This is a genomic window from Escherichia sp. MOD1-EC6300, from assembly GCF_002965045.1.
GTDB classification, from domain to species: Bacteria; Pseudomonadota; Gammaproteobacteria; order Enterobacterales; family Enterobacteriaceae; genus Escherichia; species Escherichia coli_F.
In genome coordinates this window covers 115,344-467,821 of sequence record NZ_PTRH01000002.1, presented here as the reverse complement: position 1 = coordinate 467,821, position 352,478 = coordinate 115,344, and the positions used below count along the sequence as shown (strand labels likewise).

Annotated in this window: 291 protein-coding genes, 6 tRNA genes, 21 pseudogenes, 1 riboswitch and 1 other annotated feature (1 of these 320 only partly in view); of the genes and pseudogenes, 135 read left to right on the top strand and 183 right to left on the bottom strand. The window is 50.4% G+C overall.

All coding sequences use genetic code 11. The features are described 5' to 3' along the window. Nucleotides 1-337: 337 nt before the first annotated feature. A tRNA-Ser gene (locus BGE37_RS05015) sits at nucleotides 338-427 on the bottom strand. A 93-nt stretch (nucleotides 428-520) separates the two neighbouring features. Between BGE37_RS05015 and mtfA the strand changes: the two genes are divergently transcribed. The 3 genes and pseudogenes from mtfA to yeeJ all read left to right on the top strand — a co-directional run. Continuing rightward, the gene (gene mtfA, locus BGE37_RS05010; RefSeq protein WP_023140223.1) at nucleotides 521-1,318 is read left to right on the top strand and encodes a DgsA anti-repressor MtfA; all 798 of its coding nucleotides are present in this window, start codon (nucleotides 521-523) and stop codon (nucleotides 1,316-1,318) included. A gap of 100 nt (nucleotides 1,319-1,418) precedes the next feature. Continuing rightward, nucleotides 1,419-1,494: transfer RNA gene (locus BGE37_RS05005), tRNA-Asn, on the top strand. 313 nt (nucleotides 1,495-1,807) lie between these two features. Then, nucleotides 1,808-3,640 (top strand): annotated as a pseudogene (gene yeeJ, locus BGE37_RS05000) (inverse autotransporter adhesin YeeJ); the annotation flags it as partial. A 19-nt stretch (nucleotides 3,641-3,659) separates the two neighbouring features. Here yeeJ and BGE37_RS04995 read toward each other — a convergent pair. Beyond that, nucleotides 3,660-4,553 (bottom strand): annotated as a pseudogene (locus BGE37_RS04995) (IS3 family transposase); the annotation flags it as partial. Between the two features lie 67 nt (nucleotides 4,554-4,620). Between BGE37_RS04995 and BGE37_RS04990 the strand changes: the two are divergent. Continuing rightward, nucleotides 4,621-5,771: pseudogene (locus BGE37_RS04990) on the top strand (IS30-like element IS30 family transposase). 9 nt (nucleotides 5,772-5,780) lie between these two features. Here the strand turns inward: BGE37_RS04990 and BGE37_RS04985 are convergent. Then, nucleotides 5,781-6,029: pseudogene (locus BGE37_RS04985) on the bottom strand (transposase); the annotation flags it as partial. A gap of 61 nt (nucleotides 6,030-6,090) precedes the next feature. Beyond that, nucleotides 6,091-6,654 (bottom strand): annotated as a pseudogene (locus BGE37_RS04980) (glycosyltransferase family 9 protein); the annotation flags it as partial. Nucleotides 6,655-6,968: 314 nt separating this feature from the next. On the opposite strand from BGE37_RS04980, the pseudogene shiA reads away from it, so the two are divergent. The 3 genes and pseudogenes from shiA to BGE37_RS04965 all read left to right on the top strand — a co-directional run bounded on the left by shiA (nucleotide 6,969) and on the right by BGE37_RS04965 (nucleotide 10,900). Then, nucleotides 6,969-8,285: pseudogene (gene shiA, locus BGE37_RS04975) on the top strand (shikimate transporter). 101 nt (nucleotides 8,286-8,386) lie between these two features. Next, the gene (amn, locus tag BGE37_RS04970) at nucleotides 8,387-9,841 is read left to right on the top strand and encodes an AMP nucleosidase (RefSeq protein ID WP_001060244.1); all 1,455 of its coding nucleotides are present in this window, start codon (nucleotides 8,387-8,389) and stop codon (nucleotides 9,839-9,841) included. A gap of 342 nt (nucleotides 9,842-10,183) precedes the next feature. Then, a complete protein-coding gene (locus BGE37_RS04965) occupies nucleotides 10,184-10,900 on the top strand; it encodes a YebC/PmpR family DNA-binding transcriptional regulator (RefSeq protein WP_000532912.1) in 717 nt (238 codons plus the stop codon). Between the two features lie 454 nt (nucleotides 10,901-11,354). Here BGE37_RS04965 and BGE37_RS04950 read toward each other — a convergent pair. Beyond that, nucleotides 11,355-11,430 (bottom strand) — tRNA-Asn (locus tag BGE37_RS04950). Nucleotides 11,431-11,530: 100 nt separating this feature from the next. Beyond that, on the bottom strand, nucleotides 11,531-13,018 hold the full coding sequence (yeeO, locus tag BGE37_RS04945; RefSeq protein WP_023140295.1) for a toxic metabolite efflux MATE transporter YeeO: 1,488 nt from the start codon (nucleotides 13,016-13,018) through the stop codon (nucleotides 11,531-11,533). A 160-nt stretch (nucleotides 13,019-13,178) separates the two neighbouring features. Between yeeO and BGE37_RS04940 the strand changes: the two genes are divergently transcribed. Further along, nucleotides 13,179-13,254, top strand: a tRNA-Asn gene (locus BGE37_RS04940). 37 nt (nucleotides 13,255-13,291) lie between these two features. Here BGE37_RS04940 and cbl read toward each other — a convergent pair. Further along, a complete protein-coding gene (gene cbl / locus BGE37_RS04935; RefSeq protein WP_001011017.1) occupies nucleotides 13,292-14,242 on the bottom strand; it encodes an HTH-type transcriptional regulator Cbl in 951 nt (316 codons plus the stop codon). Between the two features lie 101 nt (nucleotides 14,243-14,343). Beyond that, nucleotides 14,344-15,261, bottom strand: a complete 918-nt coding sequence (nac, locus tag BGE37_RS04930; protein ID WP_001011466.1) for a nitrogen assimilation transcriptional regulator NAC — start codon at nucleotides 15,259-15,261, stop codon at nucleotides 14,344-14,346. A gap of 325 nt (nucleotides 15,262-15,586) precedes the next feature. Here nac and BGE37_RS04925 point away from each other — a divergent pair. After that, nucleotides 15,587-15,662: transfer RNA gene (locus BGE37_RS04925), tRNA-Asn, on the top strand. A gap of 55 nt (nucleotides 15,663-15,717) precedes the next feature. Here the strand turns inward: BGE37_RS04925 and ldtA are convergent. From ldtA to BGE37_RS04890, 7 genes and pseudogenes are all read right to left on the bottom strand, one after another. Continuing rightward, entirely contained in the window at nucleotides 15,718-16,653 is a 936-nt protein-coding gene (gene ldtA, locus BGE37_RS04920; protein WP_000986331.1) for a L,D-transpeptidase, read from the bottom strand. Nucleotides 16,654-16,714: 61 nt separating this feature from the next. Then, complete coding sequence (cobT, locus tag BGE37_RS04915; protein ID WP_001193786.1) at nucleotides 16,715-17,794, bottom strand: nicotinate-nucleotide--dimethylbenzimidazole phosphoribosyltransferase; 1,080 nt, start codon at nucleotides 17,792-17,794, stop codon at nucleotides 16,715-16,717. A gap of 11 nt (nucleotides 17,795-17,805) precedes the next feature. Then, nucleotides 17,806-18,549 carry an adenosylcobinamide-GDP ribazoletransferase gene (cobS, locus tag BGE37_RS04910; RefSeq protein ID WP_001297350.1) on the bottom strand — a complete coding sequence of 248 codons (744 nt, stop codon included), beginning with the start codon at nucleotides 18,547-18,549 and terminating at the stop codon, nucleotides 17,806-17,808. Further along, nucleotides 18,546-19,091 carry a bifunctional adenosylcobinamide kinase/adenosylcobinamide-phosphate guanylyltransferase gene (cobU, locus tag BGE37_RS04905; RefSeq protein ID WP_000973159.1) on the bottom strand — a complete coding sequence of 182 codons (546 nt, stop codon included), beginning with the start codon at nucleotides 19,089-19,091 and terminating at the stop codon, nucleotides 18,546-18,548. Before cobU ends, cobS begins: the two co-directional genes overlap by 4 nt. 133 nt (nucleotides 19,092-19,224) lie before the next feature. Beyond that, a pseudogene (locus BGE37_RS25550) lies at nucleotides 19,225-19,386 on the bottom strand (cobalamin biosynthesis protein); the annotation flags it as partial. Nucleotides 19,387-19,394: 8 nt separating this feature from the next. Further along, nucleotides 19,395-19,583 (bottom strand): annotated as a pseudogene (locus BGE37_RS25545) (IS4 family transposase); the annotation flags it as partial. A 996-nt stretch (nucleotides 19,584-20,579) separates the two neighbouring features. After that, nucleotides 20,580-21,698 (bottom strand): annotated as a pseudogene (locus BGE37_RS04890) (IS3 family transposase). Nucleotides 21,699-21,763: 65 nt separating this feature from the next. Between BGE37_RS04890 and BGE37_RS04885 the strand changes: the two are divergent. Beyond that, nucleotides 21,764-22,615 (top strand): annotated as a pseudogene (locus tag BGE37_RS04885) (phosphotriesterase-related protein); the annotation flags it as partial. 39 nt (nucleotides 22,616-22,654) lie between these two features. On the opposite strand, the pseudogene BGE37_RS04880 reads toward BGE37_RS04885, so the two are convergent. The 5 genes and pseudogenes from BGE37_RS04880 to BGE37_RS04860 form a co-directional block, all read right to left on the bottom strand. Further along, nucleotides 22,655-22,938, bottom strand: a pseudogene (locus tag BGE37_RS04880) (gamma-glutamyltransferase); the annotation flags it as partial. An 88-nt stretch (nucleotides 22,939-23,026) separates the two neighbouring features. Next, nucleotides 23,027-24,649 (bottom strand): annotated as a pseudogene (locus BGE37_RS04875) (ISL3 family transposase). 283 nt (nucleotides 24,650-24,932) lie between these two features. After that, nucleotides 24,933-25,343, bottom strand: a complete 411-nt coding sequence (locus BGE37_RS04870) for a zinc-ribbon domain-containing protein (protein WP_001534064.1) — start codon at nucleotides 25,341-25,343, stop codon at nucleotides 24,933-24,935. After that, the gene (locus tag BGE37_RS04865) at nucleotides 25,331-25,732 is read right to left on the bottom strand and encodes a putative zinc ribbon protein (protein ID WP_000270974.1); all 402 of its coding nucleotides are present in this window, start codon (nucleotides 25,730-25,732) and stop codon (nucleotides 25,331-25,333) included. The genes BGE37_RS04870 and BGE37_RS04865 overlap by 13 nt, the downstream gene beginning before the upstream one ends. 259 nt (nucleotides 25,733-25,991) lie before the next feature. Further along, the gene (locus tag BGE37_RS04860) at nucleotides 25,992-26,561 is read right to left on the bottom strand and encodes an inovirus Gp2 family protein (protein ID WP_000221530.1); all 570 of its coding nucleotides are present in this window, start codon (nucleotides 26,559-26,561) and stop codon (nucleotides 25,992-25,994) included. Nucleotides 26,562-26,760: 199 nt separating this feature from the next. On the opposite strand from BGE37_RS04860, the gene BGE37_RS25540 reads away from it, so the two are divergent. The 3 genes from BGE37_RS25540 to BGE37_RS04830 all read left to right on the top strand — a co-directional run bounded on the left by BGE37_RS25540 (nucleotide 26,761) and on the right by BGE37_RS04830 (nucleotide 28,990). Next, nucleotides 26,761-26,961: a hypothetical protein gene (locus BGE37_RS25540; RefSeq protein WP_001297900.1), complete on the top strand. Its 201-nt coding sequence runs from the start codon at nucleotides 26,761-26,763 to the stop codon at nucleotides 26,959-26,961. Between the two features lie 1,126 nt (nucleotides 26,962-28,087). After that, a complete protein-coding gene (locus tag BGE37_RS04835) occupies nucleotides 28,088-28,294 on the top strand; it encodes a helix-turn-helix transcriptional regulator (protein WP_000235214.1) in 207 nt (68 codons plus the stop codon). Between the two features lie 93 nt (nucleotides 28,295-28,387). Beyond that, nucleotides 28,388-28,990 carry a hypothetical protein gene (locus BGE37_RS04830; RefSeq protein WP_000813432.1) on the top strand — a complete coding sequence of 201 codons (603 nt, stop codon included), beginning with the start codon at nucleotides 28,388-28,390 and terminating at the stop codon, nucleotides 28,988-28,990. A gap of 737 nt (nucleotides 28,991-29,727) precedes the next feature. Here the strand turns inward: BGE37_RS04830 and BGE37_RS25310 are convergent. From BGE37_RS25310 to istA, 3 genes are read right to left on the bottom strand one after another with little or no spacing between them, the layout of a single operon-like run. Further along, complete coding sequence (locus BGE37_RS25310) at nucleotides 29,728-29,880, bottom strand: hypothetical protein (RefSeq protein ID WP_000349537.1); 153 nt, start codon at nucleotides 29,878-29,880, stop codon at nucleotides 29,728-29,730. Between the two features lie 38 nt (nucleotides 29,881-29,918). Beyond that, nucleotides 29,919-30,701: an IS21-like element IS100kyp family helper ATPase IstB gene (istB, locus tag BGE37_RS04820; protein ID WP_072275427.1), complete on the bottom strand. Its 783-nt coding sequence runs from the start codon at nucleotides 30,699-30,701 to the stop codon at nucleotides 29,919-29,921. Next, nucleotides 30,698-31,720 carry an IS21-like element IS100 family transposase gene (gene istA / locus BGE37_RS04815; protein ID WP_000255944.1) on the bottom strand — a complete coding sequence of 341 codons (1,023 nt, stop codon included), beginning with the start codon at nucleotides 31,718-31,720 and terminating at the stop codon, nucleotides 30,698-30,700. The genes istB and istA overlap by 4 nt, the downstream gene beginning before the upstream one ends. 85 nt (nucleotides 31,721-31,805) lie before the next feature. Between istA and BGE37_RS25055 the strand changes: the two are divergent. From BGE37_RS25055 to BGE37_RS25405, 17 genes and pseudogenes are all read left to right on the top strand, one after another. After that, nucleotides 31,806-32,060: pseudogene (locus tag BGE37_RS25055) on the top strand (hypothetical protein); the annotation flags it as partial. A gap of 14 nt (nucleotides 32,061-32,074) precedes the next feature. Then, nucleotides 32,075-32,212 (top strand): annotated as a pseudogene (locus BGE37_RS25935) (AAA family ATPase); the annotation flags it as partial. 1,130 nt (nucleotides 32,213-33,342) lie between these two features. Next, nucleotides 33,343-34,494 (top strand): hypothetical protein, encoded by a 1,152-nt coding sequence (locus BGE37_RS04790; RefSeq protein ID WP_063073705.1) that lies wholly within the window; start codon nucleotides 33,343-33,345, stop codon nucleotides 34,492-34,494. 83 nt (nucleotides 34,495-34,577) lie between these two features. Beyond that, nucleotides 34,578-35,449, top strand: a pseudogene (locus BGE37_RS04785) (GTPase family protein). Between the two features lie 217 nt (nucleotides 35,450-35,666). Continuing rightward, nucleotides 35,667-38,063 (top strand): dynamin family protein, encoded by a 2,397-nt coding sequence (locus BGE37_RS04780; protein ID WP_021512357.1) that lies wholly within the window; start codon nucleotides 35,667-35,669, stop codon nucleotides 38,061-38,063. Beyond that, complete coding sequence (locus BGE37_RS04775) at nucleotides 38,060-38,965, top strand: diguanylate cyclase regulator RdcB family protein (protein ID WP_000203535.1); 906 nt, start codon at nucleotides 38,060-38,062, stop codon at nucleotides 38,963-38,965. Before BGE37_RS04780 ends, BGE37_RS04775 begins: the two co-directional genes overlap by 4 nt. After that, nucleotides 38,962-40,032: a patatin-like phospholipase family protein gene (locus tag BGE37_RS04770; RefSeq protein ID WP_000102643.1), complete on the top strand. Its 1,071-nt coding sequence runs from the start codon at nucleotides 38,962-38,964 to the stop codon at nucleotides 40,030-40,032. The genes BGE37_RS04775 and BGE37_RS04770 overlap by 4 nt, the downstream gene beginning before the upstream one ends. Before the next feature lie 135 nt (nucleotides 40,033-40,167). Beyond that, nucleotides 40,168-40,851 carry a hypothetical protein gene (locus BGE37_RS04765; RefSeq protein WP_097758065.1) on the top strand — a complete coding sequence of 228 codons (684 nt, stop codon included), beginning with the start codon at nucleotides 40,168-40,170 and terminating at the stop codon, nucleotides 40,849-40,851. A 15-nt stretch (nucleotides 40,852-40,866) separates the two neighbouring features. Further along, entirely contained in the window at nucleotides 40,867-41,277 is a 411-nt protein-coding gene (locus BGE37_RS04760; RefSeq protein ID WP_000846713.1) for a hypothetical protein, read from the top strand. A 220-nt stretch (nucleotides 41,278-41,497) separates the two neighbouring features. Then, nucleotides 41,498-42,319, top strand: a complete 822-nt coding sequence (locus BGE37_RS04750) for a DUF932 domain-containing protein (protein WP_001234530.1) — start codon at nucleotides 41,498-41,500, stop codon at nucleotides 42,317-42,319. An 81-nt stretch (nucleotides 42,320-42,400) separates the two neighbouring features. Further along, nucleotides 42,401-42,880, top strand: a complete 480-nt coding sequence (locus tag BGE37_RS04745) for an antirestriction protein (protein WP_097757180.1) — start codon at nucleotides 42,401-42,403, stop codon at nucleotides 42,878-42,880. A 15-nt stretch (nucleotides 42,881-42,895) separates the two neighbouring features. Next, nucleotides 42,896-43,372 carry a JAB domain-containing protein gene (locus tag BGE37_RS04740; RefSeq protein ID WP_001186773.1) on the top strand — a complete coding sequence of 159 codons (477 nt, stop codon included), beginning with the start codon at nucleotides 42,896-42,898 and terminating at the stop codon, nucleotides 43,370-43,372. A gap of 62 nt (nucleotides 43,373-43,434) precedes the next feature. After that, complete coding sequence (locus BGE37_RS04735) at nucleotides 43,435-43,656, top strand: DUF987 domain-containing protein (RefSeq protein ID WP_000692323.1); 222 nt, start codon at nucleotides 43,435-43,437, stop codon at nucleotides 43,654-43,656. 73 nt (nucleotides 43,657-43,729) lie between these two features. Then, nucleotides 43,730-44,098 carry a type IV toxin-antitoxin system cytoskeleton bundling-enhancing antitoxin CbeA gene (cbeA, locus tag BGE37_RS04730; RefSeq protein ID WP_001285585.1) on the top strand — a complete coding sequence of 123 codons (369 nt, stop codon included), beginning with the start codon at nucleotides 43,730-43,732 and terminating at the stop codon, nucleotides 44,096-44,098. A gap of 88 nt (nucleotides 44,099-44,186) precedes the next feature. After that, nucleotides 44,187-44,563, top strand: a pseudogene (gene cbtA, locus BGE37_RS04725) (type IV toxin-antitoxin system cytoskeleton-binding toxin CbtA). Beyond that, nucleotides 44,560-44,763 (top strand): DUF5983 family protein, encoded by a 204-nt coding sequence (locus BGE37_RS04720; RefSeq protein WP_097758064.1) that lies wholly within the window; start codon nucleotides 44,560-44,562, stop codon nucleotides 44,761-44,763. Before cbtA ends, BGE37_RS04720 begins: the two are co-directional and overlap by 4 nt. A 33-nt stretch (nucleotides 44,764-44,796) precedes the next feature. Beyond that, nucleotides 44,797-44,889, top strand: a pseudogene (locus BGE37_RS25405) (DUF957 domain-containing protein); the annotation flags it as partial. Nucleotides 44,890-45,177: 288 nt separating this feature from the next. Here BGE37_RS25405 and BGE37_RS04710 read toward each other — a convergent pair. Next, nucleotides 45,178-45,315: pseudogene (locus BGE37_RS04710) on the bottom strand (transposase domain-containing protein); the annotation flags it as partial. A 62-nt stretch (nucleotides 45,316-45,377) separates the two neighbouring features. Here BGE37_RS04710 and BGE37_RS04705 point away from each other — a divergent pair. Beyond that, nucleotides 45,378-45,560, top strand: coding sequence for a EutP/PduV family microcompartment system protein (locus tag BGE37_RS04705; RefSeq protein ID WP_001016348.1), 183 nt, complete (start codon nucleotides 45,378-45,380; stop codon nucleotides 45,558-45,560). A 100-nt stretch (nucleotides 45,561-45,660) separates the two neighbouring features. On the opposite strand, the gene BGE37_RS04700 is transcribed toward BGE37_RS04705, so the two are convergent. The 4 genes from BGE37_RS04700 to dacD form a co-directional block, all read right to left on the bottom strand. Beyond that, complete coding sequence (locus tag BGE37_RS04700; RefSeq protein WP_000450409.1) at nucleotides 45,661-45,990, bottom strand: DUF496 family protein; 330 nt, start codon at nucleotides 45,988-45,990, stop codon at nucleotides 45,661-45,663. A gap of 171 nt (nucleotides 45,991-46,161) precedes the next feature. Then, nucleotides 46,162-47,220 carry an FUSC family protein gene (locus tag BGE37_RS04695; protein ID WP_096310216.1) on the bottom strand — a complete coding sequence of 353 codons (1,059 nt, stop codon included), beginning with the start codon at nucleotides 47,218-47,220 and terminating at the stop codon, nucleotides 46,162-46,164. 197 nt (nucleotides 47,221-47,417) lie between these two features. Continuing rightward, nucleotides 47,418-47,891, bottom strand: a complete 474-nt coding sequence (sbmC, locus tag BGE37_RS04690) for a DNA gyrase inhibitor SbmC (RefSeq protein ID WP_001394439.1) — start codon at nucleotides 47,889-47,891, stop codon at nucleotides 47,418-47,420. Nucleotides 47,892-48,009: 118 nt separating this feature from the next. After that, nucleotides 48,010-49,176, bottom strand: a complete 1,167-nt coding sequence (gene dacD, locus BGE37_RS04685) for a serine-type D-Ala-D-Ala carboxypeptidase DacD (protein ID WP_001320295.1) — start codon at nucleotides 49,174-49,176, stop codon at nucleotides 48,010-48,012. Nucleotides 49,177-49,384: 208 nt separating this feature from the next. On the opposite strand from dacD, the gene sbcB reads away from it, so the two are divergent. Next, nucleotides 49,385-50,812: an exodeoxyribonuclease I gene (sbcB, locus tag BGE37_RS04680; protein ID WP_075051297.1), complete on the top strand. Its 1,428-nt coding sequence runs from the start codon at nucleotides 49,385-49,387 to the stop codon at nucleotides 50,810-50,812. A gap of 42 nt (nucleotides 50,813-50,854) precedes the next feature. Here sbcB and tsuB read toward each other — a convergent pair whose 3' ends face one another. From tsuB to yefM, 8 genes are all read right to left on the bottom strand, one after another. Beyond that, complete coding sequence (tsuB, locus tag BGE37_RS04675; protein WP_096310218.1) at nucleotides 50,855-51,082, bottom strand: thiosulfate utilization sulfurtransferase TsuB/YeeD; 228 nt, start codon at nucleotides 51,080-51,082, stop codon at nucleotides 50,855-50,857. Nucleotides 51,083-51,095: 13 nt separating this feature from the next. Further along, nucleotides 51,096-52,154 carry a thiosulfate utilization transporter TsuA/YeeE gene (gene tsuA, locus BGE37_RS04670; protein WP_074511709.1) on the bottom strand — a complete coding sequence of 353 codons (1,059 nt, stop codon included), beginning with the start codon at nucleotides 52,152-52,154 and terminating at the stop codon, nucleotides 51,096-51,098. Between the two features lie 178 nt (nucleotides 52,155-52,332). Continuing rightward, entirely contained in the window at nucleotides 52,333-53,691 is a 1,359-nt protein-coding gene (plaP, locus tag BGE37_RS04665) for a putrescine/proton symporter PlaP (protein WP_024198437.1), read from the bottom strand. Further along, on the bottom strand, nucleotides 53,681-53,743 hold the full coding sequence (yoeI, locus tag BGE37_RS04660; protein WP_010723108.1) for a membrane protein YoeI: 63 nt from the start codon (nucleotides 53,741-53,743) through the stop codon (nucleotides 53,681-53,683). Before yoeI ends, plaP begins: the two co-directional genes overlap by 11 nt. Nucleotides 53,744-53,957: 214 nt before the next feature. Continuing rightward, the gene (locus BGE37_RS04655; protein WP_000803351.1) at nucleotides 53,958-54,887 is read right to left on the bottom strand and encodes a LysR substrate-binding domain-containing protein; all 930 of its coding nucleotides are present in this window, start codon (nucleotides 54,885-54,887) and stop codon (nucleotides 53,958-53,960) included. A gap of 45 nt (nucleotides 54,888-54,932) precedes the next feature. Then, nucleotides 54,933-55,757 carry an SDR family oxidoreductase gene (locus BGE37_RS04650; protein ID WP_000754737.1) on the bottom strand — a complete coding sequence of 275 codons (825 nt, stop codon included), beginning with the start codon at nucleotides 55,755-55,757 and terminating at the stop codon, nucleotides 54,933-54,935. Nucleotides 55,758-55,839: 82 nt separating this feature from the next. After that, nucleotides 55,840-56,094, bottom strand: a complete 255-nt coding sequence (gene yoeB / locus BGE37_RS04645) for a type II toxin-antitoxin system mRNA interferase toxin YoeB (protein WP_000767829.1) — start codon at nucleotides 56,092-56,094, stop codon at nucleotides 55,840-55,842. Continuing rightward, nucleotides 56,091-56,342: a YoeB-YefM toxin-antitoxin system antitoxin YefM gene (gene yefM, locus BGE37_RS04640; protein ID WP_001259255.1), complete on the bottom strand. Its 252-nt coding sequence runs from the start codon at nucleotides 56,340-56,342 to the stop codon at nucleotides 56,091-56,093. The genes yoeB and yefM overlap by 4 nt, the downstream gene beginning before the upstream one ends. A 282-nt stretch (nucleotides 56,343-56,624) precedes the next feature. Here yefM and hisL point away from each other — a divergent pair, with 282 nt between their 5' ends. The 9 genes from hisL to hisIE all read left to right on the top strand — a co-directional run bounded on the left by hisL (nucleotide 56,625) and on the right by hisIE (nucleotide 63,854). Beyond that, nucleotides 56,625-56,675, top strand: a complete 51-nt coding sequence (gene hisL, locus BGE37_RS04635; protein WP_001364200.1) for a his operon leader peptide — start codon at nucleotides 56,625-56,627, stop codon at nucleotides 56,673-56,675. Then, nucleotides 56,651-56,774 (top strand) — a sequence feature (His leader region). (Overlaps the previous gene by 25 nt.) A gap of 46 nt (nucleotides 56,775-56,820) precedes the next feature. Continuing rightward, nucleotides 56,821-57,720, top strand: a complete 900-nt coding sequence (gene hisG / locus BGE37_RS04625) for an ATP phosphoribosyltransferase (RefSeq protein WP_000131782.1) — start codon at nucleotides 56,821-56,823, stop codon at nucleotides 57,718-57,720. Between the two features lie 5 nt (nucleotides 57,721-57,725). Then, nucleotides 57,726-59,030, top strand: a complete 1,305-nt coding sequence (gene hisD, locus BGE37_RS04620; RefSeq protein ID WP_001567685.1) for a histidinol dehydrogenase — start codon at nucleotides 57,726-57,728, stop codon at nucleotides 59,028-59,030. Next, a complete protein-coding gene (gene hisC / locus BGE37_RS04615) occupies nucleotides 59,027-60,097 on the top strand; it encodes a histidinol-phosphate transaminase (protein WP_000108967.1) in 1,071 nt (356 codons plus the stop codon). Before hisD ends, hisC begins: the two co-directional genes overlap by 4 nt. After that, nucleotides 60,097-61,164, top strand: coding sequence for a bifunctional histidinol-phosphatase/imidazoleglycerol-phosphate dehydratase HisB (gene hisB / locus BGE37_RS04610; RefSeq protein ID WP_021547024.1), 1,068 nt, complete (start codon nucleotides 60,097-60,099; stop codon nucleotides 61,162-61,164). The genes hisC and hisB overlap by 1 nt, the downstream gene beginning before the upstream one ends. After that, the gene (gene hisH, locus BGE37_RS04605; protein WP_001103560.1) at nucleotides 61,164-61,754 is read left to right on the top strand and encodes an imidazole glycerol phosphate synthase subunit HisH; all 591 of its coding nucleotides are present in this window, start codon (nucleotides 61,164-61,166) and stop codon (nucleotides 61,752-61,754) included. Before hisB ends, hisH begins: the two co-directional genes overlap by 1 nt. Beyond that, nucleotides 61,754-62,491 carry a 1-(5-phosphoribosyl)-5-[(5-phosphoribosylamino)methylideneamino]imidazole-4-carboxamide isomerase gene (gene hisA, locus BGE37_RS04600; protein WP_032352978.1) on the top strand — a complete coding sequence of 246 codons (738 nt, stop codon included), beginning with the start codon at nucleotides 61,754-61,756 and terminating at the stop codon, nucleotides 62,489-62,491. The genes hisH and hisA overlap by 1 nt, the downstream gene beginning before the upstream one ends. Then, a complete protein-coding gene (hisF, locus tag BGE37_RS04595) occupies nucleotides 62,473-63,249 on the top strand; it encodes an imidazole glycerol phosphate synthase subunit HisF (RefSeq protein WP_000880199.1) in 777 nt (258 codons plus the stop codon). Before hisA ends, hisF begins: the two co-directional genes overlap by 19 nt. Next, complete coding sequence (gene hisIE / locus BGE37_RS04590; protein ID WP_000954871.1) at nucleotides 63,243-63,854, top strand: bifunctional phosphoribosyl-AMP cyclohydrolase/phosphoribosyl-ATP diphosphatase HisIE; 612 nt, start codon at nucleotides 63,243-63,245, stop codon at nucleotides 63,852-63,854. Before hisF ends, hisIE begins: the two co-directional genes overlap by 7 nt. A 96-nt stretch (nucleotides 63,855-63,950) precedes the next feature. Here hisIE and wzzB read toward each other — a convergent pair whose 3' ends face one another. From wzzB to wza, 30 genes are all read right to left on the bottom strand, one after another. Beyond that, nucleotides 63,951-64,928: an LPS O-antigen chain length determinant protein WzzB gene (gene wzzB / locus BGE37_RS04580; RefSeq protein ID WP_096967299.1), complete on the bottom strand. Its 978-nt coding sequence runs from the start codon at nucleotides 64,926-64,928 to the stop codon at nucleotides 63,951-63,953. A gap of 146 nt (nucleotides 64,929-65,074) precedes the next feature. Beyond that, nucleotides 65,075-66,241 (bottom strand): UDP-glucose 6-dehydrogenase, encoded by a 1,167-nt coding sequence (gene ugd / locus BGE37_RS04575; protein WP_072662075.1) that lies wholly within the window; start codon nucleotides 66,239-66,241, stop codon nucleotides 65,075-65,077. Nucleotides 66,242-66,489: 248 nt separating this feature from the next. Further along, nucleotides 66,490-67,896 (bottom strand): NADP-dependent phosphogluconate dehydrogenase, encoded by a 1,407-nt coding sequence (gene gndA / locus BGE37_RS04570; RefSeq protein WP_000043483.1) that lies wholly within the window; start codon nucleotides 67,894-67,896, stop codon nucleotides 66,490-66,492. Between the two features lie 101 nt (nucleotides 67,897-67,997). Next, nucleotides 67,998-69,149, bottom strand: a complete 1,152-nt coding sequence (locus BGE37_RS04565; RefSeq protein ID WP_096972536.1) for a glycosyltransferase family 4 protein — start codon at nucleotides 69,147-69,149, stop codon at nucleotides 67,998-68,000. Nucleotide 69,150: 1 nt separating this feature from the next. Further along, nucleotides 69,151-70,263 carry a hypothetical protein gene (locus BGE37_RS04560; RefSeq protein ID WP_072662073.1) on the bottom strand — a complete coding sequence of 371 codons (1,113 nt, stop codon included), beginning with the start codon at nucleotides 70,261-70,263 and terminating at the stop codon, nucleotides 69,151-69,153. After that, a complete protein-coding gene (locus BGE37_RS04555; RefSeq protein ID WP_060659476.1) occupies nucleotides 70,253-71,356 on the bottom strand; it encodes a hypothetical protein in 1,104 nt (367 codons plus the stop codon). The genes BGE37_RS04560 and BGE37_RS04555 overlap by 11 nt, the downstream gene beginning before the upstream one ends. After that, nucleotides 71,353-72,495: a glycosyltransferase family 4 protein gene (locus BGE37_RS04550; RefSeq protein ID WP_060659475.1), complete on the bottom strand. Its 1,143-nt coding sequence runs from the start codon at nucleotides 72,493-72,495 to the stop codon at nucleotides 71,353-71,355. The genes BGE37_RS04555 and BGE37_RS04550 overlap by 4 nt, the downstream gene beginning before the upstream one ends. After that, a complete protein-coding gene (gene wecB, locus BGE37_RS04545; protein ID WP_060659491.1) occupies nucleotides 72,488-73,624 on the bottom strand; it encodes a non-hydrolyzing UDP-N-acetylglucosamine 2-epimerase in 1,137 nt (378 codons plus the stop codon). Before wecB ends, BGE37_RS04550 begins: the two co-directional genes overlap by 8 nt. A gap of 10 nt (nucleotides 73,625-73,634) precedes the next feature. Then, nucleotides 73,635-75,080, bottom strand: coding sequence for an MOP flippase family protein (locus BGE37_RS04540; RefSeq protein WP_072662072.1), 1,446 nt, complete (start codon nucleotides 75,078-75,080; stop codon nucleotides 73,635-73,637). Nucleotides 75,081-75,424: 344 nt separating this feature from the next. Further along, nucleotides 75,425-76,318 (bottom strand): UTP--glucose-1-phosphate uridylyltransferase GalF, encoded by an 894-nt coding sequence (gene galF / locus BGE37_RS04530; protein ID WP_000183063.1) that lies wholly within the window; start codon nucleotides 76,316-76,318, stop codon nucleotides 75,425-75,427. A gap of 174 nt (nucleotides 76,319-76,492) precedes the next feature. Then, a complete protein-coding gene (wcaM, locus tag BGE37_RS04525; protein ID WP_072662071.1) occupies nucleotides 76,493-77,887 on the bottom strand; it encodes a colanic acid biosynthesis protein WcaM in 1,395 nt (464 codons plus the stop codon). A gap of 10 nt (nucleotides 77,888-77,897) precedes the next feature. Further along, nucleotides 77,898-79,118: a colanic acid biosynthesis glycosyltransferase WcaL gene (gene wcaL, locus BGE37_RS04520; protein WP_072662070.1), complete on the bottom strand. Its 1,221-nt coding sequence runs from the start codon at nucleotides 79,116-79,118 to the stop codon at nucleotides 77,898-77,900. Continuing rightward, nucleotides 79,115-80,395 carry a colanic acid biosynthesis pyruvyl transferase WcaK gene (gene wcaK / locus BGE37_RS04515; protein ID WP_072662069.1) on the bottom strand — a complete coding sequence of 427 codons (1,281 nt, stop codon included), beginning with the start codon at nucleotides 80,393-80,395 and terminating at the stop codon, nucleotides 79,115-79,117. The genes wcaL and wcaK overlap by 4 nt, the downstream gene beginning before the upstream one ends. Before the next feature lie 71 nt (nucleotides 80,396-80,466). Beyond that, nucleotides 80,467-81,945 carry a colanic acid undecaprenyl disphosphate flippase WzxC gene (wzxC, locus tag BGE37_RS04510; protein ID WP_072662068.1) on the bottom strand — a complete coding sequence of 493 codons (1,479 nt, stop codon included), beginning with the start codon at nucleotides 81,943-81,945 and terminating at the stop codon, nucleotides 80,467-80,469. Between the two features lies 1 nt (nucleotide 81,946). Further along, a complete protein-coding gene (gene wcaJ / locus BGE37_RS04505) occupies nucleotides 81,947-83,341 on the bottom strand; it encodes an undecaprenyl-phosphate glucose phosphotransferase (RefSeq protein ID WP_000183130.1) in 1,395 nt (464 codons plus the stop codon). A 135-nt stretch (nucleotides 83,342-83,476) separates the two neighbouring features. Continuing rightward, nucleotides 83,477-84,847: a colanic acid biosynthesis phosphomannomutase CpsG gene (gene cpsG, locus BGE37_RS04500; protein ID WP_001313977.1), complete on the bottom strand. Its 1,371-nt coding sequence runs from the start codon at nucleotides 84,845-84,847 to the stop codon at nucleotides 83,477-83,479. Between the two features lie 192 nt (nucleotides 84,848-85,039). Then, nucleotides 85,040-86,476, bottom strand: coding sequence for a mannose-1-phosphate guanyltransferase (gene cpsB / locus BGE37_RS04495; RefSeq protein WP_016240101.1), 1,437 nt, complete (start codon nucleotides 86,474-86,476; stop codon nucleotides 85,040-85,042). A 2-nt stretch (nucleotides 86,477-86,478) separates the two neighbouring features. After that, nucleotides 86,479-87,702, bottom strand: a complete 1,224-nt coding sequence (wcaI, locus tag BGE37_RS04490; protein ID WP_061353517.1) for a colanic acid biosynthesis fucosyltransferase WcaI — start codon at nucleotides 87,700-87,702, stop codon at nucleotides 86,479-86,481. Further along, nucleotides 87,699-88,178, bottom strand: coding sequence for a GDP-mannose mannosyl hydrolase (gene gmm / locus BGE37_RS04485; protein WP_000479836.1), 480 nt, complete (start codon nucleotides 88,176-88,178; stop codon nucleotides 87,699-87,701). Before gmm ends, wcaI begins: the two co-directional genes overlap by 4 nt. A gap of 2 nt (nucleotides 88,179-88,180) precedes the next feature. Then, entirely contained in the window at nucleotides 88,181-89,146 is a 966-nt protein-coding gene (gene fcl, locus BGE37_RS04480) for a GDP-L-fucose synthase (protein WP_000043606.1), read from the bottom strand. Nucleotides 89,147-89,148: 2 nt separating this feature from the next. Next, entirely contained in the window at nucleotides 89,149-90,270 is a 1,122-nt protein-coding gene (gene gmd / locus BGE37_RS04475; RefSeq protein WP_000048190.1) for a GDP-mannose 4,6-dehydratase, read from the bottom strand. Nucleotides 90,271-90,296: 26 nt separating this feature from the next. Beyond that, nucleotides 90,297-90,845: a colanic acid biosynthesis acetyltransferase WcaF gene (gene wcaF / locus BGE37_RS04470; protein WP_001153586.1), complete on the bottom strand. Its 549-nt coding sequence runs from the start codon at nucleotides 90,843-90,845 to the stop codon at nucleotides 90,297-90,299. A 15-nt stretch (nucleotides 90,846-90,860) separates the two neighbouring features. After that, the gene (wcaE, locus tag BGE37_RS04465) at nucleotides 90,861-91,607 is read right to left on the bottom strand and encodes a colanic acid biosynthesis glycosyltransferase WcaE (protein WP_000927071.1); all 747 of its coding nucleotides are present in this window, start codon (nucleotides 91,605-91,607) and stop codon (nucleotides 90,861-90,863) included. A gap of 10 nt (nucleotides 91,608-91,617) precedes the next feature. Further along, entirely contained in the window at nucleotides 91,618-92,835 is a 1,218-nt protein-coding gene (wcaD, locus tag BGE37_RS04460) for a colanic acid polymerase WcaD (protein ID WP_000107816.1), read from the bottom strand. Continuing rightward, nucleotides 92,810-94,027, bottom strand: coding sequence for a colanic acid biosynthesis glycosyltransferase WcaC (gene wcaC, locus BGE37_RS04455; RefSeq protein WP_001023900.1), 1,218 nt, complete (start codon nucleotides 94,025-94,027; stop codon nucleotides 92,810-92,812). The genes wcaD and wcaC overlap by 26 nt, the downstream gene beginning before the upstream one ends. Then, nucleotides 94,024-94,512 carry a colanic acid biosynthesis acetyltransferase WcaB gene (gene wcaB / locus BGE37_RS04450; protein WP_000888744.1) on the bottom strand — a complete coding sequence of 163 codons (489 nt, stop codon included), beginning with the start codon at nucleotides 94,510-94,512 and terminating at the stop codon, nucleotides 94,024-94,026. The genes wcaC and wcaB overlap by 4 nt, the downstream gene beginning before the upstream one ends. A gap of 2 nt (nucleotides 94,513-94,514) precedes the next feature. Beyond that, the gene (wcaA, locus tag BGE37_RS04445) at nucleotides 94,515-95,354 is read right to left on the bottom strand and encodes a colanic acid biosynthesis glycosyltransferase WcaA (RefSeq protein WP_032256392.1); all 840 of its coding nucleotides are present in this window, start codon (nucleotides 95,352-95,354) and stop codon (nucleotides 94,515-94,517) included. Between the two features lie 92 nt (nucleotides 95,355-95,446). Further along, nucleotides 95,447-97,609, bottom strand: coding sequence for a tyrosine-protein kinase Wzc (gene wzc / locus BGE37_RS04440; protein WP_000137136.1), 2,163 nt, complete (start codon nucleotides 97,607-97,609; stop codon nucleotides 95,447-95,449). A 2-nt stretch (nucleotides 97,610-97,611) separates the two neighbouring features. Beyond that, nucleotides 97,612-98,055, bottom strand: coding sequence for a low molecular weight protein-tyrosine-phosphatase Wzb (gene wzb, locus BGE37_RS04435; protein ID WP_000482901.1), 444 nt, complete (start codon nucleotides 98,053-98,055; stop codon nucleotides 97,612-97,614). A 5-nt stretch (nucleotides 98,056-98,060) separates the two neighbouring features. Next, nucleotides 98,061-99,200, bottom strand: a complete 1,140-nt coding sequence (wza, locus tag BGE37_RS04430; RefSeq protein ID WP_000978094.1) for a polysaccharide export protein Wza — start codon at nucleotides 99,198-99,200, stop codon at nucleotides 98,061-98,063. A 308-nt stretch (nucleotides 99,201-99,508) separates the two neighbouring features. Here wza and BGE37_RS25400 point away from each other — a divergent pair, with 308 nt between their 5' ends. Beyond that, the gene (locus tag BGE37_RS25400) at nucleotides 99,509-99,658 is read left to right on the top strand and encodes a hypothetical protein (protein WP_162829205.1); all 150 of its coding nucleotides are present in this window, start codon (nucleotides 99,509-99,511) and stop codon (nucleotides 99,656-99,658) included. Between the two features lie 200 nt (nucleotides 99,659-99,858). After that, nucleotides 99,859-101,442, top strand: coding sequence for a TerC family protein (locus tag BGE37_RS04425; RefSeq protein ID WP_001300971.1), 1,584 nt, complete (start codon nucleotides 99,859-99,861; stop codon nucleotides 101,440-101,442). Nucleotides 101,443-101,893: 451 nt separating this feature from the next. On the opposite strand, the gene asmA is transcribed toward BGE37_RS04425, so the two are convergent. The 3 genes from asmA to udk form a co-directional block, all read right to left on the bottom strand. Further along, nucleotides 101,894-103,747 (bottom strand): outer membrane assembly protein AsmA, encoded by a 1,854-nt coding sequence (gene asmA, locus BGE37_RS04420; protein ID WP_097758062.1) that lies wholly within the window; start codon nucleotides 103,745-103,747, stop codon nucleotides 101,894-101,896. 21 nt (nucleotides 103,748-103,768) lie between these two features. After that, on the bottom strand, nucleotides 103,769-104,350 hold the full coding sequence (gene dcd, locus BGE37_RS04415; RefSeq protein ID WP_001234767.1) for a dCTP deaminase: 582 nt from the start codon (nucleotides 104,348-104,350) through the stop codon (nucleotides 103,769-103,771). Between the two features lie 91 nt (nucleotides 104,351-104,441). Beyond that, on the bottom strand, nucleotides 104,442-105,083 hold the full coding sequence (gene udk, locus BGE37_RS04410) for a uridine kinase (RefSeq protein WP_001295424.1): 642 nt from the start codon (nucleotides 105,081-105,083) through the stop codon (nucleotides 104,442-104,444). Nucleotides 105,084-105,400: 317 nt separating this feature from the next. Between udk and BGE37_RS04405 the strand changes: the two genes are divergently transcribed. Continuing rightward, on the top strand, nucleotides 105,401-108,718 hold the full coding sequence (locus BGE37_RS04405) for a diguanylate cyclase (RefSeq protein ID WP_105287822.1): 3,318 nt from the start codon (nucleotides 105,401-105,403) through the stop codon (nucleotides 108,716-108,718). A 38-nt stretch (nucleotides 108,719-108,756) separates the two neighbouring features. On the opposite strand, the gene alkA is transcribed toward BGE37_RS04405, so the two are convergent. Beyond that, the gene (alkA, locus tag BGE37_RS04400; protein ID WP_000288410.1) at nucleotides 108,757-109,614 is read right to left on the bottom strand and encodes a DNA-3-methyladenine glycosylase 2; all 858 of its coding nucleotides are present in this window, start codon (nucleotides 109,612-109,614) and stop codon (nucleotides 108,757-108,759) included. 133 nt (nucleotides 109,615-109,747) lie between these two features. Between alkA and yegD the strand changes: the two genes are divergently transcribed. Continuing rightward, nucleotides 109,748-111,100 (top strand): molecular chaperone, encoded by a 1,353-nt coding sequence (yegD, locus tag BGE37_RS04395; RefSeq protein ID WP_105287821.1) that lies wholly within the window; start codon nucleotides 109,748-109,750, stop codon nucleotides 111,098-111,100. Between the two features lie 11 nt (nucleotides 111,101-111,111). Here the strand turns inward: yegD and yegI are convergent, their stop codons facing one another. From yegI to BGE37_RS25930, 6 genes are all read right to left on the bottom strand, one after another. Continuing rightward, nucleotides 111,112-113,052, bottom strand: coding sequence for a protein kinase YegI (gene yegI, locus BGE37_RS04390; RefSeq protein ID WP_105287820.1), 1,941 nt, complete (start codon nucleotides 113,050-113,052; stop codon nucleotides 111,112-111,114). Then, the gene (locus BGE37_RS04385; protein WP_000119055.1) at nucleotides 113,049-113,810 is read right to left on the bottom strand and encodes a PP2C family serine/threonine-protein phosphatase; all 762 of its coding nucleotides are present in this window, start codon (nucleotides 113,808-113,810) and stop codon (nucleotides 113,049-113,051) included. The genes yegI and BGE37_RS04385 overlap by 4 nt, the downstream gene beginning before the upstream one ends. Continuing rightward, nucleotides 113,807-114,466, bottom strand: coding sequence for a vWA domain-containing protein (locus BGE37_RS04380; protein ID WP_000003176.1), 660 nt, complete (start codon nucleotides 114,464-114,466; stop codon nucleotides 113,807-113,809). The genes BGE37_RS04385 and BGE37_RS04380 overlap by 4 nt, the downstream gene beginning before the upstream one ends. A 220-nt stretch (nucleotides 114,467-114,686) precedes the next feature. After that, nucleotides 114,687-114,746, bottom strand: a complete 60-nt coding sequence (gene ibsA, locus BGE37_RS04375) for a type I toxin-antitoxin system toxin IbsA (protein ID WP_010723109.1) — start codon at nucleotides 114,744-114,746, stop codon at nucleotides 114,687-114,689. 271 nt (nucleotides 114,747-115,017) lie between these two features. Further along, complete coding sequence (locus BGE37_RS04370) at nucleotides 115,018-115,074, bottom strand: type I toxin-antitoxin system Ibs family toxin (RefSeq protein WP_100733667.1); 57 nt, start codon at nucleotides 115,072-115,074, stop codon at nucleotides 115,018-115,020. A 271-nt stretch (nucleotides 115,075-115,345) separates the two neighbouring features. Continuing rightward, nucleotides 115,346-115,402, bottom strand: a complete 57-nt coding sequence (locus BGE37_RS25930) for a type I toxin-antitoxin system Ibs family toxin (protein ID WP_100733666.1) — start codon at nucleotides 115,400-115,402, stop codon at nucleotides 115,346-115,348. Between the two features lie 278 nt (nucleotides 115,403-115,680). On the opposite strand from BGE37_RS25930, the gene mdtA reads away from it, so the two are divergent. The 9 genes from mdtA to trhP all read left to right on the top strand — a co-directional run bounded on the left by mdtA (nucleotide 115,681) and on the right by trhP (nucleotide 130,247). Then, nucleotides 115,681-116,928 carry a multidrug efflux RND transporter subunit MdtA gene (gene mdtA, locus BGE37_RS04360; RefSeq protein ID WP_000679022.1) on the top strand — a complete coding sequence of 416 codons (1,248 nt, stop codon included), beginning with the start codon at nucleotides 115,681-115,683 and terminating at the stop codon, nucleotides 116,926-116,928. Continuing rightward, nucleotides 116,928-120,050: a multidrug efflux RND transporter permease subunit MdtB gene (mdtB, locus tag BGE37_RS04355; protein WP_105287819.1), complete on the top strand. Its 3,123-nt coding sequence runs from the start codon at nucleotides 116,928-116,930 to the stop codon at nucleotides 120,048-120,050. The genes mdtA and mdtB overlap by 1 nt, the downstream gene beginning before the upstream one ends. Next, nucleotides 120,051-123,128, top strand: coding sequence for a multidrug efflux RND transporter permease subunit MdtC (gene mdtC / locus BGE37_RS04350; protein ID WP_000667531.1), 3,078 nt, complete (start codon nucleotides 120,051-120,053; stop codon nucleotides 123,126-123,128). Continuing rightward, on the top strand, nucleotides 123,129-124,526 hold the full coding sequence (gene mdtD / locus BGE37_RS04345) for an MFS transporter (protein ID WP_105287818.1): 1,398 nt from the start codon (nucleotides 123,129-123,131) through the stop codon (nucleotides 124,524-124,526). Further along, nucleotides 124,523-125,926 (top strand): envelope stress sensor histidine kinase BaeS, encoded by a 1,404-nt coding sequence (gene baeS / locus BGE37_RS04340; protein ID WP_000675171.1) that lies wholly within the window; start codon nucleotides 124,523-124,525, stop codon nucleotides 125,924-125,926. The genes mdtD and baeS overlap by 4 nt, the downstream gene beginning before the upstream one ends. Continuing rightward, complete coding sequence (baeR, locus tag BGE37_RS04335; protein ID WP_000137876.1) at nucleotides 125,923-126,645, top strand: envelope stress response regulator BaeR; 723 nt, start codon at nucleotides 125,923-125,925, stop codon at nucleotides 126,643-126,645. The genes baeS and baeR overlap by 4 nt, the downstream gene beginning before the upstream one ends. A 179-nt stretch (nucleotides 126,646-126,824) precedes the next feature. Beyond that, complete coding sequence (locus BGE37_RS04330) at nucleotides 126,825-127,157, top strand: YegP family protein (protein WP_001364219.1); 333 nt, start codon at nucleotides 126,825-126,827, stop codon at nucleotides 127,155-127,157. A gap of 122 nt (nucleotides 127,158-127,279) precedes the next feature. After that, nucleotides 127,280-128,680, top strand: coding sequence for a HEAT repeat domain-containing protein (locus BGE37_RS04325; protein WP_105287817.1), 1,401 nt, complete (start codon nucleotides 127,280-127,282; stop codon nucleotides 128,678-128,680). A 205-nt stretch (nucleotides 128,681-128,885) separates the two neighbouring features. Continuing rightward, nucleotides 128,886-130,247 (top strand): prephenate-dependent tRNA uridine(34) hydroxylase TrhP, encoded by a 1,362-nt coding sequence (gene trhP / locus BGE37_RS04320; protein WP_000476037.1) that lies wholly within the window; start codon nucleotides 128,886-128,888, stop codon nucleotides 130,245-130,247. A gap of 511 nt (nucleotides 130,248-130,758) precedes the next feature. On the opposite strand, the gene BGE37_RS04315 is transcribed toward trhP, so the two are convergent. After that, entirely contained in the window at nucleotides 130,759-131,076 is a 318-nt protein-coding gene (locus BGE37_RS04315) for a hypothetical protein (protein ID WP_001353116.1), read from the bottom strand. A gap of 414 nt (nucleotides 131,077-131,490) precedes the next feature. On the opposite strand from BGE37_RS04315, the gene yegS reads away from it, so the two are divergent. Then, nucleotides 131,491-132,390 carry a lipid kinase YegS gene (gene yegS / locus BGE37_RS04310; protein ID WP_088541344.1) on the top strand — a complete coding sequence of 300 codons (900 nt, stop codon included), beginning with the start codon at nucleotides 131,491-131,493 and terminating at the stop codon, nucleotides 132,388-132,390. 81 nt (nucleotides 132,391-132,471) lie between these two features. Here the strand turns inward: yegS and BGE37_RS04305 are convergent, their stop codons facing one another. From BGE37_RS04305 to fbaB, 8 genes are all read right to left on the bottom strand, one after another. Continuing rightward, complete coding sequence (locus tag BGE37_RS04305) at nucleotides 132,472-133,245, bottom strand: DeoR/GlpR family DNA-binding transcription regulator (protein WP_001295426.1); 774 nt, start codon at nucleotides 133,243-133,245, stop codon at nucleotides 132,472-132,474. A 105-nt stretch (nucleotides 133,246-133,350) separates the two neighbouring features. Further along, entirely contained in the window at nucleotides 133,351-134,391 is a 1,041-nt protein-coding gene (gene gatD / locus BGE37_RS04300) for a galactitol-1-phosphate 5-dehydrogenase (protein ID WP_088541343.1), read from the bottom strand. Nucleotides 134,392-134,438: 47 nt separating this feature from the next. Beyond that, the gene (locus BGE37_RS04295) at nucleotides 134,439-135,794 is read right to left on the bottom strand and encodes a PTS galactitol transporter subunit IIC (RefSeq protein WP_000490663.1); all 1,356 of its coding nucleotides are present in this window, start codon (nucleotides 135,792-135,794) and stop codon (nucleotides 134,439-134,441) included. Nucleotides 135,795-135,797: 3 nt separating this feature from the next. After that, a complete protein-coding gene (gatB, locus tag BGE37_RS04290; RefSeq protein WP_000823282.1) occupies nucleotides 135,798-136,082 on the bottom strand; it encodes a PTS galactitol transporter subunit IIB in 285 nt (94 codons plus the stop codon). A 30-nt stretch (nucleotides 136,083-136,112) separates the two neighbouring features. Further along, the gene (gene gatA, locus BGE37_RS04285) at nucleotides 136,113-136,565 is read right to left on the bottom strand and encodes a PTS galactitol transporter subunit IIA (protein WP_105287816.1); all 453 of its coding nucleotides are present in this window, start codon (nucleotides 136,563-136,565) and stop codon (nucleotides 136,113-136,115) included. A gap of 9 nt (nucleotides 136,566-136,574) precedes the next feature. Then, nucleotides 136,575-137,837: a tagatose-bisphosphate aldolase subunit GatZ gene (gene gatZ, locus BGE37_RS04280; protein WP_105287815.1), complete on the bottom strand. Its 1,263-nt coding sequence runs from the start codon at nucleotides 137,835-137,837 to the stop codon at nucleotides 136,575-136,577. A 28-nt stretch (nucleotides 137,838-137,865) separates the two neighbouring features. Beyond that, nucleotides 137,866-138,720, bottom strand: a complete 855-nt coding sequence (gene gatY / locus BGE37_RS04275; protein WP_105287814.1) for a tagatose-bisphosphate aldolase subunit GatY — start codon at nucleotides 138,718-138,720, stop codon at nucleotides 137,866-137,868. Nucleotides 138,721-139,035: 315 nt separating this feature from the next. Next, nucleotides 139,036-140,088, bottom strand: a complete 1,053-nt coding sequence (fbaB, locus tag BGE37_RS04265) for a class I fructose-bisphosphate aldolase (RefSeq protein WP_000129551.1) — start codon at nucleotides 140,086-140,088, stop codon at nucleotides 139,036-139,038. A gap of 256 nt (nucleotides 140,089-140,344) precedes the next feature. Between fbaB and BGE37_RS04260 the strand changes: the two genes are divergently transcribed. The 3 genes from BGE37_RS04260 to BGE37_RS04250 are packed head-to-tail and all read left to right on the top strand — an operon-like array spanning nucleotide 140,345 to nucleotide 143,585. Then, nucleotides 140,345-141,622, top strand: a complete 1,278-nt coding sequence (locus tag BGE37_RS04260; RefSeq protein ID WP_000858470.1) for a nucleoside permease — start codon at nucleotides 140,345-140,347, stop codon at nucleotides 141,620-141,622. Continuing rightward, nucleotides 141,619-142,623 (top strand): ADP-ribosylglycohydrolase family protein, encoded by a 1,005-nt coding sequence (locus BGE37_RS04255; protein WP_105287813.1) that lies wholly within the window; start codon nucleotides 141,619-141,621, stop codon nucleotides 142,621-142,623. The genes BGE37_RS04260 and BGE37_RS04255 overlap by 4 nt, the downstream gene beginning before the upstream one ends. Next, nucleotides 142,620-143,585 (top strand): carbohydrate kinase family protein, encoded by a 966-nt coding sequence (locus BGE37_RS04250; protein ID WP_088541338.1) that lies wholly within the window; start codon nucleotides 142,620-142,622, stop codon nucleotides 143,583-143,585. Before BGE37_RS04255 ends, BGE37_RS04250 begins: the two co-directional genes overlap by 4 nt. Here BGE37_RS04250 and BGE37_RS04245 read toward each other — a convergent pair. The 5 genes from BGE37_RS04245 to rcnR form a co-directional block, all read right to left on the bottom strand. Beyond that, complete coding sequence (locus tag BGE37_RS04245; RefSeq protein ID WP_000434034.1) at nucleotides 143,559-144,305, bottom strand: GntR family transcriptional regulator; 747 nt, start codon at nucleotides 144,303-144,305, stop codon at nucleotides 143,559-143,561. The genes BGE37_RS04250 and BGE37_RS04245 overlap by 27 nt on opposite strands. Nucleotides 144,306-144,356: 51 nt before the next feature. Further along, entirely contained in the window at nucleotides 144,357-145,175 is an 819-nt protein-coding gene (locus BGE37_RS04240) for a glycoside hydrolase family 25 protein (RefSeq protein WP_105287812.1), read from the bottom strand. A 64-nt stretch (nucleotides 145,176-145,239) separates the two neighbouring features. After that, nucleotides 145,240-146,040, bottom strand: coding sequence for a bifunctional hydroxymethylpyrimidine kinase/phosphomethylpyrimidine kinase (gene thiD, locus BGE37_RS04235; RefSeq protein WP_105287811.1), 801 nt, complete (start codon nucleotides 146,038-146,040; stop codon nucleotides 145,240-145,242). After that, nucleotides 146,037-146,825 carry a hydroxyethylthiazole kinase gene (gene thiM, locus BGE37_RS04230; RefSeq protein WP_105287810.1) on the bottom strand — a complete coding sequence of 263 codons (789 nt, stop codon included), beginning with the start codon at nucleotides 146,823-146,825 and terminating at the stop codon, nucleotides 146,037-146,039. Before thiM ends, thiD begins: the two co-directional genes overlap by 4 nt. Nucleotides 146,826-146,859: 34 nt before the next feature. After that, nucleotides 146,860-146,956, bottom strand: a riboswitch (TPP riboswitch). 91 nt (nucleotides 146,957-147,047) lie between these two features. Beyond that, nucleotides 147,048-147,320 (bottom strand): Ni(II)/Co(II)-binding transcriptional repressor RcnR, encoded by a 273-nt coding sequence (rcnR, locus tag BGE37_RS04225; protein ID WP_000019944.1) that lies wholly within the window; start codon nucleotides 147,318-147,320, stop codon nucleotides 147,048-147,050. A 120-nt stretch (nucleotides 147,321-147,440) separates the two neighbouring features. On the opposite strand from rcnR, the gene rcnA reads away from it, so the two are divergent. Together rcnA and rcnB are read left to right on the top strand one after the other, a co-directional pair. Beyond that, nucleotides 147,441-148,262, top strand: a complete 822-nt coding sequence (rcnA, locus tag BGE37_RS04220) for a nickel/cobalt efflux protein RcnA (protein WP_105287809.1) — start codon at nucleotides 147,441-147,443, stop codon at nucleotides 148,260-148,262. 204 nt (nucleotides 148,263-148,466) lie between these two features. After that, complete coding sequence (gene rcnB, locus BGE37_RS04215; protein WP_105287808.1) at nucleotides 148,467-148,805, top strand: Ni(II)/Co(II) efflux transporter accessory subunit RcnB; 339 nt, start codon at nucleotides 148,467-148,469, stop codon at nucleotides 148,803-148,805. Between the two features lie 81 nt (nucleotides 148,806-148,886). Here rcnB and BGE37_RS04210 read toward each other — a convergent pair whose 3' ends face one another. The 6 genes from BGE37_RS04210 to apbC form a co-directional block, all read right to left on the bottom strand. Further along, nucleotides 148,887-149,921, bottom strand: a complete 1,035-nt coding sequence (locus BGE37_RS04210; RefSeq protein WP_105287807.1) for a putative fimbrial-like adhesin protein — start codon at nucleotides 149,919-149,921, stop codon at nucleotides 148,887-148,889. A 15-nt stretch (nucleotides 149,922-149,936) separates the two neighbouring features. Further along, nucleotides 149,937-152,417 (bottom strand): fimbrial biogenesis outer membrane usher protein, encoded by a 2,481-nt coding sequence (locus BGE37_RS04205; protein ID WP_105287806.1) that lies wholly within the window; start codon nucleotides 152,415-152,417, stop codon nucleotides 149,937-149,939. 15 nt (nucleotides 152,418-152,432) lie between these two features. Then, nucleotides 152,433-153,107, bottom strand: coding sequence for a fimbria/pilus periplasmic chaperone (locus BGE37_RS04200; RefSeq protein WP_105282114.1), 675 nt, complete (start codon nucleotides 153,105-153,107; stop codon nucleotides 152,433-152,435). Between the two features lie 80 nt (nucleotides 153,108-153,187). After that, nucleotides 153,188-153,730 carry a fimbrial protein gene (locus BGE37_RS04195; protein ID WP_000830468.1) on the bottom strand — a complete coding sequence of 181 codons (543 nt, stop codon included), beginning with the start codon at nucleotides 153,728-153,730 and terminating at the stop codon, nucleotides 153,188-153,190. 295 nt (nucleotides 153,731-154,025) lie between these two features. Beyond that, nucleotides 154,026-154,307 carry a YehE family protein gene (locus BGE37_RS04185; protein ID WP_001046488.1) on the bottom strand — a complete coding sequence of 94 codons (282 nt, stop codon included), beginning with the start codon at nucleotides 154,305-154,307 and terminating at the stop codon, nucleotides 154,026-154,028. Between the two features lie 262 nt (nucleotides 154,308-154,569). Then, nucleotides 154,570-155,679 carry an iron-sulfur cluster carrier protein ApbC gene (gene apbC / locus BGE37_RS04180; RefSeq protein ID WP_001005448.1) on the bottom strand — a complete coding sequence of 370 codons (1,110 nt, stop codon included), beginning with the start codon at nucleotides 155,677-155,679 and terminating at the stop codon, nucleotides 154,570-154,572. Nucleotides 155,680-155,846: 167 nt separating this feature from the next. Here apbC and metG point away from each other — a divergent pair, with 167 nt between their 5' ends. From metG to BGE37_RS04130, 10 genes are all read left to right on the top strand, one after another. Next, nucleotides 155,847-157,880, top strand: a complete 2,034-nt coding sequence (gene metG, locus BGE37_RS04175) for a methionine--tRNA ligase (protein ID WP_001360779.1) — start codon at nucleotides 155,847-155,849, stop codon at nucleotides 157,878-157,880. A 140-nt stretch (nucleotides 157,881-158,020) separates the two neighbouring features. Further along, nucleotides 158,021-161,830: a DUF4132 domain-containing protein gene (locus BGE37_RS04170; protein ID WP_105276890.1), complete on the top strand. Its 3,810-nt coding sequence runs from the start codon at nucleotides 158,021-158,023 to the stop codon at nucleotides 161,828-161,830. 12 nt (nucleotides 161,831-161,842) lie between these two features. Continuing rightward, nucleotides 161,843-165,631 carry a DUF4132 domain-containing protein gene (locus BGE37_RS04165; RefSeq protein WP_105276889.1) on the top strand — a complete coding sequence of 1,263 codons (3,789 nt, stop codon included), beginning with the start codon at nucleotides 161,843-161,845 and terminating at the stop codon, nucleotides 165,629-165,631. Nucleotides 165,632-165,640: 9 nt separating this feature from the next. After that, nucleotides 165,641-169,291 (top strand): DUF4132 domain-containing protein, encoded by a 3,651-nt coding sequence (locus tag BGE37_RS04160; protein ID WP_105276888.1) that lies wholly within the window; start codon nucleotides 165,641-165,643, stop codon nucleotides 169,289-169,291. Nucleotides 169,292-169,350: 59 nt separating this feature from the next. Continuing rightward, on the top strand, nucleotides 169,351-169,671 hold the full coding sequence (gene yehK, locus BGE37_RS04155; RefSeq protein ID WP_105276887.1) for a protein YehK: 321 nt from the start codon (nucleotides 169,351-169,353) through the stop codon (nucleotides 169,669-169,671). 1,185 nt (nucleotides 169,672-170,856) lie between these two features. Continuing rightward, nucleotides 170,857-171,945 (top strand): ATP-binding protein, encoded by a 1,089-nt coding sequence (locus tag BGE37_RS04150; RefSeq protein ID WP_105276886.1) that lies wholly within the window; start codon nucleotides 170,857-170,859, stop codon nucleotides 171,943-171,945. 10 nt (nucleotides 171,946-171,955) lie between these two features. Continuing rightward, on the top strand, nucleotides 171,956-174,235 hold the full coding sequence (locus tag BGE37_RS04145; protein WP_105287805.1) for a DUF5682 family protein: 2,280 nt from the start codon (nucleotides 171,956-171,958) through the stop codon (nucleotides 174,233-174,235). Next, nucleotides 174,228-175,364: a VWA domain-containing protein gene (locus BGE37_RS04140; RefSeq protein ID WP_105287804.1), complete on the top strand. Its 1,137-nt coding sequence runs from the start codon at nucleotides 174,228-174,230 to the stop codon at nucleotides 175,362-175,364. The genes BGE37_RS04145 and BGE37_RS04140 overlap by 8 nt, the downstream gene beginning before the upstream one ends. After that, the gene (locus tag BGE37_RS04135) at nucleotides 175,361-177,352 is read left to right on the top strand and encodes an SWIM zinc finger family protein (RefSeq protein WP_105287803.1); all 1,992 of its coding nucleotides are present in this window, start codon (nucleotides 175,361-175,363) and stop codon (nucleotides 177,350-177,352) included. Before BGE37_RS04140 ends, BGE37_RS04135 begins: the two co-directional genes overlap by 4 nt. Nucleotides 177,353-177,483: 131 nt before the next feature. Next, nucleotides 177,484-177,945, top strand: coding sequence for a YehR family lipoprotein (locus BGE37_RS04130; RefSeq protein WP_001353103.1), 462 nt, complete (start codon nucleotides 177,484-177,486; stop codon nucleotides 177,943-177,945). Between the two features lie 42 nt (nucleotides 177,946-177,987). Here BGE37_RS04130 and BGE37_RS04125 read toward each other — a convergent pair whose 3' ends face one another. From BGE37_RS04125 to btsS, 3 genes are read right to left on the bottom strand one after another with little or no spacing between them, the layout of a single operon-like run. After that, nucleotides 177,988-178,458, bottom strand: coding sequence for a DUF1456 family protein (locus tag BGE37_RS04125; protein ID WP_001295430.1), 471 nt, complete (start codon nucleotides 178,456-178,458; stop codon nucleotides 177,988-177,990). 46 nt (nucleotides 178,459-178,504) lie between these two features. After that, on the bottom strand, nucleotides 178,505-179,224 hold the full coding sequence (gene btsR, locus BGE37_RS04120) for a two-component system response regulator BtsR (protein WP_001353101.1): 720 nt from the start codon (nucleotides 179,222-179,224) through the stop codon (nucleotides 178,505-178,507). After that, entirely contained in the window at nucleotides 179,221-180,906 is a 1,686-nt protein-coding gene (btsS, locus tag BGE37_RS04115; protein ID WP_105287802.1) for a two-component regulatory system sensor histidine kinase BtsS, read from the bottom strand. Before btsS ends, btsR begins: the two co-directional genes overlap by 4 nt. 221 nt (nucleotides 180,907-181,127) lie before the next feature. Between btsS and mlrA the strand changes: the two genes are divergently transcribed. Both mlrA and BGE37_RS04105 read left to right on the top strand, forming a co-directional pair. Next, nucleotides 181,128-181,859: an HTH-type transcriptional regulator MlrA gene (mlrA, locus tag BGE37_RS04110; RefSeq protein WP_001240401.1), complete on the top strand. Its 732-nt coding sequence runs from the start codon at nucleotides 181,128-181,130 to the stop codon at nucleotides 181,857-181,859. A 59-nt stretch (nucleotides 181,860-181,918) separates the two neighbouring features. After that, nucleotides 181,919-182,026 carry a protein YohO gene (locus BGE37_RS04105; RefSeq protein WP_001216963.1) on the top strand — a complete coding sequence of 36 codons (108 nt, stop codon included), beginning with the start codon at nucleotides 181,919-181,921 and terminating at the stop codon, nucleotides 182,024-182,026. Here BGE37_RS04105 and yehW read toward each other — a convergent pair. The 5 genes from yehW to bglX all read right to left on the bottom strand — a co-directional run bounded on the left by yehW (nucleotide 182,007) and on the right by bglX (nucleotide 188,313). Then, on the bottom strand, nucleotides 182,007-182,738 hold the full coding sequence (yehW, locus tag BGE37_RS04100; RefSeq protein WP_032184582.1) for a glycine betaine ABC transporter permease YehW: 732 nt from the start codon (nucleotides 182,736-182,738) through the stop codon (nucleotides 182,007-182,009). The two genes, BGE37_RS04105 and yehW, sit on opposite strands and share 20 nt — an antisense overlap. Nucleotides 182,739-182,742: 4 nt before the next feature. Next, a complete protein-coding gene (yehX, locus tag BGE37_RS04095; protein WP_032184583.1) occupies nucleotides 182,743-183,669 on the bottom strand; it encodes a glycine betaine ABC transporter ATP binding protein YehX in 927 nt (308 codons plus the stop codon). Continuing rightward, nucleotides 183,662-184,819 carry a glycine betaine ABC transporter permease YehY gene (yehY, locus tag BGE37_RS04090; protein WP_032184584.1) on the bottom strand — a complete coding sequence of 386 codons (1,158 nt, stop codon included), beginning with the start codon at nucleotides 184,817-184,819 and terminating at the stop codon, nucleotides 183,662-183,664. Before yehY ends, yehX begins: the two co-directional genes overlap by 8 nt. A gap of 6 nt (nucleotides 184,820-184,825) precedes the next feature. Then, nucleotides 184,826-185,743, bottom strand: coding sequence for a glycine betaine ABC transporter substrate-binding protein OsmF (gene osmF, locus BGE37_RS04085; protein ID WP_045145351.1), 918 nt, complete (start codon nucleotides 185,741-185,743; stop codon nucleotides 184,826-184,828). A 272-nt stretch (nucleotides 185,744-186,015) separates the two neighbouring features. Beyond that, nucleotides 186,016-188,313, bottom strand: a complete 2,298-nt coding sequence (gene bglX / locus BGE37_RS04080) for a beta-glucosidase BglX (RefSeq protein WP_000871488.1) — start codon at nucleotides 188,311-188,313, stop codon at nucleotides 186,016-186,018. Between the two features lie 195 nt (nucleotides 188,314-188,508). Between bglX and dld the strand changes: the two genes are divergently transcribed. Beyond that, nucleotides 188,509-190,224, top strand: coding sequence for a D-lactate dehydrogenase (dld, locus tag BGE37_RS04075; protein WP_000097376.1), 1,716 nt, complete (start codon nucleotides 188,509-188,511; stop codon nucleotides 190,222-190,224). A gap of 192 nt (nucleotides 190,225-190,416) precedes the next feature. Here the strand turns inward: dld and pbpG are convergent, their stop codons facing one another. After that, on the bottom strand, nucleotides 190,417-191,349 hold the full coding sequence (gene pbpG / locus BGE37_RS04070; RefSeq protein ID WP_032184587.1) for a D-alanyl-D-alanine endopeptidase: 933 nt from the start codon (nucleotides 191,347-191,349) through the stop codon (nucleotides 190,417-190,419). Nucleotides 191,350-191,522: 173 nt separating this feature from the next. Further along, nucleotides 191,523-192,110 (bottom strand): Yip1 family protein, encoded by a 588-nt coding sequence (locus BGE37_RS04065; RefSeq protein ID WP_001295454.1) that lies wholly within the window; start codon nucleotides 192,108-192,110, stop codon nucleotides 191,523-191,525. A gap of 169 nt (nucleotides 192,111-192,279) precedes the next feature. On the opposite strand from BGE37_RS04065, the gene BGE37_RS04060 reads away from it, so the two are divergent. Continuing rightward, nucleotides 192,280-192,858 (top strand): DedA family protein, encoded by a 579-nt coding sequence (locus tag BGE37_RS04060; RefSeq protein ID WP_032184588.1) that lies wholly within the window; start codon nucleotides 192,280-192,282, stop codon nucleotides 192,856-192,858. A 128-nt stretch (nucleotides 192,859-192,986) separates the two neighbouring features. Here the strand turns inward: BGE37_RS04060 and BGE37_RS04055 are convergent, their stop codons facing one another. Both BGE37_RS04055 and mdtQ read right to left on the bottom strand, forming a co-directional pair. Next, nucleotides 192,987-193,748: an SDR family oxidoreductase gene (locus BGE37_RS04055; RefSeq protein WP_032184590.1), complete on the bottom strand. Its 762-nt coding sequence runs from the start codon at nucleotides 193,746-193,748 to the stop codon at nucleotides 192,987-192,989. Nucleotides 193,749-193,800: 52 nt separating this feature from the next. Further along, nucleotides 193,801-195,237 (bottom strand): multidrug resistance outer membrane protein MdtQ, encoded by a 1,437-nt coding sequence (gene mdtQ / locus BGE37_RS04050; RefSeq protein WP_105287801.1) that lies wholly within the window; start codon nucleotides 195,235-195,237, stop codon nucleotides 193,801-193,803. Nucleotides 195,238-195,460: 223 nt separating this feature from the next. Here mdtQ and yohP point away from each other — a divergent pair, with 223 nt between their 5' ends. Beyond that, nucleotides 195,461-195,544 carry a small membrane protein YohP gene (gene yohP / locus BGE37_RS25925; protein ID WP_000691708.1) on the top strand — a complete coding sequence of 28 codons (84 nt, stop codon included), beginning with the start codon at nucleotides 195,461-195,463 and terminating at the stop codon, nucleotides 195,542-195,544. A 372-nt stretch (nucleotides 195,545-195,916) separates the two neighbouring features. Here yohP and dusC read toward each other — a convergent pair whose 3' ends face one another. The 6 genes from dusC to mhbT all read right to left on the bottom strand — a co-directional run bounded on the left by dusC (nucleotide 195,917) and on the right by mhbT (nucleotide 202,000). Beyond that, nucleotides 195,917-196,864, bottom strand: a complete 948-nt coding sequence (gene dusC / locus BGE37_RS04030) for a tRNA dihydrouridine(16) synthase DusC (protein ID WP_001264873.1) — start codon at nucleotides 196,862-196,864, stop codon at nucleotides 195,917-195,919. A gap of 159 nt (nucleotides 196,865-197,023) precedes the next feature. Next, nucleotides 197,024-198,217, bottom strand: coding sequence for a 3-hydroxybenzoate 6-monooxygenase (locus tag BGE37_RS04025; protein WP_088541318.1), 1,194 nt, complete (start codon nucleotides 198,215-198,217; stop codon nucleotides 197,024-197,026). Between the two features lie 14 nt (nucleotides 198,218-198,231). Continuing rightward, nucleotides 198,232-198,876, bottom strand: coding sequence for a maleylacetoacetate isomerase (gene maiA / locus BGE37_RS04020; protein ID WP_000781197.1), 645 nt, complete (start codon nucleotides 198,874-198,876; stop codon nucleotides 198,232-198,234). A gap of 8 nt (nucleotides 198,877-198,884) precedes the next feature. After that, nucleotides 198,885-199,586, bottom strand: coding sequence for a fumarylacetoacetate hydrolase family protein (locus BGE37_RS04015; RefSeq protein WP_000196040.1), 702 nt, complete (start codon nucleotides 199,584-199,586; stop codon nucleotides 198,885-198,887). A 15-nt stretch (nucleotides 199,587-199,601) separates the two neighbouring features. Then, nucleotides 199,602-200,630, bottom strand: a complete 1,029-nt coding sequence (gene gtdA, locus BGE37_RS04010; RefSeq protein WP_032184597.1) for a gentisate 1,2-dioxygenase — start codon at nucleotides 200,628-200,630, stop codon at nucleotides 199,602-199,604. Nucleotides 200,631-200,641: 11 nt separating this feature from the next. Beyond that, nucleotides 200,642-202,000 (bottom strand): 3-hydroxybenzoate transporter MhbT, encoded by a 1,359-nt coding sequence (gene mhbT, locus BGE37_RS04005; protein WP_105287800.1) that lies wholly within the window; start codon nucleotides 201,998-202,000, stop codon nucleotides 200,642-200,644. A 126-nt stretch (nucleotides 202,001-202,126) separates the two neighbouring features. On the opposite strand from mhbT, the gene BGE37_RS04000 reads away from it, so the two are divergent. From BGE37_RS04000 to preA, 8 genes are all read left to right on the top strand, one after another. After that, a complete protein-coding gene (locus BGE37_RS04000; RefSeq protein ID WP_032184600.1) occupies nucleotides 202,127-203,035 on the top strand; it encodes a LysR family transcriptional regulator in 909 nt (302 codons plus the stop codon). A gap of 130 nt (nucleotides 203,036-203,165) precedes the next feature. Continuing rightward, the gene (locus tag BGE37_RS03995; RefSeq protein ID WP_001353095.1) at nucleotides 203,166-203,564 is read left to right on the top strand and encodes a CidA/LrgA family protein; all 399 of its coding nucleotides are present in this window, start codon (nucleotides 203,166-203,168) and stop codon (nucleotides 203,562-203,564) included. Continuing rightward, nucleotides 203,561-204,256 carry a CidB/LrgB family autolysis modulator gene (locus BGE37_RS03990; protein ID WP_000968208.1) on the top strand — a complete coding sequence of 232 codons (696 nt, stop codon included), beginning with the start codon at nucleotides 203,561-203,563 and terminating at the stop codon, nucleotides 204,254-204,256. The genes BGE37_RS03995 and BGE37_RS03990 overlap by 4 nt, the downstream gene beginning before the upstream one ends. A 129-nt stretch (nucleotides 204,257-204,385) precedes the next feature. Next, nucleotides 204,386-205,270 (top strand): cytidine deaminase, encoded by an 885-nt coding sequence (gene cdd / locus BGE37_RS03985; protein ID WP_105287799.1) that lies wholly within the window; start codon nucleotides 204,386-204,388, stop codon nucleotides 205,268-205,270. A gap of 189 nt (nucleotides 205,271-205,459) precedes the next feature. Beyond that, the gene (sanA, locus tag BGE37_RS03980; protein WP_000920073.1) at nucleotides 205,460-206,179 is read left to right on the top strand and encodes an outer membrane permeability protein SanA; all 720 of its coding nucleotides are present in this window, start codon (nucleotides 205,460-205,462) and stop codon (nucleotides 206,177-206,179) included. Between the two features lie 2 nt (nucleotides 206,180-206,181). Then, entirely contained in the window at nucleotides 206,182-206,421 is a 240-nt protein-coding gene (locus BGE37_RS03975) for a DUF2542 family protein (RefSeq protein ID WP_105287798.1), read from the top strand. A gap of 286 nt (nucleotides 206,422-206,707) precedes the next feature. Beyond that, complete coding sequence (gene preT, locus BGE37_RS03970) at nucleotides 206,708-207,946, top strand: NAD-dependent dihydropyrimidine dehydrogenase subunit PreT (protein WP_105287797.1); 1,239 nt, start codon at nucleotides 206,708-206,710, stop codon at nucleotides 207,944-207,946. Continuing rightward, nucleotides 207,940-209,175 (top strand): NAD-dependent dihydropyrimidine dehydrogenase subunit PreA, encoded by a 1,236-nt coding sequence (gene preA / locus BGE37_RS03965; protein ID WP_039020529.1) that lies wholly within the window; start codon nucleotides 207,940-207,942, stop codon nucleotides 209,173-209,175. Before preT ends, preA begins: the two co-directional genes overlap by 7 nt. A gap of 70 nt (nucleotides 209,176-209,245) precedes the next feature. On the opposite strand, the gene mglC is transcribed toward preA, so the two are convergent. The 6 genes from mglC to folE form a co-directional block, all read right to left on the bottom strand. Next, a complete protein-coding gene (gene mglC / locus BGE37_RS03960) occupies nucleotides 209,246-210,256 on the bottom strand; it encodes a galactose/methyl galactoside ABC transporter permease MglC (protein ID WP_105276872.1) in 1,011 nt (336 codons plus the stop codon). 15 nt (nucleotides 210,257-210,271) lie between these two features. Continuing rightward, nucleotides 210,272-211,792: a galactose/methyl galactoside ABC transporter ATP-binding protein MglA gene (gene mglA / locus BGE37_RS03955; protein WP_000255032.1), complete on the bottom strand. Its 1,521-nt coding sequence runs from the start codon at nucleotides 211,790-211,792 to the stop codon at nucleotides 210,272-210,274. A gap of 60 nt (nucleotides 211,793-211,852) precedes the next feature. Then, a complete protein-coding gene (gene mglB / locus BGE37_RS03950; RefSeq protein WP_001036980.1) occupies nucleotides 211,853-212,851 on the bottom strand; it encodes a galactose/glucose ABC transporter substrate-binding protein MglB in 999 nt (332 codons plus the stop codon). Nucleotides 212,852-213,130: 279 nt separating this feature from the next. Beyond that, nucleotides 213,131-214,171 carry an HTH-type transcriptional regulator GalS gene (gene galS, locus BGE37_RS03945; RefSeq protein ID WP_000628667.1) on the bottom strand — a complete coding sequence of 347 codons (1,041 nt, stop codon included), beginning with the start codon at nucleotides 214,169-214,171 and terminating at the stop codon, nucleotides 213,131-213,133. 141 nt (nucleotides 214,172-214,312) lie between these two features. Then, on the bottom strand, nucleotides 214,313-215,470 hold the full coding sequence (yeiB, locus tag BGE37_RS03935) for a DUF418 domain-containing protein YeiB (RefSeq protein WP_105287796.1): 1,158 nt from the start codon (nucleotides 215,468-215,470) through the stop codon (nucleotides 214,313-214,315). 16 nt (nucleotides 215,471-215,486) lie between these two features. Further along, nucleotides 215,487-216,155, bottom strand: a complete 669-nt coding sequence (gene folE / locus BGE37_RS03930) for a GTP cyclohydrolase I FolE (RefSeq protein ID WP_001139613.1) — start codon at nucleotides 216,153-216,155, stop codon at nucleotides 215,487-215,489. Between the two features lie 257 nt (nucleotides 216,156-216,412). On the opposite strand from folE, the gene yeiG reads away from it, so the two are divergent. Next, nucleotides 216,413-217,249: an S-formylglutathione hydrolase gene (yeiG, locus tag BGE37_RS03915; RefSeq protein ID WP_105287795.1), complete on the top strand. Its 837-nt coding sequence runs from the start codon at nucleotides 216,413-216,415 to the stop codon at nucleotides 217,247-217,249. On the opposite strand, the gene BGE37_RS03910 is transcribed toward yeiG, so the two are convergent. Further along, nucleotides 217,250-217,639 carry a helix-turn-helix domain-containing protein gene (locus tag BGE37_RS03910; RefSeq protein ID WP_001353094.1) on the bottom strand — a complete coding sequence of 130 codons (390 nt, stop codon included), beginning with the start codon at nucleotides 217,637-217,639 and terminating at the stop codon, nucleotides 217,250-217,252. Nucleotide 217,640: 1 nt separating this feature from the next. Beyond that, a complete protein-coding gene (locus BGE37_RS03905) occupies nucleotides 217,641-218,993 on the bottom strand; it encodes an L-serine ammonia-lyase (RefSeq protein ID WP_000443201.1) in 1,353 nt (450 codons plus the stop codon). Between the two features lie 210 nt (nucleotides 218,994-219,203). On the opposite strand from BGE37_RS03905, the gene serB reads away from it, so the two are divergent. Continuing rightward, nucleotides 219,204-220,091, top strand: a complete 888-nt coding sequence (gene serB / locus BGE37_RS03900; protein ID WP_105287794.1) for a phosphoserine phosphatase SerB — start codon at nucleotides 219,204-219,206, stop codon at nucleotides 220,089-220,091. 32 nt (nucleotides 220,092-220,123) lie between these two features. Further along, entirely contained in the window at nucleotides 220,124-221,446 is a 1,323-nt protein-coding gene (locus tag BGE37_RS03895) for an MFS transporter (protein ID WP_000053687.1), read from the top strand. A 58-nt stretch (nucleotides 221,447-221,504) separates the two neighbouring features. Here the strand turns inward: BGE37_RS03895 and cirA are convergent, their stop codons facing one another. From cirA to yieE, 3 genes are all read right to left on the bottom strand, one after another. Continuing rightward, nucleotides 221,505-223,484 (bottom strand): catecholate siderophore receptor CirA, encoded by a 1,980-nt coding sequence (gene cirA, locus BGE37_RS03890; RefSeq protein WP_088541311.1) that lies wholly within the window; start codon nucleotides 223,482-223,484, stop codon nucleotides 221,505-221,507. 292 nt (nucleotides 223,485-223,776) lie between these two features. Next, nucleotides 223,777-225,246: a lysine-specific permease gene (gene lysP / locus BGE37_RS03880; protein ID WP_000253276.1), complete on the bottom strand. Its 1,470-nt coding sequence runs from the start codon at nucleotides 225,244-225,246 to the stop codon at nucleotides 223,777-223,779. A 204-nt stretch (nucleotides 225,247-225,450) separates the two neighbouring features. Further along, complete coding sequence (gene yieE, locus BGE37_RS03870) at nucleotides 225,451-226,332, bottom strand: DNA-binding transcriptional regulator YeiE (RefSeq protein ID WP_000548286.1); 882 nt, start codon at nucleotides 226,330-226,332, stop codon at nucleotides 225,451-225,453. Nucleotides 226,333-226,430: 98 nt separating this feature from the next. On the opposite strand from yieE, the gene BGE37_RS03865 reads away from it, so the two are divergent. From BGE37_RS03865 to BGE37_RS03855, 3 genes are all read left to right on the top strand, one after another. Then, nucleotides 226,431-227,480 (top strand): YeiH family protein, encoded by a 1,050-nt coding sequence (locus tag BGE37_RS03865; RefSeq protein ID WP_105287793.1) that lies wholly within the window; start codon nucleotides 226,431-226,433, stop codon nucleotides 227,478-227,480. A gap of 73 nt (nucleotides 227,481-227,553) precedes the next feature. Continuing rightward, the gene (gene nfo / locus BGE37_RS03860) at nucleotides 227,554-228,411 is read left to right on the top strand and encodes a deoxyribonuclease IV (RefSeq protein ID WP_000873880.1); all 858 of its coding nucleotides are present in this window, start codon (nucleotides 227,554-227,556) and stop codon (nucleotides 228,409-228,411) included. Nucleotides 228,412-228,413: 2 nt separating this feature from the next. Beyond that, nucleotides 228,414-229,502: a sugar kinase gene (locus BGE37_RS03855; RefSeq protein ID WP_001064991.1), complete on the top strand. Its 1,089-nt coding sequence runs from the start codon at nucleotides 228,414-228,416 to the stop codon at nucleotides 229,500-229,502. Between the two features lie 55 nt (nucleotides 229,503-229,557). Here BGE37_RS03855 and BGE37_RS03850 read toward each other — a convergent pair whose 3' ends face one another. Further along, nucleotides 229,558-230,808, bottom strand: coding sequence for a NupC/NupG family nucleoside CNT transporter (locus tag BGE37_RS03850; RefSeq protein ID WP_105276866.1), 1,251 nt, complete (start codon nucleotides 230,806-230,808; stop codon nucleotides 229,558-229,560). 99 nt (nucleotides 230,809-230,907) lie between these two features. Beyond that, the gene (gene rihB, locus BGE37_RS03845; protein WP_105276865.1) at nucleotides 230,908-231,849 is read right to left on the bottom strand and encodes a ribosylpyrimidine nucleosidase; all 942 of its coding nucleotides are present in this window, start codon (nucleotides 231,847-231,849) and stop codon (nucleotides 230,908-230,910) included. 129 nt (nucleotides 231,850-231,978) lie between these two features. Here rihB and BGE37_RS03840 point away from each other — a divergent pair, with 129 nt between their 5' ends. After that, entirely contained in the window at nucleotides 231,979-232,677 is a 699-nt protein-coding gene (locus BGE37_RS03840) for a transcriptional regulator YeiL (protein WP_000658614.1), read from the top strand. Nucleotides 232,678-232,745: 68 nt separating this feature from the next. Here BGE37_RS03840 and BGE37_RS03835 read toward each other — a convergent pair whose 3' ends face one another. The 6 genes from BGE37_RS03835 to fruB all read right to left on the bottom strand — a co-directional run bounded on the left by BGE37_RS03835 (nucleotide 232,746) and on the right by fruB (nucleotide 240,157). Further along, nucleotides 232,746-233,996 carry a NupC/NupG family nucleoside CNT transporter gene (locus BGE37_RS03835; protein WP_000353870.1) on the bottom strand — a complete coding sequence of 417 codons (1,251 nt, stop codon included), beginning with the start codon at nucleotides 233,994-233,996 and terminating at the stop codon, nucleotides 232,746-232,748. Between the two features lie 93 nt (nucleotides 233,997-234,089). Then, complete coding sequence (psuG, locus tag BGE37_RS03830) at nucleotides 234,090-235,028, bottom strand: pseudouridine-5'-phosphate glycosidase (RefSeq protein ID WP_105287792.1); 939 nt, start codon at nucleotides 235,026-235,028, stop codon at nucleotides 234,090-234,092. Further along, complete coding sequence (locus tag BGE37_RS03825) at nucleotides 235,016-235,957, bottom strand: pseudouridine kinase (RefSeq protein ID WP_032171598.1); 942 nt, start codon at nucleotides 235,955-235,957, stop codon at nucleotides 235,016-235,018. Before BGE37_RS03825 ends, psuG begins: the two co-directional genes overlap by 13 nt. 423 nt (nucleotides 235,958-236,380) lie before the next feature. Then, on the bottom strand, nucleotides 236,381-238,072 hold the full coding sequence (gene fruA, locus BGE37_RS03820; RefSeq protein ID WP_032184619.1) for a PTS fructose transporter subunit IIBC: 1,692 nt from the start codon (nucleotides 238,070-238,072) through the stop codon (nucleotides 236,381-236,383). A 16-nt stretch (nucleotides 238,073-238,088) separates the two neighbouring features. Next, nucleotides 238,089-239,027: a 1-phosphofructokinase gene (gene fruK / locus BGE37_RS03815; protein ID WP_000091263.1), complete on the bottom strand. Its 939-nt coding sequence runs from the start codon at nucleotides 239,025-239,027 to the stop codon at nucleotides 238,089-238,091. Beyond that, a complete protein-coding gene (fruB, locus tag BGE37_RS03810) occupies nucleotides 239,027-240,157 on the bottom strand; it encodes a fused PTS fructose transporter subunit IIA/HPr protein (protein WP_000487253.1) in 1,131 nt (376 codons plus the stop codon). The genes fruK and fruB overlap by 1 nt, the downstream gene beginning before the upstream one ends. 367 nt (nucleotides 240,158-240,524) lie before the next feature. Between fruB and setB the strand changes: the two genes are divergently transcribed. Then, nucleotides 240,525-241,706: a sugar efflux transporter SetB gene (gene setB, locus BGE37_RS03800; RefSeq protein ID WP_000551973.1), complete on the top strand. Its 1,182-nt coding sequence runs from the start codon at nucleotides 240,525-240,527 to the stop codon at nucleotides 241,704-241,706. On the opposite strand, the gene BGE37_RS03795 is transcribed toward setB, so the two are convergent. Next, nucleotides 241,703-241,957, bottom strand: a complete 255-nt coding sequence (locus BGE37_RS03795) for a YkgJ family cysteine cluster protein (protein WP_000389030.1) — start codon at nucleotides 241,955-241,957, stop codon at nucleotides 241,703-241,705. The two genes, setB and BGE37_RS03795, sit on opposite strands and share 4 nt — an antisense overlap. Nucleotides 241,958-242,111: 154 nt before the next feature. Between BGE37_RS03795 and yeiP the strand changes: the two genes are divergently transcribed. From yeiP to yejF, 10 genes are all read left to right on the top strand, one after another. Then, nucleotides 242,112-242,684 (top strand): elongation factor P-like protein YeiP, encoded by a 573-nt coding sequence (gene yeiP, locus BGE37_RS03790; RefSeq protein ID WP_001136827.1) that lies wholly within the window; start codon nucleotides 242,112-242,114, stop codon nucleotides 242,682-242,684. Between the two features lie 221 nt (nucleotides 242,685-242,905). After that, entirely contained in the window at nucleotides 242,906-244,372 is a 1,467-nt protein-coding gene (locus BGE37_RS03785; RefSeq protein WP_105287791.1) for a mannitol dehydrogenase family protein, read from the top strand. Between the two features lie 117 nt (nucleotides 244,373-244,489). Next, entirely contained in the window at nucleotides 244,490-245,476 is a 987-nt protein-coding gene (gene yeiR / locus BGE37_RS03780; RefSeq protein WP_000198812.1) for a zinc-binding GTPase YeiR, read from the top strand. A 38-nt stretch (nucleotides 245,477-245,514) separates the two neighbouring features. Beyond that, the gene (gene lpxT, locus BGE37_RS03775; RefSeq protein WP_032184623.1) at nucleotides 245,515-246,219 is read left to right on the top strand and encodes a Kdo(2)-lipid A phosphotransferase; all 705 of its coding nucleotides are present in this window, start codon (nucleotides 245,515-245,517) and stop codon (nucleotides 246,217-246,219) included. 421 nt (nucleotides 246,220-246,640) lie between these two features. Continuing rightward, the gene (gene mepS, locus BGE37_RS03770) at nucleotides 246,641-247,207 is read left to right on the top strand and encodes a bifunctional murein DD-endopeptidase/murein LD-carboxypeptidase (protein ID WP_000241011.1); all 567 of its coding nucleotides are present in this window, start codon (nucleotides 246,641-246,643) and stop codon (nucleotides 247,205-247,207) included. Between the two features lie 180 nt (nucleotides 247,208-247,387). Beyond that, nucleotides 247,388-248,944, top strand: coding sequence for a cyclic di-GMP phosphodiesterase (locus BGE37_RS03765; RefSeq protein WP_000470612.1), 1,557 nt, complete (start codon nucleotides 247,388-247,390; stop codon nucleotides 248,942-248,944). Nucleotides 248,945-249,025: 81 nt separating this feature from the next. Beyond that, the gene (locus tag BGE37_RS03760) at nucleotides 249,026-250,840 is read left to right on the top strand and encodes an extracellular solute-binding protein (RefSeq protein ID WP_032184625.1); all 1,815 of its coding nucleotides are present in this window, start codon (nucleotides 249,026-249,028) and stop codon (nucleotides 250,838-250,840) included. After that, nucleotides 250,841-251,935 carry a microcin C ABC transporter permease YejB gene (locus tag BGE37_RS03755; protein WP_000501604.1) on the top strand — a complete coding sequence of 365 codons (1,095 nt, stop codon included), beginning with the start codon at nucleotides 250,841-250,843 and terminating at the stop codon, nucleotides 251,933-251,935. Beyond that, nucleotides 251,935-252,960, top strand: coding sequence for an ABC transporter permease (locus BGE37_RS03750; protein ID WP_032184626.1), 1,026 nt, complete (start codon nucleotides 251,935-251,937; stop codon nucleotides 252,958-252,960). The genes BGE37_RS03755 and BGE37_RS03750 overlap by 1 nt, the downstream gene beginning before the upstream one ends. Before the next feature lies 1 nt (nucleotide 252,961). Continuing rightward, nucleotides 252,962-254,551 carry a microcin C ABC transporter ATP-binding protein YejF gene (gene yejF, locus BGE37_RS03745; RefSeq protein WP_032184627.1) on the top strand — a complete coding sequence of 530 codons (1,590 nt, stop codon included), beginning with the start codon at nucleotides 252,962-252,964 and terminating at the stop codon, nucleotides 254,549-254,551. Between the two features lie 3 nt (nucleotides 254,552-254,554). Here the strand turns inward: yejF and BGE37_RS03740 are convergent, their stop codons facing one another. From BGE37_RS03740 to rsuA, 3 genes are all read right to left on the bottom strand, one after another. After that, nucleotides 254,555-254,899 carry a YejG family protein gene (locus BGE37_RS03740; protein WP_000202798.1) on the bottom strand — a complete coding sequence of 115 codons (345 nt, stop codon included), beginning with the start codon at nucleotides 254,897-254,899 and terminating at the stop codon, nucleotides 254,555-254,557. Nucleotides 254,900-255,231: 332 nt separating this feature from the next. Further along, a complete protein-coding gene (gene bcr, locus BGE37_RS03730) occupies nucleotides 255,232-256,422 on the bottom strand; it encodes a multidrug efflux MFS transporter Bcr (protein ID WP_000213385.1) in 1,191 nt (396 codons plus the stop codon). Between the two features lie 27 nt (nucleotides 256,423-256,449). Then, entirely contained in the window at nucleotides 256,450-257,145 is a 696-nt protein-coding gene (gene rsuA / locus BGE37_RS03725) for a 16S rRNA pseudouridine(516) synthase RsuA (RefSeq protein ID WP_105287790.1), read from the bottom strand. Nucleotides 257,146-257,293: 148 nt separating this feature from the next. On the opposite strand from rsuA, the gene BGE37_RS03715 reads away from it, so the two are divergent. Together BGE37_RS03715 and rplY are read left to right on the top strand one after the other, a co-directional pair. Then, the gene (locus tag BGE37_RS03715) at nucleotides 257,294-259,054 is read left to right on the top strand and encodes a DEAD/DEAH box helicase (protein ID WP_000578096.1); all 1,761 of its coding nucleotides are present in this window, start codon (nucleotides 257,294-257,296) and stop codon (nucleotides 259,052-259,054) included. A gap of 124 nt (nucleotides 259,055-259,178) precedes the next feature. After that, a complete protein-coding gene (rplY, locus tag BGE37_RS03710) occupies nucleotides 259,179-259,463 on the top strand; it encodes a 50S ribosomal protein L25 (RefSeq protein WP_000494197.1) in 285 nt (94 codons plus the stop codon). Between the two features lie 140 nt (nucleotides 259,464-259,603). Here the strand turns inward: rplY and yejK are convergent, their stop codons facing one another. Then, the gene (gene yejK, locus BGE37_RS03705) at nucleotides 259,604-260,611 is read right to left on the bottom strand and encodes a nucleoid-associated protein YejK (protein ID WP_000050789.1); all 1,008 of its coding nucleotides are present in this window, start codon (nucleotides 260,609-260,611) and stop codon (nucleotides 259,604-259,606) included. Between the two features lie 181 nt (nucleotides 260,612-260,792). Between yejK and BGE37_RS03700 the strand changes: the two genes are divergently transcribed. The 3 genes from BGE37_RS03700 (at nucleotide 260,793) to BGE37_RS03690 (ending at nucleotide 262,951) form a co-directional block, all read left to right on the top strand. Then, nucleotides 260,793-261,020, top strand: coding sequence for a YejL family protein (locus BGE37_RS03700; protein WP_001135667.1), 228 nt, complete (start codon nucleotides 260,793-260,795; stop codon nucleotides 261,018-261,020). Nucleotides 261,021-261,039: 19 nt separating this feature from the next. Next, nucleotides 261,040-262,800, top strand: coding sequence for an LPS biosynthesis-modulating metalloenzyme YejM (gene yejM / locus BGE37_RS03695; RefSeq protein ID WP_105287789.1), 1,761 nt, complete (start codon nucleotides 261,040-261,042; stop codon nucleotides 262,798-262,800). A 74-nt stretch (nucleotides 262,801-262,874) separates the two neighbouring features. Further along, nucleotides 262,875-262,951 (top strand) — tRNA-Pro (locus BGE37_RS03690). A gap of 101 nt (nucleotides 262,952-263,052) precedes the next feature. On the opposite strand, the gene yejO is transcribed toward BGE37_RS03690, so the two are convergent. Further along, nucleotides 263,053-265,647, bottom strand: coding sequence for an autotransporter YejO (gene yejO, locus BGE37_RS03685; protein WP_123057315.1), 2,595 nt, complete (start codon nucleotides 265,645-265,647; stop codon nucleotides 263,053-263,055). Between the two features lie 319 nt (nucleotides 265,648-265,966). Between yejO and narP the strand changes: the two genes are divergently transcribed. Further along, entirely contained in the window at nucleotides 265,967-266,614 is a 648-nt protein-coding gene (gene narP / locus BGE37_RS03675) for a nitrate/nitrite response regulator protein NarP (protein WP_001113637.1), read from the top strand. A 212-nt stretch (nucleotides 266,615-266,826) separates the two neighbouring features. Here the strand turns inward: narP and ccmH are convergent, their stop codons facing one another. From ccmH to napF, 15 genes are read right to left on the bottom strand one after another with little or no spacing between them, the layout of a single operon-like run. Next, entirely contained in the window at nucleotides 266,827-267,879 is a 1,053-nt protein-coding gene (ccmH, locus tag BGE37_RS03670) for a cytochrome c-type biogenesis thiol:disulfide oxidoreductase CcmH (protein WP_105287786.1), read from the bottom strand. Continuing rightward, nucleotides 267,876-268,433 (bottom strand): thiol:disulfide interchange protein DsbE, encoded by a 558-nt coding sequence (gene dsbE / locus BGE37_RS03665; protein WP_000824439.1) that lies wholly within the window; start codon nucleotides 268,431-268,433, stop codon nucleotides 267,876-267,878. Before dsbE ends, ccmH begins: the two co-directional genes overlap by 4 nt. Then, nucleotides 268,430-270,373 carry a cytochrome c-type biogenesis heme lyase CcmF gene (ccmF, locus tag BGE37_RS03660; RefSeq protein WP_000982453.1) on the bottom strand — a complete coding sequence of 648 codons (1,944 nt, stop codon included), beginning with the start codon at nucleotides 270,371-270,373 and terminating at the stop codon, nucleotides 268,430-268,432. The genes dsbE and ccmF overlap by 4 nt, the downstream gene beginning before the upstream one ends. After that, nucleotides 270,370-270,849 carry a cytochrome c maturation protein CcmE gene (ccmE, locus tag BGE37_RS03655; protein ID WP_001026418.1) on the bottom strand — a complete coding sequence of 160 codons (480 nt, stop codon included), beginning with the start codon at nucleotides 270,847-270,849 and terminating at the stop codon, nucleotides 270,370-270,372. The genes ccmF and ccmE overlap by 4 nt, the downstream gene beginning before the upstream one ends. After that, a complete protein-coding gene (gene ccmD / locus BGE37_RS03650) occupies nucleotides 270,846-271,055 on the bottom strand; it encodes a heme exporter protein CcmD (RefSeq protein ID WP_032184639.1) in 210 nt (69 codons plus the stop codon). Before ccmD ends, ccmE begins: the two co-directional genes overlap by 4 nt. Continuing rightward, nucleotides 271,052-271,789, bottom strand: a complete 738-nt coding sequence (ccmC, locus tag BGE37_RS03645; protein ID WP_001295447.1) for a heme exporter protein CcmC — start codon at nucleotides 271,787-271,789, stop codon at nucleotides 271,052-271,054. The genes ccmD and ccmC overlap by 4 nt, the downstream gene beginning before the upstream one ends. Before the next feature lie 41 nt (nucleotides 271,790-271,830). Beyond that, nucleotides 271,831-272,493 (bottom strand): heme exporter protein CcmB, encoded by a 663-nt coding sequence (gene ccmB / locus BGE37_RS03640; protein WP_000971730.1) that lies wholly within the window; start codon nucleotides 272,491-272,493, stop codon nucleotides 271,831-271,833. Beyond that, on the bottom strand, nucleotides 272,490-273,113 hold the full coding sequence (gene ccmA / locus BGE37_RS03635) for a cytochrome c biogenesis heme-transporting ATPase CcmA (RefSeq protein ID WP_077756993.1): 624 nt from the start codon (nucleotides 273,111-273,113) through the stop codon (nucleotides 272,490-272,492). Before ccmA ends, ccmB begins: the two co-directional genes overlap by 4 nt. Before the next feature lie 12 nt (nucleotides 273,114-273,125). Continuing rightward, complete coding sequence (gene napC / locus BGE37_RS03630; protein WP_000528376.1) at nucleotides 273,126-273,728, bottom strand: cytochrome c-type protein NapC; 603 nt, start codon at nucleotides 273,726-273,728, stop codon at nucleotides 273,126-273,128. Nucleotides 273,729-273,737: 9 nt separating this feature from the next. Then, entirely contained in the window at nucleotides 273,738-274,187 is a 450-nt protein-coding gene (gene napB / locus BGE37_RS03625; RefSeq protein ID WP_000835174.1) for a nitrate reductase cytochrome c-type subunit, read from the bottom strand. Beyond that, a complete protein-coding gene (gene napH / locus BGE37_RS03620) occupies nucleotides 274,184-275,047 on the bottom strand; it encodes a quinol dehydrogenase ferredoxin subunit NapH (RefSeq protein ID WP_000013499.1) in 864 nt (287 codons plus the stop codon). The genes napB and napH overlap by 4 nt, the downstream gene beginning before the upstream one ends. Beyond that, nucleotides 275,034-275,729: a ferredoxin-type protein NapG gene (gene napG, locus BGE37_RS03615; protein WP_000091291.1), complete on the bottom strand. Its 696-nt coding sequence runs from the start codon at nucleotides 275,727-275,729 to the stop codon at nucleotides 275,034-275,036. The genes napH and napG overlap by 14 nt, the downstream gene beginning before the upstream one ends. A 6-nt stretch (nucleotides 275,730-275,735) precedes the next feature. After that, entirely contained in the window at nucleotides 275,736-278,222 is a 2,487-nt protein-coding gene (napA, locus tag BGE37_RS03610; RefSeq protein ID WP_000778067.1) for a periplasmic nitrate reductase subunit alpha, read from the bottom strand. After that, nucleotides 278,219-278,482 (bottom strand): chaperone NapD, encoded by a 264-nt coding sequence (napD, locus tag BGE37_RS03605; protein WP_000557378.1) that lies wholly within the window; start codon nucleotides 278,480-278,482, stop codon nucleotides 278,219-278,221. The genes napA and napD overlap by 4 nt, the downstream gene beginning before the upstream one ends. Next, entirely contained in the window at nucleotides 278,472-278,966 is a 495-nt protein-coding gene (gene napF / locus BGE37_RS03600) for a ferredoxin-type protein NapF (RefSeq protein ID WP_000686723.1), read from the bottom strand. Before napF ends, napD begins: the two co-directional genes overlap by 11 nt. 108 nt (nucleotides 278,967-279,074) lie before the next feature. Between napF and BGE37_RS25795 the strand changes: the two genes are divergently transcribed. After that, nucleotides 279,075-279,239, top strand: coding sequence for a hypothetical protein (locus BGE37_RS25795; RefSeq protein ID WP_269218578.1), 165 nt, complete (start codon nucleotides 279,075-279,077; stop codon nucleotides 279,237-279,239). Nucleotides 279,240-279,352: 113 nt separating this feature from the next. Next, complete coding sequence (gene eco / locus BGE37_RS03590) at nucleotides 279,353-279,862, top strand: serine protease inhibitor ecotin (RefSeq protein WP_000712250.1); 510 nt, start codon at nucleotides 279,353-279,355, stop codon at nucleotides 279,860-279,862. Between the two features lie 262 nt (nucleotides 279,863-280,124). Here eco and mqo read toward each other — a convergent pair whose 3' ends face one another. The 6 genes from mqo to ompC form a co-directional block, all read right to left on the bottom strand. Then, a complete protein-coding gene (mqo, locus tag BGE37_RS03585) occupies nucleotides 280,125-281,771 on the bottom strand; it encodes a malate dehydrogenase (quinone) (RefSeq protein ID WP_105287784.1) in 1,647 nt (548 codons plus the stop codon). 217 nt (nucleotides 281,772-281,988) lie between these two features. Continuing rightward, on the bottom strand, nucleotides 281,989-283,632 hold the full coding sequence (gene yojI, locus BGE37_RS03580; protein ID WP_105287783.1) for a microcin J25 efflux ABC transporter YojI: 1,644 nt from the start codon (nucleotides 283,630-283,632) through the stop codon (nucleotides 281,989-281,991). Nucleotides 283,633-283,707: 75 nt separating this feature from the next. Next, the gene (alkB, locus tag BGE37_RS03575; protein WP_105287782.1) at nucleotides 283,708-284,358 is read right to left on the bottom strand and encodes a DNA oxidative demethylase AlkB; all 651 of its coding nucleotides are present in this window, start codon (nucleotides 284,356-284,358) and stop codon (nucleotides 283,708-283,710) included. Then, nucleotides 284,358-285,422 (bottom strand): bifunctional DNA-binding transcriptional regulator/O6-methylguanine-DNA methyltransferase Ada, encoded by a 1,065-nt coding sequence (ada, locus tag BGE37_RS03570; protein WP_032303392.1) that lies wholly within the window; start codon nucleotides 285,420-285,422, stop codon nucleotides 284,358-284,360. The genes alkB and ada overlap by 1 nt, the downstream gene beginning before the upstream one ends. Before the next feature lie 73 nt (nucleotides 285,423-285,495). After that, complete coding sequence (apbE, locus tag BGE37_RS03565; RefSeq protein WP_105287781.1) at nucleotides 285,496-286,551, bottom strand: FAD:protein FMN transferase ApbE; 1,056 nt, start codon at nucleotides 286,549-286,551, stop codon at nucleotides 285,496-285,498. 111 nt (nucleotides 286,552-286,662) lie between these two features. After that, on the bottom strand, nucleotides 286,663-287,766 hold the full coding sequence (ompC, locus tag BGE37_RS03560; RefSeq protein ID WP_105287780.1) for a porin OmpC: 1,104 nt from the start codon (nucleotides 287,764-287,766) through the stop codon (nucleotides 286,663-286,665). A gap of 738 nt (nucleotides 287,767-288,504) precedes the next feature. On the opposite strand from ompC, the gene rcsD reads away from it, so the two are divergent. Next, nucleotides 288,505-291,177, top strand: a complete 2,673-nt coding sequence (gene rcsD, locus BGE37_RS03545) for a phosphotransferase RcsD (RefSeq protein ID WP_105287779.1) — start codon at nucleotides 288,505-288,507, stop codon at nucleotides 291,175-291,177. A 16-nt stretch (nucleotides 291,178-291,193) separates the two neighbouring features. Next, nucleotides 291,194-291,844, top strand: coding sequence for a response regulator transcription factor RcsB (rcsB, locus tag BGE37_RS03540; protein ID WP_001061917.1), 651 nt, complete (start codon nucleotides 291,194-291,196; stop codon nucleotides 291,842-291,844). 198 nt (nucleotides 291,845-292,042) lie between these two features. On the opposite strand, the gene rcsC is transcribed toward rcsB, so the two are convergent. Then, nucleotides 292,043-294,892: a two-component system sensor histidine kinase RcsC gene (gene rcsC, locus BGE37_RS03535; RefSeq protein ID WP_032303395.1), complete on the bottom strand. Its 2,850-nt coding sequence runs from the start codon at nucleotides 294,890-294,892 to the stop codon at nucleotides 292,043-292,045. A 166-nt stretch (nucleotides 294,893-295,058) separates the two neighbouring features. Here rcsC and atoS point away from each other — a divergent pair, with 166 nt between their 5' ends. The 6 genes from atoS to atoB all read left to right on the top strand — a co-directional run bounded on the left by atoS (nucleotide 295,059) and on the right by atoB (nucleotide 302,309). Then, nucleotides 295,059-296,885: a two-component system sensor histidine kinase AtoS gene (atoS, locus tag BGE37_RS03530; RefSeq protein WP_105287778.1), complete on the top strand. Its 1,827-nt coding sequence runs from the start codon at nucleotides 295,059-295,061 to the stop codon at nucleotides 296,883-296,885. After that, nucleotides 296,882-298,267, top strand: coding sequence for an acetoacetate metabolism transcriptional regulator AtoC (atoC, locus tag BGE37_RS03525; RefSeq protein WP_000125285.1), 1,386 nt, complete (start codon nucleotides 296,882-296,884; stop codon nucleotides 298,265-298,267). Before atoS ends, atoC begins: the two co-directional genes overlap by 4 nt. A gap of 195 nt (nucleotides 298,268-298,462) precedes the next feature. Next, nucleotides 298,463-299,125, top strand: coding sequence for an acetate CoA-transferase subunit alpha (gene atoD / locus BGE37_RS03520; RefSeq protein WP_000850525.1), 663 nt, complete (start codon nucleotides 298,463-298,465; stop codon nucleotides 299,123-299,125). After that, nucleotides 299,125-299,775: an acetate CoA-transferase subunit beta gene (gene atoA / locus BGE37_RS03515; RefSeq protein WP_000339051.1), complete on the top strand. Its 651-nt coding sequence runs from the start codon at nucleotides 299,125-299,127 to the stop codon at nucleotides 299,773-299,775. The genes atoD and atoA overlap by 1 nt, the downstream gene beginning before the upstream one ends. Then, nucleotides 299,772-301,094, top strand: coding sequence for a TIGR00366 family protein (locus BGE37_RS03510; protein ID WP_105287777.1), 1,323 nt, complete (start codon nucleotides 299,772-299,774; stop codon nucleotides 301,092-301,094). Before atoA ends, BGE37_RS03510 begins: the two co-directional genes overlap by 4 nt. A gap of 30 nt (nucleotides 301,095-301,124) precedes the next feature. Continuing rightward, entirely contained in the window at nucleotides 301,125-302,309 is a 1,185-nt protein-coding gene (gene atoB / locus BGE37_RS03505; RefSeq protein ID WP_032303398.1) for an acetyl-CoA acetyltransferase, read from the top strand. Between the two features lie 73 nt (nucleotides 302,310-302,382). On the opposite strand, the gene BGE37_RS03500 is transcribed toward atoB, so the two are convergent. From BGE37_RS03500 to gyrA, 6 genes are all read right to left on the bottom strand, one after another. Beyond that, nucleotides 302,383-303,159 (bottom strand): YfaP family protein, encoded by a 777-nt coding sequence (locus tag BGE37_RS03500; RefSeq protein WP_032184657.1) that lies wholly within the window; start codon nucleotides 303,157-303,159, stop codon nucleotides 302,383-302,385. 4 nt (nucleotides 303,160-303,163) lie between these two features. After that, a complete protein-coding gene (locus BGE37_RS03495; RefSeq protein ID WP_105287776.1) occupies nucleotides 303,164-304,813 on the bottom strand; it encodes a YfaQ family protein in 1,650 nt (549 codons plus the stop codon). After that, nucleotides 304,814-309,328 (bottom strand): alpha-2-macroglobulin family protein, encoded by a 4,515-nt coding sequence (locus tag BGE37_RS03490; protein WP_198598464.1) that lies wholly within the window; start codon nucleotides 309,326-309,328, stop codon nucleotides 304,814-304,816. A 23-nt stretch (nucleotides 309,329-309,351) separates the two neighbouring features. Continuing rightward, complete coding sequence (locus BGE37_RS03485; protein ID WP_001328405.1) at nucleotides 309,352-309,975, bottom strand: DUF1175 domain-containing protein; 624 nt, start codon at nucleotides 309,973-309,975, stop codon at nucleotides 309,352-309,354. After that, the gene (locus BGE37_RS03480) at nucleotides 309,972-311,660 is read right to left on the bottom strand and encodes a DUF2138 domain-containing protein (RefSeq protein ID WP_105287774.1); all 1,689 of its coding nucleotides are present in this window, start codon (nucleotides 311,658-311,660) and stop codon (nucleotides 309,972-309,974) included. The genes BGE37_RS03485 and BGE37_RS03480 overlap by 4 nt, the downstream gene beginning before the upstream one ends. A gap of 146 nt (nucleotides 311,661-311,806) precedes the next feature. Then, nucleotides 311,807-314,434, bottom strand: a complete 2,628-nt coding sequence (gene gyrA, locus BGE37_RS03475) for a DNA topoisomerase (ATP-hydrolyzing) subunit A (protein WP_001281242.1) — start codon at nucleotides 314,432-314,434, stop codon at nucleotides 311,807-311,809. Nucleotides 314,435-314,580: 146 nt separating this feature from the next. Between gyrA and ubiG the strand changes: the two genes are divergently transcribed. Then, on the top strand, nucleotides 314,581-315,303 hold the full coding sequence (gene ubiG, locus BGE37_RS03470; protein ID WP_032184662.1) for a bifunctional 2-polyprenyl-6-hydroxyphenol methylase/3-demethylubiquinol 3-O-methyltransferase UbiG: 723 nt from the start codon (nucleotides 314,581-314,583) through the stop codon (nucleotides 315,301-315,303). Between the two features lie 139 nt (nucleotides 315,304-315,442). Here ubiG and yfaL read toward each other — a convergent pair whose 3' ends face one another. After that, nucleotides 315,443-319,201: an AIDA-I family autotransporter adhesin YfaL/EhaC gene (gene yfaL / locus BGE37_RS03465; RefSeq protein ID WP_105287824.1), complete on the bottom strand. Its 3,759-nt coding sequence runs from the start codon at nucleotides 319,199-319,201 to the stop codon at nucleotides 315,443-315,445. 695 nt (nucleotides 319,202-319,896) lie between these two features. Between yfaL and nrdA the strand changes: the two genes are divergently transcribed. From nrdA to yfaE, 3 genes are all read left to right on the top strand, one after another. After that, nucleotides 319,897-322,182: a class 1a ribonucleoside-diphosphate reductase subunit alpha gene (gene nrdA / locus BGE37_RS03455; protein ID WP_001075170.1), complete on the top strand. Its 2,286-nt coding sequence runs from the start codon at nucleotides 319,897-319,899 to the stop codon at nucleotides 322,180-322,182. 146 nt (nucleotides 322,183-322,328) lie between these two features. Then, entirely contained in the window at nucleotides 322,329-323,459 is a 1,131-nt protein-coding gene (nrdB, locus tag BGE37_RS03450) for a class Ia ribonucleoside-diphosphate reductase subunit beta (RefSeq protein ID WP_000332037.1), read from the top strand. Next, on the top strand, nucleotides 323,459-323,713 hold the full coding sequence (yfaE, locus tag BGE37_RS03445; protein WP_000135039.1) for a ferredoxin-like diferric-tyrosyl radical cofactor maintenance protein YfaE: 255 nt from the start codon (nucleotides 323,459-323,461) through the stop codon (nucleotides 323,711-323,713). Before nrdB ends, yfaE begins: the two co-directional genes overlap by 1 nt. 52 nt (nucleotides 323,714-323,765) lie before the next feature. On the opposite strand, the gene inaA is transcribed toward yfaE, so the two are convergent. Together inaA and BGE37_RS25530 are read right to left on the bottom strand one after the other, a co-directional pair. Continuing rightward, nucleotides 323,766-324,416 (bottom strand): lipopolysaccharide kinase InaA, encoded by a 651-nt coding sequence (inaA, locus tag BGE37_RS03440; protein ID WP_039020265.1) that lies wholly within the window; start codon nucleotides 324,414-324,416, stop codon nucleotides 323,766-323,768. A gap of 80 nt (nucleotides 324,417-324,496) precedes the next feature. After that, nucleotides 324,497-324,601: pseudogene (locus BGE37_RS25530) on the bottom strand (hypothetical protein); the annotation flags it as partial. On the opposite strand from BGE37_RS25530, the pseudogene BGE37_RS03435 reads away from it, so the two are divergent. Both BGE37_RS03435 and BGE37_RS03430 read left to right on the top strand, forming a co-directional pair. Then, nucleotides 324,596-324,838 (top strand): annotated as a pseudogene (locus BGE37_RS03435) (LysR substrate-binding domain-containing protein); the annotation flags it as partial. The pseudogenes BGE37_RS25530 and BGE37_RS03435 sit on opposite strands and share 6 nt — an antisense overlap. Before the next feature lie 465 nt (nucleotides 324,839-325,303). Then, nucleotides 325,304-326,374 (top strand): annotated as a pseudogene (locus BGE37_RS03430) (hypothetical protein). A 219-nt stretch (nucleotides 326,375-326,593) separates the two neighbouring features. Here the strand turns inward: BGE37_RS03430 and glpQ are convergent. Further along, nucleotides 326,594-327,670, bottom strand: coding sequence for a glycerophosphodiester phosphodiesterase (glpQ, locus tag BGE37_RS03425; RefSeq protein WP_105287823.1), 1,077 nt, complete (start codon nucleotides 327,668-327,670; stop codon nucleotides 326,594-326,596). 4 nt (nucleotides 327,671-327,674) lie between these two features. Continuing rightward, nucleotides 327,675-329,033, bottom strand: coding sequence for a glycerol-3-phosphate transporter (gene glpT / locus BGE37_RS03420; RefSeq protein ID WP_039020262.1), 1,359 nt, complete (start codon nucleotides 329,031-329,033; stop codon nucleotides 327,675-327,677). A 273-nt stretch (nucleotides 329,034-329,306) separates the two neighbouring features. Between glpT and glpA the strand changes: the two genes are divergently transcribed. The 4 genes from glpA to BGE37_RS03400 all read left to right on the top strand — a co-directional run bounded on the left by glpA (nucleotide 329,307) and on the right by BGE37_RS03400 (nucleotide 334,467). Beyond that, a complete protein-coding gene (gene glpA, locus BGE37_RS03415) occupies nucleotides 329,307-330,935 on the top strand; it encodes an anaerobic glycerol-3-phosphate dehydrogenase subunit A (RefSeq protein WP_105287772.1) in 1,629 nt (542 codons plus the stop codon). Next, the gene (gene glpB / locus BGE37_RS03410) at nucleotides 330,925-332,184 is read left to right on the top strand and encodes a glycerol-3-phosphate dehydrogenase subunit GlpB (RefSeq protein WP_001209916.1); all 1,260 of its coding nucleotides are present in this window, start codon (nucleotides 330,925-330,927) and stop codon (nucleotides 332,182-332,184) included. Before glpA ends, glpB begins: the two co-directional genes overlap by 11 nt. Further along, nucleotides 332,181-333,371 (top strand): anaerobic glycerol-3-phosphate dehydrogenase subunit GlpC, encoded by a 1,191-nt coding sequence (glpC, locus tag BGE37_RS03405; protein WP_001000391.1) that lies wholly within the window; start codon nucleotides 332,181-332,183, stop codon nucleotides 333,369-333,371. Before glpB ends, glpC begins: the two co-directional genes overlap by 4 nt. Before the next feature lie 193 nt (nucleotides 333,372-333,564). Continuing rightward, on the top strand, nucleotides 333,565-334,467 hold the full coding sequence (locus BGE37_RS03400) for an ISNCY family transposase (protein ID WP_105287771.1): 903 nt from the start codon (nucleotides 333,565-333,567) through the stop codon (nucleotides 334,465-334,467). Between the two features lie 41 nt (nucleotides 334,468-334,508). Here the strand turns inward: BGE37_RS03400 and yfaU are convergent, their stop codons facing one another. The 6 genes from yfaU to BGE37_RS03370 all read right to left on the bottom strand — a co-directional run bounded on the left by yfaU (nucleotide 334,509) and on the right by BGE37_RS03370 (nucleotide 340,741). Further along, complete coding sequence (gene yfaU / locus BGE37_RS03395) at nucleotides 334,509-335,312, bottom strand: 2-keto-3-deoxy-L-rhamnonate aldolase (protein ID WP_000992985.1); 804 nt, start codon at nucleotides 335,310-335,312, stop codon at nucleotides 334,509-334,511. Between the two features lie 16 nt (nucleotides 335,313-335,328). After that, nucleotides 335,329-336,618: an MFS transporter gene (locus tag BGE37_RS03390; protein ID WP_001308785.1), complete on the bottom strand. Its 1,290-nt coding sequence runs from the start codon at nucleotides 336,616-336,618 to the stop codon at nucleotides 335,329-335,331. A 56-nt stretch (nucleotides 336,619-336,674) separates the two neighbouring features. Then, entirely contained in the window at nucleotides 336,675-337,880 is a 1,206-nt protein-coding gene (rhmD, locus tag BGE37_RS03385) for an L-rhamnonate dehydratase (RefSeq protein WP_105287770.1), read from the bottom strand. Nucleotides 337,881-337,894: 14 nt separating this feature from the next. Further along, nucleotides 337,895-338,677, bottom strand: a complete 783-nt coding sequence (locus BGE37_RS03380; RefSeq protein ID WP_000894180.1) for an IclR family transcriptional regulator — start codon at nucleotides 338,675-338,677, stop codon at nucleotides 337,895-337,897. A 219-nt stretch (nucleotides 338,678-338,896) separates the two neighbouring features. Next, complete coding sequence (locus tag BGE37_RS03375; RefSeq protein WP_105287769.1) at nucleotides 338,897-340,099, bottom strand: nicotinamide mononucleotide deamidase-related protein YfaY; 1,203 nt, start codon at nucleotides 340,097-340,099, stop codon at nucleotides 338,897-338,899. A 99-nt stretch (nucleotides 340,100-340,198) separates the two neighbouring features. Beyond that, nucleotides 340,199-340,741 carry a YfaZ family outer membrane protein gene (locus BGE37_RS03370; protein ID WP_032303432.1) on the bottom strand — a complete coding sequence of 181 codons (543 nt, stop codon included), beginning with the start codon at nucleotides 340,739-340,741 and terminating at the stop codon, nucleotides 340,199-340,201. 278 nt (nucleotides 340,742-341,019) lie between these two features. On the opposite strand from BGE37_RS03370, the gene nudI reads away from it, so the two are divergent. After that, nucleotides 341,020-341,445 (top strand): nucleoside triphosphatase NudI, encoded by a 426-nt coding sequence (gene nudI / locus BGE37_RS03365; protein ID WP_105287768.1) that lies wholly within the window; start codon nucleotides 341,020-341,022, stop codon nucleotides 341,443-341,445. 38 nt (nucleotides 341,446-341,483) lie between these two features. On the opposite strand, the gene ais is transcribed toward nudI, so the two are convergent. Next, nucleotides 341,484-342,086, bottom strand: coding sequence for a lipopolysaccharide core heptose(II)-phosphate phosphatase Ais (ais, locus tag BGE37_RS03360; protein WP_001306469.1), 603 nt, complete (start codon nucleotides 342,084-342,086; stop codon nucleotides 341,484-341,486). A 307-nt stretch (nucleotides 342,087-342,393) separates the two neighbouring features. Between ais and arnB the strand changes: the two genes are divergently transcribed. Genes arnB through arnF form a run of 7 tightly spaced genes read left to right on the top strand, consistent with a single transcriptional unit; the run spans nucleotide 342,394 to nucleotide 349,744 of the window. Further along, a complete protein-coding gene (gene arnB, locus BGE37_RS03355; RefSeq protein WP_105287767.1) occupies nucleotides 342,394-343,533 on the top strand; it encodes a UDP-4-amino-4-deoxy-L-arabinose aminotransferase in 1,140 nt (379 codons plus the stop codon). Nucleotides 343,534-343,536: 3 nt separating this feature from the next. Further along, nucleotides 343,537-344,505: an undecaprenyl-phosphate 4-deoxy-4-formamido-L-arabinose transferase gene (arnC, locus tag BGE37_RS03350; protein WP_105287766.1), complete on the top strand. Its 969-nt coding sequence runs from the start codon at nucleotides 343,537-343,539 to the stop codon at nucleotides 344,503-344,505. After that, nucleotides 344,505-346,487 (top strand): bifunctional UDP-4-amino-4-deoxy-L-arabinose formyltransferase/UDP-glucuronic acid oxidase ArnA, encoded by a 1,983-nt coding sequence (gene arnA / locus BGE37_RS03345; protein ID WP_105287765.1) that lies wholly within the window; start codon nucleotides 344,505-344,507, stop codon nucleotides 346,485-346,487. Before arnC ends, arnA begins: the two co-directional genes overlap by 1 nt. Then, complete coding sequence (gene arnD, locus BGE37_RS03340; RefSeq protein ID WP_032303434.1) at nucleotides 346,484-347,374, top strand: 4-deoxy-4-formamido-L-arabinose-phosphoundecaprenol deformylase; 891 nt, start codon at nucleotides 346,484-346,486, stop codon at nucleotides 347,372-347,374. The genes arnA and arnD overlap by 4 nt, the downstream gene beginning before the upstream one ends. After that, nucleotides 347,374-349,026, top strand: a complete 1,653-nt coding sequence (arnT, locus tag BGE37_RS03335) for a lipid IV(A) 4-amino-4-deoxy-L-arabinosyltransferase (protein ID WP_105276834.1) — start codon at nucleotides 347,374-347,376, stop codon at nucleotides 349,024-349,026. The genes arnD and arnT overlap by 1 nt, the downstream gene beginning before the upstream one ends. Continuing rightward, a complete protein-coding gene (gene arnE / locus BGE37_RS03330) occupies nucleotides 349,023-349,358 on the top strand; it encodes a 4-amino-4-deoxy-L-arabinose-phosphoundecaprenol flippase subunit ArnE (RefSeq protein WP_088541271.1) in 336 nt (111 codons plus the stop codon). The genes arnT and arnE overlap by 4 nt, the downstream gene beginning before the upstream one ends. Further along, nucleotides 349,358-349,744, top strand: coding sequence for a 4-amino-4-deoxy-L-arabinose-phosphoundecaprenol flippase subunit ArnF (gene arnF, locus BGE37_RS03325; protein WP_000523868.1), 387 nt, complete (start codon nucleotides 349,358-349,360; stop codon nucleotides 349,742-349,744). The genes arnE and arnF overlap by 1 nt, the downstream gene beginning before the upstream one ends. On the opposite strand, the gene pmrD is transcribed toward arnF, so the two are convergent. The 4 genes from pmrD to menB form a co-directional block, all read right to left on the bottom strand. Beyond that, on the bottom strand, nucleotides 349,738-350,004 hold the full coding sequence (gene pmrD, locus BGE37_RS03320; RefSeq protein WP_032184684.1) for a signal transduction protein PmrD: 267 nt from the start codon (nucleotides 350,002-350,004) through the stop codon (nucleotides 349,738-349,740). The genes arnF and pmrD overlap by 7 nt on opposite strands. A 109-nt stretch (nucleotides 350,005-350,113) precedes the next feature. After that, a complete protein-coding gene (menE, locus tag BGE37_RS03315) occupies nucleotides 350,114-351,469 on the bottom strand; it encodes an o-succinylbenzoate--CoA ligase (RefSeq protein ID WP_105287764.1) in 1,356 nt (451 codons plus the stop codon). Continuing rightward, nucleotides 351,466-352,428 carry an o-succinylbenzoate synthase gene (menC, locus tag BGE37_RS03310; RefSeq protein ID WP_105287763.1) on the bottom strand — a complete coding sequence of 321 codons (963 nt, stop codon included), beginning with the start codon at nucleotides 352,426-352,428 and terminating at the stop codon, nucleotides 351,466-351,468. Before menC ends, menE begins: the two co-directional genes overlap by 4 nt. After that, on the bottom strand, nucleotides 352,428-352,478 hold the 3' end of the coding sequence (gene menB, locus BGE37_RS03305) for a 1,4-dihydroxy-2-naphthoyl-CoA synthase (protein ID WP_000640000.1). 807 nt of this gene lie beyond the right edge of the window; 51 of the gene's 858 nt are visible here — the last part of the coding sequence; the start codon falls outside the window, past its right edge — the gene reads right to left on this strand; its stop codon occupies nucleotides 352,428-352,430. Before menB ends, menC begins: the two co-directional genes overlap by 1 nt.

Sequence of the window (352,478 nt, the reverse complement as noted above, 5' to 3'; positions counted from 1 at the left end):
GAGTTGATGAACTCCTGCCATGGAACGTAGTACTCACCAATAAATAAGCGTCAATACGGTGCTCCGTTGACGCTTACGCAACTTCAGTTCCCACCACCAACTTTGCGGCAGTTTCATAGGATGAATGTCTAAAAGAATAATGGTGAGCGATAAGAAAACGACTGAATAACTGCACATTTTCGCTCGAAAGCTTCCTGTCAGATCCATAGCGAATCAAGTGCTGAATGTCACAGTATCGAACAGAAAACAGTGACGATCTAACCCTTCAAGAATATTCTACGATTGTTCTGTTTAGGAAAAGCAAGGCGGGAAGTCGGGAGATAAGTCATTGATAAAGTGGCGGAGAGAGGGGGATTTGAACCCCCGGTAGAGTTGCCCCTACTCCGGTTTTCGAGACCGGTCCGTTCAGCCGCTCCGGCATCTCTCCGTTCAGATGGTTGCCATGATGCCAGGAAATTTGGCATTTTAACAGTCCCTGTCCGTGCAATTTTGTTCAAGTGACGAGTTTGCGAGCAAAACGATGATTAAGTGGCCCTGGAAAGTACAAGAATCAGCACATCAAACTGCCCTTCCCTGGCAGGAAGCACTATCGATCCCCCTTTTAACGGGTCTGACGGAACAGGAACAAAGCAAATTAGTCACTCTTGCCGAACGTTTTTTACAGCAAAAGCGGTTTGTTCCTTTACAGGGCTTTGAACTGGATTCATTAAGAAGCTGCCGGATAGCACTTCTATTTTGCCTACCCGTTCTGGAGTTAGGACTGGAATGGCTGGATGGTTTTCATGAAGTCTTAATTTATCCTGCGCCATTTGTGGTCGATGATGAATGGGAAGACGATATCGGTCTGGTGCATAACCAACGTATTGTTCAGTCAGGTCAGAGCTGGCAGCAAGGGCCTATCGTTTTGAACTGGTTGGATATACAAGATTCTTTTGATGCATCTGGTTTTAACCTGATTATTCATGAAGTCGCTCATAAGCTGGACACCCGTAACGGCGATCGCGCCAGCGGAGTTCCCTTTATTCCGTTGCGTGAGGTTGCTGGCTGGGAACACGATCTTCATGCTGCAATGAACAACATTCAGGAAGAAATCGAATTGGTTGGCGAGAATGCGGCGAGCATTGATGCTTATGCTGCGAGTGATCCTGCTGAATGTTTTGCCGTACTTTCTGAATATTTCTTTAGCGCCCCAGAACTTTTTGCTCCTCGTTTCCCTTCATTGTGGCAACGTTTCTGCCAATTTTATCAACAAGATCCTTTGCAGAGACTGCATCACGCTAATGATACAGACTCGTTTTCGGCGACGAATGTTCATTAATTAACAACTTTGCAGATTAATTAACCAATTGAAATGACTTATGAAATTTAGTGTTGACAGACAAGGTACCGCTAAGTAATATGCGCCCCGTTCACACGATTCCTCTGTAGTTCAGTCGGTAGAACGGCGGACTGTTAATCCGTATGTCACTGGTTCGAGTCCAGTCAGAGGAGCCAAATTCTAAAAATTCGCTTTTTTAGCGCAATGTCACTGACCTTAGTTGAACATTGTTTTTTAACGGATAGCGGGTTTTTAACATCTTAAGCGCCCTCGACCTTTATGGTTGAGGGCGTTTTGCTATGAACGCCATCACCATTTTCCCCTCGATTATAAAACTTGAGTTATTCAGTAGTCTCCCCTCTTGCAACTCACACCCAAAACTGCCTAACGAAAAGTTATTAATTTTCAATCATATTGCTATCAGTATTTACATTTTTTCGCTGTGCTAGAAAGGGCGCATTTATGTTAGCTCGTTCAGGGAAGGTAAGCATGGCTACGAAGAAGAGAAGTGGAGAAGAAATAAATGACCGACAAATATTATGCGGGATGGGAATTAAACTACGCCGCTTAACTGCGGGTATCTGCCTGATAACTCAACTTGCGTTCCCTATGGCTGCGGCAGCACAAGGTGTGGTAAACGCCGCAACCCAACAACCAGTTCCTGCACAAATTGCCATTGCAAATGCCAATACGGTGCCCTACACCCTTGGAGCGCTGGAATCGGCCCAAAGCGTTGCCGAACGTTTCGGTATTTCGGTGGCTGAGTTACGCAAACTCAACCAGTTTCGTACGTTTGCTCGAGGTTTTGATAATGTCCGCCAGGGTGATGAACTGGATGTCCCGGCTCAAGTTAGTGAAAATAATTTAACCCCGCCACCGGGTAATAGCAGTGACAACCTCGAGCAACAGATAGCCAGTACTTCACAGCAAATCGGGTCTCTGCTCGCCGAAGATATGAACAGCGAGCAAGCGGCAAATATGGCGCGTGGATGGGCCTCTTCTCAGGCTTCAGGCGCAATGACAGACTGGTTAAGCCGCTTCGGTACCGCAAGAATCACGCTGGGCGTGGATGAAGATTTTAGCCTGAAGAACTCCCAGTTCGATTTTCTCCATCCGTGGTATGAAACGCCTGATAATCTCTTTTTCAGTCAGCATACTCTCCATCGTACTGACGAGCGTACGCAGATTAACAACGGCTTAGGTTGGCGTCATTTCACTCCCACATGGATGTCGGGCATCAACTTCTTTTTCGACCACGATCTTAGCCGTTACCACTCCCGCGCCGGCATTGGCGCGGAGTACTGGCGCGACTATCTAAAATTAAGCAGTAACGGCTATTTGCGACTGACCAACTGGCGCAGCGCACCTGAACTGGACAACGATTATGAAGCACGCCCGGCCAATGGCTGGGATGTACGCGCAGAAGGCTGGCTACCCGCCTGGCCGCACCTTGGCGGTAAACTGGTCTATGAACAGTATTATGGCGATGAAGTGGCCCTGTTCGATAAAGACGATCGGCAAAGTAATCCTCATGCCATAACCGCTGGACTTAACTATACCCCCTTCCCGCTGATGACCTTCAGCGCGGAGCAACGCCAGGGTAAACAGGGCGAAAATGACACCCGTTTTGCCGTCGATTTTACCTGGCAACCTGGCAGCGCAATGCAGAAACAGCTTGACCCGAATGAAGTCGCTGCACGGCGTAGCCTTGCAGGCAGCCGTTATGATCTGGTGGATCGCAACAACAATATCGTTCTGGAATATCGCAAAAAAGAACTGGTTCGCCTGACCCTGACAGACCCCGTGACAGGGAAGTCAGGAGAAGTGAAATCACTGGTTTCGTCGCTACAAACCAAATATGCCCTGAAAGGCTATAACGTCGAAGCCACCGCACTGGAAGCTGCCGGTGGCAAAGTGGTCACAACGGGTAAAGATATTCTGGTTACCCTGCCGGCTTACCGGTTCACCAGTACGCCAGAAACCGATAACACCTGGCCGATTGAAGTCACCGCCGAAGATGTCAAAGGCAATTTGTCGAATCGTGAACAGAGCATGGTGGTCGTTCAGGCACCTACGCTAAGCCAGAAAGATTCCTCGGTATCGTTAAGTACCCAAACATTGAACGCGGATTCCCATTCAACCGCCACACTGACTTTTATTGCGCATGATGCAGCAGGTAATCCTGTTGTCGGGCTGGTGCTCTCGACGCGTCACGAAGGTGTTCAGGACATCACCCTTTCTGACTGGAAAGATAATGGTGACGGAAGCTATACCCAGATCCTGACCACAGGAGCGATGTCTGGCACGCTGACGCTGATGCCACTGAATCGCCACGGATAATTTAGACACTTCCGAGCCGTTGATAATACTGGTTTTCATATTCTGTCGGTGACATCTGATCGCTGGAACCATGCCGACGCTTACTGTTATAAAACATTTCGATGTAATCAAAAATATCGCTGCGGACTTCTTCCCGCGTTCCGTAGATCTTTTTCTTTATCCGTTCGCGTTTCAACAACTGGAAAAAGCTTTCTGCAACCGCATTATCATGGCAGTTACCGCGACGGCTCATGCTGCCCTCCAGGCCGTGTGATTTTAGGAACGACTGCCATTCATGGCTTGTGTACTGACTGCCCTGATCCGAATGAACCAGCACCTGTTTTTGGGGATTACGCCGCCATACAGCCATCAGCAGTGCGTTCAGGACAATGTCTTTTGTCATCCGGGATTGCATGGACCAGCCGATAATTTTGCGTGAGAACAGATCAACAACCACGGCAAGATACAGCCAGCCTTCGTGGGTCCTTATGTAGGTTATGTCCGTTACCCAACGCTCATCCGGAGCATCCGGATTGAACTGTCGCTGAAGCCTGTTGGGCGACACGATACTGGCCTCGCCTTTACGAGCCCGCGGGCTCCGGTATCCGACCTGAGCCTTTATCCCGATACGTTTCATCAGTCGCCAGACTCTGTTCACTCCGCACTGTTGCCCGCTGTCCCGCAGATCTAAATGGATTTTGCGATAACCATAGACGCATCCCAATTCCAGCCAGAACTGTTTAATCTGTCCTGTCAGTCTCAGGTCTGCCTGATGGCGTTGTGAATGCGGCTGCTGAAGCCAGGCGTAAAAACCACTGGGATGAACATCCAGCACCCGACAGAGCAGGCGAACAGGCCAGCAACAGGTGTTGTCACGGATAAAGGCGTACCTCAGTCGGACAGCTTTGCGAAGTACGCCACTGTAGATTCAATTGGTCAACGCAACAGTTATGTGAAAACATGGGGTTGCGGAGGTTTTTTGAATGAGACGAACATTTACAGCAGAGGAAAAGCCTCTGTTTTTGAACTATGGAAGAACGGAACAGGCTTCAGTGAAATAGCGAATATCCTGGGTTCAAAACCCGGAACGATCTTCACTATGTTAAGGGATACTGGCGGCATAAAACCCCATGAGCGTAAGCGGGCTGTAGCTCACCTGACACTGTCTGAGCGCGAGGAGATACGAGCTGGTTTGTCAGCCAAAATGAGCATTCGTGCGATAGCTACTGCGCTGAATCGCAGTCCTTCGACGATCTCACGTGAAGTTCAGCGTAATCGGGGCAGACGCTATTACAAAGCTGTTGATGCTAATAACCGAGCCAACAGAATGGCGAAAAGGCCAAAACCGTGCTTACTGGATCAAAATTTACCATTGCGAAAGCTTGTTCTGGAAAAGCTGGAGATGAAATGGTCTCCAGAGCAAATATCAGGATGGTTAAGGCGAACAAAACCACGTCAAAAAACGCTGCGAATATCACCTGAGACAATTTATAAAACGCTGTACTTTCGTAGCCGTGAAGCGCTACACCACCTGAATATACAGCATCTGCGACGGTCGCATAGCCTTCGCCATGGCAGGCGTCATACCCGCAAAGGCGAAAGAGGTACGATTAACATAGTGAACGGAACACCAATTCACGAACGTTCCCGAAATATCGATAACAGACGCTCTCTGGGGCATTGGGAGGGCGATTTAGTCTCAGGTACAAAAAACTCTCATATAGCCACACTTGTAGACCGAAAATCACGTTATACGATCATCCTTAGACTCAGGGGCAAAGATTCTGTCTCAGTAAATCAGGCTCTTACCGACAAATTCCTGAGTTTACCGTCAGAACTCAGAAAATCACTGACATGGGACAGAGGAATGGAACTGGCCAGACATCTAGAATTTACTGTCAGCACCGGCGTTAAAGTTTACTTCTGCGATCCTCAGAGTCCTTGGCAGCGGGGAACAAATGAGAACACAAATGGGCTAATTCGGCAGTACTTTCCTAAAAAGACATGTCTTGCCCAATATACTCAACATGAACTAGATCTGGTTGCTGCTCAGCTAAACAACAGACCGAGAAAGACACTGAAGTTCAAAACACCGAAAGAGATAATTGAAAGGGGTGTTGCATTGACAGATTGAATCAACAACTGCTTTTTTTAATATGTCCCGTTCGTCGGTAACCCGCTTCAGCTCTTTCTGGAGACGGCGGATCTCGGCCTGAGCATCTGACTGTTCTTTATTAGTGGAAGAATCCGGACCGTACTTCTTTATCCAGGAGTAAAGGCTGTGGGTGGTGATATCGAGACGTGTTGCAACGCTGGCAACAGAATAACCGCGATCAACAACCTGTTTGACTGCTTCAATTTTAAACTCTTCGGGATAACGCTTACCACTCATGGGCACCTCTCTTTAAGTCATCTTAAATGACTCTGAGGTGTCTGTTAAACCCGTGGCGATTCAATTCATATATTGGCCTGACTGCTGGAAAACCCGCCTCACGCATCATAAATGCCCATGTCATAGGTACGGGAGCCCGGAGTTTCTGATCCATACGGGACGCGTTCTTGCACAAAGGGGAGAAGCAATTCATGGTTATACCAACAACCTGAAAATTCGTTTTTGCTTTCAACTGACTGATAAATATCATCGTTTTCAGGTTCTTTTTACGCATCGCCTCTATACAAAGATCCGGCGTACCGTATTGCAGTGTTATGTTCTTCGCTAAATTTTTTATTTCTTTTAATGTTGCGTGATCCTGCATAGTCATTGTAACTAATGTTAATTTAGTCAGTTCAAGTTTGAGCGCATTAAAGACTTCTAAATTAATTGTCGACGTAACAATTAATAGATGCTTAATTTTATGCAATTCAAGCGCCCGAATAACAGGAAAGATGGCCATAGCATCGCCAATCTGATCGAGAATATGGATGACAACAAAGTCTGTTTTTTCAATATTGAAATTATAAGCTTTATAATCGTAGTAACTAAATGCAATACGTCTCAACAATGATGCTAAAAACATACCTAACCTCGCCTCCCTACTGGTTATAATGCAATGCAGTCTATCAGACTCATCAGGGTGCCATTTTGTGCATATGCGGACTTTTATGTTTCATATCTCTAACCTGTGGGTCCTCTGCTTAATCCTTAAACAACACCAGCAACTCCTGCGCTTTCATCTTCCATCGAATTTTTCATGTTGCCGCTAATCAGCCATAAAATCATTTGCAGATGCGCTCTGTCGAGGTAGTCTCATAAGGTTCGTTTATAGATCGACGGCAATGTGAGTTACCTTTTCCATACTAATTATAAAAAGACAGTACAAACAGGATCATTATGGACTCCACGCTCATCTCCACTCGTCCCGATGAAGGGACGCTTTCGTTAAGTCGCGCCCGACGAGCTGCGTTAGGCAGCTTCGCTGGTGCCGTCGTCGACTGGTATGATTTTTTACTCTATGGCATCACCGCCGCACTGGTGTTTAATCGCGAGTTTTTCCCGCAAGTAAGCCCGGCGATGGGAACGCTCGCCGCATTTGCTACCTTTGGCGTCGGATTCCTTTTCCGTCCGCTCGGCGGTGTCATTTTCGGTCACTTTGGCGACCGACTGGGACGTAAGCGCATGTTAATGCTGACCGTCTGGATGATGGGCATCGCGACAGCCTTGATTGGTATTCTTCCTTCATTCTCGACCATTGGGTGGTGGGCACCTATTTTGCTGGTGACACTGCGTGCCATTCAGGGATTTGCCGTCGGCGGCGAATGGGGAGGCGCGGCGTTGCTTTCCGTTGAAAGTGCACCGAAAAATAAAAAAGCCTTTTACAGTAGCGGTGTACAAGTTGGCTACGGTGTAGGTTTACTGCTTTCAACCGGACTGGTTTCATTGATCAGTATGATGACGACTGACGAACAGTTTTTAAGCTGGGGCTGGCGCATTCCTTTCCTATTTAGCATCGTACTGGTACTGGGAGCATTGTGGGTGCGCAATGGCATGGAAGAGTCCGCGGAATTTGAACAACAGCAACATTATCAAGCTGCCGCGAAAAAACGCATCCCGGTTATCGAAGCGCTGTTACGACATCCCGGTGCTTTCCTGAAGATTATTGCGCTACGACTGTGCGAATTGCTGACGATGTACATCGTTACTGCCTTTGCACTTAATTATTCAACCCAGAATATGGGGCTACCGCGCGAACTTTTCCTTAATATTGGTTTGCTGGTAGGTGGATTAAGCTGCCTGACAATTCCCTGTTTTGCCTGGCTTGCCGATCGTTTTGGTCGCCGTAGGGTTTATATCACAGGTGCGTTAATCGGAACGTTGAGCGCATTTCCTTTCTTTATGGCGCTTGAAGCACAATCTATTTTCTGGATAGTTTTCTTCTCCATAATGCTGGCAAACATTGCGCATGACATGGTGGTGTGTGTGCAACAACCGATGTTTACCGAAATGTTTGGTGCCAGTTATCGCTATAGTGGCGCTGGAGTCGGTTATCAGGTTGCCAGTGTGGTTGGCGGTTGATTTACACCTTTTATTGCCGCTGCACTCATCACTTACTTTGCCGGGAACTGGCATAGCGTCGCCATTTATTTGCTGGCTGGATGCCTGATTTTCGCAATGACCGCTTTGTTGATGAAAGACAGTCAACGCGCTTGATAGCCTGGCGAAGATCATCCGATCTTCGCCTTACACTTTTGTTTCACATTTCTGTGACATACTATCGGATGTGCGGTAATTGTATGGAACAGGAGACACACATGAATAATAAGGGCTCAGGTCTGACCCCAGCTCAGGCACTGGATAAACTCGACGCGCTGTATGAGCAATCTGTAGTCGCATTACGCAACGCCATTGGCAACTATATTACAAGTGGCGAATTACCTGATGAAAACGCCCGCAAACAAGGTCTTTTTGTCTATCCATCACTGACCGTAACCTGGGACGGTAGCACAACCAATCCCCCCAAAACGCGCGCATTTGGTCGTTTTACTCACGCAGGCAGCTACACCACCACGATTACTCGCCCTACTCTCTTTCGTTCGTATCTTAATGAACAACTTACGTTGCTGTATCAGGATTATGGTGCGCATATCTCTGTGCAACCCTCGCAGCATGAAATCCCTTATCCTTATGTCATCGATGGCTCTGAATTGACACTTGATCGCTCAATGAGCGCTGGGTTAACTCGCTACTTCCCGACAACAGAACTGGCGCAAATTGGCGATGAAACTGCAGACGGCATTTATCATCCAACTGAATTCTCCCCGCTATCGCATTTTGATGCGCGCCGCGTCGATTTTTCCCTCGCACGGTTGCGCCATTATACCGGTACGCCAGTTGAACATTTTCAGCCGTTCGTCTTGTTTACCAACTACACACGTTATGTGGATGAATTCGTTCGTTGGGGATGCAGCCAGATCCTCGATCCTGATAGTCCCTACATTGCCCTTTCTTGTGCTGGCGGGAACTGGATCACCGCCGAAACCGAAGCGCCAGAAGAAGCCATTTCCGACCTTGCATGGAAAAAACATCAGATGCCAGCATGGCATTTAATTACCGCCGATGGTCAGGGTATTACTCTGGTGAATATTGGCGTGGGACCGTCAAATGCTAAAACCATCTGCGATCATCTGGCAGTGCTACGCCCGGATGTCTGGTTGATGATTGGTCACTGTGGCGGATTACGTGAAAGTCAGGCCATTGGCGATTATGTACTTGCACACGCTTATTTACGCGATGACCACGTTCTTGATGCGGTTCTGCCGCCCGATATTCCTATTCCGAGCATTGCTGAAGTGCAACGTGCGCTTTATGACGCCACCAAGCTGGTGAGTGGCAGGCCCGGTGAGGAAGTCAAACAGCGGCTACGTACAGGTACTGTGGTAACCACAGATGACAGGAACTGGGAATTACGTTACTCAGCTTCTGCACTTCGTTTTAACTTAAGCCGGGCCGTAGCAATTGATATGGAAAGTGCAACCATTGCCGCGCAAGGATATCGTTTCCGCGTGCCATACGGGACACTACTGTGTGTTTCAGATAAACCGTTGCATGGCGAGATTAAACTTCCCGGTCAGGCTAACCGTTTTTATGAAGGTGCTATTTCCGAACACCTGCAAATTGGCATTCGGGCGATCGATTTGCTGCGCGCAGAAGGCGACCGACTGCATTCGCGTAAATTACGAACCTTTAATGAGCCGCCGTTCCGATAATAAGTTCTGAACCTTCTCATCAGAAATAGATGTGAAGGATTAAGTAAGACATCTGGCAAATAGCCTGCAATCAACGCGGGCTGTTTGCTTCCTTGGGCAGATGCGAGTTTCATTATCGTCTTAATGATTTCCGCATATTAAAAGCATGTATGCTTTCAAAATATAATTATAAAAAATCCCGCCAACAACATTAGTTTTTATAAAACAAAATATAAGATTATGGCTTTAGAATATTTTTATTTCTAATAGACGAGATTTTTCCTGTTATGATATAATATGCTGATTTAACACATGTTAACGATTTACCAGTAATGTAAATAAATTTTCGAGGAGATCATTCCAGTGGGACGTAAATGGGCCAATATTGTTGCTAAAAAAACGGCTAAAGACGGTGCAACGTCTAAAATTTATGCAAAATTCGGTGTAGAAATCTATGCTGCTGCTAAACAAGGTGAACCCGATCCAGAATTAAACACATCTTTAAAATTCGTTATTGAACGTGCAAAGCAGGCACAAGTTCCAAAGCACGTTATTGATAAAGCAATTGATAAAGCCAAAGGCGGCGGAGATGAAACGTTCGTGCAGGGACGTTATGAAGGCTTTGGTCCTAATGGCTCAATGATTATCGCCGAGACATTGACTTCAAATGTTAACCGTACGATTGCTAACGTTCGCACAATTTTCAATAAAAAAGGCGGCAATATCGGAGCGGCAGGTTCTGTCAGCTATATGTTTGACAATACGGGTGTGATTGTATTTAAAGGATCAGACCCTGACCATATTTTTGAAATTTTACTTGAAGCTGAAGTTGATGTTCGTGATGTGACTGAAGAAGAAGGTAACATTGTTATTTATACCGAACCTACTGACCTTCATAAAGGAATCGCGGCTCTAAAAGCAGCTGGAATCACTGAGTTCTCAACAACAGAATTAGAAATGATTGCGCAATCTGAAGTTGAGCTTTCCCCAGAAGATTTAGAAATCTTTGAAGGGCTTGTTGATGCCCTTGAAGATGACGACGATGTACAAAAAGTTTATCATAACGTCGCAAATCTCTAATTATATTTTAAAGAAATCTGTCTTTACGGCAGATTTCTTTAATCTCATATAACCCTTATAAAAAATATAATGTTCAACTCGTCATATTGCTTATAAAAATCCCCGTTCCCAGAGAAATAATATTTATTAAAATTCCAGTTCTTCTTTTTCTGATTACAGAAGGCAAAGTGGCAATTACGCATAGTTTCCCGATAAAGACGCGATAGCGACATCCCGCATAAGGCATTTTTCTCTTTATCTTTGTACGGTACTTCATGGAACAGAGTTTTTGACCTTGCGAATCGTGATGTCTGTTGGGGAGGGACAATTTGCTCACTGAAGCGTGAGACTCGATTAAGCGCACGAAACACAGAAATCAAAAAACCCGGTCACTTTTTTACAAGGTAACCGGGTAAAAATAATTTTTATTTTTTAACTGTTTTGAGACTCATAGAGATGTCTCAAAACTAAAATTTGGCTCCTCTGACTGGACTCGAACCAGTGACATACGGATTAACAGTCCGCCGTTCTACCGACTGAACTACAGAGGAATCGTGAGAACGAGGCGAATATTAGCGATGCCCACCCACAATGTCAAAGCCTGTTTTTTAAATTTGAAATCGTTTGCTGAAATAATCTGCATTTTGTCGTTTATTCCGACACAACTGGCTTTTTTTCACACTTTTGCGGCTCGGGTCGAGGGTATTTCCATAGCCAACGTCCAGTAACCATTCGCCAGTAAAACAGCACGGCCCGCACAGCCCAGTCGGCAAACATTCCCATCCAGACACCAACCACACCCCAGCCAAGCATGATTCCCAGCACATAACCGACTACAACCCGACAACCCCACATGCTCAACATCGAAACCCACATGGCGTAACGGGCATCACGAGCACCTTTAAATCCAGCGGGTAGCACCCATGAGGCGGACCAAATAGGCATAAATAAAGCATTTAGCCAAATCAGAATCACAACGACATGTTTAACCTGTGGATCCTGGGTGTAAAACGATGCCATAAGCCCGGCAAAGGGAGCCGTTAGCCAGGCGATGGCCGTTAATCCAAGAGTGGACAGCCAGAACACATGCCGCAACTGAATCTCTGCTTGCGCTATCTGCCCTACCCCCAACCTTCGGCCTGTAATGATCGTAGAAGCAGAGCCGAGCGCACTTCCGGGTAAGTTGATAAGAGCCGCAATTGAAAACGCGATAAAATTTCCGGCAATAACACTGGTCCCCATCCCGGCAACGAACATTTGGGTTAATAACCGACCACTGGTAAATAACACTGATTCGACACTAGCGGGAATACCAATCCCCATGACTTCCCAGATAATGCTAAAATTCAGCGGTTTAAAATAGCTCTTTAACGAAATCCTTAGCGCAGGATTAAAACCAATCGCCAGCACCCACAAAATTGCAACTGCGCCAATATAACGAGAAATGGTTAAACCCAGCCCTGCCCCGACAAATCCCAGTCCCGGCCAGGAGAAAAGGCCGTAAATCAATATGCCGCTAATAATAATATTAAGAATATTCAGGCTACCGTTAATCAGTAGCGGTATTTTCGTATTCCCTGCACCACGAAGTGCCCCGCTACCAATCAAAGTGATGGCAGCTGCTGGATAACTGAGTACCGTCAGCTCCAGATAAGTCAACGCCAGTGCTTTAACTTCTGTCGTGGCATCACCCGCGACGAAATCAATAATTTGTTCGCCAAAATGATGAATAAGCGTTGCCAACAGTACGGCAAACAACGTCATGATCACCAATGACTGCCGCGTCGCCACCCTCGCTCGTCGTCGATCCCGCTTACCGAGACTAAATGCCACAACGACAGTAGTACCAAGATCGATAGCAGCAAAAAAAGCCATAATGACCATATTGAAGCTGTCCGCCAATCCCACGCCGGCCATCGCATCTTTTCCCAGCCAGCTGACCAGAAAAGTGCTCAGGACACCCATCAACAGGACACAGGCATTCTCCATGAAGATAGGAACAGCAAGCGGGGTTATCTCGCGCCAGAACAACACTTTGTAGCTCTTGCGTTTAGCGTGCCAGCGAGTGCCGTGAACAACCTGGCGTAAAGCAGAGGAGATATTCAAAGCCGACCTTAATTGCAGAAAGTGAAACCACATTTCAAATAATGAGGGAGAATCAGCAAAGCTGCAAAGATTTTCGCCAACAAATTGTCTGCAAATGCAACAAACTGTTGATAGAAACGGCAAACAGTTGGGAAATTTAAAAATCGGGTTTGACAAAAGATTTTTCGCCGTTAAGATGTGCCTCAACAGCGATTCCTCTGTAGTTCAGTCGGTAGAACGGCGGACTGTTAATCCGTATGTCACTGGTTCGAGTCCAGTCAGAGGAGCCAAATTTCTGAAAAGCCCGCTTTTATAGCGGGCTTTTTGCTATATCTGATAATCAATTTCCTCTTCACTGTTCTCCATCACCTGGCGCTTGATATCCTCAACTGACAGTCCTGCATTACAAAGTTCCAGAAAGCGCCAGACATAGTTACGTTGAAGTTGCCCTCGCTTCAGTCCCAACCATACAGTATTGGCATCGAAAAGATGCCGCGTATCCAGACGGATTAAATTCTCTTCCTCTTGTTCGCCGCTGGATTGTTCGGCAACTAATCCAATCCCCAGCCCAAGAGCAACATAGGTTTTAATGACATCAGAATCCTGCGCACTTAATACAATATCTGCCAGCAAACCTTTGCGGGCAAATGCGTCATCAATACGTGAGCGCCCCGTAATCCCCTGTCGGTAAGTGATTAACGGCCACTTCGCTATTGATTCCAGCGTCAACGGTGTAATTTGCGTCAAGGGATGATCGAGTGGAACAAGCAAACTATGGTGCCAACGAAACCACGGGAAGGCGACGAGCTGCGGGTCATTACTCAAACGCTCGCTGGCGATACCAATATCAGCTTCGCCATTTTGCAACAACGTCGCAATTTCCTGTGGCGTACCCTGGATTAGCTCCAGCCGAACCTCCGGGAAAAGTTCGCGAAAAGCTTTAATGACCTCAGGCAAGCTATAACGTGCCTGAGTATGCGTCGTTGCAATAGTGAGAACGCCAGACGTATCGTTGGTAAACAGGTCTGCAAGCCGACGAACATTACTGGCTTCATTCAGAATACGTTCTGCAATGACCAGTAATGCTTTGCCCGGTTCAGTCATGCCCAGCAGTCGCTTACCTCGTCGAACAAATATTTCGATGCCAAGTTCATCCTCCAGTTCCCGAATATGACGGCTGACGCCGGACTGTGAGGTAAAAAGCATATTCGCAACCTCTGTCAGGTTGTAATCCTGACGTGCAGCCTCGCGGATTATCTTTAGTTGTTGGAAATTCACGGTAAACTCCGGGCAGCTCAGATTTCCCGTTATTGTTAAAGTCTAATGCCCGGCATAACAAATAATAAAAACCCGCATCTTATTCCATCCCGATATAACGCTTAGCTCACCAATTGCCACTGCCTTTTTTCCATCACTGGAGAACTAATCACTGACATTAACAACTCTTTCACTGCCTGTGCCTGTGGCGATAAGTTCGCTCTGGCGGGTAAATTTAATGACAAAGAGAGACTCATGGAAGGCGTGGTAATGCGTGACATCCACCCATTTACTGCGCCACATAACGAACGCGCGGCCGATTCGGGTAATACTGCAACGCCCATGCCGCTGGCAATCGCTGCGGTAAGCGTGGCAATAGACTCAATTTCACCAATGACTTTTGCCGTGAGCCGCCGTAGGGAAAAAGCCTCATCAACACGAAGTCTAACAGCACTGTAATCACTGGGGAGAAAGAGGTTCATTTGCGCAATAGCATTAACATCAACGCTTTGCCCCGGGCAATCTTGAGTTCCTACCAGGAAAAGATCTTCTTTCAGCAAAGCCTGACTGGATACCCCAGCCACAGGGGAATGCTCATAAATCACCGCCATATCGAGTTGGTGATTTATCAGTTTTTCGTTAAGCACTGCACCGCTATTTTCATGAAGATAGATAACGATCTCCGGGAATTCAGCGCGAACCGCTTGTAATAAGGGCATGGTGATAGATGACGCAGCGGTTCCTGGCGCAAAGCCAATCGAGACTTGCCCCGATAATGCCTGACCAACGTTATGCACCGCCAGTTGGGCCTGCTCACACTGACGTAAAATGGCCCGCGCATGGGTATAGAGAATTTTTCCGGCGTCTGTTGGCGTAACGCCCCGTTTTGTGCGAATCAAAAGTTGTTGATTTAACTCACCTTCCAGTGTGGCAACCTGCTGGCTGAGCGCTGGTTGTGCGATATGCAATACTTCAGCAGCCTGAGTCAGGCTACCAATATCTACAATTTTTACGAAGTATTTCAGGCGTCTGAAGTTCATGTTGCCTCCGGTTTTTGAGAATCGGCCCAAGTGCCGCCATTACTTACAACCAGACTGCAAGATGCTTGCCAGTTTTATTTTGGCGTTGATGTACAAGCTAACCAACTGTCAAATAAGAGATTATGATAGATTCGTCATTGGCTCTTTTCACCAGCAGTCGCGTTCCCCTGCCCTATAAAAGGAGGGTATGCACCACGATGGTTCATTACCAATAAGATTGAAATCTCATCACTTTGTTGAAATTGGCAGCAAACAAACAAAAAAATGCATTTCACCCTTTGACATCACCATGCACTGCCATTAATATGCGCCCCGTTCACACGATTCCTCTGTAGTTCAGTCGGTAGAACGGCGGACTGTTAATCCGTATGTCACTGGTTCGAGTCCAGTCAGAGGAGCCAAATTCAAAAAAGCCTGCTTTCTAGCAGGCCTTTTGCTTTCTAATTACCAACGCTCTTAAAACATCTGTCTTGAACCAGAACTAATTTGCACAGGCATTCCCGATCGACGTTGCAACGCAGCATTTGCGCGATTCACATCAACTTCTTGCCCGTTGATAAACGCCCGCAAAGATGGGGTTACCGGCAATGGCACTTTTCGGTCAGACTCATATTCTGCACGATTGCGCGACAGCGGCTCATGAACTTCCAGCCAGTTCGAGCCATCTGGTTCAGTGGTGTATTTTACTGGCTGGTCGATAATTTGCACACGCGTTCCAACAGGAACATTATCAAACAGATATTTGATATCGTCATTGCGCAGACGAATACAGCCCTGACTTACCCGAAGTCCAATACCAAAATTGGCATTGGTACCGTGGATGGCATACAACCTGCCAATATAAATCGCGTACAGCCCCATGGGATTATCGGGCCCCGCAGGAACAAATGCGGGCAAACTCTCCCCTCGTTTCGCATATTCGCGCCGAGTGTTCGGCGTTGGCGTCCAGGTTGGAGCTTCTTGTTTACGTTCAACGGTAGTCACCCAGTTACGCGGGGTTTCTCGCCCAGCCTGGCCGATACCAATAGGAAAGACTTCCACAGTATTACTGTCTGGCGGGTAGTAATAAAGACGCATCTCAGCGACGTTAACCACAATCCCTTTACGAACAGTGGCGGGCAAAATCAGTTGCTGCGGAATGGTGAGTTGCGAGCCAGACTTCGGCAAGAAAACATCAGCGCCCGGATTCGCTTCCAGCATGTTACTTAACCCTTGCCCGTATTGTGCGGCAAAAGTCTCCAGCGGCTGGGTATTGTGATCAGGAACAGTTACAGTAAGCGACTGCCCCACCAAACGGCTACCCTCTGGAGGTAATGGATAAGTTACCGCCAGGCTAGTATGGCTGGCAAAAAGCAGAGCAAATGAGCAAAGAATATTTACACGACGCATCATGTCCCTTTCCTATGTCGCGAAAGCTATCCGTTAAGTATAGCTTTTATCAGACTTTTCGTTTTTAACTGTTCAAATCAGAAGTCGTATTCCCCGGTAGAACAATATTACTGGCAGCAAGTTCGCCCATGTTGTTATATATCGCACAGGCAGCTTCGATGATGGGCATCGCCAGAGCTGCGCCACTCCCCTCACCTAAACGCATCTCCATATTGAGATAAGGCTCCAGCCCCAAATGCGACAGCGCTATACGCGCCCCTTTTTCTGCCGACAGGTGAGAAGGAATGAGATACGGTTTGATTGCAGGAGACATCTGGCAGGCTGCGAGCGCAGCAGCATAAGAAAGAAATCCATCCAGCAACACGGGTAAACCGCAGGAAGCAGCGCCTAACATCACGCCAGCCATTCCGACCAAATCAAATCCCCCCACTTTTGCCAGAACATCAACGCCATCCTGCGGATTTGGTTGATTCAACGTAATCGCCCGGCGCACAACATCAATTTTATTAGCCAGTTTATCTGTCGGCAGGTTTGCGCCAATCCCAACCACTTCTTCAGGATCCCGGCCAGTGATTGTGCTGACTATTGCCGCTGCCGGTGTCGTGTTTGCCATCCCCAGTTCACCTACACCAAACAGCGTGACACCGTTTTTTGCCAGCTCCCGCGTATAACATATGACGTCCAAAAGCAACTTTTCAGCCTGACGGCGACTCATTGCCGGAGCTGAAGCAATATTGCCGCTACCTCGTGCGACACGCATGTTGATAAGCCCGGGGATAGGCTCAGCACTATCAATACCAACATCAACTACGTGGACGTTAGCGCCCGCTTGTGCTGCCAGCACACACACGCCGGTTGTTCCGCGGGTCATATTTTCAGCCTGAATGGCTGTCACTTCTTTTGGGGAAATAGCGACCCCTTCCTCCCAGACGCCGTGATCGGCACACATAACCAGTACCGCTTTTTTGCCCACATGCGGTATGCCATTCAACCCCGGCATTCCCGCCAGTTGTATGGCAAGCGCCTCCAGCCTTCCCAGGCTACCAACAGGTTTGAGTAACCCGTCAATATGCCGTTGTGCACGCGACATAGCGGCAGGATCGATAGCAGGGATCGTATTCAGTAAATCGGCAAGTGTTTGCATGTCACGTCTCTTTATAGCAGTGCCAGCAGGAAGACCAGTTCACCAAGCTCTATAGCAGCTCCCAGCGTATCGCCGGTTTGCCCGCCCAGCGTACGTTTGAGAAGCTGACCGAGGATGAAAATCGCCACCATCGTCACCACCATAGCAGCCACACCATGCATACCCGGCAATAATACGGCAGCAAAAATAGCGGCTAAGCCGAGTGTGACGCAGGTTTGTCGCCCATCAATTTTGCCAATGAACACATTGCCAAGCCCTTCTTCCCGGGCATAACGATGACGATACATCAATAATGCGGCAGTCCCGCGGCTGACCGCACATGCTGCCGCCAGCGATGCAAGGATCGGTTCGCCACGCAGAGCCAACTCGCTTAATACCAGAATCTTTGCCAGTACAACAAAAATCAATGCCAGACCGCCATGGGTGCCTAAACGGCTATCACGCATGATTTCCAACATGCGATCGCGGCTACGTGCAGAAAATACGCCATCACAGGTATCGGCGAGGCCGTCTAGGTGGAATCCCCCGGTCATCAGCGCCAGCACAAGTACGCTAAACAGTGCCGCCAGTGGTACGCCACACCATGCCTGCAGCACCATGAAGACCAGCCCGCTAATCGCGCCAAGCAATAATCCAATTAAAGGAAAAGTAATAATACCGCGAGAATAATGCTCGAAATCCAGTCCCTGGGACCAGCGACGCGGTACAGGCAGACGCGTAATAAATGAGAGCATCGCCCAAAATAATTTACTCATTTGATTTTTACTCCAATACCCGAAACCACCAGCCATACTTCATTTGCCGCAGCGGCCAGCTGCTGATTTACCCGCCCGGCAATATCACGAAAATGTCGTGCCAGACGACTCTCCGGCACAATCCCCATTCCCACTTCGTTAGTCACTAATACAACCTTTGCGGGGCAACGTTGGCAGGCAGCAATCAACGACTGAATCTCAGCATTAATCGCCTGTTCCATCGCCTGATAATCCCATTCATCAGGGTCTTTATCGCCGCCATAATCAAACAACAGATTAGTCACCATTGTGGTAACGCATTCCAGCAACACAGCTTCATGCGGGTTAATGTCTGCATGAATTAATTCATCAAGATGTTGCCAACGCTCCACCGTGCGCCAGTGCGCCGGACGGCCTTGCCGATGATGTTCTATCCGTGCAGCCATCTCGTCATCAAGGATTTGCGAGGTGGCGATATACAGAACCTGTGAAGAGTCCCCAATAAGCGCCTCTGCGTGGCGACTCTTCCCGCTCCGTGCGCCCCCCGTCACCAAAATCATCATACCGACTCCTGATTCAATTGTATGATGGTATTCATTGAACAGAACAATGGATCCCCCACCATTGCTGACCGCAAAACATTTACACGATCAATACTGCGCGTAATATAATTAAAAATCCAGCATTCTCAATCCATTACGAAAGAAGATGGCATTGTGGAATAGCCAGACTTCCTCGTGTTAACGTCCGACAAAATGCGTCATTGACAGCGGTTTCTGTGGATTGACACATTTCATTCAGATAATGAATTAATGCTACTGCCGGACCAACCAGCAAACGGGCATTGTGTTCTGAAATCCAGGCTATTGATTCAACGTCAACGACAGATCTGCGCTGTAAAAGAACTTGTAAAACAACGCAATAGAATTATCCGGAATGGTGGCGACTATGCACTAGAACACCACAATTTCGCTCTCTCGGTAAGGCACTGTCACAGCATTCAACAGAATGTGACTTGCCAGATTTATTAGCGCCACCAGATGTTTAACCGGGTAACCACGACCCAGTCGGGGATATATTCCATCTTCTCGCTGACATCATCAAGAATAAAAAGGTTTATCACACTCAGAGCAACGTTCTTCAGCAGGCGGGATAATTCTTCAACATTTAAAAGATGTGTTATTAAAGGCATACAAACTGGACGTATTGTATTTTCTTTTGGTGGTTGACCTAAGGTAGCAGTTTATCCTGATGCGCTGAGATTTCTGTAATATCTACGTCAACATTCTCCTCGAATAGAAAATGCAGCCCCGGCAAGTGATTCACATTTTTTAACAAAACGTTGTTAGCGTGCCATTTTCAGAAGCTCTCCAAGAAAGCGAATTCTTTTCTCAAATTCTGCATTCTCAGACACAGCTTTCTACTCCATGGCAATGGCCCAAATACGAAGTTGCTCAGGATCATTAGTGGTGCTGAGAAGTTAAATAACCATGCGGAGTACCACTCGTCATCACGTATTTATATATCATGAAGCTATTGTTGTGTTTTGTACATCAGTAGATGTATTCTGATATACTCCTTTTGCTAGACATAACCTTTCACCTGCTTGCAAAGCTTCTGTGTTCTGACATTGCCAAATTGTTGCAATTCTGTATCCAGCCTTCTTTCAGTCATAGCTTCGGGCCGCGATAAGACTCACTGATCTGGCCCTGATTCCTCTTGCAGACTTTATAGACCAATTAAAATGCAGTTTCTGCAGGTCAACGTCTGACCATCATTGTCATCACTCTGGCCATTAGAGTAACCTTCTGCATTCATCCTTTTGTAAAAAGTTTATGTCAGTATCAGCAATTAACCGGACCTGATACTGATATGAGTCTTACCGCATATACGGTCAATTTCAGCAATTAATTACATTATCCACGCCAAAGTGTTTGTCATCGCAATGATGGTACCTTCTTTCAGACACCATTTTTTCAACTCCGTTTTCCACGGACCGCACTCTTATGTCAAGAGTGCGGTGATCCTACCCACGTAATATGGACACAGGCCTAAGCGAGGTTCTGGTTTTCAAATTGTTCCGGACTGAGGCCGCCACACCAACTGTGCCGCCGCCACCGATTGTAATCACATTCGATATAATTAAACACCGTTGCCCGCATTATTTCCCGGCTGATAAAGTGTTCTCCATGGATACATTCCACTTTCAGCGAATGAAAGAAGCTTTCCACGCAGATTATGCCGCTTCAGTTGCGCCTGATAATCTGCTGAACAGTACTGGCCTCCACGGTCCGTGTGAACGATAACGTTCCGGGGCCTCTTACGCCGCCATAGCGCCATCTGCAGGGCATCGCAGGCCAGTTGCGCCGTCATGCGTGGCGACATTGACCAGCCAATAACGGCACGTGACCACAGGTCAATGACCACTGCCAGATACAGCCAGCCTTCATCTGTACGTAAGTACGTGATGTCTCCTGCCCACTTCTGGTTCGGGCCACTGGCGTAAAAATCCTGCTCCAACAGATTTTCTGACACAGGCAGGCCGTGTGCGCGGTAGCTGACCGGGCTGAACTTCCGGGAGGCCTTTGCCCTCAGTCCCTGACGGCGCAGGCTTGCCGCCACGGTTTTTACGTTAAAGGGGTAACCCTGAGCACGCAGTTCATCCGTCAGGCGTGGGGCACCGTAACGCTGTTTTGACCGGGTAAAAGCCGCGAGGACAACGCTGTCGCAGTGTTGGCGGAACTGCTGACGCGTGCTTATCCTTGTCCGCCGCTGACACCACGTATACCAGCCGCTGCGGGCCACCCGGAGCACGCGGCACATTGCTTTGATGCTGAACTCAGCCTGATGTTTTTCAATAAAGACATACTTCATTTCAGGCGCTTCGCGAAGTATGTCGCGGCCTTTTGGAGGATAGCCAGCTCTTCATCCCGTTCTGCCAGCTGGCGTTTGAGACGTGCAATCTCGGTAGACATCTCCAGTTCACGTTCAGAAGACGTCTGCTGATTTTGCTGTTTACTGCGCCAGTTGTAGAGCTGTGATTCATACAGGCTGAGTTCACGGGCTGCGGCAGTAACACCGATGCGTTCAGCAAGCTTCAGGGCTTCACTGCGAAATTCAGGCGAATGCTGTTTACGGGGTTTTTTACTGGTTGATACTGTTTTTGTCATGTGAGTCACCTCTGACTGAGAGTTTACTCACTTAGCCGCGTGTCCACTATTGCTGGGTAAGATCACCTTATTGCTGCGCTGATAATATGGACCGCAAACCTATTGAAGATGTGATCTTCGAAATTAATAACTTTATCTCGCTCGGTGGTCGCACCATTGTTGATGCCACAGGGTCTGAGTCTATCGGACGAGATGCGCAGGCATTACGAGAAGTCGCATTAAAAACAGGTCTGAATATTGTTGCTTCCTCCGGTCCCTACCTGGAAAAATTTGAAAGCCAGAGAATTCATAAAACGGTTGATGAACTAGCGACAACGATCGATAAAGAATTGAATCAAGGGATTGGCGATACGGATATTCGTGCCGGAATGATCGGTGAAATAGGTGTCTCACCGACATTTACCGAAGCCGAGCATAACAGCTTGCGGGCTGCCTCGCTGGCACAGATTAACAATCCTCATGTGGCGATGAATATTCACATGCCGGGCTGGCTTCGTCGCGGTGATGAAGTACTCGACATTGTGTTAGGTGAAATGGGCGTCTCGCCAAATAAAGTCTCTCTCGCACACTCGGATCCGTCAGGAAAAGACGTGGCGTATCAGCGGAAAATGCTTGATAAAGGTGTCTGGCTGGAATTCGACATGATTGGCCTAGACATTACCTTCCCGAAAGAGGGAATAGCGCCAGGGGTGCAGGAGACTGCCGATGCCGTCGCTCATCTCATTGAGTTGGGATACGCCGATCAGCTTGTTCTCAGCCACGATGTCTTCCTTAAACAAATGTGGGCTAAAAATGGCGGTAATGGCTGGGGATTTGTTCCAGATGTTTTTCTGGCCTATCTGGCGGAGCGCGGCGTCGATAAAACGATCCTCAAAAAACTCTGTATCGATAATCCCGGACGATTATTGACCGCATAAAACCATTATCCCCCGGCACATTGCGCCGGGGGATGTCAATTAATACCCCGCCGTTAAATCATCCACCAAGCGCGAGTCGGATGCGCCGTACAACTCACCATCCGACCCAACCATAATGCTTTGCGTGCTGCCCATCGCCTCATTCAGCGCCACTTTCTGACCTTTTGCTTCCAGCAGCTTGAGCGTATCCGGACTAAACCCTTTTCAACACGCAGCTCGTCCGGCAACCACTGATGGTGGAAACGAGGCGCATTGGTCGCTTCGGCAACATTCATTCCACAATTGATGCTGTTCACCACCATTTGCAGCACGGTAGTGATGATTCAGCTACCGGTAACAAAGTGAGTACATAAAGGCCATACTGTCACGAACAGTGCAAAAGTGGCTCTTCCGCAACCTAGGTGAAGATTTTCATGCCAGTGGACTCATTACCCTCCGCCTAAGTAGTTCAAATCCGGCTCGACCATACATCTGGCGTATCAGCACCTTCAGGCGATTTACATGACCTTCGACAACACCATTACTCCAGCGACTGCTGATTGCCTCACATATAGCCGCAGCATCAGCTTCCATCCCCGCAGCTACGCACCGAAGTTCTGCTGAGCCGCTTTCGTGGACTCGAGTGAACCAGCTGCTTAGCTGTGATTTATTTTAGGTTTTCAGAATACGGTAGAACTCGAGTACCAGTTGCTGTGCTATTTTCAACTCCGGTTCTTTTTCACACATCAGACTAATAAATCGGGATGCATAATTTTCTTCGCCCCTGATTATTCTCCAGGGCATCAACCAGCGGCTTACCCGGAACACTGAAGGAAGTCTTGCGGCAGTAGTAACCGGTGGGTTCCAGCCTTTACGCCATTTGGCAACAGTATCCCTGACGATGGTTTCACTGCCTGTCCCCCCCCCCTGGGCCACCATTTCCCGCCATATCCGGCTGGCATTATAATTACCACTTTCTCGTTGCTCTTTTAACCACTCCCTCCATGGGTCCAGAAGCCCTCGCTTTGGAGGCCGGGTTGACATTTCAGGGAATGTTCCTGAACGCACCCAGCGACTGACTGTCACTCGCGACAGGCCTGTAATACGGGATATTTCCCTGAAACTACATCCCTTGTTATGCAGGGCCATAACCTCTGTCCAATGCTGATGCCGTTTTTTGCGGGTTTGCTGTTTAAGGCGTTCCGGACGACGGAGCGATGCTACAGGCACAGATATTTCTGGCTCAGGTGATTTCTTCAGTGATAACTCTCTGACAACAAGACGTATCAGAGGCATATGTCTGTACATCATTCGTTCAGACTCATCACCAATATTTTTTAGCAGGTGCCATCGATCGGCCACCTGTCTGGCCTGAGGTGCACCTTCACGTGCTGCTGTCGCATAGACTCCACTGCGATCACGCGAGACAACCTGTATTTCCGGATATTTTCTGAACCAGGTCGCCAGCGTACGCTGATCACGGCCGGGAAGCAGGACGAGGGGACGGTGAGTATCAAGATTGACTATTAACATACCGCAGCAGTGGCCCCGATGCCACGCCCACTCATCAATACCGGCATGAGGCGCGCCTGACTGTTTCGTCTCCGGGGTATTGATAACCCTGCGAAGAAGAGTATCAGCACTGCAACGGAGACCCGCTGCCGTTGCAGCCCGTTTTCCAGCCTCACCTCCAGCTATTAATCCCAGTTGACGTTGTAAATTTTGTAACGCCTGTGAAGACTGTTGGTGTGAACCGGCGAAGGGAGCAAGCGACTCGGCAAAAATTTTACGTGAACAAGCTGGGTTACGGCAGTACCAGTGGCGGACGGAAAATACAAGCCATAGCGTCTGTCCTGATCAGGGTAGATGCTGTATCCGGCGCCGACAACAACTATGAACAGAGTCGCTACGCTTAAAGCATTCAGGACATTGTGCTGTTTTGCGTTTTCCGTGGAGATGGAGGGTTATACCGTCAGAGCTAATAATTTGTCGACTGCATCGCCATCCGCAAGGTAACTGTAGAAGTGTCTTAAGAGAGTGCATTGGGTTGCCCATAACTTAAAACAGCTTAGATCCTTGTTCGCCAGAAAGTTTCATCCATTTTCTTCCACCCAGGTTGCGGAAGAACCACTTTTCATCCGTCGTTGACAGATGTGAAGTATGCGGGAGAAAAAGTGAATATCTAACTGTAATAACTCAGACCGGTACGAGTACTCGGGGCGTCTACAATCATTCAGGGCAAAGTGCTAAAATTTCTCTATCCCGGGATGCCCCTACCAACGCAGCACTCCCGGAGATATCATTACAGCTCTGCAACTGATTTCCGCGACTGAACCGCTCAGTTCCTATCCTTCCAGTTGCCTTCCTGCAGCCCCCCCTCCCTGCTGTATACCCCAGTACCACAACGCGGGCAGCACTTTTCCCCCTCATAATCTTCGTCACACATCACACAAAACCACTTTCTCACCTTCACCGTATAATCCGGAACCGTCATGCCCTGCAGATGCAAACGACGGGCCTCTTTCTCTACCGGGTCAAGCCAGGTGCATCGCAGCAGGATTTTCGCAGCAACAGTCATCTGGTCATGTTCAAACCACGGCGGTTGTCCGTCATTTCCCCGCTTAAGTGTTAACGGACAACCACAGGACACACAGCACAAAACGTCCTGTCGGTTGTGCTTCGCGGCTTCTTTCGCCGTAACAAAATGGCCTTTGCTGTCATTCGCCATATAGCAGTTCAGAATTCGCATATTTCCTCCTGAGTTGTCCGGGGAATACTGAATCCTCCGGTCTGGCAGTGTGTGCAGTACCGCTCCCCATAATAATCGTGGTGACATTGTCTGCAGTGCCAGCTGGCTTTACGCACCACGGGTAAGGCATCCGGTACGAATTGCTGCAGACGTTTAATCAACTGTATTTCTCTGCGCTCCGGCCTGACATAAGGGCACTGTTGACCGTGCTCTGTCAGCCTGTCGTCAGTGTGTTCAAACCAGGGAAGTTCAGTGTCGTATTGCGGATGGTATCTGAGTGCACTGCCACACAAGTGGCAGGTGTAGTTAGCATAAGGTGCGGCCTGTGCAGTACGGGCGCCCGTCAGACGTCCGTTGCCATCAAGAGCGATAAAGGATTTTGCGTACATAGTCATATTCCTCAGCCGCCAGACGACACGCAGGCAACAGCCGTCCCGGTACGGGCAGCGTGGTCAGGGTGTGAATGGCGGTTCAGTTAAAATCTGGACTGGAGTTTGGGTAAAGCAGGCTGGTTGCTGTTACAGCACTGTGGTTGTCACACAATGGAACACTGACGTAAAAAACAGTCAGTGGGCGAGTGGATACATCGTTGCCGCCAGACAACAACCCATACTTTTGGTTTGCCGGGTATTGGCGCGCCAGTCGTGCTCAACTCCGGCTACAGCCAAAATTGCGCTCACCGGTGCAGTGAGCTTTGGTATGTTCCTTCGCCAGATAGTCAGCACGTTCCAGCACCTGCTGAAAGCCAGTGTCATCATCGCGTTCCAGCCACACCGCCGGCCAGGCCGGAAAATGCACCAGCGTGGCATGGCACCCGACATCCACTCCCAGGGCACTGCACCACGCCTGTTTAATCATCCCGGCCAGTGATCCCGGAGCACGGTAATCACCGGCACGACACCAGGTATCCCGGTTAACCAGCAGCATCAGGTGATAGTGTTTTTTACCTTTGCACTCCCCAAACTCCCGGGCCCAGACGTAATGCAGGGTTGTGGGATGCACGCGTTTACCTTCCCGATGCTTACGTTTCTGGTAAGCGTCGATTCGGGCTTTCAGGGCATTGATGAAGCGGGATATCACAGCTGCGTCCGTTGCTGCCGGTACATCCGGGAAACGCAGGTCAACCCGCAATGCCGTCAGGCGGGGATGAACATTCAGTGCGTGCCGCACCGTCTCACGAATACGTTGCTGCCAGAAGGGGTTGTATTTGTAGGTCATGGTTAAATCTCCGTATGGTTCATACGGAATAGCCACGTCGTAAAAAATGCGCAGAGTCCCTGAAGTGACCTCCGGCAGGACACTGTCTCAGGCACTCTGTGATAACCCGAACGGTCGTCTCCGGACTGACGGTTGAATTTTCAGCGTTGTTTTTTTAATGTAAAAAACCGGTTACGGGTAAGGCTGTGAGGAGGGAGTGATGGTGATACGCAAAAAGAAGTGCAGGGACTGTGGAAACGCGATTACTCATAATACAGTGTGTTGCCCGTATTGTGGTTCTGTCGACCCCTTCGGCTATTACCGGAATACAGACCGTATCGTTACCATACTGCTGGCACTGATTATTGTGGTCCTGCTGACTACTGTCAGCGTCAGTGTGTATATACTGTGTAGCTGGTGAGATAACGGTTCATGTATCCCCTGAGCTGACAGTGTACCGGGTATATTAAGCGTAACCGACAGGTTCTCCTTCATACCATATTAAATTTTTCCAGGTATTGCCGCTGCCTTATTTCGTCCCATACAGGAAAACTCGTCTGGGTTTCTGACAAATACGCGAAACTCACAGCCCCTCAATATCAACCACACGCTGTAAGCCGGTAATACCTGAAAATCAGCCTATTACCGCCCGCGCCTCCGTTACCGAACGCTCAGGTGACCAGACTGAAGCCCAGCACGCACTCGTAAAATTTGCGGTCAGTTCCGTCAGTCAGTGGGCAACCGCAGAGTTACGGGCTTCCAGGTCCACAGGAGTGAGTCTATAACGCGTGTGGGAAATCATTTTTTCTGGCGTTGACAGAACGCCTTACGGGCTGCTACTTACCCGGTGTCCCGCAATACAGCCTTAGTGTTCCGTTATCGGGGATCCGGACGCACCGCAACAACCGGGGAAGTATTTCTGGTTAGAGCTGTGTCAAGAGGGATTTCTCAGCCCCTCACTCACCGGCTCAGTCTCAGGGCAGAAGCATTAATACACTCAGTTCATGTCTTATACAGGAATGGGCATAGGGGGAGCTGGCGTGTCACTGCTGATTTTACGCATCAGCGTTCATGTATCTGCACTCTGATACAGAATGCTTCACAGCGCTCTGTTACCGGAGAGATTTACTCTCTTAGGTTATTCTGGCAAATCCTTTACGTTACTCTCTGATGACTTCTTATATTTATAATACCAATCAGACAACCTTATCCCATCGGTGATATCAGTCTCCTGCTCGCCAGGAACGGGCTGACTCACTGTAACCACCTCCGAAAACAACTCTGCAATTATCAGAACGCCTGCTTCTCTCCCTGTCCTCACGAAAACTATCCCCTCTTTATCGCGCGTGCGTGCGGAAGCATCTTTTCGCAACACCCCCCTCCGGGATTCCGCTACGGCTCTGCCATCGCAATCCCCCCGTTTATCTCCGGACAGCCGCATTCCCGATTATTTTTTACGTTTCTCCCCGGTTGTTATGCCGGTGAAGGTGGCGCGCTGTTTTCATGACCACACCGGCTGGTTTAACAACATCCGGAGGAACATTCTCATGGCTACCCCAGTTTCGCTGATGGATGACCAGATGGTCGACATGGCGTTTATCACTCAACTGACCGGCCTAACCGATAAGTGGTTTGACAAACTCATCAAAGATGGGGGCTTTCCTGCGCCCATCAAAATGGGGCGCAGCTCCCGCTGGCTGAAAAGTGAAGTGGAAGCCTGGCTGCAGGCGCGTATTGCACAGTCCCGTCCGTAATTTTTAACCACTAACCCTTCGCCCACAGCAGACGCAATCTCCGGCCTGCCGGCGGCGCTCTGCTGCCTGTTATCCCCCGTGAGGAATATGAAAATGAAACAACAGTATCAGACCCGTTACGAGCTGCTCCATGAAAACTACCAGAAATGGCTGACCGGCTTCACCCGGCACGCCGTATCATGGGGCGTGTGTCATCCGAATATCTACTATTTCCATAATCTGACGCCCGGGTGGGTGTCATTCAATGGCGAAAAACCGGAGATTGCCATCGTTCCCCAGAGTCTGCACCGGCTGATTTATGGTCCGGACAAACGGAGCTCCCCGTCCCTGGATGATGATCTGGTGGTGAATTTATGCACCAGCGAACACCTGCTGGTTCATCATCCGATGCTGGAAGGGATCCTGCTGTCTGAATGTGAGCGCCTGAAGCAACATTCTCTGGCAAACAAACTGATCAGCCTCTTCCGTCAGTTTGGCGGCACGGAGTTACGTCTCAAACTGGTCTGGCTCTGCTGGCTTGACTTAATGACCGGAAACAGCCTTGACGACTGGACGAAAAACCTGAAACACAAATCAGAAAAAGATCTGGAGCAATGGATCATTGCACGTCAGGGTCAGAGTGAACCACTGACAAATCTGATGGATCAGTACGTGCTTATGGCATACCGTACATCGGTTGATGCCGCTCACAGTTGATGTCTGAGAACCACAGGGCTGGCAGCAGAAAACCAGCCCTGTGGTAAAATACAGTAATAGCGGCGTACATCAGGCACGCCGCTCACTCGTCCACAGATCATATACGTCATTATACTGCGCGATAACGGAGGGCTTCAGCACCCGGTCATTTCTGAGCGGGTATGAATACCATTGATGATGCGAAGCAGCCACGGGCAGAAACGTTCTTCACAACCAGGTGCCTCCATCTTCACTGCAGTCTGAATGTGCCGGCTTGTTATCCACCAGAAATGGTATGCTCCGGTACATGCATACCCCGGAGACTATAAACGCACTGAATCATAGCCTCCCACCTCAGCAGGAGGCAGTCAGCTTTCAGGCGGAAAAACGTTGCAGTTAAAGATCGTGAGAATCGCTGTTTCGTTGCATAGCAACCCGAACAGTTGTAGTGAAACATTTTACCTGCATCAGCACATGGTCAGGCGCCGTCTGTATGGCGTGGAATACTGATGTTTCGGCTGATGGCAAGCCTCATTCTCTGTGGAAACAGGGGCGCGCATTAGCTTCTCAACCAGAGAGTGTCACAAAGACAAATATTGCTGAAAATCGCATTCATCGTTCAGGCGTGAATGCCCGGAGACAAAAGCCGCTGTCCACACAGTCCCCCTCTGACCTGAACAAAAAGCATACACACAACAGGCTCACCTGACCCCGAAAAACCATAACTTCAGCAATACCAGTGACACCAGCACGTTACCTCAGTGCCACATCTTCAGACCGCGATCAATCTGAAATGTGACTATCGGGGCAATATCCCTGCTTTGTGGTACACGATAACCAGAAAACATCCCCTGAACCGCCAGCCAGAAAGACTGGCCACAAATGTCAACGACGGATGAAAAGTGATCCACTTATATCTCCACCAACGGCCCAATATTGATCCACCGTTTTACTCAGGATTAGCTTCTGCTATAACCCCGGCCTTTCGTTTCTGTCTGAGTCGATAGCTTTCTCCTTTGATTTGAACGACATGTGAGTGGTGTAAGATACGGTCCAGCATCGCTGAGGTCAGTGCTGCATCACCGGCGAACGTTTGATCCCACTGCCCGAACGGCAGATTGGATGTCAGGATCATTGCGCTCTTTTCGTAACGTTTAGCGATGACCTGGAAGAACAGCTTTGCTTCTTTCTGACTGAACGGCAGATAGCCTATTTCATCAATGATGAGCAGGCGGGGGGCCATTACTCCACGCTGAAGCGTCGTTTTATAACGGCCCTGACGTTGTGCCGTAGATAACTGAAGTAACAGATCTGCTGCTGTTGTGAAGCGAACTTTGATACCTGCACGGACTGCTTCATAGCCCATCGCTATTGCCAGATGGGTTTTCCCCACACCTGATGGCCCCAGTAATACGATATTTTCATTACGTTCTATGAAGCTGAGTGAGCGTAACGACTGGAGTTGCTTCTGCGGTGCTCCGGTGGCGAATGTGAAGTCATACTCTTCGAACGTTTTCACCGCCGGGAAGGCTGCCATTCGGGTATACATCGCCTGTTTACGTTGATGACGTGCCAGTTTTTCTTCATGAAGCAGATGCTCCAGGAAGTCCATATAACTCCATTCCTGGTCTACTGCCTGTTGTGACAGCGCAGGCGCTGCGCTTATAAGGCTTTCCAGTTGCAACTGCCCGGCGAGCACCATCAGTCGTTGATGTTGCAGTTCCATCATCACGCCACTCCTCTGCAGAATGAGTCGTAGATGGAGAGTGGATGATGCAGGGGGTGTTTGTCGAAGTTCACCAGATTTTCATCAAGATGCACGTCATACTCTTTTTTCTCCGGAGGCAGTGCCAGCATGGACTGCTGCTCTTCGAGCCAGCGATCGCAGGGACGTGCCTGGATTGTTTCATGCTTTCGTTGGTTAGCGACATCGTGCAGCCAGCGCAGACCGTGGCGGTTGGCTGTTTCAACATCGACAGTGATCCCCATCGGGCGCAGGCGAGTCATTAGTGGGATGTAAAAACTGTTACGGGTGTACTGCACCATCCGTTCCACCTTACCTTTAGTCTGTGCCCTGAAGGGGCGACACAGTCGGGGAGAGAAGCCCATCTCCTTGCCGAACTGCCACAGCGAAGGATGGAACCGGTGCTGACCGGTCTGATATGCGTCACGTTGCAGAACCACAGTTTTCATATTGTCATACAACACTTCGCGCGGCACACCACCAAAGAAGCGGAACGCATTACGATGGCAGGTCTCCAGCGTGTCATAACGCATATTGTCAGTGAATTCGATGTACAGCATTCGGCTGTATCCGAGAACAGCAACGAACACGTGAAGCGGTGAGCGACCATTACGCATAGTGCCCCAGTCAACCTGCATCTGTCGTCCGGGTTCAGTTTCGAACCGAACGGCAGGCTCCTGCTCCTGAGGAACCGAGAGAGAACGAATGAATGCCCTGAGAATGGTCATTCCGCCACGATATCCCTGGTCTCTGATCTCGCGAGCGATTACCGTTGCCGGGATTTTGTAAGGATGAGCATCGGCGATGCGTTGACGAATATAATCCCGGTATTCATCCAGGAGTGAAGCAACAGCAGGTCGCGGCGTATATTTTGGCGGCTCAGATTTTGCCTGCAAATAACGTTTAACGGTATTGCGGGAGATCCCCAGTTCTCTGGCAATCGCCCGGCTACTCATTCCCTGCTTGTGCAGGATTTTAATTTCCATAACTGTCTCAAAAGTGACCATAAGCTCTCCTGAATCAGGAGAGCAGATTACCCCCTGGATCTGATTTCAGGCGTTGGGTGTGGATCACTATTGCACCGTTCGTGACAACAAAAGGGGTAAGCTGAAATCGTTTATGGATTACATCGACATATGCCTGGCAGAGAATGTCCGGAATGACGAGGTTATCTTTGCGGAGATTAAGGCAATGGTATACGGGCCGACGTTCCATGCCGCGTTACTACATTCAGCCCGGACGTAAAATGCGCCCGTCAAAAAGAACGGTTCGCTTCGAAACTCAGCCAGGATACCACCTCTCCGCCACACCCGGGAAGAAGTTGATATGGTGGTTGCCGGACAACAGCGCTCCTGGATTGACTGCTGCATCACTCAACCACGCTGAATATCAAAGGAGAGCGTTACCGGTTAAAAGAGAAACGTAAAGCTGTGGTGATGACCCAAAACGCAACGCCTGTCAGTGAGGATGAAATGGTGAAAAGCGGACAGCATCAGTAACGGAAGTATCTTAGCGGGTACGAAAATGGCAGGATCGTGACATTGACAGAATATCTCCTGATCATCCTGAATGACTGCAGTTGCTGTAGAAAAGTAAGCTGTCTCCACCCACGGCACCACTTAACAGGCATTCCGTAACTTCCCCCAGACTTACTATGACGCATTATCGGTGCACTGAAAACGGGAGAGTGCGCTTAAAACCGCAGACCGCATGCGGGTGTTACTGCATGACAGTCTGGCCGTATTGTGAGATGTCGGCAGGAACCGATGTCCGCGCAGGGGGGAACTTCCTGCAGTACCTGACGCTTCAAATGGTATTAACCGTAGGGTGTTGTTGGTTCCGGATCGCGGAAATGGGAGCACAGGTCTGCTACGGGGTGTACCTCTGACAGTATATCCGGCTCGCTCATCTGACAGCCTCTCTCCCGGAAAAGACCAAAAATGAGATCGTCTCCTCAACAGCAGAGAAGAGGTCTTGACAGACAGGCTACATTGCATACGATTTATGAAGAAAAAGACAGCAAATATGGAGGTTATAGCGGAGAATACCCTACGAAATTCCTATGAAAAACGATTGAAAAAAATATCAAATTCGATTCGTTTTTATATGCTTTTTGGGAGCGTGGCGATGACGAACTGTTGCATGTGCAGAGGAGAATGCACCCGGAAGCACCAGAATCATCCAGAAAGGCAGAACGATTACGCATCAAACCAGGAGACAGCAATATCAAGGTAATATACTGATTTAAAATGAATTTACAGCAATACGTAAAAACATTTTTTACTTAAAGGAGACAGATGCGCTGAAGAGAGTGCAGGTATTTTTATATAAAAATGAGAAGTTTACGGGATGTGTATCCGGCACACTATGACCGGAGAATATCAGTCAAGCTTAAAAAGACAATAAATACAGTGAGTTAAATACACAGAGAAAACGTAGTATCAGAGGGTACATCTTACAACAGAGACTGAATTTCCGGTTTTTCATAACCGGCGCATTCCGGAAAGTGCAGGCGGCCCGGAGGTTTTCTGACGCCACTACCTGGTAGATTGTTCTGTACATCATGTACGGAGGTTTTTGTTTGCTTTTTTAAAATCTGCAAATGTGAGAAAAGCAGGTGAGGTGTATTGTGGGAAAGGAACTGGATGATATCTGCACCAGCTGTCCGTATATCGATGCTGTAAAACGGCACAAACAACAGCTCGGTGCCATAGAGGAATATACACAGTGGTTAAAAAAAGAACCACGGGCATCTTATTTTTTTCTGTTCCAGCTGTATACCCGCATTCACAATACATTTTTCTCCCAAAAGCAACAACTCCCGTTCACTCCCGGTGGCACTCACTGCCCGGAACCTGATGTCACCCTTCGGGACTTAACGCTTTCCCCTGGCTACCACAGTGATTATGCCCCTCAACCCATTCCGGAGATGGACAGTTCTGCTGTTGTTCCCCCAACTAATGAAAACACCTCGCCTCCGGAAGATACTCCCGACAACACTCCGGCCGGAGGCAATACCGGACAAGCGGAAAAGACCAGAAACGCAGGACTCACACCCATTCCTGAAAAACGTTCAGGAATGCCCCCGGAACATCTGCGGTTTGCCACGGGGTTTCCATCGCAACCGAAGATTGCCGGTCCCAGAGAAAAGCCGATGCGCACCGTGCATCCGGATAAAATCTACCGTGAAATTATATGGTTCTGCTCCAGTTACCTGCTGAAATCCGGACCAGAGGCTACGAGGACGATTATCAACTCAGTATTCTCTGAATGGGCCAGCATAAACAATGATTACCCCTCCCCCTTTTCGTGGGTGGACAGCAGGGACAGTGAACAGTGTGACTGGTTATGGAACGCCATGCAGGTCCGGTGTGTGGGAACCCCGCTGAATCCCCTTACCCCGGAGCAGAAATACTGGTTTGCCTGCGCCACGTTTGATAACTGGGAGGGCTGGAATGAGCAACAGGTACAGTTTTTACTGGAAAGTAATCCCAGACGGAACAGAGCGAAGTTTACGCAGGTCTCCTTCCAGGCCCCCAGGATTCAGCATAAAGCGATTCTTCTTGATGAGCTGAAAAGTGCCCGGGAGCAACAAAAAAGGCGTGATGAACGTGCTGATGGTTCCGTCCCTCTGAAACTGTCCGGAAAAATCCACAAACAGCTTGAAAGTATTGCCCGAAGTCGTGGTGTCCTCCCAAAAAAACTGCTGAATGAAATGATTGAGCAGGCGTACCATGATTTGGTGGCAACCAGGCAGAACAGCAAAATCGATTCCAGATAATTTCAGACAGATATTATTTCCGTGAATCCCCCGCCACCTTTCCGGTGCGCGGGGTTTTGTCTTTTTTCACCGGGAATACATGTATGAATCCGTCTGATGCCATTGAGGCAATTGAAAAACCGCTCTCCTCCCTGCCTTACTCACTTTCCCGTCACATCCTGGAACATCTGCGCAAACTCACCAGTCATGAACCCGTGCCTGGCATTATGGGTAAAAGCGGGCCCGTAAATCCTCACTCTGTAATGCGCTGTTTCAGGGGGAGGTCACCCCGGTCAGTGATGTTCACGCCGGCACCCGGGAAGTGCAGCGCTTCCGTCTGAATGGCCATGGTCACAGCATGGTTATCACTGACCTGCCCGGGGTGGGCGAGAGCCGGGACAGGGATGCAGAGTATGAAGCCCTGTACCGTGACATTCTGCTCGAACTGGACCTGGTACTGTGGCTGATTAAAGCCGATGACCGTGCCCTGTCTGTGGATGAGTATTTCTGGCGACACATCCTGCACCGGGGACATCAGCGGGTACTGTTTGTGGTGATGCAGGCCGATAAAACGGAGCCCTGCCATGAATGGGATATGGCCGGTATTCAGCCTTCTCCCCCAGAGGCACAGAACATTCGCGAAAAAACGGAGGCGGTATTCCGTCTGTTCCGGCCCGTACATCGGGTTGTTGCCGTATCGGCCCGCACCGGCTGGGAACTGGATACGCTGGTCAGTGCGCTCATGACAGCACTTCCCGACCATGCCGCCAGTCCCCTGATGACCCGCCTGCAGGACGAGCTGCGCACGGAGTCTGTCCGGTCTCAGGCCCGTGAACAGTTTACCGGTGCGGTGGACCGGATATTTGACACGGCGGAGAGCGTCTGCATTGCCTCTGTTGCACGCACGGTTCTGCGCGCCGTCCGTGACTCGGTGGTCTCTGTTGCCCGCGCGGTATGGAACTGGATTTTCTTCTGAACCCGGTGGTGATGTACCAGGCTGTTGTTACAGATTTTTAACTCCATGAAAACACTATGCAAACGCAGCCATACCCGGGTTGTCCCCTTGCGTTGTGTTTCTCAAGTTAATAGAATACATCGATCGTTACTATCATATCGATCGCTATAAACGATCGTTTGTAGTAAATGACCTCCTCCGTGGTTGTCATGAAAATGCGTCTTAGGAAGGTTAAATAATGCACGAAAAGAACATCGCCCTGCTTTGTGATGAAGCCGACCGACTTTTGCAACTGAACATTAATCTGCTCCGGCAAATGGTTGAGGAGCCAGATGTGTTATCTGACAGTAAGAACGAAAACAGACTGCTTTTTGATAAACAGAAAGCACTGAAAAGAATTGAGGAGCTGGAGGGCGAACAAATCAAAACCGCCCGCAGGGAGATGGTGCTGGCTGTTGTCGGCACGATGAAAGCAGGCAAATCAACCACCATCAACGCCATTGTGGGGCAGGAAATTCTGCCTAACCGTAACCGCCCCATGACCTCTGTACCGACGCTCATCCGCCACGTTCCCGGAAAAACTGAGCCGGTTCTCCATCTGGAACATATTCAGCCTGTCCGCAATTTATTAATCACACTGCAGGAAAAACTCGCCACCCCGGCAGGACAGCAGGTCGCACAGACCCTGCAGCAAACCGGGGATACCCGCGAACTGCTGGATATTCTGACGGATGATGGCTGGCTCAAAAATGAATACCACGGGGAGGAGGAAATCTTTACCGGACTGGCATCGTTAAACGATCTGGTTCGTCTTGCTGCGGCAATGGGGACTGAATTTCCTTTTGATGAATACGCAGAAGTGCAGAAACTGCCGGTGATCGACGTGGAATTCAGCCATCTGGTGGGGATGGATGCATGCCAGGGAACACTCACACTGCTGGATACCCCCGGCCCTAATGAGGCCGGACAACCGCAGATGGAAGTGATGATGCGGGATCAACTGCAGAAAGCCTCTGCGGTTCTGGCTGTGATGGATTACACCCAGATGAACTCAAAAGCGGATGAAGACGTCCGTAAAGAGCTTAATGCCATTGCTGACGTATCAGCCGGCCGCCTGTTTGTACTGGTCAATAAATTTGATGAGAAAGACCGCAATGGCGATGGGGCAGATGCCGTACGCCAGAAAGTTCCGGCAATGCTGAACAGCGATGTGCTGCCCGCCTCCCGCGTTTATCCCGGATCCTCACGCCAGGCATACCTGGCTAACCGTGCGCTTCATGAGTTACGGAAAAACGGAACCCTTCCTGTTGATGAAGCCTGGGTCGATGATTTTATCAGAGGTGCCTTCGGTTGCATGAAAAAAGAATACGTCTGTAAAGACAGTGAACTGGCAACTGAAGGGGCGACAGACCTGTGGGAAGGCTCACTTATCGATCAACTGATAACGGAAGTCATACAGAGCTCACATTCCAGAGCTGCGGCACTGGCGGTTGACTCTGCCGCCGCAAAACTGATGCAGAATGCAGAAAATATCAGTGAATACCTGTTGTTACGCCATCAGGGGCTACAGCAAAGCATTCAGTCACTGCAGTCGCATATCACCAGCCTGCTTGCGGATATCCGGGAAATCGCGGACTGTCAGGAGCAGATGACCACTGATGTCAGAATGGCCATGGAGGAGATCGATACTAAAACCCGGGAATTACTGACGGGGGTCTGCACCTCACTGGAAGAGGAGCTGAATGACTATTTCAGAAGCGGTAAACGCAAAGAACAGCAAATGCTGGAGGAAGAAGACGCAGAACAACGAAGGTCTCAGTCCGGATTATGGGGGAAAATTTCTCAATGGTCCGGTATCAACAACCAGGGCCGGGAGGATTACAGGAAACGAGATTTTGCCCCGGACAGCCCCGAAATAAAATTCAGTGATCGCAGGGAAGCCCTTGAACTGATGACGCAAATCGAATCGACCGTGACCAGCCTGCACCGTGAGGCTGAAGCACAGTTCCGGCCTGAGCTGGAGAAAATCGTCAGCGGGATTGAAACAGGTTTTCGTGGCACGGCCCTGTACGCCACAGAAAACATTGCCGGTCGCATCAATGCCCGCCTGGAGGATGAGGGCTTTACCGTAAAAATCAGTTTTCCGGCAGTCAGCCAGTTACAGACCCGGCTCGCGGAAAAAATTAATCTGAGTGCGCTTATGGAGGAAAGAACGGAGACCGTCACCCGTCGCCGTCGGCAGAGTGGCGTATGGGGAACCGTTTGTCGATGGTTTGGCACCAGTGACCTGGGCTGGGAAAACTATGACGAGGATGTGAGTCGCAGCGTGATCAATATCAACAAGGTCAGAGAGGAAGTTATGTCACTGACCCGGGCATATTTCGGGGAGCTGCAGGCATCCATTGAGCAGGATATTAACCAGCCCGTCCGCCAGGAAATCGATGCCTTTTTCTGCGCATTCAGGGAGAAAGTTGAACAACTGCGTAACACGCTGATTCAGAGCTCTGAAGATCATAAACGCGATCAGCAGGCGCAGGAACGACTTACCGGGCGACTTCAGGCATTAAATGAAAGGGTTCCTGAGCTCATTACTGACAGTAAGGCGCTGAGGGAAGAGCTGGAGACAATGCTGTGACTTCACCATTTATTCAACAAATTGCTGATAACCGGGTATGTCAGGTACTCACCTGTCTTCCTGAAAAATTTGTGGTTGATTTCGCAAACGGAATCGATGTTGCACAGGAGCATATCCGCACGGCCGGAGAGCGCACGTTCTTCCGGCGTTTAAAAGAGGGGCTGACCGGCGAAGGCGCTGCACGGCAGAATGCCATCAATGCGTCGCTTGCACAGGGCGTTGAGGCGTCCCTGCGCTGGCTGACGGAGATGACAACGTCACTTGCCACCACAAACTACGCGATTACCCAGGTAAACGACAGGGTCAGTTCACTGGTCAGTGATACAGCCAGGCTGGCGCATTATTCCGCAGATACGCGGGAGCAGTTACTCACCCTGGCCGATCAGGTTCACCATAAACTGAATCATCTTGAAGAAAAACTCCACCGTGTTGACCAGGTTCAGCGGGCGCAGTTACATCTTGAGCAGATATTCTCATGGTGGAGCGCCGGGCGATATGCGTCATTTTCCCCTGCCGGACGTTGTTATGTGGCACTTGAAGAGCTTCGCTGGGGCGCGTTTGGTGATGTGATACGTCAGAGCGAAACAGGCCAGGTTAACCAGCTACTGGATATTCTCAGACATAAAGCATTAACGCAGATGGCACAGGAGAGTGGCGGTAGTGCAACCGTGCGTCTGAACACTCTGGACTGGCTTGGTGGTCAGGGCCGGGAGCAGGCAGATAACGAGTGGCATGACGCGATTAACTGGCTGGGAGACTGGTGCAGTGAAGAGCAGCATCCGGTGATCTGGTCAACCACGCAGGCTGCAGAACACTTACCGGTTCGCATGCCTCGCCTCTGCTCTGCAGAACGCCTCTCTGAAAGTATGGTCGATGAAATATTTCAGAAGGGGGCTGCATGAGTACAGAAATGAAAACGGGGCTGGTGCTGTCCGGTGGCGGGGCGGTGGGCGCTTATCAGGCGGGAGTGGTTAAGGCACTGGCAGAGTGTGGTACACAGATCAGCATGGTTTCAGGGGCCAGCATTGGCGCATTCAATGGTGCCATTATCGCGGCCTCTCCCGATCTGTCAGAAGCTGCCGTACGCCTGGAGGCGCTCTGGGATCATCTGGGGAATAATCAGGTGCTGTCGGTAAACAGATTGGTTTACTTTTCATTGCTGAAAAAATTGTTCCAGGCAATGAACCTCTGCCAGATCCCCGGACGTGCAGGAGCACTGCTTACGACGCTTCTTCGCCATATATCGACAATCAACGGGTTTGACAATCTGATGGCTCAGCCGTTGTTGTCAGATGAGCCCCTGACAGCGCTGATGGATCATTATCTTGATACTGATGCTCTGGCAGACGGGCTACCGCTGTATGTGTCGCTGTACCCCACAGAAGGGGGCATGCAGGATATTATTGACTGCATTCGTGCTGAACTGGGTGTCGGAACCACGAAAAACGCCGTTTTTCAGCATATCCAGAGCCTGCCCCGCGGACAGCAGAAAGAGGCTCTGCTTGCGTCAGCCGCGCTGCCCCTGCTGTTCCGTCCCCGTGAGGTTCAGGGGACAATGTTCGGTGATGGTGGTATGGGAGGATGGCGAAATATGCAGGGAAATACCCCTGTGACGCCTCTGGTCGATGCCGGATGCAATATGGTGATTGTGACGCATCTGAGTGACGGTTCTTTATGGGATCGCCAGGCTTTTCCGGACACCACAATCCTTGAGATCCGTCCCCGGAAAAGGCTGAAATATGCAGGTGATGGTGGCAACAGCGGCGGTCTGCTCAGTTTTACATCGGCACATACCGACGCCTGGCGTCAGCAGGGCTATGAAGACACGATGCTGGCGATGGAGCATATCCGGAAACCGCTGGCAGCACGTCAGGCACTGACCCGGTCAGAGGCGGTATTGCAGAAAAGCCTGGATATAACGGAAGAGGCAGATTTGGCACTGAGAAACGCGATGGCCCGGATTAAATAAAGACGCCCCAAAGAAACGCCACCGCCTGTGGTGGTGTTTTTCCTGTCTGGTGTTATTGAAAATATTTTCAGATATATATTACCTGAGAGAAAGTTTTACCCCTCACCTGTCAATTCACTCACTGGAAATTTAATTATGAAATTACCTGTAAAGTTATTAATGAGCCTTATATCTCTGGTCAGCGTTATTGCACGTGCCGGGGAATATAAAAATTACAGCCGGGATGAAATAAAATACTGGCGATATACATCATACAAGGGGGGGAAACTTCCGGAAGGTTTCACTGATGAGAAATTTTCCAGCGCCATTTACAACGGAAGAATATTTACAATGAAACGTTTACATACCCTTATGTTATTTCTGGCGGTTCTGTTCACGGGCTTTAACTTTAACGCAGAAGCGGCTACCGTAAAACAAGCTCTTAGTTGTAACCCGGAAGCCTGGGCTGAACAACCTGGAGCGTGTCCATCAACGTACGAGTTGTACGAAGGTGACGCTACCTACAAAGCCGCTATCGACAAAGCATTAAAACCGGTCGGACTGAGCGGCATGTTCGGTAAAGACGGCTATATGGATGGCCCTGGTGGAGGTATCACGCCAGTAAACATTAACGGTACAGTCTGGTTCCAGGGCGACGGTTGCAAAGCCAATACCTGCGGCTGGGACTTTATCGTAACACTCTATAACCCAAAAACCCATGAAGTTGTTGGCTACCGTTACTTTGGTTTAGATGACCCGGCCTACCTGGTTTGGTTCGGTGAAATTGGCGTGCATGAATTCGCGTATCTGGTGAAAAACTACGTAGCTGCGGTTAACTAATTTAAGGAGTCTATCATGAAAACTTTTATCAAAACTTTACTCGTTGCTGTAACTATTCTGTTCTCTGTCTTCGCTACTGCGAAACAAGTAAAACTGCCAAATAACATCAAATACGTTAATACTACAGAAGCGTTTTCCTGTACCGAAATTGACGGTATGAATTGCCAGACAAAGAATCAGTTCAACTATAAAGATAACAGCTATGTTTTCGTGCTTGAACGTGGTGGTGCCTGGTGCTACGACTACACTGTCTCGGTAGTTAACCTGAAAACCGGGAAAGCACAAATGATTGAATACGGGGACAATCAACTGTGCTCAGGTAGCAACAAACCGTTCTTCGAAATCAAAAATGGCGTACCGACGGTAGGAGTCATCGACACATCCGGAAAACCTGTCGTTGTAGCCCAGGACAAACTTAAAATCTAAGGAGTAAACCATGCGTTTCTCTGCACATTATTAATATCAAAGGTAAATACAGCCCCAGCCATTGTTACCGGAAAGCCGCTTAATGCGTGGCTCGCCAGTGAAAGGCCTCTCAGACAATAAACCTTATTCATTTCACCCGTCAGGCCGCGTCTTCTCCGGGAGACGCGGCTTTTTTCATTTATTGCACCAGTAAATCTTAACCACCGATAAGGAGCAAAGTATGCGATTAGCAAGTCGTTTTGGTTATGCTGCAAACCAGATACGCCGTGACCGTCCGCTGACACATGAAGAACTGATACGCCATGTACCCAGTATTTTTGGGGAAGACCGGCACACCTCCCGCAGTGAACGGTATGCGTACATTCCCACCATTACCGTCCTGGAAAATCTGCAGCGGGAAGGCTTTCAGCCGTTCTTCGCCTGCCAGACCCGTGTGCGCGACCCGGGCCGCCGGGGATACACAAAACACATGCTGCGTCTGCGGCGGGCCGGAGAGATAAACGGAGAACATGTCCCTGAAATTATTCTGCTCAACTCTCATGACGGTACCTCCAGCTACCAGATGCTGCCGGGTTACTTCAGGTTCGTCTGCCAGAACGGGTGCGTCTGTGGCCAGTCTCTGGGGGAAGTGCGTGTTCCACACCGGGGAAATGTAGTGGAGAAAGTTATCGAAGGGGCTTACGAGGTGGTGGGCGTGTTTGACCGGATAGAGGAGAAGCGTGATGCCATGCAGTCGCTGGTCCTGCCGCCACCGGCACGCCAGGCGCTGGCACAGGCGGCACTGACTTACCGTTATGGTGACGAACATCAGCCCGTCACCACCGCCGACATTCTGACGCCGCGACGCCGGGAGGATTACGGTAAGGACCTGTGGAGCGCATATCAGACCATCCAGGAGAATATGCTGAAAGGCGGGATTTCCGGTCGCAGTGCAAAAGGAAAACGTATCCATACCCGGGCCATTCACAGCATTGATACCGACATTAAGCTCAATCGCGCATTGTGGGTGATGGCAGAAACGATGCTGGAGAGCCTGCGCTGATGCCGTTTCCCTGAGTGAGGGAATCATTCAGCTTTCGTTCCTGAAAAACACACATTTATTTGTTATTTAAGGAGTTATCTCATGAAAACCGTTTCTCAGAATACCCCCACAATTTATTCAGCTACAACACCAGAGAATAATCTGCCTCAGTTGGTTGCCAGCCTCGTCCCTGATGAACAGCGCATCAGCTTCTGGCCGCAGCATTTTGGCCTCATTCCACAGTGGGTGACCCTGGAGCCCCGTGTCTTCGGCTGGATGGACCGTCTGTGCGAAGACTACTGCGGTGGTATCTGGAATCTGTACACCCTGAACAACGGCGGGGCATTTATGGCACCCGAACCGGATGACGATGATGACGAAACATGGGTACTGTTCAATGCCATGAACGGTAACCGCGCAGAAATGAGCCCGGAAGCCGCCGGTATTGCCGCCTGTCTGATGACGTACAGTCATCATGCCTGTCGTACGGAGAATTATGCCATGACGGTCCATTATTACCGGTTGCGGGATTACGCCCTGCAGCATCCGGAATGCAGCGCCATTATGCGCATCATCGACTGAATGGAGAGAAGCACAATGCAACAACTTTCCTTTCTGCCCGGAGAGATGACGCCCGGCGAGCGCAGCCTCATTCAACGGGCCCTGAAAACCCTGGACCGCCATCTTCATGAACCCGGCGTGGCCTTCACCTCCACCCGTGCAGCACGGGAATGGCTGATTCTGAACATGGCGGGACTGGAGCGTGAAGAATTCCGGGTGCTGTATCTGAATAACCAGAATCAACTGATTGCCGGTGAAACCCTCTTTACCGGCACCATCAACCGCACGGAAGTCCATCCCCGGGAAGTGATTAAACGCGCCCTGTACCACAATGCCGCTGCCGTGGTGCTGGCACACAATCACCCCTCCGGTGAAGTCACACCCAGTAAGGCAGACCGCCTTATCACGGAACGTCTGGTACAGGCACTGGGCCTGGTGGATATCCGGGTGCCGGACCATCTGATAGTCGGTGGCAACCAGGTTTTCTCCTTTGCCGAACATGGTCTGCTTTAACCCTTCACAACCACATCACACCTGTTTTCACTTTTATCTTCTGTCTTCAGAGGTATCCCATTATGAAAATTATCACCCGTGGTGAAGCCATGCGTATTCACCAACAACATCCGACATCCCGTCTTTTTCCGTTCTGTACCGGTAAATACCGCTGGCACGGCAGTGCTGAAGCGTATACCGGTCGTGAAGTGCAGGATATTCCCGGTGTGCTGGCCGTGTTTGCTGAACGTCGTAAGGACAGTTTTGGTCCGTATGTCCGGCTGATGAGCGTCACCCTGAACTGAGTGGGAATTCTGATGAGCAGAATTATCGCCACTACCGGACCATTCTTAGCCGATTTTCTGTAAGGATTTTATCGTGTCAGACACACTCCCCGGGACAACACTTCCCGACGACAATCACGACCGCCCCTGGTGGGGGCTGCCCTGCACCGTGACGCCCTGTTTCGGGGCACGTCTGGTGCAGGAGGGTAACCGGTTGCATTACCTTGCCGACCGCGCCGGTATCAGAGGCCTGTTCAGCGATGCAGATGCGTACCACCTGGACCAGGCCTTTCCGCTGCTGATGAAACAACTGGAACTCATGCTCACCAGCGGTGAACTGAATCCCCGCCATCAGCATACCGTCACGCTGTATGCAAAAGGGCTGACCTGCAAAGCCGATACCCTCAGCAGTTGTGGTTACGTTTATCTGGCTGTTTATCCGACGCCCGAAATGAAAAATTAACTCTCCAGAATAGCCTTCTGCTACGGCCTGGTGTTTTCACCACGCCACTTTTCCATTTTTATATCTGCATATCAGGAAAATCTTCAGTATGAAAACATTACCTGTATTACCCGGGCAGGCGACCAGTTCTCGCCCGTCTCCTGTTGAAATCTGGCAGATACTGCTGTCCCGACTGCTGGACCAGCACTATGGCCTCACACTGAATGACACACCTTTTGCCGATGAACGTGTGATTGAGCAGCATATTGAGGCAGGCATTTCACTGTGTGATGTGGTGAACTTTCTCGTGGAAAAATACGCGCTGGTGCTACCGACCAGCCGGGATTCAGCGCCTGTACCCGCTCTCAGTTAATAAACAGCATCGATATCCTCCGGGCTCGCAGGGCGACCGGCCTGATGACCCGGAACAATTACAGAATGGTAAATAACATTACCCAGGGCAAGCATCCGGAGGCAAAACGATGAAACTGGCCCTGACGCTGGAAGCCGACAGCGTTAACGTGCAGGCACTGAACATGGGGCGCATTGTCGTTGACGTCGATGGAGTTAATCTCAGTGAACTGATTAATAAGGCCGCTGAAAAAGGTTATTCACTCCGCGTGGTGGATGACCGTGACTCTACCGAAACACCGGCAACTTATGCCAGCCCTCACCAGTTGCTGTAAGACAATGCAGTGATGCAGGGTATAGTGCCATTAACCACAGAAACAGCACTGTTGTCCTGTATTAAGCAGGCAAGAGAAGATGTCCTTACCCTGCGCCATCTGCAGCTTCTGCACCAGAACCGGTGAATCTCACTCAACAGGCTTCATTTCCCCTGACGCCAGCCTGAATACAGCTGGCGTTTTCATTTATAAACAGAAAGGAAAACCGATAATAATGGAATGGACGCCCCGACCATGAAGCAACGGTAGGATATTACTGATAAACCTTCCAGTGGAGGTGCGTTATGGCCGTTTTAACGATTAGCATTGACCTGACAAAAAATGAATTCCAAATCCACGGTCTGGGTAGGAACAGAAAAATCTAAGCTCAGAAAACGGATTAAAGTAAGCGTCAACGGAGCACCGTATTGACGCTTATTTATTGGTGAGAACTACGTTCCATGGCAGGAGTTCGTCAACACGGTTGGAGGGCCATTCCGGCAGTATGCTCAGAATATGGCGCAGATACGCTTCCGGATCGATACCGTTCAGACGGCAGGTGCCTGCTTTTCCGGCAACAAGCAGGAATCTCAGCGCTGAAGCAGGAATTAGAGGTAAAAACGCCCTACCGGGCCATGAATCACCCGGTCATTGGAGTAGTAACCAAAGCAGATTTAGCCAGCATGGAACAAATATCTTTGGTGAAAAGTTGGTTACGGGAAGCTGGAGCGCACAACGTGTTAGTAACCAGTGCAGTTAATAACAATGGAGTTACAGAACTTTTTGCCTTGCTGCATACAGAAGAAGGCTGTTGTTAATTTCGATTGGTTCTCAGATGAGAATGATGACGGTGATACACAGATAAGAATCAATGAGCAATGAGGGTTGCCGGGCAACCCTCATTGAATAAAACGGGAATTACTTCGCTTCGCCGTTTTTCATTTCGCCCATAGCTTTCAGCTTTTTGGAGATATCGCGGCGTTCTTTGGAGAGCTCGGCATTTTTGATGATGTAATCGTCAACGCGATCTTCATAGTCACCTTTCATGCTGGCGATGATGCCCTGGATTGCTTCAACGCTCATCCCTGGCTTGATGTAATCGCTCAGGTTGTCCAGCAACAGGACGCGCTTCTGGTTGTCACGGATCTTTTTCTCAACGTCCTGAATTTCACGTTGCAGTTTGTTCTTACGACGGAACAGACGAACAAATTCCAGTACGTCCTGGAATGAAGGCTTGGTAGTTTCCATTTTTATACCCCTGATAATGTGAGAGTCGGATTCGTTTAAGCAACCGCTATTCGTTAGGGCCAACATTACTCATAGCTGCCGCAGATGACAATGCTTTTATCCCTTTTCACTATCATACCCTTTATCCTTGCTGAATCGAAGCAGCAGCAAGATGATTCTGAAGTTCAGGAATTATTTGCGCAAGGCCCGGCAAATCAGATTCGATAGCAACTCAAGCTGATGTGCCGTTTCCATGTTCAGCCACACATAACCATAGATTGGTGTTTCCACAACCTTCAGGTCATGGTGGTTATTCAGCAACTGACGCAGCTCTTCCACAGCATCGTTCAATTTTTCCGTATTGGCAAAAACCGGCTGCGGATTACCTTCGTACAGCGCATGAACAAGGCTCAGCAGTATTTGCTGCATCATATGCTGGGTATCACGAAGTTTTTGCGCGTTCAATAACACGAAATGGCTGGGGCGCGTGGCCCAGTATGCATTGATTTGCAACTCCAGCATACAAACCAGATTGCGATTAATGGTCTGGATACCTTCATATATCGATTTTGGAATACGGGTTTCTTTGCTGGCGGGCGCAATCAGCCCACGCATTTTCACGGCATCGGTCAGGAGTTTTTGTAGATGGCTTTCCAGACGCGGGCGTTCGAGTAAGTTCGGTGAGAATGCAGATTGATAGACCCGATTATACTCGGTCAGACTTTTTGCCAGTTGAATGCGCCAGTGGATGAACGCCCGTTGTGGCCAGATACCGGTAAACAACATTGCCAGTAAAGAGCCGAGGATCACATCGCCGCTTCGCCATAACGCCGTATTAATTTCACCTGTCGGGGAACCAACAACAATTGCCAGCGTCACCCCAATCAATAAACCTTGATACGGTTTCTTGCCCAGCGCCAGCCAACCGCAAAGAAACATAGCCGCCGCGCACCAGACTAACATCAGCGGTAACGAGATTAACTCCAGTTGCAGAGCGATAAGACCTAAAATCGACCCCAACACCGTACCGCCAATACGTTCGAATGCGCGAGGGACAACGTTCCCCCAGAACGAGACTGGCCCCATAATCACCACCATGGTGACCAGCGGCCAGGTGCTTTCCGGGATAGTAAACAGGCGGATAATGAGAAAAGTGAGCAGGAATGCCAGCGCGACCCGAGTACCATGCACAATGCGGTAATGGCGGTATACCCGGATTTCAAACGGGCTTAATGACTTATCGGCACGCACGCAGAAACTCCGTAATGAAGATTAAAAGCGCTCATAACTCATCTGTCGGCCAGAAGGCGCGCCTCTGAATTATCCGACGGACAAACCGGGAACAGTGTAATTTCCCGGCAGGAGCGAAAAAATTGAAAGGCGCATCTTACTCTTTTCGCTTTCAAAAAAAGAGTGGTCTTCGCGTCAACACACCGCCCTGAGATGAATTAGTGATGTTTTGGCTGCACCGCAACATACATTTCGATATCCCAGTACCCATCTTCCGCGCCATTGTTCAAGTAAACCTCGAAGCAGGGCTTTGGTAACATTTCATAAGCACTGTCCTGCAAGAGGCTATTAAAGAACTGATACCAGGGTTTAGCAAAATCATCACCGACTACACGAGCCACCGCCACCGCATATTGACCACCTGAAATTTCTGTCAGAATGACGCCCTCACTGTTTTCGGGGAGCGTAAAGTTATTCGGTACCGTCACGACGGTGTCGCAGCGTAATTTTTCGGCGGGTGTTTCATCCGGATTGTCGTAATAGACAGCAACCCACTCCTTCGGCACAATATTTTTGCTATCTACCCACATCATCAACTGCTCAAAACCTTTCTTTACCGTCTGTTCCCGCGGGCCAACGAGATGGAAACCTGCAACGGTACGTTTATCTTCCTGCTTAATCTCGTAGTTCATGACGCCTCCATTATTACTGTTTTTATATACAGTATAGTTGCAATATTAAAACCACAAGGAATGAGTGTTGATTATGCGAGCAGACTCGCACTCCTGCCAGTCTGCTGCAAAAGAAAGGTCAGGCCTTATGGTGGAAATAATCACTCAGGCGAGAAAACATGCTGCCTTCCCCGACAGATTCCAGGGTAACCAGCGGCCAGTGCGCCACCTGTTTATCACGGTCGTAAAGTTCAATTTCCCCTACCCGCTGATGGGCGCTAATTGGCGCGGTGAGCTCTTTACCATTAAGGGTATATTTGGCTTTGATATGTGGAATTTCGGCTTTCGGTAGCACCATCCAGAACTCTTGTTCCGTTCCCAGGGCGATATTTTCTTTATCACCATACCAGATGCGTTCCGTACCGACCTTTTTCCTACGGTGCAAAATTTGCACCGTAGTAAAGTTTTGTTGCCCCCAACGCAGTAATTTTTTTGCCTCTTCCTCACGACCTTTTGCGCTGTCAGCACCCATTACCACTGCAATGAGGCGACGCTGCCCGTCTACAGCCGAAGCAATAAGATTAAACCCGGCACCAGAAGTATGGCCCGTTTTCAGGCCGTCAACATTCATGGTCTTATCCCACAATAACCCGTTACGGTTTTGCTGGGTGATACCGTTCCAGGTGAGGCTTTTCTCACTGTACATATGATAAAACTCGGGCTCGCCGTGGATGATAGCGCGAGAAAGCACGGCTAAATCATAAGCCGAGCTATGCTGGCCAGGTGCATCCAGACCATGCACTGTTTCAAAATGCGTATCCTTGAGATGCAGCTTCTCGGCATAGTTGTTCATCATTTCAACAAACTGCCGTTGCCCACCGGCAATATAGTCAGCCAGAGCAACACACGCGTCATTTCCGGAATCCACAATTAAACCTCGGCTTAAATCACGTACCGATACGCGATCGCCCTCTTTCAAAAACATCAGTGAAGAACCGACAAACACCGGATTATCTTTCGCCCACGCATCACGCCCCACGGTGACAATATCGTCTGGCGTAATGCGATGACTATCGATAGCGCGATCCACGACATAGCCCGTCATCAGCTTTGTCAGGCTGGCGGGATTGCGCTGTTGATGCTCATTACCCGCGGTGAGAATCTGACCGGTGGTGTAATCCATCAATACCCAGGACCCGGCATGAATCTCTGGAGGCTGAGGTGAAAAAGGAATGTTTTCCGCCGCAAAACCAGACGATAAATTAAAAACGAACAAAGAAGCAGCAATAATAAGACGGCGTTTCAACAGCAAACCCTCAGGTGTTTCAAATAGCTGTTCTTTTTACGGAAATACTTATGAACTGGCTGGAATAAAGTGCAAGAAAATGTGACTACTATCTCATTTTTATCTGACATGATCTGTTGTCACTCGCTGCCAAATTGTCGCGCTAAAGCTGATTAGCACGGTGATATTTGATACTCTGGCAGACAGCAGAAATAACGGATTTAACCTAATGATGAATGACGGTAAGCAACAATCTACCTTTTTGTTTCACGATTACGAAACCTTTGGAACGCACCCCGCGTTAGATCGCCCTGCACAGTTCGCAGCCATTCGCACCGATAGCGAATTCAATGTCATCGGAGAACCCGAAGTCTTTTACTGCAAGCCCGCTGATGACTATTTACCCCAGCCAGGAGCAGTATTAATTACCGGTATTACCCCGCAGGAAGCACGGGCGAAAGGAGAAAACGAAGCCGCGTTTGCCGCCCGTATTCACTCGCTTTTTACCGTACCGAAGACCTGTATTCTGGGCTACAACAATGTGCGTTTCGACGACGAAGTCACACGCAACATTTTTTATCGTAATTTCTACGATCCTTACGCCTGGAGCTGGCAGCATGATAACTCGCGCTGGGATTTGCTGGATGTTATGCGTGCCTGTTATGCCCTGCGCCCGGAAGGAATAAACTGGCCTGAAAATGATGACGGTCTACCGAGCTTTCGCCTTGAGCATTTAACCAAAGCGAATGGAATTGAACATAGCAACGCCCACGATGCGATGGCTGATGTGTACGCCACTATTGCGATGGCGAAACTGGTAAAAACGCGTCAGCCACGTCTGTTTGATTATCTCTTTACCCATCGTAATAAACACAAACTGATGGCGTTGATTGATGTTCCGCAGATGAAACCCCTGGTTCACGTTTCCGGAATGTTAGGGGCATGGCGCGGCAATACCAGCTGGGTGGCACCGCTGGCGTGGCATCCAGAAAATCGCAATGCCGTAATTATGGTGGATTTGGCAGGAGACATTTCGCCATTACTGGAACTGGATAGCGACACATTGCGCGAGCGTTTATATACCGCAAAAACCGATCTTGGCGATAACGCCGCCGTTCCGGTTAAGCTGGTGCATATCAATAAATGTCCGGTGCTGGCCCAGGCGAATACGCTACGCCCGGAAGATGCCGACCGACTGGGAATTAATCGTCAGCATTGCCTCGATAACCTAAAAATTCTGCGTGAAAATCCGCAAGTGCGCGAAAAAGTGGTGGCGATATTCGCGGAAGCCGAACCGTTTACGCCTTCAGATAACGTGGATGCACAGCTTTATAACGGCTTTTTCAGTGACGCCGATCGCGCAGCAATGAAAATTGTGCTGGAAACCGAGCCACGTAATTTACCGGCACTGGATATCACTTTTGTTGATAAACGAATTGAAAAACTGTTGTTCAATTATCGGGCGCGCAACTTCCCGGGGACGCTGGATTATGCCGAGCAGCAACGCTGGCTGGAGCACCGCCGCCAGGTCTTCACGCCAGAGTTTTTGCAGGGCTATGCTGATGAATTGCAGATGCTGGCACAACAATATGCCGATGACAAAGAGAAAGTGGCGCTGTTAAAAGCGCTTTGGCAGTACGCGGAAGAGATTGTCTAATTTGAAGCCTCCGCCGCTGGTAAGGCGGAGGTCAATGTTGAGTCAGGCTTTTTGAACGGTGATGCTCCACGCTGCATCGCCAATCTGCTGATAATCGGTGATGGCATGTCCTTCTTCTGCCGCCCACTGTGGGATTGCTTCAGTTGCCTGGGTGCAATCAAACTCAATTACCAACTCATCGCCGCTGGCTATTTTTGCCAGTGCTGCTTTTGCTTCTATGAGTGGAAACGGACAGACCTGCGTCACCACATCCAGCTTTTTAATCGCCATCTTTACACCTTACTTAATTTGCCGCAGCAGTTGCCAGTCGCGCCTTACGCTGCGGTCGAACATACACAAGCCAGGACGCAGTCCAGACTCCGAGAATCATAAATACAAGGCCAACCCAGCCCTGCCAGGTCATCATTGCAGTCATAACCAGTCCATTACCGATAGAGCAACCACCTGCAATACTGGCACCGAAGCCCATCAGTACACCACCTAACCCGCTACGTAATGTTGTTTGTGCATCAGCTGCGCGAACGCGGAACTCACGGCTCGCTTTGGCTGCAATAAATGACCCCACGAAGATCCCTAACACCAGGAAAACGCCCCAGTTAATGTATTTCACGTCACCCGCGACCAGAAATTGCAGAATATTGGCCGTTGGGGAAGTGATTCCTAACCCAAACATGCGTCCGGTTGCTTCACTCAGGGGCCAGGCTAAAAGCGCAATCAAACCGATGAGTACAGCAGTGACAAAGGGATGCCAGCGTTTTTCAAACAGAATATGAGCGATCCCGGTTCGGCGCGGCGGTAAGGTCGCGACTTTGAGTTTTGGCTTCTTCAACTCTTTCATCACCACCCAGAGCGTTATCACCAGCAAAACGGCAACCAACGGCCACACAGACAAATTAAAAGTCTCAGCAATAGAGTTATGTTCAGTACTGTAGTGCTGCAAGGTTTGATTTAAACCACTGGCATGTGGAGAACGCATCACCGCACTCATCACCATATAAGTGAAAAGCGCGATCCAACTGCCGATCAATCCCTCACCCGCGCGATACCAGGTCCCGGTGGCACATCCACCCGCCAGAACAATTCCCAGCCCGAAGATATACCCACCTATAACAGTACCAAGCCACGGGAACGCCCCGGCTTCGTAAGTCAGTAGGCCCGCCTGAATTAACGCAAAAACCCCCACGCTTTGTACCGAAATTGCAATCAGCAAGGCGTAAAACATGCGATTATTTTTCGCGATATACATATCGCGAAAACCACCTGTCAGGCAAAAACGCCCACGCTGCATGACAAATCCCAGCAGAGCACCACAAATTAGCCCGCTTAATATCATTGAAAACATAAATTAATTAACCAGATGAATGTTAATAGGGAAATTATTCATGACTGGTGGAATGCAGACCAATAACCAAATTCTCTAAATTAGAACAAATGGTTATTAATGAGGATTTCGATAAAAAAGAATAAAAAAACCGGAGCCAAATATTCATTCGACTCCGGTTTATTATTAGAAAAGATGATTATGCTACGTCTTCGTACTGCGGAACCGGGTTACGGAAGCTCTTGGTGACACAAGCCAGGTAAATCAGACCGATAGCCGCCCAGATCAGACCCAGAACCATTGAGCTTTCTTCCAGGTTAACCCACAGCGCACCAACGGTCAGCGCACCACACATCGGCAGGAACAGATACTGGAAGTGATCTTTCAGCGTCTTGTTACGCTTCTCACGGATCCAGAACTGCGAGATGACCGACAGGTTAACGAAGGTGAACGCCACCAACGCACCAAAGTTAATCAGCGCCGTAGCCATTACCAGGTCGAAGTTGATTGCCAGCAGGGCAATCGCGCCAACCAGGATGATGTTCATCGCCGGAGTACGCCATTTCGGGTGTACATAACCGAAGAAGCTTTTCGGGAATACGCCGTCACGACCCATTACGTACATCAGACGCGCTACGCCTGCGTGCGCCGCCATACCGGACGCCAGTACGGTAATGGTGGAGAAGATCAGCGCGCCAACCTGGAACGCTTTACCCGCAACGTACAGCATGATTTCAGGCTGTGACGCATCCGGATCTTTAAAGCGAGAGATATCCGGGAAGTACAGCTGCAGAAAGTAAGTTGCAAAGATGAAGATCATGCCGCCAATCAGCGCGGTCAGGAAAATCGCACGCGGGATCACGCGCTCTGCATCTTTGGTTTCTTCCGACAGATTGCTGATGCCGTCAAAGCCGGTAAAGGAGAAGCACAGGATTGTCGCCCCGGTAATCATCGGGATAACATGCGCATCGCCAGACCAGAACGGACGAGTGCTCGCCAGCGTACCAGCGCCTTCACCTTCAAATACGCCATAAACAACCATGCCCAGAATCACCGCGATCAGCACTACCTGCAACACGACGATTACAGTGTTGAAGTTCGCTACGGATTTCAGACTACGCAGGTTAAAGGCGGTCATAAAGGCCACCAGCGCCACCACAAATATCCACGATGGGATGGAAGGCACCAGAGCTTCAAAATAAATTTTCGCCAGCAGAATGTTGATCATCGGCGCGAACAGATAGTCGAGCAGAGAAGACCAACCCACCATAAAGCCGACAGTCGGGCTAATGGATTTCTGGGCGTAAGTGTATGCAGAGCCAGCAGAAGGATAGCGGCGAACCAGCTTCCCGTAGCTCAGAGCCGTAAACAGGATCGCAATCAATGCGAACGCATAGGCTGTCGGCACATGACCATCCGTGAGGCCTGAAACGATACCAAAAGTATCAAACAGCGTCATCGGCTGCATATAGGCAAGACCCATCATTACAACCGGAACTAACGTAAGCGTTTTACGCAATTCCACGCGAGAGGTGTTTGGAGTAACGTTATGCGACATGGTCATTCTCCTTTACGGTGATAACCGTCGCGTAAGCAAAAAATTGCCCCATTTTTTTGGATTCCTCAGCGACAACAACTGTCGATTTTTAGTAAATATCTATCCGGTACGAAGCCCGGCCTCTTGGTATGAATGATTGGTTTGAAGCAAAAAATAACCGACGCTGATGAAACGTCGGTTTTTAGTCATTTTTTGACAGCGGCGCATTGTGCCTAAATGGGGGGGAAATGACAAGAGAATGAGAGGCTTGTCATAATAATTTTTCTTTAAATGGCTGATTTTCCGTCATCAGATTTTGCATAAACACCGGCGATCGCACTATTTGCTAAAATTTCATCCCGCCACCAGCCGCTGGCAAGCCCTGCGGTCTGTTCGTTCCAGCCAATCCAGACGGGTTCAAAGAGAGTTTGGGCGACCACTTTCTTCTCTATTAACGCGCCACTATCGAGAAAACGTTGTGCCAGATAACGGGGTAAATAGCCGCAGCCGAGGCCGCTAATTTGCAGCTCCAGCTTGGTTTTAAAATCGAAAACGGTAATGGCTTCTTGTTCGTCGAGAAGTTGTGAGGCCGTAGAAGCGCCTGCCTGCGCAGTATCCCCCACCACAATCGCCCGATATCGCTTAATAATACGACGGTTTAACGGCTCTTCTTCCAGGGCTAACGGATGATGAGGCGCGACCGCAAAGACTTGTTCCAGATCGCCCAACCGTGAAAAACCAAACTCACTGGAAGATGGTGGCTCATGCATCGCGCCAACAATAATATCCGCTCGCCCCTGAGTCAGGGCATCCCAGGAACCACCGAGTACGCCATTGATAAACTTCAGGCGCGTCACGCTATGATGTTGATAAAAAGCTTCAATCAGTGGCGCAAGCAGAGAAAAAGGAAACGTGTCGTCCACGCCAATCACCAGCTCGTTTTCCCAGCCTTCATGCAGTTTGATCGCCTGCTTTTCCAGTTCTCGCACGGTATGCAGAACTTCCCGCCCTTTCTCTAATAACATTTTTCCGGTACGGGTGAATTTAGCGCGGTGACCGCTACGATCAAGCAATTGAATATTAAGGTCGCTTTCCAGCTTGTGAACGGTGTAACTCAGAGCGGACGGCGTCTTATAGAGTTTGGCCGACGCCGCCGCAAAACTGCCTTCTTTTTCTAAGGCATCGAGGATCATCAACACATCCAGCAGTGGTTTCATACACGCCCCCTTGCAGTGCATGCGGCGTCCTGCTGGCGTGATCGTTTACTCCAGCGGCATTACCAGCGGATCGGGATACTGGTATTCAAATCCCAGTTCATTACAAATCCGACTGCCATCAATAATCTTACCTTTGCCGCTGTCCAGACTATTTCTGAACTGCGGAGGTTCCAGCCCCAGTAAACGGGCCATCTGCGGGTAGAAAACATTACGCGCAGGGTGAGCTGGCGCACATATATTATAGATGTGTCCGCCTTTAGGTGCCTGTAACAACAGAGTGATAGCGCCAATAACATCTTCTAAATGGACTAAATTAACACCATGTTCACCATCAGGCGCGGTTTTTCCGGCAAAGAAGCGTCCGGGATGACGTCCCGGTCCGACCAGCCCCGCAAGACGCAGAATATCGACCGAAGTACCGGGTAAATTGTGCAGCCAGTCTTCGAGTTCTTCTAATACTCGTCCACTGTTGGTTACCGGATTACGCGGGGTAGTTTCTTTCACCGTGCCTTGCGCATCGCCATAGACAGATGTTGAGCTGGTGAAAATAATGCGGGGAATACGATGGGCCAGCGCGCTATCCACTAACTCTTGTACCGCTTGTAAATAGAACTCATCGCCGGGGCCGCTACGACGTGCCGGAAGCGTAATGACCAGCGCATCGGCATCCATCAGGGCATCCAGATCGTCAGAATCGCAAACTAACTCAGGCTCCATGCGAAGCAGATAGCTATCAATGCCACTCATTCGGGCCGCTTCGACACCATCTTGTGTGGTTTTACTCCCGGTGACTTGCCAGCCTCGCGCTGAAAGTGACATCGCCAGCGGCATGCCTAACCACCCTAACCCGACAATTGCGACCTTTTTCATCCGTTATCTCCTGATACACCTTAGATCTATAAGGCTACGCTAGCGTATCAAAACTGACAATTCATTCTATGAATGAATCTGTTCAATAATGATAACGACATGCTGCAATGAGCAGTGAATCGTCGGTAACCGCGTATACCAGACGGTGCTCCTCTGTAATGCGTCGGGACCAGAAACCTGACAAATTATGTTTCAGGGGTTCTGGCTTCCCCTTACCTTCAAATGGCGTTCTGCGGGTATCTTTGATAAGTTCATTGATCTTTTTAACAATTCGCTTATCTGTTTCCTGCCAGTACAGATAATCATCCCATGATTCCTCAGACCAGATTAGTTTCACTCAATAATGTCCTTTTCTGTTCCTTTGCCTGATTTCAGGCTATCGATTGAGTCCATCAATCTCCGGGCGTTAGCGGGGGAACGCAGTAGATAAGCCGTCTCTTCCAGCGAGTTGTATTCTTCGAGTGACATCAGAACACAAGCCTCTCCATTCTGACGAGTAATAAGGATCGGGGCATGATCTTCAACGGCTTTCATCATTGTTGCCGACAAATTCTGACGCGCTTCGCTGTAGCTAATTGTACGCATGTCAATCTCCTCTTTTGTACAGTTCATTGTACAATGATGGGCGTTAATTAACTATTTATTAATTAGTTTGTAGATCAAGGTATTGTCAGTGAGACGAAAATCCAGGCTTCGCTATTTTTGGTGCCGTCAGCTTAGAGGACAGTCCTCTTAGCCCCCTCCTTTCCCCGCTCATTCATTAAACAAATCCATCGCCATAAAATATATAAAAAAGCCCTTGCTTTCTAACGTGAAAGTGGTTTAGGTTAAAAGACATCAGTTGAATAAACATTCACAGAGACTTTTATGACACGCGTTCAATTTAAACACCACCATCATCACCATCATCCTGACTAGTCTTTCAGGCGATGTGTGCTGGAAGACATTCAGATCTTCCAGTGGTGCATGAACGCATGAGAAAGCCCCCGGAAGATCACCTTCCGGGGGCTTTTTTATTGCGCGGTTGATAACGGTTCAGACAGGTTTAAAGAGGAATAAGAAAATGACAGACAACACTCGTTTACGCATAGCTATGCAGAAATCCGGCCGTTTAAGTGATGACTCACGCGAATTGCTGGCGCGCTGTGGCATTAAAATCAATCTTCACACCCAGCGCCTGATCGCGATGGCAGAAAACATGCCGATTGATATTCTGCGCGTGCGTGACGACGACATTCCCGGTCTGGTAATGGATGGCGTGGTAGACCTTGGGATTATCGGCGAAAACGTGCTGGAAGAAGAGCTGCTTAACCGCCGCGCCCAGGGTGAAGATCCACGCTACTTTACCCTGCGTCGTCTGGATTTCGGCGGCTGCCGTCTTTCGCTGGCAACGCCGGTTGATGAAGCCTGGGACGGCCCGCTCTCCTTAAACGGTAAACGTATCGCCACCTCTTATCCTCACCTGCTCAAGCGTTATCTCGACCAGAAAGGCATCTCTTTTAAATCCTGCTTACTGAACGGTTCTGTTGAAGTCGCCCCGCGTGCCGGACTGGCGGATGCGATTTGCGATCTGGTTTCCACCGGTGCCACGCTGGAAGCAAACGGCCTGCGCGAAGTCGAAGTTATCTACCGCTCGAAAGCCTGCCTTATCCAGCGCGATGGTGAAATGGAAGAATCCAAACAGCAGCTGATCGACAAACTGCTGACCCGTATTCAGGGTGTGATCCAGGCGCGCGAATCAAAATACATCATGATGCACGCACCGACCGAACGTCTGGATGAAGTCATCGCCCTGCTGCCAGGTGCCGAACGCCCAACCATTCTGCCGCTGGCGGGTGACCAACAACGCGTAGCGATGCACATGGTCAGCAGTGAAACCCTGTTCTGGGAAACAATGGAAAAACTGAAAGCGCTGGGTGCCAGTTCAATCCTGGTCCTGCCGATTGAGAAGATGATGGAGTGATCGCCATGAGCTTTAACACAATCATTGACTGGAATAGCTGTACTGCGGAGCAACAACGCCAGCTGTTAATGCGCCCGGCGATCTCCGCTTCTGAAAGCATTACCCGCACTGTTAACGATATTCTCGATAACGTGAAAGCACGCGGCGATGAGGCCCTGCGGGAATACAGCGCGAAGTTTGATAAAACCACGGTTACCGCACTGAAGGTGTCTGCTGAGGAGATCGCCGCCGCTAGCGAACGCCTGAGCGACGAGCTAAAACAGGCGATGGCGGTGGCAGTGAAGAATATTGAAACCTTCCACACTGCGCAAAAACTGCCGCCGGTAGATGTAGAAACGCAGCCAGGCGTGCGTTGCCAGCAGGTCACGCGCCCGGTCGCTTCAGTTGGGTTGTATATTCCTGGCGGCTCCGCCCCGCTCTTCTCAACGGTATTAATGCTGGCGACTCCGGCGCGTATTGCGGGCTGTAAAAAAGTGGTGCTGTGCTCACCGCCGCCGATTGCCGATGAGATCCTTTATGCGGCGCAGCTGTGCGGTGTGCAGGACGTGTTTAACGTCGGCGGCGCACAGGCCATTGCCGCACTGGCGTTTGGTACGGAATCTGTGCCGAAAGTGGACAAAATCTTCGGGCCGGGCAACGCCTTTGTCACCGAAGCGAAACGTCAGGTGAGCCAGCGTCTGGACGGTGCGGCGATCGATATGCCCGCAGGCCCGTCGGAAGTGTTGGTCATTGCCGACAGCGGCGCTACGCCGGATTTCGTGGCTTCTGATTTGCTTTCTCAGGCTGAACACGGCCCGGACTCACAGGTGATTTTACTGACGCCCGCTGCTGATATGGCGCGTCGCGTTGCCGAGGCCGTCGAACGCCAACTGGCAGAACTGCCGCGTGCCGAAACCGCACGTCAGGCACTGAGCGCCAGCCGCCTTATTGTGACCAACGATTTAGCACAGTGCGTAGAGATCTCCAACCAGTACGGCCCGGAGCACCTGATCATTCAGACCCGCAACGCCCGCGACCTGGTCGATGGCATCACCAGCGCCGGTTCGGTATTTCTTGGTGACTGGTCACCGGAATCGGCAGGTGATTACGCCTCCGGAACCAACCATGTTCTACCGACTTACGGTTACACCGCCACCTGTTCCAGCCTCGGCCTGGCGGATTTCCAGAAGCGTATGACCGTGCAGGAACTGTCGAAAGAAGGTTTCTCCGCGCTGGCTTCGACCATTGAAACACTGGCCGCCGCCGAGCGCCTGACCGCCCACAAAAATGCCGTTACTTTGCGTGTTAACGCCCTTAAGGAGCAAGCATGAGCACCGTGACTATTACCGATTTAGCGCGTGAAAACGTCCGCAACCTGACGCCGTATCAGTCGGCGCGTCGTCTGGGCGGTAATGGCGACGTCTGGCTGAACGCCAACGAATATCCCACAGCCGTGGAGTTTCAGCTTACTCAGCAAACGCTCAACCGCTACCCGGAATGCCAGCCGAAAGCGGTGATTGAAAATTACGCGCAATATGCAGGCGTAAAACCGGAACAGGTGCTGGTCAGCCGTGGCGCGGACGAAGGTATTGAACTACTGATTCGCGCTTTTTGCGAACCGGGTAAAGACGCCATCCTCTACTGCCCGCCAACGTACGGCATGTACAGCGTCAGCGCCGAAACGATTGGCGTCGAGTGCCGCACAGTGCCGACGCTGGAAAACTGGCAACTGGACTTACAGGGCATTTCCGACAAGCTGGACGGCGTAAAAGTGGTCTATGTTTGCAGCCCCAACAACCCAACCGGGCAACTGATCAATCCGCAGGATTTTCGCACCCTGCTGGAGTTAACGCGCGGTAAGGCGATTGTGGTTGCCGATGAAGCCTATATAGAGTTTTGTCCACAGGCATCGCTGGCTGGCTGGCTGGCGGAATATCCGCACCTGGCTATTTTGCGCACACTGTCGAAAGCTTTTGCTCTGGCGGGGCTTCGTTGCGGATTTACGTTGGCAAACGAAGAAGTCATCAACCTGCTGATGAAAGTGATCGCCCCCTACCCGCTCTCGACGCCGGTTGCCGACATTGCGGCCCAGGCGTTAAGCCCGCAGGGGATCGTCGCCATGCGCGAACGGGTGGCGCAAATTATTGCAGAACGCGAATACCTGATTGCCGCCCTGAAAGAGATCCCCTGCGTGGAGCAGGTTTTCGACTCTGAAACCAACTACATTCTGGCGCGCTTTAAAGCCTCCAGTGCAGTGTTTAAATCTTTGTGGGATCAGGGCATTATCTTACGTGATCAGAATAAACAACCCTCTTTAAGCGGCTGCCTGCGAATTACCGTCGGAACCCGTGAAGAAAGCCAGCGCGTCATTGACGCCTTACGTGCGGAGCAAGTTTGATGAGTCAGAAGTATCTTTTTATCGATCGCGATGGAACCCTGATTAGCGAACCGCCGAGTGATTTTCAGGTGGACCGTTTTGACAAACTCGCCTTTGAACCGGGCGTGATCCCGGAGCTACTGAAGCTGCAAAAAGCGGGCTACAAGCTGGTGATGATCACTAATCAGGATGGTCTTGGAACACAAAGTTTCCCGCAGGCGGATTTCGATGGCCCGCACAACCTGATGATGCAGATCTTCACCTCGCAAGGCGTACAGTTTGATGAAGTGCTGATTTGTCCGCACCTGCCCGCCGATGAGTGCGACTGCCGTAAGCCGAAAGTAAAACTGGTGGAGCGTTATCTTGCTGAGCAAGCGATGGATCGTGCCAACAGTTATGTGATTGGCGATCGCGCGACCGATATTCAACTCGCTCAAAACATGGGCGTTAATGGTTTACGCTACGACCGCGAAACCCTGAACTGGCCGATGATTGGCGAGCAACTCACTAAACGAGACCGTTACGCCCATGTAGTGCGCAACACCAAAGAGACGCAAATTGACGTTCAGGTGTGGCTGGATCGCGAAGGTGGCAGCAAGATTAACACCGGTGTTGGCTTCTTTGATCACATGCTGGATCAGATCGCCACCCACGGCGGTTTCCGCATGGAAATCAACGTCAAAGGCGACCTCTATATCGACGATCACCACACCGTCGAAGATACCGGCCTGGCGCTGGGCGAAGCGTTAAAAATTGCCCTTGGCGACAAACGCGGTATTTGCCGCTTTGGTTTTGTGCTACCGATGGACGAATGCCTTGCCCGCTGTGCACTGGATATCTCTGGTCGCCCGCACCTGGAATATAAAGCTGAATTTACCTACCAACGCGTGGGCGATCTCAGCACCGAAATGATCGAGCACTTCTTCCGTTCGCTCTCATACACCATGGGCGTGACCCTGCACCTGAAAACCAAAGGTAAAAACGATCACCACCGTGTAGAGAGCCTGTTCAAAGCCTTTGGTCGCACCCTGCGCCAGGCCATCCGCGTGGAAGGCGATACCCTGCCCTCGTCGAAAGGAGTGCTGTAATGAACGTGGTGATCCTTGATACTGGCTGCGCCAACCTGAACTCGGTGAAGTCTGCCATTGCGCGTCACGGTTATGAACCCAAAGTCAGCCGTGACCCGGACGTCGTGTTGCTGGCCGATAAACTATTTTTACCCGGCGTTGGCACTGCACAAGCAGCGATGGATCAGGTGCGTGAGCGCGAGCTGTTTGATCTCATCAAAGCCTGTACCCAACCGGTGCTGGGCATCTGCTTAGGGATGCAACTGCTGGGGCGGCGCAGCGAAGAGAGCAACGGCGTCGATTTGCTGGGCATCATCGACGAAGATGTGCCGAAAATGACCGACTTTGGTCTACCGCTGCCGCATATGGGCTGGAACCGCGTTTACCCGCAGGCAGGCAACCGCCTGTTTCAGGGGATTGAAGACGGAGCGTACTTTTACTTTGTTCACAGCTACGCAATGCCAGTCAATCCGTGGACCATCGCCCAGTGTAATTACGGCGAACCGTTCACCGCGGCGGTACAAAAAGATAACTTCTACGGCGTGCAGTTCCACCCGGAGCGTTCTGGTGCCGCTGGCGCTAAGTTGCTGAAAAACTTCCTGGAGATGTGATGATTATTCCGGCATTAGATTTAATCGACGGCACCGTGGTGCGTCTCCATCAGGGCGATTACGGCAAACAGCGCGATTACGGTAACGACCCGCTGCCGCGCTTACAGGATTACGCCGCGCAGGGTGCCGAAGTGCTGCATCTGGTGGATCTGACCGGGGCAAAAGATCCGGCTAAACGTCAAATCCCGCTGATTAAAACTCTGGTGGCGGGCGTTAACGTTCCGGTGCAGGTTGGCGGCGGCGTGCGTAGCGAAGATGACGTGGCGGCGTTACTGGAAGCGGGCGTTGCGCGTGTGGTGGTCGGTTCCACCGCGGTGAAATCACCAGAAAGGGTGAAAGGCTGGTTTGAACGTTTCGGTGCCGATGCCTTAGTGTTGGCGCTGGATGTCCGTATTGACGAGCAAGGCAACAAGCAGGTAGCGGTCAGCGGCTGGCAAGAGAATTCGGGTGTGTCGCTGGAACAACTGGTGGAAACCTATCTGCCCGTCGGCCTGAAGCATGTGCTGTGTACCGATATCTCGCGCGACGGCACGCTGGCAGGCTCTAACGTCTCTTTATATGAAGAAGTGTGCGCCAGATATCCGCAGGTGGCATTTCAGTCCTCCGGCGGTATTGGCGACATTGATGATGTCGCTGCCCTGCGTGGTACTGGTGTACGCGGCGTAATAGTTGGTCGTGCATTACTGGAAGGTAAATTCACCGTGAAGGAGGCCATCGCATGCTGGCAAAACGCATAATTCCATGTCTCGACGTTCGTGATGGTCAGGTGGTGAAAGGCGTACAGTTTCGCAACCATGAAATCATTGGCGATATCGTGCCGCTGGCAAAACGCTACGCTGAAGAAGGCGCTGACGAACTGGTGTTCTACGATATCACCGCTTCCAGCGATGGCCGTGTGGTAGATAAAAGCTGGGTATCTCGCGTGGCGGAAGTGATCGACATTCCGTTCTGCGTGGCGGGTGGGATTAAGTCTCTGGAAGATGCCGCGAAAATTCTTTCCTTTGGCGCGGATAAAATTTCCATCAACTCCCCTGCGCTGGCGGAGCCGACATTAATCACTCGCCTGGCGGATCGCTTTGGCGTGCAGTGTATTGTGGTCGGTATTGATACCTGGTACGACGCTGAAACCGGTAAATATCATGTGAATCAATATACCGGCGATGAAAGCCGCACCCGCGTCACTCAGTGGGAAACGCTCGACTGGGTACAGGAAGTACAAAAACGCGGTGCCGGAGAAATCGTCCTCAACATGATGAATCAGGACGGCGTGCGTAACGGTTACGACCTCGAACAACTGAAAAAAGTACGTGAAGTTTGCCACGTCCCGCTGATTGCCTCCGGTGGCGCGGGCACCATGGAACACTTCCTCGAAGCCTTCCGCGATGCCGACGTTGACGGTGCGCTGGCAGCTTCTGTATTCCACAAACAAATTATCAATATTGGTGAATTAAAAGCGTACCTGGCAACACAGGGCGTGGAGATCAGGATATGTTAACAGAACAACAACGTCGCGAACTGGACTGGGAAAAAACCGACGGACTTATGCCGGTGATTGTGCAACACGCGGTATCCGGTGAAGTGTTAATGCTGGGCTATATGAACCCGGAAGCCTTAGATAAAACCATCGAAAGCGGCAAAGTCACCTTCTTCTCGCGCACTAAACAGCGACTGTGGACCAAAGGCGAAACGTCGGGCAATTTCCTCAACGTAGTAAATATTGCGCCGGACTGCGACAACGACACGTTACTGGTGCTGGCGAATCCCATCGGCCCGACCTGCCACAAAGGCACCAGCAGCTGCTTCGGCGATACCGCTCACCAGTGGCTGTTCCTGTATCAACTGGAACAATTGCTCGCCGAACGTAAATCTGCCGATCCGGAAACCTCCTATACCGCCAAACTGTATGCCAGCGGCACCAAACGCATTGCGCAGAAAGTGGGCGAAGAAGGGGTGGAAACCGCACTGGCAGCGACAGTACATGACCGCTTTGAGCTGAAGAATGAGGCATCTGACTTGGTGTATCACCTGTTGGTGCTGTTGCAGGATCAGGATCTGGATTTAACAACGGTGATTGAGAACCTGCGCAAACGGCATCAGTGAGTTGCGGGGTAAGCGGATGCGACAACAACATCGCATCCGGCAAAAAAAACGGGCAAGGTGTCACCACCCTGCCCTTTTTCTTTAAAACCGAAAAGATTACTTCGCGTTGTAATTACGCAGAGCGTTACGCCCCAACACAATCCCCGCGCCAACCATGCCGCCCAGCAGCACCGCCAGAATCAAGGTAATTGCCTTTTTCGGGCTATCGCGACGAATAGGTAACGTCGGTTTCATCACATAACGGTAAGCATGAATATCAAGATCATCAACCTTTAAGTTTTCAATATCCAGCAGGTTTTGACGTGTCTGATAGTAGTTTGATGAGAACACCAACGGACGAGTCGCCTCATGCTTAATCATCGACTCCAGCGCTTCGCTCCCCAAAAGGAACAACGTATCTTGCGTCACATCTTCAGTCTGCTGAACCTGTGGCTTTGTCACCTGCGCCTGATTCGCATACTGCAACGCTTCCTGAATCTGACGGATACGCAGATCTTTCTGCTCCTGCGCAACCACTTCCTGGGTCTTCAGCGAATCCTGCAAGTTTTTCATACGCAGCGCGATGTTGTCTTTCAGGTCTTTTTCCAGTTCTTCGTTTACCTGGTCGTCAACTTGCTGGATATACTTCGCCAGCTGCTTCTGCGCACCTTCAGCTGTTTCACCAACATAAGAAACGGCTAAAGGTAATGACTGATTTTTGACGGTAGGCTCAATGGTCAGCTTTTCTGCTTCTTCCTGGTTATCCAGCGTTTCCGCTAATGCTGAGAATGCAGTGCTGTAACGTCCGATAAGTGAAGCCTGAATGTCGGAGACTTTCGGTACAGCCGATCCGTAGATCACATTCATCGCGTTGGTATAACCAGCGATTTGCCCCACATCAGGTTGAGTAACGATAGCTGTGGAAGTCCACTTTTCTTTGGCAACGGCCAGATACCCTATAGCCAGGGCAATAGCAACAATGACAGAGATGATAATTGTCATCTTGCCGCGCCACAACTGCACCAGTAAATCAATCAAATCAATCTGTTCCGGGTCATGGTTTTGCCCAGAAACATTATTATTTTCTACTCTCATCATTACCCTAACGGACGAAATAATTTTAAGTCGCCATAGTTTAGCGATAATCGCCATGAATGCTATAGGATAAATGATAAAAATAATGAATTATTACAAAGGGAACATAAGAGAATCAGGGCGAAAATCGCCCTGATAACAGGATGTTAGTCGCTGCCAAAGAGATCGCGGGTGTATACCTTATCTGCCACATCCCTAAGCTCTTCTGCCATACGGTTGGAAATAATGACGTCAGCTTGTTGTTTGAAGGTGGCGAGATCACGTTCCAGGCGAGAGTTGAAGAATGAGTCTTCTTTCATCACTGGCTCGTAGATGATTACTTCAACGCCTTTCGCCTTGATACGTTTCATAATCCCCTGAATGGAAGACGCGCGGAAGTTATCTGAACCGCTCTTCATAATCAGACGATAAATACCCACCACTTGCGGCTTGCGTGACAAAATGGCATCGGCAATAAAATCTTTACGCGTGCGGTTTGCATCGACAATTGCCGAAATCAGGTTATTCGGCACAGACTGGTAGTTCGCCAGTAACTGCTTGGTATCTTTCGGCAGACAATAACCACCATAACCAAACGACGGATTGTTGTAATGGTTGCCAATGCGTGGGTCGAGACAAACGCCTTCGATAATCTGGCGAGTATTCAGACCTAAACTTTCTGCATAGCTATCCAGTTCATTAAAGTATGCTACGCGCATCGCCAGATAGGTATTAGCGAAAAGTTTAATCGCTTCTGCTTCAGTGGAGTCGGTAAATAGTGTAGGGATATTTTGCTTAATCGCGCCTTCCTGTAATAACGCAGCAAAACGTTCTGCGCGTTCTGAACGCTCACCGATTACAATACGTGACGGATGAAGGTTATCGTAAAGAGCTTTACCTTCGCGGAGGAATTCCGGAGAGAAAATAAGGTTATCGATACCCAGACGTTCTTTAATTGATTTGGTGAAACCTACCGGAATTGTAGATTTAATCACCATGACAGCATTAGGATTAATTTCTGTCACATCGCGAATGACCGCTTCCACGCTTGAGGTATTAAAATAATTTGTTTTCGGGTCATAATCGGTAGGCGTGGCAATAATAACGTAATCGGCATTTTTATACGCGTCAAACTTATCTGTCGTAGCGCGGAAATTGAGATCTTTAGTCTCCAGATACTCTTCAATCTCCTTATCAACAATCGGTGACTGCTTCTTGTTAAGCATGTCCACTTTGGCCTGAACGATATCCAGTGCAACCACTTCGTGGTTTTGCGCAATCAGAATACCATTTGAAAGACCAACATAACCTGTTCCTGAAATTGTTATTTTCATTAGCTCTGACTTCTTCCGGTTAAACATTTAGAGTGGTCATTAATCCACCACCACATCTTCATCTACTGCGGGATTTTTAACGCCGATGCGGATGAACTGTCAAGGCAGCGATCCTGCTGTGCGACTCTGTATTATATCGCTTTTTTAACCATAAATTATAAAAAAAGGCCATAACCTGCCGCTTTGTATAATAAAAAAGCCCGGAGGGTTTCTCCGGGCCTTGCATTGATTAATTGATTTAAATCAGATTAATCCAGCCATTCAGTATGGAACACACCTTCTTTATCAATGCGCTTATAAGTATGCGCACCGAAGTAGTCACGCTGTGCCTGGATCAGGTTCGCAGGCAGAACAGCGGCACGGTAGCTGTCATAATAGGCAACCGCAGCGGCGAAGGTCGGAACCGGGATACCGTTCTGTACTGCATAAGCAACGACATCGCGCAGCGCCTGCTGGTAATCATCGGCAATTTGTTTAAAGTACGGAGCCAGCAGCAGGTTAGCGATCTGCGGATTTTCGGCATATGCATCGGTGATTTTCTGCAGGAACTGCGCACGGATGATGCAGCCAGCACGGAAAATCTTCGCGATTTCGCCGTAGTTCAGATCCCAGTTGTACTCTTCAGACGCAGCACGCAGCTGAGAGAAGCCCTGGGCGTAAGAAACGATTTTGCCCAGATACAGAGCACGACGAACTTTTTCGATGAACTCAGCCTTGTCGCCAGCTGGCTGCGCTTGCGGGCCAGAGAGAACTTTAGATGCGGCAACGCGCTGATCTTTCAGAGACGAGATATAACGTGCAAACACAGACTCGGTAATAAGCGACAGTGGTTCACCGAGATCCAGCGCACTCTGGCTGGTCCATTTGCCAGTACCTTTGTTTGCTGCTTCATCCAGAATCACATCAACCAGGTAGTTACCGTCTTCATCTTTTTTGGTGAAGATATCTTTGGTGATGTCGATCAGGTAGCTGCTTAGTTCACCGTTATTCCACTCGGTAAACGTCTGCGCCAGTTCTTCGTTGGTGAGGTTCAGGCCACCTTTAAGCAGAGAATAGGCTTCAGCAATCAGCTGCATATCGCCGTATTCAATACCGTTGTGAACCATCTTCACATAGTGACCTGCACCATCGGCACCAATATAGGTAACGCATGGCTCACCGTCTTCAGCTACTGCGGCGATTTTGGTCAGGATCGGTGCAACCAGTTCATAGGCTTCTTTCTGCCCACCAGGCATAATGGAAGGACCTTTCAGCGCACCTTCTTCACCGCCGGAAACACCGGTACCGATAAAATTAAAGCCTTCGGCAGAAAGCTCACGGTTACGACGAATGGTGTCCTGGAAGAAGGTATTACCACCATCAATGATGATGTCGCCTTTATCGAGATATGGTTTGAGGGAATCAATAGCAGCATCCGTGCCTGCACCTGCTTTCACCATTAACAGGATGCGACGAGGCGTTTCCAGAGATTCAACAAACTCTTTCACCGTATAGTAAGGAACCAGTTTCTTGCCTGGATTTTCAGCAATTACTTCTTCCGTCTTTTCACGGGAACGGTTGAAAATAGAGACGGTATAACCACGGCTTTCGATGTTGAGCGCAAGGTTGCGCCCCATCACTGCCATACCGACGACGCCGATCTGTTGCTTTGACATTGTTTACTCCTGTCAGGGGGTGGACATGATTAATCTAGATCATTATAACTAATTTCAAATCATGTTTATCTGGATGAGAAATCAAATCCCTTGATAAATTATCAACAAACATGATCTCTATATATTTTTTCTATTCTTTTTATTCTAAGATTAATGTCATAATGCTTCAAAACTTTTTTTCGACATTCTTTTGACATTTTATCATATTGTCCATCCTTATTAATATCTAATACTGCTGTGATAAATGTATTAATATCATTAAGCTCAATAAGGTAACCATCTACACCATGTGTCACTAAAGTTTTATTACCATTGATATTAGATACAATACAGGGTAAACCTGTAGATTGCGCTTCAAGAATAGCTAATGGCATACCTTCCCAACGAGATGGCAATACAAACACATCACTAGCCTTAAGGATGTCGTGGATGTCATCTCGCCAACCAAGGAGCAATATTTTCTTGGCAGTATCTCTAGTAATATATTTTTTTAATTCTGTCGCCAACTCACCATCACCAACAATGACAAAAATAGCATTAGGAAGTAGGTTGTTTGATATTATATACTTGGCAACCTCAGCAAAATACATAGGGTTTTTTTGGGGCCACAATCGCCCAACCATGGTATAAACAATTGATTCGTCATCCACTCCTAAAATATTTTTTTTGCATTGAGCTTTTGACTCACAGGGAGTGTATTTTTCCACATCAACACCATTTGGTATAACCTCTATTTTATCTGATGATATTTTTAATATTGTTTGACAGATTTTTTTATCATCCTCATGTAAACAAATAATTTTGGTAGAACATTTCGCTCCAATACGTTCTAAAATACGATATAAAAGCCTAACATAAGAACGTTTCGCACTTTCAAATGCGAAACCGTGTACTGTATGTATAATGCATGGAACCCCTGCAAGTTTAGCTGCAACTCGCCCTAAAACACCTGTCTTAGATGAGTGGGTATGCACAATATCATATTTCTCACGTTTAAAATTTTTATAAAGTAAATACAAGGATCTCAAATCATTTATTAGGGAAATCTCTCTACATAAAGAAGGTATATAGAATTTATTGATATCTTCTCTAAGACCATCGACTAAAGGACCTGGCTCTTTGCATATAACGGATATTTCATATTCATTTTTCGGCAAGCGTTCAATTTCTTGTAAAGAAACCCGTTGCACGCCACTAAGTAAAGGCATTAACTGAACGTGGACTATTTTAGTTTTCTGTTTATTCAACGACATATCAATGCAACCCCAAATTAGTGTTATTGTTTAACGGAGTAGAGAGCAATGTAAGTGATGCTATAGACAATGGGATATATATTTTTAGCATTTCAATTGCAGGGAGTGAAAAAAACAAACAAAACAATATATATATATATACATACATTATGGACAAATGGCTGGCATTTTTTTTCTTAAAATACAATATGAAAATCATCGTTATAATTACAATGAACCAGACAGTTTGGAGCATACCTAAATCTATAAGAAAGTCAACTATTAGATTATGTGAAAATATCATGCCTGTTTCTGTATTAAATCGACCAAGATAACCTACCAGAGGTGTATCAATTATTAACTTTGTTGCTGTCCTAAGAATCAACTCTCTTTCTAAATTACTTTCACCAACAGTGCTCCTAATATTCAAGATTAATGGAACCATAATAACTAATAAAGAAGTGCTTAAAATCTTAGTTATAACATTTGCATTTTTGAGCATATATAATAAACAACATAAAAGTAATGCAATTAACGGACCACGGGAGGACATTATATACATAACAAAAAATAGTAGTACTATTGCTGGCAGATTGAGAATATTTTTTTTACTAACATGGGCTAAAGCAATGATGCCAAGTCCCGCAACAATGGAGATACTAATAGGGCTTGAAAAATAAATGCTTCTTGTAGCTGTTTGAAAACCTTTCTCTACTAATTCAATGCTACCTAGACAGATAATCAATCCAATAAAACAATAAATCATTAAATATTTATAAAGTTTATCGTTTATTTCATTTACAAGGCCGGAATCCAATAAAGGTATTGAACATATTAAACCGCAAATAATTGAGAGAATTTGGATATTAATAACTTCATTATGGACTGGACTTAGATATAGACTTATTATTATGGTTGATAAAAGTAACGCTGATAAGATCAACCACACAAGAATTATTTTATAGCGAAATTGAGTTTTAATTAGAAATAATCGTATTATGCAAAAAAACAAAAAAACAGGATATATAAAATTTAGAGGAACTTCGTATCTTGCTATCACCCCTTCATTTACGAATGGTGTCAGGATCATAATTGCAAATACATTTATAATTATAAAGTTAATGCTATTTACCATGTTTATCTAAGCTCTTTTTAAACACTTCTATTCTGGCAGACTCAGTACATTCTATACCTATTTGCGATCTAATATTAGATAAACTAATATCCTTATCACTCCAGTCGTTTAAAAAACTCTCTATTTTATGTATGTATGAATCAACTTCATTTTGAGTATTAATTGTTAAAATAGCATCCGTTTTTAGACCAGTTTCAATATATCCACTTATAATTGGTAGATTTTGGTTTAAATACTCTGCTGTTTTTAACGCAGAATTATAATTCATTCCTTTACGATACATTGCGAGGGCATTAAAGGCATAACCTGAAGATTTAAGAATCATTTCTAACTCATCTCTTTGCATGTATCCATGAAAAAAAACATTATCTCCCGGTACAAAATCTGAATAATATCTTTGATAATCATCATAAGTCCAACCGACAATATCCAACTTGTAATCATTCAGCTTCTTCATGATTGAAATCATGATATCAATCCCCTGCCAATATTGTCCTGGAGTAGAGACAAATACTATTCTTTTATTTCTATTTTTTTGAACTCGATTAGTTTCCATTTTATTAAATTCAAATCCATTTGGTATTACATAATTATTCTTAATGTAATTACAGAGAGAACATTGAATATCTTCGCTTACGCTTATTGCAGCATTTGATGAACTAAGAATCATCCTTCTTATGGGCTTATATAAAAGCTTTAATAACCAAGATTTTGCTTCAAACTCATTTATATCATGAGAATTCATTTCTATTATAGAATTATACTTCTTTAAAAAACCACATATTCCAGGAAACCAAAAAACATAGCGATAATACAAAACATCGATTTCATTTTTATTTAATTTTCGTCTTAAATGCCTAATAGCAAGAGCACGAGTCAATGTTCGACCCATTTTAAATTTCGCCAACACATTATAACTAATTATATATTCATTCTCATATAAATGAATCTTTTTATTCAAAGATGAATTAGATATATAATAGCACTTTACAAAATTGCCTTGATTTTCCCATTCATGAATTTGTTGTCTGACCTTTTGCAATACCCCTGAATATACATTCATCTCAAGTGGTATAACATAAACTATATTCATTGTTTACCCTCGATATTCAATAACATACTTTTCCATTCATCTTTCCATTTTAAGATGTTAAATGAATCCTTGATCGTATAAAAAGCATTTATAGCCAAACGTTTTCTCTTATCCTCATCATTTATTAACATGCGCATTGCATTGCAAATAGAATCTGTGTTAGGTTCGCACAATAACCCGTTATGATTGTCAATAACGATATTTGTTAATCCTCCAACATTTGTAGATATAACTGCACATCCTGCTGCCATCGCTTCAAGCAAAGAAAGAGATGTGCCTTCTGAACCAATTGAACATACAACAGCTATTGTTTTATCTGCATGAAAAAACAGAGAATCTTCTGGTCTAAAAGAACAAAAATAAACATTATCAAGTCCTTTTAAATCAAGCTCCATTTTCTTTTTATAAGGCCCCTCTCCAGCAATATAAAAATCGACATTGTCATATTCTGAGTTAATACATTTAATTGCTTGACAGAAAAGATGAACTCCGCGTCTTTCGACAAAGCGTCGTGCAAATACAATCGAAATACGATTGTCGTCTTTTATTGGTATAACTTCATATGTATTTGAAAAATTAGGTATTACTTTTGTTTGCTTTAATGCTTTATTATTTTTATATGTTCGATACCAGTTTATAAAATTATAGTCCACACATACATGATAATCAGAACGCTCAAATTTCCTTATTGCGTTAAAACGTTGAGCAAAACGATATAATGAATAAAATGGCGTCCCAATGAGATTTCTCTTGAGCCTATTTTCTATTCCTTCTATATCAAATGTAATTCCATGCTGAATAGATATTGTCTTTATTTCTCTTATCTTAACTGAAGTTTGATCATTCCCCCAAATAACAACACCATCAGATTTTATAAGTTCAACAGCTTTACTTGCTAATTCTCTAAAACTGACTAATTTATCCACTTTTTTATTTTCAGCAAGAAAACAAACATTCCTATACTGTCGTTCGAATTGTTTATATCCTCTTTGTAAAACTAAGACTGATTTCCCCATCTCTTGAATAAGGAGAGCTAACTCTACCAAGTATGTTTGTATTCCACCGATAGTCACCTTTTCCCCATCATAACTATAGATTCGATCATAAATTATGATATAATCATATTTATTTTTATTCATTATTTAACCCCTTGAGAATGTGTATAATTTTATCTACTGCTTTTCCATCACCATAGGGATTTAATGATTGGCTCATCATTTCGTACAAACCTTTATTGTTAAGCAATTCTTGCACTGATTTCATAATAATATTCTTATTAGTACCTACAATTTTAACGGTACCCGCTTTTACTGCCTCTGGTCTTTCAGTTGTATCCCTCATGACCAAAACAGGTTTGCCAAGTGATGGTGCTTCCTCTTGGATACCGCCAGAATCTGTCAGTATTAGGTAAGATTTTGACATCATATATATAAATGGTAAATATTGAAGTGGTTCTATAAGAAAGATATTATTGATATTACTAAGATGAGTAGACACAACCTCTCTAACATTTGGATTTTTATGGACAGGAAAAACAATTTGAATATTATTATTTGTCAAAGCTAGTTCACGCAATGCCTGACATATATTAACAAAACCATTCCCAAAATTTTCGCGCCTATGCGCAGTTACCAAAATAAGTTTACAATTATTGTCAATATATGAAAACTCTTTTTGTAATAGGGATTTAATATCATTGGAAGTTAATATTTTATTTTGAATATAAAATAAAGCGTCAATAACGGTATTACCGGTAACATAAATATCTTTCTCAGGATAATTCTCATTGATAAGATTTCTTTTGGCTTCCTCAGTTGGAGAGAAATGATAATTAGATAGAACTGCCGTAAGTTTTCTATTTGCTTCCTCAGGCCATGGTGAATAAATATCTCCCGTGCGCAGACCAGCTTCTATATGACCAATTTTAATTTTTTTATAAAAACATGCTAAAGATGCAGCAAAAGTTGTTGAAGTATCGCCATGAACAAAAACCAAGTCAGGTTGATACTCATCAAGTATTTTTTCCATTCCTTTCAATATAGTCGAAGTTATATCACTTAGAGTTTGTCGTTCCTTCATTGTATTTAGATCATAATCAGGAATAATATCAAATAGGTTAATAACTTGATCCAACATATCTCTATGTTGTGCGGTAACACAAACCCTCACTGTAAATTCCTCGGCCTTTTTTAAAGCATGTACTAAAGGAGCCATTTTAATTGCTTCAGGCCGTGTACCAAACACAACCAATATTTTTTTTGATGACATTTTATTACTCTCAATTAATTGAACGAAGAACAAATAACCCATGAAGTTTCTTTGGCAGAATATCTATTAAAATATTCCCAAATAGAAATCTATATGAAATTAAATATGCACCACCACCTAATAAAATTTTAAAAAGAAATAAAATTAAACTGGTATCTCCATGATATAAATAATTTATACTTGTTAACACCATGATTAAAATAACAGAACATAATATTGGTGGGGTTAATGATTTAATCAATTTAATTACTGAGCAATTTAACAATTTTAATGTTAAATATAGCACACATAATCCATTTATAATATTTGCAGACAAATAAAATTGAGTAATCGCTATTATATTATATTGAATACCTATCATAATGAAAACTACTATTATGACAGATGACAAAACACTTAACTTCATTATAATATCCGTTCTTCCTTTAGCTGCAAAAAAACACCCTACACTATTGCTTAAAGATTGAATTAAACCTGATGGTGCCAACCAAGTTAATATAATAGCAGCAAGATTCCATTTATTACCAAACAAATGATAAATAAACTCTTCACTTAAAAGCACAATTCCGCAAACAATTGGAAGGGTTAAAGAGGAAATAACCAATAGTGTCTTAATGAAAATATCATTAAGAATATTTGGATTGTCTTGATTTTTACTTAACACCGGGTAAATGGCACGTGTTGCAACTAACGTTACATTTTGCAATGGAAATAACATTATTCTATATGCTAAACTATATGCACCCAATACATTTGAATTAAAAAACTTCCCAATTAACGCACTGTCAATATTTCTTGAAAAAAAAGTTATTAAATTAAATAGAGTCAAATTGACACTGAACTTAAATATATTTTTCAACTCTTTAATATCGACGTATAATGATGGGCGCCATTCATGAAATATCCATAATAAACATGTGGAAAAAATCGAAGATACCATCACCTGTAATACTAAGCTATAGACCCCCCATCCTTTGTATGCACAAAGGATAGCAAAAAATAATCCGATAAACGAACTACATATTTCGATGAGTGCTATTAATCGAAATTTACTTTCTCTTTCAAGTAACGCCTGATGACTTGAACCTGTGCAAACGACTGGAAACATAAATGAGAGTATTATTAATACATTCTTTAGTTCAGGTTCATTGAAAAATACTGCTATTTGATTTGACATTAATATAATTAGAAAAAAAAGAGTCGTACCAAGAAATACATTCAACCAAAATACGCTTGATTTTGTAATTTGACTTAAAATTTTTTTCTGAATTAATGCAGCAGAAGTTCCTAAATCACGCAGTATTGTAATGAAGTTTATTATAATCGTGGCCATAGCCATCAATCCATATTCATGAGGAGAGACTAATCTGGTAAGGACAGTCAAACTTACCACTTGCATAAATATTTTCAAAAACTGGGATAATGCTACCCATTTAGTGTTGTCATAAATTGACATTATACTGCTCGCCTATAATTATTAAGTTTGGGCTTATTATTTGACATCACGCTACCGCCCCTGGCTTTACAGCTACCAGAGCACTGCATGCATGTCTACGATGTGACGAGCGTTACCCACTCGCGCTTAACCCGAAAAATTCAAACGCTAATTGTCTTACCAATCCGCTCTGGAAACAAGGAAAATCCTGGAAAACTTTGACTAAAATCCTATTGCTAACTCGTTGTTATTCTGATTGTTTATATAAAACAACGGCAGGAATATTCGCAGCAAATTACTTTCGCCACGAATCTTCACTGCCGTTATAATTTTCTTATCAACCGTTACATCCGGTCAGATTTTCATTATTCGCTTAACAGCTTCTCAATACCTTTACGGAAATTCGCCCCTTCTTTCAGGTTGCGTAGTCCATACTTCACAAATGCCTGCATATAACCCATTTTTTTACCGCAGTCGTAGCTGTCTCCAGTCATCAGCATGGCATCAACGGACTGTTTTTTCGCCAGTTCAGCAATGGCATCAGTCAGCTGAATACGTCCCCATGCACCTGGCTGAGTGCGTTCAAGTTCCGGCCAAATATCGGCAGAAAGCACATAGCGACCAACGGCCATGATGTCTGAGTCCAGTGTTTGTGGCTGATCCGGTTTTTCGATAAATTCAACAATGCGGCTGACTTTACCTTCGCGATCCAGTGGTTCTTTGGTCTGGATGACGGAGTATTCAGAGAGGTCACCCGGCATACGTTTTGCCAGCACCTGGCTGCGTCCTGTTTCGTTGAAGCGCGCAATCATAGCGGCAAGGTTGTAACGCAGCGGGTCGGCGCTGGCATCATCGATAACAACGTCCGGCAGCACCACGACAAATGGGTTGTCACCAATGGCGGGGCGTGCACACAAAATGGAGTGACCTAAACCTAAAGGTTCGCCCTGACGCACGTTCATAATAGTCACGCCCGGCGGGCAGATAGATTGCACTTCCGCCAGTAGTTGACGCTTCACGCGCTGCTCAAGGAGAGATTCTAATTCATAAGAGGTGTCGAAGTGGTTTTCGACTGCGTTCTTGGACGCGTGAGTCACCAGGAGGATTTCTTTGATCCCTGCAGCCACAATCTCGTCAACAATGTACTGAATCATTGGCTTGTCGACGATCGGTAGCATCTCTTTGGGAATCGCCTTAGTGGCAGGCAACATATGCATCCCAAGACCCGCTACAGGAATAACTGCTTTTAAATTCGTCATTATTTCATCCACCTGTAAAATGGTTGCTGAATTATAGCTTGTTCGATTTTTTTCGCCAGCATCAATTACCCTGTATTGATTACTGAATTACTTGTGATGTTACGCCGCTTCGTTGTGGATTGCAGTAGCATTGTTCCTAAGTATGGCTCCATTTTTCCAGGAATGGTCGCAAATCTACTCCCTCCGTTCCGGCAATCTAAAGTTAATCTTTTCCACATTAACAATATGGTGATTAATCCTGTCGATATCGACGGAGCTTTGTCCTTTTTCATTCACCGCATGAACATTTGCAAGAGACAGCAGTGTTTCTTTTTTCGCCATAAACACGCCGCGAACGTCTTTGCGCATGTCAAAGTTCATGCTCAATGCTGGTCCAACAGAGGATTTCTGCATCACCTTGATATTACGCATAAAAAGATGTTGCGGTTTGTTGTGTAACTCCAACGAGGCACGCTTCATCTCAATGTTAGTCAGCGCCACAAAGGAGACAGCATTCCCGGCGGAGATTTGGATGCCGCGCAATTTATAAGCAAGATGGGTGTTATCCAGTTGAATATTATTCACTCGGAAATTTTGCGGTATCGAGAGATATTTGCCTTTAATTACCCCATAGCCGATTAACATCCCGGCACTATTAATCATTTCAATATTATCAATCACGAAATTGTCACAACCGTAAATAGCAACTGTCGCGTTATCAATGCCTGCTTTCTTACTGAAATCCGGCGTGATATTGCGGGCTTTGATATTACGAATAACAAAATGTTTACCATTTTCAACATGTATCAACTGCCGACAATCCGATCCCATGATATTCGCCACGACAAAGTTTTTCACTGCCTGGTTTTCCGGATAATTATTATCGTAGGTACTTCCCGCAAGGCCTATGCCGATGCCCCAGTTGATTTTGCCGTTAGTACAGTTGATGCGCTCGATGATGTGGTCGGAGATCAAAATATCACTGTCGTTAATTGCCACGTTCCATTCAATGGCGTCGCCCTGTAAGTCGCTGAACTTACAATTGGTGATGTTGGCACCGATAATCTGGTTATGAAATCCCTGACGTAAGATGGCGTAATTAGCGTGGCTAACGTTCAGGTTATCGATGGTCAGGTTGCGCATGACCCGTTTGTTTTTGCCGCCGATATAAATCTGCGTTACCGGACCAAAGCCGCTCATCGCCAGCCCTTTGATGGTGCAGTCAGAACCACGCACATCCAGGGTGATGTTATGCATACTGCCGCCCTCCTCCCCTGTCACCTGGCTGCCGTCCTGTAAGACAAATCGCCCTCTGCCGTTGCCGCGCAGGCTTCCAAGAATGTGTAGCGTTTTGCCAGGAGGAATGAAGATGCCGGTGTTGATATTGTCACAAACGAATCCAGCAGGCACGACGACCGTTTGCCCTTCGCTGAAGGCTTGTTTAAATGAGGCGATCCAGTCGTGTGGATTGTAATCGTTAATGTTAACGCTTGTTCGGGCTGGAAGTGCACGAGCGAAAGGGGTATGGAGGAAGGCAAGCGCCGAGCTTGCCGTCAGGAAGGTGCGTCGGGAGAGTTTTTTAAATGGCATGCGTTCTCCTCTATAAAGCCTGCAGCAAGCTGGCGAGTTCTCGATTAATCACCTGCTGGTTAAAATCGTGTTCGACTTTTTCGCGCGCACGTTTGATAACCGGAGCCAGTTCGTCGGTGTCCAGTTGGCTAAACGCCGCCAGTCGTTGCGCCAGTGCACGTGCATCGTTCTCAGGCACCAGCCAGCCGGATTTGTCAGCCTCCACCAGTTCCGGTATTCCGCTATGCAGAGTAGAAACCACCGGAATGCCGACCGCCATCGCTTCCATTAGCGCCACCGGAATGCCTTCCATATCACCATCCGCACCTGTAACCGATGGCAACAGGAAGACATCCGCGTCGTCGAGCATCGCTTTCACTTCATGGCTCGGTTTAAAGCCCGGCATCTCCACCACATCTTCCAGTTGATATTGTTCGATGAGGGTGCGCAGGCGTCGTTCCCACGGGCCAATGCCGAGGATGCGATAGCGAAATGCCACGCCCTGCTCTTTCAACTGACGGCAGGCTTCGATCGCCACATGCAGGCCTTTTTTTTCGGTTAAGCGTGCGACGGAAATGATTTCCAGCGGCGTTGCGGGCGCTTTCACCGGACGCGGGCTAAAGCGCGTCATGTCCACGCCCATGCGCGATACGGCGATTTTTTCCCTCGGGCAGCCCATTTTTTGCAGCCTTCCGGCCCACAAATCACTTATCGGTAGCATCAGGTCGCCACGGCGGAACAGTTGCTGATATTCGGGAGTGTAGTGGTTGAGCACTTCCCGACTGGAGATATCAATACCGTGGAAGATGGTGGCAATTTTGCCGCGAATGACACCCAGTTCCCGTAGTTTTGCTGCGGTTACCCCCGCCGGGCCAAAATGAGCGATGAACACATCGGCGCGAAACGGTGTTGCGACCTGGCCGCAAATGGCAGACAAAATCAGGTTCCGCGACTCGGCACCATAGCGTTTGAGGTTGAGCGCCTGCCAGGTATTTTTACGATGAATGCCACGTAACGTCTGGCTGACGCGGTGGCGCAGCTTCGCCACTTTGCCCGTAGGTTCGTCCTGTAACCAGCGGGTTCTGGCGGCAAGGTTGTATTTCGTCCATGCCGCGTGGGTGTTCTGGGTGTCGCCTTTTTGCAGCGCGACAATCTCCACCTCAAAGCCCATATCAATAAACGCGGTAATTTGATTGAGGACGAAGGTTTCCGACGACAGCGGAAATTTCAGTAAAAAGAAGCCGACCTTCATTTCGCCTCCCCGATGCGTTCAAGCACAGATTTCACCATCTGCATTCCCGTCTGACGTTCGCGACTGACGGCTTCGTTAAGTCGCGTGTTCAGTGCCGGAAGCTGGCCTAAGGTATCCGCAACCATCGCTTGCAAGCTGCCGTCCAGTAAATGACGGATATCAATTGCCATCTCCGGTAGCCCCAGTTGTTGCATGATCCCGGCGGATTTATGTTCATAGTTGATGGCAATCGCCGGAGTGGCAAAATTCATTGAGATAATGGCGGAGTGCAGGCGTGTACCGACAGTGAGTGCACAGGCTCCGAGAATTTTGCCCATTTCCAGATCGTTAAGTTCATCCATCACTACGTGGTAACGGGCAGGATCGCTGATGTGCTGGCGCAGGTTGAGCGCCACCATGCGGTCGTCTTTGTTATAGCTGTCGATGCCCGTACAAGTGGAGAGCGCAATCACCTGATAGCCTTCGTCGAGAATGCGATTGACCACCCCGGCAAAGGCTTTTTCATACGCTTGCTGAGTGGTGCCGAGACGTTTGTCGAACGGTGCCAGTTCGCGCAGGGTAATTGCTACCGTTTTCTGTTGTGCGGCAACGTCCAGCCAGTGTTGAACGGCATAGCTGGCGGTGAAATCTTCGGTGTGGTGATCGACCAGCCACGCGGTATCGACGCCATGTTCCACTTTTGCGGTAGTGATATTGCTGCGTTTCATCAGATCAAGGCTGACCGATTCGCGCAGGATCAGCGCGTCGCAGTGACCAAAAACGTAGTTCGCCAGTTGGTTAAATTGCTCATCCTGGAAGGGGCCGACGCTGTGACCAATCATAAACAGCGGCTTTTTCGCCATAAATGTGCAAAGCGCGTGTTCAAACTGCGGCACGCCGTAGAGATCGACAAAAAACGACCCGCCGACCTGAATAATGGCGTCGTAACCTGACAGCAGGCGCACGAAGTCAGTGAATCCCTGGGCGATGGCGATATTACGCAGCTTGCCAGTGTCGGTGACGCGTGAGAGCAATACCTGATGTTGGTAGCGGCGACGGAGGACTTTTTTAACGCGCCCGACAACGCCCGCCGCGCTGTTGTGTTGTTTCATTTGCAGGAACAGCGGATCGCCCATTACCGGGCGGTTGAGCAGCCAGGAAGAACTGACCGGATAGCGGCTCATCACGTCCACTTCGGCATGTGGATTGAGGATGTTGATGGCATCAAGTAAGCCGCGCAAGATGGCGCTGTCGCCACGATTGCCGCAAGTGTGGTTGCCCAGAATAAGTAATTTCATTTTTTCCTCATAAATTTGATGCCAGGTGAGGTTATGTTATTGTTTTTATTGCCGTAGCCTAAAACAACCATTCACCCCGCCCGTAAAAGCATTTTCATTTTTTCGCTGCGACAAAACTGACGCTTCACTTCCACCACCAGCGGATGGCGCGACAGCACAATCATCACCACAAACACCAGCACGCCCGCGGCTATTTGCACCGCCAGCAGCATCCCCAGCGCCAGTTGCCCTTTCAGCAATAGGCCCAGCGCATAACTGACCACCAGTGTCGGCAGCGAGAGATAAAACGGCAGCCACAAACTCAGGATGTACTGACGATAACTGGAACCGAGCACCGGTTTAATCATCACGAAGTAACTCAGAATGGTGTTGATAATCTGCACCAGCAGGAAGCCAAGCGTGACGCCGATTGCGCCCGCCATCTGCCCACCAATAACAATCGCCGGAATAAACAGAAAGGTTTTGAATACGTTGAATTTAAAGCTGATATCGACCCGCGCTTTCGCCATCAGCAGCGAACCAATCGGGTTCCCCACTGAGCGCAGCAGCCCCACCACACACAGCATTTGCAGCACCGGAATAATGCTGTTCCACTTCTCACCAAAGACCAGCGGTACAAAGTTATTCGACACCACCATCAGCCCCAGCAGCGCCGGAAAGTTGATAATTCCCACCACCGACAGCAGCTTGTAGAAGTTGACGCGCAGCTTTTCGGTGTCGTCCTGAATTTTGGCAAACGCCGGAAACAACACGCGGGTGATGATTGGGTTCAGCTTCATCGGTGGCACAACGGCCACGTTGTACGCCAGGTTGTATCCCCCTGCCACGCCCGCGCCGAGAATACGCGCCAGCACCAGCGTTGAAAGGTTGGTGTTGAGATAGTTGATGATGCTGTCCGCCGTCAGCCAGGCACCAAAGCGTAAGTTCGGTGCCACCGACGCCAGCGAGAAGTGCAGACCGGGGCGATAAATTTTGCGGCCAAAGTAGCCAAACAGCAGCGTTCTTACCGCACTATTGACCAGATAACCGAGGATCGCGGTCATCGCCAGCGGCCAGAAATGGGCGCTAACCACCGTAAAAGTGAAGCCCGCCAGTACCGCGCTGGTTTCGATCATGCCGATTTTGTTGAACTCCAGCTCCTTCTGCATCAACGCGCGGAACTGTTGCCCGTGGGGGATCACCACAAACGCCAGCGACAATGTTTTAATCAACGGTGCCAGGTCCGGGTTATTCAGCACGTCGCCGATGAGGTCACTCAACAAAAACACCGCCACGCACACCACGATCCCCAGCCCGACGTTCAGCCAGTACAACGTGGTGAGTTCAAGGTGACTGATTTCTTTTCGCTGAATAATCGAGTTAGCGATACCGAAGTCAGAAAGCGTATCTGCCAGCGCGATAATCACCAGCGACACAGTCAGCAGGCCGAACTGGTGGTTGTCGATAATCCGCGCCAGCACGGTCATCTGCACCAGCCCGAGGCCGATGATGATCACCGTGGCAATCGCCGACCACTTCGCGCCGCTGATGGTTTTTTCACGTAAGCTCATATCAATATGCCGCTTTGTTAACGAAGCCTTTGAATACCGTCAGGAAAACGATTTTGATATCGAACCAGACGCTCCATTCGCGGATGTACTCAAGGTCGAACTCGACGCGTTTTTCCATTTTCTCCAGCGTGTCGGTTTCGCCGCGCCAGCCATTAATCTGCGCCCAGCCGGTAATGCCCGGTTTCACTTTGTGGCGCAGCATGTAGCCTTCAATGAGCTGGCGATACTGTTCGTTATGCGCTACCGCGTGCGGACGCGGACCGACAATCGACATCCCGCCGGTCAGCACATTGATAAACTGCGGCAGTTCATCCAGCGAGGTGCGGCGCAGAAAGTTCCCCACTTTAGTGACGCGCGGATCGTTCTGCGTCGCCTGGGTCACCACTTTGTCGTTCTCCATCACTTTCATGGAACGGAACTTCCACACTTTGATCGGCTTGCCATCCATGCCGTAGCGAGTCTGGCGGAAAATAACCGGCCCTGGTGAACTGAGTTTCACCGCCAGCGCAATACAGCACAGCACCGGGGAGATCAGCAGCAAGATCAGCGTCGCCAGCACAATGTCTTCCGCACGTTTTAGCAGGCGGTTAACCCCGGAAAGCGGCGTGTCATACAGCGGCACCACCGGAACGCCGTTCATCTCTTCGAGACGTGAATGGAGAATATTGAAGGTAAAGACATCGGGGATCAGCAGCACCGAACAGGTGGTGTCCGCCAGTTGATGGACCAGTTTTTTCACTCGCGCGCCGTCGCACATTTGCATCGCGATATAGACGTTATGAATCTTACCCGCTTTAGCATCCTCGACCAGCTGTTGCAGATTGCCCGCCCAGTCGTTAGAAACGCCGCCCGGTTTCGGGTCGTGGTAAACGCCCACCACTTCAAACCCTAACCACGGCTGATTACGGAAGCTCTCCATCAGCATTTGTCCGGCGGCTAAATCCCCCGCCACCGCGACCATGCGCTTGTTATAGCCATGATTACGCAGCCAGCCCGCCCCAATGCGAATACATGAACGGCAAACCACCAGTCCGATACTGGTCAGCCCATACCACGCCAGCCAGATTTTCAGTTGCGTGTCGAAATCATTGTTGAACGCCACCAGTCCGGCGCTGAAAATCACGCTTAAGGTCCAGTTTTGTAGCAACAGGGCAAATTCTGTCGCTGCCCGAACACCGCGCCATGAGCGATAAAAATCGGTGATGCCGCCCAGCATCTGGAACACCACCAGCGTAATCAACGCCACCAACAGGTGCATGTAGAGGAATGACAGTCCGCTCACTTCGCAAACCAGCCATAGTCCGGCAAACATGATGGTGATATCTGAAAAGCGTTGCACCATAGAGATTAACGATGCATTGGTTTTCGCTCGCTCGCGCTTTTTTAGATTTGTCATCGTTGTTCCTGTTCTATTGTCGCCTCGCCCCTCACCCCGGCCCTCTCCCCAAAGGGGCGAGGGGGAGAAGAAAGTTCCGTGCTCACTTCTCTCCGCAGGCAGTAGAGCGTCAGGGTGAGGGGGAAAGTAATGACATTACTCGTTCAGCAACGTCAGCAGAGTTCGCGTTCGCGCTTCCATCAGCGGCACATCACCGCGCGATTCCACATTCAGGCGCACCACCGGTTCGGTATTGGAGGTGCGCAGGTTAAAGCGCCAGTCGGCAAAGGTCATGCTGATGCCATCGGTGCGATCCACCGCCAGCGCCTCACGGCTAAAATGCTGTTCCACGCGGTTAATCGCCTCAACGGGTTGCGCCAGTTTGCTGTTGATCTCACCGCTTGCCGGAAACGCCGCCATCCGGTCGCGCACCAGTTCGCCCAGCGTTTTTCCTTTCAGGCACACCAGTTCGGCGACCAGCAGCCACGGGATCATGCCGCTGTCGCAGTAAGCGAAATCACGGAAGTAATGGTGGGCGCTCATTTCGCCACCGTAGATGGCGTCTTCCTTGCGCATACGTTCTTTAATAAAGGCGTGTCCGGTTTTCGACATCACCGGCGTGCCGCCAGCGGCAGTCACCACATCAACGGTATTCCAGGAGAGACGTGGATCGTGGATGATCTTCGCGCCGGGATTTTTTTCGAGGAACGCTTCTGCCAGCAGGCCGACAATGTAGTAGCCTTCGATAAACTGCCCTTTTTCGTCAAACAGGAAGCAGCGGTCAAAATCGCCATCAAAGGCAATGCCCATATCCGCGCCGTGTTTGATGACCGCATTGCGGGTGTCGTCGCGGCATTCCGGCAGTAGCGGGTTAGGAATACCGTTGGGGAAATTGCCGTCCGGCGTGTTGTGCACTTTGATTAATTCCACGGGTGCGCCAAGGGCTTTAAAGCGGGCTTCAATGGCGTCCACCACCGGACCCGCTGCGCCATTCCCGGAGTTAATCACCAGCTTGAGCGGCGTGAGGTTTTTGACATTGATATAACCGAACAGGTGATCAACGTAAGCGTCACGCAGGTTGATTTGCTGATAGCGACCGCGTTTGGTTTCATCGACGGGAGGAAAGTCGTTGGCTTCAGCCAGACGCTGGACGTCGCGCAGTCCGGTATCACCGCTGATCGGGCGAGCCCCTTCGCGCACCAGCTTCATGCCGTTATAATCCATCGGATTATGGCTGGCGGTGACTTCAATGCCGCCATCCACGCCGAGATGGAACGTGGCGAAATAGATCTCTTCGGTGCCGGACATACCGATATCCAGCACGTCAACGCCCGCATCCTGTAAACCTTTTGCCAGCGCCAGTTTTAAGGTTTCGCTGGTGAGACGGACATCACCGCCTAACACAATGGTTTTCGGTTTGAGAAATTCGCCATAGGCGCGACCAATGCGCCAGGCGATATCTTCATTCAGTTCTTCGCCTAATTTCCCGCGAATATCATAGGCTTTAAAGCAGGTTAATTTTTTCATGTCGTTACCCTTTTTCAGGCAATAGTTGGCCCTGACCGAAACGGCCAATTTTGTTTTTGTCGTTATTTACATCTCGGTTTCGCATTCATTGCCTGATGCGACGCTGCCGCGTCTTATCAGGACTACAAACCCGAACCGTAGGTCGGATAAGGCGTTCACGCCGCATCCGACAAACAGCGCCTGATGCGACGTTTACACCCGTCCGTAGCGATCCGCGAAGCGCACCACATCATCCTCTTCGAGATAAGAGCCGGAGCGCACTTCAATTAAATCGAGCGGAATTTTCCCCGGATTTTCCAGGCAGTGCGTCGCCCCCAGCGGAATATAAATGGACTCGTTTTCACCAAGCAGTTTGATATCACCATCAATGGTGACTTTTGCCGTTCCCGCGACCACTACCCAGTGTTCCGCGCGGTGATGGTGCATCTGTACCGACAAACCCTCGCCCGGTTTCACGGTGATGCGTTTCACCTGGTAGCGGTCGCCCGCGTCGATAGAGTCATATTTGCCCCACGGACGATACACTTCGCGATGCACCCGATGCTCATGGCGACCATCGGCTTTGATCTGCTCGACCACTTTTTTCACATCCTGTACCGCGTTACGGTCGGCAATCAGCACCGCATCTTTGGTCTGCACCACTACCAGATCTTTCACCCCGACGGTGGTGACCAGGCCAGATTCGGCATACACATAGCTGTTTTCAGTTTTGTGATTAATCACATCGCCGTGGCAAACGTTGCCCTCGGCGGTGTGGGCGCTGATCTCCCATAATGAAGACCAGGAACCAACATCGCTCCAGCCCGCATCCATCGGCACCACAACAGCATCTGCCGTACGTTCCATGACCGCGTAATCCACCGACTCTTCCGGGCAGGTCAGAAACGCTTCTTCATCCACGCGAATAAAATCAAGATCCGGATCGACGGCGCTCATCGCTTTTTCGCAGGCATCGAGGATATCCGGGCGATATTTTTTCAGTTCTTCGAGATAGCGTCCGGCACGGAACAGGAACATACCGCTGTTCCAGTAATATTCGCCGCTTGCCACATAGGCCTGGGCGGTTTCCAGATTCGGTTTTTCGACAAACTGCGCCACTTCAAAGGCCACCGTATCCTGCTCGCCCGCAGATACTTCACCGCGACGAATATAGCCATAACCGGTTTCTGGTAGATCCGGCACAATGCCGAAGGTCACCAGTTTGCCCGCTTCGGCATACGGCATGGCATTACGCACGGCGGCACGGAACGCGTCTTCATCGGCAATCACATGATCCGCCGCCAGCACCAGCATTAACGGGTCGCTCTCCGGGCTATGACGTTTTGCCGCCAGCGCCGCCAGCGCAATGGCAGGTGCAGTGTTACGCCCTGCCGGTTCGAGAATAATGTTCTCGGTGAGTTTGTTCAGTTGACGCAGCTGCTCCGCGACAATAAAGCGGTGCTGCTCATTGCAAATCACCACCGGGCTTTCGCACTCCACGCCGTTCAGGCGGCAGATGGTGGTTTGCAGCATGGTGAGATCGCCTTTCAGGCATAAAAACTGCTTGGGGTAAAGTACGCGGGAAAGCGGCCATAAGCGGCTACCGGAGCCACCTGCCATCACAACTGGATAGAGTTTCGACTGCGCCATAATTATCCCCGAATATCATTTATAAATTGACGTAACACGTTCTCTTTATCGAGCGTGCGTTCGGCATATTCACGTGCCACCGTGTTATGTTTGGGCAGCAGGAGCGCCTGACGAATCCCCGCCACCAGCGCCTCGACCGATTCCGGTTCTACGCAAACCGCAATACCCGGAAAGGTTTCGCAAAGCTGCCCCAGTTCTGTGTGGGCCTCTGCGGTAATCACCGCGTTACCGCCTACCGCCAGAATATTGGTCAGTTTCGACGGCAATACGGCATCTGCCGCGCCGCGTTTTTGCACCACCAGATGGCAATCGCCCATCTTCAGCAGTGCGGGTAAAGCGTCATACGATTGCAGCGGGAAAAATTGCATGTTGCGCAGTCCACGCTGCTGCGCCATTTTTTCCAGCCGCGCTTTGCCGCCGCCCTGCCCGACAATGGCAAAAATCAGCGGTTCATCGCGCAGGAGATCGGCAGCTTCAATAACGTTTTCCAGCCCCTGCTTTTCACCAATATTGCCGGAGTAAAGAATGATTTTTTTGTTATCCGGCAGGCCAAGCTGGTTACGAAGGGCATCAACATCGGCGTCTGCAACATGCTGAAAACGGGCAATTTCCGACCAGTTGGGGAAGAAAATGACGTTATCCGCCGCCACGCCTTTTTCGATGGCTTTATTCATCATCGAACGCGAAATCGTGGAAACGTTATCGACGTTATGCAGTCCGCTACGTTCGAACGCCGTTGCCAGCTGTGCCACTTTGCTGCCTTTGCCTTTTCCGGCAAGGCCCAGCCCCAGCATGGCATCCACTTCGTAATCCTGAATATGCAGCACGGTACGCGCACCAGAGAGTTTCGCCAGCAGGCGCATTCCCGGCGTGCAAAACAGCGTTGGCACCACGCCAATAATGCGATCCGGCTTCCAGCGACGTTGCGCCATCAGCGGAAAGAAACTGCTGACGGCAAAACTGCCGAGATGCAACAGGCGTTTCAGGGTGCTCGGCTGTTTTGGCACGTACAGCGGGCAGCGCCACACCGTGGCGGCCCCCTCTTCTCGTTTGTACCGCCAGGCGGAATAGTTCTCGCCCACCTGCCATTGCGGGTAGTAAGGCGGTGCGGTAATAACCCGCACCTCATGACCTTGTGCCGCCAGCCATTCCACCATCTCGCCGGTGTATTTGCCGATGCCGGTTAACTCCGGCGAGTAGTTAATGCCGTAGACCAGTATTTTCATAATCCGGGTACTCCGGCACGCTTCTCAGCGAGAAAATAGGCGCGGCTGTTAGCGTGAACATTGTCACTGGCGAGCAGTGCGTCCGGCGTCAGCCAGCGGTAATCGTCATGCTGCTCATCCGGCAGTAACAGTTCTTCTTCCGCTACTCTGAAGCGAAAACCGAGCACCACATAGTGAGTGGTGAAATCCGTGCCAGAGAAGTTATCGTCATAAAAGTGCTGCCAGACACCGTAAAACTGGCCTGCTGTTATCGGCAGACGCAGCCCCAGTTCCGCCATCGTCAGCCGCTCAAATGCGGCTTCCAGCGTTTCGTCTTTCTGCACGCGCCCTCCCGGCACAAACCAGTAACCCTGCGCCGGGCGGTTGGTTCTTTTGCCAAGCAGAAATTCGCCGCGACTGTTCTCGACAATAAAGTCGAGAGAGACAAGCGGGGTGGAGCGCACTACCGTGGCAAAGTCTTCCTGACGTAAAAACATCATTACCCCCGAAAGCGGTCTTGATTCTCAAGGAACCACTGGTAAGTGCTGGCAAGCCCCGCTTCCAGTGAGATTTCGTGATACCAGCCAAGCTGATGCAGGCGCGTCACATCCAGCAGTTTGCGCGGCGTGCCATCCGGTTTGCTGGCATCAAAAACCACCCGGCCTTTGTAACCCACCACTTTGGCGATGGTTTGCGCCAGCTCGCGGATAGTGCAGTCAACGCCCGTGCCGACGTTAATGTGCGACAACATCGGCTGGGTGTTTTCCAGCCAGACTTCGTGCGCCAGCTCCATCACATGAATGCTTGCCGCCGCCATATCATCGACGTGCAGAAATTCACGCATCGGTGTACCGCTGCCCCACACCACCACGTCCGGCGCATTCTGTGCCGTCGCCTCGTGGAAGCGACGCAGCAATGCTGGGATCACATGCGAATTACTCGGGTGGAAGTTGTCATGCGGGCCATACAGGTTGGTCGGCATGACCGAGCGGTAATCGCGTCCATACTGGCGGTTGTAAGATTCGCACAGTTTGATCCCGGCGATTTTGGCAATGGCGTAAGGCTCGTTGGTCGGCTCCAGCGTGCCCTGCAACAACTCGCTTTCTGCCATCGGCTGTTTTGCCAGTTTCGGGTAGATGCAGGACGATCCGAGAAACAGCAGTTTGTTCACGTCGTTCTGATGCGCGGCGTGAATGATGTTGCTCTCAATCATCATGTTCTGGTAGATGAAATCCGCCGGATAGGTGTTGTTGGCGACAATGCCGCCCACTTTCGCCGCCGCCAGATAGACCTGGTCAATGCGTTCGCTGGCAAAGAAATCATGCACCGCGCGGCTGTCCAACAGGTTCAGTTCATCGCGGGTGCGTAATACCAGCTCCACATCACCGCGCTGTTCGAGCTGTCGCCTGATGGCGGAACCGACCATCCCGCGATGGCCAGCGATAAAAATGCGTTGTTTACTCATGCTTATGACTCCAGCGCGATCGCCACGTCGTAGCCGTGAGATTTCAGCAGAGAGTGTTTTTTCGCCGCTTCGAGGTCATTAGCCACCATTTCAGACACCATCTCTCTGAGGGTGATTTCTGGTTTCCAGCCCAGTTTTTCATGCGCTTTGGTCGGGTCGCCGAGCAGCGTTTCAACTTCTGCCGGACGGAAGTAACGCGGGTCAACGGCGATAATCACATCGCCCGGTTTAACGCCCGGCGCGTCATGCCCGGTGACGGAAACCACAATGCCCTTCTCTTCAACGCCCGTGCCTTCAAAGCGCAGTTTGATGCCCAGCTGTGCTGCCGCCATTTCCACGAACTGACGTACGGAGTACTGAACGCCGGTCGCGATAACGAAATCTTCCGGCTGTTCCTGTTGCAGCATCATCCACTGCATTTTTACGTAGTCTTTGGCATGGCCCCAGTCACGCAGGGAGTCCATATTGCCGAGGTACAGACACGACTCCAGCCCCTGGGCGATGTTGGCGATTGCGCGGGTGATTTTGCGGGTAACGAAGGTTTCGCCGCGGCGCGGGGATTCATGGTTAAAGAGAATACCGTTACAGGCGTACATGCCGTAGGATTCGCGGTAGTTAACCGTGATCCAGTAGGCGTACAGTTTGGCGACCGCATATGGAGAGCGCGGGTAGAACGGCGTGGTTTCTTTCTGCGGAATTTCCTGCACCAGACCGTACAGTTCAGAGGTGGAAGCCTGATAGAAACGGGTTTTCTTTTCCAGACCGAGGAAGCGGATCGCCTCGAGCAGGCGTAGCGTACCCATCGCATCGACGTCTGCGGTATATTCCGGTGACTCAAAAGAAACCGCAACGTGGCTCATTGCGCCCAGGTTGTACACTTCATCCGGCTGCACTTCACGCAAAATGCGCGTCAGGTTGGAGGTATCACTCAGGTCGCCATAATGCAGATGGAATTTCGGGTTGCAGGTGTGCGGATCCTGATAAATGTGATCCACGCGCTCGGTGTTGAATGACGATGCACGACGCTTAATACCATGTACCTCGTAACCTTTTTCCAGCAGAAACTCTGCCAGGTAAGAACCGTCTTGTCCGGTTACACCGGTGATGAGAGCGACTTTTGACATGTCTTATTCCTCTGTATTTTTTGAATTTATTCAGTTTCAACGCGTTCGCGTATCACCACTGCGGGATTCCCCCGGCAAACCACATTTGCCGGAAGCGATTTAAAAACACTGCTTCGCGCCCCCACGACGGTGCCGTCGCCGATCGTGACGCCAGGGGCAACAAAAACATCTGTCGCCAGCCAGCATTTCTCGCCAATCACAATAGGCGTGGCGTTAATGGTGAAATGTTGACTTGCATGGTCGTGGCTACCGGTGCATAAATAACTTTTTTGCGATATCACCGAATGTGCGCCAATGGTTATTTCACCGAGGGTATATAAATTGACCTCATCGCCGACCCACGCGTAATCACCTAAGGTTAATTTCCACGGATAGGTAATTTTTACTGACGGACGAATAACTACGTTTTTTCCTATTTTTGCGCCGAATGAACGTAATAAAAATGCCCGCCAGCGATACAATACTTGTGGCGACCAGGCAAATAATGTTGCCTGTACTGCCCACCACAATTGCACTTTAATAGCGTTGCCGCCCCGGAACCCTTTCGGTACCGAGAAACCGCTTAAATCTTGCATCGTTTTCCCTTATATTCAGCTTTTGTTATATAAGGCTTTCGTCTTTGAGGTAGTACGTTGGCGTAAATGCCAGGATAATTCTGCCCAGAAGCCAGGCACATGTAATATTTGCCGTTGGACTTTTTTGGCGTCAGCACACAATTCCATATTATTGGTGGTAGATACCCCACCCATGGAAAATTCAGACACCAGGCCATTGAGTTTTTTAAATGCATAACCGGCTTTATACATTTTGGCTGCCAGCGCGTAGTCGGAAGAAACTTTATATTCCAGGTCATAACGCCATTTTTTCAAGCCGGATACAGGGAAAAATATCGCCTGATGACTGGCGGGCAGGCTGTGATAAATATACCAGCCCGGTTTGGCGCTACGTTTAATTTTATGCCCGTCGCCAAAATCCAGCAGCGCATCGCCGGTGATCATCATGTTATCTTTTTGCATTTTTAACTTACGGACAAAATTTGCGGCATCCTGATGAAAAATATCGCCCGAATTGAGAAACAACGCGAACTTGCCTTGTGCCATCGTAATGCCTTTGTTCATGGCGTCGTAGATACCGTTATCTGGCTCGCTGACAAAGCGTAGGTTATAGATACCATTGAGATTTTCCAGATACTCACGGGTGCCGTCATTGGAACCGCCATCGACAACAATCCATTCGAAGCTGATATCTTCCGCCTGCGCCAGATGCGCCAGCGAGGCATGTGTTTTGACTATCCCTTCGAGGTTACGAAACGCGACAGTGATTATGCTAAGCAACATGTTCTTATTCTTACCTCGTAATATTTAACGCTTTTCGCAAAATAAACGGACAGACGATTAAAAATGCATATTCCGGGCTAAATATCGAACCGGTAAAAAACAGCGACACCGGAGTAAAAAGATATAATTGCACGCGAAAATTGCGGTTATCACCAAAAGCGTTGATCATCATTTTTATCACTTTCCCCATGTACCACAGCGATAAAAACACTGCGAACCAGGAAAAATAAATAATCAGCAGATACAAACCATTGTCTATGGTTTTTCCGACATCCGCACCGTTAAATATTCCGAATGATGCGACATATTCATAAAGTGAGCCAAATCTGACTACACCGTCAATATGGGTCAAAGAATAACCGACCATCACCAGCGGACCGACAATACGATAATACGATGACGATCCTTCCGTACCTAAATCGCCCAGACGGGTGGAAATATAAGGAAACGCGATTACCACACCAACTAGGAATACAGCCAGAGAAATCAATGCCAACGGTAACTTTTTCTTAATCGCCTCTTTATTCAGATATTGAAATGCCCACTCCAGCAAATAAAACAGGATAAAGGTCATAACCCCTGAAAACGATCCGGATAATATTATCCCTGCGAGAATCATAGCATCGGTTTTAGGCGTTTTGATACCAAACTGTTTGATGCTGAGCCAAATTGAGATTAATGCCAGAGCGAAAAATGCCGGTTCGAAATAAAGTGCTGTCGTGCGCTTGCCGCCGAATTTAATGAAATTCAGCACATAGCTGTTGCTGTAAATCAGATATTTCGAAATCGACTCCATAATACTGCTGCCACCGGTGAGGATAATTTGCGCCATCTCCACTGCCGCCAGCGCCACCACCAGCCCGACCACCAGATAAAAGAAACGTAATATCTTGCGATGGTTGTGTGGCGAAATCGTTTTAAAACGAATACTCCACACCATGCCAATAATGATCACAATATAGACAAACAGCATGGTTGAAGTGACGTATTTACTGGCATCCAGCGACTGACCAAACAGATAGTTAAACGCCGTGAGTCCCGCACCAATCCCTAAGGCAATCATCAATTTTTTAACGCTGATGCGTTCTAAAAACAGCAGTAACAAGACAGGTAAAAAAGTGACGATGGTGATGGGGAAACTTTCGCCAAGCTGGGCGATTTTGACGTTAACCAGCAGGTAGATCAGCGGCAGCAGCAGGTAGCTACAGATTCTGATAGAAGTTGACATACTCCTCCAGCATCTGTTGTCCACTGTAGGCGGCGCGGCTGCGTTGGCTGAACTCAGCCAGCGTGGTACCAAATATCGCCTGCGCGATTTCCGGTTTGCTTAACTGCACCAGTTGCAGCACCTCTTCTTCGCTGACGGTTTTACCGCCGGATTTTTGCAACACTTCCCGCGCCGCATCGCTATGGGTGGCAATCACCGGCACGCCAATCGATAGCGCCTCACACAAAATCAGCGGGTAGTTATCGACGCGAGAACTGAACACCAGCGCATCCATCTGATTGAGCGCGCTCATCAACTTGCGCTTGTCAGTTTCAAAGCCGTGATTAACCACGTTGCCAGCGGTGAACGGCGAGAACTTACCAAAGGTATGCAGTTCGATTTTGTCGCCCAGCGCCATCATCTCGCGCACCAGTTGCTGGTTAGTTTTGCCGTCGTAACGCAGGTCATGCGCCACCACCGCGATTTTCGGCTTACCCTGGGTTTCGCGCACCGGAGGCAAGTCCGCCAGAATCGCTTCGGTTGCCATATCAATGCCATTATTGATAATCCGGCAACGCCCTGGACCGTACAGGCTATTGAAAGCGTCAGCCACATGCTGGCTGGGGGAAATAAACTGACAGCCCAGCGCCAGCATCTCACGGAATAACTGGCGTTTGCCCGCCACCAGCTGGTGTGCGCGATCAATCTTCACCGGCGGATAATTAATTAAGGTCGGGCATTTCTGGCAGCCCGTTTTCCAGCCTTCACAACCGTCGGTAAAGGCGCAGCGCCCGGTAACGCTCCAGTGGTCGTGCAGCGTCCAGACCAGAGTGACATCCGGTTTGTGGTTTTTCACCTTTTCGCAAAAGCGCACCACGCTCTTAAGATTTAGCCAGTAGCTGTGCAGCACATGAAAATGCAGGACCACCGGACCCGGTGTACGAGTAATGGTGCGATATAACTCATTGAAATTGCCAAACAGATCGCGATTAAACAGACGAAACAGGGCAATGTTCGCCATCGCGGTCATCCGCGGCGTATGTTTGATGACCTGCGGATAGTTCTGATGGCTGACGCTCTCTTTGCCGCCTTTGCCGTAGCCGTAGACAAAATGTGACGCCAGCCCCTGTTGCAGCGCACGCTGGTGGAGATCTAACGCCACACCTGCTGCCCCGCCTTCCGCCAGTCGCACATTAAATTGCAGAATATTCATTTGATTACCTTCACTCGCGCTTTTTCTCCCACCACCAGCGCGTTGTCCGGGACAGAGTCAAGCACCACGCTGCCCGCGCCCACGGTGACGTTGTTACCAATCGTGATATCACCAAGAATAATAACGTTGGCACCGAGTTCGACGCCGTTGCCAATGTGTGGACATGCCATGTTTTCGGCACCACGATTGCCGATAGTGACGCCGTGGCGAATGGTAAAATCATCCCCCGCTACTACGTTTTTATTGATCACTACGGCGTAACCGTGATGGATAGTAAAGCGGCGGCCAATGGTTGCGGCGGCCTGGATTTCATAACCGAAAAAGCATTCGGTGATAATGCGATACAGCACCAGCAGCGGGGCCGCCCACAGATTGTTGAGGACGTTCTTTTTGCGCCACACCGAACAAAAATGAGCAACGCGATAGGCAAGAACCATGCAGCACGGGCGTAAACTCCAGCTGTTGGCGCGCAGATCTTCCAGCATCTTTAGCGCCCCCGAATACCATCAGCCAGACGTTTGCCGTTACGCACCGACAGCAGCGTCAGCAAAGTGCGCCAGGTCATACGTTTATTGCGGATCTGGTAGAGGGTAAACAGCTGATATTTTTTGCTGGCACGGTCAAATTTGTCTTTGTGCTTGCGGTAAAAGTGGAAGTATCCGGAGAATTTTTTCGGTGACGAGGTGATCTGCATTTCACCGTGATTGATATGCAGGATCTGCGTCGCCTCTTCCACTTTCCACGGTTCGCCATACTCCACCACCATCCGCAGGAAGATGTCGTAATCCTGTGCCGCTTTTAGTTCGGTATCGAACAAACAATCTTTGAAACGCCATGCCCAGGTAAAGACCTGATTGCCAATGATATTGCGTTTGTAGAACAGGCGGCGTGAGTACGGCGATTTGGGATACAGTGGCAAACTTGCTGGTTGGGAATAGACTTCACCCTGGCAAACGTAGTCGTTAGCGTACAAAAAGGCGTGTGTGACCAGTTGCTGTTTATGGGCGAGGAAGACGCTCAGACGGTTGGGTGTCCATTCATCATCATCATCGATCCCGGTGATATATTCCCCTTGCGCCAGCATAATCGCCTGGTTACGTACCGCGCACGCCCCGCTGTTAATGTCGTTGTGAATGTAGGTAATACGCGGATCGTTGAGGGCGGTGACGTACTGTTGCAGTTGTTCCCAGGAGTTGGAGCAATCATCCACGATGATCATCTCCCAGTTGCTGTAGTCCTGGCGCAAGACCGATTTTATCGCCCGAATCGCCAGTTGTTGGCGGTTCCAGGTCGGCATATAGATTGAGATCAGCGGATTGTCTTTCATAGGTTGTTCTCCCGGCTTATGAGCTGGTTTGCTTGCCGGATGCGGCGTGAACGCCTTATCCGGCCTACGGGGCGGTGCGAATGCAGGCGTCGTTATTTCGCATCCGACTTATATTCGTATTCGTAATAGCCATAATCCTGATACGCGCTGGCGCGGCGGAAGATGGAGTTCAGAATCACCCCTTTCACCGGAATACCGTTTTGCTCAAAGCGGCTCAGACTGGTTTCCACTTCTTTCAATGTGTTGACCGCATAACGCGCCACCATTAACGTGGTTCCGACATGACGACCAACAATTGCGGCATCGGTCACTGCCAGAATCGGCGGCGTATCAATCAACACCAGGTCATAGTTTTTACTCGCCCAGTTCACCAGTTCGGCAAAGCGTTCGCTCATCAACAGCTCAGAAGGATTTGGCGGCACCTGACCGCGCGGGATCAGGTCAAATTTGGCAATAGAGGTCGGTTTAGCAGCGGTAGTAATATCGCCCTGACCAATCAGAATTTCCGACAGACCATTGACGTTATTGGTGCCCAACAGCTCGTGGGTGTAGCCTTTGCGCATATCACAGTCGATCAACAACACCCGTTTATTGGTCTGGCTGATCACCGCCGCCAGGTTGGCGCAGACAAAGGTTTTACCAATTGACGGGCTAACCCCGGTCATCATCAACACATTGTTCTGCGCCTGCATCATCGCGAAGTGCAGACTGGTACGCAGACTACGGATGGCTTCAATCGCCAGATCGGTTGGATTCCCCACTGCCAGTAGCTGGCTCTGTTTATAGCGTTTAACCCCTTTGATGGTTTTGACGCTATCGCGCGCTTTCTGCCACTCCGACAGCGGGATGCTGGCATAGACGCTGATTCCGTGTTCTTCCAGCACTTGCGGGCTTTCGATGCCGCGATTAAACAACGAGCGCAGCAGCACACCCACGATAGAGAGCATCAGGCCAAGGATAATCGCGCCGAGGATAATCAGCCCTTTCTTCGGTTTTAGCACGCCAGGCTGGGTGATTGCCGGGTCAACAATGCGCACATCGCCGACGGTGCTGGCTTCGGTGATTTTCAGCTCCTGCTCTTTATTCAGCAGTTGCATATAGACCTGCTGACCAGACTCGACATCGCGGGTCAGGCGCACAATCTCCTGCTGGGTTTTCGGCATCGCCGTTACGCGACCGTTAAGTTTGGCTTTCTCTTCTTCCAGCGCCTGACGTTTCTCCAGCAGCGTGCGGTACGCCGGGTGAACTTTGGTGTACAGCTTGGAGATTTCCGCCTCTTTAAAGGTCAGTTCGTTCAACTGCGCGTCAATGTTCACCATCGAATCGAGCACCGCTTTCGCTTCAAGCGGCAGATCAACAGAATCTTTATCCTGACGGAAGGCATTCAGTTTGTTTTCGGCAACATCGAGGCGGCTACGTACTTCCGGTAACTGTTGCGCGAGGAAAGCGAGGCTTTTCGACGCTTCCGCCGATTTGCGCTCAATATTTTGTTCCTGATAGTTACGGGCGATGCTGTTAAGAATGTCGCGGATCTGTTCGCGATCTTCACCGGTATAAGTCAGGCTCAGTACGCCTGCGTCTTTGCCGTTCTCCGTTACCGTCAGGCTGTTTTGCAGTTGGTTGATCATCCCCAACGTGGAGTATTTGGTGACGGTAAACTCACTGCCCGGGCGGGCGTGAATGGCTTCAACCATCAGCGTGACGCCTTCTTTTTTCAGCATCTGGCCCGCTTGCCCACGGGCGCTAAAGCCGCCATCACTGCTCAGGGTGTAGTTTTTATTGTCCAGCACATTAAGCGTAAACACCTGGTCCGCCATCTCTTTCGGGCGGTTAAAGGTGGTCACTTTCACCGTCTCGTTCTGACGTCCCATCAAACGATCCCAGCCCGCACCGAAAATCGGGAACGTGTTTTTGCTCACCGCAATATCGAGGTCTAGATCGTCCACCGTTTTACCAAGCACCAGACGCGAACGAATCAACTGGATCTCGGCGTCCGATGCAGGCGGTTTGTTGGCTAATGCCGAGCCAATGTCCTGCACTAACGAATTGCCGCTGTTTTGTTCGATTTGTACCAGTGCGTCGGCACTATAAATCGGCGTGGCGAAGAAAGTGTAAACCACAGCACAGAGGGCAAATACAGCGGTGATGCCAATCACCCACCAGCGCGCTTCAATGACGGTGCCGACCAGGCGACCAATATCGATTTCATCACTGCCCGTTACCGGAGCGGCATGTTGTTTTACTTTTTCTGTCATTCTTATACCTGCTCTGCGTTCAATGCCTGCGCCCACTGGCGGGCAGACCGTTCAAGTAATGTGTACACCGCTGCAAACGTTTCCCGGCTTTTGCGATACGGATCGGGGATTTCACATTCGTTATCCCAGTGACCAAACAGCATCACTTTGCCGCGCATCTCAGGTGCCATCTCGCATAAGCGTTCGATATGGCGCTTTTCCATGGTCAAAATCAGGTCATAGTTGCGACACAGGCGGCGGCTGATTTGCCGTGCACAGTGACCTTCCAGAGACAGTTGATGTTCTGCGGCGACGCTGATAGCGGTAGGATCAGCGCCCTTACCGACCAGCGCGCCGAGTCCAGCGGACTCCACTTTCAGCTCCGGGTGATAACGTTGCAGTAAGCGTTCCGCCGTCGGGGAACGGCAAATATTGCCGACACAGACAACTAAGATGTTGTTAAACATGACGATTACCAGTTATGAATGTCGCTGGCTGTATCCGTCATGTAACGGACACCGCTAATAGTTGGCAGCAACTGATTGATCAGACGGTTCCAGCGGGAAACCGGGGCGGTGGTGACATACACCACGTCATAAGGTTGCAGGCGGAATTCTGTCGCCATCACCAGCGACGTCGCATCGGACATATCCAGCTGGTAGATATTGGCAATCTTGCCATTACGCCCGCCCTCGCCTTTCAGCGGACGAATGACAAAGATGCCGCTGGCGTTGGAGGTGGTCATGTCGATGCCTTCAGCATTACCCAGGGCTTCAGTCAGGGTCATGCCGCTAAAGTCCATTTTCAGGGTGCTCTGTTTCTTCACTTCACCCATCACAAATACTTTCAGATCATCATTACGCGGCACGTAGAGAATATCGCCGGGATAAAGCAGTCGGTTCTGATTGAGGTCGCCGTTTTGCATCAGCGCCTGCAAAGAAATGCGTTCTTCACGACCATTGTGTGTTAGCACCACGTTGCGCCAGTCAGCGGTGTCGGTCAGGCCACCTGCGGCGTTGATGGCGTCGAGAATAGTCAGTGGTACGTTGGTGATCGCCTGTTGACCGGATTTATTCACCTGACCTGAGATATAGGCCTTTTGTGAGCGGAAGGCGGCGATATTAACGTCCACCTGCGGGTCAGCGATGTACGTCGCTAAGCGCCCGGTAATATCACTGCGGATTTCAGCGAGCGTTTTCCCGACTACGTGAACCTTGCCGATATACGGGTAGAACATGGTGCCGTCAGGCTGTACCCAGTTGCCGGTGTCACTGGAGCTGCGGTACTGACCGGCTGGCGTGGTGAGTTCCGGGTGATCCCAGACGGTGACATTAAGAACGTCCCCCGGCCCGACGCGATACTGGTAATTCGCGATCTCGCTTTCCAGCGTCATATTGGGGCGCGCTACGTTGGGTCGTGGACGTAATTGGTCAATCAGGCGCGGGGTCAACGGATAAACATTCACCATTTTGTCGAGATCGAAATCAGCGTCCTGCTGTTTGATGACGTCTTTGCCCATCGTCGACATATTGCTGCCCGGAAGTACTGTGCAACCGCTTATCAAGGTTACTGACACCAATAATGGCATCAATTTCATTTTGGATTTCATCATTGTTTATTTATCACTTTGGCAGAGTAATTATCCTGTGCACTATTAATAGCAATGTCGCCATGCACATTTACCTTGCAGTTAATTGAATAAAAATTTAACTGGCATCAGTCCTAAAAAAATTGATTTCATCCGCAGGCTATTGACAGAATAATTCAGACTGGTCTTTCAGGCATCCAGACACGCTACCGCCCCTGGCTTTTTAGCTACCAATACACTGATTTAGCTTAATTTTCAAAACCCTCTCAACATACAGTCGTTGATGAGAAAGGGTTATTGCGGAAATTAACTTCCGAATATAAGGTGACATTATGGTAATTGAATATTGGCTCTCCAATAATGCAGGAGGAAGTGTTACAGCTAACGGAATAGCAGGCAAGGTAACAATTCGGCAATTGGCTATTTTTAAGAATTATATTAAGTGTCATTCAATATGGTTTTTAGGAGTTTCTTTAGGTTGACAATATTTAATATAGTGTCTCTACATGCGATATTTCTTAAATAATGTTTTATTATTACCACTTTTAATTCAGGGATAATGTGAGGTTATTACCCTCAAATAATATGAGATAAATAGTGCTGCAACATTGCATTTTTGCCCCGATTTATCCATGATCGAATTGTGACATTTGTCATACAACGAATAGGTTTTGTACTTACTATGGAATGGATTGCCGATCCGTCTATCTGGGCCGGGTTAATCACGCTGATTGTGATCGAACTGGTCCTCGGCATTGATAACCTGGTCTTTATTGCCATCCTCGCCGAAAAACTACCGCCGAAGCAGCGCGACCGCGCACGGGTTACCGGGCTGCTGCTGGCGATGTTAATGCGCCTGTTACTGCTGGCGTCAATCTCCTGGCTGGTCACCCTGACTCAACCGCTGTTCAGCTTCCGCTCGTTTACCTTTAGCGCCCGCGACTTAATCATGCTGTTTGGTGGTTTCTTCCTGTTGTTCAAAGCCACGATGGAGCTGAACGAACGGCTGGAAGGAAAAGACAGCAATAACCCCACACAACGCAAAGGTGCGAAGTTCTGGGGGGTGGTGACACAAATTGTGGTACTGGACGCCATCTTCTCACTCGACTCGGTGATTACCGCCGTCGGGATGGTCGACCATTTACTGGTCATGATGGCCGCCGTGGTTATCGCTATCAGCCTGATGTTGATGGCCAGCAAGCCGTTAACGCAATTTGTTAACAGTCACCCGACCATCGTTATTCTCTGCTTAAGCTTCCTGTTGATGATTGGCTTTAGCCTGGTGGCAGAAGGTTTCGGCTTCGTCATTCCGAAAGGCTACCTGTACGCTGCCATTGGTTTCTCGGTGATGATCGAGGCGCTCAATCAGTTGGCTATCTTTAACCGGCGACGTTTTCTTTCCGCTAACCAGACGCTGCGCCAGCGGACTACCGAAGCGGTAATGCGCCTGCTTAGCGGGCAAAAAGAAGATGCGGAACTGGACGCCGAAACCGCGTCCATGCTGGTGGATCATGGTAACCAGCAGATCTTTAATCCGCAGGAACGGCGGATGATTGAGCGGGTACTTAATCTTAACCAGCGTACCGTCAGCAGCATTATGACGTCGCGCCACGATATTGAGCATATCGATCTCAACGCGCCGGAAGACGAGATCCGCCAGTTGCTGGAGCGTAATCAGCATACGCGGCTGGTGGTTACCGACGGTGACGACGCAGAAGATTTGCTCGGTGTTGTTCACGTTATCGACCTGCTACAACAGTCACTGCGCGGCGAACCGCTCAACCTGCGGGTGTTGATTCGCCAGCCGCTGGTGTTCCCGGAAACCTTGCCGTTGTTACCTGCCCTGGAGCAGTTCCGTAATGCCCGCACACACTTTGCTTTTGTGGTGGATGAGTTTGGCTCGGTGGAAGGGATTGTGACATTAAGTGACGTCACTGAAACCATTGCCGGTAACTTACCGAACGAAGTGGAAGAGATCGACGCCCGCCATGATATTCAGAAGAATGCGGACGGTTCCTGGACGGCGAATGGTCATATGCCGCTGGAAGATCTAGTGCAATATGTGCCGCTGCCGCTGGATGAAAAACGTGAATATCACACCATTGCCGGGCTGTTGATGGAATATTTACAGCGTATTCCAAAACCTGGCGAAGAAGTTCAGGTGGGGGATTATTTGCTTAAAACGTTGCAGGTGGAAAGCCATCGCGTGCAGAAGGTGCAGATTATTCCGCTGCATAAGGATGGCGAGTTGGAGTACGAGGTGTGATGGTATCGGTCATTTTACCCGATGCTGCGTGACGCCTTATAACTTCAGCAATGAAGCGTTGTCTGTGGTACATGGACATTACAGCGGGGGTGTGGGTCCGGCTGTAAATCGCCGAATCGTTTCCTGTAGGCCGGGGCAGCCCACATGGATGTGGGCTGAGGGCGCGTTTTACAGGGATGTTACCTCGCGCCCGTACCCGATAGCCGAAAGGAATAAGATGAGGGAACCGCGCCAGCGGCGATTTACCGCCGGGAGCCCGGGTTGCCAGGGTGGTGGCGATTGAGCCACCCTGGCACGTTCACCGGCTTGAGCGTTCCATAGTAGCGAGGAACATCAAGTGAACGGAACAGCCTTCGATCTTACATATTCAGAATATAATGGTGCCGCCGCGAACGCCTGATGCGACGCTTTACGCGTCTTATCAGGCCTACAGGACAGGTCACCTGGTAACCTACATCTTCTCCAGCAACTTCTTCACATCTTTGCCATTGCGGGAATCTTTATTCCGCTCGGCCCAGTCATTCAGGCGACGTTTCGCTTCGTCCTGTAGATGTTTGCGCAGTAACTGATCCACTTGCAGACTGTAATTGAGTTGCTGCCAGTTGCCATAAACCCGCAGCGGTACTGGCGTTTCTTTGAGGAAATCAATCAGTTTGCTTTCCCCGTTCCAGCCACCCACGACCCGAATATCAAACTGGGTGTCGCAGGTTTGATCTGCCAGATTCAACATGCCTTCCCCTGTAAGCGCCAGCACAGGCGATTGACCTTGCATGTCGTTTAACGTCACGACGCCATCCTTCAACGTCAAATCGGTGGTAAAGCGGTCAAGACGCGTTACGTTATCGAAGTTTTCAGCGGCCTTCACATCACCACCATTACGTTCTACCGCTTGCTGAATCATCTGCTGGAAGTTCATCCCTTCCATGCGCGTGTCGGTCATTTCGACATGTGCCTGTCCTTGCCAGTTGTGGCGGAATGCGTCGGCATCTATGTCAGCACCGGAGAAATCACCAGCCAGTGACATTTTTCCGGTCAACGAAATCGGATAGTTAAACGCCTTCAGAATGGTACCAATCTCAACGTTTTCCAGCCGTGGCTGGAAGTTTATCCGCGGATTTATTGATGTCGCGTCCAGCGTGCCCGGCAGTGAAACCTGTCCACCGTTAAGCTTGCCCTGTAGTTGAGTAATTTCCAGCAGACCCGACTTGTTGGTCATTTGCGTGGCAACATCTGTAAAATTCATTCCGCGCCAGCGCACGTTACTGGCCTGCAACAAAATATCAGCCGTAAAGCCTTGCAGTCCCTGATAGGCCGGTTCATCAATACGCGAAGAAATAACCGGGCGCGGCAACGTTGATTGGCTCTGCCCCTGCTGCGCGGCACCGTTTTCACCATTCGCGGTTTCATTAAGCGGGATGAGGTTGTCAAGATTCAGTTGCGGGAATTGCAGCCTCAGCTGCCATTCCGGTTTCTCTGTCAGCGTAACCTGTGCTTGCCCGCTCAGCGTACTGTCATTGGCGGTCAAACTAATTTGGTTAAATGAAAGGCGTTTATGTGACTCCTGCCACTGGACCTGGAAACTCCCCTGCCCCTGAATACCTTGTTTTGGTAAATCTGCACCCTGCAACTGCCAGTTAATTTGTTCAATAGCCGCCGTTAAATCATGCGGATAATCAGAAGCATCTACCGTACCGTTAAGGGATATCGTGAGATCGCGCTGATCGCGATTAACCCGCCCGGAGAACTCAAATGAGCCACGATGTTGGGGATCTTGTTCCATTTGCAGGCGGATATTGCGGATTGTCACCTGCTCGTCATCTTCATGCTGGAACACCAGAACGCTGTCCGCCACCTTAAGACTGGATATATCAAACGACCATCCGCGATCGTCTGACAGATCCGGCAAGGTATTGTCGCGCGGTGCAACCGGAGCGTCTTCACTGCGCACCGCTTCCGTCTGCGGCGTCAGTTGGATCACTGCCCCTTTTAGCATCACCTGCTTAACGCTCAGTTGATGACTCAGTAGTGGTAAAAGCGCCACGTCCAGGCGCATGTTGTCGGCGCGAACCAGTGGCTGGGTCGCGCCCTGGGCGGTGAGAGACATTCGCCCGGAGAGGATACTAAGCTGCGGCCAGACGTGCCAACGCAGTGGCCCGTCGAGCTGCAATTGATAACCGCTACGTGCAGCAACTTGCTTGACCATATAGTCGCGGAAATCATTCGGATTCACCAGCAACACTAACGCAGATAATCCGGCCACCAGCACGACCAGGAGTATCATCAGCGTCGTCAGAAATCGTCTCATGGTATCCTCAATGGGCCTGAATTAGTCTTTATCGATTCGGCTGGCTACCGCGCCCTGCTGGTTGCGATATTTCGCATCTTCACGGCGGTTGTAAGGTCGCGCCGCCGGGCCGGAAAGCGGCTCAAAGCTCAGCGCACCAATTAACATGCCCGGACGCAGCGCCAGCGGCAGCTTACCGGAGTTGTAGAACTCCAGCACAATGCAACCAGACCAGCCCGGATCGATGCGGTGCGCGGTGACGTGCACCATCAGCCCCAGACGCGCCAGTGAGGAACGCCCGTCCAGCCAGCCCACCAGATCGGCTGGCAGCGTCACCGACTCCAGCGTCACCGCCAGCGCCAGCTCTCCTGGGTGAAGATAGAACGCCTCGCCCTCGTCGAGAACGATCTCATCGCTCATCACGCGGTCAAGCGCGGCGCTCACTTCATCTTTGGGACCGCTCAGATCGATAAACGCTGCCGTGTGACCACGGAAGGTACGAAATTTATTGCCCAGGCGTACATCCACCGTCGCGCCGTTAATACGCTCCACTGGCGGACGTGGGTTGATCGACAAACGGCCTTCATCAAGCCAGGCTTCAATATCTCGGTCACACAGACGCATGGCATTTTCTCCTTTCGCGCATCACTCCCTTAACGCCAATTACGTCAAGGGCATACCAGGTTATCACTGAACGGTACACAATTTATCAAGCTTATTCAAAGAACTGACTTATTTTCGCTTTCAATATATCGATCGCGATGCGGTTTTTCCCGCCGCGCGGCACGATAATGTCCGCATATTGTTTAGAAGGCTCAATGAATTGCAGGAACATCGGGCGCACGGTTTTTTGATATTGCGCCATCACTGAATCCATTGAACGCCCACGCTCGTTAACGTCACGCTTGATGCGGCGCATCAGGCAGATATCCAGCGGGGTATCAACGAAAATGGAGAAGTTAAGTTCGTCACGCAAACGCGCATCCGTCAGCAACAAAATGCCTTCGAGAATGATGACCTTCTTCGGCTCAACCGTCACCGTTTCTTTCATACGCGTATGTTCAACATAGCTGTAAACCGGCAGGTCAATTGCCGAGCCGCGTTTCAACGCTTGTAAATGCTCAAGCAGCAGACTGTGATCCATCGCGCTGGGATGGTCGTAGTTGGTCTTAACGCGTTCTTCCATCGACAGATGGCTTTGATCTTTGTAATAGCAGTCTTCGGGAATTACGCCGATGTGTTCATCACCGACTTGCTCACGCAATTCACGATAAAGGGTACTGGCAATAAGACTCTTGCCGGAAGCCGATGCGCCAGCGATACCGATAATGACGCACTGATGAGACTGATCAGTCATATATTTAGCGACCTGATTAACCTGGATGTTAGGAAGGGGGCGACGAAGCGCCAAACGCGGCAATTATAGGGATTTCATCCGTCTGATACCAGTCGAATAGCGTTGCCGCGCGCTCAGAGTTAATTGTTGACAAAGAATTCCCGGGGGCAAATTACGTTGATCAGTTTTATGTAAGGTAAAAAATGTTATACGCAGTTGCGCAAATTATCCGCCTTTACGTCACTTTATGAGCAATTCGCATATAAAATGTAAAACTTTTGTACTAGCATAAACACAGAAACGAATACTGGCGACCAGGTCTTGCGGATAAAGCGGTAATGAGCAAACAATCACAGCATGTATTAATTGCCCTGCCCCACCCGCTGCTTCACCTGGTCAGTTTAGGTTTAGTCTCGTTTATCTTTACCCTTTTCTCGCTTGAGCTTTCGCAGTTTGGCACCCAACTCGCCCCACTGTGGTTCCCGACGTCCATCATGATGGTGGCGTTTTATCGCCATGCCGGGCGCATGTGGCCGGGAATTGCGCTGAGCTGTTCGCTGGGAAATATCGCCGCATCCATCCTGCTTTTTTCCACCAGCTCGCTGAACATGACCTGGACGACCATCAATATTGTTGAAGCCGTGGTCGGGGCAGTGCTGCTACGTAAATTGCTGCCGTGGTATAACCCCTTGCAAAATCTGGCTGACTGGCTGCGTCTGGCACTCGGCAGCGCCATTGTTCCGCCTCTGTTGGGGGGTGTTCTGGTTGTCCTGCTGACGCCCGGAGACGATCCTCTCAGGGCATTTTTGATATGGGTACTGTCAGAATCCATCGGCGCTCTGGCACTGGTGCCGCTGGGATTGTTATTTAAACCGCACTATCTGCTGCGCCATCGCAACCCACGGTTGCTTTTTGAGTCGCTGCTCACGTTAGCCATCACACTGACGTTAAGCTGGCTTTCGATGCTGTATCTGCCGTGGCCTTTTACTTTCATTATTGTGCTGTTGATGTGGAGCGCCGTGCGTCTGCCACGAATGGAAGCCTTTTTGATCTTCCTTACCACGGTGATGATGGTGTCGCTGATGATGGCCGCGGATCCCTCCCTGCTTGCTACGCCGCGTACGTACCTGATGAGCCATATGCCGTGGCTACCGTTTTTGCTGATCCTGCTGCCCGCCAACATCATGACCATGGTGATGTATGCCTTTCGTGCGGAACGCAAACACATTTCCGAAAGCGAAACCCACTTTCGGAACGCGATGGAATATTCCGCTATCGGTATGGCGTTAGTGGGCACCGAGGGACAATGGCTGCAAACCAACAAAGCGCTCTGCCAGTTTCTCGGGTACAGTCAGGAAGAGCTGCGCGGACTCACCTTTCAGCAACTGACCTGGCCGGAGGATCTCAATAAAGATCTCCAACAGGTTGAAAAGCTGATAAGCGGTGAAATAAACACCTATTCAATGGAAAAACGCTACTACAACCGCAATGGCGATGTTGTCTGGGCGTTGCTTGCCGTCTCACTGGTGCGCCACACGGATGGCACGCCGCTCTATTTTATCGCTCAGATTGAAGACATTAACGAGCTAAAACGCACCGAACAGGTCAATCAGCAACTGATGGAGCGCATCACTCTGGCTAACGAAGCGGGCGGGATTGGCATCTGGGAGTGGGAGTTGAAGCCGAATATTTTTAGCTGGGATAAGCGGATGTTCGAGCTGTATGAAATTCCTCCACATATCAAACCGAACTGGCAGGTGTGGTACGAGTGCGTGCTGCCGGAAGATCGCCAGCATGCCGAAAAAGTGATTCGTGATTCGTTGCAATCACGCTCGCCCTTTAAACTGGAATTTCGCATTACCGTAAAAGACGGTATTCGCCATATCCGCGCCCTCGCCAACCGGGTACTGAATAAAGAAGGCGAAGTCGAACGTCTCCTCGGCATCAATATGGATATGACCGAAGTGAAACAGCTTAACGAGGCATTGTTTCAGGAAAAAGAGCGCCTGCACATTACGCTTGATTCCATCGGTGAAGCCGTGATCTGTATTGATATGGCGATGAAAATTACCTTTATGAATCCAGTGGCGGAGAAGATGAGCGGCTGGACGCAGGAAGAAGCGTTAGGTGTTCCGCTCCTGACGGTGTTGCATATTACTTTTGGCGACAACGGACCATTAATGGAGAACATTTACAGTGCCGACACCTCACGTTCCGCGATCGAGCAAGATGTGGTGTTGCACTGTCGGAGCGGCGGCAGTTACGACGTGCATTACAGTATTACGCCGTTAAGTACTCTGGACGGCAGCAATATTGGTTCGGTTCTGGTGATTCAGGACGTTACCGAATCACGCAAAATGCTGCGCCAGCTGAGCTACAGCGCCTCCCATGATGCACTGACGCATCTCGCCAACCGCGCCAGTTTTGAGAAACAACTGCGTATCCTGCTGCAAACGGTAAACAGTACACATCAGCGACATGCCCTGGTGTTTATCGATCTTGATCGCTTTAAAGCGGTGAATGACAGCGCCGGGCATGCGGCGGGTGACGCTTTGCTGCGCGAACTGGCGTCGTTAATGCTGAGTATGCTGCGTTCCAGCGACGTGCTGGCGCGACTCGGTGGGGATGAATTTGGTCTGCTGCTACCAGACTGTAATGTTGAAAGCGCGCGTTTTATCGCTACACGCATTATCAGTGCCGTGAATGACTATCACTTTATCTGGGAAGGACGTGTACATCGGGTAGGTGCCAGTGCCGGGATTACCTTGATTGATGACAACAATCATCAGGCGGCTGAAGTGATGTCGCAGGCTGATATCGCCTGTTATGCCTCCAAAAATGGTGGCCGGGGCCGGGTGACGATTTACGAACCGCAGCAAGCTGCCGCACATAGCGAACGGGCAGCGATGTCGCTTGATGAACAGTGGCGGATGATTAAAGAGAATCAGTTGATGATGATCGCCCACGGTGTCGCTTCGCCACGGATCCCGGAAGCACGTAATTTGTGGCTGATTTCACTTAAGCTCTGGAATTGCGAAGGCGAGATTATTGATGAACAAACATTTCGTCGTAGCTTCAGCGATCCGGCACTTAGCCATGCTCTTGACCGACGGGTATTCCACGATTTTTTCCAGCAGGCCGCCAAAGCGGTTGCCAGTAAAGGCATAAGCATCGCCCTCCCTCTTTCCGTTGCCGGTTTGAGTAGCGCCACGCTGGTGAATGATCTGCTTGAGCAGCTGGAAAATAGCCCTCTACCACCACGGTTATTACATCTGATTATTCCGGCTGAAGCGATTTTAGATCACGCAGTAAGCGTGCAAAAACTGCGGCTGGCGGGATGTCGGATAGTGCTCAGCCAGGTGGGCCGCGATCTGCAAATCTTCAACTCGCTGAAAGCGAATATGGCAGATTACCTGCTACTTGATGGTGAGTTATGCGCCAACGTGCAGGGTAATTTGATGGATGAGATGCTGATTACGATTATTCAGGGGCACGCTCAGCGACTCGGGATGAAAACCATCGCCGGGCCAGTCGTTTTACCCTTAGTGATGGATACGCTTTCTGGCATCGGCGTCGATCTGATTTATGGTGATGTGATTGCCGATGCCCAACCGCTGGATTTGCTGGTGAATAGCAGTTATTTCGCGATTAACTGAGGGAGCGTTTGCCCATTGCCTGATGCGACGTATCAGGCCTACAATTCGTCCGTTCCGTCTGGTTGCCAGCCTTCCGTATACCAGATATGCAACAGCGCATAAGAACGCCAGGGCTTCCAGCGCTCGGCATAACGGCGGATTTGTGCCGGTGTCATCCCCGGAAATCGCTGTTTAATCAGATAATCATCCGGCAGAAAAACATCTTTCGCCTGCCAGCCACGCAAAGCGAAATAATTCGCCGTCCAGCGCCCGATACCCGGAAAAGTTTGCAGCGTTTTCATCGCCTGCTCCACATCGCCCGGAATTGTCATTGGTAAGCTGCCCTCCAGCGCCGCATTTGCCAGATGAATCAGTGCCTCTGCCCGTTTCAACGGCATGCCTAACGCTTTTAATGCCTGCGGGTCGGCTGCTGCCAGCCGCTGAGGCGTGGGGAAGCAGATATACTCCGGAAAATCATCCAGCCGTTCGCCATAAAGCTGTACAACTTTGGCAGTCAATTTTGCCGCCATCGCCACGCTCACCAGTTGGCCTAAAATCGCCCGCACACCCTGCTCAAAAGCATCAATACAGCCGGGTAAACGCAATCCGGGCCGCGCCGCGCCTAACTTGCCCAACGCACCGTTAACAATCTGCGGGTTACATTGCAGATCAAACAGGCGGCTCATTTTCGCCAGACACTCAGCGGCAACGGGTTCTAAACCTGCACTTAAATTTATGTGCAGAGTATGGCGGGCTATATCCGGAATAGCAGTCACCACGCCGCGATATTCGCCCACCGCCAGACTACGGGCATAATAATCCTCAGCGACCGTTTCCACACCACTCACCGCACGGGCGGCGAGAAATCCCAACATCCACGACCAGTCATACGGCGGCTGCCAGTTCAGGGTATACATCGCATCTCCTTATTCATCCGCTTTCAGCATAAACGTTATTCAGACGCTACGCTTTGCTTTCATATTCCGGTTGTCGCGACGGCAACATTTCGCTAAAGTCACGCCCCTTCTTCACCGGCATGGGGATTAATTCGTGTTTATTGGTTTTGATTACGGTACAGCAAACTGTTCAGTGGCGGTCATGCGTGACGGTAAACCGCAATTACTGAAAATGGAAAACGACAGCACGCTGCTGCCTTCAATGCTTTGCGCGCCAACGCGTGAAGCAGTAAGTGAATGGCTGTACCGCCATCATGATGTTCCGGCAGACGACGATGAAACGCAGGCGCTGTTACGTCGGGCGATTCGTTATAACCGCGAAGAAGATATCGATGTTACGGCGAAAAGCGTGCAGTTCGGTCTTTCCTCACTGGCACAGTACATTGATGATCCAGAAGAAGTGTGGTTTGTGAAATCACCAAAATCGTTCCTCGGTGCCAGCGGCTTAAAACCGCAGCAGGTAGCGCTGTTTGAGGATCTGGTCTGCGCAATGATGTTGCACATTCGCCAGCAGGCGCAGGCGCAGCTGCCAGAAGCGATTACTCAGGCGGTGATTGGTCGCCCGATCAACTTCCAGGGGCTGGGCGGCGATGAAGCAAACGCCCAGGCGCAAGGGATTCTGGAACGCGCGGCGAAGCGTGCCGGGTTTAAGGATGTGGTATTCCAGTACGAGCCGGTCGCGGCTGGGCTGGATTACGAAGCCACCTTGCAGGAAGAAAAACGGGTGCTGGTGGTGGATATCGGCGGTGGTACGACTGACTGTTCATTGCTGCTGATGGGGCCGCAGTGGCGTTCGCGTCTCGATCGTGAAGCCAGCCTGCTGGGTCACAGTGGTTGCCGTATTGGCGGTAACGATCTGGACATCGCACTGGCGTTTAAAAACCTGATGCCGTTACTGGGCATGGGTGGCGAAACCGAAAAAGGCATCGCCCTGCCGATTCTGCCGTGGTGGAATGCGGTTGCCATCAACGACGTACCTGCGCAGAGTGATTTCTACAGTAGTGCCAACGGTCGTCTGCTTAACGATCTGGTACGCGATGCCCGCGAACCGGAAAAAGTGGCCCTGCTACAGAAAGTCTGGCGTCAGCGTTTAAGCTATCGCCTGGTGCGTAGCGCAGAAGAGTGCAAAATTGCTCTTTCAAGCGTAGCGGAAACCCGCGCCTCACTGCCGTTTATCAGCGATGAACTGGCTACGCTGATTAGCCAGCAAGGGCTGGAAAGCGCCCTCAGCCAGCCACTGGCGCGGATTCTGGAACAGGTGCAACTGGCCCTGGATAACGCCCAGGAAAAACCGGACGTTATCTACCTGACCGGCGGTAGCGCCCGTTCGCCGCTGATTAAAAAAGCGCTGGCAGAACAGTTGCCGGGAATTCCGATTGCAGGCGGCGATGACTTTGGCTCCGTCACCGCCGGGCTGGCACGCTGGGCGGAAGTGGTGTTTCGTTAAAAGAAAATGGCTCAGCAGCGGCTTAAATCTGCCTGCGCCTGAGCCAGTTTTTCTGCCGCCTGACGTAACGGTTCCATCAACGGCATGGTCCGTGCTGGAGCATGAAGGCGGAATCGCTGCAACTCTGTCGCGCCGACAGTCAACGTCGATTCCAGCCGATGTCGTTTGGCGGTCATTTTCGCCATTACCGCTTGTCTGTCTGCTGGCGTTATCGCTTCATTCGGCCTGAACACAAAACGGCGTTCACAGCTCGCTTTCCAGTCGATAACCGCCTGGGTCAGATGGTCGCCAAACCCTTTCACTTGCTTAACGCCACGACGGGTAACATCTGCGGCTGTTTCAATACCAAAAGACCGTAACGCCGCTTTACGCGCAGGGCCAACGCCGGGAATAGAGGCAACATCAATAAAAAATCCCTCCAGAAACTTCTGCTTCTGCCGTTCCCTTGCAGTGTCATGAAGTGCTGCCAGAGCGCGTTTCTCTTCTTCCGGTAACCCGAGAATTTCGTCCTTCATTTTTTCGAGCATCGTCCGTTTGGCGATAAAACCTTCCAGGCCGCCTACCTGCTGGATCTGGCGGACTAAATGGTCATAGTCCATTTTCGCACGATTAAATGCCTCACGGCGTTGCTGAACTTCTGCTTTGTACGCTTTGCTTGTCAGACTGCCAATAATCCAGATAGCCGCCAGCACAGGAACCAAAATAATATAACGCGGTTCTGCCTGAAGGCCGCAAAGCAGCAGCGATAATGCTGACAGTGCGATCTCAAGCAGAATGATGTATTCGCGCCGTAACAGGCCTAAAGGAAGCGGCCTGCCAGTCGGTTGGAAATGATCGGGTAATGGCAGTTGCAATGCTGGCGGTGCTACTGACGCCATCACCATCGCCCAGACTTTTGCCAGCACAAAATCCCCGCCGGTGGTAATGACCTCTTCGCCGAGATCAATAAAATAGATAACGCCTTGATTATCCAGCGCACACCACGGGCAGTCGGTCAAATGAGCGGGATAAACATGCATTGCCGAAACGGGACATTTCTTTAACTGTTGGCGCAGAGAATCAAGTGCCGCTACCCACGCTTTAGCCGTCGGACGCCCGGTTGCCACGCCACTTTCCGTGAATGCCTGCTGAAACATGGCTTCAACATCACTCGGTAACATCGATAGCGGAATCGATCGTGGCGGCGGTTTTAAACCACGTCGCTGATTATCTGACGCGTAGGCATAACGGAAATGGGTAATATCCGTCTCCAGCGCATTACCCGCATCAGAGATAAGCGGCACACCAGAATAAGGATGCCGACCACCAAACAAGACGTGAAATATCAGCAAGGCAAGGCCAAAATTATCGTGATTCGCGGTGCGTTCAAAGCCGACAAATGACGACAAGGTTTGTAGCTCTGGCGGCGTAAAATGCGACACGCCGACTTCGCATAAATGCAGTGTGCCATTGGCGTTAATCTGAAAGGAGTCACTATCGATCAACACCACTTTGCTGTCGCGACCTACCATAAAGCTGTTCTGGTTTACGTCCCCCACGACGTGCCCGTGCTCGTGAACCGTAGCAAAAGATGAAGCAATATTGCGCGCAACATAGAGTAGAAAATCCCACGCACAATGAGGGTAACTCTGGCGACGATGTGCCGGGCTATAGATCATATGAATCGGTTCTTTACCAGAAACTTTTGGCATCATAAAACCGATAACTTTTCCGCCTCGCCCACCGTGAAGCGTTGCCTGCGGCCAGGCGACATAATTCAACAACTGCGCGTCAGCTGTCGCAGCCATAAAGGCAAGTTTGTCCTGTTTTAAGGCGGGTGGCGGCGTGTGATAAATCTTGGCGACGCTATCGGCAAACTCCTCGATATCATAAACCGCACCTTCACCGCCTTTGCCCAGTTCACGGCCTGGCGTAACGCACTCACCAGTAGCAGTATATAAAGTGGGTTTCATGGTAACCACAGCGCCAGTGCCAACGTTTTATCATCATCGGTACGCTCGTTTACCGCCGGGCTCGACAAAAACTGCTTTAACAATTCAGGTAATAAATCGAGTTGTTCCTGCGTTGCTGCCGCCAGTCCATTGAAAAACGGGGTAAAGAAAGGCACATGCGGAGAATTATCCAGCATATTTAACGCCAGTCGCTGAATACCATCCGTAAATGCTGCAACTTTATGCGCACGCTCAGTGCTGGTGAAAGTTTCCAGTCTGGAAACAGCATCTTCATCGCTAATGAAATGCGTCATATTGGCATATTCACCCACCATCGGCGTGAGCGGCAGTTCCAGACCACGACCAAAATCCACCACTACACCGCCGTCGCCAATTTGCATAATCAAGGTGCCGTTAGCCGATGAAATCAATCCCAGAAACGTGCAGGCAAAATCGCGAACTGCTAATGCTTTGGCTTCTGCCTCGGCAAAAAGTCGTTGACGAATGGTCAGTACCATATTTGTGGCGAGGACATCATTAAGCCCCAATTCACCGTCCTGTACTTTTTGCACCATAAACGCCATCGCTTCATTGACGGCGAGCTTCGCGCCTTCTCCTCCCTGCGAAACGCTACCTGCGCCATCAGCAAGGAACATCACCAGTAATGGCTGCTGGTCATTTAGCCAGGCAACCTGCATCTGGCAGGCATCCTGACAAGGTAAATCAGCGCTAATGTGCGACGTTCCAACAGCGGATGCATAAACCAGACGCCAGCTCACACTGACGTCCAGCCTTTTGGCGCTTCCAGCACAACTTCCGTTCCCGGCGTGGAGCGGGAAACCGAACGCAGCGAACTGGATAACCAGCTAAACAGTTCACGGAATTGTAATCCCTGCAGTGGCAAAGGCTGACGAACGCTGATTTGTGCCAGAGTCTTCATATCCGCCCCCTGAACACCGATGGAAAAGAAGGCAAACTTCTTATCTTCTTCCCCCTGAAACACTTTGTTGGCGGCAGCCTGCCACTCATCGGTTGGAGCGCCATCGGTGATCAGGAAAATCCACGGGCGATAATACGAAATACCATTTGCGCGGTACTCACGTTTCCTCTCTTCAACCATATCCAGGGCTTTGGTAATGGCGGCCCCCATAGGCGTATCCCCCTGGGCAAACAGGATGGGCGGGAAAAAGTTAGCGGCGCTGGTAAAGGGTTGTTCCACATGCACCGGGCCGAACGTCACAATGCCGAGTTCCACTCTTTTTAAAGCCAGCGGATCAGCAAGCAGTTCATCACGAAAGGTAACCAATCCGGCGTTAAGTTCATTAATAGGTCTGCCGCTCATCGAGCCAGAAACATCCAGCAGCAGAATGCAGGGGCAACGTGGTTCCGGGTTACTGGCAAAATCGCTGGTGGCAAACGTGATTTGTTCGCTCATAAGAAATCCTTTCTTAGAGAATTATTGAGGTCCGGTATCATACCGATTGCAATAATGAAATAAGAGCAAACGAAGAAACTTTCAGAATTAGGCCCGGCGGCGCAGAAAATTTTGCTATTCGCCTCGCAAGAATGGAGAGCCGTCGATTGACACTAAGGGCGGAGTGACATAATTTCAGGAGTGAGGGTTAGGGAGAGGTTTCCCTCTCCCCCTAGTGTTCTTAGTAAGCCTGGAAGCTAATCACTAAGAGTATCACCAGTATGATGACGTGCTTCATCATAACCCTTTCCTTATTTAAGGCCCCTTCCTCGGGAGGGGCTTTCTCGTTTCAGCATCCCGCTGAAATCGGCGGCCTACCTCCTTTCGCCATGCAAGCAGTCTATCGCTAACTTGCAGACAAAATAGTTTCACATGTGATTATTGCGTAACGTCTCGCAAAGAATATTTGCTGGCAGGATCGCAGACTACAAAGCCTGCGGATTGACAATCTGATTGTGAAGGCATACTTTCAGGAGTGAGGGTAGAGCGGGGTTTCCCCCGCCCTGGTAGTCTTAGTAAGCCGGTAAGCTAATGACTAAGAGCACCACGATGATGAGTATCTTCATCATGACCCTTTCCTTATTTAAGGCCCCTTCCTCGGGAGGGGCTTTCCCGTTTCAGCGTCCCGCTGAAATCGTCGGCCTACCTCCTTTTGCCCTGAATGCAGTCTATCGCTAACGCTTAGATAAAATAGTTTCATCTGTGATTATTGCGTAACGACTCGCAAAGAATATTTGCTGGCAGGATCGCAGACTGCAAAGCCTGCGGATTGACATTCTGACCGTGAAGGCATATTTTCAGGAGTGAGGGTAGAGCGGGGTTTCCCCCGCCCTGGTAGTCTTAGTAAGCTGGGTAGCTAACGACTAAGAGCACCACGATGATGATCCACTTCATCATGACCCTTTCCTTATTTAAGGCCCCTTCCTCGGGAGGGGCTTTCCCGTTTCAGCGTCCCGCTGAAATCGTCGGCCTACCTCCTTTTGCCCTGAATGCAGTCTATCGCTAACGCGCAGATAAAATAGTTTCCTGTGTTATTACTGGATGCGTGCTCGCAAAAGTGCCCGTCATTCAGACGATTCCCGACAGTGTTTCATAATTCCTCCATTTTTCTCCCTTATTGGCTGGCTACACTAGTATCATTCCGCGAAACGTTTCAGGAAGAGAAACTCTTAACGATGAAAGGCAGTTATAAATCCCGTTGGGTAATCGTAATCGTGGTGGTTATCGCCGCCATCGCCGCTTTCTGGTTCTGGCAAGGCCGCAATGAATCCCAGAGCGCAGCGCCAGGTGCGACGAAGCAAGCACAGCAGTCGCCAGCCGGTGGCCGCCGTGGTATGCGTTCCGGCCCATTGGCCCCGGTTCAGGCAGCAACTGCCGTGGAACAGGCGGTTCCGCGTTACCTCACCGGGCTTGGTACGATTACCGCTGCTAACACCGTTACGGTGCGCAGTCGCGTAGATGGTCAACTGATGGCATTACATTTCCAGGAGGGTCAGCAGGTCAAAGCAGGCGATTTACTGGCAGAAATTGACCCCAGCCAGTTCAAAGTTGCATTAGCACAAGCTCAGGGGCAACTGGCAAAAGATAAAGCCACACTAGCCAACGCCCGCCGTGATTTAGCGCGTTATCAGCAACTGGCAAAAACCAATCTCGTCTCCCGTCAGGAGTTGGATGCCCAACAGGCGCTGGTCAGTGAAACCGAAGGCACCATTAAGGCTGATGAAGCGAGCGTCGCCAGTGCGCAGCTGCAACTCGACTGGAGCCGCATCACCGCACCAGTCGATGGTCGCGTTGGTCTCAAGCAGGTTGATGTTGGTAACCAAATCTCCAGTGGTGATACCACCGGGATTGTGGTGATCACCCAGACGCATCCTATCGATTTGCTCTTTACCCTGCCGGAAAGCGATATCGCTACCGTAGTGCAGGCGCAAAAAGCCGGAAAACCGCTGGTTGTTGAAGCCTGGGATCGCACCAACTCGAAGAAATTAAGTGAAGGCACGCTGTTAAGTCTCGATAACCAAATCGATGCCACTACCGGTACGATTAAAGTGAAAGCACGCTTTAATAATCAGGATGATGCGCTGTTTCCCAATCAGTTTGTTAACGCGCGCATGTTAGTCGACACCGAACAAAACGCCGTGGTGATCCCCACCGCCGCCCTGCAAATGGGCAACGAAGGCCATTTTGTCTGGGTGCTGAATAGCGAAAACAAGGTCAGCAAACATCTAGTGACGCCGGGCATTCAGGACAGTCAGAAAGTGGTGATCCGCGCAGGTATTTCTGCAGGCGACCGCGTAGTGACGGATGGCATTGATCGTCTGACCGAAGGGGCGAAAGTGGAAGTGGTTGAAGCTCAAAGCGCCACCACTTCGGAAGAGAAAGCCACCAGCCGCGAATACGCGAAAAAAGGAGCACGCTCCTGATGCAGGTGTTACCCCCGAGCAGCACAGGCGGCCCGTCGCGCCTGTTTATTATGCGTCCTGTCGCCACCACGCTGCTGATGGTGGCGATCTTACTCGCCGGGATTATCGGTTATCGTGCCCTGCCCGTTTCGGCGCTGCCGGAAGTGGACTATCCAACCATTCAGGTGGTCACCCTCTACCCTGGCGCCAGCCCGGATGTCATGACCTCTGCCGTTACCGCACCGCTCGAACGCCAGTTCGGGCAGATGTCCGGCCTGAAACAGATGTCGTCGCAAAGTTCCGGCGGCGCGTCAGTTATCACTTTGCAGTTCCAGCTAACATTACCGCTGGATGTCGCCGAGCAGGAAGTGCAGGCCGCGATTAACGCTGCGACCAACTTGTTGCCGAGCGATCTGCCTAACCCGCCGGTTTACAGCAAAGTGAACCCGGCAGATCCGCCGATCATGACGCTTGCCGTCACATCAACCGCCATGCCGATGACGCAAGTGGAAGACATGGTGGAAACCCGCGTCGCGCAGAAGATCTCGCAGATTTCCGGCGTCGGGCTGGTGACGCTTTCCGGCGGTCAGCGTCCGGCTGTTCGCGTCAAACTTAACGCCCAGGCGATTGCCGCCCTCGGCCTGACCAGCGAAACCGTGCGCACCGCCATTACCGGCGCTAACGTTAACTCGGCTAAAGGTAGCCTCGACGGCCCTTCCCGCGCGGTCACGCTTTCCGCGAACGACCAGATGCAATCTGCAGATGAATATCGCCAGCTGATTATCGCCTACCAGAACGGCGCGCCGATTCGTCTTGGTGATGTCGCAACCGTTGAACAAGGCGCAGAAAACAGTTGGCTTGGCGCATGGGCAAATAAAGAACAGGCCATTGTGATGAATGTTCAGCGCCAGCCTGGTGCTAACATTATCTCCACCGCCGACAGCATCCGGCAGATGCTGCCACAGCTCACCGAGAGTCTGCCGAAATCGGTGAAGGTGACGGTACTTTCTGACCGTACCACCAATATCCGCGCATCAGTCGACGATACCCAGTTTGAACTGATGATGGCTATCGCGCTGGTAGTCATGATTATCTACCTGTTTCTGCGCAATATTCCGGCGACCATCATTCCTGGCGTCGCGGTGCCGCTGTCGTTAATCGGCACCTTCGCGGTCATGGTGTTTCTCGATTTTTCGATCAATAACCTGACGCTGATGGCGTTAACTATCGCCACCGGATTCGTGGTCGATGACGCCATCGTGGTGATCGAAAACATTTCCCGCTATATCGAAAAAGGCGAAAAACCGTTGGCGGCGGCGCTCAAGGGCGCGGGTGAAATCGGCTTTACCATTATCTCGCTGACCTTCTCACTGATTGCGGTGTTGATCCCACTGCTGTTTATGGGCGATATCGTCGGGCGACTGTTCCGCGAATTTGCTATTACTCTGGCCGTCGCGATTTTGATCTCAGCCGTGGTGTCGCTGACCCTGACACCGATGATGTGCGCGCGGATGCTCAGCCAGGAGTCGCTGCGTAAACAGAACCGCTTCTCCCGGGCCTCGGAAAAAATGTTCGACAGGATAATTGCCGCCTATGGTCGTGGACTTACGAAAGTGCTGAATCATCCGTGGCTGACTTTAAGCGTAGCGCTCAGCACGCTGCTGCTGAGCGTTCTCTTATGGGTGTTCATTCCGAAAGGTTTCTTCCCGGTACAGGACAACGGCATTATTCAGGGCACTTTGCAGGCACCGCAGTCCAGCTCCTTTGCCAATATGGCCCAGCGGCAACGCCAGGTCGCGGATGTGATTTTGCAGGATCCGGCAGTGCAAAGTCTGACCTCATTTGTTGGCGTTGATGGCACTAACCCATCACTGAACAGTGCGCGTTTACAAATCAACCTCAAACCGCTGGATGAACGTGATGACCGGGTGCAAAAAGTTATCTCCCGTCTACAATCGGCGGTCGATAAAGTGCCGGGTGTCGATCTCTTCCTTCAACCAACGCAGGATCTGACTATCGATACTCAGGTCAGCCGCACCCAGTACCAGTTTACCTTGCAGGCCACATCGCTGGATGCGCTCAGCACCTGGGTGCCGCAACTCGTGGAAAAACTCCAGCAGCTGCCACAGCTTTCTGATGTCTCCAGTGACTGGCAGGACAAAGGGCTGGTGGCGTATGTCAATGTTGATCGCGACAGCGCCAGCCGTCTGGGGATCAGCATGGCGGACGTCGATAACGCCCTGTACAACGCGTTTGGTCAGCGACTGATTTCCACCATTTATACTCAGGCTAACCAGTATCGCGTGGTGCTGGAGCACAATACCGAAAATACCCCAGGGCTTGCGGCGCTGGATACCATTCGCCTGACCAGCAGCGACGGTGGCGTGGTGCCGTTAAGCTCAATTGCCAAAATTGAGCAGCGTTTTGCGCCGCTCTCCATCAACCATCTGGATCAGTTCCCGGTAACGACCATCTCCTTTAACGTGCCAGATAACTATTCGCTGGGCGATGCGGTGCAGGCGATTATGGACACCGAAAAGACGCTGAATCTGCCGGTGGATATCACCACGCAGTTCCAGGGTAGCACCCTCGCCTTCCAGTCGGCATTGGGCAGCACTGTCTGGCTGATTGTCGCGGCAGTGGTGGCGATGTACATCGTGCTCGGCATTCTGTACGAGAGCTTTATTCACCCGATCACCATTCTCTCGACGTTGCCAACGGCAGGTGTTGGCGCACTGCTGGCGTTGCTGATTGCCGGTAGCGAACTGGATGTGATCGCAATCATCGGCATTATTTTGCTGATCGGTATTGTGAAGAAAAACGCCATCATGATGATCGACTTCGCGCTGGCTGCCGAGCGCGAGCAAGGCATGTCGCCGCGCGATGCAATTTACCAGGCCTGTTTGCTGCGTTTTCGTCCGATCCTGATGACCACTCTGGCGGCACTGCTTGGCGCGCTGCCGCTGATGTTGAGCACCGGAGTCGGCGCGGAACTACGTCGTCCGTTAGGCATCGGCATGGTCGGCGGCCTGATTGTTAGCCAGGTGCTGACGCTGTTCACCACGCCGGTGATTTATCTGCTGTTCGACCGCCTGGCATTGTGGACCAAAAGCCGCTTTGCTCGCCATGAAGAGGAGGCGTAAGTGAAGTTTTTTGCCCTCTTCATTTACCGTCCGGTGGCGACGATTTTACTGTCGGTTGCCATTACCCTGTGCGGCATACTGGGCTTCCGTATGCTGCCGGTCGCCCCGCTGCCACAGGTCGATTTTCCGGTGATTATGGTCAGCGCCTCGCTGCCCGGTGCGTCGCCGGAGACAATGGCGTCTTCCGTCGCCACGCCGCTGGAGCGCTCACTTGGGCGCATTGCCGGGGTCAGTGAAATGACCTCCAGCAGTTCGCTTGGCAGCACGCGTATTATTTTGCAGTTTGATTTTGACCGGGATATCAACGGCGCGGCGCGCGATGTGCAGGCGGCGATCAACGCCGCGCAAAGTTTGCTGCCCAGCGGAATGCCAAGCCGTCCGACCTATCGCAAAGCGAATCCTTCGGATGCGCCAATTATGATCCTGACGCTGACATCCGATACTTATTCGCAGGGTGAACTGTACGATTTCGCCTCGACGCAACTGGCTCCGACAATTTCGCAAATCGACGGCGTCGGTGATGTCGATGTCGGCGGCAGCTCGTTGCCCGCCGTGCGCGTCGGGCTGAATCCGCAGGCGCTGTTTAATCAGGGCGTCTCGCTGGACGATGTGCGCACTGCCATCAGCAATGCCAACGTGCGTAAACCGCAGGGGGCGCTGGAAGATGGCACTCACCGCTGGCAGATCCAGACTAACGATGAACTGAAAACCGCCGCTGAATATCAGCCGTTGATTATTCATTACAACAACGGCGGCGCGGTTCGTCTGGGCGATGTGGCGACGGTGACCGACTCGGTGCAGGATGTGCGCAACGCCGGGATGACCAACGCCAAACCGGCTATTTTGCTGATGATCCGCAAGCTGCCGGAAGCCAATATTATCCAGACGGTTGACAGCATCCGGGCAAAATTACCGGAGTTGCAGGAGACCATTCCGGCGGCAATTGATCTGCAAATTGCCCAGGATCGCTCCCCCACCATTCGCGCCTCGCTGGAAGAAGTCGAGCAAACGCTGATTATCTCGGTGGCACTGGTGATTCTGGTGGTGTTTTTATTCCTGCGCTCGGGTCGCGCCACTATTATTCCCGCCGTTGCGGTGCCGGTTTCGCTGATTGGTACGTTTGCGGCAATGTACCTGTGTGGTTTCAGTCTCAATAATCTTTCGTTAATGGCGCTGACCATCGCTACAGGCTTTGTGGTGGATGATGCCATCGTGGTGCTGGAAAACATTGCCCGTCATCTGGAGGCGGGGATGAAACCGTTGCAAGCCGCGCTGCAAGGTACTCGCGAAGTCGGCTTTACGGTGCTGTCGATGAGTCTGTCACTGGTGGCGGTGTTCCTGCCGCTGCTGCTGATGGGCGGATTGCCAGGACGCCTGTTACGCGAGTTTGCCGTGACGCTTTCTGTCGCCATTGGTATTTCGTTGCTGGTTTCCCTGACGCTAACGCCAATGATGTGCGGCTGGATGCTGAAAGCCAGCAAGCCGCGCGAGCAAAAGCGACTGCGTGGTTTTGGTCGCATGTTGGTTGCTCTGCAACAAGGCTACGGCAAGTCGCTGAAATGGGTGCTCAATCATACCCGTCTGGTGGGTGTGGTGCTGCTTGGCACCATTGCGCTGAATATCTGGCTGTATATCTCGATCCCGAAAACCTTCTTCCCGGAGCAGGACACTGGTGTACTGATGGGCGGGATACAGGCGGATCAAAGTATTTCATTTCAGGCGATGCGCGGCAAATTGCAGGATTTCATGAAAATTATCCGTGACGATCCGGCAGTGGATAATGTCACCGGCTTTACCGGTGGCTCGCGGGTGAACAGTGGGATGATGTTTATCACTCTCAAACCGCGCGACGAGCGCAGCGAAACGGCGCAGCAAATTATCGACCGTCTGCGGGTGAAGCTGGCGAAAGAACCGGGGGCGAATCTGTTCCTGATGGCGGTACAGGATATTCGCGTTGGCGGACGTCAGTCGAACGCCAGTTACCAGTATACGTTGCTCTCCGACGACCTGGCGGCGCTGCGCGAATGGGAGCCGAAAATCCGCAAAAAACTGGCAACGTTACCGGAACTGGCGGACGTGAATTCCGACCAGCAGGATAACGGCGCGGAGATGAATCTGGTTTACGACCGCGACACTATGGCACGACTGGGAATCGACGTGCAGGCCGCCAACAGCCTGTTGAATAACGCCTTCGGGCAGCGGCAAATCTCGACCATTTACCAGCCCATGAACCAGTATAAAGTGGTGATGGAAGTGGATCCGCGCTATACCCAGGACATCAGTGCACTGGAAAAAATGTTCGTCATTAATAACGAAGGAAAAGCGATCCCTCTGTCATATTTCGCTAAATGGCAACCGGCGAATGCCCCGCTGTCGGTGAATCATCAGGGATTATCGGCGGCCTCGACCATCTCGTTCAACTTACCGACCGGAAAATCGCTCTCGGACGCCAGTGCGGCGATCGACCGCGCAATGACCCAGCTAGGTGTGCCTTCGACGGTGCGCGGCAGTTTTGCCGGAACAGCGCAGGTATTCCAGGAGACGATGAACTCGCAGGTAATCCTGATTATCGCAGCCATCGCCACGGTGTATATCGTGCTGGGTATCCTTTACGAGAGTTACGTGCATCCACTGACGATTCTCTCCACCCTGCCCTCGGCGGGCGTTGGGGCGCTGCTGGCGCTGGAGCTATTCAATGCCCCGTTCAGCCTAATCGCCCTGATAGGGATCATGCTATTAATCGGCATCGTGAAGAAAAACGCCATTATGATGGTCGATTTTGCGCTCGAAGCCCAACGGCACGGTAACCTGACGCCGCAGGAAGCTATTTTCCAGGCCTGTCTGCTGCGTTTTCGCCCGATTATGATGACTACCCTGGCGGCGCTGTTTGGTGCGCTGCCGTTGGTATTGTCGGGCGGTGACGGCTCGGAGCTGCGGCAACCCCTGGGGATCACCATTGTCGGCGGTCTGGTAATGAGCCAGCTTCTGACGCTGTATACCACGCCAGTGGTGTATCTCTTCTTCGACCGTCTGCGGCTGCGTTTTTCGCGTAAACCTAAACAAACGGTAACTGAGTAAATGACAGATCTTCCCGACAGCACCCGCTGGCAATTGTGGATTGTGGCTTTCGGCTTCTTTATGCAGTCGCTGGACACCACCATCGTTAACACCGCGCTTCCCTCAATGGCGCAAAGCCTCGGGGAAAGCCCGCTGCATATGCACATGGTCATCGTATCTTATGTGCTGACCGTGGCGGTGATGCTGCCCGCCAGCGGCTGGCTGGCGGACAAAGTCGGCGTGCGCAATATTTTCTTTACCGCCATCGTACTGTTTACTCTCGGTTCACTGTTTTGCGCGCTTTCCGGCACGCTAAACGAACTGTTGCTGGCACGCGCGTTACAGGGCGTTGGCGGCGCGATGATGGTGCCGGTCGGCAGGTTGACGGTGATGAAAATTGTACCGCGCGAGCAATATATGGCGGCGATGACCTTTGTTACGCTGCCCGGGCAAGTCGGTCCGCTGCTTGGTCCGGCGCTCGGCGGCCTGCTGGTGGAATACGCGTCCTGGCACTGGATCTTTTTGATCAACATTCCGGTAGGGATTATCGGTGCGATCGCCACGCTGATGTTAATGCCAAACTACACCATGCAGACGCGGCGTTTCGATCTCTCCGGTTTTTTATTGCTGGCGGTCGGCATGGCGGTATTAACGCTGGCGCTGGATGGCAGTAAAGGCACGGGACTTTCACCGCTGGCGATTGCCGGACTGGCAGCGATTGGCGTGGTGGCACTGGTGCTTTATCTGCTGCACGCCAGAAATAACAACCGCGCCCTGTTCAGCCTGAAACTGTTCCGCACCCGTACCTTTTCGCTGGGCCTGGCGGGGAGCTTTGCCGGACGTATCGGCAGTGGCATGTTGCCCTTTATGACACCGGTTTTCTTACAGATTGGCCTCGGTTTCTCGCCGTTCCATGCCGGACTGATGATGATCCCGATGGTGCTCGGCAGCATGGGAATGAAGCGAATTGTAGTGCAGGTGGTGAATCGCTTTGGCTACCGTCGGGTACTGGTGGCGACCACGCTGGGCCTGTCGCTGGTCACCCTGCTGTTTATGACTACCGCGCTGCTGGGCTGGTACTACATTTTGCCGTTCGTCCTGTTTTTACAAGGGATGGTCAACTCGACGCGTTTCTCCTCCATGAACACCCTGACGCTGAAAGATCTCCCAGACAATCTGGCGAGCAGCGGCAACAGCCTGCTGTCGATGAGTATCGGCGTCACTATCGCCGGGCTGTTGCTGGGACTTTTTGGTTCACAGCATGTCAGCGTCGACAGCGGCACCACACAAACCGTCTTTATGTACACCTGGCTTAGCATGGCGTTTATCATCGCCCTTCCGGCGTTCATCTTTGCCAGAGTGCCGAACGATACGCATCAAAATGTCGCTATTTCGCGGCGAAAAAGGAGCGCGCAATGAAGTTCTGGCGACCCGGTATTACCGGCAAACTGTTTCTGGCGATTTTCGCCACCTGCATTGTCTTATTGATCACGATGCACTGGGCGGTACGTATCAGTTTTGAGCGCGGCTTTATCGATTACATCAAGCATGGTAATGAACAACGGCTGCAAATGCTCGGCGATGCGCTTGGTGAGCAGTACGCCCAGCACGGGAACTGGCGCTTCCTGCGTAATAACGATCGCTTTGTATTTCAGATCCTACGTTCGCTGGAGCATGATAACAACGAAGATAAGCCCGGCCCCGGTATGCCGCCACACGGTTGGCGCACGCAATTCTGGGTGGTTGATCAAAACAACAAAGTGCTGGTTGGCCCGCGAGCACCGATTCCACCAGACGGCACACGGCGGCCCATTATGGTCAATGGGGCGGAAGTGGGTGCGGTGATCGCCTCCCCTGTTGAACGACTGACCCGCAATACCGATATCAATTTTGACAGACAACAGAGGCAAACCAGTTGGCTGATTGTCGCTTTATCTACCTTGTTAGCGGCGCTGGCGACATTCCCACTGGCGCGCGGTTTGCTGGCTCCGGTCAAACGACTGGTGGACGGTACACACAAACTGGCAGCGGGCGATTTCACTACTCGCGTGACGCCCACCAGTGAAGATGAATTGGGCAAACTGGCGCAAGACTTCAACCAGCTCGCCAGCACCCTGGAGAAAAACCAACAGATGCGCCGCGATTTTATGGCCGATATCTCCCACGAGCTGCGCACGCCTTTAGCGGTACTGCGCGGCGAACTGGAAGCTATTCAGGATGGCGTGCGTAAATTCACGCCGGAGACGGTGGCTTCTTTACAGGCAGAGGTCGGTACACTGACCAAACTGGTGGATGATCTTCATCAATTGTCGATGTCTGATGAAGGCGCTCTCGCCTACCAGAAATCGTCGGTGGATCTGATCCCGCTACTGGAAGTCGCGGGTGGCGCATTTCGTGAGCGTTTCGCCAGCCGCGGGCTGAAACTGAAATTTTCCCTGCCAGACAGCATTACCGTATTTGGCGATCGCGATCGTTTAATGCAGTTGTTCAATAACTTACTGGAAAACAGCCTGCGCTATACCGACAGCGGCGGCAGCCTGCATATCTCTGCCGAGCAACATGACAAAACGGTGCGCCTGACCTTTGCCGACAGTGCACCGGGCGTTAGTGACGATCAACTGCAAAAATTGTTTGAGCGTTTTTATCGCACCGAAGGTTCCCGCAACCGTGCCAGCGGCGGTTCCGGCCTGGGACTGGCGATTTGTCTTAACATTGTTGAAGCACATAATGGTCGCATTGTTGCCGCTCATTCGCCTTTTGGCGGGGTAAGCATTACAGTAGAGTTACCGCTGGAACGGGATTTACAGAGAGAAGTATGACCGAGTTACCAATCGACGAAAACACGCCACGTATTTTGATCGTGGAAGATGAACCGAAGCTGGGGCAGTTGCTTATTGATTATCTGCGTGCTGCGAGCTATGCGCCGACGCTTATCAGCCACGGCGATCAGGTACTGCCATATGTGCGCCAGACACCACCGGATCTGATCCTGTTGGATCTGATGCTCCCTGGCACCGATGGCCTGACGTTGTGTCGGGAAATTCGTCGTTTTTCTGACATTCCGATCGTAATGGTGACAGCAAAAATCGAAGAGATCGACCGCCTGCTCGGTCTGGAGATTGGCGCAGATGATTATATCTGTAAGCCGTACAGTCCACGGGAAGTGGTAGCACGCGTCAAAACCATTTTGCGCCGTTGCAAACCGCAGCGTGAGTTGCAGCAACAGGATGCTGAAAGCCCGTTGATTATCGACGAAGGTCGTTTTCAGGCTTCATGGCGCGGTAAAATGCTTGACCTGACGCCTGCGGAATTTCGCCTGCTGAAAACGCTCTCTCATGAACCGGGAAAAGTATTCTCCCGTGAGCAGTTGTTGAACCACCTTTATGACGACTACCGCGTAGTAACTGACCGCACCATCGACAGCCACATTAAAAACCTGCGCCGCAAGCTGGAAGCACTGGACGAAGAGCAGTCTTTTATCCGCGCCGTCTACGGTGTCGGTTATCGCTGGGAAGCCGACGCCTGCCGCATCGTTTAACATTTTTACCTGCCGGAGAAGGCATTCACGCCACATCCGGCAGCATTATCCCGCGCATTGTCGGCTATCTGACATTATCTCTCCGCCCTGGCAAGCACCTGAAAATCGCTCATACTTTAATCGGCAAACAGTCCTTTTAGATGCTGTTTTCGATACGCAATTTCAATCAAGGAGTCATTATGGCTGGTTGGTTTGAACTCAGTAGGAGCAGTGATAATCAATTCCGGTTTGTGCTAAAAGCGGGCAATGGTGAGACTATCCTCACCAGCGAGCTGTATACCTCAAAAGCCTCTGCGGAAAAGGGCATCGCGTCAGTGCGTAGCAACAGCCCACAAGAAGAACGCTATGAGAAAAAAACAGCAAGCAACGGCAAATTCTATTTCAATCTGAAAGCCGCCAATCATCAAATTATCGGCTCCAGCCAGATGTACGCCACCGCGCAATCTCGTGAAACCGGAATTGCCTCCGTTAAAGCCAATGGCACAAGCCAGACGGTGAAAGACAATACGTAATTACGATGCCGGGCGTAGGTTGTTGGCGTCCGGCTTTATTTTCTCTCATCACAGAGTTACTATCCCTCAGGAAATTATTAATCATGAAATGAGTTTTCTCCTCATAACTGATAAGGAAAATTATGCTCAAAGGATTGCGTACATTATTTACACGCAGGGTTTTGTTTAACGTCGAAATGAATAATTCTGTTGACTGTGAATTATTTCTTATCCAGCAACAACTCCAGTCGATGATAGCCGATCCAGGCAATTATATAGCGCATGATTGTGATCTCAACGATACTCTGGTTCTTTGCCAGCTTACCCATCACCACAATGGATATATACGAGAAAAGGCCGTGCAATGTCTGGGACAAAAAGAGGATGTTGCAGCTATAGAAGAATTATTACTTGCAGCTAATGACTGGGTAAAAGAGGTTCGCCTTGCTGCAACCATAGCGTTACGTCATTTAAAGAAGGATAAGAATGCAGCGGCATTTGCCGTTAATCTTCCCTTGATACGTAACCTTCTCCAATGCCAGCGTTACGATCACCGTGCATTTGTAGACGAGATACTTAGATTTTTATTGACAGAAAATAGCCGTCCACAATTAACGTGTTGGCTTACTTGCCCTGATAAAAAACTCTCCCGCGCAGTATTACAAACGCTGATTGAATATGGCTACTTTAATGATGAATCTTCGCTGCTTTTAATACTCAAGCAGCCCGACGAAGGTTTACGAATGCTGGCGGTCACCCACTGGCTGCGTCAACAATTACCGTTAAGCGAAGCGGTATTAACTCGTCTGTTAAAAGACCGCTGGCCGCGTATTCGACAAGCAACGTTGTTTAGCCTTACTGACCGAGCTATAGAAATTCCTCCGGCGTTGTACAGCGCATTACTGCTGGATAACAATATGTTGATCCGTCTACGCGCTAAAAACATGCTTAATGACGTCATGGATGTTGTGCAATTCTGGCGTCATGTTGTCACCTCGACTGAATATACTCCCTCACAGCGCCGGGCAGCTTTATACGGGCTGGACTCCATTCATGATGCCAATATTTTAAAACTGGCAGAATGGGGATTATCACAGGATGTATTCCCACTGCGATTAGCCGCTATGTATATTCTTGCGAAAGCCAATCCTGATGGTGGTGTCAAAGGGATTATTCTGACCACACTGGCTAACCCGGACGCCTCCGGGCTTCGATTTATGGTTAACATCTGTGTATGGTGTCGAGTTCCGCTCACGTTCGAGGAAATACGTCAGTTGCTGGAAAACGCACCGTCAGTTAAACATGCTTGCGCATATTGTCGGCTGTATCATAACTTGAACAAATGGGCCTGTTTAATTCTTCTTCTGCAATCGCAACACAAGCTAACTGAAGAATTTGCAGGTAAACAGCTCGCGATATGGCAACGCAATTTCAATCTTTCGGGCATTCAACCAAATGCTCCTCAGCGTCAGCAACTTCAGGCGCTTTTTACCTGCAATCCGGAACTTCACAACAAGTTATGGGGTTATATTCCCTTTCTTTAACACCAAATTAAGGTCAACTGATAACAATTGAACCTGACGACTATCGGAATCAAAACGAAATAAATGCGCTCAGTCTTTCCCTTAACATTGTCACTGGAGTCAACCCCACCGATTGCGCTACAATGCCCGCCCTTAAAGTGGGGGCACTCCCCTAACCGCTTCATCAGGTGAAGCGGATCTGACCTGTCATCAGAACGAGAGAATTATGTTTAAACCGGAACTCCTTTCCCCGGCGGGAACGCTGAAAAATATGCGTTACGCTTTCGCTTATGGCGCAGATGCTGTTTATGCGGGCCAGCCGCGTTACTCCCTGCGTGTGCGCAACAACGAATTCAACCACGAAAATCTCCAGCTCGGCATTAACGAAGCCCATGCGTTGGGGAAAAAGTTTTATGTCGTGGTCAACATTGCACCGCACAATGCCAAGCTGAAAACCTTTATCCGTGACCTGAAACCGGTGGTTGAAATGGGGCCGGATGCGCTGATTATGTCCGATCCAGGGCTGATTATGCTGGTGCGTGAGCACTTCCCTGAAATGCCGATCCATCTCTCGGTACAGGCTAACGCCGTGAACTGGGCGACGGTGAAATTCTGGCAGCAAATGGGCCTGACCCGCGTGATCCTCTCTCGCGAGCTGTCGCTGGAAGAGATTGAAGAGATCCGCAATCAGGTGCCGGATATGGAGGTAGAGATCTTCGTTCACGGCGCGCTGTGCATGGCCTACTCCGGTCGCTGCCTGCTCTCTGGCTATATCAACAAGCGCGACCCGAACCAGGGCACCTGCACCAACGCCTGCCGCTGGGAGTACAACGTCCAGGAAGGGAAAGAAGATGACGTTGGCAACATCGTACACAAGTACGAGCCGATTCCGGTGCAAAATGTTGAGCCGACGCTGGGTATCGGCGCGCCAACCGACAAAGTGTTTATGATCGAAGAAGCCCAGCGTCCGGGCGAGTATATGACCGCGTTTGAAGATGAGCACGGCACTTACATCATGAACTCGAAAGATCTGCGCGCCATCGCCCATGTAGAACGCCTGACCAAAATGGGCGTGCATTCGCTGAAAATCGAAGGCCGTACCAAATCTTTCTACTATTGCGCACGCACCGCACAGGTTTATCGTAAAGCTATCGATGATGCCGCTGCGGGCAAACCGTTCGATACCAGCCTGCTGGAAACTCTGGAAGGTCTGGCGCATCGTGGCTATACCGAAGGTTTCCTGCGTCGTCATACTCACGACGATTATCAGAACTACGAATACGGTTATTCAGTTTCTGACCGCCAGCAGTTTGTTGGTGAGTTTACCGGTGAGCGCAAGGGCGACCTCGCGGCGGTAGCGGTGAAAAATAAATTCTCCGTTGGCGACAGCCTTGAGCTGATGACGCCGCAAGGGAACATTAACTTTACCCTTGAGCATATGGAAAACGCCAAAGGCGAAGCAATGCCGGTCGCACCGGGCGATGGTTATACTGTGTGGATCCCGGTCCCGCAGGATCTTGAGCTAAATTACGCGCTGCTGATGCGTAATTTCTCCGGGGAAACCACGCGTAACCCCCACGGTAAGTGATTAATTTCGATTATTTTTCCCGGATGGAAAATTCTTAGAAACCGATCACATACAGCTGCATTTATTAAGGTTATCATCCGTTTCGCTGAAAAACATAACCCATAAAATGCTAGCTGTACCAGGAACCACCTCCTTAGCCTGTGTAATCTCCCTTACACGGGCTTATTTTTTTTGCATAAACCATAGAGACGGATTGATCCCAGGTGACCGTCTTCCATTGACCACATCGATAGAATCCCCCTTCATAGCACGATGCCTTTCACTTAACGGCATCGTGCTCGCACAGGTTCCGGCTACGCACAGCCAGAACGCGCATGTTTGACGCTTACAAAAAATGAAGCTAAAGCATAGGAATATTTATGCCATCATTTTCTGATAGCCGCATAAAATAAAAATTCTGCTGTAGTTTCATCTATCTGCTTGTCATTATTACTCACATTCAATAATGGTGTTGAAGAATACCTTATCAGAGATAAAAATGGATGTGTCCATGGTAGTCTTGAATCTATTCTCACTCTCCACATTTGAATGTCAGACGCGCGACGCCATGTAATCCTGCCCCTTCAGTCTTCAGGTTAACTATCTGCATTTTTTTGCCCTGAGTAACACAGAAATTAGCTGCATCATTTTTCACTATATTTTCCGCACCAGATATTCTGCCCCTGGCTAAAGATGCTTCGGCTTCAGTGTAGTATTGGTTATCGAGTTTACGCTGGATATTACTTTTATAGGCAAGACCGAATTTACCGATACTTGTCTCATCATTATGCACAGCACAACCAGACATAAGAAAAACACTAATTAATGATATAGCAGCTGTCTTTTTCATCTCACCTTCCCCCATTAAACACCAACGACACTCTCTAGTGTTGAAATATAATAATGACATCATTGTCATTATTGAATAGGATTATAATAAATGTTTTGTGCAGAATTTCCTACATAAGTAGGAATTACAAACATGAAGGCCCTTCCCAGGTACCCCCCATGAGGGCTTTAATATATTTAGAATAAGATATTGAAGATGCCACTGTTTAGTTGAATATTAGGTATATGTTCTTTTTTGAAATTTATCGGTGGCTACCGTTAACATTCACTGTCCCCATTGCAAGCTCCTGGTGGTAACCACTGAATTCCCCATCCTTGAACTGATTTTTTATCCTCCGATTTTCATCCTGTTCTGACTCCGCCTTTTCTTTTCTGCTCTACACTATCTACAGACCAATCATAAAGGCATACGATTATGGCAGAATTTCCCGCCAGCTTACTGATTCTTAACGGCAAAAGTACTGACAATCAACCCTTGCGCGAAGCAATTATGCTGTTGCGCGAGGAAGGAATGACGATCCATGTGCGGGTCACCTGGGAGAAAGGCGATGCCGCCCGATTTGTAGAAGAGGCCCGGAAGCTGGGCGTCGCAACGGTAATTGCCGGTGGCGGCGATGGCACTATTAATGAAGTTTCCTCGGCGCTGATTCAGTGTGAGGGCGATGACATACCCGCGCTGGGGATTTTGCCACTAGGTACAGCGAACGATTTCGCGACCAGCGTGGGTATACCTGAGGCACTGGATAAGGCGCTGAAACTAGCAATTGCTGGTGACGCTATTGCGATTGATATGGCGCAGGTCAACAAAAAAACCTGTTTTATTAATATGGCAACGGGTGGGTTTGGGACACGTATTACCACAGAAACGCCGGAAAAATTAAAAGCAGCGCTGGGTGGCGTCTCTTACATCATTCACGGCTTAATGCGCATGGATACACTGCAACCGGACCGTTGTGAAATCCGCGGTGAAAACTTTCACTGGCAAGGTGACGCACTAGTCATTGGTATTGGTAACGGCCGTCAGGCAGGTGGCGGTCAGCAATTGTGCCCGAACGCATTAATTAACGACGGCTTACTGCAACTGCGCATTTTCACCGGCGATGAAATTCTTCCGGCTCTCGTATCAACCTTAAAATCTGACGAAGATAACCCGAATATTATCGAAGGTGCTTCGGCGTGGTTCGATATACAAGCGCCACACGAAATTACCTTTAATCTTGATGGCGAACCGTTGAGTGGGCAAAACTTCCATATTGAAATACTTCCGGCAGCATTGCGCTGTCGATTACCACCGGATTGTCCATTATTGCGTTAATCAAACTATTCTCTCTTGAACCAGGGAGAAACAGTTATGCCGGATGCGGTATAAACACCTTATCCGGCCTACTGAACAATACTACACCGTAATTAATTTCACCCGTGTCTTCTGCAATGCCAGTTTATCTACCTCTGACACGGCATCATCGGTAATAATAATGTCAATTTTTTCGATTGGCAGTACCTGATTAAAACCGCGACGGTTAAATTTCGATGAATCGAGAACGGCAATCACTTTATTAGCGGCTGTGACCATCGCACCGCTAATCGAATAACCTTCATTAAAGGTCGTAATACCATTAACCGCATCAATACCATCAGCACCGACAAACATTAAATCGGCATTAATATCCTGCAATGAACGCTCAGCAATGGAGCCATGCATCGAGCGCGTTTTATGGCGGACCGTGCCACCACAGACGACCAGAGTAATGTCTTTATTTTCGGAAAGGGCAAACGCCGCCGGGAGACTGTTGGTAATCACCGTGATATTTTTGGCGGTCATTAAACCTTCGGCGATAAGCATTGTCGTACTTCCGCTGTCGAGAATAACGGTCATCCCTTCGTGGATCATTTTGACTGCCGCCTGCGCAATTCTGTTTTTCGGCGCGCTGGCGAGCTGAAATCGCTCTTTAAACCCGACTTCCTGGGTCTCGGTTTCACTATTTCCGGACATTATTTTCGCCGCACCGCCATGAAAGCGCGTAACCACGCCTTTTTGTTCGAGAAAGCGCAAATCGGCACGGATTGTCGCTTCCGAGGCAGCAAATACTCCCGCCAGATCCTGAACAAGCACGGTTCCCTGTTCATTCACTAATTGGATGATCTTATTCCTTCGCTCGAATGAATTCATCGTCATTTACCCATATTCAATTGTGGCTAGTGTAAACGAAGGGGGACCATTGGTGAATGATCTGTTTTGCACAATACCGGGCCAGCATCACGCTGGCCCGCGGTTTCAGGGAATAAGCAACACTTTGCCCGGCATAGCATTACGAGCGATGTCACGCACCGCCTGGGCGAAGCTTTCAAAGCTTCCACGGTGAGCGATTAATGGCTCCAGGCTTAACTTACGTTCTGTCAGCAACCGGCTCGCCGTTTCCCACTCCTGCCCCGGCCAAGGGCTGGAGTAGTTCATCCAACTGCCGATAACCGTCAGCTCTTTACGTAATATTTTGCCAAACGTTGTCGATGTTAAATGCAGATCCTGATGCAACGTGCCCACCAGCGCCAGCTGGGCATGAGGTCCGGCAATCTCTACCGCCAGTTCGACGGTTTGCGGGACTCCAGCCGTCTCGAGGATAAGCTGATTAAAGCGCAGCTCGCGTAAAACGGGCTGCATTTGCGGCGCGCTCATTTCAAGGCTGTTAAATGTTTGCATCGCACCGAAAGATTTTGCCAGTGCCAGTTTTTCTGAGCTAATGTCGATAGCCGTCACACTCTTTGCTCCCAGCGCGACAGCGCACTGAATGGCCAGCAGGCCAATGGTTCCGGCACCAATAATAATAACGTTTTTATTCTCACAACCTTGCGCTAAATGGAAAGCATGCAGGCCAACGGTAATCGGTTCAATAAAAGCCCCATCCTCAATAGGCATATGCGCAGGTAGAGCAAAGACATTTTTCCGCTTAACGACAATATATTCGGCAAACCCACCATCACGCCGTGAGCCAATAAAATCATATTTTGCGCACTGGGAATAAAACCCTTTCAGACACTCTGGACAAGTAAAACAGGGTAATAACGGCACACAGGCAACCGCATCGCCAGGATGTAAATCATCAACACCGGATCCCACAGCATCAATATAGCCGCTAAATTCATGGCCTAACGTTATTGGATAATAATGTGCACCATTTTTAAAAATTCTGGGTAAGTCGGAACCACATATCCCCGAGCTGGCAATTTTTACCCGTACCTCGTCCCGATGGATGATTTCAGGCATGACTCGTTCTTCAACGCGCACGATACCATCAGTATCATTAACAACTGATTTCATAAAAACTCCTGATTATTAAGGGGGATAAACTCCCCCTCAGGTAAAAATTATTCTGCGAGAACGGCTTTCTCTTGTTTAATAAAGCCGCGCGCTCTACGCCAGGTCATGAAAATACCGGTAAGATAAATGGCACCGATAATAATGAAACCGGGAATATTTTGCGGGGAGAAAACCTGAATCAGTAACCAGGTAATGGGAGAACCGCCCTGATCCATTGAAGCCACCATGCCCCCGGCTTTTAACGCCCCAGCATTAGCCGCCAGTTGGGTGTGCAAACCAATAGTTTGCGTCGCGATCCACAGGGTGATGCTCATAATGATGACACCCGAGATTAAGGTGCGGAACAGATTTCCACGATGCACGGCAACTGCCATCGCAACAAAGAAGCCGATGGTGGCAAGGTCGCCAAACGGCAGTACCTGATTACCCGGAACACAAACAGCAATTAAAATGGTGAGCGGGATAAAAATCAGGCTTGCCGATACCACCGCCGTATGCCCCAGCAGCAACGCCGGATCAAGGCCAATCAGGAACTCCTGACCGCCGAACTTCGCCTGTAAACGACTACGGGCCTGCTTAGCGATGGGCGTTAAACCATCCATGATGGGTTTAATCACCCGTGGCATCAGCAGCATAACTGCCGCCGTTTTTACCGCCAGCTGTAATACACCTTTGACATCGTAACCCGCGAGGATGCCGATAATCAGCCCCATCACAAAGCCCACGGTGACAGGTTCGCCAAATGGGCCAAATTTGCGCTGAATATCGTCGGCGCTAAATTTAATACGGTTAACGCCTGGGATTTTCTCGATGATAGCATCCACCAGCACCGCAATTGGCCCCAGATACGCCGACGTACCGTGCGGAATAGCAATGCCTTCCAGCTCAAAGAAATTTCGGGTATCGCGGGCAAACCAGTCGCCGAGCTTATAAACAAACGCCGCGTGAATTACCACACCCGCCATCCCTATCATCCATGAACCGGTTGCCAGATGCAGCAATGCGCCGGTGAAGGTCATATGCCAGATATTCCATATATCAACATTTACTACCCGCGTCATACGGGTCAGTAGCATCGCCACGTTAACCAGAATCGCAATCGGAATCGCCACCAGCGCAATTTGCGACGCCCAGGTCATGGGTGAAGAGCCCGGCCAGCCGACATCGACCACATGCAGATTCAGGTCGAAATTTTCCGCCATCGCTTTCGCCGCCGGGCCAATGGAATCCAGCATTAAGCCAATCACCAGGCCAATGCCAACAAAGCCAATCCCGATATGCAGACCCGCTTTAAAGCAATCGCCTGCCTTCATGCCTAATATCTTAGAAAAAATAATGATGACAATCGGCAACATGACCGTAGGGCCGAGGTCGAGAATATAACGCATGACTTCTGAAAACATAGGTCACCCCTGTAAGATAGTCAGAATTTTATTTTGTAATGCTTCGATACCGACACCAGAAACAAAAGGCATGCCGTGAACTAACGGAATATCGCCAAAACTACGGTCAACTTTGGCGGTAGTACATATCAAATGCACGCCATCCATATAGGTCTCTATTTCATTAACCCGACACTGGATTAATTCAACAGGAATATTATGACTCTGACACAACTCTTTAATTTCTTCCGCCGCCATCGTAGAGGTCGCAACCGCGCCTCCGCAAGCGACAATTATCTTGCGTTTCATAAATAGTCCTTTTTATTGTTACAGAGGGATTTATTCGTCTGAATCTAAAACATACTTTGTGAAGTATTCCTTTAACTGGGTTTCAGGAAGAGTGATTAGTGTCTCGACGATCTCGGGCTGTTGTAACTTGCCAAATAAACAGCGTAAAAGTTTCAATTGCTGCTGCGGATTTTCCACAATCAACGCAATAACCAACGATACCGCCACGTCGTTATCATCATCCGCTTGCTGAAAATGAACTTTATTTGTTGGTCTTAACAGATAAATAGCTGACGACTTAGCATGAATCGCCTCACAATGCGGTATTGCAATGGCGTACTGTTCAAGCATTATCCCGGTGGGGAATTCTGCTTCTCTGGCAATTAATGCCTGTGGCCAGGTTTCATGAACCACACCTTTCGCGATCATCTCATTACCGATATGAGTTAAAACTTCGCTACGATCGACAAAAGAAATTCCGCTACGAACAAACAGGTTAGTCATATACCGTCCTTATTCCGCACAGCCGTAGCGATAGGCACGCAAAACATCATAAATTTTATCCATAATCAACTGATACGGTATTGCCGATAATTCCCCGGACTGTATGCGTTCAAATTGTTTGGGTAGATACTGACTAATCATGCCCAGTGGGATGTCCACGTCTTCCAGATTCGCCATCATCGTTTCAACGCTATTCTTAATTCGACTATGCGGCCAGTAATAACGAATACGATCCGACAGGCTGTAACGAATATCCAGTAATGAATCGTTAAAACCCGTGCGATAATATTTTTTCCAGTACTGCGGTTCATCGAGCATCACTTCTTCAATCACCGCCAGGCAACTGCTACGATTTTCGGGGCCGATAAGCTCTTGCTCAATTTGTGCCAACGCAAATATCGCCTCACGTAGAGCAAAGGTTAATGCTGGCCCTACTTTCAAAATTGCAAAGTGATCGCGGACTAATTCCCAATAAGCCGTCCGGGTCTGGTAATCGGTAGAATGTGCTTCATAAACCATTCGGGTGTTTTCTATCCATTGCGCCAGCGCCTGCGCTTCTTGCGGCTGATAATGGATAATATTGCTGTGATCAAATTCCACACCCGGCTGTACCACGATGGCAATCACGCGTGTTAACGCCTCTGTCAGCCCACGAGCAATAAAGGCCTTTTGATGCGTACGTAAAGTATTGGCGGCATCTTCAACCCGGGTAATGTGTACTGACTGAATGGCGCTGGCCTCACCGCCCGGAACCGGAACTTCGGTGCCAATGACATAGCTCAGTTGCTCACGCTGGCAATCTGTCGCCACACTCTCCGCTGCGTGGCAAAGCACGGCAGCACGTTCAGCAACCGTTTCTGGCGCTAATGGTATTGGATCCCCCGCACATGACATTGACGCATCAAGGTGAATTTTACTGAACCCCGCTCGAACATATGCTTTTACCAGCTCGACGGATTTTTCCATCGCCGTATCCGCATTTTCTTGCTGCCAGCAGTTCGGTCCCAGATGGTCGCCGCCGAGAATGATACGCTCACGAGCAAATCCGACTTTATCGGCAATTGCAAACACAAATTCGCGAAAGTCCGCCGGTGTCATTCCGGTATAACCGCCAAATTGATTGACCTGGTTTGACGTTGCTTCAATCAGCACTTTGCGCGTGCTGTTGCGATCAAATGCCAGCGCCGCTTCGATAACCAACGGATGGGCAGAACAGACTGAACATATGCCGATATGTTCACCAGCTTTATGCCGGGCAATTAACGTTTTCATGTTTTTTCCTTGTTAAATGGCAGGTGCGTTATGCCCTGCCCTCGCAGCAACAATCAGCAATCACTTTGCTCACCACATCGCGCATTGCGGATTTAGCCGACTGCAAATAATCCCGGGGATCGGTCGCTTCGGGGTGCTCGGACAGGTAATTTTTTAACGCCTGCGAGAATGCATTTTTCAGCTCCGTTGCAACGTTGATTTTGCATATCCCCAGTTTGATGGTTTGCTGAATATCCTTAGTCGATAATCCTGACGCACCATGCAGCACCAGCGGTAAGTTCACCCACTGGCGAATGTTCTCCAGTCGAGAAAAATCAAGCGCCGGTGCGCTGGCATACATACCGTGAGCCGTGCCGATGGCGACCGCCAGGGAATCAATCCCGGTTGTCTCGGCAAATTCACGCGCCTGAATGGGGTTGGTATACAACGCATCAGCTTCATTGACTTGTACATCATCTTTCTGGCCCCCAAGCTGCCCCAGCTCCGCTTCGACGCTGACATCAAAGCGATGGCAAAAATCCACCACCTCTTTTACCCGTGCAATATTTTGCGCATAAGGCAAATGCGAGGCGTCGATCATTACCGAGCGCACACCTGAACGAACTTTCTGAGCGATATCGTCAAATTTCGTGTGATGGTCGAGGTGAATCGCCAATGGATGGTGATAGTGCTTCGCCATAGCGCTGACCAGCGCCACCAGATTTTCTGTACCAGCATGAGTAAATGTACCGGGCGTTCCGGCGATGATGACCGGCGCATGCATGCTGGCAGCGGTTTCCACCACCACTTGCATCGTTTCGAGATTGTGAATATTGAATGCCGGAACCGCATAACCGCCGCGCTGCGCGTTGTTCAGCATCTGCTTTGTCGATACCACGTACATTTTCACATCCTGTCATTTGTTTTCGATTTCAAAATATAATGAAATTATTTGTTTTCAAATGTCGAGATAACGATCACAAAAACGACAATATGAAAATTAATCAGAATGACAGGAAAAAAAACGGCCTCCCGGGGGAAGCCGTAACGAAGTGCGCGTGTTTTTATGCCGGATGCAACGTAAACGCCTTATCCGGCATACGTGGCAGCGCTGTGTAGGCATGATAAGACGCTTCAGCGTCGCATCAGGCATAGGTTGCCGGATGCGGTGTGAACGCCTTATCCGCCCTACGGGGTAGTGCTGTTCGTATGAGGCGTATCAGGCGATAGTAATTTTGCTATCGAGATAAACGTCCTGCACGGCGTTAATCAGTTTCACGCCGTCAGCCATCGATTTCTTGAACGCCTTACGTCCAAGAATCAGCCCCATTCCACCAGCGCGTTTGTTGATGACCGCAGTACGCACTGCATCGCTGAGGTCAGTTTCACCGCCTGCAGCACCGCCGGAGTTTATCAACCCTGCCCGGCCCATATAGCAGTTAGCTAACTGATAACGCACCAGATCAATCGGGTTTTCGCTGGTCAACTTGCTGTACACGCGATCGTCGGTATAACCGTAATTAATCGCTTTATAGCCGCCGTTATTTTCCGCCATTTTTTGTTTGACGATATCTGCGCCTATGGTTGCCGCCAGATGGTTAGCCTGGCCGGTCAGGTCAGCCGAAACGTGATAATCGACGCCATCTTTCTTAAAGGCGGAGTTACGCAAATAGGCCCACAGCACGGTCACCATGCCCAGCTCGTGCGCACGTTCAAAAGCCGCAGAAATTTCTTCAATCTGGCGACGTGACTCTTCCGAGCCAAAATAGATGGTCGCGCCAACCGCCACCGCGCCCATGTTGAACGCCTGCTCCACGCTGGCATACAGCGTTTGATCGTAAGTGTTCGGGTAACTTAGCGTCTCGTTGTGATTAAGTTTGACAAGGAATGGAATGCGATGCGCGTAACGCCGCGATACCGATGCCAGCACGCCGTAGGTTGACGCCACACAGTTACAGCCCGCTTCGATCGCCAGTTCAACAATGTTTTTCGGGTCAAAGTAGAGCGGGTTAGCGGCAAATGAAGCTCCGGCAGAGTGCTCAACGCCCTGGTCAACCGGCAGAATAGAAAGATATCCTGTTCCAGCCAGGCGCCCAGTGTTGTACAACGTCTGCATATTACGTAACACCGCTGGCGGGCGATTATTGTCAATCATCACGCGGTCTACGTAGTCATGTCCGGGGAGATAAAGCTGGTCAGAAGGAATAGTCATACAACGGTGCTGTAAAAGGTTGTCGGCGTCTTTGCCAAGCAACTGCGCAATATCTGTCATTACTATGCTCCCGTAAATTCCGATTGGATATCGGCTATGGATTGTCCTGGCCCGCCTTTTGCGGGCAATCATAATCCTGGTCGTTACAGGCGAGTTTTTCCATCTTTTGGATGTTTTTTCAGCGTTTTCTGTTGGCTCGATTCATCAGAAAAAATGTTACCGCGGTCAAATTTTCACCGCAAAGGTATTTAAAAGGTATTATTAAATGGTATTGTCATCGCGTACCTTACATTACCTGTCATGAAGGAATTAAAAGATGAAAACAACAGCAAAGCTGTCGTTCATGATGTTTGTTGAATGGTTTATCTGGGGCGCGTGGTTTGTGCCATTGTGGTTGTGGTTAAGTAAAAGCGGTTTTAGTGCCGGAGAAATTGGCTGGTCGTATGCCTGTACCGCCATTGCGGCGATCCTGTCGCCAATTCTGGTTGGCTCCATCACTGACCGCTTTTTCTCGGCGCAGAAAGTGCTGGCGGTATTGATGTTCGCTGGTGCGGCGCTGATGTATTTCGCTGCGCAACAGACCACTTTTGCCGGGTTCTTCCCGTTACTGCTGGCCTACTCGCTAACCTATATGCCGACCATTGCGCTGACTAACAGTATCGCTTTTGCCAACGTGCCGGATGTGGAGCGTGATTTCCCACGCATTCGTGTGATGGGCACTATCGGCTGGATTGCCTCCGGTCTGGCATGTGGATTTTTGCCGCAAATGCTGGGTTATGCCGATATCTCTCCGACTAACATCCCGCTGCTGATTACCGCCGGAAGTTCTGCTCTGCTCGGTGTGTTTGCGTTTTTCCTGCCCGACACGCCGCCAAAAAGCACCGGCAAAATGGACATTAAAGTCATGCTCGGCCTGGATGCGCTGATCCTGCTGCGCGATAAAAACTTCCTCGTCTTTTTCTTCTGTTCATTCCTGTTTGCGATGCCACTGGCGTTCTATTACATCTTTGCCAACGGTTATCTGACAGAAGTCGGCATGAAAAACGCCACCGGCTGGATGACGCTCGGCCAGTTCTCTGAAATCTTCTTTATGCTGGCATTGCCGTTTTTTACCAAACGCTTTGGTATCAAAAAGGTATTATTACTTGGTCTGGTCACCGCAGCGATCCGCTATGGCTTCTTTATTTACGGTAGTGCGGATGAATATTTCACCTACGCGTTACTGTTCCTCGGCATTTTGCTGCATGGCGTAAGTTACGATTTTTACTACGTTACCGCTTACATCTATGTCGATAAAAAAGCCCCCGTGCATATGCGTACCGCTGCGCAGGGGCTGATCACGCTCTGCTGCCAGGGATTCGGCAGTTTGCTCGGCTATCGTCTTGGCGGTGTGATGATGGAAAAGATGTTCGCTTATCCGGAACCGGTAAACGGACTGACTTTCAACTGGTCCGGGATGTGGACTTTCGGCGCGGTGATGATTGCCATTATCGCCGTGCTGTTCATGATTTTTTTCCGCGAATCCGACAACGAAATTACGGCTATCAAGGTCGATGATCGCGATATTGCGTTGACACAAGGGGAAGTTAAATGAAAACAGAACGTATTCTCGGTGCTCTTTATGGGCAGGCGTTAGGGGATGCGATGGGGATGCCCTCCGAGCTTTGGCCACGCAGCCGCGTTAAAGCACACTTTGGCTGGATTGACCGTTTTCTGCCTGGACCAAAGGAGAATAACGCGGCCTGTTATTTTAACCGCGCCGAATTTACCGACGATACCTCAATGGCTCTTTGCCTGGCTGATGCGTTACTGGAACGTGAAGGCGAGATCGATCCGGATCTGATTGGGCGTAATATTCTCGACTGGGCGCTGCGTTTCAACGCCTTTAACAAAAACGTGCTTGGCCCAACTTCGAAGATTGCGCTTAACGCCATTCGCGACGGTAAACCCGTTGCTGAACTGGAAAACAATGGCGTGACCAACGGCGCAGCGATGCGCGTCTCGCCATTAGGTTGTTTGCTTCCGGCGCGCAATGTTGATTCCTTTATTGATGATGTGGCGCTGGCGTCCAGCCCGACCCATAAATCCGATCTGGCGGTGGCAGGTGCGGTAGTCATCGCATGGGCGATTTCCCGTGCCATTGACGGAGAAAGCTGGTCAGCGATTGTTGATTCTCTACCCTCGATTGCGCGACATGCACAGCAAAAACGCATCACTACCTTCAGCGCCTCACTGGCAGCACGTCTGGAGATTGCGCTGAAAATTGTGCGCAATGCCGACGGCACCGAATCCGCCAGCGAACAGCTGTATCAGGTGGTTGGGGCAGGTACCAGTACTATTGAGTCCGTTCCGTGCGCCATTGCGCTGGTTGAACTGGCACAAACCGACCCGAACCGTTGCGCCATCCTGTGCGCTAACCTTGGCGGCGACACAGACACCATCGGCGCTATGGCGACGGCGATTTGCGGCGCATTGCATGGCGTTAACGCTATCGATCCTGCGTTTAAGACGGAGCTGGATGCGGTAAATCAGCTTGATTTTAATCATTATGCCACGGCGCTGGCAAAGTATCGCCAACAACGGGAGGCGGCATGAGCGGCGCTCGATTACACACGCTGCTGCCTGAATTAACCACGCGTCAGCCGGTGATGGTCGTCGGCGCGGCAGTCATTGATGTGATCGCCGACGCTTATGCCCTCCCCTGGCGTGGGTGCGATATCGAACTGAAACAGCAGAGCGTTAACGTTGGCGGCTGCGCACTGAATATTGCCGTGGCGTTAAAGCGCCTCGGTATCGAAGCGGGTAATGCCCTGCCGCTCGGCCAGGGTGTGTGGGCGGAAATTATTCGTAACCGGATGGCGAAAGAAGGATTAATCAGCCTCATCGATAACGCCGAAGGCGATAACGGCTGGTGTCTGGCGCTGGTTGAGCCTGATGGTGAACGCACGTTTATGTCGTTCAGTGGTGTGGAAAATCAGTGGAATCGCGAATGGTTGGCGCGATTAACCGTTGCGCCTGGCAGCCTGCTCTATTTTTCTGGTTATCAACTGGCCTCGCCCTGCGGTGAATTGTTAGTGGAATGGCTGGAGAGTCTGCAAGACGTGACGCCGTTCATCGATTTTGGCCCACGTATTGGCGATATCCCGGATGCATTACTGGCGCGAATCATGGCCTGTCGACCTTTAGTGTCACTCAATCGTCAGGAGGGTGAGATTGCCGCCGAACGTTTTGCTTTATCAGCAGAGATAACAACACTTGGCAAGCAATGGCAGGAGAAATTTGCCGCGCCGTTGATCGTTCGTCTCGATAAAGAAGGCGCATGGTATTTCAGCAATAACGCTTCTGGCTGCATCCCGGCATTTCCAACGCAAGTTGTAGACACCATTGGGGCGGGCGACAGTCATGCAGGTGGCGTATTAGCTGGACTGGCCTCTGGTTTGCCACTGGCGGATGCCGTATTGCTGGGCAATGCAGTGGCGTCGTGGGTTGTCGGGCATCGCGGCGGTGATTGCGCGCCAACCCGCGAGGAACTACTCCTCACACACAAAAACGTATAGATCACTGCGACAGTGGCTGATGCTGTACTCAATAGGCCGTTGCTGTTGGTCAAGCGCCACTTGCTTGATCACCAGCACCGGTATTTTACTATCTAATTGAATATGTGACTGAAACTCGGCATCCGGCATCCGGGCGCTAACGCGGGAACGGGTACGCTTTGGAAAAATATGCTGACTGCGGAAGTAGTCATAAAGAGAGATTCCGATGGCATCAACATCATGAATTAAATGCGCCGGAACCCACGACTCCTCAATAGAGACCGCTTCTTCATCAACATAGCGAATACGCTTAAGCAAAAAGACATCACTACCCGCTTCGACCGCCAATTGCTGCGCCACCTCTTCAGGGCATTTAACCACTCGCTTGTTAACCCATAGCGTATCGGGCTTTTTCCCGCGCAACACCACCTGCTGAGAAAATCCTCGCGCTTCTTTTAACGAGTATTCAAAGATGTTATTAATCTGCGTGCCGTAGCCGCGCGAACGTGTCACCACGCCCTCTTCTTCCAGCGCCTGCATCGCCTTGCGCACCGTAATGCGCGAAACGCCGGTTAACTGACTTAAATCGCGCTCGCCGGGTAAAATATTGCCATGTTCCAGCACCCCGCTGCGCACGGCATTTTTCACCGTTTCGGCAAACTTAATATAAAGCGGCGTGTTATCCGCCGCTAAAATACGTTCGTTCAGTTGGGCAATCAGCTGGGTATGCGCTTGTTCCATTTGTCTTTTTCCTGCCAGGGAGTCTGGTGGGAGTATATCACTGCTTCTTATTTAAGGCGTTTCTTTAATCCCATCAACGAATCCCTGCAGCTCCTCCACCGTGCCATTAAACACATTAAAATCCACCAGACCATTAATGCCATCTACCTGTCCACGGTCGGAATGCTGCCAGAAGCGCCAGGCCATGCCGTCATTGTCCGGACGACGTTGATAATAGTGAGCCACCCACCACGGATATTCATTGAAATACCCCGCCAGATTCGTGTGATAAAACGTCGCGCCTGCATAAATAATCGGCTTTTTTCCTGTGCTTTTTTCGACCATTTTTAGCCACTGACTTACCTGCTTGCGTAATTCCTTCGCCGATAATTTTCCGCGCTCTTCTACGTCCAGCACAGCAGGGAGATCACCGTGGGCAAAATCCACCGTTTGCAGAAATAATCGCGCCTGAACTGAGGCGGATACCGACGGGGAAAAATAATGATACGCCCCACGCAACAGGCCATTTTCGCGGCTTAGTTGCCAGTTACGCGAAAAATACGGGTCCACCAGTTTTTCGCCTTCCGTCGCCTTGATAAAGGCAAATTGCAAGCGAATACCGTTATCGCGCATTTTTGCCACCCGCTGCCAGTCGATCCGCTCCTGCCAGCGCGAAACATCTATTCCGTGAATGGTGTAACTGGCAGGAATGCGAATAGCGAAAGATTTAACCGGACGATAACCGTAGAAGTGGATGTAGTCTTTAATCTGAATTGCTGTCGAATAGAAAAAATTCACCGTCTGACGCGGATAAATTGCAACGATGGAAATTAGCCCAAGAGCGCATAATAAAGCGGTGAATTTTTTTCGACTGGTGATTCTCAGCTGCATTGGTTTCATCCCTGAATGTCAGCGCCAAATACTGACAATAACCAAAGCAGCTATAGTAAGGTGCTCACCACCAGGCGTGGAAGTGGTGAACCGGACCAATACCGTGACCAACTTCCAGCGTGTCGGCCTGGGCTAACGCCGATGAAAGCCAGCTTTTTGCCTCCTGGACGGTGTCAGCCCAGTTTGTATGGCGCGGGCGCAGTGCAGCCAACGCCGCAGAGAGCGTACAACCAGTGCCGTGGGTGTTTTTGGTCATAATGCGCGGTGCAGTAAACCGTTGTTCCCCCTCGCGAGTAAACAGCCAGTCCGGGCTTTGCTCATCATCCAGATGACCACCTTTCATTAGCACTGCGCCACAGCCCATCGCCAACAGCGATCGCCCTTGTTCCAGCATTTCCTGTTCGTTGCGCGCGTGTGGCGCGTCGAGCAAGGCGGCAGCTTCGGGCAAGTTTGGCGTTATTAATGAAACCTGTGGCAATAATCGACTGCGCAGCGTGGCAACCGCCGAAGGTGAAAGCAGAGGGTCGCCGCTTTTTGCCAGCATAACGGTGTCGAGTACCACGTTTTGGATCTGATAACGTTGCAACCGTTCTGCCACCGCTTCAACAATATCGGTTTCCGCCAACATACCGATTTTAGTGGTGTCGATTCGCACATCAGTGAACACCGAATCCAACTGCGCGGCGACAAAATCAGGATCTATGCGATACACCGATTGCACGCCTCGGGTGTTTTGCGCTACCAGGGCGGTTATTACTGAACAACCATAAGCACCAAGTGCAGAGAACGTTTTGAGATCTGCCTGAATTCCTGCGCCACCACTGGGATCAGTGCCTGCAATTGTCAGAGCGTTAATCCGTTTCATGCCTGCACCTCCTGCGTCAATTGCCAGAGCGCATCAAGAAAATGGGGAACAAAACTGCCAGGCCCTTCACTTCTGGCGACGGCGCGTTCTCCGGCTTGTTTCATCCAGTGACAGGCAGATGCGATATTTTCCAGCATATCGCCTGGTAATGCACAACAGGCAGCGACAACTGCCGATAATGCACAGCCAGTTCCTACCACTTTGGTCATTAACGAATTGCCGCCGTGAATGCCAACGGTGCGACGACCATCGGTAATATAATCCACCTCGCCAGTGACCACGACGATTGCGCCAGTTTCCCGTGCCAGTGTTTGTGCAGCAGGTATCGCGTTAGCCGCGGCGTCAGTGGTGTCCACTCCCCGTCCACCATTAGCAACGCCAGCTAATGCCATGATTTCCGAAGCATTACCACGTATCGCTGTCGGTTTAAAAGATAAAAGTTCATGACAAAAACGGCGACGATAATCGAGTGCGCCAACCGCGACCGGATCAAGCGTCCAGGGCGTTTGGGAGTGTGTTGCCTGTTCAACGGCAGCACGCATTGCCTGTGCGCGTGGCTGCGTCAGCGTGCCGACGTTAATTAGCAAGGCACTGGCGATAGCCGCAAATTGACTGGCCTCTTCTGCTTCGATAACCATCGCTGGCGATGCACCGAGCACCAGTAAAGTATTGGCAGTAAAGGTTTGCACCACATCATTGGTCATGCAATGCACAAGAGGAGAGTGTTGGTAAAAGAGGTTTAACGCGTGCGCTGATTGCGCGGAACTCAGCAGGTCGACTTGCATAGTTTGCTCCTGCCATAACGTGAAGAAGCAATGACCTGGTGGTCTGTGACTTCCCTACGCTGGCATTATCCAGATCAGGTGATACGGGTATTTCTCAGCCTTCACGCAGAAGGGCACCCCGAGTCGTTTGGTTGCGATGATGAATCGCAGAGATGGATGGTAATGTCCCGCGCACACGTTGTAAACGAGGAAAAACGGCGGGATTACAATAACGTTGTGAAATTATTTGATATATGAATCCAGCACCTTCAGAACGACATCCAGATCTTCTTCACGTTTTAGCTCATCCCCCTGGTGAACGATGTGTTCCGTCAGATGACCTTTAATCACTTCCCGCATCAGACCGTTTACCGCGCCACGGATAGCAGCAATCTGTTGTAGAACAGCTGCGCATTCGTGCGGCTCGTCGAGCATTTTCTTGAGCGCCACGACCTGACCCTGAATCTTACTGGCACGCGCTTTCAGTTTCTGTTTATCACGGATTGTATGAGACATGGCAACACCTGGTTAACAAGAACATGAAAAATCATAGCACTATTATTCTACTGGGGGGTAGTATCAGGTACTGGGGGGGAGTAGAATCGGATTGCCGAATTAATACTAAGAATTATTATCATGACCGAATTTACCACTCTTCTTCAGCAAGGAAACGCCTGGTTCTTCATTCCCAGCGCCATCTTACTTGGTGCGCTTCATGGCCTGGAACCAGGGCACTCAAAAACGATGATGGCGGCGTTTATCATCGCCATCAAAGGCACCATTAAACAGGCGGTGATGCTCGGACTGGCAGCAACCCTTTCGCATACCGCGGTGGTCTGGTTGATTGCCTTTGGCGGGATGGTGATCAGCAAACGTTTTACTGCTCAATCTGCAGAACCGTGGCTCCAGTTGATTTCCGCGGTGATCATTATTGGCACCGCGTTCTGGATGTTCTGGCGTACCTGGCGCGGCGAACGCAACTGGCTGGAGAATATGCACGGGCATGATCATGAGTATCATCACGATCACGAAGATCACCACGACCATGGACATCATCACCATCACGAACATGGGGAGTATCAGGATGCTCATGCACGAGCCCATGCCAATGACATCAAACGACGCTTCAATGGCAGAGAAGTGACCAACTGGCAAATTTTATTGTTTGGGTTAACAGGTGGACTGATCCCCTGCCCGGCAGCAATTACCGTGCTGTTGATTTGTATTCAGTTGAAAGCCCTGACACTAGGCGCAACACTGGTCGTCAGTTTCAGCATTGGCCTGGCGTTAACGCTAGTCACCGTAGGCGTTGGCGCAGCAATCAGCGTTCAGCAGGTCGCAAAACGCTGGAGCGGATTTAACACTCTCGCTAAACGTGCGCCCTATTTTTCCAGTCTGTTGATTGGCTTAGTTGGGGTGTATATGGGCGTGCATGGCTTTATGGGCATTATGCGATAGGCTGCATGTTATCTTCAGCCCAGGATGATTCTTAAATCAGCTATTTCCGCTGGCTCTCTGCTCGCTAAGGATGCTTTTAGGGCATCCTTTCATTTACACTTTTTACGAAATCATGGGATCACTAACAAAATATCGCTTGTCAGTTATATTGTATGGCAGGAAAGATATGCGACTGATATTACAGATCCCCAAAGTGGAGAGTATATGACCATTAAAAATAAGATGTTGCTGGGTGCGCTATTGCTGGTTACCAGTGCCGCCTGGGCCGCACCAGCCACCGCGGGTTCGACCAATACCTCGGGAATTTCTAAGTATGAGTTAAGCAGTTTCATTGCTGACTTTAAGCATTTCAAACCAGGCGATACCGTCCCAGAGATGTACCGCACCGATGAGTACAACATTAAGCAGTGGCAGTTACGTAACCTGCCCGCTCCTGATGCCGGAACGCACTGGACCTATATGGGTGGCGCATACGTGTTGATCAACGATGCCGACGGTAAAATCATTAAAGCCTACGACGGTGAGATTTTTTATCATCGCTAAAAAAAGCCCCCTCATCATGAGGGGGAAATGCAGACACCTTGTTATTTTTTATTATTAGCCACTTGCTCGTCTTACTTGTTATTAATCATATTTCACGTTGATTAAGGCGGTAGCCTCCAGAGCGCCAGATTTAACTTTATTTGTATCGTAGACGTAGTAACTGGCAGTTACCGGAATTGAAACCGTTGTATCTGTAAGTTTTGACTTTGCCGCAATTTCTTTTAAATTTGTGTATTCTTTACTGCTGTTAGTGATATTTAAAAGTGTGACTGGAGAACCATTACTTTCAAGAATAAATCCTACGCCATTATCTTCCGCACCTTTCAGTATTGTGTTGCTGTTGGTTAACAAATCAGAACTTGATAAATACACCTGCATTTTCCGTGATGTTTGATTTTGTTGACCTAATAAGTTTTTACAACGCAGAACAATATCCCCTTTGTTACTATTTATTGTTGCTTTGTTACCTGTAGCTGGTAATTGTGAAATGGGAATACTCTCTAAAGTAATTAATAAATCGTCCGGTTTGCAGGTTGTGGTTATCGGGTTGTATGACAATGTCAGATTAAAGGAATAGACACCTGCATTTTGTGCCAATGCATTTCTGTAGCTATTTACACATGCATCCCATGACTTGCCACCGAATAAACACAGTAAAAATTGTACTGCAGCACTCCCGCGTGTCGATGATGAAGCACTGGATAATGTCGCAACACCATTAATCATCACTGAACCGCTGCCCCCCGCAGAAACATTTACTTTTGCATTACTAGCCGCAGGTGTTACCGTTATCGAATAACCACTGGTGAAACTGGTCTGATTATTTGACAACGTGATGTTGTTTTTATTGATCCATTCAAAATGTAAATTTAATTTAATAGTATCGTTATACAGCCCAACAATAATATCCGATGAATTCATGGGAATGATGGTATTTGTACTCACACATGATGAATCGTTGAAATTATGCTCATATGTCGCCGTTTGTGTTTGAGTCAGTGCAAAATCCCCCTGAACAGCCAAATTATGCTGAGCAGATAACTCTCCATAACATGCTGCATAACTCACAGGCATTACCATCATAATTAATATAAATAACATTATGCGAATTTTCATAGAGCCACCCGATTATTACTGGCAAATATAATTCCTATTTTCATCAATCTCTTTACCGAAGGTGATTGTGCATGAGAGCCCTTGTTGTTTATCAATTGCCACATTAACCGATGGCGGTACATCATTAGTGCGGATAAATAACTGGCTTCCCTGACCGACAACACCAATATTGTGACCGTGGATATCATTGACTTCATAACCAAACGTTAATGGTTGCCCATCCGCTCTTAACGCTTTTATAAACCAGGGCTTGCGCTGATCGGTATCAAAATTAACCAGTACAACCGCGCCGCGAAAAGGGACGGCAATGTTCCGGTTGCCACGTAATTCTGCTTCGCTATCGCTTTGCGACACATCCAGCATCAGGTGATTTTCCCGATAAGGTGTCATTCCGTCGTATACCACCACTCCATTACGGTTTGTTGTGCGATATTTTTGCCCATTGACATAAGCATCTTTAATTCCTGGCGCATTCATCACAGCAAACGTTTCGGAAAGACGGTTCGCCAGATTAACGCCACCCGACCAGGCGACAATGCCCCCTGAAAGACTGGCTCCAGCCTGTCGATAAGTACTCGACTGACTATAACTGCCATTCACCGTTGCCACCGGCGCGTTCCAGGTTAAATTCGCTCCAGCTGTCGTTTCATTTCCCTGATGCTGATGACTCAGGTTGACCCCATAGTTAAATTGATCCCGGCTTCCAACGGTTCCCGATAATCCCGTATTATTTGAGGCAAAACCCTGATCATCAAACGTCGTTGAGTTAGACATATATATTTGCCGACGAGGCGTCGTAACGTCATCACCCCAATCAAAGGGAATCGATATAAAAATATTAAAACGTTTCTCTTCATGATGATTCTCGTCATAAGCCTGGCTTGCCGCGAGGGTATAGCTTATCCGTCGCAGGTTGTTGGAATAACTCAACTGATAATCCTTACTGCTGCCGCTACGCCCCCAGTAATCTCGCCATAACGTACTTAAGGACACAGAACCCCAGCCTTCTGGCAATGACTGGCTCATATTGGCAGAAAAGCTATTTTTACGGCCAAAATCGTTCTGGTAATAATCGGCAATGTCATAGATATCGTTTTCATCACGGCGATAATTATCTTTATTGTTTGCCCAAACGTGATCGTTAAATGTCCGGTAATCACGCGACGAATAACGCCAGGCCGCCAGACCAAAACGCGTCGACGTTTGGCTCACAAATTTGTTGTAGGCAATTTGATAACTTTGCCCGTCAAACACATCGCCGTTGTCTTGTTTACTATGCGACTTCGTGGCATCGACGGAAATGGCACCAATGCGTGTATTCCAGCCTGTGCCCAAAGTGAACGCGTAATAATTATTCGCGACCATCGATCCGCCATACAGCGTCAATAAGTTATTAAAACCATACTGATAACCCGCCTGAACAAAATCACTTTGTTTGCTCGCCCCTTCAATATGGCTACGACCTGCCGCAAAATCATATTTCGACACGCCGGGTTGCAGCATATTCGGCACTGCTGCATAAGGCACCAGATAGGTGGTTACCGAACCGTCCGCCTCTTTCACGCTGACATCAAGATCTGCTCCACCACCGGCCAACTGCAAATCTGTAATCGCAAACGGGCCAGGAGGAACCTCTTTCTGATAAACCACAAAACCGTTCTGTTCAATCGTTACCAGCGCGTTACTCTGAGCAATCCCCTGCACCCGTGGAGTAAAATTTTGTTTCGAGTTAGGCAACATCTGCATATCACGAAACAACCGCACACCGCTGAAGCGAACAGAATCGAAAATATCGCTTGATGTGTACATATCACCCACGCGAAGCGTGCCGAGAAGTTGGGCAAATCCACGTTCCAGATACAGGGTATTGCTTTTCCACACCCCTGGATTGCTATTTGTTTTACTGAAACTGGCATCAGAATGCAGTTGCCACCCCAGTAAGTTTAACCCGCTGTTAAAACGTACATATGTACTCTTGCTATTACCCGACGCTTTATAGTCGCTGTAATACTGACTCACATAATAAGAGGTATAAAACGCATTAATACCCCGCTCCCAGTTTTCCGGTGGAACATAGCCACTTTCCAGTTCCTCCACCCACGCCTGCGGTACACTGAAATCGAGACGAAAAACTCCGATATCCCAGGTATATCTCCCACCGTGAACAAGTTGCTCAAATGTTAAACATTGCTTACCGCTGGCAAAGTTATCGGTATTAATGCCTAACCGCTTGATAATTTCCCTTGATAAACATGTTTCTTGCGGGTTGTCTTTAACAATAATCTCATATTTCCCGCGCCATTGCTTATTGACATAAATATCGATGTCATACTGCCCCGGCAAGGGTTGATTATCATCAAGACGAATATTTGCAACCTGCTGGTCTTTCATTCCACCTATCATAAAATGGGTATCAAAGGTTTCTTCAGCTGCATAAGCTTCAATGCCGAGCAATAACGCTACGATTGCTGATGCAAGTGGGGTCATTCTCAACATAGGCAGCTCCTGCAATTAAATTTTGTCACTAATATAGTTGCCATGGTCATCGATAATGGTCAGATACCAGTTATTCGCATTATTACTTTTGACATTAATACTCTGACTTTCTAAGGGGGCAATCATAATAGTTTCATAATTGACTTTGACATTATTAGCTTTGACATCCGAAATCGTTACCCAATTTGCTGAGTCATTTTTTATCACCAATCCATTGCCACTGCGATTTACCAGTAACTTTTTAAATGTCGCTTTATTTACCGGTGCAATACCCGCAGGCCGGTAAAACAATTTGATTCTGTTTTGCATTGCAAATTTCAGTGCATTCTTGCCCTCTTGCTCTGGACTATTTGGTGGAATATCCAGAACATTCAGATAAAAAATGCTCTCTTTATTAGTGGGCAGTTTATTCGACATAATTTTGATTTTTACTTGCTGCCCGGAATTTGCCCCTATTTTTGCCACTGGTGGCGTTAACATGAAAGGAACCTGAATTTTTTCTGGTGGTAACGACGTATCGCCATCATCAATCCACGCCTGCAGCAGCGAAGAACGGTTTCCCTGATTCATCAACTGCACCGTCACTTCTTTGTTTTCTGCCGGGTAAATAATACGCGTCCCGTAGATGACAATACCGGCATGTGCAGGAAGGACCATAGAAGAAATGAGTAAAGCTAATAATCCTTTCATCTTAATGCCTCTTAAATTAAAAGGCCGCCATGGGGATAGCGGCCATGTTTATTACCTGGAGAAATTTGAAATTTTATTTATTAATCCTGCGCCACACGCATAACCAGAGAAGATAACACATCACCTGATTGCACTGAATTATCTGTCAGCTTCAGGTATTTTGCTTTAAACGGAATAGCATATTGACCTTCCGCTGTTTTATAACTTTCAATGTTAAAAGGTGCAGAAACATCCAGGACATCGCTGTTATCACCTAAATAGAGATAGTACCCCACGGTATCGTTGCTACTGGCTATCGCCTTATCGTTTCCGGTTATTTTATCGTTGGTAATCAACGAGAGTTTTACACCAGCAACTTCTTTCGGACAGCTAATTTTTAACATGCTGCTGGTTACACCGACTGCATCATCATAGGTCGAGTATTTAGCTTTACCTTCAAAGACAGTGGTTGGTACAGTTGGCATATTAATACTTACTGAATCGCCACCCGCTTCGAATTTACACGGAGATTCTGCAATATTCCCTTTAATGGTTAATGTTCCGGTATCAACGTCTGCGGCAAATACCCCAGCGCTCATAAAAAAAGAAGAAAAGACAGCGGCAGCAATAATTGAACGTTTCATAATATGTCCCTTAATAAAATTTATTTTTTGGTTGTTAAGAGTCTGTATCTCTTGGAAACAAATTTCTCACATCAAAAAAGTTGCCGCAATGTAAACATATTGTTTTATTGATTTAAAACAAATTAACTATTGCAATATAAATACAACAAATACTTAAGCATATTAAATATTTATCACATCTATTAATTAATGCAGATTTTTTTAAATGGTATTATTAATATCAATAAAAAAGCTGAAATCATTCACACGAATGATTTCAGCTTTCTAAATCCGCTTAAAAAACCAGGGTGGCAAATTAATCGTAGCGATTTAACACGATTCGACGTTTGCTATCGCTACCTGCAACAACCACTTCTGTCGTCACACCTTTGACTGGCGAAGAAACCTGATGACGGGTATCAACATCATACGTTAACTGACCACAATGCTGTTGAGGTTGACCATTAACCATAGCCATACTGCATGTTGGGGGACTGATCCTGCCATTAATCGTTAATGTGGCAGTCTGTGAAGAGAACGCGGGAGAAGCCATTCCATAGGCAAGAAAAATAATTCCTGACAGCCAGTACTTATTCATTGAACGTTATCCCTGTAGTAAAGGTTATGCCTGGATAGAATGAGTGCATAACAAACTATAGCTGTACATCCACTACACAGCCACGAAGGATGATAATGATGCATTGCCTGTACGATCAATCGACTTTATAGAGTTTCGGACGAAGGTCCGCAGAATATTCGCAGCATTAAATAAGTGTTCATTAATGCGGCAAAAACAAATACACCGCATCAATGTAACATCTCTGCGGTGTATAAAAAACAACCAAAAAGGTTAATGCGCGTCAGACCGCGCGGAAGGAAATCTCGCCAGGAATGACTTCTCCCTGCCAATAAAGCTGGGCTGCAACGCGGTCAGCCAGCTGGCGGTAGATAGCAGTAAATTCGCTCTCCGGACGGCTGATAACTGTTGGCGTGCCTTTATCGAGATCTTCACGTAAGGAAATGTGTAACGGCATCTGCCCCAGCAACTGCGTGTGGTATTTCTCGGCCAGTTTCTCTGCACCACCGGTACCGAAAATCGGTTCATGGTGACCACAGTTACTGCAAATATGCACACTCATGTTCTCGACAATACCGAGCACCGGAACCTCGACTTTCTCGAACATCACAATGCCTTTTTTCGCATCGATCAACGCAATGTCCTGCGGGGTGGTGACCACTACCGCGCCAGTTACTGGAATGTTTTGTGCCAGTGTCAATTGAATGTCACCGGTGCCTGGCGGCATATCAAGCACCAGATAGTCGAGATCCGGCCACAAGGTTTCCTGCAACATCTGCATTAACGCCTTGCTCGCCATCGGACCACGCCACACCATCGCATTGTCGTCAGTGACCAGATAACCAATTGAATTGGTTGCCAGTCCATGAGACATAATCGGTGCCATATGGGTACCGTCCGGCGAAGTTGGACGCTGATTTTCTGCGCCCAGCATGGTGGGTATTGATGGGCCGTAGATATCGGCGTCCAGAATGCCGACTTTCGCCCCTTCCGCCGCCAGTGCCAGCGCCAGATTTACCGCCGTGGAGGATTTACCCACGCCGCCTTTACCGGAGCTGACCGCAATGATGTTCTTCACGCCGTTAATTCCCGGCTGATTCTTCACGCGTTTTAAGGTGGCGATATTGTGCGACAGTTTCCAGTCGATAGCTTTCGCCCCGGTAATGCGCAGCAGTTCGGCGCTACATTGCTCTTTTAACTCTTCGAACGCGCTATGCCATACGAACGGCATAACCAGTTCCACATGCAGCGTGTCGTCCATCCAGGCGACATGGTGCAACGCTTTCAGCGTGGTGAGGTTATGCTTGAGGGTTGGGTGCTGAAAATTGGCCAGTGTCCCGGCGACCATTGCGCGCAGGGCTTCTGGTGATTTGGCCTGGGATTGTTCGTTCATCCCGACTCCTTATTTATAAAGATAACTTATCGCTATTAGTTTACCTGAAGTTAACAGCTAAGTACTTACCTAATAATGCATCATAAGATGCTTGCACAGGACTTACGTAACCATGCCCCATTTGGTACTATCTAAGCCCTTTTCACTACAAAGAAGTAATGCCTACTATGACTCAAGTCGCGAAGAAAATTCTGGTGACGTGCGCACTGCCGTACGCTAACGGCTCAATCCACCTCGGCCATATGCTGGAGCACATCCAGGCTGATGTCTGGGTCCGTTACCAGCGAATGCGCGGCCACGAGGTCAACTTCATCTGCGCCGACGATGCCCACGGTACACCAATCATGCTGAAAGCTCAGCAGCTTGGTATCACTCCGGAGCAGATGATTGGCGAAATGAGTCAGGAGCATCAGACTGATTTCGCAGGCTTTAACATCAGCTATGACAACTATCACTCGACGCACAGTGAAGAGAACCGTCAGTTGTCTGAGCTTATCTATACTCGCCTGAAGGAAAACGGTTTTATTAAAAACCGCACCATCTCTCAACTGTACGATCCGGAAAAAGGCATGTTCCTGCCGGACCGTTTTGTGAAAGGCACCTGCCCGAAATGTAAATCACCGGATCAATACGGCGATAACTGTGAAGTCTGCGGCGCAACATATAGCCCGACTGAACTGATCGAGCCGAAATCGGTGGTTTCTGGCGCTACCCCGGTAATGCGTGATTCTGAACACTTCTTCTTTGATCTGCCCTCTTTCAGCGAAATGCTGCAGGCATGGACCCGCAGCGGTGCGTTGCAGGAGCAGGTGGCAAACAAAATGCAGGAGTGGTTTGAATCTGGCCTGCAACAATGGGATATCTCCCGCGATGCACCGTACTTCGGTTTTGAAATTCCGAACGCGCCGGGCAAATATTTCTACGTCTGGCTGGACGCACCGATTGGCTACATGGGTTCTTTCAAGAATCTGTGTGACAAGCGCGGCGACAGCGTAAGCTTCGATGAATACTGGAAGAAAGACTCCACCGCCGAGCTGTACCACTTCATCGGTAAAGATATTGTTTACTTCCACAGCCTGTTCTGGCCTGCCATGTTGGAAGGTAGCAACTTCCGCAAGCCGACCAACCTGTTTGTTCACGGCTATGTAACGGTGAACGGCGCGAAGATGTCCAAGTCTCGCGGCACCTTTATTAAAGCCAGCACCTGGCTGAATCATTTTGACGCTGACAGCCTGCGTTACTACTACACTGCGAAACTCTCTTCGCGCATTGATGATATCGATCTCAACCTGGAAGATTTCGTTCAGCGTGTGAATGCCGATATCGTCAACAAAGTGGTTAATCTGGCGTCCCGTAACGCAGGCTTTATCAACAAACGTTTTGACGGCGTGCTGGCAAGCGAACTGGCTGACCCGCAGTTGTACAAAACCTTCACGGATGCCGCTGAAGTGATTGGTGAAGCATGGGAAAGCCGTGAATTTGGTAAAGCAGTGCGCGAAATCATGGCACTGGCTGACCTGGCTAACCGCTATGTCGATGAACAGGCTCCGTGGGTGGTGGCGAAGCAGGAAGGTCGCGATGCTGACCTGCAGGCGATTTGCTCTATGGGCATTAACCTGTTCCGCGTACTGATGACTTACCTGAAGCCGGTACTGCCAAAACTGACCGAGCGTGCAGAAGCATTCCTCAATACGGAACTGACCTGGGATGGCATCCAGCAACCGCTGCTGGGCCACAAAGTGAATCCGTTCAAGGCGCTGTATAACCGCATCGATATGAAGCAGGTTGAAGCACTGGTGGAAGCGTCTAAAGAAGAAGTGAAAGCCACTGCCGCCCCCGTGACTGGCCCGCTGGCAGATGATCCGATTCAGGAAACCATCACCTTTGACGACTTCGCTAAAGTTGACCTGCGCGTGGCGCTGATTGAAAACGCAGAGTTTGTTGAAGGTTCTGACAAACTGCTGCGCCTGACACTGGATCTCGGCGGTGAAAAACGCAATGTCTTCTCCGGCATTCGTTCTGCTTACCCGGATCCGCAGGCACTTATTGGTCGTCACACCATTATGGTGGCTAACCTGGCACCACGTAAAATGCGCTTCGGTATCTCTGAAGGCATGGTGATGGCTGCCGGTCCTGGCGGGAAAGATATTTTCCTGCTAAGCCCGGATGCCGGTGCTAAACCGGGCCATCAGGTGAAATAATCCCCCTTCAAGGCGCTGCATCGACAGCGCCTTTTCTTTATGAATTCCTAAAGTTGTTTTCTTGTTTGTTCAACGCTCTTAATTTTTTTCATTAACTGCTAGCATCCGCTTATAACTGGATATAAATACAGGGAACGCGGATGAAGAGTTATATCTATCAGGACGAAAAATCGCATAAATTCTGGGCGGTGGGGCAGCAAGGTAACGAGTTGCATATCAGTTGGGGAAAAGTTGGCACCCAAGGGCAAAGCCAGATAAAAAGCTTTGCGGATGCTGCGGCGGCGGAAAAAGCGGAACTGAAGCTTATCGCTGAGAAAACGAAAAAAGGCTATGTGGAAGACGCTTCGGCAAACGTGCATATCCCCCCCGTCACCAAAGTCACTCCTGAAGTTGAAACTTCACCTGAGAGTAAAAACAAACGCCCATGGCTGGCTGATGATGCAGCCATTCCGCTAACCGACGATATTAACCGATTTGCTTTTCCACATCGCTCTCGCCCCAGAGAGATCAATTATCTGCGCAAAGACGGTGAGATATGGAAGCGTATTGCAGATAACACCAGGGCATATGATCCCGACAACAATTACCGTTCTTATCCAGAAAACTGGCAGCAGGCGTTTGCTGAGTTACAAATGCGAATTCTGGGTAGTCAACAGACAGGAAGTGCGCAATCTGATGCAGCATTGCTTTGGAGTTTTTGGAACTCTTACTCTGCAGATGAATTGGTCGATGACTTAGTCATTCGCTGTGGTCTGGAAAGTGCCGTTGAAATTGCCCTTCTCGCTATTCAACTCAAATATAAACCAGTAAAAGGCGCAGTAACCACCATCATTCCACCTAATCACGAAGCAGAATCGCTACCTAGTTGGCATCAACGTCTATGTCATCATCTTTCACTCACTTCAGAAGATGAGTGGCAACGCTGTGTAGATAAAGTACTCGCGGCTATTCCCTCGCTATCTCCAGCACGGCAACCTTTTGCCGCGTTACTGCTCCCTGAACGCCCGGATATTGCCAATGCTATGGCTCTACGCTATGCAGACCAAAACGTTCCGGCGATGACCTGGTTAAGACTGGTGATAACCGATGATACTGCTCTGAGTACAGTGGAAAAATACGACTTCCCACCGTTGTATCGTGATTTTCGTAATTTTCGCGCTTATCTGGCAATGTTGCTGGCGAATAATGGAATTCGGGGTGTAAGCCAGATCCTTCTTGAGTTTACGGAAGAGCATTCTGACAATCCCACTTATCTTTTCGAGCGCAACAGCGAGACTGAAAATCTTGTCAAATGGCTATGGAAAACGAATCACCCGGATGCGATTCAAATTCTGATCCTCGCTGTGATTGGCAAGAAAAAGCACCTGGAATACTTAAGCAAAGCCTGTCAAAAACATCCCGCTGCAGCTATTGCCGCTTATGCTACTTTGCTTGCAATACACGAAGATGCACAGTGGCGTAACGCACTTATCAAACTGATTACCATCAGGCCAGAGTTGGTATGTGACGTCATTCCCTGGGTTAATGCTAAAGCGGCAGGCATCTTATCTGAATGTCGTCCGCAGCCAGTAGCTGAAGAATGTGAATATGCCACTGTGGATATGTTGCCGGAGCTGTTTGTTTCGCCGCCCTGGATGACCAAAGAGAAAAAGAAAAATACGCCTGTGTTTGATCTTCCAGTGCTTCCAGTTCCTTCTGTTTCTGATGTCACTCCCGAGATTGCCAAAAGACTAACCCGTACTTACCTTGTCACCCGCTTCCAGCAAATAGCCCAACAGCAGGCGACAAAACAAACATTGTTTACCGACCTGCCGCCGATAAAAAAAGCAAGCTGGGAGAAACACTTAATACCGCTTACACCGGAGCAACAAATACTGTGGCATCTTGGTTTTGAAAAATGGCGGGAAAGCGGAGAAAAAATCTACGAAAAAATTCCGGCGCCACAAAGCGCCGTTGATGCCCTGCTACGCTTCGATTTTCCAGCACTCAATGCTGAATTTGTGCAATACCATAACAATGCATACAAAAGCTGGAATCTCATTGCCCTCTGTTACCTGCCTGGTCAACAGGCCATTTCTTTTCTTAACCAGATAGTCAAAGAAGATAACTACTCTGATGAGGGAAATATTCTGGCAATTTTTGGTAGCGCCGCCATACCTTCATTTATGACCTGCCTGCAACGTGATCCACGACGTCTGTGCTTCTTCCCCTTTTTCCTCGGTGTCAGTGACCTGGCCTTACCGATGGCGCAACAATTACAGAAAAAAATGTCTTATGAAGATACGCGAAACTGGCTAACTGATTACCCACGCCATGCCACCGCCGGGCTACTTCCTGTGGCACTGGGCAAACAAGGAAAAGATCGTGATTGTGCCCGCCAGGCGCTTCGCCTGCTGGTGAATTTAAACCAGCGAGAAACGATTGAGGAAATTGCCCAAGGATATAATCAACCAGATGTTTTAGCTGCGCTGGCAACATTGTTCGATAGCGATCCGCTGGAAGAATATCCCGCAAAAATCGCCCCACTGCCCGGCTTTTATCAGTTCACCTTATGGCGCAGACCACGGCTTAAAAGTAACAATCTGCCTCTGTCCGATGACGCTATGCGCCACCTGGGCACTATGTTGAGCTTCCCTCGCGACATTACCGCCTACGCTGGACTGGATATCATTAGAGAAATCTTCACCCGGGAATCACTGGCTGACTTTGGCTGGGATCTCTACACGGCATGGATGGAATCTGGCGCGCCCGCAAAAGAAAACTGGGCATTTACCTCGCTGGGGATTTTAGGCAATGACGACACCGCGCGTAAACTAACCCCGCTTATCCGGGTCTGGCCGGGTGAATCCCAGCATAAACGTGCGGTTTCTGGGCTGGATGTGTTAGCCAGTATCGGTAGCGATATTGCGCTGATGCTGCTTAATGGCATTGCACAAAAGATTAAATTCAAAGCATTGCAGGAACACGCCCGCGACAAAATCAATATGGTCGCCGAAAATCGCGGACTGACAATGGCTGAACTGGAAGACCGCCTGGCTTCAGATTTAGGGCTTGATAGCAGTGGCTCGCTGATACTGGATTTCGGCCCACGTCAATTCACCGTTGGTTTTGACGAAACCTTAAAACCTGTAGTGCGCGATGCAAACGGCAAAGTCCTGAAAGATTTACCCAAACCAAATCAGAGCGATGATAAAACACTGGCAACTGACGCCGTTAACCTCTTCAAACAATTGAAGAAAGATGTGCGCGCCATTGCCAGTCAGCAGATTGATCGTCTGGAGCAGGCTATGTGCCAGCGCAGACGCTGGACGGCAGAACAGTTCCGCCTGTTTCTGGTGGAGCATCCGCTGGTACGTCACTTAACCCGACGGCTGTTATGGGGAGTATATACTGAGGAAAACACGCTGATTGCCTGCTTCCGGGTCGCAGAAGACAGCACTTACAGCGATATGCAGGATGAGTTATTCACGCTGCCAGCAGGAAACATCGGTATACCGCATGTGCTGGAAATCCCCCCTGAATCTGCCGCTGCATTCAGGCAAATTTACGCTGATTACGAACTGCTTCCCCCCTTCCAACAGCTCGATCGTGGTAGTTATCGTCTTGCTGATAATGAACGGAATACCCACGACCTGACACGCTGGCAAGGACAGCTCTGTCAGGCCGGACGTATTGTCGGGCTAGAGCGCCGAGGCTGGCAACGTCTGGAAGAAAGCGGCAGCGTCTATGCGATGCGCAAATCTACCCCTTATGGCGCTCTCGAACTTGAAACAGAACCTTTTTCATTAATTTATGGCGAAACGGGGTATAGCGACCTGCTGCCTGTCGAAAGCGTAAAAATCACCGCCCCTTATGATCGCTATGGTAAGCAATCCTCACCCACTTTCTCCGTACTCGACGACATCACCGCCAGCGAGCTGATTAACGACATTGAATCACTGTTTAATTAAAAGGAATTAGCAATGAAAACCTATATTTATCAGGACGAAAAATCACATAAATTCTGGGCAGTGGAGCAACAGGGAAACGAGCTGCATATTAGTTGGGGCAAAGTCAGTACCAACGGGCAAAGCCAGGTAAAAAGCTTTGCTGATGCTGCGGCGGCGGAAAAAGCGGAACTGAGGCTGATTGCGGAGAAGGTGAAGAAGGGGTATGTGGGGCAAGCGAAGGATAATTCTTTGCAACCTTCCCAAACGGTAACGGATTCTCTCAAGGTAGCGGCCTTATCCACCATTATTCAGGAACAACCCTTTTGCGTAGCAGAAGCCCGTGTGGCTGACAAAAATACAGATGATGTTTTACCGTGGCTGGCGAAAGATATTGCTGTCGTTTTTCCGCCCGAAGTTGTACACACCACGTTAAGCCATCGCCGCTTTCCCGGAGTTCCTGTTCAGCAAGCAGACAACTTGACCCAGTTACGTCGCTTAGCCTGTAGCGTGTCGCAACGGGATAATAAAACAGCCACATTTGATTTCAGCGCCTGTTCTTTAGAATGGCAAAACGCCATCTCCCAGGCGCTCAGTCAGATCGACTGCCTGAAAACAACACAGTTACCATCACCAGTAATGGCTGTACTCACGGCACTTGAACTGAAGTGCACGAGATATAAAGAGCGTGAGGATGTTATGGATCAGCTCGTTCAGGAAGGTGGCCTGGAATATGCTACTGATGTAGTAATACATCTTCAACAGATTGATATTGAATGGGATTATGCGAATAATACCATTATTATTCTGCCGTCTGGTATTGCACCTGATAACCTGCAGCAATATTCCAGTTTTGAATTACGCCTACGGAAACATTTATCACTGGCGGAAGAGTCTCTCTGGCAAAAATGTGCACAAAAACTTATTGCCGCAATTCCACATATTCCAGAATGGCGGCAACCATTAATTGCTTTGTTATTACCCGAAAAACCAGAAATTGCACATGAAATTGCCCAGCGTCTACTGGGGAAAAAAAAATTACCCTCGCTTGAGTGGCTAAAAATAGTGGCGACTGATGAGCACATTCTTGCCTCATTAGAAAAATATCACGAGCCATATGCCATTTTTGATGATTACTATTGTGGTGCGATATTGTCAGCCACCGTATTACAGGAGCAAGGTGTTGCAGCCCTGCCCCGATTTGCTCCCTATGCCGCAAGTGACTACTGCGCCGATGTGTTGCGTCATATCAATCATCCGTTCGCATTAACACTGCTTATACGTGTAGCCGGGCTTACTAAACGCTGTCACGATCGAATGACGAAAGCCTGCGCTGCGTTCCCACACGCAGCACTGGCAGCACTGGCGGAACTTCTTGCGCAAAAAGAAGAGAATAGTTGGCGCATTATGCTAATGACGATGCTTATCTCGCAACCGGCACTGGCAGAACAGGTCACTCCCTGGCTCTCGACAGCCGCAGTTGAAGTGCTGAAATCATGCCAGCAACAACTGATACAACCGTCAAACCATGCCTGCGCCGCTCTACTGCCAGCCGTATTAGTCTTACCTCCCTGGCTTTCGAAAAAGAAAAAATCGACGATTCCGGTGTTGGATTTAGCACCGCTCAAACTCAAATCCATATGCACAATAACCGACACAGAAGCAAAAGAGTTTCAAACTCATTGGGACTGGGAATCGCATAAGCCAGGTGAAGGTGCTAAAGATTTCCTTTACTCGCTGGGGTATCGCCGCTGGGATTTTGACACATATAAATATATCGGCGCTTCTGACTCGGCAATTGACGCATGGGAACGTGAGGACTTCGCTACACTCATCCAAATGTTTAAAGCCCACCATGCACCGTATCAGGGGGAGTGGCATCTCAACTCACTTCCCTTTTTACCTATGCAAAAAGCGATTAAACTATGGGAGTTTCTCAGCAAAGAGCCGCATACCGCGGTAAAACCTGTCATGCTTTATTTGCGACTGGCAGGTATGAGTGGTTTTCTACACTCGTTTTCACGCTACCCTCAAGAAGGTTTTGCGGTTGCTAATTATTTTGCCGCAACGGAACTGGCTCCTGCCGTCGCCCGCGCCTTTAACAAACTCAAAACTCTACGACAAGACGCCCGCACTTGGCTGCTGAAATATCCGGAACATGCCATTATCGGCCTGTTGCCTGCGGCACTCGGCAAAGCTGGTGAAGCCCAGGATAACGCCCGCGCCGCCTTACGTATGTTGATTGAAAGTGGTTATCCGTCATTACTGCAAGAAATCGCCCAGCGTTATAACCAGCCGGAAGTAACCGATGCGGTGAACGCTCTACTTGCGCTCGATCCCTTAGATAATCACCCGACTAAAATCCCGACACTTCCGGCCTTTTATCAGCCATCGCTCTGGACACGCCCGGTATTAAAAGCAAACGCCCAATCACTGCCAGATAACGCCCTCCTCCACCTCGGTGAAATGCTCCGCTTCCCTCAGGAAGAGGCTCTGTATGCGGGATTATTGCAGGTGAAAGATGCCTGTACCGCCGACTCACTGGCTGAATTTGCCTGGGATCTGTTTACCGCCTGGCAGACCGCTGGCGCACCGTCGAAAGAAAGCTGGGCGTTCACTGCGTTAGGTGTTCTCGGCAACGATGATACCGCCCGCAAACTGACGCCTTTGATTCGCGCCTGGCCTGGTGAATCCCAGCATAAACGCGCCACCGTCGGGCTGGATATTCTCGCTGCTATCGGTAGTGATATCGCCCTGATGCAGCTTAACGGCATCGCCCAGAAACTGAAATTCAAAGCATTACAGGAGCGGGCAAAAGAAAAAATTGCCGACATTGCCGAGAGCCGCGAACTCACGGTGGCGGAGCTTGAAGACCGGTTAGCACCGGATCTCGGTCTGGATGATAACGGTTCGCTGCTGCTGGATTTCGGGCCACGGCAGTTCACCGTCAGCTTTGATGAAACCTTAAAACCGTTTGTGCGTGATGCTTCCGGCAGCCGCCTGAAAGACTTGCCTAAACCGAACAAAAGCGATGATGAAACTCAAGCGAACGATGCAGTTAACCGCTACAAACTGCTGAAAAAAGATGCGCGTACCGTTGCCGCCCAGCAGGTGGCAAGGCTGGAATCCGCCATGTGCCTGCGCCGCCGCTGGTCGCCAGAAAACTTTCAGCTCTTTCTGGTTGAGCATCCGCTGGTCTGCCACTTAACCCGCCGTCTGATTTGGGGCATTTATAGCGCAGACAACCAGTTACTGGCGTGCTTCCGTGTGGCGGAAGATAACAGCTACAGCACCGCTGACGATGATCTTTTCACCCTGCCGGAAGGCGATATCTCTGTTGGCATTCCTCACGTTCTGGAAATATCACCCACGGATGCTGCCGCCTTTGGTCAGCTTTTTGCCGACTACGAACTGCTACCGCCGTTCCGCCAGCTCGACCGTAACAGTTACGCCCTGACAGAAACCGAGCGCAATGCCAGCGAATTGACCCGCTGGGCAGGCAGAAAATGCCCGAGCGGTCGGGTAATGGGGCTGGCGAATAAAGGCTGGATGCGTGGTGAACCGCAGGACGGTGGCTGGATCGGCTGGATGATCAAACCTCTGGGCCGCTGGTCATTAATCATGGAAATCGATGAAGGATTTGCAGTTGGTATGTCGCCAGCCGAACTCAGTGCCGAGCAACTCTTAAGCAAGCTGTGGCTATGGGAAGGCAAAGCAGAAAGCTATGGCTGGGGGATTGATTCAACACAGGAAGCGCAGTTCTCCGCACTCGATGACATCACCGCTAGCGAGTTAATTAACGACATCGAAGCCCTGTTTGAATAAGGAATGAGCATGGACAAGGAATTACCGTGGCTGGCGGATAACGCCCAACTGGAACTGAAATATAAAAAAGGCAAAACACCACTCAGCCATCGCAATTGGCCGGGCGAACCGGTGCCTGTTATCACTGAAAGCCTCATCCAGACACTGGGTGATAAATTGCTACACATTGCTGAGAAGAAAAAAAACATTGTCTGGCGTTATGAAAATTTTTCACTGGAGTGGCAGTCGGCCATTACGCAAGCCATCAACTTGATCGGCGAGCACAAACCCTCAATTCCGGCCCGGACAATGGCGGCGCTAGCCTGTATCGCGCAAAATGATAGCCAACAGTTACTCGACGAAATCGTCCAACAAGAGGGGCTGGAATATGCGACTGAGGTGGTGATTGCACGCCAGTTTATTGTACGGTGTTATGAGAGTGATCCTCTGGTAGTAACATTGCAGTATCAGAAGGAGGACTATGGCTATGGCTATGGTTATCGCTCAGAAACCTATAACGAATTCGATCTCCGACTGCGTAAGCATCTCTCTCTGGCAGAGGAAAGCTGCTGGCAGCGTTGCGCCGACAAACTCATTGCCGCACTGCCAGGAATACCCAAAGTTCGCCGTCCTTTTATTGCACTCATCCTCCCGGAGAAACCAGAAATCGCCAATGAGTTGATAGGCCTTGAATGCCCACGGACTCATTATCATTCTAAGGAGTGGTTAAAAGTTGTTGCTAATGACCCCAGCGCGGTCAGAAAACTCGATCACTACTGGAGTCAGGATATATTTAGCGATCGCGAAGCCAGCTACATGTCGCATGAAAACCACTTCGGCTACGCGGCCTGCGCTGCCCTTTTGCGCGAACAAGGACTGGCAGCCGTTCCGCGCCTCGCGATGTATGCACATAAAGAAGATTGCGGCAGTCTGCTGGTACAAATTAACCATCCGCAAGTCATCCGCACCTTGCTACTGGTGGCTGATAAAAACAAACCCAGCCTGCAACGTGTGGCTAAATACAGTAAAAACTTCCCCCATGCGACGCTCGCCGCACTGGCAGAACTGCTGGCGTTAAAAGCCCCCCCTGCGCGCCCTGGTTATCCTATCATCGAAGACAAAAAGCTGCCTGCACAGCAAAAAGCACGTGATGAATACTGGCATACGCTGTTACAAACGCTGATGGCATCGCAGCCACAACTGGCAGAAGAGGTGATCCCGTCGTTAAGTACTCAAGCCCGGGCAGTGGTGAATAGTTATTTATCGGCTTCGCCAAAACCGGTTATTGATAGCACCAATAACAGCAGTCTGCCTGAAATCCTCGTTTCACCACCATGGCGTGGCAGGAAAAAGACTTCCATAACTCACTTTTCGCTACCTGAACTTACGCTTGTACCGCAAGCGTACAAGTCGCCGAATAAACACTGGACGCCGGAACAGCAAACTGCAATTGACCATTTTAGCGCCATGTCTTTTGACGAACGTCTTGCTAACAGAGGGGCGGATACCTTCTTGCGGGAATTAGGTTTTGACGTTCATAGCCTGGAATTTAATAAGCGTCTTCTTAATGGACAGCTGGATGCCTTTGATACTCAGCAACTGCAAGAATACACATCAATAGGACTTTTGCATACTTATCACGCGCATCAGGCCAAATCTAAACAGTACCGGGAAGAAGCCACCAAATCATTACTGGCACAAGATAGCATTGCGTTGATGGGAGGGTGGCGAACTTTTCAGCACGGATTTTACTATGGTAATGAAAAGCGTTGGGGGATTTGGAATCTGTACCTTATCGCGCAGATGCCGCGCGAAATGGCGGTATCGTGCTGGCAACAAATTGTCGCGGCTGATTTTCATTACACCGGGGTAGAATATCTGTTAAGTGTCCTGGGTACCGATGCTTTGCCCGGATTAATCACCGCCTTTGCCCGACATCCCAAAGAGATATTTCCGCTGCTGATTCATTTTGGCGCAACAGAACTGGCTCTGCCCGTTGCCCGCGTCTGGCATCGTTTTGCGGGCCAGCGTAATCTGGCTCGCCAGTGGATTTTACAATGGCCGGAGCATACGGCTACGGCACTTATCCCTCTTGTCTACACCAAATCCAGCGATAATAGCGAAGCTGCATTACTTGCCCTGCGTTTACTTTACGAACAAGGACATGGCGAATTGCTACAAACTGTAGCCAATCGTTGGCAGCGTACAGATGTATGGCCTTCCCTGGAGCAATTACTTAAACAGGGTCCAATGGACATTTACCCGGCACGCATTCCCAAAGCCCCTGATTTCTGGCATCCGACAATGTGGTCCAGACCGAGAATTATCACGAATAATCAACCTGTTACTGATGATGCTCTGGAAATTATCGGCGAAATGCTGCGCTTTACCCAGGGCGGACGTTTTTATTGTGGGCTGGAACAACTGAAAACGTTCTGCCAGCCACAAACGCTGGCCGCTTTTGCCAGGGATCTCTTCACCGCCTGGCAACAGGCTGGCGCCCCCGCAAAAGACAACTGGGCTTTTTTGGCGTTAAGTCTCTTTGGTGACGAAAGCACGGCTCGGGATCTGACAACACAGATCCTCGCCTGGCCACAGGAAGGCAAATCTGCCCGTGCCGTCAGTGGCCTGAACATACTTACCCTGATGAATAATGATATGGCGCTGATACAGCTGCATCATATATCGCAACGGGCGAAATCCCGTCCCTTACGTGATAACGCGGCGGAATTTCTTCAGGTGGTCGCAGAAAATCGTGGACTAAGCCAGGAAGAGTTAGCGGACAGATTAGTCCCAACACTGGGCCTGGATGATCCGCAGGCGTTGATATTTGATTTTGGACCCCGGCAGTTTACCGTTCGCTTCGATGAAAACCTCAACCCGGTTATCTTTGATCAGCAAAACGTTCGCCAGAAAAGCGTTCCCCGGTTGCGCGCCGATGACGATCAACTGAAAGCACCCGAGGCACTGGCCCGACTAAAAGGGCTAAAAAAAGATGCCACTCAGGTGAGCAAAAACCTGCTCCCACGTCTTGAAACTGCCCTGCGCACCACCCGACGCTGGTCGCTGGCAGATTTTCATTCTCTGTTTGTTAATCATCCCTTTACCCGCCTGGTTACTCAGCGATTAATATGGGCGGTTTATCCGGCAAATGAACCGCGTCGTTTACTCAACGCCTTTCGTGTGGCCGCAGAGGGGGAATTCTGCAACGCACAAGATGAGCCAATTGACCTGCCTGCGGATGATCTGATTGGCATTGCCCACCCGTTAGAAATGACAGCAGAAATGCGCAGTGAATTTGCACAGGTTTTTGCCGATTACGAAATTATGCCGCCTTTTCGCCAGTTGATGCGGCGCACAGTGCTGCTCACACCTGACGAGTCAGCCAGTAACAGCCTGACTCGCTGGGAAGGTAAATCCGCAACCGTTGGGCAACTTATGGGAATGCGATACAAAGGCTGGGAGTCAGGTTTTGAGGACGCATGTGTCTATGACCTGGGCGAGTATCGGCTGGTCCTTAAGTTTTCACCCGGTTTTAACCACTACAGTGCTGATAGCAAAGCGCTAATGAGCTTCCGTTCTCTTCGAGTGTACCGTGACAATAAATCTGTCACTTTTGCCGCACTTGATGTGTTTGATTTGAGTGAGGCGTTAAGCGCACCCGACGTCATTTTCCATTAAAACACAACGGGCAGTGATGCGACTGCCCGTTTTCAACACGACTTACCAACGGGAAAGCGATGATCGTGCAAAAAGAGCTGGTCGCTATTTACGATTATGAGGACCCTGTACCTGAAGATCCGTTTTCCTTCAGACTTGAGGTCCATAAACGCTCTGAATTATTTACTGGTTCCGTCTACCGGTTGGAGCGATTCCGGCTACATCCAACATTTCATCAACGTGATCGAGAAGATGTCGACCCGCTAATAAATGATGCGTTGATTTATATAAGAGATGAATTTATTGATGAGCGTAAATTACGAGGTGAATCACCTAAAACTGTAATAGCAATTTTTAATCGTGAACTACAAAATATATTCATCCAACAAATAGAAAAATAGCTTTATTAAAGGGGGAAACGGTATTCCCCCTTAGATGCGTTTCAATTTGCCCGTTACTTCAACAAATCAATCAACCGTAACAGAGCCACTAATAGCTCCAGTACAGCAATGAGCACGGTTAACTTTTGTGTCAGCGTGTCCATCCGCTCTCCTTATTAAGGAGCGCAACACCAGCACCTTACCCTTACACTGCCTGTCGATACTGGTTTACGTATGTTGGTACGAAACGTTGCTCTCCGGATCAGGGCACCGCCTGCGGCACCACCCGTCCGGCAGCCAGGACTTAAAATTGGTCCGATCCGGCACAACCTCCCAACGGGCAGGATTATAAATCTCATTCACTGAATTGCAATGGAGTGTGGATATGGTTATAATTTATTCGTTGGTACGAAATGTTGCACAATCAGCAAGTTAGCGTCACTGTAGTAAATAAAAGAACCTGCCTCACCAGCAGGTTCTTTTATTTTCTGCGATCTACTTTCCAGATATTTTTTGCCAATAGCCCACCATAAATATTTACATCCCGGTCAAATGGTGCGTTGAATATAAAATCGATGAATTTATAAATAAAAATGAGTTATATGATGAATTATTAAAAACAGTAATCATTTTATTAAAGGGGGAAGCGGTATTTTCCCCCTTAGATGCGTTTCAATTTGCCCGTTACTTCAACAAATCAATCAACCGTAACAGAGCCACTAATAACTCCAGTACGGCAATGAGCACGGTTAACTTTTGTGTCAGCGTGTCCATCCGCTCTCCTTATTAAGGAGCGCAACACCAGCACCTTACCCTTACACTGCCTGTCGATACTGGTTTACGTATGTTGGACCACGATGTTGCACTCCGGATCAGGGCACCACCTGCAGCACCACCCGTCCGGTAGCCAGGACTTGAAATTGGTTCGATCCGGCGCAACCTCCCAACTGTCAGGATTATAAATCTCATTATCTTAATTGCAACGGGGTCCAGCGGTGGTTATAATTCGTTCGTTGGAACACGATGTTGCACAGGCCGTGGTGTTAGGCCTGAAAGTAGTAAATAAAAGAACCTGCCTCACCAGCAGGTTTTTTTATTTACTGTGATCTGCTTTCCAGATATTTTCCGCTCAAACAACTAATGCGCCAAACATTTATTGCGCGTAAAATATCTTTTATTTCATTAATACATTTCAGGGATGAATATATGTCACCGCAGAATAATCATCTGCAGCGTCCACCTGCCGCTGTGTTATACGCCGATGAACTGGCAAAATTAAAACAAAATGATCACGCACCTTGCCCGCCCGGTTGGCAGTTAAGTTTGCCTGCGGCCCGTTCTTTTATTCTTGGCGATAGCGCGCAAAATATCAGCCGTAAAGTCGTGATTAGTCCCTCCGCTGTCGAACGCATGTTAGTCACTCTTGCTACCGGGCGCGGTTTGATGTTGGTGGGGGAACCAGGCACCGCAAAATCGCTCCTGTCTGAATTACTGGCAACCGCTATTAGCGGCGATGCTGGGTTAACTATCCAGGGCGGCGCATCTACCACCGAAGATCAAATCAAGTACGGCTGGAACTACGCCCTGCTTATTAATCATGGTCCGTCAACGGAAGCGCTGGTCCCTGCCCCGCTCTACCAGGGAATGCGCGACGGCAAAATTGTCCGTTTTGAAGAGATAACGCGTACACCACTGGAAGTACAAGACTGTCTGTTAGGTATGCTTTCTGACAGGGTTATGACGGTGCCGGAACTCACTGGTGAAGCCAGTCAGCTCTATGCGCGAGAAGGCTTTAATATTATTGCCACTGCCAATACCCGCGATCGCGGCGTTAATGAAATGAGCGCGGCACTAAAACGTCGATTCGATTTTGAAACTGTCTTTCCGATTATGGATTTCGCCCAGGAACTGGAACTGGTCGCCAGTGCTTCGGCGCGTTTATTGGCCCATAGTGGCATTCCGCATAAAGTGCCTGACGCGGTACTGGAGTTACTGGTCCGCACCTTCCGCGATCTGCGTGCCAACGGCGAAAAGAAAACCTCAATGGATACCTTTACAGCGATTATGTCCACCGCTGAAGCCGTTAACGTGGCCCACGCCGTGGGCGTCCGCGCCTGGTTTTTAGCGAATCGCGCGGGGGAGCCAGCCGACCTGGTGGACTGTATTGCCGGAACCATCGTCAAAGATAACGAAGAAGATCGCGCACGTCTGCGCCGTTACTTCGAACAACGTGTCGCTACACATAAAGAAGCTCACTGGCAGGCTTATTATCAAGCTCGCCACCGCCTGCCGTGAGGAAAGATGCATGAGCGAGCCGTTAATTGTCGGCATCCGGCATCATAGTCCGGCCTGCGCCCGGCTGGTGAAATCGTTAATCGAAAGCCAGCGGCCACGATACGTGTTGATTGAAGGCCCGGCTGATTTTAATGACCGGGTAGACGAACTGTTGTTAGCCCACCAGCTTCCGGTAGCTATTTACAGTTATTGCCAGTATCAGGACGGTGCGGCCCCCGGGCGTGGTGCCTGGACGCCATTTGCTGAATTTTCGCCGGAGTGGCAGGCGCTACAAGCCGCACGTCGTATTCAGGCACAAACTTACTTCATCGATTTGCCTTGCTGGGCGCAGAGTGAAGAAGAGGACGAGTCACCCGGTACGCAAGAGGAAAGCCAGGCTTTGTTGCTGCGTGCCACTCGTATGGATAACAGCGACACTCTGTGGGATCACCTGTTCGAAGATGAAAGCCAGCAAACTATATTACCCTCTGCACTGGCGCACTATTTTGCACAACTGCGGGGCGACGCCTCCGGCGATGCACTCAATCGTCAGCGCGAAGCCTTTATGGCCCGCTGGATTGCATGGGCGATGCAGCAAAATAATGGCGACGTATTAGTCGTCTGCGGAGGCTGGCACGCTCCGGCACTTGCAAAAATGTGGCGCGAATGCCCGCAAGAAATTAACAAGCCAGAATTGCTCTCACAGGATGATGCCGTTACAGGTTGCTATCTCACGCCATACAGTGAAAAGCGCCTTGATGTGCTGGCAGGATACCTTTCAGGAATGCCTGCCCCGGTCTGGCAAAACTGGTGCTGGCGGTGGGGCTTGCAGCAGGCAGGTGAACAACTACTAAAAACGGTTCTTACCCGTTTGCGCCAGCACCACTTGCCTGCTTCAACAGCGGATATGGCTGCCGCTCATCTGCATGCGATGGCACTGGCACAGTTGCGCGGTCATACACTACCGTTACGCACTGACTGGCTGGATGCTATAGCAGGCTCGCTGATCAAAGAAGCCCTGAACGCGCCGTTGCCGTGGAGCTATCGCGGCGTTATTCATCCCGATACCGATCCGATACTGGTAACGTTGATAGACACATTAGCAGGTGACGGATTCGGTAAACTTGCCCCCTCGACGCCACAGCCACCTCTGCCAAAAGATGTCACCTGCGAACTGGAACGTACCGGAATCTCTCTTCCGGCGGAGCTTACCTTAAATCGCTTTACCCCCGATGGACTGGCGCAAAGTCAGGTGCTACATCGGTTGGCAATACTGGAGATTCCCGGCATTGTGCGCCAGCACGGAAGTACACTGACGCTGGCGGGCAACGGTGAAGAACGCTGGACATTAACCCAGCCACTTAGCCAACATGCGGCATTGATTGAAGCCGCCTGCTTTGGTGCCACACTCCAGGAGGCCGCACGCAATAAATTAGAAGCCGATATGCTGGACGCGGGTGGAATCAGCGGCATCACCACATGTCTTAGCCAGGCAGCGTTAGCGGGTCTGGCGTCCTTCAGTCAGCAATTACTGGAACAACTCACATTATTAATCGCCCAGGAAAATCAGTTTGCCGAAATGGGCCAGGCGCTGGAAGTGCTTTACGCCTTGTGGCAGCTCGATGAAATCAGCGGTATGCAAGGCGCGCAGATATTACAGACGACGTTATACGCGGCTATCGATCGCACACTGTGGCTATGTGAATCCAACGGCAGGCCGGATGAGAAGGAGTTTCACGCTCACCTGCATAGCTGGCAGGCGCTTTGCCATATCCTGCGCGATCTAAATAGCGGCGTTAATTTACCCGGCGTTTCGCTTTCTGCGGCGGTAGCCTTACTGGAACGTCGCAGTCAGGCGATTCATGCCCCAGCGCTGGATCGCGGTGCGGCCCTTGGCGCGCTGATGCGTCTGGAACATCCCAACGCCAGTGCCGAAGCGGCGCTGACGATGCTGGCACAATTATCCCCGGCACAATCTGGCGAGGCGCTGCACGGTTTGCTGGCATTAGCCCGCCATCAACTGGCCAGTCAGCCTGCATTTATCGCCGGTTTCAGCAGCCATTTGAATCAACTGAGTGACGCCGATTTTATTAACGCCCTGCCCGATTTGCGCGCGGCGATGGCCTGGCTACCGCCACGAGAACGCGGGACGCTGGCGCATCAGGTGCTTGAGCATTACCAGCTCGCTCAGCTTCCCGTTTCGGCGCTGCAAATGCCGTTGCATTGCCCACCGCAAGCCATTGCACATCATCAACAACTCGAACAGCAGGCACTGGCATCACTGCAACACTGGGGAGTTTTCCATGTCTGAACTGAACGATCTTCTGACCACTCGTGAGCTACAACGCTGGCGATTAATTCTTGGCGAAGCGGCAGAAACGACGCTTTGTGGGCTGGATGACAACGCCCGGCGGATAGACCACGCGCTGGAGTGGCTGTACGGGCGCGACCCTGAACGGCTCCAGCGTGGTGAACGCTCCGGTGGATTAGGTGGCTCAAATCTCACCACCCCTGATTGGATCAACAGTATTCACACGCTGTTCCCGCAACAGGTGATTGAGCGGCTGGAAAGCGATGCCGTACTGCGCTACGGCATTGAAGATGTGGTGACGAATCTCGACGTGCTGGAACGTATGCAGCCCTCTGAAAGCCTGCTACGCGCCGTTTTGCACACCAAACATCTGATGAATCCCGAAGTGCTGGCTGCCGCCCGCCGGATAGTGCGCCAGGTTGTTGAAGAAATTATGGCGCGACTGGCAAAGGAAGTTCGTCAGGCTTTTTCAGGTGTACGCGATCGCCGTCGCCGCTCATTTATTCCACTGGCGCGTAATTTCGATTTCAAAAGTACTCTGCGCGCCAACCTGCAACACTGGCACCCGCAACACGGCAAGTTGTATATCGAATCCCCCCGCTTTAACAGCCGAATTAAACGCCATAGCGAACAATGGCAGCTGGTGTTACTGGTTGATCAAAGCGGATCAATGGTCGATTCGGTGATCCACTCAGCGGTGATGGCGGCCTGTTTATGGCAGTTACCCGGTATCCGCACCCATCTGGTCGCTTTTGACACCAGCGTCGTTGATCTCACGGCAGACGTTGCTGATCCGGTAGAGTTATTAATGAAAGTACAACTGGGCGGCGGGACCAATATCGCCAGTGCCGTGGAGTATGGTCGGCAACTTATTGAACAACCAGCGAAAAGCGTCATTATCCTCGTGAGCGATTTCTATGAAGGGGGTTCATCATCATTGCTGACGCATCAGGTGAAAAAGTGTGTCCAGAGCGGCATCAAAGTGCTGGGACTGGCAGCGCTCGATAGCACCGCAACACCTTGCTACGACCGCGATACAGCCCAGGCGCTGGTAAATGTCGGCGCACAAATAGCCGCGATGACGCCAGGCGAACTGGCGACCTGGCTTGCGGAGAATCTTCAGTCATGAATTCACTACGTCCGGAATTATTAGAACTGACACCGCAGGCCCTGACGGCGTTAAGCAATGCTGGTTTTGTGAAGCGCAGCCTTAAGGAACTGGAAAATGGCAATGTCCCGGAAATCTGCCATGAGAACGGCGCTTTAATCGCCACGTTCAGTGACGGTGTCCGTACCCGGCTGGCGAACAGTCAGGCACTGAAAGAGGCTCAATGCAGCTGCGGGGCCAGCGGCATGTGCCGTCATCGCGTGATGCTGGTGTTAAGTTATCAACGACTTTGTGCCACCGCCCAGCCTACGGAAAAAGAAGAAGAGTGGGATCCGGCAATCTGGCAGGAAGAACTGGCTACCCTGCCCAATACCACGCGCAAACGCGCGCAGGCGCTGGTCGCTAAAGGCATCACCATTGAGTTGTTCTGCACCCCGGGCGAAATTCCCTCTGCCCGCTTACCGATGAGCGATGTGCGTTTTTATTCCCGCAGCAGCATTCGTTTCGCCCGTTGTGACTGTATTGAAGGAACGCTGTGTGAACACGTAGTACTGGCTGTGCAGGCCTTCGTCGAGGCCAAAAATCAACAAGCAGAATTTACTCATTTGATCTGGCAGATGCACAGTGAACACGTCACATCATCTGACGATCCGTTTTCCAGCGACGAAGGTAAAGCATGTCGTCACTATGTTCAGCAATTAAGTCAGGCATTATGGCTGGGCGGGATCAGCCAGCCGCTTATTCATTACGAGGCTGCTTTCAGCCGCGCGCAGCAAGCGGCGGAACGCTGCAACTGGCGTTGGGTAAGTGAATCACTACGACAGCTACGGGCAAGCGTTGATGCCTTCCACGCCCGCGCCAGCCACTATCATGCCGGAAAATGCTTGTGCCAGCTTGCGGCGTTAACCAGTCGCTTGAACAGTGCACAAGAGATAGCGCGACGTGACAGTGTCGGTGAAGTACCGCCCATACCGTGGCGCACGGTCGTTGGCGCAGGCATTGCTGGCGAAGCAAAGCTTGATCATTTGCGGCTGGTGTCACTAGGTATGCGTTGCTGGCAGGATAATGAGCGGTATGGTTTACGCATCTGGTTCACCGATCCCGACACCGGCAGTATTTTGCATCTTTCGCGCAGTTGGCCGAGAAGTGAACAGGATAACTCTCCAGCGGCAAAACGGCGGCTGTTTAGTTTTCAGGCTGGCGCGCTGGCGGGTGGGCAAATTGTTTCACAAGCAGCAAAACGCAGTGCCGATGGCGAGTTGCTATTAGCTACCCGCAACCGCTTAAGCAGTGTTGTTCCGCTGTCGCCTGATGCCTGGCAAATGTTGAGCGCACCACTGCGCCAGCCGGGCATTGTGGCTTTGCGGGAATATTTACGCCAACGTCCGCCAGCCGCCATACGACCGCTTAACCAGGTCGATAACTTATTTATTCTGCCAGTAGAAGAGTGCATTTCACTCGGTTGGGACAGCAGTCGGCAGACACTGGATGCGCAGGTAATCAGTGGCGAAGGTGAAGATAATGTGCTGACGTTATCACTGCCAGCTTCAGCCAGTGCGCCCTTTGCTGTTGAACGCATGGCAGCTCTATTACAACAAACAGAAGATCCCGTTAGTCTGGTTTCTGGGTTTATCAATTTTGCTGAGGGGCAATTGACACTGGAACCACGAGTAATGATGACGCAAACCCGCGCCTGGGCACTGGACGCAGAAACTGCGCCTGTGACACCGCTACCTTCTGCCAGCGTTCTGCCTGTACCGTCTACCACTCATCAGTTACTGATGCGCTGTCAGGCGTTGCTTATTCAACTGCTCCATAATGGCTGGCGCTATCAGGAACAGAGTGCCATTAGTCAGTCAGAGTTGCTGGTCAATGAACTCACCGCGATGGGTTTTTATCGGCTGGCACATGTGTTGGGACAATTTCGTAATACAGAAGGCGAGGCACGGGGAGAAGCAATGAATAACTGCGTTTTGCTTTGCGAACAATTATTAACCTTGCTTGAGTAACAAGAACAAATAGTGCTTTTTACAAAGAGTTCTACTCCAGTTCCGGACTGCTCACGCCAAGGTATTAGGCATATCCTATATGGCCCCTGGTGTGGTCACCAGTTCCTTGATTAAATAAAATGGAGTTTTACATGAAGGCTTTCAATAAGCTGTTTTCCCTTGTTGTTGCATCTGTTCTGGTTTTCTCTCTTGCTGGCTGCGGTGACAAAGAAGAATCGAAGAAATTTAGCGCTAATCTGAACGGTACTGAAATTGCTATTACCTATGTCTACAAAGGTGACAAGGTTCTTAAGCAATCTTCTGAAACCAAAATTCAATTTGCTTCCATTGGTGCAACCACCAAAGAAGATGCTGCCAAGACACTTGAGCCGTTAAGTGCCAAATATAAAAACATCCCTGGCGTTGAAGAAAAATTAACCTTTACCGATACTTATGCTCAGGAAAACGTGACTATCGATATGGAAAAAGTTGATTTTAAAGCCCTGCAGGGTATTTCAGGTATCAACGTTTCTGCTGAAGATGCCAAAAAAGGTATCACTATGGCGCAAATGGAACTGGTGATGAAAGCCGCTGGTTTTAAAGAAGTGAAATAATCTGTCGGCGGCCATGTTTTTCGCATGGCCGCCATGCCCGTCTTAGCTTTTCTTCACATGCTGGCGCGCTGCCAGTCCACGCAAAAAATAACGTAAAAATTGATCGCCGCATTCGCGGAAGTTTTTATGATCCGGTGCACGCATCATCGCCGTAATTTCCGGCATCGAAACGCGGAACTGCTGTTCGGTAAGGATCGCCAGAATATCATCAGTTTTCAGCGAAAACGCGATACGTAATTTTTTCAGCACGATGTTGTTATTAATGCGACGTTCCGGCTCCAGTGCCGGCGCTGACTCATCCTTGCCACGTTTTTCATAAATCAGGCCATTCAGGAATGAAGACAGAACAATGTCCGGACAACGCTGAAACCCTTCTTCGTCTTCTTTGCGTAGCCAGACGGCGATCTGTTCCGCAGTGGCTTCGACATTACCCAGCGCCAGAATGCGCACCAGGTCGTTATTATTGGCTTTCAAAATGTAGCGCACGCTGCGCAGAATATCGTTACTTAGCATGAGGCCTTCAGGTGTTGATGAGGCAAAAAACCATTTTAGCAGTCTTTTACAGGCCAATCGCCTCTTTTAAACTTTTCAGATAGCGGCGGCTGACCGGAACAGTTAAGCCATTACGTAAAATCAACTCGGCCTGGCCGTTATCTTCCAGACGAATCTCCTGTAAATGCGCGAGGTTAACCAGGTACTGACGATGGCAGCGCAGTAGTGGTGTACGGCTCTCCAGGGTGCGCAAAGTCAGTTCGGTAAAACCTTCTTTCCCTTCGTGGCTGGTAACGTAGACACCGCTCATCCGACTGCTGACAAATGCTACATCTCTCATTTGCAGCAAATAAATCCGACTATGCCCCGTACAAGGGATAAATTTCAGCGCCTGTTGATTTTCCGGTAACAGCGAAACATCCTGCTTGCTGCGCTCCTGACGCAAACGCGCCAGCGTTTTCTCCAGCCGCGCTTCATCAATTGGCTTCAGGAGATAATCAAATGCATGTTCTTCAAAGGCTTTAATGGCGTATTCGTCAAACGCGGTGAGAAAAACGATATACGGACGATGTTCCGGGTCGAGCATCCCCACCATTTCCAGACCGCTAATACGCGGCATCTGGATATCAAGAAACAGCACGTCCGGGCGCAGTTTATGCACCGCGCCGATCCCTTCTACAGCGTTTGAACACTCGCCGACAATTTCAATATCACTCTGCTCCTGCAAAAATACGCGCAGGTTCTCCCGTGCTAACGGCTCATCATCGACAATTAAGACTTTAATCATGCCTCGTCCCTCCATGGTAGTCGTAACGTTATTCGGGTGTAACTATCAGGCTCACAGGCGACGCTTATCCCATAGTCATCGCCAAACCGTTCACGTAAACGCTTATCCACCAGATTCATCCCCAGCCCACTGGCATTGGTTACCGGTTGATACAAACCAGCATTGTCTTCGATCTCCAGCATCAAATGTTGCCCCTCACGTCGGGCGCTGATTTCCACTCGCCCTGTATCGAGCAGTTGTGATGTCCCATGTTTAATAGCGTTTTCCACAATCGATTGCAGGGTAAACGCGGGCAATTGCTGCTGGGATAATTCTTGCGGAATAGCAATGTTGACCTGCAACCGCGACTGGAAGCGCGCCTTTTCAATTTGCAGATAAGCATTCACATGTTCAATTTCGTCGGCGAGAGTAACAAACTCCGAAGGCCGCTTTAAGTTTTTACGGAAAAAAGTGGAAAGATACTGCACCAGCTGACTGGCCTGTTCGCTGTCGCGGCGGATCACCGCTTTAATGGTGTTAAGCGCATTGAACAGAAAATGGGGGTTCACCTGGGCGTGAAGTAGTTTGATCTCTGACTGGGTGAGCATCGCTTTTTGCCGCTCATATTGCCCAGCGAGAATCTGCGCCGAAAGCAATTGCGCAATCCCCTCGCCCAGCGTGCGATTGATTGAACTGAACAAACGGTTTTTGGCTTCATACAATTTGATGGTGCCCATCACCCGCTGATTTTCACCACGCAACGGAATCACCAGCGTCGAACCCAGTTTGCATTGCGGATGCAACGAGCAACGGTAAGGCACTTCGTTGCCATCGGCGTAGACCACTTCACCGGTTTCAATCGCTTTTAAGGTATAAGTCGAAGAAATCGGTTTGCCGGGTAAATGGTGGTCGTCACCAATTCCGGTAAAGGCCAGCAATTTCTCTCGATCGGTAATCGCGACTGCACCAATATCCAGCTCCTGATACAGCACCTGTGCCACTTTCATGCTGTTCACTTCGTTAAACCCCTGGCGCAAAATGCCTTCCGTCGAGGCAGCCACTTTCAGCGCAGTAGCAGAAAAAGCCGAAGTGTATTTTTCAAACATCGCGCGTTTATCGAGCAATATACGCATAAACAGCGCCGCGCCGACGGTATTGGTGACCATCATTGGCGCAGCAATATTACTCACCAGACGCACCGCATCTTCATAAGGTCGGGCGATCGCCAGGATGATCAACATTTGCACCATTTCAGCGACGAACGTGACGGCACCGGCGGTAATGGGGTTAAAGACTTTATCAGTGCGCCCGCGACGGATCAGGATGCTGTGTACCAGGCCGCCGAGCAATCCTTCAACGATGGTCGAGATCATGCAACTTAGCGCGGTCATGCCCCCCATCGAATATCGATGTAACCCGCCGGTCAGACCAACCAGCCCACCGACGACCGGACCGCCGAGTAAGCCGCCCATTACCGCGCCTATCGCACGGGTATTGGCAATAGAATCGTCAATATGCAGCCCAAACCAGGTGCCCATGATGCAGAAAATGGAAAAGACGATGTAGCAGAGAAATTTATGCGGCAGACGAACCGTGACCTGCATTAACGGTATGAATAATGGCGTTTTACTCATTAACCACGCAATGACTAAAAAAACGCACATCTGCTGAAGCAGCAGCAACACCAGATTAAAATCGTACATACCCGCAAACCACACTTCCCTTTAAAACGCGTAACATACATTGCCTGCGTTTAACTTTCTTTGAACTCTTGCAGAAAAATGAGAATTCGTGAGTACGATCACTCAAAATCGCCTGGCAAAAATAAAATCACCCTATAGATGAACAAAAAACGGGCAAAACTACCTGGTTCGCAAAACTGCGTCTAAAGTTAAACTGGGACCTCGCGAGCAAGGGTGAGACGATGGCGCTTTACACAATTGGTGAAGTGGCGTTGCTTTGTGATATTAACCCTGTCACGTTACGCGCGTGGCAGAGGCGTTACGGATTGCTGAAACCGCAACGGACAGACGGCGGTCATCGGCTGTTCAATGATGCCGATATTGACCGGATCCGCGAGATCAAACGCTGGATCGACAACGGCGTGCAGGTCAGCAAAGTTAAAATGCTGCTCAGTAATGAAAATGTTGATGTGCAGAACGGCTGGCGCGATCAGCAAGAAACATTACTGACTTACCTGCAAAGTGGCAATCTGCATAGCCTGCGAACGTGGATCAAAGAGCGCGGTCAGGATTACCCCGCCCAGACACTCACCACGCACCTGTTTATTCCTCTGCGCCGACGGCTTCAGTGCCAACAACCGACTCTCCAGGCGCTGCTGGCGATCCTCGACGGCGTACTGATCAACTACATCGCCATTTGTCTGGCTTCGGCACGTAAAAAACAGGGTAAAGATGCGCTGGTGGTTGGCTGGAATATTCAGGATACCACCCGTCTGTGGCTAGAGGGCTGGATTGCCAGTCAACAAGGATGGCGCATTGATGTCCTCGCCCACTCGCTCAATCAACTACGCCCTGAACTGTTCGAAGGCCGTACATTGCTGGTGTGGTGCGGTGAAAATCGAACCTCTGCCCAACAGCAGCAACTTACCAGTTGGCAGGAACAAGGCCATGATATTTTCCCACTCGGCATTTAATGATTCGTTAACAAATGCGCTTTACTGTACAATCCTTTCGTTAACATAAGGAGTGCATTATGCGCATAGCTAAAATTGGGGTCATCGCCCTGTTCCTTTTTATGGCGTTAGGCGGAATTGGTGGCGTCATGCTCGCAGGTTATACCTTTATTTTGCGTGCTGGCTAAGCGCCTGCACCAGCCTTTCAAACAGGCGGTCTGCGATGATCGCCGCCAGTGCCACCAGTAACGCTCCCTGGATCACATACGCAGTATTAAATCCGCTAAGTCCGATGATGATGGGCGTACCCAGCGTGTTGGCCCCTACCGTTGAGGCGATCGTCGCCGTGCCAATGTTGATAATCACCGAAGTTCGTACACCCGCCAGAATCACTGGAGCTGCCAGCGGTAGCTCAACCTTACGCAGTCGCTGTCCACGGCTCATTCCCATACCCTTAGCAACTTCTGTCACGCTGGCATCAATCGATCCCAGCCCGGCAAGTGTCGCCTGCAGGACGGGCAGCACACCGTACAGGATCAAGGCGATAATCGCCGGTTGCTGACCAAACCCCATCACCGGAACAGCAATCGCCAGCACCGCAACGGGCGGAAAAGTCTGCCCAACGGCGGCAATAGTTTCCACCAGTGGGCGAAATTCCGCGCCCCACGGGCGAGTAACAATAATTCCGGCACCTGTGCCAATGATCACCGCAAACAAACTCGAAATTCCCACCAGCCAGAAATGAGCCAGTGCCAGAGCAGCAAAACTTTCTTGCTGATAAACGGGGCGTGGCAGTTGTGGGAACAAGGCAGAAAACAGCGGCTGGCTGTAAGGCAGCCAGAAAATCAGTGCCACAAACAGAGCAATGAGCCAGAACAGCGGATCGCGCAACATCTTCATACGCTTACGCCTCCACCAGCAGATCCTGAAAATGCAGCGTACCGCAAGGCTGGCCCTGCGTGTTCACCACCGGCAGCACTTCGCATCCCCGCGCGACAAACAGGGAGAGCGCATCGCGTAGCGTCATCTCTTCTGCCAGCGCCTCACCTTCAGCCCGCTCTTCGCGACGCACATAATCCGCCACGCTACGTAACGAAAGCAGGCGCACACCCAGTTCACTACGGCCAAAAAACTGGCGGACGAAATCATTCGCCGGACGAGTCAGCATCGCCAGAGGATTACCCTGCTGCACCACTTCACCGTGATCCATCAATACCAGATGTTCTGCCAGCCGTAGCGCCTCATCAATATCATGAGTGACCAGCACAATGGTACGCCCCAGCAAACGGTGAATGCGCGTCATCTCTTGTTGCAACGCACCGCGCGTTACCGGGTCCAGTGCGCCAAAGGGTTCATCCATCAATAAGACTTGCGGATCGGCAGCCAGTGCGCGCGCCACTCCCACACGTTGCTGCTGACCGCCGGAAAGCTGATGCGGATAACGCTCACGCAAATTTGGCTCCAGCCCCAGTAGCGCCATTAATTCGTCAATACGGTCGTCGATCCGCGCCCGAGGCCATTTTTGTAATTGCGGCACAGTGGCAATGTTTTGCGCCACGCTCCAGTGGGGAAACAGGCCAATAGATTGAATGGCATAGCCCATCCGGCGGCGCAACTCCAGCACTGGCAGCGAGCGAATTTCTTCTCCGGCAAAGCGGATCACTCCGCTGTCATGCTCTACCAGACGGTTGATCATTTTCAATGTGGTGGATTTACCGGAGCCTGATGTACCAATCAGCACCGAAAAACTCCCCTCCTGAAAATTGAGATTGAGATCGTTAACGGCTTTTTGTGTGCCGAACAGTTTGCTGACATGGCTAAATTCAATCATTACTTTTCACCTTCAGCAGTGCGATAACCAGATCGAACAGTGCGTCGATCAGCACCGCCAGTACGATTACCGGGATCACCCCCAGCAACACTAAATCAATGGCACTGCTTAGCAGCCCCTGGAAAACCAGCGCACCAAAACCACCTGCGCCGATTAACGCCGCAATCACCGCCATGCCGACGGTTTGCACCATCACCACCCGCAGGCTGCGCAGAAATACCGGTAACGCCAGCGGTAACTGAACATGCAGGAATCGCTGCGCCCCGCTCATGCCCATCGCTCTGGCGCTCTCCAGCACATCGCGCGGGATCTGGTTCAAGCCGACTACCACACCGCGCACCAGCGGCAGCAAGGCATAGAGCACCAGCGCAATCAGTGCGGGTGTCATTCCGGTTCCTGCTATGCCGAGCTTACCCAGCCACGGAAAGGCCGTAACCAGCGCGGCAAGCGGCGCAATCAACAGGCCAAAGAGCGCCACCGAAGGCACGGTCTGAATGACATTCAGCAGAGAAAAAATCGCCCCCTGCCGCGCAGTGGAAAAGTAGCACCAGACGCCCAGCGGCACACCAATCACTAACGCAGGCAGCACCGCACCAAACAGCAACGTCAGATGTTGCGCCAGCGCGTCATTAAATACATCCTGACGGTTGGCGTATTCTTTCATTAGCGAGAGATCGTTAAGCGCGCCGGAATACAGCAACCACAGCGGAATAATGGCAATCTGCATATGCAACAACCAGCGCCACAGCGGATGCGTGGAGATTCGGCGGATGGCATCGCTACAGGCCAGCAATGCCAGCGCCGCAGCCAGCCAGAAACCACTGCCGAGGCTGGTACGCGCCAGCGCACTGCCATTTTGCGCCAGTTGTGTCGCCGCCTTTCCCGCGCCCCACACCAGCAATATGAAGACGAATTGCGCCAGAATGAGTGCAAAAATGCTGCCTTTTTTACCGGGAATAAAACAGGCGGTCAGCCAGGCGCAACCAACGCCCACCAGCATCCAGATCGTTTGCGGCCACAGCTGCCAGAGATGACGCCCCTCACCCGAGACTAAACGATTAGGCGCGTAACTGATAAACGGCAGCGCCGCTGCGATTGCCGTCAGCAACAGTAGCAGCGCCAGAACAGGATTAATACGGAAATAAGTCACGGGAAATTACTTCGTCCACCCTTTTTGTTTCAGGTAGTCGGCAGCCACTTTTTTGGCATCCAGTCCTTCCACAGCAATGCTGGCATTCAGTTGCTGCAATGTTTTTGCATCGAGGCTGGCGAAGACTGGCTGTAGCCACTGTGCCATTTGCGGATACTCCTTCAACACCGATTCACGCACCACTGGTGCAGGCGCGTAGATAGGTTGCACGCCTTGCGGATCGCTTAAGGTTTGCAGCCCCAGCGCCGCGACCGGGCCGTCGGTGCCGTAAGCCATCGCCGCATTAACGCCGGATGTTTGCTGGGCAGCAGCTTTGATTGTCACCGCAGTGTCGCCACCGGCCAGTGACAGCAACTGATCCTGACTGAGCTTAAAGCCATAGGCTTTTTCAAAAGCGGGTAAGGCATCGGCGCGTTCGATAAACTCTGCTGAGGCCGCCAGTTTGAAGGTGCCACCGTCTTTCAGATAACGACTCAGGTCGGCAAGCGAAGTGAGTTTGTTTTTCTCTGCAACATCCTGACGCACGGCGATGGTCCAGGTGTTATTTGCAGGCGCAGGCGTCAGCCAGATTAACTTGTTTTGTTCTGCATCGAGCTTTTTGACTTTCTCGTAGCCTTGCCCGGCATTTTTCCACGCCGCATCGTTTTCATCTTTAAAGAAAAACGCGCCATTGCCGGTATATTCCGGATAGATATCCAGTTCACCGGAAGTAATCGCCCCGCGCACCACCGGCGTGGTTCCCAACTGGACTTTATTCACCGTCGGTACGCCGTGGCTTTCCAGCACTTGCAAAATAATGTTGCCGAGTAGCGCGCCTTCGGTATCGATTTTCGAACCGACTTTAACGGGGGAAGCCGCCTGTAGCGGCAGGCTCACGGCTGCCAACAAAACCAGTGAACCTGCCCAGAGCTTTGAGAGTGGCATGATGCTTTCCTCATTCTTTTACTGTTGTTTTCAGCGAATTAAGAGAAAAGCATAGTTGATAATGGCGGGGTTAGCCTGAGCGGAAGGATTCAGTTGCAGAATCAGATAAATACTTAAAGGGCATATTTTGCCCGGCGTTTCTTGCCGGATGCGGCGTAAACGCCTTATCCGGCCTACAAACAGCGAAAATTCAAGAGGTTAAAAACCCGCGAAGGCCTGATAAGCGCAACGCATCAGGCAAAGGGCGCAGACGTCGCGCCCTTACTAAAGCATTACAGCAACTCAAACTCGCCTTTCTTAACGCGTGCGGAATCAGTGCCGATAAAGACATTGAACTTGCCAGGCTCGGCGTCATATTTCATCTGTTGATTCCAGAACTTCAGCGCCTCGATATCAATCGGGAAGCTGACGGTCTGAGTTTCGCCCGGTTTCAGGGTGATTTTCTCAAAGCCTTTCAGCTGCTTCACCGGGCGACTCATGGAAGCCGTCACATCCTGCAAGTACATCTGCACTACCGTCGCCCCTTCGCGCTTACCGGTGTTCGTCACCTGCACACTGGCGGTCACTTTGCCGTCACGCTTCATGGTCGGCGCAGAAAGTTTCACATCAGAGACGGTGAAGGTGGTATAGCTCAGACCATAGCCGAACGGATACAGCGCCCCGTTAGCTTCATCAAAATAACGCGAAGTGTATTTGTTCGGCTTGTCGGCATTATACGGCCGACCGGTATTCAGATGGCTGTAGTACACCGGGATCTGCCCGACAGAACGCGGGAAGGACATCGGCAGCTTGCCCGACGGGTTGTAATCGCCAAACAACACATCGGCAATCGCATTACCGCCTTCAGTCCCCGCAAACCAGGTTTCCAGAATCGCATCAGCCTGCTGATCTTCTTTCACCAGCGCCAGTGGACGTCCGTTCATCAGCACCAGCACCAGCGGTTTACCGGTGGCTTTCAGCGCCGCAATCAAGTCACGTTGGCTTTGCGGAATAGTAATATCGGTACGGCTGGAAGCCTCGTGCGCCATCCCCTGAGCTTCACCGACCACAGCCACCACCACATCAGATTGTTTCGCGGTTTGCACCGCTTCATCAATCATCTCTTGGGGCGAACGCGGATCGACTTTGACCGCCTCTTCATACTGATTCAGGAAATCGATAATGCCTTTGTCACTGGTAACGTTCGCCCCTTTGGCGTACAGCACTTTACCGTTTTCACCGACGGCATTTTTAATCCCGGTCAGTACGGTCACGGATTGATCGGCAACACCGGCTGCGGACCAGCTGCCCATCACGTCACGTTTGCTGTCCGCCAGTGGCCCAACCACCGCAATGGTGGCTGATTTTTTCAGCGGTAACGTTTCGAGACGGTTTTTCAGCAACACCAGGCTTTCGCGTGCCACTTCACGCGCTTCTTTGCGGTGCAGGCGGCTTTCAGCATTAGTATCCACCGGGTCAGACTCTTTCGGTCCAAGGTGGCTGTATGGGTCGTTGAACAGCCCCATATCATATTTGACGTTCAGCACGTGGCGGGCAGCGTCGTCCAGCTCTTCCATCGTCACTTTGCCGGATTTGATCAACCCAGGCAGATACTTCGAGTAATACTCATCGCTCATACTCATGTTGATGCCGGATTTCAGCGCCACGCGCACCGCATCTTCCGGGTCTGCCGCCGTGCCATGTTTAATCAGCTCTTTGATTGCGCCATGATCGGAAACGGTAATGCCTTTAAAGCCCCACTGATCGCGCAGCACATCTTTCAGCAGCCAGGAGTCGGAAGTTGCTGGCGTGCCATTCAGCGAGTTCAGCGCCACCATTACCGCACCGCTGCCTGCATCCAGCCCCGCTTTGTACGGCGGCATATAGTCGTTAAACAGGCGCTGCGGACTCATATCGACGGTGTTGTACTCTTTACCGCCTTCTACCGCGCCGTAAGCGGCAAAGTGTTTGACGCTGGTCATCACCGAGTAGCGATCTGCCGGGCTTTTACCCTGCATCGCTTCCACCATAGTCTTACCCATAATCGAAGTGAGATACGTATCTTCCCCAAAACCTTCGGAAGCACGTCCCCAGCGCGGATCGCGCGAGACATCGACCATCGGTGCCCAGGTCATGTTCAGGCCATCATCTGCGGCTTCATAAGCAGAGACACGCCCGACCGTTTTCACCGCATCAAGATTAAAAGAAGAGGCCAGACCGAGGCTAATCGGGAACACCGTGCGTTGACCGTGCAGCACGTCATAAGCAAAGAAAAGAGGAATTTTCAGGCGGCTCAGTTCCATCACCTGATCCTGCATGGCGCGGATATCCTGACGGGTTACGGTGTTGAAAATCGCTCCAACCTGCCCGTCTTTGATCATCTCGCGGATCGCCTCTTTCGGGTTATCCGGGCCGACGCTGATTAAGCGCAGCTGACCAATTTTCTCATCAACTGTCATTTTCTTGAGCAGTTCGGTGACGAACGCATCACGCGCTTCAGGCGTTAATGGATGGTTACCGAATAAATCATCCGCCAGTGCTGGTTGCAGGGCCAGACTCACCGCGATACCTACTGAACATAGCCATTTCATATGGATTATTCTTCCTCTGTTGCCCGACGAGGCAGCGAAAATGGTGCAAAAACCGTAGTTTGCCATAAGCATGATGGAGAGAGAAAAAGAATGCTCAGTTTATTGTCTGAATTTTCAAAATATTCACTCGCTGAATTGTCATACAAGGCGCTATGCTAGTTTGTGATATTTTTTCGCCACCACAAGGAGTGGAAAATGTCTTCCATGACAACAACTGATAATAAAGCCTTTTTGAATGAACTTGCCCGTCTGGTCGGTCATTCACACCTGCTCACCGATCCCGCAAAAACGGCCCGCTATCGCAAGGGCTTCCGTTCTGGTCAGGGCGACGCGCTGGCTGTCGTTTTCCCTGGCTCACTACTGGAATTGTGGCGGGTGCTGAAAGCCTGCGTCACCGCCGACAAAATTATTCTGATGCAGGCTGCCAATACAGGTCTGACCGAAGGCTCGACGCCAAACGGTAACGACTATGATCGCGATATCGTGATCATCAGCACCCTGCGTCTCGACAAGCTGCACGTTCTTGGCAAGGGCGAACAGGTGCTGGCCTATCCGGGCACCACGCTTTATTCGCTGGAAAAAGCCCTCAAACCGCTGGGACGCGAACCGCACTCGGTGATTGGCTCATCGTGTATAGGCGCATCGGTCATCGGCGGTATTTGTAACAACTCCGGCGGCTCGCTGGTGCAGCGTGGCCCGGCGTATACCGAAATGTCGTTATTCGCGCGTATAAATGAAGACGGCAAACTGACGCTGGTGAACCATCTGGGGATTGATCTCGGCGAAACGCCGGAGCAGATCCTTAGCAAGCTGGATGACGATCGCATCAAAGATGACGATGTGCGCCACGATGGTCGTCACGCCCACGATTATGACTATGTCCACCGCGTTCGTGATATTGAAGCCGACACACCCGCACGTTATAACGCCGACCCGGATCGCCTGTTTGAATCCTCCGGTTGCGCCGGTAAACTGGCCGTCTTTGCGGTACGTCTTGATACCTTCGAAGCAGAAAAAAATCAGCAGGTGTTTTATATCGGCACCAACCAGCCGGAAGTACTGACCGAAATCCGCCGCCATATCCTGGCTAATTTCGAGAACCTGCCGGTTGCCGGGGAATATATGCACCGGGATATCTACGATATCGCGGAAAAATACGGCAAAGACACCTTCCTGATGATTGATAAGTTAGGCACCGACAAGATGCCGTTCTTCTTTAATCTCAAGGGACGCACCGATGCGATGCTGGAGAAAGTGAAATTCTTCCGTCCGCATTTTACCGACCGTGCGATGCAAAAATTCGGTCACCTGTTCCCCAGCCATTTACCACCGCGTATGAAAAGCTGGCGCGATAAATATGAACATCATCTGCTGTTAAAAATGGCGGGCGATGGCGTCGGCGAAGCTAAATCGTGGCTGGTGGATTATTTCAAACAGGCCGAGGGCGATTTCTTTGTCTGTACGCCGGAGGAAGGCAGCAAAGCGTTTTTACACCGTTTCGCCGCTGCGGGCGCAGCAATTCGTTATCAGGCCGTGCATTCCGATGAAGTCGAAGACATTCTGGCGCTGGATATCGCTCTGCGGCGTAACGACACCGAATGGTATGAGCATTTACCGCCGGAGATCGACAGTCAGTTGGTGCACAAGCTCTATTACGGCCATTTTATGTGCTATGTCTTCCATCAGGATTACATCGTTAAAAAAGGCGTGGATGTGCATGCGTTGAAAGAACAGATGCTGGAACTGCTACAGCAGCGCGGCGCGCAATACCCTGCCGAGCATAACGTCGGTCATTTGTATAAAGCACCGGAGACGTTGCAGAAGTTCTATCGCGAGAACGATCCGACCAACAGCATGAATCCGGGGATCGGTAAAACCAGTAAGCGGAAAAACTGGCAGGAAGTGGAGTAAATACGGCTGGATGTCTGATGCAAATAGAAGCATCGCATCAGGCATCGTGCACCGAATGCCGGATGCGGCGTGAACGCCTTATCCTGCCTACGGACGCGTCACGTTTGTAGGCCTGATAAGATGCGCAAGCATCGCATCAGGCATTGTGCTCCGAATGCCTGATGCGGCGTAAACGCCTTATCCTGCCTACCCTTAATCGTTCTGCGCCGTCTGCCCCGCCGCCGCCATCTGGGCGGCTTTTTGTTTTTTATAGCTCAACGCTGCTGCCGGAACAGGCATCACTTTACCGGTTTCAATCCAGGTACGCAGGCGGCTGGCATCGGCAAAATGGGTATATTTGCCAAACGCATCCATCACTACCAGCGCCACCGGTTTATTATTGATAACCGTACGCATCACCAGACAATGGCCCGCCGCATTGGTAAAGCCGGTTTTGGTTAACTGAATATTCCAGTTATCGCGATACACCAGATGGTTAGTATTGCGGAACGGCAGCGTATACGTCGGGTTAGAGAAGGTTGCCATATCTTCCCTGGTAGTACTTAACTGACCAATCAACGGATATTGTTTGCTGGCAATGAGCAGTTTGGTTAAGTCACGGGCAGTTGAAACGTTATGCACCGACAATCCGGTCGGTTCAACAAAGCGCGTGTTGTTCATTCCGAGCGATTTCGCTTTCGCATTCATCGCCTTAATAAAGGCTTTGTAACCACCGGGATAATGGTGCGCAAGGCTTGCCGCCGCGCGGTTTTCTGAAGACATCAGCGCCAGCAACAGCATCTCTTTACGGCTGATTTCGCTGTTCAGTCGTACGCGCGAATAGACCCCTTTCATCTCCGGCGTCTGGCTGATATCCACTTTCAGTTTTTCATCCAGCGGCAATCGTGCATCCAGCACAACCATCGCGGTCATTAATTTACTGATAGACGCAATCGGACGCACCAAATCCGGGTGGTTCGAATAGATCACTTTGTTGGTATTCAGATCAACAATCATCGCGCTACCGGAGGCAATTTCCGGCTGTGAAGCGGTGGTAGCGGCTGCCGTTTTCGCAACGGCCTGTGGTGCAAAAGGCACAGCCAGCATCAGGGCCAGGCTAAATAAAGAAACTCGAAATTTCGGCATGATGAGCATTCAGATAGTGGTTCACGCGCACGGGTTGCGCACCGCCGGAGTAAGGATTTACTGAGGCTAGCGACGCCATCATAACGAGCAAAAAGTGCGATCGTCAAAGGAGAATCGTGAGGAAATGCTGCATTGCTGACATTTACGCCAGCAATGCAACACAAAAGAACTTTCTAGAACAAACGATAACCGTAACCCCATAGTATAACGGTAAGGGCGAGCAGCACTTCCAGTACCAGCACGCCAATCGCCAGCGTCGAACTGGAGAAGCTAAGGCCTTCCTCTTTGTTGATATTCAGGAAGCTTGGAATACCGAGGTAAAGCAGGTAGCCGGTGTAAAACAGCGCCACCGTGCCGACCAGCGCACACAACCAGACCAGCGGGTAAAGCGCCACCAGACCGCTTAAAAACAGCGGCGTCGCAACGTAGCCCGCGAAGACCATACAGTGCGCAAGCGACGGACGCTGCGGGTAATTGCGTGCCATCCACCAAATGACCCGCCCCATCACCGCGACCCCAGCCAGCATAACGCCATAAAACAAGACGGCCAGCGCCAGTCCGGTGAACCAGGATAACTTCAGGATAGTGCCATCGCCAAAATTCCAGCCAATTTGCGTGGTGCCAATGAAGGCGCAAATCACCGGAATTGCCGCCATCAGCAAAACGTGGTGGGTGTAGTGATGAGAAATCGTTTCGTTTTCGCGATTAATCACCTGCATTTCACGATCGGGATGGGAAAACAGTCCCCAGACATGGCTCATACCGCCCCCTTGTTGTGAGTTCATGAACCTGACAGTTCAAGTATAAGTCAGCTTGTGATTATTTTTTGTGCATTCATAGAATTTGCACCGTCTGATGAGCGTCCTTTTTCAGCGTGAATGATTCACAGGGTGTATGCTTACAAGCAACCAAAGGGAGACAGACGGGCCTATGGATCTCAATACACTCATCTCACAATATGGTTATGCCGCGCTGGTGATCGGTAGCCTGGCGGAAGGTGAAACCGTGACTTTGCTGGGAGGCGTTGCGGCACATCAGGGACTATTAAAGTTCCCGCTGGTGGTACTTTCTGTGGCGCTTGGCGGCATGATTGGCGACCAGGTGCTTTATCTGTGCGGGCGGCGCTTTGGCGGCAAGCTATTACGCCGTTTCTCGAAACATCAGGATAAAATTGAGCGGGCGCAGAAACTTATCCAACGCCATCCGTATCTGTTTGTCATTGGTACGCGTTTTATGTATGGCTTTCGGGTCATTGGCCCGACGCTGATTGGTGCCAGCCAGCTGCCGCCGAAAATCTTTCTGCCGCTGAATATTCTCGGCGCATTTGCCTGGGCGTTGATTTTTACCACTATCGGTTATGCTGGTGGTCAGGTGATTGCGCCGTGGTTGCACAATCTCGACCAGCATTTGAAGCACTGGGTCTGGTTGATTCTGGTCGTGGTTCTGGTGGTTGGCGTGCGCTGGTGGCTGAAACGACGCGGGAAGAAAAAGCCGGATGATCAGGCGTAAAACCATTGCCTAGAATAAGGCGTTTGCGCCGCATCCGACATCCGTCGCACCATGCCTGATGCGACGCTTGCACGTCTTATCATGCCTACCAAAGATTACCCATTGAAACAACCACGCACCTCACTGCGCTATTCTGGGTTGAACTGCGGATTCGCCAGCATAAAGCCACCATCGACAATTAACGACTGCCCGGTGGTGTAATTTGCGCCTTCAGAGCATAACCACGCCACCAGGCTGGCAATCTCATGCGTTGCGCCGAAACGCCGCAGGGGAATCGAAGGCTCCTCGTCGGGCTTCACGTCGCCGTCATCCATGCCATTCATTGGCGTGGCGATAGCCCCAGGCGCGACTGCATTCACCAAAATCTTATGCCTGACCAGCTCCAGCGCCATCGCTTTGGTTAGCCCACCGAGTGCATGTTTAGCGGCTGTATAGGCGCTGGCATCCGGCAGCGGCGTATGCTCATGTACCGACGTAATGTTGATGATGCGACCGCCCTGCCCTTGTTTCACCATCTGGCGGGCCGCAATTTGCGAGCATAAAAATGCACCATCAACATCAACGGTAAAAATCTTGCGCCACTCATCGAAAGCCATATCAAGAAACGGTGCTTTGGTCATTGTGCCCGCATTATTCACGAGCACATCGATGCGCCCCAGCCGTTGAATAAGTTTCTCCAGCGCCAGTGCCCCCTCTGGCAGTTTACCGAGATCGAGCTGCACCATCTCCGCACGTACGCCGTGGCTAACCACCTCACGCGCGGTATCTTTTGCCCCTTCTTCATCTGAGTGCCAGGTAATACCAATATCAAAACCCTGCTGCGCCAGTAATAACGCGCACTCTTTGCCGATCCCCGAATCGGAAGCGGTAATAATCGCGACCTGTGCCATCGAGTTCTCCACTTAACGCTGAATAAACGTTAAGTATAGAAGGCGCATATCATCAACGTTTGTACCCCCCGCCCAGCGCCCCGGTTAGTTGAACGGAGGCATCCAGCAACTGCCCTTGCAATAACAGGCCATTGGCACGCTCACGCAGCGCCGGGATTCTGGCTTCGCTGACGCGGGAACCGGCAATGATGCCCGCGTTAAAGCGCGCCTGTGCAAGACCTACCACACGTAAGGCATCGCGTTCAATTTGCGCCTGATGCAGGTTTTTCTCGGCCAATGTCTGAACCTGACTGGCAGCCCGCGCCACATCATTCACCGCTTCAACCACCGCTTTGTTGTAGCTGGCGATCGACAAGTTGCTTTCGGCTTTCGCGATATCCAGGTTGGCGTTAAGACGACCACTATCGAAAATGGGTAGCGTCAGGCCTGCCGTAACGCCCATTTGCTGCGCGGAATGACGGAACAAATCGCTTAAGTGCAACGCATCCTGTTGCAGGAAGGCCATCAGGTTGATGTCAGGATAAAATGCCGCTTTTGCCGCATCAATGGTGCTTAGCGATGACTCAACGTACCAGTGCGCCGCCTGCAAATCTGCCCGCCGGGCCAGTAAGGAGTACCCCAGTTCATCAGGAAGCTGGCTTGCCACTTTCGGCAACGCGACCGGATTAAGCTTCAATGCCTTTGTCTGGTGATTTGTAAGTGCGCTTAACCGTGCCTCAATAATTTTCATTTTTCCCACGACATCGTTGAGCTGCTGCCGGGTCTTGCTGGCATTAATATCGGTTTCCACACCTTCAACTGAAGAAGTAATCCCGTTCTGATATAGCTGGCGATCGGTCGCGATAATGGTGTTCTGCTCTTTTTCGATTTGCTGCAAAACAGTGTTTAACGCTGCCTGGGTTTGCCACTCCCAGTACAGGCGGGCTACGCTGCCAGCCAGCAATTGGCGGGTTTGCTCGCGTTCCGCCGCCCGTGCTTTAACCGTACCGAGGCGAGCAGTAACCTCCGCCCGATTCTTTCCCCAAATATCAAGATGCCAGCCCGCCGTTAAGCCAAAAGTACCATTGGTGTACCACGGACCGGTCGTACCTGCGGCAGGATCGTTCAGAGCAAACGGCCCCATTAGCCCTTCTGCCGACATTTTTTGCCGCTCCATATCCGCAGAAAAATCGATCTGAGGGCCATCCTGAGTGGCAACTGCCTTCGCCTGGGTTTCAGCCAGCTGAATGCGCTGTTCAGCCACCTGCATATCCGGTGCGTTCTGCAGTGCATTGTTAATTAATGAAGTAAGTTGATTATCGTGATACTCCAGCCACCATTGGCTGTCTGGCCAACCATTTTTCAGCGCCGTGGGTAATGCGGTGTCAACTTGCGCAGCGGGTGTTTGCTGGCTTAACGCCTGGCGGGTTTCATGCATAGGTGCACACCCGGCCAGCATCAGTAACAGAGGAAAACAGGCGATGGCTGGGTAAAAGGAATCACGATTCATGGAGGAATAGTCAGGTAAGAAAAGGTGCGCGGAGATTACCGTGTGATGCAATATATTTTTTAGTTTCGCGTGGCAATACATCAGTGGCAATAAAACGACATATTCAGAAAAATATACAGTAAGTGAATGATATTCTCCGATTTATCTTAATCACTTATGAGTAACGGCAAAGGGCTTCGTTTTTTCCTATACTTATTCGACACTCACAAATAAAGGAACGCCAATGAAAATTATACTCTGGGCTGTATTGATTATTTTCCTGATTGGACTACTGGTGGTGACTGGCGTATTTAAGATGATATTTTAAAATTAATTAACGTCATCAGATCCGAAAATAACGAGAATATTTCAGTCTCTCATCCTGTTGCGCTCCTGTCATGTGCATTGCTTCATATAATCACTAGCGCAAGGAGCGCGCAAGGGGCGACCAGTCGCCGCCGCCCCCTGCACCCCCGGGCTCTGGCGAACAAAATCGCCGCTGCGCGGTGCCCTCGGCTTATCCCTTACGGCTACCGGGTCGGGCGCGAGGTAACATCCCTGTAAAACGCGCCCTCAGCCCACATCCATGTGGGCTGCCCCGGCCTTCAGGGAACGCCTCGGCGATTTTGACGCCACCAAACAACCGTGCGGCCTATTGATAAAGAGCTAAGACATTGTCAAAAAACATCACTATGGTTTCTTAGAGTTTCTCGATATCAATTGCCTGAATAGCCCTTGCAATATCAGGGGAATTATTCAACACCCGAACATGCTGAAATAATTCTGTTGCTTCATCGTATTCTTTACGCAAATAACTCAACCACTGTTTAATCCGCGCAACGTGATATAACCCGGTATCGCCCTGCTTTTCCAGACGGGTATATTTTTGTAGCAAAGCAACCACCTCCGGCCACGGCATTCGCGGTTCGTTATATTTTACCACTCGGCTCAGATTGGGAATATTGAGCGCTCCGCGACCAATCATCACCGCGTCACAGCCGCTTATCGCCATACACTGTTGCGCGCTCTGCCAGTCCCAGATTTCACCGTTGGCAATCACCGGAATATTCAGCCGTTGGCGAATCTCGCCAATCGCCTGCCAGTCAATATGCTCCGCGCGGTAACCCTGCTCTTTTGTCCGCCCATGCACCACCAACTCCGTAGCGCCAGCCTGTTGAACCGCATCGGCGATTTCAAATTTCTTCTCACCGCTGTCCCAGCCCAGGCGCACTTTCACACTGACGGGCAAATGCGCCGGTACAGCTTCACGCATCGCTTTTGCACCCTGGTAGATGAGTTCAGGATCTTTGAGTAGTGTCGCCCCGCCGCCGCTACCGTTAACCGTTTTCGACGGACAGCCGCAATTAAGATCCACGCCCCAGGAACCTAACTCCACCGCACGGGCGGCGTTCTCTGCCAGCCATTGTGGGAACTGACCCAGCAATTGCACGCGCACCAGCGTACCGGATGGCGTTCGGCTGGCGTTTTGTAGCTCCGGGCAAATGCGATGAAAAACTTTTACCGGCAGCAGTTGATCCACCACGCGGACAAACTCGGTGATGCACAGATCGTAGTCGTTAACTTCGGTCAGCAATTCACGCACCAGAGAGTCGAGTACACCCTCCATCGGCGCCAGTAACACACGCATATCATCACCCGCAAAAAAATGAGGCGCTATGTTAGCGCCTCTGGTGTTTGCAGACAAACTGACTTACTGATTAATTCGGGCAAGATTTTTCCCCTCACCCTAACCCTCTCCCCAAAGGGGCGAGGGGACCGTCCGTGCACCTGATTGGGTAAGAAGTACTCAGCGTGGTTGCAGACAGTTATCTTCTTTCCAGCCGTACAGCCACTCCATGCCGCGATAAAACTCTGCCTGCGATTTCCCTTTCCACAGCAGGTTACGTACCTGACGTTCTACCCCTGCGGCGTGATAAACCCGCCCCATTTCACGGGTCGACCAGACGATGCGCGCGGTACGCGGAATACGTACCGACTCATACAGCGCAAAAGCTTGCGCCGCATCACCCTCACACTGCGCCAGCGCCTTACCCAGCGTGACTGCATCTTCCAGCGCCATACAGGCACCTTGTGCCATATACTGCGCCACCGGATGGGCCGCATCGCCCACCAGCGTAATGCGGTTAGTCCCCCATTTCCCTACCGGTTCACGATCGGCCGTTGACCAGCGTCGCCATGACGTCGGTTTATCCAGCATCTGGCGAGGACGCGGGTGAATGCCTTCAAAATAGGAAAGCACTTCCTCTTTACTGCCATCCTTCACGCCCCACTCTTCCTGGTGGCGACTGTGGAATGTCACCACCAGGTTATACTGCTTGCCGCCGCGCAAAGGATAATGCACCAGGTGACAGTGCGGACCCGCCCACAATACCGGCGCATTAATACGTAAATCTTCCGGCATATCCGCACAATCGATAACCGCACGGTAGACCACATGACCGGTGACGCGCGGCGCATCGCCTAATAAGCTCTGGCGCACCACTGACTTCACGCCATCACAGCCAATCAAAATATCGCCGCTCCAGCTATTACCTCGATCGTCGAAAACGGTGACATCGTCCGGCGTCTCGCGAATATCAACGACGTTTGTGGAGGTGTGATACTCCACGTTCGGATGCGTCAGTACCGCTTCCCACACCGAGGCATGAATATCAACGCGGTGGATCACCGCGTAAGGGCCGCCGAAATGGTCACGAAAGGCCTGCCCGGTTTCAATACGCACCACTTCTTCGGCGTTCACCGCGTCCATCATGGTGATGTGATCGGTGAATACTGCACGTTGGCGGGCGATTTCGCCAACACCAAGACTATCCAACGCCGAAAACGCATTTGGCCCCAACTGGATACCTGCGCCAATCTCACCGATCTCATGCGCCTTTTCCAGCAGCACCACTTTGATCCCCTGGCGGGCCAGTGACAGCGCAGTTGCCGCACCGCCGATCCCGCCTCCCACAATTACTGCGCGTGTCACTTTAGTCATTATGGTTCTCCTGGTCAGGCTGAAATTTTATCTTGTTGATTTTCTGGCGCTGCGGCAATGAACGCTGGCAGTTGTGTGCAGGCGTCGTACACCGCTTTGCAGCGCGGATATCCACTCAGATCGCAGTTCATACGTAGCGCGTTCGCCCACTGCGGAACAAGGCAGCAGTCTGCCAGCGTCGGCGTCTCACCCACACAAAATTGCCCCGACTGGCTCTGGCGCAGTAGCTGTTCCACCGCGCTTAACCCTTGCTGGATCCAGTGCGCATACCAGCGTTTTTTCTCTTCTTCACTGACATTCAGCTCTTCGGTCAGGTAGCGCAGCACGCGCAGGTTATTCAATGGATGAATATCACAGGCGATGGCATAGACAATTTCCAGCACCTTATTGCGGGCCGGTTCTTCCTGCGGCACCAGCGGAACTTGCGGGTAGTGACGATCCAGCCAGTCAATAATCGCCAGCGACTGACCGAGTGACTCGCCCTCGTCAGTCAGCAGCGTCGGCACCAGCCCGACAGGATTCATCCGCCGATAGGCCAGTTCATTTTGCTGACCAATACGGATATTCACCCCTTCGGTCTGGTAATTAATGCCTTTCAGCGCCAGCGCAATGCGTACCCGGTACGATGCTGAACTATTAAAAAAACTGTACAGCTTCATCATGCACCTCAGACAATCTTCACCGCGATAGGGGTTAAGCCCTCGACGTTGCCCGTGATCACATCACCTTTCACTACCGGGCCCACCCCTTCTGGCGTACCAGTGAAGATCAGATCGCCCGGTTGCAGCTCAAAGAAGCCTGACAGGTAGCTGATGGTTTCATTCACCGACCAGATCAAATGCCGAATATCGCTGCGCTGGTGATCTTCACCGTTTACCTGTAACCAGATTGGTGCGTTATCAATACCGCCGGTTTCGCTGGCTTTGTGCAGCGGTGCGATGGGGGCCGAGAGATCAAATGCTTTGCCGATTTCCCACGGGCGGCCCATCTGACGCATTTCCATTTGACGGTCCCGGCGCGTCATATCAAGGCCTGTGGCATAACCCCAGACATATTCATGGGCCTTTTCCAGTGGGATATCGCTGCCCTTTTTACCAATCGCCACCACCAGTTCAATTTCGTAATGATAGTTATCGGTCTGCGCCGGATACGGCAGCGCCAGCGTTTCGCCAGCGGCGACCGGAACAACGGCATCTGCTGGTTTGCAGAAGAAGAAGGGGGGTTCACGATCCGGATCAAAGCCCATTTCGCGGGCGTGGGCGGCATAGTTACGCCCAACGCAGTAAACGCGGCGCACGGGGAATTGTTCATCACTGCCAACAACCGGTACGGTAACGGGCGCTTGTGGTTCGAATACATATTGAGTCATTTTCTCTCTCCCAAATTAATAACGCGCTTCGCGGAACAGCCCCAGGGCTTCTTGTACCGGTCTGTCCGAAAAACTGAATAAAACGGTATCTTGCGTAGTCTGGAATGACACGCCGTGCCAGGTCGGCACCACAAAGATATCTTTTGCACTAAAGGTGAAGATTTCATTGCCGATGGTGACTTGTCCGCTACCTTCCACTACATGGTAGATAGTGCTGTCAGTGGTACGCGCCACGCGGGAGGCGAACCCTTTCGGTAGCAGTTGCAGGAAGGCGCCCATCGACGGCATCGGATAGCCGCCGGTGACCGGGTTGACATAGCGCATTTTGTAGCCATCCCACTCGTCGGCATCGCCCAGGCGGGTTAAATCGTGCAGCACTTCGCGGCTACGGTCATAACGATAGTTAAAGATCGGTGAGGAGTTACCCGTCTGATGGCGCAGCGGCAACATATTGGCGGCATAACGCGGCAGATAATCCCCCTCTTTACGCGTTACCGGTTGTTGCTCTTCCGGGTAATCTTCGGCAAAACCGCAGCCCAGAGTGTTCACTAATGGCAGATCCAGTCCATCGAGCCAGATAACCGGTTCGTCGCCAGGGTTACCGTGATCGTGCCAGCGCCATTGTGGGGTCAGGATAAAATCGCCCTCATTCATTGGCGTGCGTTCGCCATCAACGGCGGTAAATGCCCCTTTGCCTTCAACAATAAAACGCAGCGCCGACTGATTATGACGATGACTCGGTGCCACTTCGCCCGGCATGATCAGTTGCAAACCGGCATATAAAGTCGCGGTAATGGAAGACTGCCCGCGCAGCGCCGGGTTTTCCAGTACCAGCACACGACGCACAGCTTCTTTCGCGCCAATCAGGCTGCCGCTCTCCAGCAGCAGCGGGCGGATCTCCTGATAATTCCAGTACGCTGGCGCACAGTTAGCGTTGGGCGTTTTCGGCACCAGGTGGTGCAGTGACTCCCACAGCGGGGTCAGGTTTTGCCCGGAAATATGCTGATAAAATTGCTCGCGGCTTTTTTGATTGTTATCAGTCATTAGGATGCTCCTTATTCGTTCACAACGCCTGCGCGAGGCAGTGAGTCAGGGACAGAGGTCGACTGGCGAACCACGGTGATCAGCAGGCTTAACATCACCGCACTGATCGCCGCGGGCACAGCGATAATGAAAAACAGGGTGTCAAAAGAGAAATTCATCGCCATCATCAGGCCGCCAGAAAGCGAGCCGACAATCGCGCCGCAGCGGCCTACGGCGTTTGACCAGCTCACGCCCGTGGCGCGGCTTTGCGTTGGGTAGAGCGTTGCGGTCAACGCGTTCAACCCCACCTGAGATCCGCTAATGCCAATGCCGGTGCCGAAAATCGCCAGCGCCATCAGCCATAATCCATCCTGGCTTAAGCCAATCATCACGATGCATACAGCGCCTACGGCATAGCTCAGCGCCAGCACGCGGAAAGGATTGAACTTATCCATCAGCACGCCCAGCGCCAGCGCGCCCAACGTACCGCCAATCTGGAACGCGGCGGTGACCCAGGACGCGTGTTGCAGGTCTATGCCGCGATGGTTCAACAGCGTTGGCATCCAGCTTGAGAGCAGGTAAATAATCAGCAGGCTCATAAAGAACACTACCCACAACATCAACGTAATGGGTAACTGACGTCCCATAAACAGTTGACGAATGCTGCCTTTTGTAACGGAGGCTGATTCAATGAGATAAAAGTGGGTATCGACATAACGCTCGCGGGTGATGGCGCTGACGGTTTTCGCAATCACCGCCTGCGGTAGCTGGCGGCGCACCTGCCAGCGTGGCGATTCCGGCAGAACTACCAGCAGTGCGACAAACAGCATCAGCGGTAACACGCCCCCCAACACCAGAATGCCGTGCCAGCCAATCACCGGCACCAGCTGCGCACTGACAATCCCGCCAAACGCCGAACCCAGCGTAAAGCCGCAAAACATCAGCGTCACCAGCGCGCCGCGGCGGCGGGCAGGCAGATACTCCGAGGTCATGGTGATGGTGTTCGGCATCGCGCCGCCCAGACCCAGGCCGGTGAGAAAGCGCAGGAAGACCAGCGTTTGCAGATCCGGTGAGAAAGCCGAGGCGAGGCTTAACGCGCCAAACAAAAAGACGCACAGCTCAATCACCCGCTTGCGACCAAAGCGATCGGACAACGGGCCACAAAGCAGTGCGCCTGCGGTTAATCCCAGCAGACCCGCACCAAAAAGCGGGGCGAGATCGCCTGCGGTGAGCTGCCAGTGAGTGCGAATATCAGGGGCGATAAAGCCGATAGCCGCGGTGTCAAAACCATCGAGCATTACCACCAGAAAACAGCAGATGATAACGCGCCACTGCATCTTGCCGACCGGAGCGGCATCGATAAGTGCTTGTAAATCACGTCGTTGAGTCATAGTAAATGCCTCAGTGCAGGTAAGGTAGATGTTTCTTTTGTTTTGTATATGTTGCGATAATGTGATTAAAGAGATGAGATGTACAATGGCATTTCGGGCAGAGAGATAACCTGGAGGTTATGGCAAATGGCGAACTGGGCGCAAAAACTAAAACTACATCACCTGCAAATGCTGGTGGCGCTGGGTGAACAGGGCAATCTAACCCATGTCGCACGGATGATGAATATCACCCAACCCGCGCTTTCGAAATGGTTGTCACAACTGGAAGATGAGATCGGACTCACACTTTTTGAGCGGCACAGCAAAGGGCTTCGTCCGACCGAAGGCGGCAAATTGTTATTGCAACATGCCCAACGGTTAATCAATGACATGGAAAGATCGCAATATGAACTGGCTCGCTTTAAACAAGGTGGACTGGTCGGCAGTCTGAAAATTGGCTGTTCTCCCGTCGCCACTGACTGCGTATCCCAGGCGATTTTGCATTTGCTCAAGGAGATGCCAACTCTACACCTGAATATCGAAGAGAAGGTGATGACCCCATTGCTGCAAGATCTGTTGGCAGGTTCTGTCGATGTGGTGGTTGGGCGAATTGGCGGTCGCGCGTTGCAGTTGCCGCTGAATTATCGCGTGCTCTACACCGAGCCGGTATGCTTTGTCGCCCGTCCTGAGCATCCACTGGCGAAATACGCCACCCTCAGCTGGAATGATCTTGCTAACTGGCGGTGGATAGTCTGGCCGACAGGTACCCCCATCCGCATCAGCATTGATAATGCGCTGGTAGACCACGGCGTGATGCTGCCAGAAAACACGATTGAGTCGGCGTCGATGAACGTCAGTACCAACCTGTTACAAAGCAGCAATATGATCTCTATTTTGTCATTACGCCTGGCGCAACGTTATGCCAGCCAGGGGCAACTGGTGATCCTCAACCTGCCAAAGATTGAACAGAAAGGCAGCGTCGGTGTGTTTTGGCGTAATAACGAAACGCCTTCTTATGCTTTAAGTCAGTTTCTGCACTTTTTACAGCAGAATTAGTGTGCTGAACTGGGCACTCGCCCGATGTTACTTCCCTGTAATTCAACTATGCTGAGAATTCTTAATGTGATCGGTAGCACGTTTTACGAATTAATTGTATGATGAATCCATCTCATCTGGGGTGTTGATTATGAGTAAGACACTGAACATTATCTGGCAATATTTACGCGCTTTTATCCTGATTTATGCCTGCCTGTATGCAGGCATTTTCATTGCTTCCCTGCTACCGGTAACCATTCCGGGCAGCATCATCGGGATGCTGATCTTGTTTGTCCTGCTGGCCTTGCAAATTCTTCCGGCAAAGTGGGTCAATCCGGGGTGCTACGTACTGATTCGCTATATGGCGCTATTGTTTGTGCCGATTGGCGTAGGCGTCATGCAATATTTTGATTTGCTCCGCGCACAGTTTGGTCCGGTAGTGGTTTCCTGTGCAGTCAGTACGCTGGTGGTTTTTCTGGTGGTGAGCTGGAGTTCGCAACTGGTGCACGGTGAACGTAAAGTCGTAGGTCAGAAAGGATCAGAAGAATGATGGCAAATATCTGGTGGTCATTGCCGCTAACGTTAATTGTCTTTTTTGCCGCCCGCAAACTGGCGGCGCGGTATAAGTTTCCCTTGCTTAACCCATTGCTGGTTGCAATGGTGGTGATCATTCCTTTTTTAATGCTGACCGGCATCTCTTACGACAGCTACTTTAAAGGTAGCGAAGTGCTAAACGATCTGCTGCAACCGGCGGTTGTCGCACTGGCCTATCCTTTATATGAGCAGCTACACCAGATCCGCGCGCGCTGGAAATCGATCATCACCATCTGTTTTATCGGCAGCGTGGTTGCGATGGTGACGGGGACTTCCGTGGCATTGTTGATGGGCGCTTCACCGGAAATCGCCGCGTCAATCCTGCCGAAATCAGTCACCACGCCTATTGCAATGGCGGTTGGCGGCAGTATTGGCGGTATTCCGGCAATCAGCGCAGTTTGCGTGATTTTCGTCGGTATTCTGGGCGCAGTGTTTGGTCATACGTTACTTAATGCGATGCGTATTCGCACCAAAGCAGCGCGCGGTCTGGCGATGGGGACAGCCTCGCACGCCCTCGGTACGGCACGCTGTGCTGAGCTGGATTATCAGGAAGGTGCATTTAGTTCGCTGGCGCTGGTGTTATGCGGGATTATTACTTCGCTGATCGCACCGTTCCTTTTCCCGATTATTCTGGCAGTAATGGGCTAAAATTTGCGATGCGTCGCGCATTTTTGATGTAAGTTTCATTCGTTGCACAATTAATGAGATTCAGATCACATATAAAGCCATAACGGGTTCGTAAACTGTTATCCCATTACATGATTATGAGGCAACGCCATGCATCCACGTTTTCAAACCGCTTTTGCCCAACTTGCGGATAACTTGCAATCTGCACTGGAACCTATTCTGGCAGACAAGTACTTCCCCGCTTTGTTGACCGGGGAGCAAGTCTCATCGCTGAAGATCGCAACGGGGCTGGACGAAGACGCGCTGGCATTCGCACTACTCCCGCTGGCGGCGGCCTGTGCGCGTACGCCATTGTCGAATTTTAATGTTGGCGCAATTGCGCGCGGTGTGAGCGGAACCTGGTATTTCGGTGCCAATATGGAATTTATTGGTGCGACAATGCAGCAAACCGTTCATGCCGAACAAAGCGCGATCAGCCACGCCTGGTTGAGTGGTGAAAAAGCGCTCGCAGCCATCACCGTTAACTACACGCCTTGTGGTCACTGCCGTCAGTTTATGAATGAACTGAACAGCGGTCTGGATCTGCGTATTCACCTGCCGGGCCGCGAGGCACACGCGCTGCGTGACTATCTGCCGGATGCCTTTGGGCCGAAGGATCTGGAGATTAAAACGCTGCTGATGGACGAGCAGGATCACGGCTATGCGCTGACTGGTGATGCGCTTTCTCAGGCGGCGATTGCAGCGGCAAATCGTTCACACATGCCTTACAGTAAGTCGCCAAGCGGTGTAGCGCTGGAATGTAAAGACGGTCGTATTTTCAGCGGCAGCTACGCTGAAAACGCCGCATTTAACCCGACTCTACCACCGTTGCAGGGGGCGTTAATTTTGTTGAATCTCAAGGGTTATGATTACCCGGATATCCAGCGCGCGGTTCTGGCAGAAAAAGCCGATGCGCCGTTGATTCAGTGGGATGCCACCTCCGCAACGCTGAAAGCTCTCGGCTGTCACAGTATCGACCGCGTGCTTCTCGCTTAAGCCTGGTGCCGGATGTGGCGTGAACGCCTTATCCGGCCGCCTTCAGGTCTGACACACTGATAAACGTCGCATCATACTTGCCAGCCCTCTCCCGGTGTCGAAAATCCCGGCAAACAGTTTGCCGTTTCTTGCGCAAAACCAGCGGGTAAAGTAGCCTGATGGAAATTTTCCTTAGATCGAGTCTCCTGCATGTTAAAGCGCGTGTTCTACAGCCTGTTAGTCCTGATCGGCTTGCTGCTGTTGACTGTGCTCGGCCTCGATCGCTGGATGAGCTGGAAAACCGCGCCTTATATCTACGACGAATTGCAGGATCTCCCCTACCGTCAGGTCGGCGTGGTGCTCGGCACAGCAAAATATTATCGTACTGGCGTAATTAATCAGTATTATCGCTACCGTATTCAAGGAGCGATTAATGCCTATAACAGCGGCAAGGTAAATTATCTATTACTGAGCGGCGATAATGCTTTGCAAAGTTATAATGAGCCAAAGACCATGCGCAAAGATTTAATCGCCGCAGGTGTCGACCCATCAGATATTGTCCTCGATTACGCAGGCTTTCGTACGCTGGATTCCATCGTCCGTACACGCAAAGTTTTTGATACTAATGATTTCATTATTATCACCCAACGTTTCCACTGTGAGCGGGCATTATTTATAGCGCTACATATGGGGATTCAGGCCCAGTGTTATGCCGTACCGTCGCCAAAAGATATGCTGTCAGTACGTATTCGCGAATTTGCCGCCCGTTTCGGTGCGCTGGCTGACCTTTATATTTTTAAACGTGAACCGCGCTTTTTAGGGCCGCTTGTGCCTATTCCGGCTATGCACCAGGTGCCGGAAGATGCACAGGGGTATCCCGCCGTCACGCCCGAACAGTTACTTGAATTACAGAAGAAACAAGGAAAGTAGTTATGGATGTACAGCAGTTTTTTGTGGTTGCCGTTTTTTTCCTTATCCCGATATTTTGTTTTCGCGAAGCATGGAAAGGCTGGCGCGCAGGCGCGATTGATAAACGGGTTAAAAATGCACCGGAACCGGTGTATGTCTGGCGAGCAAAAAATCCCGGACTTTTCTTTGCTTATATAGTGGCATATAGTGGCTTCGGAATTTTATCTATTGGTATGATTATTTATCTTATTTTCTATCGTTAATATTGTCCCTCCCCTGTTAATTATTGAGAATAATTATTACTTCAGTCAATAAGCTGCGGATATAACATTCTGAACCGCAGCTATTTGTGAATTCTTTCACAGTTTAAATTTCCCCACACGCTTAGCCTTAATATCAGCAAGCAATATTTATGCTCTAAATAATTCGAGTTGCAGGAAGGCGACAAGTGACTGGGGTGAGCTAACGCAGACGCAGCACATGCAACTTGAAGTATGACGAGTATATTTAGCGTTCGCCTTAATTACTCATAGCATTAAGGAAGATCACATGCCGCAACAAAATTATCTGGATGAACTCACTCCGGCTTTTACGCCTTTACTGGCGATTAAAGAAGCCTCTCGCTGTTTATTATGTCACGACGCTCCCTGTAGTCAGGCTTGCCCGGCACAAACCGATCCGGGGAAATTTATACGCTCAATCTACTTTCGTAATTTTAAAGGCGCTGCCGAGACAATTCGCGAAAATAATGCCTTAGGTGCTGTATGCGCCAGAGTTTGCCCAACGGAGAAATTATGTCAAAGCGGTTGTACCCGTGCCGGTGTTGATGATCCCATTGATATCGGTCGCTTACAGCGTTTTATCACTGATTTTGAACAACAAACCGGGATGGAAATTTATCAGCCTGGTACTAAAACGCTCGGCAAAGTCGCCATTATTGGCGCAGGTCCTGCTGGATTGCAGGCCAGCGTGACGCTGACAAATATGGGGTACGACGTCACTATTTATGAAAAAGAAGCGCAACCCGGTGGCTGGCTGTGTAACGGTATTCCGCAATTTCGTTTGCCGCAAACCGTGCTGGATGCAGAGATCGCCCGTATCGAAAAAATGGGGGTGACCATTAAGTGCAATAACGAAATCGGTAAAGTACTCACCCTGGAGCAACTGAAAGCGGAAAACCGCGCAGTACTTGTCACCGTAGGGTTGTCGGGCGGTTCCGGGCTACCGCTGTTTGAGCATAGCGACGTTGAGATTGCCGTCGACTTCTTGCAACGTGCACGGCAGGCGCAGGGCGATATCAGCATTCCACAAAGCGCATTAATTATCGGCGGCGGTGATGTCGCGATGGACGTTGCCAGCACGCTGAAAGTTCTCGGCTGTCAGGCGGTAACCTGCGTAGCACGTGAAGAGTTAGATGAGTTTCCGGCAAGCGAAAAAGAGTTTGCCAGCGCCCGGGAGTTGGGCGTTTCGATCATCGATGGATTCACACCAGTGGCCGTGGAAGGCAATAAAGTCACGTTTAAGCATGTACGCTTACCGGGCGAACTGACGATGGCGGCAGATAAAATTATTCTCGCCGTCGGTCAGCATGCCAGACTGGATGCCTTTGCGGAGTTAGAGCCACAGCGTAACACCATCAAAACAAAAAATTACCAGACCCGCGACCCGCAAGTCTTTGCTGCTGGCGATATTGTTGAGGGTGACAAAACCGTGGTTTATGCCGTGAAAACCGGGAAAGAAGCCGCTGAGGCAATTCATCACTATTTAGAGGGAGCTTGCTCATGTTAACGAAAGATCTTTCGATTACCTTTTGCGGCGTGAAGTTTCCCAACCCGTTCTGCCTCTCTTCTTCGCCGGTAGGCAATTGCTATGAGATGTGCGCCAAAGCCTACGACACGGGCTGGGGTGGCGTGGTATTTAAAACGATCGGCTTTTTTATCGCCAACGAAGTCTCACCACGTTTTGATCATCTGGTGAAAGAAGATACCGGTTTTATCGGCTTCAAAAATATGGAGCAGATTGCCGAACATCCTCTGGAGGAGAATCTGGCCGCCCTGCGTCGGCTGAAAGAAGATTATCCGGACAAAGTATTGATAGCTTCGATCATGGGCGAAAATGAACAGCAGTGGGAGGATCTGGCGCGGCTAGTGCAAGAAGCTGGTGCGGATATGATCGAGTGTAACTTCTCCTGTCCGCAAATGACTTCTCATGCGATGGGTAGTGATGTCGGGCAAAGCCCGGAGCTGGTAGAAAAATATTGTCGGGCAGTGAAACGTGGTTCTACGCTGCCGATGCTGGCGAAGATGACGCCGAATATCGGTGATATGTGCGAAGTGGCGCTGGCTGCGAAGCGCGGCGGCGCAGATGGCATTGCGGCGATTAATACCGTTAAATCCATCACCAATATCGATCTTAATCAGAAAATTGGTATGCCGATCGTTAACGGTAAATCGAGTATTTCCGGATATTCCGGTAAAGCGGTAAAACCGATCGCCCTACGCTTTATTCAGCAAATGCGCACCCATCCAGAGCTGCGCGATTTCCCGATTAGCGGTATCGGCGGTATTGAAACCTGGGAAGATGCAGCAGAGTTTTTATTGCTCGGCGCAGCAACGTTACAGGTGACCACCGGCATTATGCAGTACGGGTATCGGATAGTGGAAGATATGGCAAGCGGGTTATCGCATTATCTCGCCGATCAGGGATTTGATTCGTTGCAGGAGATGGTAGGTCTGGCGAATCACAATATTGTCCCGGCGGAAGATTTAGACCGTAGCTATATCGTCTATCCCCATATCAATCTCGATAAATGTGTTGGCTGTGGACGCTGTTATATTTCCTGTTACGACGGCGGTCACCAGGCGATGGAATGGAGCGAGAAAACGCGCACACCGCATTGTAATACCGAGAAGTGCGTTGGTTGTCTGCTTTGTGGTCATGTTTGCCCGGTTGGTTGTATTGATCTCGGGGAAGTGAAGTTTAAGAAGGGAGAGAAAGAACACCCGGTAACGTTGTAGCACCAGCGTCGCATCCGGCATTTGGCACCGATTGCCGGATGCGGCGCATCCGGCAATACCCACATTCACATCACTTCTTACGCGCGTATTTCAGTGAATCCAGCGCCACGGCGAAGATAATAATCGCCCCTTTGATGATGTACTGCCAGTACGGGTTTACGCCGATGTACGTCAGGCCATAGTTGATAACGGTAAAGATAATTACCCCTGTCACTACACCAAGTACCGTCCCCACACCGCCGCTAAACGATACGCCGCCCACCACGCACGCTGCGATAGCATCCAGCTCATACATAAAGCCGAGGTTGTTGGTGGCAGAGCCGATACGTCCGGCTTCTAACATCCCGCCAAAGGCATAGAACACACCAGACAACGCGTAGATCATCAGCAGGTTCAGGCCAACGTTGACACCAGAAACTTTCGCCGCTTCCGGGTTACCGCCAATGGCAAAAATGTTCTTGCCGAAGCGGGTTTTGTTCCACAACACCCAGACGAATGCCACCGCAATCAACGCGTAGAAAGTGATGTAAGAGAGACGGAAGCTCCCCAGCGCAACAAAGCCCTGAGCAAAGGTAGAGAAGCCACTGTCAAAACCAGAAATTGGCGACGCCCCGACAAAGTCGTAATAGAGCGAGTTGATGCCGTAGACGATAATCATCGTGCCGAGCGTGGTAATGAATGGCGTCACGTTGAGATAAGCGATAATCAGGCCGTTGATCAAACCGATCACCGCACCAATGGCACAGACAATCAGAATTACCAGCGCAATCGGCATCGTCGCCATTTCCGGGAATACTTTGTTAGCGTTATCCATGGACTGCAATAACGTCGCTGCCACCACGGCTGCCAGCCCTACCTGACGTCCCGCAGAAAGGTCGGTCCCCTGGGTGACAATTAATCCTGCCACACCAAGCGCGATAATAATACGCACCGATGACTGGGTGAGAATATTACTTAAGTTCAACAGACTTAAAAAAGTTGGGTCCTGGAAAATAATAATCGCCAGCAAAACTAAAAGAACGACGTAAATACCGCCCTCTTTCAGGTAAGTAAGAAAACTTTTCTTATTTAACGCACTCATGGGAGGCCCCTAATCTTAAAGGTGCAAAGACGCAAGACGCAGAATTTCGTTTTGCGTTGTTGTTTTTGTATCGACAATTCCGGAAACGAGACCATTGCTCATGACCAGAATACGGTCTGTTATCCCTAACAACTCTGGCATTTCGGAGGAAATAATAATAATCCCCTTGCCTTTCTTCGCCAGTTCGGCAATTAACTGATAAATTTCAAACTTCGCTCCGACATCAATACCGCGCGTTGGTTCATCGAGCATTAATATTTCTGGTTGCGTAAGCAGCCAGCGCCCAATAATTACCTTTTGCTGATTACCGCCGGAGAGTGAACCAATTTGCGTACGATGTCCCGGCGTTTTTACCCGCATCGAATCAATTACCCACTGGGTATCGCTTTTCATCCGCGAGTTATCCAGCAAGCCAACTTTATTTTTGTAGTTGCGGATATTGGAAATTAACGAGTTAAAGCCAATATCCAGATAGGCATAAATTCCCGTTGAGCGGCGCTCTTCAGTTACCAGTGCAAATCCGTGGTTTATGGCTTCGTTAGCGTTATGGTTATTGATCTTTTTGCCGTGCAACGTAATGGTGCCAGCCGATTTCTCGCGAATACCAAATAACGTCTCAACAATATCGGTACGTTTCGCCCCCACCAGACCGGCAATACCGAGGATCTCCCCTTTATGCAGATCAAACGAGACATCGCGAATCGACGGCTGGCGCAGCGACGTCAGATTACGCACTTCCAGAATCACTTCGCCCGGCTTGTTTTCTTTGTCAGGGAAACGCTGGTTAAGAGAGCGTCCAACCATCATGGCGATGATCTTGTCCATCGTTAGCCCTGCCAGCGGTTCGGTAGCGATCCACTGACCGTCGCGCAATACGGTGACTTCATCACATAACTGGAAGATTTCTTCCATTTTATGCGAGATATAAACAATACCGCAGCCGCGCTCTTTTAATTTACGAATAATAGTGAAAAGATGATTGACCTCTTTTTCAGTTAACGAAGATGTCGGTTCATCCATAATCACAATTTTCGCGTTATAGGAAAACGCTTTGGCGATTTCGATCATCTGCATTTGCGAAACGGATAATGTGCCGACGCGCGCACGCGGATCGATATCAATATCCAGCTCATCAAAAATCGCTTTGGTTTCGCGGTACATTTTGTCCTGATCGACAAACATGCCTTTGGTGGGATACCGCCCCAGCCACATGTTGTCCATCACCGAACGTTGCAATACCAGGTTTAATTCCTGGTGTACCATCGAAATACCATTTTCCAGTGCTTCTTTGGCAGAATGGAAATCGATCTCTTTACCCTGGAACAAAATGGTGCCGGAGTCTTTTTGATAAATACCAAACAGGCATTTTAATAATGTTGATTTTCCTGCGCCGTTTTCCCCCATTAATGCATGGATAGAATGTGGCCGGACTTTTAAATTAACGTTATCAAGTGCCTTAACACCCGGAAAAGACTTGTTGATACCGCTCATTTCCAACAAGTATTCCCCGGAAGACGGAGTCGTTGAGCTGACCATATAATTTTACCTTGTTGGCCATACAATAAGGGCGCAGTAAATGACTGCGCCCAATCAGTCTTATTTCTTGCTGAATTCAGCCAGGTTGTCTTTATCTACGCCAACATAAGGTACGCGGACCACTTTGTTGTCGATTTTCCAGTTGGTACCATCAGCCGCACCTTTGCCATCGGCCAGGTTTTTCGCCAGATCAAAAGTCGCTTTCGCCTGGTTGTTAGCGTCGTTCAATACGGTGCCCGCCAGTGCACCGGATTTCACCAGTGCCAGAGCTTCTGGCAGCGCATCGACACCAAACACTGGAATGCTGGACTTGTTGTGTGCTTTCAGTGCTTCTACTGCGCCCATTGCCATCGCATCGTTGTTGGCGATAACCACTTCGATTTTGTTGGCGTTCGGGCCAGACAGCCAGGCGTCCATCTTATCTTTCGCCTGAGCGGTATCCCACATAGCGGTATCTAACTGTAACTGTTCAGTTTTGATGCCTTTGTCGTTCAGCTCTTTAATCACGTAAGTGGTGCGTGCTTCTGCATCCGGATGGCCCGGTTCACCTTTCAGCAGTACGAATTGAATCTGACCGTCTTTGTTGAGATCCCAATCCTGGTTTGCCGCCCAATGCTTAGCAATCAAATCGCCCTGAATAATGCCGGACTCTTTGGAGTCAGTGCCGACATAGTAGGCTTTATCGTAGCTATCCAGCGCCTTACGAGACGGTTCTTTGTTGAAGAAAACCACCGGCACGTTTTGCCCGCGCGCTTTCTCAATCACCGTACCCGCAGCTGCCGGGTCAACCAGGTTGATCGCCAGTGCCTTCACCCCTTTCGCCAGCAATACGTCGATCTGATCGTTCTGCTTGGACTGGTCATTCTGAGAATCATTCATCAGCAGCTGAACATCTGGCGCGGCTTTCGCATCTTGTTCGATAGCCTTGCGCACAACAGACATAAAGTTATCGTCGTACTTATAGATTGTTACACCAATACGGGTATCAGCAGCGTGTGCAGTGGCACCGAATAACATACTGGCCATTACAGCAGACAGGGTTAACACCTTCTTATTCATGGTATCTCCGGTTTTTCTTATGCAGGGTAGTGCTTGAGATAAATGCTCGGCGGGGCAGTAGAGTTAATGAAGTGTTACTGAACGCCGAAGCTCACTTTTTAAAATTCGTTCTTCCATGCCCGGTAACGCTCCAGAAAACGGCTTTAATTGTTGTTATGACGCTATTACCTCGGTGAAAGTGATTATTCACTGTTACATACGGGTTACAACGTTAAAACGGTGCAATCATAGCTATCGCATTGTTAAGATACTGTGAAATCACTCACAGATTGAAAGCGGTTACATCGACTGATTTGTTGAGTTAGTGATCGCCGCCGCATTCTGGCGTGTTGCGACAGAATGTCGACGCACTAACGTCGGCATAAAACAGTGGCTGGCGTGAGGATCAATGTTGCCTGCTGCCCCTTGTAAGGCCAGTTCGGTAGCTAATTTTGCCATCGAAGCAATAGGATAACGCACGGTCGTTAATTGTGGGTCGGTGTAACGAGCGATGGGAATATCATCGAAACCGATGATTGAGAGATGTAACGGAATCGCAATACCATTATCTTTTAATGCCGTCAGTGCGCCAGCGGCCATATTGTCGTTGTATGCAAATACAGCGGTAAGTTGTAGATTGCGCCCCAGCAGTTCAACCATCGCCGCCTCACCGCCTGGCATGTCCGGGGTGCCAGTGCCAATCCAGCTTTCCGACGGAATAATATCCTGCTCTTTCAACGCACTCATCCAGCCTGCTTTGCGCATGGCATCATCTTCAATACCGTGGCTGGAAGAAAGATAACCAATACGTTGATGACCATTATTGAGCAACATGCGCGTGGCCATTCGGGCACCACTGAGATTATCCAGGCAAACGCAACGATGGGCGTAACCTGGCACAACGCGGTTGATTAACACCATACCGGGGATGTTATCCATAAACTGCGCTAATTCATCATCGCTTAACGCTTTTGAATGAACAATCAACGCGTTACAACGCTGGCGAATTAACACCTCAATGGCATGACGCTCTTTTTCCGCTTCATGATAGCTATTACCTATTAGCACATATTTCTGGTGCTGCTGGGCGACGAGATCCACCGCTTTTACCAGCGCGCCGAAAAACGCATCAGAAACGTCCATTACCACCACGCCAATGGTATCGCTAACCTGAGTTGCCAGCGCCTGGGCATTGGCGTTTGGCCGATAATCCAGCTCGCTCACTGCTTTCATTACTGCTTCACGCGTGTCGGCACTGACCAGCGTGCTGTTATTGAGCACCCGGGAAACCGTTGCCACAGAGACGCCAGCCTGACGCGCTACATCACGAATGGTGATCATATTCACTACCTGTTATGAGATTGCAGTAAATGCCTGCTTGCTGGCGGCTATTTTGTCAGCACTGAATTCAGGACTTCGTGAATCGAGTCACAGCAATGGAAACGGTTACAACCATTTTGTTAATGAATGTGATCCAGATCGTTATCTTGATGTTTTAGATAATGCAGGTCCGGCAGCACGTAAAGTTAACTGACGCCAGAGCCATTCCACCGGCCCCTGGCGGAAGTAACGCAGCCAGATAACAGAGAAGAGGATATTCGCCAGCCATACCGGAATAACAAACGCCAGCAGCTCCAGGCGGTCAAAATGCATAAACAAACCGAGGTGGTAAAAAAGCGTGGTACAAATCAGCGTTTGCAATAGATAGTTGGTCAGCGCCATCCGTCCGACGCAGGTGATTGCCAGAACCAGCTTAAAGCGGCTTAATTGCGGCCAGAAGCCATAAAATAGCGACGCATAGCCAATCGCCTGAAACGGCGCACTCAGTTCCCGCGGCATCTGAAGTAAAAAGGCGCACCAGCGATAGGCCCAGTCCAGCCGCCATTGCAGGGCGATGGCAGGAAGGTTAATGATCACCCCAATCGCCATCAGCACAAAACCAGTACGACGATAGTGACGTAAGCTGAACTGCCCTTTCAGCCAGCCGCTGCGCATCAGCGCCGCACCAATGAGCATCATCCCTGCCAGTTGCCAGCCATACTGTGCGCCCAGTGCCAGTAAACTGTTGCCAACACCATCGGCACGATTACTGATCGCTTCAACGCCGCCGTGAAGCTTCCAGTATTTTTCATACAAAATAGCCGATGCATCCGGCGTCCAGGCGCGGCTGGTCTGGCTGTCGGAAATCAGCCCCAATAACAGCAAAACGCCAAGCCCCACCAGATAAAGCATGACGCCTGTATTAAACAGGCTTTTTACCGATGGCGCATCGCGCACCAGCCGCCAGCAGATTAAGCCCACCAGCCCGTAAGCCAGCAGAATATCGCCGTCCCAGAACAATAAACCGTGAATAAAGCCCAGCAAGACTAACAGCGTTAACCGCGACTGGATCCAGCGTCTGCCACGGGGCAGCAACATTTGCAGGCCAGCACCAAACAGCAGCGCAAAAAGCGTGAGGAATTTCACCTGGCCGATGAGATCGAGAAATGCCCAGGTCCATGCATCCTGCGGCGTAATAGTGCCGTACCAGGCGGGATTGAGATAAGCCGCCTTTGGTAGCCCAAAGGCGCTGATGTTTAATAGCAGGATCCCCAGAATGGCGACGCCGCGAACAAAATCGAGCGTGACGTTGCGCTCCATGGTTCCTGCCTTTTAATCAGTTGTGATGACGCACAGCGCGCAGAAATTCGTGGCGCGTATTCTGACTGGATTTGAACAATCCACCAAGAGAGGTCGTTGTCGTGGCACTGGTTGCATCGCGGATGCCACGCGCCTTCACGCAGTAATGTACCGCATCGATAGAGACAGCCACGTTATTGGTGCCCAGCAGCGTTTGTAGCGCAATGAGAATTTGCTGCGTCAGACGTTCCTGCACCTGCGGACGCTGGGCAAAGAACTGCACGATACGGTTAATTTTTGACAGACCGATCACCGAATCTTTCGGGATATAAGCCACCGTCGCTTTGCCATCGATGGTAACAAAATGGTGTTCACAGGTACTGGTCAGGGTGATATCGCGCACGGTGACCATTTCATCAACCTTCATTTTGTTTTCAATGAGGGTGATTTTCGGGAAATTGGCGTAATCCAGACCGGAGAAAATTTCATCGACATACATTTTAGCGATGCGATGCGGCGTTTCCATCAAACTGTCATCAGCCAGGTCGAGATTCAGCAGCTGCATGATTTCGGTCATATGACCAGCAATAAGGCTTTTGCGCGTTTCGTTATCCATTTCATGCACGGGCGGGCGCAGCGGTGTTTCCAGTCCTCGCGCAACTAACGCTTCATGAACCAGGGCCGCTTCTTTACTGAGTGATGGCATTTATGATTTCTCCTGCAGGTGTGACGCCTCCGCCCTGCGTGGGGGCAAAGTTATTAAGCTGATTTACAGCCTGATTATTGTGCGTGAGGCGGCGCACATAATCCAGTATTCACAGCGATAATTATTGTAATTGCCGCTGCCTTTCATCAGCAGATGTTAAAACATCGTTATGTATATACGGAAGTGAAAGTTACTCACAGCACATTGAATAAACGGTATGATGAAGAAATTGCAAACAACACAACAAGGAGCCACGCATGGAAATGCTCGAAGAGCACCGCTGTTTTGAAGGCTGGCAACAACGCTGGCGGCACGACTCCAGTACCTTAAATTGCCCGATGACGTTCAGCATCTTTCTTCCACCGCCTCGCGATCACACCCCGCCGCCGGTGCTGTACTGGCTCTCCGGATTAACCTGCAATGACGAGAACTTCACCTCCAAAGCGGGGGCCCAACGCGTAGCGGCGGAACTGGGGATTGTACTGGTGATGCCAGACACCAGTCCGCGCGGCGAACAAGTAGCCAACGACGACGGCTACGATTTAGGTCAGGGCGCGGGGTTTTATCTCAACGCAACACAAAAACCGTGGGCGACGCATTACAGGATGTACGATTATCTGCGCGATGAATTACCGACTCTCATTCAATCGCAATTTAACGTCAGCGATCGCTGCGCTATTAGCGGTCATTCCATGGGTGGTCACGGCGCATTGATTATGGCGCTGAAAAATCCTGGCAAATACACCAGTGTTTCCGCCTTTGCGCCGATTGTGAATCCGTGCAGCGTCCCGTGGGGAATAAAAGCGTTTAGCACTTATCTGGGTGAGGATAAAAATGACTGGATGGAATGGGACAGTTGCGCGCTGATGTATGCGAGTAATGCGCAGGATGCGATCCCGACACTGATTGATCAGGGCGATAATGATCAGTTTCTTGCCGACCAGCTACAACCCGCAGTGCTGGCAGAAGCCGCGCGTCAAAAAGCGTGGCCGATGACGCTGCGTATTCAGCCGGGATATGATCACAGTTACTACTTTATTGCCTCTTTTATAGAGGATCATCTGCGCTTCCATGCGCAGTATTTACAGAAATAATCACCAGCAGAGGGTATTTTCCAGCGCCGTACTAAAATTATGGTCATCTGCGTGCGGGGCTGGAGACTTCTGGTTTAAATCTGTCAGTTGCTGGCGTACCTGTAGTCGCCCTGCCCCTTCGCCGCTGGAACTATTTTCGTTGAAATTACGCATTTCTGCTTCGAACAATATGGCATCGAGATTTTGCAATTTATTCAGCGCGCGCAGAAGAGAAATGAGAGTATCAAGATTTAAACTTCCCCCCTTTTCAATCCGCTTGACCGTTGCTATGCCCACCAATGCACGCTCGGCTAACTGCTGTTGGGTCAATGATAATGAGATACGCGTTTCTTTAATGCGAGCGCACAGTGATAAAATAATTTCGTTGTTATTCATCGTATTATATTTCATCTTACGCATCCTTTTTTCTTGGCTGCAATTTGCTCAGACAGCCATGATAAGTTTCACGGTATTTAGCGCTCATATCCTTTCCGGTTTCATACATCGCGGAAATTATCTCATCCAGCGTAATGCACGGCTCGCTTATGCGACTCAACGCCATCGTCGTTGCGTTGATAGCTTTCACAGCTGAAATAGCATTTCGTTCAATACAAGGAATTTGTACCTGCCCGCCAACTGGATCACAGGTCAAACCTAAATGATGCTCCATCGCAATTTCTGCCGCGCTAAGTACCTGAGCCACTGACCCGCCCATAAGTTCTGCTAATCCTGCTGCCGCCATTGAACTGGCAACACCTATTTCCCCCTGACATCCAACTTCAGAACCCAGAATAGAGGCATTTTTTTTGAACAGAATGGCGATGGCACCAGCGGTCAGTAAAAAGCGGGTAACGGAGTATGTATCAAGCTCGTGAATGAATTTATCATACCAGCACAGTACAGCCGGGATAATACCGCTCGCGCCGTTGGTGGGTGCTGTCACGACACGTCCACCCGCAGCATTTTCTTCGCTCACCGCAATGGCAAAAGTATTGACCCAATTGAGCGTAGTCAGGAAGTCATTGGAAAACCCCTTTGACTGCAACGATTTATATAAAGCACAGGCACGACGGTTAACCTGAAACGGACCTGGAAGTAATCCTTCTGTATGCATCCCGCGATAAACCGCATCCTTCATTACTTCCCATTTTTTATGAAGATCGTCATGCAAAAAAGCTGCTGTCTGGCAGTGCAGTTCGTTTTTCATCATTAATGCCGCGACAGATAATCCGTTTTGCTGACAAAGTTTTAATAATTCGTTTGCGTTCTGGAATTCAAAAGGATGTGGAGTGACTGATGGAGGAATAATCGCCTCTCCTGCTTTTAGCACTTGACCGTCGCCGATAGAAAACCAGGTTTCTTCATAAAGTGTAAACCAGTCATCTCTGGCACGAAATGTCATCGCATAAGGGTGCCCCGGATGCGCTTGTAGATTAGAAAGAATGGATACACTGACGTTGACACCAGGCATAACTTCCAGCGTCGCCTCAGTTTCTGCACGCCTGATGGCGGACATTTCCATGCGAATGTCAACGCTGTCAGGTAAGTGTCCTTGCAAACCGAGATAAATCGCCACATCAACATTATGGCACTTGCGGCTTAATGACAGCGCACCATAAAGTTCGACATCAATTTTCCGCAACAAAGGTAACATTTCTTGCTGTTTCAATTGTGACACAAAATTATAAGCCGCACGCATTGGCCCGACTGTGCGGGAACTGGATGGACCAATAACTATCTTGAATATATCTATGCAGCTTTCCATATTTGTAAATGATTCCTTCAACGTTGAAAAATAGTTATTCTTTATATCCTGGTAAAGATATCAAAAATGGTACTTTTAGTATCTTATTATTTCAAAGTATCAAAAAAAGTACTTTTTTATCTTTTATTTAACATTCACAACTGTGATTGTCAGATACATCAGCCTCTATGAAATCTTATTATAATCATTGCAGATAAAAAGGAGCGGTAAATGACGATTATTTATTTCTTGTCGCCAACAGGCATCGACATCACCCAAAAATGTCTGGAAGATTATCTGCAACATTTAAAGATTTCCCCCTCGGTGTTTTCGCTAACAACGAATTACAGTGGGCAAATAAATAAAGAGTATCTAAAGCTAGTATTACCAGATGATGTTACCAACCCTGCTTTTTATGCTGGTTTACGTCACCGTGCTGATAATCATCAGTTTGATTTTTTCCGTAAACCCAAGGTCTTACCGGATCAGGGAATTATTGCCTTTGATATGGATTCCACCTTTGTTGAAGAAGAAGGTGTCGATGAAATAGCCCGTAGACTCGGCATCTCTGAAAAAATCACCGCACTGACCCGTGAAGCGATGGAAGGGAAAATCGATTTTGATGCCAGTTTTACCCGGCGAATTGCCATGCTTAAAGGAACGCATAAAGATATATTGCATAAAGTTTGTGAACAGATGACTCTTTCACCAGGTCTTGAAACTATTCTTCCCATACTAAAAGAAAAAGGATTCAAGACGGCAATTATATCTGGAGGTTTGGATATTTTTACTGAGCGATTGAAGGAAAAATATCAACTTGATTTTGCATTTTCTAACTCTGTGCGCATTAAGGAAGATCTGTTAACTGATACAATTACCTTACCTATTATGAATGCAGAAAAGAAAAAGCAAACCCTGATAAATTTAGCGACAGAGTTAGCTATCTGCCGTGAAAACATCATTGCCTGTGGAGATGGTGCCAATGATATTCCTATGCTTTTGCATGCCGGAAATGGCGTGGCATGGAAAGCAAAACCTAAAACCCGGGAAAAAATTGCTGACCAGATTAATTTTAATGGTTTCGAGTCGCTTCTCTTTTTTATAGAAGAAAAATTATAGCGCCATAAGGTTCACAGAAAAGGAAACTCACAATGAGTTTGAAAAAATTTATTTTCAGCCAGGCCGACCAACCGGTGGTCAAACCAAAAGAAGAAGTTGATCATACTTATAAAAAATTTCGCATTGAAATCATCACCTCTGTATTTATCTCTTATGCCGTATTTTACTTAACCCGCAAGAATTTCTCTGCGGCCATGCCAGCGATGTTAACGGATACGTCATTAACCGCACAAGATTTCGCTATCATGTCGTCGGTCTTTTACATTCTTTATGGCTCCATGAAGTTTGTAGGTGGCATGTTAGTCGATAAAATTAACCCAAGAGCGATGACTGGCCCCGTACTTATTGGCGTCGGTATTGTTAACATTCTTTTCGGTTTTTCAGACAGCGTTGCTGCGTTCTATATCCTGTATAGCCTTAATGCTATTCTCCAGGGTACCAGTTTTCCGCCAATGGCAAAAATTATGGCCTCGTGGTTCTCGAAAAATGAACGCGGACGCTGGTGGGCAGTTGTTGAAGCTGCGCATAATATTGGCGGTAGTCTTGCGCCTCTCCTGACAAGCTTTGCTATTGCTTTTAGTGGCAGCTGGAAGATGGGCTTTTATGTTCCGGGTGTAATCTCACTGATTATGGGGATTGTTGCCTTGTTTACGATAAAAGATCGTCCCGGCACGCTCGGTTTGCCTAACGTCGGTAAGTGGCGCAACGACCCGACAGAACTTGCACAAGTTAAAGCAAGTCCGGTTGATCTCAGTTTTTGGCAAATATTCGTTAAATATATTCTTACCAACCCATTAGTTTGGCTCATTATCCTCGGGGATATGTCGGTCTATATTGCACGCACCATCCTCAATGACTGGCCACAAATTTATTATTCTCAGGTTCATAACTGGAGCCTGATTAAAGCGAACTCCATTATATCCTGGTTTGAAGCAGGTGGACTTGCTGGGGGATTACTGGCGGGGTACTTGTCCGATTTCATGTTTAAAAGTAACCGCTGGATGACAGGATTAATCTTTGCCATCGCTTTATGTATTTGCATCGTTCTCGTACCGCTGGTGCAGGACGTCTCCTACACATTAACGGCTATTCTGTTTACAATCATGGGGTTTGCATTGTATGGACCGCATATGTTATTCGCTGTCGGGTGTCTTGATGTTACGCATAAAGATGCGGCAGGTTCCATTACTGGATTCAGGGGCTTGTTTAGTTATTTAGGCGCGGCAATGGCAGGGCTTCCAGTTATTATGGTGAAAAACAGTTGGGAATGGTCAGGAGTGTATATTTACGCAGTCATTACCATTTTGCTGACAACATTTTCACTGGCCTTACTGGCAAAATTTCATCGGTTATAAAGCCAGAAGCGAATTTCTGGGATTATGCCCGGCGGGATCCACGCCGGGCATCTTCGCATCAGAAGCGATAATCCACTGCCATAAAGTAACGACGTCCGTCTTCGTTATAGCTGTAGTCGTCACGACTGAGATCCTTGTCGCCAAGGTTCAGCACACCCGCACGCAGTTTGACGTCTTTGGTCACCTGCCAGGCCGCGCCGGTATTCCAGATGGTATAACCGCCCGGAGTTTTAGCCGTCGCGCTGTCGGCGCGTTTCTGCCCGGTATAGTGACCAGAAACATAGAATGACCAGTCTTCCAGCGCCAGCGGTTTCCAGTCCAGCGTACCGTTAGCGGTATGGAACGGCAGATCGGACAACGGTTTGTTTTCGCCGTTGCTGACATCACGACCATCGTTGTAGGTGTAGTTGATCGACAGTTTCCATTCATCGTTGAACGGAATTTTCAGTTCGGTTTCCACGCCCTGAATACGTGCTTTGTTAACGTTGTAGTAGCTGAATACTGGCACACCGTCCGCTGTAAAACCGACAAAGTTTTGGTAGCCCGGAGCAGCATTGACGTCAGACGTACGGCTGATGCTGATACGATCTTTTACATCGTTGCGGAAAACGGTCACGCTGGATTCAACCCCTTCCAGCCAGCCTTCTTCACCCATGTAGTAAAGCCCCAGCTCCCAACTTTCGCTGGTTTCAGGTTTCAGATCCGGGCTACCCACAATCTTGCATGCGCCACGGCAGGAATTGCTCGTCCAGTCAGGGCTAAGTTGCAACAGAGAAGGCGCTTTAAATGCCGTCGCCCAGCCCCCTTTCACCGTTACGGTGTCGGTGGCGTTATAAACCAGGTAGGCACGAGGACTCCAGTGTTCACCGTAGGTTTCGTGATCGTCCATACGCACGCCGGTCGTCAGCGCCAGCGGCTCGAAGATCCGCCATTCATCTTCCACAAACAGCGCGTACTGGCTGGCAGACGTTTTGGAGCTTGTTCCTCCGGTCAGGTTTACTGCATCGCTAAGTTTGTCGTGACGCCATTCACCGCCAACCGTAACAAACTGATTAATCGCCGTCAGTGGCAACGTGTATTTACCATCGACCGTATTGCTTTCGGAAGTAATCGGGCTGCTGTTGCCAGGGTTTTTGTTTTCGACTTTCTCACCGTAGTATTTCAGTTCGCTGGTGCCGTAATCCCAACGCCCATTATGGCTGACGGAGTAGTTCTGACGTTCCAGGCGGTTTTTGTCCAGCGAGTCGGAATCACGATCCTGACGGTCAAAACCGTATCCGGCAGTAAAATCGTGATTTTGATTCGGCGTCCAGGCAAATTCCACATTGCCGTCGCGGCTGGAGAATCCTTCAATACGCGGCGTTTCTCCGGTATCGGTGGTAGTTGAGTTTTGCGGGTTATCCTTTTCACGTTTTGCCAGGCTGCCGTAAGCTTTCATTCCCAGCACACCGTCAATTAATGGCCCGCTGGTAAAGAACTGACCGTTATAGGTATCACCGCGATCGCGATGTTCCTGAATGGTGGTATCGACAGTAACGGTACCCGACCATTTCTGACCGATTTTTTTGGTGATGATATTCACGACACCGCCGAGCGCATCGGAACCGTACAGCGACGACATCGGGCCACGGACCACTTCAATACGTTCGATGGAATCGACAGGGATCCAGTTCAGATCGAAATCATTATGGCGGAAAACGGCATTGCGGGAGTTAACGCGTTTACCATCGACAAGAATCAGGGTGTAACTGCTGTCCAGACCACGAATACTAACGCCCTTACGGTTATCCCCTTCGTTCGTCAGTTGTACGCCAGGCACTTCTTTGAGGACATCCTTCAGATTCTGTACCGGTTTTCGCTGCAGGTCTTCCTGGGTAATGACGCTGATACTGGCGGGTGCATCTTTCAGGTTTTGTTCAACGGAAGATGCGGTGACAACCATCGTTTCGCCATCATCATCGACCGCTAACACAGGCCATGCACAAGAAATAGCGGACAAACACAGCCCGACCCGTACGAAGGGGTTAAACCTAAACATTCCATATCTCCATGAGGTAACTACGAAAATAAAATGGGTTATCGCTCACATCTTCTTCACGTCCCCTTGCGTACGGCAGCATCGCGGTGGACTTATTTGTATGCAGGTGATCATCCCAGAAAGCCGGAACAGCCCCTGATTTGTCAGCCTTTTTTGATTTCGGCGTAACGATAATGCAAACGATAACAATTATCAATCCAAATGTTAAAATTTATATCCGCATGATTTGTCAGGGAAATAGAATTGAAAAAGCCCTCTCGGTTGAGAGGGCTTAGCAAGGAAGGGAGGAAACTTATTTCTTATCGTTCTGCGGGAACTTCATTTCGCTGTAGCGTACGAAGTGAGTTCCTTTAATCAGCTTGTATCCGAACCAGATAATCAGGAACAGCGGGATACCAATATATGTTGCCGCTACGCCGCCCCAGTCAATGGTGTCTTTCAGGAACGCTTCGTAGTTCTGGCCCAAAGTAATAATCAGACACAGAATGAATGCGAAGATCGGCCCCAGTGGGAAGAAGCCTGAACGGTACGGCAGATCGTTAATGTCGTGTCCCTGCAATACGTAACCGCGACGGAAGCGGTAGTGGCTAATCGCAATCCCCAGCCAGGCAATAAAGCCTGTCATACCAGAGGTGTTCAGCAACCACAGGTATACCGTCTGGTTACCAAACATCGAGGTCAGGAAGCACAGACCGGCAATCACCGTCGTCGCATACAGCGCGTTACGCGGCACGCCACCACGCGACAATTTAGCGAAAATGCGCGGCGCTTTACCGTCACACGCCAGGGTGTACAACATACGAGTAGACGCATACATACCGGAGTTACCCGCTGACAGCACCGCCGTCAGAATAACAGCGTTCATCACCGCCGCCGCAGAGAGCAGACCCGCGTGTTGGAATACCAGGGTGAACGGACTGACGCTGATGTCTTTCACATCATTACGCAGCAGGCTCGGATCGGTGTACGGAATAATCAGGCTGATGATCAGGATCGCGAATACATAGAACAACAGGATTCGCCAGAACACCTGACGTACCGCGCGTGGAATGTTTTTCGCCGGATCTTCGGACTCGCCTGCAGCAATACCGATCAGCTCGGTACCCTGGAAAGAGAAGCCGACAATCATTGCCACGCCGATCATTGCCGCAAAACCACCAGCAAACGGTGCTTCGCCGATTGTCCAGTTGCTCCAGCCCGCAGGCTGTGCGCCTTTGAAGATACCGATAATCATCAGCACGCCGACAACAATAAAGACAATAACCGTCGTAACCTTGATCAGTGAGAACCAGTATTCTGCTTCACCAAAGCCACGGACCGAAATGTAGTTCAGCAGGAAGATAACGCCGAGGAACAGCGCACTCCAGATCCAACCGGGTGTATCCGGGAACCACCAGCTCATAACCAGCTGCGCAGCAACCAGGTCAACGGCGATAGTCACCGCCCAGTTGTACCAGTAGTTCCAGCCCAGCGCGAAGCCAAAGCCTTCTTCAACATAGTTCTGACCGTAAGTGGCAAACGAACCGGAAACCGGCATGTAAGCAGCCAGTTCGCCGAGACTGGTCATCAGGAAGTAAACCATCAGGCCAATCAGCATATACGAGAGCAATGCCCCGCCCGGACCTGCCTGAGAAATCGTTGCGCCAGAGGCAACAAAAAGACCTGTACCGATGGAACCGCCAATGGCAATCATCGTCAGGTGACGCGCCTTTAATTCACGGCGTAAGCCCGGCGCTTCTGTGGTTTTAGTTTCGGAAACCATACAAAAATGCTATCCATCTTAAAAATGAGGCGCGATTGTAGCAGACGATTGGCAATCCTTCCGGCAGAAATACACGGTTATAAGACACCTTCATGATCGCCCCGGGATTATAAGTAAAGCAGCCAATCTCTTTTCTGGCGAATGCATGCTGCGGGCGCTGCGTCACGAAATCGACACAGCACCAGCATGTTCTTGTACAGCAACTTAACGCGGTACATTCGCGGGATCGCAATAGTCCAGAAAGCGCCGAAGCGCGTTGGAAAGGTGTTTTTGCCGATGATGGATACGCCACAACGTGCGCATCAAGCGCGGCAGAGGGACCGCAACTTCACTTAACGTGCCTGCCTGCAATTGATCTTCAATGACCCGTCGCGACAGGCAACTAATTCCCAATCCATGACGCACCGCATGTTTGATTGCCTCGGAGTTACCTAACTCCATCGCCATCTCAAACTTCGGTAAATGTGACAGCAACAGATAATCGACAATCTCCCGCGTGCCGGAACCGCGTTCACGCAGGATCCACGGCGCAGCGGCCAGCTGCTCTAAGGTGACCGGACCACGAGCCAACGGCGAAGTCGGCGCGGCGAAAACCACCAGCTCGTCTTCCAGCCACGGTTCAGAGATGATTTCAGTGCTGTGGCACGGTCCTTCAATAAAGCCAATATCAACGCGGAAATCCAGCACCGCTTGCATCACGTCCTGGCTGTTCCCAACGCTAAGTTCAATCGGCAACTGCGGATAATCATGGCGATAACGGGCAATGACTGCAGGCAGAATGTAGTTACCGATAGTACTACTGGCATAGATACGAATCGCGCCGTTGTCTTCGCGAAACAGTTGTTCGATTTCAATCGCCTGTTCAAGCAGTGCCAACGCACGCGGATAGAGCAGCCGCCCGTGTTCATTAACAACCAGTCTTTTCCCCACGCGATCAAACAGTTGCACGCCAAGCTGCCCTTCCAGGTCAGTCAAGGCTGCGCTCACTGCTGATTGCGACAACGCCAGCATCACCGACGCCTGGGTGGTTGATCCACTTTTCAATACTTCTGCAAAAACTTCCAACTGCCGGAGGGTGATGTGCATAGTCGCTTACCACTTATAAAGATTAATTATAAATATATAATCAATTTTATTTTTAAACCAGTTAGTCGTAACCTTATGCCCGGTTAAAGGAGAGGGTTATGACGAATATCACCTTACAGAAACAACATCGTACACTGTGGCATTTTATTCCGGGGTTAGCCCTGAGTGCAGTTATCACCGGGGTCGCCCTGTGGGGTGGTTCCATTCCCGCGGTTGCGGGTGCCGGGTTTAGTGCCCTCACCCTCGCAATCTTGTTGGGGATGGTTTTAGGCAACACCATCTATCCGCACATCTGGAAAAGCTGTGACGGTGGCGTGCTGTTTGCCAAGCAATATTTATTACGTCTGGGTATCATTCTTTATGGCTTCCGTCTGACGTTCTCGCAAATTGCCGATGTCGGTATCAGTGGGATCATCATTGACGTGCTGACGCTGTCCAGTACCTTCCTGCTGGCTTGTTTCCTGGGGCAGAAAGTGTTTGGTCTGGATAAGCACACCAGCTGGTTGATCGGTGCCGGTAGCAGTATCTGTGGTGCTGCCGCGGTACTGGCGACTGAGCCGGTAGTGAAAGCGGAAGCCAGTAAAGTAACCGTGGCTGTTGCAACCGTTGTTATCTTCGGGACCGTCGCGATTTTCCTCTACCCGGCGATATATCCGCTGATGTCTCAATGGTTTAGTCCGGAAACTTTCGGTATCTACATTGGTTCTACTGTGCACGAAGTGGCGCAGGTGGTGGCGGCAGGTCATGCCATCAGCCCGGATGCAGAAAACGCAGCAGTTATTTCCAAAATGCTGCGCGTGATGATGCTGGCTCCGTTCCTCATCCTGCTGGCGGCGCGTGTTAAACAGCTGTCTGGGGCTAACAGCGGCGAGAAAAGCAAAATCACTATTCCGTGGTTTGCCATCTTGTTCATCGTAGTTGCCATCTTTAACTCGTTCCACCTGTTACCGCAGAGCGTAGTGAATATGCTGGTAACGCTGGATACCTTCCTGCTGGCAATGGCGATGGCGGCGCTGGGTCTGACCACTCACGTCAGCGCGCTGAAAAAAGCCGGGGCGAAACCTCTGCTGATGGCTCTGGTACTGTTTGCCTGGCTGATTGTTGGTGGTGCTGCGATTAACTATGTGATTCAAAGCGTCATCGCATAAACCACTACATCTTGCTCCTGTTAACCCGCTATCATTACCGTTTTCCTCCAGCGGGTTTAACAGGAGTCCTCGCATGAAATACATTGGAGCGCACGTTAGTGCTGCTGGCGGTCTGGCAAATGCCGCAATTCGCGCCGCCGAAATCGACGCAACCGCGTTTGCCTTGTTCACCAAAAACCAACGTCAGTGGCGTGCCGCACCGCTCACGACGCAAACCATCGATGAATTCAAAGCTGCCTGTGAAAAATATCACTACACATCGGCGCAAATTCTTCCCCACGACAGTTATCTGATTAATCTCGGACATCCGGTCGCTGAAGCTCTGGAAAAATCGCGCGATGCGTTTATAGATGAAATGCAGCGTTGCGAACAGCTGGGGCTTTCTTTGCTCAACTTCCACCCTGGCAGCCATCTGATGCAGATTTCAGAAGAGGATTGCCTTGCGCGTATTGCCGAATCCATCAACATTGCGCTGGATAAAACTCAAGGTGTGACAGCGGTGATTGAAAATACCGCCGGTCAGGGCAGCAACTTAGGGTTTAAATTCGAACATCTCGCGGCGATTATCGACGGCGTGGAAGATAAATCCCGCGTCGGCGTCTGCATTGATACCTGCCATGCTTTCGCTGCCGGGTATGATTTGCGTACTCCAGCCGAATGCGAGAAAACGTTCGCGGATTTTGCCCGTATTGTCGGCTTTAAGTATCTGCGCGGGATGCACCTAAACGATGCGAAAAGCACCTTTGGCAGCCGCGTTGACCGCCATCATAGCCTCGGTGAAGGCAATATCGGTCATGATGCGTTCCGCTGGATCATGCAGGACGACCGTTTCGACGGAATTCCGCTGATCCTTGAAACCATCAACCCGGATATCTGGGCAGAAGAGATCGCCTGGCTGAAAGCGCAACAAACTGAAAAAGCGGTAGCCTGAAGATGAATAACCGGGAGAAGGAGATCCTTGCAATATTAAGGCGTAACCCGCTGATTCAGCAGAACGAAATTGCGGATATGCTGCAAATCAGCCGTTCGCGTGTTGCAGCGCATATTATGGATTTAATGCGCAAAGGTCGGATTAAAGGCAAAGGTTACATTCTCACCGAGCAGGAATACTGCGTAGTGGTGGGGACAATCAATATGGATATTCGCGGGATGGCGGATATCCGTTACCCGCAAGCGGCTTCTCATCCCGGTACAATTCATTGCTCGGCAGGCGGCGTTGGACGCAATATCGCCCACAATCTGGCGCTGTTAGGCCGCGACGTCCATTTGCTTTCAGTGATTGGCGATGACTTTTATGGCGAAATGCTCCTGGAAGAAACGCGCCGCGCCGGCGTGAATGTCTCCGGCTGCGTTCGTTTACATGGTCAAAGCACATCGACGTATCTGGCAATTGCCAATCGAGACGATCAAACCGTGCTGGCGATTAACGATACCCATCTGCTGGATCAGTTGACACCGCAACTACTGAACGGGTCGCGCGATTTACTTCGTCATGCGGGCGTGGTACTGGCTGATTGCAACCTGACAGCCGAGGCGCTGGAGTGGGTCTTTACCCTCGCTGATGAAATCCCGGTGTTTGTCGATACCGTTTCAGAATTCAAAGCGGGCAAAATCAAACACTGGCTGGCGCATATTCACACTCTGAAACCCACTTTGCCGGAGCTGGAAATTTTATGGGGCCAGCCGATAACCCGCGATGCTGATCGTAATGCCGCAGTGAATGCGTTGCATCAGCAAGGCGTTCAGCAACTGTTTGTTTATTTGCCCGATGAGTCTGTTTATTGCAGCCAAAAGGATGGCGAACAATTTTTGCTGACTGCGCCAGCGCATACGACGGTAGACAGTTTTGGTGCTGACGATGGTTTTATGGCGGGCCTGGTGTATAGCTTTCTGGAAGGAAGCAGTTTCCGTGATAGTGCCCGTTTTGCGATGGCCTGCGCGGCAATTTCACGCGCCAGCGGCAGCTTAAACAACCCTACCCTGTCTGCCGATAACGCGCTTTCATTAGTGCCGATGGTGTAACAATCTTGCCGGATTCGACGCTTGACCGCGTCTTATCCGGCTCATAACTCGCGCACTACGCTAAGCCAATAAAGAATCCTGCAATGGTGGCACTCATCAGGTTAGAAAGTGTCGCCGCCGCCAGCGCGCGTAAACCAAGCTGGGCGATTTCCGGCGCACGGTGTGGCGCAACCGCAGAAAATGCGCCAACCACCACCCCGATAGAACCAAAGTTAGCGAAACCGCACAACGCGAAGGAAATAATCGCCACGGTTTTAGCATCCAGAGTGCCAGCTGTTTGCAGATAAGGTGAGAAATTGAGGTAAGCGACAAATTCATTAATCGCCAGTTTCTGTCCAATCAAACTCCCGGCAAGATTCGCATCACTCCAGTCAACCCCCATCACCCACGCCAGTGGAGCCAACAGGTAACCTAAAATGGACTCCAGCGAGGCATGTTCAAAACCAAACCAGCCGCCAACGCCGCCGATAATACCGTTAATCAACGCAATTATTGCAACAAATGCCATCACCACTGTCGCCACACCTGCGGCGATTTTCAGCCCGGTCATTGCCCCTGTAGCGGCGGCTTCAATAATGCTTTTTGGCGGTGTTTCGGTGAAAGAGAGGTTATTAAAGGAAACCTGAGAAGATTCGGTAGCCGGGCTTAACAGGCGGGCAAACAAGATCCCGCCGGGGATCGCCATTAACGATGCCGCCAGCAAATACTCCACTGGTACGCCCAGCGCGGCGTAACCAATCATCGTAGAACCGGCAATTGAGGCCATGCCGCTGCAAATAGCCGTAAACAGCTCATTGCGATTCAGACGATCGATAAAAGGTTTCACGATCGCCGGAATTTCGTTTTGCCCGAGGAAAATGGTAGTGACCGCGACGAATGACTCGATCTTGCTGATATTCAATGCTTTCTGGAATATACCGCCGAGAATGCGAATTAAGATCCCCATCACACCGATGTAGTAGAGAATACTCACCAGTGCAGTGACGAAGATAATTGCCGGTAATACCCTGAAACCAAAGATAAATCCTGCGCCATCAAATAAGGTGTCCATTTTCGGTCCGACCAGAGAACCGAAGATAAAAGCGCTACCTGCATCGCTGTACGCCATCACTTTATGCACGCCAAAAGCGACTTTTTCTGCGACCCAACACCCTGGCGGTAACCAAAGCATAATGCCGCCAATCACGACCTGTAACACTAACGCCGCGCCAACGGTACGCAGGCTGATCTTCTTCTTGTTTACTGACAGCAAAAACGCAATTGCCAGCAGTACCACCATTCCCAGAACACTTCTCATGACATCCATAGTTATTATCTCTTCATGTCATTTTGGGCGACGGCTTTCTGCCCATCAGAAATAGCCAGGCTTGCATCCAGCGATACCGGCCCGGCTTGATATCACCACTTAGTGGGTTTTGATGTAGCCGCGCACGCACTCTTCGACTAATCCCCAGAACCAGTCGGTATCAATAGTGATGCCGACTTTGGTATTGGCGGGCTTGCCAAGAACGCCCAGCTCGTCGCAGACGGTACGCCCGTAACAAGGGCCACTGTTAACGTCCACGTCGACGTACATATCCTGGGTTTTTATGCCATCAGGGTTAATCAGATAGCCGATACAGGTGGCGTCGTGCACCGGGCCGCCAGCCAGACCGTAGTTTTCGAACTGGGTTTTCAGAGTGAAGTTCATGATGTCGCTGAACAACTCTCCGGCAGGGCCGCCTGCTCTTTCCATCCGTGCAATCACGTCCGGAGTGCAAACGGTCTGGTTGGTGAGATCGAGGCCCATCATCACTAATGGAACGCCGGAGGTGAACACCACGCGTGCGGCTTCCGGGTCAGCAAAAATGTTGAACTCGGCAGATGGGGTGAAGTTGCCAGTACCGTAAGCGCCGCCCATCAGTACAATTTCACGGATTTTCGGCAGGATTGCGGGCTGCATACGCATTGCCACCGCGATATTTGAAAGCGGACCAACCGGCACCAGAGTGATATCGCCATCGCTTGCCATCAGGGTATCGATGATATATTTCACCGCATGGGTGTTTTCTGCCTGACGAGTCAGCGGTTCGAATACCGGGCCATCCAGCCCGGTTTCACCGTGAATATTATCGGCAACGATTTGTTGACGCATAATAGGTTGCGGCATCCCCGCATAAACCGGAACATTAATCTCCAGTTTCTGGCAAACATTCAGGCCATTAATTAATGTTTTATCGAGGGTTTGATTCCCCGCCACAATAGTGATACCTAATAAATCAATCGCCGGATGTTTCGCGGCCATCATTATGGCAATAGCATCATCATGACCCGGATCACAATCCAGAATAATTTTTCTCTTTTCCATTGTTTATTTCCTCTGTTTCCAGTTGCGTTATTTTTTCTACAGCAAAGAAAATTCGACCGGGCCGATGATTGAATCTTAACAACAGCGTACGTATGCTAAATATGAGAAATCTCATAGCGGATAAACATCGTGAAAGAAATCCACAATAATGATCTTAAGCAGCAATTGATGAGTGAGTCCGCGTATAAGGATTGCTTTTCAACGGATGTTTCAGCCGATACACGGCTGTTTCATTTTTTAGCGCGTGACTACATTGTGCAGGAAGGGCAACAGCCGTCATGGCTGTTTTACCTGACGCGAGGCCGCGCCAGGCTTTACGCCACGCTTGCAAATGGTCGCGTGTCGCTGATCGATTTCTTTGCCGCCCCCTGTTTTATTGGTGAGATTGAGTTAATCGATAAAGACCATGAACCACGTGCGGTGCAGGCGATTGAAGAGTGTTGGTGCCTTGCACTCCCCATGAAACATTACCGTCCGCTGTTATTAAACGACACGCTATTTTTACGAAAACTCTGCGTTACTTTAAGCCATAAAAATTATCGCAATATTGTTTCTTTAACTCAGAATCAATCATTTCCGTTAGTGAATCGCCTGGCAGCTTTTATATTACTCTCGCAGGAAGGTGATCTTTATCACGAAAAGCATACGCAAGCGGCAGAGTATTTGGGCGTTTCTTATCGACATCTTTTATATGTTCTCGCGCAATTCATTCATGACGGTTTATTAATTAAAAGCAAGAAAGGGTATCTGATTAAAAACAGAAAGCAGTTGTTAGGGCTGGCGCTGGAGATGGATCCGGAGAATAAATTCTCCGGGATGATGCAGTAAAAAATAATCTGGAATAGCGCGATTGCCGGATGCAACGCTTAATAAGCGCGTACATCCGGTAATGAAACTCAAGCTAAACCAATAAAGAACCCGGCAATGGTCGCGCTCATCAGGTTGGAAAGCGTTGCTGCTGCCAACGCCCGTAACCCAAGCTGAGCGATTTCCGGCGCGCGTTTTGGCGAAATAGCCGAAAACGCCCCAACGACAACACCGATAGAACCAAAGTTAGCAAAACCACAAAGCGCAAAGGAGATAATCGCAATGGTTTTCACTTCCAGCGTGCCGCCCGTTTGCAGGTATGGGGAGAAACTCAGGTAAGCGACGAATTCGTTAATCGCCAGTTTCTGCCCAATCAGGCTACCCGCAAGGTTGGCATCACTCCAGTCCACGCCCATGATCCACGCCAGCGGTGCCAGCACATAGCCAAAAATACTTTCCAGAGAGGCATTGGAAAAACCAAACCAGCCACCAATTCCGCCGATAATGCCGTTGATCAGCGCAATAATTGCCACAAACGCCATTACCACCGTCGCCACACCAGCGGCGATTTTCAACCCGGTCATCGCACCGCTCGCCGCCGCTTCGATAAAGCTTTTTGGCGGCGTTTCGCTGAACGACAGATTTTCAAATGTCACCTGCGAAGGCTCGGTGGCTGGGCTAAGAATACGTGCAAACAAAATACCACCAGGGATCGCCATCAGCGATGCCGCTAACAGGTAGTCAATTGGTACGCCCATTCCGGCATAACCAATCATCATCGAACCGGCAATGGACGCCATCCCGCTACAAATTGCCGTAAATAGCTCGTTGCGATTCATGCGATCGATAAACGGTTTAACGATCGCCGGGATCTCATTTTGCCCGAGGAAAATAGTGGTAACCGCAACAAAAGATTCGATTTTGCTGATGTTGAGGGCTTTCTGAAAAATACTGCCAAGAATGCGGATTAGCAGCCCCATCACGCCAATGTAGTACAGCAGGCTGATGAGCGCTGTGACGAAAATAATTGCCGGAAGTACGCGAAAGGCGAAGATAAAGCCTGCGCCATCAAACAGGACATCCATTTTCGGCCCGACCAGCGAACCAAAAATAAAGGCACTTCCGGCGTCACTGTAAGACATCACTTTATGTACGCCTAATGCCGCCTGCTCTACCGCCCATTTTCCCGGTGGGAAGTAGAGCATAATGCCACCAATAGCGATTTGCAGCAGCAATGCAGCTCCGACCGTGCGTACGCTGATACGCTTTTTATTCACTGACAATAAGAATGCAATTGCCAGCAATACCACCATACCCACCAAACTTCTCATTATATCCATAATGATTTTCCTTTCATGCCAGTAAACCCGGCGCAAGCGCCAGGTTTCGGTATGTATGATCAGTACGGGCGACGGCTTTCTGCCCGTCAGAAATTAACCCGCGAGACGCTGGTATTCTTTGGCAATTTCGCTCGCCAGAATGGCGTTGTTGAACACCAGTTGGATGTTGGATTTCAGGCTGTCACCGCCAGTCAGTTCAGCAACACGAGCCAGCAGGAACGGTGTACTTTCTTTACCAATAACGCCCTGCTCTTCGGCTTCGGCGACGGCTTGATCTATGGCTGCATTGATAGATTCCTCCGGCATCGCAAACTGTTCCGGGATCGGATTCGCCACTACCAGGCCGCCGTTCAAACCGGTTTGCCATTTCACTGCCATTGCACGAGCGATTTCCGTGGCACTATCAAGGCGAATACTGACTTCAAATGGGCTGGTACGGCAGAAAAACGCAGGCAGCGCTTTTGTCTGATAGCCAATTAACGGTACACCGAAGGTTTCTAAATATTCTGTTGTTAATCCTAAATCGAGAATAGATTTTGCACCGGCACAAACAACGGTGACATTAGTATTTGCCAGTTCCTGTAAATCGGCAGAAATATCGAATGTATGTTCCGCACCGCGATGCACACCACCAATCCCCCCCGTTGCAAATACTTTAATTCCTGCCAGTGCCGCGATAATCATCGTTGAAGCAACGGTGGTCGCGCCATTTTTTCCTGCGGCAACGACAAAAGGTAAATCACGGCGACTGACTTTCGTCACGTTATGTCCTTCACGGCCTAACAATTCAATTTCTTCTTTGCTCAAACCTACTTTCATGACACCACCAATAATGGCGATTGTTGCAGGTACAGCACCGTGCTTACGAATTGTGTCTTCTACTTCAATTGCCGTCTCAGCATTTTGCGGGAATGGCATACCATGCGAAATAATGGTTGATTCAAGAGCAACAATCGGTTTTTTATTTTTTAAAGCGTCCTGCACTTCCGGGGAAATTTGTAATAATTCAGGGGAAATTTTTAATTCAGACATTCTGCGTTCTCCACTAACGATATAACGTTGGCAATCGATAAATCGGGGTTATTGGTGTATTCACAGGAGAGCGCCATTGACGAACATCCCTGTGCGAAACGAACAGATTCGGCAAACGGCATTCCGTCTACCCAACACGAAGCAAGTCCCGCCATCATGGCATCGCCCGCTCCGGTAACATTAATGACATTGGTTTTAATCGGCGCAGACCAACCACTTTCACCGCTGATATCACTGTAATAAACGCCGTCGCCGCCCATGCTCAATACCAGTCGGTTCAGGCCATGTTGATGGAACCAGGCGGCAACCTTTGCCACATCTTCACGCCCTGACAGCGCAATCCCACTCAGGGTTTCCGCTTCAAGGCGGTTTGGCTTGAGAGTGTGGATCAGATTTAGACGGTCGCGCACTTTGACACATTTCCACGCAGAAACAGGATCGACAAATACGGGTACGTTGGCGGCATTATCCAGAATCCATGCCAGTGCCTCTTCACTGATATTACAGTCCGCGACAATGACCTTTGCCCTCTGAATAAATTCACGGTGCTGTGCGAGATATTCAGCTGTAATAGCGTTGCTAATATTCATGTCATTTATAGCAACCAGCATTTCACCGGTATTATCGAGTAATGATAAATAGCTCGACGTATTTTCTCCCGGCACAATCAGGCATTTATCGACATAAACACCAGATTGATTGGTTTGCGTTAGCAGCGATTGACCATAAAAATCACTGCCTACGGCGCTCAGTAGCCAGGCTTTATTACCCAGCAACGCCAGGTTTTGTGCAATATTGCGCCCTACCCCACCAGGCGTAAATTTTATTTTACCTGGATTTGAATCCGCATAATTTAATGATTCATGTGAATATCCGGCGACATCAATATTCGCCGAGCCTATAATTACGACATAATCCTTTTCGCGCATAGCACGTCCTCTGGTAAAAAATTACCAACCCTGTCAATCCACAAGAATATAGATACTGCAAAGACGGTTTAAACATGTGTTCATATTTAAACATGTGCTCATAGTATGCATGTTTTACGTAAAGTAAATTGCCGCCAGAGAGGCAAAATGGGCAGATTTGAGCAGGCTCACAAAATGCGATTAAATGCCTGAATTACAAAAGTGAGGAATTTGTGACGGGATGCACAGAACAGGAACACTAAAAAAGGGCAGAAAATAATCTGCCCTTGAGGAAATAACCTTAGTGTTTGATGAACATTTCAGGTTTCTACTGAAAGATAAAACCATTTAAATTCATAAAATTACATTCACAAACTGGTCATTCCCTTTGCGCTCATCAAATGTTACAGGGCAGGAAATTTCTGCCCTGTAACACACCTTTTATTACGCTGCTTTCGCTACTGCGTCCACTTCCGGACGTTTCAGGAAGGCATAGGCCAAACCCGCCACCAGCGTACCGGCAATAATTGCTACCAGGTAACCCAGTACCGGCGTAATAGCGCCAGGGATCAGCAGAACAAACAGACCACCGTGCGGTGCCATCAGTTTCGCACCAATCGCCATTGAGATTGCGCCAGTCAGCGCCCCACCAACGATACAACACGGCAGCACACGCATCGGATCACGAGCTGCAAACGGAATTGCACCTTCCGAAATAAAGCACAGACCAAGAACCAGAGCGGCTTTGCCACCTTCCTGCTGCGCTTTGTCGAATTTGCGACGCGCCACCATTGTTGCCAGACCCATTGCCAGCGGTGGCACCATACCTGCCGCCATAATCGCCGCCATCGGGCCATAGGTTTGAGTACTCAGCAGACCCACACCGAATGCGTACGCTGCTTTATTTACCGGACCGCCCATGTCAGTACACATCATGCCACCGAGGATCGCCCCCAGCAGAACCGCATTCGCAGTCCCCATGGTCTGCAACCAGTGAGTCAACCCTTCGAGAATGCCAGCAACCGGTTTACCGATCAGGTAGATCATCGCCAGACCGACCACCAGACTGGAAATTAGCGGAATGATCAGGATCGGTTTCAGCGCCTCCATACTCTGTGGCAGTTTCAGTTGCGTACTGATTAACTTCGCAATGTAACCAGCCAGGAAGCCCGCAATAATACCCCCAATGAAGCCAGAACCGGTGCTGACCGCCAGCATACCGCCAATCAGACCCGGCGTGAGACCCGGACGATCGGCAATGGAGAAGGCAATGTAACCTGCCAGTACCGGCACCATCAGCGCAAAGGCTGAACCACCACCAATCTGCATCAGCGCCGCTGCCAACGTACCCGGCTCTTTAAACGCTTCGATACCAAAAGCAAAAGAAAGCGCGATACACAGACCACCTGCAACGACCATCGGCAGCATGTAAGAGACGCCCGTCAGCAAGTGACGGTAAGCGCCTGCCCCCTCTTTCTTACCTTCAGTGGTCGCTGTTTGAGCTTTGCCCGCCGGTTCATACGGCGTTGCTTCAGCAACCGCTTTATCCAGTTCCTGCGCGGTTTTCTTCAGCGCCAGACCGGTAGAGGTGCGATACATCGGTTTACCAGCAAATTTCGCCAGATCCACTTCGATATCTGCCGCCACAATCACCAGATCCGCTGCGGCTACTTCTTCAGGGGTGATCGCATTACCCGCGCCAACAGAACCACGGGTTTCAACTTTCACCCACCAGCCACGTTTTTTCGCTTCGGTTTCAATGGCTTCAGCCGCCATAAATGTGTGTGCTACGCCAGTCGGGCAAGCTGTCACCGCAACTACGCGTTTCGGACCGCTGGTGGCAACTGGTGCTGTCGCAGCGACCGGTGCAGTGTAAGGTTTCGCATGGCTTTTGGCTTCACTCAGGAACAGCTCAGGGTGCGCAACTGCCCGGGAAATATCGCCCAGCCAGACATTTTTACCGTTCAGCGCGCTGTCGTTCGGGATGGAATCACCGAGAACAATCGCCATTTCAGCGTCGTTCGGATTGTCGATGATTTCCAGTTTTGCTTTTCGCGCCGCCGCGCCCAGCAGGGTCTTCGCCATATAGGCGCGTGCCTGACCGAGATTAGCGTCAATAATCAGCAGCGTTTTCATTATGCCTCTCCTGCTGTCAGTTAAAAGGTTGTAAGTCGACGCGCGCCATCATTGCGGCCAACTGCGGACGATCGGTAATACCCACATTGCTTTGACTTACCGCCAGGGCTGCAACAGCTGTCGCCAGACGCAGTGTGTGTTCACTGGATTCACGCATCAGCAAGCCATAAATCAGGCCACCAACCATAGAATCCCCTGCGCCAACGGTGCTTACGACATCGACTGAAGGTGGTTTGGCGATCCATTCGCCGGAGGCATTAACCCAAAGCGCGCCTTCGGCACCCAGTGAAATAACGACATGCGCGATACCTTGTTCACGCAGCGCATGCGCAGCTTCAATCACATCTTTCATTTCAGGCAGTTTACGGCCCGCCCAGATTTCCAGCTCGCGGCGGTTAGGTTTCACCAGCCACGGTGCCGCTTTCAAACCTGCCACTAACGCTTCACGGCTACTATCAAAGATAATGCAAGGACACTGACTACGCAGGCGAGTCATCCAGTCGGTGAACGCTTCCGGGCTGACGCCTGACGGTAAGCTTCCGCTGACACAGACCATATCGAACTGACCGAGCCAGCTCAGAGAATCAGTCACAAAGCGTTCCCAGTCGGCGGGGGTAACTTCAAAACCCGAGAAGTTGAAGTCGGTCACTTCGCCGTCTTTTTCCGTCAGCTTAACGTTAATTCGGGTGCGCCCCTGTACAACCTGGAAACGGTTGGCAATGCCCAGCTCGCTGAACAGTTGCTGAAAACCATCCTGATTGTCTTTACCGAGGAAGCCGCCAACGGTGACATCAATTCCCAGGTCTTTTAATACTTTGGCCACGTTGATGCCTTTACCCGCCGCATGCAGACCGGTGGTTTTCACCAGGTTCACTTCGCCGCGTTCAATTTCCGGGCAGAAACCAACAAGGTCATAAGCCGGATTAAGGGTGATAGTAGCAACACGTCTGCTCATTATGCGCCCTCCCCAAGACCAGCAGCGATAGCGTCGCCAATGGCTTTCAGCGCCTGCTCAGCATCTGCACCCTGGGCGGTAAAGCGTAGGCGATGACCTTTCTTAACGCCAAGTGCCACAACTTTCATCAGACTACGTCCGTTTGCCGGTTTGCCGGTGCCATCAAGGTTTGTCACGGTAATATCACTGTTAAATTGTTTAATAGTATTGACCAGCATGGTACCTGGACGAGCATGCAGGCCGTGTTCATTGCGCACCACAAACTCCGCGCTTAACACGTCGTCGGTCGGCGCATCATCGCTGGTCAGCAGCGCCAGCAACGTTGCCGCATCCGCTTTCAGCAAACGGTCAGCTTTATTGTCGAGCAACAAATCAGCGAGACGCTTAAGAACCGCGACGGGCTGATCGTCATTCATCGCCACACTCACCAGCATGGCTGCCGTTTCGCCGTCCACATCAAAAGCATTTGCCGCACGGCTTACCGCAATCGCGCTACGCAAATTGCCTTCAGCGCTATCGCTCAGCCAGATGCCCTGTCCGAGGTTCAGCGGTTGTTCATTGATGGCTTTAGTGACGAAGGTGGCGTCAACTGCCCCTGCTTCTTTCAGACGCGCAGCGTTAAGCGCCTGAAGCGTCAGCAGATCGCTGGCGACAATATCCAGCGTCAGCATTTCGTTGTCGAGCTTCAGCTGCTCACTCTGCTTTTCGCCCATCAGCAATGCGCGAAGTTCTTCTGCTGTCGTTGCTGACTTCAGCTGTTCAGCAACGGAATCATCGCTCAGTACGTGGGTCAGCTGGCGTAACAGACCCAGATGTTCATCCGAGCTGGCAGCAATACCGATCGCCACGTACGCTACCTGGCCGTCACCCCAGGTGACGCCTTCAGGGAACTGAAATACCTGAACGCCGGTTTTCAGCACCTGATCGCGGGTGTCGGTAGTGCCGTGTGGAATAGCAATACCATTGCCGAGGAACGTAGAGGTTTGCTGTTCGCGCGCCAGCATGCCATTGACGTAGCCTTCAGCTACATTACCGGCCTGCACCAGCGCCGCAGCGACCTGGCGAATCGCCTCTTCTTTGTCTCCGGCCTTTTCGCCCGGATGGATGTCCTGTACGGATAACTGGAACATAGTTCTCCTCTCTTGCTGAATTGAAACGATTCAGCTTCTATGAGAAAAAAAGCGCCAACCTGGCTTAGGGTTAAAGACAAGATCGCGCTGAAACGTTTCAAGAAAGCATAATACTTCTGTTTCAGCACGCAAGGAAAGCCGTAAAGTAATGAGCAAAAGTTTGATGTGCTGCACAATTTTTTGTCATTTTTCCTAATTGCTGATGGGAAAATCCGTTATCAGCAATTTCATTTCAGCAGCGTCAGCAGCAAATCAGCAACAGTGAAATGGCATTTTGATTATTCGTGGCGCTTTTGATTTCGCTGTCTGTTTATTTTCTAACAAGCAGCGTAAACTCCGCGTCTTCCTCTTCCAGTGATCGACCAGCATGCATAACTCCCCCGCAGTCTCCAGCGCGAAATCGTTTGACCTGACCTCGACGGCGTTTTTAATCGTTGCCTTTCTCACCGGTATTGCGGGCGCTCTGCAAACCCCGACACTCAGTATTTTCCTTACCGATGAAGTACATGCCCGTCCGGCGATGGTGGGATTCTTCTTTACCGGCAGCGCTGTCATTGGGATTCTGGTCAGTCAGTTTCTCGCCGGGCGCTCTGATAAGCGCGGCGATCGCAAATCGCTGATTGTCTTTTGCTGCCTGTTAGGCGTGCTGGCCTGCACCCTTTTTGCCTGGAATCGCAACTACTTTGTTTTGCTATTCGTTGGCGTCTTTCTTAGCAGCTTTGGCTCGACCGCTAACCCGCAAATGTTTGCCCTTGCACGTGAACATGCCGACAAAACCGGACGTGAGGCGGTGATGTTCAGCTCTTTTTTACGCGCTCAGGTTTCACTGGCATGGGTCATTGGCCCGCCGCTGGCTTATGCCTTAGCGATGGGTTTCAGCTTTACGGTAATGTATCTGAGCGCAGCGGTAGCGTTTATTGTTTGCGGCGTGATGGTGTGGCTGTTTTTACCGTCGATGCAAAAAGAGCTTCCGTTGGCGACCGGCACGGTTGAAGCGCCGCGCCGTAACCGTCGCGATACGCTGCTGCTGTTTGTCATTTGTACATTGATGTGGGGCTCGAACAGCCTGTACATCATCAACATGCCGCTATTTATTATCAACGAACTGCATCTTCCCGAGAAACTGGCAGGCGTGATGATGGGGACCGCCGCCGGGCTGGAAATCCCGACCATGTTGATTGCCGGATATTTTGCCAAACGTCTGGGTAAGCGTTTCTTAATGCGCGTTGCTGCCGTGGGTGGCGTCTGTTTTTACGCAGGAATGCTGATGGCGCATTCACCTGCCATTCTGTTGGGCTTGCAGCTGCTAAATGCTATTTTTATTGGCATTCTGGGCGGCATCGGGATGCTCTATTTTCAGGATTTGATGCCCGGTCAGGCAGGTTCAGCCACCACGCTCTATACCAACACGTCGCGCGTGGGCTGGATCATCGCAGGATCTGTGGCGGGCATCGTCGCCGAGATCTGGAATTATCACGCTGTGTTCTGGTTTGCGATGGTGATGATTATCGCCACTCTGTTTTGCTTACTGCGGATTAAAGATGTTTAAGGCGCGGTCAGCATTTCCAGATCGATAAGCCAGGTCATTGCCTGCTGACGCGAGTTACCGCACATTTCAGCGCTGGCTTGTAAGCCTGCACAGACTTTCGGCCGCAGTGGCGAGGTGAAAATTTTACAGCGTTGCTGTTCATCAAGCTGAATGCAGGGCGTATTGGCGGGCTTGCCATCTGGCATACCGGGAATAGGGCTGGAAATTGAAGGGGCAGTGCAACACGCCCCGCAACCCGGACGGCATTCCATACGTTGTTCTCTTAAGGTTAACCACCGGATTGATGAGCGCGCACAGTACCACCTTTTTTGCACCAGCAAAAGTGCGAATACCACTTGCCCGAAGGGCCCGTCGCGAGTACTTTGTCGCGATATTTTTGACATTTTCGACTACAGGAATTTTTCGATGCCAAGAGCGAACGAAATTAAAAAAGGTATGGTACTGAATTACAACGGCAAACTGCTGCTGGTTAAGGACATTGATATTCAGTCGCCCACTGCCCGCGGTGCCGCTACGCTGTACAAAATGCGTTTTTCTGATGTCCGTACCGGGCTGAAAGTAGAAGAGCGTTTCAAAGGAGATGATATCGTTGACACCGTGACGCTGACCCGCCGTTACGTTGACTTCTCCTATGTCGATGGCAACGAATATGTCTTTATGGATAAAGAAGACTATACCCCGTATACCTTCACCAAAGATCAGATTGAAGAAGAGTTGCTATTTATGCCTGAGGGCGGCATGCCGGACATGCAGGTGCTGACCTGGGACGGTCAACTGCTGGCGCTTGAGCTGCCGCAGACCGTTGATCTGGAAATCGTTGAAACCGCACCAGGCATCAAAGGGGCATCTGCCAGCGCCCGTAACAAACCGGCGACATTGAGCACTGGTCTGGTGATTCAGGTACCAGAATACTTAAGCCCGGGCGAAAAAATTCGTATCCATATCGAAGAACGCCGTTATATGGGTCGTGCTGACTAACTTCAGCCGCATGCAGAAAAGGGATAGCTCAGGCTGTCCTTTTTTAATTTATTATACCAATCTTCTATTTTGCGCTTCCTGAATATAGTTCTCCCGTAATATTCACCAGTTCATTGATCGCCCTCACACTTCATCGCATTAACAATCCAGACCAATTTCAATTTCTGTCATATAACTTTACACTGTCATTGTTAATAAATCGTTACTAAGACGTGACTTCTATGAATACAATCGCCTCCGCTACGCTCCCGCCTCAGGTACACGCTCCACGCTACGATCGCCAGCAGTTGCAATCACGTATCGTTCATTTTGGCTTCGGAGCCTTTCACCGCGCACATCAGGCGTTACTGACCGATCGTGTGCTGAATGCCCAGGGCGGCGACTGGGGGATCTGTGAGATCAGCTTGTTCAGCGGCGATCAACTGATGAGCCAGCTCCGCGCACAGAACCATTTATATACCGTGCTGGAGAAAGGTGCGGACGGCAATCAGGCGATAATTGTCGGTGCCGTTCACGAATGCCTGAATGCAAAACTGGATTCCTTAGCGGCAATTATTGAGAAATTTTGCGAGCCACAGGTGGCAATTGTTTCCCTGACGATTACCGAAAAAGGCTATTGTATTGACCCGGCCACCGGTGCACTCGACACCAGCAATCCGCGGATTATTCACGATCTTCAAAATCCTGAAGAACCTCACTCCGCGCCGGGTATTCTCGTCGAAGCACTGAAACGACGCCGTGAACGCGGCCTTGCACCGTTTACCGTACTCTCCTGCGACAATATTCCCGACAATGGCCATGTGGTGAAAAACGCGGTGCAGGGGATGGCGGAAAAACGTTCACCAGAACTCGCCGGGTGGATAAAAGAACACGTCAGTTTTCCGGGAACCATGGTCGACCGTATTGTTCCGGCAGCAACCGACGAATCACTGGCGGAAATCAGCCAACATCTGGGGGTGAATGATCCCTGCGCGATTAGCTGCGAACCGTTTATCCAGTGGGTGGTGGAAGATAACTTCGTTGCAGGGCGTCCAGCCTGGGAAGTCGCCGGTGTACAAATGGTGAATGATGTTCTGCCATGGGAAGAGATGAAACTGCGTATGCTTAATGGTAGCCACTCTTTTCTCGCTTATCTGGGTTACCTCTCAGGATTCGCGCACATCAGTGATTGCATGCAGGATCGCGCATTTCGCCATGCCGCCAGAGCATTAATGCTGGATGAGCAAGCGCCGACACTGCGAATTAAAGATGTCGATTTAACACAATATGCGGATAAGTTAATTGCACGTTTTGCTAACCCGGCGCTGAAACATAAGACCTGGCAAATCGCAATGGATGGTAGCCAGAAATTACCGCAACGTATGCTGGCAGGTATTCGCATACATCTGGCGCGCGAAACGGACTGGTCGTTGCTGGCATTAGGCGTTGCAGGCTGGATGCGTTACGTCAGCGGCGTTGATGATGCCGGAAATGCCATTGATGTTCGCGATCCGCTTAGCGATAAAATTTGCGAACTTGTTGCGGGCAGTAGGAGTGAACAACGCGTAACCGCCCTGCTTTCTCTGCGTGAAGTTTTCGGTGATGATCTGCCAGATACCCCGCATTTTGTGCAGGCTATCGAACAAGCCTGGCAACAAATCGCACAATTCGGCGCGCATCAGGCGCTATTAAACACCCTCAAAATTTAACGATTTCTGCGGTTAAAGCGGATGAAGCTCGCCTTCGTCCGCTCTCCCCTTCTCTTTTCTGCCTTTTTTAGCCAGGATTAACGCTCAGTTAACTTTTAAGAGTATTGCGGAGCCGTTGTGACCAGGACCAACCTCATCACCGGTTTTCTCGGCAGCGGGAAAACTACGTCGATTCTTCATCTGTTAGCCCATAAAGATCCCAACGAAAAATGGGCGGTACTGGTTAATGAATTTGGGGAAGTCGGAATTGATGGTGCTTTGCTCGCCGATAGCGGCGCATTGTTGAAAGAGATCCCCGGCGGCTGTATGTGCTGCGTTAATGGTTTACCCATGCAGGTAGGGTTGAATACCTTACTGCGTCAGGGAAAACCAGACCGCTTGTTGATAGAGCCGACCGGGCTGGGCCATCCGAAACAGATCCTCGATCTCTTAACCGCGCCCGTGTATGAACCGTGGATAGATCTGCGCGCCACGTTGTGCATTCTCGATCCACGCCTGCTGCTGGACGAAAAAAGCGCCAGCAATGAAAACTTCCGTGACCAGTTGGCTGCCGCAGACATTATTGTCGCCAATAAATCCGACCGTGCGACGCCCGAAAGTGAGCAAGCGCTACAGCGCTGGTGGCAGCAAAATGGTGGCGATCGGCAATTAATTCACAGCGAGCATGGGAAAATTGACGGTCATCTTCTGGATTTGCCACGTCGCAATTTAGCCGAGTTGCCCGCCAGCGCGGCGCATTCTCATCAGCATAGCGTGAAAAAAGGATTAGCAGCGTTAAGCCTGCCAGAGCATCAACGCTGGCGTCGCAGTCTGAACAGTGGACAAGGGCATCAGGCCTGTGGCTGGATATTCGACGCTGATACGGTATTCGACACCATTGGCATTCTGGAATGGGCGCGACTTGCACCGGTGGAACGCGTCAAAGGCGTGATGCGTATTCCCGAAGGGCTGGTGCGAATCAACCGTCAGGGCGATGACCTGCACATTGAAACGCAAAACGTTGCGCCACCGGACAGTCGTATTGAGCTGATTTCCAGCAGCGAAGCTGACTGGAATGCTTTGCAGAGCGCGCTGTTGAAGCTTCGTTTAGCGACTACCGCGTAAGGTTGCCTGCGTTTTTCAGTAAGATAATTAGAGAAAATATGATTAAAAATTTGCCGCAAATAGTGTTGTTGAATATTGTCGGCCTCGCGCTGTTTCTTTCCTGGTATATTCCCGTTAATCATGGATTCTGGTTGCCGATTGATGCGGATATTTTTTATTTTTTTAATCAGAAACTGGTCGAAAGTAAGGCCTTTTTGTGGCTGGTTGCATTGACCAACAATCGCGCTTTCGACGGTTGTTCACTGCTGGCGATGGGAATGTTGATGCTGAGTTTCTGGCTGAAAGAAAACGCCCCAGGCCGACGACGTATCGTGATTATTGGCCTCGTCATGCTATTAACTGCAGTGGTCTTAAACCAACTGGGACAGGCATTAATTCCTGTAAAACGGGCCAGCCCAACATTAACTTTTGCCAATATTAACCGCGTCAGCGAACTGCTCCCTATCCCCACGAAAGATGCCTCACGAGACAGCTTTCCCGGCGATCACGGCATGATGTTGCTTATTTTTTCGGCATTCATGTGGCGTTATTTCGGCAAAGTCGCAGGCCTTATCGCCCTTATTATTTTTGTGGTTTTTGCATTTCCCAGAGTAATGATTGGTGCACACTGGTTTACTGACATCATTGTTGGTTCGATGACCGTGATATTGATTGGTTTGCCCTGGATGTTGCTGACGCCATTAAGTGATCGATTAATCACCTTTTTTGACAAATCACTACCGGGAAAAAACAAACATTTCTAAAACAAATAACTCACGGTAATTAACATCATCAGGTTTATTTTTATAGTAAGGATATTCCTGATGATGTGCGCCTTTGCTTTCTTTCATCGAACACAAAAATCATTCCCTAAGTAAATGAATGGATTGTATGCGTTTCACTCAATCGTACTTTAATTGACCAATCCCGCTTATTAACTTTCTGTATCACTTTTTCTTATAAAAAATCATGTAAAACCACTCGCCAAGACCGCACCAATCGGGTAATCTCGAACTCGTTTTGCCTCGGCGGTAGATTATCCTCACAGCATATAATTTTGTGCGTTAGTCCACAGATTTGGCCTTAAGGAATTGTTTCAACATGCCCAGGTAATTAGTCTCGTGTCGCTTGGCATTTTTTTATAACGATATTTGTCGTTAAGGACTTCAAGGGAAAACAAACAACATGGTCAAATCTCAACCGATTTTGAGATATATCTTGCGCGGGATCCCCGCGATTGCAGTAGCGGTTCTGCTTTCTGCATGTAGTGCAAATAACACCGCAAAGAATATGCATCCTGAGACACGTGCAGTGGGTAGTGAAACATCATCACTGCAAGCTTCTCAGGATGAATTTGAAAACCTGGTTCGTAATGTCGACGTAAAATCGCGAATTATGGATCAGTATGCTGACTGGAAAGGCGTACGCTATCGTCTGGGCGGCAGCACTAAAAAAGGTATCGATTGTTCTGGTTTCGTACAGCGTACATTCCGTGAGCAATTTGGCTTAGAACTTCCGCGTTCGACTTACGAACAGCAGGAAATGGGTAAATCTGTTTCCCGCAGTAATTTGCGTACGGGTGATTTAGTTCTGTTCCGCGCCGGTTCAACGGGACGCCATGTCGGTATTTATATCGGCAACAATCAGTTTGTCCATGCTTCCACCAGCAGTGGTGTTATTATTTCCAGCATGAATGAACCGTACTGGAAGAAGCGTTACAACGAAGCACGCCGGGTTCTCAGCCGCAGCTAATAAACCGTTTGGATGCAATCCCTTGGCTATCCTGACGAGTTAACTGAAAGCACTGCTTAAGCAGTGCTTTTTTGTTTTCATTCATCAGAGAAAATGATGTTTCCGCGTCTTGATCCAGGCTATAGTCCGGTCATTGTTATCTTTTAAATGTTGTCGTAATTTCAGGAAATTAACGGAATCATGTTCATACGCGCTCCCAATTCTGGACGTAAGCTTATGCTTACCTGCATCGTTGCAGGCGTGATGATTGCGATACTGGTGAGCTGCCTTCAGTTTTTAGTGGCCTGGCATAAGCACGAAGTCAAATACGACACACTGATTACCGACGTACAAAAGTATCTCGATACCTATTTTGCCGACCTGAAATCCACTACTGACCGGCTCCAGCCGCTGACCTTAGATACTTGTCAGCAAGCTAACCCCGAACTGACTGCCCGCGCGGCGTTTAGTATGAATGTCCGTACGTTTGTGCTGGTAAAAGATAAAAAAACATTCTGTTCATCTGCGACCGGTGAGATGGACATTCCACTCAATGAATTGATTCCGGCGCTCGACATTAATAAAAACGTCGATATGGCGATCTTACCCGGCACGCCGATGGTGCCGAACAAACCCGCAATCGTCATCTGGTATCGCAACCCTTTGCTGAAAAATAGCGGCGTGTTTGCCGCTCTGAATCTCAACCTGACGCCTTCTCTCTTTTATAGTTCACGGCAGGAAGATTACGATGGCGTCGCCCTCATTATTGGCAATACTGCGCTATCTACCTTTTCTTCACGTTTGATGAACGTTAATGAATTAACCGACATGCCGGTCCGTGAAACTAAAATTGCGGGCATTCCTCTGACCGTTCGGCTTTATGCGGATGACTGGACATGGAACGATGTGTGGTACGCATTTTTACTGGGCGGCATGAGTGGAACAATGGTTGGACTTCTCTGCTATTACCTGATGAGCGTGCGTATGCGACCGGGCAGAGAAATCATGACCGCCATCAAGCGCGAACAATTTTACGTGGTATATCAACCGGTGGTTGATACACAAGCTTTGCGGGTAACAGGCCTGGAAGTACTACTACGCTGGCGGCATCCTGTAGCGGGAGAAATTCCCCCGGATGCCTTCATCAACTTTGCCGAATCGCAAAAGATGATTGTGCCGCTGACTCAGCACCTGTTTGAGTTGATTGCCCGTGATGCCGCAGAATTAGAAAAAGTACTGCCGGTAGGCGTCAAATTTGGCATTAACATTGCGCCGGACCATCTGCATAGCGAAAGCTTTAAAGCTGATATCCAAAAATTGCTCACTTCCCTGCCCGCACATCATTTCCAGATTGTGCTGGAAATTACCGAGCGCGATATGTTGAAAGAGCAAGAAGCCACGCAACTCTTCGCCTGGCTGCATTCAGTCGGCGTTGAAATTGCTATTGATGACTTTGGCACCGGGCACAGCGCGCTTATCTATCTTGAGCGTTTTACGCTCGATTATCTGAAAATTGATCGTGGATTTATCAACGCCATCGGTACGGAAACGATCACTTCACCCGTACTTGACGCGGTGCTGACGCTGGCGAAACGTCTCAATATGCTGACGGTTGCTGAAGGGGTTGAAACGCCGGAACAGGCGCGATGGCTAAGCGAACGCGGCGTTAATTTCATGCAAGGCTACTGGATCAGTCGCCCATTACCGCTGGACGATTTTGTCCGCTGGCTTAAGAAACCGTATACGCCGCAGTGGTAAGGCGTGCTTACGTCCCTTATTATTCATAGTGAAAGCATGCCGGTTTGCGGCTAATGATGAGTAAAAGGAAATCTGTTGCAGATGATTGTGCGCATACTGCTGCTGTTTATCGCTCTGTTCACCTTTGGTGTGCAGGCGCAGGCTATCAAGGAAAGCTATGCCTTTGCGGTACTGGGCGAACCCCGGTACGCGTTTAATTTCAACCATTTTGATTATGTGAACCCCGCCGCGCCAAAAGGTGGGCAGATAACGTTGTCAGCCCTCGGCACCTTCGATAATTTCAACCGTTATGCACTGCGCGGCAACCCGGGCGCACGCACCGAGCAGTTGTACGACACGCTATTTACTACTTCCGATGACGAGCCAGGTAGTTATTATCCGCTGATTGCCGAAAGTGCGCGCTATGCTGACGATTATTCCTGGGTGGAGGTCGCAATTAATCCGCGCGCCCGTTTTCATGATGGTTCCCCCATTACTGCCCGCGATGTCGAATTCACCTTTCAAAAATTTATGACCGAAGGCGTACCGCAATTTCGTCTGGTCTACAAAGGCACCACCGTCAAAGCCATTGCACCATTAACCGTGCGTATTGAGTTAGCGAAACCCGGCAAAGAAGATATGCTGAGTCTGTTTTCGCTGCCGGTATTTCCAGAAAAGTACTGGAAGAATCACAAACTTAGCGATCCGCTCGCCACGCCTCCGCTTGCCAGTGGTCCGTACCGAATTACGTCCTGGAAAATGGGGCAAAATATTGTCTATTCCCGCGTGAAAGATTACTGGGCAGCAAACTTACCGGTAAACCGTGGACGCTGGAATTTCGACACCATTCGCTACGATTACTACCTCGATGATAATGTCGCCTTTGAAGCGTTTAAAGCCGGTGCTTTTGATTTACGTTTGGAAAACGACGCCAAAAACTGGGCCACGCGCTATACCGGTAAAAATTTCGATAAGAAATACATCATCAAAGATGAGCAAAAGAACGAATCAGCCCAGGATACGCGCTGGCTGGCGTTTAATATCCAACGTCCGGTATTCAGCGATCGCCGGGTCCGGGAAGCGATCACTCTCGCCTTTGACTTTGAATGGATGAACAAGGCGTTGTTTTACAATGCCTGGAGTCGCACGAACAGTTATTTTCAGAATACCGAATACGCAGCCAGAAATTACCCCGACGCCGCGGAGCTGGTTCTTCTGGCACCAATGAAAAAAGATCTTCCGCCAGAAGTCTTCACACAAATCTACCAGCCGCCGGTATCGAAAGGCGATGGCTACGATCGTGACAACCTGTTAAAAGCCGACAAACTTCTCAATGAAGCGGGCTGGGTGCTGAAGGGTCAGCAACGCGTTAATGCCACAACGGGTCAGCCTCTCAGCTTTGAATTATTGCTTCCCGCAAGCAGCAATAGTCAGTGGGTATTACCGTTCCAGCACAGCCTGCAACGGCTGGGTATCAACATGGACATTCGCAAGGTGGATAACTCGCAAATCACCAACCGCATGCGCAGTCGCGACTATGACATGATGCCGCGCGTATGGCGGGCGATGCCGTGGCCCAGTTCCGATTTACAGATTTCCTGGTCATCGGAATATATCAACTCCACTTATAATGCCCCCGGCGTGCAAAGTCCGGTTATCGACTCGCTGATCAACCAAATTATTGCCGCGCAGGGAAATAAAGAAAAATTACTGCCGTTGGGGCGAGCACTGGATCGCGTATTAACGTGGAATTATTACATGCTGCCAATGTGGTATATGGCGGAAGACCGTCTCGCCTGGTGGGATAAATTCTCTCAACCCGCAGTGCGCCCTGTTTACAGCCTGGGTATCGATACCTGGTGGTATGACGTTAATAAAGCGACGAAACTGCCGTCAGCCAGACAACAGGGAGAGTAGATGGGCGCTTATCTGATTCGCCGTCTGTTGCTGGTGATCCCAACGTTATGGGCGATTATCACTATCAACTTTTTCATCGTGCAAATTGCGCCTGGCGGTCCGGTCGACCAGGCCATCGCCGCCATTGAGTTTGGTAATGCCGGAGTATTACCCGGCGCAGGCGGTGAAGGTGTTCGCGCCAGCCATGCGCAAACGGGCGTCGGCAATATCAGCGACAGTAATTACCGTGGCGGACGCGGATTAGATCCAGAAGTGATCGCCGAGATCACTCATCGCTACGGTTTCGATAAGCCGATCCACGAACGTTACTTCAAAATGCTCTGGGACTACATCCGCTTTGATTTTGGCGATAGCCTGTTTCGCAGCGCCTCGGTGCTGACGCTGATTAAAGACAGTCTGCCGGTTTCCATCACCCTCGGATTGTGGAGCACGCTGATTATCTATCTGGTGTCGATTCCGTTAGGCATTCGCAAAGCTGTTTATAATGGTAGCCGCTTTGACGTCTGGAGTAGCGCATTTATCATCATCGGCTACGCCATTCCTGCCTTTTTGTTTGCCATCCTGCTGATTGTCTTCTTCGCGGGCGGCAGCTATTTCGACCTGTTCCCTCTGCGCGGCCTGGTTTCCGCTAACTTTGATTCGCTGCCGTGGTATCAGAAAATCACCGATTATCTGTGGCATATCACGCTGCCGGTGCTGGCGACGGTGATTGGCGGCTTTGCGGCGCTGACCATGCTGACAAAAAACTCATTCCTTGATGAAGTGCGCAAGCAATACGTGGTGACCGCCCGTGCGAAAGGGGTAAGTGAAAAAAATATTCTCTGGAAACATGTGTTCCGCAACGCCATGCTGCTGGTGATTGCCGGTTTTCCGGCGACGTTTATCAGCATGTTTTTTACCGGCTCGCTGCTGATTGAGGTGATGTTTTCACTCAATGGTCTTGGCTTATTGGGCTACGAAGCGACCGTCTCGCGCGATTATCCTGTAATGTTTGGTACCTTGTATATTTTCACCCTGATTGGCCTGCTGCTGAATATTGTCAGTGATATCAGCTATACGCTGGTCGATCCGCGTATAGATTTTGAGGGACGTTAATGTCGCGACTCAGCCCCGTCAATCAGGCCCGTTGGGCGCGTTTTCGTCATAACCGTCGCGGCTACTGGTCGTTATGGGTTTTCCTCGTCTTATTTGGTTTGAGTTTGTGTTCTGAACTTATCGCCAACGATAAACCGTTGCTGGTACGTTATGACGGCAGTTGGTATTTCCCGTTGTTGAAAAACTACAGCGAAAGCGATTTTGGCGGCCCGCTGGCAAGCCAGGCTGATTATCAGGACCCGTGGCTGAAACAGCGGTTGGAAGATAAAGGCTGGGTACTGTGGGCACCGATTCGCTTTGGTGCTACCAGTATCAACTTTGCTACCGATAAGCCCTTCCCTTCTCCACCCTCCCGGCAAAACTGGCTGGGAACGGATGCCAATGGCGGCGATGTGCTGGCGCGCATTCTCTATGGCACGCGGATCTCAGTTCTGTTTGGCCTGATGCTGACCCTCTGCTCCAGCGTGATGGGCGTGTTGGCGGGGGCGCTACAAGGCTATTACGGCGGTAAAGTCGATCTCTGGGGGCAACGTTTTATTGAAGTATGGTCGGGGATGCCGACGCTGTTTTTGATTATTTTACTTTCCAGCGTCGTACAGCCTAACTTCTGGTGGCTGTTGGCAATTACCGTCTTGTTTGGCTGGATGAGTCTGGTCGGCGTGGTGCGGGCGGAGTTTTTACGTACCCGTAATTTCGACTACATCCGTGCGGCGCAGGCGCTTGGCGTCAGCGATCGCAGTATCATCCTGCGTCATATGTTGCCAAATGCCATGGTCGCTACCCTCACCTTTTTACCGTTTATTTTATGTAGTTCAATAACCACCCTAACCTCACTCGATTTCCTCGGCTTCGGTCTGCCGCTCGGTTCACCGTCACTCGGCGAACTGCTGTTACAAGGGAAAAATAACCTTCAGGCCCCGTGGCTTGGGATCACCGCCTTCTTGTCGGTGGCGATATTGTTGTCTTTGCTGATCTTTATTGGTGAAGCCGTCCGCGACGCATTTGATCCTAATAAGGCGGTGTAGCATGACGCAAACTCTGTTAGCGATTGAAAATTTGTCGGTGGGTTTTCGCCATCAGCAAACCGTACGCACAGTAGTCAATGATGTTTCACTACAGATTGCGGCTGGCGAAACGCTGGCGCTGGTGGGTGAGTCTGGTTCAGGTAAGAGCGTTACCGCGCTGTCAATTTTACGCCTGCTCCCTTCCCCGCCGGTTGAATATCTCTCCGGCGATATTCGTTTTCATGGCGAATCGCTACTTCATGCCAGCGATCAAACGTTACGCGGTGTACGCGGTAATAAGATTGCCATGATTTTTCAGGAACCGATGGTGTCGTTAAATCCATTGCATACCCTGGAAAAACAGCTTTATGAAGTGCTTTCACTCCACCGCGGGATGCGTCGGGAAGCGGCTCGTGGCGAAATTCTTAACTGCCTTGATCGCGTCGGTATCCGCCAGGCGGCAAAACGGCTGACAGATTATCCGCATCAGCTCTCCGGCGGCGAACGCCAGCGGGTGATGATTGCGATGGCGCTGTTAACGCGACCGGAATTATTAATTGCCGATGAACCGACCACCGCGCTGGACGTCTCTGTCCAGGCGCAGATTTTACAGCTGTTGCGCGAACTGCAAGGCGAGCTGAATATGGGCATGCTGTTTATTACTCATAACCTCAGTATTGTCAGAAAACTGGCTCACCGCGTGGCGGTAATGCAAAACGGTCGCTGTGTCGAGCAAAATAACGCTGCTACGCTATTTGCCTCACCCACTCATCCTTACACACAAAAGCTACTCAACAGTGAACCGTCAGGCGACCCGGTCCCATTGCCAGAACCTGCCTCAACGTTGCTAGATGTTGAACAGCTTCAGGTTGCCTTCCCCATTCGCAAAGGGATTTTGAAGCGCATTGTGGATCATAATGTGGTGGTGAAAAACATCAGTTTTACGCTACGGGCGGGTGAAACACTGGGTTTAGTGGGCGAGTCCGGTTCCGGGAAAAGCACGACGGGACTGGCGCTGCTGCGACTGATTAACTCTCAGGGCAGCATCATTTTTGACGGTCAGCCATTGCAAAATTTAAACCGCCGTCAGCTATTACCTATTCGCCATCGCATTCAGGTGGTATTTCAGGATCCTAACTCCTCGCTCAACCCACGACTCAACGTTTTGCAAATTATCGAGGAAGGTTTACGGGTTCACCAGCCGATGCTTTCTGCCGTGCAACGCGAACAACAAGTGATAGCCGTGATGCATGAAGTGGGATTAGATCCTGAAACACGCCACCGTTATCCGGCGGAGTTCTCTGGTGGTCAGCGGCAACGTATTGCGATTGCCAGGGCGTTAATTCTTAAGCCCTCGCTGATCATTCTTGATGAACCAACATCATCGCTCGACAAAACGGTACAGGCGCAAATATTGACGCTATTGAAATCATTGCAACAAAAGCATCAATTGGCCTATTTGTTTATCAGTCACGATTTGCACGTTGTCCGCGCGTTATGTCATCAGGTTATCGTACTGCGACAAGGGGAAGTAGTGGAACAAGGACCGTGCGCGCGCGTGTTTGCCGCACCGCAGCAGGAGTATACGCGTCAGCTACTGGCGTTGAGCTGACGCTTAAAAAGGATTGTAGTTTGAGAAGGGTTCGGCAATTGCCACACCAAAATTTTTCAATCGGCATGTTGCAGCAAACTCGTCCTGGCGATTTACAAACAGGCACGGCTCACCTTCACACTCCAGTACCGAGCATGGAACTTCGATGTCGCTTAACGCCTGGCTTAGTTTGTACATCACCGACCATGCATTATCACCATCCGGGCTAAGCAATTTAAGCGCCACCAGGCTGTTGTCACCGCACGGTCCATTTTGCGGAATCGGTTCAACCTTCGAACCTGCGAAACCAGCAGACCAGCGATAGTTCTGCGGCAGTCGATGGACGATTGAGAGTTGTAATGAAGTCACTTATTTTCCCCGGAAGCACATTTACTTCACAATTTGTTTACATCAATTTTAACACATCATCAACAATCCGTCTTTATACAGATCGTAAAGATTGATACCTCGCCAGCGTGGCCTCTATGGCTCTGATTTAAATAATATCTGCGGGCGTGGTCACGTTTGCGGGGCTATATGTACCCGTTTCTGCGATCTAACTCAACCTTTTTAACTACAATGATGTGACTTTTTACATAAATTGATTTTACATAAAATAAACATATATCGGGGGAATGATGGATTTGTGGTTGACATGCATCAACAAAGGAAGCCTTTTAGCTTCCTCGTTGTGCAATAGATCACCGTTTTTTCGGCCGACTGGCGTACAGACAGAAGAGAATGGAGCTGGTTGCGCAGAATGCAATTGACCAAATCATCGGCCATGCAGAGTTAAAGGTCGCAAGAGAAAGCAATGCGCCAACAATTGCCCCTATGCCAAAACGGAAGGTTCCTGCCAGCGAAGATGCCGTTCCCGCCATATGGGGAAACTCATCAAGAATGACCGCCATCGCATTAGATGACACCATCGACACGCAGCCCACAAACGCCGCAACGCCAACTACCAGCGACCAGAATCCCAGCCCCAGCAGCGCACTGATGACCATCCACGCCGCCATAATAAACTGTATCCACAACCCCGAGCGGAACATATTTAACGCGCCAATACGGCGGACGAAGCGACTGTTAAAGATGGTCATCACGAACAGGAAAACAATGTTTAGCGCAAAGTAATAACCAAAGTTTTCCGGCGCGACGTGGTTAATTTCAATGTAGACAAACGGTCCGGCGCTCAGGAACGAGAACATTCCGGCAAAGCTGAAACCGCTGGCCAGCATATAACTCAGGACACGCTTATGACGAAACAGCGCCGCAAAGTTACCAATAGTGGTACGAATGTGAAAAGGCTGGCGACGCTCCGGTGGTAAGGTTTCTTTGATCAGAAAGAAGATCATTGCCGAAGCCAGAATCGCCGCTACGGCGAGGATCCAGAAGATGTAATGCCAGCTCAGCCACACCAGCACCCAGCCGCCAACTATCGGTGCCATCAGCGGTGCAATGGTCGTCACCAGCATGACAAACGACATCATCCGTGAGAACTCTTCCTTCGGGTAGATATCACGCATTAAAGCGTTGATAACCACGCTGGCCGCAGCCGCAGCCAGACCGTGGAAGAAACGCATCACAATCAGCTGATCGATGGTTTGTGCCAACGCACACGCCACCGCGGCGGCGGCAAACACCAGCGTACCGCCAAGAACCACCGGCTTACGCCCGAAACTGTCTGCCATTGGCCCGTAGATTAACTGCCCCAACGCAAAGCCCAGAATATAAGTACTGAGGGTCATCTGCGTACTGCCCGCAGGTACGCCAAATTGCGCTGAAATTACCGGTAGCGCGGGCAGATACATATCAATCGACAGCGGCATCAACATGGCCAGCAGGCCAAGGATAAAAACAATAGCAAACGACGAATGCTGTCGGGTGGTCACAACGGGCTCCTGAAAGTCATTAAAAAGTTAGACGACGCTGGCAATTTCTTCTTCAGTTAACGGACGATATTCACCGGGGGCTAAATCAGCATCCAGCGTAATGCCGCCAATACGTTCACGATGCAGCTCAACCACGTGGTTACCCACGGCGGCGAACATGCGTTTCACCTGATGATAACGCCCTTCGCTGATGGTCAGACGAACCTGCGTTGGGGTAATCACTTCCAGCCTCGCCGGCTTAGTGAGATCTTTTTCGTTATGCAGCTGCACGCCTTTAGCAAATTGCTCTGCCGTATCGTCAGCTACGGGTGATTCCAGCGTCACCAGATAGGTCTTCTCGCAATGATGGCGCGGAGAAGTAATGCGGTGCGACCACTGACCATCATCAGTCATCAGCACCAGACCGGTGGTATCGATATCCAGACGCCCTGCGGCGTGCAGTTTCCACGCTACCGGTTCATCAAGAAAATAGAGCACCGTTGGGTGATCCGGGTCATCAGTTGAGCAAACATAGCCCTGAGGCTTATTGAGCATGAAGTAACGTGGACCGTGTTGCTGCGCCAGCGGATTGCCATCGTAAGCGACTTCATGTTCAGGTAGCAGTTTGAACGCTGCGTTACGGACGATTTCGCCATCGACGGTGACACGATTGCCGCGGATTTCACGCCCGGCAATAGCACGGCTTACGCCGAGTTGCTGTGCGATAAATTTATCAAGTCGCATGTGTGTGATTTTGCCTGTAAAAACGGAGGTCGGGCATTGACCCGAAAATCTGAACTGTTGTCTGCCCAGTATAGCGGTCTAATAACTTCCCTCAAGGGAAAAAGATCCGTGGCATACTATTAGCAGAATAATCTACCTACGCGAGACCATGATTTTTACACTCCGTCCATATCAGCAAGAAGCCGTGGATGCCACGCTCAACCATTTTCGTCGTCATAAAACCCCTGCCGTTATCGTGCTGCCCACCGGTGCCGGTAAAAGCCTGGTGATAGCGGAACTGGCGCGGCTGGCGCGTGGTCGTGTGCTGGTGCTGGCACACGTTAAAGAGCTGGTGGCGCAAAACCATGCAAAATATCAGGCGCTGGGACTGGAAGCCGATATCTTTGCCGCTGGGCTAAAGCGTAAAGAGAGCCACGGTAAAGTAGTATTTGGCAGCGTGCAATCGGTCGCCCGTAACCTTGATGCCTTTCAGGGTGAATTTTCACTGTTGATTGTCGATGAATGCCATCGTATTGGTGACGATGAAGAGAGCCAGTATCAGCAAATCCTCACTCACCTGACAAAAGTGAATCCCCGATTACGCCTGTTAGGGCTGACTGCCACGCCTTTTCGGTTGGGCAAAGGCTGGATTTATCAGTTTCATTATCACGGCATGGTACGCGGCGATGAGAAAGCCCTTTTCCGCGACTGTATTTATGAGCTGCCGCTGCGTTATATGATTAAACACGGCTATCTGACGCCGCCAGAACGACTGGATATGCCAGTAGTGCAATACGATTTCAGCCGATTGCAGGCACAGAGTAACGGGCTGTTCAGCGAAGCCGATCTCAACCGTGAGCTGAAAAAACAGCAACGTATTACCCCGCACATCATCAGCCAGATTATGGAGTTCGCCGCAACGCGCAAAGGGGTGATGATTTTCGCTGCGACAGTCGAACACGCAAAAGAGATTGTCGGCTTGCTGCCCGCTGAGGATGCAGCACTTATTACCGGCGACACGCCCGGCGCTGAACGCGATGTATTAATTGAAGATTTTAAAGCCCAGCGTTTTCGCTATCTGGTCAACGTCGCGGTACTGACCACCGGATTTGACGCCCCGCACGTCGATCTTATCGCTATTCTGCGCCCTACCGAATCGGTGAGTCTTTACCAACAAATTGTCGGGCGCGGTCTGCGTCTGGCTCCAGGCAAGACTGATTGCTTAATTCTTGATTATGCGGGTAATCCTCACGATCTCTACGCGCCGGAGGTCGGTACACCGAAAGGAAAAAGTGACAACGTTCCGGTACAGGTTTTCTGCCCTGCCTGCGGTTTTGCCAACACCTTTTGGGGGAAAACGACCGCTGACGGGACATTGATTGAACACTTTGGTCGTCGTTGTCAGGGATGGTTTGAAGATGACGACGGTCATCGCGAACAGTGTGACTTCCGCTTCCGTTTTAAGAATTGCCCACAATGTAACGCAGAAAATGATATAGCCGCCCGCCGCTGCCGCGAATGTGACACCATTCTGGTTGATCCGGACGATATGTTAAAAGCGGCGCTACGACTGAAAGACGCGCTGGTATTACGCTGTAGCGGCATGTCTTTACAGCATGGGCACGACGAGAAAGGCGAATGGCTGAAAATCACCTATTACGATGAAGACGGCGCGGATGTGAGTGAGCGTTTCCGTCTGCAAACGCCCGCCCAGCGTACCGCCTTCGAGCAGCTTTTTATCCGCCCGCATACGCGTACACCGGGCATCCCTCTGCGCTGGATCACCGCTGCTGATATCCTCGCCCAACAAGCGTTGCTGCGCCATCCGGATTTCGTCGTCGCACGAATGAAAGGCCAGTACTGGCAAGTGCGCGAAAAAGTGTTTGATTACGAAGGTCGTTTTCGTCGGGCACACGAATTACGCGGTTAATGGTAGTTTTAATTGATGTGCAAGGCGATTGAGTATAGAATCTCGCCCGCTTTTGCATATGCAAAGCAGATCACTTACCTGTTGCTGGGTCGCCTGTAGCAGGATTAATTTAAGAGAGAAAGAAATGTTTACTATCAACGCAGAAGTACGTAACGAGCAGGGTAAGGGTGCGAGCCGCCGCCTGCGTACCGCTAACAAATTCCCGGCAATCATCTACGGTGGCAACGAAGCGCCGCTGGCTGTTGCTCTGGATCACGACAAAGTCATGAACATGCAAGTTAAAGCTGAATTCTACAGCGAAGTTCTGACCATCGTTGTTGACGGTAAAGAAATCAAAGTTAAAGCTCAGGACGTACAGCGTCACCCGTACAAACCTAAGCTGCTGCACATCGACTTCGTTCGCGCTTAATCGCTGAATAAGTTGTAAAAAAAACCCCGCTCCGGCGGGGTTTTTTGTATCTGCAAATTATGCCTGATTACGGTATTGCTATTTTTTGTAGGCCAGATAAGGCGTTCACGCCGCATCTGGCATTCATAACACCAAACCGATTAATTGCCGCCAGACGTCCGGCGCTGCAATTGATCGCGCAGGTTCGGCGGCGTGCCTTTAATGGTCAGGGTATCGGTCGCCGGATCCCAGAAAATCCGTTCGCCCAACAGCATCGCATCAAAGTTAATAGTCAAGCCACCGCCGCTACCGGCAAACTTCGTCAACTGACGCAACGTGCTACGGTCTGCCGGGAAGCTCTCTTCAAGTTCGTAGCCTTTTTCAGCCGCAAATTCCGTGAAGCTCACTTCGCTGACGCCCGCCAGCTCTTTCGACAGCGATTCAAGCTCGATCTCTTCACCCGCCTGCAATTGCTCATTACAGTAGCTGTAGACCTGCTGACGCACGTTCTGCCGTTCTGCTTTATCCAGTTGTGCTTCGGCAGTGAAATCATCAACCGCCTGCAATAATCCGCGGTTTTGCGCTTTCGCGTTCAACCCTTCGCTGGCACCGAGGAAGTCCATGAAGAAATCGGCCACTTTGCGCCCTACTCGCCCTTTCAGGAAAGTGAGATAGCGGGTCGACTCTGGATTGGTTTCCCACTCGGTTAAATCGATACGCGCAACAATATCCGCATGATTGATATCAAGATAATGGGTTGGGTTGATGTCGAGATTTTCGTTAACACGCATACTGCTCAGGTTGCTCAGAACTGCCACCAGCAGATACTCCACCGCCAGATAGCGATAGTGGCAAAACAGCACGAATCCACCGTCAGCAAAAGGATATTTCGCTAATTCGTCACGCAGGCGACCGGTTGCCGCGCGGCTAAATGCCAGAAAGTCCTCTTCGCCCTGACGCTGTAAGCGCAGCGTCTGCGCCAGTTCACTCTCTTCGCTGAACAAGCCGTATGCTTTATTTTTGGCGCTATAGACCCGATGCAGTTCTGCCACCATCTCTACGACGGTTTCTGTCGGTTCCAGCAATGAATCGCGCAACACCAGCTCAAGGTTCTGCTCATCACGCTTGATAAGCTGGTGCAGAGCAATCTGGTTGATATCCAGACTCATGATAAACTCTCCTTTAAGACCGGCCGGTATTCAACCACCGCCGGTAAAGCGACGCAATAAAAGATGGCGGTCATTTTACAGAAGGCGGCGTAACGAGAATGATTTAACGCATAAAAAAGCAGAAAAAAAACCGTTGCTACGGTAATATGTTGCCCTTTCATCAACTAACTGATTTCGATTTATGCCACAAATTTCCCGCTACAGTGATGAACAGGTTGAACAATTGCTCGCAGAGCTGCTCAACGTACTGGAAAAACATAAGGCTCCGACCGACCTTTCCCTGATGGTGTTAGGCAACATGGTCACTAACCTTATCAACACCAGCATTGCCCCGGCCCAACGCCAGGCAATTGCCAACTCTTTTGCCCGCGCCTTACAGTCCTCTATCAACGAAGACAAAGCGCACTAAGGGAAACAGATAACAGGTTATGGTAACTCATCGTCAGCGCTACCGTGAAAAAGTCTCTCAGATGGTCAGTTGGGGGCACTGGTTTGCACTGTTCAATATTCTGCTTTCGCTCGTCATTGGCAGCCGTTACCTGTTTATCGCCGACTGGCCGACAACGCTTGCTGGTCGCATTTATTCCTACGTAAGCATTATCGGCCATTTCAGCTTCCTGGTGTTCGCCACCTACTTGCTGATCCTCTTCCCGCTGACTTTTATCGTCGGCTCCCAGAGGCTGATGAGGTTTTTGTCCGTCATTTTAGCAACGGCGGGAATGACGCTATTACTGATCGATAGCGAAGTCTTTACTCGTTTCCATCTCCATCTTAATCCCATCGTCTGGCAGTTGGTTATCAACCCAGACGAAAATGAGATGGCGCGCGACTGGCAGCTGATGTTCATTAGCGTGCCGGTTATTTTATTGCTTGAACTGGTGTTTGCGACGTGGAGCTGGCAAAAGCTACGCAGCCTGACGCGTCGTCGGCGCTTCGTGCGCCCGCTGGCCGCATTCTTATTTATCGCTTTTATTGCCTCGCATGTGGTGTATATCTGGGCCGATGCCAACTTCTATCGCCCGATCACCATGCAGCGCGCTAACCTGCCGCTTTCGTACCCGATGACGGCACGACGTTTTCTTGAGAAGCATGGTTTGCTTGATGCACAAGAGTATCAACGCCGTCTCATTGAGCAAGGTAACCCAGACGCTGTTTCCGTTCAGTATCCGTTAAGCGAACTGCGCTATCGCGATATGGGCACCGGGCAGAATGTGCTGTTGATTACTGTCGATGGCCTGAACTACTCACGCTTCGAGAAGCAGATGCCTGCGCTGGCAGGTTTTGCTGAGCAAAATATTTCGTTCACGCGCCATATGAGCTCCGGCAACACTACAGACAACGGCATCTTTGGCCTGTTCTATGGCATCTCGCCAAGCTATATGGACGGCATTCTGTCGACCCGTACGCCTGCGGCGTTAATTACTGCGCTTAATCAGCAAGGCTATCAGCTGGGGTTATTCTCATCAGATGGCTTTACCAGCCCGCTGTATCGCCAGGCATTGTTGTCAGATTTCTCGATGCCGAGCGTACGTACCCAATCCGACGAGCAGACCGCCACGCAGTGGATCAACTGGCTGGGCCGCTACGCACAAGAAGATAACCGCTGGTTCTCGTGGGTGTCTTTCAATGGCACTAACATTGACGACAGCAATCAGCTGGCATTTGCACGGAAATATAGCCGGGCGGCAGGCAATGTTGATGACCAGATCAACCGCGTGCTAAATGCGCTGCGTGATTCCGGCAAACTGGTCAATACGGTAGTGATTATCACTGCCGGTCGGGGTATTCCGCTGAACGAAGGGGAAGAAACCTTTGACTGGTCCCACGGTCATCTTCAGGTGCCATTAGTGATTCACTGGCCCGGCACACCGGCGCAGCGTATTAATGCCCTGACCGATCATACCGATCTGATGACGACACTGATGCAACGCCTGCTACATGTCAGCACACCTGCCAGCGAATATTCACAAGGTCAGGATTTGTTCAACCCCCAACGCCGTCATTACTGGGTTACGGCTGCGGATAACGATACGCTGGCAATTACCACCCCGAAAATGACGTTAGTGCTGAACAATAACGGTAAATACCGCACGTACAACTTACGTGGTGAAAGAGTGAAAGATGAAAAACCACAGTTAAGTTTGTTATTGCAGGTGCTGACAGACGAGAAGCGTTTTATCGCTAACTGATTAATTATAAATCAGTTAGCGAAATATCTTACTTGCATTCGTTGTGGAAAACGGTAGTATTAGCAGCCACGAGTCGGCACGTAGCGCAGCCTGGTAGCGCACCGTCATGGGGTGTCGGGGGTCGGAGGTTCAAATCCTCTCGTGCCGACCAAAAATCCCAAGAAAACCAACCTATTGTGGTTGGTTTTTTTATATCTGCGATTAATTTGATAAACAGACCGCGACACATTACGGCCTGTTTATTTTCTGTTATCAGAACGTCCAGACCACACCCGCCTGGGTATTCCACGGTGATTCTACCCCCGCGCCATTGCCATAGCTGACAGACAAATGACCGCTTAACGTCGGGGTAAACGATGACCTTATCCCAGCCTGATAAACGCCACGGGTTCCAGCCACGTCATTATTAAATTTGCCGTCGTCATTAACTTTCACTTGGTTAGAATCGGCGTATTCCTGACGCACGGCGGCTTTCAGCCAGGGTTCCAGCGTCGTACCGTTTTGCAGGTCCATGTGATAGCTTACCGCCGTTCCCGCTTCAGCGCGTAATATGCGGGTATTTCCCACATCCGCGTGCATGCCGTTTGATAACGTATAGTCCTGACCATCAGTGGTAAAGCCGGTAAAGGACAGATAAGGCCTTACATTCCACAGCCCCTCCCCCCAACGGAACCCGCTCTCGACATGAGCACCCGCGCCGTTACTATTGTAATCGCCAAACGCTGTTGCCCCATTACTCATCTTGCCATGGATGGTGTTGGCAAAACGGTCAACTTTCACCACCCCGTCAACATAGGCACCGTTTTGATGCTCCCAACCGGCATAAGCACCCAGAGTATAGCTATCGATATTACCTTTACCGCCGCGATCAAAACCAATATCAGAATGAGAGTAACCAAAGAATAAGCCACGAATTGTGCTGCTTTCTTCACGGGAGAAACGGCTATCGATACCGAGCGTCAGCCCCGTCAATGTTTGCTCAAAGCCAGCTCCCGCATCAGTGGTTACGTTGTTGCGGGTGTTAATTGCCGAACTCCACATCGCCGTATCGTAATTAACGCCTTTTACGCTACCAAGACGCTCACGCACGGTGTCCAGTTCTGCATCAAATACCAGCGGTTGCGCTGCCGCCATATTCAGCACATCAGTGGTTGAAGGGGTAATTTGCGCGCGATTCTCTGCCAGACTCCAGCTATGGTTGCCATTATCCAGCAAGGTATATTCATACGTACCGATATCAACAACGCCTCCGGCATTGCCCAAGGTAAATGCAGCATCACCGCCGCCCGTTGTTACCAGTGTAAGGCTATCACCTGCTGCCGGGCTGGCCCCCGTGTCCGTCACAAATATTTTGAAATCACCTGTTGCCTGACCGGTCACGTTGAGCTGATCGCTCTGATGATTAGCCATATCGGTACGCATATAAAAATTGCCGTTTCCCGATAGGGTATTGGTGGTCAACGTAGTGAAATTTTCCGCACTTGCCGTCACAGATGAACGAGTCACTGGCTCAGCCATCATAACGACAGTTCCGTCTGACATCACCAGGTTTGCTAAATTGAGACGGGTGTTTTGGTTTATATTATTGATATCGGCAATAATAGCCCAAAAACTCTCTTCGATAGAAACATCTGCTTTACTGGTATCCACTGCGCCATGCGTTCTTAAAGATGCACCATCAGAAACCACCAAGTCACCTAAAAATGTAGCCGGTGTATAAAAATTTAATTCTAGCGCCATTGCATCAATAATGCCCTCATTTCCTCTGACTGTTACGTTAACCATTGTGCCAGTCCAGACATTAGCGCGACCATTATCGATAACCATATTTTCAGATATGGCATTTGAGGAATATTTTATGCTTCCATTCTGCACTGACCGACCAAGATCATAAACTGCATGTGCCTGCACTCTCGTACCAGTATCTCTTCCCAACGATTGCATGGTTGCATGCTCATCAAGGATAGTGTCAATTGCCTGAGTGCCCTCCATAACAATTAGCCCGGAACCATCATCCAGTTCATAATTTTTAGACACGCCATCTTTTATGCTAAATTGGCCTTTACTGTTTGTACCACTCACTTCCAGCGCATTCGTTGAAACAATTAATTTTCCGCCTGCTTTTTTGTCAACGCCAGTTGCAGTCCCGCCATCCATAACCTCCAGTAAACCACCACTATCCACAGTGGTATTATAAGCGAAGTCATTCTCTTCAACCCGCAAACTTCCGCCGTTTTCCAACAGCATATTGTTAGCAACCCCATCTTTGATATCAAACTGACCGAGACGGTTTGTTCCGAATACCTCCATGGCCCGCGTGGTTGTTTTAATCGCACCGCCTGCTTTTTGATCTACCGCAAATGCCAATCCGCCATCTTTAACCTCCAGTAGTCCTCCCTTTTCGATAACGGCGAAGATGGCAATGCCATCTTTTTCAATAATTAAGCGCCCGCCTTTAATGGTAGTATCATTCGCTGCGCCATAAACCTGTAGCACACCATTATTGAGGGTAGTCTGGTTTGCCGCGCCACCCATTTGAACAATTTGATAACCGTCATTTAATACTGAGTATTCTGCGGTGCCATTCATTTCAATGTACTGATACCCTCCGTTAATTTCAGTATTATTACTTACACCAAATTCTTTTATATGCTGTTCTCCGCCAGGATTGATTTTCGTATTATTGGCGGTCCCATAAACCAGCTGGATATCTTTTTCCAGGACAACACCATCAACTGTCTCACCATACTCAACAGTTGATGCCAATGCTATGGGTGAATATAACGCTGTAGCCACCAGAACAGATATTGCGGAACGACAAAGAGAAACAGAACCAGATTGATGCATTGAGCTTTCATCCTATGAAATTAATTGCTGTCAAAAGCATTGGGTACTGAAAATACCCATAGCTCCATACCCGGAGTCAGTTTTTAAAAACTGTTTAAAGAAATGCACATGTATTGTGATTGATTTTTTAGTTGTTTTTCTTGATGGGAAGTTGATGCAAAATTCCATATTTATAATGAAAATGATGCGAGGGTGAACTACTGAGCTGTACTTTTCACTACATGTCCATACATAAAATGGGGTAACATTCACGCGCCTGGTAGCGTTTCCAACGCTACGCTCAAACATAATGATTCTAATAAAACCTCAGGAGACTACTATGCCTGAAGCAACGCCTTTTCAGGTGATGATTGTGGATGATCATCCACTTATGCGACGCGGTGTTCGTCAGTTACTGGAGCTTGATCCTGGCTTTGAAGTGGTCGCCGAAGCGGGCGACGGCGCGAGTGCTATCGATCTGGCGAATAGACTGGATATCGACGTGATCTTGCTGGATCTCAATATGAAAGGTATGAGTGGCCTGGATACCCTCAATGCCTTGCGCAGGGATGGCGTTACCGCGCAAATTATTATCCTGACCGTATCAGATGCCTCCAGCGATGTGTTTGCGCTGATAGACGCAGGCGCAGACGGTTATCTGTTGAAAGACAGCGATCCGGAAGTGTTGTTGGAAGCGATTCGTGCCGGAGCGAAAGGCAGCAAAGTCTTTAGCGAACGCGTCAATCAGTACTTACGTGAACGTGAAATGTTTGGCGCGGAAGAAGATCCCTTCAGCGTGCTGACGGAGCGCGAGCTGGATGTTCTGCACGAGCTGGCACAGGGACTGTCAAATAAACAGATTGCCTCGGTGTTGAATATTTCCGAGCAGACAGTAAAAGTACACATTCGCAATCTGCTGCGTAAACTCAATGTCCGCTCACGCGTGGCGGCCACCATTCTGTTCCTGCAACAACGTGGGGCACAATAAAAAAATAGCCCGATGGATTTACCCTCGGGCTGATATTGATGACAAACGCAAAACTGCCTGATGCGCTACGCTTATCAGGCCTACGCGGATCGAGCAATGTATTGAGTTCGCACGATTTTGTAGGCTGAATAAGGCGTTTACGCCGCATCTGGCATAAACAAAGCGCACTTTGCCATCAGTCTGGCCCGATGGCATCACCATCGGGCTTGTTCTTATTTACTCTCCTGTGGTGATAAGTGTTGCATCGCCTGCGCGATACTGCGTTCAATCACCGCACGGCGAGTATCGTTGGCAGGTAAGAGTTTCAACATCATCTCCCACGCGGCAACGGCTTCGCCAAATCGCTGCTGCTCAAAGGCATTGAACGCATACATGCTTAACACACGGATATTGCTGTGGTCGCTTCTTACTAACTGGCGTAGCAGTTCACCACCCAGGCGGTTGTCGTTGGGATCAGATGAACGTGTCAACGCTTCAGCGTATCCGAGTGCAGCATCGCTGTTCTTCGGATCGAGGCGATACGCAGTGGCGTATGCATCGGTGGCAATACTGGCGTTACCCAGCGCCATGCCAACGCGGCCCAACATAATCCAGCCTTCTATATCTCCCGGATTTTTTTGCAGTTGAGTACGCATCCCCAGCGCAAGGCGGGACATCTCTTCTTCGTTGAGCGGCTCAGCTTTCGGATCCAGCGCCCTGTCCAATAACGCCGGCGCCTGTGCCGTGGCCTGCTGCCAAATTTTCACCTGCTGATAATTGCCGGTCTGGTAGTAGCTGACGCCAGCCACAATTAACGCCACCACAATACCCGGCAGATAAACAACATATCCGGCACGCTTACCTTCCGGCACGCTTTGTTCAGGAAACGCTTCCGGCACCACGCGTACCCGACGCCGCGAGCGGGCGTAAATGACCCAACCGCCAATGCCAATAGCCACCACCGGTAGCACCCACAGCAGAACGGTCAGCGGCGTTAACGGCGGGTCGTAAGTGACGAAGTTGCCGTAACGCGCCACCATATAATCGACAATCTCTTTCTTACTTTTACCTTCCTGCATCAGTTCATACACTTTCTGGCGCAGGTCGGTGGCAATCATCGAGTTGGAATCGGCAATGCTGTTGTTCTGGCATTTCGGGCAGCGCAGTTCTTCAGTAAGCTGACGAAACTGTTGTTCCTGTGCTTCATCTTTAAACTGCAACACGTCGATGGTCGCCAGCGCTGAGCCGGAGATCATCAGCATCAGCACGCCCAATAAAAACCTCATTGTGCGGCCTCCTTACTGTATTTCTCCCACAGCGGCTTGATCTCTTCTTCCCAGACGCGAGGATTGAGATCGCCCGCATGGCGATAGCGAATGATGCCGTTGCCGTCGATGAGGAACGTTTCTGGCGCGCCATAGACACCGAGATCCAGCCCTAACATGCCGTCGCCATCAAACAGGCTTAACGCGTAAGGATTGCCCAGCTCTTTCAGCCAGCTGATCGCTTTCTGGCGATCGTCTTTATAGTTCATGCCAACTACGCGGATGCCCTGCGCAGAAAGCTGATTCAGATATTGATGTTCCGCACGGCAGGTCGGACACCAGGTCGCCCAGACGTTAAGCAGCACTGGTTTGCCCTGAGTCAGCACATCCGCCTGATAAAACTGCCCCGGGTTGTCCAGTGATTCGAGGCGAAACTTTGGCACCGGCTTGCCAATGAGCGCCGATTCCAGATTGGTCGGATCATCCCCTTCGGCATTACGTGCCAGCTGCCACAGCAACGCCGCGGCAATCGCCAGGAAGATAATCAAAGGAATTAACAATACTTTGCGCTTCATACAGCCTCCGGCGCAGTTTTTTGCGGGCTTACGCGCTTACGATAGCGAGGATCAAACAGGCACAGCAGCCCGCCCAACGCCATCATCAGCCCGCCCGCCCAAATCCAGCGAACAAACGGTTTGTAGTAAAGACGCACAGCCCACGCGCCGTTTTCCAACTCTTCACCGAGAGCTGCGTACAGGTCACGCGTGATGCCGCCGTCAATCGCCGCTTCGGTCATCATCGACCCGGCAGTGTTGTAATAACGTTTTTCCGCATACAGCACCGTTTCCGGCTTGCCCTCTCGCGTTACGCCGATAGTCGCCACACCACCACGCCAGTTCGGACCAGTCACTTCTTTGACATCACGGAAGGTGAAGCGATATTCATGAATATCGACGCTATCACCGGACTTCATGCGCACATCACGCTCAACGCTATAGTTCTGGCTAAAGGCAATACCAACAATTGTTACCGCCAGCCCCAGGTGAGCCGCCACCATGCCCCAATAACTAAAGGTGGTTTTCGTGCCGCGTGAAATACGCAGCGCAGCTTCCGCAATCGCCAGCACTGCAATCCAGCAGGCCATAGCCAGGCCGAGCACCGTCATCGCCACAACTTTACTTTCGAACAGCCACGGCAACAGCAGAGACAGCACCAGCGTAGAGATGAAGGCGATAATCAATAAATTGCGGATTTTACGTGGGCGATCGCGCCCCCAGCGCACCAGTGGACCGACACCAAGCAGTAGCGCAAACGGCACCATCAGCCAGGTAAACATAGTGTTGAAGAACGGTTCACCTATCGAAATACTGCCCAGCCCAAGTTGCTTATGCACCAGCGGCAGCAGCGTCCCCAGCAATACCACCAGCATTGCGGCGACCAGCAAAACGTTGTTCGCTAACAGCAGAGATTCCCGCGACCACAGCGCATTGTTTACGCGTGAGCGAACTTTGTGTCCACGCGCGGCAAACAGCAGCAGCGAACCGCCAATCACCAGCACCATAAAAGCGAGGATAAACATACCGCGCGCCGGATCAGACGCAAACGCGTGTACTGATACCAGCACGCCGGAACGCACAAGGAAAGTCCCCAGCAGACACAGCGAGAAGGCACTGATTGCCAGCAGTAATGTCCACGCTTTGAAGCTGGCACGCTGTTCAGTGACCGCCAGCGAGTGCATCAGCGCAGTACCCACCAACCACGGCATAAATGAGGCGTTTTCTACCGGATCCCAGAACCACCAGCCGCCCCAGCCGAGTTCGTAATAGGCCCATGCGGAACCGAGCACAATGCCGAGCGTCAGGAAGATCCACGCCGCCAGCGTCCACGGACGGGTAAAGCGTGCGTAAGTGCTGTCCAGACGCCCACTCAGCAAAGAAGCAATGGCAAAAGCAAACGCCACCGAGAAACCAACGTACCCCATATAGAGCAGAGGCGGATGGAAGATCAGCCCTGGATCCTGCAACAGCGGGTTAAGATCGCGCCCTTCAATCGGGAAGTTCGGCAACGTGCGTGAGAACGGGTTAGAGGTAAAGAGAATGAACAGCAAAAAGCCGACACTGACCATCCCCATTATCGCCAGTACACGGGCCACAATATCCAGCGGAATACGCTGACTAAAAATCGCCACCGCAAATGTCCAGCCGCTCATCAGCAGCACCCACAGCAGTAGCGAGCCTTCATGCGCACCCCAGGTTGCCGCTACGCGATACCACACCGGAAGCTGGGTATTGGAGTTGCTGGCAACATAGGTGACAGTAAAGTCATTCACCACGAAAGCATTGACCAGCACCAGAAATGCGCCAGCCACAGACATAAATAGCAGCCATGCAAACAAGCGCGAAGAAGCCATCATGCGCGCATCCCCGCGCGCCACGCCCCATAGCGGATACACGGACAGCAACAGCGCAATTCCTAGCGCCAGGCACAGCAGTCCGTTACCAATTTCTGGCATCATGATGCTGGGTCCTTATAAACACTCGCCGGGCGACGGTGATTAGCTTCCATCGCTTTCTCGACTTCTGGCGGCGTGTAGTTTTCATCGTGTTTCGCCAGTACTTCTTTCGCGAGGATATGATTACCTTTTTCCAGTTCGCCCTGCACCACTACGCCCTGCCCTTCACGGAACAGATCCGGCAAAATGCCTTCGTAAGAGACATCTACTGAACCTTCAGCGTCGTAAATGGTGAACGTTACTTTCAGCGAATTGGGATCGCGCTGCACACTACCCGGCATCACCATCCCGCCAACGCGCAGACGCTGACCGACTTCCGGCATCTGTTGAGTTTCACGCTTGCCGTAGAGAATTTCCCCCGGCGTATAAAAAAGATCGATATTCGAGCGCAGCGCATACAACACCAGGCCGATAGTCAGTGCCAGCCCCGCCAGCACGGCACAGGCAATCCACAAGCGGTTTTTACGGCGAATATTCATGCAGCCTCCTGCTGTTGCGCAGCACGTAAACGCGCCTCACGCGCCCGCTGTTGCGCCACGCCACGCAGAATTGCGCGATGCTGCATCACCGAATGCACGACCAAAGCCACCAGCGGAATAACGGTCATCACCACCGCCAGCCAGACAAAAAAGGCGTAACCGCCCATTGCGAAAAATTCATTCCAGGAAGCAAATGCAGGGGTCATTTACGGCCTCTTTTCAGTATCAGTTCACTCACCCACGGACGGCGTTTTTCCATCAGCAAAATCAAATTACGCATCCGCATCAGCGTCAGCGTGGCAGACAGCAGCAGGAAACCAAAAATCGACCAGCGCAGCGGCGAACGCATTGCCGGATCAATACTTTGCTGCATCCGCGTTGATCCTTGATGCAGGGTGTTCCACCACTCCACGGAGTAATGAATAATCGGCAGGTTCACCACGCCAATCAGCACCAGAATACCTGCCGCACGGCCTGCCAGACGGCGATCGTCGAAGGCGTGCCACAGGGCAATCACACCCACATACAAAAACAGCAGCACCAGTTCAGAAGTCAGGCGTGCATCCCATACCCACCAGGTGCCCCACATCGGTTTTCCCCATGCAGAGCCGGTAACCAGGGCAATAAAGGTAAACACGGCACCAATGGGGGCCATCGCCGCCACCGCCAGGTTGGCCATTTTCATCTGCCAGACCAGGCCAATAAACGCCGCCACCGCCATTGATGCATAAATGCCCATAGACCAGATCGCCGCAGGCACATGCAGGTAGATAATGCGGTAGCTATTTCCCTGCTGATAATCAGCCGGAGCAAAGCCGAATCCCCAGATCCAGCCGACGGTAAGCACGACCACACTGGCAATTGCCAGCCACGGTATAAACCAGCCACAGATTTGATACAGCCGTGGTGGGATCGCCAGTTGATGCAGTGTTTTCCACATAGTTTCGATACCAGACTCGAACAAAAATCAGTAATCCAGCGTTATTGAATGCTGATTCGTAACGCTGCCGCCGTCGCAAAAGGACTTAATGTCGCGGTGCCTGCCAGCAACGCGCCTAAAATTGCCAGATACCCATCAACGGGCAAATGCATAGAAGCCGCGTCCATCGCGGCGGTGGCAAAGATGAGTAATGGGATAGTCAGCGGTAACACTAGTATGCTGAGCAGCACACCACCGCGCTTAAGTCCCACTGTCAGCGCCACGCCCGGCGCACCGAGAAAACCAAGCGTTGGGGTTCCCAGCAGCAGCGTCAGCGCCATCACTTGCCAGCCATAAACATCCATTCCCAGTAGCATTGCTACCAGAGGCGAAAGGATGAGTAACGGCAGACCGGTTACCATCCAGTGCGCCATCACCTTCGCCAGCACAACGGCGGGCAAGGGTAACGGCAACAACATCAATTGTTCAAGACTGCCGTCCTGCAAATCGTCACGGAACAGTCGCTCGAGTGCCAGCAAGGATGAAAGCAGCGCGGCAACCCAGATAATGCCCGGCGCAATACGCGCCAGCAGTTGCGGCTCCGGACCGATACTGAGCGGAAAAAGGGTAATAACAATCAGGAAGAACCACAGCGGGTTAGCGATTTCGGCGCTATGGCGAAACGCCACGCGCAGCTCAAGACGGAAAATGCGCCAGAACATCATGCGCCCCTAGTATGCGTCAGAGAAATGCGGCGAATTTTACTTTCAGCAACGTTGAGCGGCTGGTGGGTAGTCAGAATCACAATCCCCCCCTGCTCCGTATGCTGCGCCATACGCTGGGTCAGACGATCGACGCCGTTGACGTCAATCGCGGTAAAAGGCTCGTCGAGGATCCATAACGTGGCACGGGTCAGCCACAGACGCGCTAAAGCGACGCGGCGTTGTTGCCCGGCAGAAAGTTGATTTACCGGAATATCTTCGAATCCGGCAAGCCCGGCCTGCGCCAGGGCTTCCAGACATTGTGCGGTATCGCCATCGCGATGATAAAAGTGCAGATTTTCTAACGCCGTCAGCCGGGTTTTGATCCCCGGCTGATGGCCTATCCATAACAGGTTTTGATGGTAGCTGTCGCGTACCTGATGCAAGGGCTGCCCTTGCCAGAGAACGTCACCCGCGTCAGGGCGAGACAACCCCGTCAGCAAGCGGAGAAGCGTTGTCTTCCCCGCGCCGTTGCTGCCGGTGATTTGTACCCACTCGCCTGCGTTCAGCGTAAATGACAAACCACTAAATAAGGTTCGTTCATCCCGCTCGCAAAGTAACTCTCTGGCTTCAAGCATACCCACGCAATAACCCTGTTAAAAACCTGGCTCGACTTCGCGCATATCGGGCAGCTTGTGCGCTATCCCTTTATGGCAATCAATACAGGTTTGCCCATCTTTCACCGCCTGGTCGTGCATCTTAGCGGCAACTGATTTCTGGGCGGTTGTATCCATATACTCGAAGTTGTGACAGTTACGACACTCCTGCGAGTTATTGTCCTTCATGCGCCGCCACTCATTCTGTGCCATCGTCAGGCGATGAGCTTCAAATTTCTGCGGCGTGTCAATAACGCCAAAAATTTTACCATACAGCTCTTTACTTGCTTTGAGCTTGCGTATCATCTTCGGCACAAACTCGTGCGGAACGTGACAATCCGGACAGGTCGCACGGACGCCGCTACGGTTGTTGTAGTGCACGGAATCCATGTATTCCTGATACACCGTGTTACGCATTTCGTGGCAGCTAATGCAAAACTCTTCAGTGTTAGCTTTTTCCATCCCGGTGTTAAAGCCGCCCCAGAAAACGATACCGCCAACAAAGCCGATCAACAGCAGCGTCCCCAGTGCCAGACGGCTGGGGGTACGCCACCATTTCCACAGGCGCTTAATCAGACCAGGCTTACGGTCAGAATTTCCCATAATAACCTCTTATTTCCCGTAACCTTTTGATGGGGTAAAGGTATTCCCCACGATTGGCGCGGTATCGGCCTGCGGTACGTGACATTGCAGACAGAAATAACGACGCGGAGCCACTTCTGCGCCCACTTTGCCGTCGCTGTCCATAAAGTGAGTAGGACTGATGCGCGGCGCGCCAGTGGTGCGATAGCTTTCGACACCGTGGCACTGCAAGCAGCGGTTGGTATTGGTCGTTACCTGATAACCTTCAACGCTATGCGGGATCATTGGCGGCTGATTCACATAGTTCAGCGGCATCCGATCCTGCTCTTTTGGCATCCGAATGGCCCCTTCCTGCGTCCCGGATACTTCCGGCGACTGGCTAAAATCGACGCCATTAGCCGCCCAAACCGCGCCGCTTACCACCAGGGCCAGCATCGCCGTCCATTGACACAGCGCTTTCTTCAGGTCATGGCTTTTCATGATTTCGCTCCCGAACTCCATCGTGTAGTTATTGTAAATACATCCTCAGAACAGACATCCACGCAGCGACCGCACGTCATGCAATCGCGGCTGGTGACCTGCACCGGGCTTTGTTCATCCAGCACCGGGGCACGTAGCACATGCGGTTCCGGGCAAACATGAAAACAATCCATACAGCGGTTACATTTCTGCCGATCGGTGGCCGCAACGGTAATCACACCTTTACTACCCAGCACGCCATACAGTGCACCAACCGGACAAATGTGCCCGCACCAGCCGTGTTCAACGACCAGTAGATCAAATAAAAACAGCGCGAGAATAAGCAGCGCGCCGCTGCCGAAGCCCATTACCAGGCTACGCCCCATCAGGGAAACGGGGTTGATCCATTCCCAGATGAGCGTGCCAGTTAAGGCCGATCCCACCAGAATGATCACCAACAGCACGTAGCGAATGTGGCGAGGGATCGTCGCAGACTGATTGAGGTCAAATCGTCTGCGTAACCAATTTGCTAAGTCGGTAATCGGGTTCAGCGGGCAGACCCAGCTGCAAAATAATCGCTTTCCTGCCAGGGCGTAGAGCACGGTGATAATCACCGCACCAGTCAGCGCTACCGTGGCAGGCAGATGACCGCTGGCAAGACTTTGCAGCGTCATCAGCGGATCGGTCAGTGGAACGGTGTCGAATAACAGGCTACTGCTGTAGTTGCCGTGCAAGATCCACACACCAAACCACGGACCGCTCAAAAACATCCCCAGCACGAAGAACTGACAAAGGCGACGCAGCACCAGCCAACGGTGACTGCGCCACCAGCCTTTTTTCTCCAGCGCCTCGCGCCCGGCGTCACGTTTACGATTTGCCATTGTTCCCCTCCAGCCAGCCGAAGCGGTAATGGTGACCTAACTCCCCTTTCGCCAGTGACAGCGGTAACACCTTGATTGCGGGTTGTTCCAGCACGCACACTTTTTCGCACTTACCGCAGCCGGTACAGGCGTCGCTGTGAACCGTCGGCAGAAAACGGGCGTGCTTACCGGTACGCGTGTTACGCTCCAGCTCCAGGGTGATTGCCTCATCAATTTTCGGGCATTCGCGATAGCAAACATCGCAGCGCAGCCCCTGAAAGTTGAGGCAGTTCTCCTGATCCACCAGCACCGCCAGCCCCATCCGCGCGTCGTCGATCGATTCGATCTCTCGATCCAGCGCACCGCTCGGGCACACTTTGGCGCACGGAATGTCCTCACACATTTCGCAAGGAATATCCCGCGCGACAAAGTACGGCGTACCTGCCGACAGGCCAGAGGCCAGTGTCGCCAGTTTTAAGGTGTCGTAAGGGCAAGCCTGAACACACTGACCGCAACGTACGCAGGCACTGGCAAAGGCGTTCTCGTTTATGGCTCCGGGCGGGCGCAACCGCACACCAGATGCGCGTGCGGTTTGCTGTTGTAACCCCAGCGCCACACCCACGGCAGCCAACCCGCCAGCTGTGCGAACGACATCGCGCAGAAAGCGGCGGCGACCATTTTGAGGTTTCGCTGACCGGGACATAATGGCTTACACCTTCTCCAGTTTGACCGCACACTTCTTGAAGTCCGTCTCTTTCGAGAGCGGATCGGTCGCATCCAGCGTCAGTTTGTTAACCAGCTGTGCGGCGTCGAAGAACGGCATATACACCAGGCCCTGCGGCGGACGGTTACGACCGCGCGTTTCAACAATCGAGATGACTTCGCCACGGCGAGAAACCACTTTCACTTTGTCGCCACGACGCAGATCGCGCGCTTTCGCATCCAGCGGATGAATAAACAGGACCGCTTCCGGGAAGGCACGGTGCAGTTCCGGTACACGGCGAGTCATACTGCCGGTGTGCCAGTGCTCCAGGACACGCCCGGTAGAGAGCCACAGATCGTACTCTTCATCCGGTGCTTCCGCCGCCGGTTCGAACGGCAGTGCGAAGATCACCGCTTTGCCATCCGGTTTACCGTAGAACTTGTAGCCTTCACCCGCTTTCACGTACGGGTCGTTACCTTCGCTATAACGCCACTGCGTTTCTTTACCGTTAACCACCGGCCAGCGCAGACCGCGCGCTTTGTGGTAGTCATCGAACGGCGCGAGATCGTGACCGTGACCGCGACCAAACCATGCATACTCTTCGAACAGCCCTTTTTGCAGATAGAAGCCCAACTCGCGGGATTCATCGTTCAACTGATCTTCTGCCAGTTCGGATACCGGGAATTTGCTCACTTCCGGGGTGGCATACAGAACCTCATACAGCGTTTTGCCACGCAGTTCCGGTTTCTTCGCCAGCAACTCTTCCGGCCACACTTCTTCAGTTTTGAAGCGGCGGGAGAACTGAACTAACTGCCAGAGATCCGATTTCGCTTCGCCCGGTGCCTGTACCTGCTGACGCCAGAATTGAGTACGGCGTTCGGCGTTACCGTAAGCACCCTCTTTTTCTACCCACATTGCGGTCGGCAGGATCAAGTCGGCTGCCAGCGCACTGACTGTCGGATACGGATCGGAAACGATGATAAAGTTGCGCGGATCGCGCCAGCCCGGCATACGCTCTTCATTAATGTTCGGCCCGGCTTGCATGTTGTTGGTACACATGGTCCAGTAAACATTCAGTTTGCCGTCTTTCAGCGCACGGTCCTGTGCCACCGCGTGCAGGCCGATTTTCGCCGGAATGGTGCCGCTCGGGATATTCCACTTCTTCTCGCAGATATCACGGTGTTTCTCATTGGTCACCACCATGTCCGCAGGCAGACGGTGAGCAAAGGTGCCCACTTCTCGCGCAGTACCGCACGCGGAAGGCTGCCCGGTCAGGGAGAACGGACCGCAACCCGGCTGAGAAATTTTGCCAGTCAGCAGGTGCAGGTTGTAGACCAGGTTGTTGGCCCACACGCCACGGGTATGCTGGTTGAAGCCCATCGTCCAGTAGGAGATGACTTTCTTGTTCGGATCGGCATACAGCTGCGCCAGTTGTTCTAACTGGTCTTTCGGCACGCCGGTCATTTCAGCGGTTTTTTCCAGCGTATACTCAGCAACGAAGGCTTTGTAATCTTCAAAGCTCATCGGCTCGGAAGCGTCAGAACCTGGATTCTTCGCTGCTTTTTCCAGCGGATGGGTCGGACGTAAACCGTAGCCGATGTCCGTCGCCCCTTTGCGCAGGTTAACGTGTTTGCTAAAGAAGTCCTGATTTATCGCGTTGTTTTGAATGATATAGTTGGCGATGTAGTTCAGGATCACCAGGTCAGACTGTGGCGTAAAGATGATGCCGTTATCCGCCAGCTCGAAGCTACGATGCTGGTAGGTAGAAAGCACCGCCACGGTGACGTTCTGGTTAGAGAGACGACGGTTGGTGATGCGCGACCAGAGAATCGGGTGCATCTCCGCCATGTTAGCGCCCCACAGCACAAACGCGTCAGCCTGTTCGATGTCGTCATAGCAGCCCATCGGCTCATCCATACCAAAGGTACGCATAAAGCCAACTACCGCCGACGCCATACAGTGACGCGCGTTCGGGTCGATGTTGTTCGAACGGAAGCCCGCTTTGAACAGCTTGGACGCGGCATAACCTTCCCAGATAGTCCACTGACCAGAACCGAACATACCGATCGATTCCGGCCCTTTTTCTTTCAGGGCAGTTTTGAATTTTTCTTCCATCACATCGAAGGCTTGATCCCAGGTGATTGGGGTGAACTCGCCTTCTTTGTCATATTTACCGTTTTTCATACGCAGAAGCGGCTGCGTCAAACGGTCTTTACCGTACATGATTTTGGGCAGGAAATAGCCCTTAATGCAGTTCAGGCCACGGTTAACCGGTGCGTCCGGGTCGCCCTGACAGGCCACCACACGCCCCTGCTGCGTTCCGACCAGAACGCCACAACCAGTACCGCAGAAACGGCATGGTGCTTTATCCCATTTAATGGCTTCCTGCTGACCAACAACGGCGCGGGCAACGCCCGGCACGCTGAGACCGGCAGCCGCCGCAGCGGCCGCAACGGCGTTAGCTTTCATAAAGCTACGACGACTGAGTTTCATGGTGTTTCCTCACCTTGCTCTTCCTGCTGGTGATAAACCAGCGACACCGCCAGCACGCCCTCTACGTTGCGTACTGACTCAATGGTTTGGATCAGCGTTTCGCTGTCTTCTGCTTCCACCACCACAATCAACTGACCGCTCGGCGCGTCGCTGACAGCGACTTCACAGCCGGGAAAGGCGTTCAGTTGGGTGCTGATGTCTGAAATTCGTTCGCTTTTGGCCTGCACGACCAGGCTGCAAACTTGCCAGTTAGTGTGCATGGAGATACTCCGCAGTTATGGCTGATACCGGACAGCTGGCTGCACATGCTCCACATCCGTTGCAAAGTTGGCTATTAAGTTGCGGCTGGTAGATCCCGGAGAGCGTCGGGCGAAAGATAATTGCCATTGGCTCACAGCTATCCTGACAGCGACGGCATTCAACTGACTGATACGCCAGGCACGCGTCCCCAATGGTGAACTGCAAATCCCAGGCCCTGGTGTGGCGCGGAGAAAATAGCGATTCGGGGCAAGCTTGCGCGCAGGCATAACAGAAGCTGCACTCGTTATTTTTGAAATTAACGCTCGGATAGCCCCCCGCGCCGCGTTGCAGAATGTTGTTTTCACAAGCATTAATACAGGCGTCACAGCGGGTGCAATGGGTCAGAAAATGAGATTCATCACCGGACCAGGGCGGACGGATACCGTTACTGGCTTTGCGCCAGCGACCAGTGAGTATGCCCCGACGGGATGCATCAATCTTCACATTGACCTTCCATCATTAACGCGCTCTGAAAATTGAGAGCGACCAAATAAACCGCATAATTAATAAGCCATTTTTATAGCCGCTAAGATATTAAAGGATGTGTCAAAGATGCATACCCCGATCGAGGTAAAACCTGTAGCAGGATCAAAAGAGTGGCGGGAAGCGTGGCAAAAACGGGCTTTTGCTCACATTTCAAATGGTTATAAAAATATTTATATAGCGATTAATTCACCAGAGATATTTCTACTGGTTTGTTCTCTCGTCAGAATTTAACACTAAAAGAGCAGGTAAAATTGTCTGAATGTTCTTTAAGTTATTCATAAAGCAAATTAATAAATCTGATGAATATGTTAACCTTCAGCGACATCATCGGTGAAAACCTATAAATGAAGAAGGAAAGCAAAAAAATGAAGACCATTCTACCTGCAGTATTGTTTGCCGCTTTCGCCACCACTTCCGCCTGGGCGGCAGAGAGCGTCCAGCCACTGGAAAAAATCGCGCCTTATCCACAAGCTGAAAAAGGCATGAAGCGCCAGGTGATTCAGTTAACCCCGCAAGAAGATGAATCTACCCTGAAAGTAGAACTGTTAATCGGTCAGACGCTGGAAGTCGATTGCAATTTGCATCGTCTCGGCGGGAAGCTGGAAAGCAAAACGCTGGAAGGCTGGGGCTATGATTATTACGTCTTTGATAAAGTTAGCTCGCCGGTTTCCACGATGATGGCCTGCCCGGATGGCAAGAAAGAGAAGAAATTTGTCACCGCGTATCTGGGCGATGCTGGAATGCTGCGTTACAACAGCAAGCTGCCGATCGTGGTGTATACGCCAGACAATGTAGATGTGAAATACCGCATCTGGAAGGCGGAAGAGAAAATTGACAACGCGGTAGTCCGCTAAACTGCCGTGAAGTGTGGCACCCCGTAGGTCGGATAAGGCGGTCACGCCGCATCCGACATCTAACGCCCAAGCCGGTTGACTGATGCGACGCTGGCGCGTCTTATCAGGCCTACACCGCTGTGAAGTGCTCCACCCCGTAGGTCGGATAAGGCGGTCACGCCGCATCCGACATCTAACGCCCAAGCCGGTTGACTGATGCGACGCTGGCGCGTCTTATCAGCATACGCCACATCCGGCATAACATGCCGGATGTGGCACATCATTACAACGCAATATCCGCCACTTCTTTATGAACGGGTTGCGGTTTCAACTGCGGTTTCGGCGTATTATCTGCTGCCTGCGGCTTGTCGTATTTCAGCCCCAGCACTTCGCTGGTGTACTGCAACTCGCGTTCGGTTGCCGCCACATCACCATTCAGCTTGCGTCCATAAGACGGAACAATCGCTTTCAGCGTGGCCTGCCATTGTGGGCTTGAAACGCGATCGCCAAATACTTTTTCCAGCAGATTCAACATAATCGGCGCGGCGGTTGACGCCCCTGGCGATGCCCCCAACAACGCGGCAATGGTCCCTTGCTGGTCACTGACCACTTCGGTACCCAGACGCAGTACGCCACCTTTCTCGGCATCACGCTTGATAATCTGCACGCGCTGCCCCGCTTGCCACAAACGCCAGTCCTCTTTTTTCGCCTGCGGATAGTACTCTTTCAACGCTTCAAAACGATCCTCTTCACTCAACATCACCTGACTCACCAGATATTTCACCAGATCGAAATTATCCAGCCCAACGTGCATCATCGGCATCACGTTTGAGGTGGTGGTGGAACTCAGCAGATCCCACAATGAACCGTTTTTGAGGAATTTGGTTGAGAAGGTGGCAAATGGCCCAAACAGCACGACGCGTTTACCGTCCAGAACACGGGTATCGATATGCGGAACCGACATCGGTGGCGCGCCAACGGATGCTTTACCGTAAACCTTCGCCAGATGGTGATTAACCACGTCCGGGTTTTCCGAAACAAGGAACTGTCCGCCCACCGGGAAACCGGCGTAGTCTTTCGCCTCCGGAATCCCCGATTCCTGTAACAGTTTCAACGCCGCACCGCCCGCGCCGATAAAGACAAATTTGGCGCGGATGTTCTGTGCAGTGCCGTTTTTCAGATCGGCAACGGTGACGGTCCAGCTGTTATCGTCATTACGCTTTAGGGCGCGGACTTCGCTGCTGAGTTGCAGCGAGAAGTTAGATTTCTTCTGTAAGGAGGCGATCAACTGGCGGGTGATCTCGCCATAGTTCACATCAGTGCCAATTTCTGTGCGTGTTGCCGCTACTTTCTGTTGCGGATCGCGCCCTTCCATCACTAATGGTGCCCACTCCTTGATCTGCGCGTGATCTTCAGAGTAACGCATGCCACGAAACAGCGAGCTTTGTTGCAATGCGGCGTAACGGGCGCGCAGGAAATTGACGTTATCCTCGCCCCAGACAAAACTCATGTGCGGAACGGTATTGATAAATGAACGCGGAGTACGCAGTACACCGCGCTCGACCTGGTGCGCCCAGAACTGGCGGGAAATCTGAAATGCTTCGTTAATGGCGACTGCTTTTTCAATACTGATGCTGCCATCGGCGTTTTGCGGGGTGTAATTGAGTTCCATCAGTGCAGAATGCCCGGTTCCGGCGTTGTTCCAGCCGTTCGAACTCTCCTGCGCGACACCCTCCAGGCGCTCCACCATGGTCATCGACCATTCAGGCTCCAGCTCGCGTAAATAGGTCCCCAACGTGGCGCTCATAATGCCGCCGCCAATCAACAGTACATCAGTTTCCTGCTCCTCGGACGCTTTCGCTTTTGCCGTCATCGAAACGGCATTAAGCCCCACGGCCATCGAGAAGAGCATGGCAGTCACTTTTTTCATCTTGTTAATGCCTTACTTTTAGTCGCTTTATTGCAGGTGAGATTTGCGCGGCATCAACGGTAACACTTAAGTAACAACATTTAAATAATGTTTATAAATTATATTCCAATTTTAGAAACATTATAATTTCGTTGATTAATTATAGGGTTATTAGAAACGAAGGGTTTTTTAGAATATTGACCTGGCGGCAGCAGTCCGCCAGGTCAGCGTCGAAATATTACGCCGTCCGGGCAACGGCATCACGCGAAGCAGCATCGCGCTCTTCACCTGTCAGCTCGCTAAGTAGCCCGTTGCGCATTTCCAGCAGGCGGTCAGCGTGGATAAAGTAATGATCATCATGACTGATGGCGAAAATCGTTTTACCCATCTCCTGCATCAGCGGCAGCAGCACCTGATAAAACTCACGACGGAAGTGTGGGTCCTGATCCGCCGCCCATTCATCCAACAGGATAATATCGCGTTCTTCTGCCAGCGCCAGCAACAGCGCGACGCGTTTTTTCTGCCCTTTTGATAACTTCAGGTTAACAATACGCCCGTTGCTTAACTCAAGCTTATGAGCCATTTTCAGCTGCGCCAGCCACTTCTCAACCAGTTGCGGGTTAGCAGGTTTCCCCTCCGGCCCCAGCAGTTGATCAAACAACCAGACATCGGTAAACACTGCCGAAAACAGTTTGCGATAATCTTCCGGTTGTTCGCCGCTGACAGGTTTGCCATCCAGCAAAATTTCGCCACTTTGTGGTTGATACAAGCCCGTCAGCAACATCGCCAGTGTCGATTTCCCGCTACCGTTGCCGCCAATCAGAAACAGCAGTTCGCCACGTTTAATGGTGAGGTTAATCGGCCCAACGGAAAACGCGTTATCCTGATAAGCAAACGTAACATTGCGCAGCTCCAGCGTTTGCCAGTTGGGAAACGTCTGCGGACGCGGAAACTCTGCTTTGAAAGGCGCGAGTGCGAATTTATTCAGCTTGTTAAACGCCACCTGCGCCGTCAGCAGCGTCGGTAATGCGCCAACCGCCGAAAGCAGCGGCGTACGCAGGAATAACAGCGTTAGCGAATAGGTCGCGGCAACGTTGGTATCAGCCCAACCGAGACTGTTCGCCATCCAGAACACCAGGCCGATTGCGCCCAGCATCATGATGTTTGACCAGTTCACAGCACTAAGATGGAAGGTGTCTGCGCGGATGATATGATGGCGATACTCTTGCGCATCAGGAATGTAGAGGTTGTTAAACACATACTCGGCGCGTTCACGGTTAAGAGTCAGCTCTTTGCGCCCTTCGAGTACAGTTTGAAAATCCGTGTACAGCTTGTCTTCGGTTTCACGCAGGGTCGCCATATGTTTGTAAACCCGCGCCACCAGTACAAAACCGCCCCAGATGGTGACCGCCATCCAGATAGCCGTTACCAGCAACATCTTGCCCGACAGCATCCACAGATACGCCGCCGAACCGATAGTGAGAATGATCCCCTGCACCAGTTCTGGCAGACGAACAAACGCAATAGTGATATTGCGCACATCGCTGGTTAACCCCGCCAGCAACGAGGCGCTACCGAGTTGTTCGATACGCTCGATGTGAGTATCCAGAATCCGCTTGATAAATTCGCTACGCAGTCGGTAAACGAAATGATGCCCCAGAGTGGTGAGCGCCAGTTGCGAACCTAGCGTCACCGCCATTAACAGCAGCAATAAACCGAGAAACTCCGGCAACACCAGCAGACTGGTATCCGCCGTTTCGATAAGGCGCTGATTGATAAAAGCAATTAAGCCAATGCCTAATGCCGCACTGGCGAGGCTTAGCGCCATCACACTGATAAATGGCCAGCGATACTGCCGCCAGACAAGTACAAGAAGTTCCATGCAAAAAACCCGGACAATGAATTACAGCCCGCAGTTTAAACATCTCCGCGCGCACAGCAATAATAATTCTTATTTTTATTCTTTTTTACCTGCCTGACGGAATGTCAGGTTGTAGCGGCAGTCGGCGGTGAGTGGATGAAAGCCCGCTTTCAACGGTTGAATGCCGTGATAAAACAGCCGCGATTCACCGCCCCATACCACCACATCGCCATGTTCCAGCAATAAACGTTTGAGCGGATCATTTCGTTTCAGGCCACCAAATTGAAAAATCGCGGGTAAGCCCAGAGAAACAGAAACTATTGGCGCACGCAGATCCGGTTCGTCTTTATCCTGATGCAGCGACAGTTTCGCGCCAGGAGCGTAGCGGTTGATAAGACAAGCATCTGGCTGGAAATCTGGATAGCCCGCCGCCGTCGCCGCACGTTGACATAAATCATGAAAACTCTGCGGCATGGCGGGCCATGGTTTATTTGTTTGCGGATCAATGGGCGAATAGAGATAACCTTGCCGATTGGTCGTCCAGCCCAGATGCCCACAGTTGGTCATCGCCACCGACATGGTATAACCGCCTGGAGTGACCATCTGGCGAAACGGCGACTGGCTGGCAACGTCATTAATATCGCGGATTAGTTGCTCCGCAGCGTTAAAAGCAAAACGGTGCAAAATCACCGCACCAGCCGCCAGTGGCTCTTGCCACGGTTCAGCATCGGCAAACAGATCCAACATTACCTCTCCTCATTTTCAGCTTCACGGCGCAGCAGTTGCGCTTTGCGCGACACGCCCCAGCGGTAACCGGAAAGTGTGCCATCACCATGGACTACCCGATGACAGGGTATTACGATAGCGAGCTTGTTGGCTGCACAGGCGCTGGCAACGGCCCGTACCGCTTTCGGTTTGCCGATGGCGTTCGCCAGTTGCTGATAACTGACGGTTTCACCACAAGGTATCGTGCGCAGTGCCTGCCAGACTTGTTGCTGAAAAGCAGTGCCGCGAATGTCCAGCGGTAACGTCAGCGGCGTATCGCGTTGATTGAGACTGGCGATCACTTCACGCACATGTTGCTGAAACGTCAGATCGGCAGGCGCGTTGTCGGCAGCGGGAAACATCTGCTGCAACTCGCTGATTAGCGTCGCGTCATCATCGCCCAGCAATATCGCGCAAATCCCCCGCTCGCTTTCTGCCACCAGGCAACGGCCCAGCTCACAATCAGCCAGCGCGTAACGCACCGCCAGATTTTCGCCACCATGACGGAATTGTTTAGCCGTCATGCCCAGCGTTTCGTCAGCTTTGCGGTAGTAACTGCTGCTGTCGGGGAATCCGGCGTTAAGAATAGACGTCGTCACGCTCTCCCCTTTCGCCAGCGATTCACGCAAACGGCGAGCGCGCCAGGCCTGTTGCCAGGCTTTAGGCGTCATTCCGGTAGTCGCTTTAAACAACCGATGCAGATGGAACGGACTCATCGCCACCTGGTCGGCTAAGGCTTCCAGCGTTACAGGCGTTTCCTGTTCCAGCAGTCGGCAGGCGTGGGTAATTTTATCAAGGCGATGTTGCCGGGGATTGGCTTTGTCTGGCTGACAACGTTTGCAGGGGCGAAATCCGGCGGCGAGTGCCTCGCTGGCATTTGCGTAGAAGGAGACATTTTCCCGCAAGGCATGTCTGGCTCGGCAAGACGGACGGCAAAAAATACCCGTGGTGCGCACGGCGAAAACGAATTCGCCGTCGGCGTTCGGGTCGCGGGCTAAGACAGATTGCCAGCGTTGATCGTCAGTTAAGCATGTGGCGTTTTTCATAATCAGCTCCCTGGTTAAGGATAGCCTTTAGTCTGCCCGGTCACCATCACGCAAAAACCAACAATCTTGCGCTTTAATTTTTTTCGCTCACCAGGAAGCTTTTAAACTGTGGCGACATCCAGGTTTTAAAGCTATCGCCCTCTTTGGTGATCATATAAACCGCCAGCCCTTCCCGGCGAACAACCTCTTTGGCTTTCTCCGGCCCAAGCACCATTAAGCCAGTATCCCAGGCGTCGGCTTCCAGCGCCGTCGGGGCAATCACCGTCACGGATACCAGATTGTGTTCGATGGGACGCCCGGTTTGCGGATCGATAACATGGGAAAGACGTTTGCCGTCCAGTTCGTAATAGTTACGGTAGCTGCCAGAGGTGCTAATGCCATGACCGTTGATATCCACCACGGCCTGAACCGCGTTTTCTTTATCAGTTGGTTTTTGAATCGCTACCCGCCACGGCTGGCCTTCACCGTTCATACCACGGCTGTTCAGCGCGCCGCCCACCGACACCAGATAGCGGGAAATCCCTTCCTGCTCCATCAAGCGTGCCAGATGATCCGCCGCATAGCCTTCGCCGACGGTGGAGAGATCGACATATAATTCCGGCAGGTCTTTTTGCAGATATTGCTGATGCGACTGATTAATGACCGTCAGGTGCTGTAAGCCGGTTTTGGCTTTCATCGCATCAATTTGTTCCTGGCTCGGAATTTGAACCGGCTGTTGTTCCGGGCCAAAGCCCCACAGATTCACCAGCGGCCCGACGGTTATATCCATCGCACCATCGGTCCTTGCGCCAATGCGCAGCGAGGTAGTGACGATATCGGCCATCGCTTCACTTACCGGCCACGGCGATAAACTTTGCGAGTCGTTAAATCGCATCAGCGCGGAATCTTTTTTATAGGTCGAAAGCAGCTGATCGTCAGCGTCCAGCTGGGTCTGAATCTTTTCTTTAAGTTCGGCACTGCGTTTGGCGTCAATGCCCGGAATGCTGGCACGCCAGAAGGTACCCATGGTTTTGCCTTCGAGAACGGTAACTTCAATAGCGTGGGTTTTGGCGGGTTGTGGTTTTTGATCGCAACCAACAAAGAAGAGCGCGGCAGCCAGCAGTGCCACGCGGGTAAAGCTTATTTCCATACGTGATTATCCTCATGCGAACGGTCGCAAGAGTACACCAAAAAACTGTGTTTGTACGCTGAAAACAATGAAAAAAGGGCCCGCAGGCCCTTTGTTCGATATCAATCGAGATTAGAACTGGTAAACCAGACCCAGAGCTACGATGTTATCAGTGTTGATGCCAGCGTCACGAGTGAACTGGTTGTCGTCCAGCAGGTTGATTTTGTAGTCAACATAGGTGGACATGTTTTTGTTGAAGTAGTAAGTAGCACCAACATCAACATATTTCAGGATATCTTCGTCGTCGTAGTTACGAGTACCGATGGTGCCCAGGTTTTTACCTTTAGACTGCAGGTATGCTACAGACGGGCGCAGACCGAAGTCGAACTGGTACTGAGCAACAGCTTCGAAGTTCTGTGCTTTGTTCGCCCAACCCAGGGAACCTACGCGAGTTGCGTTGTAGGTCTGGGTGTACTGAGCAGCCAGGTAGATGTTGTTAGCGTCGTATTTCAGACCACCAGTGTAGGTTTCAGCACGGTCGCCGTTACCGATGTAAGCAGCGGTGTTCTGAGCATCAGTACGTTTGGAGCTGGAAACTGCAGCACCGATACCGAAGCCTTCGTAATCATAAGTGATAGAACCGCCAACGCCGTCGCCGTTCTGACGCAGAGCACCACGACCGTTGTTGGTCATGCCTTCGCCGCTTGCGCTACCGTTTTTACCCTGGTACTGAACAGCAAAGTTCAGGCCGTCAACCAGACCGAAGAAGTCAGTGTTACGGTAGGTCGCGAAGCCGTTACCACGCTGCTGCATGAAGTTGTCAGAACCGTAAGTGTCGCCACCGAATTCTGGCAGTACGTCGGTCCAGGAAGTTACGTCATAAACAACGCCGTAGTTACGACCGTAGTCGAAAGAACCCACATCCTGGAATTTCAGACCTGCGAATGCCACACGGGTCCAGGAGTTGTTTTCGTTTTCAGCGCTGTTGCCCTGGATCTGATATTCCCACTGGCCGTAACCGGTCAGTTGGTCAGTAACCTGAGTTTCACCTTTGAAGCCAAGACGCATGTAGGTCTGGTCGCCATCTACAGACTTGTCGTCAGAGAAATAGTGCAGGCCGTCTACTTTACCGTACAGATCTAATTTGTTGCCGTCTTTGTTGTAAACTTCAGCAGCGTTTGCTGCGCCTGCTACCAGCAGAGCTGGGACCAGGAGGGACAGTACTTTAACTTTCATGTTATTAACCCTCTGTTATATGCCTTTATTTGCTTTTTTATGCCACTGCATACTGATTAACCCTCATTAATCAGTCGGCAAGTCCATTCTCCCCAAAAATGCAGAATAATCCAACACGAATATGATACTAAAACTTTTAAGATGTTTCATTTATCGCTATAGATGTTTCAGAATGTAAATACAAGGGAACTTTTTAAGATTATTGCGGAATGGCGAAATAAGCACCTAACATCAAGCAATAATAATTCAAGGTTAAAATCAATAACTTATTCTTAAGTATTTGACAGCACTGAATGTCAAAACAAAACCTTCACTCGCAACTAGAATATCTCCCGCTATCATCATTAACTTTATTTATTACCGTCATTCATTTCTGAATGTCTGTTTACCCCTATTTCAACCGGATGCCTCGCATCCGGTTTTTTTTACCCTTCTTTACACACTTTTCATTATTCTGTGCTACCACAGAAAAACTATAACGCTTGTTAACTATTTCACAAATAATTAACATCAGCATAATTTCCAGCAATCTTCGTTTATTTGCAATTAATTTCGTTAGGCTTTTTGTAGGTTATTTGTACAGCAAAATGGCGCTTGTACATCTATTTCCCCCAATGCAGGATGATAAATATCACGGGAGAATAGAGAATCATCAATCAGGTAAGAGTCTGGAATTTCACACTGTACCCTTTATACTGCCCTATCACTTCGCGAAGTTTTAACAGGTCATAAACACGAATGCGTCAGAAAGAGACAACGGCCACGACCCGCTTTTCACTCCTACCGGGGAGCATTACCCGCTTCTTTTTACTGTTGATCATTGTGTTACTGGTGACGATGGGTGTAATGGTACAAAGCGCCGTTAACGCCTGGCTGAAAGATAAAAGTTACCAGATTGTCGACATTACCCACGCTATCCAAAAGCGCGTCGATACCTGGCGTTATGTGACCTGGCAGATCTACGACAACATTGCCGCGACGACCTCCCCCTCCTCCGGCGAAGGTTTACAAGAGACGCGCCTGAAACAGGATGTCTACTATCTGGAAAAACCACGCCGCAAAACGGAAGCGTTAATCTTTGGCTCTCACGACAACTCAACGCTTGAGATGACTCAACGGATGTCCACCTATCTGGACACGTTATGGGGCGCAGAAAATATACCGTGGTCGATGTATTACCTGAATGGTCAGGATAACAGTCTGGTACTGATCTCGACCCTGCCCCTCAAAGATCTCACCTCCGGATTTAAAGAATCGACCGTCAGCGACATTGTTGATTCACGTCGCGCAGAGATGTTGCAACAGGCCAACGCGCTCGATGAACGCGAAAGTTTTTCTAACCTGCGCCGCCTGGCCTGGCAGAACGGTCATTACTTTACCTTGCGTACCACGTTCAACCAGCCGGGACATCTGGCAACGGTCGTTGCTTTTGATCTGCCGATTAATGATTTGATCCCACCGGGTATGCCGCTGGACAGTTTCCGCCTTGAGCCAGACGCGACGGCAACGGGAAACAATGAAAATGAGAAAGAAGGGACGGATAGCGTCAGTATCCACTTTAACAGTACGAAGATTGAAATCTCCTCGGCACTCAACTCTACCGATATGCGCCTGGTCTGGCAGGTTCCTTATGGCACCTTATTGCTGGATACGTTGCAAAACATTCTGCTGCCACTGCTGCTGAACATCGGTTTGCTGGCGCTGGCGTTATTTGGCTATACCACATTCCGCCATTTCTCCAGCCGCAGTACAGAAAGCGTCCCCAGCACGGCGGTCAATAACGAATTGCGCATTTTACGGGCAATTAATGAAGAGATAGTCTCACTGCTGCCGCTCGGCTTGCTGGTTCACGATCAGGAATCGAACCGCACTGTCATAAGTAACAAAATTGCCGATCATTTGCTGCCGCATTTAAATCTGCAAAACATCACTACCATGGCGGAGCAGCATCAGGGGATTATTCAGGCGACGATCAATAACGAGCTGTATGAGATCCGCATGTTCCGCAGCCAGGTTGCGCCGCGCACACAAATTTTCATTATTCGCGATCAGGATCGCGAAGTGCTGGTAAACAAGAAACTCAAGCAGGCGCAGCGTCTGTATGAGAAAAACCAGCAGGGGCGGATGACCTTTATGAAAAACATTGGCGATGCGCTGAAAGAACCCGCACAGTCCCTGGCGGAGAGCGCGGCTAAACTCAACGCCCCGGAAGGCAAACAACTGGCGAATCAGGCAGATGTGCTGGTGCGGCTGGTCGATGAAATACAGTTAGCGAATATGCTTGCGGACGATAGCTGGAAAAGTGAGACGGAGCTGTTCTCCGTGCAGGATTTGATTGATGAAGTTGTGCCTTCAGTATTGCCTGCCATCAAGCGTAAAGGACTGCAACTGCTGATTAACAATCATCTGAAAGCACACGATATGCGCCGTGGCGATCGCGATGCCTTACGCCGTATTTTGCTGCTATTGATGCAATATGCCGTGACCTCAACACAATTGGGAAAAATCACCCTTGAGGTTGATCAGGATGAATCGTCCGAAGACCGCCTGACTTTCCGCATTCTGGACACCGGTGAAGGCGTAAGCATTCATGAAATGGATAATTTGCACTTCCCGTTTATCAACCGGACCCAAAACGATCGCTATGGCAAGGCCGACCCGCTGGCATTCTGGTTGAGCGATCAACTGGCGCGTAAACTGGGCGGTCATTTAAACATCAAAACGCGGGACGGGCTTGGTACACGCTATTCTGTGCATATCAAAATGCTCGCAGCTGATCCGGAAGTTGAAGAGGAAGAAGAGCGTTTACTGGATGATGTCTGCGTAATGGTGGATGTCACTTCAGCAGAAATTCGGAATATTGTCACTCGCCAGTTAGAAAATTGGGGTGCAACCTGTATCACACCCGATGAAAGATTAATTAGTCAAGATTATGATATCTTTTTAACGGATAATCCGTCTAATCTTACTGCCTCTGGCTTGCTTTTAAGCGATGATGAGTCTGGCGTACGGGAAATTGGGCCTGGTCAATTGTGCGTCAACTTCAATATGAGCAACGCTATGCAGGAAGCGGTCTTACAATTAATTGAAGTGCAACTGGCGCAGGAAGAGGTGACAGAATCGCCTCTGGGCGGAGATGAAAATGCGCAACTCCATGCCAGCGGCTATTATGCGCTCTTTGTAGACACAGTACCGGATGATGTTAAGAGGCTGTATACTGAAGCAGCAACCAGTGACTTTGCTGCGTTAGCCCAAACGGCTCATCGTCTTAAAGGCGTATTTGCCATGCTAAATCTGGTACCCGGCAAGCAGTTATGTGAAACGCTGGAACATCTGATTCGTGAGAAGGATGTTCCAGGAATAGAAAAATACATCAGCGACATTGACAGTTATGTCAAGAGCTTGCTGTAGCAAGGTAGCCTATTACATGAACAATATGAACGTAATTATTGCCGATGACCATCCGATAGTCTTGTTCGGTATTCGCAAATCACTTGAGCAAATTGAGTGGGTGAATGTTGTCGGCGAATTTGAAGACTCTACAGCACTGATCAACAACCTGCCGAAACTGGATGCGCATGTGTTGATTACCGATCTCTCCATGCCTGGCGATAAGTACGGCGATGGAATTACCTTAATCAAGTACATCAAGCGCCATTTCCCAAGCCTGTCGATCATCGTTCTGACCATGAACAACAACCCGGCGATTCTTAGTGCGGTATTGGATCTGGATATCGAAGGGATCGTGCTGAAACAAGGTGCACCGACCGATCTGCCGAAAGCTCTCGCCGCGCTGCAGAAAGGGAAGAAATTTACCCCGGAAAGCGTTTCTCGCCTGTTGGAAAAAATCAGTGCTGGTGGTTACGGTGACAAGCGTCTCTCGCCAAAAGAGAGTGAAGTTCTGCGCCTGTTTGCGGAAGGTTTCCTGGTGACCGAGATCGCTAAAAAGCTGAACCGCAGTATCAAAACCATCAGTAGCCAGAAGAAATCTGCGATGATGAAGCTGGGTGTCGAGAACGATATTGCTCTGCTGAATTATCTCTCTTCTGTGACCTTAAGTCCGGCAGATAAAGACTAATCATCTGTAGGCCAGATAAGACGCGTCAGCGTCGCATCTGGCATTTGCACTGAATGCCGGATGCGGCGTAAACGCCTTATCCGGCCTACGATTCCCATTATTTCAATGGATTACAACAAAGTAGGCCAGATAAGACGCACCAGCGTCGCATCTGGCATTTGCACTGAATGCCAGATGCGGCGTAAATGTCTTATAAGCCTACGATTCCCGCGATTTCCGGACCCTCTCGGCATATACCGTCAGTGTCTGTTTTATAACATCCAGCGTTACCGGCTTCGACAGGCAACTGTCCATACCGGACTCCAGACACCGCTGCTTCTCTTCAGCCAGCGCATTAGCAGTTACTCCGATTACCGGCAACGTCAGCCCCAACTGACGAATGCGTTGCGTCAAGCGGTAACCATCCATATTTGGCATGTTGACGTCGCTAAGCACGATATCGATATGATTCTTGCTAAGTACATTAAGCGCATCGACGCCATCATTCGCAGTTTTACATTGATAACCCAACGATCCCAACTGATCTGCAAGCAGACGCCGGTTAATCGGATGATCATCCACGACCAGAATCATCATATCGTCGTTATCGCTGACCGCTTTGTCCGTCGACGGCAGAGCGTTAGCAGGATCATCGCTCTCCATCTCGATCAAATAAATACGCGCCAACAATGCCGGTAGCTCATGCGGTGCAGCCACACTGTGTACCCACTCCCCTGGCGCTTTCTCCAGCGGAATACCAATATGGCGACGACAGAAGGTCACTACCGCTCTACCCTGCCATTTTTTGCTCACTACCTCGTCAGTGATTAACACATCTTCGGGAGTCGGTTCCTGCCCTTCGTATGTTGTAACGACGATGCCGCTGCGCTGCAAACTGGTTTCCAGGAACTGACAGAGCGACGCATTGCGGACCGCCAGCCAGCAGCGTTTACCACTCAACCCTTCCACGCCTTTTTTCTGCGGGTACTGAGCGCCGTACAACGGAATACGCACGGTAAACTGGCTGCCCATTCCCGGTTCTGAATCTACCGAGATGTCGCCGTCCATCATGCTGATCAGTTTTTCACAAATCGCCAGACCCAGACCAGTCCCCTGGAAGTTACGCTGTACGCCCGTTCCGACCTGGAAGAAGGGATCAAACAAGCGCACCACTTCTTTCGCCGGAATCCCCACGCCGGTATCGCGAACACGGATAGAGAGATAATCGCCATCAGCGCGAACATGCAGAACTATACAGCCGGTATCGGTGAATTTTATGGCGTTACTCAACAGGTTGGAGATGACCTGCTGTAAACGCATTGGGTCGCCATTTAAGGCCACTGGCACATCCGGTTCAATAAAGCAGTACAAGCCTAGCTGCTTGCGTACCACCAGCGGTAAATAGTTGGCGGTGATGTGGTTCATCACTTCACGCGGTGAAAACTCACGCGGTTCGATCTTCAACTGTTCTGATTCAATTTTCGAGAAATCGAGAATATCGCTGATAATTTTCAACAACAGGCTGGAAGAGTTGTTCATTGCCGTCACCAGACGATCGACGCCTTTTGGCAGCTCTTTGGTTTGCAACAGATCCAGGTTACCGATAATGCCATACAACGGCGTTCGCAGCTCATGACTTACGGTGGCAAGGAACATCGATTTTGACTGACTCGCCTGTTCCGCTGCTTGTGCCATCTCCTGCAACGACTCTTCCATCTTCACGCGCGAAGAAACATCCACCAGCACACAAATAGCCACGTTTTCATTACGATAGCGCGAATGGACGAAGCTGATTTGCAGATTGGTATTGTTGCTGGTCAGGACATCAACAAAATTGACCTGCTGACCACAAATAATTTGCGTCAGTCGTTGGCGATCCTCATGCGTAAGCATATTGAGATAGGTATGCGCAAGTTCGTTACTTAAAATATTAACGCCATCAGCGGTACGCAAAATGCAGATACCCACTGGCGCGGAAGCGACAATCTTGCGATTAAACTGCTCGTGCTCTTCCAGTCGCAGGGCGTCGCTTTCCGCAGGAATGAATATACGCCGCTCGTACATCCGTGCGAGAGTAAACAACGCGGCTCCGGCAAGCACATTCAGTAAAATCGCGTTAAGGATCAACATGCGAATGCGCTCCAGCACCTTATCAACCGGCACCGAATAGACGATGCTTAACGATGAAGGTGGCAGGTTTTTCTTCAGCACCAGTTCCCGGAACCCTTCCGTATAGCCAAACCAGGAACGTTCCTGCATCCAGCGAGGATCGCTCTTAATCTTGCTTTCCGGTCCGGTAAGCGAAATCAGGGTATGACCATTTTCATCAAGAATGGTTACCCCCATCGGCAACGTACCAGGTAAGAAGAAGTTCTCCATCCTGATGGTCTGCTCAACACCTAAAAGCGCCTGCAACCGGTTCGCCAGATAAACTGGCGTCAAGGCGTAAAAATACCCGACGCCAGGGCGCGGACCTTCGCTGATCCAGTAGAGGTTACTGCCGCTATCATCTTGTGGTGCATTTCGATATTTATTGATGCGTTCATGCAAAGCTTTCAACGCGGTATCGCGTTCCACTGGCATATCACGCAGACCGAAATTGGCCATGCAAAGGTTATCGCTGCCGATTAAAAATACCCGGTTGAGATCGTAAGCCGCAGAGAAATTATCGCGCCAGTAGCGCATAAACCACGCCAATGACTCCAGAGAACCTCGCCAGGTGTTACTCATTGCGGAACAATCGGAGTCGGCAAACAGTGGTTCAAACACTGGCACATCTGCCTGCGTTTCTCGTCCACGCGGCGAAAGCACACCGTTTTCTGCCGATAAGCGATTTTCAGCTATGTACTTCAGCTCTTTCATCACATCAGAGGTGCGTTGAATAAAGCGCTGAGCCTGATCGGAACTCAGATTAAATTCCTGACGAATTTCCGATTCTCGCTGATGCAACGCATTAACGATGTAAAAAACGGATGAAAAAGCAATCAACAGCCAGAGCACTAACGCCAATGCTCTGAACATGTAGCGCGAGGCTTTCAGGGTTGTACGAAAAGAAGCAAGGTATTTCAAAGGGGCGAAGCTCCGCCTCAGGTGACCGATGGAGTGTGGTTAAGGTAGCGGTAAAAGCGTGTTACCGCAATGTTCTCTCTTCTCTGGAATATGATACACCGCCGAGAAATCATCACCTTAACCTCTGATAATCGTCATATACCGGACAAGACTAGTGGGATTCAGCATGCATTATATGAAGTGGATTTATCCACGCCGCTTACGCAATCAAATGATCCTGATGGCAATCCTGATGGTCATTGTCCCAACGCTTACTATTGGTTATATCGTAGAAACGGAAGGACGTTCAGCAGTCTTATCTGAAAAAGAGAAAAAACTTTCTGCCGTGGTCAACCTGCTTAATCAGGCGCTAGGCGATCGCTACGATCTCTACAACGACTTACCACGTGAGGAGCGAATCCACGCACTGAATGCAGAACTTGCTCCCATTACTGAAAATATCACTCACGCCTTTCCTGGCATAGGTGCTGGTTATTACAACAAAACACTGGATGCGATAATCACTTACGCGCCTTCAGCGCTGTATCAGAATAATGTGGGCGTTACTATTGCCGCAGATCACCCTGGTCGCGAAGTCATGCGTACAAATACTCCTTTGATTTATTCAGGCAGGCAGGTGCGCGGCGATATTTTGAATTCAATGATCCCCATTGAGCGTAATGGTGAAATCCTCGGTTATATCTGGGCCAATGAATTAACCGAAGATATTCGCCGCCAGGCCTGGAAAATGGATGTGAGGATTATCATTGTGCTCACCGCCGGTTTGCTGATAAGCCTGCTGTTGATTGTCCTTTTCTCCCGTCGCCTGAGCGCCAATATAGATATCATCACCGATGGTCTCGCGACTCTGGCGCAAAATATTCCCACTCGATTACCACAATTGCCCGGTGAAATGGGGCAAATTAGTCAGAGTGTCAACAACCTCGCCCAGGCACTGCGTGAAACGCGAACACTTAACGATCTGATTATTGAAAACGCTGCCGATGGCGTCATTGCCATTGACCGCCAGGGTGATGTAACCACCATGAACCCGGCAGCAGAAGTCATCACTGGCTATCAACGTCATGAACTGGTAGGGCAGCCTTACTCCATGTTGTTCGACAATACTCCGTTCTACAGTCCAGTACTGGATACGCTGGAACATGGTACCGAACATGTGGCGCTGGAGATCAGTTTTCCAGGCCGTGAGCGCACCATTGAACTCAGTGTCACTACCAGTCGTATTCATAATACGCATGGTGAAATGATAGGTGCTTTGGTGATTTTCTCTGATTTAACTGCCCGCAAAGAAACCCAGCGCCGCATGGCGCAAGCTGAACGCCTCGCCACACTGGGTGAGCTGATGGCTGGCGTGGCGCATGAAGTACGTAATCCGTTAACGGCTATTCGTGGTTATGTACAGATCTTGCGCCAACAAACCAGTGACCCAATACATCAGGAATATCTGTCCGTAGTACTCAAAGAAATCGATTCAATTAACAAAGTTATTCAGCAATTGCTCGAATTTTCACGCCCACGCCACAGTCAATGGCAACAAGTCAGCCTCAATGCATTGGTTGAAGAAACTCTGGTACTGGTACAAACCGCCGGCGTACAAGCGCGAGTCGACTTCATAAGCGAACTGGATAATGAATTAAGCCCGATTAACGCCGATCGTGAACTGCTCAAACAGGTACTACTGAATATCCTGATCAATGCCGTCCAGGCTATCAGTGCACGAGGGAAAATTCGCATTCGAACCTGGCAGTATAGCGACTCACAACAGGCCATTTCGATAGAGGACAACGGCAGTGGCATTGATCTCTCGCTGCAAAAAAAGATCTTCGATCCCTTTTTCACTACCAAAGCCTCAGGAACCGGGCTTGGTCTGGCGTTAAGTCAACGCATCATTAATGCCCATCAGGGTGATATTCGCGTCGCCAGTTTGCCGGGCTACGGCGCAACCTTCACGCTTATTTTACCGATCAACCCGCAGGGAAATCAGACTGTATGACTGCTATTAATCGCATCCTTATTGTGGATGATGAAGATAATGTTCGCCGTATGCTGAGCACCGCTTTTGCACTACAAGGATTCGAAACACATTGTGCGAACAACGGGCGCACAGCATTACACCTGTTTGCCGATATTCACCCTGACGTGGTGTTGATGGATATCCGCATGCCAGAGATGGACGGCATCAAGGCACTCAAGGAGATGCGCAGCCATGAGACACGGACACCCGTTATTCTGATGACGGCCTATGCTGAAGTGGAAACCGCCGTCGAAGCACTACGCTGCGGAGCCTTTGACTATGTCATCAAACCGTTTGATCTCGATGAGTTGAATTTAATCGTTCAGCGCGCTTTACAACTCCAGTCAATGAAAAAAGAGATCCGTCATCTGCACCAGGCACTAAGCACCAGTTGGCAATGGGGGCACATTCTCACTAACAGCCCGGCAATGATGGACATCTGCAAAGACACCGCCAAAATTGCCCTTTCTCAGGCCAGCGTCTTGATTAGCGGTGAAAGCGGCACCGGGAAAGAGTTGATTGCCAGAGCGATTCACTACAATTCGCGGCGGGCCAAGGGGCCGTTTATTAAAGTCAACTGCGCGGCGCTGCCGGAATCGTTGCTCGAAAGTGAACTGTTTGGTCATGAAAAAGGCGCATTTACTGGTGCACAAACCCTGCGTCAGGGATTATTTGAACGTGCCAACGAAGGTACTCTGCTCCTTGACGAAATTGGTGAAATGCCGCTGGTACTGCAAGCCAAATTACTACGCATTCTGCAGGAACGGGAATTTGAACGGATTGGCGGTCATCAGACCATAAAAGTTGATATCCGCATCATTGCTGCCACCAACCGCGACTTGCAGGCAATGGTGAAAGAAGGCACCTTCCGTGAAGATCTCTTTTATCGCCTTAACGTTATTCATTTAATACTGCCGCCTCTGCGCGATCGCCGGGAAGATATTTCCCTGTTAGCTAATCACTTTTTGCAAAAATTCAGTAGTGAGAATCAGCGCGATATTATCGACATCGATCCGATGGCAATGTCACTGCTTACCGCATGGTCATGGCCGGGAAATATTCGAGAGCTTTCCAACGTTATTGAACGCGCCGTCGTGATGAATTCAGGCCCGATCATTTTTTCTGAGGATCTTCCGCCGCAGATTCGTCAGCCAGTCTGTAGTGCTGGTGAAGCAAAAACAGCCCCTGTCGGTGAGCGTAATTTAAAAGAGGAAATTAAACGCGTCGAAAAACGCATCATTATGGAAGTGCTGGAACAACAAGAAGGAAACCGAACCCGCACTGCTTTAATGCTGGGCATCAGTCGCCGTGCATTGATGTATAAACTCCAGGAATACGGTATCGATCCGGCGGATGTATAACGCCAAAACTTGCTATGCAGAAATTTGCACAGTGCGCAAATTTCTGCATAGCCGTTCATTCAACCTCTTAATCCCCACCTTATTTATTCTTTACTATTCAATAAGTTAAAAAACAATATCAAACATTTTCATTCTGGCACTCCCCTTGCTATTCCCTGACTGTACCCACAACGGTGTATGCAAGAGGGATAAATAATGAAAACAAAATTGATGACATTACAAGACGCCTCCGGCTTCTTTCGTGACGGCATGACCATCATGGTGGGCGGATTTATGGGAATTGGCACTCCATCCCGCCTGGTGGAAGCATTACTGGAATCTGGCGTTCGCGACCTGACATTGATAGCCAATGATACCGCGTTTGTTGATACCGGCATCGGTCCGCTCATCGTCAATGGTCGAGTCCGCAAAGTAATTGCTTCACATATCGGCACCAACCCGGAAACCGGACGGCGCATGATTTCTGGCGAAATGGAGGTCGTTCTCGTACCGCAAGGTACATTGATTGAGCAAATTCGCTGTGGTGGAGCTGGACTTGGTGGTTTTCTCACGCCAACTGGTGTCGGCACCGTCGTAGAGGAAGGCAAACAGACGCTGACACTCGACGGTAAAACCTGGCTGCTTGAACGTCCACTGCGCGCCGACCTGGCGCTCATTCGCGCCCATCGTTGCGACACACTTGGCAACCTGACCTACCAACTTAGCGCCCGCAACTTTAACCCCCTGATTGCCCTTGCGGCTGATATCACGCTGGTGGAGCCAGATGAACTGGTCGAAACCGGCGAACTGCAACCTGACCATATTGTCACCCCTGGTGCCGTTATCGACCACATCATCGTTTCACAGGAGAGCAAATAATGGATGCGAAACAACGTATTGCGCGCCGTGTGGCGCAAGAGCTTCGTGATGGTGACATCGTTAACTTAGGGATCGGTTTACCCACAATGGTCGCCAATTATTTACCGGAGGATATTCATATCACTCTGCAATCGGAAAATGGCTTCCTCGGTTTAGGCCCAGTCACTACAGCGCATCCAGATCTGGTGAACGCTGGCGGGCAACCATGCGGCATTTTACCCGGCGCAGCGATGTTCGACAGCGCAATGTCGTTTGCGCTGATTCGTGGTGGTCATATTGATGCCTGCGTACTCGGTGGTTTGCAGGTAGACGAAGAAGCCAACCTCGCGAACTGGGTAGTGCCTGGAAAAATGGTGCCCGGTATGGGTGGCGCGATGGATCTGGTGACCGGGTCGCGCAAAGTGATCATCGCCATGGAACATTGCGCCAAAGATGGTTCAGCAAAAATTTTGCGCCGCTGCACCATGCCGCTCACTGCGCAACACGCGGTGCATATGCTGGTCACTGAACTGGCAGTCTTTCGTTTCATTGACGGCAAAATGTGGCTCACCGAAATTGCCGACGGGTGTGATTTAGCCACCGTGCGTGCCAAAACCGAAGCTCAGTTTGAAGTCGCCGCCGATCTGAATACGCAGCGGGGTGATTTATGATTGGTCGCATCTCGCGTTTTATGACGCGTTTTGTCAGCCGGTGGCTTCCCGATCCACTGATCTTTGCCATGTTGCTGACATTGCTAACGTTCGTGATCGCGCTTTGGTTAACACCACAAACGCCGATCAGCATGGTGAAAATGTGGGGGGACGGTTTCTGGAACTTGCTGGCGTTCGGTATGCAGATGGCGCTTATCATCGTTACCGGTCATGCCCTTGCCAGCTCTGCTCCGGTGAAAAGCTTGCTGCGTACTGCCGCTTCCGCCGCAAAGACGCCCGTACAGGGCGTCATGCTGGTCACTTTCTTCGGTTCAGTCGCTTGTGTCATCAACTGGGGATTTGGTCTGGTTGTCGGAGCAATGTTCGCCCGTGAAGTCGCCCGGCGAGTACCCGGTTCTGATTATCCGTTGCTCATTGCCTGCGCCTACATTGGTTTTCTTACCTGGGGTGGCGGTTTCTCTGGTTCAATGCCTCTGTTGGCTGCCACACCGGGCAATCCGGTTGAGCATATCGCCGGGCTTATCCCGGTGGGCGATACTCTGTTCAGTGGTTTTAACATTTTCATCACTGTGGCATTGATTGTGGTGATGCCATTTATTACCCGCATGATGATGCCAAAACCGTCTGACGTGGTGAGTATCGATCCGAAACTACTCATGGAAGAGGCTGATTTTCAGAAGCAGCTACCGAAAGATGCCCCACCATCCGAGCGACTGGAGGAAAGTCGCATCCTGACGTTGATCATCGGCGCACTCGGTATCGCTTACCTGGCGATGTACTTCAGCGAACATGGCTTCAACATCACCATCAATACCGTCAACCTGATGTTTATGATTGCGGGTCTGCTGCTACATAAAACGCCAATGGCTTATATGCGTGCTATCAGCGCGGCTGCGCGCAGTACCGCCGGTATTCTGGTGCAATTCCCCTTCTACGCCGGGATCCAACTGATGATGGAGCACTCCGGTCTGGGTGGGTTCATTACTGAATTCTTCATCAATGTTGCGAACAAAGACACCTTCCCGGTAATGACCTTCTTTAGTTCTGCACTGATTAACTTCGCCGTTCCGTCTGGCGGCGGTCACTGGGTTATTCAGGGACCTTTCGTGATACCTGCAGCCCAGGCGCTGGGAGCCGATCTCGGTAAATCGGTAATGGCGATCGCCTACGGCGAGCAATGGATGAACATGGCACAACCGTTCTGGGCGCTGCCAGCACTGGCAATCGCCGGACTCGGTGTCCGCGACATCATGGGCTATTGCATCACTGCTCTGCTTTTCTCCGGCGTCATTTTCGTCATTGGTTTAACGCTGTTCTGACGGCAACTTTACAGACAGAAGGAATATAAAATGAAAAATTGTGTCATCGTCAGTGCGGTACGTACTGCCATCGGTAGTTTTAATGGTTCACTCGCCTCCACCAGCGCCATCGATCTGGGAGCAACAGTAATTCAGGCCGCTATTGAACGCGCAAAAATCGATTCACAACATATCGATGAAGTGATTATGGGTAACGTGTTGCAAGCCGGGCTGGGGCAAAATCCGGCGCGTCAGGCATTGTTAAAAAGCGGACTGGCCGAAACGGTGTGCGGATTCACGGTCAATAAAGTGTGTGGTTCGGGTCTGAAAAGCGTGGCGCTTGCCGCCCAGGCAATTCAGGCAGGTCAGGCGCAGAGCATTGTGGCGGGGGGTATGGAAAATATGAGTTTAGCGCCCTACTTACTCGATGCAAAAGCGCGCTCTGGTTATCGTCTGGGAGACGGACAGGTTTATGACGTAATCCTGCGCGATGGCCTGATGTGCGCCACCCATGGTTATCATATGGGAATTACCGCCGAAAACGTGGCTAAGGAGTACGGGATTACCCGCGAAATGCAGGATGAACTGGCGCTACATTCACAGCGTAAAGCGGCTGCCGCAATTGAGTCCGGTGCTTTTACAGCCGAAATCGTCCCGGTAAATGTTGTCACCCGGAAGAAAACCCTCGTCTTCAGTCAAGACGAATTCCCGAAACCAGATTCTACTACAGAAGCTCTGGCTGCATTGCGTCCGGCCTTCGATAAAGCAGGTACTGTCACCGCCGGGAACGCGTCAGGTATTAACGACGGTGCTGCCGCTCTGGTGATTATGGAAGAATCTACGGCGCTGGCAGCAGGCCTTACCCCCTTGGCTCGCATTAAAAGTTATGCCAGCGGTGGAGTGCCCCCCGCATTGATGGGTATGGGGCCAGTACCTGCCACGCAAAAAGCGTTACAACTGGCGGGGCTGCAGCTGGCAGACATTGATCTTATCGAAGCCAATGAAGCATTTGCCGCGCAGTTCCTTGCCGTTGGGAAAACACTGGGCTTTGATCCTGAGAAAGTGAATGTCAACGGCGGGGCCATCGCGCTGGGGCATCCTATCGGCGCCAGCGGTGCGCGTATTCTGGTCACACTATTACATGCAATGCAGGCACGCGATAAAACGCTGGGTCTGGCAACGTTGTGCATTGGCGGCGGTCAAGGAATTGCGATGGTGATTGAACGATTGAATTAACATGTAAAAACGCCCGATAGCGAAAGTCATCGGGCGTTTTCTTGAACATTGACAGTAAAGATAACCTCAGTAATCACCAGTCAAAACTTTTCACCAGCGTCAGTTCGCCAGCATTACGCATCGGTACAATAAATGTTTCCTGTTTCTCATTAACCGATCCTTCATCGGTGATCAGCGTCAGTTGGGCGGTCGTCAATTCCGTTTCACTGCGTCCGCCATAGTAGTTGATATATACCTGATAGCGCCCGTGAACTGGCGCTGGCATGGCGAAAATCTCCGGTCCGTACCCCGTCGTGACATCCATATCCAGTGCACCACTGTTTTTCAGCACCGTGTTACCGTACCAGGCGTGTTCACCATCCGGCGTGACAACATGAAGATCGAGGTCGGTATTGTCCGTATCCCACGAGAGAACCAGCCGTAAACGCGCGCGAATCACTCCAGCCCCCGGCGTTGAGTAAAACTGCATTTTTTGTCGACTTCGCCCATCTGGGCTGATGACCTGCACGCTGTTGCTGCCTTCAGTGAAAATATAAGGGCGTGCAAATGAACCATCGGATTCAATTCTCTGCGGCATACTGGCACCGTTGACCACCAACCGGCCCTGCTGAACTTTACCCGCCGCCGCATAATTCTTTATTTTGCCGCGGATCTGCGCTGAGATATTTTGATCATCTGCCATGTTGACGGACGACGCGGGGTAATTGATCGATTGTGAAAAGCTGGCATCTTCACCATCCGCAGGATGCCAGCCAGAGAGCGGTGCATCAATCTCGACTTCCTGTACACCTTCACTGTGAGCGACAGGCGAAAGCGCCACCAGTAACAACGGAAAAAAAATCTTTCGCATAGCATTAGTCCATTAATAATTGTCGGGTCAGCGTTTCGATATAGTTCTCATCAAGCCCGGTGGGATAACCATCAAAGGCCAGGTGCAGATACTCATGGGTTAAATCAAGCCGATCCTGAAGCGTAAAGAAGTTACGAATAAACAGCCGTTTCTGCTGCCGATCGGTATAGGGGAAACCTGAGACTAAACGGCAGACCGCAAACACGTCTGGTTCGTTGTACCCCGTCTCGCCTTGTAACATACCCCGCCACTGCGGCATTTTTTTCGCCAGCCAGGCCTTCGCTTTAGGTAATAACTGGCAGGTTGAGCGTGGCGCTCCCCAGCGGCTAAGGCTATTGTCGGGATAAGCAAACGTGAGTATCTGGTCGTAACGCTCTCCCTGCCCCGCCTGGGCGGTGGCTTGCCGCCAGGAGAGTGTCCCTTCGGTAGCGCGACTGCCGTGATAATGAACCGGATCGCCAGCGTAAATGAGATCCTGCGTCCAGGCGGTCATCGTCCGCGCGCCCGTGGTGGCTGGCGAAGCAGAAACACGCTGCATGGCGCTGCTGTCGGGGATGGTCAGGCAATCGCCTTCCCGATTGGCGTTTTGCTGTAAGAAAGTGCGAATCGCCACGGTCATAGCTTTCGCTGCCTCAGGGGGCGTACTTTTCGCCTCGCGATCCAGTACTCTGGCAACGTACTCTTCACGATCAAGATGCGACTGCAATTTCAGTTTGCCCTTTTCTGTCAGTAAGGTCGTCTCACCGTGGCTGACAAACGTAATGTGGTTACCATTGGCAAACGTCACACGATAGCGCCCATTAAGTACGCCGGGTTTTACTGCTGTCGTACTCTTTTCCGCCGTGATTTTCTTCAGCGGATAACGGGCAAACAGCTCCACCTCTACACATTGCCCACTGGCAACTTGCGTCGGCACTGGCAATACCCGATTAAGCACCGTCGCATAACGGGTCAGTACCGTTTTGCTGGTGCCACTGCCAGTAACCCACAGCGGTGTACCATCGGTTAACCAGCCGGCAAAACCACCCTGCCGGATTTCCTGCTCATCATCGGCAAACCAGCTCCAGGTTTTCACCCTTACCCGACTACCGAGCATGGATGCGACACCGATTTTCGCCTCGTCCAGCACCACATCCAGTAAGATTTCCTGAGCTTTGTTTTGCGCGGGTAACGTCGCTAATGAATCAAGCAGCGATTTAACCGTTACCGAGGTTTCTGGCTTCAGCGTCGGAAGAGACGCTAACCACGCAGGTGCCTGACGCTGTTGCCAGTATTGCCCCCAAACATCTGCACCAATATGCAACCGTTGCGGCGCAAAATAGAGTCCACAGGAGCGTACCAGCGCGGTATCGCGCGTTATGCTCTCCCCAGCCTGACAACAATAAACCTCTTCCGGGGAGTTTCCGCGACACTGGTAGGGCTGCTCTGGTTGATGGGTATCCTCCAGCCAGGCGTAAACATACAGTTTCCACAAACTCCCTAATGGCGTGGTGAGCGTGTCAGGTAATGCCGAGACTTTGGTCACGCCTGATGACGACAGCTGATACAGTTGATCGTGTTGCGCGCCCCGCAGCGCCAGTTGTAACGGCGTTTCCTCCGCCAGCGTTGGCAGAGTAACCAACGCTAATAGCCAGACGATTCTGCGCCAGTTCACTTATTTCACCTGCATCCCGGTCCATTCGCTCCCTGCCGCAACACTTTGCTGTGCAGGTGCATAGGAACGCACATAACGAGCAGGAGGCAGAACGAATTGCCCTTTTTGCGAGAAGCGCAGCAAATGGCGGAAAGTGACCGTTCCCGTCAGTTCTTTCACCGGCACCATATAGGCCAGTTCGCCCATTTCATTTCGCGCTTTTTCCAGCAGTTGTCCTTGCTGTTTTCCGGCGTTCGGTTTATTGACCGAAATGCCCCAGGTTGTACGCTCAACATCGGCTCCCGGCGGCAGCGGTACTTCTACCTGGCCGTAGCGCAGACTTGCATCTTGCTCGCTGGTAAGCGTGATTTCATCGAGATACAGCGCATCGCTGTCAATCTCATTGCTGGTCAGCGGCTGCAGAGTAAAGCTCATCTCTTCTTCACCCGGGATAAGCCGATACAACTGGCGTTCAATGGTCACCGGAATGTTACTTTGTTGAGCCGTTTTTGCCGGTTCACGCCAGCGAACCTGCACGTTTTGCGGCGGTAATTCGTCACCAAAAGAGAGAATGTCCGGCACGCCCTGACCAACCCAACGCCAGTATTCACCCCCTCCGGTTAACTTATGTTTGGCCCATGCGCCCGCAGGAGCAGGTAACGTAACCGGAGGCATCGTCGCCATATATTTCGCCAGCCAGTTCATGGCCAGCGCGCGCTCAATAGTGGATTGTTCAGCGGTTAAACCACTTAAAATAGCGGCAGCCTGGGTGGCGTCGCCTCCGCTATTGAGCAGCACAACCGTGTGCGCCAGCGGCTGGTTACTGTTTGCCGCTTTATCCCACGCATATTGCTGAACCTGTGGCATCACAGTGGACTTCAACTGCGCTTTTTTCAGCAACGTCATGGTTAAGACGTTTGCCACCGCATCTGCCAGTGGAGATTCAGGTGTATCGAGGATCAGACTGTCATTGATATCGCTGGTGTCTGCCTCAGAGAAATCTTTAGTTTTAGTTCCGCGCCGGGCGATAGCTTCGTCCAACCCTTTCAACAACGTTTTGCACGGCAGATTCATCTCCTGCGCCCACGCCAGCACCAGCGCCCGATGCAATAACGGCATGTTATCCGCCTGCTCCGCGTAGCTATCGAGCATATGCTGCCAGTATTCCGGTTGTTGCGTTACGCCGAGCGCCTGGCTGGCCAGCCAGTCGGCGTACCATGCCCATGCCGTGAGGAATGCGTCGCCATTGCCATCTTCACCCCACCAGGTAAAGCGCGCTCCTGGCCCCGCCAGTTGCATCAGCCGCAAACGGTTATCCTGAATCCTCTGACGAATGTCGTTAGCGGCGGCACTTTGATGATCGGCAAGTGAACGCCAGGCGAGACTGAGCGGGATCAGACGGCTACCGGTGTTGATCACGCCACCCCACGGTTCATCGACTAACGCATCAAGATTGTTACGGAAAATCTCCTGCGGCGTTTCGCTACTTTGCAACCGGATATTGCTCGCCTGCTCGGGCAACATCAGCGCGTTATCGCCACCGCCGAGCATGACGTTTTTCTGCTGTTCAACGGGCCAGCTGTTATCCACAAAAGACAGTTTTGTGCTAATACTGTCCTGCACTTGCCCATTTTGTTGGAGTTTTGCACTTAACAAGCCAGATTGCTGAATATTCTGCGTCAGCGAAATATAATTCGCCCCTTTATGCAACGTCAGCGTCTGACGCACCTCCGCGCCTGAAAATTTAGTCACCAGCGCCACCGGTTCGTTATCCTGCTGACTGAAGATAAACAGTCCTGCCGCCGGTTTGTCACCCATGCGATATACCGTTGGCATACTCCACTTCATGTAGAGATTTTTTTCCGAACGCAAATAAGCACGCCCCTGCCCGACCAGCCCGTCGCCGTTCATCCCACGCGCGGTGATGCGCCAGCGGGTTAATGAATCAGGCATCAGGAACGTGAAATACGCTTTGCCTTGTTTATCGGTTGTGAGTGACGGCATCCAGGCAGCGGTATCCACCTCTTCACGCCGTGGACGTTCCAGCATTTTCACTCGCCGCTCGCTGCGGTTAGTCGCGCCAGGCGCAACAGGTTCGCCGGAGAGCGCCTGGTCGTAGCTGATAAATGACAGGCTGGAACTGGTGCGCACATTGTTACGCCCCAGCGGATAGAAAAATTTGCCGATATTCGGCGCGATTTCCGGTTGCAGCGCGTAGATCATTTCATCGACCACGCCAACCGTTAACTGCGCAGAAACTGGTTTACCTTTCAGCAACGAGGTTAATTCGACATTGACCAGTTCACCTGGCTGGTAATGGGTTTTGTCCGTTTTCACCCGAATATCCAACTGGGGAACGGCAACTTTGATCCCGGCGTTCTGAAAACTGTACTGACCGTTACGGGTATACAGCACCGAAAAAGTGATGTTAGGCGCAAAGGAATTGCTCACCGGTACGCGGGCTTCATACTGGGTATCGTTTAAACGTTGTAACGTCAGCCAGTTAGCCGGATGCGATAGCAGCGACTGCTGTTCAACGCGATCGCGTTCCAGCGTCAATAACGCTTCATCAATTGGCTCCGGGAAGGTAATCAGCATCTTCGCGGTTTCGCCTGGCTTGTACAGCGTTTTATCTGCCACGATATCTACCGTACCAGTATGCGCCGTGCTGCCCTTACCGCTGACGGCATGGCTTAACCCGGCGAGAATTAAGCCGTCTTTATCGCGTAACGTCAGGTTGTAGTTGCCTGGTTTATCGAAATTGACGGTAAAGGATTTGCCGCCAGAAGGTAGATCTCCGCTGTGGCTCGTGCGGTCTTCCAGACGCAACCACTCATACGTAACAGGAACCTGTTTTGAAGATTCCAGCGCAGCATAACGGAAAACAACCGATTCACCGCTATTGCTGTATTGTGCGGCGGTGCTCAAAGTGTAATGCGCCAGACCGCGTTCAATGAGGATCTCTTTGGTGGTGGTAACACGATACGCCGCGCCGTCACTGGCGGAGACAGTTAACAAATAACGGCTTGGTTTATCGGCGGCGGGGAGATTTAACGCTACATAACCATTTTCGTCGGAAACTGTTTCACTGCCTTCCAGCGACACCGGGAAGCGCCCGGCATAGCGCAAATCGTTACCGACCATCGAAAGTTGTTGGGCGCGCAAACTTAACTGCACGCGGGCATCTTTTACCGGCTCGCCATCCGGGTAAAGCAGTTGCAGTTTGCCGCTAACCGCTTCGCCTGTTTTGAACTCTTTTTTGTCGAGAGCTAAACCAATCTCAAAATGTGGCTTGATATAGTTGGCTACGCGAAAACTACTGCTATAGACCTGATTGCGGTAAGCAAGACGTAATTCATAACCTCCGGCAACGGCATTTTCTGGCAGGCGGAAACTCCCCTGCCCGCCATTACGCGCATCCAGCGTGACATTGACGGTTTGCAACAGGCTGCCATTAGCATCCAGCACTGAAAGTTTCGCCGGTGCGCTGACGATAGGGGATGAATGCAACGGATCGTGGAACTCGCGGCCCATCACTTTAACATCGACACGATCGCCTGCGCGATATAGCGGGCGATCAGTAAAGATATACAAGCGGGTATTGTAGATTTCACTTTCGTAGAAAAAATTCTCGGAGACAAAAACGCCGCCTTCTGCATCTTTACCCAGAATGTATGAACGTTCCGGCGATATATGTTGTAACTGTAAGGTACCGCTGTCATCGGTCACACCGCGAGTCATCACGCCAAGACCGTCAGTCCACAGGATCTCTGAGCCTGGCTTCGCTTCACCCTGTTTTTTGCCAGCAGTCCACACCAGAAGTTCGTTGCCTGACACTTTGCTAAGCGCCACGGTATCGGAGACAAATACCACCGTCGTTGCCCGATACCCACCGACCATCGCCTCGACGAGATACAGTCCCGGCTCTTGTTTGCCGAGAGGAATATAGATGTTGCCCGGCTGCGGCGAGATGAAATTGCTGGATGCGCCTTCCAGTTTTACCCCTTGCTGCGGCTCGACCGGTTTTGCCTGCCATAGTGGATAGCGGAACTGTTCCACCAGTGGATATTTTTTCAGCGGTGAAAACTGGCTGTTCTGTACATAACGGGAAGGTTTAACAATGGCATTACCGAGCTGTAATTCGGGTAACGCCTGAGTCACATTCTGCCGTGACTGAGAAGAGAAAGTACGCTGCATTACACGGCGAGATTTGCCATACCAGTTATCCCACAGCCAGGTTAGCGTATTGTTCAGCCCGTCGCCCAGATATTGCGGTTGCACCACAATGCGATGCAGGTTTTTCTGCTGGCGCAAAAATGCCATCGGGTCAGGAATACGATACAGGCGAACGTCCACGCCGCCGTACTCTTCCATCTGGTAACGCCGATAATCACGCCCCGGCGCTTCCAGTCGCACTTTCGCCTCTTCACTGCTGCTAAAACTGCTGTCAGCGAGCAAAAAGAATGTTCCCCCGGCGGGCGGCGCATAGTTACTGGAAGGAAGCGAATCATCAGCATTGGCAAGCCCTGTTCCCACAAGAGACAGGCACAAGCACGCTGCTATCGCGCCAGAAAATTTAAACGATAAATGCCAATGAAATTGGGATTGGAATCGTTGGGTATCCATCGGGTGTCCTTCCATGTCATAAGTTGTTGCAGACTGACTGCGCGCATTCCGTTGTCAGTTTTCGTGGCGCTTCCGGTGTGGTAGATGACGTAACGCCCCATCCAGACCATTAAGTGCTGGGCATCGCCCTGATCGAAAAAAATCATATCGCCAGGCAACGCCTGGTTTATGTCCTGGCCAATAAATTGGCTGTTGTACTGAATCAAATTAATCGCGGTCACATAGGGGCCGGTTTTTCCGTTCCCCTGATTCCAGTTTTGCGCCAGTTGACGCTGTTCAGGTGTTAGCGTCATTTCAGGCGGCAAATACTGACTTGCTATACCGTTACTTTTTAGCCATTTGCTGTCGTGAACTTTCAGCGCCTCGTTCGCCGAAAATCGCACCAGGCCCGCACAATCCTGCTGATACCAGCGCGGACTTGGCCCCTGGCGAAGCTGTTCCTGTGCAATACGCACAAACCAGGCGCGAAACAGCCCCGATTGTTCGACATTCAGCATTTCGCTATGAGCAACAACACAACACAGCCAGCAAATCAGCGCCAGCAGCCCGTGCCTCATAGTGGCTGCCAGGTAATGGGTAGCCACTGCCAGGCGGCACCGGGTTCCATCTGGGCCAGCTTCATGACATAACGCGGTTGTTGAGATAAAGCGTCCAGCTTCGGCATTAATAAAGTTTGTGCGGCGTTATAAAAAACCGGTTCGAGATTCTTCGGCAGACTGGTCAGCGTTTCGTTACGCAGCAGTTTCGCCACGCCTTGTGGATTGATATAGACCGGAACAATGCCTTCAGTGGGTATCACATCCACCATTGCCGGGCGGGTTTTATTCAGTGTTTGCAACGCGTTATTGACCAGCGTGTCATCGAGGGAGAAAAGCATCGTCTTGTTTTGCATCGCCAGCGACACGCGGAAAAAATAATCCGACATTAATTGATCTGGTTGCGCCGCCTGTGCTTTCGGATACTGGCCGTATCGGGAACTCACTTCGCGACGCCAGATTTGCGCTTCGCCCTGCTGAGTCTGGTTTACCGGCAAAACACCTTCTGGCGCTTTGCTTTCGTGCGCACCAATATTTTGCGTAAACAGTTTTCCAGGCAGTTGTGCCTGTTCGGCTGAGCCATCAAACTGACCGACAAACAGCGGGGTTTGCAATTTTGAATCTTCATACCAGCACAGCCCCGCAGCACCGTCTAACGCCCCGTTGAGCTTGTCGTTTTCCTGGCTGATGTGGGAAAGCATCTCTTCAGCAATACCATGTGAATAAGGCACCGCCACACAGAAGCTGGCCCCTGCGGGCATACTGTTCCATACAGGCGTAAAATCGAAACTGGCATCTACGCTTGCGGATTCATCATTTAACGCCAGAAAACTGTGCCAGCCGTCGTTGCTCATTTCGAAGCGCACACCAGCAAAAGAAGGCATTAATCGCTGGTAGCCAAAACCCAGCAAATTTGCACTGACCACGATGCGCTGGCGTACTGGCGTTTTTTCGGCAGTACGCTCTTCCAGGCCAAAGCTGGCTTGCCAGCGTTTTTTACCGCTCAACAAATCACTTGCGATCGCCGTGGCTTCGGTATCCTGCTGATCATCTTTAAACAGCATGTCCGTGCTGGAAAACACCAGCATCTTGTCCTGATAAGTTGCGAACATCAGGGTGTTATTGCCGTTATAGCGCAACTGATAAACCGGGATGGTTTCACTATTTAGCTTAATACTACTGATTTCCGTTTTACTTAACTGGCTGTCGCTGGTAGCGGCAAACAGCAATGGCTCCAGCAGCTTGCTTAAACCACTTCGCTGGATCAGCACCATATAATGAGAAAGATGGCCTTGTTTATCGTGCCATAGCGCCGCCTGCGCGGGCTGATCTAAGAGTGACGAAAAGAGCTTATCTTTTAGTGTGAGATCGTGTTCGTAGACAATGCGGCGAATGCTGCCTTCAATGCCCAGACGGTCGGCATGGTTCTGATAATAAAAAACGAAATCTTCGCTTAGAACATCGTGAAGAAAAGGAATAGTGAGAAGATCTTTGGGAAGCTGGCTTAGAGAGTCGCTGTCGAGAAAGAGATCCGGCTCATTGAGATCGATTTGCAGATTGTTGTGTACCACCAGCGGCGACAACGTTTTTTCTGGCCCACTACCAGCATATTGCAATGCCCAGACACCAGCGGAAAGCAGTACTATTGCGCCAAAACCTACAAGACCATAGAACCGCCAGCCTTTCGCCTTTTTTTCACTACCCATTGCCACATTCCTTGTGTAAAGCCAGCCATTTTTTATGGGTACAGCAAAACTTTACCGCGCCCTAATACGACAAAAGCCCAGACTTTGCAGCCTGGACTTCAATTCAAAAAAGGGAGATAACTCCCTTTTGGCATGAGGCGATGAAATTATTCTTCTTCTGGCTCGTCGTCAACGTCCACTTCCGGAGCGATTTCATCGTCCCCTTCCGCAGCACTGCCGTCGATGGTATCCAGATCTTCCTCGTCAACCGGTTCAGCAACACGTTGCAGACCCACCACGTTTTCATCTTCCGCAGTACGGATAAGGATCACGCCCTGGGTGTTACGGCCCACGATGCTGATTTCAGAAACGCGAGTACGTACCAGCGTACCGGCATCGGTGATCATCATGATCTGGTCGCAGTCATCTACCTGCACCGCGCCAACCACTAAACCGTTACGTTCGGTAACCTTGATGGAGATAACCCCTTTCGTCGCACGCGACTTAGTCGGGTATTCCGCTACCGCAGTACGTTTACCGTAACCATTTTGCGTTGCGGTGAGGATTGCACCATCGCCACGAGGCACGATCAGAGAGACGACTTTATCGCCTTCACCTAAGCGAATACCGCGAACACCGGTGGTGTTGCAGCCCATCGCACGGACAGAAGACTCTTTAAAGCGCACCACTTTACCTTCGGCGGAGAACAGCATTACTTCGTCTTCACCGCTGGTCAGGTCAACGCCGATCAGCTCATCGCCGTCAACCAGTTTGATCGCCACTTTACCGGCGGTACGAAGACGATTGAACTCGGTGAGGACAGTTTTCTTCACGGTCCCGTTAGCGGTCGCCATGAAGACTTTCACACCTTCTTCAAACTCAGTCACCGGCAAGATCGCGGTGATACGTTCGTCCTGTTCCAGCGGCAGCAGGTTGACGATCGGACGACCACGCGCACCACGAGTGGCTTCCGGCAACTGGTAAACTTTCATCGAATAGACGCGACCACGGCTGGAGAAGCACAGAATATGGTCGTGGGTGTTCGCCACCAGCAGTCGGTCGATAAAGTCTTCTTCTTTAATACGTGCGGCAGATTTACCTTTCCCGCCACGACGCTGCGCTTCGTATTCAGAAAGCGGCTGGTACTTCACGTAGCCCTGGTGAGAGAGCGTCACTACCACATCTTCCTGAGTAATCAAATCTTCCAGGTTGATGTCTGCGCTGTTGGCGGTGATTTCAGTACGACGTTTGTCACCGAACTGTTCACGAACCAGCTCCAGCTCTTCACGGATCACTTCCATCAGACGATCGGCGCTACCAAGAATACGCAACAGTTCCGCGATCTGATCCAGCAGCTCTTTGTATTCATCGAGCAGTTTTTCGTGTTCAAGGCCGGTCAGTTTCTGCAGACGCAGATCCAGAATCGCCTGAGCTTGCTGTTCGGTCAGGTAGTACAGACCGTCACGCACGCCGAACTCTGGCTCCAGCCATTCCGGACGCGCAGCATCATCGCCCGCACGTTCGAGCATCGCGGCAACGTTGCCCAGCTGCCACGGATTAGCAACCAGCGCCGTTTTCGCTTCTGCAGGCGTCGGCGCATGACGGATCAGTTCGATAATCGGATCGATGTTTGCCAGCGCCACGGCTAATGCTTCAAGGATATGAGCACGGTCGCGAGCTTTACGCAGCTCGAAAATAGTACGACGGGTCACCACTTCACGGCGGTGACGAACAAACGCAGCGATGATGTCTTTCAGGTTCATGATCTTCGGCTGACCATGGTGCAATGCCACCATGTTAATACCGAAAGAAACCTGCAACTGGGTCTGGGAGTAGAGGTTGTTGAGCACCACTTCACCGACCGCATCGCGTTTGACTTCAATCACGATGCGCATACCGTCTTTGTCAGATTCGTCACGCAGCGCGCTGATGCCTTCCACGCGTTTTTCTTTTACCAGTTCCGCAATTTTTTCGATCAGGCGCGCTTTGTTCACCTGATACGGAATTTCGTGGACGATAATGGTTTCACGCCCGGTTTTGGCGTCAACTTCCACTTCCGCACGGGCGCGGATATATACCTTGCCGCGACCGGTACGGTAAGCTTCTTCGATACCGCGACGACCGTTAATGATTGCCGCCGTCGGGAAGTCCGGCCCCGGGATGTGTTCCATCAGCCCTTCAATGCTGATGTCTTCATCATCGATATACGCCAGACAACCGTTGATGACTTCCGTCAGGTTGTGTGGCGGGATGTTGGTTGCCATACCTACGGCGATACCGGAAGAACCGTTCACCAGCAGGTTAGGAATTTTGGTCGGCATGACGTCCGGAATTTTTTCCGTGCCGTCATAGTTATCAACGAAATCGACCGTCTCTTTTTCGAGATCGGCCATCAGTTCATGGGCAATTTTCGCCAGACGGATTTCCGTATAACGCATTGCCGCCGCAGAGTCGCCGTCGATGGAACCGAAGTTACCCTGACCGTCTACCAGCATGTAACGCAGCGAGAATGGCTGCGCCATACGGACGATCGTGTCATAAACCGCCGAGTCACCATGGGGATGGTATTTACCGATTACGTCACCAACGACACGGGCAGATTTTTTATAGGCTTTGTTCCAGTCATTGCCTAGTACGTTCATGGCGTAAAGTACGCGACGGTGTACCGGCTTCAGGCCATCTCGGACATCCGGCAGCGCACGGCCAACAATGACCGACATCGCATAATCCAGATAGGAGCTCTTCAGCTCTTCCTCAATGTTGACCGGTGTAATTTCTCTCGCAAGGTCGCTCATCTAACCGCTATCCCTCTACTGTATCCCGGATTCAAAGGTCGCAAATTATAACACAGCCGCGCTGATTGAGGTAAACCTATACGCTTTATTCACATCCAATGCCTGATATACTCGTTTGTCTTGCCAATTACGGAGTAGAAGTGCCAATGAATGCCGAAAAATCGCCGGTAACCCCTAACGTAGACCACGAAGAGATCGCTAAATTTGAAGCCGTCGCCTCCCGCTGGTGGGATCTGGAAGGTGAGTTCAAACCGCTGCACCGCATTAACCCGCTGCGTCTGGGCTATATTGCCGAGCGTGCTGGCGGTTTATTTGGCAAAAAGGTACTCGATGTCGGTTGTGGCGGCGGCATTCTGGCCGAGAGTATGGCGCGCGAAGGCGCGACGGTGACCGGTCTGGATATGGGCTTTGAGCCATTGCAGGTGGCAAAGCTGCACGCACTGGAAAGTGGCATTCAGGTGAATTACGTGCAGGAAACCGTGGAAGAGCACGCCGCAAAACATGCCGGGCAGTATGATGTGGTGACCTGCATGGAGATGCTGGAGCACGTTCCCGATCCGCAGTCAGTGGTCAGAGCCTGTGCGCAACTGGTAAAACCGGGCGGCGATGTCTTTTTCTCGACGCTTAACCGCAACGGCAAGTCGTGGCTGATGGCGGTGGTTGGTGCGGAATATATTTTACGCATGGTGCCTAAAGGTACGCATGATGTGAAGAAGTTTATTAAACCGGCAGAATTGCTGGGCTGGGTGGATCAGACCAGTCTAAAAGAACGGCATATGATCGGACTGCATTACAACCCGATTACTAACACTTTTAAGCTCGGTCCCGGCGTAGATGTGAACTATATGCTGCACACGCAGAATAAGTGAGGTTGTTGTTTGGATTCATCCGGCAACCGTGCCAATGCCTGATGCGACGCTTGCCGCGTCTTATCAGGCCTACAAATGCTCCCGTAGGCCAGATAAGGCGTTTACGCCGCATCCGGCAATAGTGCCGGTCAGACAGCGATTACCATTTCACCCTCATCGATAGAAACCCAGCCGTTTGGACAAAACCATCGTCTCCTTTCTGCCACACCACGCTGCCACGCAGGGAAACTCGCTGACTTATATTGCCTGTTATCCCCACTTTTATTTCACCCCGTTGCTTCACCGCATCGTCACTGATAGCGCTGCCATCTTCTTCAATCCCCGCCGAATGGGGATCGTGATAATAATTCAGATCCAGGGTTGGCGTGATATGCACAGCGGTACGCCATTCGCTGTGTATCCCCAACCGCGTCTGAAGATCATCGCCCTGCGATTGCGATACCCGCGCATGGTTAGCAGCGGTAAAATCATCCTGCTGCACACCCTGATAAATCACCTGCACCTGTGGTTCAATCACCACACCACGCCCCGGTAACCACTGATACCCCGCTTCCAGCGAGGCGATAATCCCCGATGAGTGGTAATGATCCACGCCATCTTCATGTTCGGAAACATCATTGTTAAACCACGCGTATTGCAGCCAGCTATCCAGCCAGGCCCCCTGTTTTTGGCTACGGTGCTGAAACCAGCTTGAGGTCAGCCCAACGGCATAACCGTAGTTCTGGTTATCAGCGCGAGTTCCGGTCATGTTTGATCGACTGTCACCCTGGTTATCGCTGTAGCCGCCCACGGCCCCTAGCATCCACTGGCCATCATCGCCCCAGTATCCGCTTAACAAGTTGCCGCTAAGCTGTACCGTAGAAGTGTCTTCATGCTGGGCCAACTGCCCTGCCGCCGTGTAATGATAATCTCCGCCGATAACACGTAAATTCAGCGTCTGACCATCGCCACCAGCGTGATCGCGTCGCTCCATCACAAATGCCTGATTTGCCGCACGTAGGTTATTGAGATAGCCACCAACTTTGGCGTTCAGCACCGGCTGGTAGGCAGGCGTAGGGGCTGGAGCCGGGTCGGGTGTTGGATCAGGATCCGGCGTGGGATCAGGATCTGGAGTCGGGTCCGGATCGGGCGGCGGCGTCGGAGTGACTTCTTGCGATCGCAGATACCAGTCGTTGTTATCTTCCACCAGCGTGTAGTCATACGCTCCCATATTAACGTAGCCGCTGCCCGCAAGACTAAACAGCGCATTGTTTTGAAATTGCGTGGGATCAGCAGTGAAATCAACCACTTTAATACCTGTAGAAGTCGGTTCACCAGTGCCGGTAATGGGGTTAACCACCACGGTCGTGTTACCCGAGGTATTGCCGTTCAACACCAGTTGGTCGCTTACCGAGTCATCGCCGTTTAATTCGCTGTCGAGAAACAACGTACCGCCGCCGGTGTAATCACCGTTTACCGTGAGCGTATCGCCAGCGACGCCATTTTGCAGACTGACTGTACCGGACATATTGGTTAGATCACCATTAACCGTCACATCGGAAAGATAGGTCAGGCTGTCAGTTTCCAGGTTAGTATTAAGCTCGCCTGTCAACGTCACGCCATCGGTGGCATTCACCAACGTACCGTCGCCGTTAAACAGCGAGGCATCCAGTGCGGCGGAAGTATCCTGACTCGTCAGGCGCAAAACGGTGCCATCACTGATGTCGATAGTGCCGCTGGAAGTAGCATCAATAGACTGGATATCCTGATCTGCGCCAGTCTCGAACGTTGCTCCGTCACCAATCCACAGCGACGAAGCATAAGGAAAAATATCCGCAACATCGCCTTTCAGGGTACCTTCTTCAACACGTACCGCAGACTGCGTAGTACCGCTGGCGGTCAGCTCCAGGGTGCCAGCACCCGTTTTAGTCAATGTGCTACCCTCATCCTGATGCTGCCCGCTGCTGTCAGCCATCAGTGCGCCCCACTGCGTGTCTACCCCCGCATCAACTGCCACTTCACCGTCGGCGCGCATTTCAATATCACGCCCATGCTCAACCGTTGTAGAGCGAGTATCGACATTGGCAGTAATCTCCATCACGCTTTCTTGTTGATTATCGGTAAAGATAACCTGGCGGTTATAGTGGGTATCTCCAAGCTGCGAGTTGTCACTCACCACCAGCGTACCGGAAGCAATTTGCGTTGTGCCGAGGTATTGATTGTCATTTGCCAGGCTGACCTGCCCATCACCCGCATCGACCACCACGTAGACGCCATCTTTCCCGTCGCCGCCGATATGCATATCGTTTCCGCCTGCAAGATCTACCACATCCTGACTGCCGATAACCGTTCCGCTGCTGCCGCTGACTTCAAGGCCATCGTTGTATGATGTGCCGCTCTGCCAGGTGGAGAAATCAGAGAGATCGAGCACACCGCCGTTTAACACGATCGACTGCGGCTCGTCCTGGAGAGCGGCGAGATCTGCCGCGTCGCCTTCTAGCGTAAGCACCGCGCCATCATCAACGACTATATCGCCAGTTAGCGCCATCGACTGCGCCCCTGCCAGCACGTAGCTGCCGTTTTGCGCAATGGTGAGCTGACCAGCACCTTCGATGGTGCCAGCAAAACTGCCTTGATTAACAGTAACATTGCCACCAGCATCGATATTTAAAGTGCCATTCTGAAAGCCCGTCAATGCGTGCACAAAGGTTTGTTGGGTGGAGCCAACATTTAGCTCTGCCTGATTCTGGTACTTATCAATACTCCCTATCGTCAGACCGTAGCAGTCTTGCGGATCGTCCTGGCAATGATTATCTCCGACATTCATCAGGGAGTTGCTGCGACCCAGGGTAACTTCACCGTTTTCAATCTGCATCTCACCAGTAAAGTCATTGTTATCTGCATTAAGTACCAGATCGCCGGAACCTGTTTTGGTGATCAACCCGGTACCAGCAATAGAGTCAACAGCTCCATCATTCTCTGTATTGCCGATAACCAGCGTTTTTCCGTCAGCAATATCAAAGGTAACTTCACTTAAGCCGAGATACATAAAGCCGCCCGCCGCAGTGGAAGGACCATCCCCATAGCCTGCTGCGCAATTGTTCTCATCGATTAACACACCGCCGTTCTGGCTGTAGCTGTCATCAACAGAAATATCAATAAGATAGGGAGCCGTCACGCTATTGGTATAAATTGCCCCGCCATAACCTTCGGCAGTGTTATTTGTAAATGCGGTGTTATTTATTATTGTGAAACCTGACGGATGCGTGATATCGCTATTATTATCGGTGACATCGATTGCACCACCATCGCCATCACTGTAACTTGTTGATGTATATGCCTGGTTATTATTAAAAACATCATCACTTAAATAGACATCATTATTGATGGTATAAATTGCGCCACCTTTGCCATCATTAGCGATGTTATTGATAAACATGGTGTTAGTGACACGTAAATCGACGGCACCAGTATCATTAGTACCAGAAGAATAGATTGCGCCACCATAGCCGCCTGCGACGTTACCGGAAAAAATAACATCAGTAAGATTCAGCGTTGAGTTTTCTTTAGCAAATATTGCCCCGCCATTATTATATTCTCCTGAGACAGTATTATTGGCAAACAGAGTCATTCCAGTTTCATTTTCTGGCGATAGAGAAAACTCCGCTCCTTGTTGCAAAAATACGGCGCCACCGCTAGCATTATTGGCCATACCCGAAAAAATCACCCATTGCCCATTGGCGATGCTCCAGTCCTGCGTAATGCCTGAAAGGCTTTGCCTGCTGGCCTGACAACTCGCTTTGATATCATATCCCTGGCATGAATCCAAAACCTCCGCAACACTGTTAACAGAGAAAAGAGATGCAATCATTGACGGGAGTAAAGATAAATACTCCTTGCGTAGAAAGATAATCCGCATATTCATCTAACCATCATTTTCTATAAGACGGCGTATTTAATCGCATTATGCGCTATGGGGTATATTTCTTTTGTAAATTGTACAACCCGGTGCAATGACTATTTTGTTATTATTTGATGAATAATATCAGTGTGTCATAATTCAAATTAATAACCTTAAGGTAAATCGGTTATATGTAAACTGAATTAAAGTAATAAATAATATTCTTATAATATATGCAAAAGTAACAAATTGGCTTGGTATTTAACAATAACCGAATAGAAAACAACCATTTCCGACTCAACAATCGCTTACATTCGCTTATATATTGACCACAACTGATACATCAGATTATGTGATGATTCGTGCTTAGATCAATTTTGACAATCATTAGCGACAAGATTAATAAACCATCTATATCAATTTACCCATACTATTCTGCCGTTCAAGAAATCGCCGAACAGTTATTTTTAACAAATTTTTCTCTTCCCATTGACTTTCCCGGATACCTTGTCTGACCTAAGGTGCGCGGAAGCCACTTTTTCCTTCCTGAGTTATCCACAAAGTTATGCACTTGCAAGAGGGCCATTTTCACACTATCTTGCAGTGAATCCCAAACATACCCCCTATATATAGTGTTCTTAGCAGCTTCCCTCACTACAGGTAGTCTGCATGAAACTATTGCGGAAAGAATTCCAAAAACAGGTACGACATACATGAATCAGAATCTGCTGGTGACAAAGCGCGACGGTAGCACAGAGCGCATCAATCTCGACAAAATCCATCGCGTTCTGGATTGGGCGGCAGAAGGACTGCATAACGTTTCGATTTCCCAGGTCGAGCTGCGCTCCCACATTCAGTTTTATGACGGTATCAAGACCTCTGACATCCACGAAACCATTATCAAGGCTGCCGCAGACCTGATCTCCCGTGATGCGCCGGATTATCAGTATCTCGCCGCGCGCCTGGCAATTTTCCACCTGCGTAAAAAAGCCTATGGCCAGTTTGAGCCGCCTGCGCTGTACGACCACGTGGTGAAAATGGTCGAGATGGGCAAATACGATAATCATCTGCTGGAAGACTACACGGAAGAAGAGTTCAAGCAGATGGACACGTTTATCGATCACGACCGTGATATGACCTTCTCTTATGCTGCCGTTAAGCAGCTGGAAGGCAAATATCTGGTACAGAACCGCGTGACCGGCGAAATCTATGAGAGCGCCCAGTTCCTCTATATTCTGGTTGCTGCGTGCCTGTTCTCGAACTACCCGCGTGAAACGCGCCTGCAATACGTGAAGCGTTTTTACGACGCGGTTTCCACATTTAAAATTTCGCTGCCGACGCCAATCATGTCCGGCGTGCGTACCCCGACTCGTCAGTTCAGCTCCTGCGTACTGATCGAGTGCGGCGACAGCCTGGATTCCATCAACGCCACCTCCAGCGCGATTGTTAAATACGTTTCCCAGCGTGCCGGGATCGGCATTAACGCCGGGCGTATTCGTGCGCTGGGTAGCCCGATTCGCGGTGGCGAAGCATTCCACACCGGTTGTATTCCGTTCTACAAACATTTCCAGACGGCAGTGAAATCCTGCTCTCAGGGCGGTGTGCGCGGCGGTGCGGCAACACTGTTCTACCCTATGTGGCATCTGGAAGTGGAAAGCCTGCTGGTGTTGAAAAACAACCGTGGGGTTGAAGGCAACCGCGTGCGTCATATGGACTACGGGGTACAAATCAACAAACTGATGTATACCCGTCTGCTGAAAGGTGAAGATATCACCCTGTTCAGCCCGTCCGACGTACCGGGGCTGTACGACGCGTTCTTCGCCGATCAGGAAGAGTTTGAACGCCTGTACACCAAATATGAGAAAGACGACAGCATCCGCAAGCAGCGTGTGAAAGCCGTTGAGCTGTTCTCGCTGATGATGCAGGAACGTGCGTCTACCGGTCGTATCTATATTCAGAACGTTGACCACTGCAATACCCATAGCCCGTTTGATCCGGCCATCGCGCCAGTGCGCCAGTCTAACCTGTGCCTGGAAATCGCCCTGCCGACCAAACCGCTGAATGATGTCAACGACGAGAACGGTGAAATCGCGCTGTGTACGCTGTCTGCTTTCAACCTGGGCGCAATTAATAGCCTGGATGAACTGGAAGAGCTGGCGATTCTGGCAGTACGCGCACTCGACGCGCTGCTGGATTATCAGGATTACCCGATCCCGGCCGCCAAACGTGGAGCGATGGGTCGTCGTACGCTGGGTATTGGTGTGATCAACTTCGCTTACTACCTGGCGAAGCACGGTAAACGCTACTCCGACGGCAGCGCCAACAACCTGACGCATAAAACCTTCGAAGCTATTCAGTATTACCTGCTGAAAGCCTCTAATGAGCTGGCGAAAGAGCAAGGCGCGTGCCCGTGGTTTAACGAAACCACTTACGCGAAAGGGATCCTGCCGATCGATACCTATAAGAAAGATCTGGATGCCATCGCTAATGAGCCGCTGCATTACGACTGGGAAGCACTGCGTGAGTCAATCAAAACGCACGGCCTGCGTAACTCCACGCTTTCTGCTCTGATGCCGTCAGAGACTTCTTCGCAGATCTCTAACGCTACTAACGGTATTGAACCGCCGCGTGGTTACGTCAGCATCAAAGCGTCGAAAGACGGTATTCTGCGCCAGGTGGTGCCGGACTACGAGCATCTGCACGACGCCTATGAGCTGCTGTGGGAAATGCCGGGTAACGATGGCTACCTGCAACTGGTGGGTATCATGCAGAAATTTATCGATCAGTCGATCTCTGCTAACACCAACTACGATCCATCACGCTTCCCGTCAGGAAAAGTGCCGATGCAGCAGTTGCTGAAAGACCTGCTCACCGCCTACAAATTCGGGGTCAAAACGCTGTATTATCAGAACACCCGTGACGGTGCTGAAGACGCACAAGACGATCTGGTGCCGTCAATCCAGGACGATGGCTGCGAAAGCGGCGCATGTAAAATCTGATATTGAGATGCCGGATGCGGCGTAAATGCCTTATCCGGCCTACGGCTCGAATTTGTAGGCCTGATAAGACGCGCCAGCGTCGCATCAGGCACAGGATGCGGCGTAAAATGCCTTATCCGGCATTAAACTCCCAACAGGACACATTCATGGCATATACCACCTTTTCTCAGACGAAAAATGATCAGCTCAAAGAACCGATGTTCTTTGGTCAGCCGGTCAACGTGGCTCGCTACGATCAGCAAAAATATGACATCTTCGAAAAGCTGATCGAAAAGCAGCTCTCTTTCTTCTGGCGTCCGGAAGAAGTTGACGTTTCTCGTGACCGTATCGATTACCAGGCACTGCCTGAACACGAAAAACACATATTTATCAGCAACCTGAAATATCAGACGTTGCTGGACTCCATTCAGGGTCGCAGCCCGAACGTGGCACTGCTGCCGCTGATCTCGATCCCGGAACTGGAAACCTGGGTAGAAACCTGGGCATTCTCAGAAACAATTCATTCCCGTTCCTATACTCATATCATTCGTAATATCGTTAACGATCCGTCTGTTGTGTTTGACGATATCGTCACCAACGAGCAGATCCAGAAACGTGCGGAAGGGATCTCCAGCTATTACGATGAACTGATCGAAATGACCAGCTACTGGCACCTGCTGGGCGAAGGCACCCACACCGTCAACGGTAAAACCGTGACCGTTAGCCTACGTGAGCTGAAGAAAAAACTGTATCTCTGCCTGATGAGCGTTAACGCACTGGAAGCCATTCGCTTCTACGTCAGCTTTGCTTGTTCCTTTGCCTTTGCAGAACGCGAACTGATGGAAGGTAACGCCAAGATTATTCGCCTGATTGCCCGCGATGAAGCCCTGCACCTGACCGGTACGCAGCATATGCTGAATCTGCTGCGCAGCGGTGCGGATGATCCGGAAATGGCAGAAATTGCCGAAGAGTGTAAGCAGGAGTGCTATGACCTGTTTGTCCAGGCGGCACAGCAAGAGAAAGACTGGGCGGATTATCTGTTCCGTGACGGTTCGATGATTGGTCTGAATAAAGACATTCTCTGCCAGTACGTTGAATACATCACCAATATCCGTATGCAGGCGGTCGGTTTGGATCTGCCGTTCCAGACACGCTCCAACCCGATCCCGTGGATCAACACCTGGCTGGTGTCTGATAACGTACAGGTTGCTCCGCAGGAAGTGGAAGTGAGTTCTTATCTGGTCGGGCAGATTGACTCGGAAGTGGACACCGACGATTTAAGTAACTTCCAGCTCTGATGGCTCGCGTTACCCTGCGCATCACTGGCACACAACTGCTGTGCCAGGATGAACACCCTTCCCTTCTGGCGGCGCTGGAATCCCACAATGTGGCGGTTGAGTACCAGTGCCGCGAAGGTTACTGCGGTTCCTGTCGCACACGCCTTGTTGCAGGCCAGGTGGACTGGATTGCCGAACCGTTAGCCTTTATTCAGCCGGGGGAAATTTTGCCCTGTTGTTGCCGGGCAAAAGGCGATATTGAAATCGAGTTGTGATCGGGTACTTGTGCCAGATGCGACGCTTACGCGTCTTATCTGGCCTACGTGATTACATGGCGTAGTAATACGCTTTAACCTGCTCCCAGTCCGCTTTAGGGATCGGCTCCAGATATTTTTCCAGCTGGCGGAAATCATGATTAATCGCTTTATGCCGACGTAAGCGGCGACGACTTTTCTCCAGATCAAGAAAACCAGCTTCTACCATACCTTCTGTTTTCACATAGATGTGGCGAACGTAACAACAGCCATGCTGACGATTAACGCTATGCATTTTCTTAAACGCCATCGCCACAGCTTTCAACATGGCTTGCCGAACATCGTCAGAATAAGGTGTTACTGCATGCTGGGCATACCAGTCAGCAATACTTATGAACCCCGCCATATCTTCCGTCACCAGCAACGCGCGCCATTCACCCTCAATTTTCACCGCTTCACCAAAAACGATTTTCGGCACAATGACACCAGCCCGTTCCAGCTCTTTAATTACCGCAACCTCACGGACAATCGTCGGTCGACCGAACGGATAACGTACGGAATGAAACAGATGATGCGTCATGCGCTTCACATACAGCTTTTTGCCGTTGCGCTCGACGCATTGCACCCCGCTCATACCATTACGGCGATAGTTAGGCTCTTCAACCCAGTCGCCCTCTGTTGCCCACCAGTGATTAAATTCATCGTGCTTTGCTGAAACTGCCATACCCTATCGCCTGTCATTTTTTATTAACGACAATGACTATAGGTGGTTACCTGCGAAAAATCTTAATGAAACGTGTCGTATTAATGAATTTCTTTTGCCACTACTAGCGCGACACCGCTTTTACCCTTCATTTGCAGCGCATAGACTCCACCAGCCACTACCACTAATAGTGCGCCCAGCAAATAAAATGTGAATTTAATCAGATGGATACAGCGATGAATTTTATTCGACAGGGATTAGGCATCGCCTTATTACCAGAGTTAACGCTGAAAACCATTGCAGGTGAATTGTGTTCCGTTCCTCACGAACCAACCTTCTATCGACAGATTTCGTTGTTGGCTAAAGAAAAGCCGGTAGAAGGCAGTCCACTGTTTTTACTACAAACGTGTACGGAACAACTCGTGGTGAGTGGAAAAATTTGATGTGAGACATGAGATTGATGACAAATGTAAGATTGTCTGATTCGCCACACTTAGTTGGCCTGTAGTCTTTACCATGCGTAATAATTCGTTTTCACCTGATTTTGGTCCACTTTGTGAATTAGCGATAAATATTTATCCAGATTAGGGAAGTGACAATGACTCCAGGTAGAAACCGGTATGAAGCGCCCGACTCACTGTCAAAACCGATTGTTGAGAGTAATGACACTCCGGCGAACAGTACACAGTCTACTCTGGAGCCATTCTCAATCTTCAAGTGGGATACCTAATAACTTGTCAGGGAAGTTATCAATATCTGTTTGTTACTTATTACCGTATTTATTAACAATAATGATACTTTCTAACATGCGTAAAGGTCTTCGTAATAAAATGAGCTAAATTTGATAGTGAATATATTCTGCAAAGATTAAATTGTATCTTGTTAACTCACACTACAAGGAATCATTTATGCCAAATACATCTATTCACTTATCTCGCTGTAATATTTTACAAAATAATAAATTGCAAACAGCAGAAATTTACAAAGAATCACAACAAACCGCGAAACTTGAGATTTTTTGCAATGAGTTTCTAAAAATATCTCAAAGTAGATTCGGGTTATCAACCTCAGCAGACAACATAGCTAATTTATTGGCTTTTTTCACGAAAGCCTCAGATGAAATTGATAGTGTCAAGACCAAAAAAATTGACTTTCACAGTTATGGTTTCGTACCAATAAGACATTTTGTCGAGCATGTCATAACGTATAAAAATGAATTTGCAGAAGATTATGAACCCTATATCCTTACCTTTACCAGAGGTGAAAACAACGAAGGTGTTTTGAGTATCGAAAGCAAAGAAGGGTTTCTTTCACAAAGAACAATAAATTTAAATGAATATGAAACTGCAATTAACATCATCAATGAGCATGTTGCAAAAGAAAATACCCACAACACGGACCAGACACTGACAGAAAAGGACATTTCAAAAACAAACAACTCTGATAAACATTATAAGATCAGCAGTGAGGAAAGTATTAAAAGTCAACTTTACAGCGATCAAAAAAAATATACAGACCTGCTACAACATTCTGAGAAAAATACAGAATGGTACAAATACACATCCTCCGAGGAACGCTATGATGTATTTAAGAATTCTTCTAAAAAAATTGAAAACACCTACAAGCAAATTGTGCAAGCGCAGAAAAAATTGAAGCAAATTAAATACATCAATAAATTAAGTGGTGAGCTTATCGATATCGCCGACAAAAAGTTAGCACCATTAATAAATGATAGTTTCAGCTATACACGAGATTTCTTTACTTACTCAAAACAGGAAAAAAATATCTTCACATTTGATAATTCTAATTTTGTAGATCCAAAGGAAAAAGAAGGTTTAATGGTACAACACAGCAATGGGCAACTGGTTATTACTGGTAAATATTGCCCTGAAGGTGTGCAAACAGCATTCACCCAAGAACAATATGATAAATTAATAAGATACATTAATATTTTCTTTACCTTTCCGAAATTCGAATAATACTTTACAGTATAAACTGCATTACAATTTATTATTGAGACCTATTCATACTGTTTAAAGAATAACAATGCACAGTGTTAGCTTTTTTAACGAATGAGTTTTACGAAAATTATGTTGGCATCTTTTTACAGGATGCACCCGTTAATGAAAAGAATAACCGGTAGTAGCATTATTTCGCTTTAGCAGAGGATGGCGCATAAACGCCATCCTGCAGTAGCATTACTCTTTATTAAGGAATTTTACTGCCTTATCAGGGAAATCAGTAAACAGCCCATTTACACCCGCTTTGTTATACAGAGCATCATACAACTGATTCACATCGGTGGCATATTCCGGCAGCTTGTCGACCCGCACGGTATAAGGATGCACCACCAGCTTATTCTGCTGTGCATCTTTTACCATTCCGGTAAGCTTGATATTACCCGGCTGCGATGTCTCCTCAATCACCATATGGTAATCCGGACCAATGCCATCAGCATATTCCGCTACCTGTTTCATAGCGCCCGGCTTGAACATCCAGTCATAGCTGTAATTAACCCAGCTTCCGTCCGGCTGTTTCTGCTGCGTTTCATTCCAGTCGGTATAGGCAATCAACTGTACCAGATTGAGGTCCATGCCCATTTTGGGTTCCAGCTCATTTTTAATGCGCTTCAGTTCATCAACATCAAAACATTGCAAATAAACTTTGTCGTCCTTGCCGGTGTAACCATATTTCTTCAGCACTTCCAGCGTTTTTGCCGCAATATCCTTCCCTTCCTGATGATGGAACCACGGCGCTTTAATTTCTGGATAGATACCGATATTTTTCCCGGTAGAGTGATTTAACCCCTGAACAAATTCAATCTCTTCTTCAAAGGTGTGCACCCGGAAGTCAGACTTACCCATCGGGAAACGCCCCGGATAAGTCTGCACTTTTTTACCGTTTTCAATATCGAAACCTTCGGTAAATTTCAGCGACTTAATTTCATCCAGCGTAAAATCTATCGCGTAGTAACGGCCATCTTTACGCGCCCTGTCCGGGAAACGATCGGCGACATCAGTAACACGATCGAGATAATGGTCATGCAGAACAACCAGATGGTCGTCTTTGGTCATCACCAAATCCTGTTCCAGATAATCTGCCCCCTGCGCATACGCCATCGCTTTTGCTGGCAGCGTATGCTCCGGTAAATATCCACTGGCACCGCGATGGGCGATGACTATTTTTTCGTTGCTATCCGCCGCCATTGCACTGCTTCCCATGATCATTCCACTCATCATGATCGCCATGCTAAGGTTTTTCAGCGTCAATTTCATGCCATTAGCCTCCATTGCGTTTTTGCAGTAATTCCTGATGGCGACGTTTTTCGCCAATCATCACAACTATCAACAGGATAACCGCCAGGATGCTGCCGCCAATCATTACCATAAAACCGCCATCCCAGCCGAAGAAGTCCACGGTGTAACCAACAATCGCGCTCGCCGCCACCGAACCGCCCAGGTAACCAAACAGACCGGTAAAGCCCGCTGCCGTACCTGCCGCTTTTTTCGGTGCCAGTTCCAGCGCATGCAGACCGATCAACATCACAGGACCGTAGATCAAGAAGCCGATGACAATCATACAAATCATATCGACGTTGGGATTGCCCGCCGGGTTCATCCAGTAAACGATAGTTGCGATGGTCACCAGTGTCATAAAGAAGACGCCGGTTGCCCCACGGTTACCGCGGAAGACTTTATCCGACATCCAGCCGCATAACAGGGTGCCCGGAATGCCCGCATATTCATAAAGGAAGTAGGCCCAGGAGGATTTATCCAGCGCGAAATGCTTAACTTCTTTCAGGTAGGTCGGTGACCAGTCGAGGATGCCGTAACGCAGCAGATAAACGAACACGTTGGCGATGGCGATGTACCACAGCAGTTTGTTCGGCAGCACGTACTGCATGAAAATTTGCTTTGCGGTCAGCTCCTGTTCCGCTTTTTCGTTATAGTCGTCCGGATAATCGTTTTTGTACTCTTCGATCGGCGGCAAGCCACAGGATTGTGGGGTATCGCGCATCATCGCAAAGGCGAATAGTGCCACCAGAATGGCGCAGAAAGCGGGCATATAGAGGGCCGCGTGCCAGTCATTGAACCAGGCCATCCCCAGCAGGAACAGCAGCGGCGGAATACCACCACCGACGTTGTGCGCACAGTTCCACACCGACACAATGCCGCCACGTTCTTTCTGCGACCACCAGTGCACCATAGTACGACCACACGGCGGCCACCCCATCCCCTGGAACCAGCCGCAGAGGAACAACAGTACAAACATTACCGCAATGCTCGATGTCGCCCATGGCACAAAGCCCATAAACAGCATCACTGCCGCCGCCAGAATCAAACCTGCGGGGAGGAAAACGCGCGGATTCGAGCGATCCGACACCGAACCCATGATGAATTTCGAAAATCCATAGGCGATCGAGATCCCAGAAAGCGCGAAACCTAAATCACCGCGTGAGAATCCCTGCTCCACCAGGTAAGGCATAGCGAGCGCAAAGTTCTTACGAACCAAATAGTAAGCAGCATAGCCAAAGAATATCCCCAGGAAAATTTGCCAGCGCAATCGACGATAAGTCGGATCGATCTCCGCGGCAGGTAAGCGCGCTTTGTGTGGCGCCGGTTTAAAAATACTCAACATTGAAAGCCTCCGTGGCCCGTGGTCTTATTTATGATTAACAGCCTGATTCAGTGGGAGAACCTGCCGTTTCTTGAGTTGCCGCGATGTTAAGAAAACATTCAGAAATTAAATGTGAATTGCCGCACACATTATTAAATAAGATTTACAGAATGTTCAAAATGACGCATGAAATCACGTTTCACTTTCGAATTATGAGCGAATATGCGCGAAATCAAACAATTCATGTTTTTACTATGGCTAAATGGTAAAAAAACGAACTTCAGAGGGATAACAATGAAAACTCGCGACTCGCAATCAAGTGACGTGATTATCATTGGCGGCGGCGCAACGGGAGCCGGGATTGCCCGCGACTGTGCCCTGCGCGGGCTGCGCGTGATTTTGGTTGAGCGCCACGACATCGCAACGGGAGCCACCGGGCGTAACCACGGTCTGCTGCACAGCGGCGCACGCTATGCGGTTACCGATGCGGAATCGGCCCGCGAATGTATTAGTGAAAACCAGATATTAAAACGCATTGCGCGTCACTGTGTCGAACCAACCAACGGCCTGTTTATCACCCTGCCGGAAGATGATCTCTTCTTCCAGGCGACTTTTATTCGTGCTTGCGAAGAGGCTGGAATCAGTGCTGAAGCCATTGATCCGCAGCAAGCACGCATTATCGAACCTTCCGTTAACCCGGCACTGATTGGCGCGGTAAAAGTTCCGGATGGCACTGTTGACCCATTTCGCCTGACCGCAGCGAACATGCTCGATGCGAAAGAACACGGTGCCATTATCCTCACCGCGCACGAAGTGACAGGTCTGATTCGTGAAGGCGCGACGGTGTGTGGCGTTCGTGTACGTAACCATCTCACTGGCGAAATTCAGGCACTTCATGCGCCTGTCGTGGTTAATGCCGCCGGGATCTGGGGGCAACATATTGCCGAATATGCCGATCTGCGCATTCGTATGTTCCCGGCCAAAGGATCACTGCTGATCATGGATCATCGCATTAACCAGCATGTGATCAACCGTTGCCGTAAACCTTCCGACGCCGATATCCTGGTGCCAGGCGATACCATTTCGCTGATTGGCACCACCTCTTTACGTATTGATTACAACGAGATTGACGATAATCGAGTGACGGCAGAAGAAGTGGATATTCTGCTGCGTGAAGGGGAAAAACTGGCCCCCGTGATGGCGAAAACGCGTATTTTACGGGCCTACTCTGGCGTGCGTCCGCTGGTTGCCAGCGATGACGACCCGAGCGGACGTAACGTCAGCCGTGGCATCGTGCTGCTCGATCATGCTGAACGCGATGGTCTGGACGGATTTATCACCATCACCGGTGGCAAACTGATGACCTATCGGCTGATGGCGGAATGGGCTACCGATGCGGTATGTCGCAAGCTCGGCAATACGCGCCCCTGTACGACCGCCGATCTGGCACTTCCAGGTTCACAGGAACCCGCTGAAGTTACCTTGCGTAAAGTCATCTCCCTGCCTGCCCCGCTGCGCGGTTCTGCGGTTTATCGTCATGGCGATCGCACGCCTGCCTGGCTGAGCGAAGGCCGTCTGCACCGCAGCCTGGTATGTGAGTGCGAAGCGGTAACTGCGGGTGAAGTGCAGTACGCAGTAGAAAATTTAAACGTTAACAGCCTGTTGGATTTACGTCGTCGCACCCGTGTGGGGATGGGAACCTGCCAGGGCGAGCTCTGCGCCTGCCGCGCTGCCGGACTGCTACAGCGTTTTAACGTCACGACGTCCGCGCAATCTATCGAGCAACTTTCCACCTTCCTTAACGAACGCTGGAAAGGCGTGCAACCCATCGCCTGGGGAGACGCATTGCGCGAAAGCGAGTTTACCCGTTGGGTTTATCAGGGACTTTGTGGTCTGGAGAAGGAGCAGAAAGATGCGCTTTGATACTGTCATTATGGGCGGCGGGCTCGCCGGATTACTCTGTGGCCTGCAACTGCAAAAACACGGCCTGCGCTGTGCCATTGTCACTCGTGGTCAAAGCGCGCTGCATTTCTCATCCGGATCGCTGGATTTGCTGAGCCATCTGCCTGACGGTCAGCCGGTGACAGACATTCACAGTGGACTGGAATCTTTGTGTCATCAGGCACCTGCCCATCCATACTCTCTTCTCGGGCCACAACGCGTGCTCGATCTCGCTTGTCAGGCACAGACATTAATCGCTGAAAGCGGTGCGCAATTACAGGGCAGCGTAGAGCTGGCTCACCAGCGAGTTACGCCGCTCGGTACTCTGCGCTCTACCTGGCTAAGTTCGCCAGAAGTCCCCGTCTGGCCGCTGCCCGCGAAGAAAATTTGTGTAGTGGGAATTAGCGGCCTGATGGATTTTCAGGCGCATCTTGCGGCGGCTTCATTGCGCGAACTGGATCTTAATGTTGAAACCGCAGAAATAGAGCTGCCAGAACTGGATATCCTGCGCAATAACGCCACCGAGTTCCGCGCGGTGAATATCGCCCGTTTCCTTGATAACGAAGAAAACTGGCCTCTGTTAATTGATGCGCTTATTCCTGTCGCCAATACCAGCGAAATGATCCTGATGCCCGCCTGCTTCGGCCTGGCTGATGACAAACTCTGGCGGTGGCTGAACGAGCAATTGCCCTGTTCATTAATGTTACTGCCGACATTACCACCTTCAGTGCTGGGCATTCGTCTGCAAAACCAGTTACAGCGCCAGTTTGTGCGCCAGGGTGGCGTGTGGATGCCGGGCGATGAAGTGAAAAAAGTGACCTGTAAAAATGGCGTGGTGAATGAAATCTGGACCCGCAATCACGCCGATATCCCGCTGCGTCCACGCTTTGCCGTGCTCGCCAGCGGCAGTTTCTTTAGTGGCGGACTGGTAGCGGAACGTGAAGGCATTCGTGAACCAATTATTGGTCTTGATGTACTACAAACCGCTACGCGGGGTGAATGGTATAAGGGAGATTTTTTTGCGCCGCAGCCGTGGCAGCAGTTCGGTGTCACCACTGATGAGGCGCTGCGCCCGTCGCAGGCGGGGAAAACCATTGAGAACCTATTTGTCATCGGTTCGGTGCTGGGCGGATTTGATCCCATTGCCCAGGGATGCGGCGGCGGTGTTTGTGCCGTCAGTGCTTTACATGCCGCTCAACAAATTGCCCAACGCGCAGGAGGCCAACAATGAACGACACCAGCTTCGAAAACTGCATTAAGTGCACCGTCTGCACCACCGCCTGCCCGGTGAGCCGGGTGAATCCCAGCTATCCGGGGCCAAAACAAGCCGGGCCGGATGGCGAGCGTCTGCGTTTAAAAGATGGTGCACTGTATGACGAGGCACTGAAATATTGTATTAACTGCAAACGTTGCGAAGTCGCCTGCCCGTCCGATGTGAAGATTGGCGATATCATCCAGCGCGCGCGGGCGAAATATGACACCACGCGCCCGTCGCTGCGCAATTTTGTGTTGAGTCATACCGACCTGATGGGTAGCGTTTCCACGCCGTTTGCTCCAATCGTCAACACCGCTACCTCGCTGAAACCAGTGCGGCAGTTGCTTGATGCGGCGTTAAAAATCGATCATCGCCGCACGCTACCGAAATACTCCTTCGGTACGTTTCGTCGCTGGTATCGCAGCGTGGCGGCTCAGCAAGCGCAATATAAAGACCAGGTGGCTTTCTTTCACGGCTGCTTCGTTAACTACAACCATCCGCAGTTAGGTAAAGATTTAATTAAAGTGCTCAATGCGATGGGTACCGGCGTTCAACTGCTCAGCAAAGAAAAATGCTGCGGCGTGCCGCTCATCGCCAACGGCTTTACCGATAAAGCACGTAAACAAGCAATCACGAATGTAGAGTCGATCCGCGAAGCTGTGGGGGGAAAAGGCATTCCGGTGATTGCCACCTCCTCGACCTGTACGTTTGCTCTGCGCGACGAGTACCCGGAAGTGCTGAATGTCGACAACAGAGGCTTACGCGATCACATCGAACTGGCGACCCGTTGGCTGTGGCGCAAGCTGGACGAAGGAAAAACGTTACCGCTGAAAACGCTGCCACTAAAAGTGGTTTATCACACCCCGTGCCATATGGAAAAAATGGGCTGGACACTCTACACCCTGGAACTGTTGCGTAAAATCCCGGGGCTTGAGTTAACGGTGCTGGATTCCCAGTGCTGCGGTATTGCCGGAACTTACGGTTTCAAAAAAGAGAACTACCCAACCTCACAAGCCATCGGCGCACCACTGTTCCGTCAGATAGAAGAGAGCGGCGCAGATCTGGTGGTCACCGACTGCGAAACCTGCAAATGGCAGATTGAAATGTCTACAAGCCTTCGCTGCGAGCACCCGATTACGCTGCTGGCCCAGGCGCTGTCTTAATCTTCCTTGTGATGCCCGGTAAGCGCATTGCTTATCGGGCATTTTTGCGGGCGCGATTCCTCGCTCAATGTATGCGTTGCATCGCTTTGAAAATTCTTCTGAAAACGTCTCGCAAAGGCAGAAACTGGCAGATGTCATTGTTTCGAGATCCCCGTAATGTCGCGTCATCATAAATATCAGGTGACGGACAACCATGACCGAATCAACAACCTCCTCCCCGCATGATGCGGTGTTTAAAACCTTTATGTTCTCGCCCGAAACCGCGCGGGATTTTCTCGAAATACATCTACCGGAGCCACTGCGTAAACTTTGCAACCTGCAAACCTTACGCCTGGAACCCACCAGCTTTATTGAAAAAAGTTTACGCGCTTACTACTCGGATGTTTTGTGGTCGGTGGAAACCAGCGATGGTGACGGCTATATCTACTGCGTGATTGAACATCAAAGTTCCGCAGAAAAGAATATGGCTTTTCGGCTAATGCGCTATGCCACCGCCGCCATGCAGCGTCACCTGGACAAAGGCTATGACAGAGTCCCTCTGGTGGTGCCGTTGCTGTTTTATCACGGCGAAACCTCGCCCTACCCATACTCACTTAACTGGCTGGATGAGTTTGATGATCCGCAACTTGCCCGGCAGTTGTACACCGAAGCTTTTCCGTTGGTGGATATCACCATCGTGCCTGACGATGAGATCATGCAACATCGGCGTATAGCTCTGCTGGAACTGATTCAAAAGCATATTCGCGACCGCGATTTAATCGGTATGGTCGACAGGATCACCACGCTTTTGGTTAGAGGCTTCACTAATGACAGCCAGCTACAAACGCTGTTTAATTATCTGCTGCAATGCGGCGATACCTCCCGTTTCACCCGTTTTATTGAGGAGATTGCCGAACGTTCACCACTACAAAAGGAGAGATTGATGACTATTGCTGAACGGCTACGGCAGGAAGGGCATCAAATTGGCTGGCAGGAAGGCATGCATGAACAAGCCATTAAAATTGCCTTGCGCATGCTGGAACAGGGCATTGATCGTGACCAGGTGCTCGCAGCCATCCAGCTAAGCGAAGCCGATCTTGCAGCCAATAACCACTAATAAACACAGGCCCACATGCAATTCCCCGTGGGCCTTTGATATCAATAACTACCTTTTATGCGTGGCTCATTTTTGCCTGATTTAAACATCGCCAGTCGTTGATCCAGGGCATCGCTGTAGAGCATCGTGTCAACGCCAACAGCGACAAAGTTCGCTCCCCATGCCAGGCATTGCTGCGCCATATCAGGAGCCACAGCCAGAAAACCAGCCGCTTTACCCGCAGCACGGATCCGCCGAATACTGGTTTCAATAATTCGCTGCACTTCCGGGTGCCCGGCGTTATCCGGGTAGCCCAACGAGGCAGAAAGATCCGCAGGTCCAATAAACACGCCGTCAATCCCTTCGACGTCGAGGATTTCGTCCAGGTTATCCAGTGCTGTTTTACTTTCCACCTGCACCAACAGACAAAGCGAATCGTTGACTTGCGCCATGTAATTCTCAATGCGTCCCCAGCGCGCAGCCCGTGCCACACTGGCCCCGACACCACGCTCACCGTAGGGAGGATAGCGCGTGGCAGACACCACCTGACGTGCCTGATCGGCAGTATCGACCATCGGGATCAGTAGAGTTTGCGCGCCAATATCCAGGACTTGTTTAATCAGCGACTTACTGGCTTCCACCGGACGGATCACGGGTTGGCTGGCATAGGGCGCTACCGCCTGTAGCTGGTGATAAAGATCCTGAATGGTGTTTGGCGCGTGCTCCCCGTCAATCAGCAACCAGTCATAACCGGAGGTGGCGGCAATTTCTGCCATATAAGAAGTAGTCGAGCTTAACCACAGACCAATTTGCACTTCGCCCTTGCGTAAACGTTCTTTAAAGGGATTGGTTAATAATGCGTTCATGGTGTTCCTTAACCTATTAATGATGTGCCACGTCGGTCTGCGCAACAGTGCGATTTACACGCAGAGTGAAAATAATCAGCGAACCGATGACCGCCACCGCTGCCAGCGTCAGTAATCCAGCCGCATCGCTGGCAAACAACGTTTCTGCTTTCACGCGCAGGATCGGGGCAATAAACCCGCCCACTGCACCAAACAGGTTTACAAAACCAATCCCCGCCGCCAGCGCCGTACCGGAAAGCAGTTGTGTCGGCATCGTCCAGAACACCGGCTGCACGGCAATAAACCCGATGGCTGCAACACACAGCGCTACGATCGCCAGTACTGGAGAAAGCAGCCCGGAGAGACCAATACCAATGCCCGCCGCCAGTAATGTCAGCGCCGCGACATTACGCCGTTCGCCGGTTTTATCGGAATAGCGCGGAATAAGCCAGGTCCCAAACAAGGCCGCGACCCACGGAATGGCGGTGACCACCGACGCCGTAAAGCCCACTTTTGTCCCCAACAATGCAGCAACCTGCGTCGGCAGGAAGAAAATTAATCCGTAAACCGCCACCTGAATGGTCAGGTAGATAATCGCCAGTTGCCAGACTCGCCCATTACGCAGCGCATCGCTCAGTCGAGAAGTCACTTTCTGTTGTTCTTCACTTGCCAGTTGGTTGATAAGCAACGTTTTTTCTTCTTTACTCAGAAAACGAGCCTGCTCTGGCGTGTCATCAAGCCAAAAGAATGTGAATACACCAGCGCCGACTGCCAGCAATCCTTCAATCACAAACATCCAGAACCAGCCGGGATGCCCCATAAATCCATGCATCTCCAGCAGCGCGCCGGAAAGCGGTGATCCCAGTGTTAACGCCAACGGTGCGCCCATATAGAACAGCCCCATAATGCTGGCGCGATTACGCTGCGGAAACCATTGCGAGGTGAGATAAATCATACCAGGGAAGAACCCGGCCTCCGCAGCACCAAGCAGAGTGCGAACGATCAGAAATTTCGCTTCAGTATCGGCCCATGCCATGGCTGCCGAAAGAAATCCCCACAGCAGTGTTGTCGTACCAATCCAGGTTCTTGCCCCCAGTTTGCGCATCAAAAGATTCGCCGGAACACCCAGAAACGCATATACCACAAAAAAAATGCCTGCTCCCAGCGCATAAGCTTCATTACTCAGCCCGGTATCAATCTGGTAGGTCTGTTTGGCAAAACCGATATTCGAACGGTCGAGAAACGCCAGCACATACAGCGCCAACATAAACGGAATTAAACGCGCACGGTTTTTCTTCACCACGGCGTCAAGCAAAGCGGTGCTCATAAAAAGCTCCTTAAAATATGTGGGCGTTACCGTTGTCACAGCAACGCCCGGAATGATTAGTGGCTGTAGGGGCGTTTCAAATTGCAGTCACGATTGAGCTCGACGCCGAAACCGGGTTTATCAAGCACTGATTTATGAATACGACCATTCACTGGCACTGGCTCATTAAGCAGAATCGGATCAAATTGCGGACGCATCGTTGAACAATCCGGGCTGGTCATCAGGAATTCGCTGAATGGCGTATTGGTGAAGGTGATCACCGCATGGTGAGAGTAAACAGACGAACCGTGCGGCACCACCAGTTGCCCTCTGGATTTGGCGATTGCGGCAATTTCCACCAGCGTGGTTAAGCCACCGCACCAGCCAACATCCGGCTGCATAATGTCGATACCGGTTTCTGAAAGCGTACGGAAAGATTGCAGTGTGCCGTGATGCTCACCGCTGGTGACCATCATTCCGACTGGCGCGTTGCGTTTCAGTTCACGATAACCTTCATACTGCTGTGGCGGCAGGCACTCTTCGATCCATTTCAGGTTATAGGGCGCGCAAGCGTGGGCCAGTTTGGTGGCATAGTTCACGTCCTGACTCATCCAGCAGTCGAGCATTAACCAGAAATCCTCACCGCATTTTTCACGCATATCCGCGACCATAGCGGCATCTTTGCGGATCCCCGCATCGCCATCATGTGGCCCCCAGTGCGTCGGCATTTTGCCACCGATAAAGCCCATCTCTTTTGCCAGATCCGGACGCGCACCTGTGGCGTAGAACTGAATCTCATCACGAACTGCGCCGCCTAAAAGTTTATAAACCGGAAGCCCGACCACTTTGCCGAACAGATCCCACAGAGCCAGATCGACACAGGAAATCGTATTCATCACCAGGCCACCAGAGCCGGAGTAATACAGGGTGGCATTGAGCATTTGATCGTGGATCAGTTTGATATCACTGACACATTTACCCTCAATGAAACGGTTAAGGTGTTTTTCGACAATAAAACAGCCCATTTCACCGGCTGTCGAAACGGCGAATCCGGTCTGGCCGTTTTCTGCTTCGACTTCAATAATCAACGTGCCAAGAACGTTAATGCCAAATGACTGGCGTGACTGCTCGTAATCGCGGTATTTACTCATCGGGGTGGCAATATGATCGTCAATCCAGTGATTCGCCCCCTGGTCGTGATAATCACCGCCGCCAGCGCCTTTTTCTGCTGTCGCACCGCCAGTAAACCAGGCGCGAACCTGTTTGATTTTTGGTAGGGTCATGCTGTTCTCCATTGTTATGAGGCCTGTAAGTCAAAGGGACTTTTCCATCCCAACAGACGTGAAATATCCCTGGCGCAGGCAATGGCCTTGCCCGCCAGATAATCACGGTATTCTTCATTGATTTGTAAGCGGGTACCGACCACCGAGATCGCAGCGGTAAGCTCGTTATTGGCGTTAAACACCGGCGCAGCAACACAACGGACATCGGCGTAATCTTCGCCATTGTCATAGCTCCAGCCCTGACGGCGAATACGCGCCAGTTCTTCGTGAAGTTGCTGTGGATGAGTAATCGTTGTGGGTGTCACCTGCTCCCAGACCAGCCCTTCGATAATACTTTGCTGTACAGATGCAGGTTGCCAGGCTAGCAGGCATTTACCTATTCCGGAGCGATAAAGCGAAAGGCTTTTTCCTTCATGGGAACGCACGCTGATAGTGGCTGATGACTCCACTTTCAAAATGTAATAAGCGCTGCCGTTATCAATAATCCCCAGGTGACATAACAGCCCGGTGGTATCCATCAGTTGCGTCAAACGCGGTCGAGCCAGTTCCCGGAGATCCATCTTGCTTAACGCATGACCGGAAAGCTCCACCAGCTTGGTCCACAAACAAAAATTTTCCTGGTGATCAAGGCTAAGAAAACGCTGACGCCTGAGTTCATTAAGCAGCAAATAGGCCGTGCTTTTAGGGATCCCCAATGTGTCAATGATCGTCGCAGCACTACAGGGGCCAATGCGGGCAATCAAATTGAGAATATCAATAGCCCGTGTCAGGGCGGGAACTTTGCTTGATTCCAACATACTGGACTCCAGTCTTAGATACTGGAATCAGTCTCGTTGCTCAGGGGGAGTAAAATTGTGAAGCGCATCAAATCCCGCACCTCGTCCAGCGGACTGGAGAAATTACGCACAAATTTGTGAATCAGCGCACGGATTTTTTCTTATTGAGTACAACAGGTTGGACAAATTTTGCCGGAGGGGGAATGTGCCGGTGCAGTAAACCGGCACGGAGTGGCGGAATCAGACAGATAAAGTCATGGACTCAACAACCTCAATCCAGCCATGCTCACTGGCGATGTCCTGACCGTTTAACCAACGGCGCAGCATATTCAGTGCCATCATTGCGCAGACTTCCTGGCGAATAGCCAGACTGTAGCGCGTAGTGCTAAAACGCACACGCAAAGCGAAAGTGCCGTCTGGCGTGGCTAGCGCAAAGTTGAGATGTTCGTTCTCGAAACCCGAAACAGCCAGTGCCAGCCCGGCAAAATGGTTGGCACGCCGTTCTGTAATCCAGTGCGCAGTTTGCGCCAGGGTTTCTTCCTGTGAAGGAACTACTTCACACGCCAGCAATGGAGCACCTGCGCGAGAAAGTTGCAAAGCCATTAAACCACCGGTGAATTGCTCACTCAATGTCAGGCTGAACTGACGGCTTTGCAATTCGCGGCTGATCTGCGCGGGCAGTCCTTCAGTACCTTCGAAAATCACACTCTGTCCGGCAACACGTTTAACGTCCAGCCACAGTTTTTCCATCGCCTGTTGCTCGCTTGCCGGTCCGGTCAGCTTAAGTTCAATTATCGGCATAGAAGAGCGATAGCCCATTGTTACGCCCGGCGGCAGTTGCAGGGAGTCCAGGCTTTGCGCCAGATCGCTTTCCGAACGACCGAAGGTAGTCAAACGCAGACAAATCGGCGGCTGCGGTAAAGAAAAACGTTCGCGCAGGCGCGGCAGGATTTCGTGCTCGACCATCACCTTAAATTCCGACGGTACGCCGGGGGTAAAGAACATCAGACAACGATTAAGCTGCACGGCAAAACCACAAGCGGTGCCTACCGGGTTATTGATAAATTCTGCACTGGCTGGCAGCTCCGCTTGTTTACGGTTGCTCGGTGCCATCACCCGTCCACGTTCGCGGAAATAGCGTTCCATCTCTTTGAGCCAGGCCTCATGCAGCACCAGGCCTTCTCCTTTTGCAGTCGCAGCGGCGAGTGTGCTTAAATCATCACTGGTCGGCCCCAGCCCGCCGTTCACAATCAGCACATCGGCGTGCTGACTACGTTCACGAAGAATGGTCACTAAGTCATCGAGGTTATCCCCCACCGTATTACGGCGAGATAATGGCAACCCCTGATGAAAGAAAAAATCGGCCAGCCAGGCAGCGTTAGTGTCAACGATTTGCCCGTGTAACACTTCATCCCCGGTGGATAACATTTCCACTGTTAACATGGTTATCTCCTGCTTTTGTTATCGAATCACTATAACGCAAAGGGAGATAAGGCGTAGTAAGAAACTGAATGGCGCGACAGAATGCCGCGCCGGAAGGCATCAGAAACTGGCGTTAACCCCAACATATGGACCGTCAGCCACGGCGTTGTCGCGGTTACCATCTTTACCCGACAGATTCAGATAGCGATAACCTGCCTCAATACTGACTGGACGCATAATGGTGTAACGCGCACCCGCATTCGCTTCCTCATAACTTTGAATACCGCTGGAGAGCGAATCTGGAGAGTAGTAATACTCGCCAAACAAACGGAAGCTGTTGCCAATTTTCCACTGCAAACCACCACCAACAGCAGCGGCATAGCCTTCATCACCATCATTCGGATTGGTATAAATACCTTTACCGCCAACGGTCGCCATTAACGGACCAAGAGGCAGATTCAACCCCAGCCCCACACCCGCGACGTCACCGTCGTCGTCGTTATGTGTCCAGTTACCGCTTAACGCCAGGCCCGTCGATTCCGTACCAAAACCGACACCAATATTGGTGTATTCTTTACCCGCCTGACCGCTGATACTCATTGCATTGACCGATGCAGAAACCAACAGCATTCCGGCCAGACCTGCTAGCGCAATTTTTTTCATTTTCCCCTCTCCCACAAGCAATAAATCAAAATTCCCAAAGCTGCGGGATTGTACTGCCTGGCACAGAGGATTCAATGAGCGAAAAAAGGGATCTAGTCACTTATTGTAACTAAATACTTCTTAAATAATTAAACGCCGAAAAAATAAACACACTTTACCGATACACACAAAAATAATAATAAGTACAGTTATCATCGCAAAAGAGATTACTGTCACTTTCACATATTTCTAAGTTGCCGTATTCTCATGGTTTCTTTTTATTTATAAGGAATACTCCTGTGCGACAACGGACTATTGTATGCCCTTTGATTGAAAATGATGGTGCTTATTTGCTGTGTAAAATGGCCGACGATCGCGGCGTTTTCCCCGGTCAATGGGCGCTTTCGGGTGGCGGCGTGGAGCCTGGTGAACGAATTGAAGAGGCACTACGCCGCGAAATTCGCGAAGAACTGGGAGAACAGCTGCTTTTGACAGAAATCACGCCGTGGACCTTCAGCGATGATATTCGCACCAAGACGTATGCAGATGGCCGCAAGGAAGAGATTTATATGATTTACCTGATTTTTGACTGCGTTTCTGCCAACCGAGAAGTGAAAATAAACGAAGAGTTTCAGGACTACGCGTGGGTAAAACCTGAAGATCTGGTGCATTATGATTTGAATGTCGCCACCCGAAAAACGTTACGTTTGAAAGGTCTTCTGTAACAGTGATGGCAGCCATTACTGGCTGTCAGATTGAAAATTTAGTGGTTAACGAATTCCCCATCCAGATAAACTTTGCCTTTTTCTACATGCATGACTAAACCATCCAGATAATCAGGTTTAAATGTCGCATCACGCTTATCTTTAGCAATATATGTCAGGCAATGATTATGGGTAAAAATAACGATATTTTTATCAGGTGCTTTGCTTTGTAAGTCCTTAATTGCACTATAAATCTCATTACCGCATTGAAGAAGTCGTTTATCTACCGTCAGCTTTTTCCCCGCTGAAAACCAGGTCGCCGACTGAATGGTCCGGACGGTATTACTGGAATAAAGATCGAAATCAGGGATGTCAGCGCTAAAAGCGTTGCCCAGTTCACGGGCATCCTGGGTACCTTTGACCGTAATACCTGTTTTATCTGACAAGCATTGATTGGTTGAACGATCGCAACGTTCAGCATGGCGAAACAAAACGACAACCGGGTGCTGCTGTGCCAGTCTGGCCAGTGTTTTATTGTCGATACGTGGCAAACCATTGCTACTCCAGGCGGCATGAGTACCCAGTCCGGCAATTGCAGCGAGCGCCAGTAAAATGATGAAATATTTTTTTGACTTCAACGAAGAGCGGCAAAAAGCTAACACGTAAACTCCACCTATAGACAAGCGCAACCAGACAATTACCGTGAAATTGAGCGACATTTCTGGCGATAATTAGCAGTTGGTGTAATATTAAAAATCCTACGATGCCGGCAAAATGCCTCAAAATTTTGCCAAATGCAAAGCCTAAATAAGAAAAAATATAAAAATTTCAATATTTACGTCTAATATTAATTTCTTAAGGTTAAGTTAATATTCTATCCTTAGAATTTCGCTCCAAATGGCAAAATATACACAACACTCTTTATAGCAAATATAAGTGGACAGGTATTCAATGGCGGAAGGAAAAGCAATGTCAGAATTTTTGCCTTTTTCGCGACCAGCAATGGGCGTGGAGGAACTCGCAGCAGTTAAAGAGGTTCTCGAATCCGGTTGGATCACAACCGGTCCGAAGAATCAGGCGATTGAACAAGCCTTTTGCCAGTTGACGGGAAATCAGCATGCCATCGCGGTCAGTTCAGCCACCGCCGGAATGCATATCACGCTAATGGCGTTGGAAATTGGCAAGGGCGATGAAGTGATTACGCCTTCCCTGACCTGGGTTTCAACCCTCAATATGATCTCCTTGTTGGGTGCAACGCCGGTAATGGTGGATGTCGACCGCGATACGCTGATGGTCACGCCTGAAACGATCGAAGCAGCCATTACGCCACGCACTAAAGCCATCATTCCGGTGCATTATGCCGGTGCGCCAGCAGATATTGACGCCATTCGCGCCATTGGCGAACGTTACGGCATCGCAGTTATCGAAGATGCTGCCCATGCCGTCGGTACGTATTACAAAGGCCGACATATTGGCGCAAAAGGTACCGCTATTTTTTCGTTTCACGCCATCAAAAATATTACCTGTGCGGAAGGTGGCCTGATTGTTACTGATAATGAAAACCTTGCCCGCCAGCTACGGATGCTGAAATTTCACGGTCTGGGTGTCGATGCATATGACAGACAAACCTGGGGCCGTGCACCGCAAGCTGAAGTCTTAACGCCGGGCTATAAGTATAATCTGACCGATATTAACGCCGCGATTGCCCTGACCCAGTTAGCCAAATTAGAGCACCTCAACACCCGTCGGTGCGAAATTGCTCTGCAATATCAGCAAGCTCTGGCAGCTCTCCCCTTTGAGCCATTAAGCCTTCCCGCCTGGCCGCACGTTCACGCCTGGCATCTGTTTATTATTCGTGTCGATGAACAACGTTGTGGTATCAGTCGCGATGCGTTGATGGAAGCGTTAAAAGAAAGAGGCATTGGTACCGGGTTACATTTCCGCGCCGCTCACACACAAAAATATTATCGCGAGCGTTTTCCCGAGCTGTCGTTACCGAATACCGAATGGAATAGCGAACGCATCTGTTCGTTGCCGCTGTTCCCGGATATGACCACCGCCGATGCCGACCGCGTCATCACAGCCCTTCAGCAACTCGCAGGACAATAAGCCATGTTTGAAATCCACCCTGTTAAGAAAGTCTCGGTGGTTATTCCCGTTTATAACGAGCAGGAAAGCTTACCGGAATTAATCAGGCGCACCACCACAGCCTGTGAATCACTGGGGAAAGAGTATGAGATCCTGCTGATTGATGACGGCAGTAGCGATAATTCCGCGCAAATGTTGGTCGAAGCTTCGCTAGTAGAGGGCAGCCATATTGTGTCTATTTTGCTTAACCGCAATTACGGACAACATTCAGCGATTATGGCGGGTTTCAGTCACGTTACCGGCGACTTAATTATTACCCTCGATGCCGATCTCCAGAATCCTCCAGAAGAGATCCCCCGCCTGGTGGCAAAAGCCGATGAAGGTTACGACGTAGTAGGAACTGTACGCCAGAACCGCCAGGACAGCTGGTTTCGTAAAACCGCTTCGAAGATGATCAACCGACTTATTCAGCGCACCACCGGCAAAGCAATGGGTGACTACGGTTGTATGCTGCGCGCCTATCGCCGTCATATTGTCGATGCGATGTTGCACTGCCATGAACGCAGCACCTTTATCCCGATTCTGGCGAATATCTTCGCCCGCCGTGCCATTGAAATTCCAGTGCATCATGCCGAGCGTGAGTTTGGTGAATCCAAATACAGCTTTATGCGCCTGATTAATTTGATGTACGACCTGGTGACCTGCCTTACGACTACGCCGCTACGTATGCTGAGTCTGCTCGGCAGCATTATTGCGATTGGAGGTTTCAGCATCGCGGTACTGCTGGTGATTTTACGCCTGACCTTCGGCCCCCAATGGGCGGCAGAAGGCGTCTTTATGCTATTTGCCGTGCTGTTTACTTTTATTGGCGCTCAGTTTATCGGCATGGGACTACTCGGTGAATATATCGGCAGGATCTACACCGATGTCCGCGCCCGCCCCCGCTATTTTGTTCAGCAAGTTATCCGTCCATCCAGCAAGGAAAATGAATAATGAAAACCGTCGTTTTTGCCTACCACGATATGGGATGCCTCGGTATTGAAGCCCTGCTGGCTGCCGGTTACGAAATTAGCGCTATTTTTACTCATACTGATAATCCCGGTGAAAAAGCCTTTTATGGTTCGGTTGCCCGACTTGCAGCGGAAAGAGGCATTCCGGTTTACGCGCCGGATAACGTTAATCATCCACTATGGGTGGAGCGCATTGCCCAAATGTCGCCGGAGGTGATTTTCTCGTTTTATTATCGCCATCTTATTCACGACGAGATTTTGCAGCTCGCCCCTGCAGGCGCATTTAATCTGCATGGTTCGCTGTTACCAAAATATCGTGGTCGCGCGCCGCTGAACTGGGTGCTGGTGAACGGTGAAACGGAAACTGGCGTGACATTGCACCGAATGGTGAAACGTGCCGATGCTGGGGCCATTGTGGCCCAATTGCGCATTGCCATTGCGCCAGACGATATCGCCATTACGCTTCATCACAAGTTATGCCATGCCGCGCGCCAGCTACTGGAGCAGACATTACCCGCCATTAAAGACGGTAATATTCTGGAAATCGTCCAGCGCGAAAACGAAGCCACCTGTTTTGGTCGCAGAACGCCAGAAGACAGCTTCCTCGAGTGGCATAAACCGGCAGCAGTATTGCATAACATGGTGCGTGCCGTCGCCGATCCGTGGCCGGGAGCCTTCAGCTATGTTGGTAATCAAAAATTTACCGTCTGGTCGTCACGCGTACATCCTCATACATCCGCAGCGCAGCCGGGAAGCGTGATTTCTGTTGCGCCGTTGCTGATTGCCTGTGGCGATGGCGCGCTGGAAATCGTCACCGGACAGGCGGGCGACGGCATTACTATGCAAGGCTCGCAATTGGCGCAGACACTGGGGCTGGTGCAAGGTTCACGCTTGAATAGCCAGCCTGCCTGCGCCGCCCGACGCCGTACACGGGTACTCATCCTCGGGGTGAATGGCTTTATTGGCAACCATCTGACAGAACGCCTGCTGCGCGAAGATCACTATGAAGTCTACGGTCTGGATATCGGCAGCGATGCGATAAGCCGTTTTCTGAATCATCCGCATTTTCACTTTGTCGAAGGCGATATCAGTATTCATTCCGAATGGATTGAGTATCACGTCAAAAAATGTGATGTCGTCTTGCCTTTGGTGGCGATAGCCACGCCGATTGAATATACCCGCAACCCGCTGCGCGTATTTGAACTCGATTTTGAAGAGAATCTGCGCATTATCCGCTACTGCGTGAAGTACCGTAAGCGAATCATCTTCCCGTCGACTTCAGAAGTTTATGGGATGTGTAGCGATAAATACTTCGATGAAGACCATTCTAATTTAATCGTCGGCCCGGTGAATAAACCACGCTGGATCTATTCGGTGTCTAAACAATTACTTGATCGAGTGATCTGGGCCTATGGCGAAAAAGAGGGTTTACAGTTTACCCTCTTCCGCCCGTTTAACTGGATGGGGCCACGACTGGATAACCTTAATGCAGCGCGAATTGGCAGCTCCCGCGCTATTACGCAACTCATTCTCAACCTGGTGGAAGGTTCACCGATTAAGCTGATTGATGGCGGAAAACAAAAACGCTGCTTTACTGATATCCGGGATGGCATTGAAGCGTTGTATCGCATTATCGAAAATGCAGGCAATCGCTGCGACGGCGAAATTATCAACATTGGCAATCCTGATAACGAAGCGAGCATTGAGGAACTGGGCGAGATGCTGCTGGCGAGCTTCGAAAAACATCCGCTGCGCCATCACTTCCCACCGTTTGCGGGCTTTCGCGTTGTCGAAAGTAGCAGCTACTACGGCAAGGGATATCAGGACGTAGAGCATCGTAAACCAAGCATCCGTAATGCCCGCCGCTGCCTGGACTGGGAACCCAAAATTGATATGCAGGAAACCATCGACGAAACGCTGGATTTCTTCTTGCGCACCGTCGAGCTTACGGATAAACCATCATGACAAAAGTAGGCTTACGCATTGATGTCGATACCTTTCGTGGCACCCGTGAAGGCGTGCCGCGTCTGCTGGAAATCTTGAGTAAGCATAATATTCAGGCCAGCATTTTTTTCAGCGTCGGCCCGGACAATATGGGCCGCCATCTCTGGCGACTGGTGAAGCCACAGTTTTTGTGGAAGATGCTGCGCTCAAACGCGGCATCGCTTTATGGCTGGGATATTTTACTGGCAGGTACGGCCTGGCCAGGTAAAGAGATTGGTCATGCCAATGCCGATATCATTCGTGAAGCGGCTAAACATCACGAAGTCGGCCTGCACGCCTGGGATCACCATGCCTGGCAAGCCCATAGCAGTAACTGGGATCGGCAAACAATGGTCGACGATATCGCACGCGGCCTTCGCACCCTGGAAGAAATTATCGGCCAACCGGTAACCTGCTCCGCAGCCGCTGGCTGGCGTGCCGACCAGCAGGTGATCGAAGCAAAAGAAGCGTTCCATTTGCGCTACAACAGCGATTGTCGTGGGGCTATGCCGTTTCGTCCATTGCTCGAAACAGGAAAACCCGGCACGGCGCAAATTCCGGTGACCTTACCCACCTGGGATGAAGTGATTGGTCGGGATGTGAAAGCTGAAGATTTTAACGGTTGGTTACTCAACCGCATCCTGCGAGATAAAGGCACGCCGGTTTATACCATTCATGCAGAAGTTGAAGGCTGCGCTTATCAGCATAATTTTGTGGATCTCCTGAAACGCGCAGCCCAGGAAGGCGTGACATTTTGCCCTTTAAGCGAACTGTTATCAGGGACGTTGCCGCTCGGACAAGTTGTTCGCGGAAATATTGCCGGACGTGAAGGCTGGCTGGGTTGCCAACAAATTGCGGGTAGTCGCTGATGAAATCGGTACGTTACCTTATCGGCCTCTTCGCGTTTATTGCCTGCTATTACCTGTTACCGATCAGCACGCGTCTGCTCTGGCAACCAGATGAAACGCGTTATGCGGAAATCAGTCGGGAAATGCTGGCATCCGGCGACTGGATTGTGCCCCATATGTTAGGGCTACGTTATTTCGAAAAACCCATTGCCGGATACTGGATTAACAGTATTGGGCAATGGCTATTTGGCGCAAATAACTTTGGTGTGCGGGCAGGCGTTATCTTTGCGACCCTGTTAACTGCCGCGCTGGTGACCTGGTTTACCCTGCGCTTATGGCGCGATAAACGTCTGGCTCTACTCGCCGCAGTGATTTATCTCTCACTGTTTATTGTCTATGCCATTGGCACTTATGCCGTGCTCGATCCGTTTATTGCATTCTGGCTGGTGGCGGGAATGTGCAGCTTCTGGCTGGCAATGCAGGCACAGACGTGGAAAGGCAAAAGCGCGGGATTTTTACTGCTGGGAATCACCTGCGGCATGGGGGTGATGACCAAAGGTTTTCTCGCCCTTGCCGTGCCGGTATTAAGCGTGCTGCCATGGGTTGCAACGCAAAAACGCTGGAAAGATCTCTTTATTTACGGCTGGCTGGCGGTTATCAGTTGCGTACTGACGGTTCTCCCCTGGGGACTGGCGATAGCGCAGCGGGAGCCTGACTTCTGGCACTATTTTTTCTGGGTTGAGCATATTCAACGCTTTGCACTGGATGATGCCCAGCATAGAGCTCCGTTCTGGTACTACTTGCCGGTCATCATTGCCGGTAGCCTGCCGTGGCTGGGATTACTCCCCGGAGCACTGTACACAGGCTGGAAAAACCGCAAGCATTCCGCAACCGTCTATTTATTGAGCTGGGCGGTAATGCCGCTGCTGTTTTTCTCCGTTGCCAAAGGCAAATTGCCCACCTATATTCTTTCCTGCTTTGCACCTCTGGCAATGCTGATGGCGCATTACGCTTTGCTGGCAGCAAAAAATAATCCTCTGGCGTTGCGGATTAATGGCTGGATTAACATCGCTTTTGGCGTCACTGGCATTATTGCTACGTTTGTGGTCTCCCCCTGGGGACCTATGAGCACGCCGGTGTGGCAAACCTTCGAGAGCTATAAAGTCTTCTGTGCATGGTCGATTTTTTCGCTATGGGCATTTTTCGGCTGGTATACCTTAACAAACGTCGAAAAAAACTGGCCTTTTGCCGCACTTTGCCCGCTTGGGCTGGCGTTGCTGGTAGGATTTTCAATTCCTGACAGAGTCATGGAAGGAAAACATCCGCAATTTTTTGTCGAGACGACACAAGAATCACTGCAGCCAAGCCGCTATATTCTTACCGATAGCGTCGGCGTTGCTGCTGGTCTGGCATGGAGCCTGAGACGTGATGACATCATCATGTATCGCCAGACAGGGGAATTGAAATACGGCCTAAATTATCCGGATGCGAAAGGGAGATTTGTCAGCGGTGATGAGTTCGCAAACTGGCTTAATCAACATCGTCAGGAGGGGGTTATTACACTCGTGCTTTCGGTTGACCGCGATGAAGATATCAACAGTCTCGCCATTCCGCCCGCAGATGCCATCGATCGTCAGGAGCGTCTGGTGCTGATTCAGTATCGGCCCAAATGATCTGGCTAACATTAGTCTTTGCCAGCTTGCTTAGCGTTGCCGGGCAGTTGTGTCAGAAACAAGCAACCTGCTTTGTGGCGATAAACAAACGGCGCAGACATATCGTGCTGTGGCTGGGACTGGCGCTGGCTTGTCTTGGCCTTGCCATGGTGCTCTGGCTGCTGGTCTTGCAGAACGTACCGGTAGGCATTGCCTACCCGATGTTAAGTCTGAATTTTGTCTGGGTGACGCTGGCTGCAGTAAAACTGTGGCACGAGCCGGTATCACTGCGTCACTGGTGTGGGGTGGCGTTCATTATTGGCGGCATTGTGATCCTCGGGAGTACGGTGTAATGGGCCTGATGTGGGGATTATTCAGCGTCATTATTGCCTCAGCTGCGCAATTAAGCCTGGGTTATGCGGCGAGTCATCTACCGCCGATGACGCACTTATGGGATTTTATCGCGGCGCTGTTAGCTTTTGGCCTGGATGCCCGGATACTGTTACTCGGGCTGCTGGGTTATCTGCTTTCCGTTTTTTGTTGGTATAAAACACTACATAAACTTGCACTAAGCAAAGCCTATGCCTTGCTCAGTATGAGTTATGTGCTGGTATGGATTGCTTCAATGGTACTTCCCGGCTGGGAAGGGACTTTTTCGCTGAAAGCACTACTGGGAGTAGCCTGTATTATGAGCGGGTTGATGCTGATTTTCCTGCCCACGACAAAACAACGTTACTGAGTTTTCTCAGCCGATTGACACTGCCGTTCCCACTCATCGGGGCTGTAGCTGCATGCCGAGAGAACTTTCACCGTATGTAGCTTTTCACGATTAATGCAGTAAAGCGCATTCTGCAAAGGGGAGAGTAAATCGCCCACTTTCACGGCGAAGTCACTCTTCACTTCGGCGATCATTTTTATCGCGCCGCCAGCATCGCAGAGCATAAGTACATGTCTGTTATCTTGTTTATCGCAGCACGATTTTTTGACCAGCCATTCCATTGCATTATCCTGTTTGCTAAGAGTTTTCACATCAATTTACAGATTAACAGATAAACTCTTTATCAACGGCAATGGAATGGCAGAAATGAGAAGTGCAACGGATGGTTAATTATTGCTGGCGTTGCACCCACTCTTTTAGCGCCTGACGTGAAATTTTAATACCACCGTTTTTCAGTTCAGGTGGAAGCGTCAGCCAGCGCACCGGTTGTTGAAAACGGGCCAGCTTATCTTTCACCCATTCGCTGAGATCAACGCTTTGATGGTCATACTCCACCACCGCTACCGGTCGATGACCAAACTCCTTGTCCGCAACGGGGACGATAAACACCTGCAAAACCGCAGGATGTGCAGCAATTACACGCTCCACCTCTTCCGGCTGAATACCCTCGCCACCACTGAAGAACAGATTATCTAAGCGCCCGACAATGGTCAGTTTACCGTTATGCATCTCGCCGCGATCGCGCGTAGCGTACCAGCCTTCGTCATTGAGCAGCGGCACCAGTTGTCCGTTACGCCAGTAACCTTCTGCCATGCTGGCAGCCCGCAGCCACACTTCATCGTTAACGATTTTCACTTCCCGACCGGGCAGCGGCGAACCGACGTCCGCCAGACCGTCGGCTTCTTTCGCACACACCGTGGAAGCAAACTCGGTCAGACCATAGCCACAAAAGCAACGAATACCCTGCTCGCGCGCCTGTTCCGTCAACTCGACCGGGATCGCCGCGCCGCCAAGCAACACTGCTTTCAGGGAAACGGAACTGCGGTTAACCAGCAAACGCCAGAGCTGCGTCGGCACCAGCGATGCGTGAGTACAGCCTGCCAGCATGTGATCCAACGGCTGTTTATCACGTACCGTCATCCGCGCACCAGCGTATAACCAGCGCCACATAATTCCCTGACCGGAGACGTGAAACAGCGGCAAAGAGAGCAACCAGTCATCGTGATCGCCAAACGGAATCAGCGATAACACCCCTTCGGCGCTGGCAAGATGGGCCTGATAAGTATGGACAGCGGCTTTCGGCAACCCGGTAGAACCCGAGGTCAACGTCATTGAGCACAGACGAGTTGGCTGCCACGCCGCAGCATGTACGCCTTCAACCAGCTGAATGTGCAGCGACGTTAACGCCGAAAATGTGTTTTCCCCTTCCGGCACCAGCGCAAATTGCAGCGTTAGATTGGGCAGCAATTCTTCAAGCAACGGTTGCGGCAGCTGAGGGTTCACGGGCAACACCCGCGCCCCGCATTGCAGTAGCGCCAGCCAGGAGAGCAGCGTTTGCGGCGTATTCCACGCCCGCAACATCACGCCGCTGCCCTCAACCACGCCCTGCGCCGCAAAGCCTAAGGCTAATTCATCGACGTGAACACAAAGCTCGCGCCAGTTGAGTTGCTCATCATTGAGACGTAAGGCGATGGCTTCTCCCCGCACTTGCCGCCAGTGACGCCACGGCCAGTCAGAGAAGATCATAACAACCGCTCCAGTGCATCAACGTCGACAAAAGGCAGCGTGCTACCCGGCCAGCGACGAACCTGCTGCGCCTGCATCAGATCCAGCGTGTCCAGCCCCGGGATAGTGTCTGGCGTTAACCAGGCGGCAATCCGCGCCAGTTGCGTTAAGCCTAAGCTCGACTCAATAGATGAACTGATCACCGCCGTCAGCCCCAGCGCGTGCGCCGCCTGCACCTGCTCGCGCACTTTCTCCAGGCTGCCCGTGAGCGTGGGTTTGATCACCACCGCTCGCACGCCTTCTTCCGCCACAAAGGCAAAATCCGGCTCACGCAGGCTTTCATCCCAGGCAATGGCAATACCCGTTTCACGGGCAAAGGCGCGGGAATCCTCGCGGGTTTTGCACGGTTCTTCGAGAAACGCGATGCGGTGGCGATAATCCGGGTTAACGTATTTGGCAAACTGCTGGCCTTTCAGCGGTGTCCAGGCGCGATTCGCGTCAAGACGCAAATGCAGATCCGGAATGGCCTCCAGCAACAGATTCACCACCATGCCGTCGCGCACCGCTTCGTACAATCCCACTTTGACCTTCGCCACTTTCTCGCCTGGCATATCGGCAAGTTTGAGGATCAGATCGTCAGGATCACCATTACACAACGGTGCAGCACGGAAATTTGCCGCCTGTGGTAACGTGTCTGCCAGCTCAGCCAATGCACAGCTTACGCCAAAGGCGACGGAAGGCATTTGCGGTAATTCGCAATCGCCTGCCAGCCAGTTATTTACCCAGGCAAGCAGCGCACTTTGCGCCTCTTCCCAGGTTTCCTGACTGAAGCCCGGCAGTGGGGAGATCTCTCCCCACCCTTCGCGCTCGCCCTCGCGCAGGCAAACGTATAGCCCGTCGCGGGTTTTTAACCGCCTGTCGCGCAGAACCACCCCCGCGTCCATGGGGATCTGCCAGCGGTATACCTGCGCGCTACGCATTACGGATTCCGTTTAAATTTGCTGAAGTCAGGCTGACGTTTCTGGTTGAA

Bases quoted from the DNA above. Each gene is read 5' to 3' on its own strand.
- mtfA (WP_023140223.1), top strand. From the start codon at position 521: ATGATTAAGTGGCCCTGGAAAGTACAAGAATCAGCACATCAAACTGCC.
- amn (WP_001060244.1), top strand. From the start codon at position 8,387: ATGAATAATAAGGGCTCAGGTCTGACCCCAGCTCAGGCACTGGATAAA.
- yeeO (WP_023140295.1), bottom strand. From the start codon at position 13,018: ATGTGGTTTCACTTTCTGCAATTAAGGTCGGCTTTGAATATCTCCTCT.
- nac (WP_001011466.1), bottom strand. From the start codon at position 15,261: ATGAACTTCAGACGCCTGAAATACTTCGTAAAAATTGTAGATATTGGT.
- ldtA (WP_000986331.1), bottom strand. From the start codon at position 16,653: ATGATGCGTCGTGTAAATATTCTTTGCTCATTTGCTCTGCTTTTTGCC.
- cobT (WP_001193786.1), bottom strand. From the start codon at position 17,794: ATGCAAACACTTGCCGATTTACTGAATACGATCCCTGCTATCGATCCT.
- cobS (WP_001297350.1), bottom strand. From the start codon at position 18,549: ATGAGTAAATTATTTTGGGCGATGCTCTCATTTATTACGCGTCTGCCT.
- cobU (WP_000973159.1), bottom strand. From the start codon at position 19,091: ATGATGATTTTGGTGACGGGGGGCGCACGGAGCGGGAAGAGTCGCCAC.
- BGE37_RS04870 (WP_001534064.1), bottom strand. From the start codon at position 25,343: ATGCGAATTCTGAACTGCTATATGGCGAATGACAGCAAAGGCCATTTT.
- BGE37_RS04865 (WP_000270974.1), bottom strand. From the start codon at position 25,732: ATGTACGCAAAATCCTTTATCGCTCTTGATGGCAACGGACGTCTGACG.
- BGE37_RS04860 (WP_000221530.1), bottom strand. From the start codon at position 26,561: ATGACCTACAAATACAACCCCTTCTGGCAGCAACGTATTCGTGAGACG.
- BGE37_RS25540 (WP_001297900.1), top strand. From the start codon at position 26,761: ATGGTGATACGCAAAAAGAAGTGCAGGGACTGTGGAAACGCGATTACT.
- BGE37_RS04835 (WP_000235214.1), top strand. From the start codon at position 28,088: ATGGCTACCCCAGTTTCGCTGATGGATGACCAGATGGTCGACATGGCG.
- BGE37_RS04830 (WP_000813432.1), top strand. From the start codon at position 28,388: ATGAAACAACAGTATCAGACCCGTTACGAGCTGCTCCATGAAAACTAC.
- istA (WP_000255944.1), bottom strand. From the start codon at position 31,720: ATGGTCACTTTTGAGACAGTTATGGAAATTAAAATCCTGCACAAGCAG.
- BGE37_RS04780 (WP_021512357.1), top strand. From the start codon at position 35,667: ATGCACGAAAAGAACATCGCCCTGCTTTGTGATGAAGCCGACCGACTT.
- BGE37_RS04770 (WP_000102643.1), top strand. From the start codon at position 38,962: ATGAGTACAGAAATGAAAACGGGGCTGGTGCTGTCCGGTGGCGGGGCG.
- BGE37_RS04765 (WP_097758065.1), top strand. From the start codon at position 40,168: ATGAAATTACCTGTAAAGTTATTAATGAGCCTTATATCTCTGGTCAGC.
- BGE37_RS04760 (WP_000846713.1), top strand. From the start codon at position 40,867: ATGAAAACTTTTATCAAAACTTTACTCGTTGCTGTAACTATTCTGTTC.
- BGE37_RS04750 (WP_001234530.1), top strand. From the start codon at position 41,498: ATGCGATTAGCAAGTCGTTTTGGTTATGCTGCAAACCAGATACGCCGT.
- BGE37_RS04745 (WP_097757180.1), top strand. From the start codon at position 42,401: ATGAAAACCGTTTCTCAGAATACCCCCACAATTTATTCAGCTACAACA.
- BGE37_RS04740 (WP_001186773.1), top strand. From the start codon at position 42,896: ATGCAACAACTTTCCTTTCTGCCCGGAGAGATGACGCCCGGCGAGCGC.
- BGE37_RS04735 (WP_000692323.1), top strand. From the start codon at position 43,435: ATGAAAATTATCACCCGTGGTGAAGCCATGCGTATTCACCAACAACAT.
- BGE37_RS04720 (WP_097758064.1), top strand. From the start codon at position 44,560: ATGAAACTGGCCCTGACGCTGGAAGCCGACAGCGTTAACGTGCAGGCA.
- BGE37_RS04705 (WP_001016348.1), top strand. From the start codon at position 45,378: ATGAATCACCCGGTCATTGGAGTAGTAACCAAAGCAGATTTAGCCAGC.
- BGE37_RS04700 (WP_000450409.1), bottom strand. From the start codon at position 45,990: ATGGAAACTACCAAGCCTTCATTCCAGGACGTACTGGAATTTGTTCGT.
- sbmC (WP_001394439.1), bottom strand. From the start codon at position 47,891: ATGAACTACGAGATTAAGCAGGAAGATAAACGTACCGTTGCAGGTTTC.
- sbcB (WP_075051297.1), top strand. From the start codon at position 49,385: ATGATGAATGACGGTAAGCAACAATCTACCTTTTTGTTTCACGATTAC.
- tsuB (WP_096310218.1), bottom strand. From the start codon at position 51,082: ATGGCGATTAAAAAGCTGGATGTGGTGACGCAGGTCTGTCCGTTTCCA.
- tsuA (WP_074511709.1), bottom strand. From the start codon at position 52,154: ATGTTTTCAATGATATTAAGCGGGCTAATTTGTGGTGCTCTGCTGGGA.
- plaP (WP_024198437.1), bottom strand. From the start codon at position 53,691: ATGTCGCATAACGTTACTCCAAACACCTCTCGCGTGGAATTGCGTAAA.
- BGE37_RS04655 (WP_000803351.1), bottom strand. From the start codon at position 54,887: ATGAAACCACTGCTGGATGTGTTGATGATCCTCGATGCCTTAGAAAAA.
- BGE37_RS04650 (WP_000754737.1), bottom strand. From the start codon at position 55,757: ATGAAAAAGGTCGCAATTGTCGGGTTAGGGTGGTTAGGCATGCCGCTG.
- yefM (WP_001259255.1), bottom strand. From the start codon at position 56,342: ATGCGTACAATTAGCTACAGCGAAGCGCGTCAGAATTTGTCGGCAACA.
- hisG (WP_000131782.1), top strand. From the start codon at position 56,821: ATGACAGACAACACTCGTTTACGCATAGCTATGCAGAAATCCGGCCGT.
- hisD (WP_001567685.1), top strand. From the start codon at position 57,726: ATGAGCTTTAACACAATCATTGACTGGAATAGCTGTACTGCGGAGCAA.
- hisC (WP_000108967.1), top strand. From the start codon at position 59,027: ATGAGCACCGTGACTATTACCGATTTAGCGCGTGAAAACGTCCGCAAC.
- hisB (WP_021547024.1), top strand. From the start codon at position 60,097: ATGAGTCAGAAGTATCTTTTTATCGATCGCGATGGAACCCTGATTAGC.
- hisH (WP_001103560.1), top strand. From the start codon at position 61,164: ATGAACGTGGTGATCCTTGATACTGGCTGCGCCAACCTGAACTCGGTG.
- hisA (WP_032352978.1), top strand. From the start codon at position 61,754: ATGATTATTCCGGCATTAGATTTAATCGACGGCACCGTGGTGCGTCTC.
- hisF (WP_000880199.1), top strand. From the start codon at position 62,473: ATGCTGGCAAAACGCATAATTCCATGTCTCGACGTTCGTGATGGTCAG.
- hisIE (WP_000954871.1), top strand. From the start codon at position 63,243: ATGTTAACAGAACAACAACGTCGCGAACTGGACTGGGAAAAAACCGAC.
- wzzB (WP_096967299.1), bottom strand. From the start codon at position 64,928: ATGAGAGTAGAAAATAATAATGTTTCTGGGCAAAACCATGACCCGGAA.
- ugd (WP_072662075.1), bottom strand. From the start codon at position 66,241: ATGAAAATAACAATTTCAGGAACAGGTTATGTTGGTCTTTCAAATGGT.
- gndA (WP_000043483.1), bottom strand. From the start codon at position 67,896: ATGTCAAAGCAACAGATCGGCGTCGTCGGTATGGCAGTGATGGGGCGC.
- BGE37_RS04565 (WP_096972536.1), bottom strand. From the start codon at position 69,149: ATGTCGTTGAATAAACAGAAAACTAAAATAGTCCACGTTCAGTTAATG.
- BGE37_RS04560 (WP_072662073.1), bottom strand. From the start codon at position 70,263: ATGGTAAATAGCATTAACTTTATAATTATAAATGTATTTGCAATTATG.
- BGE37_RS04555 (WP_060659476.1), bottom strand. From the start codon at position 71,356: ATGAATATAGTTTATGTTATACCACTTGAGATGAATGTATATTCAGGG.
- BGE37_RS04550 (WP_060659475.1), bottom strand. From the start codon at position 72,495: ATGAATAAAAATAAATATGATTATATCATAATTTATGATCGAATCTAT.
- wecB (WP_060659491.1), bottom strand. From the start codon at position 73,624: ATGTCATCAAAAAAAATATTGGTTGTGTTTGGTACACGGCCTGAAGCA.
- BGE37_RS04540 (WP_072662072.1), bottom strand. From the start codon at position 75,080: ATGTCAATTTATGACAACACTAAATGGGTAGCATTATCCCAGTTTTTG.
- galF (WP_000183063.1), bottom strand. From the start codon at position 76,318: ATGACGAATTTAAAAGCAGTTATTCCTGTAGCGGGTCTTGGGATGCAT.
- wcaM (WP_072662071.1), bottom strand. From the start codon at position 77,887: ATGCCATTTAAAAAACTCTCCCGACGCACCTTCCTGACGGCAAGCTCG.
- wcaL (WP_072662070.1), bottom strand. From the start codon at position 79,118: ATGAAGGTCGGCTTCTTTTTACTGAAATTTCCGCTGTCGTCGGAAACC.
- wcaK (WP_072662069.1), bottom strand. From the start codon at position 80,395: ATGAAATTACTTATTCTGGGCAACCACACTTGCGGCAATCGTGGCGAC.
- wzxC (WP_072662068.1), bottom strand. From the start codon at position 81,945: ATGAGCTTACGTGAAAAAACCATCAGCGGCGCGAAGTGGTCGGCGATT.
- wcaJ (WP_000183130.1), bottom strand. From the start codon at position 83,341: ATGACAAATCTAAAAAAGCGCGAGCGAGCGAAAACCAATGCATCGTTA.
- cpsG (WP_001313977.1), bottom strand. From the start codon at position 84,847: ATGAAAAAATTAACCTGCTTTAAAGCCTATGATATTCGCGGGAAATTA.
- cpsB (WP_016240101.1), bottom strand. From the start codon at position 86,476: ATGGCGCAGTCGAAACTCTATCCAGTTGTGATGGCAGGTGGCTCCGGT.
- wcaI (WP_061353517.1), bottom strand. From the start codon at position 87,702: ATGAAAATACTGGTCTACGGCATTAACTACTCGCCGGAGTTAACCGGC.
- gmm (WP_000479836.1), bottom strand. From the start codon at position 88,178: ATGTTTTTACGTCAGGAAGACTTTGCCACGGTAGTGCGCTCCACCCCG.
- fcl (WP_000043606.1), bottom strand. From the start codon at position 89,146: ATGAGTAAACAACGCATTTTTATCGCTGGCCATCGCGGGATGGTCGGT.
- gmd (WP_000048190.1), bottom strand. From the start codon at position 90,270: ATGTCAAAAGTCGCTCTCATCACCGGTGTAACCGGACAAGACGGTTCT.
- wcaF (WP_001153586.1), bottom strand. From the start codon at position 90,845: ATGCAAGATTTAAGCGGTTTCTCGGTACCGAAAGGGTTCCGGGGCGGC.
- wcaE (WP_000927071.1), bottom strand. From the start codon at position 91,607: ATGTTGCTTAGCATAATCACTGTCGCGTTTCGTAACCTCGAAGGGATA.
- wcaD (WP_000107816.1), bottom strand. From the start codon at position 92,835: ATGTCAACTTCTATCAGAATCTGTAGCTACCTGCTGCTGCCGCTGATC.
- wcaC (WP_001023900.1), bottom strand. From the start codon at position 94,027: ATGAATATTCTGCAATTTAATGTGCGACTGGCGGAAGGCGGGGCAGCA.
- wcaB (WP_000888744.1), bottom strand. From the start codon at position 94,512: ATGCTGGAAGATCTGCGCGCCAACAGCTGGAGTTTACGCCCGTGCTGC.
- wcaA (WP_032256392.1), bottom strand. From the start codon at position 95,354: ATGAAAGACAATCCGCTGATCTCAATCTATATGCCGACCTGGAACCGC.
- wzc (WP_000137136.1), bottom strand. From the start codon at position 97,609: ATGACAGAAAAAGTAAAACAACATGCCGCTCCGGTAACGGGCAGTGAT.
- wzb (WP_000482901.1), bottom strand. From the start codon at position 98,055: ATGTTTAACAACATCTTAGTTGTCTGTGTCGGCAATATTTGCCGTTCC.
- wza (WP_000978094.1), bottom strand. From the start codon at position 99,200: ATGATGAAATCCAAAATGAAATTGATGCCATTATTGGTGTCAGTAACC.
- BGE37_RS25400 (WP_162829205.1), top strand. From the start codon at position 99,509: ATGGTAATTGAATATTGGCTCTCCAATAATGCAGGAGGAAGTGTTACA.
- BGE37_RS04425 (WP_001300971.1), top strand. From the start codon at position 99,859: ATGGAATGGATTGCCGATCCGTCTATCTGGGCCGGGTTAATCACGCTG.
- asmA (WP_097758062.1), bottom strand. From the start codon at position 103,747: ATGAGACGATTTCTGACGACGCTGATGATACTCCTGGTCGTGCTGGTG.
- dcd (WP_001234767.1), bottom strand. From the start codon at position 104,350: ATGCGTCTGTGTGACCGAGATATTGAAGCCTGGCTTGATGAAGGCCGT.
- udk (WP_001295424.1), bottom strand. From the start codon at position 105,083: ATGACTGATCAGTCTCATCAGTGCGTCATTATCGGTATCGCTGGCGCA.
- BGE37_RS04405 (WP_105287822.1), top strand. From the start codon at position 105,401: ATGAGCAAACAATCACAGCATGTATTAATTGCCCTGCCCCACCCGCTG.
- alkA (WP_000288410.1), bottom strand. From the start codon at position 109,614: ATGTATACCCTGAACTGGCAGCCGCCGTATGACTGGTCGTGGATGTTG.
- yegI (WP_105287820.1), bottom strand. From the start codon at position 113,052: ATGAAACCCACTTTATATACTGCTACTGGTGAGTGCGTTACGCCAGGC.
- BGE37_RS04380 (WP_000003176.1), bottom strand. From the start codon at position 114,466: ATGAGCGAACAAATCACGTTTGCCACCAGCGATTTTGCCAGTAACCCG.
- mdtA (WP_000679022.1), top strand. From the start codon at position 115,681: ATGAAAGGCAGTTATAAATCCCGTTGGGTAATCGTAATCGTGGTGGTT.
- mdtB (WP_105287819.1), top strand. From the start codon at position 116,928: ATGCAGGTGTTACCCCCGAGCAGCACAGGCGGCCCGTCGCGCCTGTTT.
- mdtD (WP_105287818.1), top strand. From the start codon at position 123,129: ATGACAGATCTTCCCGACAGCACCCGCTGGCAATTGTGGATTGTGGCT.
- baeS (WP_000675171.1), top strand. From the start codon at position 124,523: ATGAAGTTCTGGCGACCCGGTATTACCGGCAAACTGTTTCTGGCGATT.
- baeR (WP_000137876.1), top strand. From the start codon at position 125,923: ATGACCGAGTTACCAATCGACGAAAACACGCCACGTATTTTGATCGTG.
- BGE37_RS04330 (WP_001364219.1), top strand. From the start codon at position 126,825: ATGGCTGGTTGGTTTGAACTCAGTAGGAGCAGTGATAATCAATTCCGG.
- BGE37_RS04325 (WP_105287817.1), top strand. From the start codon at position 127,280: ATGCTCAAAGGATTGCGTACATTATTTACACGCAGGGTTTTGTTTAAC.
- trhP (WP_000476037.1), top strand. From the start codon at position 128,886: ATGTTTAAACCGGAACTCCTTTCCCCGGCGGGAACGCTGAAAAATATG.
- BGE37_RS04315 (WP_001353116.1), bottom strand. From the start codon at position 131,076: ATGAAAAAGACAGCTGCTATATCATTAATTAGTGTTTTTCTTATGTCT.
- yegS (WP_088541344.1), top strand. From the start codon at position 131,491: ATGGCAGAATTTCCCGCCAGCTTACTGATTCTTAACGGCAAAAGTACT.
- BGE37_RS04305 (WP_001295426.1), bottom strand. From the start codon at position 133,245: ATGAATTCATTCGAGCGAAGGAATAAGATCATCCAATTAGTGAATGAA.
- gatD (WP_088541343.1), bottom strand. From the start codon at position 134,391: ATGAAATCAGTTGTTAATGATACTGATGGTATCGTGCGCGTTGAAGAA.
- BGE37_RS04295 (WP_000490663.1), bottom strand. From the start codon at position 135,794: ATGTTTTCAGAAGTCATGCGTTATATTCTCGACCTCGGCCCTACGGTC.
- gatB (WP_000823282.1), bottom strand. From the start codon at position 136,082: ATGAAACGCAAGATAATTGTCGCTTGCGGAGGCGCGGTTGCGACCTCT.
- gatA (WP_105287816.1), bottom strand. From the start codon at position 136,565: ATGACTAACCTGTTTGTTCGTAGCGGAATTTCTTTTGTCGATCGTAGC.
- gatZ (WP_105287815.1), bottom strand. From the start codon at position 137,837: ATGAAAACGTTAATTGCCCGGCATAAAGCTGGTGAACATATCGGCATA.
- gatY (WP_105287814.1), bottom strand. From the start codon at position 138,720: ATGTACGTGGTATCGACAAAGCAGATGCTGAACAACGCGCAGCGCGGC.
- fbaB (WP_000129551.1), bottom strand. From the start codon at position 140,088: ATGACAGATATTGCGCAGTTGCTTGGCAAAGACGCCGACAACCTTTTA.
- BGE37_RS04260 (WP_000858470.1), top strand. From the start codon at position 140,345: ATGAAAACAACAGCAAAGCTGTCGTTCATGATGTTTGTTGAATGGTTT.
- BGE37_RS04255 (WP_105287813.1), top strand. From the start codon at position 141,619: ATGAAAACAGAACGTATTCTCGGTGCTCTTTATGGGCAGGCGTTAGGG.
- BGE37_RS04250 (WP_088541338.1), top strand. From the start codon at position 142,620: ATGAGCGGCGCTCGATTACACACGCTGCTGCCTGAATTAACCACGCGT.
- BGE37_RS04245 (WP_000434034.1), bottom strand. From the start codon at position 144,305: ATGGAACAAGCGCATACCCAGCTGATTGCCCAACTGAACGAACGTATT.
- BGE37_RS04240 (WP_105287812.1), bottom strand. From the start codon at position 145,175: ATGCAGCTGAGAATCACCAGTCGAAAAAAATTCACCGCTTTATTATGC.
- thiD (WP_105287811.1), bottom strand. From the start codon at position 146,040: ATGAAACGGATTAACGCTCTGACAATTGCAGGCACTGATCCCAGTGGT.
- thiM (WP_105287810.1), bottom strand. From the start codon at position 146,825: ATGCAAGTCGACCTGCTGAGTTCCGCGCAATCAGCGCACGCGTTAAAC.
- rcnR (WP_000019944.1), bottom strand. From the start codon at position 147,320: ATGTCTCATACAATCCGTGATAAACAGAAACTGAAAGCGCGTGCCAGT.
- rcnA (WP_105287809.1), top strand. From the start codon at position 147,441: ATGACCGAATTTACCACTCTTCTTCAGCAAGGAAACGCCTGGTTCTTC.
- rcnB (WP_105287808.1), top strand. From the start codon at position 148,467: ATGACCATTAAAAATAAGATGTTGCTGGGTGCGCTATTGCTGGTTACC.
- BGE37_RS04210 (WP_105287807.1), bottom strand. From the start codon at position 149,921: ATGAAAATTCGCATAATGTTATTTATATTAATTATGATGGTAATGCCT.
- BGE37_RS04205 (WP_105287806.1), bottom strand. From the start codon at position 152,417: ATGTTGAGAATGACCCCACTTGCATCAGCAATCGTAGCGTTATTGCTC.
- BGE37_RS04200 (WP_105282114.1), bottom strand. From the start codon at position 153,107: ATGAAAGGATTATTAGCTTTACTCATTTCTTCTATGGTCCTTCCTGCA.
- BGE37_RS04195 (WP_000830468.1), bottom strand. From the start codon at position 153,730: ATGAAACGTTCAATTATTGCTGCCGCTGTCTTTTCTTCTTTTTTTATG.
- BGE37_RS04185 (WP_001046488.1), bottom strand. From the start codon at position 154,307: ATGAATAAGTACTGGCTGTCAGGAATTATTTTTCTTGCCTATGGAATG.
- apbC (WP_001005448.1), bottom strand. From the start codon at position 155,679: ATGAACGAACAATCCCAGGCCAAATCACCAGAAGCCCTGCGCGCAATG.
- metG (WP_001360779.1), top strand. From the start codon at position 155,847: ATGACTCAAGTCGCGAAGAAAATTCTGGTGACGTGCGCACTGCCGTAC.
- BGE37_RS04170 (WP_105276890.1), top strand. From the start codon at position 158,021: ATGAAGAGTTATATCTATCAGGACGAAAAATCGCATAAATTCTGGGCG.
- BGE37_RS04165 (WP_105276889.1), top strand. From the start codon at position 161,843: ATGAAAACCTATATTTATCAGGACGAAAAATCACATAAATTCTGGGCA.
- BGE37_RS04160 (WP_105276888.1), top strand. From the start codon at position 165,641: ATGGACAAGGAATTACCGTGGCTGGCGGATAACGCCCAACTGGAACTG.
- yehK (WP_105276887.1), top strand. From the start codon at position 169,351: ATGATCGTGCAAAAAGAGCTGGTCGCTATTTACGATTATGAGGACCCT.
- BGE37_RS04150 (WP_105276886.1), top strand. From the start codon at position 170,857: ATGTCACCGCAGAATAATCATCTGCAGCGTCCACCTGCCGCTGTGTTA.
- BGE37_RS04145 (WP_105287805.1), top strand. From the start codon at position 171,956: ATGAGCGAGCCGTTAATTGTCGGCATCCGGCATCATAGTCCGGCCTGC.
- BGE37_RS04140 (WP_105287804.1), top strand. From the start codon at position 174,228: ATGTCTGAACTGAACGATCTTCTGACCACTCGTGAGCTACAACGCTGG.
- BGE37_RS04135 (WP_105287803.1), top strand. From the start codon at position 175,361: ATGAATTCACTACGTCCGGAATTATTAGAACTGACACCGCAGGCCCTG.
- BGE37_RS04130 (WP_001353103.1), top strand. From the start codon at position 177,484: ATGAAGGCTTTCAATAAGCTGTTTTCCCTTGTTGTTGCATCTGTTCTG.
- BGE37_RS04125 (WP_001295430.1), bottom strand. From the start codon at position 178,458: ATGCTAAGTAACGATATTCTGCGCAGCGTGCGCTACATTTTGAAAGCC.
- btsR (WP_001353101.1), bottom strand. From the start codon at position 179,224: ATGATTAAAGTCTTAATTGTCGATGATGAGCCGTTAGCACGGGAGAAC.
- btsS (WP_105287802.1), bottom strand. From the start codon at position 180,906: ATGTACGATTTTAATCTGGTGTTGCTGCTGCTTCAGCAGATGTGCGTT.
- mlrA (WP_001240401.1), top strand. From the start codon at position 181,128: ATGGCGCTTTACACAATTGGTGAAGTGGCGTTGCTTTGTGATATTAAC.
- BGE37_RS04105 (WP_001216963.1), top strand. From the start codon at position 181,919: ATGCGCATAGCTAAAATTGGGGTCATCGCCCTGTTCCTTTTTATGGCG.
- yehW (WP_032184582.1), bottom strand. From the start codon at position 182,738: ATGAAGATGTTGCGCGATCCGCTGTTCTGGCTCATTGCTCTGTTTGTG.
- yehX (WP_032184583.1), bottom strand. From the start codon at position 183,669: ATGATTGAATTTAGCCATGTCAGCAAACTGTTCGGCACACAAAAAGCC.
- osmF (WP_045145351.1), bottom strand. From the start codon at position 185,743: ATGCCACTCTCAAAGCTCTGGGCAGGTTCACTGGTTTTGTTGGCAGCC.
- bglX (WP_000871488.1), bottom strand. From the start codon at position 188,313: ATGAAATGGCTATGTTCAGTAGGTATCGCGGTGAGTCTGGCCCTGCAA.
- dld (WP_000097376.1), top strand. From the start codon at position 188,509: ATGTCTTCCATGACAACAACTGATAATAAAGCCTTTTTGAATGAACTT.
- pbpG (WP_032184587.1), bottom strand. From the start codon at position 191,349: ATGCCGAAATTTCGAGTTTCTTTATTTAGCCTGGCCCTGATGCTGGCT.
- BGE37_RS04065 (WP_001295454.1), bottom strand. From the start codon at position 192,110: ATGAGCCATGTCTGGGGACTGTTTTCCCATCCCGATCGTGAAATGCAG.
- BGE37_RS04060 (WP_032184588.1), top strand. From the start codon at position 192,280: ATGGATCTCAATACACTCATCTCACAATATGGTTATGCCGCGCTGGTG.
- BGE37_RS04055 (WP_032184590.1), bottom strand. From the start codon at position 193,748: ATGGCACAGGTCGCGATTATTACCGCTTCCGATTCGGGGATCGGCAAA.
- mdtQ (WP_105287801.1), bottom strand. From the start codon at position 195,237: ATGAATCGTGATTCCTTTTACCCAGCCATCGCCTGTTTTCCTCTGTTA.
- yohP (WP_000691708.1), top strand. From the start codon at position 195,461: ATGAAAATTATACTCTGGGCTGTATTGATTATTTTCCTGATTGGACTA.
- dusC (WP_001264873.1), bottom strand. From the start codon at position 196,864: ATGCGTGTGTTACTGGCGCCGATGGAGGGTGTACTCGACTCTCTGGTG.
- BGE37_RS04025 (WP_088541318.1), bottom strand. From the start codon at position 198,217: ATGACTAAAGTGACACGCGCAGTAATTGTGGGAGGCGGGATCGGCGGT.
- maiA (WP_000781197.1), bottom strand. From the start codon at position 198,876: ATGAAGCTGTACAGTTTTTTTAATAGTTCAGCATCGTACCGGGTACGC.
- BGE37_RS04015 (WP_000196040.1), bottom strand. From the start codon at position 199,586: ATGACTCAATATGTATTCGAACCACAAGCGCCCGTTACCGTACCGGTT.
- gtdA (WP_032184597.1), bottom strand. From the start codon at position 200,630: ATGACTGATAACAATCAAAAAAGCCGCGAGCAATTTTATCAGCATATT.
- mhbT (WP_105287800.1), bottom strand. From the start codon at position 202,000: ATGACTCAACGACGTGATTTACAAGCACTTATCGATGCCGCTCCGGTC.
- BGE37_RS04000 (WP_032184600.1), top strand. From the start codon at position 202,127: ATGGCGAACTGGGCGCAAAAACTAAAACTACATCACCTGCAAATGCTG.
- BGE37_RS03995 (WP_001353095.1), top strand. From the start codon at position 203,166: ATGAGTAAGACACTGAACATTATCTGGCAATATTTACGCGCTTTTATC.
- BGE37_RS03990 (WP_000968208.1), top strand. From the start codon at position 203,561: ATGATGGCAAATATCTGGTGGTCATTGCCGCTAACGTTAATTGTCTTT.
- cdd (WP_105287799.1), top strand. From the start codon at position 204,386: ATGCATCCACGTTTTCAAACCGCTTTTGCCCAACTTGCGGATAACTTG.
- sanA (WP_000920073.1), top strand. From the start codon at position 205,460: ATGTTAAAGCGCGTGTTCTACAGCCTGTTAGTCCTGATCGGCTTGCTG.
- BGE37_RS03975 (WP_105287798.1), top strand. From the start codon at position 206,182: ATGGATGTACAGCAGTTTTTTGTGGTTGCCGTTTTTTTCCTTATCCCG.
- preT (WP_105287797.1), top strand. From the start codon at position 206,708: ATGCCGCAACAAAATTATCTGGATGAACTCACTCCGGCTTTTACGCCT.
- preA (WP_039020529.1), top strand. From the start codon at position 207,940: ATGTTAACGAAAGATCTTTCGATTACCTTTTGCGGCGTGAAGTTTCCC.
- mglC (WP_105276872.1), bottom strand. From the start codon at position 210,256: ATGAGTGCGTTAAATAAGAAAAGTTTTCTTACTTACCTGAAAGAGGGC.
- mglA (WP_000255032.1), bottom strand. From the start codon at position 211,792: ATGGTCAGCTCAACGACTCCGTCTTCCGGGGAATACTTGTTGGAAATG.
- mglB (WP_001036980.1), bottom strand. From the start codon at position 212,851: ATGAATAAGAAGGTGTTAACCCTGTCTGCTGTAATGGCCAGTATGTTA.
- galS (WP_000628667.1), bottom strand. From the start codon at position 214,171: ATGATCACCATTCGTGATGTAGCGCGTCAGGCTGGCGTCTCTGTGGCA.
- yeiB (WP_105287796.1), bottom strand. From the start codon at position 215,470: ATGGAGCGCAACGTCACGCTCGATTTTGTTCGCGGCGTCGCCATTCTG.
- folE (WP_001139613.1), bottom strand. From the start codon at position 216,155: ATGCCATCACTCAGTAAAGAAGCGGCCCTGGTTCATGAAGCGTTAGTT.
- yeiG (WP_105287795.1), top strand. From the start codon at position 216,413: ATGGAAATGCTCGAAGAGCACCGCTGTTTTGAAGGCTGGCAACAACGC.
- BGE37_RS03910 (WP_001353094.1), bottom strand. From the start codon at position 217,639: ATGAAATATAATACGATGAATAACAACGAAATTATTTTATCACTGTGC.
- BGE37_RS03905 (WP_000443201.1), bottom strand. From the start codon at position 218,993: ATGGAAAGCTGCATAGATATATTCAAGATAGTTATTGGTCCATCCAGT.
- serB (WP_105287794.1), top strand. From the start codon at position 219,204: ATGACGATTATTTATTTCTTGTCGCCAACAGGCATCGACATCACCCAA.
- BGE37_RS03895 (WP_000053687.1), top strand. From the start codon at position 220,124: ATGAGTTTGAAAAAATTTATTTTCAGCCAGGCCGACCAACCGGTGGTC.
- cirA (WP_088541311.1), bottom strand. From the start codon at position 223,484: ATGTTTAGGTTTAACCCCTTCGTACGGGTCGGGCTGTGTTTGTCCGCT.
- lysP (WP_000253276.1), bottom strand. From the start codon at position 225,246: ATGGTTTCCGAAACTAAAACCACAGAAGCGCCGGGCTTACGCCGTGAA.
- yieE (WP_000548286.1), bottom strand. From the start codon at position 226,332: ATGCACATCACCCTCCGGCAGTTGGAAGTTTTTGCAGAAGTATTGAAA.
- BGE37_RS03865 (WP_105287793.1), top strand. From the start codon at position 226,431: ATGACGAATATCACCTTACAGAAACAACATCGTACACTGTGGCATTTT.
- nfo (WP_000873880.1), top strand. From the start codon at position 227,554: ATGAAATACATTGGAGCGCACGTTAGTGCTGCTGGCGGTCTGGCAAAT.
- BGE37_RS03855 (WP_001064991.1), top strand. From the start codon at position 228,414: ATGAATAACCGGGAGAAGGAGATCCTTGCAATATTAAGGCGTAACCCG.
- BGE37_RS03850 (WP_105276866.1), bottom strand. From the start codon at position 230,808: ATGGATGTCATGAGAAGTGTTCTGGGAATGGTGGTACTGCTGGCAATT.
- rihB (WP_105276865.1), bottom strand. From the start codon at position 231,849: ATGGAAAAGAGAAAAATTATTCTGGATTGTGATCCGGGTCATGATGAT.
- BGE37_RS03835 (WP_000353870.1), bottom strand. From the start codon at position 233,996: ATGGATATAATGAGAAGTTTGGTGGGTATGGTGGTATTGCTGGCAATT.
- psuG (WP_105287792.1), bottom strand. From the start codon at position 235,028: ATGTCTGAATTAAAAATTTCCCCTGAATTATTACAAATTTCCCCGGAA.
- BGE37_RS03825 (WP_032171598.1), bottom strand. From the start codon at position 235,957: ATGCGCGAAAAGGATTATGTCGTAATTATAGGCTCGGCGAATATTGAT.
- fruA (WP_032184619.1), bottom strand. From the start codon at position 238,072: ATGAAAACGCTGCTGATTATTGACGCTAATCTCGGTCAGGCACGCGCC.
- fruK (WP_000091263.1), bottom strand. From the start codon at position 239,027: ATGAGCAGACGTGTTGCTACTATCACCCTTAATCCGGCTTATGACCTT.
- fruB (WP_000487253.1), bottom strand. From the start codon at position 240,157: ATGTTCCAGTTATCCGTACAGGACATCCATCCGGGCGAAAAGGCCGGA.
- setB (WP_000551973.1), top strand. From the start codon at position 240,525: ATGCATAACTCCCCCGCAGTCTCCAGCGCGAAATCGTTTGACCTGACC.
- BGE37_RS03795 (WP_000389030.1), bottom strand. From the start codon at position 241,957: ATGGAATGCCGTCCGGGTTGCGGGGCGTGTTGCACTGCCCCTTCAATT.
- yeiP (WP_001136827.1), top strand. From the start codon at position 242,112: ATGCCAAGAGCGAACGAAATTAAAAAAGGTATGGTACTGAATTACAAC.
- BGE37_RS03785 (WP_105287791.1), top strand. From the start codon at position 242,906: ATGAATACAATCGCCTCCGCTACGCTCCCGCCTCAGGTACACGCTCCA.
- lpxT (WP_032184623.1), top strand. From the start codon at position 245,515: ATGATTAAAAATTTGCCGCAAATAGTGTTGTTGAATATTGTCGGCCTC.
- mepS (WP_000241011.1), top strand. From the start codon at position 246,641: ATGGTCAAATCTCAACCGATTTTGAGATATATCTTGCGCGGGATCCCC.
- BGE37_RS03765 (WP_000470612.1), top strand. From the start codon at position 247,388: ATGTTCATACGCGCTCCCAATTCTGGACGTAAGCTTATGCTTACCTGC.
- BGE37_RS03760 (WP_032184625.1), top strand. From the start codon at position 249,026: ATGATTGTGCGCATACTGCTGCTGTTTATCGCTCTGTTCACCTTTGGT.
- BGE37_RS03755 (WP_000501604.1), top strand. From the start codon at position 250,841: ATGGGCGCTTATCTGATTCGCCGTCTGTTGCTGGTGATCCCAACGTTA.
- BGE37_RS03750 (WP_032184626.1), top strand. From the start codon at position 251,935: ATGTCGCGACTCAGCCCCGTCAATCAGGCCCGTTGGGCGCGTTTTCGT.
- yejF (WP_032184627.1), top strand. From the start codon at position 252,962: ATGACGCAAACTCTGTTAGCGATTGAAAATTTGTCGGTGGGTTTTCGC.
- rsuA (WP_105287790.1), bottom strand. From the start codon at position 257,145: ATGCGACTTGATAAATTTATCGCACAGCAACTCGGCGTAAGCCGTGCT.
- BGE37_RS03715 (WP_000578096.1), top strand. From the start codon at position 257,294: ATGATTTTTACACTCCGTCCATATCAGCAAGAAGCCGTGGATGCCACG.
- rplY (WP_000494197.1), top strand. From the start codon at position 259,179: ATGTTTACTATCAACGCAGAAGTACGTAACGAGCAGGGTAAGGGTGCG.
- yejK (WP_000050789.1), bottom strand. From the start codon at position 260,611: ATGAGTCTGGATATCAACCAGATTGCTCTGCACCAGCTTATCAAGCGT.
- BGE37_RS03700 (WP_001135667.1), top strand. From the start codon at position 260,793: ATGCCACAAATTTCCCGCTACAGTGATGAACAGGTTGAACAATTGCTC.
- yejM (WP_105287789.1), top strand. From the start codon at position 261,040: ATGGTAACTCATCGTCAGCGCTACCGTGAAAAAGTCTCTCAGATGGTC.
- yejO (WP_123057315.1), bottom strand. From the start codon at position 265,647: ATGCATCAATCTGGTTCTGTTTCTCTTTGTCGTTCCGCAATATCTGTT.
- narP (WP_001113637.1), top strand. From the start codon at position 265,967: ATGCCTGAAGCAACGCCTTTTCAGGTGATGATTGTGGATGATCATCCA.
- ccmH (WP_105287786.1), bottom strand. From the start codon at position 267,879: ATGAGGTTTTTATTGGGCGTGCTGATGCTGATGATCTCCGGCTCAGCG.
- dsbE (WP_000824439.1), bottom strand. From the start codon at position 268,433: ATGAAGCGCAAAGTATTGTTAATTCCTTTGATTATCTTCCTGGCGATT.
- ccmF (WP_000982453.1), bottom strand. From the start codon at position 270,373: ATGATGCCAGAAATTGGTAACGGACTGCTGTGCCTGGCGCTAGGAATT.
- ccmE (WP_001026418.1), bottom strand. From the start codon at position 270,849: ATGAATATTCGCCGTAAAAACCGCTTGTGGATTGCCTGTGCCGTGCTG.
- ccmD (WP_032184639.1), bottom strand. From the start codon at position 271,055: ATGACCCCTGCATTTGCTTCCTGGAATGAATTTTTCGCAATGGGCGGT.
- ccmC (WP_001295447.1), bottom strand. From the start codon at position 271,789: ATGTGGAAAACACTGCATCAACTGGCGATCCCACCACGGCTGTATCAA.
- ccmB (WP_000971730.1), bottom strand. From the start codon at position 272,493: ATGATGTTCTGGCGCATTTTCCGTCTTGAGCTGCGCGTGGCGTTTCGC.
- napC (WP_000528376.1), bottom strand. From the start codon at position 273,728: ATGGGAAATTCTGACCGTAAGCCTGGTCTGATTAAGCGCCTGTGGAAA.
- napB (WP_000835174.1), bottom strand. From the start codon at position 274,187: ATGAAAAGCCATGACCTGAAGAAAGCGCTGTGTCAATGGACGGCGATG.
- napH (WP_000013499.1), bottom strand. From the start codon at position 275,047: ATGGCAAATCGTAAACGTGACGCCGGGCGCGAGGCGCTGGAGAAAAAA.
- napG (WP_000091291.1), bottom strand. From the start codon at position 275,729: ATGTCCCGGTCAGCGAAACCTCAAAATGGTCGCCGCCGCTTTCTGCGC.
- napA (WP_000778067.1), bottom strand. From the start codon at position 278,222: ATGAAACTCAGTCGTCGTAGCTTTATGAAAGCTAACGCCGTTGCGGCC.
- napD (WP_000557378.1), bottom strand. From the start codon at position 278,482: ATGCACACTAACTGGCAAGTTTGCAGCCTGGTCGTGCAGGCCAAAAGC.
- BGE37_RS25795 (WP_269218578.1), top strand. From the start codon at position 279,075: ATGCATACCCCGATCGAGGTAAAACCTGTAGCAGGATCAAAAGAGTGG.
- eco (WP_000712250.1), top strand. From the start codon at position 279,353: ATGAAGAAGGAAAGCAAAAAAATGAAGACCATTCTACCTGCAGTATTG.
- mqo (WP_105287784.1), bottom strand. From the start codon at position 281,771: ATGAAAAAAGTGACTGCCATGCTCTTCTCGATGGCCGTGGGGCTTAAT.
- yojI (WP_105287783.1), bottom strand. From the start codon at position 283,632: ATGGAACTTCTTGTACTTGTCTGGCGGCAGTATCGCTGGCCATTTATC.
- alkB (WP_105287782.1), bottom strand. From the start codon at position 284,358: ATGTTGGATCTGTTTGCCGATGCTGAACCGTGGCAAGAGCCACTGGCG.
- ada (WP_032303392.1), bottom strand. From the start codon at position 285,422: ATGAAAAACGCCACATGCTTAACTGACGATCAACGCTGGCAATCTGTC.
- apbE (WP_105287781.1), bottom strand. From the start codon at position 286,551: ATGGAAATAAGCTTTACCCGCGTGGCACTGCTGGCTGCCGCGCTCTTC.
- ompC (WP_105287780.1), bottom strand. From the start codon at position 287,766: ATGAAAGTTAAAGTACTGTCCCTCCTGGTCCCAGCTCTGCTGGTAGCA.
- rcsD (WP_105287779.1), top strand. From the start codon at position 288,505: ATGCGTCAGAAAGAGACAACGGCCACGACCCGCTTTTCACTCCTACCG.
- rcsB (WP_001061917.1), top strand. From the start codon at position 291,194: ATGAACAATATGAACGTAATTATTGCCGATGACCATCCGATAGTCTTG.
- atoS (WP_105287778.1), top strand. From the start codon at position 295,059: ATGCATTATATGAAGTGGATTTATCCACGCCGCTTACGCAATCAAATG.
- atoC (WP_000125285.1), top strand. From the start codon at position 296,882: ATGACTGCTATTAATCGCATCCTTATTGTGGATGATGAAGATAATGTT.
- atoD (WP_000850525.1), top strand. From the start codon at position 298,463: ATGAAAACAAAATTGATGACATTACAAGACGCCTCCGGCTTCTTTCGT.
- atoA (WP_000339051.1), top strand. From the start codon at position 299,125: ATGGATGCGAAACAACGTATTGCGCGCCGTGTGGCGCAAGAGCTTCGT.
- BGE37_RS03510 (WP_105287777.1), top strand. From the start codon at position 299,772: ATGATTGGTCGCATCTCGCGTTTTATGACGCGTTTTGTCAGCCGGTGG.
- atoB (WP_032303398.1), top strand. From the start codon at position 301,125: ATGAAAAATTGTGTCATCGTCAGTGCGGTACGTACTGCCATCGGTAGT.
- BGE37_RS03500 (WP_032184657.1), bottom strand. From the start codon at position 303,159: ATGCGAAAGATTTTTTTTCCGTTGTTACTGGTGGCGCTTTCGCCTGTC.
- BGE37_RS03485 (WP_001328405.1), bottom strand. From the start codon at position 309,975: ATGAGGCACGGGCTGCTGGCGCTGATTTGCTGGCTGTGTTGTGTTGTT.
- BGE37_RS03480 (WP_105287774.1), bottom strand. From the start codon at position 311,660: ATGGGTAGTGAAAAAAAGGCGAAAGGCTGGCGGTTCTATGGTCTTGTA.
- gyrA (WP_001281242.1), bottom strand. From the start codon at position 314,434: ATGAGCGACCTTGCGAGAGAAATTACACCGGTCAACATTGAGGAAGAG.
- ubiG (WP_032184662.1), top strand. From the start codon at position 314,581: ATGAATGCCGAAAAATCGCCGGTAACCCCTAACGTAGACCACGAAGAG.
- yfaL (WP_105287824.1), bottom strand. From the start codon at position 319,201: ATGCGGATTATCTTTCTACGCAAGGAGTATTTATCTTTACTCCCGTCA.
- nrdA (WP_001075170.1), top strand. From the start codon at position 319,897: ATGAATCAGAATCTGCTGGTGACAAAGCGCGACGGTAGCACAGAGCGC.
- nrdB (WP_000332037.1), top strand. From the start codon at position 322,329: ATGGCATATACCACCTTTTCTCAGACGAAAAATGATCAGCTCAAAGAA.
- yfaE (WP_000135039.1), top strand. From the start codon at position 323,459: ATGGCTCGCGTTACCCTGCGCATCACTGGCACACAACTGCTGTGCCAG.
- inaA (WP_039020265.1), bottom strand. From the start codon at position 324,416: ATGGCAGTTTCAGCAAAGCACGATGAATTTAATCACTGGTGGGCAACA.
- glpQ (WP_105287823.1), bottom strand. From the start codon at position 327,670: ATGAAATTGACGCTGAAAAACCTTAGCATGGCGATCATGATGAGTGGA.
- glpT (WP_039020262.1), bottom strand. From the start codon at position 329,033: ATGTTGAGTATTTTTAAACCGGCGCCACACAAAGCGCGCTTACCTGCC.
- glpA (WP_105287772.1), top strand. From the start codon at position 329,307: ATGAAAACTCGCGACTCGCAATCAAGTGACGTGATTATCATTGGCGGC.
- glpB (WP_001209916.1), top strand. From the start codon at position 330,925: ATGCGCTTTGATACTGTCATTATGGGCGGCGGGCTCGCCGGATTACTC.
- glpC (WP_001000391.1), top strand. From the start codon at position 332,181: ATGAACGACACCAGCTTCGAAAACTGCATTAAGTGCACCGTCTGCACC.
- BGE37_RS03400 (WP_105287771.1), top strand. From the start codon at position 333,565: ATGACCGAATCAACAACCTCCTCCCCGCATGATGCGGTGTTTAAAACC.
- yfaU (WP_000992985.1), bottom strand. From the start codon at position 335,312: ATGAACGCATTATTAACCAATCCCTTTAAAGAACGTTTACGCAAGGGC.
- BGE37_RS03390 (WP_001308785.1), bottom strand. From the start codon at position 336,618: ATGAGCACCGCTTTGCTTGACGCCGTGGTGAAGAAAAACCGTGCGCGT.
- rhmD (WP_105287770.1), bottom strand. From the start codon at position 337,880: ATGACCCTACCAAAAATCAAACAGGTTCGCGCCTGGTTTACTGGCGGT.
- BGE37_RS03380 (WP_000894180.1), bottom strand. From the start codon at position 338,677: ATGTTGGAATCAAGCAAAGTTCCCGCCCTGACACGGGCTATTGATATT.
- BGE37_RS03375 (WP_105287769.1), bottom strand. From the start codon at position 340,099: ATGTTAACAGTGGAAATGTTATCCACCGGGGATGAAGTGTTACACGGG.
- BGE37_RS03370 (WP_032303432.1), bottom strand. From the start codon at position 340,741: ATGAAAAAAATTGCGCTAGCAGGTCTGGCCGGAATGCTGTTGGTTTCT.
- arnB (WP_105287767.1), top strand. From the start codon at position 342,394: ATGTCAGAATTTTTGCCTTTTTCGCGACCAGCAATGGGCGTGGAGGAA.
- arnC (WP_105287766.1), top strand. From the start codon at position 343,537: ATGTTTGAAATCCACCCTGTTAAGAAAGTCTCGGTGGTTATTCCCGTT.
- arnA (WP_105287765.1), top strand. From the start codon at position 344,505: ATGAAAACCGTCGTTTTTGCCTACCACGATATGGGATGCCTCGGTATT.
- arnD (WP_032303434.1), top strand. From the start codon at position 346,484: ATGACAAAAGTAGGCTTACGCATTGATGTCGATACCTTTCGTGGCACC.
- arnT (WP_105276834.1), top strand. From the start codon at position 347,374: ATGAAATCGGTACGTTACCTTATCGGCCTCTTCGCGTTTATTGCCTGC.
- arnE (WP_088541271.1), top strand. From the start codon at position 349,023: ATGATCTGGCTAACATTAGTCTTTGCCAGCTTGCTTAGCGTTGCCGGG.
- arnF (WP_000523868.1), top strand. From the start codon at position 349,358: ATGGGCCTGATGTGGGGATTATTCAGCGTCATTATTGCCTCAGCTGCG.
- pmrD (WP_032184684.1), bottom strand. From the start codon at position 350,004: ATGGAATGGCTGGTCAAAAAATCGTGCTGCGATAAACAAGATAACAGA.
- menE (WP_105287764.1), bottom strand. From the start codon at position 351,469: ATGATCTTCTCTGACTGGCCGTGGCGTCACTGGCGGCAAGTGCGGGGA.
- menC (WP_105287763.1), bottom strand. From the start codon at position 352,428: ATGCGTAGCGCGCAGGTATACCGCTGGCAGATCCCCATGGACGCGGGG.